This is a genomic window from Paucibacter sediminis (assembly GCF_030254645.1).
Lineage (GTDB): Bacteria > Pseudomonadota > Gammaproteobacteria > Burkholderiales > Burkholderiaceae_C > Paucibacter_B > Paucibacter_B sediminis.
Genome location: NZ_CP116346.1, coordinates 1357247 through 1800344 on the forward strand (window position 1 = coordinate 1357247; position 443098 = coordinate 1800344).

399 protein-coding genes, 1 pseudogene and 1 riboswitch (2 of these 401 cut by a window edge) are annotated in these 443098 nt (G+C 69.6%); of the genes and pseudogenes, 184 read left to right on the forward strand and 216 right to left on the reverse strand.

Translation table 11 applies throughout. The features are described from left to right. The 4 genes in view from PFX98_RS24710 to PFX98_RS06165 are tightly spaced (at most 55 nt apart) and all read left to right on the forward strand, a layout consistent with a single transcriptional unit that may run on beyond the window. A protein-coding gene (locus tag PFX98_RS24710; protein WP_285234299.1) for an ATP-binding protein crosses the window boundary here: on the forward strand, positions 1–1440 show its 3' portion. The gene continues 918 nt to the left of window position 1, outside the view; the window shows 1440 of its 2358 coding nt (coding positions 919–2358); its start codon lies off the left edge, out of view; its stop codon occupies positions 1438–1440. 55 nt (positions 1441–1495) lie between these two features. After that, the gene (locus PFX98_RS06155) at positions 1496–1951 is read left to right on the forward strand and encodes a response regulator (RefSeq protein WP_285234300.1); all 456 of its coding nucleotides are present in this window, start codon (positions 1496–1498) and stop codon (positions 1949–1951) included. Between the two features lie 21 nt (positions 1952–1972). Continuing rightward, positions 1973–3004 carry a diguanylate cyclase gene (locus tag PFX98_RS06160; protein WP_285234301.1) on the forward strand — a complete coding sequence of 344 codons (1032 nt, stop codon included), beginning with the start codon at positions 1973–1975 and terminating at the stop codon, positions 3002–3004. Positions 3005–3036: 32 nt separating this feature from the next. Next, positions 3037–5400 carry a CHASE domain-containing protein gene (locus PFX98_RS06165; protein WP_285234302.1) on the forward strand — a complete coding sequence of 788 codons (2364 nt, stop codon included), beginning with the start codon at positions 3037–3039 and terminating at the stop codon, positions 5398–5400. Between the two features lie 99 nt (positions 5401–5499). Here the strand turns inward: PFX98_RS06165 and PFX98_RS06170 are convergent, their stop codons facing one another. Then, the gene (locus tag PFX98_RS06170) at positions 5500–5676 is read right to left on the reverse strand and encodes a hypothetical protein (protein ID WP_285234303.1); all 177 of its coding nucleotides are present in this window, start codon (positions 5674–5676) and stop codon (positions 5500–5502) included. A gap of 117 nt (positions 5677–5793) precedes the next feature. Between PFX98_RS06170 and PFX98_RS06175 the strand changes: the two genes are divergently transcribed. Beyond that, the gene (locus tag PFX98_RS06175; protein ID WP_285234304.1) at positions 5794–6702 is read left to right on the forward strand and encodes a LysR family transcriptional regulator; all 909 of its coding nucleotides are present in this window, start codon (positions 5794–5796) and stop codon (positions 6700–6702) included. Between the two features lie 9 nt (positions 6703–6711). Here PFX98_RS06175 and PFX98_RS06180 read toward each other — a convergent pair whose 3' ends face one another. Both PFX98_RS06180 and PFX98_RS06185 read right to left on the reverse strand, forming a co-directional pair. Then, a complete protein-coding gene (locus tag PFX98_RS06180; RefSeq protein WP_285234305.1) occupies positions 6712–7365 on the reverse strand; it encodes a hypothetical protein in 654 nt (217 codons plus the stop codon). Beyond that, on the reverse strand, positions 7362–8084 hold the full coding sequence (locus tag PFX98_RS06185; protein ID WP_285234306.1) for a hypothetical protein: 723 nt from the start codon (positions 8082–8084) through the stop codon (positions 7362–7364). The genes PFX98_RS06180 and PFX98_RS06185 overlap by 4 nt, the downstream gene beginning before the upstream one ends. A 171-nt stretch (positions 8085–8255) precedes the next feature. On the opposite strand from PFX98_RS06185, the gene trxC reads away from it, so the two are divergent. From trxC to PFX98_RS06235, 10 genes are all read left to right on the forward strand, one after another. Beyond that, positions 8256–8672, forward strand: a complete 417-nt coding sequence (gene trxC / locus PFX98_RS06190) for a thioredoxin TrxC (RefSeq protein WP_285234307.1) — start codon at positions 8256–8258, stop codon at positions 8670–8672. A gap of 66 nt (positions 8673–8738) precedes the next feature. Further along, a complete protein-coding gene (gene hyfB, locus PFX98_RS06195) occupies positions 8739–10763 on the forward strand; it encodes a hydrogenase 4 subunit B (RefSeq protein ID WP_285234308.1) in 2025 nt (674 codons plus the stop codon). Next, positions 10760–11707 carry a respiratory chain complex I subunit 1 family protein gene (locus tag PFX98_RS06200; RefSeq protein WP_285234309.1) on the forward strand — a complete coding sequence of 316 codons (948 nt, stop codon included), beginning with the start codon at positions 10760–10762 and terminating at the stop codon, positions 11705–11707. The genes hyfB and PFX98_RS06200 overlap by 4 nt, the downstream gene beginning before the upstream one ends. Beyond that, positions 11704–12363 (forward strand): formate hydrogenlyase, encoded by a 660-nt coding sequence (locus PFX98_RS06205; protein WP_285234310.1) that lies wholly within the window; start codon positions 11704–11706, stop codon positions 12361–12363. The genes PFX98_RS06200 and PFX98_RS06205 overlap by 4 nt, the downstream gene beginning before the upstream one ends. Positions 12364–12367: 4 nt before the next feature. Further along, complete coding sequence (locus PFX98_RS06210) at positions 12368–13828, forward strand: hydrogenase 4 subunit F (protein ID WP_285234311.1); 1461 nt, start codon at positions 12368–12370, stop codon at positions 13826–13828. Between the two features lie 2 nt (positions 13829–13830). Next, positions 13831–15333, forward strand: coding sequence for a hydrogenase large subunit (locus PFX98_RS06215; protein WP_425334671.1), 1503 nt, complete (start codon positions 13831–13833; stop codon positions 15331–15333). Then, positions 15333–15857, forward strand: a complete 525-nt coding sequence (locus PFX98_RS06220) for an NADH-quinone oxidoreductase subunit B family protein (protein ID WP_285234312.1) — start codon at positions 15333–15335, stop codon at positions 15855–15857. Before PFX98_RS06215 ends, PFX98_RS06220 begins: the two co-directional genes overlap by 1 nt. 69 nt (positions 15858–15926) lie before the next feature. Further along, complete coding sequence (locus PFX98_RS06225) at positions 15927–16961, forward strand: isocitrate/isopropylmalate dehydrogenase family protein (RefSeq protein WP_285234313.1); 1035 nt, start codon at positions 15927–15929, stop codon at positions 16959–16961. 7 nt (positions 16962–16968) lie between these two features. Continuing rightward, positions 16969–17580 (forward strand): LysE family translocator, encoded by a 612-nt coding sequence (locus PFX98_RS06230; RefSeq protein WP_285234314.1) that lies wholly within the window; start codon positions 16969–16971, stop codon positions 17578–17580. A gap of 84 nt (positions 17581–17664) precedes the next feature. Beyond that, positions 17665–17934 (forward strand): hypothetical protein, encoded by a 270-nt coding sequence (locus tag PFX98_RS06235; RefSeq protein WP_285234315.1) that lies wholly within the window; start codon positions 17665–17667, stop codon positions 17932–17934. Between the two features lie 10 nt (positions 17935–17944). Here PFX98_RS06235 and PFX98_RS06240 read toward each other — a convergent pair whose 3' ends face one another. Next, on the reverse strand, positions 17945–18502 hold the full coding sequence (locus PFX98_RS06240; RefSeq protein ID WP_285234316.1) for a DUF1003 domain-containing protein: 558 nt from the start codon (positions 18500–18502) through the stop codon (positions 17945–17947). 149 nt (positions 18503–18651) lie between these two features. Between PFX98_RS06240 and PFX98_RS06245 the strand changes: the two genes are divergently transcribed. After that, the gene (locus PFX98_RS06245; protein WP_285234317.1) at positions 18652–19656 is read left to right on the forward strand and encodes a hypothetical protein; all 1005 of its coding nucleotides are present in this window, start codon (positions 18652–18654) and stop codon (positions 19654–19656) included. 27 nt (positions 19657–19683) lie between these two features. Here PFX98_RS06245 and PFX98_RS06250 read toward each other — a convergent pair whose 3' ends face one another. The 3 genes from PFX98_RS06250 to PFX98_RS06260 are packed head-to-tail and all read right to left on the reverse strand — an operon-like array spanning position 19684 to position 22228. Continuing rightward, positions 19684–20436 (reverse strand): cytochrome c3 family protein, encoded by a 753-nt coding sequence (locus tag PFX98_RS06250; RefSeq protein WP_285234318.1) that lies wholly within the window; start codon positions 20434–20436, stop codon positions 19684–19686. Next, positions 20433–21017 (reverse strand): hypothetical protein, encoded by a 585-nt coding sequence (locus tag PFX98_RS06255; RefSeq protein ID WP_285234319.1) that lies wholly within the window; start codon positions 21015–21017, stop codon positions 20433–20435. Before PFX98_RS06255 ends, PFX98_RS06250 begins: the two co-directional genes overlap by 4 nt. Beyond that, entirely contained in the window at positions 21017–22228 is a 1212-nt protein-coding gene (locus tag PFX98_RS06260; RefSeq protein WP_285234320.1) for a 2Fe-2S iron-sulfur cluster-binding protein, read from the reverse strand. Before PFX98_RS06260 ends, PFX98_RS06255 begins: the two co-directional genes overlap by 1 nt. 142 nt (positions 22229–22370) lie before the next feature. Here PFX98_RS06260 and PFX98_RS06265 point away from each other — a divergent pair, with 142 nt between their 5' ends. Next, positions 22371–22535, forward strand: coding sequence for a hypothetical protein (locus tag PFX98_RS06265; RefSeq protein WP_285234321.1), 165 nt, complete (start codon positions 22371–22373; stop codon positions 22533–22535). 15 nt (positions 22536–22550) lie between these two features. Here PFX98_RS06265 and PFX98_RS06270 read toward each other — a convergent pair whose 3' ends face one another. From PFX98_RS06270 to PFX98_RS06305, 8 genes are all read right to left on the reverse strand, one after another. Further along, a complete protein-coding gene (locus PFX98_RS06270) occupies positions 22551–25424 on the reverse strand; it encodes an EAL domain-containing protein (RefSeq protein WP_285234322.1) in 2874 nt (957 codons plus the stop codon). Positions 25425–25489: 65 nt separating this feature from the next. Beyond that, positions 25490–27520 (reverse strand): acetoacetate--CoA ligase, encoded by a 2031-nt coding sequence (locus PFX98_RS06275; RefSeq protein WP_285234323.1) that lies wholly within the window; start codon positions 27518–27520, stop codon positions 25490–25492. 32 nt (positions 27521–27552) lie between these two features. Then, positions 27553–29340, reverse strand: coding sequence for an ABC transporter substrate-binding protein (locus PFX98_RS06280; protein WP_285234324.1), 1788 nt, complete (start codon positions 29338–29340; stop codon positions 27553–27555). Then, positions 29337–31151: an ABC transporter substrate-binding protein gene (locus tag PFX98_RS06285; protein WP_285234325.1), complete on the reverse strand. Its 1815-nt coding sequence runs from the start codon at positions 31149–31151 to the stop codon at positions 29337–29339. The genes PFX98_RS06280 and PFX98_RS06285 overlap by 4 nt, the downstream gene beginning before the upstream one ends. Positions 31152–31156: 5 nt before the next feature. After that, positions 31157–32956, reverse strand: a complete 1800-nt coding sequence (locus PFX98_RS06290) for an ABC transporter substrate-binding protein (RefSeq protein WP_285234326.1) — start codon at positions 32954–32956, stop codon at positions 31157–31159. Continuing rightward, complete coding sequence (locus PFX98_RS06295; RefSeq protein ID WP_285234327.1) at positions 32953–34746, reverse strand: ABC transporter substrate-binding protein; 1794 nt, start codon at positions 34744–34746, stop codon at positions 32953–32955. Before PFX98_RS06295 ends, PFX98_RS06290 begins: the two co-directional genes overlap by 4 nt. Beyond that, complete coding sequence (locus tag PFX98_RS06300) at positions 34743–36554, reverse strand: ABC transporter substrate-binding protein (protein WP_285234328.1); 1812 nt, start codon at positions 36552–36554, stop codon at positions 34743–34745. Before PFX98_RS06300 ends, PFX98_RS06295 begins: the two co-directional genes overlap by 4 nt. Then, positions 36551–38380 (reverse strand): ABC transporter substrate-binding protein, encoded by a 1830-nt coding sequence (locus tag PFX98_RS06305; protein ID WP_285234329.1) that lies wholly within the window; start codon positions 38378–38380, stop codon positions 36551–36553. Before PFX98_RS06305 ends, PFX98_RS06300 begins: the two co-directional genes overlap by 4 nt. Positions 38381–38680: 300 nt before the next feature. On the opposite strand from PFX98_RS06305, the gene PFX98_RS06310 reads away from it, so the two are divergent. From PFX98_RS06310 to PFX98_RS06320, 3 genes are read left to right on the forward strand one after another with little or no spacing between them, the layout of a single operon-like run. After that, entirely contained in the window at positions 38681–39619 is a 939-nt protein-coding gene (locus PFX98_RS06310) for an ABC transporter permease (protein WP_285234330.1), read from the forward strand. Between the two features lie 8 nt (positions 39620–39627). Further along, entirely contained in the window at positions 39628–40668 is a 1041-nt protein-coding gene (locus tag PFX98_RS06315) for an ABC transporter permease (protein ID WP_425334672.1), read from the forward strand. A 10-nt stretch (positions 40669–40678) separates the two neighbouring features. Beyond that, a complete protein-coding gene (locus tag PFX98_RS06320) occupies positions 40679–42373 on the forward strand; it encodes an ABC transporter ATP-binding protein (RefSeq protein ID WP_285234332.1) in 1695 nt (564 codons plus the stop codon). Between the two features lie 93 nt (positions 42374–42466). On the opposite strand, the gene PFX98_RS06325 is transcribed toward PFX98_RS06320, so the two are convergent. From PFX98_RS06325 to PFX98_RS06345, 5 genes are all read right to left on the reverse strand, one after another. Further along, a complete protein-coding gene (locus tag PFX98_RS06325; protein ID WP_285234333.1) occupies positions 42467–44023 on the reverse strand; it encodes a S8 family serine peptidase in 1557 nt (518 codons plus the stop codon). Positions 44024–44203: 180 nt separating this feature from the next. After that, positions 44204–44584 carry a DUF6463 family protein gene (locus PFX98_RS06330; protein WP_285234334.1) on the reverse strand — a complete coding sequence of 127 codons (381 nt, stop codon included), beginning with the start codon at positions 44582–44584 and terminating at the stop codon, positions 44204–44206. Next, positions 44569–45915, reverse strand: a complete 1347-nt coding sequence (locus PFX98_RS06335; protein ID WP_285234335.1) for an ABC1 kinase family protein — start codon at positions 45913–45915, stop codon at positions 44569–44571. Before PFX98_RS06335 ends, PFX98_RS06330 begins: the two co-directional genes overlap by 16 nt. Continuing rightward, positions 45899–46426, reverse strand: coding sequence for a DUF2867 domain-containing protein (locus PFX98_RS06340; protein WP_285234336.1), 528 nt, complete (start codon positions 46424–46426; stop codon positions 45899–45901). Before PFX98_RS06340 ends, PFX98_RS06335 begins: the two co-directional genes overlap by 17 nt. Next, on the reverse strand, positions 46423–47169 hold the full coding sequence (locus PFX98_RS06345; protein ID WP_285234337.1) for a TetR/AcrR family transcriptional regulator: 747 nt from the start codon (positions 47167–47169) through the stop codon (positions 46423–46425). Before PFX98_RS06345 ends, PFX98_RS06340 begins: the two co-directional genes overlap by 4 nt. A gap of 118 nt (positions 47170–47287) precedes the next feature. Between PFX98_RS06345 and PFX98_RS06350 the strand changes: the two genes are divergently transcribed. From PFX98_RS06350 to PFX98_RS06385, 8 genes are all read left to right on the forward strand, one after another. Beyond that, a complete protein-coding gene (locus tag PFX98_RS06350; protein WP_285234338.1) occupies positions 47288–47890 on the forward strand; it encodes a TetR/AcrR family transcriptional regulator in 603 nt (200 codons plus the stop codon). An 84-nt stretch (positions 47891–47974) separates the two neighbouring features. Then, a complete protein-coding gene (locus tag PFX98_RS06355; RefSeq protein WP_285234339.1) occupies positions 47975–48103 on the forward strand; it encodes a hypothetical protein in 129 nt (42 codons plus the stop codon). Positions 48104–48112: 9 nt separating this feature from the next. After that, positions 48113–49003 (forward strand): alpha/beta fold hydrolase, encoded by an 891-nt coding sequence (locus tag PFX98_RS06360; RefSeq protein WP_285234340.1) that lies wholly within the window; start codon positions 48113–48115, stop codon positions 49001–49003. 259 nt (positions 49004–49262) lie between these two features. Next, the gene (locus PFX98_RS06365) at positions 49263–51368 is read left to right on the forward strand and encodes a GGDEF domain-containing protein (protein WP_285234341.1); all 2106 of its coding nucleotides are present in this window, start codon (positions 49263–49265) and stop codon (positions 51366–51368) included. After that, positions 51365–53410: a GGDEF domain-containing protein gene (locus PFX98_RS06370; RefSeq protein WP_285234342.1), complete on the forward strand. Its 2046-nt coding sequence runs from the start codon at positions 51365–51367 to the stop codon at positions 53408–53410. Before PFX98_RS06365 ends, PFX98_RS06370 begins: the two co-directional genes overlap by 4 nt. Positions 53411–53458: 48 nt before the next feature. After that, complete coding sequence (locus tag PFX98_RS06375; RefSeq protein ID WP_285234343.1) at positions 53459–54451, forward strand: Bug family tripartite tricarboxylate transporter substrate binding protein; 993 nt, start codon at positions 53459–53461, stop codon at positions 54449–54451. 62 nt (positions 54452–54513) lie between these two features. Then, complete coding sequence (locus PFX98_RS06380) at positions 54514–55374, forward strand: MBL fold metallo-hydrolase (RefSeq protein ID WP_285234344.1); 861 nt, start codon at positions 54514–54516, stop codon at positions 55372–55374. Further along, positions 55364–57034: a SulP family inorganic anion transporter gene (locus PFX98_RS06385; RefSeq protein ID WP_285234345.1), complete on the forward strand. Its 1671-nt coding sequence runs from the start codon at positions 55364–55366 to the stop codon at positions 57032–57034. The genes PFX98_RS06380 and PFX98_RS06385 overlap by 11 nt, the downstream gene beginning before the upstream one ends. 12 nt (positions 57035–57046) lie before the next feature. Here the strand turns inward: PFX98_RS06385 and PFX98_RS06390 are convergent, their stop codons facing one another. Then, entirely contained in the window at positions 57047–57682 is a 636-nt protein-coding gene (locus PFX98_RS06390; RefSeq protein ID WP_285234346.1) for a LysE family translocator, read from the reverse strand. A 109-nt stretch (positions 57683–57791) separates the two neighbouring features. Between PFX98_RS06390 and PFX98_RS06395 the strand changes: the two genes are divergently transcribed. Continuing rightward, positions 57792–61769, forward strand: coding sequence for a sensor histidine kinase (locus PFX98_RS06395; protein ID WP_285234347.1), 3978 nt, complete (start codon positions 57792–57794; stop codon positions 61767–61769). Positions 61770–61775: 6 nt separating this feature from the next. Here PFX98_RS06395 and PFX98_RS06400 read toward each other — a convergent pair whose 3' ends face one another. Continuing rightward, positions 61776–62654, reverse strand: a complete 879-nt coding sequence (locus PFX98_RS06400) for an AraC family transcriptional regulator (RefSeq protein WP_285234348.1) — start codon at positions 62652–62654, stop codon at positions 61776–61778. 95 nt (positions 62655–62749) lie between these two features. Here PFX98_RS06400 and PFX98_RS06405 point away from each other — a divergent pair, with 95 nt between their 5' ends. Both PFX98_RS06405 and PFX98_RS06410 read left to right on the forward strand, forming a co-directional pair. Continuing rightward, on the forward strand, positions 62750–63427 hold the full coding sequence (locus PFX98_RS06405) for a DUF4336 domain-containing protein (RefSeq protein WP_285234349.1): 678 nt from the start codon (positions 62750–62752) through the stop codon (positions 63425–63427). 99 nt (positions 63428–63526) lie between these two features. After that, positions 63527–63916: a cupin domain-containing protein gene (locus PFX98_RS06410; RefSeq protein WP_285234350.1), complete on the forward strand. Its 390-nt coding sequence runs from the start codon at positions 63527–63529 to the stop codon at positions 63914–63916. 16 nt (positions 63917–63932) lie between these two features. Here the strand turns inward: PFX98_RS06410 and PFX98_RS06415 are convergent, their stop codons facing one another. The 3 genes from PFX98_RS06415 to PFX98_RS06425 form a co-directional block, all read right to left on the reverse strand. Beyond that, entirely contained in the window at positions 63933–65411 is a 1479-nt protein-coding gene (locus PFX98_RS06415; RefSeq protein ID WP_285234351.1) for a serine hydrolase, read from the reverse strand. A 73-nt stretch (positions 65412–65484) separates the two neighbouring features. Beyond that, on the reverse strand, positions 65485–66027 hold the full coding sequence (locus PFX98_RS06420; RefSeq protein ID WP_285234352.1) for a GNAT family N-acetyltransferase: 543 nt from the start codon (positions 66025–66027) through the stop codon (positions 65485–65487). Positions 66028–66143: 116 nt separating this feature from the next. Further along, on the reverse strand, positions 66144–67067 hold the full coding sequence (locus PFX98_RS06425; protein WP_285234353.1) for a LysR substrate-binding domain-containing protein: 924 nt from the start codon (positions 67065–67067) through the stop codon (positions 66144–66146). Positions 67068–67169: 102 nt separating this feature from the next. Here PFX98_RS06425 and PFX98_RS06430 point away from each other — a divergent pair, with 102 nt between their 5' ends. Beyond that, entirely contained in the window at positions 67170–68222 is a 1053-nt protein-coding gene (locus PFX98_RS06430; protein WP_285234354.1) for a zinc-dependent alcohol dehydrogenase family protein, read from the forward strand. On the opposite strand, the gene PFX98_RS24670 is transcribed toward PFX98_RS06430, so the two are convergent. The 3 genes from PFX98_RS24670 to PFX98_RS06450 are packed head-to-tail and all read right to left on the reverse strand — an operon-like array spanning position 68203 to position 70028. Further along, positions 68203–69099 carry a GNAT family N-acetyltransferase gene (locus PFX98_RS24670; protein WP_342399174.1) on the reverse strand — a complete coding sequence of 299 codons (897 nt, stop codon included), beginning with the start codon at positions 69097–69099 and terminating at the stop codon, positions 68203–68205. The two genes, PFX98_RS06430 and PFX98_RS24670, sit on opposite strands and share 20 nt — an antisense overlap. Then, positions 69092–69586 (reverse strand): hypothetical protein, encoded by a 495-nt coding sequence (locus PFX98_RS06445; protein WP_285234355.1) that lies wholly within the window; start codon positions 69584–69586, stop codon positions 69092–69094. Before PFX98_RS06445 ends, PFX98_RS24670 begins: the two co-directional genes overlap by 8 nt. A gap of 4 nt (positions 69587–69590) precedes the next feature. Continuing rightward, positions 69591–70028, reverse strand: coding sequence for an Lrp/AsnC family transcriptional regulator (locus PFX98_RS06450; RefSeq protein ID WP_285234356.1), 438 nt, complete (start codon positions 70026–70028; stop codon positions 69591–69593). 120 nt (positions 70029–70148) lie between these two features. Here PFX98_RS06450 and ctlX point away from each other — a divergent pair, with 120 nt between their 5' ends. Next, a complete protein-coding gene (ctlX, locus tag PFX98_RS06455) occupies positions 70149–71084 on the forward strand; it encodes a citrulline utilization hydrolase CtlX (protein WP_285234357.1) in 936 nt (311 codons plus the stop codon). 13 nt (positions 71085–71097) lie between these two features. Beyond that, positions 71098–72138 carry a histone deacetylase family protein gene (locus PFX98_RS06460; RefSeq protein ID WP_285234358.1) on the forward strand — a complete coding sequence of 347 codons (1041 nt, stop codon included), beginning with the start codon at positions 71098–71100 and terminating at the stop codon, positions 72136–72138. On the opposite strand, the gene PFX98_RS06465 is transcribed toward PFX98_RS06460, so the two are convergent. Beyond that, positions 72135–73832 (reverse strand): AMP-binding protein, encoded by a 1698-nt coding sequence (locus PFX98_RS06465; protein WP_285234359.1) that lies wholly within the window; start codon positions 73830–73832, stop codon positions 72135–72137. The genes PFX98_RS06460 and PFX98_RS06465 overlap by 4 nt on opposite strands. Before the next feature lie 146 nt (positions 73833–73978). Then, the gene (locus PFX98_RS06470; RefSeq protein ID WP_285234360.1) at positions 73979–75286 is read right to left on the reverse strand and encodes a tryptophan--tRNA ligase; all 1308 of its coding nucleotides are present in this window, start codon (positions 75284–75286) and stop codon (positions 73979–73981) included. 173 nt (positions 75287–75459) lie between these two features. On the opposite strand from PFX98_RS06470, the gene PFX98_RS06475 reads away from it, so the two are divergent. Further along, the gene (locus tag PFX98_RS06475; protein WP_285234361.1) at positions 75460–77727 is read left to right on the forward strand and encodes a putative bifunctional diguanylate cyclase/phosphodiesterase; all 2268 of its coding nucleotides are present in this window, start codon (positions 75460–75462) and stop codon (positions 77725–77727) included. Here PFX98_RS06475 and PFX98_RS06480 read toward each other — a convergent pair. Further along, on the reverse strand, positions 77712–78557 hold the full coding sequence (locus PFX98_RS06480; RefSeq protein WP_285234362.1) for a PhzF family phenazine biosynthesis protein: 846 nt from the start codon (positions 78555–78557) through the stop codon (positions 77712–77714). The two genes, PFX98_RS06475 and PFX98_RS06480, sit on opposite strands and share 16 nt — an antisense overlap. A gap of 148 nt (positions 78558–78705) precedes the next feature. Then, positions 78706–78856: riboswitch (FMN riboswitch) on the forward strand. Between the two features lie 111 nt (positions 78857–78967). Between PFX98_RS06480 and PFX98_RS06485 the strand changes: the two genes are divergently transcribed. After that, a complete protein-coding gene (locus PFX98_RS06485) occupies positions 78968–79456 on the forward strand; it encodes a 6,7-dimethyl-8-ribityllumazine synthase (RefSeq protein ID WP_285234363.1) in 489 nt (162 codons plus the stop codon). A 7-nt stretch (positions 79457–79463) separates the two neighbouring features. On the opposite strand, the gene asd is transcribed toward PFX98_RS06485, so the two are convergent. Next, on the reverse strand, positions 79464–80315 hold the full coding sequence (asd, locus tag PFX98_RS06490; RefSeq protein ID WP_285234364.1) for an archaetidylserine decarboxylase: 852 nt from the start codon (positions 80313–80315) through the stop codon (positions 79464–79466). Positions 80316–80431: 116 nt separating this feature from the next. Between asd and PFX98_RS06495 the strand changes: the two genes are divergently transcribed. The 8 genes from PFX98_RS06495 (at position 80432) to pbpC (ending at position 94927) form a co-directional block, all read left to right on the forward strand. Beyond that, the gene (locus PFX98_RS06495; RefSeq protein ID WP_285234365.1) at positions 80432–81103 is read left to right on the forward strand and encodes a PEP-CTERM sorting domain-containing protein; all 672 of its coding nucleotides are present in this window, start codon (positions 80432–80434) and stop codon (positions 81101–81103) included. Positions 81104–81169: 66 nt separating this feature from the next. Next, complete coding sequence (locus PFX98_RS06500; protein ID WP_285234366.1) at positions 81170–82765, forward strand: aminotransferase class V-fold PLP-dependent enzyme; 1596 nt, start codon at positions 81170–81172, stop codon at positions 82763–82765. Further along, a complete protein-coding gene (gene trhO, locus PFX98_RS06505) occupies positions 82765–83592 on the forward strand; it encodes an oxygen-dependent tRNA uridine(34) hydroxylase TrhO (protein WP_285234367.1) in 828 nt (275 codons plus the stop codon). The genes PFX98_RS06500 and trhO overlap by 1 nt, the downstream gene beginning before the upstream one ends. Positions 83593–83660: 68 nt before the next feature. After that, positions 83661–84962, forward strand: coding sequence for a UDP-N-acetylglucosamine 1-carboxyvinyltransferase (locus PFX98_RS06510; protein ID WP_285234368.1), 1302 nt, complete (start codon positions 83661–83663; stop codon positions 84960–84962). A 272-nt stretch (positions 84963–85234) separates the two neighbouring features. After that, complete coding sequence (locus PFX98_RS06515) at positions 85235–86143, forward strand: TIGR02285 family protein (protein WP_285234369.1); 909 nt, start codon at positions 85235–85237, stop codon at positions 86141–86143. A 9-nt stretch (positions 86144–86152) separates the two neighbouring features. Next, entirely contained in the window at positions 86153–87079 is a 927-nt protein-coding gene (locus PFX98_RS06520; protein ID WP_285234370.1) for a pseudouridine synthase, read from the forward strand. Between the two features lie 39 nt (positions 87080–87118). Then, positions 87119–92227: an alpha-2-macroglobulin family protein gene (locus PFX98_RS06525; RefSeq protein WP_285234371.1), complete on the forward strand. Its 5109-nt coding sequence runs from the start codon at positions 87119–87121 to the stop codon at positions 92225–92227. 333 nt (positions 92228–92560) lie between these two features. Further along, complete coding sequence (pbpC, locus tag PFX98_RS06530; RefSeq protein ID WP_425334673.1) at positions 92561–94927, forward strand: penicillin-binding protein 1C; 2367 nt, start codon at positions 92561–92563, stop codon at positions 94925–94927. Between the two features lie 170 nt (positions 94928–95097). Here pbpC and PFX98_RS06535 read toward each other — a convergent pair whose 3' ends face one another. The 9 genes from PFX98_RS06535 to PFX98_RS06575 all read right to left on the reverse strand — a co-directional run bounded on the left by PFX98_RS06535 (position 95098) and on the right by PFX98_RS06575 (position 103173). Beyond that, positions 95098–96228 (reverse strand): PEP-CTERM sorting domain-containing protein, encoded by a 1131-nt coding sequence (locus tag PFX98_RS06535; RefSeq protein ID WP_285234372.1) that lies wholly within the window; start codon positions 96226–96228, stop codon positions 95098–95100. A 224-nt stretch (positions 96229–96452) separates the two neighbouring features. After that, positions 96453–97289 carry a hypothetical protein gene (locus tag PFX98_RS06540; RefSeq protein WP_285234373.1) on the reverse strand — a complete coding sequence of 279 codons (837 nt, stop codon included), beginning with the start codon at positions 97287–97289 and terminating at the stop codon, positions 96453–96455. Between the two features lie 9 nt (positions 97290–97298). Further along, positions 97299–97520 (reverse strand): DUF4287 domain-containing protein, encoded by a 222-nt coding sequence (locus PFX98_RS06545; RefSeq protein WP_285234374.1) that lies wholly within the window; start codon positions 97518–97520, stop codon positions 97299–97301. A 77-nt stretch (positions 97521–97597) separates the two neighbouring features. Next, positions 97598–97993, reverse strand: a complete 396-nt coding sequence (locus PFX98_RS06550; RefSeq protein ID WP_285234375.1) for a GFA family protein — start codon at positions 97991–97993, stop codon at positions 97598–97600. A gap of 19 nt (positions 97994–98012) precedes the next feature. After that, complete coding sequence (locus PFX98_RS06555; protein ID WP_285234376.1) at positions 98013–98612, reverse strand: pyridoxamine 5'-phosphate oxidase family protein; 600 nt, start codon at positions 98610–98612, stop codon at positions 98013–98015. Between the two features lie 113 nt (positions 98613–98725). Then, entirely contained in the window at positions 98726–99265 is a 540-nt protein-coding gene (locus PFX98_RS06560; RefSeq protein WP_285234377.1) for an EF-hand domain-containing protein, read from the reverse strand. Positions 99266–99389: 124 nt separating this feature from the next. Beyond that, on the reverse strand, positions 99390–100940 hold the full coding sequence (locus PFX98_RS06565) for a glycoside hydrolase family 13 protein (RefSeq protein WP_285234378.1): 1551 nt from the start codon (positions 100938–100940) through the stop codon (positions 99390–99392). A 50-nt stretch (positions 100941–100990) separates the two neighbouring features. Then, positions 100991–102244 (reverse strand): MFS transporter, encoded by a 1254-nt coding sequence (locus PFX98_RS06570; RefSeq protein ID WP_285234379.1) that lies wholly within the window; start codon positions 102242–102244, stop codon positions 100991–100993. Between the two features lie 68 nt (positions 102245–102312). Then, complete coding sequence (locus tag PFX98_RS06575; RefSeq protein ID WP_285234380.1) at positions 102313–103173, reverse strand: LysR family transcriptional regulator; 861 nt, start codon at positions 103171–103173, stop codon at positions 102313–102315. A gap of 75 nt (positions 103174–103248) precedes the next feature. Between PFX98_RS06575 and PFX98_RS06580 the strand changes: the two genes are divergently transcribed. Continuing rightward, on the forward strand, positions 103249–104214 hold the full coding sequence (locus PFX98_RS06580) for a DMT family transporter (RefSeq protein ID WP_285234381.1): 966 nt from the start codon (positions 103249–103251) through the stop codon (positions 104212–104214). Between the two features lie 264 nt (positions 104215–104478). Here the strand turns inward: PFX98_RS06580 and PFX98_RS06585 are convergent, their stop codons facing one another. Genes PFX98_RS06585 through PFX98_RS06595 form a run of 3 tightly spaced genes read right to left on the reverse strand, consistent with a single transcriptional unit; the run spans position 104479 to position 109806 of the window. After that, the gene (locus PFX98_RS06585) at positions 104479–104769 is read right to left on the reverse strand and encodes a hypothetical protein (protein ID WP_285234382.1); all 291 of its coding nucleotides are present in this window, start codon (positions 104767–104769) and stop codon (positions 104479–104481) included. A gap of 24 nt (positions 104770–104793) precedes the next feature. Beyond that, the gene (locus PFX98_RS06590; protein WP_285234383.1) at positions 104794–108963 is read right to left on the reverse strand and encodes a DEAD/DEAH box helicase; all 4170 of its coding nucleotides are present in this window, start codon (positions 108961–108963) and stop codon (positions 104794–104796) included. A gap of 24 nt (positions 108964–108987) precedes the next feature. Then, positions 108988–109806 (reverse strand): substrate-binding periplasmic protein, encoded by an 819-nt coding sequence (locus PFX98_RS06595; protein WP_285234384.1) that lies wholly within the window; start codon positions 109804–109806, stop codon positions 108988–108990. A gap of 143 nt (positions 109807–109949) precedes the next feature. Here PFX98_RS06595 and PFX98_RS06600 point away from each other — a divergent pair, with 143 nt between their 5' ends. Then, on the forward strand, positions 109950–112103 hold the full coding sequence (locus PFX98_RS06600) for a putative bifunctional diguanylate cyclase/phosphodiesterase (RefSeq protein WP_285234385.1): 2154 nt from the start codon (positions 109950–109952) through the stop codon (positions 112101–112103). Here PFX98_RS06600 and PFX98_RS06605 read toward each other — a convergent pair. Then, entirely contained in the window at positions 112100–112831 is a 732-nt protein-coding gene (locus tag PFX98_RS06605) for a hypothetical protein (RefSeq protein ID WP_285234386.1), read from the reverse strand. The two genes, PFX98_RS06600 and PFX98_RS06605, sit on opposite strands and share 4 nt — an antisense overlap. A gap of 154 nt (positions 112832–112985) precedes the next feature. Between PFX98_RS06605 and PFX98_RS06610 the strand changes: the two genes are divergently transcribed. Continuing rightward, positions 112986–114287, forward strand: a complete 1302-nt coding sequence (locus tag PFX98_RS06610) for a GGDEF domain-containing protein (protein WP_285234387.1) — start codon at positions 112986–112988, stop codon at positions 114285–114287. Between the two features lie 6 nt (positions 114288–114293). On the opposite strand, the gene PFX98_RS06615 is transcribed toward PFX98_RS06610, so the two are convergent. The 3 genes from PFX98_RS06615 to PFX98_RS06625 all read right to left on the reverse strand — a co-directional run bounded on the left by PFX98_RS06615 (position 114294) and on the right by PFX98_RS06625 (position 117563). Further along, entirely contained in the window at positions 114294–115121 is an 828-nt protein-coding gene (locus tag PFX98_RS06615) for an HDOD domain-containing protein (protein WP_285234388.1), read from the reverse strand. A 74-nt stretch (positions 115122–115195) separates the two neighbouring features. Further along, positions 115196–115957 carry a TSUP family transporter gene (locus tag PFX98_RS06620; protein WP_425334674.1) on the reverse strand — a complete coding sequence of 254 codons (762 nt, stop codon included), beginning with the start codon at positions 115955–115957 and terminating at the stop codon, positions 115196–115198. Positions 115958–116309: 352 nt separating this feature from the next. Further along, positions 116310–117563 carry a YfiM family lipoprotein gene (locus tag PFX98_RS06625; protein ID WP_285234389.1) on the reverse strand — a complete coding sequence of 418 codons (1254 nt, stop codon included), beginning with the start codon at positions 117561–117563 and terminating at the stop codon, positions 116310–116312. Between the two features lie 33 nt (positions 117564–117596). Here PFX98_RS06625 and PFX98_RS06630 point away from each other — a divergent pair, with 33 nt between their 5' ends. Continuing rightward, complete coding sequence (locus PFX98_RS06630; protein WP_285234390.1) at positions 117597–119918, forward strand: DEAD/DEAH box helicase; 2322 nt, start codon at positions 117597–117599, stop codon at positions 119916–119918. Positions 119919–119962: 44 nt separating this feature from the next. On the opposite strand, the gene PFX98_RS06635 is transcribed toward PFX98_RS06630, so the two are convergent. Both PFX98_RS06635 and PFX98_RS06640 read right to left on the reverse strand, forming a co-directional pair. Next, on the reverse strand, positions 119963–120124 hold the full coding sequence (locus PFX98_RS06635; protein WP_285234391.1) for a hypothetical protein: 162 nt from the start codon (positions 120122–120124) through the stop codon (positions 119963–119965). Between the two features lie 120 nt (positions 120125–120244). Then, the gene (locus tag PFX98_RS06640; protein ID WP_285234392.1) at positions 120245–120919 is read right to left on the reverse strand and encodes a hypothetical protein; all 675 of its coding nucleotides are present in this window, start codon (positions 120917–120919) and stop codon (positions 120245–120247) included. Positions 120920–121039: 120 nt separating this feature from the next. Here PFX98_RS06640 and PFX98_RS06645 point away from each other — a divergent pair, with 120 nt between their 5' ends. Continuing rightward, a complete protein-coding gene (locus PFX98_RS06645) occupies positions 121040–121405 on the forward strand; it encodes a thioredoxin family protein (RefSeq protein ID WP_285234393.1) in 366 nt (121 codons plus the stop codon). Positions 121406–121468: 63 nt separating this feature from the next. Next, on the forward strand, positions 121469–122842 hold the full coding sequence (locus tag PFX98_RS06650; RefSeq protein WP_285234394.1) for a leucyl aminopeptidase family protein: 1374 nt from the start codon (positions 121469–121471) through the stop codon (positions 122840–122842). Between the two features lie 91 nt (positions 122843–122933). Here the strand turns inward: PFX98_RS06650 and PFX98_RS06655 are convergent, their stop codons facing one another. The 4 genes from PFX98_RS06655 to PFX98_RS06670 form a co-directional block, all read right to left on the reverse strand. Then, positions 122934–124580, reverse strand: coding sequence for a GMC family oxidoreductase (locus PFX98_RS06655; protein ID WP_285234395.1), 1647 nt, complete (start codon positions 124578–124580; stop codon positions 122934–122936). Positions 124581–124656: 76 nt separating this feature from the next. Beyond that, positions 124657–125298 carry a MarC family protein gene (locus tag PFX98_RS06660; RefSeq protein ID WP_285234396.1) on the reverse strand — a complete coding sequence of 214 codons (642 nt, stop codon included), beginning with the start codon at positions 125296–125298 and terminating at the stop codon, positions 124657–124659. Between the two features lie 11 nt (positions 125299–125309). Next, positions 125310–126110: a helical backbone metal receptor gene (locus PFX98_RS06665; RefSeq protein WP_285234397.1), complete on the reverse strand. Its 801-nt coding sequence runs from the start codon at positions 126108–126110 to the stop codon at positions 125310–125312. Then, complete coding sequence (locus PFX98_RS06670) at positions 126089–127006, reverse strand: hypothetical protein (RefSeq protein WP_285234398.1); 918 nt, start codon at positions 127004–127006, stop codon at positions 126089–126091. The genes PFX98_RS06665 and PFX98_RS06670 overlap by 22 nt, the downstream gene beginning before the upstream one ends. 239 nt (positions 127007–127245) lie before the next feature. On the opposite strand from PFX98_RS06670, the gene PFX98_RS06675 reads away from it, so the two are divergent. After that, entirely contained in the window at positions 127246–127734 is a 489-nt protein-coding gene (locus tag PFX98_RS06675) for an RNA recognition motif domain-containing protein (protein WP_285234399.1), read from the forward strand. 65 nt (positions 127735–127799) lie between these two features. Here PFX98_RS06675 and PFX98_RS06680 read toward each other — a convergent pair whose 3' ends face one another. From PFX98_RS06680 to PFX98_RS06695, 4 genes are read right to left on the reverse strand one after another with little or no spacing between them, the layout of a single operon-like run. Next, the gene (locus PFX98_RS06680) at positions 127800–128573 is read right to left on the reverse strand and encodes an SDR family oxidoreductase (RefSeq protein ID WP_285234400.1); all 774 of its coding nucleotides are present in this window, start codon (positions 128571–128573) and stop codon (positions 127800–127802) included. After that, the gene (gene lptC, locus PFX98_RS06685; protein ID WP_285234401.1) at positions 128570–129256 is read right to left on the reverse strand and encodes an LPS export ABC transporter periplasmic protein LptC; all 687 of its coding nucleotides are present in this window, start codon (positions 129254–129256) and stop codon (positions 128570–128572) included. The genes PFX98_RS06680 and lptC overlap by 4 nt, the downstream gene beginning before the upstream one ends. Further along, positions 129253–129840, reverse strand: a complete 588-nt coding sequence (locus tag PFX98_RS06690) for a KdsC family phosphatase (protein WP_285234402.1) — start codon at positions 129838–129840, stop codon at positions 129253–129255. Before PFX98_RS06690 ends, lptC begins: the two co-directional genes overlap by 4 nt. Beyond that, positions 129840–130832, reverse strand: a complete 993-nt coding sequence (locus PFX98_RS06695) for a KpsF/GutQ family sugar-phosphate isomerase (RefSeq protein WP_285234403.1) — start codon at positions 130830–130832, stop codon at positions 129840–129842. Before PFX98_RS06695 ends, PFX98_RS06690 begins: the two co-directional genes overlap by 1 nt. A gap of 108 nt (positions 130833–130940) precedes the next feature. On the opposite strand from PFX98_RS06695, the gene PFX98_RS06700 reads away from it, so the two are divergent. Together PFX98_RS06700 and PFX98_RS06705 are read left to right on the forward strand one after the other, a co-directional pair. After that, on the forward strand, positions 130941–131522 hold the full coding sequence (locus PFX98_RS06700) for a DJ-1/PfpI family protein (RefSeq protein WP_285234404.1): 582 nt from the start codon (positions 130941–130943) through the stop codon (positions 131520–131522). Positions 131523–131555: 33 nt separating this feature from the next. Further along, entirely contained in the window at positions 131556–131936 is a 381-nt protein-coding gene (locus PFX98_RS06705; protein ID WP_285234405.1) for a ribbon-helix-helix domain-containing protein, read from the forward strand. A gap of 66 nt (positions 131937–132002) precedes the next feature. Here the strand turns inward: PFX98_RS06705 and PFX98_RS06710 are convergent, their stop codons facing one another. Next, a complete protein-coding gene (locus PFX98_RS06710) occupies positions 132003–133274 on the reverse strand; it encodes a Glu/Leu/Phe/Val family dehydrogenase (protein WP_285234406.1) in 1272 nt (423 codons plus the stop codon). Positions 133275–133478: 204 nt separating this feature from the next. Between PFX98_RS06710 and PFX98_RS06715 the strand changes: the two genes are divergently transcribed. The 6 genes from PFX98_RS06715 to PFX98_RS06740 all read left to right on the forward strand — a co-directional run bounded on the left by PFX98_RS06715 (position 133479) and on the right by PFX98_RS06740 (position 140061). Continuing rightward, positions 133479–135473: a monovalent cation:proton antiporter family protein gene (locus PFX98_RS06715; RefSeq protein WP_425334693.1), complete on the forward strand. Its 1995-nt coding sequence runs from the start codon at positions 133479–133481 to the stop codon at positions 135471–135473. A gap of 88 nt (positions 135474–135561) precedes the next feature. Next, a complete protein-coding gene (locus PFX98_RS06720; protein ID WP_285234408.1) occupies positions 135562–136314 on the forward strand; it encodes a histidine phosphatase family protein in 753 nt (250 codons plus the stop codon). Between the two features lie 4 nt (positions 136315–136318). After that, positions 136319–136636: an EthD family reductase gene (locus PFX98_RS06725; protein ID WP_285234409.1), complete on the forward strand. Its 318-nt coding sequence runs from the start codon at positions 136319–136321 to the stop codon at positions 136634–136636. Positions 136637–136663: 27 nt separating this feature from the next. Continuing rightward, positions 136664–137926, forward strand: coding sequence for an acyl-CoA dehydrogenase family protein (locus PFX98_RS06730; RefSeq protein ID WP_285234410.1), 1263 nt, complete (start codon positions 136664–136666; stop codon positions 137924–137926). 97 nt (positions 137927–138023) lie between these two features. Then, complete coding sequence (locus PFX98_RS06735; RefSeq protein ID WP_285234411.1) at positions 138024–139499, forward strand: sensor domain-containing diguanylate cyclase; 1476 nt, start codon at positions 138024–138026, stop codon at positions 139497–139499. Positions 139500–139518: 19 nt separating this feature from the next. Next, positions 139519–140061, forward strand: a complete 543-nt coding sequence (locus PFX98_RS06740; protein ID WP_285234412.1) for an adenine phosphoribosyltransferase — start codon at positions 139519–139521, stop codon at positions 140059–140061. A gap of 4 nt (positions 140062–140065) precedes the next feature. Here PFX98_RS06740 and PFX98_RS06745 read toward each other — a convergent pair whose 3' ends face one another. Continuing rightward, a complete protein-coding gene (locus PFX98_RS06745; protein ID WP_285234413.1) occupies positions 140066–141433 on the reverse strand; it encodes a Kelch repeat-containing protein in 1368 nt (455 codons plus the stop codon). Positions 141434–141539: 106 nt separating this feature from the next. Between PFX98_RS06745 and PFX98_RS06750 the strand changes: the two genes are divergently transcribed. From PFX98_RS06750 to PFX98_RS06760, 3 genes are read left to right on the forward strand one after another with little or no spacing between them, the layout of a single operon-like run. Further along, a complete protein-coding gene (locus tag PFX98_RS06750) occupies positions 141540–142448 on the forward strand; it encodes a LysR family transcriptional regulator (protein ID WP_285234414.1) in 909 nt (302 codons plus the stop codon). Between the two features lie 10 nt (positions 142449–142458). Next, complete coding sequence (locus PFX98_RS06755) at positions 142459–142692, forward strand: DUF2805 domain-containing protein (RefSeq protein ID WP_285234415.1); 234 nt, start codon at positions 142459–142461, stop codon at positions 142690–142692. A gap of 19 nt (positions 142693–142711) precedes the next feature. After that, on the forward strand, positions 142712–145006 hold the full coding sequence (locus PFX98_RS06760; protein WP_285234416.1) for a CHASE domain-containing protein: 2295 nt from the start codon (positions 142712–142714) through the stop codon (positions 145004–145006). Between the two features lie 18 nt (positions 145007–145024). Here the strand turns inward: PFX98_RS06760 and PFX98_RS06765 are convergent, their stop codons facing one another. Next, positions 145025–146473 (reverse strand): NAD-dependent succinate-semialdehyde dehydrogenase, encoded by a 1449-nt coding sequence (locus tag PFX98_RS06765; protein WP_285234417.1) that lies wholly within the window; start codon positions 146471–146473, stop codon positions 145025–145027. 2 nt (positions 146474–146475) lie between these two features. Continuing rightward, on the reverse strand, positions 146476–147771 hold the full coding sequence (gabT, locus tag PFX98_RS06770) for a 4-aminobutyrate--2-oxoglutarate transaminase (protein WP_285234418.1): 1296 nt from the start codon (positions 147769–147771) through the stop codon (positions 146476–146478). Between the two features lie 102 nt (positions 147772–147873). Here gabT and pdxR point away from each other — a divergent pair, with 102 nt between their 5' ends. Beyond that, positions 147874–149361 carry a MocR-like pyridoxine biosynthesis transcription factor PdxR gene (gene pdxR / locus PFX98_RS06775; protein WP_285234419.1) on the forward strand — a complete coding sequence of 496 codons (1488 nt, stop codon included), beginning with the start codon at positions 147874–147876 and terminating at the stop codon, positions 149359–149361. On the opposite strand, the gene dgcA is transcribed toward pdxR, so the two are convergent. From dgcA to PFX98_RS06800, 5 genes are read right to left on the reverse strand one after another with little or no spacing between them, the layout of a single operon-like run. Next, positions 149350–150336 (reverse strand): N-acetyl-D-Glu racemase DgcA, encoded by a 987-nt coding sequence (gene dgcA, locus PFX98_RS06780; RefSeq protein WP_285234421.1) that lies wholly within the window; start codon positions 150334–150336, stop codon positions 149350–149352. The genes pdxR and dgcA overlap by 12 nt on opposite strands. 31 nt (positions 150337–150367) lie before the next feature. Continuing rightward, positions 150368–151840 carry a M81 family metallopeptidase gene (locus PFX98_RS06785; protein WP_285234422.1) on the reverse strand — a complete coding sequence of 491 codons (1473 nt, stop codon included), beginning with the start codon at positions 151838–151840 and terminating at the stop codon, positions 150368–150370. A gap of 13 nt (positions 151841–151853) precedes the next feature. Beyond that, positions 151854–153527, reverse strand: coding sequence for a serine hydrolase domain-containing protein (locus tag PFX98_RS06790; protein WP_285234423.1), 1674 nt, complete (start codon positions 153525–153527; stop codon positions 151854–151856). A gap of 30 nt (positions 153528–153557) precedes the next feature. Continuing rightward, entirely contained in the window at positions 153558–154940 is a 1383-nt protein-coding gene (locus tag PFX98_RS06795) for an MFS transporter (RefSeq protein WP_285234424.1), read from the reverse strand. Between the two features lie 55 nt (positions 154941–154995). Continuing rightward, positions 154996–157446 (reverse strand): TonB-dependent receptor, encoded by a 2451-nt coding sequence (locus PFX98_RS06800; RefSeq protein ID WP_285234426.1) that lies wholly within the window; start codon positions 157444–157446, stop codon positions 154996–154998. A gap of 172 nt (positions 157447–157618) precedes the next feature. Between PFX98_RS06800 and PFX98_RS06805 the strand changes: the two genes are divergently transcribed. The 3 genes from PFX98_RS06805 to PFX98_RS06815 are packed head-to-tail and all read left to right on the forward strand — an operon-like array spanning position 157619 to position 160429. Next, a complete protein-coding gene (locus PFX98_RS06805; RefSeq protein WP_285234427.1) occupies positions 157619–158194 on the forward strand; it encodes an RNA polymerase sigma factor in 576 nt (191 codons plus the stop codon). Continuing rightward, complete coding sequence (locus PFX98_RS06810) at positions 158191–159174, forward strand: FecR family protein (RefSeq protein WP_285234429.1); 984 nt, start codon at positions 158191–158193, stop codon at positions 159172–159174. Before PFX98_RS06805 ends, PFX98_RS06810 begins: the two co-directional genes overlap by 4 nt. A gap of 46 nt (positions 159175–159220) precedes the next feature. Next, a complete protein-coding gene (locus tag PFX98_RS06815; RefSeq protein WP_285235548.1) occupies positions 159221–160429 on the forward strand; it encodes an NAD(P)/FAD-dependent oxidoreductase in 1209 nt (402 codons plus the stop codon). Between the two features lie 3 nt (positions 160430–160432). On the opposite strand, the gene mnmE is transcribed toward PFX98_RS06815, so the two are convergent. From mnmE to rpmH, 5 genes are all read right to left on the reverse strand, one after another. Then, positions 160433–161809: a tRNA uridine-5-carboxymethylaminomethyl(34) synthesis GTPase MnmE gene (mnmE, locus tag PFX98_RS06820; RefSeq protein ID WP_285234430.1), complete on the reverse strand. Its 1377-nt coding sequence runs from the start codon at positions 161807–161809 to the stop codon at positions 160433–160435. Positions 161810–162032: 223 nt separating this feature from the next. After that, on the reverse strand, positions 162033–163742 hold the full coding sequence (gene yidC, locus PFX98_RS06825; protein ID WP_285234431.1) for a membrane protein insertase YidC: 1710 nt from the start codon (positions 163740–163742) through the stop codon (positions 162033–162035). Beyond that, positions 163739–164053 carry a membrane protein insertion efficiency factor YidD gene (gene yidD, locus PFX98_RS06830; protein WP_285234432.1) on the reverse strand — a complete coding sequence of 105 codons (315 nt, stop codon included), beginning with the start codon at positions 164051–164053 and terminating at the stop codon, positions 163739–163741. The genes yidC and yidD overlap by 4 nt, the downstream gene beginning before the upstream one ends. 11 nt (positions 164054–164064) lie before the next feature. Further along, the gene (locus tag PFX98_RS06835) at positions 164065–164571 is read right to left on the reverse strand and encodes a ribonuclease P protein component (protein WP_342399175.1); all 507 of its coding nucleotides are present in this window, start codon (positions 164569–164571) and stop codon (positions 164065–164067) included. Positions 164572–164589: 18 nt separating this feature from the next. Beyond that, on the reverse strand, positions 164590–164724 hold the full coding sequence (rpmH, locus tag PFX98_RS06840; protein WP_047486751.1) for a 50S ribosomal protein L34: 135 nt from the start codon (positions 164722–164724) through the stop codon (positions 164590–164592). 447 nt (positions 164725–165171) lie between these two features. Here rpmH and dnaA point away from each other — a divergent pair, with 447 nt between their 5' ends. From dnaA to PFX98_RS06865, 5 genes and pseudogenes are all read left to right on the forward strand, one after another. Further along, positions 165172–166671 (forward strand): chromosomal replication initiator protein DnaA, encoded by a 1500-nt coding sequence (gene dnaA / locus PFX98_RS06845; protein ID WP_285234433.1) that lies wholly within the window; start codon positions 165172–165174, stop codon positions 166669–166671. Positions 166672–166812: 141 nt separating this feature from the next. Then, entirely contained in the window at positions 166813–167937 is a 1125-nt protein-coding gene (gene dnaN / locus PFX98_RS06850) for a DNA polymerase III subunit beta (protein WP_285234434.1), read from the forward strand. 190 nt (positions 167938–168127) lie between these two features. Then, positions 168128–170587 (forward strand): annotated as a pseudogene (gene gyrB, locus PFX98_RS06855) (DNA topoisomerase (ATP-hydrolyzing) subunit B); the annotation flags it as partial. A 38-nt stretch (positions 170588–170625) separates the two neighbouring features. Further along, on the forward strand, positions 170626–170946 hold the full coding sequence (locus PFX98_RS06860) for a nucleotidyltransferase family protein (RefSeq protein ID WP_285234436.1): 321 nt from the start codon (positions 170626–170628) through the stop codon (positions 170944–170946). Beyond that, entirely contained in the window at positions 170936–171280 is a 345-nt protein-coding gene (locus PFX98_RS06865; protein ID WP_285234437.1) for a HepT-like ribonuclease domain-containing protein, read from the forward strand. The genes PFX98_RS06860 and PFX98_RS06865 overlap by 11 nt, the downstream gene beginning before the upstream one ends. 281 nt (positions 171281–171561) lie before the next feature. On the opposite strand, the gene PFX98_RS06870 is transcribed toward PFX98_RS06865, so the two are convergent. After that, positions 171562–173250 (reverse strand): DUF262 domain-containing protein, encoded by a 1689-nt coding sequence (locus tag PFX98_RS06870; RefSeq protein ID WP_285234438.1) that lies wholly within the window; start codon positions 173248–173250, stop codon positions 171562–171564. A gap of 276 nt (positions 173251–173526) precedes the next feature. After that, positions 173527–174501 (reverse strand): nuclease-related domain-containing protein, encoded by a 975-nt coding sequence (locus PFX98_RS06875; protein WP_285234439.1) that lies wholly within the window; start codon positions 174499–174501, stop codon positions 173527–173529. Between the two features lie 263 nt (positions 174502–174764). On the opposite strand from PFX98_RS06875, the gene PFX98_RS06880 reads away from it, so the two are divergent. Beyond that, positions 174765–177866 (forward strand): ligand-binding sensor domain-containing diguanylate cyclase, encoded by a 3102-nt coding sequence (locus PFX98_RS06880; RefSeq protein WP_285234440.1) that lies wholly within the window; start codon positions 174765–174767, stop codon positions 177864–177866. Further along, positions 177863–178096, forward strand: coding sequence for a hypothetical protein (locus tag PFX98_RS06885; protein ID WP_285234441.1), 234 nt, complete (start codon positions 177863–177865; stop codon positions 178094–178096). Before PFX98_RS06880 ends, PFX98_RS06885 begins: the two co-directional genes overlap by 4 nt. A 9-nt stretch (positions 178097–178105) precedes the next feature. On the opposite strand, the gene PFX98_RS06890 is transcribed toward PFX98_RS06885, so the two are convergent. Continuing rightward, positions 178106–179236, reverse strand: coding sequence for a helix-turn-helix domain-containing protein (locus PFX98_RS06890; RefSeq protein WP_285234442.1), 1131 nt, complete (start codon positions 179234–179236; stop codon positions 178106–178108). A 40-nt stretch (positions 179237–179276) separates the two neighbouring features. Further along, complete coding sequence (locus PFX98_RS06895; protein ID WP_285234443.1) at positions 179277–180134, reverse strand: hypothetical protein; 858 nt, start codon at positions 180132–180134, stop codon at positions 179277–179279. Positions 180135–180339: 205 nt separating this feature from the next. Here PFX98_RS06895 and PFX98_RS06900 point away from each other — a divergent pair, with 205 nt between their 5' ends. Then, complete coding sequence (locus PFX98_RS06900; RefSeq protein ID WP_285234444.1) at positions 180340–181317, forward strand: hypothetical protein; 978 nt, start codon at positions 180340–180342, stop codon at positions 181315–181317. A 102-nt stretch (positions 181318–181419) separates the two neighbouring features. Next, positions 181420–181842 carry a VOC family protein gene (locus PFX98_RS06905; protein WP_285234445.1) on the forward strand — a complete coding sequence of 141 codons (423 nt, stop codon included), beginning with the start codon at positions 181420–181422 and terminating at the stop codon, positions 181840–181842. A 6-nt stretch (positions 181843–181848) separates the two neighbouring features. Here PFX98_RS06905 and PFX98_RS06910 read toward each other — a convergent pair whose 3' ends face one another. Then, the gene (locus tag PFX98_RS06910; RefSeq protein ID WP_285234446.1) at positions 181849–182226 is read right to left on the reverse strand and encodes a SirB2 family protein; all 378 of its coding nucleotides are present in this window, start codon (positions 182224–182226) and stop codon (positions 181849–181851) included. A gap of 154 nt (positions 182227–182380) precedes the next feature. Here PFX98_RS06910 and PFX98_RS06915 point away from each other — a divergent pair, with 154 nt between their 5' ends. After that, entirely contained in the window at positions 182381–184093 is a 1713-nt protein-coding gene (locus PFX98_RS06915; RefSeq protein ID WP_285234447.1) for a phospholipase D-like domain-containing protein, read from the forward strand. Here PFX98_RS06915 and PFX98_RS06920 read toward each other — a convergent pair. From PFX98_RS06920 to PFX98_RS06945, 6 genes are all read right to left on the reverse strand, one after another. Continuing rightward, positions 184069–185034: an extracellular catalytic domain type 1 short-chain-length polyhydroxyalkanoate depolymerase gene (locus PFX98_RS06920; protein ID WP_285234448.1), complete on the reverse strand. Its 966-nt coding sequence runs from the start codon at positions 185032–185034 to the stop codon at positions 184069–184071. The genes PFX98_RS06915 and PFX98_RS06920 overlap by 25 nt on opposite strands. Positions 185035–185037: 3 nt before the next feature. Beyond that, the gene (locus PFX98_RS06925) at positions 185038–185505 is read right to left on the reverse strand and encodes an Lrp/AsnC family transcriptional regulator (protein WP_285234449.1); all 468 of its coding nucleotides are present in this window, start codon (positions 185503–185505) and stop codon (positions 185038–185040) included. A gap of 253 nt (positions 185506–185758) precedes the next feature. Further along, on the reverse strand, positions 185759–186874 hold the full coding sequence (locus PFX98_RS06930) for an ABC transporter substrate-binding protein (RefSeq protein ID WP_285234450.1): 1116 nt from the start codon (positions 186872–186874) through the stop codon (positions 185759–185761). Between the two features lie 63 nt (positions 186875–186937). Then, complete coding sequence (locus tag PFX98_RS06935; protein ID WP_285234451.1) at positions 186938–189001, reverse strand: M13 family metallopeptidase; 2064 nt, start codon at positions 188999–189001, stop codon at positions 186938–186940. Positions 189002–189053: 52 nt separating this feature from the next. Further along, positions 189054–190196, reverse strand: a complete 1143-nt coding sequence (locus PFX98_RS06940) for a serine hydrolase domain-containing protein (RefSeq protein WP_285234452.1) — start codon at positions 190194–190196, stop codon at positions 189054–189056. Then, entirely contained in the window at positions 190153–192882 is a 2730-nt protein-coding gene (locus PFX98_RS06945) for a TonB-dependent receptor (protein WP_285234453.1), read from the reverse strand. The genes PFX98_RS06940 and PFX98_RS06945 overlap by 44 nt, the downstream gene beginning before the upstream one ends. A gap of 267 nt (positions 192883–193149) precedes the next feature. Between PFX98_RS06945 and PFX98_RS06950 the strand changes: the two genes are divergently transcribed. The 5 genes from PFX98_RS06950 to PFX98_RS06970 are packed head-to-tail and all read left to right on the forward strand — an operon-like array spanning position 193150 to position 198850. Next, positions 193150–194562 (forward strand): cyanophycinase, encoded by a 1413-nt coding sequence (locus PFX98_RS06950; protein ID WP_285234454.1) that lies wholly within the window; start codon positions 193150–193152, stop codon positions 194560–194562. Between the two features lie 11 nt (positions 194563–194573). Beyond that, positions 194574–195704 carry a succinylglutamate desuccinylase/aspartoacylase family protein gene (locus PFX98_RS06955; RefSeq protein ID WP_285234455.1) on the forward strand — a complete coding sequence of 377 codons (1131 nt, stop codon included), beginning with the start codon at positions 194574–194576 and terminating at the stop codon, positions 195702–195704. 33 nt (positions 195705–195737) lie between these two features. Further along, a complete protein-coding gene (locus PFX98_RS06960) occupies positions 195738–196760 on the forward strand; it encodes a GlxA family transcriptional regulator (protein WP_285234456.1) in 1023 nt (340 codons plus the stop codon). A gap of 12 nt (positions 196761–196772) precedes the next feature. Continuing rightward, positions 196773–197846 carry an arginine N-succinyltransferase gene (locus PFX98_RS06965; protein ID WP_285234457.1) on the forward strand — a complete coding sequence of 358 codons (1074 nt, stop codon included), beginning with the start codon at positions 196773–196775 and terminating at the stop codon, positions 197844–197846. After that, on the forward strand, positions 197843–198850 hold the full coding sequence (locus tag PFX98_RS06970; RefSeq protein WP_285234458.1) for an arginine N-succinyltransferase: 1008 nt from the start codon (positions 197843–197845) through the stop codon (positions 198848–198850). Before PFX98_RS06965 ends, PFX98_RS06970 begins: the two co-directional genes overlap by 4 nt. On the opposite strand, the gene PFX98_RS06975 is transcribed toward PFX98_RS06970, so the two are convergent. The 6 genes from PFX98_RS06975 to PFX98_RS07000 all read right to left on the reverse strand — a co-directional run bounded on the left by PFX98_RS06975 (position 198831) and on the right by PFX98_RS07000 (position 207660). Continuing rightward, positions 198831–199883, reverse strand: coding sequence for a 2-oxoacid:ferredoxin oxidoreductase subunit beta (locus PFX98_RS06975; protein WP_285234459.1), 1053 nt, complete (start codon positions 199881–199883; stop codon positions 198831–198833). The two genes, PFX98_RS06970 and PFX98_RS06975, sit on opposite strands and share 20 nt — an antisense overlap. 12 nt (positions 199884–199895) lie before the next feature. Next, positions 199896–201719 carry a 2-oxoacid:acceptor oxidoreductase subunit alpha gene (locus tag PFX98_RS06980; protein WP_285234460.1) on the reverse strand — a complete coding sequence of 608 codons (1824 nt, stop codon included), beginning with the start codon at positions 201717–201719 and terminating at the stop codon, positions 199896–199898. Then, entirely contained in the window at positions 201716–203524 is a 1809-nt protein-coding gene (locus PFX98_RS06985; protein WP_285235550.1) for an FAD-dependent oxidoreductase, read from the reverse strand. Before PFX98_RS06985 ends, PFX98_RS06980 begins: the two co-directional genes overlap by 4 nt. A gap of 182 nt (positions 203525–203706) precedes the next feature. Continuing rightward, positions 203707–205899: a helicase-related protein gene (locus PFX98_RS06990; RefSeq protein WP_285234461.1), complete on the reverse strand. Its 2193-nt coding sequence runs from the start codon at positions 205897–205899 to the stop codon at positions 203707–203709. A 41-nt stretch (positions 205900–205940) separates the two neighbouring features. Next, on the reverse strand, positions 205941–207038 hold the full coding sequence (locus PFX98_RS06995) for an extracellular solute-binding protein (RefSeq protein ID WP_285234462.1): 1098 nt from the start codon (positions 207036–207038) through the stop codon (positions 205941–205943). A gap of 43 nt (positions 207039–207081) precedes the next feature. Next, on the reverse strand, positions 207082–207660 hold the full coding sequence (locus PFX98_RS07000; protein ID WP_285234463.1) for a TetR/AcrR family transcriptional regulator: 579 nt from the start codon (positions 207658–207660) through the stop codon (positions 207082–207084). Between the two features lie 94 nt (positions 207661–207754). On the opposite strand from PFX98_RS07000, the gene PFX98_RS07005 reads away from it, so the two are divergent. Both PFX98_RS07005 and PFX98_RS07010 read left to right on the forward strand, forming a co-directional pair. Continuing rightward, complete coding sequence (locus PFX98_RS07005; protein ID WP_285234464.1) at positions 207755–208498, forward strand: ABC transporter ATP-binding protein; 744 nt, start codon at positions 207755–207757, stop codon at positions 208496–208498. After that, the gene (locus PFX98_RS07010; protein WP_285234465.1) at positions 208495–210918 is read left to right on the forward strand and encodes an FtsX-like permease family protein; all 2424 of its coding nucleotides are present in this window, start codon (positions 208495–208497) and stop codon (positions 210916–210918) included. The genes PFX98_RS07005 and PFX98_RS07010 overlap by 4 nt, the downstream gene beginning before the upstream one ends. A 144-nt stretch (positions 210919–211062) precedes the next feature. Here PFX98_RS07010 and PFX98_RS07015 read toward each other — a convergent pair whose 3' ends face one another. Beyond that, positions 211063–211314 (reverse strand): DUF3297 family protein, encoded by a 252-nt coding sequence (locus tag PFX98_RS07015; RefSeq protein WP_285234466.1) that lies wholly within the window; start codon positions 211312–211314, stop codon positions 211063–211065. A 168-nt stretch (positions 211315–211482) separates the two neighbouring features. Between PFX98_RS07015 and PFX98_RS07020 the strand changes: the two genes are divergently transcribed. Further along, on the forward strand, positions 211483–211920 hold the full coding sequence (locus PFX98_RS07020; protein WP_285234467.1) for a universal stress protein: 438 nt from the start codon (positions 211483–211485) through the stop codon (positions 211918–211920). Between the two features lie 6 nt (positions 211921–211926). On the opposite strand, the gene PFX98_RS07025 is transcribed toward PFX98_RS07020, so the two are convergent. The 4 genes from PFX98_RS07025 to PFX98_RS07040 form a co-directional block, all read right to left on the reverse strand. Then, positions 211927–212397: a c-type cytochrome gene (locus PFX98_RS07025; protein ID WP_285234468.1), complete on the reverse strand. Its 471-nt coding sequence runs from the start codon at positions 212395–212397 to the stop codon at positions 211927–211929. 71 nt (positions 212398–212468) lie between these two features. Continuing rightward, positions 212469–213911, reverse strand: a complete 1443-nt coding sequence (locus tag PFX98_RS07030; protein ID WP_285234469.1) for an aminotransferase-like domain-containing protein — start codon at positions 213909–213911, stop codon at positions 212469–212471. A gap of 10 nt (positions 213912–213921) precedes the next feature. After that, the gene (locus PFX98_RS07035; protein ID WP_285234470.1) at positions 213922–214512 is read right to left on the reverse strand and encodes a LysE family translocator; all 591 of its coding nucleotides are present in this window, start codon (positions 214510–214512) and stop codon (positions 213922–213924) included. Positions 214513–214604: 92 nt separating this feature from the next. Beyond that, positions 214605–215525, reverse strand: a complete 921-nt coding sequence (locus PFX98_RS07040; protein ID WP_285234471.1) for a class I SAM-dependent methyltransferase — start codon at positions 215523–215525, stop codon at positions 214605–214607. Between the two features lie 126 nt (positions 215526–215651). On the opposite strand from PFX98_RS07040, the gene PFX98_RS07045 reads away from it, so the two are divergent. Then, on the forward strand, positions 215652–217046 hold the full coding sequence (locus tag PFX98_RS07045; RefSeq protein ID WP_285234472.1) for a peptide MFS transporter: 1395 nt from the start codon (positions 215652–215654) through the stop codon (positions 217044–217046). On the opposite strand, the gene PFX98_RS07050 is transcribed toward PFX98_RS07045, so the two are convergent. The 8 genes from PFX98_RS07050 to PFX98_RS07085 all read right to left on the reverse strand — a co-directional run bounded on the left by PFX98_RS07050 (position 217043) and on the right by PFX98_RS07085 (position 224750). Next, entirely contained in the window at positions 217043–217396 is a 354-nt protein-coding gene (locus PFX98_RS07050; RefSeq protein WP_285234473.1) for a hypothetical protein, read from the reverse strand. The genes PFX98_RS07045 and PFX98_RS07050 overlap by 4 nt on opposite strands. Before the next feature lie 11 nt (positions 217397–217407). Continuing rightward, the gene (locus PFX98_RS07055) at positions 217408–217803 is read right to left on the reverse strand and encodes a VOC family protein (protein ID WP_285234474.1); all 396 of its coding nucleotides are present in this window, start codon (positions 217801–217803) and stop codon (positions 217408–217410) included. A gap of 39 nt (positions 217804–217842) precedes the next feature. Continuing rightward, a complete protein-coding gene (locus tag PFX98_RS07060) occupies positions 217843–218316 on the reverse strand; it encodes a hypothetical protein (RefSeq protein ID WP_285234475.1) in 474 nt (157 codons plus the stop codon). Positions 218317–218378: 62 nt separating this feature from the next. Further along, positions 218379–219197, reverse strand: a complete 819-nt coding sequence (locus PFX98_RS07065; RefSeq protein WP_285234476.1) for a class I SAM-dependent methyltransferase — start codon at positions 219195–219197, stop codon at positions 218379–218381. A gap of 90 nt (positions 219198–219287) precedes the next feature. Further along, the gene (locus tag PFX98_RS07070; protein WP_285234477.1) at positions 219288–219626 is read right to left on the reverse strand and encodes a hypothetical protein; all 339 of its coding nucleotides are present in this window, start codon (positions 219624–219626) and stop codon (positions 219288–219290) included. A gap of 43 nt (positions 219627–219669) precedes the next feature. Continuing rightward, positions 219670–220503, reverse strand: coding sequence for an SDR family oxidoreductase (locus PFX98_RS07075; protein WP_285234478.1), 834 nt, complete (start codon positions 220501–220503; stop codon positions 219670–219672). A gap of 61 nt (positions 220504–220564) precedes the next feature. Next, positions 220565–222796: a hypothetical protein gene (locus tag PFX98_RS07080; protein ID WP_285234479.1), complete on the reverse strand. Its 2232-nt coding sequence runs from the start codon at positions 222794–222796 to the stop codon at positions 220565–220567. Positions 222797–222899: 103 nt separating this feature from the next. Then, a complete protein-coding gene (locus PFX98_RS07085) occupies positions 222900–224750 on the reverse strand; it encodes a DUF885 domain-containing protein (protein ID WP_285234480.1) in 1851 nt (616 codons plus the stop codon). 77 nt (positions 224751–224827) lie between these two features. Here PFX98_RS07085 and PFX98_RS07090 point away from each other — a divergent pair, with 77 nt between their 5' ends. Next, a complete protein-coding gene (locus PFX98_RS07090; RefSeq protein ID WP_285234481.1) occupies positions 224828–225412 on the forward strand; it encodes a DUF2242 domain-containing protein in 585 nt (194 codons plus the stop codon). 33 nt (positions 225413–225445) lie between these two features. Then, complete coding sequence (locus tag PFX98_RS07095) at positions 225446–226579, forward strand: phage tail sheath family protein (protein ID WP_285234482.1); 1134 nt, start codon at positions 225446–225448, stop codon at positions 226577–226579. Here the strand turns inward: PFX98_RS07095 and PFX98_RS07100 are convergent. After that, the gene (locus PFX98_RS07100) at positions 226576–228774 is read right to left on the reverse strand and encodes a TonB-dependent receptor plug domain-containing protein (RefSeq protein WP_285234483.1); all 2199 of its coding nucleotides are present in this window, start codon (positions 228772–228774) and stop codon (positions 226576–226578) included. The genes PFX98_RS07095 and PFX98_RS07100 overlap by 4 nt on opposite strands. Positions 228775–228851: 77 nt before the next feature. Between PFX98_RS07100 and PFX98_RS07105 the strand changes: the two genes are divergently transcribed. The 5 genes from PFX98_RS07105 to PFX98_RS07125 all read left to right on the forward strand — a co-directional run bounded on the left by PFX98_RS07105 (position 228852) and on the right by PFX98_RS07125 (position 231840). Continuing rightward, entirely contained in the window at positions 228852–230084 is a 1233-nt protein-coding gene (locus PFX98_RS07105) for a citrate synthase (RefSeq protein WP_285234484.1), read from the forward strand. A gap of 85 nt (positions 230085–230169) precedes the next feature. Continuing rightward, complete coding sequence (locus PFX98_RS07110; RefSeq protein ID WP_285234485.1) at positions 230170–230562, forward strand: VOC family protein; 393 nt, start codon at positions 230170–230172, stop codon at positions 230560–230562. A 63-nt stretch (positions 230563–230625) separates the two neighbouring features. Beyond that, the gene (locus tag PFX98_RS07115; RefSeq protein WP_285234486.1) at positions 230626–230991 is read left to right on the forward strand and encodes a hypothetical protein; all 366 of its coding nucleotides are present in this window, start codon (positions 230626–230628) and stop codon (positions 230989–230991) included. 59 nt (positions 230992–231050) lie between these two features. Next, positions 231051–231434 carry a hypothetical protein gene (locus tag PFX98_RS07120; protein ID WP_285234487.1) on the forward strand — a complete coding sequence of 128 codons (384 nt, stop codon included), beginning with the start codon at positions 231051–231053 and terminating at the stop codon, positions 231432–231434. A 43-nt stretch (positions 231435–231477) separates the two neighbouring features. Further along, positions 231478–231840 (forward strand): GFA family protein, encoded by a 363-nt coding sequence (locus tag PFX98_RS07125; RefSeq protein WP_285234488.1) that lies wholly within the window; start codon positions 231478–231480, stop codon positions 231838–231840. 41 nt (positions 231841–231881) lie between these two features. Here PFX98_RS07125 and PFX98_RS07130 read toward each other — a convergent pair whose 3' ends face one another. The 5 genes from PFX98_RS07130 to PFX98_RS07150 form a co-directional block, all read right to left on the reverse strand. Beyond that, the gene (locus PFX98_RS07130; protein WP_285234489.1) at positions 231882–233198 is read right to left on the reverse strand and encodes an RNA polymerase sigma factor; all 1317 of its coding nucleotides are present in this window, start codon (positions 233196–233198) and stop codon (positions 231882–231884) included. Beyond that, positions 233191–233616, reverse strand: a complete 426-nt coding sequence (locus PFX98_RS07135) for a VOC family protein (protein WP_285234490.1) — start codon at positions 233614–233616, stop codon at positions 233191–233193. Before PFX98_RS07135 ends, PFX98_RS07130 begins: the two co-directional genes overlap by 8 nt. A gap of 12 nt (positions 233617–233628) precedes the next feature. Next, on the reverse strand, positions 233629–234030 hold the full coding sequence (locus PFX98_RS07140) for a YciI family protein (RefSeq protein WP_285234491.1): 402 nt from the start codon (positions 234028–234030) through the stop codon (positions 233629–233631). 111 nt (positions 234031–234141) lie between these two features. After that, the gene (locus PFX98_RS07145) at positions 234142–234495 is read right to left on the reverse strand and encodes a YciI family protein (protein WP_285234492.1); all 354 of its coding nucleotides are present in this window, start codon (positions 234493–234495) and stop codon (positions 234142–234144) included. A 71-nt stretch (positions 234496–234566) separates the two neighbouring features. Then, entirely contained in the window at positions 234567–235379 is an 813-nt protein-coding gene (locus PFX98_RS07150; protein ID WP_285234493.1) for a substrate-binding periplasmic protein, read from the reverse strand. Positions 235380–235486: 107 nt separating this feature from the next. On the opposite strand from PFX98_RS07150, the gene PFX98_RS07155 reads away from it, so the two are divergent. The 6 genes from PFX98_RS07155 (at position 235487) to PFX98_RS07180 (ending at position 242099) form a co-directional block, all read left to right on the forward strand. Then, a complete protein-coding gene (locus tag PFX98_RS07155; RefSeq protein ID WP_285234494.1) occupies positions 235487–236956 on the forward strand; it encodes a wax ester/triacylglycerol synthase family O-acyltransferase in 1470 nt (489 codons plus the stop codon). A gap of 46 nt (positions 236957–237002) precedes the next feature. Next, a complete protein-coding gene (locus PFX98_RS07160) occupies positions 237003–237839 on the forward strand; it encodes an esterase/lipase family protein (RefSeq protein ID WP_285234495.1) in 837 nt (278 codons plus the stop codon). Further along, positions 237839–238720 (forward strand): alpha/beta fold hydrolase, encoded by an 882-nt coding sequence (locus tag PFX98_RS07165; protein ID WP_285234496.1) that lies wholly within the window; start codon positions 237839–237841, stop codon positions 238718–238720. Before PFX98_RS07160 ends, PFX98_RS07165 begins: the two co-directional genes overlap by 1 nt. Before the next feature lie 71 nt (positions 238721–238791). Next, positions 238792–239391: a glycoside hydrolase family 19 protein gene (locus PFX98_RS07170; protein ID WP_285234497.1), complete on the forward strand. Its 600-nt coding sequence runs from the start codon at positions 238792–238794 to the stop codon at positions 239389–239391. 97 nt (positions 239392–239488) lie between these two features. Next, positions 239489–241030, forward strand: coding sequence for a methyl-accepting chemotaxis protein (locus PFX98_RS07175; RefSeq protein ID WP_285234498.1), 1542 nt, complete (start codon positions 239489–239491; stop codon positions 241028–241030). Between the two features lie 46 nt (positions 241031–241076). Continuing rightward, positions 241077–242099 carry a S1/P1 nuclease gene (locus tag PFX98_RS07180; RefSeq protein WP_285234499.1) on the forward strand — a complete coding sequence of 341 codons (1023 nt, stop codon included), beginning with the start codon at positions 241077–241079 and terminating at the stop codon, positions 242097–242099. 8 nt (positions 242100–242107) lie between these two features. Here PFX98_RS07180 and PFX98_RS07185 read toward each other — a convergent pair whose 3' ends face one another. Further along, complete coding sequence (locus PFX98_RS07185) at positions 242108–242524, reverse strand: MerR family transcriptional regulator (RefSeq protein WP_285234500.1); 417 nt, start codon at positions 242522–242524, stop codon at positions 242108–242110. Between the two features lie 50 nt (positions 242525–242574). Here PFX98_RS07185 and PFX98_RS07190 point away from each other — a divergent pair, with 50 nt between their 5' ends. The 6 genes from PFX98_RS07190 to queE all read left to right on the forward strand — a co-directional run bounded on the left by PFX98_RS07190 (position 242575) and on the right by queE (position 249360). Continuing rightward, positions 242575–243837: an NADH:flavin oxidoreductase/NADH oxidase family protein gene (locus tag PFX98_RS07190; protein WP_285234501.1), complete on the forward strand. Its 1263-nt coding sequence runs from the start codon at positions 242575–242577 to the stop codon at positions 243835–243837. Positions 243838–243857: 20 nt separating this feature from the next. Next, entirely contained in the window at positions 243858–244322 is a 465-nt protein-coding gene (locus PFX98_RS07195; RefSeq protein WP_285234502.1) for a (2Fe-2S)-binding protein, read from the forward strand. After that, positions 244319–246583 (forward strand): xanthine dehydrogenase family protein molybdopterin-binding subunit, encoded by a 2265-nt coding sequence (locus tag PFX98_RS07200; protein WP_285234503.1) that lies wholly within the window; start codon positions 244319–244321, stop codon positions 246581–246583. Before PFX98_RS07195 ends, PFX98_RS07200 begins: the two co-directional genes overlap by 4 nt. Positions 246584–246664: 81 nt before the next feature. Further along, the gene (locus PFX98_RS07205; protein WP_285234504.1) at positions 246665–247360 is read left to right on the forward strand and encodes a class I SAM-dependent methyltransferase; all 696 of its coding nucleotides are present in this window, start codon (positions 246665–246667) and stop codon (positions 247358–247360) included. Between the two features lie 258 nt (positions 247361–247618). Continuing rightward, the gene (locus PFX98_RS07210; protein ID WP_285234505.1) at positions 247619–248728 is read left to right on the forward strand and encodes a 6-carboxytetrahydropterin synthase; all 1110 of its coding nucleotides are present in this window, start codon (positions 247619–247621) and stop codon (positions 248726–248728) included. Beyond that, on the forward strand, positions 248725–249360 hold the full coding sequence (gene queE / locus PFX98_RS07215; RefSeq protein ID WP_285234506.1) for a 7-carboxy-7-deazaguanine synthase: 636 nt from the start codon (positions 248725–248727) through the stop codon (positions 249358–249360). The genes PFX98_RS07210 and queE overlap by 4 nt, the downstream gene beginning before the upstream one ends. Before the next feature lie 19 nt (positions 249361–249379). Here queE and PFX98_RS07220 read toward each other — a convergent pair whose 3' ends face one another. Beyond that, positions 249380–250714, reverse strand: a complete 1335-nt coding sequence (locus PFX98_RS07220) for a dicarboxylate/amino acid:cation symporter (protein WP_285234507.1) — start codon at positions 250712–250714, stop codon at positions 249380–249382. A 425-nt stretch (positions 250715–251139) separates the two neighbouring features. Between PFX98_RS07220 and PFX98_RS07225 the strand changes: the two genes are divergently transcribed. The 6 genes from PFX98_RS07225 to PFX98_RS07250 all read left to right on the forward strand — a co-directional run bounded on the left by PFX98_RS07225 (position 251140) and on the right by PFX98_RS07250 (position 253967). Continuing rightward, a complete protein-coding gene (locus PFX98_RS07225; RefSeq protein WP_285234508.1) occupies positions 251140–251457 on the forward strand; it encodes a nucleotide pyrophosphohydrolase in 318 nt (105 codons plus the stop codon). Between the two features lie 6 nt (positions 251458–251463). Then, positions 251464–252132, forward strand: a complete 669-nt coding sequence (locus tag PFX98_RS07230) for a 3'-5' exonuclease (protein ID WP_285234509.1) — start codon at positions 251464–251466, stop codon at positions 252130–252132. 95 nt (positions 252133–252227) lie between these two features. Next, a complete protein-coding gene (locus tag PFX98_RS07235) occupies positions 252228–252746 on the forward strand; it encodes a GNAT family N-acetyltransferase (RefSeq protein WP_285234510.1) in 519 nt (172 codons plus the stop codon). Between the two features lie 177 nt (positions 252747–252923). Next, on the forward strand, positions 252924–253241 hold the full coding sequence (locus PFX98_RS07240) for an AbrB/MazE/SpoVT family DNA-binding domain-containing protein (RefSeq protein WP_285234511.1): 318 nt from the start codon (positions 252924–252926) through the stop codon (positions 253239–253241). A 41-nt stretch (positions 253242–253282) separates the two neighbouring features. Then, positions 253283–253702: a PIN domain-containing protein gene (locus tag PFX98_RS07245; protein WP_285234512.1), complete on the forward strand. Its 420-nt coding sequence runs from the start codon at positions 253283–253285 to the stop codon at positions 253700–253702. 46 nt (positions 253703–253748) lie between these two features. Further along, the gene (locus PFX98_RS07250) at positions 253749–253967 is read left to right on the forward strand and encodes a hypothetical protein (protein ID WP_285234513.1); all 219 of its coding nucleotides are present in this window, start codon (positions 253749–253751) and stop codon (positions 253965–253967) included. A gap of 28 nt (positions 253968–253995) precedes the next feature. Here PFX98_RS07250 and PFX98_RS07255 read toward each other — a convergent pair whose 3' ends face one another. After that, positions 253996–255042 carry a hypothetical protein gene (locus PFX98_RS07255; RefSeq protein WP_285234514.1) on the reverse strand — a complete coding sequence of 349 codons (1047 nt, stop codon included), beginning with the start codon at positions 255040–255042 and terminating at the stop codon, positions 253996–253998. A gap of 119 nt (positions 255043–255161) precedes the next feature. Here PFX98_RS07255 and PFX98_RS07260 point away from each other — a divergent pair, with 119 nt between their 5' ends. After that, a complete protein-coding gene (locus PFX98_RS07260; protein WP_285234515.1) occupies positions 255162–256139 on the forward strand; it encodes a helix-turn-helix transcriptional regulator in 978 nt (325 codons plus the stop codon). Positions 256140–256143: 4 nt separating this feature from the next. Here the strand turns inward: PFX98_RS07260 and PFX98_RS07265 are convergent, their stop codons facing one another. From PFX98_RS07265 to PFX98_RS07275, 3 genes are all read right to left on the reverse strand, one after another. Beyond that, positions 256144–256719: a cob(I)yrinic acid a,c-diamide adenosyltransferase gene (locus tag PFX98_RS07265; RefSeq protein WP_285234516.1), complete on the reverse strand. Its 576-nt coding sequence runs from the start codon at positions 256717–256719 to the stop codon at positions 256144–256146. 47 nt (positions 256720–256766) lie between these two features. Further along, the gene (locus tag PFX98_RS07270) at positions 256767–258707 is read right to left on the reverse strand and encodes a methyl-accepting chemotaxis protein (RefSeq protein WP_285234517.1); all 1941 of its coding nucleotides are present in this window, start codon (positions 258705–258707) and stop codon (positions 256767–256769) included. A 160-nt stretch (positions 258708–258867) separates the two neighbouring features. Next, the gene (locus PFX98_RS07275) at positions 258868–259107 is read right to left on the reverse strand and encodes a hypothetical protein (RefSeq protein WP_285234518.1); all 240 of its coding nucleotides are present in this window, start codon (positions 259105–259107) and stop codon (positions 258868–258870) included. Between the two features lie 149 nt (positions 259108–259256). Here PFX98_RS07275 and PFX98_RS07280 point away from each other — a divergent pair, with 149 nt between their 5' ends. Continuing rightward, the gene (locus tag PFX98_RS07280) at positions 259257–260678 is read left to right on the forward strand and encodes an FAD-binding oxidoreductase (RefSeq protein ID WP_285234519.1); all 1422 of its coding nucleotides are present in this window, start codon (positions 259257–259259) and stop codon (positions 260676–260678) included. Positions 260679–260686: 8 nt separating this feature from the next. Here PFX98_RS07280 and PFX98_RS07285 read toward each other — a convergent pair whose 3' ends face one another. The 6 genes from PFX98_RS07285 to PFX98_RS07310 all read right to left on the reverse strand — a co-directional run bounded on the left by PFX98_RS07285 (position 260687) and on the right by PFX98_RS07310 (position 268458). After that, entirely contained in the window at positions 260687–261703 is a 1017-nt protein-coding gene (locus PFX98_RS07285; protein ID WP_285234520.1) for a hypothetical protein, read from the reverse strand. 108 nt (positions 261704–261811) lie between these two features. After that, positions 261812–263410, reverse strand: coding sequence for a SpoVR family protein (locus PFX98_RS07290; RefSeq protein WP_425334676.1), 1599 nt, complete (start codon positions 263408–263410; stop codon positions 261812–261814). Continuing rightward, positions 263407–264687: a YeaH/YhbH family protein gene (locus PFX98_RS07295; protein ID WP_285234521.1), complete on the reverse strand. Its 1281-nt coding sequence runs from the start codon at positions 264685–264687 to the stop codon at positions 263407–263409. Before PFX98_RS07295 ends, PFX98_RS07290 begins: the two co-directional genes overlap by 4 nt. 13 nt (positions 264688–264700) lie before the next feature. Beyond that, positions 264701–266623 carry a PrkA family serine protein kinase gene (locus tag PFX98_RS07300; RefSeq protein WP_285234522.1) on the reverse strand — a complete coding sequence of 641 codons (1923 nt, stop codon included), beginning with the start codon at positions 266621–266623 and terminating at the stop codon, positions 264701–264703. A 370-nt stretch (positions 266624–266993) separates the two neighbouring features. Beyond that, positions 266994–267893, reverse strand: coding sequence for a ParB/RepB/Spo0J family partition protein (locus tag PFX98_RS07305; RefSeq protein WP_285234523.1), 900 nt, complete (start codon positions 267891–267893; stop codon positions 266994–266996). 16 nt (positions 267894–267909) lie between these two features. Continuing rightward, on the reverse strand, positions 267910–268458 hold the full coding sequence (locus PFX98_RS07310) for an RBBP9/YdeN family alpha/beta hydrolase (RefSeq protein ID WP_285234524.1): 549 nt from the start codon (positions 268456–268458) through the stop codon (positions 267910–267912). A gap of 51 nt (positions 268459–268509) precedes the next feature. Here PFX98_RS07310 and argC point away from each other — a divergent pair, with 51 nt between their 5' ends. Together argC and PFX98_RS07320 are read left to right on the forward strand one after the other, a co-directional pair. Next, the gene (gene argC / locus PFX98_RS07315; RefSeq protein ID WP_285234525.1) at positions 268510–269463 is read left to right on the forward strand and encodes an N-acetyl-gamma-glutamyl-phosphate reductase; all 954 of its coding nucleotides are present in this window, start codon (positions 268510–268512) and stop codon (positions 269461–269463) included. Next, positions 269460–269894 carry a GNAT family N-acetyltransferase gene (locus PFX98_RS07320; RefSeq protein ID WP_285234526.1) on the forward strand — a complete coding sequence of 145 codons (435 nt, stop codon included), beginning with the start codon at positions 269460–269462 and terminating at the stop codon, positions 269892–269894. Before argC ends, PFX98_RS07320 begins: the two co-directional genes overlap by 4 nt. A 7-nt stretch (positions 269895–269901) precedes the next feature. Here the strand turns inward: PFX98_RS07320 and PFX98_RS07325 are convergent, their stop codons facing one another. The 4 genes from PFX98_RS07325 to mnmG are packed head-to-tail and all read right to left on the reverse strand — an operon-like array spanning position 269902 to position 274148. Next, on the reverse strand, positions 269902–270693 hold the full coding sequence (locus PFX98_RS07325) for a GNAT family N-acetyltransferase (protein ID WP_285234527.1): 792 nt from the start codon (positions 270691–270693) through the stop codon (positions 269902–269904). Then, positions 270690–271460 carry a ParA family protein gene (locus tag PFX98_RS07330; protein WP_285234528.1) on the reverse strand — a complete coding sequence of 257 codons (771 nt, stop codon included), beginning with the start codon at positions 271458–271460 and terminating at the stop codon, positions 270690–270692. The genes PFX98_RS07325 and PFX98_RS07330 overlap by 4 nt, the downstream gene beginning before the upstream one ends. 58 nt (positions 271461–271518) lie before the next feature. Further along, positions 271519–272172: a 16S rRNA (guanine(527)-N(7))-methyltransferase RsmG gene (gene rsmG, locus PFX98_RS07335; protein WP_285234529.1), complete on the reverse strand. Its 654-nt coding sequence runs from the start codon at positions 272170–272172 to the stop codon at positions 271519–271521. Next, a complete protein-coding gene (gene mnmG, locus PFX98_RS07340; RefSeq protein WP_285234530.1) occupies positions 272169–274148 on the reverse strand; it encodes a tRNA uridine-5-carboxymethylaminomethyl(34) synthesis enzyme MnmG in 1980 nt (659 codons plus the stop codon). The genes rsmG and mnmG overlap by 4 nt, the downstream gene beginning before the upstream one ends. A 127-nt stretch (positions 274149–274275) precedes the next feature. Between mnmG and PFX98_RS07345 the strand changes: the two genes are divergently transcribed. Together PFX98_RS07345 and PFX98_RS07350 are read left to right on the forward strand one after the other, a co-directional pair. Next, positions 274276–274542, forward strand: a complete 267-nt coding sequence (locus PFX98_RS07345; protein ID WP_285234531.1) for a YkgJ family cysteine cluster protein — start codon at positions 274276–274278, stop codon at positions 274540–274542. 50 nt (positions 274543–274592) lie between these two features. After that, entirely contained in the window at positions 274593–275573 is a 981-nt protein-coding gene (locus tag PFX98_RS07350) for a Bug family tripartite tricarboxylate transporter substrate binding protein (protein WP_285234532.1), read from the forward strand. An 18-nt stretch (positions 275574–275591) separates the two neighbouring features. Here PFX98_RS07350 and PFX98_RS07355 read toward each other — a convergent pair whose 3' ends face one another. The 4 genes from PFX98_RS07355 to PFX98_RS07370 form a co-directional block, all read right to left on the reverse strand. Beyond that, a complete protein-coding gene (locus PFX98_RS07355; protein ID WP_285234533.1) occupies positions 275592–277736 on the reverse strand; it encodes a peptidase domain-containing ABC transporter in 2145 nt (714 codons plus the stop codon). Between the two features lie 4 nt (positions 277737–277740). Continuing rightward, positions 277741–278997, reverse strand: coding sequence for an HlyD family secretion protein (locus PFX98_RS07360; protein WP_285234534.1), 1257 nt, complete (start codon positions 278995–278997; stop codon positions 277741–277743). A gap of 38 nt (positions 278998–279035) precedes the next feature. Next, the gene (locus PFX98_RS07365) at positions 279036–279191 is read right to left on the reverse strand and encodes a hypothetical protein (RefSeq protein WP_285234535.1); all 156 of its coding nucleotides are present in this window, start codon (positions 279189–279191) and stop codon (positions 279036–279038) included. A 116-nt stretch (positions 279192–279307) separates the two neighbouring features. Further along, a complete protein-coding gene (locus PFX98_RS07370; protein WP_285234536.1) occupies positions 279308–280054 on the reverse strand; it encodes a helix-turn-helix transcriptional regulator in 747 nt (248 codons plus the stop codon). A gap of 221 nt (positions 280055–280275) precedes the next feature. Here PFX98_RS07370 and PFX98_RS07375 point away from each other — a divergent pair, with 221 nt between their 5' ends. Further along, on the forward strand, positions 280276–280551 hold the full coding sequence (locus PFX98_RS07375; RefSeq protein WP_285234537.1) for a hypothetical protein: 276 nt from the start codon (positions 280276–280278) through the stop codon (positions 280549–280551). Between the two features lie 20 nt (positions 280552–280571). Here the strand turns inward: PFX98_RS07375 and PFX98_RS07380 are convergent, their stop codons facing one another. From PFX98_RS07380 to PFX98_RS07395, 4 genes are all read right to left on the reverse strand, one after another. After that, entirely contained in the window at positions 280572–281762 is a 1191-nt protein-coding gene (locus PFX98_RS07380; RefSeq protein WP_285234538.1) for an ABC transporter permease, read from the reverse strand. Further along, the gene (locus PFX98_RS07385; protein WP_285234539.1) at positions 281759–282553 is read right to left on the reverse strand and encodes an ABC transporter ATP-binding protein; all 795 of its coding nucleotides are present in this window, start codon (positions 282551–282553) and stop codon (positions 281759–281761) included. The genes PFX98_RS07380 and PFX98_RS07385 overlap by 4 nt, the downstream gene beginning before the upstream one ends. Next, positions 282550–284025 carry an alpha/beta fold hydrolase gene (locus tag PFX98_RS07390; protein ID WP_285234540.1) on the reverse strand — a complete coding sequence of 492 codons (1476 nt, stop codon included), beginning with the start codon at positions 284023–284025 and terminating at the stop codon, positions 282550–282552. Before PFX98_RS07390 ends, PFX98_RS07385 begins: the two co-directional genes overlap by 4 nt. 96 nt (positions 284026–284121) lie before the next feature. Then, a complete protein-coding gene (locus PFX98_RS07395) occupies positions 284122–284592 on the reverse strand; it encodes a MaoC family dehydratase (protein WP_285234541.1) in 471 nt (156 codons plus the stop codon). A gap of 101 nt (positions 284593–284693) precedes the next feature. Here PFX98_RS07395 and gstA point away from each other — a divergent pair, with 101 nt between their 5' ends. Both gstA and PFX98_RS07405 read left to right on the forward strand, forming a co-directional pair. After that, on the forward strand, positions 284694–285302 hold the full coding sequence (gene gstA, locus PFX98_RS07400; protein WP_285234542.1) for a glutathione transferase GstA: 609 nt from the start codon (positions 284694–284696) through the stop codon (positions 285300–285302). Next, positions 285299–285880: an NUDIX hydrolase gene (locus PFX98_RS07405; protein WP_285234543.1), complete on the forward strand. Its 582-nt coding sequence runs from the start codon at positions 285299–285301 to the stop codon at positions 285878–285880. Before gstA ends, PFX98_RS07405 begins: the two co-directional genes overlap by 4 nt. Here the strand turns inward: PFX98_RS07405 and PFX98_RS07410 are convergent. After that, positions 285877–287433, reverse strand: a complete 1557-nt coding sequence (locus tag PFX98_RS07410; RefSeq protein WP_285234544.1) for a thioredoxin family protein — start codon at positions 287431–287433, stop codon at positions 285877–285879. The two genes, PFX98_RS07405 and PFX98_RS07410, sit on opposite strands and share 4 nt — an antisense overlap. A 152-nt stretch (positions 287434–287585) precedes the next feature. Here PFX98_RS07410 and PFX98_RS07415 point away from each other — a divergent pair, with 152 nt between their 5' ends. Beyond that, positions 287586–288272, forward strand: a complete 687-nt coding sequence (locus PFX98_RS07415; RefSeq protein WP_285234545.1) for a DNA alkylation repair protein — start codon at positions 287586–287588, stop codon at positions 288270–288272. A 2-nt stretch (positions 288273–288274) separates the two neighbouring features. Here PFX98_RS07415 and PFX98_RS07420 read toward each other — a convergent pair whose 3' ends face one another. From PFX98_RS07420 to PFX98_RS07435, 4 genes are read right to left on the reverse strand one after another with little or no spacing between them, the layout of a single operon-like run. After that, complete coding sequence (locus tag PFX98_RS07420) at positions 288275–289636, reverse strand: ATP-binding protein (protein WP_285234546.1); 1362 nt, start codon at positions 289634–289636, stop codon at positions 288275–288277. After that, positions 289633–290304, reverse strand: coding sequence for a winged helix-turn-helix domain-containing protein (locus tag PFX98_RS07425; protein ID WP_285234547.1), 672 nt, complete (start codon positions 290302–290304; stop codon positions 289633–289635). Before PFX98_RS07425 ends, PFX98_RS07420 begins: the two co-directional genes overlap by 4 nt. A gap of 18 nt (positions 290305–290322) precedes the next feature. After that, complete coding sequence (locus tag PFX98_RS07430; protein WP_285234548.1) at positions 290323–290793, reverse strand: diheme cytochrome c; 471 nt, start codon at positions 290791–290793, stop codon at positions 290323–290325. Between the two features lie 6 nt (positions 290794–290799). Further along, positions 290800–291204 carry a DUF1924 domain-containing protein gene (locus tag PFX98_RS07435; RefSeq protein ID WP_285234549.1) on the reverse strand — a complete coding sequence of 135 codons (405 nt, stop codon included), beginning with the start codon at positions 291202–291204 and terminating at the stop codon, positions 290800–290802. A gap of 81 nt (positions 291205–291285) precedes the next feature. On the opposite strand from PFX98_RS07435, the gene PFX98_RS07440 reads away from it, so the two are divergent. Together PFX98_RS07440 and PFX98_RS07445 are read left to right on the forward strand one after the other, a co-directional pair. After that, complete coding sequence (locus tag PFX98_RS07440; RefSeq protein WP_285234550.1) at positions 291286–293742, forward strand: cation-translocating P-type ATPase; 2457 nt, start codon at positions 291286–291288, stop codon at positions 293740–293742. Positions 293743–293866: 124 nt separating this feature from the next. After that, positions 293867–294532 (forward strand): substrate-binding periplasmic protein, encoded by a 666-nt coding sequence (locus PFX98_RS07445; protein WP_285235552.1) that lies wholly within the window; start codon positions 293867–293869, stop codon positions 294530–294532. Between the two features lie 7 nt (positions 294533–294539). Here the strand turns inward: PFX98_RS07445 and PFX98_RS07450 are convergent, their stop codons facing one another. After that, positions 294540–295475 (reverse strand): DMT family transporter, encoded by a 936-nt coding sequence (locus PFX98_RS07450; RefSeq protein ID WP_285234551.1) that lies wholly within the window; start codon positions 295473–295475, stop codon positions 294540–294542. 361 nt (positions 295476–295836) lie between these two features. Between PFX98_RS07450 and PFX98_RS07455 the strand changes: the two genes are divergently transcribed. Next, positions 295837–296382: a superoxide dismutase family protein gene (locus PFX98_RS07455; protein WP_285234552.1), complete on the forward strand. Its 546-nt coding sequence runs from the start codon at positions 295837–295839 to the stop codon at positions 296380–296382. Positions 296383–296390: 8 nt separating this feature from the next. Here the strand turns inward: PFX98_RS07455 and pstS are convergent, their stop codons facing one another. Both pstS and PFX98_RS07465 read right to left on the reverse strand, forming a co-directional pair. Then, entirely contained in the window at positions 296391–297428 is a 1038-nt protein-coding gene (gene pstS / locus PFX98_RS07460) for a phosphate ABC transporter substrate-binding protein PstS (protein ID WP_285234553.1), read from the reverse strand. A gap of 137 nt (positions 297429–297565) precedes the next feature. Continuing rightward, positions 297566–298849: a DUF4397 domain-containing protein gene (locus PFX98_RS07465; protein WP_285234554.1), complete on the reverse strand. Its 1284-nt coding sequence runs from the start codon at positions 298847–298849 to the stop codon at positions 297566–297568. A 219-nt stretch (positions 298850–299068) separates the two neighbouring features. Between PFX98_RS07465 and PFX98_RS07470 the strand changes: the two genes are divergently transcribed. The 3 genes from PFX98_RS07470 (at position 299069) to PFX98_RS07480 (ending at position 304219) form a co-directional block, all read left to right on the forward strand. Continuing rightward, positions 299069–301129 carry an NADPH-dependent 2,4-dienoyl-CoA reductase gene (locus tag PFX98_RS07470; RefSeq protein WP_285234555.1) on the forward strand — a complete coding sequence of 687 codons (2061 nt, stop codon included), beginning with the start codon at positions 299069–299071 and terminating at the stop codon, positions 301127–301129. 127 nt (positions 301130–301256) lie between these two features. Then, positions 301257–303536 carry a putative bifunctional diguanylate cyclase/phosphodiesterase gene (locus tag PFX98_RS07475; protein WP_285234556.1) on the forward strand — a complete coding sequence of 760 codons (2280 nt, stop codon included), beginning with the start codon at positions 301257–301259 and terminating at the stop codon, positions 303534–303536. Positions 303537–303553: 17 nt separating this feature from the next. Beyond that, positions 303554–304219, forward strand: coding sequence for a phosphatase PAP2 family protein (locus tag PFX98_RS07480; RefSeq protein ID WP_285234557.1), 666 nt, complete (start codon positions 303554–303556; stop codon positions 304217–304219). Between the two features lie 39 nt (positions 304220–304258). On the opposite strand, the gene PFX98_RS07485 is transcribed toward PFX98_RS07480, so the two are convergent. Together PFX98_RS07485 and PFX98_RS07490 are read right to left on the reverse strand one after the other, a co-directional pair. Further along, on the reverse strand, positions 304259–304429 hold the full coding sequence (locus PFX98_RS07485) for a hypothetical protein (protein WP_285234558.1): 171 nt from the start codon (positions 304427–304429) through the stop codon (positions 304259–304261). A 124-nt stretch (positions 304430–304553) separates the two neighbouring features. Beyond that, on the reverse strand, positions 304554–305027 hold the full coding sequence (locus tag PFX98_RS07490) for an Lrp/AsnC ligand binding domain-containing protein (RefSeq protein WP_285234559.1): 474 nt from the start codon (positions 305025–305027) through the stop codon (positions 304554–304556). Positions 305028–305131: 104 nt separating this feature from the next. On the opposite strand from PFX98_RS07490, the gene PFX98_RS07495 reads away from it, so the two are divergent. Genes PFX98_RS07495 through PFX98_RS07505 form a run of 3 tightly spaced genes read left to right on the forward strand, consistent with a single transcriptional unit; the run spans position 305132 to position 310172 of the window. Beyond that, positions 305132–308734, forward strand: a complete 3603-nt coding sequence (locus tag PFX98_RS07495; RefSeq protein WP_285234560.1) for an L-glutamate gamma-semialdehyde dehydrogenase — start codon at positions 305132–305134, stop codon at positions 308732–308734. Between the two features lie 37 nt (positions 308735–308771). Further along, on the forward strand, positions 308772–309590 hold the full coding sequence (gene proC / locus PFX98_RS07500) for a pyrroline-5-carboxylate reductase (protein ID WP_285234561.1): 819 nt from the start codon (positions 308772–308774) through the stop codon (positions 309588–309590). 6 nt (positions 309591–309596) lie between these two features. Next, positions 309597–310172, forward strand: coding sequence for a chorismate--pyruvate lyase family protein (locus PFX98_RS07505; protein WP_285234562.1), 576 nt, complete (start codon positions 309597–309599; stop codon positions 310170–310172). Here the strand turns inward: PFX98_RS07505 and PFX98_RS07510 are convergent. Both PFX98_RS07510 and PFX98_RS07515 read right to left on the reverse strand, forming a co-directional pair. After that, positions 310169–310936, reverse strand: a complete 768-nt coding sequence (locus PFX98_RS07510; protein ID WP_285234564.1) for a lysyl oxidase family protein — start codon at positions 310934–310936, stop codon at positions 310169–310171. The two genes, PFX98_RS07505 and PFX98_RS07510, sit on opposite strands and share 4 nt — an antisense overlap. A 143-nt stretch (positions 310937–311079) precedes the next feature. After that, positions 311080–311916, reverse strand: a complete 837-nt coding sequence (locus PFX98_RS07515) for a class I SAM-dependent methyltransferase (protein ID WP_285234567.1) — start codon at positions 311914–311916, stop codon at positions 311080–311082. Positions 311917–312084: 168 nt separating this feature from the next. Here PFX98_RS07515 and PFX98_RS07520 point away from each other — a divergent pair, with 168 nt between their 5' ends. Then, positions 312085–313506, forward strand: a complete 1422-nt coding sequence (locus PFX98_RS07520) for an FAD-binding oxidoreductase (RefSeq protein ID WP_285234568.1) — start codon at positions 312085–312087, stop codon at positions 313504–313506. Positions 313507–313540: 34 nt separating this feature from the next. On the opposite strand, the gene PFX98_RS07525 is transcribed toward PFX98_RS07520, so the two are convergent. Beyond that, on the reverse strand, positions 313541–314704 hold the full coding sequence (locus PFX98_RS07525; RefSeq protein WP_285234569.1) for an acetylornithine transaminase: 1164 nt from the start codon (positions 314702–314704) through the stop codon (positions 313541–313543). Positions 314705–315029: 325 nt separating this feature from the next. Further along, positions 315030–315608 (reverse strand): P-loop nucleotide/nucleoside kinase family protein, encoded by a 579-nt coding sequence (locus PFX98_RS07530; protein WP_285234570.1) that lies wholly within the window; start codon positions 315606–315608, stop codon positions 315030–315032. 382 nt (positions 315609–315990) lie between these two features. Here PFX98_RS07530 and PFX98_RS07535 point away from each other — a divergent pair, with 382 nt between their 5' ends. Next, entirely contained in the window at positions 315991–316440 is a 450-nt protein-coding gene (locus tag PFX98_RS07535; protein ID WP_285235553.1) for an NUDIX hydrolase, read from the forward strand. A 188-nt stretch (positions 316441–316628) separates the two neighbouring features. Here PFX98_RS07535 and PFX98_RS07540 read toward each other — a convergent pair whose 3' ends face one another. Beyond that, positions 316629–316997 carry a DUF1428 domain-containing protein gene (locus PFX98_RS07540; RefSeq protein ID WP_285234571.1) on the reverse strand — a complete coding sequence of 123 codons (369 nt, stop codon included), beginning with the start codon at positions 316995–316997 and terminating at the stop codon, positions 316629–316631. Between the two features lie 222 nt (positions 316998–317219). On the opposite strand from PFX98_RS07540, the gene PFX98_RS07545 reads away from it, so the two are divergent. Together PFX98_RS07545 and PFX98_RS07550 are read left to right on the forward strand one after the other, a co-directional pair. Continuing rightward, positions 317220–318173, forward strand: coding sequence for a M14 family metallopeptidase (locus PFX98_RS07545; protein ID WP_285234572.1), 954 nt, complete (start codon positions 317220–317222; stop codon positions 318171–318173). Continuing rightward, on the forward strand, positions 318173–319030 hold the full coding sequence (locus tag PFX98_RS07550; protein WP_285234573.1) for an alpha/beta hydrolase: 858 nt from the start codon (positions 318173–318175) through the stop codon (positions 319028–319030). The genes PFX98_RS07545 and PFX98_RS07550 overlap by 1 nt, the downstream gene beginning before the upstream one ends. 43 nt (positions 319031–319073) lie before the next feature. Here PFX98_RS07550 and PFX98_RS07555 read toward each other — a convergent pair whose 3' ends face one another. Both PFX98_RS07555 and PFX98_RS07560 read right to left on the reverse strand, forming a co-directional pair. Next, positions 319074–319901, reverse strand: a complete 828-nt coding sequence (locus tag PFX98_RS07555) for a class I SAM-dependent methyltransferase (RefSeq protein ID WP_285234574.1) — start codon at positions 319899–319901, stop codon at positions 319074–319076. Positions 319902–319909: 8 nt separating this feature from the next. Continuing rightward, a complete protein-coding gene (locus PFX98_RS07560) occupies positions 319910–320722 on the reverse strand; it encodes a class I SAM-dependent methyltransferase (protein ID WP_285234575.1) in 813 nt (270 codons plus the stop codon). A gap of 201 nt (positions 320723–320923) precedes the next feature. Between PFX98_RS07560 and PFX98_RS07565 the strand changes: the two genes are divergently transcribed. Together PFX98_RS07565 and PFX98_RS07570 are read left to right on the forward strand one after the other, a co-directional pair. Beyond that, positions 320924–321454, forward strand: coding sequence for an OsmC family protein (locus tag PFX98_RS07565; protein ID WP_285234576.1), 531 nt, complete (start codon positions 320924–320926; stop codon positions 321452–321454). After that, the gene (locus tag PFX98_RS07570) at positions 321454–322425 is read left to right on the forward strand and encodes an AraC family transcriptional regulator (RefSeq protein ID WP_285234577.1); all 972 of its coding nucleotides are present in this window, start codon (positions 321454–321456) and stop codon (positions 322423–322425) included. Before PFX98_RS07565 ends, PFX98_RS07570 begins: the two co-directional genes overlap by 1 nt. On the opposite strand, the gene PFX98_RS07575 is transcribed toward PFX98_RS07570, so the two are convergent. Genes PFX98_RS07575 through katG form a run of 3 tightly spaced genes read right to left on the reverse strand, consistent with a single transcriptional unit; the run spans position 322415 to position 325504 of the window. Then, complete coding sequence (locus PFX98_RS07575; protein ID WP_285234578.1) at positions 322415–322813, reverse strand: hypothetical protein; 399 nt, start codon at positions 322811–322813, stop codon at positions 322415–322417. The two genes, PFX98_RS07570 and PFX98_RS07575, sit on opposite strands and share 11 nt — an antisense overlap. An 11-nt stretch (positions 322814–322824) precedes the next feature. Then, positions 322825–323292 (reverse strand): GNAT family N-acetyltransferase, encoded by a 468-nt coding sequence (locus PFX98_RS07580; protein WP_285234579.1) that lies wholly within the window; start codon positions 323290–323292, stop codon positions 322825–322827. Further along, the gene (gene katG / locus PFX98_RS07585; RefSeq protein WP_285234580.1) at positions 323285–325504 is read right to left on the reverse strand and encodes a catalase/peroxidase HPI; all 2220 of its coding nucleotides are present in this window, start codon (positions 325502–325504) and stop codon (positions 323285–323287) included. Before katG ends, PFX98_RS07580 begins: the two co-directional genes overlap by 8 nt. A gap of 152 nt (positions 325505–325656) precedes the next feature. Between katG and PFX98_RS07590 the strand changes: the two genes are divergently transcribed. Next, entirely contained in the window at positions 325657–326157 is a 501-nt protein-coding gene (locus PFX98_RS07590; protein WP_285234581.1) for a nuclear transport factor 2 family protein, read from the forward strand. Positions 326158–326173: 16 nt separating this feature from the next. Beyond that, on the forward strand, positions 326174–326815 hold the full coding sequence (locus PFX98_RS07595) for a glutathione S-transferase N-terminal domain-containing protein (RefSeq protein WP_285234582.1): 642 nt from the start codon (positions 326174–326176) through the stop codon (positions 326813–326815). On the opposite strand, the gene PFX98_RS07600 is transcribed toward PFX98_RS07595, so the two are convergent. Together PFX98_RS07600 and PFX98_RS07605 are read right to left on the reverse strand one after the other, a co-directional pair. After that, entirely contained in the window at positions 326796–329459 is a 2664-nt protein-coding gene (locus tag PFX98_RS07600) for a serine/threonine-protein kinase (RefSeq protein ID WP_285234583.1), read from the reverse strand. The two genes, PFX98_RS07595 and PFX98_RS07600, sit on opposite strands and share 20 nt — an antisense overlap. A gap of 94 nt (positions 329460–329553) precedes the next feature. After that, on the reverse strand, positions 329554–330669 hold the full coding sequence (locus PFX98_RS07605) for a hypothetical protein (RefSeq protein WP_285234584.1): 1116 nt from the start codon (positions 330667–330669) through the stop codon (positions 329554–329556). Positions 330670–331064: 395 nt separating this feature from the next. Here PFX98_RS07605 and PFX98_RS07610 point away from each other — a divergent pair, with 395 nt between their 5' ends. Then, complete coding sequence (locus PFX98_RS07610; protein ID WP_285234585.1) at positions 331065–331721, forward strand: ECF-type sigma factor; 657 nt, start codon at positions 331065–331067, stop codon at positions 331719–331721. Here the strand turns inward: PFX98_RS07610 and ubiA are convergent. Next, a complete protein-coding gene (gene ubiA, locus PFX98_RS07615; protein ID WP_285234586.1) occupies positions 331645–332556 on the reverse strand; it encodes a 4-hydroxybenzoate octaprenyltransferase in 912 nt (303 codons plus the stop codon). The genes PFX98_RS07610 and ubiA overlap by 77 nt on opposite strands. A gap of 149 nt (positions 332557–332705) precedes the next feature. On the opposite strand from ubiA, the gene PFX98_RS07620 reads away from it, so the two are divergent. From PFX98_RS07620 to PFX98_RS07630, 3 genes are all read left to right on the forward strand, one after another. Continuing rightward, positions 332706–333326 carry a LysE family translocator gene (locus tag PFX98_RS07620; RefSeq protein WP_285234587.1) on the forward strand — a complete coding sequence of 207 codons (621 nt, stop codon included), beginning with the start codon at positions 332706–332708 and terminating at the stop codon, positions 333324–333326. Between the two features lie 49 nt (positions 333327–333375). Continuing rightward, positions 333376–334101 carry a YebC/PmpR family DNA-binding transcriptional regulator gene (locus PFX98_RS07625; RefSeq protein WP_285234588.1) on the forward strand — a complete coding sequence of 242 codons (726 nt, stop codon included), beginning with the start codon at positions 333376–333378 and terminating at the stop codon, positions 334099–334101. 118 nt (positions 334102–334219) lie between these two features. Beyond that, entirely contained in the window at positions 334220–335017 is a 798-nt protein-coding gene (locus tag PFX98_RS07630) for a type IV pili methyl-accepting chemotaxis transducer N-terminal domain-containing protein (RefSeq protein ID WP_285234589.1), read from the forward strand. A gap of 45 nt (positions 335018–335062) precedes the next feature. Here the strand turns inward: PFX98_RS07630 and PFX98_RS07635 are convergent, their stop codons facing one another. From PFX98_RS07635 to PFX98_RS07670, 8 genes are all read right to left on the reverse strand, one after another. Beyond that, positions 335063–335368, reverse strand: a complete 306-nt coding sequence (locus tag PFX98_RS07635) for an NIPSNAP family protein (RefSeq protein WP_285234590.1) — start codon at positions 335366–335368, stop codon at positions 335063–335065. Positions 335369–335404: 36 nt separating this feature from the next. Further along, entirely contained in the window at positions 335405–335842 is a 438-nt protein-coding gene (locus PFX98_RS07640; protein ID WP_285234591.1) for a YciI family protein, read from the reverse strand. Positions 335843–335910: 68 nt separating this feature from the next. Next, positions 335911–336393: a hypothetical protein gene (locus PFX98_RS07645; RefSeq protein ID WP_285234592.1), complete on the reverse strand. Its 483-nt coding sequence runs from the start codon at positions 336391–336393 to the stop codon at positions 335911–335913. A gap of 285 nt (positions 336394–336678) precedes the next feature. Then, positions 336679–337191 carry a hypothetical protein gene (locus tag PFX98_RS07650; protein WP_285234593.1) on the reverse strand — a complete coding sequence of 171 codons (513 nt, stop codon included), beginning with the start codon at positions 337189–337191 and terminating at the stop codon, positions 336679–336681. A 140-nt stretch (positions 337192–337331) separates the two neighbouring features. Further along, on the reverse strand, positions 337332–337733 hold the full coding sequence (locus PFX98_RS07655; protein ID WP_285234594.1) for a hypothetical protein: 402 nt from the start codon (positions 337731–337733) through the stop codon (positions 337332–337334). A gap of 306 nt (positions 337734–338039) precedes the next feature. Beyond that, positions 338040–338966: an alpha/beta hydrolase family protein gene (locus PFX98_RS07660; protein WP_285234595.1), complete on the reverse strand. Its 927-nt coding sequence runs from the start codon at positions 338964–338966 to the stop codon at positions 338040–338042. Between the two features lie 20 nt (positions 338967–338986). Then, entirely contained in the window at positions 338987–340000 is a 1014-nt protein-coding gene (locus PFX98_RS07665) for a catalase family protein (protein ID WP_285234596.1), read from the reverse strand. A gap of 38 nt (positions 340001–340038) precedes the next feature. Beyond that, positions 340039–340935, reverse strand: a complete 897-nt coding sequence (locus tag PFX98_RS07670; RefSeq protein WP_285234597.1) for a helix-turn-helix transcriptional regulator — start codon at positions 340933–340935, stop codon at positions 340039–340041. Positions 340936–341039: 104 nt separating this feature from the next. Here PFX98_RS07670 and PFX98_RS07675 point away from each other — a divergent pair, with 104 nt between their 5' ends. Next, positions 341040–341963 carry a DMT family transporter gene (locus tag PFX98_RS07675; RefSeq protein WP_285234598.1) on the forward strand — a complete coding sequence of 308 codons (924 nt, stop codon included), beginning with the start codon at positions 341040–341042 and terminating at the stop codon, positions 341961–341963. Here PFX98_RS07675 and mnmH read toward each other — a convergent pair. Genes mnmH through PFX98_RS07705 form a run of 6 tightly spaced genes read right to left on the reverse strand, consistent with a single transcriptional unit; the run spans position 341897 to position 347631 of the window. Further along, entirely contained in the window at positions 341897–342943 is a 1047-nt protein-coding gene (mnmH, locus tag PFX98_RS07680) for a tRNA 2-selenouridine(34) synthase MnmH (protein WP_285234599.1), read from the reverse strand. The two genes, PFX98_RS07675 and mnmH, sit on opposite strands and share 67 nt — an antisense overlap. A 53-nt stretch (positions 342944–342996) precedes the next feature. Beyond that, positions 342997–343986 (reverse strand): branched-chain amino acid ABC transporter permease, encoded by a 990-nt coding sequence (locus tag PFX98_RS07685; protein WP_285234600.1) that lies wholly within the window; start codon positions 343984–343986, stop codon positions 342997–342999. Then, complete coding sequence (locus PFX98_RS07690) at positions 343983–344870, reverse strand: branched-chain amino acid ABC transporter permease (protein WP_285234601.1); 888 nt, start codon at positions 344868–344870, stop codon at positions 343983–343985. Before PFX98_RS07690 ends, PFX98_RS07685 begins: the two co-directional genes overlap by 4 nt. A 29-nt stretch (positions 344871–344899) precedes the next feature. Further along, positions 344900–346108, reverse strand: coding sequence for an ABC transporter substrate-binding protein (locus tag PFX98_RS07695; RefSeq protein WP_285234602.1), 1209 nt, complete (start codon positions 346106–346108; stop codon positions 344900–344902). A gap of 36 nt (positions 346109–346144) precedes the next feature. Continuing rightward, entirely contained in the window at positions 346145–346858 is a 714-nt protein-coding gene (locus PFX98_RS07700) for an ABC transporter ATP-binding protein (RefSeq protein WP_285234603.1), read from the reverse strand. 2 nt (positions 346859–346860) lie between these two features. After that, entirely contained in the window at positions 346861–347631 is a 771-nt protein-coding gene (locus PFX98_RS07705; protein ID WP_285234604.1) for an ABC transporter ATP-binding protein, read from the reverse strand. Between the two features lie 248 nt (positions 347632–347879). Between PFX98_RS07705 and PFX98_RS07710 the strand changes: the two genes are divergently transcribed. Together PFX98_RS07710 and PFX98_RS07715 are read left to right on the forward strand one after the other, a co-directional pair. Continuing rightward, a complete protein-coding gene (locus tag PFX98_RS07710; protein ID WP_285234605.1) occupies positions 347880–348827 on the forward strand; it encodes an MBL fold metallo-hydrolase in 948 nt (315 codons plus the stop codon). 49 nt (positions 348828–348876) lie between these two features. Then, positions 348877–350520 (forward strand): response regulator, encoded by a 1644-nt coding sequence (locus PFX98_RS07715; protein ID WP_285234606.1) that lies wholly within the window; start codon positions 348877–348879, stop codon positions 350518–350520. Here PFX98_RS07715 and PFX98_RS07720 read toward each other — a convergent pair. The 3 genes from PFX98_RS07720 to PFX98_RS07730 form a co-directional block, all read right to left on the reverse strand. Then, positions 350517–351047: a GNAT family N-acetyltransferase gene (locus tag PFX98_RS07720; RefSeq protein WP_285234607.1), complete on the reverse strand. Its 531-nt coding sequence runs from the start codon at positions 351045–351047 to the stop codon at positions 350517–350519. The two genes, PFX98_RS07715 and PFX98_RS07720, sit on opposite strands and share 4 nt — an antisense overlap. A 59-nt stretch (positions 351048–351106) precedes the next feature. Then, the gene (locus tag PFX98_RS07725; protein WP_285234608.1) at positions 351107–352747 is read right to left on the reverse strand and encodes a peptide chain release factor 3; all 1641 of its coding nucleotides are present in this window, start codon (positions 352745–352747) and stop codon (positions 351107–351109) included. A gap of 122 nt (positions 352748–352869) precedes the next feature. Further along, positions 352870–353913 carry a fatty acid desaturase gene (locus PFX98_RS07730; protein WP_285234609.1) on the reverse strand — a complete coding sequence of 348 codons (1044 nt, stop codon included), beginning with the start codon at positions 353911–353913 and terminating at the stop codon, positions 352870–352872. Positions 353914–354072: 159 nt separating this feature from the next. Between PFX98_RS07730 and PFX98_RS07735 the strand changes: the two genes are divergently transcribed. Then, positions 354073–354561: a DUF1203 domain-containing protein gene (locus PFX98_RS07735; protein ID WP_285234610.1), complete on the forward strand. Its 489-nt coding sequence runs from the start codon at positions 354073–354075 to the stop codon at positions 354559–354561. On the opposite strand, the gene PFX98_RS07740 is transcribed toward PFX98_RS07735, so the two are convergent. Beyond that, positions 354558–355193, reverse strand: coding sequence for a DJ-1/PfpI family protein (locus tag PFX98_RS07740; protein ID WP_285234611.1), 636 nt, complete (start codon positions 355191–355193; stop codon positions 354558–354560). The genes PFX98_RS07735 and PFX98_RS07740 overlap by 4 nt on opposite strands. Positions 355194–355251: 58 nt before the next feature. Here PFX98_RS07740 and PFX98_RS07745 point away from each other — a divergent pair, with 58 nt between their 5' ends. Then, entirely contained in the window at positions 355252–357060 is a 1809-nt protein-coding gene (locus PFX98_RS07745; RefSeq protein WP_285234612.1) for an OPT/YSL family transporter, read from the forward strand. A gap of 9 nt (positions 357061–357069) precedes the next feature. On the opposite strand, the gene PFX98_RS07750 is transcribed toward PFX98_RS07745, so the two are convergent. From PFX98_RS07750 to PFX98_RS07760, 3 genes are all read right to left on the reverse strand, one after another. Beyond that, positions 357070–357549: a nuclear transport factor 2 family protein gene (locus PFX98_RS07750; RefSeq protein ID WP_285234613.1), complete on the reverse strand. Its 480-nt coding sequence runs from the start codon at positions 357547–357549 to the stop codon at positions 357070–357072. Positions 357550–357620: 71 nt separating this feature from the next. Beyond that, the gene (locus PFX98_RS07755) at positions 357621–358919 is read right to left on the reverse strand and encodes an NF038122 family metalloprotease (protein ID WP_285234614.1); all 1299 of its coding nucleotides are present in this window, start codon (positions 358917–358919) and stop codon (positions 357621–357623) included. Between the two features lie 129 nt (positions 358920–359048). Next, positions 359049–359996, reverse strand: coding sequence for a helix-turn-helix transcriptional regulator (locus PFX98_RS07760; protein ID WP_285234615.1), 948 nt, complete (start codon positions 359994–359996; stop codon positions 359049–359051). A gap of 86 nt (positions 359997–360082) precedes the next feature. Between PFX98_RS07760 and PFX98_RS07765 the strand changes: the two genes are divergently transcribed. From PFX98_RS07765 to PFX98_RS07775, 3 genes are all read left to right on the forward strand, one after another. Beyond that, positions 360083–360739, forward strand: coding sequence for a LysE family translocator (locus PFX98_RS07765; RefSeq protein WP_285234616.1), 657 nt, complete (start codon positions 360083–360085; stop codon positions 360737–360739). 84 nt (positions 360740–360823) lie between these two features. Next, complete coding sequence (locus PFX98_RS07770; protein ID WP_285234617.1) at positions 360824–362512, forward strand: ATP-binding protein; 1689 nt, start codon at positions 360824–360826, stop codon at positions 362510–362512. 76 nt (positions 362513–362588) lie between these two features. Next, complete coding sequence (locus tag PFX98_RS07775) at positions 362589–363533, forward strand: substrate-binding domain-containing protein (RefSeq protein ID WP_285234618.1); 945 nt, start codon at positions 362589–362591, stop codon at positions 363531–363533. A gap of 7 nt (positions 363534–363540) precedes the next feature. On the opposite strand, the gene PFX98_RS07780 is transcribed toward PFX98_RS07775, so the two are convergent. Together PFX98_RS07780 and PFX98_RS07785 are read right to left on the reverse strand one after the other, a co-directional pair. Then, a complete protein-coding gene (locus PFX98_RS07780; RefSeq protein WP_285234619.1) occupies positions 363541–364398 on the reverse strand; it encodes a methylated-DNA--[protein]-cysteine S-methyltransferase in 858 nt (285 codons plus the stop codon). A 46-nt stretch (positions 364399–364444) separates the two neighbouring features. After that, the gene (locus PFX98_RS07785) at positions 364445–365365 is read right to left on the reverse strand and encodes a hydrogen peroxide-inducible genes activator (protein WP_285234620.1); all 921 of its coding nucleotides are present in this window, start codon (positions 365363–365365) and stop codon (positions 364445–364447) included. 107 nt (positions 365366–365472) lie between these two features. On the opposite strand from PFX98_RS07785, the gene panB reads away from it, so the two are divergent. The 3 genes from panB (at position 365473) to PFX98_RS07800 (ending at position 367883) form a co-directional block, all read left to right on the forward strand. Further along, positions 365473–366282: a 3-methyl-2-oxobutanoate hydroxymethyltransferase gene (panB, locus tag PFX98_RS07790; RefSeq protein ID WP_285234621.1), complete on the forward strand. Its 810-nt coding sequence runs from the start codon at positions 365473–365475 to the stop codon at positions 366280–366282. 7 nt (positions 366283–366289) lie between these two features. Beyond that, the gene (gene panC / locus PFX98_RS07795) at positions 366290–367123 is read left to right on the forward strand and encodes a pantoate--beta-alanine ligase (protein WP_285235554.1); all 834 of its coding nucleotides are present in this window, start codon (positions 366290–366292) and stop codon (positions 367121–367123) included. Positions 367124–367205: 82 nt separating this feature from the next. Beyond that, on the forward strand, positions 367206–367883 hold the full coding sequence (locus PFX98_RS07800) for a peptidylprolyl isomerase (protein ID WP_285234622.1): 678 nt from the start codon (positions 367206–367208) through the stop codon (positions 367881–367883). A gap of 9 nt (positions 367884–367892) precedes the next feature. Here PFX98_RS07800 and PFX98_RS07805 read toward each other — a convergent pair whose 3' ends face one another. From PFX98_RS07805 to PFX98_RS07815, 3 genes are all read right to left on the reverse strand, one after another. Then, positions 367893–368237 carry an FKBP-type peptidyl-prolyl cis-trans isomerase gene (locus PFX98_RS07805; RefSeq protein ID WP_285235555.1) on the reverse strand — a complete coding sequence of 115 codons (345 nt, stop codon included), beginning with the start codon at positions 368235–368237 and terminating at the stop codon, positions 367893–367895. Between the two features lie 215 nt (positions 368238–368452). Beyond that, positions 368453–370504, reverse strand: coding sequence for an ATP-dependent DNA helicase RecG (gene recG, locus PFX98_RS07810; RefSeq protein ID WP_285234623.1), 2052 nt, complete (start codon positions 370502–370504; stop codon positions 368453–368455). A 33-nt stretch (positions 370505–370537) separates the two neighbouring features. Then, positions 370538–371212: a substrate-binding periplasmic protein gene (locus tag PFX98_RS07815; RefSeq protein ID WP_285234624.1), complete on the reverse strand. Its 675-nt coding sequence runs from the start codon at positions 371210–371212 to the stop codon at positions 370538–370540. A 14-nt stretch (positions 371213–371226) separates the two neighbouring features. Here PFX98_RS07815 and PFX98_RS07820 point away from each other — a divergent pair, with 14 nt between their 5' ends. The 7 genes from PFX98_RS07820 to sigJ all read left to right on the forward strand — a co-directional run bounded on the left by PFX98_RS07820 (position 371227) and on the right by sigJ (position 379951). Then, positions 371227–373893 (forward strand): YCF48-related protein, encoded by a 2667-nt coding sequence (locus tag PFX98_RS07820; RefSeq protein WP_285234625.1) that lies wholly within the window; start codon positions 371227–371229, stop codon positions 373891–373893. Positions 373894–374015: 122 nt separating this feature from the next. Next, a complete protein-coding gene (locus tag PFX98_RS07825) occupies positions 374016–376220 on the forward strand; it encodes a YCF48-related protein (RefSeq protein ID WP_285234626.1) in 2205 nt (734 codons plus the stop codon). Positions 376221–376283: 63 nt separating this feature from the next. After that, on the forward strand, positions 376284–377330 hold the full coding sequence (gene queA, locus PFX98_RS07830) for a tRNA preQ1(34) S-adenosylmethionine ribosyltransferase-isomerase QueA (RefSeq protein WP_285234627.1): 1047 nt from the start codon (positions 376284–376286) through the stop codon (positions 377328–377330). Positions 377331–377405: 75 nt separating this feature from the next. Beyond that, positions 377406–377795, forward strand: coding sequence for a hypothetical protein (locus PFX98_RS07835; RefSeq protein ID WP_285234628.1), 390 nt, complete (start codon positions 377406–377408; stop codon positions 377793–377795). Further along, a complete protein-coding gene (locus PFX98_RS07840; RefSeq protein WP_285234629.1) occupies positions 377788–378321 on the forward strand; it encodes a hypothetical protein in 534 nt (177 codons plus the stop codon). Before PFX98_RS07835 ends, PFX98_RS07840 begins: the two co-directional genes overlap by 8 nt. Positions 378322–378408: 87 nt before the next feature. Continuing rightward, positions 378409–378891 (forward strand): carboxymuconolactone decarboxylase family protein, encoded by a 483-nt coding sequence (locus PFX98_RS07845; RefSeq protein WP_285234630.1) that lies wholly within the window; start codon positions 378409–378411, stop codon positions 378889–378891. A gap of 115 nt (positions 378892–379006) precedes the next feature. After that, a complete protein-coding gene (gene sigJ / locus PFX98_RS07850; protein ID WP_285234631.1) occupies positions 379007–379951 on the forward strand; it encodes an RNA polymerase sigma factor SigJ in 945 nt (314 codons plus the stop codon). On the opposite strand, the gene PFX98_RS07855 is transcribed toward sigJ, so the two are convergent. Next, positions 379902–380495 (reverse strand): IMPACT family protein, encoded by a 594-nt coding sequence (locus tag PFX98_RS07855; protein WP_285234632.1) that lies wholly within the window; start codon positions 380493–380495, stop codon positions 379902–379904. The two genes, sigJ and PFX98_RS07855, sit on opposite strands and share 50 nt — an antisense overlap. A gap of 36 nt (positions 380496–380531) precedes the next feature. Here PFX98_RS07855 and tgt point away from each other — a divergent pair, with 36 nt between their 5' ends. Beyond that, positions 380532–381659 carry a tRNA guanosine(34) transglycosylase Tgt gene (gene tgt, locus PFX98_RS07860; protein ID WP_285234633.1) on the forward strand — a complete coding sequence of 376 codons (1128 nt, stop codon included), beginning with the start codon at positions 380532–380534 and terminating at the stop codon, positions 381657–381659. Between the two features lie 53 nt (positions 381660–381712). Next, positions 381713–382225, forward strand: coding sequence for a hypothetical protein (locus PFX98_RS07865; protein WP_285234634.1), 513 nt, complete (start codon positions 381713–381715; stop codon positions 382223–382225). Positions 382226–382245: 20 nt separating this feature from the next. On the opposite strand, the gene PFX98_RS07870 is transcribed toward PFX98_RS07865, so the two are convergent. From PFX98_RS07870 to PFX98_RS07885, 4 genes are read right to left on the reverse strand one after another with little or no spacing between them, the layout of a single operon-like run. Beyond that, positions 382246–384141 carry an MFS transporter gene (locus tag PFX98_RS07870; RefSeq protein ID WP_285234635.1) on the reverse strand — a complete coding sequence of 632 codons (1896 nt, stop codon included), beginning with the start codon at positions 384139–384141 and terminating at the stop codon, positions 382246–382248. Between the two features lie 10 nt (positions 384142–384151). Then, entirely contained in the window at positions 384152–384946 is a 795-nt protein-coding gene (locus tag PFX98_RS07875; RefSeq protein WP_285234636.1) for a DUF2145 domain-containing protein, read from the reverse strand. Next, on the reverse strand, positions 384943–385353 hold the full coding sequence (locus PFX98_RS07880; protein WP_285234637.1) for a hypothetical protein: 411 nt from the start codon (positions 385351–385353) through the stop codon (positions 384943–384945). Before PFX98_RS07880 ends, PFX98_RS07875 begins: the two co-directional genes overlap by 4 nt. Before the next feature lie 13 nt (positions 385354–385366). Continuing rightward, on the reverse strand, positions 385367–385834 hold the full coding sequence (locus tag PFX98_RS07885) for a YiaA/YiaB family inner membrane protein (RefSeq protein ID WP_285234638.1): 468 nt from the start codon (positions 385832–385834) through the stop codon (positions 385367–385369). 193 nt (positions 385835–386027) lie between these two features. Between PFX98_RS07885 and PFX98_RS07890 the strand changes: the two genes are divergently transcribed. Continuing rightward, the gene (locus PFX98_RS07890; RefSeq protein WP_285234639.1) at positions 386028–386822 is read left to right on the forward strand and encodes a helix-turn-helix domain-containing protein; all 795 of its coding nucleotides are present in this window, start codon (positions 386028–386030) and stop codon (positions 386820–386822) included. Here PFX98_RS07890 and PFX98_RS07895 read toward each other — a convergent pair. From PFX98_RS07895 to PFX98_RS07905, 3 genes are read right to left on the reverse strand one after another with little or no spacing between them, the layout of a single operon-like run. Then, the gene (locus PFX98_RS07895) at positions 386764–387432 is read right to left on the reverse strand and encodes a CAAX prenyl protease-related protein (RefSeq protein ID WP_285234640.1); all 669 of its coding nucleotides are present in this window, start codon (positions 387430–387432) and stop codon (positions 386764–386766) included. The genes PFX98_RS07890 and PFX98_RS07895 overlap by 59 nt on opposite strands. Positions 387433–387436: 4 nt before the next feature. Next, positions 387437–388612, reverse strand: a complete 1176-nt coding sequence (locus PFX98_RS07900) for a CaiB/BaiF CoA transferase family protein (protein ID WP_285234641.1) — start codon at positions 388610–388612, stop codon at positions 387437–387439. Next, positions 388609–389502, reverse strand: a complete 894-nt coding sequence (locus PFX98_RS07905) for a LysR family transcriptional regulator (RefSeq protein WP_285234642.1) — start codon at positions 389500–389502, stop codon at positions 388609–388611. Before PFX98_RS07905 ends, PFX98_RS07900 begins: the two co-directional genes overlap by 4 nt. Before the next feature lie 123 nt (positions 389503–389625). Between PFX98_RS07905 and PFX98_RS07910 the strand changes: the two genes are divergently transcribed. Next, positions 389626–390267, forward strand: coding sequence for an NAD(P)-dependent oxidoreductase (locus PFX98_RS07910; RefSeq protein ID WP_285234643.1), 642 nt, complete (start codon positions 389626–389628; stop codon positions 390265–390267). On the opposite strand, the gene PFX98_RS07915 is transcribed toward PFX98_RS07910, so the two are convergent. After that, positions 390268–391122, reverse strand: a complete 855-nt coding sequence (locus PFX98_RS07915; protein WP_285234644.1) for a 23S rRNA (adenine(2030)-N(6))-methyltransferase RlmJ — start codon at positions 391120–391122, stop codon at positions 390268–390270. 17 nt (positions 391123–391139) lie between these two features. Then, on the reverse strand, positions 391140–392255 hold the full coding sequence (locus tag PFX98_RS07920) for a right-handed parallel beta-helix repeat-containing protein (RefSeq protein WP_285234645.1): 1116 nt from the start codon (positions 392253–392255) through the stop codon (positions 391140–391142). A 146-nt stretch (positions 392256–392401) separates the two neighbouring features. Here PFX98_RS07920 and PFX98_RS07925 point away from each other — a divergent pair, with 146 nt between their 5' ends. Together PFX98_RS07925 and PFX98_RS07930 are read left to right on the forward strand one after the other, a co-directional pair. Beyond that, positions 392402–393478: an alkene reductase gene (locus PFX98_RS07925; RefSeq protein ID WP_285234646.1), complete on the forward strand. Its 1077-nt coding sequence runs from the start codon at positions 392402–392404 to the stop codon at positions 393476–393478. Between the two features lie 47 nt (positions 393479–393525). Further along, positions 393526–394860, forward strand: a complete 1335-nt coding sequence (locus PFX98_RS07930; protein WP_285234647.1) for an aminopeptidase P N-terminal domain-containing protein — start codon at positions 393526–393528, stop codon at positions 394858–394860. A gap of 264 nt (positions 394861–395124) precedes the next feature. Here PFX98_RS07930 and PFX98_RS07935 read toward each other — a convergent pair whose 3' ends face one another. Together PFX98_RS07935 and PFX98_RS07940 are read right to left on the reverse strand one after the other, a co-directional pair. Next, entirely contained in the window at positions 395125–395694 is a 570-nt protein-coding gene (locus tag PFX98_RS07935) for an MOSC domain-containing protein (RefSeq protein ID WP_285234648.1), read from the reverse strand. Continuing rightward, positions 395691–397427 (reverse strand): MCP four helix bundle domain-containing protein, encoded by a 1737-nt coding sequence (locus PFX98_RS07940; protein ID WP_342399176.1) that lies wholly within the window; start codon positions 397425–397427, stop codon positions 395691–395693. The genes PFX98_RS07935 and PFX98_RS07940 overlap by 4 nt, the downstream gene beginning before the upstream one ends. A gap of 307 nt (positions 397428–397734) precedes the next feature. On the opposite strand from PFX98_RS07940, the gene PFX98_RS07945 reads away from it, so the two are divergent. Then, positions 397735–399603 carry a phosphoenolpyruvate carboxykinase (GTP) gene (locus PFX98_RS07945; protein ID WP_285234651.1) on the forward strand — a complete coding sequence of 623 codons (1869 nt, stop codon included), beginning with the start codon at positions 397735–397737 and terminating at the stop codon, positions 399601–399603. An 89-nt stretch (positions 399604–399692) separates the two neighbouring features. On the opposite strand, the gene PFX98_RS07950 is transcribed toward PFX98_RS07945, so the two are convergent. Then, a complete protein-coding gene (locus PFX98_RS07950) occupies positions 399693–399932 on the reverse strand; it encodes a hypothetical protein (RefSeq protein WP_285234652.1) in 240 nt (79 codons plus the stop codon). A 110-nt stretch (positions 399933–400042) separates the two neighbouring features. On the opposite strand from PFX98_RS07950, the gene PFX98_RS07955 reads away from it, so the two are divergent. The 4 genes from PFX98_RS07955 to PFX98_RS07970 all read left to right on the forward strand — a co-directional run bounded on the left by PFX98_RS07955 (position 400043) and on the right by PFX98_RS07970 (position 403062). Beyond that, positions 400043–400999 (forward strand): LysR family transcriptional regulator, encoded by a 957-nt coding sequence (locus PFX98_RS07955; RefSeq protein WP_285234653.1) that lies wholly within the window; start codon positions 400043–400045, stop codon positions 400997–400999. Then, a complete protein-coding gene (locus tag PFX98_RS07960) occupies positions 400996–401763 on the forward strand; it encodes a YecA/YgfB family protein (RefSeq protein WP_285234654.1) in 768 nt (255 codons plus the stop codon). Before PFX98_RS07955 ends, PFX98_RS07960 begins: the two co-directional genes overlap by 4 nt. 10 nt (positions 401764–401773) lie before the next feature. After that, entirely contained in the window at positions 401774–402544 is a 771-nt protein-coding gene (locus tag PFX98_RS07965; protein ID WP_285234655.1) for a metallophosphoesterase, read from the forward strand. A 95-nt stretch (positions 402545–402639) separates the two neighbouring features. Next, positions 402640–403062: a universal stress protein gene (locus PFX98_RS07970; protein ID WP_285234656.1), complete on the forward strand. Its 423-nt coding sequence runs from the start codon at positions 402640–402642 to the stop codon at positions 403060–403062. A 36-nt stretch (positions 403063–403098) separates the two neighbouring features. Here the strand turns inward: PFX98_RS07970 and PFX98_RS07975 are convergent, their stop codons facing one another. Continuing rightward, positions 403099–403317, reverse strand: a complete 219-nt coding sequence (locus PFX98_RS07975) for a hypothetical protein (RefSeq protein WP_285234657.1) — start codon at positions 403315–403317, stop codon at positions 403099–403101. 270 nt (positions 403318–403587) lie between these two features. Here PFX98_RS07975 and PFX98_RS07980 point away from each other — a divergent pair, with 270 nt between their 5' ends. Beyond that, the gene (locus tag PFX98_RS07980; protein ID WP_285234658.1) at positions 403588–403791 is read left to right on the forward strand and encodes a hypothetical protein; all 204 of its coding nucleotides are present in this window, start codon (positions 403588–403590) and stop codon (positions 403789–403791) included. On the opposite strand, the gene PFX98_RS07985 is transcribed toward PFX98_RS07980, so the two are convergent. Then, positions 403716–404699 (reverse strand): LysR family transcriptional regulator ArgP, encoded by a 984-nt coding sequence (locus PFX98_RS07985; protein WP_285234659.1) that lies wholly within the window; start codon positions 404697–404699, stop codon positions 403716–403718. The genes PFX98_RS07980 and PFX98_RS07985 overlap by 76 nt on opposite strands. A 161-nt stretch (positions 404700–404860) precedes the next feature. Here PFX98_RS07985 and PFX98_RS07990 point away from each other — a divergent pair, with 161 nt between their 5' ends. Together PFX98_RS07990 and PFX98_RS07995 are read left to right on the forward strand one after the other, a co-directional pair. Continuing rightward, entirely contained in the window at positions 404861–406174 is a 1314-nt protein-coding gene (locus PFX98_RS07990; RefSeq protein WP_285234660.1) for a D-amino acid dehydrogenase, read from the forward strand. Between the two features lie 56 nt (positions 406175–406230). After that, a complete protein-coding gene (locus PFX98_RS07995; protein ID WP_285234661.1) occupies positions 406231–407538 on the forward strand; it encodes an Hsp70 family protein in 1308 nt (435 codons plus the stop codon). A 20-nt stretch (positions 407539–407558) separates the two neighbouring features. On the opposite strand, the gene PFX98_RS08000 is transcribed toward PFX98_RS07995, so the two are convergent. After that, the gene (locus PFX98_RS08000; protein ID WP_285234662.1) at positions 407559–408293 is read right to left on the reverse strand and encodes a YecA/YgfB family protein; all 735 of its coding nucleotides are present in this window, start codon (positions 408291–408293) and stop codon (positions 407559–407561) included. Positions 408294–408470: 177 nt separating this feature from the next. Next, positions 408471–409415: a LysR family transcriptional regulator gene (locus PFX98_RS08005; protein WP_285234663.1), complete on the reverse strand. Its 945-nt coding sequence runs from the start codon at positions 409413–409415 to the stop codon at positions 408471–408473. Positions 409416–409516: 101 nt separating this feature from the next. Here PFX98_RS08005 and PFX98_RS08010 point away from each other — a divergent pair, with 101 nt between their 5' ends. After that, complete coding sequence (locus PFX98_RS08010; protein WP_285234664.1) at positions 409517–411034, forward strand: CoA-acylating methylmalonate-semialdehyde dehydrogenase; 1518 nt, start codon at positions 409517–409519, stop codon at positions 411032–411034. Between the two features lie 133 nt (positions 411035–411167). Further along, positions 411168–412802 (forward strand): GGDEF domain-containing protein, encoded by a 1635-nt coding sequence (locus PFX98_RS08015; RefSeq protein WP_285234665.1) that lies wholly within the window; start codon positions 411168–411170, stop codon positions 412800–412802. A gap of 9 nt (positions 412803–412811) precedes the next feature. On the opposite strand, the gene PFX98_RS08020 is transcribed toward PFX98_RS08015, so the two are convergent. Beyond that, positions 412812–413984, reverse strand: a complete 1173-nt coding sequence (locus PFX98_RS08020) for a GGDEF domain-containing protein (protein ID WP_285234666.1) — start codon at positions 413982–413984, stop codon at positions 412812–412814. Further along, positions 413981–415132 (reverse strand): GGDEF domain-containing protein, encoded by a 1152-nt coding sequence (locus tag PFX98_RS08025; RefSeq protein ID WP_285234667.1) that lies wholly within the window; start codon positions 415130–415132, stop codon positions 413981–413983. Before PFX98_RS08025 ends, PFX98_RS08020 begins: the two co-directional genes overlap by 4 nt. Before the next feature lie 85 nt (positions 415133–415217). On the opposite strand from PFX98_RS08025, the gene PFX98_RS08030 reads away from it, so the two are divergent. Then, positions 415218–415979, forward strand: a complete 762-nt coding sequence (locus PFX98_RS08030) for an SDR family oxidoreductase (protein WP_285234668.1) — start codon at positions 415218–415220, stop codon at positions 415977–415979. Here PFX98_RS08030 and PFX98_RS08035 read toward each other — a convergent pair. Beyond that, on the reverse strand, positions 415976–416914 hold the full coding sequence (locus PFX98_RS08035; protein WP_285234671.1) for a septal ring lytic transglycosylase RlpA family protein: 939 nt from the start codon (positions 416912–416914) through the stop codon (positions 415976–415978). The genes PFX98_RS08030 and PFX98_RS08035 overlap by 4 nt on opposite strands. 119 nt (positions 416915–417033) lie before the next feature. Here PFX98_RS08035 and PFX98_RS08040 point away from each other — a divergent pair, with 119 nt between their 5' ends. Then, a complete protein-coding gene (locus PFX98_RS08040) occupies positions 417034–417732 on the forward strand; it encodes a fumarylacetoacetate hydrolase family protein (RefSeq protein ID WP_285234672.1) in 699 nt (232 codons plus the stop codon). A 13-nt stretch (positions 417733–417745) separates the two neighbouring features. After that, a complete protein-coding gene (gene nadC / locus PFX98_RS08045) occupies positions 417746–418618 on the forward strand; it encodes a carboxylating nicotinate-nucleotide diphosphorylase (protein ID WP_285234673.1) in 873 nt (290 codons plus the stop codon). Positions 418619–418633: 15 nt separating this feature from the next. Here the strand turns inward: nadC and PFX98_RS08050 are convergent, their stop codons facing one another. From PFX98_RS08050 to PFX98_RS08100, 11 genes are all read right to left on the reverse strand, one after another. Next, on the reverse strand, positions 418634–420616 hold the full coding sequence (locus tag PFX98_RS08050; protein WP_285234674.1) for a hybrid sensor histidine kinase/response regulator: 1983 nt from the start codon (positions 420614–420616) through the stop codon (positions 418634–418636). Positions 420617–420683: 67 nt separating this feature from the next. Further along, positions 420684–421766 carry a hypothetical protein gene (locus tag PFX98_RS08055; RefSeq protein WP_285234675.1) on the reverse strand — a complete coding sequence of 361 codons (1083 nt, stop codon included), beginning with the start codon at positions 421764–421766 and terminating at the stop codon, positions 420684–420686. A gap of 71 nt (positions 421767–421837) precedes the next feature. Then, the gene (locus PFX98_RS08060; protein WP_285234676.1) at positions 421838–422602 is read right to left on the reverse strand and encodes a ParA family protein; all 765 of its coding nucleotides are present in this window, start codon (positions 422600–422602) and stop codon (positions 421838–421840) included. Between the two features lie 59 nt (positions 422603–422661). Further along, positions 422662–423423: a substrate-binding periplasmic protein gene (locus PFX98_RS08065; RefSeq protein WP_285234677.1), complete on the reverse strand. Its 762-nt coding sequence runs from the start codon at positions 423421–423423 to the stop codon at positions 422662–422664. A 94-nt stretch (positions 423424–423517) separates the two neighbouring features. Beyond that, on the reverse strand, positions 423518–424624 hold the full coding sequence (locus PFX98_RS08070) for a hypothetical protein (protein ID WP_285234678.1): 1107 nt from the start codon (positions 424622–424624) through the stop codon (positions 423518–423520). A gap of 37 nt (positions 424625–424661) precedes the next feature. After that, entirely contained in the window at positions 424662–425156 is a 495-nt protein-coding gene (locus tag PFX98_RS08075; protein ID WP_285234679.1) for a hypothetical protein, read from the reverse strand. Next, positions 425153–425800: an RNA polymerase sigma factor gene (locus PFX98_RS08080; RefSeq protein WP_285234680.1), complete on the reverse strand. Its 648-nt coding sequence runs from the start codon at positions 425798–425800 to the stop codon at positions 425153–425155. Before PFX98_RS08080 ends, PFX98_RS08075 begins: the two co-directional genes overlap by 4 nt. Before the next feature lie 76 nt (positions 425801–425876). Further along, on the reverse strand, positions 425877–426617 hold the full coding sequence (locus tag PFX98_RS08085) for a proteasome-type protease (RefSeq protein WP_285234681.1): 741 nt from the start codon (positions 426615–426617) through the stop codon (positions 425877–425879). A gap of 22 nt (positions 426618–426639) precedes the next feature. Beyond that, positions 426640–427494, reverse strand: a complete 855-nt coding sequence (locus tag PFX98_RS08090; protein WP_285234682.1) for a transglutaminase family protein — start codon at positions 427492–427494, stop codon at positions 426640–426642. A gap of 2 nt (positions 427495–427496) precedes the next feature. After that, complete coding sequence (locus tag PFX98_RS08095) at positions 427497–428465, reverse strand: alpha-E domain-containing protein (RefSeq protein WP_285234683.1); 969 nt, start codon at positions 428463–428465, stop codon at positions 427497–427499. A gap of 2 nt (positions 428466–428467) precedes the next feature. Then, the gene (locus tag PFX98_RS08100; RefSeq protein ID WP_285234684.1) at positions 428468–429895 is read right to left on the reverse strand and encodes a circularly permuted type 2 ATP-grasp protein; all 1428 of its coding nucleotides are present in this window, start codon (positions 429893–429895) and stop codon (positions 428468–428470) included. Positions 429896–430093: 198 nt separating this feature from the next. Here PFX98_RS08100 and PFX98_RS08105 point away from each other — a divergent pair, with 198 nt between their 5' ends. Next, positions 430094–430234, forward strand: a complete 141-nt coding sequence (locus tag PFX98_RS08105; RefSeq protein ID WP_285234685.1) for a hypothetical protein — start codon at positions 430094–430096, stop codon at positions 430232–430234. A gap of 6 nt (positions 430235–430240) precedes the next feature. Here the strand turns inward: PFX98_RS08105 and PFX98_RS08110 are convergent, their stop codons facing one another. Both PFX98_RS08110 and PFX98_RS08115 read right to left on the reverse strand, forming a co-directional pair. Continuing rightward, positions 430241–432427, reverse strand: a complete 2187-nt coding sequence (locus PFX98_RS08110) for a putative bifunctional diguanylate cyclase/phosphodiesterase (RefSeq protein WP_285234686.1) — start codon at positions 432425–432427, stop codon at positions 430241–430243. Next, entirely contained in the window at positions 432408–434006 is a 1599-nt protein-coding gene (locus tag PFX98_RS08115) for a sensor histidine kinase (protein ID WP_285234687.1), read from the reverse strand. The genes PFX98_RS08110 and PFX98_RS08115 overlap by 20 nt, the downstream gene beginning before the upstream one ends. Before the next feature lie 127 nt (positions 434007–434133). Between PFX98_RS08115 and PFX98_RS08120 the strand changes: the two genes are divergently transcribed. The 3 genes from PFX98_RS08120 to PFX98_RS08130 all read left to right on the forward strand — a co-directional run bounded on the left by PFX98_RS08120 (position 434134) and on the right by PFX98_RS08130 (position 439366). Next, entirely contained in the window at positions 434134–434778 is a 645-nt protein-coding gene (locus PFX98_RS08120; RefSeq protein ID WP_285234688.1) for a TetR/AcrR family transcriptional regulator, read from the forward strand. Between the two features lie 196 nt (positions 434779–434974). Continuing rightward, positions 434975–436504 (forward strand): methyl-accepting chemotaxis protein, encoded by a 1530-nt coding sequence (locus tag PFX98_RS08125; protein ID WP_285234689.1) that lies wholly within the window; start codon positions 434975–434977, stop codon positions 436502–436504. Continuing rightward, positions 436505–439366 (forward strand): EAL domain-containing protein, encoded by a 2862-nt coding sequence (locus PFX98_RS08130; RefSeq protein WP_285234690.1) that lies wholly within the window; start codon positions 436505–436507, stop codon positions 439364–439366. Between the two features lie 49 nt (positions 439367–439415). On the opposite strand, the gene PFX98_RS08135 is transcribed toward PFX98_RS08130, so the two are convergent. Together PFX98_RS08135 and PFX98_RS08140 are read right to left on the reverse strand one after the other, a co-directional pair. Further along, complete coding sequence (locus PFX98_RS08135; protein WP_285234691.1) at positions 439416–439904, reverse strand: chemotaxis protein CheW; 489 nt, start codon at positions 439902–439904, stop codon at positions 439416–439418. Positions 439905–439914: 10 nt separating this feature from the next. Then, entirely contained in the window at positions 439915–441597 is a 1683-nt protein-coding gene (locus PFX98_RS08140; RefSeq protein ID WP_285234692.1) for a methyl-accepting chemotaxis protein, read from the reverse strand. A 161-nt stretch (positions 441598–441758) separates the two neighbouring features. Here PFX98_RS08140 and PFX98_RS08145 point away from each other — a divergent pair, with 161 nt between their 5' ends. Beyond that, entirely contained in the window at positions 441759–442442 is a 684-nt protein-coding gene (locus tag PFX98_RS08145; RefSeq protein ID WP_285234693.1) for a TetR/AcrR family transcriptional regulator, read from the forward strand. A 67-nt stretch (positions 442443–442509) separates the two neighbouring features. Beyond that, on the forward strand, positions 442510–443098 hold the 5' portion of the coding sequence (torT, locus tag PFX98_RS08150) for a TMAO reductase system periplasmic protein TorT (protein WP_285234694.1). 482 nt of this gene lie beyond the right edge of the window; 589 of the gene's 1071 nt are visible here — the first part of the coding sequence; the start codon lies at positions 442510–442512; its stop codon lies beyond the right edge, outside the window.

Sequence of the window (443098 nt, forward strand, 5' to 3'; positions counted from 1 at the left end):
CAGCACCAGCGCCGCCTGCTGCCGCTGGACGGCTTCGGCGTGGCCATGCTGGCGCCCAGCGGCGACCGGCTGGACTTCGTCTACTACGTCGAGGACGAGATGCTGGCGCCGCCCTCCAGCCTGATGCTGACCGACCTGCGCTGGCTGACGGTGCGCACCTTCCTGAGCGAGGCCGAGATGATGGTGGCGGACGAGCAGGAATCCAGCCAGTCGCCCACGCCCGAGGGCGTGGTGGCGCAGGCGCCGATGCGCTCGGTCACGCTGTGGCCGCTGGTGGCCAACGGCAAGCGCATCGGCGTGGTGATTTCGCAAAGCCACCAGGCGATGGCCTACCAGGCGCGCGAGCTGGAGATCCTGCGCTCCACCGTGGCCTATGCCGCCATCGCCCTGGCCAACGCCAGCGCCTATGCCGCGGTGGAGGCGGCACGCGGCGAGGCCGCGCACGCGCTGGAGGAGCTGCGCCAGGCCCAGGGGCAGCTGGTGCAGTCGGAAAAGATGGCCGCGCTGGGCCAGCTGGTGGCGGGCGTGGCGCACGAGATCAACACGCCGATTGCCGCGGTCAAGTCCAGCGGCCGCAATATCGCCGACGCCCTGCGCCACACGCTGGAGCATCTGCCCACCGTGCTGCAGCTGCTGGACGGCCCGCAGCGCGACTGCTTCAGCCGCCTGATCGGCCAGGTCCTGGAGCCCGCGGCGCTGCTGAGCTCCAGCGAGGAGCGCCGCCTCACGCGCCTGCTCGCGGCGCAGCTGGAGGCCGCCGGCGTCGCCGAGGCGCGCCACAAGGCCGGCCTGCTGGTGCAGATGCGCGCGCAGCAGCGGCTGGACGATTACCTGCCCCTGCTGATGCACGCGCAGAGCCGGCTCATCCTCGACACCGCGCACAGCACCGCGACGATTGCCAGCAATACCGAGAACATCAACCTGGCGGTCGATCGCGTGGCCAAGATCATCTTCGCGCTCAAGTCCTACTCGCGCTTCGACCGCGACGCCGAATTCGCCGAGGCCGATCTGCGCGACGGCATCGAGACCGTGCTGACCATCTACCAGAGCAAGCTGCGCGGCGGCATCGAACTGCAGCGCGAGTACGGCGAGGTGCCGCCGGTCTGGTGCCTGCCGGACGAACTCAACCAGGTCTGGACCAACCTCATCCACAACGCCTTGCAGGCCATGCAATACAAGGGCCGGCTGCGCATTGCGCTGACGCGCCAGGGCGAGGAGGCGCTCGTCAGCATCTCGGACAGCGGCCCCGGCATCCCGCCCGAGCTGATGAAGCGCATCTTCGAACCCTTCTTCACCACCAAGCCGGCCGGCGAGGGCAGCGGGCTGGGGCTGGACATCGTGAGCAAGATCGTCGCCAAGCACCACGGCCGCATCGAGGTGCGCAGCGAGCCCGGCATGGGCAGCTGTTTCACGGTCTTCCTGCCACTGGGCCAGGCATGAGAAAAATCCTTGCCAGGCGCATCGAAGTCGCACGTACCATTGAACCGGACGGCGCATGCGCCCCCGCCCCGACCGCCAGCAGGGAGACAAGCTGATGCAGGGAATATTGCTTTGCGTGGACGACGAGGTCATCGTGCTGAGCGCGCTGCGCGACCAGCTGCGCAAGGCCTACGGCGCGCGGCATCTGATCGAGATCGCCGAGAGCGCCGAGGAGGGCCTGGAAATCCTCGGCGAGCTGAGCGGCCAGGGCCTGGTGCCCCTGGTGGTGATCTCGGACTTCCTGATGCCGGGCATGAAGGGCGATGAGTTCCTCATCCAGGCCCGCCAGCGCTTCCCCTATGTGGTGACGGTGCTGCTGTCGGGCCAGGTCAGCGACGCGGCGGTGGACCGGGTGCGCCAGCAGGGCCATCTCGACAGCATGATCGCCAAACCCTGGGACGCCCAGGCCTTGCTGGGCAGCATCGACGCGGGCCTGGCGCGCTTTGCCGCCAGCCGACCCGCCGTGCTCTGATTTCGCGCAAGGGACCGCACCATGGGCCATGAAGTGATTCTGTGCGTCGATGACGACGGCGGGGTGCTGACCTCGCTGCGCTCGCTGCTAAGCAAGAACCTGCTGCACGGGCAGATGATCGAGATCGCCGAGAGCGGCGCCGAGGCGCTGGAGCTGATCGACGAGATCGAACGCGAGGGCCAGACCCTGGCCGTCATCATCGCCGACTACATCATGCCGGGCATGAAGGGCGACGAGCTGCTGGCGCGCGTGCACCGCCGCATGCCGGAGGCGCTCACCATCATGCTCACCGGCCAGAGCAATCTGGACGGCGTGAAGCGCGCCATCAACGAGGCGAATCTGTTCCGCTTCCTGGAAAAGCCATGGCATAACGAGGACGTGGTGCTGACGGCGCAGGCGGCGCTGCGCGCCTTTCGGCTCAACGCCGAGCTGCAGCGCCATGTGCAGGAGCTCAGGCGCATGAACGAGGAGCTCGAGCAGACCGTGGCCGAGCGCACCCAGGAGCTGGTGGACAAGAACCGCGAGCTCGAGCAGCTGGCGGTGACCGACCGCCTCACAAAGCTCTACAACCGCCTCTTCCTCGACCGCGTGCTGGAGCGCGAGTTCGCCAGCGCGGGCCGCAGCGGCCGCAGCTTCGCGCTGATCCTGCTCGACATCGACCGTTTCAAGCGCGTCAACGACACCTATGGCCACCATGTGGGCGACGAGGTGCTGATCGCGCTGGCCCAGATCCTGCAAGTGCGCATACGCGCCAGCGATGTGGTGGGCCGCTGGGGCGGCGAAGAGTTTCTGGTGATCTGCCCCGACACGGATCTCGCGGGCGGCCAGCAGGTGGCCGAGAACCTGCGCCAGCGCGTCGAGGAGCATGTGTTCGCCCAACTCGGCCATTGCAGCGCCAGCTTCGGGGTGGCTGCCTACGCGCGCGGCGACACCATCGCGGCGGTGGAGGCGCGCGCCGACCGGGCTCTCTACGCGGCCAAGGCGCATGGCCGCAACCGGGTCGAGCTGGGCGAGCGCAGCCACGAAGTCCAGCCGCGCCGGGAGGCGCTCTGAAGCCCGCGCCAGGCGCGCGCACGCTGCTGCAGGTGCTGCTGGCATTCGCCGCGGTGCTGGCGCTGACCCTGCTGGCCTGCGCGCTGGTGGCACGCGAGCAGCAGCGCCAGGTCGACGCCCGCTTCGCCAGCGACACCCGGCGCCTGCTGACCCAGGTGGACACGCGGCTGCAGTCGCACTTCGCGGCGCTGCGCAGCATCAGCGGCCTGTTCGCGGCGCAGCCCGAGCTCAGCCGCCTGCAATTCCATCAGTTCCTGGAGCGCTTGCGTCTGCGCGAAAGCACGCCGGGCTTTCAGGCCGTGCAGTATGTGCGCGTGCTGCCCGAGGCCGAGCGCGTGGCCTTCGTCACCAGCGTGCGCGGCGACCGTACGCTGGAGGCCGGCGGCTACCCGCAGTTCGACATCCATCCGGTGCAGGCGCAGGCGCTGCACTATGTGATCGAGTACAACGAGCCGATGCGCGGCAACGAGCGCGCCTTTGGCCTCGATCTGGCCGCCGCGCCGGCCCATCTGCAGGCCTTGGAGCTCGGGCGCGACAGTGGCATGCCGGTGGCCACCGCACCGCTCACGCTGGTGCAGGACGAGGCCGGCCGCACCGGCTTCGTGGTGCGCATCCCGATCTATCGCCGCGGCGCGCCGCTGGACGAGCTGGCACAGCGCCGCGCCGCGCTGCAGGGCTTCGCCGCCCTGGTCTACCGCGCCGGCGACCTGATGCGCGGCGCCATCGATGCCCAGCTGCTGCCCGCCCTGCGCGTGCGCATCAGCGACATCGGCTATGCCGAGCCCCGGCCCGGCGGCGCCGCTGCGGCCGCGCCCATGCCCTTGTTCGACAGCGCCCCTGACACAGCAGCGGCGCCGGCCGCGGGCCTGACGCGGCGCGACACCCTGGTGGTGGGGCAGCGCCTGTGGGCCTTCGAATTCAGCGCGCTGCCCGGCGGCCGCTACGCGCCCGAGCACGCGCGCCTGCTCGCCATCCTGCTGCCCGGCCTGCTGATGGCGCTGCTGTGCGCCGGCCTGGTGGCGGCCTGGGCCAGCCGGCGCGCGCTGGCCCTGCAGCTGGCCAGCACCCTGGCCGAACAGAAAGCCATCTTCGACAACGCCGCGGTGGGCATCGAGTTCGTCAGAGACCGGCGCATCCAGGCCTGCAACAGCGGCCTGGCGGAGATGCTGGGCTATCGCGCCGAGGAGCTGGTGGGCGCCTCCACGCGCGTGCTGTTTGCCTCCGACCAGGCCTTCGAGGCGGCGGGCAAGGCCGCCTATGCCGCCATCGCCGCCGAGCAGCATTGGATCGGCGACGTCGAATGGGTGCGCAAGGACGGCAGCCCGATCCAATGCCGGCTGCACGGCCGGCATATCGACCCGCAGCACCTGGAGCTCGGCTCGGTCTGGGTGTGCTATGACATCAGCGCGCTGCAGGCCGCGCAGGCGCAGCTGATCCAGCACGAGAAGCTCGCCTCGCTGGGCCAGCTGGTGGCCAATGTGGCACACGAGATCAACACCCCGATCGCCGCCATCAAATCCAGCAGCCTCAACCTCGGCGACGCACTGGCGCTGTGCCTGAGCGAGTTGCCGCGGCTGTTCCAGCTGCTGGAGCCGCCCGTGCAGGCCCTGTTCATCGAGCTGACCCGGCGCGCCAGCCTGCCGGCCAGCCCGCTCAGCACCCGCGAGGAGCGCCAGCGCATGCGCGAACTCGGCGAGGCGCTGGAGCAGGCCGGCGTGAGCGAGGCGCGCCGCGCGGCCGGCGTGCTGGTGCAGCTGGGCGAAACAGGGCTCAGGCCCGAGCTGCTGGCGCTGCTGCAGCACCCGCAGCAGGCGCTGATCCTGCAGCTGGCCGAGGCCGTGGCCACCCTGCTGCGCAGCGCCGGCAACATCAATGCCGCGGTGGACCGGGTGGCCAAGATCGTGCTGGCGCTGAAGCGCTTCTCGCGCAGCGACCCCCAGGGCCAGCCAACCGCCACCGATCTGCGCGAGAGCCTGGATACGGTGCTGACGCTGTACCAGAACCAGTTCAAGCAGGGCGTGGAGCTGGTGCGCGACTACCAGGGCGATCTGCCGCCGCTGCCCTGCCTGCCCGACGAGCTGCACCAGGTCTGGACCAACCTGATCCACAACGCCCTGCAGGCCATGAACTATCGGGGCGTGCTGCGCATCAGCCTGCGCCGCCAGGGCGACGCGGCGCTCGTGTCGGTGGCCGACACCGGCAGCGGCATCCCCGCGCAGCTGCATGCGCAGATCTTCGAGCCCTTCTTCACCACCAAGCCGGTCGGCGAGGGCAGCGGCCTGGGGCTGGACATCGTCAAGCGCATCGTCGCCCGGCATGGCGGGCAGATCGAGGTGCACAGCGAGCCCGGCCAGGGCGCCCGCTTCGAGGTGCGGCTGCCCTACCCGGCCGCGTGAGCGCCGGGTAGGGCGGGCTCTCAAGCAAACGCAGGGCCGTTCCCGAATTTGCTTGACCCCCTCGGGGGGCCTGACGCGAAGCGGCAGGTCTGGGGGTGCTCAGTAGTAGCGCGAGCGCAGATCGGCATGGGCGCGCCAGCGCGCCTCCGCGCGCGCGGCCCAGGCCTCGAACCAGCGGTCCAGCAAGGGGCGTGGCGCGGGCGAGGCCTCGGCAGGCGCGGCCGGCGGGCGTGGCGCGGGCCCGGTACCGGGCAGTTGGGCAGGCGTGGCGGTCATGGCGATTCCTTTCGGGGCTGTCGACGCGCCCTGTTGGCGTCCGATATGGCACATGCTATGTTTGCAACTTCGCACCAACAACTGCGTAACTTGCAGCGCAAGTTTGCAAATTTGCACATGGCCACCAGCCTGGAAAGCCTCAACTGGGATGACTTGCGCTATGCCCTGGCGATTGCCGAGGCCGGCTCGCTGGCCGGCGCCGCGGCGACCCTGGGCGTGCGCCATACCACCGTGCTGCGGCGCCTCGACGCCCTGGAGCAGCGCCTGGGCGCGCGCCTGTTCGAACGCCGCCGCCAGGGCTATGCGCCCACCGAGGCCGGCGAGCTGATGGCGGCGCAGGCGCGCGAGATGGCGCCGGCGATTGCCGAGATGCAGCGCCGCATCCTCGGCGCCGATCTGCAGCTGCAGGGCACGCTGCGCCTCACCACCGCCTTCGTCGCCACCCTCTATCTGCTGCCCGAGCCGCTGGCGGCGTTCCGGCGCAGCCACCCCGGAATCGAGGTGGAGGTGAACGAGAACTCCTCGCTGGTGGACATGTCGCGCCGCGATGCCGACGTGGCCCTGCGCATGAGCGCCAAGGTGCCCGAGCATCTGGTGGGGCGGCAGCTGGGCGAGCTGCGCATGCGCGTGTATGCCCAGCGCGGCGCGGCCAATCTGCCGCAGCGCGTGCTGCCCACCGCCCAGCTGTGCCGCGACTATCCCTGGATAGGCTTCGACCGCGAACGCCGCTCGCGCTTCTTCGACCGCTGGATGCTGGAGCATGTGCCGGCCGAGAACGTGGTGATGCGCCTGGACCTGCTGCACCCCGCGGTGGCGATGGCGCGCACCGGCCTGGCGCTGGCGCTGCTGCCCACCAGCGTGGAACGCTACGAGCCCGAGCTCGTGCCGGTGTCGCCGGTGCTGGACGATGTCAGCACCCCGGTCTGGCTGCTCACCCACCCGGACCTGCGCCACACCGCGCGCGTGCGCGCCTTCATGCAGGAGGTCGGCGCGGCGCTGGAGCGGGCGCTGGCGGAGGCGCCGTAAGGGCGGGCCTCACTTGCCACTCTTCGCCTCGCCAAGGCCCTGCACGTTCAGCTGCAGCTGGCCGGTCGGCGACGAACGCAGCAGCGACTTGCCGTCGTGCCCGTTGTAAACATTGAACATCACCGGCCCGGCCATCACGGTCTGCACCGTCATCATCGAATAGGCGCGCTCCACCGAGGCCGACAGGTCCGAGCCGTAGATGGCCAGGTAGCGTTCCTGCGCATCGCCCGGGTTGAAGAACACCGTGCGCTCCAGGTCATTGCCGCGATTGCGCAGGGTCTTCTCGTCGAAATAGCGCGTCAGCTTGTAGTTGGCATCGAACACCGCCACGCGCGGGATGAACAGGGCCGAGTCCTGCAGGCTGCCCTGCGACTTGCTGCTCAGCGCCACCGAGTAGGGCGTGACATAGGCGGGCAGCTCGTAGAGCAGGAAGAAGGCCTTGTTGCCGCCGAAGTCGAAGGCCTGCGCCTGCGTGTCGATCACCAGCTTGGCCTCGCCCAGCGGCAGGGGCTGCATGCGGGCCTGCTGCAGGCTGACGCAGCACAGCGGCGCCTGCTGCAGGGCCTCACGTCCATCGGCCACCAGCTTGGCGGCATTCGGTACCGTGGCGCAGCCCGCCAGCGCCACGCAGGCCAGCACCAGCGCGAACTGGCCCGGCCTCATGGGCGCTTCAGGTCTTGCGCGATCTGGGCCGCGATCGCCTCCAGCCCGGCCAGCAGGCCCTGGCGGGTCTTGACCGGATCGGCCACCAGGGCATCGATGTTGGCGAAGCGGTACTGCGGATCCGAGGCCATGTGGATGGTGGGTGCGTTCGGCACCGCATAGCCATAGGTGAAGGTGTCCTCGTACAGCGTGGCGCCGCTGAGCGCGTCGAAGGTGCGCACATTGGCAATCAGGCGCGGGAAATAGTCGCTCGATGGGCCGGCGGCCCAGTAGCCGCCCGTCAGACGCACCGCCATCACCGCATCGCCCTTGCCCTGCGCCTTGGCCTGGCCCAGCACCTCCTCGTCGCGCAATTCCTTGGGCAGCATGGTGATCGAGGTCTGGTAGCCCAGGTCGCCCAGCTTCTGTGTCAGCTGCGCGCTGAAGCGTTCCTGCAGACGGGTCTCACCGACATTGATGGCCGCGGTCAGCTTGGCCGATTTGCTCTGCATATCGGCCGCCGCCACCAGGCCGCCGATGAGGCCGAAGCTCATGCCGGGATGCGCCAGGATGGCCACGTCGTAGCTCTCCTGGTTGGGGTTCTGGGTCACCAGCACGGCCTTGATATGCCCGGCCGCCGCGGCGTTGAACGCCTGCTTCTTGGGCGCTTGCGCGCAGCCCGTGAGCAAGGCCAGCGCCACGCAGGCGCCCAGCAGCCATGTCTGCTTCGTCTTCTTCATCTTGATCCTCCCTGCGCCAACCGTGCACCTCGCCCGGTCTCATGACGGCGCCAGCTTTCTTATGGGGGCGGATTCTGGCAGGGCGCGATGACGCAAGTCAGCAGGGGAAGCCCGAGGGCGCTTGAAAAGTTTCGCGCGCGCCCCACATGGCCCAGATCGCCTGGAGCCGCCATGATCGTGACCTGCCCCCACTGCCTCACCAAGAACCGCGTGCCTGCCGAGCGCGCCACCCAGGACCCGGTCTGCGGCAAATGCGGCCAGGCCCTGCTGGCCGGCCAGGTGCTGGAGCTGGGCGAACACAACTTCGACGCCATCGTGGCCGGCAGCGAGTTGCCGGTGCTGGTGGACTTCTGGGCGCCCTGGTGCGGACCCTGCCGCATGATGGCGCCGCAGTTCGAGCAGGCGGCGCGCCAGCTCAAGGGCCGCGCCCTGCTGGTCAAGGTCAACAGCGACCAGGCCCAGCAGCTCGCGCAGCGCTACGCGATCCGCAGCATCCCGACGCTGATCCAGTTCGGCAACGGCGGGCGCGAGGTGCAGCGCATCAGCGGCGCGCTGCAGGCGGCGCAGATCGTCGGCTGGATGCGCTAAAACGCCCAGCGCGCCGGGCGCGGCGCGCAAGACCTGGCCCCGGCCATGCGCTACCATCAAGGCGCCATGAACCAACTGCCCGCCTCAGCGCAATGGCTGCACATCGACTGGATGCTGCTGATCGCGCTGGGCTGGTTGGCGGTGGGCATCGCCGGCGCGCTGGCCCTGCACCGGCTGGCCCTGGTGGCGCGCTGGCTGTTCCCGGCCGGCGGCTTGCTGGGCCTGGCGCTGTTCGGCGTGGCCCTGAGCGCGCTGCTGGCCACGCCCGAGACGGCGCTGCTGCCGGTGGGCCTGCCGGGCCTGCCCTTCCACCTGCGCCTGGACGCGCTCTCGGCCTATTTCCTGATGGTGATGGGCGGCGCCTCGGCCGGCATCTCGGCCTTTGCGGCCGGCTATTTCCGCTCCGGCGAGGGCACGCCGCCGGGCCTGCTGTGCCTGGAGTACCACGTCTTCCTGGTCAGCATGCTGGGCGTGCTGCTGGCCGACGACGCCTACTCCTTCATGGTGATGTGGGAGACCATGGCGCTGGCCTCCTTCTTCCTCGTCACCGCCAACCACCGCATCCCCGAGGTGCGCAGCGCCGGCTATCTCTACCTGACGATGGCGCGCATCGGCGCGATCGCCATCCTGCTGTGCTTCGGCGTGCTGCAGGCCAATACCGGCGACTACAGCTTTGCCAATATGCGCGCGCAGGCGCTCAGCCCCTTCTGGGCCTCGGCGGGCTTCGGGCTGGCGCTGCTGGGCTTTGGCGCCAAGGCGGGCGTGCTGCCCCTGCATGTGTGGCTGCCCGAGGCGCACCCGGCCGCACCCTCGCCGGTCTCGGCGCTGATGAGCGGGGTGATGCTCAACACCGCCATCTACGGCCTGCTGCGCGTGACGCTGGACCTGCTGAGCGCGCCGCTGTGGTGGTGGGGCGGCGTGCTGCTGGCGGTGGGCCTGGCCACCGCGCTGTTCGGCGTGGTGTTCGCCGCGGTGCAGACCGACATGAAGCGCCTGCTGGCCTACTCGTCGATCGAGAACATGGGCCTGCTGTTCGTCGGCATGGGCCTGACGCTGATCTTCAGCGCCTATGCGATGAAGCCGATGGCCGCGCTGGCGCTCACCGCCACGCTCTACCACGTGGCCAGCCATGCCTGCTTCAAGAGCCTGCTGTTCCTGGGCACCGGCAGCGTGCTGCATGCCACCGGCGAGCGCAACCTCGGCAAGCTGGGCGGGCTGATCCGTTGCATGCCCTGGGTGGCTTGGCTGAGCCTGCTGGGCGTGCTGGCCAGCGCCGGCCTGCCGCCGCTGGGCGGCTTCGTCTCGGAATGGCTGCTGCTGCAGAGCTTTCTGTTCGCGCCCGGCCTGCCGGTGCCGCTGCTGACCATGCTGATCCCGGTGGTGGCGGCGCTGATCGCGCTGGTGTCGGCGCTGGCGGGCTACACCATGGTGAAGTTCTTCGGCGTGATCTTTCTGGGCCAGCCGCGCGAAGACAAGCTCGCCCAGGCACACGACGCCGGCCACTGGGAGCGCGCCGGCATGCTGTGGCTGGTGCTGGGCTGCCTGGCGCTGGGCCTGCTGCCCAGCCAGTTCATCCAGCTGCTGGACCCGGTCACGCAGCAGCTGGTGCGGGCCGGCCTGGGCGCGCAGGTGGCCGCGCATGGCTGGCTGCTCGCGCCGGTGAGCCTGGATCAGGCCAGCTACGGCCCCGTCATCTTCCTGCTGGGCATCCTGGCCTGCTTCGCGCTGGCCTTTGTGCTGGTGCGCCGGCTCTACCATGGCCGCCTGCGCCGCGCGATCCCCTGGGCCTGCGGCTTCCCCTGGGGCACGGCGCGCATGCAGGACAGCGCCGAGGGCTTCGGCCAGCCGATCCGCCAGATCTTCGAGCCCTTCTTCCTGATGCGGCGCGAGCTGCCCTCGCCCTTCGACAGCCAGCCGCATTACCGGGTCCAGGTGGACGATCACTTCTGGCGTTGGCTCTACCTGCCGCTGGCCGAGCTGGCCGCGACGCTGGCGCGCCTGATCGGCCGGCTGCAGCAGGGCCGCATCGCGGTCTACCTGCTCTACAGCTTCCTGACCCTGATCGCCACCTTGTTGGTCGTACAACGATGAGCTTCAGCGGCCTGCTCTCCCAACTGCTGGAAATCCTGCTGGCGGTGGCGCTGGCGCCGCTGCTGAGCGGCTGGGTCAGCCAATGCCGCGCCTGGCTGCAGGGCCGCCGCGCCCCCAGCCTGCTGCAGCCCTACTACCTGCTGCACAAGCTCTTCAACAAGGAGTCGGTGCTGGCCGAGCATGCCTCGCCGCTGTTCCGCAGCGCGCCCTATGTCAAGTTCGGCTGCATGACGCTGGCCTGCGCCATCATCCCCACGCTCTCCACCGACCTGCCGCTGGCGCCCGCCGCCGATGCCATCGCCCTGGTGGGCCTGTTCGCGCTGGCGCGCGTGTTCATCTCGCTGGCGGCGATGGACGTGGGCACGGCCTTCGGCAGCATGGGCGCGCGGCGCGAGATGCTGATCGGCTTCCTGGCCGAGCCGGCGCTGCTGATGGTGCTGTTCTCGGCCTCGCTGATCTCCAAGTCCACCTCGCTCACCACCATCGTCGAGACCCTGGGCCATCGCGAGCTGGCCATCTACCCGGGCCTGGCCTTCGCCGGCGTGGCCTTCACGATGGTCTCGCTGGCCGAGAACGCGCGCGTGCCGGTGGACAACCCGGCCACGCACCTGGAACTGACGATGATCCACGAGGCCCTGATCCTCGAGTACTCGGGCCGCCACCTGGCGCTGCTGGAATGGGCGGCGAGCCTGAAGCTGTTCGCCTATTCCTGCATCGGTCTGGCGCTGTTCTTCCCCTGGGGCGTGGCCGAGGCGCAGGCGCCGCTGGCGATGCTGCTGGCCCTGCCGGTGCTGGTGGGCAAGCTGGCCGTGGGCGGCGCGCTGATGGCCTTGCTGGAAACGCTCTCGGCCAAGATGCGCATCTTCCGCGTGCCCGAGTTCCTCGCCACCGCCTTCCTGCTGGCGGTGATCGGCATGCTGGTTCACCTGTTGTTGGCAAGATGAGCGATCTCCTCACCCAATTCGTCAACCTGCTCGGCGCGGTGCTGCTGATGCTGGCCTTCGCGATGATCTCGCAGCGCCGCATCGTCTCGCTGATCCATCTGTTCACCATGCAGGGCGCCACCCTGGTGCTGGCCACCGCGGTGGTGGGCGTGGTCACGCACCAGCCGCATCTGTTCGTCTCCGCCGGCGTGACCCTGCTGCTCAAGGTGCTGCTGATCCCCTGGCTGCTGCACCGCGTGGTGGGCCGGCTGAACATCCGCTGGGACATCGAGACCCTCATCAACATCCCCACCACCATGCTGATCGGCATCGGCGTGGTGATCTTCTCCTTCAACCTGGCGATGCCGATCTCGCGCCTGTCCTCGGCGCTGGCCAGCGGCACGCTGGGCATCGCGCTGGCCTGCGTGCTGCTGTCCTTCCTGATGATGATCACGCGCGCCAAGGCGGTGCCGCAGGTGATCGGCTTCCTGGCGATGGAGAACGGCCTGTTCTTCGCCGCCACCGCCGCCACCTATGGCATGCCCATGGTGGTGGAGCTGGGCATCGCGCTGGACGTGCTGATCGGCGTGCTGATCCTGGGCGTGTTCATGTTCCAGATCCGCGAGCAGTTCGACAGCCTGGACATCCGCCACCTCGAAAAACTCAAGGAGGACTGACCCCTTGTCGGCGCTCGCCTTCCTGCTTGCCTCGCCCCTCATCGGCGGCCTGGTGCTGGCCCTGGTCGGGCATCGCGACAACGCCCGCGATGTCAACGTCGGCTTCAGCCTCGCCACCTTCATCGCCGCCTGCGTGCTGACGGCCGAGGTGGTACGCGGCGGGCCGCAGCTGCTGTGGAACCGCGAGTTCTACGTCGACGCGCTGAACGTCTTCCTGGTCACGCTCACCGCCTTCGTGGGCCTCACCACCGCGATCTTCTCGCGCCCCTATATGCGCATCGAACGCGACCACGGCAAGATGACGCCGCCGCGCCTGCGTCTGTATCACAGCATGTACCAGCTGTTCAGCTTCACCATGCTGCTGGCGCTCACCACCAACAACCTCGGCATCGTCTGGGTGGCGATGGAGGCGGCCACCCTCACCACCGTGCTGCTGGTGAGCGTGTACCGCACGGCCGCCAGCCTGGAAGCGGCCTGGAAGTACTTCATCCTCTGCGGCGTGGGCATCGCCCAGGCGCTGTTCGGCACCGTGCTGCTGTACATGGCGGCCGAGAAGGTGATCGGCGCCGAAGGTGGTGCGCTCTTGTGGACCAATCTCGACGCCGTGAAGGCGCAGCTGGACCCCAACATCATCACCCTGGCCTTCGCCTTCCTCTTCATCGGCTATGGCACCAAGGTGGGCCTGGTGCCGGTGCACAACTGGCTGCCCGATGCCCATGCCGAGGGCCCGACGCCGGTCTCGGCGGTGCTCTCGGGCCTCTTGCTCAACGTCGCGCTGTACGCGGTGCTGCGCTGCAAGGTGCTGACCGATGGCGCGCTGCACAGCCCGCTCACCGGCCGGCTGATGATGGGCTTCGGCCTGCTCTCGGTGGTGGCGGCGGTGTTCTTCCTGATCCGGCAGAAGGACGTCAAGCGCATGTTCGCCTACTCGTCGATCGAACACATGGGCATGATGACCTTCGCCTTCGGCATGGGCGGGCCGATCGCCAGCTATGCCGGCCTGCTGCACATGACGGTGCATTCGCTCATCAAGTCGGCGATCTTCTTTGCGGTGGGCCATGCCACGCAAAAGGCCGGCAGCCAGCTGATGGAGGAGATCCGCGGGCTGATCCGCGTCAGCCCCACGGTGGGCTGGGGCCTGATGCTGGGCGCGCTGGCCATCCTGGGCATGCCGCCCTTCGGCGTGTTCGCGAGCGAGTTCCTGATCGTCACCACCGCGATGCGCGAGCAGGCCTGGGCCACGCCCTGGCTGCTGATCGCGCTGGGCCTGGCCTTTGCCTCGGTGTTCAGCCGCGTGCAGCCGATGGTGTTCGGTGAGACCACGCTCAAACCGCTGGCCCATCCACCGGCGTTGATCCCGGTGTTCGTGCACCTGGCGCTGGGCCTGCTGCTGGGCCTCTACATACCGCCCTATCTGGATGCCTGGTACCGCCAGGCCGCCGCCATGCTGGTGGGAGGGCCCTGAGCATGTCGATGCTTGTTGCGTTGCCCACGCCGCTGCCGATCCGCCATGGCGTGGTGGATCGCGAGGGCTGGCTGGCGGTGGCGCAGGATGTGCTGGCCGGCGGCGGCCGGCTGGTCTCGCTATGGGGTAGCAGCAGCGCCGGCGCCGAGGGCGCGCGCGCGGCCCACGCCGCCTATGCCTTCTCCTTCGAATCCGGCCTGGCCTGGATCGAGCTGCCACTGGCCCCCGGCGAGGGCTACCCCGACCTGGCGCCGCTGTTCCCCGCCGCCGCACGCCTGCAGCGCGCCGCGCGCGATCTGGACGGCATCCAGGCCACCGATGCCGCGGACACGCGGCCCTGGCTGGACCATGGCCTGTGGGGCGCGGAGGGCGATGCCGCCGGCGCCCTGCCGGCCGACTACGCCTTCGTGCGCGTGCAGGGCGAGGGCGTGCACGAGATCGCCGTCGGGCCCGTGCACGCCGGCATCATCGAGCCCGGCCATTTCCGCTTCTCGGTGGTGGGCGAGAAGGTGCTGCGGCTGGAAGAGCGGCTGGGCTACAAGCACAAGGGCATCGCGCGCCGCTTCACCGAGCTGCCGGCGCTGGAGGCCCATCGCCTGGCCGGCCGCGTCTCGGGCGACTCCACCGTCGCCTATGCCTGGGCCTATTGCATGGCGCTGGAGGCCGCCGCCGGCTGCGCCGTGCCCGCGCGCGCCGCCTGGCTGCGCGCCCTGCTGCTGGAGCGCGAGCGCGTCGCCAACCACCTGGGCGACCTCGGCGCGCTCGGCAACGACGCCGCCTTCGCGCTCGGCCTGGCGCAGTTCGCGCGCCTGCGCGAGGACTGGCAACGCCTCTCGATGGCGCTGTTCGGCCATCGCTTCATGATGGACCGCATCGTGCCCGGCGGCGTTGCGGTGGACCTCGATGCCGAGGGCCGGCGCCGCCTGCTGGCGCAATGCGATGCGCTGGAGCCCGAGCTGCGCCAGCTGCGCCATATCTACGACGAGCATGCCGGCCTGCAGGACCGCTTCATCGGCACCGGCCGCGTCACGCCCCAGCTGGCCGCCCAGCTGGGCCTGACCGGCCTGGCTGGCCGCGCCAGCGCCCAGACCTGGGACCTGCGCTGTGCCCCCTCGCTGCCGCCCTATGACGGGCTGAACGTCAATATGGCCACGCACCGCAACGGCGATGTGGCGGCGCGCGTCAGCGTGCGCTTCGACGAGCTGCTGGAATCGCTGCGCCTGCTGCGCCTGCTGTGCCTGGGCCTGCCCGAGGGGTCGCTGCGTGCAGAAGCGCTGAGCCTGCCGGCCGGCGCGGCGCGCGGCGCCGGCTGGGTGGAGGGCTGGCGCGGCGAGGTGTTCGTGGCGCTGGAGCTGGATGCAGGCGCGATCCGCCGCTGCCATTGCCACGACCCCTCCTGGCAGAACTGGCCGGTGCTGGAGCATGCGGTGATCGGCAACATCGTTCCCGACTTCCCGCTCATCAACAAGTCCTTCAACCTCAGCTATGCGGGGCACGATCTCTGATGTGGCGCATCCTCAGACAAATCGCCCGCACCGGCATCGTCAGCGAGCCGGCGCCCGAAGTCACGCTCGAACCCTCGGCCGAGGCCGGCCGCATCCAGCAGGCCCTGCTGCAGATCCTCGGCCGCGCGCTGTGCATACGCGAGGTCGATGCCGGCTCCTGCAACGGCTGCGAGCTCGAGCTGCATGCGCTCAACAACCCCTATTACAACCTCGAGGGCCTGGGCATCAAATTCGTCGCCAGCCCGCGCCATGCCGACATGCTGCTCGTCACCGGCCCGGTGTCGCGCCATATGGCCGAGGCGCTGCGCCGCAGCTACGAGGCCACGCCCGAGCCGCGGCTGGTGCTGGCCGTCGGCGATTGCGGCTGCGACGGCGGCATCTTTGGCGAGCGCAGCGCTGCCCACTGCGGCCGCGTGGCCAATGTGATCCCGGTCGATCTCACGGTGCCGGGCTGCCCGCCGCCGCCGCTGGAGATCCTGCGTGCCATCCTGACGGCGGTGCAGCGGCAGCATCAGCATCGCTGAACCTGCGTCAATCTCGCGTAGGCCTGGTTCGCTATGCTTGCGCCCAAACTTGCAGCGAGCCACCCCACCATGACCCAGACTATTCCAGCCACGCTGATCCCCGGCGATGGCATCGGCCCCGAGATCGTCGACGCCACGCTGGCGGCCCTGGAGGCGCTGAAGGCCCCCTTCGAGTGGGATCGTCAGGTCGCCGGACTGGGCGGCGTGCAAGCCCATGGCGATCCGCTGCCCAAGGCCACGCTGGACAGCATCCGCCGCACCAAGCTGGCGCTCAAGGGCCCGCTGGAAACGCCCTCGGGCGGGGGCTACCGCTCCTCCAACGTGCGCCTGCGCGAGGAGTTCCAGCTCTATGCCAATGTGCGCCCGGCGCGCACCATCATCCCCGGCGGCCGCTTCGACAACATCGACCTGCTGGTGGTGCGCGAGAACCTCGAGGGCCTCTACATCGGCCATGAGCATTACGTGCCGATCGGCGACGACCCGCATGCGGTGGCCATGGCCACCGGCGTCAACACCCGCCAGGGCAGCCGCCGCCTGCTGGAATACGCCTTCGAGCTGGCCATCGCCAGCGGCCGCAAGAAGGTCACCATCGTGCACAAGGCCAACATCATGAAGGCGCTCACCGGCCTGTTCCTGGAGACCGGCCAGGAGCTGTGGGAGCGCAAGTACAAGGACCGCATCGCGCTCGAGACGGTGATCGTCGATGCCTGCGCGATGAAGCTGGTGCTCAACCCCTGGCAGTTCGACGTGCTGGTGACCACCAATCTGTTCGGCGACATCCTCTCCGACCTGGTGGCCGGCCTGGTGGGCGGGCTGGGCATGGCGCCGGGCGCCAATATCGGCGCCGACGCGGCGATCTTCGAGGCCGTGCACGGCTCGGCCCCCGACATCGCCGGCAAGGGCATCGCCAACCCCACCGCCCTGCTGCTGGCCGCCGCCATGATGCTGGACCATTGCAAGCTCGGCGAGCTGGCGACGCGGCTGCGCGTCGCGATCGACGCCACGCTCAACCTCGACAAGGTGCGCACCGGCGATCTGGGCGGCACGGCCGGCACCGCCGCCTACACCCAGGCGCTGGTGAGCCGCATCAAGAACGCAGGCTGAGCCCGGCATGGCCCTGCATACCTGGCTGCTCTACCTCGTCGCCGCGCTGGGGCTCTCGCTCACGCCCGGGCCCAACAGCCTGCTGGTGCTGACGCATGGCGCCCTGCACGGCCATCGCAAGACGCTCTATACCGTGGCCGGCGGCGCGCTGGGATTTCTGGCGCTGATCGCGCTCTCGATGCTGGGCATCGGCGCGCTGCTGCAGACCTCGGCGCAGGCGCTCACCCTGCTCAAGCTGCTGGGCGGCGCCTATCTGGTGTGGCTGGGCGTGCAGCTGTGGCGCGCCCCGGCGATCCAGCTCGGCGCGGCCGCGGCGGGCGGCGATGCGCGCGCCAGCGCGCTGCTGCGCCAGGGCCTGCTGACGGCCATCTCCAACCCCAAGGCGCTGCTGTTCTACGGCGCCTTCCTGCCCCAGTTCATCGACCCGGCGCGCGACCTGCTGACCCAGTTCATCGTCATGGCCCTGGTGTTCGTGGCGGTGGAATGCCTGGTCGAGTACCTGCTGGCGCTGCTGGCGCACCGCATCCGCCCGGCGCTGGAGCGCCTGGGCAAGCGCTTCAACCGCGCCTGCGGTGGCATGTTCGTGGCGATGGGCCTGGCACTGCCGATGACGCGCTAGCGGCTATGTACGACAGCGCACAGAGCCGCTTCACGCACACAGGCTATGCTCGCCGGGTAATAGCTGCCTCGGCTTGGGATGCATATGCGACGACGTAAACCGCAGGAAGAACTGGCGCTCACTCCCGTGCGCGTGCGCGCGGGCCTGGCCCAGGGCCGGCTCGATAGCTTGCGCGCCGCCCTGCCCGGCGCGGCCGCCTTTTTGAAACGCCGCCGCGCCGACCTGCTCAAGCCCGACGAGATCGCCGACTACGTGGCGCTGGACTGGCTCTCTTGGGAGGGCGGCGGGCTCAAGCTCACCGCCACCGGCGAGAACATCTGCGCCCAGAGCCAGCGCGCCTGCAGCGCCGCCTGAGGGCGCTTCGTCAAGCCTTGTTGGGGCGCTCGGCCAGCGCCGCCAGCAGCTGGAGCTGGCTTTGCTGCAGCTCCAGCAGCTCGGCCCATTGCTTTTCGCGCAGCAGGTCGAGCTTGTCGTGCAGCAGCATGATCTCCAGCTCGGCCTTCAGATTCACCTCGTAGTCATGCCCGGCGGTGGCGCGGTCCTTCTCGGCCTGGCGGTTCTGCGACATCAGGATCACCGGTGCCTGGATTGCCGCCAGCATCGAGAGGAACAGATTCAGCAGGATGTAGGGATAGGGGTCGAAGGTGTGGCCGCGCGTCAGCAGCAGCGCAGCATTCAGCAGCACCCACAGCAGCATGACGGCGGCGAACAGCGCCACAAAGGTCCAGGAGCCGCCGAACGAGGCCACCGCATCGGCGGCACGCTGGCCGCGATCCGCCGGCAGCTCTTCGTGGGCCCTGGCCGGTTGGTGCGCGATCAGCTTGCGCTGCGCCAGATGGCGCGCCACCTTCTGCGTGGACGCGTCCAGCGACTCATAGGCCTGGCCCAGGAACCGGGTCGCAATCTCTTCGTGCTTGTGCATGGCTGCCTCCGCCCCCATGCTGCCCCTGCGCCGCCGCAAGGTCGGTGCGATAGCGCACCCAGTGGCACCCCCATCACGGTGCCCGCGTTTACGCCCGCTTACACCCCAGTCGTGGGAAGATGGTCAGCCTCCAGACAAGGAGCCACACCATGCAAACAAGACATTTCTGGATCGGCCGCGGGCTCGCCCTGCTGCTGACCTTTTTCTTCGCCGGCCTGCTGACGCCCGCGCTGGCGCAGGGCCGCCATGGCGATGACGGCGAATACCAGATCCTGCAGGCGCGCTACGGCACCGCCAGCCAGAACGTCGACGTGACCCAGCGCCTGCGCGAGCTGGCGCGCTCGGACCGCGAGTTCCGCGTCTCCAACGACACCCTGGGCGTCGACCCCCATCCCTACCAGAAGAAGACGCTGCGCATCTACGCGCGCGGCCGCGACGGCCAGACCCGCACCTTCGAATACCAGGAGAACCAGCGCGTCGATGGCGCGATGTTCACCGGTTGGGGCGGCGGCCAATGGGGGCAGGGGCGCTGGAACGGCGGCTGGGAGGGCGAGCATGGCAATCGGCCGGGCCGCCCCAGCGCCAGCAATGACGAGGGCGAGTACCTGATCCTGGAAGCACGCTACGGCACCGCGCAGCGCAATGTCGATGTGACCCAGCGCCTCAAGCAGCTGGCCAGCGAGGACCGCCCCTTCGCGGTCAGCAACAACTCGCTGGGCGTGGACCCCCACCCCTACCAGAAGAAGACCCTGCGCATCTACGCGCGCGGCCGCGACGGCCAGACCCGCACCTTCGAGTACCAGGAAGAGCAGCGCGTCGACGGCGCCCAGTTCATCGGCTGGGGCGGCGGCCAATGGGGCCAAGGCGGCTGGGGTCGCGGCTGGGGTGACGATCAGCCCGGCTATGCCAACGAGGGCGGCGCCCTCACCATCCTCAGCGCGCGCTACGGCGCCGACGGCCGCACGCGCGACATCACGCAGCGCCTGCGCGCCATGGTGCGCAATGGCCGGCTCGACGTCACCGCCGACAACAACCTCGCCGGCGGCGACCCGGCCCCCTATGTGGGCAAGACCCTGTGGGTCACCTACCGCGTCGGCCGCGGGCCCGAGCTGGAAGTGGCGGTGGAAGAGCGCGGCCGGCTGAGCATTCCCTGAGCGCCGGCGGGCCGGGGCCGCAAGGCCTCAGTCGCGCTTGCGCCCGCGGCGCCCGGCGCCGCGTTCATCGGGCTCCACGCCCGGATCCCGATGGCATTCGACGCAGTTCTCGAAGTCGCGGATGCCCTCCTCCTCATGCTCGGCACGCACCTTGGCCTCGCTGTGCTCGTGGCAGCCATAGCAGCTGTAGCGGCTGTAATCATGGCCCAGGTGGCAGGTGACGCAGGCGCTGTCGTGATCGCGGTCGAGCACGAACAGCTTGGCATGCTCGAAGCTGGCCGGCTTCCAGCGCTCCTGGCTGTGGCATTGCTTGCAGTTGCCGGCCTCGATCTTGCGATGCAGCGCATCGCCGGGCATGCGGTGGCAGGCCTTGCAATCGGCGCTCGCCTCGGCGCGCAGCAGCGCGTGCGAGAAAGGCTTGCGGCTGCGCTGGCCCGCTGCCGTGCCCTGGTGGTCGCCGTGGCAGGCCATGCAGTCCTGGTCGATGAGCTGCTGGTGAAAGCCCGTCCTCCCCGTCTGCTTCTCCGCGCGCACGGGCAGGGGCTGGCCCTTGCTGCCGCGCAGCCCGATGTCGGCCAGGTGGTGGCAGCTCTCGCAGCGCGCCGCCGACGCACCGCGCCAGGGCGCATGGCAGGCGAAGCAGTCGGTGGCCAGCTCGGCATGCGCCGGCAGCAGGGCACCCGGCGCCACCATCAGATGCGGATACACAAAGGCCAGCGCCACCAGCGCCGCCAGGTTCAGCGCGATCACCCAGCGCAACCAGGGCCGCTGCTGCTTCATCGCCAGCCCCAGAAGAGGAACACGGCCAGGATATGGGCCAGGGCCAGGCCGCCGAACGCCAGCGTGATCGGGAAGTGCACCACGCGCCACTGCCTGACGGCATCGAAGGTGAGGCTGTCCCAGTAGGTGCGCTCCTCCAGTTCGTCGGCCGTCCAGCCCTGGTCGCGCATGCGCTGGCGCGCTTCTTCCAGGCGCCGGCGCGAGCGGTCGAGCAGGAACTTGCCCAGCAGCCCGCTCGCCACATTCACCAGCATGGCCGCCACCGCCAGCCAGGCCAGGATGGCATTGAAGTGGATGCCGGCATGCACCAGCACCAGCAGGGCGCCGAGCCAGGCCAGCAACTCGTGAAGGCGCAGCCATTGCGTGGGGTGGCCGCCGCCGATGAGCTTGCGCTTGCGCAGCGAATAGCCGAACGAGGCCAGGATCAGCAACGTGCCGGGAATGCCCAGATAGCGGCCCACCCAATAGATGTTGAACAGATGCAGCAGCGCATCCAGCAGCAGGGTCGCCAGCACCAACAGGCCCAGGTAGAGCACGAAGGGCAGCAGCTCACGGCGCATCAGGCGGGCTTGGATGGGCATCAGGCCTCCAGCACCAGATCGGTGGCGGGCTGAGCCACGCAGAGCAGGCAATGCCCGGGCGCCGGGTCGTGGTCGGGGCGGTGCGGGTAATGCACGCTGCCCTCCAGCAGGCGCGTCTCGCAGCTGCCGCAGCCGCCCGAGCGGCAACCCGAATCGACGGTAATGCCATGCGCCTCGGCAAAGTCCAGCAGGTTGGCGGCGCTGCCGTCCCATGACAGGCTGCGGCCGGAGCGCTGGAAGCGCAGCTGGGCATGCAGACCGGGCGCCGCCCCCGCGTCAGCGCCACCCGCCGGCGCCGAGCGCGGCAGCGATGCCGGGCCGAAGGCCTCGTAGTGGATGTCCGACTCCGGCACGCCCCAGGCCGCCAGGGCCGGCACCAGGCTTGCCATCAGCGCCGGCGGGCCACAAAGAAAGAAGCGGTGTCGCCCATGCGGCAGCGTGCGCCGCAGCAGTTCGAGATCCACATGACCGGCATGCTGGTAATCCGTGCCCAGGCGATCGCTCGCGGCCGGCCGGCTGTAGGCCACGGTGAGCGTGAGCTGCGGGTGGGCGGCGGCCAGCTGCTCCAGCTGCGCCTTGAAGGCATGCTCGGCGCCGTTGCGCAGCCCGTAAAAAAGGTGCAGGCGGCGCTGCGGCTGATGCGCCAGGCACCAACGCAACATGCTCAGCATGGGCGTGATGCCGATGCCGCCGGCCACCAGCACCGCCGGCTCCCGGCCATCCGCATCGATATGGAAATGACCCGCGGGCGCCCTCAGCTGCAGCACCTGGCCGGGCTGGACTTGCTCGTGAAAGTAGCGCGACACCCGACCGTCGGGCTGCCGCTTGATGGTGACGCGGTAGTGCGCCGGGTCGGGGGTATCCGAGAGCGAGTAGCAGCGCGTCACGCCGGCTTCGCCGCCCGGCCGGGCCGGGTCCGGCAGCGGCAGCACAAAGGTGAGGAACTGGCCGGGCTTGAAGGCCGGCAGCGGCTGCGCATCGAGCGGCACCAGGTAGAAGGAGCACTGGCTGCGAGCAGCATCCTCGTCGACGCGCGCCTGCACACGGAAGGCCCGCAGCCCCTGCCACGCACCGCCCTGCGCCGCCGGCATGGCGGGCAGTGGCGCGAACACCGGCTGCTCGCGCCGGCGCCGGTACGCCCATGCGCCGCCCAGCAGCAACTGCAACAGCAGCGCGCCGGCGATCCAGGCCAGCAGTTGTGAGGCGGTCATGGCGGGGGCTTTCAGCTTGCAGTTGCCATCTTCAACGACCCGCGCCCCGGCGCGCCTGATTTGGATCAGGCGCGCTGCTAAGGATTCCTTCAGACCGTAGCCCGATGCTGAGGCTGTCGTTCAACTTCACACGGGACCTGCCATGCAAACCGACCTCAGCCAGTTCCTGCGCCAGCTCGCCGGCGTCATCACGATGTCGCTGGTGCCCGTGGTGCTGGTGGCCTTCATCTCGCTGCCGCTGAACATGGGCCGGCATCCCGGCGATGCGGAGCCGCACCGCAGCACCGTGGGCGCACACATGAGCTGACGGCCTGGCTCAGCGTCACTGCGGCGGCCGGTACTGCGCGGCCCAGGCGCCGAAGTCCGCCGCCGGCATCGGCCGGGCGATGAAATAGCCCTGCGCGATATCGCAGCCCCAGGCGGCCAGTAGATCCCAGGCGTCTTGCGTCTCGATGCCCTCCGCAACGATCTGACGCCCAAGATCGTGCACCAGGTCGATGGTGGACTTCACAATCACCGCGGCGTCCTTGTCGCCGCCCAGCGAGCGCACGAAGGACTGGTCGATCTTGATGAAATCGACCGGCAGCTTCTGCAGATAGCTCAGCGAGGAATAGCCGGTACCGAAATCGTCGACATAGAGCGCGATGCCCTGCTCGCGCAGGCCATGCAGCACGCGCAGCGCATGCTCGGCATCCTCCATCACGGTGCTCTCGGTGATCTCGATCTCCAGCAGGCCGGCCGGATAGTCGCCGCCGCTGCGCAGGCCGCGCAACTGCTCCAGCAGGCCCTCGTCGCGCAGATTGCGCGCCGACAGATTGACCGCCACCGGCAGGCCAGCGGCCGCGCCCGTCGATGCGCGCAGCCATTGCGTCACCGCCCGCAACACCCATTCGGTGAGCGGCTTGATCAGGCCGGTGTCCTCGGCCAGGCCGATGAACTCGCCCGGCGGCACCAGGCCGCGCTCGGGGTGCTGCCAGCGCAGCAGCGCCTCGGCGCCGCAGACACGGCCGCTGCGCATCTCGACCTTGGGCTGCAGATAGAGCCTGAGTTCGTCGCTCTCGATCGCCTGCCGCAGCTGGATCGCCAGCTTGAGGCGCCCGGGGCGGTCCAACTGCTGATCGGGGTCGAAGATGACATGGCGGCGCCCCTGGTGGCGCGCCTCGTGCACCGCAATATCCATGTGGCGGAACAGATCGTGCGGCGTCGCGCCATGCTCGGGAAACAGCACGATGCCGGTCTTGGCGCTCAGGTCCAGCGGAATGCCCGCCACCAGGCAGGGCGCCGCCAGCGCCACCTCCAACTGCTGCGCCAGGCGCGTCACCTCGGCGCGGCCGGCCTCCGGCAGCAGCACGGCAAACTCGTCGCCGCGCAGGCGCGCCACCGTGGCATGGGCGGGCACGACCCGGCGCAGACGCGCGCCGAACTCCTGCAGCATCTGGTCGCCATGGCTGAAGCCGAGCGCGTCGTTGACCTCGCGCAGGCGGTCGATGTCGGTCTGCAGCACCGCGAACGAGCCCCCGCTGTGCTCGCTGTGGTGCATCGCCGCCACCAGCAGATCGCTGAACACCGCCTCGTTGGGCAGGCCGGTGAGCGCGTCGTAGCGCGTCAGCTGGTGCATGGCGGCCTGGATGCGCGCCTGCTCGGCGCGCGCGCGCAGGGTGCCGATGCCGAAGGCCAGATCGTCCGCCGACTCGCCCAGCAGCCGGATCTCGTCGGCGTCGAAGGCATCGGCCTCGGCGTGGTAGATCGCCAGCGCCCCGATCACCTCGCCCTCCACGCGCAAGGGGCAGGCCAGCACCGACACGTGGCCGCCCAGCTCGGCCTGCCAGGCCATGTAGTCGGGATGGCCGCGCATGTCCCGCACCAGGGTCAGCGCGCCGCTGCGTATCGCGCGCGCCGCGGCGCCGCGCCCGCGCTCGCCATCGCCCCAGCTGGCATGCAGGACGCGCAGCCCCTCGACGCCTTGCGGATAGCCGCAGGCGGCCCTGGGATCGAGCGTGCGCTGCGCATCGTCGACGCGGTACCAGACCGCCGCCATCGCATAGGCGCCGGACTCGACGATGGCGACGCACATGCTGTCGAGCAGCGCCTGCTCCTCGCTGGCGCGCAGCATGGTGCGGTTGCCGGCGCTGAGGGTGCGCAGCGCACGGCTGACATGCTCGAGCTCGCTGACGCGCAGTTCCAGCTCGCTGTTGAGGCCCTGGATATGGGCTTCGGCGCGCTTGCGCTCGGTGATGTCGGAGCCGAGCACGTAATAGCCCGCCACCTGGCCGTCGGCGGCATGCTTGGGCACGTAGTTGATGACCTGCCAGACCTCCGGGAACGGCTGCCAGTCGTAGCTCAGGGCCTCGCCCGCCAGCGCCCGGGCGATCAGGGGCGCCGCGATCGCGTAGCGATCCTCGCCCAGCACTTCGCGTACGCTGCGCCCGGTGATGTCGCCCTGCGCGGGGGCGAAGCGCTGCAGGTACTGCTGGTTCACATAGACATAGCGCTGGCCGGCATCCACATAGGCGATCATGGCAGGCACATTGCTGATGATGCTGCGCAGATGATCTTCGCTCACGCGCAGCTGGCGGCGGATCAGCTCGAAAACCCCCGCCAGCAGGGCCAGCAGGAACAGCGCCAGCAGGGCGCCGCTGAGCGACAGCGCCCGGTGCGTGCGCAGCTCGCCGGCGCTGCGCTGCGCCAGCTGCTCCACCTCCTCGTCCTCCATGGTGGTGAGCAGGTTGTAGACCTGCTGGCGCGTGGCCGCCAGCGGCACGCTGGCCACATAGGCGGTGGCGGCGGGCTCGCCCTCGGTCTTGCGCAGCGTCTCGATCTGGCGCGCGAACTGCAGGCGCTGGTCGATGACCGCGCGCAGCTGGTCCCAGCGCCCGCGCTGCAGCGCGTCCTGCTCGGTCAGCAGCCGGATACGCTGCAGCAGCTGCTCGCGCCGCGCGATCGAGCTGTCGCGCTCTTCGATGCGGGCGGGATCGCCGGTGAGGCGGAAGTTCTGCGTCGCCAACTCGATCTGCAGGGTGCGCGCCCGCACGCGCGCCAGCGAGCTGATCAGCTCATGGCTGCGCGCCACGCGCTGCGTGGCATCGGCCTCGTCGCCGACCAGCTTCCAGATGCTGCCCGCCAGTGCCGCCACCACCAGCGCGGCACTGGCAAAGGCCAGCAGCACCTTGGACTCGAAGCCTGACACCCCCCTCATCGCACTCCCTGCCACGGGGTTTCGATGCACCGATAGTAGCCCCTGGCTGCCGGCCCGCCTGCGCGTCAGTGTGCGGCGCGCTCCGCCCGCCGTGCCGCGAAGTCCTCAAACCAGGCCAGGCAGCTTGCGTTGGCCATCGCATCGCGCTTGAACACCGTGTCGGCCGCCGCGCCCAGCAGCAGCTTCTTCACCGGCAGCTCCATCTTCTTGCCGGAGAGCGTGCGCGGGATCGCGCTGACCTGGAAGACCTCGTTGGGCACATGGCGGGCCGAGAGCGCCTCGCGTATCGCCTGGCGCAGGCGCTGCTGCAGCGCGGCGTCCAGCGCCAGGCCTTCGCGCAGCACCACGAACAAGGGCATATAGCTTTCGCGCCCCAGGTACTCCAGGTCCACCACCAGGCTGTCCAGCACCTCGGGCAGTGCCTCCACCGCGCGGTAGAGCTCGGCCGTGCCCATGCGGATGCCGTGGCGGTTGATGGTGGCATCGCTGCGGCCGTAGATGATGGCGCCGCCCTCGGGGGTGATGCGCAGCCAGTCGCCATGGCGCCAGATGCCCTCGCCATTCGGGCCGCGGTACATGTCGAAATAGCTCTCCCGGTAGCGCCGGTCGCCGGGGTCGTTCCAGAACCTCAAGGGCATGGAGGGCATGGGCCGCGTGCAGACCAGCTCGCCCACTTCGTCCAGCAAGACCTGACCCCGGCCTTGGGCATCGGGCTCGCCGTAGGCCTGCACCGCCGCGCCCAGGCAGCGGCATTGCATCTGGCCGCGCCGCACCGGCGCGCCCGGCAGGCCGCCCAGGAAGGCGCCGGCGAAATCGGTGCCGCCGGCGATGCAGCTGATCCAGATCGGCGCGCCGTCCACCGCCGGCAGCTGCTGCCAGATCCAGTCATAGCATTCGTCCGCCAGCGGGCTGCCGGTGGAACCGACGCCGCGCAGCGCGCTCAGATCGCCCTGCTGCTGCGGCCGCACGCCCGCCTTCAGGCAGCTGGCGTAGAAGGCCGCGCCGGCGCCGACGAAGCTAGCGCGCGTGAGCGCGGCAAAGCGCCAGAGCGTGCCCCAGTCGGGCGCCTCGCGCGGGCCGCCGGGGCTGCCGTCGAACAGGCAGATGCTGGCGCCCGCCAGCAGGGCGTTGACCTGGCAGTTCCACATGATCCAGCCGGTCGAGCTGTACCAGTGGAAGCGGTCCTCGGGCCGCAGGTCGCCATGCAGCACCTGCAGCTTCAGTGCCTCCAGCACGATGCCGCCGTGGCCGTGCACGATGGGCTTGGGCAGGCCGGTGGTGCCGCTGGAATAGACGATCCAGAGCGGATGCTCGAAGGGCAGGGGCAGCGGGTCCAGGTGCTCATCGCCGCCGGCCAGGGCATCGAAGCGGTAGGCCGGGCGCAGCGGTGCGGCCAGGCGCTGCTCGTCCACGCCGGCATCCAGCCAGGGCAGCAGCAGCACATGCTCGACGCTGGGCAGCTGGCCCAGCACCGCGGCGAGCGTGTCCATGCGGTCCACCGCCTGGCCGGCATAGGTATAGCCGTCCACCGCGATCAGCACCTTGGGTTCGATCTGGCGGAAGCGGTCCAGCACCGCCACCGGCCCCATGTCGGGCGAGCACACCGACCAGATCGCGCCCAGGCTGGCGCAGGCCAGGAAGGCCACCACCGTGTGCGGGATATTAGGCAGATAGGCCACCACCCGGTCGCCGCGCTGCACGCCCAGGCGCTGCAGCGAGGCCGCCAGCGCACCCACCTGGGCGCGCAGTTCGGGCCAGCTCAGCTCGGCGCGCTCGCCGCGCGCCAGCATCGCCTCGGTGGCCCACAGGATCGCCGGGCGGCCCGCCGCGGCGGCGGCATCGGCATGGCGCAGCACCTGGGCCGCGTGGTTGAGGGTGGCACCGGCGAACCAGCGCGCGCCGGGCATGCGGTCCTCGCTGAGCGCATCGCCGAAGGGCGTGTCCGAGTGCAGCTCGAAGAAGTCCCACAGGCTCAGCCAGAAGGCGTCGAGCTCGCTGATCGACCAGCGCCACAGCGCCTCGTAGTCCGTGAAACTCAGGCCCTGGGTGCGGGCCAGGAAGTCGCGGTAGCGATCGAGTTCATGCGGGGCTGCCATGCCGCATGATGGCGGCGCGGCCCGCCCCGCGGCTATCGCGCAGGCGACACCAGGTCCACGTAGCGCCACCAGTCACGCCCCAGCGGATGGCGCATGAAGCCCTGCACGCCCGGCTGGCAGAGGTCCACGCGCAGGCCATGGCTGTGCACCTGGTAGGGCATGTAGGCCAGCAGCAGGCGGTTCGCCTCGCGCATCAGCGCCAGGCGCTCGGGCCCGTCGGGCATGACATGCTGGCGCTCGTAGAGGCGGTCGAAGGCCGGCAGCTTGAAGCGCGCATCGTTGGACTGGCCGGCATTGGGCCCGTAGCCCATGCCCAGGAAGAAGTCGCCATCGGGCGCGCCGATGCTCCAGCTATAGCCCCAGATCTGCAGCTGGCCGGCCAGCGATTTCTTGATCAGCTCGCCGAACGGCGCCTGTTCGAACTCGATGCGCAGGCCCACCGCGTCCATGCGTTTTTTCCACAGCTCGTTGAGCTGGCGCTGGCGCGCGTCGGGGCTGCCGGCGCGCCTGAGCGTGAGCCGGCTGCCATCGGGATGGGTGCGGTAGCCCTCGGCATCGCGCCGCTCGTAGCCGTAGAGGTCGAGCAGGGCCTGCGCGCGCGCCGGGTCGCTGCGGCTGGCCTCGCTGCTGAGGCCGGGCTCGTAGCCATACACCGCCGGCGGCAGCATCGATTGCGCCAGCACGCCCTGGCCCTTGAAGACCAGGCGCAGCTCGGCCTCGTTGTCGTAGGCCAGCACGATGGCGCGGCGCAGCGCCACGCGCGCCGGCTGCAGGCCGCCGATCTGCGCATCGTCGAGATTGAAGTAGCTGAACTTGACGTCGCTGCCCGAGCTGGCAAAGGCCTGCACGCCGCGCTTTTGCAGGGCCGGCGCCAGGCGGCCGCGCGGCATCGCATGCGGCGCCATCTCGGTGGGCAGCTCCAGCAGATCCAGCTCGCCGCCGGCAAAGGCCAGCCAGCGCGGCTGGCTCTCGGTGATGATGGCGATCTGCACCTCGTCCAAGAGCGGCAGGCGCTTGCCCGCCAGCTGGCGCGCGATCGCCTCGGCCTGGGCATCGCCGGGCGCGGGCTCGGCCTCGAACAGCTGCTCGCGAAAGCCGGGGTTGCGCTCCAGCACGATTTGCGAGCCGCGCCGCCAGGACTTGAGCCGGAACGGCCCGGTGCCCACCGGGTGCGCCATCACCTCGCCGCCGTTGGCCTGCACCACCTCGCGGGCCAGCGCCGCGGCATAGTTGTTGGAGGCCAGCACATGCACGAAGCGCGGGTCGGGCGCGGCCAGGCGGATCTCGAAGCGGTAGCGGTCCAGCACGCGCAGCCCGGCCACCGGCCGCTCGTAGTCGAAGGGCTTCTTGCTGCGCAGGGCCTCGGCGCGCAGCTCCGACAGGCCCAGCAGCTTGGCGGTCTCGTAGACGTAGAGATGCTCGGAGTTGATGCGCGGGTCGTAGTAGCGCTTGATCGAGTAGACGTAGTCGGCCGCCACCAGTTCGCGCGGTTTGCCGCCGAAGGCCGGGTCGTCGGCAAAGAAGATGCCGGGGCGCAGCGTGACGACGAAGCGCTTGAAGTCCTCCGAGACCTCGGGCAGGGCCGCGGCGGTGAGCGGCGTTAACTTGGCCGGGCGCGCCAGGTAGTCGTAGGCCAGCGGCGCCTCGAAGATATGGGCGTTGACCTGCACCGAGGTCTGGTCGGAGACCTGGGCCGGATCGAAGCCGACCTCGGCCGACGGCAAGGCGGTGCGCAGGATTTTTCTATGGCCGCGCTCGCCCTCGGCCCGGCAGGCGAGCGGCGCCAGCATGGCGCCCTGCAGCAGGCGGCGGCGTTTCACGGCGCGGGCCGCCCGGCCGGATTGATGTCCACATAGGACCAGAAGCTGGTGCCGAAGGCGGGCCGCCGGAAGCCCAGCACCCAGGGCTGGGTGAGGTCGTTGACGATGCGGTGCACGCGGTACTTCTGCGGCATATAGGCCAGCGTCAGGCGCTGCAGCTCGTGCAGCTGGGCGAGGCGCTCGGGGCCGTCGGGCAGGCGCCGCATCGCGTCGTAGGCGGCGTCGTACTGCGCGTTGCGGAAGCGGCCGAGGTTCTGCCCACCCGCCGCTGGTCCATAAAGCAGCTCGAAGCCGAGCTGCGAGTCCGGCGTGGCGGCCGCATAGCCCAGCTGCCAGACCATCAGCTGGCCGGCCCGGGAGGCCTTCAGCTGCTCGGGCCATTGCGCCGATTTCACCTTGATGCGGATGCCGATGCGCGCCAGGTCCTTCTGCCACAGCTCCTCGAAGGGGCGCGAGCGGCTGTCGGGCGAGGAGGCATATTCGATCAGCAGCGGCGTGCCGTCGGGCTGCTCGCGCCAGCCGTCGCCGTCGCGGTCCAGATAACCATAGATGTCCAGCAGGGCCATCGCGCGCGCCGGGTCGAAATCGCTGTTCTCGCTCTTGAAGTCGGCGTCGTAGCCCCAGGTCAGCGGCGCCACCACCGATTGCGCCAGCACCGCCTGGCCGCGCCGCACCTGGCGGATCTCGCGCCCCACGTCGGTGGCCAGGCCGATGGCGCGGCGCAGCGCCACCTTGGCGGGCGTGTAGCCGCCCACCACCGGGTCTTCCATATTGAAGTAGAACAGCGTGCGGTCGGGGCTGGCCATGCTGTGCGCCCGGATGCCCTGCTTGGCCAGATGGGGCGCGATGCGGCCGTGCGGGATGGCGATGTCGGCATACTCCTCCGGCAGCAGGAACAGCAGGTCGAACTCGCGGCGCAGGAAGCTCAGCCAGCGCGGCTGGCCTTCCTCGATGATGGCCACCTCCACCGCGTCCAGCATCGGCAGGCGCCGGCCCTTGAAGCGCGCCAGCTGGGCCTGGCCCTCGGCATCGTCGGCATTCGGCTCGGCGTCGTAATAGAGCTCGCGGAAGTTGGGGTTGCGCTCGAACACCATGCGCGAGCTGCGCCGCCACTGCTTCAGCACGAAGGGCCCGGTGCCCACCGGGTGCTCCATGCTCTTGCCCGGGTAGGCCTCCATCACCTCGCGCGCCACCGCCACCATCACGTCGCCGATCGCCAGCGTGTAGAGCAGGCGCGGGCGCGCCTCGGCGAGGCGCAGCTGCAGGGTGTAGCGGTCCAGCGCGCGCAGGCCCTCCACCGGGAGGTCGTAGTCGAAGGGCTTCTTGCTCTTGAGCGCGCGCTGGCGCAGCTCATCCAGGCCCAGGATGCCCTCGTCCTTCAGGGTGGAGTAGAGCGGGCTCTTGGTGGCGGGGTCGAAGAAGCGCTTGAAGCTGTAGACGAAGTCCTCGGCCACCAGCTCGCGCTTCTTGCCGCCAAAGGCCGGGTCGTCGGCAAAGTAGATGCCCTTCTGCAAGCGCACCGTCCAGGTACGGTAGTCGGCCGAGACCTCGGGCATGCCATCGGCCACGTTCGGCTTGATCTTGTAGGGCCGCGCCAGGTGATCGTACTTGTAGAGCCCGTCGAAGATATGGGCGGTGAGGTAGCGCGAATAGAGGTCCGAGAGCTGGGCCGGATCGAAGCCGGTCTCGCCCACCAGGAAGGCATAACGCAGCACCTTGCGGGGCGCGGCCGGCTCGCTCTGGGCCAGCACCCCCAGCGTTGCCAGACTCAGCAGCAGGGCGGCCAGGGCGCGGGGGAACGAGGCGGCCATGCTGCTCAATGCCTGGCGGCCGGTTCGATATCGATGAACTGCCAGAACTCGTTGCGGAACAGCGGCCGGCGGTAGCCGATCAGCCAGGGCTGGCTGATGTCGTTGACGATGCGATGCACATGGGTCTTCATCGGCATCCAGGCCGCCTGCAGGCGCTTGGCCTGCAGGAACAGCGCCTCGCGCTCGGGGCCGTCGGGCATCACCTGCATGCGCTCGTAGAGGGCGTCGAACTCGGCATTCTTGAAGCGCGACAGATTCTGGTTGCCGGACTGCGGGCCATACATGCGCTGCAGGGCGCCGATGCCGTCGGGGCCGGTGGCCGTGGTGCCGAGGAACCACAGCATCAGCTTGCCGGCGCGCGCCTGCTTGAGCTGCTCGGGCCATTTGCCGTGGAAGAACCTGGCCTTGATCTGCACGGCATTGAGATTGCGCTGCCACAGCTCGTCGTACTGGCGCGAGAGCGCGTCGGGCTGGCTGGCCACCTCGATCACCAGCGGCGCTCCATCGGGCATGTCGCGCCAGCCGTCGCCGTCCTTGTCGACGAAGCCGTAGAGATCCAGCAGCGCGCGCGCGCGCGCCGGGTCGAAGTCGCCGATCTCGCTCTTGTACTGCGGGTCGTAGCCGCTGGTGTGCGGCAGCACCATGGACTGGGCCACCACCGCCTGGCCACGCCGCACCTGGCGGATCTCGCGCTCGATGTCCAGGCTCAGCGACAGCGCGCGCCGCAGCGCCACCTTGTCGGGGCCGTAGCCGCCGACGGTGGCGTCCTCCATATTGAAGAAGGTGAAGGAGCTGTCGGCGTTCAGCATGCGGTGCAGGTGCATGCCCTGCTTGGCCAGATTGGGCGCCAGCTTGTTCTGCGGCAGCGCGATGTTGACGAACTCGGGCGGCACGCGGTCCACCAGGTCGTGCTCGGCGTTCAGGAAGGACAGCCAGCGCGGTTGGCTCTCCTCGATGATGGAGACCTCGACCCGGTCGATCATCGGCAGGCGCCGGCCCTTCAGCCGCGCCAGGATGGCCTGGCCCTCGGCATCGTCGGCCGCCGGCTCGGCCTCGTACTGCATATTGCGGTAGTTCGGGTTGCGCTCCAGCACGATCAGCGAGCTGCGCCGCCACTGCTTCAGCACGAAGGGCCCGGTGCCCACCGGATGGCCCATGATCTCGTCGCCATAGGCCTCGACCACCTCGCGCGCCACCGCGCCGAACAGGTCGTTCTGGGCCAGCGTCTCCAGCAGGCGCGGGCGCGGCTGCTGCAGCCTGAACTGCAGCGTGTAGCGATCGAGCGCGCGCAGGCCCTCGATCTCGCGGTCATAGTCGAAACGCTTCTTGCTCGCGAGCGCCTGCTTGCGCAGCGCAGCGAGGCCGAGCAGGCCGATCTCGTCCACGCTGTTCCAGATCGGGCTCTTCACCGCGGGATCGGCAAAGCGCTTGAAGCTGTAGACAAAGTCCTCGGCCACCAGCTCGCGCGGCTTGCCCTTGAAGGCCGGATCGTCGGTGAAGAAGATGCCCGGGCGCAGCCGCACCGTGTAGGTCTTGAAGTCCGCCGCGGCCTCGGGCATGCCGGCGGCCAGCAGCGGCCTGATCTTCACCGGCATGGCCAGCGGGTCGTAGGCGTACAGGCCCTCGAAGATATGCGGGGTGACGGTGCGCGAATAGATGTCGCTGATCTGCGCCGGGTCGAAGCCGGTCTCGGCGATCGGGAAGGCGTAACGGAACACCTTGGCGGGCGCCGCGCCGGGCGTGTCGGCGCCATGCGCCAGGCCCAGCAAGGCACTCAGGCTCAGGGCCAGCATCCATGGTTTCATTGGGTGGGCTTCTTCTTGCTGTCGTCGATATCCACGTACTGCCACCAGTCCTGCCAGAACAGCGCGCGCCGGTAGCCGATCAGCCAGGGGTAGGCGAGGTCGGTGTAGATGCGGTGCACATGGGCCTTGTAGGGCAGGTAGGCGAGCGAGATGCGCTGGGCCTCGCGCAGCAGCGCGGCGCGCTCGGGGCCGTCGGGCATGCCCTTCATGCGCTCGTAGTTCTCGTTGAAATGCCGGTCGTTGAAGCGCGAGAGGTTCTGCCCGCCGGTGGCCGGGCCGTAGAGGCGCTGCATGGCCTCCTGACCGTCGGGGCTGGCGGCCGAGGAGCCCACGCCCCAGGTCATGAACTTGCCGCTGCGCGCGCTCTTGAGGTTCTCGGGCCACTTGGCCACCTTGAGCTGCAGGCGCACGCCGATGGCCGTCAGGTTCTTCTGCCACAGCTCGTCGAGCTGGCGGTAGGTGGCGTCGGGCTGGGTGTTGCGCACGATCACCAGCGGGCGGCCATCGGGCAGGTCGCGCCAGCCGTCGCCGTCCTTGTCCACATAACCATAGAGGTCCAGCAGGGCCATCGCGCGCGCCGGGTCGTGGCGGCTCAGCTCGGAGCTGAAGTCGGCCTCGTAGCCCAGCGTGTGCGGCACCAGCTGCGACTGCGCCGGGATCGCCTGGCCGCGCCGCGCCAGCGTGATCTCGCGCTCGATGTCGGTGGCCAGGCTGAGCGCGCGGCGCAGGGCCACCTTGTCGGCCGCCATGCCGCCCACCACCGGGTCGTCCATATTGAACACCGTCAGCGTGGCATCGGGGGCGATGGTGCGGTAGCCCTGCACGCCGCGCTTGAGCAGGTTAGGCGCCACCTTGCCCTTGGGCATGGCCTGGCTGACGAACTCGGCCGGCACGCGCTCGAGAAAATCGGCCTCGCCGTTCAGGAAGCTGAGCCAGCGCGGCTGCGCCTCCTCGACGATGGCGATCTGCACCTCGTCGAGCATCGGGATGCGGCGCCCCTTGAAGCGTGCCAGCAAGGCCTGACCCTCGGCATCGTCGGCCGCCGGCTCGGCATCGTAGAAGCGCTCGCGGTAGCCGGGGTTCTTCTCCAGCACGATCTGCGAGCTGCGCCGCCAGCTCTTGAGCCGGAACGGGCCCGTGCCCACCGGGTGCGCGGCGATCTTGTCGCCATAGGCCTGCACCACCTCGCGCGCCATCGCGCCGTAGATGCTGCTGTCGGTCATGATGGCGTCGACCAGGCGCGGGCGCGCCTGCTCGGTCCTGAACTGCAGGGTGTAGCGGTCCAGCGCGCGCAGGCCCTCGACCTCGGCCTCGTAGTTGAAGGGCTGCTTGGACTTGAGCGCCTGCTGGCGCAGCGCCTTCAGCCCCAGCAGGCCAGCCTCCTCGTAGGAGCTCCAGCCCGGGCTGTTGAGCGCGGGGTCGGCCACGCGCTTGGCGGTGTAGACGAAGTCCTGGGCCACCAGCTCACGGCGCTGGCCCTTGAAGGCCGGGTCGTCCGCGAAGTAGATGCCGGGCCGGACGCGCACCGTGAAGGTCTTGAAGTCGGCCGATATCTCCGGCGCCCCGGCCGCCACCAGGGGCAGCAGGCGCACCGGCCGCGCCAGATGGTCGTAGCGGTAGAGCGCCTCGAAGATGTTGGCGGTGACGGTGCGCGAATAGATGTCGGTGAGCTGCGAGGGATCGAAGCCGGTCTCGGCGCTCGAGAAGGCATAGCGCAGCAGCTTGGGTTCGGCGGCCTGCGCCGTGCCCAGTGCCGCCGCCAGCAGCAGGGTGGCCAGGCCGCGGATCATTTGACGGCCCTTTTCTTGCTGTCGTCGATGTCCACGAACTCCCACCAGTTCTGCTTGAAGGAATGGCGGCGGTAGCCGATCAGCTGCGCATGCGCCAGATCGCTGAGGAAGCGGTGGCCGCGGTACTTGTAGGGCATGTAGGCGGTGGCCAGGCGCTTGCTGGTCAGGAACACCGCGTCGCGCTCGGGGCCGTCGGGCAGCGAGCCCACCGCGTCGAACAGCTTGTCCATCTCGGGCAGGCTGAAGCGCGCGTAGTTGTAGGTGCCGATATGGCCGGTGTGCAGGGCGGCCAGCGAGTCCTTGCCGTCGGGCATCGAGGCGCTGTTGGCCAGCGACCAGATCTGGTACTTGCCGGCGCGCATGGACTTGAGGTTCTCGGGCCACTTGGCCACCTTGAACTTCAGCCTCAGCCCAACCTTGGCGAGCGACTTCTGCCACAGCTCGTCGATCTGGCGCTGGAAGCCATCGGGCGTGGTGAGGCTTTCCAGCAGCAGCGGGCTGCCATCGGGCAGCTCGCGCCAGCCGTCGCCGTCCACGTCCTTGTAGCCGTAGAGGTCCAGCAGGGCGTTGGCGCGCGCGGGGTCGTAGTCGCCCATCTCGCTGCGGTAGTCGGGGTCGTAGCCGCTGGTATTGGGCAGGTAGAGCGATTGCGCCACCACCGCCTGGCCACGCCGCACCAGGGCGTTCTCGCGCGGGCTGTTGGTGGCCAGGCCGATGGCGCGGCGCAAGGCGATGCGCTCGGCCGTGTAGCCGCCCACCACCGGGTCATCCATATTGAAGGCGGTGTAGAGCACGTCCGAGGCCAGCGTGCGATAGCCCTGGATGCCGCGCTTGGCGAGGTTGGGCGCCAGCTTGCCGCGCGGCATGGCCTGGTTGACGAAGTCCTCGGGCACGCGCTCCAGCAGGTCGAACTCGCCGCCCAGGAAGGACAGCCAGCGCGGCTGGTTCTCCTCGATGATGGAGACCTCGACGCGGTCGATCATCGGGATGCGCCGGCCCTTGAAGCGCGCCAGCAAGGCCTGACCCTCGGCGTCGTCGGCATTCGGCTGGGCATCGTAATAACGCTCGCGGTAGCCAGGGTTCTTCTCCAGCACGATCAGCGAGCTGCGCCGCCACTGCTTGAGCACGAAGGGGCCGGTGCCCACCGGGTGGCCCATGCTCTGCTCGCCATAGGCCTCGATGACCTCGCGCGCCACCGCGCCGTAGAGATCGGTCTGCGCCAGGATCTCGATCAGGCGCGGGCGCGTCTGCTTGAGGCGCAGCTGCAGGGTGTAGCGGTCCAGCGCGCGCAGCCCGGCGATCGGGTGGTCGTAGTCGAAGCGCTTCTTCTGCTTCAGCACCTCGGCGCGGTACTCGGCCAGGCCCACGAAGCCCTGCTCGTCAATCTCGCTCCAGTGCGGGCTGTTGTTCTCGGGGTCGGCGGCGCGCTTGAGGACGAACACATAGTCTTCCGCGGTCAGCTCGCGCTTCTTGCCCTTGAACACCGGGTCGTCGGCAAAGAAGATGCCCGGCTGCAGCTTGATGGTCCAGGTCCTGAAGTCGTCCGACACCTCGGGCATGCCCACGGCAGTCTGCGGCACCAGCTTGGCGGGGCGCGCCAGGTGGTCGTAGGTGTAGAGCCCCTCGAAGATGTGCGAGGTGATGATGCGCGAGTAGATGTCGGTCACGCGCCCCGGGTCGAAGCCGGTCTCGGCGACGCGGAAGCTGTAGCGCAGCAGCTTGGGCGCGGCGGGCGCCTCGGCCGCGCCGGCCATGCCGGCATGCAGGAGGCCGAGGGCGGCGGCCAGGATCAGCAGCAGGCGCTTCATGGCTTGTTGCTCCGCCCCGGCAGGGCCTGGGTGTCGATGTCCACGTATTGCCAGAAATTGCGCACGAAGACATTGCGCTCGTAGCCGATCACCCAGGGCTGGGAGAGGTCGGTGAAGATACGGTGGATGTCCATCTTGTAGGGCATGTAGGCGATCAGCAGGCGCTGGGCTTCGCGCATCACGGCCTCGCGCTCGGGGCCGTTGGGCAGGGCCTTCTGCTTTTCATAGAGCGCGTTGTAGGCCGGCAGGTCAAAGCGGGCCTTGTTGGCCTTGCCCTTGGCGCGGCCATCGCCGAGCGCCAGGAAGGTGTCGTTGTCCGGGGTGGTGGCAACCCAGCTCACGCCCCACATCTGCAGCTTGGCGGCATTCGCGGACTTGAGGTTCTCGGGCCATTTGGCTGTCTTGAAGTCCATCCTGACCTTCAGCGCCTCCATGCCCTTGTGCCAGAGCTCGATCAGCTGGCGGCTGGTGCCGTCGGGCTGGGTCGCGTACTCGATGCGCAGCGGCGTGCCATCGGGCCGGTCGCGCCAGCCGTCGCCGTCCTTGTCGGTGTATCCGTAGAGGTCCAGCAAGGCCTTGGCCTTGGCCAGGTTGTACTCGCTCATCTCCGACTTGAAGCCGGGGTCGTAGCCGAACACGCCCGGGATCGAGGGGCCTTGCGCGGGGATGCCCTGGCCGCTGCGCGCCAGGCGGATCTGCTTGTCCACGTCCATCGCCAGGGAGATGGCGCGGCGCAGCGCGATCTTCTCCGGCGTGTAGCCGCCCACCACCGGGTCATCCATATTGAAGTAGGAGAACGCGATCTCGGGGTAGATGAAGCGCGTCATGTGCACGCCGCGCTTGGCCAGATTGGGCGCCAGCTTGTTGCCGGGGATGGCGATGTTGGCGAACTCGAACGGCAGCTCGGTCAGCACATCGGCCTCGCCGCCCAGGAAGGACAGCCAGCGCGGCTGGTTCTCTTCGATGATGGCGATTTCCACCCGGTCCACCATGGGCAGGCGGCGGCCCTGCAGGGCCCGCACCTGGGCGGCCAACTCGGGCTTGTCGGCCGGCGGCTGCTCCTTGTAGAACTCCTCGCGGTAGTTCGGGTTCTTCTCAAGCACGATGCGTGAGCTGCGGCGCCACTCGGCCAGCCGCCAGGGGCCGGTGCCCACCGGGTGCTCCATGATCTTGTCGGCATAGGCCTCGACCACCTCGCGTGCCACCGCGCCCAGGAAGCCGGCATCGGCGAACTGGTTGATGAAGCGCGGATCACCCACGCCCAGCTTGATCTGGAACTTGTAGCGGCCGAGCTGCTGCAGGCCCTCGACCGGGCGCTCGTAGTCGAAGGGCTTCTTGGCCGCCATCAGCTCCTTGCGCAGCTCCGACAGGCCCAGGATCTTGACGTTCTCCAGCAGGTAGAGGTTGGGGCTCTTCCATTGCGGGTCGTAGTGGCGCTTGATGGCGTAGATGTAGTCGGCGGCGGTCAGTTCGCGCTTCTTGCCGCCAAAGGCCGGGTCATCGCTGAAGTGGATGCCGGGCCGGAGCTCGAAGCTGAGGGTCTTGAAGTCGTCCGAGATCTCCGGCATCGCCACCAGGGTGTTCGGGATCAGCTTGGCCGGCTTGGCGAGGAACTCGAACTTCAAGGGCGCGTCGAAGATGCCGGCGGCCACCGTCTTGCTGTAGGTGTCGGAGATCTGCGCCGGGTCGAAGCCGGTCTCGGCCACCCGGAAGGCGTAGCGCAGCACCTTGGGCTCGGGGCCGGGGGCCTGGGCCGAGGTCCAGGCCGAAAAGAATACGCCGGCCAGCAGTACGGCCGCGGTGCGGGCAATGCCAGCTCGTCGCATCAGAGGTTTCCATTCACATCAAGCAAAGGCGCCGGCAACCTTGTGGGCCCGGCGCATGGGGGCGAAGTCTAAGGGCCCCGCCGCCGCCTTGCCATTGCCAGCAACCCCAGGGCGGGCATTCCGGCGTGAGCTATGCCTTTTGGCATGGGAGCTATGCCGCGTGAATCGGGGGGCGGACCGAGGGAAATGCCGGTTGGATGCGGCGCGAGACTCGCATAGACTCGCGCCTGGAAAACCCCGATCACCATAAGTGGCCGGGGTTTCACTTTATCGACGCGTGACGAATGGAGACCGACAGCGATGGCGGCATACCTGATAAGACGCTTGTGGCAAATGATCCCGACCCTGCTCGGCGTCGTGCTGCTGGTGTTCTTCCTCTTCAAATATTTCGGCAGCGATCCTGCCGAGGTGCTGGGCGGCCTGAACGCCAGCCCCGAACAGATCGACGCCATCCGCGAGCAGCTGGGCCTCAACAAGCCGGTGCTCGAGCAGCTGTGGATCTTCATCAAGCAGATCGTCACCTTCAACTGGGGCAAGAGCTGGGCCACGCAGGAAGCCGTGTCCAACCTGTTCGCCAGCCGCCTGCCGGCCACGCTGACGGTGATGCTGCCCATCCTGGTGCTGGAAGTGCTGCTGGCGATCCCCTTCGCGCTGGCCGTGGCCTATGTGCGGGGCTCGCTGACCGATCGCGCGGTGATGATCCTCACCACCGTGGCGGTGTCGATCTCGCTGCTGGTGTACGTGATCGTGGGCCAGTATGTGTTCGCCTTCCGCCTGGGCTGGTTCCCGGTGCAGGGCTGGACCGACAGCTTCTGGACCAACCTCACCACCTACGCCCCCCTGCCGGTAGCGGTGGCGGTGGCGGTGGCGCTCTCGCCCTACACCCGCCTGTACCGCACCTTCTTCCTGGACGAGATCGGCCATGACTATGTGCGCACCGCGCGCGCCAAGGGCATGACCGAGCGCACCATCCTGCTCAAGCATGTGCTGCGCAACGCCATGATCCCCATCATGACGAACATCTCGGTGGCCCTGCCCGGCGTGTTCACCGGCTCCTTCCTGCTCGAGGTGTTCTTCTCGATCCCCGGCCTGGGCCGCGAGATCCTGCTGGCGGTGAACCGCAGCGACTACCCGGTGATCCAGGCCTTTGCGATCTATATCGCGGCGCTGACCATGGTGGTCAACCTGATCACCGACCTGCTCTACAAACTCGTTGACCCACGGGTGGTGCTGAAATGAGTGCCGTGTTGAATACCCCTGTCGCGGGCACTGGCTCGCAGCGTTCGCAAGGCGTGTGGGCCGCCTCCTGGCGCCGCCTGCGTACCAACAAGCTGGGCATGTTCTGCATGGCCATCGTGGCCTTCTTCCTGGTGCTGGTGGCGCTCTCGGGCAGCGGTCTGGTGGCCAAGGACTGGCAGAAGGAGGTGGGCGTGCCCAACGCCCAGCCCAACTTCATGGGCCCGGCCCCGGCCGAGGCCACCGGCGTGATCGCCCAGCCCAAGGGCCCCAACGTGGACCTCAGCGACATCGACCCGCTGGCGCCCAAGTACAAGGAATGGGACGAGCGCGCCAAGGCCTACAAGACCGAGGCCACGGTGAAGGCCGAGACCCTGCCCTTCGGCGCCGACCGCCTGGGCCGCGATGTGCTCAGCAAGGCCGTCAAGGGCGCCGAGGTCTCGATCTTGGTGGGCGTGCTGGCGGCCGTGGTGGCCACCCTGATCGGCACGGTGCTGGGCGCGGTGTCGGGCTTCTTCGGCGGCAAGGTGGGCGACTTCCTGGAGTGGGTCTACAACGTCTTCAACGCGATTCCCTACATCCTGCTGGTGTTCGCCTTCGCGGCCATCTTCGGCCGCGGCGTGCTCTCGGTGGTGCTGATCCTGGGCCTGACCGGCTGGACCGGCATCTACCGCCTGATCCGCGCCGAGTTCATGAAGCATTCGGTGCGCGAATACGTGCGCTCGGCCGAGGCGATCGGCGCGAGCCGCATGTCGCGCATGTTCAAGCACATCCTGCCGAATGTCTCGCATGTGGCCCTGGTGCAGCTCTCGCTGCATGTGGTGAGCTTCATCAAGAGCGAGGTGATCCTGTCCTATCTGGGTCTGGGCGTGGGCGTGGACCAGGTTTCCTGGGGCACCATGCTGAGCGAATCGCAGAGCGAGCTGATCCTGGGCTATTGGTGGCAACTGGTGGCGGTGACCGGCTTCATGGCCGTGTTCGTGACCGCCTTTGCCCTGTTCACGGATGCCTTGCGCGACGCGCTCGATCCGAAGCTGCGCGGCCTGGAGTGAGCGAAACAAAATGCTGCTGAGTATTCAAGACCTCAAAGTCGCCTTCCGCATGGGCAAGGTGCAGGGCCAGATGCAGCGTGCGCTGGCCGTCAAGGGCGTGAGCTTCGACATTCCCGAGAACTCGACGGTGGCCCTGGTGGGCGAGTCGGGCTCGGGCAAGAGCGTCACCGCCATGTCCATCCTCAACCTGCTGCCCGACAACGCCGAGCGCGAGGGCAAGATCCTGTTCCAGGGCAAGGACCTGCTCAAGACCTCGCTGCCCGAGCTGCAGGGCATACGCGGGCGCGAGATCGCCTGCGTGTTCCAGGATCCGATGACCTCGCTGAACCCGGTGTTCACCGTGGCCGACCAGATCATGGAGCCGCTGATGAAGCACATGGGCATGAGCCGCCGGCAGGCGCTCACGCGTGCCGAGGAGCTGCTCAACGAGGTGGGCATTCCCGAACCCAAGCGCCGCCTGAGCAGCTATCCGCACGAGATGTCGGGCGGCCAGCAGCAGCGCGTGATGATCGCGGTGGCGCTGGCCTGTTCACCCAAGCTCCTGATCGCCGACGAGCCGACCACCGCGCTGGACGTGACCATCCAGCGCCAGGTGATGGAACTGATGGCCAGGCTCAAGGACACGCACAAGATGAGCATGCTGTTCATCTCGCACGACCTGGGCGTGGTGGGCGAGATCTCCGACCAGGTGGTGGTGATGCGCCATGGCGAGATCCGCGAGAAGGCCCCGGTGGCCGAGATCTTCCATAACCCGCAGGATGCCTACACCAAGGCCCTGCTGGCCTGCCGCCCGTCTCTCACCGAGAACCCGGCGCGCCTGATGGTGATCGACGACCACATCGCCGGCCGCAGCGTGCACGAGGGCGCGGGCAAGGCCAAGGACCCGGACGCGCCGGTGATCCTGGAGGCGCGCGGCCTGAAGAAGAGCTTCTTCTTCAAGCAGGGCCTGTTCGGCAAGAAGGAGTTCCAGGCCGTCAAGGACGTGAACTTCAAGCTGCGCAAGGGCTACACCCTGGGCGTGGTGGGTGAGTCGGGTTCGGGCAAGACCACCATGGGCCTGACGCTGCTGCGCCTGCACGAGCCCAGCGGCGGCGAGGTGCTGTTCGAGGGCAAGGATCTGCTCAAGATGGGCCCGACCGACTGGCAGAAGATGCGCCGCCGCATCCAGGTGGTGTTCCAGAACCCGTATGCCTCGCTGAACCCGCGCTTCACCATCGGCCAGACCCTGGTCGAGCCGATGGAGATCCATGGCATCGGCGCCAGCCACCAGGAACGCCTGGCCACCGCCAGCGCCCTGCTGAAGAAGGTCGGCCTGGACGACAGCGCGCTCAACAAATACCCGCACGAGTTCTCCGGCGGCCAGCGCCAGCGCATCGCGATCGCGCGCTGCCTGACGCTCAACCCCGAGGTGCTGGTGCTGGACGAATCGGTGTCGGCCCTGGACGTGTCGGTGCAGGCCCAGGTGCTGAACCTCTTGAAGGACCTGCAGGACGAGTTCGGCCTGTCCTACATCTTCATCAGCCACGATCTGGCCGTGGTGAAGTTCATCTCCGACGAGGTGCTGGTGATGCAGAACGGCGATGTGGTCGAGCAGAGCGAGACCCAGAGCCTGCTGGCCGCACCCAAGCAGGAGTACACGCGCCGCCTGCTCGGTGCGGTGCCCAGGGGCTACCAGGGCGGGCACGCGGTAGCTGCCGCGGCCTGAGCAAGCAAGAGAAGCAGAAAGAAAAAGGCGGCCCTCACGGGCCGCCTTTGCATTTGGCAGGGCGCTTGCGCGCCTGCCTGCCTGCAGATTGGCTTACTTGCCGCAGCCCAGCGCGGCGATGCGGTCGTAGGCGGCCTTGGCACGCACCAGGCCGTAGCCGTACTTGACGTCGCGGCCGGCGGTGCCCAGGTCCTCGGCGCTGTTGTCCAGCGAGGTGCGCATCTGGGCGGCCGTGCAGTTCGGGAAGTAGCTCCACACCAGCGCCGCCACCGCCGACACATGGGGCGTGGCCATCGAGGTGCCGTCGTAGAAGGCGTAGTTGGTGGGCGTGACGCTCAGGTTGGCGGTCTGGCCCAGCTGCAGCTTCATGGCCGCGCCCTCGGTATCGGAGGCCGTCACCGAGGGGATGTTGGTGATGGTGGTGCCCAGGGTGCCGCCGAAGCCGCCGGCCACATTGTTGTAGACCACCGCGCCCACACCGCCGCTGCTCTGGCAGTTGCTGACCTTGGTGGCGAAGTCGATGGTGCCGCGCGCGATCAGGCAGACCTTGCCGGCCATCGCGGCATTGACCACGTCGCCCAGGCCGAAGTCGGCCAGCGGCGCGCTCGCCGAGGTCTTGGGCGAGCCGTCCATGCCGCCGGGGGCGTAGGTGCTGGCGCCCACGCTCAGGCTGGAGGCCGAGCCCGCGCCCATCGGCACGGTGGACAGCACGTTGACACCCGGGGCCGCGATCTCGACCTTGCTGTTGTACTGGGAGAAGCTGGCCCACTGCTTGTTCTCGTCAAGCGCCGCCACCGACATCACGCTGGCATAGCCGGCCGGGTAGGACTTGGCGGTGGTGCCATCGTTGCCGGCGGCAGCGATCGACAGCACGCCCTTGGATGCCAGCGTGCTGAAGGCCTTGTCCTCGGTCTTGTTCAGACGGCTGCCACCCAGCGACATGCTGATCACGTTCGCGCCCGCGGTGCCACACTTGTTGGCCGCCGAGGCCAGCGTGGACGAATAGGCCCAGCCGTCGGCGCCGAAGACCTTGACGATGTGCAGCTTGATGCGGCCGTTGGCATTCACGCCCACCACGCCCACGCCGCTGTTGTTGAGCGCCGAGATCGTGCCGGCCACATGAGTGCCGTGGTGGTTCTCGTCGGTGTACCAGTTGCCGGTGCCGCTGTCGTACTCGCCGGTGATGTTGGCGCTGGCGTCCAGGTCCTCATGGCCACGCGAATAGCCCGAGTCGATGATGCAGATCTTGCGGTTCGCCGCATAGGTGTCGGGCAGCTGATCGGCCTGCACCATCTTGATGCCGTAGGGCACCAGCTGGCCGGTGGCATAGGGGCTGCCGGTGGAGGGGCTGGTGCCGCCCAGCGGGTAGCGCTTCACGTCCTCTTCGATGTACTCGACATTGGGGTTGTGCTCGAGGCCCTTGATCGCCTGCGTCGGCACTTCGATCGAGATCGCGTCCATGCCATGGATCTCATGCTTGATCTGGCCACGCGCCGCGGCCACGGCCGCCTTGCCGGCCGCCACCGCGCCGGGCTTGAACATCACGATCACGCGGCTGGTGTCGGCGGGCGCGGCCTGAGCGGCGGCGGCGGCAAGCAGCAGGGCGGCGATGGCCAGCGGGGCCTGGGCGAAGCGGGGGGCGTGTTGCATACAGCGATTCCTGAGGAGAAGACGATGATTGGAGCGGGGGCTCCGGACTCGCAGGGTCCGGGCCATGAAGGGCTTCATGCTATGACCTGGGTCACGGCACTGACAAGCTCGACTACACCCTGTTTCACGGGGGGATGCGGGTAGACGCCAATAGGGTTGGCGCCCATGGCCCCGGCCACCTCAGGACGATTTGGAGGAGCCGCGCAGCATCACCAGCGCCGGCGGCAAGGCCAGCCAGAAACCCGAGGCCGGCATCAGGCAGATGCCCAGCAGGGCCGTGGCCAACAGCCCCCCACCCAGGCGCCGCAGCGTCGACGCATCACCGCTGCGCTCCAGCGGCGTGATGGCCAGGGCCAGCAGTGCCAGCGGCGCCCCGAACAGCAGGAACCACACGGCCGCGGCCGTGAGTGGGTCGCCGCCCACGCTGTTGAAAAGGCCGCGCTGCCACACGCCGGTGTAGACCTTGCCGAATGCCAGGGCCGCAAACACGGTGTGCAGGGCCGCCACGGCCATCAGCCAATGGCCGATCCAGCTACGCTTGTTCTTCAGGACTTCTTGCATACATCAGCTCCGGATTGAATGAATGGATTGCAGGTACGCACGCGCGCGCCCAGCTGCTTGAGCATTTGGTTCAGGCCCAGATAGGCGCGATCGACATAGGGCAGCTCGGCGGGCATGCCTTGCAGATGCGCCAAGGCCCGGCGGTGCTGCTCGCTCTGCATGCGTGGCATGGGGCGACGCTGGCCAAAATCGAACAGCTCGTGCCGGAAGGGCTCAAGCTGCCAGTCCAGCAGCTCGGCCAGGGCCGGGTAGAGCTCGGCATCGAAGGCCGCCTGGTCCAGGCCCGGCGCGATCAGACCCAGATCCAGATAGGCCCGGCGCAGCGCCGCGCGGTCGCCGCGCAGCCCGGCCGACCAGGCGCTCGCCAGCGTCTCGCAAAAGGCCGGCGCGAGCGTGCAGCCGAAGTCCAGCAGCCCCAGCCGCCCCTCGGTCATGAAGAGGTAGTTGCCGCTGTGCGGATCGGCGTGCAGACGGCGCAGCCGGAACATCATCGCTAGGAAGCTGTCGAAGATCAGCTGGCCGGCGTGATCGCGCTCGGCCTGCGTGGGGCCACGCGCCAGCCATGCCTGCAGATGCAGGCCGTCCAGCGCCTGCATGCACAGCAGCTGGGCCGTGCCCTGCTCCAGCAGCGGCTCGGGAATCACCAGGCCGGGCAGCTGCAACTCGGCGCGGAACCATGCCAGGGCCTGCGCCTCCTGCGCATAGTCCAGCTCGGCCATCAGGGTGGCCTCGATGTCGTCCAGCACGCGCGCCAGCAGCGCCTCGTCCGGCAGCGCCGCGCCGCCCCAGGCCAGGCCGCCCAGCAGGCTGCGCAGGAGCCGCATATCGCTCTTCACCGTCGCGGCAATGCCGGGGTACTGCAGCTTCAGGGCCACGGCACGGCCATCGTGCAGGCGCGCGCGATGCACCTGGCCGAGGCTGGCGGCCGCGAAGGCCTGCGGCTCGAAGTCGGCGAAGCGCTGCTCCCAGTCGGGCCCCAGCGCCAGGCGCATGCGCTTGGCCACCAGGGCCTGGTTCATCGGCGTGGCCTGGTAGCAGGCGCGCGCCAGCTGGGCGCGCAAGGCCTCGGGCAAGAGGCTGGCCTCGCTGCTGAGCAGCTGCGCCGCCTTCAGCGCCACGCCCTTGAGCTGGTTGAGCGCGGCAAACAGGATGCGGCCCAGCTCGGCCTCGCGCGCGCTGGCGCGTTCGCGGCGATCGGGCTCGGTGAGGGTCAGGTCTTGCGCCTTGTGGGCCAGGCGCGCCACGCCCACGCGTGCCAGCGCGCCGCCGGCGATCGCGCCGCGCGCCAGCCGGCCGCGGCGCGGCGGCCGCTCCTCAGCGCCGCTGGGCACGCATCACCTGCTTGAGCATCAGCGGCACGATCAGGCTGTGCGCCGGCCCCACCACCCACATATAGATGCGCCCCAGGCGGTTGTGCTCGTGCACCACGGTGCTGAGCGCCAGGCGCGTGCTGCCGTCGGGCTGGCGCTGGCGCAGCAGCGAGAGGCGCACATGCAGGTGCTTGTCGTTGTCGCCCACCACCACCTCGTCGGCATGCAGCTGCTCGAGCGTGAAGATGCCGACGCGCTCGCCAATGCGGTAGGCCGCGGCCGGCTTGCCGCCATCCTGGGGCGACAGGCTGCCCAGATGCTTGAGCCCCACCAGGCGCACCACGCGGTTGCGCATCGCCATCAAGGCACTCATCCAGCCGGGTGTGAGCGCCGCGAGTTCCAGATAGCTCTGGAACACGCCGCGCGCCGGTTGCGGGTCGGGCAGCAGATAGCAGTCGGCAAAGTCGGCGTCGTGCAGGCTGGCCGCCAGCACGCTGGCCGCCGGCACCGGGATCTTTTGCAAGCTCGTCATGACCGCGGCTCCGTCTGCGCGCCCAGGCCGCTCCGGGCCAGCTTGAGCAGCTCCAGCAGCCCGCCGGCATTGCCCTGCAGCAGGCGCGCCAGCTGGTTGCGCAGGACAAAGCCGAGCAGCTCGCTGGCCTTGTTGATGAGCCCGCTCTGCAGCGTCAGCACCAACAGGGCGAGACTCAGGTCGGTGAGCTGGGTGGTGTCGGAGAACTCCTCGCTCTCGTCCTGCAGCCAGTAGACGACGAGGCCGAACACATAGTCGGCGAACAGGCCGGCCAGCAGGCCCTTGAAATCGCAGGCGGCGATCTCGCCGGCGGCCTCGGCCTGGGTCAGGAACTCGCCCACCGTGGCCTTCAGCAGCGGCTTGCCGGGCAGGGCGTCGCCCATCAGCAGCAGCGGCGACTGGCGCGCCAGCTGCCGGGTCAGGGCCACGAACTCGCGGTCCGGCAGCAGCCGCTCCAGCACCGCATCCACCAGACGCTGCAGGCGCTCCTGCAGGCGGTAGCCGGCCAGGCCCTTGGTCTTGAGCGTCTGCGCCACCGCCTCGGCCACCGCCAGCTCGTAATAGCCCAGCACCAGCTTCTCCTTGCTGGGGAAGTATTTGTAGATGGTGGCGTCGCCCAGGCCGGCGGCGCGCGCGATCTGCTTCATGCTGGTGGCCTCATAGCCCTGGCGGCTCATCAGCTCCACCGCGGCGGCCAGGATCAGGCGCTGGTTCTTGTCCTGCTGCGACTTGGATATCTTCATTTGCTATCCATTAATTTGAATATTTATCAATTGAATGAATAGTACGTATACAAAACGAGCGCCGCAAGCGGGATCGGCTTGAATTTGTTCGCACGGTCGTGCTAAATTACGACTCATCATGGAAGCCAAGACCGAACGCAGCGAGCTGACCCAGAGTGCCATCGTCGACATGGCGCTGGAGATGGCCGCGCTGGACGGCCTCGACAGCCTCAGCATCGGCGAGGTGGCGAAGCGCCTGAACCTCTCCAAGAGCGGGGTGTTCTCGCGCATCGGCTCGCGCGAGGGCTTGCAGAAGGCGGTGCTGGACGAGTTCGACCGGCGCTTCCAGCAGGACATCCTGCTGCCCGCGCTGCGCGAGCCGCGCGGCCTGCCGCGCCTGGACGCCATCATGCGCGCCTGGCTGGCGCGCGCCACCCGCACCGGCTCACGCGGCGCCTGCCTCTATGTGGCCGGTGCCTTCGAGTTCGACGACCGCGACGGCCCCTTGCGCGAGCTGCTGCTGACCGGCGTGAGCCGCTGGCGCCAGGCGCTGCGGCGCAGCGTGCTGCAGGCCCAGGAGGCCGGCCATCTGCGTGCCGATGCCGATCTGGAACAGCTGGTGTTCGAGCTCGACGGACTGTTCACCGCCCTGGTGCGCGAGGCCCGCTTCCTGCGCAACCCCGAGGCCGAGTCGCGCGGCTGGGCCAGCTACCAGCGCCTCATCCAGCACTACAAGGCCTGAGACCATGCGATCCGCTACGCATTTTTCCTTTCCCGCATTTCGCACGGTCGTGCGCAATGTTTTCACCACGCCAAGGAGCCTGCCATGCTGAGCCTGCTCGCGATCCTGTTCTTCATCGTCATGGCGCTGTGGCGCCTGCTGCGCGCCTGGCGCCAGCTGTGGCGCGGCATCCCGCGCAGCAATCGCGATTTCTCGCCCTTCTTTCCCGGCTGAGGCGGGCCCATGAACACGCGCGTCAAATCCAATCCCGCCAGCCTGTTCTATGCCGGGGGCCTGAGCCTGCGCCTGCTGCGCGCGGGCCTGGGCCTGCTGCAGGGGCCGGCGCCCGGGCTCAGCGCACGCCTGGCCTTCGGCCTGTTCAGCACGCCGCTGCCGCTCAAATGGGGGCAGCGCAAGCCCCTGCCCGCGCCCTGGGTGGCCCAGCCCTGGGAGTTGATGGGCCAGCGCCTGTGCGCCTGGCGCCATGCCGAGGCCGCCGCCGCGCCGGCCAGGCCGCGCGTGCTGCTGGTGCATGGCTGGGGCGGTGGCGCCGGCCAGATGCGTGCGCTGGCCGAGCAGCTCTGGCTGGGCGGCATGGACCCGATCCTGCTTGACATGCCCGCGCATGGCTACAGCGCCGGCTGGCGCACCCATATGCCGCAGTTTCTGCAGACCCTGCATGCCGCGGCGCAGCATTTCGGCCCCCTGCAGGGCGCGGTGGCGCATTCGATCGGCGCGCTGGCGCTGAGTCATGCCGCGGCGCGCGGCCTGCCGGTGCAGCGCCTGGCCCTGATCGCCTGCTCGGCCCCGCCGCGCCAGGTGCTCGGCTGGTTCGGCCATGCCTTCGGCCTGCGCGAGACGGTGCTGCAGCGCCTGCGGGCCCGCCTGGTGCAGCTGGGCGGCACCGGCCTGGAGACCTTCGAACCCGCCTGGCTGGGTGCCCACCTGCGCCAGCCCACCCTGCTGGTACACGATCGCGACGATCGTGCCGCCCCGCTCAAGCAGGCCCTGGCCCTGCATAAGGCGCTGCCAATCGCACAGCTGCAGCTCACCGATGGCCTAGGGCACCGGCGCATCCTGCAGGACGCCGCCGTGGCCCGGGCCGTGCTCCGCCACCTGCAGCCCGCCATCTGACGACAAATTGCACAGATTGCGCCGGCCAAGTGTCGGGCTATGCTGAACTTCCCTAGGCGCCGCGCGCGGCCGCTTCACTACACTGCGCCCGGCATGCAGAGGAGAGCGCGCGGTGGATCTGGGCAAAAAGAGCGTGTTTGCGGTCCCGTCATGGCGCCCGCAAACATGCTCTATTGCACGGTCCGGGGCTGCGACCAGGGCCGCGGCATTCAAGATGTCGTGCCGGGCGTCGATAGGGCAGAGGATGAGCAAGGCTTTCTTGGCTGACGCAGGAGCTCGCGCGCCCGGTGCCACACCGGTAGGCGCTGCCTGCCTGCGTCTGGCGCTGAGCCTCGGCCTGGCGCTGGGCCTGCAGGCCTGCCAGCCGCCGGCCGCGCCGGTGGCACCATCGGCCTCCGCACCTAGTGCCGTCGGCCAGCTGCGCGGCAGCAGCGCGAGCTGGGCGGCGCTGGAACAGATCGAGCGGCACGACATCGCCCTGCCCAGGCAGGATGCCGAGGCCCTGCAGAGCCTGCTGGAACAACTGCCGGCCGGCAGCGCCGAACGCCTGGAGGCGCTCAGCCTGCGCGCGACCCTGCTGGCCAACCTGGGCGACCGTACCGGGCTCGACCAGATCCTGCACGAGCTCGAGCAATGGCCCAAGGAGGCGCTGCGCCCGGCCGCGCAACTGGCCGCCAAGCTCGCACGCGCCACCCAGTTTTCCAAGAACGGCGAGCTGGCCGCGGCCAGCCAGGCCCTCGCGGGTCTGGCCGCCTACCGGCCCGGCCCGGTCGAGGCTGGCCTGCTGTGGCGCGCCCAGCTGCGCCTGTCCAAGGTGATGGGCGACCGCGGCGAGATGGACGAGGCCATCAACGGCGGGCTGGCCGCGCTCAAGCTGGCCGAGGGCATGGACTCGCACTGGCGCCGCGCCGTCTCGCTGGCCAATCTGTCTTTCGCCTACTTCCGCGCCCAGCAACAGGAGCGCGCCACCGCCACCGTCGCCCAAGCGCTTGCCGAGGTCCAGCTGGATCCCGATCCGGCCACGCTGAATGCGGTGCAGACCTCGCGCTTCATCGTCTATGCCGACCAGGGCGATGGCCGCGTCGCCCTGGAAGCGCACGCACAGGCGCTCGCCGCGGCACGCCAGATGAAGTCCGACACGCTGGTGTCGCTGGCGCTCGGCAACTCGGCCGACTACTACCTCAGGCGCGGCAACTATGCCAAGGCCTTGCAGATGGCGCAGGAGAGCCTGGTGCTGGCCCGGCAGACCCATGACGTGCCCGCCGAGACGCTGGCGCGCCACAACGCCGGCATCGCCAAGATCGGCCTGCACCGGGTGGAAGAGGGCAAGCGCGAGGTCATGCAGGCGATTGCGATGGACGAGCAGCGCGAGGCCACCGCCTATGCCGCCGACGGCTGGCTGGAGCTGGGCAGCTATCTGGAGCGCGCCGCAGATCTGGGCGGGGCGATCCAGGCCTATCACCAGGCGCGCCGGCTTTCCGATCTGGTGCTGCGCGAAGAGAACCGCAAGGCCGTGCTGGAAGCGCAGGCGCGCTACGACGACGAGCAGCGCGCCAAGGAGATCGCCCTGCTCAACCATGACAACAGCCTCAAGGAAGAGCAGATCACGGCGCGCGACCTGCAGCTCAAGCTGTGGGGCGCACTGGGCGGCTGCGTGCTGGTCTCGGCGGCGCTGCTAAGCCTGGCCTACCGCCGCGTGCGCAAGACCAATCTGGCCCTCAAGAACACCAACGAATCGCTGCGCATCCAGAGCGAGCGCGACCCGCTCACCGGGCTGGCGAACCGGCGCCATTTCCAGGCCGCCATCAAGCGCCTGGCCGACCAGGGCCGGCTCTCGGGCACGGTGTTCCTGATCGACATCGACCACTTCAAGCGCGTCAACGACGTGCATGGCCACGCGGCCGGCGACTCGGTGCTGATCGAGGTGGCACAGCGCCTGCGCCACACGCTGCGCGAGCAGGACCTGGTGGTGCGCTGGGGCGGCGAGGAATTCCTCATCGTGGTGGCCTCGCGCGCCGCCGACGATGCCCGCCTGCTGGCCCAGCGCCTGCTGGATCAGATCGGCCAGCAGGCCGTGCAACATGGCGGTCAGGCCATCGGCGTGACGGCCTCGATCGGCTTCGCCAGCTTCCCGCTCGCGCCGCACAACCTGGCGGTCAACTGGGAGCGTGCCATCGACCTGGTGGACACCGTCATGTACATGGCCAAGGCGCATGGCCGCAACCGGGCCTATGGCATCGAGAGCATGGAAGCCGACGACGAAGACAGCCTGCAGGATCTCGCCGGCCGCATGGAGGCGGCCTGGCACGAGGGCCGGGTGCAGCTCTGCAGCCTGCAGGGGCCGCAGGCCGAGGAGGCCGCATGAGGGGCGGCTTCACCGGGGCCGCCCTGCTGGCCTTGCTGGCCTGCTGCGGCCCGGCGCGGGCCCAGGCCTTCGACGCCGAACTCGACGCCCGACTGGCGCCGGTGGCGCGCCTGGCCTTCAACCATCCGGAGGCCGGCCTGCAGGTGCTGGAGCGCCTGCAGAAGGAGAAGCATGGCGGCGGCGCCGAGTCCGACCATTGGCAGTTTGAACTGGCGCGCGCGCGCCTGCTGCTGGCCGCGGGCGAGGTACGCCAGGCCCAGGAGCTGGCCGAGAAACTGGCGCGCCGCGCCGAAGACCATGCCAAGCTGCTGCGCGCCGAGATCGCCGAGCGCGGTGCCCAGGGCGACCTGGCCGCCGAGCTGGCGCAGCAAAGCCTGCAGGGCCTGGAGCGCGGCTGCTCGCGCAGCCAGCCGGCCGAGAGCGTGGCCAGGGGCGGCTGCGATTTCCGCGCCACCTGGGCGGCGCTGCGCATCCTGCAGCGCCACCAGATCAATCGCGGCGAGCTGGCCTTCGCCAACAACAGCAACAGCTTCGCGCTGGCGCTGGCCCAGGCCGGGCACGACAACCTGCTGAGCGTGATCAGCCTGGGCGACCTGGCCCTGGTCGAGCAGCTGCAGGACCAGGCCGACGGCGTGCGCCGCCACATCACGCTGGCGCTGCAGACCGCGCAGGGCGACGCCCAGGCCATGGGGCGGGTGAAGGTCTACGAGGCCGCGCTGGCGGCGCGCCGGCGCGAGCCCGCCGTGCAACTCAAGCTGCTGGAAGAGGCCTTGCGCTATGCCACCGAGGCCGATGCCACGCGCGACGTGGCGCAGGTGCAGGGCAATCTGGTCGACTCCTATATGCACCAGGGCGAGCCCGCCAAGGCGGTGGCGATGGCCAGGCTGGCGCTGCCGGTGATCACGCGCTTCCGCGATTTGCGCTTGGAACGCACGCTGCGCCACAACCTCTCGGTGGCGCTGGTGCTGCTCAAGCAGTTCGATGCCGCCCGCCAGGAGATCGCGCGCGTGGACGTGCTGCGCCAGAGCCAGACCGACGGCGCCCAGCGCGTCACCGAGCTGCGTGAGCTGGGTCAGGCCTACGCCGACGCCGGCCAGGCCAAGGAGGCCATCCGCCTCTACCACGAGGAGCGCCAGCTCAGCGCCGAGGTGGCGGCGCGCAACCGCGAGGCCTCGCTGCAGCAGCTGCGCCTGAAGTACGACAGCGAGGGCAAGCAGCGCGACCTGCAGCTGCTGGCGCGCGAGAACGCCATCAAGGAGCAGCAGCTCGTCAACCGCAACCGCGCCAGCCAGGTGGGCGTGGCGCTGGCGGTGCTGCTGGGCCTGTCGATGCTGCTGGTGGGCTGGATGCTGCTGCGCGTGCGCGATGCCAACCGCAAGCTCAAGGCCAAGCAGGCCCTGCTGCGCGCCCAGAGCGAGCGCGACCCGCTCACCGAGCTGGCGAACCGGCGCCACTTCCTGGGCGTGATGGCCCAGCAGGAGGCCGACCGCTTCGAGGGCGCCCTGCTGATGGTCGACATCGACCACTTCAAGCATGTCAACGACCAGCATGGCCATGCCGCGGGCGACATCGTGATCTGCGAGGTGGCGCGGCGCATCACCCAGGCGGTGCGCAACGAGGATCTGGTGGTGCGCTGGGGCGGCGAGGAATTCCTGGTGTTCGCGCCCGGCGTGCCGCAGAGCCAGCTGCCGCAGCTGGCCGAGCGCATCCTGTTCGGCGTGGGCAGCACGCCGGTGCAGGTCGAGAGCGGCCCGCTGCAGGTGAGCGTCTCGATCGGCTATGCGCATTTCCCGCTGCCGCCCTCCAAGCTCAAGCTGCACTGGGAGCAGGCGGTGAACTGGGCCGACATGGCGCTCTACACCGCCAAGGCCCAGGGCCGCAACCGCGCGGTCGGCATCGTCACCGTGCTGGCGCAGGACAGCGACGCGCTGCTGCAGATCGAGGCCGACTTCGACGCCGCCTGCTCGTCCGAGCGCGTCAGCCTGCAGCAGGTGGCGGGGCCGCCGCGCTGGCAGCACTCGAGCCAGTTCTTCGGCCAATAGTGGAAGCCCCAGGGCGGGGCGCTCGGGCTTGCGCCCATACTGGTGCGCATGAGCACCATCAAGCGCCGTGAACTGCTGGGCTTGGCCGCCCTGAGCATCAGCCCCTGGTCGCTGGCACAGGCGCCCTGGCCGAGCCGGCCACTGCGCATCGTCGTGCCCTTCGCCCCCGGCGGCACCACCGACCTGCTGGCACGTGCCATCGCTCCCGAGCTGCAGAAGGCCCTGGGCCAGCCCGTGGTGGTGGAGAACAAGCCCGGCGCGGGCGGCAACCTGGGCGCCGCCGAGGTCGCCAAGTCTACCGACGGCCATACCCTGCTGATGGGCACGGTGGGCACGCATGCGATCAACCAGGCGCTCTACCCCAAGCTGCCCTACGACCCGGTGAAGGATTTCTCGCCCGTCACCCTGGTGGCGGCGGTGCCCAATGTGCTTGTGCTGAATCCGGCCCGGGCCCAGCATTACGGCATCAGTTCGGTGGCCGATCTGGTGCGGGTGGCGCGCGCCAACCCCGGCAAGCTGAACATGGCGTCCAGCGGCAACGGCACCTCCATCCACCTGGCCGGCGAACTGTTCAAGAGCATGACCGGCAGCTTCATGCTGCACTTCCCCTACCGCGGCTCCGGCCCGGCGCTGATGGATCTGATGGCCGGCAACACCGACCTGATGTTCGACAACCTGCCCTCGGCGCTGCCGCAGATCAGGGCCGGCAAGCTCAAGGCCCTGGCCGTCACCAGCGCGCAGCGCAGCGAGGCGGTGCCCGAGCTGCCCACCGTCGAGGAGGCCGGCGGCGCGGCGCTGAAGGGCTACGAGGCCAGCTCCTGGTTCGGCCTGCTCGCGCCGGCCAGCATGCCCGCCGAACAGGTGGCGCGGCTGCAGCGCGAGGTCTCCAGGTCGCTCGCCAACCCGGCCATCAAGGAACGCATGGCCTCGCAGGGCGCGATCGCCAGCGGCAACACGAGCGCCGAGTTCGCCGCCCTGATCGCCAGCGAGACCGCCAAATGGGCCAAGGTGGTGAAGGCCTCGGGCGCCAAGGTCGATTGATATTCGACAAGCGGCGCCGGGAACCGCCTTCCTACACTGGAGCGGCAACAGGGGATCCCGCCATGGCCGACGCACATATCCGCAGCTTCTACGACGCCGCCACCGCCACCGTCACCCATGTGGTGAACTGCCCGGTCACCAGGCGCGCCGCCATCATCGACAGCGTGCTGGACTACGACCCCAAGGCGGGCCGCGTCTCGCATCTGAGCGCCGACCTGATCGCCGCCTGGGTGCGCGAGGAGGGGCTGACGGTGGATTGGCTGCTGGAGACCCATTGCCATGCCGACCACCTCTCGGCCGCGCCCTATCTGCAGCAGCGCCTGGGCGGGCGCATCGGCATCGGCGCCCATATCACCGCGGTGCAGCAGGTCTTTCGCAAGCTCTTCAACGACCCCGCCATCCCCACCGATGGCCAGCCCTTCGACCATCTGTTCGCCGACGGCGAGCGCTTCCAGCTCGGCGAGCTGAGCTTCGAGGTGCTGCACACCCCCGGCCACACGCCGGCCTGCGTGAGCTACAAGGTGGGCGACGAGGTCTTCATCGGCGACACCCTCTTCATGCCCGACTACGGCAGCGCGCGCTGCGATTTCCCGGGCGGCGATGCGGCCACGCTGTACCGCTCGGTGCAGCGCCTGCTGGCCCTGCCGGGCCACACGCGCCTGCATCTGTGCCACGACTACCCGCCCGCCAGCCGGCCGGCGATGTGGGTCAGCACCGTGGATGACCAGCTGGCCCACAACGTGCACCTGCACCGCGGCGTCGGCGAGGACGATTTCGTGGCGATGCGCAAGTCGCGCGACCGCAGCCTGCAGATGCCGCAGCTGCTGCTGCCGGCGGTGCAGGTGAATGTGCGAGGTGGGTGCCTGCCCGAACCGGAAGACAATGGGAGACGCTATTTGAAGATCCCCCTGAATGCACTTTGACCTGTCCGGCTGGCGCGACTACCGACAACGCCTTCTGCAAGACGATCTGCTCGCCGCGTTGGTGGTGAGCGTGCTGCTGATTCCGCAAAGCCTGGCCTATGCCATGCTGGCCGGCCTGCCCGCCCAGGTGGGCCTGTATGCCAGCCTGCTGCCGCTGCTGTTCTATGCCGCGCTGGGTTCCAGCCCCTTTCTGGCGGTGGGCCCGGTGGCGGTGCTGGCGCTGATGATTGCGCAGACCCTGGGCCTGGCCCCCGCGGGCGTGAGCCCCGGGGAGGCGGCCCTGGTGCTGGCGGCCGAGATCGGCCTGATCCTGGCCCTGGCAGCGGCGCTGCGTCTGGACGCCCTGGCCGCGCTGCTGAGCGTGCCGGTGCTGCACGGCTTCGAGACCGGCGCCACCCTCACGATTGCCGCCAGCCAGCTGCCGGTGCTGTTGGGCAGCCCGGCCCAGGGCTTCGACCTGCCGACCATTCTGCAAAGCGCCGCCGCCAGCGGCTGGACGCTCAAACCCGTGACCGCCGCCTTCGGCCTGGGCGCGCTGGCCCTGCTGGTGCTGGCCCGGCAAGGCCTGACCCCGGTGCTGGCGCGGCTGGCGCCGCTGCTGCTGCTGTTATGCATGATGGCGCTCGCCTGGCGCAGCGATGCGCTCGGCCATGGCGTCAGCCTGGTGGGCCAGCTGCCGCCCCTGCACCTGCCGTTCACGCTGCCGCGGCTGCAGGCCGAGCTCTGGTGGGCGCTGCTGCCGGGCGCAGCGGTGATCGCGCTGGTGGGCTATGTCAGCAGCCTGGTGGTGGCGGAGTCGCTGGCGCGGCGCCATGCCCAGCGCGTCACGCCGCGGCGCGAGCTGATGGGCCTGGCGGCCGCCAATCTGGCCGCCGCCCTGAGCGGCGGCATGCCGGTGGCGGCGAGCTTCTCGCGCAGCGTGCTGATGAGCGATGCCGGCGCGCGCACCCGCGTGGCCGGCGTGCTGGTGGCCTTCTTCATGGCCATGGCCATGCTGCTGCTGGCGCCCGCGCTGGCCTGGCTGCCCAAGTCGGTGCTGGCGGCCACCATCATGGTGGCGGTGCTCTCGGGGCTCAAGCTGGGCCCCTATGCGCAGGCCTGGCGCTATGCCCGACCCGAGTGCCTGCTGATGCTGGGCGTCACCCTGCTGGTGCTGTGCTGGGGCGTGACCGGTGCGCTGGGCCTGGGCGTGCTGGGCTCCATCGCCCTGCTGCTGCAGCGCACCGCGCGCCCCCATGTGGCCTTGATCGGCCGCGTGCCGGGCACTGAGCATTACCGCAACGTGGGCCGCTACCAGGTCGAATGCCAGCCCGGCGTGCTGGGCCTGCGCATCGACGAAAGCCTGCTGTTCACCAATGTGCGCAACCTCAGCGACGTGGTGCAGGGCCATCTGGACCACCACCCCGAGGCCAGGCGGGTGGTGCTGCTGATGTCGCCGGTGAACGGCATCGATTTCAGCGGCCTGGAGGCGCTGCGCGAGCTGCACGACACGCTCGCGCGCCAGGGCGTTCGCCTGGATCTCAGCGAGGTCAAGGGCCCGGTGCTGGACCGCCTGAAGGCGAGCGACTGGCAGCGCTGGTTCAAGGGCCGGCTCTATCTCAGCCACCACCATGGCATGGTGGATGGCCTGCAGCAGGCGCCCGACTGGGTCAGCCCCTGAGCCCTGCCGGTTTCAGCGCTCGGCCAGCGCCAGCTTCAGGCCGAAGCCGACGAACATCGCGCCGATGGCGCGGTTCAGCCAGGCCGTCCAGCGGCCGGGCAGGCGCACGCGCCGGCTCGCCATGGCGGTGCTCCAGGCCAGGAAGTGGCACCACAGCATGCCGTTGAAATCGAAGATCGCACCCAGCACGATGAAGGCCAGCGCCTTGTGCTCGGCGTCCGGGGCGATGAACTGCGGCACGAAGGCGAGGAAGAACAGCGCCACCTTGGGGTTCAGCAGATTGGTCCAGAAGCCCTGGGCAAAGATCTTGCGATAAGGCAGGGCCGGCGGCGGCGGCGCCTCGGCGGCCGCCGCCGGCTTGCCGCGCGCCAGCAGCATGCCGGCCCCCACATAGAGCAGGTAGGCCGCGCCCAGCAGCTTGATGAGGCCGAAAGCGGTGGCCGAGGTGGCGAGCAGGGCCGAGAGCCCCAGCGCCGCCGCCAGGATGTGCACGATGGTGCCCGCGCCGATGCCCAGCGCCGCCGCCGAGCCGGCGCGCCAGCCCTGGGTGGCGCTGCGCGCCATGATGAGGACGGAGTCCGGGCCCGGCGCGATGTTCAGCAGCAGGCCGGAGACGATGAACAAGCCCAGATCGTGGATGCCCAGCATGGGTGGTGTTTCCTTCTCCAAAGGCAGGCAGTCTACGGTAACCTAGGGGCCTGTTGACGCTACGCCAGGGAGCCTGCCAGCGGCGAGCCGCGGCACCACGTACATGGCCATGGCACGCCTGTCCTGCTTGCGCGCGCTGACGAGGCTTGCCCTGCTGGCCGGCCTGCTGCTGGCGCCCGCCTTCGCGCAGGCGCAGAGCGCGGCCATGCAGACCCTGCGCTTCCAGCATCTGCGCGGCGAGCAGGGCCTGCCGGACGACTCGGTGACCGCGATGCTGCAGGACCAGCGCGGCTTCATGTGGCTGGGCACGGTGGCCGGGCTGGCGCGCTACGACGGCCGGCGCATGAAGCTGTTCGGCTCCGAGCCCGAGCAGGCCGCCAGCCTCAGCCATGCCTTCGTGCTGGCGCTGCTGGCGGATGGCGCGGGCGGCATGTGGGTGGGCACGGCGCGCGGCCTCGACCATCTGGACTGGGGCAGCGAGCGCATCCGCCGCCACGAGCTACCCGCCTGGATGAGCGCCCAGCAGCGGCGCGTGTTCGCGCTCGCCCCGAATGGCAGCGGCCGCCTCTGGCTGGCCACCATGGGCGGCCTGCTGCGCTACGACATCCGCAGCGGCGAGGCCGAGCGGGTCGGCAGCGGCGGCGCTGACGCCGCGACGGCCGATGAAACCGCAAGAGCCCTGCTGCCGGACGGCAGCGGCGGAGTCTGGGTCGGGCAGGGGGCACGCGTCCGGCATCTGGACGCCGCGGGCCGCGAGCTGCAAAGCCTGGACGCCGCGGCCGCCAGTGGCGACGCCGTGCGCGGCACCGTGCGCAGCCTGCTGCTGGACCATCGTCATCGCCTCTGGGTCGGCACGCATGCGGGCGCGCAGATCTGGGAGCTCGGCGGCGCCGTGCCGCGCCTGCATGCCGATACCGCGCTGCTGCCCAAGCTGGGCGTGGTGTACGCGCTGCGCCAGGACGACGAGAAGACCGTCTGGCTGGGCTGCACCACCGGCCTGCTGCGCCTGCGCGACGCCGCGCCGCCGGCCGAGTGGTTCCGCCACCATCCGGCGCTGCCGAACAGCCTGGGCGGCGACTCCGTCGCCTCGCTGTTCCAGGACGAGGCCGGCACGCTGTGGGTCGGCACCTGGGGTTATGGCGTGAGCCTGGTGGACCTGCAGAGCCAGGGCTTCACCAGCTACCGCCACCTGCCCGATGTGGCCGACAGCCTGGCCCAGCCGGGCGTGATGGCGATCGTGCCGGATGGCCGCGCCCATGCCTGGGTAGGCACCTACGGCGCCGGCCTGAACCGCCTGCACCTGCCCAGCGGCCATGCCGAGCGCATCGCGCCGGCCGCCACCGGCATCGCCCGCATCAAGGCCCTGCTGCCCGAGGGTGCCGACCAGCTCTGGATCGGCGGCGAGGAGGGCCTGACGCGCTACGACATCCGCCTGAACCGCCACCAGCGCATCGCGCTGGACCACCGCACGCCGGCCGGCGCCTCGATCAGCTCGCTGCTGCGCGACCGCCAGGGCGAGGTCTGGGCCGGCAGCGCGGCCGGCCTGTACCGCATCGACGGCGCGGGCCGGCTGCGCAGCTACCGCGCCACCGGCAGCCCCGGTTCGCTCGCGCACGACACGGTGGACTGCCTGCTGGAAGACCGCGAGGGCCGGCTCTGGATCGGCACCAAGGGCGGCCTGCACCGTTGGCTGCCCGAGAGCGAGGGCTTCGAGCAACCGCTGCGGCCCAGCGCCGGCATCGCCAATCCGGCGCGCCTGAACATCCAGGCGCTGCGCCAGGACAGCCGCGGACGCATCTGGGTAGGCACCGACCTCGGCCTCTACGAGCTGCTGCAGGACGGGTCGGGCTGGACCCTGGCCTCCTGGCGCCAGACCCTGGGCATGCCGCCGGGCTGGATCAATGCGATCCAGGACGCCGTCGATGGCGAACTCTGGATGTCGGGCCAGCGCGGCCTGGTGCGCCTGCGCCCCGAGCAGCATCTGGCGCGCCTCTACCCCAGCCATGGCGGGCCCTTCGACGGCGTGTTCAGCTTCGGCGCGGCGGCGCGCAGCGAAGACGGCAGCCTGTTCTTCGGCGCGGCGGCGCTCTATGTCTTCAAGCCCGAGCTGCTGCGCGACAACCTCAGCCCGCCGCGCGTGGTGCTGTCGGACCTGCTGGTCTTCAACCGCTCGCTGCTGGCAGACGCGGGCCCGGGCGCCTCGGCAGCGGCCGCGCCAGGTGCCAGCATGGCCAGCGCGCCGCTGAGCCTGCAGGAGCTGGGCATAGACGGGCCCTTGCACGAGGCGCAGGCGCTGCGGCTCTCGCACCGCGAGGCGATGGTGAGCCTGGAGTTCGCAGCCTTGAGCTTCTACGACCACGCGCTCAACCAATACGCCTGGATGCTGGAGGGCTTCGACAAGGAATGGATACGCGGCAAGCCCGGCGAGGGCGTGGCCACCTACACCAATCTGGACCCGGGCAGCTACCGCCTGCTCGTCAAGGCGGCCGGCGCCGGCGGGGTCTGGAGCGAGGACGCCTTCAGCCTGCCCGTGGAGGTGCTGCCGCCCTGGTGGGGCAGCCGCTGGTTCCGCGGCCTGGCGCTCGCCCTGCTGCTGCTGGGCCTGAGCCTGCTGCACCTGCTGCGCCTGCGCTCACTGCAGCGCGCCCAGCAATTGCTGGAGCGGCAGGTGCAGGCGCGCACCCAGCAGGTGGTGGAGCAGCAGCAGCAGCTGGCGCGCGAGAAGCAGGCGGTGGAGGTGCAGCACGAGGCCGCCGAGCGCGCGCGCCGCAGCATCACCCTGCTGAGCGAGATCGGCCGCGAGCTCACCGCCTCGCTCGACGCCAAGGACATCTGCGAGACGCTCTACCGCCATGTCGACAAGCTGATGGACGTCAGCGTGTTCGGCGTCGGCCTGGTGGACTGGGACGAGCGCCTGGTGCGCTTCGACTTCGTGCGCCAGGGCGGCCGCGCCTTCAAGCCCTACAAGCGCAGCCTCGACGCCCAGGAGCAGCATGCCTCGCAATGCGCCCTGCACGCGCGCGAGCTGATCGTGCGCGAGCTGAACCGCGATGTGCGCGCGCTGGACGAGCGCGTGCGCGCCCTCGGCGAGGCCCAGCAGATCGAGCTGGAGGACGGGCTGGCGCCCAACCCGGCGCGCTCGGGCCTGTACGTGCCCATGCTGCTGAAGGGCCAGGTGATGGGCGTGATCAGCGTGCTGAGCAGCCGCCCCGACGCCTACCGCGAAACCGACCTCGACATGCTGCGCAACCTGGGCGCCTATGCCGCGGTGGCGCTGGCCAAGGCCGAGGCCTTCCACCGCCTCGAGTTGACGCAGGAGAAGCTGGTGGAGCAGGAGAAGCTGGCCGCCTTGGGTGCGCTGGTGGCCGGGGTCGCGCACGAGCTCAACACGCCGATCGGCAACGCCCTGCTGATGGCCAGCACGCTGCGCGACAGCAGCCGGCGCTTCCGCCAGCGCCTGGGCGACGGCGGCCTGCGCCGCTCGGAGCTGGACAGCTATTGCGACGGCATCGACGCGTCCAGCGAACTGCTGCTGAAAAGCCTGGAGGGCGCCACCACCCTGGTGCAGAGCTTCAAGCAGCTGGCGCTGGACCAGAGCTCGGACCAGCGCCGCCGCTTCGACCTGCGCCAGGTGTGCGCCGAAATCGTGCTGACCCTGCAGAACTTCCTGCGCCACGACCAGCATGAGCTGACCCTCGAAGTGCCCGACGGCATCATGCTGGACAGCTACCCCGGCCCGCTGGGCCAGGTGCTCAGCAACCTGATCGTGAACGCCGTGCTGCATGGCTTCGAGGGCCGCAAGGGCGGCCGCATCCGGCTCGCCGCCGAGCTGCAGGGGCGCGAGCAGGTGCTGCTGAGCTTCAGCGACGACGGCCGCGGCATCGCCCCCGCCCACCTGAAGCGCATCTTCGACCCCTTCTTCACCACCCGGTTGGGCCAGGGCGGCAGCGGCCTGGGCCTGCACATCAGCTACAACATCGTCAGCTCGCTGCTGGGCGGGCGCATCAGCGTCGCCAGCACGCCGGGCGAGGGCACGCGCTTCGAGCTGCTGCTGCCGCTCAATGCGCCGCAGGCGCCGAGGTCCTGAAGCCGGCTACTGCCAGACCCGGTAGGCCCAGAAGCCCTCGTCGCTGGCGATACGCCGCCGCAGTTCCGCAGGTGAAAAGCCGGTGATGCGGCGCGACTCGCGGCACAGATGTGACTGGTCCGCATAGCCCTGCTCCAGCGCCAGCTGGGCCCAGGCCGGCGGCTGCTGCGCACGCAGACCGGCAAAGAAGGCGCGCTCGGCGCGCCCCAGGCCGCGCAGTTCGCGCAGGGGCTGGCCGGCCCAGGCCCGGATGCGCCGCTCCACCTGGCGCAGGCTGCGCCCCGGCGCCGAGGTGGCGGCATGCAGGGCCAGGCCTTCGGCCCACTCGGCATAGCGCTGCAGGGCGGGCACGCGCTCCGCCCGCCACAGCGGCCGCAGGAACGCCTCGATGCAGGCCATGCGGGCGGCATCGTCGGGCGCGGCCGCCACTTGCGCGGCCATGGCCAGCCAGCTTGGGGGCAGCAGCGTGGCGGCATCCACGGTGCGGTTCATGAGGCTCTCGGGGGCCAGGCCGGTGAGGCGCCGCAGCGCGTCGGGCATCAGCATCAGCATCAGGCCCCGCGCCGGGCCCGGGTTCCAGGTGATGCTGGGCATGGTCTGGGGGCCGCTCAGGCTGAACGCCACCGGCAGTGTCTGGCGCGGGCTTTGCAGGCTAGCGGGCGCGCCGGGTGCCAGCAGCTCGGCCGTGCCTTCGAGCCACCAGTTCAGGCTGCACAGGGGTGTAGCCGGGTAGTGGTTGAAGCGCTGTTCGGCCGGCAGAGCCAGGCCCAGCGTGCTGCGGCACATCAGGCCGCGCACACAGCCGGCCAGGCCGGGGCTCGGCAGCAGCAGGCGGCTGTAGGCGTGGCTGTAGTCGTGGCTGTGGGCGTTCGACGCGGCAGGCATGGCGCCGCAGTCTACGCAATGTCGAAACTCTTCAATACCGCCCGGCCGTGCCAGGCCAGCATGGCGGCCTCGTCAACCCGCAGGGAACCCCCGTCGTGCTCCATCGCATCACCGACCAGCTCTGGCATGCCCAGCATCGATTCCACGTCAACGGCCTGGCCGTCAGCTCACGCATGAGCGTGGTGCAGCTGCCCGGCGGGCAGCTGTGGCTGCACTCGCCGGTGCCCATCTCCGCCGCGCTGCGCGCCCAGCTGTGTGAGCTGGGTGAGGTGCGCTACATCGTGGCACCCAGCAAGACCCACCACCTCTTCCTGGCCGACTGTGCAGCCGCCTTTCCCCAGGCGCAGCTGTTCGGCGCCCCCGGCCTGCGTGCCAAGCGGCCCGAGCTCGCCGGCCTGCAGGAGCTGCCCGAGCCGGCCGCAGCGCCATGGGCGCCGGCGCTCGACTGGGCCCTGTTCGAAGGCATCCCCTATGCCAATGAAACCGTCTGGTTTCACCGCCCCTCGGCCAGCCTGATACTCACCGACCTGCTGCAATGCTGGCAGCATGCGGGCTCCTGGCAGGCGCGCCTGTATGCACGCCTGACCGGTGTGCACCGGCAGCTGGCCGCCCCACGCACGGTGCGCGCCCTGGTGCGCGACCGCGCCGCCGCGCGGCGCAGCATTGAACGGCTGCTCGCTTGGCCGTTCGAGCGCGTGCTGCTGGCGCATGACGCCACGCTGGAGCAGGACGCGCACGCAAGCGTGGCACGCGCCTTGCGCGCCCTGGCCTAGCAAGCAGCGGCTTGCGCCACCTCAAGCCCCGCGCCACGCGCCCTTCTAGACTGGCACTGCCCGAGGTGTGCGCACCTGGGCAAGAAAGGAGCCGTCACCATGTTGCCCAAGGCCATTCTCCCCGCGTTGCCGGCCTGCTCGCTCGTCGCCGGCCTGCTGTGCGCCGCCGCGGCGGCAACGGCCCAGCCGCTGCCGCGCTCGCATATCGCCTCGCCCGAGGTCTATACCGTGATCGCCGAGAACGAGCAGTACCTGGTCATCGCCGCCACCTGGAAGCCCGGCCAGAAGGACAAACCGCATGCCCACGCCAGCTCGGGCGTTTACGTGCTGACCGATTGCAGCCTGCGCTACTACAACGCCGACGGCAAGCTGCTGGCCGAGGGCCACCCGGTGGCCGGGCGTGCGGTGGTGCAGAACCCGATCGCCGGCCACATCGTCGAGAACGTCGGCAACGGCGACTGCAAGCTGATCATGTTCGAGCCGAAGTAGCGGCGCCGCGCGCGGGTCAGCGCAGCGGCGCCACGCGCCGCATCAGCTGGCCCCAGCTCTCCACCGCCTCCACCTCGCCGGCGGCATTGCGCCGGAACCGGTAGGCCTCGGCCAGGCTGCCGTCGTCGCGCAGCGCGCGGAACTGGTCGGGCCCGACCGGCTTGAGCAATTGCAGATCGCCCGCCGGGTCGCGCGTGGGCAGGTGCAGCAGGGCCAGCTGCTCGCCCCAGGGCACGATCACGGTCTCGCTTTCCCAGGGCTGGTCGCTGTAGCGCCCGGCATAGGCGGGCAGCGCCGGGTTGCTGGCGGGCAGGCTCAGGCCCTTGGCCAGCAGCTTGCGGATCGGACGCGTGTAGCGGCTGCCGAAGTCCTCGCTGTCGTTGGCATTGCTCATCGTCGCCACCGCCAACTCGTCGTCCAGCGCCAGCACAAGGCCCGATTGGTAGCCGGGGCAGAGGCCGCCGTGGCTGGCCAGGGTCTGGCTGCCATCGCGCCCCACCGCGAAACCCAGGCCCCAGCTGGTCTTGCCGTCGGGGTCGGTCCATTGCACGCGCTGCATCTCGCGCAGGGTGGCGACCTTGAGCAGCTCGCTACCGCCCTGCTTGCGCAGGCGGAACTGCCAGGCGGCAAAGCGCGCCAGGTCCTGCACCGTGGAGCTGAAGCCGGCCGCGGGCGTGATGCCCTCGGCCGCATAAGGCTTGAGCGCCTCGCGCGTGCCATCGCGCCGCAGCGAACCCCAGCCCTGCGCCAGACGCTTGCCCTGCAGCTCGAGCGGCAGCACGGTGCGCGTGTCGGCCAGCTGCAGCGGCGCGAGGATGTGGCGCTGCACATAGGTCTCGAACGGCAGGCCCGAGAGCCGGGCCACCAGCTCGCCCAGCAGGGCCATGCCCAGATTGCTGTACTGGAAGCGCTCGCCCACGCGCATGAAGCTACGCTGGCTGCCCAGGCGCTGCAGCATCTGCTCGCGCGTTGGGAACTTGAAGTCCGGCGCGGTCCAGTAGGCGAAATCGGCCTCGCGCGGCAGGCCGGCCGAATGCGTCAGCAGCGCGCGCACGCTGATCGCGCCGCTGTCGGGATCGTCGCGCTGCAGCGTGAACTCGGGCAGGAGCTTGCCGATGTCGTCGTCGAGCGAGAAGCGGCCCTGTTCCCACAGCTGCATCACCGCCACCGCGGTGAAGAGCTTGGAGATCGAGCAGATGCCGTAGACCGTGTCGGGCCCGGCCGGCAGCCGGCCGGCGGCGTCGAGCTTGCCATAGCCCTTGGCCCAGAGCAGCTCGGGGCCGCGCTGCACCGCCACCGACAGCGCCGGTACGCGCTCATAGGCGAGCTGGGCGTCGAGCCAGAGGTCCAGCAGGCGCAAGACATCCTGGGGCTGAGTCTTGGCGGCCACGGGCGTCATCGGCGCCGGGGTCAGGTCTTGCTGGGCCAGGGCGGCACCGCTTGCCAGAACGGCGGCCAGGGTCAGCTGGCGGGCGCGCGTGGCGAATGCATGCATCGTTGTTCTCCGCTGTGTGCCGAATGCGGCGCCGACATGCTACAGCGCCGTCGACGCGGCAGGCGGCCTCGATTCAGGCCGCGGGCTCGAAGCGGCGCGGCGTGGCGCCGGCATGCCATTCGTAGTACAGCAGGTCGTGCCAGGCGCCCGCCAGCTCGATGGCGCGCGTGGCCCGCCCGAACTCGCGGAAGCCATTGCGCAGCAGCACGCGGCTGGAGCCGATATTGTCGGCACGCACCTCGGCCTCGATGCGCCACAGGCCCAGCCGCGTGCGCGCCTCCTCCAGCACCATGGCCAGCGCCCGCGTGGCATGGCCCCGGCCCTGGTGCGCGGCGCTCATGCGGTAGCCCAGCATGGCCTTGTTGAAGAAGCGCCGCTCCACATGGCGCAGATTGATGCGCCCGACAATCTCGTCGTGCAGCTTCAGCACATAGGCATGGGCGCTGTCGGCGGCGCGTGCCTGCTCGGCCTCGGCGATGGAGGCCTGCACCGCCGCAAGCGCGTAGAAATCCGGCTCGCGCGGATTGATCCAGCGCTCGAAGTAGGCGCGGTTCTCCAGCTCAAAGGCCAGCAGGGCAGCGGCATCGCCGCGCGCCAGGGGTTGCAGGTTCAGCATGGGTCCGGACTATAGAACCCCGCACAGCGCGCCTCGACCACCGACTCGGGCCGGCTCATGCTGGTCCCAAGCCAGGCGGCGAACTCGGCGGGGGTGGTGAAGAACAGGGGCTCGACTCAGGCGTCCTGCAGGGCCGTCGGCAGTTCGGCGGCGAGCATGTCGATGGCGGCGCGGGTCTTCATCGGCAGCTGGCGCTGCTGTTGCCAGACCAGATGCACCTGCACCTCGTGACGGTGCAGTGTCTCGCCCAGCAATTGCAGTGCGCCACTGCGCAAGTGCGGCGCGACCAGCCAGCGCGGCAGGCGCGCCAGGCCCAGGCCGGCGAGGGCGGCATCGGCAATCGCCTGCACATCGTCGAGGCGCAGGCGGCGCCGCACCTGCAGATCCTGCGGGCGCCCGGCCTCGTCCTGCGCCTGCCAGGCACTCTCGGGGCCGCTGCCGGCATAGACGATGGCGCTGTGCCCGGCGAAGTCCGCGATGCACTGCGGCACGCCATGGCGCAGCAGATAGGCGGGCGCGGCACAGATCACGAACTCGAACCGGCCCAGCGCGCGCGTCGCCAGGGTGGCGCTATCGCGCAGCGCACCCAGGCGCACGGCCAGGTCGAAGCCCTCGCCCTGCAGATCGACGAGCCGGTCACTGAGGGCCAGCTCCAGTTCCAGGCGCGGGTGCTGGCTCAGCAAGCGGCTCAGCAGCGGTGCCACCAGCTGCCGCCCCAGCAGCAGGGGTGCGGCCACGCGCAAGCGGCCCACCAGTTCACGGCGCGAGACGTCCAGCGCGGTCTCGGCGGCCGCGATCTCGGCCAGGGCGCGCTGGCAGCGCTCGAAGAACGCCTGCCCGCTTTCGGTCAGGCTCTGGCGCCTGGTATTGCGGTTGAAGAGCTTGGTGCCCAGGCGCTGCTCCAGCCGCGCCACGCTCTTGCCCACGGCCGAGCGGGTCTGGCGCAGGCGTTCGGCAGCCAGGGCAAAACTGCCCGCCTCCACCACTTGCACAAAGGTGGCCAGGCCCTTGAGCCGCTCCTCGGCATCGCTTGCGCCCAATTGGTTCCTCCTAGGCTACATAGAAGCGCACAAGATACTCCACTGCGGAAACTTTGTCCTCATAGACTTCCCTGCATTGCTTCACTCCTCGCAGGAACCCCGATGCCAAGCACCTTCCGTCGCTACCAGCTGCAACGTGGCCAGGGCCTCGCCGGCTTGCAACTCTGCGAACTCGACGACACGGCGCTGCCGCCGCTGCAGCCCGACCAAGTGCGCCTGGGCATGCGCGCGGCCGCGCTCAACTACCGCGACTTGATGATTGCAAGTGCCGGCATGCCGGGCGAGCCGGCCATCAGCCCGCTCTCCGACGGCGCCGGTGTGGTGCTGGAGGTGGGGAGCACGGTGCAAGGCTGGCGGCCGGGCGATGCGGTGATCGCCAACTTCTACCCGCAGTGGATCGACGGCCCGCTCACCGAGGCCAAGCAGCAGGGCGCACTGGGCAACCGCGGGCCCGGCATGCTGGCCGAGAGCGTGGTGCTGCCGGCATCTGCCCTGCTGGCCATGCCGTCCACGCTCAGCTTTGCCGAAGCCGCCACCCTGCCCTGCGCCGGCCTGGTGGCCTGGAACGCGCTGTTCGTCGCTGGCGGCGCCCGGCCGGGCGACACCGTGCTGCTGCTGGGTACCGGAGGCGTCTCGATCTGGGCCCTGCAGCTCGCCAAGGCGGCCGGGCTGCGCGTGCTCATCACCTCATCCAGCGATGCCAAGCTGGCGCTGGCGCGCAGCCTGGGCGCCGATGCCGGCTGCAACTACCTGAACACGCCCGACTGGGCGGCCTGGGCACGCGCCCAGACCGGCGGGCGCGGCGTCGATCTGGTGTTGGAGACCGCGGGACGTGCCACGCTGGGCCGCTCGCTCGCCGCGCTGCGCCGCGAGGGCACGCTGGCGCTGGTGGGCGGCACCTCGGGCTGGGGCGGCGAGCTGGATGCCGATGCCATGATCGACGGCGCGCTGCGCATCGTCGGCGTGCTGGTGGGCAGCCGCGCCATGGCCGAGGATCTGGTGCGCTTTGTCGAGCACAGCGGCCTGCGACCGCTGATCGCGCGCCGCTACGCCTTTGAAGACGCGGCCCAGGCCTACGCCGACCTGGCCACGGCCGGGCAGGTCGGAAAACTGGTGATCGAGATCGCGCCGGCGCTCACAGGCACTTCTCCATGAACACCCCGGTGGCATCGGCCACATAACTCCCGAAAGGCCCGCGCGGCTGGTAGCCCAGGCCGCGGTACAGGGCCAGGGCCTCGGGCTGGTGGATGCCGGTTTCCAGCCGCGCCAGCGTCACGCCCTGGATTTGCAGCAGCAGCTCCAGGCGCTGCATCAAGGCCTTGGAGATGCCGCGGCCGCGCCAGGCCTCGAACAGGAACACGCGCTTGATCTCGCCGTAGGCGGGGCCGCCATCGTCGGGCTGCACCAGCTTGACGGCGCCGCAGCCCACCAGCTGGCCGTCCCACCAGGCGCCCAGCAGGCTGACGCCCGGGCGGCCCAGCGCCGCGGCGCTTTCCAGATGGCTGCCGACCGCCGGATAGCGGCTCAGCATATAGGCGTCGGAGGCAGCCAGCAGTGCGCCGGCCTCGGCCGGCGCCAGCGGCGCGATGCGCAGCGGGCCGGGGTTGCTCAGGCTGTAGTCCACCTCGCCCGAGCCCGGCCGCATGGCGCCGCGCGCCCAGCCCTGGGCGGCGTAGAAGCGGTCGGCACGCGTGTTCGCCCCGGTGCCCAGCAGCACGCGCGCATGGCCCAGGCCGAACAGCCAGCCCACCGCCAGCCGCAGCAGCTGCTTGCCCGCGCCCAGGCCCTCGCGGCCGGGTTCCGTGAACAGGGCCCAGATCGAGGCGTCCTCGGCGGCGGCATAGGAGAAGGCGATCACATCGCCGTCCGACTCGCAGACCCAGCCGCGGCCGAGTCGGTGCAGATAGTCCTCGTACATCTGCCGCGTGATGCGCGCCGGGTTGCTGAGGCGGTTCTCCTGCACGGCGATGCGGATCGCCGACATGGCGGGAATGTCGGCCAGGGTGGCGGGGCGGAAACTCAGCTCACTCATGGCCGCGGAACTCCAGCGTCAGGCTTTGATGGAAGGGCAGGGCCTGCCATTGCCGCCCCAGCGCCTGCGCCGCCTCGAACATGGCCAAACCCGCCGCCGCGCCGGCGCCGGCGGGCAGCGGCGTGCCGCGCGCCGCACAGGCCGTGCGCACGCCCTCCTCGAAGGCCTCGGCATCGTAGGCACCGGCCCAGAGCTGGGTCTGCAGGGCCTCCACCACGCTCTCGGTCTGCGCCGCTTCGAGCTCGACCCTGGCGGCATCGGCGCCATGCGCCAGTTCCATCACATAGGCGGCATCGGCGCCGGCGGCCACCAGGCCCAGAAAGCCATGGCGCAGCGGCAGCGCCGACTCAACCACATAGTGCAGCAGGTCATGCGGGGCGATGCCCTGGCGCGGCATCTGGGTCTGGGTGCGCGAGCCATCGGCCCGCAGGCAGGTGAGACGGTCGAGCTTGTCGGTCTTGGCGAGCTTTTCGGCGATCAGTTGCATGGCATCAGAGCTTGTAGGTGGCCAGCAGGATGCTGGTCTCGGTATTGGCAATGCCGGCGGTCTGGCGGATCGCGCCCAGCACCTTCTCGAAGGCCTCGAGGCTGTCGGCGCGCAATTCGGCCACCAGGTCCCAGCGCCCGTTGGTGCTGTGCAGGGCCACCACATTGGGATGGCCGGCGAGCGCGCGCCGCACCTCGGCGGCCTGGTTGCCCTCCACCGCGATGCACATGATGGCCGGGATGCGGTGCGCCTCGGCGCCCGGCTTGAGCTTCACCGTGTAGCCGACGATGGTGCCCTCGCGCTCCAGCCGCGCCAGCCGGTTCTGCACCGTGGCGCGCGCCAGGCGCAGCTTCTTGGCCAGCGTCACGACCGGCATGCGGGCGTCGTCGCGCAGCAGGGCCAGCAGTTGGCGGTCGGTGTCGTCCAGGCTGGGAATGGTCATAGTGCGCTGTTCAGCCATGCAATTTGCCTGGTCCATCGTACTTTATGAGCACAGTGCAGGCTGTTTTCCGGCGCCGGCCCAGCGAAGAATCCGGCCCATCGCCACCTCGCTCCAAGCCTCATGATTGCTCGTCTTCGCTCCGCCCAAGCCCCCAGCGCCGTGCTGATGGTGCGCCCCCAGCACTTCGCACCCAACCCGCAGACCGCCGCCGACAACCAGTTCCAGCGCCCGGCCACGCAGCCGCCGGGGCCGTTGGCGGCGGCGGCCTACGCCGAGGTGACGCGGGCCGCCGGGCAGCTGCGCGAGGCCGGTGTGCGCGTGCATCTGTTCGAGGACGACGGCGCGCGCGACACGCCCGATGCGGTGTTCCCCAACAACTGGTTCTCCACCCACGCCGGCGGCCATGTGGCCATCCACCCGATGTACTCGCCGAACCGGCGGCGCGAACGCCGCAGCGACGTGATCGAGCTGCTCAAGCGCGACTACCGCGTGCAGGACGTGATCGACTACACCGGCCTGGAGGCCGACGGCCTCTACCTGGAAGGCACCGGCGCGATGGTGCTGGACCATCTGGCGCGGGTGGCCTATGTGGCACGCTCGCAGCGCGCCGACCCGGTGGCACTGGAGCGCTTCTGCACCCATTTCAACTACGAGCCCATGGCGTTCGACGCGCACGATGCCGAGGGCAGGCCGATCTATCACACCAATGTGCTGATGTGCGTGGCCAGCGAGTTCGCCCTGGTGGGCTTCGAGCTGTTCGCGGACGCCGGGCGCGCGGCCCAGGTGCGCGCGCGCCTGGAGGAATCCGGCCGCACGGTGCTGGCGCTGAGCGCCGCGCAGATCGGCGAGTTCGCCGGCAACGCGATCGAGCTGTCGGACCAGGCCGGCGAGCGCCTGCTGGCCCTCTCGGCGCGCGCCCATGCCTGCCTGAGCGCCGCGCAGCGCGCCGTCATCGAGCGCTCGGCCCGCCTGCTGCCGCTGGCCGTGCCCACCATCGAGCTGGCCGGCGGCTCGGTGCGCTGCATGCTGGCGGGCATCCACCTGGCCGCGCGCTGAGCGGGAGGGTGCCATGCTGATCTTCCACAACCCCGTGCACCACGCCCACAGCGGCCGCCAGGAGATGTACCGCGGCCGGCTGGTGGACTGCCACGAAACCCCGGCGCGGCTGGACTATGTGCTGGTGGAGCTGATGCGCCGCGGCCTCGGCCAGCTGCGCCTGCCCGGCGCGCCCGACATGGGCCTGCTGCTGCGCATCCACGATCCCGACTACCTGGGCTTTCTCGCCACCGTCTGGGCCGAATGGCTGGCGCTGGACCCGGCCCATGCGGCGCTGGATGTGCTGCCCTCGGTCTGGCCCGGCGCCGGGCTGCGCCGCGACGTCAGGCCGCGCAATCTGTCCGCCCAGCTGGGTCGTTATGCCTTTGACGCCGGCAGCCCCATCACCGCCGGCACCTGGGAGGCCGCGCTGGCCGGCGCCGCCTGCGCCATCGATGCGGCGCGTGCGCTCGCCAGCGGCGCGCGGCGCGCCAGCATGGCGCTGACGCGCCCGCCCGGCCATCATGCCGGCAGCGATTTCTATGGCGGCTACTGCTTCCTCAACAACGCCGCCCTGGCGGCCCAGGCGCTGCGCGAGGCCGGCGCCACGCGCGTGGCGGTGCTGGACGTGGACTACCACCACGGCAATGGCACGCAGCAGATCTTCTACGAGCGCGCCGATGTTCTGACCGTCTCGATCCACGGCGACCCCAGCACCGAATACCCCTTCTACCTGGGCTATGCGGACGAGGCCGGTGCGGGCGCCGGGCTGGGCTGCAATCTGAACCTGCCCCTGCCCGCCGGCAGCGGCGTCGAGCCCTGGCTGGCCGCGCTGCAGACGGCGCTGGCGCGCATCCGCACCTTCGGCGCCGAGGCGCTGGTGCTGGCCCTGGGGGTGGACAGCTTCGAGGGCGATCCGATCTCGCGCTTCACGCTGCAAAGCGAGGATTTCCTGCGCATCGGCCAGCACGTCGCCGCCCTGGGGCTGCCGACGGTGCTGGTGATGGAGGGCGGCTATGCGGTGGCCGAGCTGGGCATCAATGTGGCCAATGTGCTGGAGGGCTTCACGGCCTAGTCGCCGAACACCACCTTCTTGCGCTGCTCCACCCAACCCTCCAGTTGCGGGCCGTAGATCTCTTCCACGCGGTTGCGCTTGACCTTGAAGGTCGGGGTGATGAAGCCGTTGTCCACCGTCCAGGGAGTCTTCACCGCCACCAGGCAATCCATCTGCTCATGTGGGTCGAGGTGGGCATTGATGGACTTCAGGTGCGCGTTGAGCTCGGCGCTGAGCTGCTCGCGCTGCGCCGGATCCTGGCTGGCCACGATGCCGTCGGCCGAGAGCATCACGATGCCCACCGGCTGGCCCATATTGGCGCCGGTCACCACGCAGGCCTCCACCGCGCTGTGCAGCATCAGCTTGTCCTCGATCGGCGCGGGCGCGACGTACTTGCCCTTGCTGGTCTTGAACAGGTCCTTCACGCGGCCGGTGATGCGCAGGCAGCCGCTCGCGTCCAACGCGGCCTTGTCGCCGGTGCGCAGCCAGCCATCCTCGGTGAAGGCATCGCGGGTCAGCTCGGGTTCCTTGAAGTAGCCCTGCATCACCGCCGGGCTCTTCATCTGCAGCTCGCCGCTGACCGGGTCGATGCGCGTCTGCACGCCGTCATAGGCCGGCCCCACGGTGCCGGTCTGGTTCTTGCCGGGAATGGTGATGTGCGAGATCGCCAGGTTCTCGGTCATGCCATAGCCCTCGTTGACGGCCAGGCCGAGGCGGCGGTACCAGTCCAGCAGCGCCACCGGCATGGGCGCGGCGCCGCCGGCGGCCACCCGGCATTGGTCCAGGCCCAGCGCCTTCATGATCTTGCGCCGCACCAGGCCACCGATCAGCGGCAGGCGCAGGAGCTTGTCGAGCTTCGCCTGCGGCATCTTGTGCAGCACGCCCTGCTGGAACTTGACCCACAGGCGCGGCACCGAGAAGAAGATGGTGGGGCGGCAGCGCTGCAGATCGGCGGCAAAGGTGTCCAGCGAGTCGGCGAAGTAGACGCTGAAGCCGGCGCGCAGCCAGCCATGCTCGACCAGCACGCGCTCCACCACATGGGCCAGCGGCAGGTAGGAGAGCAGGCGGTCGTCGGCGCCCATGGGCACGCGGCCGATCGCGGCGGTGAGTGCCCAGGCGAAGTTGGCAAAGCTGTGCATCACGCCCTTGGGCGCGCCGGTGGTGCCCGAGGTGTAGATCAGCGTGGCCAGCTCGTCGGCGCCGCGCAGCGGCTCGCCGCCCAGCGGTTGCGTGCGCGCGCAGATCGCGTCCCAGCCTTCGTAGGCGTTCTTCGCGTCGTCCGGCGAGAGCTTGTAGCTGATGCAGGGCAGGCCGGCCGGCACGCCGGGCTTCATGCCGGCCCAGCCATCGAGCTTGCCGATGAAGCAGGCCTTGGCCTCGCTGTGGGTGAGGATCTGGCGGATCGTGTCCGGCGCCAACGTCGGATAGAGCGGCACCGAGACATAGCCGGCCATCCAGATCGCCAGGTCACTCATCAGCCACCAGGCGCAGTTCTTGGAGAGGATGGCCACGCGCGAGCCGGGCTCCCAGCCCTGGGCCTGCAGATGCGCGGCCATGCGGCGCACCTGGTCGGCCACCTGGGCCCAGGTGAAGGTCTGGAGCTCACCGCCACCAGTCGCACCAAGAGGCTGCGTCAGTATCACGCGGTCGGCGGCCGTGCGCTCCCAGTGGTACAGGCGTTGCAGGGCGAGGCTGTCGGCGGGAATGCTGGCCATGGGGTCTTGTCTCCTGTTTTCTTTCATACTGCTTTTTTGCTAGCGAAGGCTATCAGCAGATGGTAGACAGTGTCGACAAGCCCGCCAGGGGGTTTGTGCGGGTCGGCGCGATTTAAGAGGCGGCGCTCTAGCAGCCGCTCAACACCCTAGGCCTGCTCGGCCGCCAGCAGGGCCGCCAGGGCCTCGGCCACCTGCTCGGCCGGCACGCCCTCGCCGCGCTGCACCGGCGCCTCGGCCAGCGCCGCGGCGCCCTCGCGCTTCAGGCGCGCCACCCATTGGCCGGCCTCGCGGCCCTGCTCGAAGCCCTGGCTTTGCAGCAAGACCTGGCCCTCGGCGCTGGCGAGCTTGAAGTAGAACTTGCCGTCCGCCTCGCGGTATTGCTTGAACACCGGCAAGGCCGGCTTGGACTTGGCGGCGGGCGCGGCGGCCGCCTTGAGCGGCTGGAAGCGGCGCAGGCCGACGGCCTCGCGCAGCTGGGCCAGCAGCGGCGCGGCGAGCGCGCGCGCCTTGGCGGCGCCCTCCTGCAGGATCGCCTCGATGCGCTCGGGATGCGCCATCAGCGCCTCGTAGCGCTCGCGCATCGGGCCGATCTCGGCCTCGATCAGGTCCACCAGACGCTGCTTGGCCTCGCCCCAGCCCAGGCCGGCGCGCAGCTCGGCGCGGAAGGCGGCGCGCTGCGCCGGCGTGGCAAAGGCGTCATAGATGGTGACGAGGTGCGAGTTGTCGGCATCCTTGGGCTCGCCGGGCAGGCGGGAGTCGGTGACGATGCGCGCCACCGCCTCGCGCATGGCCTTGGCGCCACCCTCGAAGAGCGGGATCACGTTGTCGTAGCTCTTGCTCATCTTGCGGCCGTCGAGGCCGGGCAGCAGGGCCATGTCGGCCTCCACATTCGCCTCGGGCAGCACGAAGAAATCCTGGCCGCGGCCGAACAGGTGGTTGAAGCGCTGCGCGACGTCGCGCGCCATCTCGATGTGCTGGACCTGGTCCTTGCCCACCGGCACGCGGTGCGCGTTGAACATCAGGATGTCGGCCGCCATCAGGATCGGGTAGCTGTACAGGCCCATGGTGATGCCGGCGTCCGGGTCCTCGCCGGCCGCCACATTGGCGTCCACCGCACCCTTGTAGGCATGGGCACGGTTCATCTGGCCCTTGGAGGTGACGCAGGTCAGCAGCCAGGTCAACTCGGGGATCTCGGGAATGTCGCTCTGGCGGTAGAACACCACGCGCGAGGTGTCCAGGCCGGCCGCCAGCCAGGTGGCGGCGATCTGCAGGCGCGAGGCCTCGATGCGGTCCGGCTCGTCGCACTTGATGAGGGCGTGGTAGTCCGCCATGAAGAAGAAGCTCTCCACGCCGGGCTCGCGGCTGGCCGCGATGGCCGGGCGCACCGCGCCGACGAAGTTGCCGAGATGGAGGGTGCCGGTGGTGGTGATGCCGGTCAGGACGCGCTGGGTCATGATGTGGGTGCGAAGGAGTTCGGGCAGGCTGGCCGCTATTGTCGCGGCAAAGCCCTCCCCCTTCCGGTGGGGCCAGTTCTTGCCCCGGCGGGCGCGCGCATCGCCTAGGATAGGCAGGGCGCGCGGCCCCCATCGCAGGGGCGCGGCCCACGGGAGGACGGCGAAAGCTCTGGATGGACAGCCTGATACTGATCAGCTCCTGCCTGGACGTGCTGATGGGCGCGGCCATGCTGGTGCTCTGGCGGATCGACCGGCGCTACGTCTATGTGCGCCTGTGGGGCTGGAGTGCCGTACTGCTGGGCACCGGCCTGGCGCTGGGCGTCGCCCTGGTGCCCGTCGAGATGCAGGGGCCGCGTGCCGACATCCAGGCCCTGGCCGCATCGCTGGCGGTGACGAGTTCGCTTTATCTGCTGATGGCCGGCGCGCACGCCTACCGAGGCCTGCCCTGGCCACACCGACGCTGGGCCGCGGCGCTGGGCCTGGCGATGCTGCTGATCGCCGGCCTGTCGCGCGTGCAACTGAGCCATGCGGTGATCGCCGCCGCCATCGTGCTCGCCGTGGGCAACTGGCTTTGCGCGGGCTGGATCGGCCTCGGGGCCGGCGGCAGCGGCGAGCGCGTGGTGGGCCTGATCCTGCTGGCCTCCGGCACCGTGCACGCGATCGGCCCGCTGCTGGATCCGCTCAGCCGCTCGCCCATCACCCATGCGCTGGGCCTGCTGGTGCAGACGCTGCTGTGCCTGGGCCTGATCCTGCTCTCGGTGGCGCGCGCGCACCGCGAGGTGCGCGAACAGGCCGACCGCTTCAGCCGCCTGGCCGAGCATTCGCTGCAGGGCCTGGCGGTGCTGCGCGGCGGTCGGCTGCTCTATGCCAACCGCGCCGCGCTGGCGATCTTCGGCTATGCCGAGCTGGGCCAGGCGCAGCGCGCCGATCTGCATCGCGAGCTGGTGCCTCCCGATCTGCAGCCGGCGGCCGAGCAGCGCCATGCCCAGGTGATGGCGCGCGCCGATGCGCGCGTCGAGTGGGAGGGACCGCGGCTCTCGCACGACGGCCGCTCGCTCTATGTGCGCGGCCTGTCCAGCCAGATCGAATGGGACGGCGCGCCGGCCGAGCTGCAGGCCCTGATCGACGACACCGCGCGCCAGCACGCCATCCAGGCGCTGCGCCGCCAGGCCCTGCACGACGAGCTCACCGGCCTGCCGAACCGCAATTTCGCCGTCGAGCAGCTGCAGCGCCTGACCGCCCGCAGCGATCCCTTCGCCCTCATCTCGGCCGATGTGGACCGCTTCCAGCTCATCAACGAGACCCTCGGCCACGAGTTGGGCGACGAGCTGCTGCGCGCGCTGGGCGAGCGCCTGTGCCGCGAGCTGCCGGCCCAGGCCATGCTGGCGCGCCTGGGCGAGGACCAGTTCATCGTGCTGCTGGAGGGCATGGCCGACGCCGCCGGCGCGCAGCGCGAGGTGGAGCGCATGCTGGCGCTGCTGGAGCAGCCCTTCAGCGTCGGGGGTCAGGTCTTGTTCGTGCACCTCTCGGCCGGCGTGGCGCTCTACCCGCAGGATGGCCGCGACGCCCCCAGCCTGCTGCGCGCCGCCGATTCGGCCATGCACCGCGCCAAGGCCCTGCCGGGCAATTCCTATGTGTTCTTCGACAAGGGCATGAACCGCGCCGCGCGCGCGCGCCTGCAGGCCGAGCAGGCGCTGGCTCAGGCCATCCAGGCCGGCGAGATCCTGCTGGAGTACCAGCCCAAGTTCCGCGCCGGCACGCGCCGGCTGTGCGGCTTCGAGGCGCTGGCGCGCTGGCAGCGGCCCGACGGCACGCGCGTCAGCCCGGCCGAGTTCGTGCCCGCGGCCGAGCGCACCGGCCAGATCAAGGGCCTGGGCGAGCTGATCCTGCAAACCGCCGTCGCCCAGCTGCGCGACTGGCATGCCCGCTATGCGGCCGTGCCCACGGTGGCGGTGAACGTCTCGCCGCTGCAGTTCGAGGACGCTGACTTCGCGCAACAGGTGCTGCGCATGCTGGACCAGGCCGGCCTGCCGCACGCGGCGATCGAGATCGAGATCACCGAGACCGCCGCGATCGGCCACCTGGGCCATGTGCTGCCGCAGCTGGAGCGGCTCAAGCGCGCCGGCGTGCTGTGCTCGCTGGACGACTTCGGCACCGGCCAGTCCTCGCTGACGATGTTGCGCAAGCTGCCCATCAGCACCATGAAGCTGGACCGCAGCATGGTGGAGCCGCTGCCGCGCGCCGACGCCGCGGCGGTGCTGCGCGCCACCTGCGCGCTGGGCCATTCGCTGGGGCTGGAGATCGTCGCCGAAGGGGTGGAGACGGAAGACCAGGCGCAGGCCCTGGAGGCGCTGGGCTGCACCCAGCTGCAGGGCTTCCACCTCGGCCGGCCGCTCAGCGCGGCGGCGGCTGGCGAGCTGCTGGCTCAGGCGCGCAGCTGACGCGCCGTGCCCGAGACGCGCAGCGAGGCGCCCGCTTCCCCGCCGATCTCCACCCGCAGGCGCGAGCGCATGCCCATGTCCTCGCCCTGCACGATCTCGATGCTGCCCTCGTGCGGCCAGCCGATGTCGCGCAAATAGCCGCCCAGGGCGGCGCTGGCGGCGCCGGTGGCCGGGTCTTCCAGCACGCCGCCGATGGCGAAGGCATTGCGCGTGTGGAACAGGCGCGGTGTCTCGGCCCAACCCAGCAGGATGGTGGTGAGGCCGTGCGCCTGCATCAGGCGCCGCCCCGCCTCCAGCTCGTAATGCATGGCCGCCAGGCGCGCGCGCCCGCGCAGCATCAGCAGCAGATGGTCGTTGCCGGCATGGGCCAGCGCCGGCGGCAGGCGCGCGTCCAGCTCGTGCGCGGTCAGGCCGAACAAGGCCAGCGCCTCGGCCAGCAGCGCCGGTGCGGCGGGCGCGCTGCGCGAGGGCGGCGACTGCAGGGCGGCCGCCGTGAGCGCGCCGGCCCGCTGGCCTTCGACGCTGATGCGGGCATGGTTGAGCTGCAACTCGTAGCGCGCCGCGCCATGCGCCTGCGCCAGCGCCGCACCCAGCGCGACGGTGGCGTGGCCGCAGAAAGGCACCTCCGCCGCGGGCGAGAAATAGCGCACCCGCCAATCGCCATCGCCCAGGGGCGCGGCGAAGACGGTTTCCGAATAGCCCAGCGAGGCCGCCAGCGCCTGCATCTCGGCTGCGGGCGGCAGCGTCGCGCCCAGCAGCACGCCGGCCGGATTGCCGCCCTGCTCGCCGTCTGAAAACGCAGCCCAGTGTTGCACCTGATCCGATCGCATGATGTGAGTTCCCGTTCGCCGGAATGGCCAAGGCCGCCATGGTGCCCAAGGCGGCGCAGGCGCGCCAGCCGCGCGCCATTGCACGCACGGCGCGGCGGGGCTTCAGCGCGCCTGCCTACAATCCGGCGGCCGGTTCGCTATGAGCCGGCAGCGTTCTCAGGGCGGGGCGGAATTCCCCACCGGCGGTATGCATGCCTTCATGCGAGCCCGCGAGCGCCCGCGGCCGCCAGGCCGCGGGGTCAGCAGATCTGGTGCGATGCCAGGGCCGACGGTCACAGTCCGGATGAAAGAGAACGCGAGTGCGCGGCGCGCGCCGGGCTTGGCTGTGGTCCCACCACAGGCAAGGCCCGGCGCCGCCGTGCGTTTGCGTGCTTGCCCTGATTCTTGTCACCAAGCTGTTGGAGCTTCACATGAATCAGTATTCTTCTTCTCTCACATCCCCCGGCACGCCGCGCATCGCCGTCGTCAGCGCCGGCTGGCACCGCGACATCGTCGGCCAGGCGCGCCAGGCGCTCAGGGCCGAGCTGCAGGCCCAGGGCCATCCGCCCGATCACGTCGACGAATTCGAGGTGCCCGGCGCCTTCGAGATTCCCCTGCATGCGCAGCGCCTGGCACGCTCGGGCCGCTACCGGGCCATCATCGCCTGCGGCCTGGTGGTCGATGGCGGCATCTACCGCCATGAGTTCGTGGCCGGCGCCGTCATCGACGGCCTGATGCGCGTGCAGCTGGACTGCGATGTGCCGGTGTTCTCCGCGGTGCTGACCCCGCACCACTTCCACGAGCACGAGGAACACCAGCGCTACTTCGCCGCGCACTTCGTGAAGAAGGGTCAGGAGGTGGCGCAGGCCTGCCTGCAGACGCTGCGCGCGCTGCAGGCCCTGCAGCCGCTCGGCGCCTGAGGCTGGCTTAGCCCGCCGTTGCCATCACCTCGCCCAGGCGCACCGCGCCGCCCGGCCGCCAGGCCGGGTTGAAGGCGAGCGGCCCCTTGGGGAACAGCATCACCACGGTGGAGCCGAGCAGGAAGCGGCCCATCTCCTCGCCCTGGGCGAGGTCGATGCGCTGGTCCTCATAGAACCATTCGCGCAGATGGCCGGGGCGCGGCGGGTTCACCACGCCATGCCAAGTGGTGGCCATCGAGCCGACGATGGTGGCGCCCACCAGCACCAGCACGAAGGGGCCCTTGGTGCTCTCGAACACGCACACCACGCGCTCGTTGCGGGCGAACAGCCCCGGCACGCCGGCGGCGGTGGTCGGGTTCACCGAGAACAGCTCGCCCGGCACATGGATCATGCGCGTGAGCCGGCCGGCGCAGGGCATGTGGATGCGGTGGTAGTCGCGCGGGCTCAGGTAGAGGTTGGCGAACACCCCGTCCTGGAACTGCGCGGCCAGCCGGGCATCGCCCCCCACCAGGGCGGTGGTCGTGAACTGGTGGCCCTTGGCCTGGAAGATCTGTTCGCCCTGGATGGCGCCGAACTGGCTGATCGCGCCGTCCACCGGGCACACCAGCTCGGCCTGGGCGATGGGCCGCGCACCCAGCTTGAGCGGGCGCGTGAAGAATTCGTTGAAGCTCTCGTAGCTCTCGGGCCTGCTGCGGTCGGCCTCGGCCATATTCACCTGGTAGCGCGCCACGAAGCGGCGGATCGCCCAGGTGGTGAGGCCGCCCAGCCGGGCACGTGCAAACGCCCCCGCCAGGCGCGTCAGGGCCTGCTTGGGCAGCAAATACTGGGGCACAACGGCGAGGCGGGTGGCGAGCGTCATGGGGCAAGGGCAGTCGAGGCTGCGGGATTGTAGGGGGGGCGCTTCAAACAGGGGGATGGACGCGGCGCGCCAGATCACTAGACTGGGCCGGCCCTTCGGTCCACGGGAGTCGCTCCATGATGAAGACCTCGCTCGCCAGCCTTTCGCTGCTGCTCGGCCTTTGCGCCAGCGCCGGTGCCACGGTGCTCAACTTCGACGGCGCGGCGGGCTGCGCCTCGGACTGGTTCGGGGCCGGGCCGGGCGCGGACTGCGACCCCGGCTTGGGCGGCCCAGTGCTGCAGGGTTTCGGCGACCAGGCCGGCCTGCACATCGAATACCGCGACCTCAGCACCCCGGACAACTGGAGCCTGAGCTGGTGGAAGGACGGCTACAACGACCTACCCGGCGCCCTCTACGCCGGCAGCGACGACGCCGGCTCGCATGCCAGCATCACGCTGCAAGCCCTGCCCGGCTACCAGGTCAAGCTGAACGGCTTTGCGCTGGGCGCCTATTTGAACAGCAGCTTGGGCACCCAGGTGCATGTGTACGAGATCGGCGGCGCCCAGACGCTGATGCAGGGCGCGGCGACGGCTGGCGATGCCAATACCAACACGGCGACCACGTTCAGTTTTGCGGCGGGCGCGTCCAGCCAGGGCTGGGTGATCGAGTGGCAGGATTCGGCCTATAACGTGGGCCTGGGCCGGCTGGACTTCGAGGTCACGGCGGTGCCCGAGCCACAAAGTGCGCTGCTGCTGCTGGCCGGCCTAGTCGCGGTGGGCGGTTTGGCGCGACAACGCCGCCTGCACTAAGCCGCGCAGTGCCCCGGCGCGGCCGGGCGCATTACCATTGCGCCCTTGCCACGCCCGCGCCCTGCCATGGACATCTATCTCGACGCCAACGCCACCACGCCCGTGCTGGCACAAGCCCGGCAGGCCGCGCTCGCGGCCATGGCGGAGGATTTCGGCAACCCCAGCAGCGTGCACAGCACCGGCCTGAAGGCGCGCGCGCTGATGGACGCCACGCGCGCCCGCGCCCGGCGCGTGCTGGGCGTGCAGAGCGGGCAGCTGCTGTTCGTCAGCGGCGCCACCGAGGGCATCCAGACCGCCGTGCTCTCGGCCCTGCATGCGCTGCGCCAGCGCCGTGCCGCGGGCGAGGCGGTGGGCGAGCTGCTGCTCTATGGCGCCACCGAACACAAGGCCGTGCCCGAGGCGCTGCGGCATTGGAACGACTTGCTGGGCCTGGGCTGCACGCTGCAGGCCATCCCCGTCGGTAGCGACGGCCGCCACGACCTCGACTGGCTGCGCGCCCATGCCGCCCGCGCCGGCCTCGTCTGCACCATGGCCGCCAACAACGAGACCGGCGTGGTGAGCGATCTGGTGGGCATTGCCGCCGCGCTGGGCGGCCAGACAGGACGCTCGGGCTACTGGATGGTGGACGGCGTGCAGGGCCTGGGCAAGCTGGACCTGCACCTGCAGGCCCTGGGCATCGACTACGCGCCCTTCTCCGGCCACAAGCTCTATGCGCCCAAGGGCATCGGCCTGCTCTATGTGCGCGAGGGCGCACCGTTCACGCCGCTGATCGCCGGCGGCGGCCAGGAGGGCAGCCTGCGCTCGGGCACCGAGAACATGTCGGGCATTGCCGCACTGGGCGCGGTGCTGGCCGCGCTGGAGGATGAGGAGGGCCAGGGCTGCTTTCGCGATGGCGCCACGCTGCAGCGCTTCCGCCTGCGCCTGCTGGAGGCCCTGCGGGCCGCCTTCCCGGAGCTGGTGCTGAACGCGCCGCTGGAAACCAGCCTGCCCACCACGCTCAACTTTGCCGTGCCAGGCACCCCCTCCAAGCTGCTGCTGGACCTGTTCGACGCCGCCGATGTGCGCGTCAGCGGCGGCTCGGCCTGCAGCGCCGCCAAGGCCGCGCCCAGCTTCGTGCTGGAGGCCATGGGCCTGCCCGCCTGGCAGACCGCCGGCGCGATACGCATGTCCTTCGGACCGGTGGTGGACGAGGGCTTCATCGCCGAGGCCTGCGCGCGCATCCGCGCCTGCGGCGAGGCCCTGCGCGTCAGCCGCGAGGCAGAAGAAGCCGCACCGGTGACGGCCCAGGCCCCCGCCGGCGCCGGCGAGGCCCCGCGCGTGCTCGACCCCAAGGGCTTGAGCGAGCTGCTGGCCGGCCGGCCCGACACCCTGCTGCTGGACGTGCGCGAGCTCTACGAGCAACGCCTCACCCAGGCGCCGCGCTTCGAGGCCGGCACCCGGGTGCTGGCGATGCCGCTGTCGCGCCTGCTCAGCGAGCCGCCCGCGCAATGGGGCCTGCCGCCCGCTTCGGCGCTGGTGTGCTTCTGCCGCAGCGGCAACCGCAGCGCCCAGGCCGCGCTGGCGCTGGCACGCGCCGGGCATGCTCAGGTCTTTACCCTGGCCGGCGGCCTGGCCCTGTGGCCGCGCCCCGAGCCCAGCTTCGACGCCGCGCTGTACGTGTAATGGATCCCTCGCCCGCGTTCCTGCACAACAGCTTCTACAAGTTCGTGCCCCTGGCGGGGCCCGAGCGCGTGGCCCAGCGCCTGCGCGAGCTGGGTACGGCCCTGGGCGGCAACATCCTGGTGGCGCCCGAGGGCATCAGCGCGGCGATCAGCGCGCGTCCCGCGGACATGCAGATCTTTGAAGCGGCACTGCAAAGCGACCCCGTGTTCGAAGGCGCCTTCGCTCAGGTGCATTTCAAGCACAACCCTTGCGAGCGCTCGCCCTTCACGCTGCTGAAAGTGCATGTGAAACCCGAGCTGGTGGCCTTCGGCCTGCCCGGCGTGAGCGGCCTGGCCGATCTGCCCGACAGCCATGTCTCGCCGCAGCAATGGCGCGCGCTGATGCGGCGCGAGGACGTGGTGCTGATCGACAACCGCAACAGCTTCGAATGGCGGCTGGGCCGCTTCGAGGGCGCGATCGACCCCGGCGTGCGCCATTTCCGCGACTTCCCGGCCTATGTGCAAGCCCATGCCGACGAGTGGAAGCGGGCCGGCAAGACCGTGGCCATGTACTGCACCGGCGGCATACGCTGCGAAAAGATGGGCGGCTGGATGCAGCAGGAACTGGGCCTGAAGGTGGCTCAGCTGGACGGCGGCATCCTCAACTACTTCGAGACCATGGCCGACGCCGGCGCCGACTGGCAGGGCGAATGCTTTGTGTTCGACAAGCGCATCGCCATCGACACGCAGCTGCATGAAACCGCCACCACCGCCGAGCAGGTGTTCGAGGGTGACCCGGCCGAAGCCTGGCGGCTGGCGCGGGCGCGGCGATTGGACCCGGCGGGCTGAGGATTTGGCGCTGCCCCGATAATCGACGCAGTCTTCCCGCTCAGAGCACCGCAGCCCAAGCTCCTCCCATGTCCAACCTCATCGTCCACGGCGGCGCCCCCTTGGCCGGCCGCATCGTTCCCTCGGCCAACAAGAACGCCATCCTGCCCATCTTGTGCGCCACCCTGCTCACGGCCGAGCCGGTGCGGTTGCGCGGCATCACCGAGATCACCGACGTCAAGAAGATCCTCGAGGTGTTCCGCAGCCTGGGCAGCTCGGTGGAGGTGGACTTCCAGACCGGCATCCTCGACGTGCACCACAAGAGCACGCATTTCGACCCGGCCAGCGACCGCCTGCCCGAGGAAATGCGCTCCAGCATCATGCTGGTGCCGGGCCTGATGGCGCGCTTCGGCGCGGCGCGCATCGAGGACGATGTGAAGGGCTGCACCCTGGGCGCGCGCGAGATCGACCCGCATGTGGAGGTGTTCGAGCGCTTTGGCGCGGTGGTGGAGCGTCAGAGCGACGGCCTGCTGCTGAACGTGCCGGGCCGGCTGCGCGCCAACGACCACTGGACCGACTACGCCTCGGTCACCACCACCGAGAACTTCGTGCTCTGCGCCGCGCTGGCCGAGGGCACCTCCACGCTGATGAACGCCGCCAGCGAGCCGCATGTGCAGGAGTTCTGCGCCTTCATGCAGATGCTCGGCGCCAAGCTGGAGGGTCTGGGCACCTCGCGCCTGAAGATCAGCGGCGTCGAGAAGCTCGGCGGCGGCGACTTCACCTTTGCCGAAGACTTCCACGAGATCGTCACCTTCCTGGCGCTGGGCGCCATCACCGGCGGCGACGTGCAGGTGAAGAACTCGCAACCCGAGCAGTTCCCGCTGATCGACCGCACCTTTGCCAAGTTCGGCGTCCGCATCGAGCACAAGGACGGCTGGTCGCGCGCCATCACCACCGGCGCGCTCAAGGTCAAGGAACCCTTCACCCGCAACATCCTGCAAAAGGTCGAGGCCGCCCCCTGGCCCTATCTGCCGGTGGACCTGCTGCCCATCTTCGTGGCCCTGGGCGTGAAGGCCGAGGGCAGCGTGATGTTCTGGAACAAGATCTACGACGGCGCGATGGGCTGGACCAGCGAACTCTCCAAGTTCGGCGCCCATGCCTTCCTCTCCGATCCGCACCGCATGGTCACCTTCGGCGGCAAGCCCCTGCATGCGGCCGAGGTCGAAAGCCCCTACATCATCCGCGTGGCCATCGCGCTCTTGATGGTGGCGGCCAGCATCCCGGGCCGCTCGGTGATACGCCATGCCGCGCCGATCCGCCGCGCGCATCCGCATTTCGTCGAGAACATCTGCTCGCTGGGTGCGCGCATCGAGTGGGTCGAAGGCGACTAGGGCCTGTTCACACTACGTTTGCACGATGCGTTGCCACCAGAAAAGCCGTGAACTAGGCGCAAACCGAAGCCGGGGTCACTCCCCCGGCGAGGCTTTGCAACGACGTGCACGGCTTTTCTGGTGGCAACCCGAAGGGAACGGGGTTGGCAGGGCCCATCTCGTCGTTGAACTCCTTGCCCAGGCAGCCAGCCTGGGCTGCGTCGTCCGCCTAGACCTGGGCCCTGCCAGCCCCGTTCGCACGGGCAAACGTAGTGTGAACAGGCCCTAGGCCCATGCGCGCCCTCATCGGCAAGGCCCTCACCGCACTGGCAGTCACCTGCTTGGCGGGCGGAGCCTTCGCCCAGGGGGGCGACACGGTGCGCTGGCTGGCGCAGGACCTGCCCCCGCATTTCAACTATGTAGACGGGCGCCCGCCGCAAAAACCCGCCGACCTCGGCCATGGCGAGCTGGACGGCATGCTGCGCATGCTGATCGCGCGCATGCCGCAGTTCCAGCATGAGTTTCTCGACGCCAGCCTGCCGCGCTTCGAAACCCTGGTGCGCCAGGGCCAGACGATGTGCTCGGTGCTGCATGTGCGCACGCCCGAGCGCCTGGGCTGGCTGTACTTCACGCACACCCATCCGGCGCTGTTCTCGCGCCAGATCCATGTGATCGTGCACCGCGACACGCTGGCGCGCCTGGAGGGCATGGGCCAGCCCCTGCAACTGGCCGAGCTGCTGCAGCGTGGCGACCTGACGGGCCTGCTGCCGCGCGACCGCAGCTTCGGCCCGCGCATCGATGCGATCCTGCAGGCCCAGGGCAGCCGCGCGCCCAAGACCGCCAGCGCCGCGCGCAATATGCAGGTGCTGGCCATGCTGCGCCTGCGCCGCATGGACTACACGCTCGAATACCCCTCGGTGGTGGACGAGTACCTGAAGGCCAACGAGGCCCAGGGCGAGCTGGTGAAGATCCCGCTGGCCGAGGCGCGCAGCACCATGGTGGCCACCGTGGCCTGCAGCCGCAACCCCGAGGGCCGCAGGCAGATCGAGGCGATCGACGCCGCGGTACGCCGGCTCGCCCAGGACCCCAACCGCGAGGCCTGGCTACGCGCCTGGCGCGGCGATCAGCTCGACGAGGCCGATCGCCAGCGCATCAACCGCTATATGGACGAGCGCGCCAAGGCCGGGCCGCAGATCGACTAAGCGCCGCTCGTGAGTCGCCCACAAAAGCTGGACCTGCCCCTGCGCGAGGGCGTCAGCGCCAGCGCCCTGGCCTGCCCGGCCGGCCCCTGGCCGCTGCTGCTGGACTTCATCGCCGAGCGCCTGAGCCTGGTAAGTCGCAGGGACTGGCAGGCCCGCATGGCGGCCGGCGAGGTGCTGGACGACCGGGGCCAGGTCTTGCCCCCCGAGGCCCCCTACCGCGCCGGGCGCCGCGTCTACTACTGGCGCTGGCTGGCCCAGGAGCATGAGATCCCCTTCGAAGAACAGATCCTGTTCCAGGATGACGAGCTGCTGGTGGCCGACAAGCCGCATTTCCTGCCGGTCACGCCCAAGGGGCGTTATGTGCAGCAGACCCTGCTGACGCGGCTGAAGCGCCGCACCGGCATCGCCACGCTCACGCCGGTGCACCGGCTGGACCGCGAGACCGCCGGCCTGACGCTGTTTGCCATCCGCCCCGAGAGCCGCGACGCCTACCAGCGCCTGTTCCGCGAGCGCAGCGTCGAGAAGGTCTACGAGGCGATCGCACCCTGGCGCGCCGAGCTGCGGCTGCCGCTGCCGCTCTGCTACCGCAGCCGCCTGCAGGAGCGCGCCGAGGCCTTCATGCAGATGCAGGAAGTGGCCGGCGAGCCGAATGCCGAGACCGGGATCGCCCTGATCGAGCGCCTGGGCGAGGCCTGGGCCCGCTATGAGCTGCGCCCCAGCACCGGCCAGAAGCACCAGCTGCGCGCGCAGATGTGCGCGCTGGGCCTGCCCATCCGCGGCGACCGCATCTACCCCCAGCTGCAGCCCGAGCAGGCCGAGCCCGACTACCGCGAGCCGCTGTGCCTGCTGGCGCGCAGCGTCGCGTTCACCGACCCCCTGAACGGCCAGCGGCGGCGCTTCGAATCGGCCCGTCAACTGCCGCTATCCGACACATAGCCTGGCATACACTGCCCCGAAATTCGGGGAGCGACAGGCATGGCGGCAAAGGCGACGACGGCAATCAAGTTCGGGCTCGCGGCCCTGGCAGTGGCGGGTGCGGCGGCGGCAGGCTGGTTCGGCTGGCAGGCATGGCAAGGCCGCGGCGTCAACGAGTTAGGCAGCAGCGCCGAGATCGGCGGCGAGCAGGCCGCCTTTGCCTTCAGCGAATGCAAGGCGCGCATGTTCGACGGCTCGCCCGCCATCGCGGTGAGCTTCACCCAGGCGCTGGACCGCCGCCAGGACTTCGGCGCCCTGCTGAAGGCCAGCGAGGGCGCCAAGGACGGCAAGCCCGAGGACGCGAAGCCGCTGGAAGCGCGCTGGGTGCTGGGCGACAACCCGCGCGTGCTCTACCTGCCCTATGTGACGCCGGAGCGCAAATACCGCGTCACGCTGAACGCCGGGCTGGCCGCCAAGTCGGGCGCCAAGCTGGCCACGCCGCAGAGCTGCGAGCTGCTGAGCGAAGCCATGCCCACCAGCTTCTACTTCGCCAGCCGCGGCGTGGTGCTGCCGGCCGAGCAGAACGGCGGCCTGCCGGTGGTGAGCGTGAACACGCCCGAGGTGGACCTGCAGTTCCTGCGCATCAAGCCCGAGGCCCTGCCGCGCTTTCTGGAGCAGGTGGGCGGCCGGCGCGAGGAACAACGCCGCGCGCAGCAGAGCGACGAAGAAGGTGGCGAGTACGAGGGCGGCTATTACTGGGACGACGGCGCGCGCCGGCTCAAGGGCCAGGTGGGCGGCTACATCCTCGACCAGCTGCGCGAGATGTCCGACAGCGTCTACATCGGCCGCTTCGCCACCGATGCGCGGCCGAACCGCCGCAACGTCAGCTACCTGCCGGTGGAGCGCATCAAGGAGCTGCAGGAGCCCGGGATCTATGTGGCGGTGATGAGCCAGCCCGGCCGCTTTGGCTGGGACTACCAGGTCACGCATTACTACGTCACCGACATCGGCCTGCATGTGCGGCGGCACACCGAGCAGCTGGACGTGTTCGCCACCTCGCTGAAGAGCGGGCGCTCGCTCAGCGGCATCGAGCTCACCCTGGTGGACGAGCAGGGCAAGGCCCTGGGCCAGGCGCAGAGCGATGGCGATGGCCATGCCGTCTTCAAGGGCCGCAGCGACAAGGCGCGCGCGCTGCTGGCCAGGCGCGGCAACAAGGAAATGGCGGTGCTGGCGCTGCGCGACCCGGCGCTGGATCTCTCGGAGTTCGACGCCACCGGCCATGCCTCGCGCAACCACAAGCTCTTCATCTATGCCGGGCGCGATCTGTACCGGCCGGGCGAATCGTTCCAGGTCTCGGTGCTGGCGCGCGACGCCGACGGCCGCGCGCCGGCCAAACCCCTGCCGCTGACCCTCACGCTCAAGAAGCCCGATGGCAGCAGCCTGGTGAACCAGCTGGTCAAGCCCGGCGCGACGGGCGCCGCCTACTACCAGCAAGCCCTGACCCTGCCCGCCGATGCCCCCACCGGCGGCTGGACCCTGCAGGCCCGCGTGGACCCGGCCGCCAAGCAGCCGGACGCGCAATGGAGCTTCAAGGTCGAGGAGTTTCTGCCCGAGCGCATGAAGCTGGAACTCAAGGCCGCCGAGGGCGTGATGCGCGGCGACACCGCGCTGGACGTGCAGGTGCAGGGCGACTATCTCTACGGCGCCCCCGCCGCCGGCAACCGCCTGCAGGCCAGCGTCTATGCCGAGCGCCAGCTCAACCCGCTGGCGCAGAAGCTGCCCGGCTTCCTGTTCGGCGACTTTGCCGACGACAAGCAGCGTTTCCGTGAAGACCTGGGCGACCAGGAGCTGGACGAGAAGGGCAATGCCGAGCTGCAGCTGGCGCCCAAGCTGGGCGAGCGCCACTCGCCCATGCTGGTGCGCGGCAGCTTCAGCCTGCTGGAGTCGGGCGGCCGGCCGGTGGTGCGCTCGATCGAGCGCAGCTGGTGGCCCGCCGCCGAGCTGCTGGCCGTCCGCCCCATGTTCGATCGCAACGTCGCCCAGGAGGGCGCGCTGGCCGAGTTCGAGCTCACGCGCGTGGATGCGGCCGGCAACTTCAAGCCCGCCAAGGAACCTCTGTCACTCAAGCTGATTTACGAGGAGCGCCAGTGGTACTGGCGCTATGACGACGGCCGCGGCTGGAACTCCGGCTACAACACCAGCGAGGAAGTGGTGGAGGCGCGCAGCATCAAGCTGGATGCGCGCAGCAAGCTGGCCCTGCCGGTGCGCTGGGGCCGCTACCGCCTGGAGATCAGCGACCCGGCCACCCAGCAGACGCTGCGCTACGCCTTCTACGCCGGCTGGGGCGCGCAGGACGCCGACGACATGGGCAACCGCCCCGACCGCGTGCAGCTCAAGCTGCAGGGCGCGCCCTTCAAGCCCGGCGCCCTGGCCAAGCTCAGCATCAAGCCGCCGCACGATGGCGAGGCCCTGCTCACCGTGGAGGGCGACCGCGTGCTCTACGCCAAGCGCCTGAGCGTGAGCGCCAAGGGCACCGAGGTGGAGATTCCCGTGTCTGCCGACTGGCAGCGCCACGACCTCTACATCACCGTGGCCGCCTTCCGCCCCGGCAGCCAGGGCGACCGCGTCACCCCCGCGCGTGCGCTGGGCCTGGTACACCTGCCGCTCTACCGCGAGGAGCGCAAGGTCAAGCTGGAGCTGCAGGCGCCGGCCAAGGCCACGCCCGACAGCCAGCTGCCCGTGCTGGTGAAGGCGCCTGCGCTCGCGGGCAAGCCGGCCATCGTCACCGTCTCGGCGGTGGACGTGGGCATCCTCAACATCACCCGCTACAAGACCCCCGACCCGGTGGACTTCTTCTTCGGCAAGCACCGCTACGGCGCCGACATGCTGGACCTCTACGGCAAGCTGATCGAGAAGATGGAGGGCGGCCAGGCCAAGCAGCGCTTCGGCGGCGACGCCGGCAAGCGCGACACCCAGAGCATGCCGCGCAAGGTCTTGCTGGTGGACCTGTTCAGCGGCCCGGTGCAGCTGGACGCCAAGGGCGAGGCCAGGCTGAACCTCAAGCTGCCGGACTTCAACGGCACGCTGCGCCTGATGGCGGTGGTGAGCAGCGCGGACAGCTATGGCAGCGCCCAGGCCGAGAGCGTGATTGCCGCGCCCCTGGTGGCCGAGCTGGCCATGCCGCGCTTCATCGCCCCGGGCGACAAGGCCAGCATCGCGCTGGACGTGACCAACCTCAGCGGCGCCACGCAGGAGGTCAAGGTGCAGCTGGAGGCCGGCGCGCCGCTCAAGATCACCGGCACGCCCGAACCCATCAAGCTGGCCGACAAGCAGCGCAAGGTGCTGCGCTTCCAGGCCGAGGCCACCGATGCCTGGGGCCTGGCGCCGCTCAAGCTCACCGTCACGGCCGGCGCTTCGCTCAAGCTGGTGCGCGAGGCGGCGCTGCAGGTGCAGCCCACCACGCCGCTGACGCGCGAGATCCGCCGCGTGCGCCTGGAGCCGGGCGCCAGCATGAAGCTGGAGCCCACGCTGCTGGATGCCTACTGGGCCGGCTCGGCCGCGCTCAGCCTGGCCGTCTCCGACAAGCCGCCCATCGACGTGCGGGCCCAGGTGCGCGAGCTCTTGATGTATCCCTACGGCTGCCTGGAGCAGACCACCAGCAGCGCCTATCCCCTGGTGTTCATCGACGAGGACGCCGCCAAGCGCTTCGGCATGAGCCCCATCAGCCGTGAAGAGCGCGCCAAGCGCCTGGACGGCGCCTTCGCGCGCCTCTCGGGCATGCAGCAGCCCAAGGGCGGCTTCGGGCTCTGGGCCGCCTCCAGCCCCTACGAGGCCTGGCTGAGCGCCTATGTCACCGGCTTCCTGCAGGACGCGCGCGACGGCGGCTTCAACGTGCCCGAGACCATGCTCAAGCGCAGCCTGGAGGCGCTCACCGAGCAGTTCCAGCGCGCGCCGGCCTTCCAGACCCAGCCGCCCAAGGCCTTCAAGCGCGATGCCAACGGCCGCCTGAGCGACTACCGCGAGGTGGAGCTGCTGCGCATGGCGCACCAGCGCTTTGCCGAGGCCGCGCATGCCGGCTACATCCTGGCGCGCGAGCAGAAGGCGCCGCTGGCCACGCTGCGCACCCTGCACGAAAGCTACCGCGGCAATGCGCGCTCGCCGCTGCCGCTGATCCACCTGGGCCTGGCGCTCAAGCTGATGGGCGACGAGGCGCGCGCCAAGGTGGCGCTGGACGATGCCATGAAGGCCGCCTACGGCCTGCAGCCCGAGCAGAGCGAGGGTAGCGGCTGGTGGTGGGGCGAGTGGCTGGGCGACTACGGCTCCAAGGTGCGCGACCTGGCCCTGGGCTATGCCCTGCTGCAGCGCCACCAGATCGTGCACGAGCGCCGCGAGGGCCTGCTGTTCGACCTGGCCGGCGACTTCGACCGCCGCCGCTACTTCTCCACCCAGGAGCGCCTGGCACTCTTCCTGGCCGCCAACAGCGCCATGGGTGCGGCCAGCGCGAATGAGAAGGGCTGGAAGGCCAGCCTCACCCAGGGCAGCAGCGCCAGCACCGCCTGGGCCGGCAGTGGCACGCAGCAGCAAGCCATCGAACCCGCCAAGCTCAAGGCCGGCGTGAGCCTGAAGAACGAGGGCGCCGGCACGGTGTTTGTGGAGGTGGCGGCGCAGGGCTACCCGGTCAAGTTGCCGGCCGCGCAGGAAGATCGCATCAGCATCGAGCGCGCCCTCTTCAGCACCGATGGCAAGCCGGTGAGCGCGCGTACTTTCAACACCGGCGACATGCTGATCGTGCGCCTGCGCGTGCAAGCCAACAAGCAGGCCATCAAGGACGGCCTGGTGGTGGACCGCATCCCGGCCGGCTTCGAGGTCGAGAACCTCAACCTCAGCCAGGGCCCGCAGGCCGGCGAGTTCACGGTGGAGGGCACGAACATCGCGGCCGCCAACGCCAACGCGCGCATCGTCCACACCGAGTACCGCGACGACCGCTTCGTGGCCGCCGCCAAGCTCGACGGCAGCCGCCTGGAGCTGTTCTACCTGGTGCGCGCCGTGACCCCAGGCCGCTACGTGGTGCCGGCGCCCTACGCCGAAGACATGTACCGCCCCGAGATCCGCGGCATCGGCAAGGCGGAGGGCGAGATCACGGTGGTGGACAAGCGTGCGGTTCCGTAATGAGTTGATGGGCTGTTTGCGCCGCGGCCCAGGTCGGCAGGCACGAAGGGCGCGCGCCACCACAGGTGTTGGCAAAGCCCTGGGCGGGTGGCCGCGGCGGCCATTTGCGCTGCCGAGGCGCACAGGGCCTTGCGGCCGCGCGCGTACTCGCGCGCCTCAAGCGCTGGATTGGCGCACTTTGTCTGAACGCAGCGAGCTGCAGGCGAGCGCAGTGAGTTGTGCGCCAGGCCGCAAGGCCCGAGCACCGCAGGGAAGCCCGAGCAGCGCGAGGGCCTGCGCAGCCTGGCCGCCGCGGCCACCCGCCCAGGGATTTGCCGCTCGCCACCTCTGCGCATGAACAAGCTCACCCGCTGGCACCGCCTGGCCCTCGCCCTGGCCGTGCCGGCCCTGCTCATCGCCGCGCTGGACCTGTTTGTCTTCCCATTGCCACCCGGGGCAAGGCCTGACCCCAGCGGCGCCGGCCAGTCCACCCTGGTGGTGCTGGCCGAGGATGGCACGCCGCTGCGCGCCTGGGCCAGCGAGGACGGCGCACTGCGCCATGCCATCACGCTGGCCGAGGTGTCGCCGCTCTATCTGCAGACCCTGCAGCATTACGAAGACCGCTGGTTCCGCGTGCACCCGGGCGTGAACCCCTGGGCGCTGGGCCGGGCCGCCTGGCAATGGGCAAGGCATGGCCGCATCGTCTCGGGCGGCTCCACCCTCACCATGCAAGTGGCACGCCTGCTGGACCGCCGCGCCGCCGGCCGCAGCCTCTCAGCCAAGCTGCGCCAGATCCTGCGCGCCCTGCAGCTGGAGCTGCACCTCAGCAAGGACGAGATCCTCACGCTCTACCTCAACCACGCGCCCATGGGCGGCATGGTGGAGGGCGTGGAGATGGCTGCGCGCGGCTACCTGGGCAAGCCGGCGCGCGAGCTCTCGCAGGCCGAGGCGGCCCTGCTCACCGCGCTGCCGCAATCGCCCTCGCAGCTGCGCCCCGACCGCGCCCCGGCGCGCGCCCAGGCCGCGCGCGACAAGGTGCTCACCCGCATGCAGACCCTGGGCGTGTGGGACGCCGCCAGCATGGCCGACGCCAAGCTCGAGCGCGTGTTCGCCCCGCCGCTGCGCGCCCAATGGCTGGCCCCGCTGGCGGCCGAGCGGCTGCGGCAGGAGGCCAGGCAGGGCACGCAGCCACCCGGCTCGGTGATACGCAGCACGCTCGACGCCGGCCTGCAGGCGCGCCTGGAGCAGGTGCTGCTGGACCGCCTCAACACCCTGCCCGAGAAGGTCTCGATCGCCGCCCTGGTGGTGGAGAACCAGACCCTGCAAGTGCGCGGCTACGCCGGCTCGGCCGACTTCTCCGACCTGCGCCGCGCCGCGCATGTGGACATGGTGCGCGGCCTGCGCTCGCCCGGCTCCACGCTCAAGCCCTTTCTGTACGCGATGGCGCTGGACCAGGGCCTGATCCATTCCGAGAGCCTGCTGATCGACGCGCCGCAGAACTTCGGCGGTTATGCGCCCGGCAACTTCCAGGCCGATTTCTCCGGCCCGGTGAGCGTGTCGGAGGCCTTGCAGCGCTCGCTCAATGTGCCGGCGGTGGACCTGCTGGAGCGCCTCGGTCCCGAGCGCTTTGCCGCGCAGCTGCGCCAGGCCGGCCTGCGCCTGCGCCTGCCCGCCAATGCCAGCCCCAACCTGAGCCTGATCCTGGGCGGCGGCAGCACCAATCTGGAGGAACTGGTGGGCGCCTACACCGCGCTGGCGCGCGGCGGCGTGGCCGGTAAACCGCGCCTGCGCGCCGAGCAGCCGCTGGTGGAAACGCGCCTGATGAGCGAAGGCGCCGCCTACATCGTGCGCGAGATCCTGGAGAGCGGCGGCCGCCCCGGCGCGCCCTTCCGCGAGAGCGAGCAGCGCATCGCCTGGAAGACCGGCACCAGCTTTGGTTTCCGCGATGCCTGGGCGGTGGGCGTGACCGACCGCTACACCCTGGGCATCTGGATGGGCCGCCCCGACGGCACGCCCAACCCCGGCCACTTCGGCGCCAACAGTTCAGCCCCGCTGCTGCGCGACCTCGCCGCGGCCCTGGGCCCGCAACAACTGGCCCCGCGCCACGTGCCCGCCAGCGTCAAGCCCGTGCCCATCTGCTGGCCCCTGGGCCTGGCCGAGGCGAGCACCGCGCCCGCCCATTGCCTGCAACGCCGCCTGGCCTGGACCCTCGAAGGCGCCACCCCGCCCACCTTGCCCGACCGCCTGCAACCCGGCAGCCTGATCGAGGTGGCCTGGGTGGATGCGCACCGCCAGCAGCGCTTGCGCCCCGATTGCGCGGCGGCCGCGCAGGCCAGCCCCGAGCGCGTGGAACTGGCCCGCTGGCCCGCCCTGCTGCAACCCTGGATCGAACCCGCCCAGCGCAGCCCTCAAGAGCGCTGGCCCTGGGGGCCCGGCTGCGCGCCGCGCGCCCCACGCGGCGACGCCTTGCGCATCGTCGGCCTCGAGCCGGGCAGCCAGCTGCGCCCCGCGCCGGGTCAGCACCGCATTGCCCTCAAGCTGCAAGCGGTGGGCGCGCAGGAAGGGCTAACCTGGCTGCTGAATGGGCAGCTGGTGGGGCAGAGCGAGAAGGCGGGGGCGCCGTTGCTATTGGAGTTGTCGCGCAGTGGGGAGCAGACGCTGACGGCGATGGATGGGCGGGGGAGGTTTGGGCAGATCAGGTTTTCGGTCGTGAGTTTGTGATCGCTTGAGACTGCTGGCGCCATACATGTACGACAAAGTCGCTTGGCAGTTTCACGTCGGACGGCCAACGTACGCGCCTCAGACTAAGCGGGGCAGCAGCTCACCCTAAAGCAACGGGCGCACACCAGAGCCGATCCAGTCCATCCAGTTCAGCCACTTGTCGTCAGGGCTCAAGGCTTGGCACAGCCCTCGCCAGCCAGGCGGCCGTTGCGAGCGAGCAAAGCCAAGCCTGCCAGACCCAAGAGCATCAAGACGTAGGCGCTGGGTTCGGGAACGGCCGTCACCGCCAGCAGATAGCCTCGATACTGTTCAGTCAACACATTGCGGGCACGACCGACCACGGATCCGCTGTCGTTTATGCCGTTGGCTGTTTCCAGCACCCATCCCGCGCTAGCTAAAGCAGGATCGAGGAAGGTGTTCAAGTCGATAGCTTTCGAATCAACCCACAGGGTCGCCCGCCCGGGCATGTTGATGCCTTCGGAGTCACCGACGACTTGGCCGGCATTGTTGATTGCGTTGCCTCGGCTAAGAGTCATCCCAGCGAGCGGCGGCAAATCAATGGTCGCGGCGCCACTCCAGACGACCCCATGCAAAGTGCCGTCGCCAAGCAGATAGGTAACACCCGTGACCTGCCCCAGATTGTTGATGGCCTTGGCCTGCTCGCTCAGGTCCACGCTAAGGAAGCTGGCAGCACCGCCGTTCCAGACGAATGCTCCGTACGGACTGCCCCCTCCGCTTGCTCCACCTACGATTTGCCCAAGGTCATTAATACCCGTCGCCCAGCTGTTGCCGGCTGGTCCTGAAAAGGACCCAAGATCGGTGATCGTGGCCCCGTTCCAGACAACTGCATGCCGCGGTGCAAACGGCGCAATATAGGAAGAGCCCACGACCTGCCCGGCGTTGTTGATCGCGTAGGCAAGGCTTGAGCTAGCGCCGCCCAAGACGCCGAGATCTGTCGCCTGCGTACCGTTCCAAAGCGTGGCCCGCTGCCCAGTATTGCCAGTGAGGAATGCTGCACCTACGACCTGGCCGGCGTCATTGATGTCGGTCGCCCAACTATCCGTGCCGCCTAGCGTGCCAAGGTCGATCGCAGACGAACCACTCCACCGGGTGGCGCGCCGCTCGACATTGCCAGGGGTATACGCGACGCCGACTATCTGCCCCGCGTTGTTGATGGCTGCAGCAGAACTGAAGCTTCCGCCCAATGTGTCCAGCAACGTTGTGCTGTACGTAGCGGCCGATGCCATGCTGCCCGTCACAACAAGCGTGGCCGTCAGCGCAAGCCGGCCGTATAGATGCATGCTCATTCTTCCCCCTGGCCTCAACACTTGGGTGATCCATATTTCTGGCCGGCATGCTAGCTTGGTGCCACGAGTGACGTGCCTGGGTTCGTCAACATTTCTTTGCTGCTCCCCCGATTTGACGGTGGCAAAAACCCTGAGCTGCCCAGTTATCTAGACGGGCATGCTGGCTTTGCGGAAATCTACAGGAGCAGCAGGAAGGTCGGCCCTCCCCAGGCACCAGGCTACTCCCTGCACCCCACCCTGCTCCTCTGCTCCGCCCGCCCCGCCTTGCACATCTCCAGCCAGAAGCTGCGCACAAAGGCCGGGTGGCGGGCGAACAGGTCCTTGCTGATGGGGGAGTAGTACCAACTCGTCAGCACCGGCGGTGAGAGCTTGCGCAGGCGTGCCGCCACCTCAGCGGGCTGGGTGGCCACCAGCATGTCGGGCAGGATGGCCACGGCGCTGCGGCCCTGCACGAGCTTGTTGAGCACGTTCTGCGTGTCCAGGCCGTTCTCGGCCGTCCAGTTGCGTTCGGCCACCAGCGCCCGCAGTGCCGGCACCGGTGCCACGCCAACGCGCATGTCCTCGGGGCCGCGCAGGGTCTGGCCGTCCCAGCTGATCTGCTGCGAGCTCAGGGCGTCCGCGTAGAGCGAGTAGCTGGAGAGATAGAAACCCAGCTGCGGGTCGACCTGACCGTCCTGTTGCATGGGCAGCGCGCTGATGGCCAGCAGTTCGACGCCCGGGAAGGCCACGCCCCAGATATCGATCTCGTTGCGCAAGAGCAGTTCACGGCCGCGCGTGATGGGAAAACGCTGCAGCTGCAGCCTTGGCGTGCAGCCGCTCCTGCTCACGGCCTGGCGTATCCAGTCGATCAGCTTGCCGGCGGGCGGCGCCGATTTATCCTTGCCCAGCAGCAGCGGCGCCAGCTCGTAGTCCAGCACGCCCACGCGCAGCTCGGCGGGGCAGCGCTGCTGTTGCTGCTGCAGCAGCTGCTGCTCGTCGGCCGCGGCCGCGCCGGCGGCCAGCAGCGGCCACAGGCAAAGCGCTGCAAAAGAGAAAGACGCGCGGGCTTGGTTCATGCGGCCTGGCTAAGACCGGGAAGACGCCAGATGGTGCGCCACCAAGGCGTTGGCGTGGCCATGCCCCAGCTTGTGCTCGGTCTTCAGCAGGTTCACCAGCTCCATGTGCTTGAGGCCGCCGGCGGCGCGCAGCACGCTCAGCCAATGCTCGATCGGCTGCCCGTAGGTCTTCTCGATGGACGGGAAGTAGGAGGCGGGACCTTTGACCTTGGGGGCGGGCGCGTCGGGCATGGGGATGACTCCTAGTCATTCAATGCGATGGCTAGGCATTCTGCGTCGAAGGCAAGGCTTGCGCCAATAGACATGCGTCAGAACCAATAGTCGCCCACACAGCGCCCATCGCGCGGCAGGTCGTCAAACGTGTCCAGCCCATCAAAGTGGTCGATGGGGATGCGGGCCACCGCCTCCGGCTCGCACAGGCGCAGGTTCACCGCCATGCGGCGGCGGCCCTGCTCGTCGAGCCGCAGCCCGCGCCAGAAGGCGATGCAGCCGCATTGCGGGCAGAAGTGGAACTCCAGCGCCTTGCCGCGCACGAAGGGCCGGGTCGCGCCGCTGACATGGATGTCCTCGTTCTCATGGCCATAGGCCCAGAGCACGCCATAGCGGCGGCAGGCGGTGCAGTTGCAGGCGGTGGCGCCCTCGGGCTGGCCGGCCAGGGTCCATGCCACCGCGCCGCAGAGGCAGCTGCCATTCAAGGTCGTCATGATGCGTCCGCTCCGCTCGTCAAGGCTTGCCATCATCCAGCCGGTCGCGCGCCGGCAGCGCATCGCGGAAGGCATCGAAGCTCTTCCACGCCGGCACCGGCGGGCTGTAGCCGGGCCGCGGCGCGTACACCGAGGGCTCGACCCATTGCAGCTTGTGCAGGTAGCGCGGGCAGTTGGGAAAGATGCGCGTGGCCGTGATGCGCACCATCAACACCGCGCCCGGGCATTCCGCGCACAAGGGGTCGTCCATGCAGACCTGCGCGGTGCCGTTGACGCGCAGGCGCTTGGGCGTCTCGAAGTCCACGAACAGCAGGCCGACATGGGGATTCAGCAGCACATTGCCCCAGCTGCGGTACATGCCGTTGCCGTCGTAGTCGGGCACGGCCAGGGTGTGATCGTCGAGGACGCGCACAAAGCCGGGTAGCCCGCCCTTGTAGGAGCAATCGGGGTGGCCCTCGGCGTCGGCGCTGGCGATGAAGAACATCGCGCAGCGCTGGATGAAGGCGCGGTCTTCGTCGGTGAAGGCGCTGCGCAGGGTGACCTGCTCGAGGCGGTCGGCGATGGCGCGGGTGTCGCGCGCCTCCTGCAGCTGCCGCATGCCGGGGTGAAAGAAAGACATCGGATGCTTGGCCGCCGTCGTCATCGTCCTGCCTCACGATCGAAGCGCGCGGGCAAGACCGCCCGCCAGGGCATTCTGTGCCCGGGCGGGCGCCTCGCCAAGCACGGCGCAATTCAGCTGGCGCTGGCCACGCTGGCGTAGGCCTGCAGCGCAGCCGTCACCTCGGGGTTGGGGCTCGTGCTGCTGCTGCCTGCGGCGGCGGCCTCTGCAGGTGCGGGCGCGGGTGCGGGCTCCGGTGCCGGCGGTGGCGGCGCGGCCTCGGTCTCGCCCTTGAACTTGGCAACGCCCTTGGCCTTGCCATGGCTCTCGGCGGCGACCATGGAGGCCAGGGCCGCCTTGAACTCGGCTTCGCTGAGCTGGCCGTCGCCATCGGCATCCATGCGCTCGAAGAGCTGCTGCGCGCGCTCGTTCTGCTTGGCATGGGCGGCCGCGGCGGCGCGCGCGCCGGCCGGCGAGATGCGCACGAAATCCGTGGCCTCGAGATAGCCCTTGGCGTCGCGGTCGAGTCGGCCAAACAGCTGCTCGGCGCTGAGGCGGTTCAGCGGCCGGTTGTTGGCCGTGCTGATGCGGCTCGGGGTGCCGCTCCCTTCGGTGCTGGTACTGACGCTGGTACTGGTGCTGCGGTAGGGCGACAGGGCGCTGCTCGTCATCATGATGCGTACTCCTTCATGTTGCGCTGGGGGCCATGACTGCATTTCGGCCACACCCGGCAGCGACTGAGAGCCGCCACATGAAACAAACGTAATAGCCGGCCGCGCCCGGCCGCCGCTCCGCCCCTCAGCGCACCCGCTTGTAGCGGCTGTAGCCGCCCAGCTCGCGCTCCATGGGGCGCAGCACCAGGGTGGTGCGAGCCGGTACGGTGACGGTGAGAAAGCCGGCGCTCACCGTGCCCAGCGCCGCGGCGCCGGGTTGGCCGAGCGCGTCGACCATCGGGGTGTCGTCCATCAGATGGGCGTTGGCGATCATCACCCGCTCGGTGACGGGCTCGGCCCTGGGGTTGGCCAGCACCACCATGGTGTCGAGCGCGCGATCGGTGTAGCGCTCGAAGGCGAACAGCTGCTCGGCCTCCACCAGGCGGAAGTCGCCGACGCGCAGCGCGCGCTGCTGCTTGCGCAGCGCCACCAGCTGCTTCATCCACAGCAGCTCGGGGTTGTCGGCGCGCAGCAGCTCCCAGCGCATCGGGCTGCGGTTCTCGGGGTCGGGGCCGCCCGTCATGCCCAGCTCGGCGCCGTAGTAGATATTGGGCGCGCCGGGCAGGGTGAACTGCAGGGCCTGCACCATGCGGCGCTGGGCGGCATCGGGGAACTGGTTGGCGATGCGCGGGATGTCGTGGTTGTCGATCACCATCCAGGACTTCAGCATGGGCTCGATGCCGGCATCGCGCACCAGGCGCTCGGTCATGCGCGCGGCCTTGGGGGCGGAAAGCTCGCCGCCGGCCAGGCCCAGCACGATCTGGCGCAGGCCGAAGTTCATCACCGCGTCGATGGACTTGAGCCATTCGCCCGGGTAGTTGACGATCTCGCCCACCACCAGCGAGCCGGGCTTCTGCTGGTGCGCTGCGTCGGTGAGCTCGCGCAGGTAGCGGTGGCCCAGCTCGAAGGCGGTGTCCAGGCGCCAGCCATCGGCGCCGTCGCGCAGATAGCTGCGCACCACCGAGTCGGGTGCGCCATAGAGGTAGTGGCGCACCGCGGGGTTCTCGAGATTGAGCTCTGGCAGGTTCTGGAAGCCCGTCCAGACGCGCGCGCCGCCCTCGTACTGCGGGCCGATCGCAAACCAGTCGCGCCAGCGGCTCTTGGGGTTGTTGAAGGCCTCCTGGAACTTGGGCGCGTTGCGGCCCATGTGGTTGAACACGCCGTCCAGCACCAGCTTCATGCCGCGCTGATGCACCTGCACCGCCAGCTGCCTGAACTCGCGCTGGCTGCCGTACTCGGGCGAGATGGCCTTGAAGTCGAAGGCGTCGTACTTGTGGTTGGTGTAGGCGAGGTGGATGGGGTTGAGGTAGAGCACGTCGGCGCCCAGCTGCTGGATGTAGTCCAGCTTGGTGCTGAGGCTTTGCAGGTCGCCGCCCCAGAAGTCCAGCTCCTGGCTGTTGAGCTTGGCATCGGCGAGGTAGACGCCGGGCCGCGCGGGCTCCGACCAATCGCGCAGGCGCTTGGGCGCGGGGTAGAGCGCGCGCTTGGCCTCCAGATTCGCCGCGGGCACGTAGCGGTCCACCAGCACCTGGTAGACGATGGCGCCGTTGCGCCAGTCGGCCTCGCGCTGCTCGAAGCTGGCGGCCATGCAGGCGGCCGGCAGGGCGAGCAGCAGGGTCAGATAGGCATGCTTCATGGTCGGTGTCTCCGGTGTTTCTTTAGCCGCTGTTGAAGCAAGCGGGATGCTCAGGCCTGCAGCCCCAGCCGCGATTGCAGGGCCAGGCGCTGACGGTTGAAGTTCCAGCCCACCAGCAGCACGCCCGCGGCGCCCAGGGCCAGCAGCCAGCTGGTGCCCAGCGCCTCCACCGCCAGCCCGGCCGCGCCCACGCCGAGCGACTGGCCGAGGAAGAAGCAGGAGGCGAACAGGGCCACCGCGGCGCCGCGGCGCTCGGGCGCCATCTGGGTGGCGCGGGTCTGCAAGGTGTTGTGCATCATGTAGAAGCCCAGGCCCATCACCAGGCAGGCCGGCATGGCCCACCACCAGCTGGGCGCCAGCGCTACGGCCAGCAGGGCGCCGGCCATCAGCAGCGAGCCCCAGCGCACCAGCGCGGTCTCGCCCAGGTGCTGCACCAGCTGGCGCGCGCCCAGCGCAAAGCCCAGGCCGCCCAGCGCGAACAGCATCACCAGCGCGCCCACGAAGGAGAGCGCGAGCGCAAAGCGCTGGTGCAGGTGCGAGGCCACGAAGGCGAAGGCGCCATAGAGGGCCGCGCCCTCGCAGAACACCGCCAGCAGCACCAGGCGCGACCAGGGGCCCGCCAGCACGGCGCGGAACTCGCGCAACAAGCCGGCCAGCACATGGCCGCGCTGCGGCTGGGTGGCCAGGGCGCTGGCGGGCAGGCCGCGTCGCACCCATTGCAGCACCAGGGCCACCAGCACGAACAGGCCCGCCACGGCGAAGAAGGGGGTGCGCCAGTCCAGGTGGTCGGCGGTGTAGCCGCCGGCCCAGACGCCCAGCGCAAAGCCGACGATCTGGCCAATCAGGAAGCGCGCCAGCACGGCCTGGCGGCGCTCGTAGGGCACCACATCGCCGATCCAGGCCATCGCCAGCGGGATCACCGCCGCCGCGGTGGCGCCGGCCAGCAGGCGCCCCAGCAAGAGGCTGGCATGGCCCTGGGCCAGCGCACAGGCCAGCGAGGTGAGGGCCGAGGCCACGCAGGCCCAGCCGACCACACGGTACTTGCCGTAGCGATCGCCCAGCGGCCCGAACAGCAGCTGCGCCAGGCCATAGGCCACCGCGAACACGGTGATGACCTGCGAGGCCTGGCCCAGCGTGATGGCGAACTCCTGCGCCAGCCGCGGCAGCAGCGCGTCGGTGAGGCGCAGCGAGATGCCGCTGGCCATGGCGGCAAGGGCCAGGCCGACGATGGCCAGGGCGGGCACCGGGGGCGAGGCGGCGGGGCGGGAGGAGCCGGTGGAATGGGCCTGGGGCTGCGCGGGCATGGCCCATTGTCACCAGACCGGCCGGCCCGGGCTGGCGCAGGGCTTTGCCGCGCGCGGCCCTGCCCGCCTCAGGGGCCCGCGTGCCGCAGCGTCTGCACCAGCATGCGCTGCAGGCTGTCCACCGCCTTGGAGCCCTTGGAGGCCTGGCTGCGGTAGACCGCCACCTGCATCGGCTCCAGTGGGCCCAGGCCATGGGCCAGGCCCAGCACCTGCAGATGCGCGGGCGCGCTGCACTGGGTCAGCGCCGCGATCGCCAGGCCGCTCTCCACCGCGGCGATCTGGCCGGCCAGGCTGGAGCTGTTGTAGACCACCTTGTAGGGTCGGCCCTGCAGAGCCAGCGCATGGATGGCGCTGCGCCGGCCCAGGCTGGCTTCCTCGTAGACGGCGATGGGCAGTGGGTTGCGGCTCCAGACCTCGAACTGCGGCGCGCCCACCCAGACCATGGGCTCGTGGAAGAGCAGGGTGCCGCGACGGGCGTGATCGCGCGAGACCAGGGCCAGGTCCAGCTCGCCACTGGCCACGCGCGGGATCAGCGAGGTCGATTGCTCGCAGTCCAGCTGGATCTCCACCCCACCATGGCGCGGCGCAAAGCGCTTCAACACCGGGGTCAGGTAGCGGCTGGCGTAGTCGTCAGGCACGCCCAGGCGCACCACGCCGGCAATCGCCTCGTCGCGCAGGGCGGCCTGGGCCTCGGCCTGCAGGTCCAGCATGCGGCGCGCATAGCCCAGCAAGGTCTGACCCTCGTGGGTCAACTCCAGCTGCCGCGGGCCGCGCTGCAGCAGCCGGCAGCCCAGCGCCGACTCCAGCTTCTTGAGCTGCATGCTCACCGCCGATTGCGAGCGGCTCACCTCCAGCGCCGCGCTCGAGAGCGAGCCGGCATCGACGGTGGCGACAAAGCATTTCAGCCAGTCGATCTGCAGATCGCGCATGGATTCGATAAACGCATGGATTGGCGTCGAATTATGCGCTTTGCGCGGCGCCAGCGCGCCGGCACAGTGCGCGGCATGAAACGCAGCAGTAGCACCCCGGCCACGCCCGGCCCCATCGATGCACGCGCCCTGGGCGTGATGACCCTGCTGTGCCTCACCTGGAGCCTGCAGCAGATCTCGCTGAAGGCGGTGGCCGACCAGGCCAGCCCGATGCTGATGGTGGCGCTGCGCTCGCTGGTGGCCCTGCTGCTGCTGGCGGCGCTGATGGCCTGGCGCGGCGAGGCGCCACAGCGTGCGCGCTGGCGGGCGGGCCTGCTGGCCGGCGCGCTGTTCGGGCTTGAATACCTGCTGGTGGCCCAGGCCCTGAAGCTGACGCAGGCCTCGCATGTGGTGATCTACCTCTACACCGCGCCGCTGTTCGCCGCACTGGGGCTGCACTGGCGCCTGCCGGCGGAGCGGCTCGCGGCGCTGCAATGGATGGGCATCCTGCTGGCCTTCGCCGGCATCGCCCTGGCCTTTCTGGGCGGCCGGCATGGCGGCGCGGCGGCGGGCGGCATGGCGCCGCTGGGCGATCTGCTGGCGCTGCTGGGCGGTGCGGCCTGGGGCGCCACCACGGTGACGATACGCTGCTCGGCCCTGGCCGCCGCGCCCGCCACCGAGACCCTGCTCTACCAACTGCTGGGCGCCTTTGCCCTGCTGCTGCCCGGCGCCTGGCTGAGCGGGCAATGGCAGTTCCAGCCCTCGGCCCTGGTATGGGCGCATTTCGGCTTCCAGAGCCTGGTGGTCTCGTTCGCCAGCTTCCTCACCTGGTGCTGGCTGTTGCGCCGCTACCTGGCCTCGCAGCTGGGCGTGTTCGCCTTCCTGACGCCGCTGTTCGGCGTGCTGCTGGGCGTCTGGCTGCTAGGCGAGGCCCTGGACCCCGGCTTCATCGCCGGCAGCGGCCTGGTGCTGGCCGGCATCGCGCTGGTGAGCGGCCACGCCGGCCTGGCACGCCGGCTGGCGGGGCTGCGCGAGCGCAAGGGTCGGGCACTGCCGGCCTAGGGCCTGTTAACACTACGTCGATGGGCCGCGAAGGCTCGCCTCAGCGGGCCAAGCTAGGCGCAGCGCGCCGCCCGCACTCACGTGCGGGCCAGCGTTGCAACGACGCGTGGCCCGCTGAGACGAGTCTTCCCGCAGGGTTGTGGCCAGAAAGACCGCAGGCCGCGTTGCAAATCCTCGCCGGGTGTCCAACCCGGCTGCGGTTTGCGCCTTGCCTGCGGCCTTTCTGGCCGACAACGCGACCCATTGGCGTAGTGTTAACAGGCCCTAAACCGGCAGCAGGTAGACGTCCGCCGCCGCGCGCTCCGCGGCGCTATGGCCTTGCAGGGCCTTGTCCCATGCCGGATCGCCGGCGTCGTGGCTCGCCGCCAGGCCCTGGATCATGTGGCCGGTCTCTTCGGTGCTGGCGTCGAACTCGGCCACCAGTTCGCGGTCGTCAAGAAACAGCCGCGCCACCATATAACCGCCCGACTCGATCACCACCAGATAGCGCGCGGGCTTGCGCTGGTGGGTGTTGCTGTGCGGGCGGGGTGCCTCGCTGCCGAAGTTCTGGCTCATGGTGGGGCCATCTTGCCATCCGCCCTAGTCGCTGTCCATCAAGAGCGCCGAGAGCGCCGCCGCGTCCAGCACGGTGGCCTCCTCCTGCCCCGCCAGAATGCCCTCGGCCAGGCCGCGCTTGTCGCGGTGCAGCTCGATGATGCGCTCCTCCACCGAGCCGGCGGTGACCAGGCGGTAGACGGTGACCGGGTGCTGCTGGCCCATGCGGTGGGCGCGGCCCATCGCCTGGTCTTCGGCGGCGGGGTTCCACCAAGGGTCGACGATCAGCACATAGTCGGCCATGGTGAGGTTGAGGCCGAAGCCGCCGGCCTTGAGGCTGATGAGGAAGACCTCGCCCTCGCCGCGCTGGAAGGCCGCCACGCGCTGGGCGCGCGCCGCCGCGGGCGTGCTGCCGTCGAGGTACTGGTAGCGCACGCCCATCGCGTCGAGGCGCTCGGCCAGCAGCTTCAGGTAATCGGTGAACTGGCTGAACACCAGCGCCTTGTGAGCGCCGTCCACCAGCTCGCGCACCAACAGCTCGAACTCGCCCAGCTTGGCGCCCACCAGGCCCAGCTCGGGCGCCACCAGGCGCGGATCGCAGGCGGCGCGGCGCAGGCGCATCAGCTCGGCCAGCACCTGGATGGCGGGGCCGCCGCCCTGCTGGCCTTGAGCGGCCGCGGCCACGCTGGCCTGGGCATCGCGACGCAGCGCTTCGAGAAAGCTGCGCTCCTCGCCGCCGGGCTGCACCAGGTGGACGATCTCGGTGCGCGGGGGCAGGTCTTGCAGCACCTGGGCCTTGGTACGGCGCAGCAGGAAGGGCGAGACCAGGCGGCGCAGGCGCTGGCGCGCGGCCGCGTCCGGCTGCTCCTTGCGCTCGATCGGGTTGGCAAAGCGCTCGGCGAACTGCGCGGCCGTGCCCAGCAGGCCCGGGTTGATGAGCTGCATGATGGACCAGAGATCGGCCAGGCGGTTCTCCACCGGCGTGCCCGAGAGCGCGAGCCGGAAGCCGGCCTTGAACTCGGCCACCGACTTGGCGCGTTTGGTGGCGGCGTTCTTGAGCGCCTGGGCCTCGTCCAGCACCAGGCTGGCCCAGTCCTTGGCGGCGAACAGCTCGGCGTCGTTCTGCGCCAGCGCGTAGGAGGCGATCAGCACATCGCCGGGGCCGGCCGCGGCGATCTGGGCGGCGCGTTCGCCCGCACTGCCGTAGAGCGCCAGGTTCAGGCCCGGCGCGAACAGCTCGCCCTCGGCCAGCCAGTTCGCACATACCGAGGTGGGCGCCAGCACGAGGGCCGGGCCCTGGGCGGCGCGCGCGATCAGCAGCGCCAGGGTCTGCACCGTCTTGCCCAGGCCCATGTCGTCGGCCAGGCAGGCGCCCAGGCCGGCCGCCGCCAGGCGCGCCATCCAGGCATAACCCTCCTCTTGATAGCCCCGCAGCTCGGCGCGCAGGCCCGCTGGCACAGCGGGCTGCAGCGCAGCGGCGGCGGCCAGCGCGTCCATGCGGGCGCGCCAGGGGGCGTCGCCGGCCAGCTGCATCTCGCCCAGGGTTTCATCCAGCCAGCTGGCGCTGGCGGGGGGCAGCTGCAGCTGGTCCTTCCTGGCCACGGCCAGCGCGTCGAGGTCGCGCAGCTGCTGGCGCAGCTGCTCGCTCAATGCCAGGTATTCGCCCTCGGCCAGGCGCACATAGCGGCTGCGCGAGGCGCGCGCCAGCTGCATCAGCTCCTGCAGGCCCAGCACGCGCTGCTCGTCCAGCTGGGCCTCGCCCTGCAGGGCCAGCCAGTTGCGCGCGCTGCTGACCTGCACGCGCACGCCGCTGCTGGCCAGCGCGGTGACGCGCAGCGGTTTGCCCTTGGGCCAGTCGAGCGCGGCGATGCCGGGCAGGCCCGGCAGCAGCTCCACCGCGCGCAGCGCCTCCTCGGGCTCGGTGAGCAGCCAGGGCAGGTCGGGCGGCAGCTCGGGGTCCAGGAAGGGCATGGCCTCCAGCACCGCGCGGCGATGTTCCACCTCGGCGGCGAGGTCGCGCTCGGTCGCCAGGCTCAGGCCCTCGTGCATGCACAGCAGGCGCGCGCGGCCCGCGCCGGGCGTGACGGCGGGGCCGAAGCCGCCGAAGGGCTGGGCCACCAGCTGCAGCTGCAGGCCCTCGCCGAGCGGGCTCAGGCGCGCGCGCAGGCGGCTGTCGCCCGCCACCGCGCGGCCGGCGGCGGCATCGCTGTGCAGCTGGAAATGGCCGCTCAGCACCTGCAGGGCCGCGCCCAGCTCGGCCTGCGCGCTGGCGGGCACGGTCCAGCCCTGGTTCACCAACTCGGCCACGCGGCGCTGGGTGGGGCTGATGCGCAGCAGGCGCGCATGGGCCGGCCCGTCGCGCAGCACGCGCAGGCTGTTGCGCTTGTCCACCTCTGCCTCGTGCCGGCTGCCATACCAGGCGCTCAGCTTGGGCGGCTCGCTGCTGAGCAGCGGCGGGTGGATGTGGAAGGCGTAGCTGGCATCCGCGCCCTGGCGCACCTCCAGCTCGGGCAGGGCCTCCACCAGCTCCACCCATTGGCCGGGGGCATCGGCAAACATCAGCGCCGGATGCCCGACCAGGGCGATGGCGGCCTGGCTGACGTCGAGCTCGTAGCTGTTGGCGGCGCTGTAGATGCTGCGTTCGATATGGCGCAGCACGGCGTTGTCGCGCGCGCTGCTGCTCTGGCCCTGCTTCTTGAGCTTGGAGAGCGTCACCGGCTTGAGCTTGAGTGCCCCACGCGCGCTGCGGCTGCGCTCGAAGGGCAGGATGTCCTGCACGCGGCCCTGGGCGTCGAGCTCGAGTTGCCAGGCCAGCTCGCTGATGCCGGTCTGCGCCGCCTGCTCCTCGGCCAGCTGGGTGATGGCGGCGAGCGCATCGCGCCAGGCCTCGTGCGGCCCGCCCAGCCAGTTGAGGGGTGTTGGCTGGACGCTCAATTTGTGCGTCAGCTCGCCGAGCTCCAGCCGCTCCAGCGCCTGCGCCAGCAGGCAGGCCTGCCAATGCTGCTCGGCCGCCTGCAGGCGCTGCAGCAGGGCCGTGGCGGCGGCCAGCGTCCAGCCCGGCGCGGGCTTGCCCAGCCAGGCGGCCAGCAGCAGGCGGTCGCAGGCCTGGTCGAGCGCGTGGGCACGCTGCTCCAGCCCGGGGATGTAGGCCAGGGCCTGCTCGTCCAGGCCCTCCTCGCCCAGGCGCACGCCGATCGCATGGGCCCATAAGCCCCACCATTCATGCGCCGAGGGCTTGCGCGAGCCCGATTCGGCGATGCAGAACTTGCGCGCCTGCGCCCAGGCGAGCGGGTCGCTCTGCGCCAGCAGGCTCACCAGGTAGAGCCGCGCCAGCTCGCGCTCCAGCAGGCCGCGGCGCTGGCCGCTGGCCTGGCGCCGCACCTTCAGGGCCTGCTCGAACAGGGCCGCGGCCTCGGCCCAGGCGCCCTGCGCCAGGCGCTCGGCGGCCTGCACCAGCGCCAGCCCCGGCTCGCCCTGCAGCAGGGCGCGCGCACCGTCCAGATCCAGCGCCTGCAGGCGGGCCTCGGCGAGCTGCGCGCGCGCCTCGGGGCCCAGCGCTTGCGGCGCAGTGGCCAGGCGCTGCTGCAGCCATTGGCGGATCTGGCCGCGGCGCGCGTCGTCGGCGCTCAGGGTCTTGAGCGCCTGGCGCAGCAGGGTCTCGCTCAGCTCGGCCGGCAGGGCCGCCACCGCGGCCGGCATCCAGGGCTCGGTGAGCGCCGCGGTCTGGACCTCCGCATGGCTCAGCTCGAGCAGCGGGCCGCGCAGCTGGGCCTGGTAGGTGGCCAGGTCCACGCCCGAGTGCAGGAACAGGCGCAGCATGCGCACCGCCTCGTCGGCCGAGCGCAGGCCTATCCACTGCATGGGATGGCGCGCATGGGCCTGGCCATCGCTGTAGACGTAGAGCAGGCGCTGCCAATACTGGCGCGCCGCGGGCAGCAGCAGCAGCGCCTGCAGGCGCTCGGCCTGCGCGCCCGGCGGCACGCCGTAGACCCGGCCGCTGAGCGGCTGGATGCGGCCCTGTTGCTGCAGCTGGCGCAACGCCAGCTGCACGCGCGCCTGGCTGAAGCGCTCGGCGCTGGCGATCTCGCCCTGGGCCTGCAACCACAGCGCCAGCCCGGCCGCACCGCGGCTGCCGCCCATCAGCAGCAGGGCATCGAGGACGGCTTGCAGTTCGGGTTCGGTGGCGGCGGTGCTGGGGTCGGGGTACGGGGACATGCCGGCAGTATGCCGCCCGGTCGCTCAGGGTCTCAGCAGCTCGGCCTCGCTGCGCTTGAAGGCCGCCGACTCGCGCACCTGCGCCAGCTCGGCCCACAGGCGCTTGGCCTGCGCCTCGTTGCCGCCGTAATAGCTGTGCGAGTAGACCAGGAAGTAGGACTTCTCGACCAGGGGCGGGTCCAGCCGCTGCACGCGCTGGGCCCAGCGGGCATCGCGCTTGAGCGCCTCGTCGCCCTCGCCGGTGGGCAGGGCCAGGGCCTGCACGCGGCGCTTCACGAGCTTCTCCAGATTGGCCTCCACGCTGCGCGTGCCTTCATCGACCTTGAGCCCCATGGCCTGCAGCTGCTCGACGATGGAGTAGCCCGAGGGCGCGCCCACCACCAGCTCGCCCTTGGCCGCCAGATGGCGCCCGTCCCAAACCGGCCCCTCCTGCGCCAGCGCGTAGAGGCTGTAGCTCTCGCGGCGCATGCGCAGGCCCTCATCGGGCGCCATGTCGCGCCAGGGAAAGATGGCGAACTGCATGCGGTCGCTGCGGTAGCTCATGCCCAGGGCCGCGTCCTGGCCGCCGCGCTGCAGCTCGGTCTGGCAACGCCGCCAGGGCATCAGGCTCAGCTCCAGCGCCAGGCCCATGCGCGCGGCCGCCTGCTCGATCAGCACGAAGTCCAGGCCCGCCGGCAGCGCGCCGGCGCGGCGCGGCTCGGCCAGGCGCCAGGGGTAGAGCGGTGCCTCGTCGGCACACAGGCGCAAGGGGCGCGCGGCCTCCTGCGCCCGCACACCGCAGCCGCAAGCGAGCAACACCGAGAGCAGAACCCAACGTCGTAAAAGCGGCATGAGCGAGGACATGCGAGCCGTGGCCTGACTTGATGGATGACAGGCTCTTGCTCGCATTCTGCGCGCAAAACCAGGGCGATGGCGCGGCAGGCTCAGGCTATGCTCTGCAGGAACAAAAAGCCAATGACAGGGAGCTTGCATTGAAGGCTGATGAAGTGTTGATCAGCGAACCGACGCGCCTATTTGGCAAGCGCGAGATCGAGTCCACCGTATCGGCGCGCTGGATCATGGCGCTGGCCCTGCTGCTGCTGGCGGCCGGCTGGTTGCCGGTGACCGGCAACGAGTTGCTGGCCTCGCGCATCTTCCCGACCTGGCTGCACACGGTGTGCGAGCTGGCCGCCGTGCTGGTAAGCCTGCTGGTGTTCGCCTCGGTATGGACCGCCAGCTTCCACGACCGCCAGCACCACACCGTGCTGCTGGGCGCCGGCTTCATGGGCGTGGGTCTGCTCGACCTGGCCCACCTGCTCTCCTACAAGGGCATGCCGGACTTCATCACGCCCGCAGAGCCGCAGAAGGCGATCGTGTTCTGGCTCTGCGCGCGCTATCTGGCCAGCCTGGTGCTGCTGACGCTGGCGCTGCAGCCGCATGCGCGCACCACCAGCCGCGCCGACCGCGCCCTCATGCTGGCCCTGAGCCTGGGCTTCGTGCTGGCCTGCCTGGGCCTGGCGCTGTGGGCACCCGAGCTGTGGCCGCGCTTCTTCATCGAGGGTCAGGGCTTGACCAAGCTCAAGATCGTCGCGGAATACGGCCTGATCCTGCTGCTCGTGCCCACCGCCTTGCTGCTGCTGCGCCGCGGCGCACGCGCGCGCTTCAACAGCGCCGACCTGGCCAGCGCGGCCATCATCAGCATCCTCAGCGAGCTCTGCTTCACGCTCTACGCCAACGTCAACGACCTCTACAGCCTGCTGGGCCACCTCTACAAGATCGCGGCCTATTACTTCATCTTCCGCGCGGTGTTCGTGGTCTCGGTGCGCGAGCCCTACCGGCGCCTCAGCGAGGAGATCGACGAGCACCGCCGCACCGAGCAGCGCCTGGAATACCTGGCCCACCACGACCCGCTCACCGGCCTGCCCAACCGCGTGCTGCTGCACGACCGCATCGAGCAGGCGATGGCGCAGGCGCGCCGCGATGGCGGCAAGTTCGCCGTCGTGCTGATGGACCTGGACCAGTTCAAGAACGTCAACGACTCGCTGGGCCATGGTGCCGGCGATGCGCTGCTGCTCGCGGTGGCGCAGCGCCTGCGCGCCAGCCTGCGCGAGACCGACACCATCTGCCGCCTCGGTGGCGACGAGTTCCTGCTGCTCTTCCACGACCTGCGGGAGCGCGAGGCGGTGCTGCCCATCCTGGCCTCGCTGCAGGCGCAACTGAGCACGCCGGTGGCGGTGGAGGGCAACGAGATGCGCGTCTCGGCCTCCTTCGGCGTGACCTTCTATCCGGACGACGGGCGCGACCTGGAGACCCTGCAGCGCCAGGCGGACACCGCCATGTACCGCGCCAAGGACAGCGGCCGCAACACCTTCCAGTTCTTCGACCCCAGCATGCATGCCCAGGGCATGGAGCGCATGCAGCTGCAGCATGGCCTGGCCAAGGCGCTGGAGCAGGGCGAGTTCGAGCTGCATTACCAGACGCAGGTGGAGCTGGCGACGGGCCGGCGCGTTGGTGCCGAGGCCTTGCTGCGCTGGCGCCGCGCCGATGGCAAGCTGATGCCACCGGCCGAGTTCATCCCGGTGGCCGAACAGACCGGCCTGATCGTGCCGATCGGCGCCTGGGTGCTGCACGAGGCCTGCCGCCAGGCGGCGCTGTGGCAGAACGAGCGCCAGGGCCGGCCGCGCATCGCCGTCAATCTCTCGGCCCTGCAGTTCCGCCAGGGCGACATCGAGGCCACCGTGCAGTCCGCGCTGCAGGCCAGCGGCCTGCCCCCCAGCCAGCTGGAGCTGGAGCTGACCGAGTCCATCCTGATCGGCGACCCGGCCAGCGTGCTGGCCACGGTGACGCGGCTCAAGGCCATGGGGGTGAAGCTGGCGATCGACGATTTCGGCACCGGCTATTCCAGCCTCGCCTACCTGAGCCGCTTCCCGATCGACAAGCTCAAGATTGACCGCAGCTTCCTGCACCAGCTGGACGATGCCAGCCAGGGCGCGGTGATCGTCGAGGCCATCATCGGGCTGGCACGCAGCCTGGGCCTGCGCACCATCGCCGAGGGCGTGGAGACCGAAGCGGTGGCGGCGCGGCTGCTGCAGCTGGGTTGCCAGGAGGCCCAGGGCTACTACTTTGCACGGCCCGTGCCGGCCAGTGAATTGTTCAGTTAGAAGGCAAACTGCAGCTGGGCGGAGAACATGTCGCCGCGCCGGCCATAGGTGGAGCCCCAGAGATAGGCGAACTGCCAGTTCACCGCCTGACGCTCCCCGACCGGCAGCGCCCAGTGCAGCACCGGCCCGACCCGGTGCGACTGTTTGGCGCGGGCGTCCCAGGCGCGCCAGTTGCCCAGCTCGCTGAAGCCCTGCACGCCCAGGCGCAGGCCCGGGGCCAGGCGGCGCTGCAGCTGCCATTGCAGCTTGAGCTGGGTGCCGCCGTCGGCGGCTTTGCCATAGCCATGCTCGAACAGGGCGTTGAGGTTGATCTGCCACAGCCCCCATTCGCTCTGCCACACCGGCCCCCACTCGAGCGCCGGCCCGGACTCGTAGCCATGCAGCTGGCTGAGCTGGGCATGCAGGGCCAGATCGAAGGGGTATTGCCCCTGGGTGAGCATGAACTGGTTCTGCCAGCTCACGCTGCTGAGCTTGAAGCTGCTGGCCTCGGTGCCGATGTAGCTGGCCAGCAGGCGGGTGGTCCAGCGCGACCCGAAGCCATGGGCCAGGCCCAGCTCGGGCCAGAGCGTGGCCGCGCGGCCGCCGCTGGGCTTGACGGTCCAGTAGCGCAGCTCGAGCAGGGTCTGGCCCTCGTTATCGTAGGGCGTGAGCAGGTAGTAGCCGGGATCGGCCAGCGCCGACCCCATCCACAGGGCGATCCCGCATCCCAATGCGACTTTACGCAGCACCGCGCACCTCTCTGCTCGCCAGTCTCAAGCGCAATGTAGCGCCAGCGGCTACCTTGGTGTTCTCCCGCTTACCGGGCTGCGCGCTGCACGCACACAATGAAGTCAGTGCTCACGCGTGACGCGAGCCCATCCCATCGAGCCCAGCAGTTCCCTCATGTCCTACAGCCCCGCCGCCAGCGCCTCCGCGCGATCGCGCACCAGCCTGATCCTGGCGGGGGTGGGCCTGATCGTGGCGCTGCTCTCGGGTGGGTTGCAACTGCAGCAGGAAACCGCCAGGCATGCCGAGCAGCTGGCGCATGAGTTGCGCACCCTGCCCCTGCTCTATGCCGAGCCGCTGGCCAAAAGCCTGGCCAGCGCCCAACCCGAGCTGACCGACCTGCTCTTGCGCAGCATGCTGGCGCGCCAGGGCGTGCATGGCGTGGAGCTGCAGGTGCACGACGGGCGCCGCTTCGTGGCGGGCAGCACCACGCATGACGAGGGCAGTGCCCACAGCGAATTCAATCTGCCGCAGAGTGGGCAGGGCGAGATGATGGGCTCGGTGAAGGTGCTGTCGGAGGCCGCCAGCCTGCGCCACACCCTCAGCCAGGAAGCCGCCTGGGCGATGCTGATGCAGCACCTGCTGCTGGTGCTGGTGCTGGTGGCCGCCGCCGTGGTGGTGGTGGACCGCATGCTGCTGCGCCATCTGCGCCGCCTCAGCGCCGACGCCCAATCCTTCGACCCCACCCAGCCGCCCAGCCAGTTCGCCTGGCTCGATGAACAGGGCGGCCGCAGCGCCGAGCTGCAGGAGCTCAACCATGCGATCGCCCATGTGCACTCGAGCATGGGCGAGCAGCTCAAGCGCGAACACAAGCAGGCCCAGGCCCTGCGCGCCGAGATCGAACGCCAGAGCCAGGCCCTGCGCGCCGCCGAGCAGGCGCTGGAAAGCAAGAAGCGCGAGCTTTCATTGCTGAGCCGCACCGATGTGCTGACCGGCCTGGCCAACCGGCGCGAGTTCGACGACGCGCTGCGCCGCGAGTTCAAGCGCGCTCAGCGCCAGCACAGCCTGCTGGCGCTGGCGGTGCTCGATCTGGACCACCTCAAGCCCTACAACGAGCTGCATGGCCACGCCGCCGGCGACGAGTTGCTGCAGCGCTTTGCGCGCCTGCTGGCCGAGCGTTTCAAGCGCGACACCGATCTGGTGGCGCGCCTCGGCGGCGAGGAGTTCGCCTGCCTGCTGCCCGGCTTCGATACCGCCAGCGCGCAAAGCCTGCTGGAGCAGCTGCGCGAGGATTGGCGCGGCCTGGCCCTGCCGCATGGCGCCAGCCCGGTGGATCAGATGGTGACGGTGTCGATCGGCCTGGCCGGCTATGGCGCCCAGCACCCTTACCTGAGCCCGCAAGGCCTGCTGCAGGCGGCCGACGAGGCGCTCTACATCGCCAAGCATGCCGGCCGCGACCGGCTCAGCCTGGCGGCCTGACCGGCCTTACTGGGTATCGCGCCCGCGCGATTGCGCTTCCAGCAGCTGCTCGCTGACGCGGCGCGCAGCGCGCAGCACCAGGGTCTCGTCCAGCTGCGCCTGCGGCGCGATCGCACGCGCCACCGCCTCGACCTCGTCGGGCGTGTTCAGCAGGGCCCAGGCCACCGTGGAGATGGCGCAGATGCTGCGGCGCTGCAGGCTCTCGGGCATGTTCAGCTCGGCCTGCACCTGCACGTGGTAGCGCACGCTGGCCACCGCCGCCGGGGCCAGGCCCCAGCTCTCGCACAGCGCCGCGCCCAGCGCGTCGTGGCTGACGCCGAAGGCGGTGTGCTCGAGCTGCACCAGGTCGCTGTCCTTGGTGGCGGCGCGCAGCATGGCCGGGTAATGGCCGGGCGCATGGCGGTAAAGCACCGCCTTGCCGCATTCCTCGAACAGGCCGGCCGAGTGCGCTGCCCAGGGGTCCACGCCCAGCATCTGACCCATGCGGCCCATCAGCAGGCCGCGCTGCGAGGCGCGCGACCAGATCGGCTCCAGCTCGGCGGCGGGCGGGAAGGCGGCGCGCAAGCCCATCTCGAAGGTGATGGCGGCGACCTCGCGCATGCCCAGGTAGGTGAGCGCCTGGTGCACCGTCTGGACCCGACCGCGCAGGCCGTAGAGCGAGGAATTGACGGCCTTGAGCACCGCCGCCGCCAGCGCCATATCGGTTTCCACCAGCGCCGACACCGCTTGTAGATCGATGTCCTCGGCCGCCATCAGCAGCGAGAGCTTGACCAACACCTCGGGCTGGGTGGGGATCTCGATATCAAGCGCGCGCAATTGTGGATCGACCGGCATGGTGGGTGACGTAGTTATAAGTGTTCCCTATGGTAGCGCCTGCCGCCGGCGGGCAGCCAGCCACCTTGGGGGGATCACCGCAGGAAGGCGTCCCAGCCGGTCTTCAGGATCAGCGCGCTCACCACCAGCACGAACATGCCGCGCACAAAGCCGGCGCCGCGCGCCAGGGCCATGCGGGTGCCGATCAGGCTGCCCAGCACATTCGTCACCGCCATCACGGCGGCGATCTGCCACCAGACATGGCCCTTGAGCGCGAACAGCAGCAGGGCCGCGCAGTTGGTGGCGGTGTTGAGCAGCTTGGCGCTGGCCGAGGCGTGCAGGAAGTCGAAACCGAGCAGGCGCACGAACAGGAACACGAAGAAGCTGCCGGTACCCGGGCCGAAGAAGCCGTCGTAGAAACCGATCAGCAGGCCGATGCCACTGGCCACCCAGGCCTCGGCGCGCCCGCTGTAGCGCGGCGCGTGGTGGCGCCCCATGTCCTTCTTGGCCAGGGTGTAGAGCAGCACGCCCAGCAGGATGAAGGGCAGGCTGCGGCGCAGGCCGCCGGCGCTGACCAGGGTGACCGTCCAGGCCCCGACAAAACTGCCCAGCAGCGCGGCGGCGGCGGCCGGTGCCAGGGCGTGCCAGGGCAGGGTGACGCGGCGCGCGTATTGCAGCGTGGCCCAGGCCGTGCCCCAGACGGCGCCACCCTTGTTGGTGCCGAACAGCGTGGCGGGCGGGGCAGTGGGGAACACGCTGAACAGCGCTGGCACCAGCACCAGGCCACCACCGCCCACGACGGCATCCACAAATCCGGCCAGCAGCGAGGCCAGCGCCACGGTCACAAGTTCCAGCATCTTCGGTTCGGCGCCACGAATAAAAACGGGCACCGTTCGGTGCCCGTGAACTGTGACAGTGTCACTGAATTCGTTCGAGTTGCTCTGCTGTGTTTGTCTCCTCAGCCCCCGTAGGCAAGCGCTATTCGCACAACGCTCGCGTCGAGTGGGGCCAATGTAGGATTAGCTGCCCATGCACGCACTTGGGGTTTCCACGCGGCAACGCGCACCAAATTGGCAATGTTTGGATGTGCTCACTTTCCCCTAAACCTTCTATCTATATGAACAAACCTTCTGTGCCTGCGCAGATGCTGCGCTGCCTCGCTTCCCCGTTGTGTTGCATTTGTGCGATAGCTGAGCCAAGCCTCCCGGCTCAGCGGAACAGCGGCAACGCGGCGATGCGGGTCTCGATCTGCGCCAGCATCGCCTGATAGCCCGCGCCGCCCACACCGCCATAGCGGCGCTGGAATTCGGCCTCGCTGAGGAACTCGGGCAGGTCGGCCACCGCGGGCATGTAGTGGCTCTCCGGCAGCGGCCGGCGCAGCTGCTGCTGCAACTGGCTGGCACGCTCCATCGCCATCAGGCCCAGCCGCGTGCCGGCCTGGTCGGCGGCAATGTCGTTGAAGCTGAAGCCGCTGCCCCCGCGTGCGTCCGCCAGCTCCTTGTAGACCCCGATGGCCTTGGACATGGGCCCGCCGCCCTCGATCGCCAGCGCCGCCGAGATCAGGAAATGCTGGGAGAAATCGTCCCGGCCGGCCAGCGTGACGGTGAGCGGCGTCGCGCGCGGCCAGCCACGCGCCGCCGGGATCAGCTTGCCCCAATGCTGGCCGCTGGCGTGCAGGGCCAGGGTCAGCACCGCCGCACGGTTCTCCTGCATCGCGTCTTCGCCCTGGGCGCTGCGCTGGGCCGCCAGCTCGAACAGCGGCGGCATCAGGGCGGCGAGCGAGACCGCGCTGCCGGGCGCGAAGGCCTGGCTCGCCGCCACCAGGCGTTGCTGGTAGAGCTTGAAGCGCGCCTGCTCGGCCGGCTTCGCCCAGACGCCCAGCAGGCGGTCGAGGCTGTCCTTGCGCCATTCGTAAACCACCAGCAGGCGGTCCGGCGCAAAGCTGATCTGGTGCAGCATCTCCACCGGCACGGCGCTGCCGGCCTGCTCCATCAGCTGCTGCAACACGCGCCGCAGCAGGCGCTCGGACAACCAGTCGGGCACCGGCAGCCGGCCAAGCCGAAGCCGGCTCACCAGCGGCCAACCGGGCGCTTCCAGCAACTCGGCGCGCAGGTTCAGCCACGGCCCCGGCCAGGGCAGCGGCAGACGCAGGCTGGCCTCCAGCCCGGCGCTGCCGGCGCGCAAGCGCAGCCGCACGGCCATCGGTCGCACGCTCTGCCCGAGCTGATTGACCAGCAGCTCCAGCTCGCCGGCGCTGAGCCTGGCCACGCGCAGGCCCTCGTGCGGGTCGCGCCGCGGGTCGTTGCGGCTCAGCACGGCACGGGCGCGTTGTACCTCGGCCGCATTCACTTGCAGCGGGTTGCGCACCAAGGGCTCGGCCTGCAGGCCCAGCAACACGAGGCTGATCACGCCGATCAGGAGCAGGGACAGGAGCAGCAGCAGGCAGCGCACAAGCATTCTCATGCCGGCAGTCTGCCATCTGCCGGCAGCGGGGCCATGGACAATGCCGCGATGCCCATGGACGACCCCAGTGCCGCGACGCCACGCCTCACCCTCCTGACCCTGGGTCGCGGCGAAGGCTGGCTGGGCATGCGCGCGCATGGCAAGCTGGGGCCGCGCGGCGATCGGCTCAGCCTGCTGCGGCTGGAGGGCCTGGCCGCCGACGACGCACGCTGGCCGCAGTGGCTGGCGCTGGGCGTGCAGCCGGTGGACCCGGCGATGCTGCAATGGCGCCATCCCGCCCTGGGGCAAGACCTGGCCCCCTGCTGGACCTTGATGCAGGAGGAGTTCTTCGGCGACTTCCGGGCCGATACCGCGCCGGCCCTGCAGGCCCAGGGCTGGCAGGTGCAGGTGGCGCCCGGCTTTGCGCATGAAAGCCTGCCCGTCGACGCCTGGCACCTGGACATCGCCGACGAGCAGGCGCCGCAGGTCGAAGGCCTGGGCCTGGCGCGCCGCCAGGGCTCCTGGCTGCTGAGCCTGGGCATCGAGGTGGCCGGCGGCGAGCGCCTCGACCTGGCGCCGCTGATCGCCAACCTGCTGCGGCGCGACAAGCGCTGGCTGGACGCCAACGCCATCGCCGAGATGGACGACGAGGCCATCGTCAGCCTGCGCGCGCCCGGCGGCCGGCGCGTCCATGCCCTGGCGGGGCCGCTGAAGGCCATCATGGCCGCGCTGCTGGATCTGCTGGGCAGCGCCAAGCTGGGGCAGGCCCCGCTGCGCCTGAACGCCTGGGATGCGACGCGCCTGGCGCTGCTCGACGAGGTGCCCGACCACCGCTGGCAGATCCATGGCGATGCCGGCCTGCGCGCCATGGCACGGCGTCTGCTCGCGGTGGGGGCACCGCGCAGCGTGCCCGAGCCGCCGGGCCTGGGCTTGCGCCTGCGGCCCTACCAGCTGCAGGGGCTGGCCTGGCTGCAATACCTGCGCGAGCAGGGCCTGGGCGGCATCCTGGCCGACGAGATGGGCCTGGGCAAGACCGCGCAGGCGCTCGCCCATGTGTGGCTGGAAAAGCTCGCGGGGCGGCTGGACCGGCCCGCCCTGGTGGTGCTGCCCACCTCTCTGCTGTTCAACTGGGCCCAGGAGGCGGCGCGCATCACGCCGGGCCTGCGCGTCGTCGTGCTGCATGGGCCGGAGCGGGCGGCGCTGTATGCCCAGCTGGGCGAGGCCGATCTGGTGCTGTGCACCTATGGGCTGATGTGGCGCGACCTGCGGCCGCTCTCGGCCCAGCCCTGGCATCTGCTGATACTGGACGAGGCACAGGCGGTGAAGAACGCCCATGCCCGCAGCGCCCGCGCGCTGCGGCGCCTGCAGGTGCGGCACCGCCTGGTGCTGACCGGCACGCCGCTGGAAAACCACCTGGGCGAGCTGTGGGCCCAATTCGACTTCCTGATGCCGGGCTTTCTGGGCGATGCGCGCGGCTTCGCCCGCATCTGGCGCAAGCCCATCGAGGTGAACGGCGAGGGCCGGCGCGCCCGCCTGCTGGCTGCGCGGGTGCGCCCCTTCATCCTGCGCCGGCTCAAGAACGAGGTGGCTGCCGAACTGCCACCGCTGACCCAGCTGGTGCAGCGCGTCAGCCTGCAGGGCAAGCAGAAGCAGCTCTACGAAAGCGTGCGCGTGGGCGCCGACCATATGGTGCGGCGCATCCTGGCGCGTCAGGGCTGGTCGGCGAGCCTGATCTCGGTGCTCGACGCCATGCTCAAGCTGCGCCAGGTCTGCTGCGACCCGCTGCTGCTGAAGGGGGTGCAGATACCGGCCGGCATCGAGCGCGCCAAGCTGGCCTGGCTGCGCGAGCGCGTGCCCGATCTGCTGGCCCAGGGCCGGCGCCTGCTGCTGTTCTCGCAGTTCACCGAGATGCTGGACCTGGTGGAAGCGGAGTTCCAGGCCCTGGGCCTGCCGCTGCTGAAGCTCACCGGCGCGACGCCGGCCGCGCAGCGCGGCGCCATCGTGCAACGCTTCCAGGCGCGCGAGGTACCCTTGCTGCTGGCCAGCCTGAAGGCCGGCGGCGTGGGGCTCAACCTCACCGCGGCCGACACCGTGATCCATATCGACCCCTGGTGGAATCCGGCGGTCGAGGCTCAGGCGAGCGCGCGGGCACACCGCATCGGCCAGGATCAGCCGGTGTTTGTGCATCAGCTGGTGGTGCAGGGCAGTATCGAGGAGCGCATGCTGGAGCTGCAGCAGCGCAAACGGGCCCTGGCCGAAGGTCTGCTGGGCAGCGACAGTGGCGAGGGTCTGGCCAAGTTCAGCGCGCCGGAACTGGAGCGCCTGCTGGCACCGCTGGACGAAGCGGAAGAAGCGGAAGAAGCCGATTCAGAATGACAAAGAGCGCCACGAGGGCGCTCTGCGGGGGGCCGAGCGAGGGCTCAGCGCTTGCGGTCGAAACGGATGGCGCGCGCCAGGCTGCGGCGGTCGCAACCGAGGCTGCCGGATTCAAACGCTTCGTGCTTGCGACCCTTGTCCGTGTTCCATTCCGGCATCGGAATGCGACGGGGTTGGGGTTCGGTGCGATGCTGGGACTTCATCATGGCTTGAGACCTTTTGGTAAACGCCCGGGAGCTTCAATCCCGATCCGTTGCCAGGTTCAACGCCAGTGCTGGAAGCTTGGTTGACAACATTTCTTCAAAAATATTCGCACCAGAATGGTGCTAGAACGCGAGCTTGACACCCAGGCTCAGCAGCCGGATACGTGGCCGCTCGGCCTGCTGGGCGAGCGCGGCATGCAGGCTCCAGTCGGGGCCGGCGGCCCAGCGCAGGCCCAGGGCCAGCCAGGGCTTGCTGCGGTCATCGCCATACCATTCGCCCAGCACATCGACATGGGCTGCGGCCGCGTACTCCAGGGCCAGGTTCCAGCTGCGCGTGTCCTGGTCCGCCAGGCGGCTGTGGCTCCAGCCCAGGTTGGCATGGCCGGTCAGGCCGTCAAGCAGGGCCTGGCTCCACACCAGGTTCAGATAGCTGCTGTCGTGCTGCAGCCGCCGGCCCTCGGCACGCTGGGCTTGCACGCCCCAGGCCAGGGTCAGGCCCGGCGCCGCGGCCTCACGCACCAGCAAGGCCGTCTTGCCGCCCAGCTGCAGCGTCTGCACGCCCGCGTTTCGCCCGATCCCGAGCGCGGCCTGGCTTTGCCCACCGAAACCGCAGCCCAGTTGGCTGCCCCAGGCCTGGGTGCTCGGCGCGTCGGCCTGACGCTGGCGGGCCGCCAGCCACTCCAGCTCGCAGGCCTGGGGTGCCAGGACGTCGGCGTCTTCGGTCAGCAGCGGGCGCCCGGCCTGCGCCGACATCGCCCCGGCAAGCATCAGCAAGGGAAATAGGTTATTGCGAATCATTTGCATTTATTCTTGCAGCCCTCGCGCCTGGCCAGTTTGCGCGCGATCAAAACCGGCCACGTCGCCTGGGTGCAACGCAGCATCGCTGCCGAGCTTGGGAATTTGGCTAAGCTGCGCCCCATGCCCAGCCGCCCCCACCACCCGGACCCCGCCAGCACCACGCTGGTGGCCTGCCTCTGCGCCGGTTGGTGCCAGCTGTGCGGCAGCTACCACGACACTTTTGCGCAGCTGCGCAGCCTGTATCCCCAGTACCGCTTCGTCTGGGTGGACATCGAGGACGATGCCGAGCTGGTGGGCGACCTAGATGTGGAAACCTTCCCCACCCTGCTGGTGGGCGTGGGCGAGGAGCTGCGCTTTTGCGGCCCCCTGATGCCGCAGCTGGCCACCGCCCAGCGCCTGTTGGATTCGCTGCGCGACGCCGGCCCGGCCCGCAACGCCGGTCCCGCCGCCCAGGCCCTGCTCGCGCGCCTGCAACACAGCTGCTGAGCGGGGGGCTTGCCGGGCTTGCGGCGACAATGCGGGCCTTGCCTGGCTAAGCCGCACCCACATATGACCGTACAACTCAAGACCTCGGTGGCCCGCGCCACCCCCATCATTGCCGTCGACCGCGCCGCCTTCAAGGCGCTGGCGCCCAAGCTGCCCAAGGCGACGCAGAACTGGCTCGCCACCTGCGGCTTCAGCGGCGCACCCGACAGCTTTGCCCTGGTGCCCGGCGCCGACGGCAAGCTGGGCCAGGTGTTCGCCGGCATCGGCCATGTGGCCCATCCCTTCGCGCTGGCGGCCCTGCCCAAGGCCCTGCCCGAGGGCCAGTACCACCTGAGCGACGAAGGTCTCGCTATCCCGGCCGAGCAGGCCGCCATGTCCTGGGAACTGGGCGCCTACCAGTTCGACCTCTACAAGCCGCGCAGCCGCCCGGCGGCCGTGCTGCTGCTGGCCCCGGGCGCCGAGGCCGAGCGCGGCCTGGCCCTGGCCACCGCCATCAGCGCCACGCGCGATCTGGTCAACACGCCGGCCGAGCACATGGGCCCGGAGGAGTTGGCCCAGGCCGCCGCCCTGGTGGCCAAGCAGCATGGCGCCAAGTTCAAGCAGATCGTCGGCGACGCCCTGCTGAAGCAGAACTTCCCCGCCATCCACGCGGTGGGCCGCGCCGCCACGCGCGCGCCGCGCCTGATCGAGCTGAACTGGGGCAGTGCCAAGCATCCGCTGGTGAGCCTGGTGGGCAAGGGCGTCTGTTTCGACACCGGCGGTCTGGACCTGAAGAGCGCCGAGGGCATGCGTCAGATGAAGAAGGACATGGGCGGCGCCGCCAATGCCCTGGGCCTGGCCGCGCTCATCATGGCGCTGAAGCTGCCGGTGCGCCTGCAAGTATTGATCCCGGCGGTGGAAAACGCCGTGGCCGGCAATGCCTACCGCCCCGGCGATGTGATCAAGACCCGCAAGGGCCTGCACATCGAGATCGGCAATACCGATGCCGAGGGCCGCGTGGTGCTGTCCGACGCCCTGGCCTATGCCAGCGAGCACAAGCCCGAACTCATCATCGACCTGGCCACCCTCACCGGCGCAGCCCGCGTGGCGCTGGGCGCGCAGCTGCCCGCCCTCTTCACCAAGCATATGGACACCGGCCGCGAGCTGGTGGACCTGGGCCTCAAGCTGGACGACCCGCTCTGGCACATGCCGCTGTGGGCGCCCTACCAGGAGGGCATCGCCTCCAGCATCGGCGACATCGTCAACACCGGCCGCAGCGCCCTGGCCGGCGCCATCAATGCGGCGCTGTTCCTCGAGTACTTCGTGCCCGAGCAGCAGGACTGGCTGCACATCGATCTGTTCGCCTGGAACGACCAGGCGCGCGCCGGTCGCCCGGTGGGCGGCGAGGCGCAGACCATCCGCACCCTGCTGGCCTATCTGGAAGAACGCTTCGCATAAACATGGGCACCCGGCGGCGGGGTACCGCCGCCACCCGCCAAGCGGGTAGCCCGGGCGCCTTGGGGCGGCCCGGCGTCGCCCGGGCTTGCCACTACTTGCCGTCCAGGATCCACTGCGCCGCCCGCTCGGCGATCATCAAGGTCGGCGAGTTGGTGTTGCCACTGGTGATGGTGGGCATCACGCTGGCGTCCACCACGCGCAGACCTGCCACGCCCCGCACGCGCAGGTGTGAATCGACCACCGCGCTGGCGTCGTCGGCACGCCCCATCTTGCAGGTGCCCACCGGGTGGAAGATGGTGGTGGCGATGTCGCCGGCCAGGCGTGCCAGCTCGGCATCGCTCTGGAACTGCACGCCGGGCTTGAATTCCTCGGGCCGGTAGCGCGCCAGCGCCGGCTGGGCCACGATGCGGCGCGTCAGGCGCAGGCTCTCGGCGGCAATGTGGCGGTCCTCATCGGTGCTCAGATAGTTGGGCGCAATCAGCGGCGCCATGGCCGGATCGGCCGACTGGATCTGCACCGTGCCGCGGCTCGTCGGATTGAGATTGCAGACGCTGGCGGTGATGGCATTGAAGCTGTGCAGCGGCTCGCCAAACGCGTTCAGCGAGAGTGGCTGCACGTGGTACTCCAGATCGGGCCAGGCCTTGTCAGGCGAGCTGCGCGTGAAGGCGCCCAGCTGCGAGGGCGCCATGCTCATCGGCCCGCTGCGTCTGAACACATATTCCATGCCGATCTTGGCCTTGCCCCACCAGCTGTTTGCCAGGGTGTTCAAGGTCTTGGTGCCCTGCACCTTGAAGACCGCGCGGATCTGCAGATGGTCCTGCAGGTTGGCTCCCACGCCCTCCAGCGCCTGCTGCACGGCGATACCGTGGCGCTGCAGCAGCGCGGCCGGGCCCAGGCCCGAGAGCTGCAGGATCTGCGGCGAGCCGATCGCGCCGGCGGCCAGCAGCATCTCGCCGCCGGGATTGAGCTTCACCGTCTCCAGCCCATGCGGGGTACGCACCTCGGCGCCGCTGCAGCGCAGCTGGCCGTCCTCGCGCTGCAGCGTGAGCCGCTGCACCTGGGCGCCGGTCCAGAGCTCGAAGTTGGGCCGGCCCAGGCAGGTGGGGCGCAGGAAGGCCTTGGCGGTGTTCCAGCGCCAGCCGGCGCGCTGGTTCACCTCGAAATAGCCCACACCTTCATTCGTGCCGCGGTTGAAGTCGTCGGTGGCCGGGATGCCGGCCTGGGTAGCGGCCTGGGCAAAGGCGTCCAGCACCTCCCAGCGCAGGCGCTGGCGCTCCACCCGCCATTCGCCACCATGGCCGTGCAGGGCCTTGAATGCATCGCTCACGCCCTGGGCCGCATCCAGTCGCCAGTGGTTCTCGTGCTTCTTGAAGTGCGGCAAGACCTGACCCCAGGACCAGTCCGCGTCGCCGCAGGCCTCGGCCCAGGCGTCGTAGTCGCGCGCCTGACCGCGCATATAGATCATGCCGTTGATGCTGGAGCAGCCGCCCAGCACCTTGCCGCGCGGGTAGCGCAGGCGGCGCCCGTTCAGGCCCGCATCGGGCTCGGTCTGGTAGAGCCAGTCGGTGCGCGGATTGCCGATGCAATACAGATAGCCGACCGGGATGTGGATCCAGTGGTAATCATCCTTGCCGCCGGCCTCCAGCAGCAGTACGCGCTTGGAGGGGTCGGCCGAGAGCCGGTTGGCCAGCAGACAACCGGCCGTGCCGGCACCGACGATGATGTAGTCGAAGCTCATGGCAGCATGCTGGCCCAGCGGCCGGGCTTGGGCAAGCGCAAAGCTACTTACTCGGCCACGCCGGTGCGCTGCGCGATCAGTTCGAGAGATGCGTGGCCAGCACCGGGAAGAGCTTCACCAGGCCGTCGGCCAGCAGCTCCACCGCCAGCGCCGCCAGGATCAGGCCCATCAGCCGGGTCATGATGTTGATGCCGGTCTGGCCCAGCACGCGCGCGATGCGGCCCGAGGCAGAGAACACCGCATAGGTCACCAGGCCCACCACCACGCCATAGCCCACCAGCACCGCCAGCTCCCACCAGTGGCGCGTCTTCTCGGCGTAGATCACCATGGTGGATATGGTGGCCGGGCCGGTCAGCAGCGGGATCGTCAGCGGCACCACCGCGATGCTGGCGCCGGCATCGACCTTGCTGGAGCCCTCGCTGACGTCGGTCTGGCGCGCCTCGGCCGGCTGGGCGTTGAGCATCTGCAGCGAGCTGATCAGGAGCAGGGTGCCGCCGCCCACCTGGAAGGAGGGCAGGGTGATGCTGAAGAACTCGATCACCTTGAGGCCCGCGACCGCGCTCACCGCGATCACCACAAAGGCCGAGAAGGCGCTCACGCGGATGGTGTGCTGGCGCTGTTCCTTGGTGAAGGTCTGGGTGAAGTGGATGAAGAAGGGCACCACCCCGATCGGATTGACGATGGCGAGCAGCGCGACCAGGGGCTTGTAGATGTCCATGGGGCTTGATGTTATGCGCTGGCCAGCCCGCGCAGGTAGGCCAATCCCTGAGCGGCGCGCGGGCCGTACCAGCTCAGCAGCTCGCCATCCACCAGCTGCACCCGCGCCTGCGGGCACAGGGCCTGCGCCTCGGCCAGGTGCTCGGCGCCGAAGCGATAGGGTTCGGAGCTCAGCAGCACGCGCTCGATCTGCGCCAGCCAGGGCTCGTCGCCCCGCAGCACCGGATAGCGCGCCGCGCCCTGCTCGCCGCCCAGGGCCTCGGGCCAGCTCTGCCAGCCCACCTGGGTCAGCATGCGGGCGATGTAGGTGTCGCGCGCCACCGTCATCCAGGGCGCGCGCCAGATCAGATACAGCACCCGCCGGCGCGGCCAATCGGTGGCGGCGCAGGCGGCCAGCTCCTGCCGCAGGCCCGTCGCCAGCGCCTCGGCGCGTTCATCCACCCCGGGCAGATGGCCGAAGGCGGCGCGCATCTGTGCCAGCAGTGCGAGGTTGTCGGCCGGGCCCTGCGGATGCGTGACCAGCACCTGCGGCACGAACTCGCGCAGCGCCTCGGCAGTCTCCAGCCGGTTCTCGTCCACATTGACGATCACATGGCTGGGCGCGAGCCGGTGCAGCTTGGCGAGGTTCACGTCCTTGGTGCCACCCACCTTGGGCACGGCGGCCAGGGCCGCGGCGGGATGGATGCAGAAGCCGGTGCGGGCCACCAGATAGGGGCCCAGGCCCAGGGCCACCAGCAGCTCGGTGATCGAGGGCACCAGGCTGGCGATGCGCGGCGCCCCCTGCGCCATGCTCAGACGCCCTGCTCGTCCCATGGCGTCTCGTTGAGGGCCAGGTAGACGGCGCAGCAGCCGCGCAGATAGATCAGGGCGGGCAGCACCAGGGCCAGCGCAAACACCGCGCCGCCGCCCACCATGGCCGCCTGGCCGGCGGGCGTGACCGTCACCGGCGCGCCCGCCGAGCCCAAGGCGCGCAGGCCATAGCCGAACAGCCCGGCCATGAACTGCTGCGGCGGCACCTGCACCCCCGCCGCCCAGGGCGAGATCAGGGCCATGCTGCGGCCGCCGGCCATCACCACAAAGCTCACCACCGCGCTCACCAGGGCGGTGAGGGCCAGCACGCCGGCCATCAGCACAGCCGCCTCCAGCAGGCGGTGGCGCAGCAGCCGGCCATGCATGCGCAAGGTGTTCTCCACGCCCTGGTCGGCCCAGATCGAGGGGCCGGTAAGCGGCCCCACCAGCACCGTCACCGCCAGGCCCGCCACGCCCAGCAGCAGCACGCCGGCCGGCACCAGCAGGGTGAACCAGTAAAGGCCCACGCCGGGCAGGCGCACCAGCCACAGCGCCGCCAGCAGCAAGCCCAGCACGAGCGCGGCCCCCAGCAAGAGCAGCAGCAGATTGACCAGCACGCGCGCCGCCGCGCCCAGCGCCGCGGGCATGGCGTCCTGCACATCGCGGATCGGCCGCCCCAGGGCCTGGTCCATCAGCAGCAGGCCGGTGAGGTTGACACCGTAAAAGGCGACAAGCACCGCGCTCACCCCCCATACCAGGCCCCAGGCGCCGTCGCTGCGGGCCAGCGCCGCCTCGGCCATCGCCAGCAGCAGGCCGGCAAAGCAGAAGCTGCTCAGCAGGGCGTAGAGCGCCGGGCCGTTGCGCACGGCCTCCACGCTGGCGAACACCCGGTTCAGGGCGTGCAGGGAGAGTTTTTGCATGTGGCCGGCATGATAGCGAGGCCCCGGCCCGCACCAGGGCGGCGCCCGCGCCCCGCGTGGGCCCGATTTACGGGTTTTCCTCAGAAGCTGAAAAACAACACTCAGCCTTGGGCGCTTTACGGATCACTGGATCTCTCACCCATAATCGTTTACCTGTGTTCGGACGCCGCGCCTTCGCTTGAATGGTTCACGATGGGTTGAAGCTCCACATGGTTATTTGGTATTGAAAGGGCTTCCCCATGGGAAACAAGCTTTACGTAGGCAACCTCGCCTACAGCGTCCGTGACGAATCGCTGCAAGAAGCATTCGGTCAATTTGGCACCGTGACCTCGGCCAAGGTCATGATGGACCGCGAAACCGGCCGTTCCAAGGGCTTCGGCTTCGTGGAAATGGGTTCGGACGCCGAGGCGCAAAGCGCCATCAACGGCATGAACGGCCAGGCTCTGGAAGGCCGTGCGATCGTGGTGAACGAAGCACGTCCTCGTGAAGAGCGTCCGGGTGGCTTCGGCGGCGGCGGCCGTTCCGGCGGCGGCGGCTTCGGCGGCGGTGGCCGTTCGGGCGGCGGCGGCGGCTACGGTGGTGGTGGTGGCGGCGGTGGCGGCTACGGTGGTGGCGGCGGCGGCCGTTCCGGTGGCGGCGGCTTCGGCGGCGGTGGCCGTTCGGGCGGCGGCGGCTACGGTGGTGGCGGCGGTGGCGGCTACGGCGGTGGCCGTTCGGGCGGCTACTGATCAGCCAGCGCTTCGGCACTGCACAAGAAAGGCACCTTCGGGTGCCTTTTTCTTTGGCCCTGCCCTTACTCGCCCTGCCGATGCTTGCGCGGACGCCCGGCCAGCAGACGGTCAAACAGCGCGTTGGGCAGCAGCCGCATCGCACGCGCCACCACCCCCATCTGCCAGGGGATGAAGCGCAGGCTGGCGCCGGCTTCGATGGCCGCATAGGCGCGCGCCGCAAAGTCGGCGGGCTGCATCAAAAAGGGCATGCGGTAGCGGTTCTTGCTGGTCAGCGGGGTGGCGATGTAGCCGGGCGCGATCGTCACCACCTTCACGCCGTAGGGCCGGCATTCGCCGCGCAGGCTCTCGCAAAAGCTGATCACCGCCGCCTTGCTGGAGCAATAGCCGGCGTGCCCCGGCAGGCCGCGGATGCCGGCCACGCTGGCCACCCCCACCAGGCGGCCGCTGCCGCGCGCATTCATCGCCGCCACAAAGGGCTGGAAGGTCGCGGCCAGGCCGATGTTGTTGGTGGCGTAGATGCGCTGCAGCACCGCCAGGTCCTCCGGGATCGCCGTGTCCATGCCGATGCTGATGCCGGCATTGGCGATCACCACGTCGGGCAGGCCTTGCTCGGCGATGCATTGGCGCCCGGCCGCGGTGATGGCGACCACATCGCTGACATCGGCCGGGTAGATGCGATAGCGCGCCGCGCTCAGGCCTTGCGCCTGCGCCCAGTCGGCCAGCTCCTGGCCGCGCCGGGCCACCAGGGCAAGCGCCCAGCCCTGCTGGTAGTAGTGCAGCGCCATCGCCTGGCCGAGGCCGCTGGAGGCACCGGTGATGAACACCAGTTTCGTCATGGCTTGGCCGCCTTGCCGCGCAGCCCCGGCGGATCGAAGCGCGCCGTGCTGGGGCCGTTGAAGCTCAGCAGGCCCTTGAGGTTGTCGTACTCGAAGTTCTGGGCCCGCATCTCACCGCCGCGCGTGGCGATGCGCACCGGCAGGTGCGAGCGCAGCTTCTCGGTGTTGACGAAGGCATGCAGGAACTCGCCCTGCACCTGCAGATCGGGCAGGGCTCCAGCCGCCGACTTGGCCGGGTAGCGCTGCACCTGCACCTCGCCCAGCAGCTGGATCTCGCTGCCATCGCTGTTGCTGAGCGCACGCCGCGCCTGCGCCTCGGTGCGGCTGCCGTTCTCGCCATAGGCCTGCAGACGCACGCCGTCGAGTTCGATGGTGTCGGTATCGGGGTAGTGGCGCATCGCCGCGCCCTGCAGATGCACGCGCAGCTCGCCGGTGGGCGCGAAACGCTGCATCTCGAAACCCTTCATCTGGTAGTCGGGCTCATGCTTGGCCGGCACCGGCTCCATCGGCCCGTCGGGCATGGGCGTGTGCTTGACCAGCCACCAGGTGCCGGCCGCCAGCAGCGCCATCATCAGCAGGGGCAGATAGGCCGAGAGCAAGGCCTGCAGGCGCCAGATGAGCGGCTGCCGCAGGCGCGGTGCCGCCGCCGCGGCGGGGGCCAGGCGCGCCGTCGTCGTCGTCAAGCCGCGCCTCCGTCCAGGGTGCTGAGATGGCCCTGCAGCAGCGCGGCGTAGCGGCCGGCGGCCATCAGCAGCAGGTCGCAGCACTCGCGCGCCGCGCCATGGCCGCCCGCGGCCGCGGTGACATGGTGCGCCACCGCCTTCACCTCGGCATGGGCCTGGGCCGGCGCGCAGGCAAAACCCGCGCGCGTCAGCAGCGGCAGATCGGGCCAGTCGTCGCCCATCGCGGCCACCTCGGGCCAGTCCAGGCCCAAGCGGTCCAGCAGCGGCTGGGCCACCGCCAACTTGTCCTTGGCGCCGTAGACGGCGTGCTGCAGGCCCAGGTCGGCGACGCGGCGGCGCACCGCGGGCGAGTCGCGGCCGGTGATGATGATGGGCGTGATGCCACCCTGGGCCAGCAGCTTGAGGCCATGGCCGTCCAGGGTGTTGAAGGCCTTCACGCCCTCGCCCTGCTCGCCGATGTAGATGCGGCCGTCGGTGAGCACGCCGTCCACGTCGAAGATCGCCGCCTTGATGGCAAGACCTGACCCCTGGGCCTTGAGCAGGAGTTCGGGCGCAAAGCGCAGGGCCGGTTGCAGCAAGGCCATCAGATCACCTTGGCCGACATCAGGTCGTTGATGCTGATGGCGCCTAGCAGGTGATGGGCTTCGTCCACCACCAGCACCAGGGTGATGCGGGCCGCTTCCATCAGATCGGCCGCGTCCACCGCCAGCGCATCGGCGCGCACGGTACGCGGGTTCTTGGACATCACGTCGCCGGCCTTGAGCGTGCGCAGGTCGCCGCCGCGCTCGATCAGGCGGCGCAGGTCGCCGTCGGTGAAGATGCCCTGCACGCGGTCCTCCTCGTCCACCAGGATGGCCACGCCCAGGCTCTTGCCCGACATCTCGCGCATCATCTCGGTGAAGGGCAGCTCGGCCCGCACGCGCGGCAGCGCCGCGCCGCTGCGCATCAGGTCGCGCACATGGGTCAGCAGCTTGCGGCCCAGCGCGCCGCCGGGGTGCGAGCGCGCAAAGTCCTCGGGCTTGAAGCCGCGCGCATCCAGCAGGGCCACGGCCAGGGCATCGCCCAGCGCCATCTGCGCGGTGGTGCTGGCGGTGGGCGCGAGGTTGAGCGGGCAGGCTTCCTGGTCGACCCGGCTGTCGAGCACCACATGGGCGTGGCGCGCCAGGCTGGAGGCGGCGCCGCCGGTCATCGCGATGATGTGGACACCCAGGCGCTTGAGCACCGGCAGGATGGCGTTGAGCTCGTCGCTCTCGCCGGAATTGGAGAGCGCCAGCACCACGTCCTTGGGCGTGACCATGCCGAGGTCGCCATGGCTGGCCTCGGCCGGGTGCACGAACAGCGCCGGCGTGCCGGTGGAGGCCAGGGTGGCGGCGATCTTGCGGCCCACATGGCCGCTCTTGCCCATGCCCATCACGGCCACGCGTCCGCTGCAGGCCAGCACCAGCTGCACCGCATGTGCAAACGCATCACCCAGGCGCGGGCCCATCGCGGTGAGCGCGGCGGCCTCGATCTGCAGGGTCTCGCGACCCAGGTCCACCGCGCGCGCGGCATCGAATTGCTGGGGGGAAATGCTCATCCGGGCAGTGTAGCGGCGGCCGCCTGCACTGTAGTGGCCGGCTACTACCCGCCCGACCGCACGAATTTCCACAATCAACGCGCGTCCAAACCCAAACAGGAGACATCGATGAGTGCCAAGAAACTGTTGTTGCTGGCCGGCGACTACGTGGAGGATTACGAGATCATGGTGCCCTTCCAGGCCCTGCTGGCGGTGGGCCACCAGGTGCATGCGGTATGCCCAGGCAAGGCGGCCGGTGAGCATGTGTTGACCGCCATCCACGACTTCGAGGGGGCCCAGACCTACTCCGAGAAGCCGGGCCACCGCTTTGCGCTGAACGCCACGTTTGCCGACATCCGGCCCGAGGACTACGACGGTCTGGTGATCCCCGGCGGTCGCGCGCCCGAGTACCTGCGCACCCTGCCCGGCGTGCTGGAGCTGGTGCAGCATTTTGCGCATGCCAACAAGCCGATCGCGGCGATCTGCCACGGTGCGCAGCTGCTGGCGGCGGCGGGCGTGATACGCGGCAAGCAGGTCTCGGCCTATCCGGCCTGCGCCGCCGAGGTCAGGCTGGCCGGCGCCGACTATGCCAACATCCCGGTGGACCAGGCCGTCACCGACGGGCAGTTGGTCACCGCCCCGGCCTGGCCAGCGCATCCCGCCTGGATCGCGCAGTTCCTGGCCGTGCTGGGCACGCGCATCAGCCTCTGATCCATACTGCGGCACAGCCAGGAGGTGACGAGCATGTGCGAAGTCTTCATCAGCGCCAACCCGGAGTCCTACGAGTCGCGCACGCGCTCGGTGCGCCTGCATGGCGTGGTCACCAGCATCCGGCTGGAGAACCTGCACTGGGAGGTGCTGGAAGAGATCGGCGCGCGCGACGGCCTGGGCGTGATCCAGCTGATCGAGAAGCTCTACGACGAGCTGGTGCAGGCACGCGGCGCCGTCGGCAACTTCGCTTCCTTCCTGCGCGTGAGTGCGCTGCGCTACATGGCCCTGCAGGCCCGCCAGCGCATCCCCACCGACCTGGGCGTGCCGATCCGTTCACTGCAGGCCGGCGAGGTGCTGCAGGGCTTGCCGGCCAGCTGGCACAAGCCCTTGCGGCGCGTGGCCCTGCGGGATTGACGCGGCAGAAGAAGAAAAAAGGCCACCCCTGGGTGGCCTTTGCTTGGCAGGGACGAGCCCTTGGTGTCAGGGATACAGACCGCGCTCCTCGCGCGCCTGCAGCACGCGCGTGCAGGCCACCGTGAAGGCGGCGGTGCGCAGCGAGATGCGGTGCTGTTCCGAGGTCTCCCAGATGCCCTTGAAGGCGCCGGTGATGATCTTGTCCAGGCGCACGTTGATCTCGTCCTCGGTCCAGAAGAAGGACGAGAAGTCCTGCACCCATTCGAAGTAGGAGACCGTCACGCCGCCCGAATTGGCGATCACGTCGGGCACGACGATGATGCCGCGGTCGGCCAGCACCTGGTCGCCATCGGGGGTGGTGGGGCCGTTGGCGCCTTCCAGCACCAGGCGGGTGGAGAGGCGCTGGGCGCGCTCGGCGGTGATCTGGCCTTCCAGCGCGGCCGGGATCAGCACATCGGTCTTGACGTCCCAGAAGTTCTCGTTGGCGATATGGTCGGCGCCGGCAAAGCCGCCCACGCCGCCGGTCTTGGCCACGTGGTCGAGCAGGTCCTGCATGTCCATGCCGCGGTCGTTCAGGATGGTGCCGGTGTGGTCCTGCACGGCCACGATCTTGGCGCCATTGGCAGCGAACAGCTTGGCGGCGATCGAGCCCACATTGCCGAAGCCCTGGACCGCCACGCGCGCGCCTTCCATCGCGATATTGAGGCGGCGCATCGCCTCGCGGCCGATCACGAACACGCCGCGGCCGGTGGCGGCCACGCGGCCCAGCGAGCCACCCAGCGGGATCGGCTTGCCGGTGACGACGCCGGTCGCGGTGGCGCCGGTGTTCATCGAGTAGGTGTCCATCATCCAGGCCATGATCTGGCCGTTGGTGTTGACGTCGGGCGCCGGGATGTCCTGCTGCGGACCGATGATGATGCCGATCTCGCTGGTGTACCTGCGCGTAACTTTTTCCAGTTCCTTCATCGACAGGGTCTTGGGATCGAGGCGGATGCCGCCCTTGGCGCCGCCATAGGGCAGGTTCACCGCGGCGTTCTTGATCGTCATCCAGGCCGACAGCGCCATCACTTCTTCCAGCGTCACATCGGGGTGGTAGCGCACGCCGCCCTTGCCGGGGCCGCGCGTCAGGCTGTGCTGCACGCGGTAGCCCTCATAGTGGGCGATGGTGCCGTTGTCGAGTTCGATGGGGATATCCACGATCAGCGCGCGCTTGGGGCGGCGCAGCGTCTCGACCCAGCGTGCCAGATGACCCAGGTAGGGTTCAACGGCGTCGATCTGGGACAGGTAGGTGCCCCAGGGACTGTTGCGCGTGGGCGAGACGAAAGACAAATTGGGCATGTACTGCTCCGTAATTTTTGGTGGCGCGAACGGTATCGCGAAGCCTATGCGCTTGCCAAAGCCGAGTGCACATGTGCCCATGCGGCATGCGCATAGGGTGCGCATGCCGGTCGCTGCGGCCGGTCTGGCATGTGGCTTGCATCGCCTCATGCAGGCTTGGCATGGCGCCGGGCCGCCAAGCACGACCGTTACCATCGGCACATGATGAACTCGCTGGATCTGACCCTGCTCTACCTGGTGGCCGCGGTGCTGGGCGTGGTGGCCTGCCGCTTCTTCAAGCTGCCGCCCATGCTGGGCTACCTGGTGGTGGGGGTGCTGATCGGTCCGAACGCGCTGGAGCTCTCGGGCCGCAGCGCCGGCGTCAACTACCTGGCCGAGTTCGGTGTGGTGTTCCTGATGTTCGTGATCGGGCTGGAGTTCAACCTGCCCAAGCTGCGCAGCATGCGCAGCTTGGTGTTCGGCATGGGGCTGCTGCAGGTGGCGCTCACCATCCTCGGCACCATGGCGGGCCATGTGATGCTGGACCGCGGGCTCGACGCCCTGGGCCTGCCCTGGGAGCTGGAATGGAAGGGCGCCCTGGTGCTGGGCGCGGCCATGGCGATGAGCTCCACCGCCATCGTCGTGAAGCTGATGGCCGAACGGCTGGAGCTGGAAAGCGAGCATGGCCGGCGCGTCATCGCGGTGCTGCTGTTCCAGGATCTGGCGGTGGTGCCGCTGCTGGTGCTGATCCCGGCACTGAACAGCAGCGGCGCGGAGATGGCCAGCTCGCTCGCCTGGGCCGGCCTCAAGGCGGTGGCCCTGCTGACCCTGCTGCTGGCCGGCGGCCAGAAGGTGATGCGCTGGTGGCTCACCCTGGTGGCGCGCCGCAAGAGCGAAGAACTCTTCATGCTGAATCTGCTGCTGGTGACCCTGGGCCTGGCCTGGCTCACCGAGCATGCCGGGCTCTCGCTGGCGCTGGGCGCCTTCATCGCCGGCATGCTGATTGCCGAGACCGAGTTCAAGCACCAGGTGGAGACCGACATCCGGCCCTTTCACGACGTGCTGCTGGGGCTGTTCTTCATCACCATCGGCATGAAGCTGGACTGGCGCGCGGTGAGCGCGCAATGGCCGCTGGTGGTGGTGCTGACGCTGGCGCCCACCATGGCCAAGTTCCTGCTCATCGCCGCGCTGGCCAAGCTGTTCCAGGCGCCCACCGGGGTCTCGCTGCGCACCGGCCTCTACCTAGCGCAGGCGGGTGAATTCGGCTTCGTGCTGCTGACCCTGGGGGCGCAGCAGGAGCTGGTCGCGGCGCAATGGGTGAGCCCGGTGCTGGCCAGCATGGTGCTGTCGATGCTGGCCACGCCGGTGATCATCATGTACAGCAACCGCATCGTCATGAAGCTCTCGGCCAGCGACTGGCTCTTGCAATCGGTGCAGCTGACGACGATTGCCAAGAAGGCCATCAAGGCCGACGCCCACGTCATCATCTGCGGCTACGGCCGCAGCGGCCAGAACCTGGCGCGCCTGCTGGAAGGCGAGCACATCCCCTATATGGCGCTGGACCTCGACCCAGACCGCGTGCGCCAGGCCGCCGCGGCCGGCCAGAGCGTGGTATTCGGCGACGCCGCGCGCCTGCAAAGCCTGATGGCGGCCGGCCTGTCGCGCGCCAGCGCGGTGGTGGTGAGCTACCCCGACACGCCCTCGGCGCTGAAGATCCTGCAGCTGGTGCGCGCCCATGCCGCCCATGTGCCGGTGGTGGTGCGCACCATCGACGACAGCGACCTAGAGCGCCTGCGCGCCGCCGGTGCCACCGAGGTGGTGCCCGAGGCCATCGAGGGCTCGCTGATGCTGGCCAGCCATGCGCTGGCCCTGGTGGGCGTGCCGATGCGGCGCGTGATCCGCCTCACCCGCGATGCGCGCGATGCGCGCTACGGCCTGCTGCGCGGCTACTTCCACGGCGCCGACGACGACACCGCCGAGGAGCGCGAGCAGGCGCGCCTGCGCTCGGTCACCCTGCCGGTCGCCAGCGCCTACGCCAGGCAGCCACTCGGCCAGCTGGCCCTGCATGCCACCGGGGTGGCGGTGGTGTCGGTCAAGCGCGCCGGCGGCGCGGTGGTGCAGGCCGAGGACCAGCTGCTGCTGCAGGGCGGCGACACCCTGGTGCTCTCGGGCACGCCGGGCGCGCTGGCGCTGGCCGAGGAAAAGCTGCTGCGCGCCTGAGCCCGCGCCGATCAAGCCCTGGCGCCCGGGCGACAGCCTGATGCCTGCGTGACATGCGCGCGCCGCGGCTTGCGCCACACTGCGGCCCATGAGTTCCACCACCGCCCCCGGCCAGCGCCGCCGCATCTACCTGATGCGCCACGGCGCGGTGAGCTATTTCGATGCCACCACCGGCCGGCCGGTGCTGCCCGAGCAGGTCTCGCTCAACGAACTGGGCCAGGCCCAGGCGCGCGCCGCCGGCGAGCAGTTCGCCCGCGAGGGCGTGCGCTTCGACCGCGTCATCGTCTCGGGCCTGCCGCGCACCGTGCAGACCGCCGGCCTGGTGCTGCAGCAGCTCGGCGCGAGCGCGCAAGCCCTGAGCCCGCAGACCTGGCCCGAGCTGCAGGAGATCCGCGGCGGCCGCCTGGCCGAGATCCCGCAGGCCGATCTGCAGGCCGCCTTCACCGGCCTGCACCATGCCCGGCTGGGTGAGGACACGCGCTTCCTGAATGGCGAAAGCGTTGGCGAGCTGCTGGACCGCGTGCTGCCCGCGGTGGCGCGGCTGCGCGCCGACCCGGGCTGGGACTGCGCCCTGCTGGTGCTGCATGGCGTCGTGAACGCCGCCATCCTCTCGCACGCCCTGAGCGGCGGCCAGCGCCTGCTGTATGGCTCGCTGGTGCAGAGCCCGGCCTGCATCAATGTGCTGGACGTGGGCGCGGCGCCCGACGACTGGCTGCTGCGCGTCTGCAATTTCGCGCCCACCGGCGCCCTGCATGTGGAAGAACGCCACACCACCATGGAAGCGCTCTACCAGCAGTACCTGCGCTACCGCGCATTGCAAGACGAAAAAAAGGAGGCCTGAACGCATGATCCGCATCACCGGTACCTATGTCTGGCGCGAGGGCGCCCGCTTTGACCACGAGACCTACGAGCGCGAGCACATGGCGCTGACGCGCGAACTGCTCACGCCGCTGGGCCTGACCCGGCTGGAGGCCGAGCGCTTCCTGCACCCCAAGGGGCCACGCGCTGGCGAGCCCGTGGCGGCCACCAATGCCTACTTCGCCAGCCTGGAACAGGCCCAGGCAGCGCTGGCCCAGGCCGGCGCCCAGCTCGCCGCGCATGTGGCGCAGTACACCGATTTGCAACCGCAGCTGCGCCTCAGCCAGCTCACGTCCATCGCCTGACAGGCACAAGGAAAGGTCTTCTTCATCATGGAATTCGACTACAGCCCCAAGGTCCAGGCGATGCAGGCCCGTCTGCTCGCCTTCTTCGATCAGCACATCTACCCCAACGAACAGCGCCTGCATGCCGAGATCGAGGCGAACCGCCGCGCCGGCAACCCCTGGCTGGCCACCAAGCTGATCGAGGAGCTGAAGCCGCTGGCGCGCCAGGCCGGGCTGTGGAACCTGTTCCTGCCCAAGTCCTCGCGCGCACCGGAGGGCCTCTCCAACCTCGAGTACGCGCCGCTGTGCGAGATCATGGGGCGCGTCTGGTGGGCCGCCGAGGTCTTCAACTGCTCGGCCCCCGACACCGGCAATATGGAGACGCTGGAGCGCTACGGCACCGAGGCCCAGAAGGACCAATGGCTGGAGCCGCTGCTGCGCGGCGAGATCCGCTCGGCCTTCCTGATGACCGAACCCGCGGTGGCCTCCAGCGACGCCACCAATATCGAGTGCAGCATCGTGCGCGATGGCGACGAGTACGTCATCAATGGCGTGAAGTGGTGGTCCTCGGGCGCCGGCGACCCGCGCTGCGCCATCTACATCGTGATGGGCAAGACCAACCCCGAGGCCGGCCGCCACGAGCAGCAGTCGATGATTCTGGTGCCCGCCAACGCGCCGGGCGTCAAGGTCCTGCGCCCGCTCACCGTGTTCGGCTACGACGATGCGCCGCATGGCCACATGGAGATCGAGCTCAAGAACGTGCGCGTGCCGGTCGGCAATCTGCTGCTGGGCGAGGGCCGCGGCTTCGAGATCGCCCAGGGCCGCCTCGGCCCCGGCCGCATCCACCACTGCATGCGCTCGATCGGCGCCGCCGAGCGCGCGCTGGAACTGATGTGCCAGCGCGCCGTCTCGCGCGTCGCCTTCGGCAAGACCCTGGCGCAGCAGACCGTCACGCAGGAACGCATCGCCGAGGCGCGCTGCATGATCGACCAGGCTCGCCTGCTCACGCTCAAGGCCGCCTACATGATGGACACGGTGGGCAACAAGGTCGCCAAGGCCGAGATCGCGATGATCAAGATCGTCGCGCCCAATATGGCCCTGCAGGTGATCGACTGGGCCATGCAGGTCTATGGCGGCGCCGGCGTCAGCGGCGACACCCCGCTGGCCATGATGTGGGCGCACCAGCGCACGCTGCGCTTTGCCGACGGCCCGGACGAGGTGCACCGCAACTCGCTGGCCAAGCTGGAGCTGTCGCGCCACATGAAGCTGCCGACCGACCGGGTGAAGATGCCGGTGACGCGCGGCGCCTGAGCCCAGCAAGCCCCCCCCGAAGAGGGAAGGGTCTTGCCGGATACCTGCAGGGGCCCGGCTGACTAGCATGCGGGCAAACCATGAGTCCGCATCCTGGATGAGCCGCTTCGCCCTTGCCCGCTCCTGGCCCACGCTGGCCTTCGCCCTGCTGCTGCTGGGCCAGGCCGCGGCCTTGGCGCTGAGCCTGGGCGGCGGCGCGGGCTGGCTGCCCTGGCTGCTGACGGGCCTGCTGGCGCTGAGCAGCCTGCTGGCGTTGGCGGCCCTGAGCACGCTGCGGCGCGCCCGCGCCAAGGCCGAGCGCGCCCAGCGCACGCTGGAGGAGGCCATCGACGCCCTGCCCGCCAGCGTCGAGATCTATGACGAGACCGACCGCCTGGTGGCCTTCAACCAGCGCCTGGTGGAGATCTATCCGCACATGCTGCGCGAGTTCCAGCGCCGGGCCGGCTTCGAGGACATGGTGCGCGCCTCGCTGGCGCGCCAGGGCATCCCCGAAGCGATCGGCCGCGAAGAGGAATGGCTGGCCGAGCGCAAGCGCCAGCGCGGCCGCCAGAGCGCACCGCTGCTGCAGAACGTGCACGACGAGATCTGGTTGCGCGTGTTCGAGCGCCGCACCCCCTCGGGCGGCATCGTCGGCGTGCGCCTGGACGTGAGCGACCTGATCCACGAGCAGCAGCGCCTGGCCGCCAGCCAGGCCCATCTGCACGCCATCATCCAGTCGGCCATGAACGGCATCCTCACGCTCGACGCCGAGGGCCATGTGCTGGAGGTCAACCCCAGCTGCGAGCAGCTGTTCGGCTTCAGCGCCGCCGAGCTGCAGGGCGGCCACCTGAGCATGCTGTTCAGCGGCGGCCTCAGCGAGCTGGCACCGCAGTCGCTGCTGGGCCAGCCGCGCGAGGTGAGCGCGCGCCACCGCAGCGGCGAGGAGCTCTCGCTCCAGCTCACCATGGCCGAGGTGCGCACCGCCACCACCCATCTGTTCGTCTGCATCGTCACCGACTTCAGCGAGCGCAAGCGCCAGGAGCTGCGCCTGAAGCGCGCTAACGAGTTGCTGGCGCGCCAGTCCACCACCGACGGTCTCACCGGCGTGGGCAACCGCCGCCTGTTCGACCAGGCCCTGCAGCAGGAGTGGCTGCGCAGCGCCCGCTCGGGCCAGCCGCTGGCCATCCTGCTGGTGGACATCGACCACTTCAAGCAATACAACGATCGCTACGGCCATGTCGCGGGCGACGACGCGCTGCGCCGCGTCGCCACCCTGCTGCGCTCCTGCGTGGGCCGGGGGGGTGAGTCGGTGTGCCGTTATGGCGGCGAGGAGTTCGTGGTGCTGCTGGTCGACACCGATCTGGCCGGCGCCCAGGTGGTGGCACAGCGCTGCCTCGACAGCCTGCGCCTGGCCGCGATCGAGCACGAGGCCTCGCCGGTGCGACCCACGCTGAGCCTCAGCATCGGCGTGGCGGCGCGGCTGGGGCACAGCCAGGTGGCGGCGCAAAGCCTGCTCGAGGCCGCCGATGCGGCGCTCTACAAGGCCAAGCAGGGCGGCCGCGCCAGGATGGTGTGCGAGGCCAGGATCGCCTGATCCGGCGGACAATCGGGGCATGCAAGACCCCAGCGCCTATATCAAGCAGCACATCCGCACCGTGCCCGACTGGCCCGTGGCCGGCGTGCAGTTCCGCGACATCACGCCCCTGCTGTCGAACCCGCGCGTGTTCCGCGTGCTGATCGACCAGTTCGTGCACCGCTATTTCGACACCCGGCCGGCCGCCATCGCCGGGCTGGACGCGCGCGGCTTCATCATCGGCTCGGTGCTGGCCTACGAGCTCAACGTCGGCTTTATCCCGATCCGCAAGAAGGGCAAGCTGCCCTTCACCACGGTGGAGGAAACCTATGAGCTCGAGTACGGCAGCGCCACGGTGGAGATGCATACCGACGCGGTGCAGCCCGGCGACCGCGTGGTGCTGATCGACGACCTGATCGCCACCGGCGGCACCATGCTGGCCGGAGCGCGCCTGCTGCAGCGCCTGGGCGCCACGGTGATCGAGGGCGCCGCCATCGTCGACCTGCCCGAACTCGGCGGCTCGGCGCGCCTGCGCGCCGCCGGCCTGCCCCTGCACACCCTGGTGGATTTCGCCGGGCACTGAGACCCTAGTCGAACAGCAGGCCGCCCGCCACCGGCGCGCCGGCGGCATCGTCGCCGCCCAGGATGAGGATGCGGCCATCGGCCAGGCGCGTCACGCTGTGCCAGGCGCGTGGCACCGGCATGGCGGGCAACGCCGTCGCACCCTGGCCGGGCCGGTAGAGGCAGGCGCTCGCGGCCACCGCGTCGGCCTCGGTCTGGCCGCCGAACAGGCGGATCTCGTCGCCCGCGGTGCGCACGCTGCGCACCAGGGTGCGCGCCTGCTCCAGCCCCTGCACGCCGGCGAGCGTGCCGGCCAGCGGCTCATAGCGCAGCACCGAGGCCAGCGGCCGGATGCCCTCGGGTGCGATCAGCTCGCCGCCCAGGATCAGCACCGAACCATCCGCCATACGATGCGCCTCGTGCAACTGGCGCCGCTCGTCCAGCGCCGTGGCCACCGCGGCCAGGCTTTCGGCCGCCGGATCGAACAGCTCCGCCGTCACATTGACCGGCCCGTCGTGGTAGCCACCCACGATCAGCACGCGGCCGTCGGCCAGCTGGGTGAGGCTGGGGAACTCGCGCACATGGCGCATGCGTGCGGCCAGCAGGCGGAACTGGCGCTGCTGCGGATCCCACAGCTCCAGCGTGTCGCGGCCCAGGCCGCCGGCCACCAGCACGCGGCCATCGGCCAGCGCCAGGGCGGCGTGGCGCGCCCTCGGCTGGCGCGGCCGCCCGGCATCCAGCACCGCGCCGCTGCGCTCGTCGATCAGTTCGGCCACGCCGCCGATCTCCAGGCTGATCAGGCCGCCCAGCACCAGGATCTGCCCGCTCGCCAGGCGCGTGGCGCTGTGCAGGGCGCGCCCGGTGCGCATCTGGCCGAGGCGTTCGAAGCGGCCGCTGGCGGGGTCGAAGCGGTCGATCGCGTTCGACAGGCTGGGTTCGCCACGCGAGCCGCCGATGACGAGCACGCCGCCATCCGCCGCCAGCACGGCGGCGTGGTACTGCAGCGCGAAGGGCAGCGCCAGCGCCTGATAGCGCTCGCGGTAGCGCACCGGCAGCAGCAGCTCGCGCCGCGCCGTGGGCCGGCCCGCGGCCTCGACCACCAGGGTGTAGCAGCGCGGCCCGTCCAGCACCGGAGTCTGCACCTCGACACCGCTGACGACCGCTCCGATCTCGGGTTCGATGCGCCCCGCGCCGCCGCTGAACAGCGGCCGCAGGCGCAGGCGCTCGCCCACCAGGGGGCTGCCGGCCACGGTATCGAAGCCCTGGATGGCGGGCGCGGCGGGCAGCGGGTCGGTGCCGCCCGCGTCGCCGCCGCCACCACAGCCGGCCAGGCCCCAGCTGGCTCCCAGGGCCAGGAATCCGCGGCGCGGTATCGAGAAATTGCTGCTGCTCATTGCTGGCTCCCTGCATGTCGGCATCGCCGCCCACGGCGGCCCGGAGCGGCATGATGGGCAGGTGCGCGGCGCTTGTGAATTGCCTTTTCGGTGATACCTTTACGGCATGAATCGCCCCGTCGACCGCAGCATCGACATCCGGCAGCTGCGCTACTTCCTGGTGCTGGCCGAGGAGCTGAACTTCCGCCGCGCCGCCGAGCGGCTGCACCTCACCCAACCGCCGCTATCGCGCCAGATCGCCGCGCTCGAAGCGGCGCTGGGCACGCCCCTGCTGGAGCGCCGTGGCAACAGCACGCGGCTGACCGAGGCGGGGCAGCAGGCCCGCCAGCGCTTTGCCGAGGCCGTGGCCGCCTTCGAAGCCGCGGTGCGCAGCGTCGGCAGCGCCGCGGCACGGCCCCGCGCCAAGCTGCGCCTGGGCCTGCCCTGGTGGGTGGACATGAGTGCGTTTGCGCAGCTCGAGCAGCGCCTGGGCGGCAGCCTGCCACCGCTCGAGCCGGTGCTGGGGCCGGGCCCCGAGCTGCTGGCCCAGCTGCAACGCCACGAGCTGGACGCCGCCCTGCTCACCATGCCGCACGAGCTGCAAGGCCTGCGCCACCAGCGCGTCGCGCGGCTGGCCCATGTGGCGATGATCCCGGCGAGCAGCGCGCTGGCGCGCAAGCGTGCGCTGCGCCTGCGCGAGCTGGAGGCGCTGCCGGCCTTTCTGCGTTTTCGCAAGCAGCAGAACCCTGCGCTCTGGACGCATTTCCAGCGGCTCTACGACGCCGCCGGCTTCCGGCCCGCGCGCGAACTCGACGCCCCCGGCACCTCGGCGACGATTGCGCAGATCGCCGCAGGCCGCGGCTGCACGCTGATGCCCGCGGCGTTCGCGCGCCAGAAATACCCCGGCGTGGCGGCCCGGCGCCTGCTGGACGACATCTATGTGGAGCTGCACCTGGTGTTGGGCGAACGCCTCGAAGCCCCGCTGGCACAGGCCCTGCAGGCACAAGCCGATTTGCTGGCGGGCGCGCTGGCCTGACAATCGCACCATGGCCAAACCTATTCCCCGCCTCAGCCCGGACGAGATCCAGCGCATCATCGCCACCGCGTTCACCGACCGTCCGCCCTACAACAAGGTGCTGATGGAGCATGGCCTCGGCCAGGGCGAGCTGGTGCAGCTGATGAAGCGCGAGCTCACCTCCAGCGCCTACAAGCTCTGGGCGGCCCAGGGCAAGGGAGTGAAGGCGCCCACCAAGAAGGCCCAGTGGCCGCACGGGCGCTAGCGCTGGTCCACGCCCGCCCATGCCCAGCAGCTGGCCCAACCGACTCGAGCGCAAGCGCTTCAGCGATGCCCTGCTGATCGCGCTGACCCTGGCCGTGGGCGGCATCGGCAGCCTGCTGGGCTATGGCGCCGTCGGCGATGCCGAGCTGCTGCGCTTCAAGGAATTGCGCAGCGCCGCGGCGCGGCAGGTGGTGGACTCGTTCACGCAAGACCTGGCACGCACCGTCGAGGCGGTGCGCGGCGCCGGCCTGATGCTGGAGTCGCACCAGCAGATGCAGCGCGAGGCCTTCAACCGCTATGCCGCCACGCTCGCCAAGGGCCTGCCCGGCCTGATGCTGCTGGAGTGGCAACCCATCGTGCCGCATGCGCGGCTGGCGCAGTTCGAGGCGCAGGCGCGCGCCCTGGGCCTGGCCGACTACCGCGTGCTCGAGCCCGGCCCGTCGCCCGACAGCTGGATGCCGGTGCGCGAACGCCCCGAGCATGTGCCGGTGCTGTTCGGCTGGCCCGAGAACGCCTCGCCCCTGGGTCTGGACCTGGCCTTCGACCCCCTGCGCATGGCCTCCAAGCTGGAGGCGCGCGCCACCGGCCGGCCGGTGGCCTCGGTCACCTTCACGGTGATCCATCGCCGGCCCGACGCCGAGCCGGTGACGGGCTTCGCCATCACCGCGCCGGTCTACGCCCGCAGCGAGGCGGGCGAGCGCCCTGCCGTGATCGGCTACTTGGCCGGCGTGATCGAGCTGCCCAGCCTGTTCCGGCGTGCCGCCCTGCTGGCCGAGCGCCTGCAGCTGGACCTGCTGGTGCATGCGGTGGACCCGCCCAGCAAGGAGCCCATCTATGTGCACGGCAGCGCCGATGCCGGCCCGCTCGCCGAAGCGCACAAGGTGGAGGTGGCCGGGCGTGTCTGGAACGTGCGCCTGCAGCCGCAGCCGGGCTTCATCGCCGGCGCACCGCCGCAAGTCGCGAGCTGGGTGCTGGCGGCCGGCCTCGCCGCCACCCTGCTGCTGAGCGCCAGCCTCTGGTGGGCGCAGCGGCGCAGCCGCGAGCTGGCGCAGGCGCAGAGCCGCCTGGTCAACGAGAGCGAACGCCTGCAAAACATCATCGCCGCCACCGGCGTGGGCACCTGGGACTATGCCTTCGAGACCAGGAAGGCCACGGTGAGCGAGCGCTGGCTGGCGATTGCCGGCCACGACGGCGCCGATTGGCAGCCCGGGCCGGACTACCACTGGAAGCAGGACTGCCACCCGGACGATGTCGCCGCCGTCGAGGCGGTGCTGCGCGCGCATCTGCAGGGTCAGACCGACCATTACGAGGTCGAGTACCGGCACCGCCATCGCACCGAGGGCTGGACCTGGGTGGCCACGCGCGGCAAGGTGGTGCGGCGCGACCGCGCCGGCAAGCCGCTGCAGATCGTCGGCATGATGGTGGAGATCAATGCGCGCAAGCAGGCCGAGGCGCGCATCCTGGAGCTAAACAACACGCTGGAGCAGCGCGTGCGCGAGCGCAGCGCCCGGCTCGAGGCCACGATGGAAAAGCTCTGCGAGGTGCAGGAGGAACTGTCGCGCACCGAGGCGCGCGCCACCCTCAGCACCATGGTGGCGAGCGTCTCGCACGAGCTCAGCACGCCGATGAGCAACGGCCTGATCGCCAGCAGCGCGCTGTCGGCCCAGGCGACGGATTTCGAGCGCCGCATCGCCGCCGGCGGGCTGCGCCGCAGCGAGCTGCAGCGCTTCGTCGAACAGATGCGCGGCGGCAGCCAGCTGGCGCAGCGCAATCTGGAGCGCGCGGTGGAGCTGCTGCGCAACTTCCGCCAGGTGGCGGCCGACCAGGCCAGCGAGCAGCGCCGGCGCTTCGAGCTGCACGAGGTGATCCAGGAGATCGTCGGCACCCTGGCGCCGACGCTGAAACGGCGCCCCCAGCGCCTGCTGCTCGACATCCCGGCGGGCATCGCGATGGACAGCTATCCGGGGCCGCTGGGCCAGGTGGCGATCAACCTCATCAACAACGCCTACCTGCATGCCTTCGAGGAGGGCCAGGCCGGCGAGCTGCGCATCCAGGCCCGTCAGGAGGGCGACCAGGTGCGCATCGAATTCCGCGACAACGGCCGCGGCATGAGCCCCGAGGCGCTGGACAAGCTCTTCCTGCCCTTCTTCAGCACCAAGATCGGCAAGGGCGGCACCGGCCTGGGCATGGCGATCGTGCAGACCCTCAGCAGCAAGACCCTGGGCGGCTCGGTGAGCGTGGCCTCCGAGCCGGGCCAGGGCACTTGCGTGACGGTGCTGCTGCCCTTGTGCGCGCCCACGCCGGGCAGCGCCTGAGGCCTGGCGCGGGTTGGCTCACAGCCCGGCCATGGCCAGGTACTTGGTCACCACATAGTCCTCGATGCCCTGGCGCGCGCCCTCGCGGCCCAGCCCGCTTTGCTTGACGCCGCCAAACGGCGCCACCTCGTTGGAGATCAGGCCGGTGTTGATGCCCACCATGCCGTACTCGAGCGCCTCGGCGACGCGCCAGATGCGGCCGATGTCGCGGCTGTAGAAGTAGCTGGCCAGGCCGTACTCGGTGGCATTGGCCTGGGCGATCACTTCGGCGTCGCTGCCGAAACGGAACAGCGGCGCCAGCGGGCCGAAGGTCTCCTCGCGCGCCACCGCCATCGCGGGCGTCACGTCGGCCAGCACGGTGGGCTGGAAGAAGTTGCCGCCCAGCGCATGGCGCGCGCCCCCCACCAGCACGCGCGCCCCCAGGCCGACCGCATCGGCGATATGCGCCTCCACCTTGGCCAGCGCGGCGGCATTGATCAGCGGCCCCTGCTGCACGCCGGCCTCGAGGCCGTTGCCCACCACCAGGCGGCTCACCGCGGCGGCCAGCTTGTCGGCAAAGGCGGCGTAGACGCGCTCGTGCACATAGATGCGGTTGGCGCAGACGCAGGTCTGGCCGGCGTTGCGGAACTTGGAGAGCATGGCGCCCTCCACCGCGGCGTCCAGGTCGGCGTCCTCGAAGACGATGAAGGGCGCGTTGCCGCCCAGCTCCAGCGAGAGCTTCTTGATGGTGGGGGCCGATTGCGCATAGAGCAGCCGGCCCACCGCGGTGGAGCCGGTGAAGCTGAGCTTGCGCACCGTGGGGTTGCGGGTCAGCTCGCCGCCGATCGCCTTGGGGTCGCCGGTCAGCACCTGCAGCAGGCCCGCCGGCAGGCCGGCCTGCTCGGCCAGCGCGGCCAGGGCCAGCGCCGAGAAGGGCGTGGCCTCGGCGGGCTTGACGATGATGGGGTTGCCCGCCGCCAGCGCCGGCGCCACCTTGCGCGTGATCATGGCGAGCGGGAAGTTCCAGGGCGTGATGGCGGCGCACACGCCGATCGGCTCGCGCAGCACCAGCAGGCGCCGGTCGGCCAGCGGGCTGGGGATGGTCTCGCCGTAGAGGCGCTTGCCCTCCTCGGCAAACCATTCGATGAAGGCCGCGGCATAGGCCACCTCGCCGCGCGCCTCGGCCAGGGGCTTGCCCTGCTCCCGGGTCATCAGCTCGGCGAGCGCCTCGGTGTGCGCCAGCACCAGCTCGTGCCAGCGGCGCAGCAGGGCGGCGCGCTCCTTGGCCGGGCGGCGGCGCCAGGGGCCCCAGGCGCGCTCGGCGGCGGCAATCGCGCGCGCGGTTTCGGCCGCGCCCATCAGCGGCACCTGGCCCAGCAGCTCGCCGCTGGCGGGGTCCTCGACATCAAGGGTGCGGCCGTCGTCGGCGGCCAGCCAGCGGCCATCCAGCAGGGCGCGATCGCGCTGCAGCGTCAGGGGTGCGTTCATGGTCAGGCCTTCAGCAAGGCGTCGGTCAGCAGGGCGAGCGCCTCGTCGAAGACGGCGTCGGGGGTGGTGAGCGGGTGCAGGAAGCGGATCACATTGCCGTAGCTGCCGCAGCTCAGCAGCATCAGGCCGCGCTGCAGGGCCAGGGCCTGCACGCGCTTGGTGAACTCGGCGTCGGGGGCGCCGCTGGCGGGGTCGCAGAACTCGGCCGCCAGCATGCTGCCGATGCCGCGCACCTCGGCCAGCTGCGGCACCCGGCCGCGCAGGCCTTCCAGGCAGGCGCGCAGGCGTGCGCCCAGCTGCTCGGCGCGCTCGCACAGGCCCTCGTCGGCGATCACGTCCAGCACCGCATGCGCGGCCGCCACCGCCAGCGGGTTGCCGGCATAGGTGCCACCCAGGCCGCCCGGCGCGGCCGCATCCATCAGCTCGGCGCGCCCGCACACGCCCGACAGCGGCAGGCCGCCGGCCAGGCTCTTGGCAAAGGTGATGAGGTCGACGGGCACGCCGTGGTGCTGCGAGGCAAAGAGCTTGCCGGTGCGGGCGAAGCCGGTCTGGATTTCGTCGGCGATCAGCAGGATGCCATGCGCGTCGGCGATGCGGCGCAGGCCGGCGACAAAGGCCTCGGGCGCCGGGTTGAAGCCGCCCTCGCCCTGCACCGGCTCGTAGATGAAGGCCGCCACGCGCTGCGGGTCGATGTCGGCCTTGAACAGGCGCTGCACGCCGGCCAGCGCCTCCTCCACGCTCACGCCATGCAGGGCGCTGGGGAAGGGCGCATGGTAGGTCTCGGCCGGGAAGGGGCCGAAGCCCGCCTTGTAGGGCTGGACCTTGCCGGTCAGCGCCATGCCCATCATGGTGCGGCCATGGAAGGCGCCGTCGAAGGCGATCACGCCGCTGCGGCCGGTGGCGGCGCGCGCGATCTTGATGGCGTTCTCCACCGCTTCGGCGCCGGTGGTGAAGAAGGCGGTCTTCTTGGCCCAGTCGCCCGGCATGGCGGCGTTGATGCGCTCGGCCAGGGTCACATAGCCGGCATAGGGCACGACCTGGTAGGCGGTGTGGTGGAAGGCCTGCAGCTGCGCCGCAATGGCGGCCTGCACGCGCGGATGGCGGTGGCCGGTGTTGAGCACCGCGATGCCGCTGGCGAAATCGATGAAGCGGCGCCCCTCCACATCCCACAGCTCGGCATTCAGCGCGCGCTCGGCATAGAAGTTCTGCAGCACGGCCACGCCGCGCGGCGTGGCGGCCAGGCGGCGCGCCTGCCAGTCACTGTTCAGGCTCTTGGCATCTTGGTCGGGATGGGACATGGGGGGCTCCTGTGACGATGCCGCAATGTGCGCCATAGTGGTTCAATCGATAAGTACCAGTTTGTGATTTCTAATAGAGCCACTTTCCGAGGCCCTGGGCATATGAAGGACACCAATCTGGCCGACTGGCTGCTGCAGCATCTGCATGGCGAGGGCGCCATGAACCGCCAGCTGCACGACCTGCTGCTGCGGGCGGTGCTGCAGGGCCAGCTGGCCGCGGGCAGCAAGCTGCCCTCCACGCGCTGGCTGGCCCAGCAGCTGGGCGTGGCGCGCAACACCGTCATCGACGCCTACGACAACCTGCTGGCCCAGGGCTGCCTGCTCACCCGCGCCGGCAGCGGCACCTATGTGGCCGAGGTGGAGCGCGAGCCGCCGCTGGGCCTGGGCCGCGCCGGCGCGCACAAGGCCGTGGCGCCGGCCGCGCCCACACTCTCCAGGCGCGGCAGCGCCCTGCTGGCCCAGGCCGGGGTGTCGGCGCGCCAATGGGGCGCCTTCATGCCCGGCGTGCCCGATGTCACCGAGTTCCCGGTGCGCACCTGGCTGCGCCTGCACAACCGGCGCTGGCACGAGGCAAAGCCCGAACGCCTCAGTTACGCGCCCGGCGGCGGCCTGCCCGAGCTACGCGAGGCCCTGGCCGAACACCTGCGCGTGGCGCGCTCGGTGCAATGCACGGCCGCGCAGATCATCATCACCAGCGGCAGCCACCAGGCGGTGGACCTGGTGGCGCGCCTGCTCACCGACCCGGGCGACACGGTCTGGCTGGAAGAGCCCTGCTACTGGGGCCTGCGCAGCACGCTGCAATCGCTGAGCCTGCGGGCGCTGGCACAGCCCGTGGACGCCGAGGGCCTGAGCTGGCCGGGCCGGTTCAAGGGCGCGGCACCGCGCCTGGTGCTGGCCACGCCCTCGCACCAATACCCGCTGGGCATGGTGATGAGCCTGGCGCGCCGCCAGCAGCTGCTCGAGCATTGCCGCCAGCATGGCAGCTGGATCGTGGAGGACGACTACGACAGCGAATTCCGCTTCGGCACGCGCCCCATCGCCAGCCTGCAGGGTCTGGACGGCGGCGACCGCGTGCTCTACGTGGGCAGCTTCAGCAAGACCCTGTTCCCGGGCCTGCGCCTGGGCTATCTGGTGGTGCCCAAGGCCCTGGCCGCGCCCTTTGCCAAGGCCTCGGCCGAGCTCTACCGCGAGGGCCAGCTGCAGCAGCAGGCCACGCTGGCCGACTTCATCCGCGACGGCCATCTGGGCAACCATGTGCGGCGCATGCGCACGCTCTACGGCAAGCGGCGCGAATGCCTGCTGGCGGCGGTGCAGTCCAATTTTGGCGACGCCCTGCCGGTGCTGGGCGACAACGCCGGCCTGCACCTGGTGCTGCAACTGCCCGAGGGCACGGACGATCGCGCCATCGAGGCCAGCGCCGCGAAGGCCGGCATCGCGGTGCGCGCGCTCAGCAGCTATTACAGCAACCCGGCCAGCGCACGCCGCGGCCTCTTGCTGGGCTACGCCTGCGTGCCCGAGGCCCGCATCGCGCCGGCATTCCGCACGCTGGCGGAGGTGCTGCGGCGCGCGCCCACCCCGCTAGCCCCATAGCGCCGCGTCGGGCGCATGCAGGCGTGAGGCCGCATAGGCCATCGCCGGCTGCCGATCCGCGGCCAGCAGCAGCGGGCCATCCAGGTCCACGAAGCGGCAATGCTGGGCCACGATGAAGGCCGGCGCCATCGCCAGCGAGCTGCCGCCCATATTGCCCACCATCAGGCCGAAGCCCAATTGCCTGGCCGCCTTGGCCAGCGCCAGCGCCTCACTCAGGCCGCCACTCTTGTCGAGCTTGATGTTGATGTACTGGTAGAGGCCTTGCAGCGCACGCAGCGAGCCGCGGTCGGTGCAGCTCTCGTCGGCCGCCAGCGGGATCGGTGAGCTCAGCCCCACCAGTTGCGCATCCGTGCCGCGCGGCACCGGTTGTTCGATCAGCTCCACGCCATAGCTGCGCAGCCCCGGCAGCAGCTTCTCCAGCAGGCTGCGGTCCCAGGCCTGGTTGGCATCGATCACCAGGCGCGCGGTGGGGTGCTCTTCCTTGCACAGGCGCAGCATCTCCAGATGCCGCTCGGCGTCGGCCTTGACCTTCAGCAGCGGCATGTGGCGGGCGGCGCGCGCCATGCGGCGCACCTGGGCCTCGCTGCCCAGGCCGATGGTGTAGGCAGTCGAGACCGGCTCTACCAGGCTCTGCCCGGCCAGCTCCCAGGCGCGCGCGCCGGACTGCTTGGCGCGCAGATCCCAGAGCGCGCAGTCGATCGCATTGCGCGCGCCGCCGGCGGGCAGCCACTGCATCAGCTCGGAGGGGCCGAGATCGGCATGCAGGCGCGCACGCACGGCTTCCAGCTGCGCGGCCATGCCGCTTGCGGTTTCGCCGTCATAGGACACCCCGGCCGCCTCGCCGCGGCCGCAGCGGCCCTGGGCATCGCGCAGGGTCGCGACGAGCACCGGGATCTCGGTGATGACGCCGCGGGCGATCTCGAAGGGCTCGGCCAGCGCCAGGTATTCGATCGTGAGTTCAAGTTCAAGCGTCATGACGGTCTCTTGCTGATAGGGTGGGCATGGCTCAGGCCGCCAGCGCGTGCGGATTGGCCACGCGCGGCCAGTAGTTGAGATCGCGCGCCTTGAACGGGATGCTGGCGAAGCTGGGGCTGATGGCACCGGGCGTGGCGGCATAGAACACGGCCTTGGCGAGCGGCGCAAAGTCGGCATGGAAGTGCTGGGTGGACTTCACGATCACGAGCTTCTTGTCGGCCAGGCTCAGCCCCAGGCCGGTAAAGGCATCGGTGCCCATGACCTGGCCGCGCACCGAGGCCAGCAGCAGATGCACGTCGTTGGCCGCCTCCACCCACACGCTCAGGCCCATCGGGATGCGCCCGCTCACGCCCGGCAGGCCTTGCGAATGCTGCTCCGCGATACCGCGCACGGTGACCTGCAGATCGACCGGGTCGCCCGAGCTGGGCCCGCATTTGCCACCCACGCGCAGCGCGATCACCGCGCCCACGCCGGCATCGCGGCAGATCTGGATCGCGCCCAGATCCCAGAAGGCGCCGATGACGGCATGGCCGATGCCGCGCTCGAGCAGGCGGCGCAGCACGAAAGTGCTGTCGCCCGGCGCGCCGCCGCCGGGGTTGTCGGCCACGTCGGCGATCACCACCGGCCCGCCCTGCACCTGCAGCGCCTGGTCCAGCGCCTGGTCGAGCGGCACGGCGTTGTCGCCGGTGAGCGCGCGCAGCTCCCAGAACTCGCGGCCCAGCTGCTCGGCCAGGGCCTGGGCCTTGGCCGGGTCGTGGTCGGTCACCACCCACAGCTTGGCGCCGGACTCGGGCACATCGCCCCATGGGAAGCCATGGCCCAGCGAGATCGAGAGCACGCCGTCGCGCCCTTCCAGCGCCTGCATGCGCTTGACGAAGCCCATCATGGGCTCGCGCGTGGTGTGCCACAGCCCCACCATCTTGCAGTCGAACACGGCGGTGGTGGGCCGCACCTCGCCCCGCGCCGTGCGCGCGAGGATGTCGTAGAGCTCGCGCGCGCGCGCCTCGCCGTCGACATGCGGGTACTCCTTGAAGGCGATGATCACGTCCGCCGAGCAGCGCATCAGCTCGGTGAAATGGCAGTGCAGATCGAGCTCGACACCGAAGGGCACGTCGGGGCCGATGATCTCGCGCACGCGTGCCATCAGGTCGCCCTCGCAATCGTCATAGCCCTGCGCCACCATCGCGCCATGCAGCACCAGCTGCACCGCATCCACCGGCAGCGCGGCGCGCAGATCGGCCAGGATCTGCTCGCGCAGGTCCTCGTAGACGGCGCGCACGGTGGGCCCCAGGGGCTGGGCGAAGGCGCACAGGCTCTCCACCATCTGGTGGCCATCGGCCTCCAGCATGTCGCGCATGAAGCGCATGAAGGCGCCGCTGCCGGCGGGCGCCTTGGCGCTGGCGTCGCCGCGGTAGATGCCATATTCCTCGAAGCCACCCCAGCCGGTGGGGGCGGCGGCAAAGGTGTTGGTCTCGGTGGCGAGCTGAGCAACAAAGAATTTCATCGGAGGGCTCCCTTCAGTCGGCCAGGCGCTCGAAGCGCATCTGGCGAGTACGCGTGGTGTTGATGCGGAAGGCCGCCATGCGGCCGTCGGTGCCCGGCTCGGCGCTGAGCACGCCGCACAGGGGCGAGCCGCTGACGCGCCAGCCGAACACCGCGGCCGCGAATGCCTCCAGCTCCAGCGCGTGGCTGCCGAAGGCGCCAAACACCTCGAGCAGCAACTTCTCACCCTCGAAGCGCACCACCGCCTCGGCGTCCAGATCGGGCGCGCGGTAGCGGCCCAGCAGCGCCGGGGCCACCTCGGCCAGCGCCGGCGGCGTGGCCGGCAGGCGCTCGAAGCGCTCGGCCTGCCCGCCCTCGCTGAGCTCCAGCATCGCCGGCGCCTCGCCGGTGCCGGCCAGCGCGGCGAGCGGCAGGCTCAGCGGCCCCATCGCCATGTCCTCGAAGCCCAGCCGCAGCGCATCACCGCGCTGCTTCAGCGCCACCGGCGGCATGTTCAGGAAGCACAGGCCCAGGCGCGCATCGGCCGCCTCGGCGAAGCCGAACACCAGGCCCGAAGCGCTGGCGTGATAGCGCGTGCCCAGCATGGGCTTGAAGCTCTCGCTGGCGGGCTTGGCATCGAGCGGCCCCAGCAGCGCGGGGTCCAGCAGGGCATCGATGATCTGGTGCGCCAGCTCGACCGGGTTGGCCGGGGCGCCATTTGTCATGATGATGATGTCCAGCGCCTGGCTCGGCACGGTGATCATCTGGCAGCTGCCGCCGATCACACCACCGGCATGGTGGATGACGTCGATGCCACGGTAGGCGTGCACCATCAGGCCCAGCGCATAGGGATTCACCAGGCCGTTGTTGAGCCTGGCGGGCGTCACCATCTGCTGCCAGCTGGCCGCGCTGCCCACCGTCTTGGCCGGGGCGCGCATATGCGCCAGCCAGGCCAGCATGTCGTCGATGGTGGAGACCATCGCGCCCTCGCCGCGCACCTCCTCGGTGGGAAAGATGCCGCGCCGCCAACCGCCGCCCTGCTCGGGCGGCAGCGGCACATGCAGGGTGGCCATGCCGCGGTGGATCTCGAAGTCGCTCGGCACCGAGGTGGTGTCCTGCATCGCCAGCGGCGTGAAGATGCGCTCCTGCAGGAACTGCTCGAAGGGCATGCCGCTGATGCGCTCGATCACCAGCGAGAGCAGGTGGTAGCCGCCGTTGCAGTACATCATCTTCTCGCCCGGCGCGAAATTGACCGCGGTCTGGCGCACCTGCGTGGCCAGCGCCACGCCCTTGGGCTTGATCGCCATGCCCTCGGACAGAAAGCCCACATCGAGGTAGCAGCGGTAGCCGCCGGTGTGGCTCATCAGCTGGCGCAGGGTGGGCTCGCCCGCCAGCACCGGCAGCTCGGGGATGTAGCGGCGCACACCCGCGTCGACGTCGAGCTTGCCGTCCTCGGCCAGCAGCAGCACGGCCAGGCAGGTGAAATGCTTGCTGGTGGAGCCGATGCGCATACGCGTCCAGGCCGTGTTGGCCACGCCCAGCTCGACGCTGGCCAGGCCGAAGCCACGCCGGTAGAGCGTGCGGCCATGCCGGGCCACGCCGACGATCAGGCCCGGTGCATCGCTGCGGTTGAAGGGCTCGAACAGGCCGTCGAGGGCCGCGACACCGGTCTTCGCGTTGGTGTTCGCTGCGGCTTTGGATTCGCTCATGGGATATCTCCAGATTGCGGTGGTGGTGGTTCAGATCGGGTCCGGCCGGACCAGATCGGGATGGATGGTTTGGACGGTGTGGACGAAGGCCTGCTCGGCGCCCTTCATCAGCAGCGCGGCGAGCGCGAAGGCGAGCGCACCGACGCCCGCCACCGCCATCAGCAGGCCCTGCGGCCTGGCGCTCAGCAGGTCGGACATGGCACCCACCAGCACCGGGCTCAGCGCACTCAGCAGCACCGTCACCACGCTGCCGATGGCGATCAGGCGCGAGCGCAGCGCCGCCGGGGTCATGTCCTGCAGCAGGGTCGGCAGCAGCACGCTGCCGGCGATCAGCGCCGTCACCTGCACGCCGAACAGCAGATAGAGCGCGCCCACGCTCTGCGCCAGCGGCATGAGGGCGGCCGCCAGCGCGGCGACGGCCGAGCCGACCGCGATGACGCGCAACGGCAGCGCCAGGCCCAGGCGTCGGCCCAGCAGCCTGACACCGAGCGCGCCCAGCGTGGCGCCGGCCGCGGTGCCGAGCAGATAGGCCAGGCCCATGCCCTGGCCCACCGCGCCGGCGGGGGCGCCGAAGCTGCGCGTGGCAATGATGGGCAGCCAGTTGCCGCTGGCCGCCAGGCCCAGGCCGGCCAGGCCCGAGCCACCGAACACGCCCACCATGCAGCGCAGATGGGCGCGCGCATAGTCGCGCAGCGCCGGGCGGGCGTTGGCGGTGACGGCGGCGTGGCTGTCAACGCGCTGCGGATGCAGGCGTATCAGCAGCACCGCCAGCGCCACCAGCGGCCCCGGCAGCGCCACCACCAGGAAGGCCAGGCGCCAGGACTCCAGCCCCTGCAGGGCGGTGGGCAGCAGCGGGCGCAGCGCGTCCAGGCTCTGCACCATGGCGCCGCTCAGCGCAATGCCCAGTCCCGCACCGAAGATCGCCGCCAGCGCGTAAATGCCGTTCGCCAGCACGCGACGGCGTGGCGACACGATCTCGGGGATCAGGCCGAAGACGATGGGCGAGAGGCCGGCCTCGCCGATACCCAGGCCGGCCGCGGCCAGGAACAGCGCGGGAAAGTCGGTGGCCATGCCGCAGGCCGCCGTGGCCGCGGCCCATACCAGCACGCAGGCGGCCAGCACGCTGCGCCGGCCATAGCGGTCGGCCAGCCAGCCCACCGGCACCGCCGCCACGCCCGCGAACAAGGTGATGCCGGCGCCCTGCAGCAGGCCCAGCTTGGTGTCGGTGAGCTGCAGCGACTGCCGCATCGGCTCGGCCAGCAGCACCAGGATCTGGCGATCCAGCGCACCGAACACGGTGGCGATGATCAGCACCAGCAGGCCGTAGGCGCCGATCGCAGCGCCGCGCCAGCGGCCAGCGCGCGCGTGCCGGCCGGGCGCCAGCGATGGGCGCTCAATGAATGAGTTATGCATGAGGTCGAACCCGATGAGGAGGGGGCAGAGGCCGGCAGCGCGCCGGCGCGCGGCCTTAGAACGGCAGGGTCAGCGTGGCGCCCAGCGTGCGCGGCCGCGCCAGCGAGACCCAGGCGGGGCCGCCCAGCGCCTGCACCGCGCTGATAGACCCGAGCTGGGCAGGCTTGTCGAACAGGTTGCGCACGAACAGGGCCAGGCTGGCGCGCTTGAAATCGATGCCGGCCTGCAGGTCGGTCATCGCATAGGCGGGCAGGCGGTACAGCGGCATGGCGGCGCTGCCTTCGAAGCCGGCATTGCGCTGGCCCACGTAGCGCTGGGTCAGCCCCAGATAGCTGGGATAGCCGGCCAGGGCAAAGGCGTAGCTGGCGCTGAGCGTGGCCGCAAAGCGGGCGCTGCTGGGCAGGCGCGCGCCGGCCGCGGCGCCGAGGCCCGGTGCATCCTCGCTGAGCTTGGCGTCGATGAGGGCGGCGTTGCCGGCCAGGGTCCAGTGCTCATCGGGCCGCCAGCTGGCCGCCAGCTCGGCACCGCGCACATGGGCGGCACCGGCATTCACGATCACCGACACGCCGTTCACCGGCATGAACTGCTGCAAGTCCTTCCAGCGGATGTCGAACAGCGCCGCCTCGAGCGACAGGCGCTTGTCCAGCAGATCGGCCTTGTAGCCGGCTTCCACGCTGGTGAGCGTGTCGGGCTGGAAGGTGGGCGGCGCCAGCGGTTCGCCGGTGGTCGCGCTGCGCAGCACCGCGTTTGGGCCGCCGGGGCGGTAGCCGGTGGCGGCGCGCGCATACAGGTCGCTGCGCGCATCCAGCGCGTAGCGGGCCGTCAACAGCCAGGTGCGGCTGGTGTCGCTGGAGTTGGCGTCGATGGACTGCGCACCGCCCAGCATCAGCCCGTCGGAGTGCTGCACATAGTGCTGCTTGTTGCGCGCCACGCGCAGCCCGCCGGTCAGCGCCAGGCCATGCTCGAACTTCCAGGTCAGGTCACCGTAGAGCGCCAGCTCGCGGTACTCGGCCGGCAGCGCGGCCGTCGCCAACAGCGGGCCGGGCGTGCCATCGGGCAGGCTGCTGGTGACGGCCTGCTGGTTGTCACTGCGCTCGTGGTCAATGTAGAGGCCGGCCAGCCACTCGAGCTGCTTGTCACCCTTGGAGGTCAGCCGCAGTTCCTGCGTGCTCTTGTCCAGCGCCAGCGCATTGCTCACCGGCGTGCTGCCCAGGCTCAGGCCCAGGCTCTGCAGCAGCGGCAGATAGCCGGCACTGAGGTCGAGATTCAGCTCGGAGCGGATTCTCTGCTTCGAGCCGATGGCGTTGAAGCGCGCCCAACCGAAGTCGTATTCGAGATCGGCAGAGAGCAGCTCGATCTTGACCCGGTAAGGCTCGCCCGCGCGCAGACGGCGCAGGCGGTCGCCCTCGACGGGGCGGCCGCTGACCTCATAGTCGACAAAATCGGTGCCGTCACGGCTGATCTGCTGGGTCGTACCGGTCAGGCGCAGTTTCAGGCGGTTGCCCGGCGCCACCTGCAGCGAGACGCGCGCGCCATGGGTGTTGCCGCCATCGCTGTCGGCACGGCCGGCCGGCCCCACGGTGTCGGTGCTGCCGCCCACCCGGTCGTCAAAGGCGGAGACGCGCAGGCCCGCCACATCCTCCTTCAGCGGCACGTTGACGACCGCGCCGAGCGCATGGCTGGCACGGCCACCGCGGGTCGTCGAGCTGCCCAGGCTGAGCTTGCCGGAGAGCTCGTAGGTGTCGGGCTCGTTGGTCACGTACTTGAGCAGCCCGCCCATCGCGCCGGCGCCGTACAGCGTGCCCTGCGGGCCGCGCAGGACCTCGATGTGGTTCAGGTCCAGCGAGCCCATGTCCAGCGCCATTTGCCCGCCGTTCGCGTAGGGGCCGCTGGTACCGAAGGCGACGTCGTCGACATAGATGCCCACGGTGGCGATCGTCTGCGCACCGGTGCTGACGCCACGGATGCTCACCGCGCCCACGCCGGCCCCGCCGGAGCTCTTGACGTCGATGCCGGCCTCGTTGGCGAGATAGTCGCTCAGGCTCCTGGCGCCGTCGCGGTTGAGCCGCTCGCCCCCGATCACATTCACCTGCATCGGCACCTCGCGCACCGGCTCGCGGCGCCGGCTCGCGCTGACCACCACGGTGCCCAGCGTGCTCACCTCGTCCTGCACGCGCTTCTCGGGATTGGGCGGAGGCTCGACAAAGATCACCACCGCGCCCGAGACATCGCGCCGCACCGACAGCGGCGTGCCCTCGAGCAGCTGCAGCAGCGCGTCCTCGGCCGAGGCGCTGCGTTTGAGGCCCTTGCTGCTGCGGCCCCGCACATCCTCGATCTTGTAGATCAGTTGTGTGCCCGATTGCGCCGCATAGGCATCGAGGGCCGCCTTCAGCTCGCCGGCGGCGATGTCGAAGGAGCGCGGCTGCGCCTGCACGGCGGCGCCAACCAGCAGCGCGCAGCTCAGGGCCAGGCGGGCCATGGGATTCAAGCGAGTCATCGGGTTCATATGCGTCCTCGTCAGTATGGCGTGAGTGCCCTCTGCTCAACCAAGACGAAGCCGGCCGCACAATCCGCTAGCCGTCGCGGGTATACACCGAGACGAAATAATTCTTTTTGCCGAGGCATACCGGATGTGTGCGGCTGCTTCGTCTTTACAGAGAAGGCAGCAAGGAGTTCCGTTGACACAAGATGAGCTGAGCGCCTGGTTCGTCGACCAGGTGCTGCCGCTGGAGGGCGTGCTCGAACGCTATCTGCGCCGCAACTGGCGCGATGGCGACGAGATCGCTGACCTGCGCCAGGAGGTGTATGCGCGCGTCTTCGACGGCTGCGCCCAGGGCCAGCCCGACTCGGCCCAGGCCTTTGTGCTGTCCACCGCCCGCAACCTGCTGATCGACCGCGCACGCCGCGCCCAGATCGTCGACATCGAGACGTTTGCCGACATGGACGCACTCGCGCCCACCATCGACGAACTCAGCCCGGAGCGCCATCTGGCGGCGCGCAGCGAGCTGCGCCTGCTGCAGCGTGCGCTTGAGCTACTGCCGGCGCGCTGCCGCGAGGTGGTGGAGCTGCGCAAGGTCGAGGGCCTGTCGCAGCGCGAGGTGGCGGCGCGCATGGGGATCAGCGAAGACACGGTAGAAAAGCAGGTGTCCAAGGGCGTGCGCGCCCTGGCCCTGGCCTTGCAGGCCACCGGCCTGGGCGGCGCCGCCTGGGCCGCGGCGCAGGCCTTGCAGCGCAGGGGACGGACCACACAATGAGCAGCGAACTGACATCGATCGAAGCGCGCGCGGCCGGCTGGATTGCCGAGCGCGACCGCGCCGGCAGCGCCTGGCCGGCCGAGCGCCAGGCCGCGCTGGAGGCCTGGCTCAACGCCGCCACCGCACACCGCGTGGCCTGGCTGCGCCTGGACCAGGCCTGGCGCCGCGCCGACCGGCTGCGCGCGCTGCAAGCCGCGCCGAGCCCGGTCAGCAGCAGGCCCAGCCCCAGGCCCTGGTGGCAGCAGCAGCGGCGCGCCATCGGCGGGGCGCTCGCCGGGCTGGGCCTGCTCGCCCTCGTGCTGGCGGTGCAGGTCGTGGCGCCGCTGCGCGGCAACGACGCGCAGAGCTACGCCACCGCACGCGGCCAGCGCGAGGCCGTGGCGCTGGCCGACGGTTCGCGCCTGACCCTCAATACCGCCACCAAGCTGCGCACCGCCGTGACCGCCAAGCAGCGCGAAGTCTGGCTGGAGCAGGGCGAGGCCTTCTTCGATATTGCCCACGATGCCAGCCGCCCCTTCGTGGTCCATGCCGGCCGCCAGACCGTCACCGTGCTGGGCACCAAGTTCTCGCTGCTGCGCGAGGGCGAACGCCTGCGCGTGGCGGTGCTGGAGGGGCGCGTGCAGGTGCAGGCCGAACAGAGCCGCCCCGCCGTGCTGGTGCGCGACGACACCGCGGTGGCCGAGGCCAGCAATGTGCTGGTCAGCCGGCAGACCAGCCAGCAGGTGAACGCCGCGCTGAGCTGGCTGCAGGGCAAGCTGGTGTTCGACCAGGTCAGCCTGGCCGAGGCGGCCAGCCAGTTCAACCGTTACAACCGCAAGCAGCTCGTCATCACCGATGCGGCCGCCGCCAGGATAGGCATCGGCGGGGTGTTTGACGCCAACAATGCCGAAGCCTTCGCGCGCCTGCTGCACGCGGGCTTTGGGCTGCAGGTGCAGGTGAGTGAGGAGGAAATCCGTGTCAGCAGCGCTTCGGCTTCCTGAAACTTCGCCGGCTGGGGGGCGGGAGGTGCTGGTGCTGGGCGCCGGCATGGTGGGCACCTGCACCGCGCTGGAGCTGGCCCTGCGCGGGCATCGCGTCACCCTGGTGGACCGGCGTGCGCCGGGCCGCGAAACCTCCTATGGCAACGCCGGCGTGATCCAGCGCGAGGCGGTCGAGCCCTACGCCTTTCCGCGCGACTGGCCCACGCTGATCAGCGCGGCCCTGGGGCGCCGGCTCGATGTGCGCTACCAACTCGGCGGCCTGTGGGCCGCCGCACCCCAGCTGTTGCGCTACTGGTGGCATTCGGCGCCGCGCCGGCACCGCGCCATCGGCCGCCAATACGCCAGCCTGATCGCGCACGCGACCAGCGAGCATCAGCGCTATCTGGCGCTCGCCGGTGCCGAGGGCCTGGTGCAGCGCCAGGGCTTGCGCCTGGTGTATCGGCAGCCGGAACGGCTGGAGCAAGCCCTGCACCAGGCCGAACGCTTGGCGGCCGAGTACGGCATTGCCTTTGCCGCGCTGGATGGCGCGGCGCTGGCCCGCGCCGAGCCCGCCTTTCAGATACCGCTGGCGGGCGCCCTGCACTGGCTGGAGTCCTGGAGCGTGAGCGACCCCGGCGCGCTGGTCGAACGCTATGCACGCCTGTTCCAGCAGCTCGGCGGGCGCCTGCTGCAAGGTGATGCCGGCAGTCTGCGCCAGCAGGGTGCCAGCTGGCAGCTCACGACCCAGGATGGCCCGGTGGAGGCAGCACAGGTCGTCGTGGCGCTCGGCCCCTGGGCCGACGCCTGCATACGCCGCCTGGGTTATCGCCTGCCGCTGTTCGTCAAGCGTGGCTACCACCGGCATTACAAGGGCGGCGCCAGCCTGGCCATGCCCACCCTGGACGCCGAGCGCGGCTATGTGCTGGCCCCGCAAGGCGCTAGCCTGCGCCTCACCACCGGTGCCGAGATCGCGCGCATCGATGCGGCACCCTCGCCCTCACAGGTGCAGGGCGCTGAAGCCGAGGCGCGGCAATTGCTGGACCTCGGCCAGGCGGTGGAGCAGACGCCCTGGCTGGGCAACCGCCCCTGCTGCGCCGACATGAAGCCTGTCATCGGCCCGGCCGCGCGCCACCCCGGTCTGTGGTTCAACTTCGGCCATGGTCATCAGGGCTTCACCCTGGGGCCCGCCAGCGCCAGGCTGCTGGCCGACTTGATGCAGGGCGATACGCCTTTTGTGGACGCGCAGGGCTTCTTGCCGGCGCGGTTTGGGGCCTGAGGTCTACTTCCCAATACAAAAGCGGCTGAAGATCTCGCCCAGCAGATCGTCGGCCGTGAAGGCGCCAGTGATCTCGCCCAGCGCGTCGTGCGAGAGGCGCAGCTCCTCGGCCAGCAGATCCAGCGCCGGCGGCTGCTGGGTGGCCACCTCCTTCGCCAGCTGCAGATGCTCGCGCGTGCGCTTGAGCGCCTGGACATGGCGTTCGCGCGCGATGAACAAGCCCTCGGGCGTGGCATGCCAGCCCACCTGCTGCAGCAGGCGCTGGCGCAGCTCGGCCAGGCCGGCGCCGGTCTTGGCGGAGAGGGTCAATGCATCGGGGGCCAGGTCTTGCCCGTGCAGGACGTCGGCCTTGTTGAAGACCTGCAGGATGCGGCTCGGGTCCACGCCCGTCAGGCGTTCGGTGATGAGCTTGTCCTCGGCCTCGTAGTCGGGCTGGCCGATGCGGCTGAGGTCGTGCAGGAACAGCACGACGTCGGCGTCGGCAATCGCATCCCAGCTGCGCGCCACGCCGATGCGCTCGACCTCGTCTTCGGTTTCGCGCAGGCCGGCGGTGTCGCTGATGTGCAGGGGCACGCCTTCGATCTGGATGGTCTGGCTGACCTTGTCGCGGGTGGTGCCCGGAATCGGCGTGACGATGGCCAGCTCGGCACCAGCCAGGGCGTTCAAGAGCGAGCTCTTGCCCACATTGGGCTGGCCGGCCAGCACCACCTTGATGCCCTCGCGCAGCAGCGCGCCCTGCTGGGTACGGTCCAGCACCGCCGCCAGGCGCGCGTGCAGGCGCTCCAGCTGGCCCAGGGCATCGGCCTGCTGCAGGAAATCGATCTCTTCCTCGGGGAAGTCCAGCGTCGCCTCCACCAGCATGCGCAGCTTGATCAGGGCGTCGCGCAGTTCGCCCACTTCGCTGGAGAGGGCGCCGGCCAGCGCGCGGCTGGCGCTGCGCGCGGCGGCCTCGGTGCTGGCGTCGATCAGATCGCTCACCGCCTCGGCCTGGGCCAGGTCGAGCTTGCCGTTCAGAAAGGCACGCTGGGTGAATTCGCCGGGTTCGGCCAGGCGCAGGCGTATCTCGGCCCCCGCTTCCATGCAGCGCGCCAGCAGCAGCTGCAGCACCACCGGCCCGCCATGCGCCTGCAGCTCCAGCACATGCTCGCCGGTATAGGAATGCGGGGCCGGGAACAGCAGGGCCAGGCCCTGGTCGATGGCGTCGCCGTTGGCGGCCTTGAAGGGCAGGTAGCTGGCTTCGCGGGCTTTCAGCGCGCGGCCGCAGATGACGTTCACCAGCGGGGTCAGGTCTTGCGCCGACGAGACGCGCACGATGCCGACGGCACCCCGTCCGGGGGCGGTGGCGATGGCGGCGATGGGGTCTTGGTGACGGGACAGCATCGCGTGGATTCTCGCTGATGCTGCCACCGCCAACGGTGTATGGCGCGGGGGAGGCCGGCACAGCGCTCGCGTGAACGCTGGGCTCTCGCCTGGATTCTCAGCCCGGTTGTGGAGATCCCGTCTGAAAGTCTCTGCCCCGCATGAGTTGCATTAAAGGCTTGAGCCGGGTCAAAAAAAAGCCCCCGGATGCGGGGGCTCGTGCCTTCAAACAGGTGGGTGCTGCTTAATTCGTCACACCCAGCTGCTTGTTGATGGCCCATTGCTGGGCGATCGACAGGATGTTGTTCACCAGCCAGTACAGCACCAAGCCGGCCGGGAAGGCGAAGAACATGAAGCTGAAGGCCAGCGGCATGATCCACATCATCTTGGCCTGGGTGGGGTCCGGCGGCGTCGGGTTCAGCCAGACCTGGAACAGGCTGGAGAGCGTCATCAGCACCGGCAGGATGAAGAAGGGATCCGGCACGGCCAGGTCGCCGATCCAGCCCAGCCAGGGCGCGCCGCGCATTTCCACGCTGGACAGCAGCACCCAGTAGAGCGCGATGAAGAAGGGCATCTGCAAGAAGATGGGCAGGCAGCTGCCGATCGGGTTGACCTTCTCCTCGCGGTAGATGCGCATCATCTCCTGCTGCATCTCCTGCGGCTTGTCCTTCAGGCGCTCGCGCATTTCCGTGATCTTGGGATTCACGGCCTTCATCTTGGCCATGCTGCGGTAGGCGCTGGCGTTCAGCCAGTAGAAGCCGATCTTCAGCAGCACCACCAGGGCGATGATGGACCAGCCCCAGTTGCCCAGCACCTTGTGCAACTGATCCAGCAGCCAGAACAGCGGCTTGGACAGCACGGTGAACCAGCCATAGTCCTTCACCAGCTCCAGGCCGGGGGCCAGGGCGGCGAGCTTCTTTTCTTCCTGCGGGCCGACGAAGAGCTGCTCTTCGGTGCTGGCCTTGGCCTCGGGCGCCAGGGTCGGCAGGGTGAACACCATGCCCACCGAGTAGAGACCGTTGCCGAGCTTGCGGGCATAGAACTCGCGCGCGCCTTCGGCATTGCGCAGCCAGGCACTCGCGAAGTAATGCTGGACCATGCCCACCCAGCCGTCGTTGGCGGTCTTCTCGATCTCGAACTTGTCCTTGTCGAGATCCTTGAACTCGATCTTGTGGAACTTGCTCTTCTCGGTATAGACGGCCGGGCCGGTGAAGGTGGAGTAGAAGCCCGAGCCGCCCGGTGCGGGCTGGCCGTCGCGCTGCAGCTGCACATAGAGCTGCGGCGTCAGCGCGGCGGCGCCGACGTTGACGACCTCATGCTTGACGCCGACGACGTAGTCGCCGCGCTTGAAGGTGTAGGTCTTGGCCAGCTTCACGCCGCCCACCTCGGGCGATTCGAAGCGCAGCACCAGCTCGTTGGCGCCATCCTTCAGCGCGCGCTCGCCGGACACCAGGCGCATCAGCGTGTTGTGCGTGGGCAGTTGCTCACCCTTGCTGCCCACCAGGCCCGACTGGGCGCGGTAGCCATGGGCGGCGTCCAGCAGCACGATGGGCGTGCCCTCGACGCTCTGCTTCGGGCGCATGCCCACCAGCTCGGCCAGCGGCTCGTACCAGCGGTGCTCGGGGAAGCTCAGGTACTTGAGCAGCTCCACGCGCGTGACGTCGGCACCCAGCGTGTCCAGCGTCACCTTGACCACATCGGTGCTGATGGTGATCTGCTCGCCCTGCGTGGCGGCGCCGGCCTGGGGGGCGACGGTGCCGGCAGCTGCTGCTGCGGCGGGCAGGGCAGCACCGGCCGGCGCCGGCACGGCGGCCGAACCGGCGGCAGCCACCGGCTTGGGCGCTGCGGGGCTGAACATTGAAGGATGCCCGTTGTACTTTTGCCAGCCGTCCCAGAGCAGGACGAGTGACATGGTGAATACCACCCACAGCACGGTGCGGCGTATATCAGTCATGGGGAAGCTTCAGGATTGGAGGAAGGAGAGGGGCGGGCGGGCTGCACGCAGCCCAGCCGGGTAAACAGACCGGGCGCATTGTCAGGCACCGGATCATGCCCGCCCAGACAGAATGGGTTGCAGCGCAGGATGCGGGCGGCCGCCAGATAGCTGCCGGCACAGGCGCCATGCCGGGCCAGGGCCTGCATGGCATAGGCGGAACAGCTGGGCTGGTAGCGGCAGCCGGCCTGTATCCAGTGGCTGAACAACAGCTGATAGCCGCGCACCAGCCCCATCATGAAGCGCTGCGCGAATGTCGGCGTCTTCCGCATGATGTTCGGGCTCAGGGCTGGGCCGGCTCAGGCTTGGCGGGCCGCGGCGCACGCACCAGCTTGGCCACCAGGCCCTGCAATTCGGCGCGCGCAGCGGCGCGCAGCGCGTCGGATGAGGCGCTGGGGTACTGCTTGCGGTCGAAGGGCATGCGCAGGCGCACCACCCACAAGCCGGGCGGCAAGAGCTGCGCCGCCTCGCCCTCGGCAAAGGCGACGCGGATCTGGCGTTTCAGCAGGGTGCGCGTGACGGAGCGTCGCGCATGGCGCTTGGGCACCACCATGCCCAGCCAGCGGCCCTGAACGGGGGCCGGCGGGGCCGTGGGGGGCGCGTCATCCACAAGCATGTGGATCATCGGTGCATCGCCTGTTGATAACTGGCTTGCAGCTGTGGATAAGCGCTTGCCAGGCAGGCTCGGCACGGCCGCAAGGTGATGCACAGCGAAATGGCTGCTGCGCGCACGGCTCGAGGAACCGAGCACGCGCTCAAAGTCGGCCGATCGCAGGATGCGGCCGATCACGATGCGGCTGCTTGAACCTTAGACGGCCAGGCGCTTGCGGCCCTTGGCGCGGCGAGCGTTGATGACAGCACGGCCGCCGCGGGTCTTCATGCGGACGAGGAAGCCGTGGGTACGGGCGCGGCGGGTCTTGGAGGCTTGGTAAGTGCGTTTCATGATGGGAACCTCAGTGGGCGCGTCGGTTGACGCTATATAGCCGTGGGCAAATCAATCGGATGCGGTTTGCATCCCAGTGGCCCCGCCCGCAACATGCGTGTTGGCATGCTTGCTGATGAGGCACATCCTTGATGTGCGCCGCGCCGGTGCGCCGCTTGTCGCGTGCGCCGCCCACCCAGGCAAGCTCTTGCACGCTTGGGCGATCGGCGCGGTGGACCTACCGCAAGGGGTTTGACTTCTGCTACTCAAAAGTCACGCGCCCATGCAAATACGTCCGGCGTCCGGGAAAGCCCGCGATTACACCAAAGAATGCCCGCCCGGTCAACTTTGCCTCAGCGGGCCCTGGGGATTACCGGGGCTTGACCCCGCGGAAATTTCTGTGGATAACCTCTACTTCGGCGGCCTCGAATACGTACAATCCGGCCGCTCAAGAACAAGTTTTCCACAATGAGCGCAGATGGCCTGACGGCACTGTGGCAGCAAGGCTGTGAACGCCTGGCTGCCGAGTTGCCCGAGCAACAATTCAATACCTGGATCCGCCCCCTGCCCCCGGCCGAGGTGGCCGATTCGGGCGCGCAAGGGCTGGTCGTTTCCCTGCGCGTGCCCAACCGTTTCAAGCTCGACTGGATCCGCAACCAGTACGCGGGCCGCATCGAATCCATCCTCAGCGAGCTGGCCGGCCGCCCCACGCGCCTGGAACTGGCACTGGCGCCGCGCGAGGCGCTGGCCCGCATGGCGCCGCCCGCCAACCAGGCGGCGTCGGTGGGCCAGGTGCTGCACAACGGCCTGCGGCCGGTGCCGGTCAACAGCCCTTCCCATACGGCCAGCGTCGAGCAGGCCAGCGTCGTGGGCATGCAATCGCCGCAAGGGCCCGCCATCATCATCCCGGGCGGCGCCAACGCACAGGGCCCGGCGCCCAGCAGCACGCGCCACCGCATCAACCCGGCGCTCACCTTCGACACCCTGGTGCCCGGCCGCGCCAACCAGATGGCTCGCACCGCCGCCCTGCATGTGGCCGGTGCCCCCGGCCAGATGTACAACCCACTGTTCATCTATGGCGGCGTGGGCCTGGGCAAGACGCACTTGATCCATGCCGTGGGCAATGCCCTCTTAAAGGACAAGCCCGACGCCCGCGTGCTCTACCTGCACGCCGAGCAGTTCATCTCCGACGTGGTGAAGAACTACCAGCGCAAGACCTTCGACGAGCTCAAGGCCAAGTACCACTCGCTAGACCTGCTGCTGATCGACGATGTGCAGTTCTTCGCCGGCAAGGACCGCACGCAGGAGGAGTTCTTCAACGCCTTCGAGGCCCTGCTGGCCAAGCGCGCCCACATCATCATGACCTCGGACACCTACCCGAAGGGCCTGGTGGACATCGACGAGCGCCTGACCAGCCGCTTCGACGCCGGCCTGACTGTGGCGATCGAGCCGCCCGAGCTGGAAATGCGCGTGGCCATCCTGATCAAGAAGGCCGAGGCCGAACAGGCGCCAATGCCCGAGGACGTGGCCTTCTTCATCGCCAAGAACGTGCGCGCCAATGTGCGCGAGCTCGAAGGCGCGCTGCGCAAGGTGCTGGCCTACAGCCGCTTCTCGCACAAGGAAATCAACATCCAGCTGGCGCGCGAGGCCCTGAAGGACCTGCTCTCGATCCAGAACCGCCAGATCTCGGTGGAGAACATCCAGAAGACGGTGGCGGACTTCTACAAGATCAAGGTCGCCGACATGTACAGCAAGAAGCGCCCTGCCAGCATCGCCCGGCCGCGCCAGATTGCCATGTACCTGGCCAAGGAGCTGACGCAGAAGAGCCTGCCCGAGATCGGCGAACTCTTCGGCGGGCGCGACCACACCACCGTGCTGCACGCGGTGCGCAAGATCGGTGGCGAGCGCCAGAAGAACACCGAGCTGAACCAGCAGCTGCACGTGCTGGAGCAGACGCTCAAAGGTTGATCCGACCCCTGGTTTACACCCCCGGGTAAGACCTCATTCCTGGGCGACAATGCGCGTTGCTCACGCGCGCGCGTCCGGATTTGGTATGGGCCCGGCGGGGCGCGCCAACCCCCTCAGAACAAGCGGAGAGAGGTAGAAAACATGATTGTGTTGAAAGCCACCCAGGACAAGGCACTGGGCGCCCTGCAGGCCGTGTCCGGCATCGTGGAACGCCGCCACACCCTGCCCATCCTGGCGAACGTGCTGATACGCAAGCAGGGCTCGCAGGTCGAGCTCACCACCAGCGATCTGGAAATCCAGGTGCGCACCACGGTCGAGTTCGACGGCGACGCCGGCAACTTCTCCACCACGGTGGGTGCGCGCAAGCTGATCGACATCCTGCGCTCGATGCCGGCCGACCAGACGGTGAGCCTCACCGCCAACGGCAGCAAGATGACGCTGCAGGGCGGCAAGAGCCGCTTCACCCTGCAGACCCTGCCGGCCGACGATTTCCCGCTGGTGCAGGAAGCGGCCGACTTCGGCCCCGCCTTCGCCGTGCCGCAGAAGACCCTCAAGCACCTGATCAACCAGGTGCACTTCTCGATGGCGGTGCACGACATCCGCTACTACCTGAACGGCATCCTGTTCGTGGCCGAGGGCAAGAACCTGACCCTGGTGGCCACCGACGGCCACCGCCTGGCGCTGGCCCAGGCCACGCTGGAAACCGACATCCCCAAGCAGGAAGTGATCCTGCCGCGCAAGACCGTGCTGGAGCTGATGCGCCTCTTGAAGGACGGCGGCAAGGATGGCAGCGACGACCAGCCGATCGAGATGCGCTTCGCCGGCAACCAGGCCAAGTTCTCGTTCAGCGGCATGGAGTTCGTCACCAAGCTGGTGGAGGGCAAGTTCCCCGACTACAACCGCGTGATCCCCAAGAACCACAAGTTCAACGTCACGCTGGGCCGCCAGACCCTGCTCTCCAGCCTGCAGCGCGCCGCCATCCTGACCAGCGAGAAGTTCAAGGCTGTGCGCCTGAGCTTCGAGCCCGGCCTGCTCTCGATTGCCTCCAGCAATGCCGAGCAGGAAGAGGCCAAGGAAGAGATCGAGATCGACTACAACGGCGACCTCATCGAGACCGGCTTCAACGTCACCTACCTGATGGATGCGCTGCAGAACATGAGCCAGGACATGGTCAGCATCGATCTGAACGACAGCGCCTCCAGCGCGCTGATCACCATCCCCGAGCAGACCGGCTTCAAGTACGTCGTCATGCCGATGAGGATTTGACGCCGGTTCGAACCGATTCATGAACAGCGGGCCCCGGCCCGCTTCAGTGCTTTTAAAGGGCCGCATGCATGGGCCCGCGAGTGAGAGAGAGTCCCCGATGAGTGATGTGCCCAGCAACGAACAAAACCCCGATGGCCTGACCGAGAAGCAGCAGGCTGCCGTCACGGCGGAAGCATCCTCGGGCGCGGTCTACGGCGCGGACTCGATCCAGATCCTCGAAGGCCTGGAAGCGGTGCGCAAGCGCCCCGGCATGTACATCGGCGACACCTCCGACGGCACCGGCCTGCACCACCTGGTGTTCGAAGTGGTGGACAACTCGATCGACGAATCGCTGGCCGGCCATTGCGACGACATCATCGTCACCATCCACACCGATAACTCGATCAGCGTGATCGACAACGGCCGCGGCATCCCCACCGGCGTGAAGATGGACGACAAGCACGAGCCCAAGCGCTCGGCCGCCGAAATCGCGCTGACCGAGCTGCACGCCGGCGGCAAGTTCAACCAGAACTCCTACAAGGTCTCGGGCGGCCTGCACGGCGTGGGCGTGAGCTGCGTGAACGGTCTCTCCAAGTGGCTGCGCCTGACGGTGCGCCGCGACGGCAAGGTGCACCAGATCGAGTTCAAGCAAGGCATCCCGCAAGACCGCCTGATCGAGGTGGTGGACGGCTTCGAGACCAGCCCGATGCGCGTGATCGGCGACACCGACAAGCGCGGCACCGAGGTGCACTTCCTGCCGGACACCGAGATCTTCCAGCAGAACAACGACTTCCACTACGACATCCTGGCCAAGCGCCTGCGCGAGCTCTCGTTCCTGAACAACGGCGTGAAGATCCGCCTGGTCGACGAGCGCAACAACAAGGAAGACAACTTCGCCTATGCGGGCGGCGTGCGCGGCTTCGTCGAGTTCATCAACAAGGGCAAGAGCACCCTGCACCCCAACATCTTCCACGCCCAGGGCGACAAGATGTCGGATCAGGGCACCAATATCGGCGTCGAAGTCTCCATGCAGTGGAACGACGGCTTCAACGAGAACGTGCTCTGCTTCACCAACAACATCCCGCAGCGCGACGGCGGCACCCACCTCACCGGCCTGCGCGCCGCGATGACGCGTGTGCTCAACAAGTACATCACCGACAACGACCTGGCCAAGAAGGCCAAGGTCGAAGTGGCCGGCGACGATATGCGCGAAGGCCTGGCCTGCGTGGTCTCGGTGAAGGTGCCCGAGCCCAAGTTCTCCAGCCAGACCAAGGACAAGCTGGTCTCCAGCGAGGTGCGCGGCCCGGTGGAAGAAATCGTCGCCAACAAGCTGAACGACTGGCTGCTCGAGAACCCCACCGACGCCAAGATCGTCTGCGGCAAGATCCTCGACGCCGCGCGCGCCCGCGAGGCCGCGCGCAAGGCGCGCGAGATGACGCGCCGCAAGGGCGTGCTGGACGGCCTGGGCCTGCCCGGCAAGCTGGCCGACTGCCAGGAAAAAGACCCCGCCCTGTGCGAGATCTACATCGTGGAGGGCGACTCCGCCGGTGGCTCCGCCAAGCAGGGCCGCGACCGGAAGTTCCAGGCCATCCTGCCGCTGCGCGGCAAGATCCTGAACGTCGAGAAGGCGCGCTACGAAAAGCTGCTCACCTCGAATGAAATCCTCACGCTCATCACTGCACTCGGCACCGGCATCGGCCGCGGCGCTGGCGGCGACGATTTCAATCCCGACAAACTGCGCTACCACCGCATCATCATCATGACCGACGCGGACGTGGACGGCGCCCACATCCGCACCCTGCTGCTGACCTTCTTCTACCGCCAGATGCCCGAGCTGGTGGAGCGCGGCCACATCTACATCGCGCAACCGCCGCTCTACAAGGTCAAGGTCGGCAAGCACGAGCAATACCTGAAGGACGCGCACGAGCTGGACGGCTTCCTGCTCAAGGTGGCGCTGCAGGACGCGCATCTGCGCACCGGCATCGGCGATGCGGTGCTCAGCGGCGAGGCCCTGGAAGCGCTGGCGCGCAACTACGTGCTGGCCGAGAACGTCATCACCCGCCTGTCCAACTGGATGGACTTCGAAGCCCTGCGCGTGCTGGCCAGCGGCCTGGCCATCAACCTCGACAGCAAGGAAGCCGCCGAGGCCGCCGCGGCCGCCATGCAAGGCGCGCTGCACGACGCGATCGTCACCAGCGAGTACGACGCCCGCACCGACAAGCTGTTCCTGCGCATCAGCCGCAAGCACCACGGCAACACCCGCTCCAGCATCATCAATGCCGACTTCGTGCACGGTGCCGACTACGAAGTGCTGGCGCGCGCCGGCAGCACCTTCAAGGGCCTGATCGGCGAGAACGCCCTGGTCCGCAAGGGCGAGGGCGAGAAGGCCAAGGAATCCAAGGTCAGCGACTTCCGCGGCGCCATGGACTGGCTGATGCAGCAAGCCGAAAACTCGGTGGGCCGCCAGCGCTACAAGGGTCTGGGCGAGATGAACCCCGAGCAGCTCTGGGAAACCACCATGGACCCGAACGTGCGCCGCCTGCTGCGCGTGCAGATCGACGACGCCATCGAAGCCGACCGCGTGTTCACCATGCTGATGGGCGACGAAGTGGAGCCGCGCCGCGACTTCATCGAGACGAACGCGCTGAGGGCGGCGAATATCGACGTCTGAGTTGACGGCCCGCCCTCGCAGCGGGTTGAATACCGGCCATGGGCACCGCGCAGGCATTCATCACCGATCGCCAGGCACAGCTTGCCGCGCTGTGCCAGCGTCACCATGCCCGCAGCCTGCATGTGTTTGGCTCGGCCACAAGAGCTGACTTCCGCCCCGCCGACAGCGACCTCGACTTCCTGGTCGACTTCGACGACGCACTGCAGCCGGCCGCCTACTCCCAGGCCTTTTTTGCACTCAAGCAAGGGCTGGAGCAGCTGTTCAACCGACCGGTCGACCTGCTGACCCCCGACGCACTGCGCAACCCCTTCCTGCGCCGCCGCATCGAGACCGAGCAAGTGCCGCTGTATGGCGCCTGACTCGGCCAAATACCTCTGGGATGCCCTGCAGGCCGCCGAGCGCGCGGGCCGCTTCGTGCAGGGCAAGACCTTTGCCGACTACCTGCAGGACGAAATGCTGCGCTCCGCCGTGGAGCGGCAGCTGGAGATCGTCGGCGAGGCCCTGGGCCAGTTGCGCAAGGGTGACCCCGCCACTGCAGCCACGATCCCGGACCTGCCCCAAGCCGTGGCCCTGCGCAATGTGCTGGTGCACGCCTACGCGACGGCGAACGACAAGCTGGTGTGGGGTGTGGTGGAGCAACACCTGACCCCGCTGTGCGAGCGGCTGAGGATGCTGCTGAACTCCGTGGGTTGAGTGCGGCCCATTGCCGCAGCGCCGGGACGGATGGCCCTGGCAGGTTCTGGAAATGCAAGCGAAAAATGCCCGGCTGGTCCGGGCATAACTACTTTTCAGTTGCGCTGGGTGGCGATGAATCGGCCGGATAGGTGCGTGCGTTTGCCCCGGAGCGGTGTACTGCTTCAGGCTGAATGCAGTCGATGGACTTGGACCCGATGGAGGTCGGCTGCCGACCGTAAGCTGAAGTTGACTTGTTCAGATTCAATGTCCGAAAGCCGTCGCTCCATTTAGGGCATACGCTATTTAATCACCCATGCGGTGTCATATGCATAGGCCGCCAAATCACTGGAACGTTGCTCTATCTCGGCAGCAGTCCAAATTTTGGAATTTTTTATGAAAGCCTCCAATGCGTAGCCATGATCTGTAAGAAGTTGCCGCTTTTGAGCAAACGATTTTTCGCCCAATACATCTCCGTTGTATTTAGTAGGAACCGCAAGCAAGTTACCAATGGAGTGAACGGAGGCGCCACCAGCGGCTTGAGCCGCTAAATGTTCGATGGATAGTGAACCCCGGTCAACGTCCACGGCAGGAAACATGCTCTTGTAAATTTTCCAAAGCGTGTAGCGGATCACATCACGTTGGCGCGTATTGGTATAGCTCAGAAGCTTAAACTTTGTGATAAATGTGTCTCGCGGAGGAACCTTGCTTTTAATCTTGGCTTTGAAATTGTTGATGCAAATACCCATCTCGTTTGGCGTCGCAGCGTTGGCAATTTCACGGGCATGCACGGCGTACATCTGAGTAACACCGCCTGAAGATGGCAGCGCACTAATGGTGGTGTAGAGGTAATGATACTTTTCAACGAGTCCAAAAATCTCACGCACTTGGCCGTCTTTGAGATTTTTGGCGTTAAATTGCCTGAGCACGGTAAGCAGCAGAGGATTGGCAATGGTGATGTTGAGCACATCAGAGATACACAGCAACGAGTCTTGTACATCCTTGTTGCCCTTAGTCCACAGATTCAAACTCCCAGGCTCGCTGATGCCGCGATACAAAATGCTGTCGATTTTGAGCTCTTCAATCACGTCTTTGACGTTGGTCTTGTTGACTTGTTCCTTGATCGCCTTGAACAAGAGCTTCTCAGTAGTAAATGGATACTTAGAAAGCCAGTGGTGATGCAAAAAAGTGGTGGTTTCGATGACCTTTTTGCTTTCTTCCAGATTCTTCTGAATGTCTCGCCAGTGATCTTTTGCACGATCCAAGTCTTTTCCCTTGGCTGGGAGCAATCGAAGAATATGATTCTTGGCAAGATCGGATGCCGTGAGGTCTTTGCCGCGTGTATTCAGCGTCTCAAAAATCAGATATGCATCATCTTGGTTATCCAGCGTAATTGAGATCACTTTGAGTGAAAGCAACTTGTCCCGAATTTGATCCAGCCATTTCTTGGCGGCCGCTTTGGTTTTGGCGATATTTTCGCCCTGTGCTTGAATTTCCAAAACGCCTTCGGCTACATATTTGGAGAGCAACGCATAGGCATCGCGAAGTGCCCCTTCTTCAGAGCCTATTTCAATGACATCGCGCTCTTTATCCAAGCTCTGAATCTGACTTTGAAAATATGGGTACGAGGTTTCCGCCTTCAAAACAAACTGAGATTTGTCGTCAAGGTCGCGTGTGACAATCAATCGGTGCACACCTTTTGCGGGAGCATCAAAACCAAGTTCTTTGTATTTATCCCGAATAGCGCACAGAGCAATGGTGATCGTCGTTAGCCGCTGTTGACCATCAACCACGCCATAAGCGGTATTGTTGATGTTGTAGGTCACAAATGCGCCAATGAAATAGTCCTTTTTTACATCGGAAGTGGTGTCCTGCCAAAACTCTTCAATGTGATCCTTCTCCCAAGAGAACGGTCGCTGGAACCTAGGGATGATGTAGGTTCCCGATTCGAGTATTTGGCGAATGTCACGCTCGATGCATTGAATTTTCATGTTTGCGCTCGATCATATGAGCCGATAAGTGTCGGAAGTGACACGTCATCAGTGTAAATTGCCCTGGCTTCTTAAACAGCACTTAGCCTTCAACACGAAGGCAGAAGGGAACTGAGTTCACGGCCCCAAAGTAGTCATTGGTCCATGTCAGTTGCTGGCCTGAAGCGGGCCTTCAATACAAGAGTTCCACCGACCACTGCCGCTGCAAAGCTGACACATCAATCCGTCATGAGTCCCATCCCGCAATTGGTGGCATTGCATCTGCCCAGAGCAATATCACCCAATTCCCGCCTGATGCTCCCTGCAATACTGCAAGCCGCCAAACCGCTTCTCCTGGTTCCAGCAGAACTTGCCTTCCGGGTAGCTGATCTTGCCCTGGCAGGTCGCGCAGACGAGCTTGCGGTATAGCGGATGGCTCGCCACGTCTTCCGTCTTGGACTCCGCGGCAGGAGGGCCGGCTGAAACAGCAGGCGCCAAGGCTACCGACTTGGCCGCACCCACCGATGGCGTTGCCATCGCCGCCCTCGGCTTGATGAAGTCCGGCAATTCCAGCGGATTCACCGGCCGATGCTGGCGGGCCAGCTTCTCGGCCCATTCGCGCAGGGTGTCAGTGCCGTGCCAGTTCAGCAGCTTGCCGAAGACCTCGACCACGCCCACGGACTCGATGTACTGCTCGTGCCAGCGCTGGATCATGTCGGCCTTGATGACGTCGCGGGTGTCGAAACGCTTTTCGTCCGGGCGCTCGATGGTGGCCTTGGGGTGCAACAGCACCACGTGATGAAAGCTGGGCTTCAGGCCACCGCGGCCGGTGATGTCCAGCTTGGTCAGCAGCTTGTCGAGGATGCGCTCATGGCGGCGGCTCTGCTCCAGCGGTGAAGGCACGCCATAGCGGCCACCGCGCGGATAGCTCACCGTCCATTCGCCCTGCTCGTTGATCTGCACATCACCGCTGAAGCACTTGGTCTCGAACAGGTAGAAGTGCAGCGCGCGATTGATGACCATGTGGTCGATCTGCGCCGTCTCGCCGTCAACCACGAAACGCAGGTCGTGCAGCACGGCGTGCTGCTCGCTGTCCTTCTTCCAGTGGTCGATGTAGTGCGCCGCGTCGCGCTCGCCTTGCTGGCCGCGCTGGCAGCGCATCGCCTCGTCTTGCAGCCACTGGCGCTGTTGCCGGTCCAGCAACGGGGACGCCTGCAACTCCTCCAGCAGCTTGAGGCGACGCTGCTTGTCATCTGCCGTCTTGATCAGCATGGCTGCTCCCTAACTCCCTGAGTGCTGCACATTTTGCACCCCGACGCCACAGGGCCTGACGGTGACATGTCACGGAACGCGCAATGCCCGTTGGTTCGGGCCTGCCTCCTCCGGGATTACCCCAGGGCGCGGCACGGCCCGCGTCCGCCGCCTTGTTCGGCTAGCGCCGGCTCCCGCCTCCCTGCGCACAAATCGCCCATTTCTTCGCATGCCAGCCGCCCTGCCGACGCCGGCGCTCCATTGCGCCCAGTTACGATTTCCCCATGCCGTCCCCGTTCCGCCGCCTGGCCTCCCGTCTGCTCCTGCTGCTCCCGCTGATCCTCCTCTCAGCCGCCGCCCACGCAGCCAGCAGCCATGACGCGGGCACCGGGGGGGCGACGCTGGAGGTGCAGTTCCGCAGCGTGCCGGTGCCGCAGAACACCTCGCCCGCGCTGGCGCAGGACAGCACCGGCTTCATCTGGGTGGCCACCAACAAGGGCCTCACCCGCTACGACGGCTATCGCCTGCACCCGATCGAGCAGGCAGGGCAGACGCCGGCGCAGCGCAATCTGGGCTGGGTGCGCGCGCTGGCGCCGGCGCGCGCGAGCGGGCGCATGTGGATAGGCACCGAGTTCCTAGGCCTGATGGCCTACGACCCCGAGTTGGGCCGCGTCGAGGCGCATGGCAGTGCCACGGGGCTGGCGGGCCCGCACACGCCGATACGCGCGCTGGCCGAGGATGGCGAGGGCGCCGTGTGGGTGGGTACGGTGGGCCAGGGCCTCTATCGCTACAGCCCGGCCAGCAGGCAGTTCGAGGCGCATCCGCTGCGCTGGCAGGGCGAGACCGAGAGCCGTGTGCTGGCGTTGCGGGTGGGGCGCGACGGCACGGTCTGGGCCGGCCATTGGCGCGGGCTCTCGCGCCTGCGCCCCGGTGGCCTGTGGGAGGTACTGCCGCTGCCGGGGCTGGACGAGGGCAAGCCGGTGCTGGCCCTGGCCGAGGGCCGCGACGGCCGCATCTGGCTGGGCACGCAGGACGGCCATCTGGGCGTGGTGGCGCCGGGTGGCGCGGTGCGCTGGGTGCAGGCGCTGAACACGCCGATCCAGGCCCTGGCCGAGGCCGCCGACGGCCGGCTGTGGGTGGGCTCCAAGCTGGGCCTGCTGTGGGTCAATACGCAAAGCGGCGCCATCGAGGCGCGGCTGCGCCACGACCCGCGCCGCCTCACCAGCCTGGCCGGCAACGACATCAGCGGCCTGCTGCGCGACAGCAGCGGCGCCATGTGGGTGACCGGTTATGGCCTGGGCCTGCAGCGCCATCAGCAGCACCCGGCACTGGCGGTGCGCGGCCCGGATGCCGACCCCGCTAGCCCGCTGGCCGAGGCCGATGTGCGCGCGCTGCTGACGCTGAAGAATGGCGAGCTGCTGGCGCCCACCCAGGCCGGCCGCGTGGCGCGCCTGGACGGCCGCCCCGGCCATCAGCTGGCCACGCTGGGCAGCCTGCCGCGCGAGCGCAGCACGGTGGTGGAGTCGCTCACCGAGGCGCCCGATGGCAGCCTCTGGATGGCCGCCGCCGGCCGGCTGGAGCACCGCAGCGCGGCGGGCCAGCTGCTGCGCGACTGGCCGCTGGACGGCGGGCGCGCCCAGCGCCTGCTGGTGCGCGCTGGCGGCGAGGTCTGGCTGGGCATGCAGGAAGGCCTGTACCGCCTCGCCGGCCCCGCGGCCACGGCGCTGGAGCGCGTGCACCCCGCCGGCGGCGCGCCCCTGCACGGTGGCATCTATGCCCTGATCGATACCCCCGAGGGGCTCTGGCTGGGCGGCCAGCAAGGCCTGTTCCGCGAGCGCGCGGGCCGGCTCGAGGCGGTGCCGCAGGCGCCCGGCGAAACCCTGGCCAGCCCCATCGTGATGGGCCTGCTGCGCGCGCGCGACGGCACGCTGTGGCTGGACACCACCATCAGCGGCCTGCACCGCCTGCGCGGTTGGGACGCCCAGGGCCGCGCCCGCTTCGAGCGCATCGGCGAGCGCCATGGCAGCGACGGCGTGTTCGGCGGCAATCTGCATGAAGACGGCGAGGGCCGCATCTGGAGCCAGCTCTATGTCTACGACCCCAAGGCCGACCGGCTCGACAGCTTCGGCCCCGCCGAGGGCGCGGCCTTCGGCAGCTTCTGGTTCTTTGCCAGCACCGAGCTGCCCGGCGGCGGCCTGCTGTTCGGCGGCAGCCGCGGCCTCCTGCGCATCCAGCCCGAGGCCTATGCGCCGGCGGCCGAGGACACGCCGCTGGTGATCAGCGCGTTGCGGGTGAACGGTCAGCCTTATCACGCACCGGGTTGGCAGCAGGGCCTGCTGCTGCCCGCCGGCACGCGCACCTTCGCGGTCGAGTTCGCCGGCCTGGACTATGCCGACCCGGCGCGGCTGCGCTACCAATACCGCCTGCAAGGCCTGGAGAACGACTGGACCAACGCCGACGCGAGCGCGCGCAGCCCCAGCTTCGGCCCGCTCAAGCCCGGCCGCTACACCCTGCAGGTGCGCGCCTCGGCGCATGCCGCGGCCTGGGGCGGCTCAATGCTTGAGCTACCCGTCGAGCTGCTGCCCGCCTGGTGGCAGACGCTCTGGGCCCAGCTGGGCGGTGTGGCCCTGGCCCTGCTGGCGATGTGGGGCGTAGTGCGCTGGCGCACCCGCGTGCTGCGCCAGCGCGAGGCCGCGCTGCAGGCCCTGGTGGACGCGCGCACCGCCGAGCTGCGCGAGGCCAGCCTCACCGATGCCCTCACCGGCCTGCGCAACCGCCGCTACCTCGAGATGCGCCTGCAGGACGATCTGCGCCTGTGCCTGCGCCGCTTCGAAAGCGGCGAGTCCGGCCGAAGCATCACGCCGGGCCCCGACAGCGATCTCGTCCTGATGCTGCTGGACATGGACCATTTCAAGCGCATCAACGATCAGCACGGCCATGCCGCCGGCGACGCCGTGCTGGTGCAGCTGGCCGAGCGCCTGCGCCGCGTGTTCCGCGAGACCGACTCGCTGGTGCGCTGGGGCGGCGAGGAGGTGCTGGTGCTGGTGCGCGAGACCAGCCGCAACGATGCCGCCGAGCTGGCCGCGCGCGCCTGCGCCGCGGTGCGCGAGCGGCCCTTCGAGATCGGCCATGGCCTAGCGATGCAGGTGAGCGTCTCGATCGGCTTCACCGCCTTCCCGCTGGATCCGCAGCGGCCGCGCGCCTGGGATTGGCAGGCCAGTCTGAGCCTGGCCGATTCGGCGCTCTATGCCGCCAAGGCGCAGGGGCGCGACGGCTATGTCGGGGCGGTGCGCGCCGACGGCCTGGCGCCCGCCGCGGCGCCGCGCGATCTGGCCGGCTGGCAGCGGGCGCAGGGCCTGACGGTGCGCCTGAGCGGCTCGTCATGAAACCGAGCAAGCTGCGCCAGCTGCTGGCCGCGCGCACGCCCGCGGCACCGACCCCGCCGCCCGGGCCGGAACAGAACGCCCGCGCCCTGATCGCCGCCATCGATGCCGGCGGCATCCCCCTGCACCCCGCCAAGGTCAACCAGATCGCGCGCGAGCTGGGGCTGGAGGTCTCGCGCGACGACCCGGTGGAGGCCACCATCGCGCGCATCCGCACGCGGCTGGCGGCCTGAGGGCCACACTCAGGCCTGCCGCGCCCAGCGCTTGCGGTACTCGGCGGGCGTGAGCCCGCTCCTTTCCTTGAACACCTTGTAGAAGCTGTTGCGGTTGTTGAAGCCGGCGCGGTAGGCGACGTCGGCCACGGTCAGGCTGTGCGCCCCGTCCGGCTGCTCCAGCAGCTGCAGTGCCTCACGGTAGCGCAGCCCGTTCAGATAGTCGTAGAAGCTGCTGCCCAGGTGCAGATTGAGCAGCTCGGAGAGCTGGTGCGGGCTCACGTCCAGCAGGGTGGCCAGCTTGGCCAGCGACATCGCCTCGTCCAGATGCGGCCGATGCTGCGCTGCCAGCACCTGCAGGCGCTCGGCCAGTTCGCGCGCCACCTCGGGCGAGAGCTCCACCACCCGCAGCGGCGCGACCGTGGGCGGCTCAACGGCGGGCAGCGCCGGCTCGGCCGGCGGCGGCTCGCTGCGCCACTCGGAGATGAAGACCTCGGGCTGGTAGACCGCGAACAGCGCGATCAGGTCGACATAGAGCGCCAGCAGCAGCGCGGCCCCGAGCAGCAGCGCCTCAGGCGGCAGCCGGCCCTGCCTGGCCAGCGCATGCATCAGCAGATCGAAGCAGGTGGCGGCGAACAGGCCGCCGGCCAGATAGAGCAGCCAGTAGTAGCTGCTGTTGCGATGCCCCTGCGCCAACTGCGCCAGGCGGCCGCGCTGGCGGCGCAGCAGCCACAGGCCCGCCGCCGCATAGGCCAGCACCTGCAGCAGCAGCAACCAAACCATGGTCGGGGCGCTCACCCAGTCGGCGCCCAGCAGCACCCCGGCGCCGACCAGCAGCAGCGGCAGGGCGTGCAGCAGCAAGGGACCGCGCGCGGGCAGCGGCAGTAGCAGCGCCTGCCGCAGGCACAGCAGCATCAGCGGGCCATAGGCCCAGGTGAGCTGGTAGCGCAGCGCCTGCAGCCAGGCCATGGGCTGGGCAGGCCGCGCCAAGGCCAGATAGGCCTGCATGGGCGGCAGCAACAGCAGCGCCACGAAGGCGGCCATGCCGAGCCGGGCGCCTCGCTCGCCACGGCGGCTCAGCAGCAGGGTCAGCAGCGTCCAGCATCCGAGGCTGAACGAGAACAGCAGGCAGGCTTTCAGCGCTTCGGCGTCGAGAGTCATGATCGGAGGCAGGCGGCCCAGGGCCGCCTGGCAAGTGCGCTCAGCGCGGGAAGGTGTCGAAGGTGCCCGAGAACTGGATCAGACCGTTGTAGAAGTTCTGGTACCAGGTGCCCGAGTTGGGCGTCTTGAACGTGTAGACCATGGTGTAGGGCAGGCTGAAGAAGTCGCTGGTCTGGGTGGCTTCCTCCACCGCCGTGTTGGCTGAGAGCCGCTTGTAGCTGTAGCTGCCCTTGGAGTTGATGTTACCGGGGCCGAAACCCTGGAAGCTCAGCGTGCCGTCGGCGGCATAGCTTTGCAGCACCAGGCCGGCCGAGGGGAAGACGCCGGGCGGCAGGGTCGGCGCCAGCGCCTGCTTGATGATCAGGGCCACGTGCAGGCCGGCGTTGCTGGCCGGGGCCAGCTGCTGGGCCGGGCCGGGCTGGCTGGGTGCGACGGTGAAATGCCCGCTGAGCTGTTGCTGCCCATGGTTGAGGCTTTGCACCCAGGTGCCGCCACGCGGATGCTCGAAGCTGTAGCGGGTGCTGGACTGGGCTTGGCCGCTGTCATCGACCGAGCGCTCCTCCAGCATGTGGTCGCCGCCATGGCGCAGTTGGTAGCTGCCGCTGGCCTGGCGATGGCCGGGGCCGCCGGCGCCCTGCGAAGTCCAGAGCCCCTGCGCCAGATAGCGCTTCACGATCACGCCCTGGTTGGGCAGCGCTGCGGCCGGGGCCACCTTCTCGATCTGCAGATTCAGGTCTAGGCCGACCAGTTGACTCGGCGCCAGGCTAGCCGTGGCCTGACGTTCGGCGTCGGCCAGCGCCGGCGCGCTGGGAAGCAGGGCGCCGAGCAGCAGCGACAGCGACAGGGCGGCGCCAGGCGCGCGGCGGCGCTGGCAGGGGATGGCGGTGGATGTAGACATGGTGAGCCGGGCTCTCGTGGTTGAACAGGAGACCGATTCTGTGAAGCCGGCCCGGCAACCCTGTGTGTTTCGAACGAAGATGACAGCATCACGCACACGGCACGCCTAGCTCTCCTTCAGCGGCGCCGGTGGAACACACAATTGCTCGCATTCGCGCCCGGCTGGCGGGTTCACAATCGACGCAGGGCAAGCCGAATCCAACACCATGATGGGCAGCAGACCAAGCGGGCGGGCGGCAGGGGCATATGGCTGGCTGGCCGCGCTCACGCTGTGCTGCATGCCCTGGGCCGCGCTGGCCGCCGACGAGCCCGAGGCAGCCTCGCCCGAGGTGGAGCAAGCGCTCGAGAACACGCGCCGCTCGGTGCGCTCCAGCACCGAATGGCTGGCGCGCGGCGTGGATGGCTGGTTCGGCAACAAGCCCTTCTCGCAGGGCGGCAAGGTCAGCGACGGCCTGCTGGGCCTCACCCTGCTGACGCGCCAGCACGAGAAGGCCGACTTCAGCCTGCGCTTCAACGCGCGCGTGCGCCTGCCCAATCTCGAAGACCGCGCCTACCTCTTCCTCGGCCGCGACGACCGGCGCGAGGTCATCAGCGACAAGCCCGACGCCTTCTCGCGCCAGCAGCGCCTGCTGCCCGAGAACCCGGCCGACCGCGCCTTCTTCGCCGGCATCGGCCTGCTGGCGCATGAGTCGCTGCAGTTCCGCCTGGGCCTGCGCGGCGGCCTCAAGCCCTATGCGCAGGCGCGCTACAAAAGGCCCTGGCAGCTCGGCCCGGCCGATCTGGTGGAGTTCCGCGAGACCCTGTTCTGGTCGCTCGACGAGCGCCTGGGCTCGACCACCGCGCTCTCCTACGAGCATGCCTTCAGCGCCACGCTGGCAATGCGCTGGCTGAATGCCGCCACCATCACCCAGCACTCGAAGAAGTTCGACTGGTCCAGCGGGCTGGGCGCCTACCGCTCCTTTGGCGACCAGCGCCTGCTCTCGCTGGAGGCCTTGTGCAACGGCCAGCAGGGCTCGGGCGTGGCGGTGTCGGACTATGGCCTGCAAGTGAAGTGGGAGCAGCCGCTGCACAAGGACTGGCTGCTGGGCGAGCTGTTGGTGGGCCATTTCTGGCCGCGCCCGGATGCGCTGAGCCCGCGCGGCCGCGCCTGGGCCATGGGCGGCAGCCTGAAGATGAAGTTCTGAGGCGGGCGCTGTCGAATCCGGCCGCGGCCCTTCGTCGTGGGCATGCGGGCTGCTGCTAAAAAGCAGCCGGCGCTTCACGAAACCACCATCAAGGAGCCTCTCATGACCCAGGCCATCGCCTATCTCGCCTTCAACGGCAACTGTGCCGACGCCATGCGCTATTACGAACGAGCCCTGGGCGGCAAGCTCGAGGTGCTGATGAGCGGCGCGGAATCGCCCATGGCAGCACAGATCCCGCCCGAGTTCGCGCAGCGCATCCTGCATGCGCGCCTGGTGCTGCCCGGCGGCGGCATGCTGTACGCGGGCGACGCACCGGCCCACCTGCCCTACGAGGGCATCAAGGGCGTCTCGATCACGCTGGACTATGCAAGCGCGGCCGAGGCCGAGCGCGTATTCGCCACCCTGGCCGAGGGTGGCCAGGTGACCATGCCCATGCAGGGCGCCTTCTGGGCCAAGCGCTGGGGCATGCTGATCGACAAGTTCGGCACGCCCTGGATCGTCAATGGCGAGCTGATCGCCGTTTGAGGCGGCTCAGAAACCCAGCAGCGGATCGCGTGTGGTGGCCACGGCCATCACATAGCCCAGCATCAGCAGGCCCGCCAGATAAGCCAGCAGGCTGAACTCGCCGCGGCCCATCGCCCAATGCCCGCAGGCCAGGTAGGCGGCGATGGCGATGAACTTGGCGAGCAGCCAGGTGTGCACCAAGGGGTTGTAGTTGAGCGATCCCCACAGGCTCAGGCCGGCGATCACCAGCAGGAAGTTGACGCCGAACACCAGCGCGCGCAGGCGCACGTCCAGCGGCCATTCGGCCTTGAACTGCAGGGCCAGGCCGCGCACCAGAAAAAGCGCCACGCTGCACCAGGCCAGCAGGATGTGCATGTCCTGCATCTGCGAATAGAACCAGCTCATATCGAATCCCTCTGTGCAGAGCTTGGGCAGCGCCCGGGGCGCTGTCAAGGCAGGCTGCTGTCATCTTGCTTTAGGAGGCCGACGCTTGTGGCCGGCCGGGCGACATGGTATCCATTCCCTGGGCCAAGCCCTGGCCCGCCCTGCGGGAGCCGCCATGAGAGTTCGCAAGACGAGTGCTGGCCTGACGGTGCGCGCCATTGCCGGCAGCCATGTGGTGCTGCTGGCCATGCACCTGGATGCCAGCCGCTGCCCGGGCCTGCTGGGCTTTGCCATCCACCGCAGCGACCACGACGAGGACGAGGCCTATTGGCTGGAGGGCATGAAGACCTTCGCCGCCACCGACCCCGGCTTCGGACCCGAGGCGCGCTACTCGACGCGCCAGCATCCCATCCAGGGCTTCACCTGGTCGGACTTCAGCGCCAAGCCCGGCCATCGCTACAGCTACCGCGTGGTGGCGCTGCGCGGCAGCCCAGAGAACCTGCAGGCCAGCGAGGCGGTGACGCTGACGGTGGCCACCGAGACCGAGGCCGGCGGCGACCACGATGTGTTCTTCAACCGCGGCGCCGCCGCCTCGCAGGAATACGCGCGCCGCTTTGCCGGCACGCCCAGCCTGGCCCAGGCGCCCGACACCGACCCGCGCTGGGCCTGGCTCTCGCGCGGCGCCTTCGAGGCCATCGAGCAGTTCATCGCCGCGGCCAGCGGGCCCGGCTTCGGCCTGCGCGTGGCGGCCTACGAGTTCCGCCTGCCGGCCGTGGCCGAGGCCTTGCGTGCCGCCAGGGCGCGCGGCGTGGACGTGCAGATCGTCTACGACGGCTGCCCCAACCCACCCGATGCCAAGACCGGTGCGGTGTTCCCGCGCGACGACAACCGCGCCACCGCAGCGGCGGCCCAGCTGCAGGCCATCTGCACCGAGCGCGTGACCCAGGTCGGCGTGAAGAACCCGCCGATCTCGCACCACAAATTCATCGTGCGCCTGCAGGGCGGGGCGGCCGAGGCGGTGCTCACCGGCTCCACCAATTTCTCCCGGGGCGGGGTGTTCGGCCAGTCCAACGTCGTGCATGTGGTGCAGGACCCGAAGGTGGCCGCCGCCTATCTGCAATGCTGGCAGCTGATCGCCGCCAACCCCACGCCGGCACAGCTGAAGCCGGCGCTGGCGGCGCTGAACGTCAGGCCAGCGGGCAAGCCCCTCAAGGGCGGCAACTGGCTGTTCAGCCCCCAGCCCGGCCTGGAAGCGCTGAACTGGTATGCCGAGATCGCCGCGCGCAGCCCGGGCGCGCTCTTCATGACCTTTGCCTTCGGCATGAACGATCTCTTCAAGGCCGCCTACCGCCAGGGTCAGGCGCCCTTGCGCTACGCCCTGCTGGACAAGCTGCTGGGCCCCGGCATCAGCAAGGCCAGGCAGGCAGCGGAAGAGGCCGAGATGCTGGCGCTGCGCAAGATGCCGCAGAACCGCTTCGCGGTGGGCAACCGCATCGCCGCCAACAGCTTCGACCGCTGGGCCAAGGAGACGCTCACCGGCCTGAACAGCCATGTGCAGTACATCCATACCAAGTTCCTGCTGGCCGACCCGCTGGGCCCCGACCCCATCGTCATCACCGGCTCGGCCAATTTCAGCGCCGCCTCCACCAACGCCAACGACGAGAACATGCTGGTGATACGCGGCAACAAGCGCGTGGCCGACATCTACCTGGGCGAGTACATGCGCTTGTGGAACCACTACGCCTTCCGCGAATGGCTGGCCGCCGGCGCGCCGGGCGCCACGCCCGAGTTCAAGCACCTGGACGTGAAGGACCGATGGTGGCGCGGCTACTTCGGCAACAGCGACCGCAGCCGCCAGCGCGCCTATTTCGCTGGTGTGGCCGGCTGAGCCGCGGCCTCGGTGCGGCTGAAGAAGTCCCACATCACCTCATTGGCCGAGAGCGCCTGCGAGGGCGCGCCCTTGGCGCGGCGCACCGTCCCGCCGCCCGGCCAGGCATGGCCGCCGCTGTCGGTGACGCAGAGCTGCACCGCCGCGCCGCCGCGGCAGGCGGCGTAGCGGTCGCAATAGGCGCCCGGCCGCTCGAGCACGCGGCTGGCCTGGGCCTGGCAGGCGTTGCGGGCGATCCAGCCGGCCAGGGTGGCGGGCACCGAGCGGAACTCGGTGACCTGGCTGCGGTCGCGGAAGGCCTGCGGGCCGGCGCCGCCGCCGAACAGCACATGGTCGTCGTCGCGCGCGTGGATCAGCAGCACCGCGATCGGGCGCGCCGGGCTGCATTGCTGCGTGTTGTCGGTGCCGGCCACGGCGGCAATGCCGCTGAACAGATCGGCCGCCTCGCAGGCCAGGCGCTGCGCCATCATGGCGCCGTTGGACATGCCGGTGGCGTAGATGCGCCGCGCGTCCACCGGCAGGCGGGCCTGCACATCGGCCACCACGGCGCGCACGAAGCCGACATCGTCGACCCCCTGGTCGCGCGCACGGCCGCAGCAATTGCCGGCATTCCAGGTCGCCAGCCGGCCGCCTGGAAAGGCGCTGCTGCCGTTCGGGAACACGGCGATGAAGCCGGCCTGTTCCGACTTGCTGATGAGGCCGTATTTCGCGTCATCGGCCTGCAGTTCCATATGCCCGCCGCCGCCATGCAGGGCCAGCAGCAGAGGTGCGGGCTGGCCGGGCGGCAGGCTGCGCGGCACATGCAGCAGGTAATGGCGCGTCAACCCGCCATGCTGGAGGCTGAGGCGGTAGTCGCCGGGCGCGCTGATGGGGCTGGCCGTGGCCGACAGGGCGCCGCAGGCCAGCAGCAGGGCGCCAAGCAGGCGCGCACGCCAGCCCATCGCTCAGCCCCCCACCGGCAGCGCGGTGCGGTTCACCACATGCTGCAGCACGAAGCTCGAATGCACGCCGGTGACGCCCTGGATGCGCGTCAGCTTGCCCAGCAGCAGGCTCTGGAAATGGTCCATGTCGCGCACCACCAGCTTGAGCTGGTAATCGGCCTGCTGGCCGGTGATGAGCAGGCATTCCAGCACCTCGGGCAGAAGCCGCACCGAGGCCTCGAAGTTGGCAAAGCGCTCGGGCGTGTGCAGGTCCATGGAGATATGCACCAGCGCCATCAGGCTCAGGCCCAGCTTCTTGGCATCCAGCAGGGCGCGGTAGCCGGCGATCACGCCGGCCTCCTCGAGTGCGCGCACGCGCCGCAGGCAGGGCGAGGGCGAGAGGCCCACGCGGTCCGCCAGCTCCTGGTTGGCGATGCGGCCGTCCTCTTGGAGGACTTGCAGAATCTGCCTGTCAATTCGATCCAGCTCCATGACGATGTTCCACATTCCTATGATTGGCGCAATTCTCTGCCAATGTCCGCAAAGATCAAGCCATCTTCGCAATTTTCTGCCCCGCCCCGCCGCCTACACTGACTGCACTGCAATCAGCAGCGAACAAAAAGACCGCCGGCCAACGCCACGCGGTGCAGGCGCGGCCCACCAAGACCGCTGGCCCTGCAGCTCGAACACCCCAGGCCCCACAAGCGTCTGGGGTTGCGGCGTTGGCGCGGCGGCTGCCGCAGCGCTAAGGCCCGGTCTTCAAACCCAGGTAGCTGGAGCCGCGACGCTGCTCGGCGCCATAGTGCACGCCGAAGCCCCCCAGCTCCAGCTCGCCCAGCGTCGCCAGCGCCTGCTCCAGGCTCTCGCGCGTGAGCGGCGGCTTCGCGTGCCGCAAGCCCTCCACCAGCACGCGCGCGGCCAGGTAGCCCTCCAGGCTGATCGAGTCGAAGCTCTTCTCGCCGGCCTCGCGCATGGCCTGCTGGTAGGCCGCCACCACCGGGATGCTGCGATCCTCGGCGTCGGGCACCACCTGGGCCACGGTCACGCCCTGCATGGCCGCGCGCAGAGCCTCGCGCAGGGGCTCCAGGCCGACAAAGGAGAGGCTGTAGAAGCGGCCCTTGAAGCCGGCCGCGCGCGCCTGCTTCACGAAGGCCGCCATGCTGGTGTAGGTGCCCACCACGAAGATCGCGTCGGCACTGCTCTTGCCCACCAGGGCGTGCACGCCCTCTTGCACGTCCACGGTATTGCGCTTGAAGGTGGCCACCGCGCCCAGCGCGATACCCAGGGGCTGGATGCCGGCGCGCATAGCCTCCAGCCCGGCGCGGCCGAACAGATCGGCCTGGTACATCACGTTGAGGCGCTTCACGCCGGCCTTGTGCATGGCCTGCGTCAGCGCCACTGCCTCCTCGCGGTAGCTGGCGCGCACATTGAAGACCTGCGGGTTGCCGGGCTCCGACAGGATGTCGGCGCCGGTGAAGGGGCCCAGAAAGGGGATGCGCCAGCGCCGCACATAGGGCAGGGCCGCCTTGCTGGTGGGCGTGCCGACATAGCCGAACAGCGCCAGCACGCGCTCGTCCTCGACGAAGGCGCGCGTGTTGGCCTCGGCCTGCTCGGGCTCGTAGGCGTCGTCGCGCAGATCGAGCACGATGCGCGCGCCGGCGATGCCGCCATGCCGGTTGACCTGCTCGAAGCAAGACCTGGCCCCGGCGTGGTAGCGCCGGCCCAGCGCCGCGGCCGGCCCGCTCAGCGCCGCCGAGGCGGCGATGCGCAGCTCGGCCTCGGCGGCGGCAGCGCTGCCACCGCCGCCCACCAGCAGACAGGCGAAGGCCCAGAGGGCGCGGCGGCGCGAGCGGTTCGGCATGGTGCCGAGCAGTCTTTCAGGTCCGCCGCCAAAAAGCAAACGCCCGCGGCCAGGTCCGCGCGTTTACCAGACCTTGCAGCGCTCGGCCTGCGGCTTGACCATCTGCTGCCCGGGCTTGCAGGCAAAGGCTTTCTCGAACTCGGGCATGTTCACCACCACGCCATTGATGCGGTAGCGGCCCGGCGAATGCGGGTTGGTGAGCGCCTGCACACGCAGCGCCTCGGGGCGCGCGTTGTTGCAGTCCCATTGCGCGAAGCCGACGAAGAAGCGCTGCTCGGGCGTGAGGCCGTCGCGGTTTTCCAGCGCCATGCCGGCGGTGTGCGCCTTCCAGGCCGACAGCGCCAGCACCAGGCCGCCCAGGTCGGCGAGGTCCTCGCCCAGCGTGAGTTTGCTGTTGATCTTGATGTCGTCGACGATGGTGTACTGGGCGTACTGGTCCACCACGCAGGCGGCGCGCTGCTCGAAGGCCTTCGCATCCTTCCTGGTCCACCAGTCCTTCAGATTGCCCTTGGCATCGAACTGCCGGCCCTCGTCGTCGAAGCCATGGATCAGCTCGTGGCCGATGGTGCCGCCGGTGTTGCCATAGTTGGGCGCGGCGTCGAGCCTGGCGTCGTAAAGCGGCGGCTGCAGCACCGCGGCCGGGAAGTTGATGTCGTTCATCTGCGCGTTGTAATAGGCGTTCACCGTCTGCGGTGTCATGCCCCATTCGCCGCGGTCCAGCGGCTTGCCGATCTTGGCCAGCTGGCGCCGCGCCTCGAAGGCGTTGCCGCGCTGCACATTGGCGAGGAAATCGCTGCGCGAGACCTCGAAGGCGCCGTAGTCGCGCCACTGGTCGGGGTAGCCGACCTTGTTGACGATGCTGTGCAGCTTGTCCATCGCGCGCGCCTTGGTGGCCGCGCTCATCCAGGGCAGGGCGTTCACGCTCTCGGCCATCGCGGCCTCGATCTCGCCGGTCATCTTCTGCGTCTGGGCCTTCAGCTCGGGGCTGAAGTTCTTCTGCACGAACTCCTGACCCAGGGCCTCGCCCAGCTGCGCGTCCACCAGCTCGACACAGCGCTTCCAGCGGCTCTTGAGCTGCGGCACGCCATTCAGCGCCTGGCCGAAGAAGTCGAAGTTCAGCTGCACCAGCTCCTGGTTGAGATAGGGCGCCGCGCTGCTCACCAGCTGCCAGCGCAGATAGGTCTTGAGCTCGTCCAGGCTCATCGCCTTGAGATGCTTGTCCAGCGCCTTGAAGAAGGCCGGCTCGGTGACGTTGACGGTGTTGAGCCTGGCATCCACGCCGAGCGCGCGCCGGTAGGCGGCCCAGTCGAAGCCGGGGGTCAGGTCTTGCAGGCCGCGCGCGTTGAGCTTGTGGAATGTCTTGTAGGGGTCGCGCTTGTCGACGCGGCTGAGCGTGGCGCGCGCCAGCAGGGTCTCGGTGGCCAGCACGCTGCGGGCGGCGGCCTGCGCGGCGGCGGGGCTTTCGCCCAGGGCTTCGAAGGTGCGCGCGATATGGCTGCGGAACTGCTCGCGCAGCTGCAGCGCCTTCTCGTCCTGCTGCAGATACATGTCGCGGTCGGGCAAGCTGATGCCGCCGGCCACCGCGAAGGCGATCACCTGGCTGGAGTTGGCGAAATCCTGGTTGGCGCCGAAACCGAACAGCAGGCGGTCGTTGCCGCTGACCAGGTGCAGGGCGGCCAGCAGGGCCGGCAGCTGCTGCTTGCTGCCGAGCGCGGCGATGCGGTCCAGCAGCGGCTGCAGCGGCTTGAGGCCTTGTGCGTTGGCGGCCTCCTCGTTCATGCAGGCGGCGAAGTAGTCGCCCATCTTGGCCTGGTTGGCGCTCAGCTTGGCGCCGGCGGCGCCGTCCCTGGCCAGCTGCTCCAGCGTGCCCCAGAGGTAGCGCTGGTTCTCGTTGGCCATCTTGGCATACACGGACCAGCGCGACTGGTCGGGCGGCACCGGGTTGTTGCTCAGCCAGCCGCCGCAGGCATATTGGTAGAGATCCTCGCAGGGATCGGCCGTGCGATCCATCGCCGCCGGGTCGAGGCTGGGCGTGTAGGGCAGGCTGGCGAGGGGCGTCTCCTGGGCGGCGGCCAGACCGCAGACGGCGGCGGCGGCGAGGGACAACAACAACTGCTTCTTGGGCATGGTGCGGCTCTTTGGTGAAGAGCCGGCATTCTCGGCCAAGCGCGGGCCGCGCTCAAAGGTCACCCAGCAGCGCCAGCAGGCGCTGCCAGAGTTTGTTGCCGGCCAGGCCGTTGCTCATCAGCACCAGGCCGCTGCCGCGCGCCGGCGCGAACTGGCTGAAACAGCGGAACCCCGTGCTGTTGGTACCACTGTGATAGGCGATCAGGCCCTGCGCGCCGCGCTCGACCGCCCAGCCCAGGCTCCAGAACACCCGGTCGCCGCGCGCCCGGGCGGGCCGCGGCAGGGGCTGGCGGTCGCCGGCCTCGAGCTGCGGCGCCAGCATGGCGCTGCGCCACTCGGCGCCGAGCGCATGCGCCGCGCCGGGCCGCGGCTCCAGCAGGGCGGCGATGAAACGCGCGTAGTCGGCGGCAGTGGTGTAGAGGGTGTAGCCGGCATTGGCCCGGCGGTAGTCGCTGGCCGGCAGCGGCCGGCCGGCTTCGTCGTGGCCGCGCGCGCGCAAGGCATCCAGCGCGGGCGTGAGCACAAAGCCGCTGTGGCTCATGCCCAGGGGCTGGAACAGCTGGCGCTCGGCCAGGGCCTGCAGCGGCAGGCCGGTGATGCGCTCCAGCACGCGCTGCAGGTAGTAATAGCCCTCGCCCGAATACGCGAAACGCGCGCCGGGCTCGAAGCCGAGCTGCAGCGGCCCATGCTCGGCATCGCCGGCGCGCCAGTTGGGCAGGCCCGAGCTGTGCGAGAGCAGCATGCGGGCGGTGATGCGCGCCTGCGCCGGCTGCGCGGGTTCGAAGCGCTCGTCCGCATAGTCCAGCACCGGCCGGTCCAGCGCCAGCCGCCCGGCCTGCACCAGCTGCATGGCCAGATAGGCCAGCACCGGCTTGCTCATCGAGGCGGCCTCGAACACCGTGTCGGCGCGCACCGGCTCGGCGCCGCCGCGCTCGCGCAGGCCCAGGTGGGCGGCCCAGCAGACCCTGGCCTCGCGCAGCAGCACCAGGCTCGCGCCCGGCACGTCCAGCTCGGCCAGCCAGGCCGGCAGTTCGCGCGCCAGCTGCGCAAGGCGTGCATCGGGCGCGTCGGCGGCCTCCGGCTCGGCCGCACGCCCGCGCGCGGGCAGGGCCAGCATGGCCAGCGCCGCCAGGCTCAGGCGCCGCCCGGTATCAGCGGAATTGATATTGCGCGCTGAGGTAGAAGAAGCGGCCACGCGTGTCGGTATAGCTCGGGTCATAACCGGACAGGAAGAACCAGGCCTGCTGCGAGAACGGCGGGGCGGTGTTGAACAGGTTCTTCACGCCGGCGCGCAGGGTCAGCGCGGCGTTGAACTTCCAGGCCCCGGTCAGATCCCACAGCGAGTAGGCGCCCACCTGGCGATCGACCTTGCCGATCACGGTCTGGTCCGTGTAGGCGGACAGGTAGCTGTTGGACAGCGTGGCGCTCCAGGGGCCCTGCTCCCAGTCCGCCGCCAGCGTATGGCGCCAGCGCTGCACCACGCCATCGTTGATGAAGTGGCCCAGGTTGCTGATGTAGGGATCGCCATTGCCGGTCTGCTGCTTGGACTCCAGCGTCCAGGTGCCATTCAGCCGCAGGCCGAAGGTGCCGATGCTGCTCTTCAGGCCCGACAGCGCCACGCCCAGGTCCAGGCCCGAGATCTTCTGGCGGCCGCGGTTTTCCTTCACCAGGTCGATATGGTCGATCACACCGTCCTCGTCGCGGTGCACCAGGCTGCCGTATTTGTCGAGATGGGCCAGGATGGAATCCACCCCCAGGGTGCTGATCAGCTCGCGCTTCTGGATGTTCCAGTAGTCGAGGCTGAAGTTCATGCCGCGCTGCGGCTCCAGCACCGCGCCCAGCGAGAACTGGCGCGAGCGCTCGGGCTTGAGCTTGGGGTTGCTGAACTGGAAGGTGGCCCAGGTGTCGGAACAGTCGGTCACGGTGTTGCCGGGGTCGGCGGCCATGCACACCGGGTCCACCAGGGTGGCGGCGGTGCCCTGGGTGACCGGGCGGTAGAGGTCCGACAGGCTGGGCGCCCGGAAGCCCGCGCCCACCGAGGCGCGCAGCAGCAGCTCCTTGGACGGCACGTATTTCAGGCCCAGCTTGGGGCTGGTGGCGCTGCCGGTAACCTGGTAGCGCTCGTAGCGCAGCGCGGCCTGCAGCTCCAGCTCCTTGGTGACCGGCGCGCTGAGCTCGGCGAACACGCCGGCCACCTTGCGCGAATGGCCGAAGTCGGCATCCGGGCCCTGCGAGGTCTCGCCCAGGATCAGGTCCTGCGCCAGCGCATCGGACTGGCGGTAGTTCTGCTTCTCGCGGCGGAATTCGCCGCCCAGGGCCAGGGCCAGGTCGCCGCCGGCCAGGGCCCCGAGCGCGCGGCTGGCCTTGAAGTCCAGGCTGTCCATGCTGCCTTCGGCGCGCCGCACCTCGCCGCGGATCTGCGCCGCCTCGTACAGCGCCAGGCCGGCCGCGCTGGAGGGGCCGAAGGGGTTGAGCGTGCCGGCGGCAAAGCCGTCGCGGATCATGGGCTCGTTGAGATAGCCCTGGTGGTCGCGATCGGAGACGGTGCTGCTGCTGTGGTTGAAGGCGACCTCGTAGTCCCACTTGGCGAGCGTGCCGTTCACGCCGGCCACATAGCGCTGGTTGGTCGACACCAGCTCGCTGGTGCGCAGGCCGGCCTCGCTGAGCCGGGTGCGCACGGTCATGATGCGGTCTTCGTCATCGGCCGCCAGCTTGGCCAGGCTGGTGCCGGCCAGCGCGGGCACCTTGGACACGTCCATGTCGGCATCGACGCGATTCGGCGTGCCGGTGTACAGGGTCTTGGAGCGGCTCAGCGAGGCCTCGGCAAAGAACTGGTGGCCGCTGCCCAGGTCGAACACGCCGCGCCCGAACAGGCTGGCCTTGTCGGACTCCGGGTAGAGCTCGATGTCGCGCATGTAGTCGTAGGTACAGCCGTCCACGCCGCCGATGCCGTCCGGCAGGTAGAGCGAGGAGGGCCCATTGCAGCCCTTGGCCGCGGCCGGGTTGATGGTGCGGCTGCTGATGACGCTCTTGCCATTGGTGGAGAAGCCGTCGGCGATGAGCGTCCTGCGCTGGCTGCTGCTGAGCCGGATATTGCCGGGGAAGGAGGCGCTGGAGAGCAGGTCCGGCAGGCGCTCGGGGATCTTCAGCTCGTCGATGAACTTGCGCTGGTTGGCGTTCAGGCTGCTGGTGCGCTGCAGGTCGATCACGCCGAACACATTGAAGCCGTCGCGGCTCACGTCGCCAGCGCCGCCGGCCACCGAGGCGGTGCGCTTGGCTCCGCCGCCCTCGCTGGTGCCGCCGGCACTGGCATTGAGCTCGACGCCGCGGTAGTCCTTGCGGGTGATGAAGTTGATCACGCCGCCGATGGCATCGCTGCCGTAGAGCGCCGAGGCGCCGTCCAGCAGCACCTCGACGCGCTGGATCGCAGCGGCCGGAATGCTGTTGAGGTCCACGCCCGAGGCATCGCCGGGCGAGGCGAAGTTGGCCATGCGCCGGCCGTTCAGCAGCACCAGCGTGGACGACACGCCGATGCCGCGCAGATTGGCGCCATTCATGCCCATCTGGTCGCGGAAGCCGCCGTAGCCGATGCTGCCGCCATCGGTCAGGTTGCTGGCGCTGGCGCTGAGCCGGGCGACGATCTCGGCCGCGGTGGTGAGGCCCTGCTTGGTGATGTCCTCGCGGCTGATCACCTGCACCGGCAGCGCGCCCTCGCTCTCCAGGCGCTTGATGGCGGAGCCGGTGATCTCCACGCGGTTCAGCGTGTCGGTGCTCTGCGCCCAGGCCGGCAGGGCCAGCATCAGGGCCGCGGCCAGCGCGGTGCTGCGCATTTGCGGCGGCAGCGAAGATGCGGCGAGGTAGGGGCGCAGGGCTGGTTTCATGCTTGCTTCTCCAAGGGGGTGACGGGCAATTGAACGACGGAACGCGCCGGGCCAGTCTAGGAACAGCCGGCCCCGCGATCACCACGGGTTTCCGCGCCAAGTCGCTTGCTTGCAACTGGCTGTCGCTTCAAGGCAAGCCGCGCTGCGGCCGCTTGCGTGGAAGCGACATGTAGTTTTTCAATTGCGCGGCCGGCAGCGCCCCGCATGGCCGGGGCCATGCTGCGCTGCCATCATCGGCACCTAACGCGGCACTTGGCCATCACCAGCATGCAAAGCAACTCCCGACACCCCCTGAGACTCGGCGCGCAAGGCCTGACCCTCTTGCTGGCCAGCGCCTGCTGGCTGGCCGCGCAGGCCGCCACGCCCAGCGCCGCCAAGACGCCGCCCGCGCCCAAGACCCCGCCGGCGATCAGCCATGTGCTGGCCGCGCCGCCCGCCAGCGATGCGGCCGAGCCGGCCATCAAGGGCCATGCGGTGCCGATCGGCGGGGCGCTGAAGTCCGACAACGACGAGGTCTGGGGCCGGCTGGTGAGCCTGGCCGGCGGCAAGGGCGCGCGCTTCGTGGTGTTCGGCACCGCCGCGGAAGATCCGGAAAGCAGCGCCAAGCAGGTGGTGGAGCTGCTGCAGCGCCGCGGTGCGGTGGCCGAGGCTCTGCCAGTGGCGCCCAAGTTCGGCTGGGTGGACCTCAACAAGGTGGTGCGCGACCCGGCCCTGATCGCCAAGGTGCGCAATGCCAAGGGCGTGTTCTTCACCGGCGGCTCGCAGGAGCGCATCGTCGACGTGCTCTACCCCGGCGGCCATGCCACGCCCATGCTCGACGCGATCTGGGACGTCTACCGCCGCGGCGGTGTGGTGGCCGGCACCTCGGCCGGCGCCGCCATCATGAGCAAGGTGATGTTCCGCGACGCACCCAGCGTCATCAGCATCATGAAGGGCAAGTGGACCGAGGGCAAGCAGATCGACCGCGGCCTCGGCTTCGTCGGCCCCGATCTGTTCGTCGACCAGCATTTCCTCAAGCGCGGCCGCTTCGGCCGCATGATCCCGCTGATGATGGCCAAGGGCTACAAGCTGGGCCTGGGCGTGGAGGAGAACTCGGCCGCGGTGATTCGCGGCGACGAGGTCGAGGTGATCGGCGGCAAGGGTGCCCTGCTGGTGGATCTGACCGACGTGAAGAGCGACCCGACCCTGGGCGCGCTCAACCTCACCAATGCGCGCCTGACCTATCTGGACCATGGCGACCGCTTCAACCTGAAGACGCGCGTCACCACGCCGTCAGCCCTGAAGCTGCGCAGCCAGAGGCTGGAGCCCGGCGCGCCCGACTTCAAGCCCTATTACACCGACCCGCTGTTCTATTCCGACATGCTAGGCGATTCGGCGATCTCCAACGCGATGAGCTACCTGATCGACAGCAACCTGCCCGAGGTGCGCGGCATCAGCTTCGAGGCCGCGCCCAAGCCGGGCGAGAGCCTGGCCGAGCTGGGTTTCGTGTTCCGCCTCTACAAGGGCCCCGGCAGCATAGGCTGGAGCACCGACGAGCTGGGCCCCGAGGACTACACCGTCATCAACCTCTACCTCGACATCACCCCGGTGCGCCTGCCGCAGCCGCTCTACGGCCCCTGGGCGCCGGCCAACCGCGGCACCAGCCCCGCCGCGACCGAGCGCGACGGCAGCGCGCAATAGGCGGCCGGGCCATGCAGATCGTCCGCCATGCCCTGCTCCCGGCCACCCCGGGGCTGACACATGAACTCATCAGCCTGCATTACGGCCGCCCCGGCCACGGGCTCAAGGCCAGCATCCAGGCCTCGTTGCACGCCGACGAGGTGCCGGGCATGCTGGTGGCCCAGCACCTGCGCGAGCTGCTGGACGAGCTGGAAGCCGCCGGCCGCATCGAGGGCGAGATCGTGCTGGTGCCGGCCGCCAACCCGCTGGGCATGAGCCAGTGGCAGCTGCGCGGCATGCAGGGCCGCTTCGAGTTCTACAGCGGCGAGAACTTCAACCGCCACTATGCCGACCTGGCCGAGCCGGTGGCACACCAGGTGCAAGGCCTGTTGGGGCCGGACCCGCTGGCCAATGTGCAGCTGGTGCGCGCGGCGCTGCGCGAGGCGGTGGCCGCGCTGCCGGCCGGCACCGTGCTGGCCAGCCTGCGCCGCACCCTGCTGAGCCTGGCGATCGATGCCGACATCGTGCTGGACCTGCATTGCGATGGCGAGGCCCTGCTGCATTTCTATACCGCCGAGGCGCTCTGGCCCGAGGCCGCCCTGCTGGGCCGCTGCCTGGGCGCCGAGCTGGCGCTGCTGGCCGATGCCTCGGGCGACGACCCCTTCGACGAGGCCTGCTCGATGGTCTGGGCGCGGCTGCGCGCGCGCCTGGCCAACGGCCCCAGCGCCGGCTGGCCGCTGCCGCTGGCCTGCCTGGCCGCCACCATCGAGCTGCGTGGCGAGAGCGATGTGCGCCACGAGCTGGCGCGCCGCGACGCGCTGGCCATCGTGCATTACCTGGCCGAGCGCGGCCTCATCAGCGGCGCCGTGGCGCAGCTACCCGAGGCGGCTTGCGAGGGCCTGCCGCTGTCGGGCTCGATGCCGCTGCTGGCGCCGCAGGGCGGGGTGCTGGTGTTCCTGCGCGAGGTCGGTGCGCGCCTGCGCGCCGGCGAGCCGGTGGCCGAGCTGATCGACCCCATCAGCGGCCAGCGCAGCATCGTCACGAGCCCCATCGACGGCCTGTTCTTCGCGCGCGAGAACCGCCGCATGGCGGTGCCCGGCATGCGCCTGGGCAAGGTGGTGGGCCGCCAGGCGCTGCGCGCCGGCAAGCTGCTGTCGGCCTGAGGGACTGTGCAGCATTGGCCTTAGGATGAGTCGGTGCCCGGCCCGATCAAACTGACGCGTTGCGCCTTCCTGCTGCTGCCCGGCTTCGGCCTGCAGACGCTGGCGGGCGCCATGGAGGCGCTGGCCGCCGCCAAGCAGCTGTTGGACGGCGAGGCCTACGAGAGCCTGCTGCTGGGGGCCGAGCGCAGCGTCACGGCCGGCGTGGGCGCACGCCTGCAATGCCAGCCGCTGGCCGAGCTGGGCCAGCTCGGTGACGACGCGCGCGAGCCCGGCCTGGACGCGGTGTTCGTGGTCAGCGATGGCGCCTGGCAGGAGCAGGAGGCGCTGGCGCTGGCGCCCGCGCTGCTGCCCTGGCTGCGCGCCTGCGCCGCGCGCGGGCTGGTGCTGGGCGGCCTGGGCTGCGGCGCGGCCTGGCTGGCCGAGGCCGGCCTGCTGCGCGGCTACCGCGCCACGCTCAGCTGGCCGCATGGCGCGGCGCTGGCCGAGCGCCACCCCGAGGTGCTGCTGAGCCAGCATCTCTACGAGCTGGACCGCGACCGCCTCAGCTGCGCCGGCCAGCAGGCCAGCCAGGACCTGCTGCTGGCCTGGCTGGGCCAGCGCCACGGCGAGCGCATTGCGCAGGAGCTGGCCATGGCCCTGGGGCTGGAGCGCCTGCGCGGCCGCGACGAGCACCAGCGCCAGAGCGGCCGCCTGGGCGGCGCCGGCAACAACGGCGGCTCGGCCAAGCTGGCGGAGGCGGTGGCGCTGATGGAGGCCAATCTCGGCGAGCCGCTGTCCACCGAGGACATCGCCGGCCTGGTGGGCGTGTCGCGCCGCCAGCTGGAGCGCCTCTTCAAGCAGCATCTGGACACCCTGCCGGCGCGCTGGTACCTGAGCCTGCGGTTGGAGCGGGCGCGCCGCATGTTGCGCCAGACCAGCCAGTCGGTGCTGCAGATCGGCCTGTCCTGCGGCTTCGCCACCGCCTCGCATTTTTCCAACGCCTACCGCGCCGGCTTTGGCTGCACGCCGCGCGAGGAGCGCAGCCGCCAGAGCCAGGCCTGGCGCCCCCCGGCATGAGGATTCGCCATCATGAGTGACCACCACCCGCTGTGCCGCTACCTGCTGCGCCCGGCCCTGCCCGCCGACCTGGCGGCGCTGGAGCGCCTGGCCCATGCCAGCGCGATCGGCATCTCCTCCCTGCCCAGCAACCGCGCGGCCCTGCAGGACAAGCTGGAGCGCTCGGCCCATGCCTTCGAAAGCGAGGACGACGCCACCGGCGAGGAGATCTATCTGTTCGTGCTGGAGGATCTGGCGCGCGACGGCGCCATCATCGGCACCAGCGGCATCGAGGCCAGCCCCGGCTTCCACGATCGCTTCTACAGCTACCGCAACGAGTTCATCGTGCAGGTGAGCCCCGAACTGGGCACGCGCAACCGCATCCACACCCTGCACCTGTGCCACGACCTCACCGGCGTGAGCCTGCTGACCGGCTTCCACATCGACCCCGCCTATGCCGACGGCCTGGCGCCGCAGCTGCTGTCGCGCGCGCGCCTGCTCTTCATTGCGCAGTTCGCCGAGCGCTTCTCCGACCGCATCGCCTCCGAGAACCCCGGCCCGGCCGACGACAACGGCGGCTGCCCCTTCTGGGACGCGGTGGGGCGGCGCTTCTTCGACATGGACTACCCCAGCGCCGAGGCCCTCACCAGCGGCCGCAACAAGGCCTATATCGCCGAGCTGATGCCGCAGTCGCCGATCTATGTGCCGCTGCTGGACGAGCCCGCGCAATGGGCGCTGGGCCAGCTGCACGCGGTGGGCGAGCTGCCCTTCGCCATCCTGCTGGACGAGGGCTTCGAGGCCGACACCTATATCAACATCTACGACGGCGGCCCCACCGTGGAGGGGCGGCTGCAGACGCTCAAATCGGTGCGCCGCGCGCGCCGCCGGCCCAGCCAGGCCGGCACCCTGCAGCCCGGCGCGCGCTGGCAGCTGGTGAGCAACGGCCGGCGGCGCGACTTCCGCGCCGTGCTGCTGCCGGCCGATGCGGCACCGACGCTAACGCTCGACGAGGCCAGCGCCGCCGCGCTGGCGCTGCGCATCGGCGAGCCGGTGCTGGCGGCGGCGCTGGATTGGGCCGCGCCGGCCGGCGCAGAGGAGGCGGCATGAAATCGAGCAACCTGCACGTACGCGCGGTGAGCGTCGAGGATCTGGCCCCCGGCAAAGGCGGCCTGCGCAGCCTGCTGCCCGGCGGCACCGACACGACCCTGCCCGCGCCCGAGAGCGGCGAGCAATGGCTGCTGGTGGAGCGCCTGGGCGTGGATGGCGGCCGGCCACTCGCCTGCCTGCGGCTGCGTGCCGGCATCGGCCTGCAGGCGCCGCGCCATTGGTACCACGTCGGCTGCGTCGTGCATGCGGCCAAGCCCCTGCAGCTGTTCCACCGCCAGAGCACCCTGCTGCTGGGCAGCGACCATGCCGGCGCCAGCGAGCTGGCCGACCTGTGCTGGGCGCGCGCGGGCCTGAGCCTGGCCGAGCAGGCCGCGGCGCTGCGCCTGCTGCTGCGCGCCGCCCTGCTGCAGCTGGCGCAACAGCGCCACGCGCATGGCGTGAGCCTGATCATCGAATTGCCCGGCCCGCGCGACGACGAGGGCCGCTCGCCCTTCTGGCAGGGCCTGGGCCGGCATTTCTATGCCGGCGAGATGATGGGTCATACGGCCGGCCTGGCGGCCCGCCATGGCCCCGACTGGCGCGCCCTGGTGGCCGTGCTGCTGCCGCGCCAGCCGGTCTATGCCTCCTTCCTGCCGGCGGCCACGCAGGCGGCGATCGGCCAGGTGGATGCCTCGGCCCAGCTGCTGCCGGAGCTGCTGGGCAGCGAGGGCCTGGCCTATGACCACCATGTCGGCATCATCGACGGCGGCCCGGTGTTTGCCGCCTGCATCGACCGCCTGCCGGCCCTGCTGCAGGCGCGCCGGCTGAGCCTGGCCGAGGGCGGCGACGCGGCCACGTCCGAGCCCTGGCTGCTGGCCCTGCCGGGCCAGCAGACCCTGCTGCTGCGCGGCCGGCGCGAGGGTCAGGTCTTGCGCCTGGCGCAGGCGCTGCCGGCCGACCTGCGCCTGGCCGGCGATGCGCTAGTCTGGGCCCTGCCGCTGGAGCTCAACGCAGACCCGCGTTGATCTTTTCCAGCACCTCGCCGCCCGGGCAGAGCTCGGCCTCGCCCAGGGTGTTGAGCGGCCAGGCCACGGTGTTCAGGCCCAGGTGCAGATCGCGCGCCTCCGGGTCCACATAGAGCAGGCCGGTGGCGATCTCGCCGGCGGCGTGCAGGGCCTGCACCTGGTTCATCGCGGCGATGCGGTCGGTGGCGTCGTAGTCGGGCTTGACGCGGCGCAGCCGCATGGTGCTGCCGTCGTGCTGGGGCACGCACACCAGGTCCTCGTCAGCGCCCACGGTCTGCTCGGGCGCCAGATCGATGAAATCGATACGGCTGACCGCCTCGTTGTGCTCGCGCACATAGTCGTAGCTGCGCGTGCTGCCGGCATGGTTGTTGAAGGCCACGCAGGGGCTGATGACGTCGATGAAGGCGGCACCGCCATGGCGGATCGCGCCCTCGATCAGCGGCACCAGCTGGGCCTTGTCGCCGCTGAAGCCGCGCGCCACATAGGTGGCGCCCAGCTGCAGGGCCAGGCTCACCAGATCGATCGCGGCGTCGTGGTTGACCGCGCCCTTCTTGGCCACCGAGCCGCGGTCGGCGGTGGCGCTGAACTGGCCCTTGGTGAGGCCGTAGACGCCGTTGTTCTCGACGATGTAGACCATGCGCACGCCGCGCCGCATCGCATGCGCGAACTGGCCCAGGCCGATCGAGGCCGAGTCGCCATCGCCCGAGATGCCCAGGTAGAGCAGGCCGCGGTTGGCCAGGTTGGCGCCGGTCAGCACGCTGGGCATGCGGCCATGCACGGTGTTGAAGCCATGGCTGGCGCCGAGGAAATAGTCCGGCGTCTTGCTGGAGCAGCCGATGCCGCTGAGCTTGGCGACGCGGTGCGGCTCGATGTCGAGCTGCCAGCAGGCCTGCACGATGGCCGAGGAGACCGAATCGTGCCCGCAGCCGGCGCACAGGGTGGAGACCTTGCCCTCGTAGTCGCGCCGCGTGTAGCCAACGCGGTTCTTCGCCAGCGAGGGATGGTGGAGCTTGGGTTTGGCCAGGTAGGTCATTCGGCGGCTCTCCTAGCGCGGGGTGGTTGCCAAAGCATGGACATGGCGCGTGATCGCCTGCGTGATGAAGCGCGCGGTGATGGGCGTGCCGTCGAAGTGCAGCACCTTGGTCAGGCGCGCCGGCGCCACTTCCAGCTCGTTGATCAGCAGGGTGCGCATCTGCGCGTCGCGGTTCTGCTCCACCACGAAGACCTGGTCGTGGGCGGCGATGAAGTCGCGCACGCTCTGCGGGAAGGGGAAGGCGCGCAGGCGCAGGCCGTCGAGATGGATGTCGGCCGCGTCCAGCGCTTCCAGCGCCTCGTCCATGGCCGGCGCGGTGGAGCCGAAATAGATCACCCCCAGCCGCGTCTTCTGCGCCGCGGGCTTGAGCACCGGCTGCGGCACCAGCGTCGCGGCGGTGGCGAACTTGCGCAGCAGGCGCTCGACATTGCGCAGGTAATCGGGCCCCGCCTCGGAGTAGCGCGCGTATTCGTCGCGCGTGGTGCCGCGCGTGAAATAGGCGCCGCGCGTCGGGTGCGTGCCGGGCAGGGTGCGCCAGGGGATGCCGTCGCCGTCCACATCCTTGTAGCGGCCGAAATCCTTGCCGGCCTCCAGCTCCTCGGCCGTCATCACCTTGCCGCGGTCGTACGTGCGGCTCTCGTCCCAGGCCAGCGGCTCGCACAGGCGCTGGTTCATGCCGATGTCCAGATCGGTCATCACGAACACCGGGGTCTGCAGCCGGTCCGCCAGGTCCAGCGCCGCCGCCGCATGCTCGAAGCATTCGCGCGGGTCCTGCGGCAGCAGCAGCACATGCTTGGTGTCGCCATGCGAGGCATAGGCGCTGCTGATCAGGTCGGCCTGCTGGGTGCGCGTGGGCATGCCCGTGGAGGGGCCGCCACGCTGCACATCGATGATGGTGAGCGGGATCTCGGCGAAATAGGCCAGGCCCAGGAACTCGGTCATCAGCGAGACGCCCGGCCCCGAGGTAGCGGTGAAGGCGCGTGCGCCGTTCCAGCCCGCGCCGGTGATCATGCCGATGGAGGCGATCTCGTCCTCGGCCTGCACGATGGCGTAGCGATGCTGGCCGGTGGCGGGGTCGACGCGGTACTTGCTGCAGTATTTGTCGAAGGCCTCGGCCACCGAGGACGAAGGCGTGATCGGGTACCAGGCGCACACGGTGGCGCCGCCGTACACGCAGCCCAGCGCCGCCGCGCTGTTGCCGTCGAGGAAGATGCGATTGCCCACCTTGTCGGCGCGCCGCACCTTCAGGCCCAGGCCCTGCGTGAGGTGGTCGCGCGCGAACTCGCGGCCCGCATGCAGGGCGCGCACATTCGAGTCCAGCAACTTCTCCTTGCCCCGGTACTGCTCGGCAAACAGCCTTTCAATCACCGCCGGGTCCATGTCCATCAGCTGCGAGAGCGCGCCCAGCACCATGATGTTCTTGAACAGCTGGCGCTGGCGCGAGTCCTCGTAGGTGGCGTTGCAGATCGCGGTGACCGGCATCGCGATCACCTCCACGTCCTTGCGGAAGGCCTCGGGCGGCAGCGGCTTGGTGCTGTCGTAGAACAGATAGCCGCCGGGGCTGATCTCCTTGACGTCCTGGTCCCAGGTCTGCGGGTTCATCGCCACCATCATGTCGACGCCGCCGCGCCGGCCCAGCCAGCCGGCCTCGGAGACGCGCACCTCGTACCAGGTGGGCAGGCCCTGGATGTTGCTGGGGAAGATGTTGCGCGGGCTGACCGGCACGCCCATGCGGAGGATGGCCTTGGCGAACAGCTCGTTGGCCGAGGCCGAACCCGAGCCGTTGACGTTGGCGAACTTGACGACGAAGTCGTTGACGGCTTCGATGCGGCTCATGCTGTCACCTTCCTCTCTGCAAGCGGGGCACGTGCGGGGGTGTCGCGGCAGGCCGGCCCGGCCTTGGTGGTGAGCAGCAAGAACTTCTGCATGTCCCAGGCGCCGGTGGGGCAGCGCTCGGCGCACAGGCCGCAGTGCAGGCAGACGTCCTCGTCCTTCACCATCACGCGCGCGGTCTTCAGCGTGCCGCTGACGTAGAGGTCCTGGGCCAGGTTCAGCGCCGGTGCCTTGAGGCGCTGCCGCAAGTCCGCTTCCGCGCCGTTCTCGACAAAGCTGATGCTGTCCATCGGGCAGATGTCCACGCAGGCATCGCACTCGATGCAGAGCTTGTCGGTGAACACCGTCTGCACATCGCAGTTGAGGCAGCGCTGAGCCTCCTTGAAGGCGGTGGCGGCGTCGAAGCCCAGCTCCACCTCCACGCGGATGCTGGCCAGCGCCTTCTCGGCGGCGGCCCAGGGCACCTTGTGGCGCAACTCGTTGGTGATGCCGTTGTCGTAGCTCCACTCGTGAATGCCCATCTTCTGCGAGAGCAGGTTGACATGCGGCGGCGGGCGCTTCGTCACCGGCTCGGCGTGCAGATAGCGGTCGATCGACACCGCCGCCTCGTGGCCATGCGCCACCGCGGTGATGATGTTCTTGGGGCCGAAGGCCGCATCGCCGCCGAAGAAGACCTGGGGCAGGCTGGACTGGAAGCTCTGTGCGTCCAGCAGCGGCAGGCCATGCTCGTTGAAGGCGATGCCCGCATCGCGCTCGATCCAGGGGAAGGCGTTCTCCTGGCCCACCGCGATCAGCACCTCGTCGCAGGGGATGCTGACTTCCTCGCCGGTCTGCGCCTTCTTGAAGCGCATGCCGGTGAGCTTGCCGCCCTCATGCTCGAAGGCCAGCGGCACATGGAAGTCCAGGATCGGGATGCCCTCATGCTCGGCATCCTCCTTCTCCCAGGGCGAGGCCTTCATCTGCGCATAGCCGCTGCGCACCGCCACCGTCACCGAGCTGGCGCCCAGGCGGCGCGCCGAGCGGCAGCAGTCCATCGCGGTATTGCCACCACCCAGCACGATCACGCGCGGCTGCACGCTCGTGACATGGCCGAAGGAGACCGAGGCCAGCCAGTCGATGCCTATGCGGATGCGCTCGCCCGCCTCCTGGCGGCCGGGCAGTTGCAGGTCGCGCCCGCGCGGCGCGCCGCAGCCCACGAACACGGCGTCATAACCCTCGGCAAGCAGGGCGCGCATCGATTCGATGCGCCGGCCCGCGCGCAGCTCCACGCCCAGGCCCAGGATGTAGCCGCATTCCTCGTCGATCACGCTCTCGGGCAGGCGGAAGCGCGGGATCTGGCTGCGGATGAAGCCGCCGGGCTTGGTCTCGCCATCGAACACGGTGACCGCATAGCCCTGGGTGGCGAGGTCGCGCGCCACCGTCAGCGAGGCCGGGCCGGCGCCCACGCAAGCCACCTTCTTGCCGTTGCGCGGCAGCGGCTTGGGCAGCAGGGCGCGCAGCTCCTGGCTCTTGTGGTCGGCCGCGACGCGCTTGAGGCGGCAGATCGCCACCGCCTCCGGCTTCTTCTCGCCGACGTTCTTGTCCTCCACGCGGCCGCGCCGGCAGGCGGGCTCGCAGGGGCGGTCGCAGGTACGGCCGAGCACACCGGGGAAGACGTTGGAGACCCAGTTCACCATATAGGCGTCGTCGTAACGCCCCTGGCCGATCAGGCGGATGTACTCGGGGACGGGCGTGTGGGCCGGGCAGGCCCACTGACAATCAACGACCTTGTGGAAATAGGCCGGGTCTTGGGTATCGCTGCGCTGCACCTGGGTCGCCTCCTGTGCTGGAACGGTGCGAGGCACTCACCAGCTCCGGGCGTCGTGCGCCAAGCTGGGGCCTCACTACGCGGGCCAGTCTACGCCGGGTGCACCGGCTTGGGAGACGCGGGCAAACCCGCCCAGGCACAAAGCTGGGCAAAGACTGACACGCGTCAAACCCGTGCCGGCGCTCAGCGCCGGCCGCGCGTCTGCCACAAGGGCTTCTTGCCCTTGAGATGCCGCTCGATGCCGTCGTTGAGGCGGCTGCGCAGGTCCACCACCGCGTCCACCTGGCCGAAGATGCCGGGGAAGCGCAGGTCCAGCCACAGCCACAGCGTGCAGCTGCGCAGCGCCTGTTCCATGCGGTCGAGGCGGCTGTGCTCGTCCACGTCTTCCAGGAACCAGGGCGAGCCGGCCGAGCCGGTGACGGCGTGACGGTGCGTCCAGTCGAGGAACTCCTGCACCTGCGCGTCGGTGCGCGTGTCCACCGGCGCCTGGGCGTAGATGAAGCGCTGCTTCAGGCCCAGCGTGCCGGCGCTGCGGTCCAGCTGATCGGCCAGCTCCAGCATCTGCTCCAGCTCGGCCACCGCGAAATGGGCGTCGTCCAGGCGCAGCTGGTCCATGAAGACGTCCAGCACCGCGCGCAGCTTGTTGAGGCCCATGCGGTCGGCGATGGTGGAGACATGCCACCAGTTGGGCGCCACCGCGGCCTTGAAGTCGCGCGGCGCGCGCGGCTGCTTGGGCAGCAGATCCTTGAGGGTGCGCGCGGCACTCGGCTCGGCCTCGCGCAGCACGCCGCAGAAGCCCTCGTCATGCATGCCGTAGCGGCCCGCGCGGCCGGCGATCTGGTGCACCTCGGAGACGCTCAGCGCGCGGTCGGCCTGGCCGTCGAACTTGGTCATGGTGCTGAAGAGCACGCGGCGGATCGGCAGGTTCAGCCCCATGCCGATGGCGTCGGTGGCCACCAGGATGTGGCTGGCGCCGTTGGCAAAGCGCTCGGCCTCGCGGCGCCGCACCTCGGGCGGCAGGGCGCCGTAGATCACCGAGACCGGATGGCCGGCCTGCGCAATCTGGTCGCGCAGCATCAGCACCTCGCGGCGGCTGAAGGCCACCACCGCATCGCCCTTCTTGAGCGCCGCGATCGGCACCGCCGCGGGCAGCAGCTGCACCTCCTGCTTGCGCTCGAAGTGCCGCACCGTGCAGCGCTCGCCGCACAGGCCCAAAAGGTTCTCGATCGCCGGCACCGCATAGGCCGAGCAGATGATAATGACCTCGTTGGCCGGCACCGCCACGATGGCCTGGGTCCAGGCCCAGCCGCGGTAGAGATCGAACAACATCTGCGCCTCGTCGATCACCGCCACGTCGATGGGCTTGTTGGTGTTGACCATCTCGATGGTGCTGGAGACCACGCGCGCGCCATCGGCCGGCACGTTCTCCTCGCCGGTGAGCAGCGAGCAGGGCACGCCGCGGCCCACCAGGCGGTCGCGGCCCTCCAGCGCCAGCAGGCGCAGCGGCGCCAGGTAGGCGCCATCATGCGCGGCCGCCAGGCGCTCGAAGGCCGCATGGGTCTTGCCGCTGTTGGGCGGGCCCACATAGAGCGTGACACTGCGCTGCATGCGGCGCGCCACGTCGAAGGTGTCGGGGTAGCCCTGGAAAGCCAGCTCGCTGGTGAGGCCGGCGAGGGTGTTGAGTTCGGCGACGCGGTGTTCCCAGCGGTCCTGCGCGCGCGTGCAGCCGGCCTTCAGATCGGCCAGCGACTGCGGCGTGGCGCATTCGGCCTGCAGGCGCGGCAGCAGCGAATCCAGGTGTTCCTCGTGGAAGGCCTCGCTGCGCGCCAGCAGGCCCTGCAGATGCGCTTGCAGCTCGGCCGCCTGGGCATAGCGCGGCGCGGCGCCCAGCGCGGCCTTGAGCGCGGCCGCCTCGCCGCTGCGGTAGAAGTCCCACACCGGCGCCTCGTCCTGCGGCACGCGGTAGGCCACCGGCACGCGCCAGCCGGGGCGGTCCAGCGTCAGCGTCTGGCTACACAAGCGGCTCCAGGCCAGGCCCTCGCGGCGCAGGCCCAGCGCCTCCAGCTGGGCCGTGCGCTGCTGCATCTGCGCGCGCACCGTGGGCGCCGTGCCCACCACGTCCAGATGGCGCAGCGCCGTGGCCATCAGCGCGGGGGCGATCCAGCGGCTGGGGCGCGTGCCCGCCACGGCCTTCTGCAGCAGGATCAGGCCCAGGCGATCCAGCTCGTCCTCATGGGCGTCGCCGAAATCGGCCGGCGTGCAGACCTGCGGCAGCTGGTAGGCGGCCTGGCGTATGCGCTGCAAGGCCTCCAGGCCGATCTCGGCGGGCAGGCGGCTGGCATGGCGGGGATGAGGCAGGAGCTTGGTAATGGGCATGGAGAGCGTGCCGGCTTGAGGGGCACGCGGAGCAAAGAGAGTTACTTGGAAGCCCGGGCCAGCACTTCGGCCTGCCACAGCTTGGTCAGCTTCTTCGCCTCCCAGGCCCAGATGGCGGGATGCAGGGCGCGCGAGGCCTTGTACTGGCTGGCGTCGATCAGGCCGCGCGCCACATCGGGGGTCAGCTCCAGGCTGTCGACGCGGATCGGGCGCGCATGGCCGCGCGCCAGATTGGCCTGGCCGGCATCGCTGAAGATGTATTCACGCGTCAGCATGGCCGCATTGGGATGCGGCGCATGCTTGTTGATGATGGTGGTGTAGCCGCTGGTGATCGAGCCGTCCTCGGGAATGAAGACCTCGTAGTCGCCCGGGTTGGGCACGCGCTTGCGCATCGCCAGCGCGACGAAGTCCCACATCACATGCACATCGGCGAGGTTCTGGTTCATCGGCACCGGGCCGGGGTAGATGTAGAGCAGCCGCCCCTCGCGGTGCATGGGCGCGAACTGGGCCAGCGCGGGCTGCAGCTGGGTCTCGTTGCCACCCAGGGCCACGGCCGCCGCCAGCACCGCGGCATTCGCCTGCGCGCTCGGGCCCACCTCGCCCAGCAGCACGCGGTACTGGCCCTTGAAGAGCGCCTGCCAGCTGCGCGGCGGCTTGGGCAGGCGGCGGGTGTTGACCATGAAGGCGATGGTGCCGGTATAGGCCAGCGCCCAATGGCCATCGGGGTCCTTGGCCCACTCGGGAATCTCGGCCCAGCTGCTGGGCTTGTAGGGGCGCGTCACGCCGCGGCTGCGCGCGATCGCGCCGAACTCGAAGCCGACATCGCCGATGTCCACCGTGGCGGCCTTGCCCTCGGCCTCCAGCAGCGCGATTTCCTCGCCGCTGGTCATGTTGCGGTCGCTGTGCACCAGGCCGTGCAGGCGGCGCAGCTCGGCCCAGGTATCGCGCCAGTTGGCCCAGCTGTCTGGCATGCCCAGGCTGTGGATGCGGCCCTCGGCACGGGCGGCACGCTCCAGCTCCTTGAGCGTGGGCAGCTCGGCCCAGGCCGACCGCGACGGCGCGGCCATGCCGGTTGCGAGCAGGGCCATCAGGCGGCGGCGGTTCATCAGCGTGCGGAAGTGGGGGAAGGTGGCGGGCAAGCGGGCATTTTCGCCGCAAAAGCCGCCGCGACCCAGGGGGGGCCTAAAACCGCGTGCCCAGGGTCAGGTCCAGGCCGGGAAAGGTCATGCGCTCGAACAGCTCGTTGACGCGCTCGGCGCTCCAGTCCTGCGCCTCGTCCATCCACCACACCAGCATCGACCAGAGCGCCCCCACCACGTACTGGGTGGCCAGATCCACCGCCGCACCGCCCTGGCCGGGCGGCTGCCCCTGCGCGAGCTCGGCATGCACCAGGGCGCGCAGCATGGCGCGCATATGGCGCTCCACGCTCACCTCGCTCTCGCGCGCCACCGTCATGCGGTAGAGCTGGCGGTGGCTGGCCAGATGCTGGAAGAAGGCCAGGCTGAAGCCCAGGCGCCGATCCGGCGCACGCGCCGACTCCAGCCAGCCGCGCAGCCCCTGCACGCTGTGGCCCAGCAGCTCGTCCTTGCTCTCGAAATGCGCATAGAAGGTGGCACGGCCGACGCCGGCGCGGTCCAGCAGGTTCTGGATCGTCAGGCGCTCGTAGCCGCGCTCGCACATCAGCGAGAAGAGGGCTTCCAGCAAGAGCTCGCGGCTGCGTTGCGCGCGGCGATCGGGCGGTTTGACAACAAGTTCTGGCATGTTCTCGAACAAAGCGGTGCTGGCTATTCGCTAACGAACAGGCGCTGCCGGCTTGTTCGGGGCTTTTGGTCTGCTGAACAGTATGTTCGGGTCCATGCCAAGCAACAAGAGCAGCGACCCGATGCCGCAAGACCTGACCCCCGCCCTGATCGCCCTGCACGGCGTGAGCAAGCGCTACGCATCGGCGGCGCGCCCCTGCACCGCGCTGCAAGACCTGAGCCTGCGCATCCAGCCGGGCGAATGCGTGGCCGTGATGGGCCCTTCGGGCAGCGGCAAGACTACCCTGATCAACCTGCTCACCGGCATCGACAGCCCCAGCAGCGGCGAGATCCTGGTGGCCGGCCAGCCCATCCACCGGATGAGCCAGGAGGCGCTGACGCGCTGGCGCGGCCGCCAGGTGGGCGTGGTGTTCCAGTTCTTCCAGCTGCTGCCCACGCTGACGGTGGCCGAGAACGTGATGCTGCCGATGGATTTCTGCGGCAGCCTGGCGGCTCGCGAGCGCCGCCCGCGCGCCCTCGATCTGCTGCAGCGCCTGGGCATCGTCGAGCATGCCGACAAGCTGCCGGCCGAGCTCTCGGGCGGCCAGCAGCAGCGCGCCGCGATCGCGCGCGCCCTCGCCAACGACCCGGCCATCCTGGTGGCCGACGAGCCCACCGGCAATCTCGACTCCGCCACCGCCGACGAGGTGATGGGCCTGCTGGCGGCCCTCACGCGCGAGGGCAAGACGGTGCTGACCGTGACCCACGAGCGCGAGCTGGGGCACTTCTTCACGCGCACCCTGCTGCTGCGCGACGGCCGGCTGGTGCACGACTCGGCCACCGCGCGGGTGGCGGCATGAGCCCGCGCTGGACCAAGATCTGGCGCGATATGCAGCACAGCGGCGGCCGCATGGCGCTGATCGTGGCGGCGCTGGCGGCCAGCATGGCCGGCGTGGTGACGATGCTGAGCGCCTACCTGGTGCTGGCGCGCGAGGTGCCGCTCAACTACCTGGGCACCCAGCCCGCCGCGGCCCAGCTGGAGCTGCAGCACGAGCCCTCGGCTGCGCTGCTGCAGCGCCTGCGCGCCCGGCCCGGCGTGCGCGGCGCCGAGCTGGGCGGCACCCTGCTGGGCCGCATCCAGGTCGGCCAGCAGGGTTGGATGCCGCTGATGCTGTTCGTGGTGTCGGACTTCGAGGCCTGGCAGATCAACCGCGTGCACGCCGACAGCGGCAGCTGGCCGCCGCCCCCCGGCAGCCTGCTGATCGAGCGCAGCGCCATGGCCATGAGCCAGGCCCGCGTGGGCGGCCAGGTGCAGATCGAGCTGCCCGCGGCCGGCCGCATCGGCATCGGCGTGGCTGGCACCGTGCACGACCCCGGCGTGGCGCCGGCCTGGCAGGAGCAGACCGTCTACGCCTATGTCAGCCAGGCCACGCTGGCGCAGCGCGGCCAGCCGCTGCCGCTGGACCTGCTCAAGCTGCGGCTGCACGACGATGCCGAGTTGCCGGCGATCGAGGCCGAGGTGCAGCGGCTCGCCGCCTGGCTGGCCGAACAGGGCGAGCCGGTGCTGCAGGCGCGCATCCCGCCGCCACGCCTGCACCCGCACCAGTCGCAGATGATGACGGTGGTGGGCATGCTGCTGATCTTCAGCCTGCTGGGCCTGCTGCTGGGCGCGGTGCTGACGGCCAGCACCATCGGCGGCCTGCTGGCCCAGCAGCGACGCCAGATCGCCATCATGAAGGCGATCGGCGCGCGCTCGGCCCAGATCGCCACGCTCTATCTGCTGATGGTGGGCCTGCTGGGCCTGGCCGCCGTGGCGATCGGCTGGCCGCTCGGCTGGGCGGCCGGGCGCGGCCTGATGAGCCTGGTGGCGCAGCTGCTCAATCTGCGCCTGGACAGCCTGGCCTTGCCTGGCTGGATGCTGCCCGCCAGCGTGGGCGTCGGCATCGTCGCGCCGCTGCTGGCCACGCTGCTGCCGATCTGGCTGGCGGCACGGCGCACCGTGCGCGCCGCCATCGACGACCATGGCGTGAGCGCCAGCGCCGCGGCCGACAGCGGGCCGGGCGGACGGCTCATGGCCCGGCTGCTGGCGCGCCTGAGCCTGGGCGATGCGGCCCTGACCCTGGCGCTGCGCAATACCTTCCGGCGCCGCGCCCGCCTGTTCATGACCCTGCTGCTGCTGGGCGGCGCGGGTGCCATGTTCATCACCAGCCTGAACCTGCGTGCGGCCTGGGAGGCGCGCGTGCAGGAGGCGGCGGCCGACCGGCATTTCGATCTCGAGCTGCGCCTGGAACAGCCGCAGCCGCTGGCGCGGCTGGAGCCGCTGTTGCGCGGCGCCCTGCCGGGCCTGCGCGCGTTCGAATCCTGGAGCATCAGCGCCACCTCCCTGCATCAGGGCGGCGGGCTGGAGGTGGTGCACAGCTATCCCGACGGCGGCCATGGCAGCCTGGCGCTGCGCGCCGCACCGCCCGCCACCGCCCTGATCGCGCACCGCCTCGGCGCCGGCCGCTGGCTGCGCGCGGGCGAGCGCGGCAGCGTGGTACTCAACAGCGGCGCCAGCCAGGCGTCAGGCCTGCGCGGCGCGCGGCCGGGCGACTGGCTGGACCTGGAGATCGCGGGCCGGCCGCAGCGCCTGCTGGTGGTGGGCATCATCAAGGAGCCGCTCACCCCCAGCGCCCTCTACACCACGCCGGAAAGCTATGCCGAGCTGACCGGCACGGCCGGCCACAGCAATGCCCTGCGCATCGCGCTGCGGGATGGCAGCGACGCCGAGCAGAGTGCCACGGCGCTGGTGGCCGCGCTGGAAGGGGCCGGCATGGGCGTGAAGTTTCTACTCACCGAAGCGCGCTTTGGCGCCGCCCAGGGTGGCCATGTCTACATCCTCGTCTACGCCCTCGCCTTCATCGCCGGCCTGATGGCCGTGGTGGGCCTGCTGGGCCTGGCCTCTGCGCTGGGCAGCGCGGTGCTGGAACGTACCCGCGAGATTGGCGTGCTGCGCACCATCGGCGCGGGCTCGGCCGCGGTGCTGCGCAGCGTGCTGGCCGAGGGCCTGGTGATCGCCCTGCTGAGCGTGCTGCTGGCCCTGCTGCTCGCCACCGGGCTCTCGGCGCGCGTGGGCGCGGTGCTGGGCGCGATCTCGCCGCAGCAGCTGCTGCTGCAGCTCTCGCCGCTGGCACTGGGCCTGTGGTTGCTGCTGCTGCTGCCCGGCGCGCTGCTGGTGAGCGCCTGGCCGGCGCGCCGCGCCGCGCGGCTGACGATACGCGAAACCCTCAACAGCTATTGATGCCAGGCACGCCATGAACAAGAAACTCGCGCTCGCCCTCCTGCTCGTGCTGCTGGCCGGCGCCGCCGTCTGGCTGCTCGGCGACGTCGATGCGCTGGCGCTGCTGAAGCGGCTGCACGGCCGCTGAGCACAGGCCGCGCCGGCTTATTTGTAGAAGGCCTCCACCTTGCCCTTGAGCTTGATCATCAGCGGATGGCCCTTGCGGTCCACGGTGCGGCCAGCGGGCACCTTGACCCAGCCTTCGCTGATGCAGTACTCCTCGACATCGAAGCGCTCCTTGCCGTTCAGGCGGATGCCGATGTCGCGCTCGAACACGGCGGCGTCGTGGAAGGGGCTGCGCGGGTCCACCGAAAGGCGGTCGGGCATGGCGGGGCTGGCTTGGGCTGCGTCGGTCATGGGAGTTCTGGATCTCGAATAGAGGATGGGTAAGGCGTGATTTTCCAGGATTTGGCGCGCGGGCTTGTCCGGGCGCAACAAGCTTGCAGCGCCAGGCTTGCAAGCGTGCTGCCGCGGCCTAGCTTATGAATAGGGGGTTCTTCCTCCGGCTGCCGAAAGGAGTGCGCCATGTTCAAGCATCTGCTCCTGCCTACCGACGGTTCCGCCGCCTCCGAGTTGGTGATCGCCAAGGCCATGATGCTGGCCCAGGAATGCGGCGCCAGGGTCACGGGCCTGCACGTGATCCAGCCCTTCCATGTGTTCGCCTACGACGTCGAGATGGTCGAGGACACCAAGGTGACCTATATGGCCCAGGCCGAGGCGCGCGCCGCGCGCTATCTGGCGGCCATCAGCAAGGCCGCCGCCGAGTGCAAGGTGGCTTGCGATGTGCTGTCGGTGGCCGACGAACATCCCTTCGAGGCCATCATCCGCACCGCCAAGGCGCGCGAATGCGACCTCATCACGATGGCCTCGCATGGCCGGCGCGGCTTCAAGTCGATGCTGCTGGGCAGCGAGACCCAGAAGGTGCTGACGCACAGCAATGTGCCGGTGCTGGTGTGGCGCTGAGGCCCATCAGGGCAGCGGGCGCTCCGGCCCCTGCGTGCCCTGGGCGCGCGCCGACAGATAGGCGTAGAGGTCGGCGATATGGGCGTTGACCTCGGGGTTGCCCTGCCAGGCGGGCATGCTGAGCGCGCCGGCCTGGCGCTGCAGCACCGCTTCGATGAGGGCGTCGCGCGCGGCGCCCTCGCTGCCGGCCTGCGCGGCCGGCAGATTCCAGTCATAACGCTGCAAGACCAGGCCCACGAAGCGGCGTGAGCCCATCTGCTGCACGCGCGGCAGCAGGTCGGGCGCGCCCGCCGTGCCGGTGGCGGCGGGGCCATGGCAGCGCGCACATTTGTCCTGAAACACGCGCCAGCCGGTGTAGACCGAGCCGGGCGGCTTGGCCTGGCGGGCCAGTTCCTGCGCCGGTTGCAGGTTCTGCACCTCGACGGCGCAGGCGCTCAGCAATGCGGCCGCGATCGCGACGATTGAAAGCTTGCTCATGGTCGGCACCTCCAGGGCTTGGCTGCCAGGCCCGATTGTGAGCCGCGCCCGAGGCCGGGCCTTGCCCTGCCTCAAGGCCTGGCCACCACCCGCGCCAGCGCCTGCTGCGCGCCCGTCACCGCCGCGATGCGCTCGCGCAGATAGCTGGCCAGGCGCGGCTGCTGGCTCTGCGCCACATTGAAGCGCAGGTGCGGATCGCCCGCGCCGTCGGCCATGAAGGTGGCACCGCGCACCAGCAGGATCTGGTTGCGGTAGGCGTCCTGCACCAGCGTCTCGACATCCACCCCCGGCGGCAGCGCGGCCCACAGGAACAGGCCGCCCTCGCTGGGCGTGTCGATCTGCATGCCGGCCTCGCCCAGCTGCCTCAGGCAGCTGTTGCGCGCCGTGATGAGCTTGCGCTGCAGGCGCTCCAGATGCTTGCGCCAGCGGCCCGCGGCGAGCAGCTCCAGGAACACCAGCTCGTTGAGCGCGGCGGTGGTCAGCACCTGGTAGATCTTCTCGCGCAGCAGTGCGCGCAGCAGCGCGGGCTCGGCGGCCATATAGCCCACCCGCAGCGCCGGGCTCACCGCCTTGCAGAAGCTGGAGTAGTAGATCACCCGGTCCAGCCCCGAGAGCGCGGCCAGCCGGGTCGGGTGGCCGGGGTGGAAATGGCCCTGCACATCGTCCTCGGCGATCAGCAGGCCATGGCGCTGGGCCAGCATCAGCAGGCGGTGCAGATTGGCCGGGCTGCTGCCCCAGCCGGTGGGGTTGTGCAGGGTGGTCTGGACGAAGAGCAGGCGCGGCTTGTGCACGCGGCAGGCGGTCTCGAGCTCGTCCAGATCGATGCCATCGGGGCGGCGCGTGATCGGCAGCAGGCGCAGGCCCAGCTCGCGCAGGCGGCCGAACATCAGGAAGTAGCCGGGGTTCTCCACCAGCACGGTATCGCCGGGCTGCAGCAGGGCGCGGCAGATCAGGTCGATCGCATGGGTGCCGCCGAAGGTGGTGAGCACGCGGCCGGCATCCGCCGCGATGCCCTGGCTGCGCAGCAGCATGGCGATGCGCTCGCGCAGCTCGGGCAGGCCCTGGGGCGGGCAGCGCGTGGCCATGCCGGCGGGGCTGCGCGCCAGCGCGCGCGTCAGCGTGCTGGCCGGCACGGCGTCCTGCAGCCAGCTGGCGGGCAGGGCGCCGCTGCTGGCCAGCAGCAGGCCGGCACGCTGGTCGTTGGCCTGCTGGGCCAGCCACACGGGCTCCTGCTCCTCACCCGCCTCCAGCGCCGCGGCATCGGGCAGCACCGCGGCCACCCCGGCATTGACGAAATAGCCCGCCGTGCCCTGGCTGTCGATCAGGCCCGCGGCGGCGAGCCGGTCGTAGGCCGCCACCACGGTGTTGGGGCTAACCGCCAGCTGCGCCGCCAGCTGCCGTATCGACATCAGCCTGGCACCGGCCGGCAGCTGGCCGTCCAGCATCAGGCCGCGCAGGCGTGCCTCGATCTGATCGGCCAGCGGGGTGGGGGAGTTGCGGTCGATGGAGAACATCGCGACCAGTCTAGGCCAGGAACTTGATCGCCAGCACCAGCAGCGTGCCGCCCATGCTCAGGTTGAAGACGCGGCGCTTGCGCGGGTCGTCCAGCCAGCGCCGGATCGCCACACCGAACAGGGCCCAGCTGGAGCTGCAGGGAAAGCCGATCACCGAGCCCAGCAGCGCCGCCACCAGGCCGCCCTGCAGCGGGCCGAGGCCGGCGGGCATGAAGACCGAGGCGATCGTCACCGCCTTGACCCAGCTCTTCGGATTCACCGCCTGGAACATCAGGCCCTGCCAGAAGCTGGCCGGCCGGGGCGCAGCACCGCTGCTGACGATGCCGCCGGCGCCGCTGAGCTTCCAGGCCAGCACGATCAGGTAGAGCGCGCCCGCGATGCGCAGCCCGTCCTGCAGCAGCGGTGCGCTGGCGAACAGCCTGCCCAGGCCCAGGCAGCAGACCAAGGTCTGCAGCGCCACGCCGATATTGATGCCCAGGATCTGCGGCAGCGCGCCGCGGTAGCCGAAGTTGGCGCCCGAGGTGGTGAGCATGACGTTGTTGGGCCCCGGGGTGCTGGACATCACGAAGCAGTAGGTCATCAAGGGCAGCAGTTCAGACATCGGCGCGGACTCCTGGTTCAAGGTCCGCAAAGCCTAAGAGGGGCCCGCCGCCGCACCAAGAGACAAGCGCGCCCGCACGGCGCGCTGCTGTATCAGCCCGGCGCCTGATACACCAGCACCTTGAGCGCGCGCTCGGCCGAGATGTCGGCAAAGGCCGCGGGGTTGGCCAGGCGCTGCCGGAACACCAGCTCGGGCGCCAGCGCCTGCATCTGCTCCTGCAGGAAGGCCATGCCCAGCTTGGGCGTGTTGAGGCACAGCAGGGCCTGGCCGCCCGGCGCCAGCAGCTCGGGCAGGCGGCGCATCAGGCGCGCGTAGTCCTTGCTGGCGACGAAGCTGCCCTTCTGGTGGCTGGGCGGGTCGAGGATGACGAGCTGGTAGGGGCCGCCGCGCGTGATCTTGCCCCAGGAGTTGAAGATATCGTGGGCCAGGAAGCTGGCGCCCGCGGCCAGCCCGTTGAGCTGGTGGTTGCGCTGGCCGATCGCCAGCGCGCCGGCGCTCATGTCCATGTTCAGCACCTGGCGCGCGCCCGCCCGCAGCGCCACCACCGAGAACGCGCAGCTGTAGGCGAACAGGTTCAGCACCTTGGCGCCCGGGCGGGCGGCCACCTGCTCGCCCACCCAGCGCCGGCCCTCGGCCATGTCGAGAAAGAGGCCGTGGTTCTGGCCCTTGAGCACATGCACCAGGTAGCGCAGGCCCTGCTCGCTCACCACATGCGGCGCAGGCACGCTGCCGGCCATCAGGCGCGTCTCGGCCTGGCCCTCGTGCCGGCATTGGTAGACCCAGTTGAGCGCCTGGCCCGGGGCCAGGTCTTGCCAGCGCGCCGCCAGCGCCGCCTGCACGGCCGCCAGCTCGGCCGCGCTGGCGGGCGCGAAGCTGGTAAGCAGGAATACCGGCGGGAATGCGTCCAGCGCCCATTGCTCGCAGCCGGCATGCAGGCCGCCGCGGCCGTGGAAGATGCGCTGGGCCTCGGTGGGCAGGGCCATGGTGGCGATGGCGGAGAGCAGGGCTTGCATGGGGGCGGCGTTGATGGGTCAACACGGATTGTCAGCGCCGGCAGTTTCGCCGACAGTCGCGGCTTGTTCCCAACGCCCGTCCAAGGCCCGCCCGTGTCCTCCGCTTCCACCCTCGACCTTGCCCCCATGGCAGCGCCCGCCACCCCCCTGCCCGGCGACCGCGCCTTCTTCGGCCATCCCGCCGGCCTGGGCTGGCTGGCCTTCTGCGAGCTGTGGGAGCGCTTCTCCTACTACGGCATGCAGGCCCTGCTGGTGCTCTACCTCAGCAACTACCTGTTCCTGCCCGAACACATCGGCCAGGTGGCCGGCATCGAGACGCTGCGCGCCTTCATCGAAGGCGTCACCGGCCCGCGTTCGCCGCAGCAGCTGGCCTCGGTGGTGTTCGGCCTCTACGCCGGCCTGGTCTACCTGACGCCGCTGTTCGGCGGCCTGCTGGCCGACCGCTGGCTGGGCCGCACCAAGACCGTGGTGATGGGCGCCAGCCTGATGGCGCTGGGCCATTTCCTGATGGCCTTCGAGGCCAGCTTCCTGGCCGCCCTGGCCTGCCTGCTGGTGGGGGTGGGCTGCTTCAAGGGCAATATCGCGGCCCAGGTGGGCGCGCTCTATGCACCCGGCGACAAGCGCCGCGCCAGCGCCTTCCAGATCTTCATGCTGGCGGTGCAGATCGCGGTGATCCTGGCCCCCATCGTGTGCGGCACGCTGGGCGAGAAGGTGGCCTGGCACTGGGGCTTTGGCGCCGCCGGCGTAGGCATGCTGATCGGCCTGGTGGTCTATCTGCTGGGGCGGCGCTGGCTGCCGGCCGAGGCCGCGCGCGGCGCTGCCGCGAAGGCAGAGCTGGCCGGCCAGGCCAGGCCGCGCATGAGCCGCCAGGAGCTCGCCCGCCTGCTGCTGCTGATCGCGCTGATCCCGGTGCTGGTGCTCTCGGTGGTGGGCAACCAGCAGTACAACAACGCCTTTCCGCTGTGGTCGCAACGGCATATGGACCTGGTGCTGCTGGGCTGGCAGGTGCCGGTGACCTGGCTGCAGGCGGTGGACGCCTTCTTCAGCACCGCCACCATGGTGGCCTCGCTGGCCTTCTGGCGCTGGTGGTCCACGCGCCGCCGCGAGCCCGACGAGATCACCAAGATGGCGCTGGGCTGCCTGGTCAGCGCGGCGGCCCCGGCGCTGCTGATCCTGGCGGCCGGTCATATCGCGGCCACCGGCGAGAAGGTCAGCTTCGCCTGGACCGTGGGCTACACCCTGCTCAACAACCTCGGCTTTGCCAACATCATGCCGGTGGGCCTGGCGCTGTACTCGCGCGCCGCACCGCGCCGCCTGGAAGGCCTGCTGATCGGCATCTACTACCTGCACCTGTTCGTCGGCAACTCCTTCGTCGGCTGGCTGGCCGGCCTGCTGGACGAGCTGCCCGGCGGCCAGTTCTGGGCCCTGCATGCGGCGCTGGTGGCGGCCGCGGGTCTGCTGTTGCTGATGGTGAAGCTGCTGTTCGGCAAGGTGCTGGCGCCGGACGACGCGGCAGCCTAACTGTCAGCAAGCCTGCGGTAGGCAAGCAGGAACAGCGTGCCCAGCAGCACGTCGATGGCCGCGAAGATGCCCAGCGGCAGCGGCGCACGCGCGGCCGCCAGCAGGGCGAAGCTGGAGGCCGCGAACGAGAACTTCTCGAGCACGGCGGCCAGCATCACCGGGCGCAGCCGCGTGGGCTGCCTGGCAATCGCCAGGCCGATGAAGCCGTAGAAATGCTCCGGGTGGGTGATGGGCGGCGGGAAGTCCCGCCCCAGCTGGCCCTCCAGAAAATACTGCGGCGCCAGCATGACGATGCCGTAGACGGCGGCCCAGAAGAACACGCGTTTGGCGAAGGTTTCGGATCTGTTCATGGCTGCAGAGTCTAGGCTTCGGCCGCATGGCAGACCACGCAGAGCTTGTTGCCATCGGGATCGCGGAAATAGGCGCCGTAGTAATGCTCGTGATACTCGGGCCGCAGGCCCGGGGCGCCCTCGTCCGTGCCGCCATGGGCCAGGGCCGCCGCATGGGCCGCACCCACCAGCGCCCGGCTGGCGGCCAGCAGGGCCACCATCTGACCGTTGCCGGCATGATGGGGCGCGCGGTCGTAGGGCTGGCCGATCAGGAACAGCGGGCGCGGATCGGGGCTCGATTGCCAGCCCGCCCATGGCCGGCCGGCATCGCAGAAGCGCGCCTGGATGCCAAGCGCGGCCATCAGCGGCCGGTAGAAGGCGAGCGCGCGCTCGAAGTCACTCACGCCGACGAAGATGTGTGAAAACATGGCTGAACAAGCGGGGCGAGGTGGGCGTTGCGGGGTGATTCAGGCCTTTGCGGTCGCAACGAGCAAGGCCCGCTGTGCGGCCCAGGCGATCGGCACGCCGAACAGCAGCATATGGGACAGCAGGTCCAGCACGGTGGCGAGCGGCTTGAAGCTGACCGGATAGGGGAAGGCCGACAGCGGCAGCACCAGCAGCCGCATGGCCAGGAAGATCATGGCACCGAACAGGACGCCCGCAAGCAGCGGATGCAGCGTCAGCGCCGGCAGGCGCAGCGCCAGCGCGAGGAACAGGCCCGCCCAGAGCAGCGAGATCGCAAAGTGCAGCGCCAGACCCAGGGCGGCGACCGGCAGGCCGCCGGCAAACGCGGCGCTGCCGAGCAGGCCACTGGCCACGGTCTGCAGCAGGCGCACGGGCGTGGCACCCTGGTAGGCGGCAAAGGAAATCGCAAACAGGATGTCCAGCGCGCCGGCGATCGACCCACCCAGCAGCACGGCGTAAAGATGCGCAGCGTTCATGAGCGAGCGATTCTCACGATGCGCCGACAGGCCTGACCAGTGCCATTGTTCACCTCGGGCAATCAGCGCGACACCGCCACCACACAGGCCTGGATGCGCCCCTGCACCGCGCCGCTGCCGAAGGCCGCGGCGAGCGCGGCCTCGGCGGCCTCGGTCGCGGGCACGAGCCGGGCGGGGTCGATGGCTTCGATCTCGCTGCGCAGTGGCGTGCCCTGGCAGTAGGCCAGGGCCGGCAGGCGCGGCGATGCCGCGCGGCTCACGAAGCCGAGGGTGTGGAAGCGCGCCGGCGCCGCGAAGCCGGCGCGTGCCAGGTCGGCGGCCATCTGCGCCCGGTCGTGGTAGCCATGCGGCAAGCGCAGCAGAAACTGCGGTGGCCGTTCGGGAAACAGCGCCGCCAGCGCGCGGATCACGACAGCAGCAAACTCGTTGTGCTCGATGGCGTCCCAGGCGCTGAAGAGGAAGGCCCCGCCGGGCCGCAGCACACGGCGCGCCTCCGCCATCGCGACGGCCCGGTCGGGAAAGAACATCACGCCGAACTGGCACACCACCACATCGAAAGAGGCGTCGGGGAAGGGCAGGCTCATCGCGTCGGCCTGCCGCCACTGCACCGGCCGCGCCGTGCCGATGGCGGCTGCATGCTCCAGCATCGGCGCATTCAGGTCGCTCGCCACCACGGCCGCCTCGGGCGGCAGGCGCGCCGCCAGCTTGCGCGTCAGCACCCCGGTGCCGGCGGCGACCTCGAGCACGCGCGCCGGCTGCAGCGCGGCGACGCGCTCGGCCATGTCGGCGGCATAGGGCTCGAAGATCAGCGGCACCAGGTATTGCTCGTAGAGCTGCGGAATGGAGCCGGCAAACAGGCGATCGGTCTGGGCTGGGTTCATCAGCGGGCTTATACGCCGCAGCGCTCACGCTATCTTCATCAACCTTGCCCGCATATCGGCGTATGCGGCCCGCAGCAGCGCCCCCGCGGGCTATGCCTGCCACACCCCGTAACCCGCCTCGCGCAGGCCGATGGCAAGCTCGACCTCCATGTCGCGGGCGGCCTCGTAGGGCATGGGGTTGTAGCACTCGTAGAGCTCGGGCAGCAGACGCACGCCGTACTTCAGCACGAAGCGGTTCGCTTGCACGCCGGCCATGTGGCGATCGAAGCGCAGATCGGGATCCAGCCCGGTCATACCCACGTAGACGCAGGGCTTGCAGATATCGTGCGCCGGGTTGGCCTTGCGGAAGGCGGGCTCGTTCCAGACGCGGTCGGACAGCTGCACGACGTAGACGTGATGATGATGGCGTTCGCGGGGCCGGCGGCTCATGGCAGGGCCGATTCTCGCCGCTGCGCCGGCAGCCGGGCCGTGTTCAGTCCACGAAGAAGTCCGGCAGGAAGTTCGTCGTGCCCGGCTTGACGCTGTAGCGGTCCAGCTCGGTGATGCCGTGCTGACGCAGCAGATCCTCGTCGATGAAGAAGTTGCCGGTGGTGCTGCGCGCATCGCTGGTGAGCACCAGGTGGGCGGCATCGGCCATGATCTCGGGCTTGCGGCACAGCGCGGTGTCCACGCCCGGGATCATCTGCAGCGCCGCGGTGGCGATCGGGGTGCGCGGCCACAGCGAGTTGACGCCTATGCCCAGCGGCCGGAACTCGCCCGCATGGCCCAGCGTGCATTCGCTCATGCCGTACTTGGCCATGGTGTAGGCCACATGGTTGGCAAACCAATGTTCCTTCATGTTCAGCGGCGGCGACATGTTCAGCACATGGGGGTTGCGGCCCGCCTTGGCGCTCTTCGTCAGCTCGGCCAGGCAGGCCTGGGTGCAGAGGTAGGTGCCGCGCACGTTGACGCCGAACATCAGGTCGAAGCGCTTCATCGGCGTGGCCGCGGTGGGCGTGAGGCTGATGGCGCTGGCATTGTTGACGAGGATGTCGATGCCGCCGAAGCGCGCCACCGCCTCCGCCACCGCGGCCAGCACGCTGGCCTCTTCGCGGATGTCGCATTGCAGCGGCAAGGCCTGACCCCCGGCGGCCTCGATCTCGGCCGCGGCGCTGTGGATGGTGCCGGGCAGCTTGGGGTTGGCCTCGACGGTCTTGGCCGCGATGACGATGTTGGCGCCGTCCGCCGCGGCGCGCTTGGCCACCGCCAGGCCAATGCCGCGCGAGGCGCCGGTGATGAAGATGGTCTTGCCCTTGAGGTTCAACATGCTTGCGTCTCCTGGTGTCCGATCCGGCCCGCGCCGGGCGCGAGGCCGACGGTACACCAGTTCAGGGCGCGGGCGCCCAGCCGCGCGGCAAGCGCCGGCGCGCCCGCGGCAGCAGCAGCAACATCAGCCCGCCCAGCAGCATCGCCGCGCTGGCCGGCTCGGGCACGGCCGCCGCCACGCCCACCAGGCCGGGCTTGCTGAAGTCCAGCACGAAGGCGTTGCGGTCCACGCCGTCCGGCAGGCTGCCGATGCGCAAACCCTGGTGGTCCAGGCTGCCGCTATAGGCCAGGAAGCTGGGCAGGCTGCCGGCCGCAAAAAAGGCCGCGTCGCCGCTGAAGTTGATCACCCCGCTCAGCACCAGATCGCCCTGCACCAGCAGCAGGTCGCTCTGGGGGCCCAGCTCGATCTGCAGCGCGCCGAGCGGGTCCAGGCTCACCGTCCCGTGCACGGCCAGGGTGCCCGGGCTGTTGCCGGGCGCGAGCACGCCACCGGCCAGCACATGCACGGCGCCGGCAATGCTGCCGCTGCCGCCCAGGATGGCGCCGGCCTGCACCTCCACGTCACCCGTGAAGCTGCCGTTGACGAGCAGGCGGCCGGCCTCCACCGTCGAGACGCTGGCCAAGAAGGCCAGGCCCTGCAGGTCCAGCGTGCCCTGGCCCAGCTTGTGCAGGCCGCCCGCGCCGCTCAGCGTGGTGTTCACGCCCAGGTTGTGGCCATTGCTGTCGAGATGGGCGCCGCCGGCCTGCACCACCACGCCCGCCACATTGAGCAGAAAGCTCGGCTGGTTGACGCTGGCGCGCAGCACGCCGCCGTCGAAGACGATGCTGCCGTTGGCGCGCACGATCTGCTCGGTTTCCAGCACGCCGCGCGCGGCGGCGGTGCCGTCCAGGTAGAGCGCGCCGCCGCCCGCCAGGCCCTGGCCCAGATAGGTCTTGGCGCTTTGCACCAGGCCGCCGCCGGCGATGCGCAGCGTGCCGCTGCCGCGCTCGCCGATATAGAGCGGGCCGGTGATCCAGCTGGCGGGCAGGCCGCCGGCGTCGGCGCCCTTCACCTCCACCGTGCCGCTGGCGCCGAACCATTTGCCGATCTCGCCCCAGGCGCTGCTGACGCGCGCGCCATTGCGGATATTGAGCTGGCCGCTGGCGTGGCCGTCGTAAAGGTCGCCCGTCAGGCCCGCCAGGCCGTTGCCGACGACCAGGCCCTGGCTCAGGGCCAGCGTCGTGCCGTCCACCGTCACCAGGCCCTTGCCGAGCTTGGAGGCGCCGATGTCCAGCGCCACGCTGCTCAGGCTGGCGGCACTCTTGATGAGCAGCGTGCCGTCGCCGTTGTAGCCCACGAAGAAGGCACCGCCATTGCTCCAGCTGGCGCCGTCCAGGGTGGCGTTGGCGATGGCGCTGGCCTCGCGGCCGATATAGGCGTTCTGGCTGCTGATGAGGGCGCCGTTGAGCGCGCTGAGCTGCGCCTTGCCATAGCCGCCGATGATGAAGTCGCCCGTATGGGTCCAGCTGCTGTTGTCGACGATGGCGTTGCCCAGCAGCGCATTCCTGCTCAGGTAGTAGCTCGAGCCGGCGCCGATCACGCCGGTCACATCGCTGACGAGGGCATGGTCGTGCAGGTAGAGCGTCGCCAGCCCGGCGCTGCCGACCACGAAGCTGTTGCTGTTGACCCAGCTCGAGTGCTTGATGTCCACCAGGCCCACGCCGTCGCTGCCACCCACCGTGGTGTCGCGCGAGCCGATCCTGGCGTCGTTGGTGAGCAGCACGGTGCCGTTGTAGACGCCGTCACCCACGCCCACGTCGAAGCCCAGCGCGTTGGCCCAGCTGGCGCGGCTGCCGTCCAGCGTGGCCGCGCCATCGATGCTCACCAGCCCGGGCCCGCCATCGATGCTCACCAGCCCGGGCCCGCCAGCGCTGCCATTCAGCGTCACGCTGCCGCTGGTGAGGCGCGCGCCCTTGCTGAGCCAGACCTGCCCGGCCGCCCCGCTCGCATAGAGGGCCTCCACCGAAAGCGTCGCCGGCGGCCCCACCGAGGAGAGCTCGAGCGAACCGTAGACGAACGCGAAGCGCGCGCCCGCGCCGGCCTGCTGCACCGTGACGGTATGGCCCGCCTTGATGGTGGCGGCATCGGCGCCGCCGGGCATGCTGGGCGTCCAGGTGGCGGCATCGAACCAGTCGCCGCTCTGCTTGGTTTCCACCGCCTGCGTCGCTGGCGCCAGGCCGATCAGGGCAAGCAGCAGCGCGGCGGCAAGTCCGGTGCGGCGGCGTGGGCGGCGGCGTGAACATGGGCCTTGCATAGCTGCTCTCCCCGGTCGGGTGCGCCGCCGCCGGAAGCGCGGCGGGACGTTCCGCAATGTCACACACATTGCACCCGCGCGGGGGGCCCACCCCCTAGGAGCGTCAGCGCCGCTTGCCCTGCTGCTGCATCAGCTCGCTGACCATCTTCACCGGCGCGCTGCCATGGCTGAGGAACTCGGTGTGGAAGTCCTTCAGCGAGAAGGCGGCGCCGCGCTGCGCCTTGAGCTGCTCGCGCAGCGCCATGATTTCCGAGTAGCCGGCAAAGTAGCTGCTCAGCTGCACCGCGGTGACCTGGGCGCGGTGCCATTTCTCGCTCGCCTCGGTCTTGGACTGGAAGGCCTCGCGCTCCAGCAGCGCCTCGGCCTCGGCCTGGCCCTGGCCCAGCACATGGGTGCGGTAGTCGAGGATGGCGTTGCAGACGGTGCGCAGATTCCACTTCGAGTACATCAGCCACATCTCGGGGCTGGGCTGGCCGTCCATATCGCCCCAGCCGGCCTCCATCATCATGCGCTCGCCATAGACCGCCCAGCCCTCCACCATCGCGCCATTGCCAAACAGGGCCTTGACCTTGGAGGGCGATTTGTTGGCGTGCAGCAGCTGCAGGTAATGGCCGGGGATGGCCTCGTGGATGCTGAGGATCTGCAGCACCCAGTGGTTGTACTCGCGCAGATAGCTCTCGGCCTCCGCGGGCGTGTACTTGTCCAGCGGGTCGACGTTGTAATAGGTCGCGCCCTGCGGGTCCAGCGGGCCGGGCGCGCTGATCGAGGCGCCGGCCACGCCGCGCATATAGGCGGGCGTCTCGCGCACCTGCAGCGGGCGCGTCGGGTCCAGCGCCAGCAGATCATGCTGCTCGACGAACTTCGCCAGCGCCGGGATCTGCGCCTTGATCTCGTCCACATAGCCGGCCGGGCTGACATGGTTCGCGCTGAGCTTCTCAATCACGCGGGCGATCTTGTCCAGGCGCTCGGCGGGCTTGGCGGCGTCGCCGAACAGGCCGGGCCAGAGCCGATCGGACAGCTCGCTCATGCGCTGGTGCAGCGCCTCCTTGTGCTGCAGCGCGCGCTCGTAGAGGCCGCGCGCATCGACGCCGGCCTGGATGTCGTAGCCGAACTTGGCCTCGAAAGCGGCCTGGCCGATGCGGAAGCTGCGCCCCGTGCCGGCGGCGGTCTGGCGCGCGTCCAGGGCCTTCAGCGCGGCGATATAGGCCTGCAGCGCGCGCTCGGCCGCGGCGTTGTGGCGCGCCAGGCGCTGCGCCGCCGCGGCGGGCAGCTGCGCTTGCTGCTGCGCCTGCTGCAGGGCCTGCGGGATCTCGGTGGCAAAGGTGGCCAGCGCGCCCTCGCTCTGCTGGATCGCCAGACGCAGATGCTCGGGGCTGGGCTCCTGCAACTGGGCCAGCGCGGCGCGGTAATAGGCCGGCACCTGCTGCAGGCGGCGCTCGATCAGGGCGAGGCGCCGCGGCAGCGGCGCGAAGTCCTTGTTGAGCAGCTCGCCAAAGGCGCCGGCGACGTTGTACTCGGAGGGGTCCCATTGCCAGCTGCGGAACTCGCGCAGCGACCAGATGCTGCCGCGCAAATGGTTCTGCAGCAGCGCCAGATCACCCTGCTGGGCGGGCGTGAGCCGCGCGCGGTCCAGGCGCGCCAGGCGCTGCAGCCAGGCCTCGCTGAAGCGCAGCTGGGCCTGGCGGTTGGCCGCCGTGGGCGCGGGCAGGCGCGCCGCGGCGGCGTATTCGCCGGCCGCCACCGCGGCCTCGGGCAGCAGCGCCCAATAGGCCTTCAGAAAGGCATCCACCTCGGCATCGAAGGCGGCGGGCACCTGCCGCGTCTGCTGCAGCTTCGCGGCCGGCGGCGCCGCTGCCGCCAGGGCCGGCACGGGCAGCCAGGCCCCCAGGGTCAACAGGCTGGCAAGCGCGCAGCGGGTGAGCATGGGGAGGCGGCGGGTGGTGTGGGTGGTCATGGGCGGGCTCGCTGATGAATCCGGCGCATTGTGCATGGCCGGCGGACGCGCATTTTCAAGACGACATAATGCCGGCAATGCTGATGAATCCTCCCGCCCTGCGTGCCCTGCTGCCCGCCTGCTACGTGGCCCTCAGTGCCGCGCTGTTGGCCGGCTGTGGCCTGAGCTCGCCGCTGAAGAGCCCGCCCAAGCCCTCGGTCTACCAGAACGAGAAATTCCAGGCCGACGAGACCTTCTCGCGCCTGTTCGACGCCGGCGTGGGCGAGACCTGCGAGGCCGCGCGCCGCGCCCTGCTGAGCCAGGGCTATGTGATCACCAATGCCAATACCGGCATGGTGATGGGCGCCAAGCGCTTCCAGCCCGATGGCGAGGAGCATGTGGAGATCTCCTTCAATGTGGTGTGCGTGCCCGACGGCCGCAACAGCCAGATCGCCACCGCCTTTGTCTCGGCCCAGCAGGACCGCTACGTCATCAAGAAGAGCGCCAACGCCACCAGCATCGGCGTGAGCGCGCTGGGCTCGATCTCGGTGCCGCTCTCGTCCTCGCAGGATTCGCTCGTCAAGATCGCCTCCGAGACCATTCCCGCCGGCGCCTTCTACGACCGCTACTTCGCGCTGATGCAGCGCATGTTGCGCGAGCAGGCGGCGGATCAGCCGCAATAGCCGGGCCGGCCCGGCACAGCAGGAGTTCAAGCCATGGCCACCTACCGAACTCCTGGCGTCTATCTGGAAGAGATCCGGCCCTTCCCGGCCTCGGTGAGCGCGCCGGACAGCGCCGTGGTCGGCTTCTTTGGCTGCACCGAGCGCGGGCCGCTGCTGCAGCCGCAGGCCGTGCGATCCCTGCTGGAATTCGAGCAGCTGTTCGGCGGCGCGCCGGCCCTGCTGCACGCCGCGCTACAGCTCTTCTATGCGAATGGCGGCGCTGCCTGCGTGGTGAGTTCGGTGGGCCCGGCCGCGCCGACGCTGGCGGCCCTGCGCGCAGGCCTGGATACGCTGGCCACGCAGGCCGCGGTGACCCTGCTGGTCTGCCCCGAGGCCTGCAGCCTGCCACGCCCCGACTATGCCCAGCTGGTGCAGGCCATGCTGGCGCAATGCGCGGCCAGCGCCAACCGCTTTGCCATCCTGGATCTCTACGACGGCGGCCAGAGCCGCGCCGACCTGGCCGCCCAGCGCGCGCTGTTCGGCAGCCAGCACCTGATGTTCGGCGCGGCCTATGCGCCCTTTGTGCGCAGCGCCTTCGCGCCCGGCCTGGCCTTGCCGCCCAGCGCCGCGGTGGCCGGCGCCTACGCCAGCACCGACCAGCAGCGCGGCGTCTGGAAGGCCCCGGCCAATGTCGCGCTGCAGCAGGTCAGCGCGCCGCTGCTGGCCTTCAGCGACCGCGACCAGCAGGCCTTCAACATCGATGCGGCGGGGGGCCGCTCGATCAACCTGATCCGCAGCTTCAGCGGCCGCGGCTGCCTGATCTGGGGCGCCCGCGCCCTGGCCGGCAACGACAACGAATGGCGCTATGTGCCGGTGCGGCGCCTGTGCAGCCTGGTGCTGGCGAGCCTGCAGGCCGGCAGCCAATGGGCCGTGTTCGAGCCCAACGAGGCCTCCACCTGGACGCGGCTGGTGGCCATGGCCGAGAATTTCCTGACCCTGCTGTGGCGCCAGGGCGCGCTGCAGGGAGCCAAGCCCGAGCAGGCCTTCTACGTGCGCTGCGGCCTCAACCAGACCATGACAGCGGCCGATCTCGCCGCCGGCCGCCTGATCGTCGAGCTGGGCCTGGCCCTGCTGCGGCCGGCCGAGTTCATCGTGCTGCGTTTTGCACTGCAGCTGGCCGCCGCCTAAAGCGGCCGCTCGTACTGCAGCCTTGCCGTCATGCCGCTGCGCCAGCGGTCGTCCAGCCGGTGCTCGCTGCCTTGCACCAGCACGCGGCGCTGCGTCAGCTCGTCGGCGTGCAGCAGATGGCTCAGGCTGGCGCGCCACTGGCCGCCGCCGGCCGGCTCCTTCCACAGCGCGTAGAGGTCCAGCACACGCTTGCTCGGCAGATCGATGAAGCGCGTCTCGGCCTGGCGCTGCGGCCCGCCCGCCTGCAGGTTCAGATTGCCACCCCAGCTCAGCGCCGTGCCGGCGACGCGGTGGTCCAGACCCAGGTTCAGGCTGGCGGGCGTCTGCTGCGCCAGCCGGTTGTCGGGCCCGGGCACGGCCGCCAGGCGCGAGCGGTTGAAGGCCAGGTTGGCGCGCAGGTCCAGCGCCGGCAGCGCGGGCCAGAGCTGCTGCACCGCCAGGCGCGCCTCCAGCTCGATGCCCTGCAGCACGGCGCGGCCGCGGTTGGCGCGCGTCTGCACCCAGGCGCCGTTGACTGCTTGCAGCAGGTCTTCGACCACCACGTTTTCGATGCGCTTGGCATAGGCGTTCGCGCCCAGCTGGCCGGCCTTGCCGGTGGCCCCGAGCGGATGGCTCCAGCCCAGGTCCAGGCTCCAGGCCAGCTCGGGCCGCAGCGCCGGATTGCCCTGCAGATCGGGCGTGGTGGGGCTGTTGTTGTTGGCCACGAAGCGGCGCGGCATCAGCTCGCGCGGCGTGGGGGCCTTGTAGCTGCGCGCCAGGCCCAGGCGCAGCTGGTCGCGGCTCGCGGGCAGCTTCCACAGCAGCTGGGCCACCGGGCTGAGCACGCTGGCGCGGCTCGTCACGCCCTCGAACACATTGCCCTCGCTGCGCTGGTGCAGGCCCTCCCAGCGCAGGCCCAGGGTGGCCTGCCATTGGGGCGAGAGCTCCCATTCGTCCTGCACGAACAGGGCCAGGCGGCGCACCCGCGCCTGGTAGACCTCGTCGAGGTTTTCCACCGGCAGGCCGCCGGGCAGAGGCTGCTCGCGCTGCAGGCGGTCTTCGTCGCGCTGGCTTTGTTCGCCGTCCCAGCCCAGGCTGAGCTGGTGCGCCTCGCCGGCCGGCCGGCGCCAGCGCCCGGCCAGGCTCAGGCCCTGATCCACCGCCAGCGACAGCACCTCGGCATCGCGGATCCAGCGGCCGTCGAAGTCATAGCCGTCGAAGTCGGCGTGCGAATCGCGCTGGTTGCGCGTCAGCCCCAGCTTCAGCTCCCATTGCTGGCCGTCCTCCTGCTTGCGCTGCCAGTTGAAGCGGCTGCGCAGGCTGTAGCCATGGGCGGCGATGAGCAGGTCGTTGCGCGCCTGCTGGGGCGGTGCGCCGAACTCGCTGCTGCGCCGGTCCAGCGCGCCGCCGCGCGAACGGAACAGGCGCAGCAGATGGTCGGTGCCCAGGCTCTCGTCGGGCGCGAGCGTCCAGCTGGCGCGCGGCGCCAGCGTCAGCCGGTAGGAATGATCGAACTCGCGCTTGTCGGTGGCATAGGCCTGGATGAGCTGGCCCTGCCCATCGTTGGAGGCCTGGCGCACCTGCTGCCGCAGCGCCATCGGCCAGACCAGCTTGTCGCTCGAGACCCCCAGGGCCAGGCCCCAGGCCAGCGCGCCGGCGCGGTCGCCCAGCTGCAGGTCGGCGTTGGCGCTGGGCCGGTCGAACTGGCTGGCGAGGCCCAGCTTGAGCTCGCGCTGCGCGCTGCGCGGCACGCGCCGCAACACGATGTTGACGCTGCCCGCGATCGCCTGGTTGCTCTGCGCCACCGAGGCGGCGCGTGAGACCTCCACGCGCTCGATCAGCTCGGGCGAGAGGCTCTCCAGCGCAAAGCCGGGCGGCACCGGCTCGCCATTCAGCAGGATCTGCGTATAGCCGCCGCCCAGCCCCGACATGCGGATCTCCGCGCCGCGCGGGCCGTTGTTCACCACGCTCAGGCCCGGCATGCGCTGCAGCGCGTCGGTGAGGCGGGTATCGCCATGGCGCAGCAGGTCCTCGCGCCCCAGCACCACCAGGGCACCCACCGATTCGCGCCGCAGCGCCTGGGCGCTCGCCTCTCCCTGCACCTGCACCCGCTCCAGCTGTGCCTTGCCGGCATCGGCCGGCTGCGCCTGGGCGCAGGCCAGCAGGGGCGCGGCCCACAGCAGGGCCGCGCCGACCTTCTTCTCCCTCGTCTTCACTCGATCGCTCCTCATCAAGGCCGGCGATTAGACAAGCACAATGCGCATCAATCAATCTTGATCGGTTCGATCAACCTATGGCCAAGACCAGCCCCGCGATCCCCCTGCGCAGCCCCGTCACCCTGCTCAATTCCGACCAGGTGGTGCAGCGCCTGGGCATCAGCAAGCCCACGCTGTATGCCTATGTGAGCCGCGGCCTGCTGCAGGCGGTGGCCGACCCGGCGGACCCACGGGCACGGCGCTATTCCAGCTTCGAGGTGGAGCAGCTGCAGCGGCGCAAGCAGCGCGGCCGGCGCGTGGAGCCGCAGGCCAAGGCGGCGCTGCAAGGCCATTGGCCGGTGCTGGAGACCGCGCTCACCGGCATCGTCGACGGCGCGCCGGTGTACCGCGGCGAGCCGGTGCTGGCGCTGGCACGCAGCGCCTCGGTGGAGGACGTGGCGCGGCGGCTCTGGCAGTTCGAGGCGGCCGACCCGTTCGCGAGCCCGGCACCGCGCCTGAACACCGCCTGGCAGCGCCTGACGCGCGAGTTGCACGCCCAGCCGCTGAGCGAGCGCACGCTGGCGCTGTTCGCCCATGCCAACACCCAGCTGCGCGCCCCGGCCTGGCTGCCGGAGGGGCCGGCGCTGGCGCAGGCCTGCGGCGAACAGCTGCGCGCGGCGGTGGCCTGCTTTCTGTGCCAGCCGCCGCAGGCCGCCCCCATCGCCACCCAGTTTGCGGACGCCTGGGGCCTGCGCACCGGCAGCAACAGCAGGGCCGCCGAAGACGCGCTGCGCCAGGCCCTGGTGCTCTGCGCCGACCACCAGATGAACTGGGTCAGCTTCAGCGCGCGCGGCCTCGCCTCGGTGGGCGCGGGCCTGGGCGCGGCGCTGCTGGGCGCGCTGTGCAATCTGCCGGCGCAGTTCAACGGCGGCTCCTGCGCCCAGGTGGAGGCGTTGTGGGACGAGTTGCTGGCGGCGCCGCATCTGGAGACCGCGCTGCGGGCCAGGCTGGACCGCGGCGAGGCCCTGCCCGGCTTCAACCATTACGACTATCCGGCCGGCGACCCGCGCGCCACGCTGCTGCTCAAGCTCGCCTCCCAGCATGCGAAGGAAAAATTGCCGCCGATCGCGCGCCTGGCCGAGCGCCTCACCGGCGCCAAGCCGGCGCTGGACTTCGGCCTGGTGGCGCTGCGCCGCGCCCTGGCTGCGCCGCCCGAAGCCGCTGCGGCCCTGCTGATGGCCGGCCGCTGCGTCGGCATCCTGGCCCATGTGCTGGAACAGCGCCGCAGTGGCGAGCGCCTGGTGGCACGCTCGCGCTATGTCGGGCCCTGAGAGCCTGGGCGGCATGTTTCGCGGTACAAACGCCTGCCGCCATCTCGCCAACGGCTTGTCAACCCGATCACTCTGGAGACCCCGCATGTTCAGCCACATCATGATTGGATCGAACGATATTGAACGGTCCAAGCGCTTCTACGACGCCGTGTTGGGCGTCCTCGGCGCAGGCGAGCCGATACGCAACACCGCAAAGACGGGGCACGCACGCCTGTTCTATCGCCATGCCGGCGCCACCTTCTGCGTCAGCGAGCCCATCAATGACGAGGCCGCCACCTTCGCGAATGGCGGAACGATTGGCTTCAGCTGCGACTCGCCGGAGCAGGTCAAGGCCTTCCACGACGCGGCCGTGGCTCATGGCGGCATTTCGGTGGAGGATGCTCCGGGGCTGCGGGAGGGCCCGATGGGGCCCTTGTACCTGGCCTACGTCAGGGACCCGGATGGCAACAAGCTCTGCGCACTCCATCGGCCCAAGTGAGCCGCTAAGCCGCCCCCTGCGCCCAAGCGGCGCGAGGCCTTTCTTCGCAAGCCTTGAGAACCAATGCCGGCCACACGCGACGCCTCAAGACTGTTCGCCATCAAGCTGCTCCACAGCGTGGTTTGGGCCTTCTTTGCCGGCTGCATCGTCGCCATTCCCCTGGCCTCGTGGCGGGGCCACCACCTCACTGCGGCGGCGCTGATCGGCGTGGTCGCGCTTGAAGTTGCGGTGCTGGCTTTCAACAAGATGCGCTGCCCGCTCACCTCCGTGGCGGCACGCTACACCAGCGACCGGCGCGCGAACTTCGACATCTTTCTGCCCGAGTGGCTGGCCAGGCACAACAAGCTGGTGTTCGGCGCGCTCTATGCGCTTGGCATTGTTTTCGCGTTGCTGCGCTGGGTTCAAACGCCGGGCTTGCAAGGGCAGTAGGGCCGCGCGCATGTGCAAAACTGCCAGAGACGCTCCTTTCAAATACTAGGTGTCTATCCATGCTGATTGCCTTTCGAGTCGGAATAGTCAGCCTTGCACTTGCCGCGATGGCTGTCACATCTCCCTGCGCACATGCCCAGTTGAAGGAGCCCACGTCGCAATCCGATCGTGAGCTGGTCGCGTCCGTGTCCAAGCGCCTGGCAAGCTGCTTCACGAGCCTGGGCGTCAAGGGCGCGTTCGCACTTACGCCAACGCTGCCTGCTGAATCCGAGCTGGCGGCGGTTACCCTGCTGCCGGCCACGGGCCCCGTTGTCAATGACGGCTACGCCTACTGGCTTGCGCTCCATGCCTCTCGGAAGCAGGTGTATGTCAGGCAGGTCGGCGGCTTCGCCGGCGCACAGAAGCTGTATGGGCCGATCGCCATCGATGCACAGTGCGGCTAAGGCGCCCCAGCAGCCGCTACGCCGCTGAATCAGGAGAGCTCCCATGTACACAGGTTCATGCCACTGCGGCGCGGTCCGGATGACCTTGCCGTCCAGGCCCGAAGTGGCCACCGCCTGCAACTGCTCGCTGTGCCGTCGCATCGGCGGACCTTGGGTCTACTTCGAGTTCGGCACGGTCCGGATCGAAGGGCACCCGGAGGCCACGGCGGCGTACATCTGGGGCGACAGGACGCTGCGCACCATTCACTGCCGAACCTGCGGCTGCGTCACGCATTGGGAGCCGCTGCAGGCGACGGCTGGCGCGAAGCACGGGGTGAACCTCGGGAACTTCGATCCGGAGCTGATCGCCTCCGTGCGCGTGCGGCGCTTCGACGGCGCGCACAGCTGGACATTCATTGATGCATGACCCGGTCGCCTGGCCGGCCAGGCGCGCCGGCTGAGCCCGCGTCAGTGGCGCAGCGCGCCGTCGCCGCCGCCCATGGCGGCGGCGCGTTCCAGCAGCAGCGCGCGCTCGCGTGCGTTGCGCGTCAGCGCCGCGGCGCGTTCGAACTCGGCCTGCGCCTCGGCCACGCGGCCGAGCTTGGCAAGCAGGTCGCCGCGCACGCTGGGCAGCCAGTGGTAGTTCTGCAGCGCCGGCTCCTGGCGCAGCGCCTCCACCAGCTCCAGCGCCGCCGCCGGGCCAAAACCGGGGCCGCTCGCCATGCCCACCGCGACCGCGCGGTTGAGCAGCACCACCGCATTCGGCTGCAGTTGGGCCAGCGCGTCGTAATAGGCCACGATGCGCGGCCAGTCGGTGTCTTCGGGGCGGCGCGCACGCGCATGGCAGGCGGCCATGCCGGCCTGCAGCAGATAGGGCCCCGGCTCCTTGCCCAGCGCCTCGGCGCGCGCCAGCGCGGCCAAGCCGCGGCGTATCAGCAGCTGGTCCCAGCGGCCGCGGTCCTGCTGCATCAGCAGCACCGGCCGGCCCTCGGCATCGACCCGCGCATGCAGGCGCGAGGCCTGGATCTCCATCAGCGCCACCAGGCCATGCACCTCGGGCTCGTCGGCGCTCAGCTCGGCCAGCACGCGGCCCAGGCGCTGCGCCTCCTCGCACAGCGCGGGGCGCACCCAATCCTCGCCCGCGGTGGCCGAATAGCCCTCGTTGAAGATCAGGTAGATCACCTCCAGCACCGAGGCCAGGCGCTCGGCACGCGCGGCCGCCTGCGGCACCTCGAAGGGCACCTTGGCGGCCTGCAGGCTGCGCTTGGCGCGCACGATGCGCTGCGCGATGGTGGGCTCGGGCGCCAGGAAGGCACGCGCAATCTCGGCGGTAGACAGCCCGCCCAGCAGCTTGAGCGTGAGCGCCACGCGCGCCTCGGTGGAAAGCACCGGGTGGCAGGCGGTGAAGATCAGGCGCAGCAGATCGTCGCCGATGTCGTCGGCGCGCTTGTCGTCCAGGCCGTCGACGAAGTCTGGCACCACCAAGGCCTCCTGCGCCTGCAGCTCCTGGCCGAGTTCCTCATGCTTGCGCGCCTGCATAGCAAGCTGGCGCAGGCGGTCCAGGGCCTTGTGCTTGGCGGTGGTCATGAGCCAGGCGCCGGGCTTGTCGGGCAGGCCATCGCGCGGCCAGGTCTCCAGCGCGGCGATGAGCGCGTCCTGCGCCAGCTCCTCGGCCTGACCGACGTCGCGCAGCATGCGCGCGAGCACGGCGATCAGCTTGGCGGATTCGATGCGCCAGACCGCCGCAATGCTGCGCTCGAGTTCGGCCCGGTCGAGTTCAGGCATCGCTGCTGGCATTGGCCTCGGGGCAGGCGCTGGCATCCATGAAGGCCAGCTCCCAGATATGGCCGTCCAGGTCCTCGAAGCCATGCGCGTACATGAAGCCATGGTCCTGCGGCGGGCGCGGCACCGCGGCGCCGGCGGCGCGCGCCTTGGCCACCAGGGTGTCGACCTCGGCGCGGCTTTCGCAGCTCAGGCAGATCAGGGTCTCGGTGCCGGCCCTGGCGTCGATGAGGGGCTTGCCGGTGAAGCCGCTCATGAAGCCCTCGGTCAGCAGCATCGCGAACAGGGTCTCGCCCAGCACCAGGCAGGCGCCCTGCTCGTTGCTGAACTGCGGGTTGAACTCATAGCCCAGGCTGCGAAAGAAGGCCTGCGAACGTGCCAGGTCCTTGACGGCCATATTGATGAAGATTTGCTGGTGCATGAGATGCTCCTCTCAGTTCGCGGTGGGCGCTTGGGACTCGAAGTCTTCCATTTCGTAGAGCTGGCGCACCTCGACCTCGCCGCCATCGCCCTGGCCGCGCTTGCCGAAGGGGGCCGGGAAGCGACGCGCCCATGCCAGCGCCTCTTCACGCGAGCGCACCTGGATCAGGGTGTAGCCGGCGATCAGCTCCTTGGTCTCGGCATAGGGGCCATCGGTGATGCGCGGCTTGCCGTCTTGGTAGCGCATGCGCCAGCCGCTGCCGCTGGGCTTGAGCCCGTTGGCGTCCAGCAGCACGCCGGCCTTGGCCAGTTCCTCGTGATAGGCGGCCATTTCGGCCATCACGCCATCCTCGGGGGCCGGCATCTCGCCGGCCTCGCTCTGGGCATTCGCCCGCACCATGATCATGAATCGCATTGCTTCGCTCCTTGCAGGTGGACAGAGCGCGCCAACTTGCGCTCATGCCCACACGACGAAGCAGGCGCGGCGTTTTCGACAGGCCGCCGCGGGCTTCAGGGTTTTCCTGGCCTACTCGTAGCAAGGGCCGACGCCGCGCACCTCCACGGTGGCCCATTCGGCCGCCGGGCAGCTGGCCGCGATCGCCAGCGCCTCGGCCTTGGTCTCGCAGTTGAGCAGGAAGAAGCCGCCCACCATTTCCTTGGCCTCGGCGAACGGGCCGTCGACCAGGCGCTGGCGGCCCTCGCGCAGCTGCAGGCGCACGGCGCGGTCGGTGGAGGCCAGGGAGTTGCTGGCCTCGAGCAGGCCGCGCTCCTGCAGGTCGGCGGTGAAGCGCAGCATGCGCTCGTAGACCTGCTCGCCCATCTCGCGGCCGCGCTCCTGGCGCTGGCCGGTGGGCTCGATGATCAGCAGCATATAGGACATGGATTCGCCTCCCTAGTGGTTCGCTTGCGCGTCATTGTGCTGGCTTTTTTTGCCCGCCGGCGGCAGGGGGCTCAGGGGCTCTTGCCGCGCTCGCCCTCGATCAGCCGGCCGGCCTCGCCGCTGTTGCGCAGCCGGGCCAGCTGCATGTCCAGCGCGCGCACGAATTCCTGCAGCTCGGGCCGCTTGGCGAGGGACTGCGCCGAGAAGCCAACCCAGGCGGTCTGCGTCGCCAGCACAAGGCCGGGCTCCAGCTGCTCGGGCATGCGTTTGGCCCACAGCGGGTCGGCCTTGGCCAGGCGGTAGGCGCTTTCGATGCTGATGCGGTCGTTGGCGTAGCAGTCGATCTGCGCGCTGGCGAGCGCGGCGAGGGCGTCGCGGGCGTTGCGGAATTCGGTCTTCGTCAGCAGCTGGCGGGCAAAGGCATCGCTGAGCTGCTGGCTCAGCAGATAGCCGCGCATCACGCCGATGCGCTTGCCGACAAAGTCGGCGGGCCATTGGCTGGCCGGGCCCAGCGCGGTCTGCCGGCGGCAGCTCAGGATCACTTCCTCGCGGTGCAGCGGGCCGACATAGCTGGCAATCCACTCGCGCCCGAGGCCGCGGTAGGGCGGCAGGAAGCCGTCCACCTGGCCCTGCTCGGCCGCCATCAGCGCGCGTGCCCAGGGCATCGGCACCAGGCGCAGCTGCCAGCCCGGGATGGCCTGGGCGGCGCGCTGCACCAGCTGCACATAGAGGCCGGCGGGCTGCTCGTTCTCCACAAGGCTGTAGGGCGGGTAGGCGTCGTCCACCGCCAGCACCACCGGCTGCGGCTGCGGCTGCGGCTCGGCGGCGAGCGCGGCGCCCAGGCCCCAGCAAGCCAGCCATCCCGATAAGCTGCGTCGCCACATCTGCGTTCCAGGCCCCGCCTGCGTTGGATCTGCGTTTCAGTGTACGGCCGCTCCGGCGGCGCCTGCGCTGCGGGTAGCATCCGGACACACGCAGACTTGGGCCCCCTATGAAGCAACTCGCCGGACTGGACGCCAGCTTTCTGTTCCTGGAAACGCCCGAGATGCCCATGCATGTGGGCGCCCTGCATGTGCTGGAGCTGCCGCCGGGCTTCCAGGGCAGCTATCTGGACGCGCTGCGCGCCCATATCGCCAAGCGCCTGCCCTATCTGGCGCCGCTGCGCCGCCGCCTCGCCAGCGTGGGGCTGAATGTGGTGACGCCGGCCTGGGTGGACGCCGAACCCGACCTCACGCAGCACATCGTGCCCGTCAGCCTGCCGCCCGGCAGCGGCATCGCCGCGCTGGAAGAGGCGGTGGGCCGGCTGCATCCGGTGCTGCTGGACCGCAGCCGGCCGCTGTGGAAGTTCCATGTCTTCGAACAGCTCTCGCCCGCGCCGGACGGCAGCACGCGGGTGGCCCTCTACACCCAGGTGCACCATGCCGCCGTCGATGGCCAGGCCGCGGTGGCGCTGGCCGCGGTGATGCTGGACCTGGGCCCGGTGCCACGCGAGCTGCCGGAGAAGCCGAAACGCCAGCGCCATGAGCCCGGCACGTTGGCCCTGATGCGCGGCGCGCTGGCGCACCAGTGGCAGCAGTATGTGAAGCTGGCCAAGGCCCTGCCCGCGGCCATCGGCACGCTCGCCAGCCTGGCGGGGGAGACCCTCGGCCAGGCCGTTGCTGACAGGGCCGGCGGCCTCTCGCAGCGCCTGCGCGGCCACACGCCCGAGGGCGTGAGCCAGCTGCGCCTGGCGCCGCGCACCCGCCTCAACCGCAGCATCGGCAGCAGCCGCGCCTTCGCCTCGGTGAGCCTGCCGCTGGCCGACATCCACGCGGCGCGCCAGCGCCATGGCGCCAGCCTCAACGACGCGGTGCTGATGATGTGCGGCTCGGCGCTGCGCCGCAGCTTCCTGGACTGGGGCGAGCTGCCCAAGAAGCCGCTCATCGCGGCGGTGCCGGTGTCGCTGCGCGCCGAGGGCGATGCCAGCTCCAACAACCAGGCCACCATGACCACGGTGAGCCTGGGCACGCACATCGCCGACCCGAAGAAGCGCTGGGCCCATGTGCTGGCGGCCTCGCGCAATATGAAGTCCTCGCTGGGTCATCTGAAGGACCTGATGCCGCTGGACTTTCCCTCGCTGGGCCTGCCCTGGCTGATGGCCGGCGCGGCGCGGCTCTACGGCAAGGCCCATGTGGCCGAGAAGATCCCGGTGCTGGCCAATCTGGTGATCTCCAATGTGCCGGGCCCGCGGCAGGCGCTCTACCTGGCCGGCGCGCGCATGCTCAGCAATGCGCCCACCTCCATCGTCGTGCATGGGCTGGCGCTCAACATCACGGTGCAGAGCTATGGCGACTCACTGGAGTTCGGCCTGATCGCCTGCGGCGAGGCCATGCCCGATGTGGCGGCGCTGGCCCGGCATCTGCGCGCGGCCTTCAAGGAGTTCCAGGCCCTGCCGCCTGTCGCCAGCGCGACAGGCGACTAGGGCAAGCGCTCCATATGCGAGCGGGCGCGGCCGCTACCATGGCGGTATGACTGCAGCCCAGCGCAAGCCCCGCCTGCCCAAGCACGCCCAGCCGCAACGCGGCCTGCCCGCGGACGACCTGTCCTCCACGCACGACGATCTGCGCGCTCCCAACGCTTTCCTGATGATGCTGGAAGGCCGCGCGCCCTGGGAGTTCGCCGCCCTGCTGGCCAGCTACCCCTGGCTGCGCAAGCTGCCGCCGGGCGATGGCCATCCGGTGCTGGTGTTTCCGGGCCTGGGTGCCAACGACATCACCACGCTGGCGTTGCGGCGCTTCCTCGACGAGCTGGGCTATGTGACCCATCCCTGGGGCCAGGGCTTCAATTTCGGGCCGCGCCACGGCGTGCTGGAGCAATGCTCGGCCGACGTGAAGCGCCTGTTCCGCCACCATGCCAAGCCGGTCAGCCTGATCGGCTGGAGCCTGGGCGGCATCTATGCGCGCGAGCTGGCCAAGGAGCTGCCCGACCATACGCGCTGCGTCATCACCCTGGGCACGCCCTTCACCGGCCACCCGCGCGCCACCAATGCCTGGCGCTTCTTCGAGCTGGTGAGCGGCCAGCAGGTCAAGGACCATGCGCTGCTGGAAGAGATACGCCGCACCCCGCCGGTGCCCACCACCTCGATCTACTCGCGCACCGACGGCGTGGTGGCCTGGCGCTGCAGCGTGATGGAGCCCGGCCCGCTGAGCGAGAACATCGAGGTGCATGCCAGCCATCTGGGCCTGGGCATGAACCCGCTGGCCCTCTATGTGGTGGCCGACCGCCTGGCCCAGCATCCGGGCGACTGGCAGCGCTTCGAGCCGCATGGCGCGAGGCGCTGGTTCTACCCGCGGAGCAGCCACTGATGCAGATCAGCGCCAACGGCATCGCCATCGAGGTGGAAGACCATGGGCCCGCCAACGGCGAGCCGCTGCTGCTCATCATGGGCCTGGGCATGCAGCTGCTGGCCTGGCCCGACGAGTTCGTGCAGCAGCTGGTGGCGCGCGGCTTTCGCGTGATCCGCTATGACAACCGCGACATCGGCCTGAGCCAGCGCTTCGACGAGCTGGGCGTGCCCCATGTGGGCCTGGCCTCGATGCAGCATCTGCTGCACCTGCCGGTGAAGAGCGCCTACAGCATCGGCGACATGGCCGAGGATGCGCGCGGCGTGCTGGACGCGCTGGGCATCGCGCGCGCCCATGTCTGCGGCGCCTCGATGGGCGGCATGATCGCCCAGCATCTGGCGGCCCGACATCCCGCGCGCGTGAAGAGCCTGACGCTGATGATGACCACCAGCGGCTCGCGCCGCCTGCCCGGCCCCAACTTCAAGGTGCGCAGCGCCCTGCTGGCGCGCCCGCCGCGCGAGCATGAGGCGCTGGTGGCCCACTCCGCCGCCTTCATACGCCTGATCGGCAGCCCCGCCTACCCGGCCCCCAAGGGCTGGCTGGAGGCCCGCACCGACCGCGCCATCCGCCGCAGCTACCGGCCGCGCGGCATGCTGCGCCAGCTGGTAGCGGTGGCCGCCGACGGCGACCGCAGCGCCCTGCTGCGGCAGATCCAGGCCCCGACCCTGGTGATCCACGGCAGCGCCGACCCGCTGGTGCCGGTGCCCGCCGGCCGCGACCTGGCCGCGCGCATTGCCGGGGCGGCGCTGGACGAGGTCCCCGGCATGGGGCACGACCTGCCCCCCGAGCTCTGGCCGCGCTTCGTCGACGGCATCAGCGCCAACGCGGCCAAGGCCCCCTAAGTTTCAGGATGCGAGGCGGCGCCGCCTGCGCCTAGGCTGCGGGTGTCAAGACCTGACACCAGGAGCCGCCCATGATCTACGACCACCAAGTCCTTGCCAGCCGCTACGAGAAGGCCTTCGGCAAGCTCACGCCCTCGCAATACCAGGGCTTGGATCAGATCCTGGGCTATGTGCAGCTGGACCCCGACATCACGGACGAGCGCTGGGTGGCCTATCTGCTGGCCACCGTCAAGCATGAGTGCGCGAACCAGTTCCACCCCATCACCGAGTTCGGTGCCGAGTCGTACTTCGCCAAGTACGAGCCCGGCACCAGCATCGGCCAGCGCCTGGGCAATACCGAGCCCGGCGACGGCAGCCGCTACAAGGGCCGCGGCTATGTGCAGATCACCGGCCGCGCCAACTACCAGCGCGTCGGCCAGGCGCTGGGCCTGGGCTCGGCGCTGGTGAAGCAGCCCGAGCTGGCGCTGGAGCCCAATGTGGCCTACCGCATCGCCTCGCTGGGCATGCGCATGGGCCTGTTCACCGGCCGCAAGCTGGCCACCTACATCAACGACGCGCAGTGCGACTATCTGAACGCGCGCCGCATCATCAACGGCACCGACCGCGCCCAGGACATCGCCGGCTACGCCCAGGCCTTCGAGACCGCGCTGCGCGCCGCGCGCCTGGACTGAGGCCGGAACTGCACCGGCTTCACCACGTTTTCCTGCCTGCACAGGGCGGGCCGATCGCGCTATGTTGCCGTTCTCGCTGCGCGCAAGGAGACCGGCCATGAACCTGAACAGCCTGAAGATCACCACCAAGCTCTGGGGCTTCGTGTCGCTGGTGGTGGTGCTCATCGTCACCATCGCGGTGGTGGGTGTGGCGCGCGGCAACGCCATCCTGGCCGAGGGGCGGGCCGCCCAGGGCGTCGCCACCGAGCTGGTGCAGGTGACCACGCAGTGGTACGGCATGACCGAGAGCAATGCCATGCGCAACCAGGCCCTGGCGCTGAGCGCCGAGCCGGCCATCAAGAACGCCTTCGCCAGCCAGGTCGAGAAGGCGGTGGCGGAGATCTCCGAGCTGCAGAAGCGCCTGGAAGCCCTGCCGCTGCGCGACGAAGACCGCGCCCAGCTGAAGAAGATCGGCGAGCTGCGCGGGCAGGTGATCGAGACGCGCAAGAAGGCCGTGGCGGCGCGCGCCGAGGGCAATCCGGAGGAGGCCGTGCGCCTCGTCACGGAGCAGTACCTGCCTGCGATGGGCGGCTATCTGGGCGCGCTGAAGGAGCTGGTGAAGATGCAGGAGCAGCATGTCGTCAGCATCCAGAGCGACACCGAGGCGCGCCGCCAGCGCAACAGCATGGGCATCATGGTCGGCCTGGTGCTGGTGATGGTGACGATCTTCTTCTCCACCGCCTGGCTGGTGCGCTCGATCCGCGAGCCGCTGGCGCAGGCCAATGCGCTGGCCGCCAGCATTGCCCAGGGCGATCTGCGCGGCAGCGTCAGCAGCCAGCGCGACGATGAATTCGGCGCCCTGCTGCGCTCGCTCGCCGAGATGGCGGCGGCGCTGGTGAGCATGGTGGACCAGGTGCGCCACAGCAGCGACAGCATCGCCACCGGCAGCGCCGAGATCGCCACCGGCAACAACGACCTGGCGCAGCGCACCGAGCAGACCTCCAGCAGCCTGCAGTCCACCGCCTCGTCGATGGAGCAGCTGACGCACACGGTGCGGCAGAGCGCCGATAACGCGCGCCAGGCCAGCAGCCTGGCGGCCGATGCCTCCGGCGTGGCACAGAAGGGCGGCGCGGTGGTGGGCCAGGTGGTCAGCACCATGCAGGAGATCAACGACAGCAGCAAGCGCATCGCCGACATCATTGGCGTGATCGACGGCATTGCCTTCCAGACCAATATCCTGGCGCTGAACGCCGCCGTCGAGGCGGCGCGCGCCGGCGAGCAGGGGCGCGGCTTCGCGGTGGTGGCCAGCGAGGTGCGCAGCCTGGCGCAGCGCAGCGCCGAGGCCGCGCGCGAGATCAAGACCCTGATCCAGGCCTCGGTGGAGCGGGTCGAATCGGGCAGCCGCCTGGTCAGCGATGCCGGCGCCACCATGAACGACATCGTGCAATCGGTGCGCAAGGTGGCCGATGTGCTGAACGAGATCACCGCCACCTCGGCCGAGCAGAGCGCCGGCATCGCCGCCGTCAACGACGCGATCGCCAAGCTGGACCAGATGACCCAGCAGAACGCCGCCCTGGTGGAGCAGAGCGCCGCCGCGGCCGAAAGCCTGAAGGATCAATCCACCCAGCTGGACCGCGCCGTGTCAGCGTTCAAGACCTGAGTCGCGTGCACAATCGCGCCTTGCCCTGAGTTTCGAGGTTCGATCCATGCTGCATTCCTTCAAGCGACGCGTCGGCGTGCTACTCGTCTCCTTTGCCTGTATCTCCATCAGCCAGCAGGCCCAGGCCTTTGCCGCGGTGGGGCACTCGGCGGTGGGCGATGTGGCGGCAGCGCTCATCAAGGGCAGCCGGGCCGAGACCGAGGTGAAGCGCATCCTGGGTCCGGTGTCGCTGCACGACATCGCCGTCTGGGCCGATTGCGTCAAGGGCATCGACGCCTACAACGACTTCAAGTACACCGTCACCGGCCGCTTTCCGGAATGCGCGCCGTTCGAGAACGCCGCCGAAGAGCGCTTGATGCGCGACTACGTGCAGCGCAACAACGATGCCTGCGCGCCCAAGCCGGGCGAGGAAAGCTGCCACAAGCAGTACCACTACACCAACCCCGCGGTGCAGACCGGCCGCTATGTGGCCGGCGCGGTGGGCACCGGCAAGAACGACATCGTCATGAGCTTGCGTGCCGCCATCGCCAAGCTGCAGGGCGGCAGCGTACCGGCCCCCTACAGCCTGACGAACGAGCGCGAGGCCCTGGCCCTGCTGGTGCATGTGGTCGGCGATCTGCACCAGCCCCTGCACGTGGGTTCGATCTACCTGGATGCCGAGGGCAAGGTGATCGTGCCGCAGGCCGAGAGCTACGACCCGCTCAGCCACACGGTGGGCGGCAATGCCATCACCATGGTCGGCGGCAATCTGCATGGCTACTGGGACGGCGCGCCGAATCGCCTCAGCGAGGCCGAGCTGCAGGCGCTGCCCGAGGCGGCGCGCGCGGTGGCGCCCAGCGCCGGCGCCGTCAACACCTGGCCCCAGGCCTGGGCCGACGACACCATCCAGCAGGCAAATCAGGTGTTCGAGGGCCTGAGCTACGGCGCGCGCCAGCAAAGCCTGCGCGGCCCGCGCTGGCTGACCACCCTGCCGCCCGACTACGACGCCCGCTCGCTGGCCCTCACCAAGGCCCAGCTGGCCAAGGGCGGCGCGCGCCTGGCGCAGCTGCTGAAGGCGCTCTGGCCTTAACTCTGGCCTTAATTCCGACCCGCGGCCGGCTTGCGCCTGGCGGCGCGTGACGTCTGCGCCAGCTCCAGGCAGCGGCCCTCGGCCCATTCGGCCTGCATCTGCTGCATCAAGGCCTCCATCTCGGCGCGCTGGGCCGCCAGGCTGCGCTGCATGGCGTCGATCTCGGCGAGGCGCTCGCGCATGCTCTGCAGCACCAGCTCATGCGGCAGCTCCTCGCCCGGTGCCAGCAGCTTGCGCAGCACGTCCAGCGTGAAGCCCAGGCGCTGGGCGGTCTGTATCAGCAGCAGGCGCTGCAGCGTGTCCTCGTCGTAGATGCGGTAGCCATTGCCGCCGCGCCTGGCGGCGGGCAGCAGGCCGCTGGATTCGTAGAAGCGGATCGCCGAACTGGCCATGCCGCTGCGTTGTGCCAGTTCGCCGATCTTCATGTCCACAGGCTCTTGACTTTAAAGTTGACTTGAAGCTTAGCATGCGCGCCATGAACAGCCATCAAGCCCTTTTCGAGCCCCTGCGCCTGCCCAACGGCCAGACCCTGCCCAACCGCCTGGCCAAGGCCGCGATGGAGGAGGGCATGGCCGAGGCCGGCCAACTGCCCGGCACGGCCATCGAGCGGCTCTACGCGCGCTGGGCGCGCGGCGGCGTGGGCCTGATGATCACCGGCAATGTGATGGTGGACGGCCGCGCGATGACGGGCCCGGGCGGCATCGCGCTGGAACGCGGCACGCCGCTGGCCCCCTTCCAGCGCTGGGCCGAGGCCGCGCATGCGGGCGGCGCGCGCATCTGGATGCAGATCAACCACCCCGGCCGGCAGGTGTTCGCGGCCATGGGCGGCAGCAGCTGGGCGCCCTCGGCGGTGGCGCTGGAGCTGGGCAAGCATTCCAGCCTGTTCGCCCCGCCCGAGGCGATGAGCGAGGCCCAGATCGCCGAAGTCATCGCACGCTTTGCCGACAGCGCCGCGCTGGCCGAGCGGGCCGGCTTCGACGGCGTGCAGATCCATGCCGCGCATGGCTATCTGCTCTCGCAATTCCTCTCGCCGCTCGCCAACCAGCGGCGCGATGGCTGGGGCGGCGCGATCGCGCAGCGCGCGCGCCTGCTGGTCGAGGTGGTGCAGGCGGTGCGCGCCGCGGTGAGCCCGGACTTTGCGGTGGCGGTGAAGCTGAACTCGGCCGATTTCCAGCGCGGCGGCTTCAGCGAGGCCGATGCGCGCGCGGTGGTGCTGATGCTCAACGAGCTGAGCGTCGATGTGCTGGAGCTCTCGGGCGGCAGCTACGAAAGCCCGGCCATGCAGGGCCGCACCGCCGATGGCCGCACGCTGGCACGCGAGGCCTATTTCCTGGCCTTCGCGCGCGAACTGGCGGATGTGGCCCGCATGCCGCTGATGACCACCGGCGGCATCGGCCGCCCGGCCGTGGCGGCCGAGGTGCTGGCCAGCGGCGTGGCCCTGGTGGGCCTGGGCACGGCGCTGGCGCTGGCGCCGGATCTGCCGCTGGCCTGGCGGCAGGGTGGCGAGGCCGCCGCGCCGCGGCCGCGCGTGGCCTGGAAGGACAAGGTGCTGGCCGCCATGGCCACCATGGCCCTGGTGCGACGCCAGCTGCAGCGCATGGGCGCGGGCCGCGAGCCCCGCCCGCATGCCTCGCCGGCGCTGGCCCTGCTGCTGGATCAACTGCTGAAGAAAAGGCTCACCAGGCGTTATCGTGCCTGGCGCGCCGCGAGCGCCGAGCTGGCCGCCCTCAAGACCTGACCCCGCCGGAAAGAACCGCCATGACGACACTTGTGATCAACGGCCGGCAACGCCAGCTGGATATCGAACCCGAGACGCCGCTGCTGTGGGTGCTGCGCGATGAGCTGGGCCTCACCGGCACCAAGTTCGGCTGCGGCATCGCCAGCTGCGGCGCCTGCACGGTGGAGATCGACGGCGTGGCCACGCGTTCCTGCGTGATGCCCATACAGGCGCTGGAGGGCAAGACGGTGCGCACCATCGAGGCCGAGCCCGACCGCATCGTGGCCGCCCTGCAGGCCGCCTGGCTGCAGCACCAGGTGCCGCAATGCGGCTACTGCCAGAGCGGCATGATCATGGCCGCGGCCGGCCTGCTGCGCAGCCAGCCCCGGCCCAACGATGCGGACATCGCCGCCGCCATCACCAATATCTGCCGCTGCGGCACCTACCAACGCATTGTCGCGGCCGTGCACAGCGCGGCCGCGGCGCTGCAGGGAGTGCCGGCATGACGATCAAGCGACGCGGCTTCCTGATCGCCGGCGGCCTGGCCGGCGGCGGCCTGCTGCTGGGCGTGGGCATCAGCACCCCGCCCTCGGCGCGCACGCGCCTGGGCGACAAGCAGGTGTTCGCGCCCGCCGCCGGCCAGCTGGCCCTGAACGGCTGGGTCAAGATCACGCGCGAGGGCCGGGTGATCGTGGCCACGCCGCGCGCCGAGATGGGCCAGGGCGTGCACAGCGCGCTGGCCATGCTGGTGGCCGAGGAGCTGGACGCCGACTGGTCCATGGTCGGCACCGAGCAGGCGCCGGCGGCGCAGATCTATGCCAACGCGGCCCTGCTGTTGAATGTGGCGCCGTTTGAATCCGATGACGACGGCCTGCTGGCCCGCGTCGCGCGCGGCAGCCTGCAGCGCCTGGGCTACACCCTGGGCCTGCAGGTCACCGGCGGCTCGTCCAGCATCCGCGATGCCTGGGAGCCGATGCGCCTGGCCGGTGCCAGCGCGCGCGCCATGCTGGTGGAGGCGGCCGCGCGGCGCTGGCAGGTACAGGCCGGCGAATGCGTGGTGAAGCAGGGCGTGGTGAGTCATCCGCCCAGCGGCCGCCGCGCCGGTTTTGGCGAGCTGGCCGAGGCCACGGCCGCCATCGACCCGCGCAGCGACGTAGTTTTCAAGGACCCCGGCAGCTACCAGCTGATCGGCAAGCCGCAGCCGCGCCTGGACCTGCCCGCCAAGGTGAACGGCCAGGCGCAGTTCGGCATCGATGTGCGCCCCGAGGGCCTGCTGTACGCGGCGATCCGCCACGCGCCGGCCTTTGGCGGCTCGATCAAGCGCCTGGACGACGCCAGCGCCAAGCAGGGCCGCGGCGTGGTGGATGCCTTTGTGTTGCCGAACGGCCGCGCCGCCGTGGTGGTGGCGGACCGCTATTGGCGCGCCAAGCGCGTGCTCGACGCGCTGCCGCTGGACTTCGAGCCCGGCCCGCATGGCCAGCTGGATTCGGCCCAGATCAGCCAGCAGCTCCGCGCCGCGCTGGAGGGCGGGCAGAGCGGCACGGGCTTTCGCAACCAGGGCGACGCCGCGGGCCAGCTCGGGCAGGCGCGACGCAAGCTGCAGGCCGTCTACGAGGTGCCCTTCCTGGCCCATGCGGCGATGGAGCCCATCAACTGCACGGCGCAGTTCAAGGACGGCCGGCTGACGCTCTGGTGCGGCACCCAGGTGGCCTCGCTGGCGCGCTGGCGTGCCGCCCAGGTGGCCGGGCTGGACGGCGAGCGGGTGGACCTGCATGTGCCGCTGCTGGGCGGCGGCTTCGGCCGCCGGCTCGAGCTGGACATGGTGGAGGAGGCGGTGGCGATCGCCATGCGCCTGCCCGGCCGGCCCATCCAGCTGCTGTGGTCGCGCGAGGAGGACATGCAGCACGATATGTACCGCCCCGCAGCGATGGCCAGCTTCGAGGCGGCGCTGGATGAGGGCGGCCGGCCGCTGGCCTGGCTGAACCGGGTGGCGGCGCCCTCGGTGGGCCTGGCCACCATGGAGCGCCTGCTGCCCAGCATGGCGATGGACACGCCCGACAAGAACCAGATCGAGGGCGCCTTCGACCTGCCCTATGCGGTGCCGCACCTGAGCGTGCGCCAGCTGCGCGTGGCCACGCCGGTGCCGGTGGGCTCCTGGCGCAGCGTGGGCCATTCCTACAACGCCTTCTTCACCGAGAGCTTCATCGACGAGCTGGCCCACGCGGCCGGGCAGGACCCGTTCGCATACCGCCGCGGCCTGCTGGCCGCCAAGCCGCGCCATCGCGCCGTGCTGGAGCTGGCCGCTGCCAAGGCCGGCTGGGGTCAGGCATTGCCAGCGGGCCATGCCCGCGGCATCGCCCTGCACGAGTCCTTTGGCTCGATCTGCGCGCAGGTGGCCGAGGTCTCGCTGGAAAGCGGCAAACCCCGCGTGCACCGGGTGGTGTGCGCGCTCGACTGCGGCATCGTCGTCAACCCCGACACCGTGCGGGCGCAGATGGAGGGCGCCATCGTCTACGGCCTCAGCGCCGCGCTGTATGGCGAGATCAGCATCAAGAACGGTGCGGTGGAGCAGGGCAACTTCCCCAGCTACGAGGTGGTGCGCATGGCACAAATGCCAAGGGTGGAAACCCATCTCGTGGCCAGTACGGCCGCCCCCGGCGGCGTGGGCGAACCCGGCACACCGCCGATCGCGCCGGCGCTGGCGAATGCCTTGTTTGCCCTCACGCAGCAAAGGCTGCGGCGCCTGCCGCTGCGGCCGAAGACCTGAGGACTACACTCAAACCGCCGTCTTGCCCCACAGCCCTGTGCTGCATTGCGCCGATTCACGCATCACGCATTGGAGCCAGGCATGCCGGGTTACCAGGTCAAACAGGAGCGCGTCCACTTCGATGGGGTGGCCGCGCTCGACATCCGCTCCCTGCTCGACAAGCAGCAATACGCCGACCCGCTGGGCCAGGCCGAGGCCCTGGGCATCTCCAGCGCCCATTGGCCGCTGTTCGGCCTGCTATGGCCCTCGGGCCTGAGGCTGGCCCAGGCGATGGCGGACCGCCCCCTCATCGCGGGCGAAAGCATTCTGGAGATCGGCTGCGGCCTGGCCCTGGCCAGCCTGGTGAGCCACCGCCGCGGCGCGCTGGTGACCGCCAGCGACTGCCACCCTTTGGCAGGCGCCTTCCTGCTCGAGAACCTCCTGCTCAACCAGCTGGCGCCGATGCGCTACTGCCATGGCGACTGGTCGGCCGCCCCGGCCGAGCGCCAGGGCGCCCAGCTCACGCCCGGGGTACAGGGCCGCTTCGACCTCATCATGGGCAGCGACGTGCTGTACGAGCGCGACGAGGGCGGCGCCCTGCCCCTCTTCATCGAGCGCCATGCCGCGCCGGTCAGCGAGGTGCTGATCGTGGACCCCGAACGCGGCAACCGCTCGGCCTTCAGCAAGCGCATGGCGGCGCTGGGCTACCGCCTGGAAGAGACGCTGCTGCACCGCGATCTGCCGCCGGCCCAGGCCTACCGCGGGCGCCTGCTGCGCTACCGCCGCGAGCAGGGATAAGTCTGTGCACAAGTCTTGAACAACTGGGGGCTTATCCACAGGCGCCGGCCGCGCGGCGAAGTTGTTATCGCCCGGGCCAGCACAATGTGCGCACCGGCCCACATGGTTTGGCGGCGCCTAAGCGCTTGTCGGGCCTGCACAAAAGCCGCTTGTCCACAAATGCACGCCGGCTCTATTACGACTACCACCTTGAGAACCTTCAAATTCAATTGATAGAGAGTGCGGTGCGAAAATACGCCCACACAGCTCCCTGGTTCCATGAACACCTCCACCCTCCATGTGGCATCGGCCGGCTTCGAGTCGGCCTGCCAGATCGGCGCGTTGCCGATCGGTCACCGCAGCCATGGCCTGCATGGCCACAGCTATTTCGCCAGCGTGCGTGCGCTGCTGCCCGCCGGCACATTCGCGCCCTTCCCTGGCGCCGAGGTGGAAGAGCTGCGCCGGCGTCTGCTGGCCTGCGTCGCCCCGCTGGACCATGCGCTGCTGAACCGCCATATCGCCGAGCCCACCGACGAGAACATCGCGCGCTGGATCCGCCAGCGCCTTGAGGCGGAGTACGAGGTGCCGGGCATCCAGCAGATCGGCATCCAGAGCACCCAGCATTCGGGCGTGGATCTGGATGTGGACGGCCAGGCCCATGTCTGGCGGCGCTACCGCTTCCAGGCCGCGCACAAGCTGCCGAATGTGCCGCTGGGGCATAAATGCGGCCGCATGCATGGCCATGGCTTCGAGGTCATCCTCCATGCCAACCAGGACCTGGGCGAGCGCGACCTGAGCGTGGACTACGACCACCTCGACGAGATCTGGGCGCCCCTGCATGCCCAGCTCAACTACCAATGCCTCAACGAGCTGGAGGGCCTGGCCAATCCCACCAGCGAGGTGATCTCGGCCTGGCTGTGGGCGCGCATCAAGCCGCTGCTGCCCGAGCTCAGCTGGGTGACGGTGTACGAGACCGGCTCCTGCGGCGCCAACTTCGACGGCCGCCAGTACCGCATCTGGAAGGAGCTGACGCTGGACAGTGCCATCCAGCTCAAGCGCGCGCCGGCCGAGAGCCCGCTGCGCGCCATCCATGGCCACACCTACACGCTGCGCCTGCACCTCAGCGCCGAGCTCGACGCGGTGATGGGCTGGACGGTGGACTTCGGCGATGTGAAGATGCTGTTCGACCCGATCTTCAAGGCCATCGACCACCGGCCGCTCTACGAGATCGCCGACCTGCCCGATGGCGACACCGCCAGCCTCTCGGCCTGGGTGCTGGCCAAGGGCCGCGCCGTGCTGCCCCAGCTGGACCGGGTGGACATGTACGAAACCCGCGGCTCGGGCGCGATCGTGAGCGCCTCGGCGGCGGATGAGCTGATACCCGTATGACTTACGCCGTCAAAGAGATTTTCTATACCTTGCAGGGCGAGGGCGCGCAGGCCGGCCGGGCCTCGGTGTTCTGCCGCTTTGCCGGCTGCAACCTCTGGAGCGGGCGCGAGCAGGACCGCGCCGACGCGGTCTGCAATTTCTGCGATACCGATTTCGTCGGCACCGATGGCCAGGGCGGCGGCAAGTTCGCCAGCGCCGAGGCGCTGGCCGAGGCGATCGCCTCGCGCTGGCCGCAGGGCCAGGCCGGCAAGCCCTATGTGGTGTGCACCGGCGGCGAACCGCTGCTGCAGGTGGACGAGGCGCTGATCGCTGCGCTGCATGCGCGCGGCTTCGAGATCGCGGTGGAGACGAATGGCACGCAGCCGGCACCGCCTGGGCTGGACTGGATCTGCGTCAGCCCCAAGGCCGACGCCGAGATCGTGCTGACCCGGGGCGACGAGCTCAAGCTGGTGTTCCCGCAGCCACTGGCGCGGCCGGAGCGCTTCGCGGGCCTGCAGTTCCAGCATTTCTTCCTGCAGCCGATGGACTCGCTGCTGCAGAAGCAGCACACCCGCGAGGCGGTGGCCTATTGCATGGCCCATCCGCAATGGCGGCTCTCGGTGCAGATGCACAAGGTCATCGGCATCGAGTAGCCGGCGCTCCGGCTCAGGTTCAGGCCGGCTTGCCGGTGGGCATGTGCTGGTCCACCGCGTCCAGCACCTGCTCGGGCGCATCGGCCTCCAGCGGGGTCTCGTTGTTGAGCTGGCGCTGCAGGCGCTCGGTATCCAGATCGCCGGTCCACTTGGCCACCACCAGGGTCGCCACGCCGTTGCCGATCAGGTTGGTGAGGGCGCGCGCCTCGCTCATGAAGCGGTCGATGCCCAGGATCAGGGCCAGGCCCGCCACCGGCACACCGCCCACCGCCGAGAGCGTGGCCGCCAGCACGATGAAGCCGCTGCCCGTCACGCCCGCCGCGCCCTTGGAGGTGAGCAGCAGCACCGCCAGCAGAGTGAGCTGCTGGGTCAGGGTCATGGGCGTGTTGGTGGCCTGGGCGATGAACACGGCGGCCATGGTCAGGTAGATCGAGGTGCCGTCGAGGTTGAAGGAGTAACCGGTGGGGATCACCAGGCCCACGGTGGACTTGCGCGCACCGAGGTTTTCCATCTTGGCCATCATGCGCGGCAGCACCGATTCGGAGGACGAGGTGCCCAGCACGATCAGCAGCTCTTCCTTGATGTACTTGATGAACTTCCAGATCGAGAAGCCATGCGCGCGGGCGATGCTGCCCAGCACCACGAAGATGAAGAGCAGGCAGGTCAGGTAGAAGCTGGCCATCAGCTGGCCCAGCTGCACCAGCGAGCCCAGGCCGTACTTGCCGATGGTGAAGGCCATCGCGCCAAAGGCGCCGATCGGGGCCAGCTTCATGATGTAGCCGATGATCACGAAGAGCACATGCGAGCCCTTCTCGATCAGGTCGAACACCAGGGTGCCGCGGCCGCCGAAGCGGTGCAGGGCGAAGCCGAACAGGGTGGCGATCAGCAGCACCTGCAGCATCTCGCCCTTGGCAAAGGCGTCGACCACGGTGCTGGGAATGATGGCGAGCAGGAACTCGGTGGTGCTCTGCATCTTGCCGGGGCCGGTATAGGCGGCAATGCCCTTGGTGTCGAGCGCGGCCGGGTCCACATTCATGCCGCTGCCGGGGTGCACCAGGTTCACCACCACCAGGCCGATCACCAGCGCCAGGCTGGAGACGATCTCGAAGTACAGCAGGGCCAGGCCGCCGGTCTTGCCCACCTTCTTCATGTCTTCCATGCCGGCGATGCCCACCACCACGGTGCAGAAGATGATGGGCGCGATCATCATCTTGATGAGCTTGATGAAGCCATCGCCCAGCGGCTTCATGGCCGCGCCGCTCTCGGGATAGAAATGCCCCAGCGCAACCCCCACCAGGATGGCGAAGATCACCTGGGCATAGAGCGATTTGTAGAGGGCTTGTTTGGGCTTCATGGCGGCTCCTGGGCGAATTGCGCCCATGTTGCATCGCAACAGGCCCGAAGTCTGTACGTGGAATTGCAGATTTGTGCCCCAGCACGAAGGCGGCGGGCTTGTCCAGTCACAAGTCTGTGGACAAGTCTTGCGCAGTTGGGCTGTTACCCACAGGCCGGCGCCCAGCGGCCAAGTTGTTGTAGATCCATACGCCCGCAAAAGAGGGCCCCGCGCACATGCTTGTGAATTCGCCAAGCCCTTGTCGCAGTTGGCAAAAGAACGCTTATCCACAGAAATGGGCCGCCTCTACTACGGCTACCAATTCAGATATCTAAAACAATGCTGTTGAAAACACGGGGCGCCCTTTTTCTGTGCTGTTGTCCTGCTGCAGCCCCGGCGCACGCCGCGCTTGGCGCGGGCCGCCGGCCCATGCACACTCGCGGCCCATGAACATTGCCGAGCTCCAGTCCCGACTGCGCGCCTTTGCCGCCGAACGCCAGTGGGAGCCTTACCAGACGCCCAAGAACCTGGCCATGGCCATGGTGGTCGAGGCCGCCGAGCTGGTGGAAATCTTCCAGTGGCTGACACCCGAGGAATCGCAGGCGATCGCGCAGGATCCCGCCAAGCACCAGCACCTGGGCGAGGAGATTGCCGATGTGCTGCTCTACCTGCTGCAGATCGCCGATCACAGCGGCGTGGACGTGGCCGCGGCGGTGGAAGCCAAGCTGGCCAAGAACGCGCTCAAGTACCCCGCCAAGGGCTGAACAGCCATGTCCGAGACCATTGCCGTCATCGACTTCGAGACCACCGGCATGTCACCGCAGAGCGGCGGCCGTGCCACCGAGATTGCCGCAGTGCTGGTGCGCGAAGGCCGGGTGGTGGACCAGTTCCAGAGCCTGATGCAGACCGGGGTCTGGGTGCCGCCCTTCATCGAGCAGCTGACCGGCATCAGCAACGCCATGCTGGCCAAGGCGCCGCCGGCCGAGGCGGTGATGCGCGAGCTGGCCCGCTTCACGCGCGGCTGCCCGCTGGTGGCGCACAACGCGTCCTTCGATCGCGGCTTCTGGCACTTCGAGCTCGAGCGCGCCGGCTGTGAGCCCGACCCGGCGCATGAGTTCGCCTGCACCGTGCTGCTGGCCAGGCGGCTCTATCCGGAGGCACCGAACTGCAAGCTCGGCACGCTGGCGCGCTACCACGCCCTGCCCGACACCGGCCGCGCCCACCGCGCGCTGGCGGATGCGCAGACCACCGCCCATCTGCTGCTGCGCATGCAGGACGATCTGGCCCAGCGTTATGCCGCCGAGCTGGGCAATATGGCGGTGGAGCATGGCCTGCTCGCGCGCCTGCAGCGGAGCGCCAGGACGGCGCTGAAGCGCTGTGTGCAGGACTATGCCAAGACCCGCCGGCCCCATGGCCAGGCGCTGCTGCACGCAAACTGAAGTCGAAAATATCGCGCTGTCAAGCGGCCGCAAGAACGCTTTTCGCTGGGAAAATTCCGCCCTTCGTTTTCATTTTCGACCCACTGGTTCTTCGTATGCCGAGTATTCAGGTACGTCCCGCAAGCCTGCGCGACGCCAAAGCCATTGCCGAAATCCACGTTGCAGCCGTGCAGGACGCCTACAAGGGTCTGCTGCCCGAAGCCACGCTGGACAGCTTCTCGGTGCAAAAGCGCCAGGCCTTCTGGCGCGAGGCGATCGACCTCTGCGAACCCCAGGTGATGGTCGCCCACATCGACAACGAGATGATGGGCTTTGTGGGCTTCGACCGTTCGCGCGACAAGGGCACGCCCTCCAGCACCGGCGAGATCTGGGCCATGTATGCCGCTCCCCAGCATTGGGACAAGGGCGTGGGCCTGGCGCTGTGGGACGCCGCGCGCGACGGCCTGCAGGAAGAGGGCTGCACCAAGGTCACGCTGTGGACCTATCTGCGCAACGAGCGCGCACTGCGCTTCTTCGAGCTGGCCGGCTTCAAGCGCGAGCTCAACACCACCAAGACCACCGAGGTGGGCAATGTGCGCCTCGAGGAGCTGCGCCTGCAGCGCTCGCTGGTCTGAGCGGCCAGACGGCGCAAACCAAGAGAGCCCGGTATGACCGGGCTTTTTTGCGTCCATTGCATGACTATTTAATTGCGCGTCTCAATCAGTATGCATGGGGTCAGGTCTTGCCTGAGCCCCGGGCGACTGTCGGAAAGCGCTAAAGTAATGCCTCCTTACTTTCTGACTCTCCTACAAGTGCTCGCGAAGATCACCTCCAAGAATCAATTGACCCTGCCGAAAAGCGTGACAGAACCACTGGGTCCGGTGCAGTACTTCGACGTGCAAACCAAGGCCGGGCAAATCGTGCTGACGCCGGTGCGCATCCAGCGTGGCGATGCCCTCAGAGCCAAGCTGGCCGAGCTCGATCTGAGCGACAAAACCATTGAGAGGGCGCTGGGTCAGGAAAAGCCGGCGGCGCCCAGAAAAGCACCCGCCAGGAAAAAACCGCTTGCGACCAAAAAAGCGGCTGCAAAACCATTGAGTGGCAGCTCGCGCCGCGTCGGCCGCAGATGAGCGGCCGGGGAAAGAAAAAAACGACCGCACAGGCATTGCGCGTGGCCATCGATGCGCGCGTGCTGCTGGCCAGCCTGCTGCGCGGCGATGGCCGTGCCACGGCGCTGCGGCAGGCCTGGCAGGCGGGCCGCATCCAGCCCCTGGTCAGCCCGGCGATGGCGCAACACCTGATGCATGGCCTGGCTTATCCGGGCTTCGGCTTGAACGCGGCGCAGCAGCAGGAGCTGCTGGCCGATTTCCTGCCCTATGCCGAGGTGCTGCGGCCGGTATCCAAGCCCGCGCCCGCCGCGCTGGGCGCGCCGGCCTGGTCGGCGCTGGAGCTGGCCGTTGCCGGCCAGGCCGGCCTGCTGGTGAGCGACGATCCCGCCCTGCAAGCCTGGCTGAAGCGCAGCCGCAGCGCGATGGCGCGCGCCGTGTGCGAACTGCGTACCTCCGACGCGCTGCTGGCGGACTTTTGTTGACTTGTTCGCAGAGCCCGTTGCGGGCGCTTGTTACATTGCGGCGGCTATGAGCAGTTTCGACAACAAGATCTCGAAGAACATGTGGAGGGTGGTGTTCTACGAACGCCGCCAGAACCGCGTGCAGATGGATCGCACCGGGCCCTGGTTACCGCAGAAGCAGCTGGCCATGAACTGGGCTCAATGGTTCGCCGAGCAGGGCTATTTCGTGGCCCTGCAGGACCAGGCGGGCACGCTGGAGCGCCTGCACCAGGGCCTGCCGGCCTGAGCTGGCGGGCGTCAGAGTAAACACGCTCTCAGGGCAGGGCCCAGCCCTCGGTGGCATGCGCATGCTGTTGCACGCGCATGGGGCAGAGCTTCTTGGCCACCGCCTTGTGCAGCACCGCCTCCGCCTGGGCCGCCGTCATGTGCAGGGCAAACCTGGCCCAGCGCTTTTGCACCAGCGCGTCGGCCCAGGCATCTTCCAGGGCCCAGCGGATCTCCTGTGGCTTGACCAGACCCTGACGCTGCAGCACGCGTGGCACCAGGGCCAGCACGAAGCGGTTGAAGTCGGCGCGCAGGGCGTCGGTGGGCAGTAGGGCTTCGATGCGCGCCAGACGCTGGCTCCAGCCGGGCGTGGCGAGCTGGCGCGTCACCAGGGCCTGCAAGGCCTGGATGGGGTTGAACAGGCGCAGGCGGTTTGGCGGCAGCACATGCAGCGGGATCAGCGCCGCCTGCTCGTGCGGCAGTTCGGTGACGAAGCTGCACAGCACGGCGATGCGCTGCCATGCCTGGCTGCCCAGGCCCGCGATCTCCGTGAAGGGGCCCGTGGCCAGGCTGCGCGCGATCTCGCTGGCCTCGGCCCAGCCATGGTTGGCCTTGGCCCGGTTGGCGGCGGGGCTCATCACCGCGAGGTTGCCGGCGGCATAGCCGGCGTCGTCGCGCACGCGGTCGACCGAACGCTGGTCCAGCGCATGGCGGGTGATGGGGCACCAGTCGGTGTCGAGCTGCTGCAGGTAGTTGGGCGTCAGCAGCAGGGTCTCGAAATGGCGGCCGCGCGTCCAGGCATGGGTGCGCAGCTGCAGCCACAGCAGGGTGTGCGAGCGTGCCTTCAGGGTGCGGCGGCCGAAGGTGGCCTGGCCGGCCTGCCAGCCCTGGCGCAGCGGCGAGGTGCTGAACAGATGTTCCACCGGCGGCGTGACGCCGTGGTGGGCATAGTCCCAGCCCAGTTCGAAGCCGACGCGCTTGCCGGCGGGCAGGGGCGCCAGATCCGGCATCCGGACCTCATCGGGCGTGATGCCCAGTTCGATCTGCGCCGGGATGCGCTCTTGGGTGACGCGGGGTGCTGCTGCGATCTGTGCCATGGTCTCTCTCCGGTTAAGGCACCTGCCACACGCTTGTCAGGAACCATATGGCACAGTGTGGACGCTGGCTAGCTCATGGCGTGAGCTAGCTCAAACCACGGGTAAATACGGGAGAGGGCATGGACCGGACCGAGCGCTTCTACAAGATCGAGATGCTGATTCGCGCGCGCGAATGCGTCAGCTTCGCCGCGCTGCTGGAGGCGCTGGAGGTCTCGCCCGCCACGCTCAAGCGCGACCTCCAGTACCTGCGCGAGCGCATGGATGCACCGATCGAGTACGACGCCATGGCCAACGGCTACCGCTTCGGCCAGCAATGGCGCGGCACCAAGCATGAGCTGCCCGGCGTGTGGTTCAGCGAGAAGGAGCTGCATGCCCTGCTGACCATGCACCAGCTGATGTCCAGCCTGGACGAGGAGGGCCTGCTGACGCGCCATCTGCAGCCCATGTTCGACAAGCTCAGCGGCATGCTGGGCAGCGACGAGGCCGAGGCGCGCGAGCTCACCAAGCGCGTCAAGCTCATCGTCACCGCAAGGCGGCGCGTGCCCTCCGAGCATTTCGAGACGGTGGGCAGCGCGGTGGTGAAGCGCCAGCGCCTGCGCCTGCGCTATCGCAAGCGCTCGGGCGGCGGCGCCAGCGTCAGCGAGCGCGTGGTCTCGCCGCAGCGCCTGGTGCATTACCGCAATACCTGGTATCTGGATGCCTGGTGCCACCAGAGCGAGGGCTTCCGGCGCTTCGCGCTCGATGCCATCGAGCAGGCGCAGGTCCTGGAAGAAAAGTCCAAGGCGGTGAGCAGCAAGCAGCTGGAGGCCGAGCTGGACCAGGGCTATGGCATCTTTGCCGGAGGCAGGACGCAACAGGCCACGCTGGTGTTCAGCGCCGAGGCGGCGCAATGGGTGGCGCGCGAGGAATGGCATCCCAGCCAGCGCAGCGCCTGGCTGGACGATGGCCGCTGGCGTCTGGAGCTGCCCTATGTGGACGCCACCGAGCTGCTGATGGACCTGCTGCGCCATGCCGGCCAGGTGCAGGTGGAGGCGCCGGCCGCGCTGCGCCAGGCCTATGCCAGGCGGCTTAGGGAGGCCGCAGCGGCGCTGGACTGAACGCTCAGTCGCCCTGCTGCTTCAGGCGCTCGCTGTGCCAGTAGACGTCGTCGCCGCCCAGGCCGTCGAGGTTGGCGCGGTTGAGCACGCGGGCCAGCACGAAGAGCAGGTCGGAGAGCCGGTTCAGGTACTGGCGCGGCGCCTCGTTGATGGGCTCGGCCCCGGCCAGCGTGACCACGGCGCGCTCGGCGCGGCGCGCCACCGTGCGGCACACATGGGCGATGGCGGCGCTGCGCGTGCCGGCCGGCAGGATGAATTCCTTCAGGCGCGGCAGGTTGGCGTTGTGGTCGGCCAGGGCCTGGTCCAGGCGCAGCACCGCATCCATCTTCAGCAGCGCATAGCCGGGCATGCAGAGTTCGCCGCCGAGGTTGAAGAGCTCGTGCTGGATGGTGATGAGCAGCTCGCGCACATCCTCGGGCAGGGGCTCGGCCAGCAGCACGCCGAGCTGGGAGTTGAGCTCGTCCACATCGCCCATGGCCTGCACGCGCAGGTGGTTCTTGGGCACGCGGCTGCCATCGCCGAGGCCGGTGGTGCCGTCGTCACCCGTGCGGGTGGCTATCTGGGAAAGTCGGTTTGCCATCTTTGTTCTGATGCTCAGCGGCCGGTAAAGCCCGCATCTTGCCTTACTCAAGCCCGGCCCGCGCCGGGCACCCGGAAGGTGTTCACCAACTCGGCCAGATGCTGGGCCTGCTCACGCAAGCTCATGCCGGCCGCGGCCGTCTGCTCCACCAGGGCGGCGTTCTGCTGCGTCAGCTCGTCCATGTGCGAGACCGCCTCGTTGATCTGCACCAGGCCGCCGGTCTGCTCGGTGGAGGCCTGGCTGATGCGCGCCACCATCTCGGCCAGGCTGCGGATCGAGCTGACCGTGTCCTGCATGGTGACGCCCGCGCCATTCACCAGCTTGGCACCCGCACCGACCTGATTGACGCTGGTGGCGATCAGCTGCTTGATCTGCTTGGCGGCCTCGGCGCTGCGCTGTGCCAGCGCTCGCACCTCGGAGGCCACCACCGCAAAGCCGCGCCCCTGCTCGCCGGCGCGGGCCGCCTCGACGGCGGCGTTGAGCGCCAGGATATTGGTCTGGAAGGCGATGCTGTCGATCACCGCGATGATCTCCTCGATCTTGCGGCTGCTGGCCTCGATGTCGCCCATGGTGCTGATGATCTGCGCCACCGCCTGGCCGCCGGTCAGCGCGACCTCGCAGGCGCGCTGGGCCAGGCCGCTGGCCTCGGCGGCCTGGTCGGCATTGCTGCGCACCGTCACGGTCAGCTCTTCCATCGAGCTGGCGGTCTGCTGCAGTGCCGAGGCCTGCTGCTCGGTGCGTTGCGAGAGGTCGTTGTTGCCCTGAGCCAGCTCTTGCGAGGCCTGGGCCACATGGTCGGCATTGCCGCGCACCTCGCCAATCACGCCGCGCAGGCCGTCGCGCATCGCCAGCAGCGACTGGTTGAGCTGGCCGATCTCGTCCCTGGAGCTGGCATCCACATCGCCGCTCAGATCGCGGCGTGCAATCTGGTCGGCCAGCACCACCGCGTGGCCCAGCGGCACGATGATGCTGCGCGAGATGCCGCGCGCCACCAGCAGGATGATCGCCATCATCAGGGCCAGCAGGATCAGCACGATCCAGCTGCTCCATTGCAGTTCGCGCACACGCTGGCTCAGCAGCTTCTCCAGCGCATCCATGGCCTGCTCGCCGCAGACGAACATCGCGTCGATGGTCTTGGTGTAGCTGGCGATGTAGTCGGGCGCCGGGTACTTGAGCTCGGTGGCGGCGACAAGCTCCTGGCGCGTCAGCTGCAATGAGCCCTCCACCTGGCTTGCCAGGTTGGTGATGGCGCCGGCGAGCTGACGCTTCAGCTCTGCGTCGACGGCAAAGCTTTTCTCGAAGGCCGTGACCATGCCGCTGTGCTGGTCGGAGGCCTGCTGCACCAGGCCGGTCAGCAGGGTACGGCCTTCCGGACCGATCTGCGCCTCGGCCAGGAAGCCGGCTCCGCGCGCACGCGCCTGGCCCATGGCCTCGGTGGCCAGCGGCAGCTTGACCAGGCTGGCGGTGATGAGGAAGTAGGTGGCGGCCTCGGGGTCCAGGATCAGGCCTGACTGGTCGACCAACTGATCGAGCAGCTTGAAGTAGACCGCGATCAGCTGCGCATGCTTGCTGCTGCTCTGTGCCGCCTTCAGCGACTTGGCATCCACCTCGCCGGACAGCGCCTGCCACTGCTGCTGCGCGTTCTGCCAGGTCTTGCGCATCGGCTCGGTCAGCTCCAGCCGGGTCAGCATGCCGTCCACCTTGGCGAACTGCTTCTTGACCTCGGCGTTCTTGGCGGCGCGCGCGTCCTGCACCGCGTTGTTACCGCCCAGCTGCGCGGCCGAGAGGCCACGGTGTTGCTGGGTCAGTTGGGTGAGTTTGACGAGCTGGCGCGCCGGCGCCAGGCCTTCGAGCTCACCCTCGGCGGCGGCGGCCAGGTCGCGCGCCTGCTTGATCTGGAAGGCCGAGGGGATGCTGAGTGCCAGCAGGACGAGCAGGCTCAACAGCAGGAGCTTGCGGCGGATGGTGAGTCGGTTCAGCAGGCTCATGGAGATTCTCCTCAGAGCGCAGAAAGGGCGGCTGCCATGCCACCCGAACGACTCAGCGCGTGCTCCCACCTGTGCTCTTGGGCAACAGGACCGCTGACTTGGCCTTTGCTAGTCTACGCAGCCGTGCGAACGCCGGCCAGCCCTTATTCGCGGCAGGGCATCAGCCGCGCCGGCCGCTGCGATGGAAGTCGGGCTTGCGCGCCATCTGCGAATGTGCCGGCTCGGTGGGTTCCGGGAAAGCGGCGCCATGATGCAGCTCGGTGGGCGGTGGCGGCACCGGGGGACTGGGGGCCTTGAACAGGTTCAGCACGATGGCCGGCAAGAGATCAAAGCGCACCGCGCCGGCCAGGGCCAGCACCAGCACCAACAGGATCAGCAGGGATGAAGCAAGGTCGGACATGGATGGCCTCCGGGCTGTGCGCGTGTAACGATGGTGGCACTGCGAGCGCGGGTGCACAAGTGGCGCGGCTTGCGTGATCGCAAGCATTCAGCATGGGTTCAGCCCCGGCTTCCTAGAATGCCTGTTCCACCGGCCCGGAGGATTCCGCCATGAACGCTGCCCTGCCTCGCGATCTGCTACCCGACTATGCGCCGCGGCCCCTGCCTGCGGCGATGCTGGAGGCCTTGCAGGCGCGCTTTGGCAGCCGTTGCTCGGTGGCGCTGGCGCTGCGCGAGCAGCATGGCCGGGATGAGTCGCCCTTCGACGTGCCGCCGCCCGATGCGGTGGTGTTTGCCGAAACGAACGAGGAGGTGGCCTTGGTCGTGGCGCTGGCTCAGCAGCACCGCGTGCCGGTGATCCCCTATGGCGCCGGCACCTCGCTGGAAGGCCATCTGCTGGCGGTGCAGGGTGGGGTGAGCCTGGATGTGTCGCGCATGAACAAGATCCTGCGCGTGCATGCCGAGGACCTGACCGTGACGGTGCAGGCCGGCGTGACGCGCAACCAGCTCAACAACGAGCTCAGGCACCAGGGCCTGTTCTTCCCGATCGACCCGGGTGCCGATGCCTCGCTGGGCGGCATGGCGGCCACGCGCGCCAGCGGCACGAATGCGGTGCGCTACGGCACCATGCGCGAGAACGTGCTGGGCCTGACGGTGGTGACGGCGCAGGGCGAGATCGCGCAGACCGGTTCGCGTGCGCGCAAGAGCAGCGCCGGCTACGACCTGACGCGCCTGTATGTGGGCAGCGAGGGCACGCTGGGCGTGATCACCGAGCTCACGCTCAAGCTCTATCCGCTGCCCGAGGCGGTGTCGGCGGCGGTGTGCTTCTTTCCCAGCATCGATGCGGCGGTGCAGACCACCATCCAGATCATCCAGATGGGCGTGCCGATCGCGCGCTGCGAGTTGCTGGACGCCAACACGGTGCGGGCGGTGAACCTGCACGACCGCCTGGGCCTGCGCGAGTCGGCCATGCTGCTGATGGAGTTCCATGGCTCGCCGGCCAGCGTGGCCGAGCAGGCCGCCACGGTGCAGGAGATTGCGCGCGAGTTCGGTGGCGAGGACTTCGACTGGGCCACCACGCCCGAGGCGCGCAGCAAGCTCTGGACCGCGCGCCACCATGCCTACCTCTCGGCCCTGCAGACGCGGCCGGGCTGCCGCTGCGTCACCACCGATACCTGCGTGCCGATCTCACGCCTGGCCGAGAGCATCAATGCCTCGGTGCGGGAGGTGGAGGAGGCCGGCATTCCCTACTTCATCGTCGGCCATGTGGGCGACGGCAATTTCCACCTCGGCTATCTGATCGACCCGGCCAAGCCCGCGGAGCGCGAGACCGCCGAGCGCCTCAGCCATCAGATGGTGGCGCGCGCGCTGGCGCTGGAGGGCACCTGCACGGGCGAGCACGGCATCGGCCTGCACAAGCAGGGCTTTCTGGTGGAAGAGGCGGGCGAGGCCGCGGTGGCGCTGATGCGCACGCTCAAGCGCGCGCTCGACCCGCACAACATCATGAACCCGGGCAAGATCTTCCGGATCTAGCGCTCAGCTCAGTTCAGCTCGCTGACGCTGTAGCTGGGCGTGTCGCTGCCGCTCGCATAGCTGGCGGTGACGGTGTAGCGCTTGGTGGCGCCCGCCGCGCTGATCTGCACTGCATAGACCACGCTGGCGGCGGCCGAGGCGGTGACCTCCACCTTGGCGCTGGCAGCGTTGCTGGCGGCCAGCGTGGCGATCGAGCCCAGGGCGGGCCGCGAGGCCTTCAGCTCCCAGGGCTTGAGCAGGTAATCGATCTTGTTGCCGCTGCCGCTGGCCCAGTAGGGCTGGCGCACCTGGGCGTTGGCCAGGCGGTACTGGGTGTTGGTGAGCGGGCCTTCCAGCTGGACCTTGCTGAGCACCAGATCGCCGATGGTGAGGGTGGGGGCACCGCTGGCGTCGTAGTCCACCGTGGCCACCGAGCTGTCGGGGCCGAAGCTGTACTCGCCCAGCTTGCCGGCGAAGGCCGTGGTGCTGAGCTTGAGGTGGGCGTTGGCGTAGCTGCTGGCTTTGGTGTCGATCTCGCTGAGGAAGTCGATGCGGTACTGGCCGCTCAGGCTGATGGCGAGCCCATCGACCGGGCCGGCCAGGTTGGTGAAGCTCATCGCGATGAAGCTGCTGGCCGGGATCTTGACGGCGTCGGCGGCGAAATTGGCCTCCACCGTGGCCGAGCCGGTGCAGGGGCCGGTGAACAGGTCCAGTTCCACACAGGTGAAGGCCTCGACCGCCTGCGCCTTGCCGAGCGCCAGCACCTGGGCGCGCGGCCGCTTGGCCGCCGCGGCATTGGCCGCGGCCGCACTGGGGCTGCCCAGGTCGAACAAGGGGTTCTGGCCCAGCACCACGCTCTTGCTCACCGCCGTGTTGGCGGCGCTCAGGCTGCCCTCCACCGCCTTCTGCGCCTCGGAGCTGGCGGCGTAGAGGTTGTCGGTGGGGCTGCTGCTGTCGGAGGAGCCGCCGCCACCGCAGGCGGCCAGCGCGGCGGCCAGGCCGAGGGCCGCCAAGCGGCCGGGCCGCGGGTTGATGAGCACAGACATGGGGAACTCCCTGAGCGAGCGATAGCCAGCAAATTCTAGGAGTCGGCAGCCGCTTCGCGCGTCGCAAGTAGGGCGGCTAAGCCCCGCTATTGACCTGTTCAGCCCCCTTCAATGTTCGGGAGCCGGCACGCTCCAGCGCTGGGTGATGTCGCCCAGGGCGTTGGCGCTTTCCAGGTGCACGCCAAAGCCCCACAGCCTTGCCACATGCTTGAGCACCTCCTGCGCGGTCTCATGCAGGGGGCGGTCCATGTGCTGGGTGTGGCGCAGGGTCAGCGAACGGTCGCCGCGCAGATTGACGTTCCAGACCTGGATATTGGGTTCGCGGGTGGAGAGGTCGTACTGCTTGGACAGGGCCTCGCGCACATGCTGGTAGCCGGACTCGTCGTGGATGGCCGAGATCTCGTAATCCTTGAGCTTCTCGTCGTCGACGATGGAGAAGAGGCGGAACTCGCGCATCAGATTCGGGCTGAGGTACTGGCCGATGAAGCTCTCGTCCTTGAAGTTGCGCATCGCATGGTGCAGGGTGGGCAGCCAGTCGCTGCCGGCGATGTCGGGGAACCAGCGCCGGTCTTCCTCGGTGGGCTGCTCGCAGATGCGCTTGATGTCGGTGTACATCGCGAAGCCCAGCGCATAGGGATTGAGGTTGGCCATGGGCTGCTGGGCGATCACATTGGTGTGCGACTTCAGCCACTCGATCATCATGCCGTCGCTGAGGTAGCCGTCGTCATACATCTGGTTCAGCAGGCGGTGGTGCCAGAAGGTGGCCCAGCCCTCGTTCATCACCTGGGTCTGGCGCTGCGGATAGAAGTACTGGGCGATCTTGCGCACGATGCGCACCACCTCGCGCTGCCAGGGTTCCAGCAGCGGCGCGTTCTTCTCGATGAAGTAGAGGATGTTCTCCTGCGGCTCCTCGGGGAAGCGACGCGCGCTTTGCGCCTCGGCCTCCTTGTCGGCGCGGCGCGGCAGGGTGCGCCAGAGGTCATTGATCTGCTGCTGGGCGTAATGCTCGCGGTCCTTGAGCCTGGCGCGCTCCTCGGCCAGCGAGAGCTTGGCCGGGCGGCGATAGCGGTCCACGCCATGGTTCATCAGCGCGTGGCAGGAATCCAGCAAGGCCTCCACCGCTTCCATGCCGTGGCGCTCCTCGCATTCGGCCACATAGTTCTTGGCATAGACCAGGTAGTCGATGATGGACGAGGCGTCGGTCCACATGCGGAACAGGTAGTTGCCCTTGAAGAAGCTGTTGTGGCCGTAGCAGGCATGGGCGATCACCAGGGCCTGCATGGCCATGGTGTTCTCCTCCATCAGGTAGGCGATGCAGGGGTCGGAGTTGATGACGATCTCGTAGGCCAGGCCCATCTGGCCGCGCTTGTAGTTGCGCTCGGTGGCGATGAACTCCTTGCCATAGCTCCAGTGCCGGTAGTTCACCGGCATGCCCACCGAGGCGTAGGCGTCCATCATCTGCTCGGCGGTGATGATCTCCAGCTGGTTGGGATAGGTGTCCAGGCCATAGCGCTCGGCGGTGGCACGGATCACGTCGTGATATTCGTCGATCAGCTCGAAGGTCCAGTCGCTGGGCGATGCCAGGTGCTGGCTGGGGCGCCTGGGCAGGGGCTTCATCTCGCGCAGCGGCTCGGGCGTGCGGCGGCCGCCGTATTCGCCGCTGTCCGAGGCCCTTCCGATATTGCGGCGGTTCTCGATCTGGCTCATGTGCTTGCTCCTTCCTTCTTGAACAAGTCACGGAACACCGGGTAGATCTGCGCCACCTCCACCGCCTTGCGCATCGCGAACGGATAGCCCTCGTCGGCCAGCTTGCAGTATTCCTCCCAGAGGTTCTGCTCCTGCTCGGCCACCTGCACATAGGCGAAGTAGCGGCACAGGGGCAGGATCTTCTCGGCCAGCAGCTCGCGGCAGCGGCCGCTGTCGTGGTGCCAGTTGTCGCCGTCGCTGGCCTGGGCGCCGTAGATATTCCACTCGGTGGGGGAATAGCGCTCGCGGATGATCTGTTCCATCAGCACCAGGGCCGAGGAAACCACCGTGCCGCCGGTTTCGGTGGCGTGGAAGAAGTTCTGCTCGTCCACCTCCTGGGCCTGGGTGTGGTGGCGGATGAAGACCACGTCGATCTTCTCGTAATGCCGTGTCAGGAACAGGTAGAGCAGGATGAAGAAGCGCTTGGCCAGATCCTTGCGCGATTCGTCCATCGAGCCCGACACATCCATCAGGCAGAACATCACGGCTCTTGTGGTCGGCACCGGCACGCGCACGCGGCTGCGAAAGCGCAGATCGATGGGGTCGAGAAAGGGGATCCGGGCGATGCGTTCCTTCAGCAGCGCGATGCGCGCCTCGGTCTCGGCGATCAGGGCCTTCACATCGGGCTTGCTGGCGTCCTCGCGCTTGAGCAGCTCCAGGCGTTCCTCCAACTCGTGCAACTCGCGCCGCTTGCCCATGCCCAGCGCGATGCGCCGGCCTAATGCGCCGCGCATCGAGCGCACCACATGCAGATTGGTGGGCGTGCCATCGCTGGTGTAGCCGGCCCGGTGCGTCTTGTACTCGGGGGTGTCGGCCAGCGTGGTGCGCGCCAGATTGGGCAGGGCCAGGTCCTCGAAGAAGACCTGCATGAACTCTTCTTTGCTGAGGTGGAAGACGAAGTCGTCCTCGCCCTCGCCGGAGTCGCTCGCCTTGCCGCCGCCCTGACCCTGGCCGCCACCCTTGGGCTTGGGCACGCGGTCGCCCTTCACATGCTCGGTATTGCCGGGGCGCACGACTTCCCGCACCCCGCCCTCGCCATGGCCGAACACCGGCTCGCTGAGGTCCTTCTTGGGGATGTGCACATCCTCGCCGCGCTCCATGTCGCGGATACCGCGCCCGTCCACGGCGCGGCGCACCGCCTCGCGGATCTGCTCCTTGTGGCGGCGCAGGAAGCGCTCGCGATTGCCTATGGACTTGTTCTTTCCCGAGAGCCGCCGATCAATGATCTGTTGCAGCATTTGTGCTCCTGGTTCAAGAACTCTTGCGCACTCTCAAGTACCACTCGCAGAGCAGGCGCACCTGCTTGGCCGTGTAGCCCTTGTCCACCATGCGCTGCACGAAGTTCTCGTGCTTCTTGGCCTCGTCGGCACTGGCCTTGGCGTTGAAGCTGATCACCGGCAGCAGCTCCTCGGTGTTGGAGAACATCTTCTTCTCGATCACCGTGCGCAGCTTCTCGTAGCTGGTCCAGGCCGGGTTCTTGCCGGCGTTGTTGGCGCGCGCGCGCAACACGAAGTTGACGATCTCGTTGCGGAAGTCCTTGGGGTTGCTGATGCCGGCCGGCTTCTCGATCTTCTCGAGCTCGGCGTTCAGGGCCGAGCGGTCGAACACCTCGCCGGTGTCGGTGTCGCGGTACTCCTGGTCCTGGATCCAGTAGTCGGCATAGGTGACGTAGCGGTCGAAGATGTTCTGGCCGTACTCGCTATAGCTTTCCAGGTAGGCGGTCTGGATCTCCTTGCCGATGAACTCGGCATAGCGCGGCGCCAGATGCTCCTTGATGAAGCCGATGTACTTGTCTTCCAGCTCCTTGGGGAACTGCTCGCGCTCGATCTGCTGCTCCAGCACATACATCAGGTGCACCGGATTGGCCGCCACCTCGCTGGAGTCGAAGTTGAAGACCTTGGAGAGGATCTTGTAGGCAAAGCGCGTGGAGACGCCGCTCATGCCCTCGTCGACGCCGGCATAGTCGCGGTACTCCTGGTAGCTCTTGGCGCGTGGGTCGGTGTCCTTGAGGTTCTCGCCATCGTAGATCTGCATCTTCGAGTACAGCGAGGAGTTCTCGGGTTCCTTCAGTCTCGTGAGGATGGCGAACTGGCTCATCATCTTGAGCGTGCCGGGGGCGCACTTGGCGTCGGACAGCGAGGAGCCGCGGATCAGCTTCTCGTAGATCTTCACCTCTTCGCTGACGCGCAGGCAGTAGGGCACCTTGACGATGTAGATGCGATCCAGGAAGGCCTCGTTGTTCTTGTTGTTGCGGAAGGTCTTCCACTCACTCTCGTTGCTATGCGCCAGCACGATGCCGTCGAAGGGGATGGCGCCAAAGCCCTCGGTGCCCTTGAAGTTGCCTTCCTGCGTGGCGGTCAGCAGCGGGTGCAGCACCTTGATGGGAGCCTTGAACATTTCCACGAATTCCAAGAGCCCCTGATTCGCCAGGCAGAGGCCGCCGGAATAGCTGTAGGCGTCGGGATCGTCCTGCGCATAGGTCTCGAGCTTGCGGATGTCGACCTTGCCCACCAGCGAGGAAATGTCTTGGTTGTTTTCGTCGCCCGGCTCGGTCTTGGCCACGCCGACCTGCTTGAGCACGCTGGGGTAGCGCTTCACCACCTTGAAGCGGCGGATGTCGCCGCCGAACTCGTCCAGGCGCTTCACCGCCCAGGGGCTGAGGATGCGGTTCAGATAGCGGCGCGGGATGCCGTATTCCTTCTCCAGCAGCGGGCCGTCCTCGGCCGCGTCGAACAGGCCCAGCGGCGATTCGTTCACCGGCGAGCCGGCCAGCGCATAGAAGGGCACATGCTCCATCAGCTGCTTGAGGCGCTCGGCGATCGAGCTCTTGCCGCCGCCCACCGGGCCCAGCAGATAGAGGATCTGCTTCTTCTCTTCCAGGCCTTGCGCGGCATGGCGGAAATAACTCACCACCTGCTCGATCGCATCCTCCATGCCATAGAACTCGGCGAAGGCGGGGTAGAGCTTGATGGTCTTGTTGGCGAACAGGCGCGAGAGGCGCTGGTCGTGGCGGGTGTCCACCGTATGCGGCTCACCGATGGCCTGCAGCATGCGCTCGGCGGCGCTGGCGTAGGCGAGGGGATTGCGCTTGCACTCGGCGAGGTATTCCTCAAGCGTGAGTTCCTCGACGCGGGTGCGTTCGTAGCGTGCGGCAAAACTGCTGATCACGTCCATGCTGACCTCCTGTGTTCGTGGGAGGCGACGCCGGATCCGGCAGCGATGCTGGCGTCGTCTGGGAAGTTCTGGCGGCGTCCTGAAACAAGGCGCCGTCAGAGCTTTCCTGAGCTCGGCATGTCTACAGCTTCGATCAAGGCAAGCGAGTCAATGCTTTGAAAAAGAGGGCAGTTGGCGCCGCCCAAATTCGATCGCTTGACACCATGCTACGCCCATCCGCCATCATGTGCGCGGCAGGCGACGTGATGCCCTTCACACTGCCTTCAGCGTGTTGCGCGCACGGCCAGTTGACAGCTGTTTGCATGGCCCGAGTTTGCATGAAAAAAGCCGTGCGCTCCGGCACGGCTTCGCTGCATTGCTGCTTTGCTTTTTACTGCGGACCGCGCAGCCTGTCGATCAGGCCGTTGAGCTCGTCGAGCGAGCCGAACTGGATGCTGAGCTCGCCCTGTTCGCCGCGCTTGGTGCGCTTCTTCACCACGATCTCGACCTGTGCGGTGAGCAGATCGGACAACTCTTCCTCGAGCCGCAAGAGGTCGCGGCTCTTCTCGTTCTTGACGCGCAGCAAGGGCGTCTGGCGGCCCGCGCCCTGACGCTGCACCAGCTTCTCGGCCTCGCGCACGCTGAGCTTCTTGGCGGCGATCTCGGTGGCGCAGGTGATCTGGTGCGCGCCGTCCAGGGCCAGCAGGGCGCGCGCATGGCCCATGTCCAGATCGCCCGCCATCAGCATGTTCTGCACCGGGCTGGCGAGCTGCAGCAGACGCAGCAGATTGCTGGCGGCACTGCGCGAGCGACCCACTGCCTGGGCGGCCTGTTCGTGCGTGAGACCGAACTCCTCGGTGAGGCGCTTCAGACCCTGCGCCTCTTCGAGCGGATTGAGGTCCTCGCGCTGGATGTTCTCGATCAGGGCCATCGCCGCGGCGGCCTCGTCGGGCACCGCCTTCACCAGCACCGGCACCTCGCGCAGGCCTGCCAGCTTGGCGGCGCGGAAGCGCCGTTCGCCGGCGATGATCTCGTAGCGCACCGCGCCATCCGGCTTGATGGGGCGCACGAGGATGGGCTGCATGATGCCCTGCGCCTTGATGCTTTCGGCCAGCTCGTAGAGCGAGCCTTCGTCCATGCGCGTGCGCGGCTGGTACTTGCCGGCCTGCATCTGCTCCAGCCTCAGTTGGCTGGGCTCGCCGTCACCGGCGGGTGCGGCGGATTCGCTGACTTTGGGGCCGAGCAAGGCCTCCAGGCCCATGCCCAGGCCCTTGGGTTTTTTTGTCACCATAGGGCGCGATTGTCCCTTACTGCCGGAGTTGGCCCAGCAGGGCCTGGCCGGCGGGCCAGTCGCCCAGTCCGGACGCCGTGTTGAGATGGCCCAGCGCGCCGGCGATCACCAGCTTGGCGCCCCAGTCGGCGGCCATTTGCGCGCCGCGCTCCGGTGCACAGAAGGGGTCATCGCTGCTCACCACCGCGATGGCGGGAAAGGGCAGGGCGCGGCGCCGGATCGGCCGCCAGTTGTGCAGCTGTGGCGGCATGTCATCGCGCTCGGTATCGGGCGGCGCCACCAGCAGTGCGCCCGCCACGCGGGCGCTGTGCCGGCTGTGCTCGGCCCAGCTGGCCACCAACTGGCAGCCCAGGCTGTGCGCCACCAGCAGGGCCGGCCGGTGCAGCAGGCGGGCGTCGTTCAGGAGCACCTCGTCCAGGCGCGCCATCCAGTCGCCACGGCGCGGCCAATCCCAGTCGGCCTGCTCGATGCGCTGGTGCCCCAGCTCGCGCTCCCAGCGGCTCTGCCAATGCTCGGGATCCGAGTTCAACCAGCCGGGCAACAGGTATACAGGGTGATCCGACATGCTTTGGCTTTATGCTTTCAGTCCTTTTGTTTGGATTGTGCTGGAGAAGTCATGACGTACGCGGTGTTTGTGGATGGCCAGGAGGGCACGACGGGCCTGCGTATTCACGAGTACCTGGCCCAGCGCCAAGACATCGAGGTGCTGCGCATTGACGCCGACAAGCGCAAGGACGCCACCGAACGCGCGCGCCTGCTGAACGCCGCCGATGTGGCCTTTCTCTGCCTGCCCGACGCCGCCTCGCGCGAGGCCGCGGCCATGATCAGCAATCCCAACACCTGCCTGATCGACGCCAGCACCGCGCACCGCACGGTGCCGGGCTGGACCTTCGGCCTGCCCGAGCTGTGCAAGGGCCAGCGCGAGGCCATCCGCGCCGCCAAGCGCATCGCCAACCCGGGCTGCCATGCCAGCGCCTTCATCCTGGCGCTGCGCCCCTTGGTGGACGCCGGCCTGCTGAGCGCCGAGGCGCTGGTCTCGGCCACTTCCATCACCGGCTACTCGGGCGGTGGCAAGAGCATGATTGCCGAGTATGAAGCTGGCGGCGATGCCAGGCTGCAAGCCCCGCGCCCCTATGCCCTGGGCCTGACGCACAAGCACCTGCCCGAGATGATGGCGCACACCGGCCTGCGCCATGCGCCGGTGTTCCAGCCCATCGTCGGCAATTTCTACAAGGGCCTGGCGGTGAGCGTGCCCCTGCACCTGAGCCAGCTGCGCGCCGGCAGCACGCCCGCGCAGGTGCGCGAGGCCCTGGCCGCGCATTACGAGGGCGAGCGCTTCATCCGCGTGATGCCGCTGCGCGACCCCGCCACGCTGGAAGACGGCTTCTTCGATGTGCAGGCCTGTAACGACACGAATCGGGTGGACATCTTTGTGTTCGGCAGCCCGGACGACAAACCTGGCCAGATCCTCCTGATGGCGCGCCTGGACAACCTCGGTAAGGGCGCCAGCGGTGCCGCCGTGCAGGCGATGAATGTGCACCTGGGCGTGGAAGAGAGCCTGGGCCTTTGAGCGCGCTGCGGCAATGGCGGCGTGACGAGGAGGTGCCGCAGGCCGCGCTGGATGCGGTGCGCGAGGGCGTGTTCATCCACGGCCGCCAGCAGGCCCAGGGCAGCGATGCGCGCGACATTGCCTGCGCGCTCTACGAAGGCGATGAGCTGTTGGCGGGCGCTACCGGCCGCACCGAGTTCGGCCGGCTCTATGTGAACTACCTCTGGGTGGAGGCCGATCGGCGCGGCGAGGGGCTGGGCGGCGCATGCCTGCGCCAGCTCGAGGCGCAGGCGCTCAAACGCGGCTGCGTGGATGCGCTGATCGAGACCCTCTCGGACGAAACGGCGCAGATCTACGAGCACATGGGCTACGCCTGCATCGCCCATGTGCATGACTATGTGCCGGGCTTCACCCGCCACATCCTGCTCAAGGTCTGGAAGCCGCGCGACTGAGCGTCGCTCATGCCGCGGCGCGCGGATCGTGGCTGCGGTAGTGGTAGCGATAGGCCTGGATGAAGCCCAGCCTGCGGTACAGGCGCTGTGCCACGGCGTTCTCGGTGCCGACCTGCAGATAGGCCGCGCACGCGCCCTGCGCTGCCGCCTGACGCAAGAGGGCGCGGCACAGCTGCTCGCCATGCCCCTGGCCGCGCTGATCGGCCGGCGTGAAGATGTCGAACAGGCCGACCATGTCGCCCTCGCGTGCGAACTGGCCGCAGCAGAGCAGGGCGTTGTCGTTGCTGCGTTGCAGCAAAAAACCCTGGTAGGGAACGGTCGAGGCCTGCATGCGTTCGGCATGGGCGGCAATTTCGGTGGCGCTGGAGCCGCGCAGCAGGCCCACCGCCCGCGCATACGTATCCGCATCCACCGCCCGCAAGACCTGACCCTCGGGCAGGCCCTGCCATGCCGCATCGACGAGATGCGCGCGCACCATCACATCGGCGGCGTCGAACTCGAACCAGCCGCGCCCGGCCAACTGTTGGTCCAGGTCGGCGGGTTGGCTGTAAGGGGTGATGCGCAGCACCAGCGGCAGGCCGGCGGCGTCGAAGCTGGCCTGGCAACGCGCCAGCAATTCATCCAGCGGCAGGCTGCCGGCCTGCAGGGCGTTGATGCAGCGCGAGCGCTTGGCCTTGCCGGGAGAAAGGCGTATCAGCCAGCCATCCACCCAGGCCTCCTGCGGCGGTGCGCTGGCGTTCAGGCCGGCCTGCTCGGCGCGCTGCGCCAGCGCCGCCAATGCTGCGGTGTCCACCGTCACATCGTGGCGATGCGCCGCACCATCTCGCGGGCAAAGTCCACAAAGGCCTGGGCACCCTTGGAGCTGGGGTCGAACACCACGCCGGGCAACCCGTAGCTGGGCGCCTCGGCCAGTCGCACATTGCGCGGGATCACGGTGTCGAACACCTTGTCGCCGAAATGGGCCTTGAGCTGGTCGCTGACCTGGTTCTGCAGGGTGATGCGCGGGTCGAACATGACGCGCAGCAGGCCGATGATCTGCAGGTCGGCATTCAGATTGGCGTGCACCTGCTTGATGGTGTTGACCAGGTCCGACAGGCCTTCCAGCGCAAAGTACTCGCACTGCATGGGCACCACCACGCCATGGGCACAGCACAGGCCGTTGAGCGTCAGCATCGAGAGCGAGGGCGGGCAATCGATCAGGATGAAGTCGTAGTCGGCGCTGGCGGCGGCCAGGGCGGTCTTGAGGCGGCGCTCGCGGCGCTCCAGCTCCACCAGCTCGACCTCGGCGCCCGCCAGCTCGCGGTTCGCGCCCAGCACGTCGTAGCCGGCCTTCTCGCTGTGCTGCTTGGCCTCGGCCACGCTGGCGGATTCCAACAGCACGTCGTACACGCTCAGTTCCAGCGCGCGCTTGTCGATGCCCGAGCCCATGGTGGCGTTGCCCTGCGGGTCCAGATCCACCACCAGCACGCGCTGGCCCACCTTGGCCAAGCCGGCGGCAAGGTTGACGGTGGTGGTGGTCTTGCCGACCCCGCCCTTTTGATTGGCAACGCAGAAGATCTTGGCCATGGTCTTTTATTTTGTGCAGGCAGGATGGTAGCCGCGATGCGTAGCGGCCATGGTGAGATCAGCCCTTGGGTTTGATCCAGATGAGACAGCGCTGCGCATCCAGGCCTGGCACCTGCAGTTGTTCCACGTGAAACACATCCAGGTCGGCCGGCAGGGCGGCCAGTTCCTCCGTGGGGTGTTGGCCCTTCATGGCCAGCCAGATGGCGCCGGGTTTCAGGTGTGCCCGGGTGAGGGTGGTGAAGTCCAGCAGCGAGGCAAAGGCGCGCGAGGTGATCAGGTCGAAGGCCGGCACCTTGAGCGCCTCGACCCGCGAATGCTCGCCATGCAGATTGCCGAGGCCCAGTTCCGCCGCCACCTGCTTGATAAAAGTGGCCTTCTTGGCCACGGCATCCACGCAGGTCACATCGATGCCCGGCTCGCAGATGGCCACGACCACGCCCGGCAAGCCACCGCCGCTGCCCACGTCCATCATGCGCAGCGGCTGGCCTTGGGCATGGCGGCGCAGCGCCGGTAGCAGGCTCAGGCTGTCGACCAGATGCTGGGTCAGCATGGCCTGGGGGTCGCGCACGGCGGTGAGGTTGTAGACCTTGTTCCATTTCTGGATCAGGTCCAGATAGGCGAGCAGTTGGTCCAGTTGCTTGTCGCTGAGCGTCAGGCCCAGGGTCTGCGCGGCCGCTTGCAGGGGGGCGCGCAGGGATGCGATGTCGGTCATGCGGCGGCGTTGCTGTCGTCGTTGGAGGCAGGGGTGGGAGAGCCGTCGAAGCCCTTGAAGCGGCCCTTCTTGAGGTGTACCAGCAGCAGGGAGATGGCGGCCGGGGTCACGCCCGAGATGCGTGAGGCCTGGCCCAGGGTCTCGGGCAGGTGCTTGCTGAGCTTCTGCCGCACCTCGAAGGAGAGGGCGCTGACCTGGCTGTAGTCCAGCTCGGCGGGCAGGCGCAGGTTCTCGAAATGCGCGGCGCGGGCCACATCCTCGACCTGCTTGTTGATGTAGCCGGCGTACTTGACGCTGGTCTCCACCTGCTCGATCACGGCCGCGGCCAGGGTCTCGCCCAGCTCGGCGTTCAAGGAAGCGCGCGAAACATCGGCCTCGGGGCGGGCAATACGGCTCACCTCGGTCAGGGTGTCGAACACCACGCCGGGACGGCGCAGCAGGTCGATCAAGGTGTACTCGCGCTCCAGGGCCTTGCCGACCAGACGCTCGGCGTCGCCGGCTGGCAGGATGCCGGGATGCACCCAGGTGGACTTGAGCTTCTCTGTTTCACGTGAAACAGCATCGCGCTTGCGGTTGAAGGCATCCCAGCGTTGATCGTCCACCAGGCCCAGTTCGCGGCCGACCTCGGTCAGGCGCAGGTCGGCGTTGTCCTCGCGCAGCTGCAGGCGGAATTCGGCGCGGCTGGTGAACATGCGGTAGGGCTCGGTCACGCCCTTGGTGATGAGATCGTCCACCAGCACGCCCAGGTAGGCCTGGTCGCGTGCCGGCAGCCAGGGGCCGCGGCCTTGCACCTGCAGGGCGGCGTTCAGCCCGGCGAACAGGCCCTGGGCGGCGGCTTCCTCATAGCCCGTCGTGCCATTGATCTGCCCGGCGAAGTAGAGGCCGTGGATGGCACGGGTTTCGAAGCTGCTCTTCAACTCGCGCGGGTCGAAGTAGTCGTACTCGATGGCGTAGCCGGGGCGCAGGATATGCGCCTCTTCCAGGCCGGGAATCGAGCGCACGGCGGCCAGCTGGATATCGAAGGGCAGGGAGGTGGAGATGCCGTTGGGGTAGAACTCGTGCGTCGTCAGGCCCTCGGGCTCCAGGAAGATCTGGTGGCTGTCCTTGTCGGCAAAGCGGTTCACCTTGTCTTCGATGCTGGGGCAGTAGCGCGGCCCGACGCCCTCGATCACGCCGGTGAACATGGGGCTGCGGTCGAAGCCCGAGCGGATGATCTCGTGCGTGCGTGCCGAGGTGTGCGTGATCCAGCAGGGCAGCTGGCGCGGGTGCTGGGCGGCGTTGCCCAGGAAGCTGAACACCGGCACCGGGTCCAGGTCACCGGGCTGCTCCTGGCACTTTGAAAAATCGATGCTGCGGCCGTCGATGCGCGGCGGCGTGCCGGTCTTGAGCCGGCCCTGCGGCAGCTTCAGCTCCTTCAAGCGCGCCGAGAGCGAGACGGCCGGCGGATCGCCGGCGCGGCCGGCGCTGTAGTTCTGCAGGCCGATATGGATGCGGCCATCGAGGAAGGTGCCGGCCGTCAGCACCACCGCGCGGGCGCGGAACTGCAGGCCCGACTGGGTGACGGCGCCGACCACGCGATCGCCCTCCACCATCAGATCGTCCACCGCCTGCTGGAACAGCCACAGGTTCGGCTGGTTCTCCAGGCGCTGGCGGATGGCGGCCTTGTAGAGCACGCGGTCGGCCTGGGCGCGGGTGGCACGCACGGCCGGGCCCTTGGAGCCATTGAGGATGCGGAACTGGATGCCGGACTCGTCGGTGGCCGCGGCCATCGCGCCCCCCAGGGCGTCGACTTCCTTGACCAGATGGCCCTTGCCGATGCCGCCGATCGAGGGGTTGCAGCTCATCTGGCCCAGGGTCTCGATATTGTGGGTCAGCAGCAAGGTGCTGACGCCCATGCGCGCGGCGGTCAGCGCGGCCTCGGTGCCGGCATGACCGCCACCGACCACGATGACGTCGAATTCCTTGGGATAGAGCATGGGGAGTGAGCCTCGATTCGGCGCCGTCGCAGGGATGTGCAAAGTGGCGCGGGCAAACCCTGGATTTTACGCAAGGGGCTGTGGATAAGTCACGGTCGCCAAGCTTGTCCGCATCGACAATATCGCGATGAATTGCCGTGACCATTGCGCCGCCTGCTGCATCGCGCCCTCCATCAGCTCGCCCATCCCCGGCATGCCCCTGGTCAATGGCATCAGCAAGCCGGCCGGCGTGCGCTGCATCCAGCTCGACGAGCAGGACCGCTGCAAGATCTTTGGCCGCCCCGAGCGCCCCGCCGTGTGCGGCTCGCTGCAGCCCAGCGAGCTGATGTGTGGTGAATCGCGCGAACAGGCGATGCGCTGGCTGGGCTGGATGGAGCGCGAGACAGCACCTTGACAGCGGGGCTGTATAGACTGGGCCGACAAGCCCATACGGAGACCAGCCCCATGACCCTCGATCGCCGCCTCTTGCTTCAATCCGGCCTGGCCGGTGGTGCCGCCCTGCTGGGCCTGCCCGCGGTGGCCCAGGCCGGCTGGCCCAGCCGCTCCATCCGCCTGGTCGTGCCCTTCGCGCCCGGTGGCAGTTCGGAGATCGTGGCGCGCGCCACCGCGGCCGAGCTCACCAAGACCCTGGGCCAGACCGTCTATGTGGAAAACAAGCCCGGCGGCGGCGGCAATATCGCGATGGGCGAGGTGGCGCGTTCCGACGACCAGCACACCCTGATCCTTGGCCATGTCGGCACCCTGGCGGTGAACCCCTACATCTACGACAAGCTGCCGTACGACCCCAACAAGGACTTCAAGCCCGTCACTCTGCTGGCCAAGGTACCCAGCCTTTACGTGGTGCATCCCGATGTGCCGGCCAAGGACCTGAAGGAGTTCGTCGCCCTGGTGCGCAAGAACCCCGGCCGCTACAACTACGGTTCGGCCGGCAATGGCAGCGCCGGCCATCTGGCGATGGAATACCTGAAGATGGCCGGCAACCTCTTCATCCTGCATGTGCCCTATCGCGGCACCGGCCCGCAGCTGACCGATCTGCTCGCCGGCCGCCTGGAAGCCGCTTCGGTGGGCGCGCCGGCCATCATGCAGTTCATCAAGGCCGGCAAGCTGCGCTGCATCGCCACCGGCTCCAAGGAGCGCCTGGCTCAGCTGCCCGATGTGCCCACCGTGGCCGAGCAGGGCTTCCCCGGCTTCGAGATGACGCAGTGGTATGGCCTGATGGCGCCGGCCAGCATGGCCAACGCCAACCTCGACAAGCTCGCCAGCGAGGCCGCCAAGGCGATACGCGCCAGCGGCTCGCGCGAGCGCCTCAGCAACGACGCCGCCGAGGCGGTGGGCAATACGCCGGCGCAATTCGCCGCCTTCATCGCCCAGGAGCAGCAGCGCTGGAAGGCGGTGGTGGCGCGCGCCAAGATCAAGCCCGATTGAATGCACTAGGGCTTGGCATCAGGCCTGCGCCCCCGGGCTGGCTACCGTGCGCAGGTCTTGCATGACGCGCCCGCCCTGCAGGTTGATGACGCGCTGCGCCGCCGCGATAGTCTCTTGCCTGTGAGCAATCACTATCTTCGTAAGCGAGAGCTGGCGTAGGCTGGCGTTGACCTGGCGCTCGCGCTCCGGGTCCAGCGCGCTGGTCGCTTCGTCCAGGAACAGGAACTTCGGGCGCTTGTAGAGCGCGCGCGCCAGCAGCACGCGCTGGCGCTGGCCGCCCGAGAGGCTGGAGCCCATGTCGCCGATCAGGGTCTGGTAGCCCATCGGCATGGCGGCGATGTCCTCGTGCACGCAGGCCAGGGTGGCGCATTCGGCCACCCAGCCGGGGTCGGCCTCGGGGTCGAAGAAGGAGATGTTGTCGGCCAGGCTGCCGGCGAAGAGCTGGTCGTCCTGCATCACCGTGCCGATCTGCTCGCGCCAATGCTGCAGGCCCAGCTGCGCCAGCGGCACGCCGCCCACCAGGACCTCGCCCTGCTGAGGCGTGTGGATGCCCAGCATCAGCTTCAGCAAGCTGGTCTTGCCGCAGCCCGAGGGGCCGACGATGGCCACCGATTCGCCGGCGGCGATCTGCAGATCGCAGCCGCTGATGACCTCGGCCTCGCCCTCGGCATAGCGGAAATGCACCCGCGTCAGCGTCAGGCCGGCGTCCGCGGGCAGGGGGCGCGGCGCGGCGCTGGCCGCCGCCTCGGCCGGGCTCAGCACGATGTCCGCCAGGCGTTCGCCCTGCAGGCGCAGCATCTTCAGCTGCACTGCCTTGTCGATCAGCGCGCTGACGCGCAGGCTGAACTGCTCCTTGTAGGCCAGGAAGGCGAACAACATGCCCACCGAGAGTTCGCGGTCCAGCACCAGCAGGGCGCCCAGCCAGACGATGGCCACGCGCTCCAGGCCGAACAGCAGCTTGTTGCCCAGGCCCATCCAGAGGTCCAGCTTGCGCCCCACCAGGCTGGCATTCATCTGCTCCACCACCAGGTTCGCAAAGCGCGAGCCGCGGTCGGCCTGGGCGTTGAAGAGCTTGATGGCCTGGGCGCCGCGCAGGCTCTCCAGGAAATGGCTGTTCTGGCGCGCCTCGTGCACCAGGGTTTCCTGCGCCGCCTCGCGCAGCGGCCGGAAGAAGGCCCAGCGCAGCAGCGCATAACCGGCCACGGCGCCAAGCGCCAGCGCGCTCAGGCGCGCGCTGTAGACGGCCATCATCGCGAGCGTGATCAGCACCATGGTGCCATCCAGCAGCGCCTCGATGAAGCTGCCTGTGAGGGTCTTCTGGATCTCCTGCACGCTCGCGAAGCGCGACCAGATATCGCCCATATGGCGCTTCTCGAACCAGGCCAGCGGCAGGCGCAGCAGGTGGGCGAACACATTCGTCAGCCACTGCAGATTCAGCGAGGCCGAGAGGTAGAGCACCGCCCAGGAACGCAGCGCGCCGATGGCGCCGGAGAGCAGCACCAGCAGGCCGAAGCCCAGGCCCAGGGTGACGAGCAGATCGCGGTCGGCACTGACGATCACCCCGTCCACCACCCATTGCAGCAGGAAGGGCGAGAGCAGGGCCAGCAGCTCCAGCGCCAGCGCCAGCGCCAGGATCTGCGCCAGCGAGCGCCTCAGCCCGCTGATGCGGCCCAGCAGTTCGCGCCAGCGCGGCGCCGGCGCGGCGGCCTTGGGGGCGAAGGCCTGGCCGGGGCGCAGCTCCAGCGCTACGCCGGTGAAATGCTTGCCCAGCTCGGCCAGGCTCAGGCGGCGTTCGCCGCGCGCCGGATCGAGGATCAGCGCGCCGCCGGCGCCGACTTCGCTGAGTACCACGAAGTGATTGAAGTCCCAGTGCAGCACGCAGGGCAAATGCAGCTGCGCGAGCTGCTCCGGCTCGGCGCGCAGCGCGCGGCCGGCGAGGCCCAGCTGGCCGGCCATGCGCACCAGCCCGGCCATGGTCACGCCCTTCAGCGAGACCGCGAAGCGGCCGCGCAACTCGGCCAGGCTCCAGCGCTGGCCATGCGCGCCGGCCACCATGGCCAGGCAGGCCAGGCCGCACTCGGTGGCCTCGCCCTGCAACACCACGGCCATGCGCGGGCCGCGGCCCGGGCCCAGATTCAGTCGATGAAGAAGATGCGCAGGCATGTGCTCAGACACGGCGTGCCAGGCTCAGGAGGGGCTCGAAAATCCATTCGATCAGGCGGCGGCGCTCCAGCAGCACATCGGCATCGAGCTGCATGCCCACCGCCAGCGCCTGTTCCTGCCCGTAGGCCTCGACGGTCTGCCGTTCCAGCTGCACGGTGATGCGGTAGAGCGGCTCGCTCGCCGGCCCCTGGCTGAGCGTGGCGGGCAGGGCCAGCTTGGCCAGCTCGCTGGCGCCCAGCGGCGTGCGCGAGACCTGCAAGACCTGACCCTTCTGCTGGCCGAAGCGCTGGTACGGAAAGGCCTGGTAGCGCAGCTGCACCGCCTGGCCCGGCCGCACAAAGCCCACCGCGCTGCTGGGCGCGTAGAGCTGCGCCAGCATGCGGGTCTGCGCCGGCAGCAGGCTGGCCAGCGCCGCACCCGCCGCCACCGGCTCGCCGGGCTCGGCCTGCAGCGTGCTGACGATGCCATCGCTGGGCGCGCGCAGCACCAGCCGGCGCTTCGCCTCAGTCTCCAGGCCCAGGGCCTTGAGGCTGGCGAGGTCGCGGCTGATCTCGCCCTGCTGCACCTGCTGGCGCAGCGGCAGCTCGCGCTGCTGGGCTTGCAAGCTCAGCAACTCCCTGTGCAGGCCTTCGCGCTGTCGCGCCAGGGCCTGCTGCTGAGCTTGCAAACCCAGCAACTCCTCGCGTTTGGCCTGCACCTGGGCGCTGGATGCGAACTGGTCGCGGCCCAGCGCCTCCAGGCGGGCCTGCGCCTGTTCGGCCAGGGCCAGCCGCTCCTGCTGCAGCTTCGCCTCGGTGCTGATCTGCGCCAGCTCGCGCTGCAGGCCGGCGACGCGCAGCTCCAGCGCCTGCGCCTGCGCACGCGCGAGCTGCTGCTGCTGGCCCGCGGCCTGACCCAGCGACTGCTCGCGCTCCGCCAGGCTTTGCGCGATGCCCTCGCCGGTCTGGCTGGCACTGTCCAGCGCGAGCACGAACAGCACCTCGCCGGCCTTGACGCTCTGGCCCTCGCCAACCGGCCTGGCCAGCACCGTGGCACCCTGCGGCGGCGCGATGCGCAGCACCCCGCGGTCGGGCACCAGATAGCCGCTCACGCGGGCCTTGCGGGTGTATTCGGCGGTGCAGAGAAACATGCCCACCAGCACCAAGCTGCCCAGGGCCGCGGCCGTGAGCAGATGGAGGGGCAGGGGGCGATGCAGGCTGATGCTGCCCAGCCCGGTCTGTTGTGCGACTGCGAGCGCCTGTGCTCTGAACAGCTTGGCCATCGAGAATTTGCGGGCGCGAAACGGCGCCTGCGAGGGCCTTACCAGCCTTGGCGCGGCGTTTCGATCGGGCCCGAACCACCGCCCACCTGCTCCAGCAGCTCCAACGGCAATTCCTGCAGCAACTCGCGCGTGACGCGGTCTTGCTCGGTGGCTTCAGGGCGGGGTGAAGGCAGATGTTGTGCGAGCTGTTCCATGCGGGACTCCTGTTTGGTGCAACGCGAGAGGGGCGTTGATCAAATTGGAGCAGTGCGTCTGGAGGCTCGTAACTGTCAACTCTTACAGGGACAGCGCCGCTGGCGCAAGGGAGAAATCAACGGATCAGGCCAAGGCGCAGGGCCTTCAGCACGGCCAGATGCTTGTTGCTGCAATCCAGCTTGTGCATGGCATTGTTGATGTGCAGCACGGCGGTGCGTTCGCTGATGCTGAGGATGGCGCCGACCTCCCAGGCCGTCTTGCCCTCCATGGTCCAGCGCAGGGCTTCGAGCTCGCGCGGCGTCAGCCGCGCGCCACTGTTGGCCGATTCGCTGATCGCGGGCATCAGCACGCGCCATGCCGCCTCCTGCGCATGCACGGCGAACAATTGCAGGTCGGCCACCATGCGCGTGAGTTCGCCGCTGTTGCGCGGCAGGGCCTGGTCGCGCTCCACGCCCAGAATGAAGTGGCGCCCCTCCGGCAAATGCAGCGCCATGGCGATGCCGGTGCGGAAACCGAAGGGTGCCTGTTCTTCCCAGAGATCGCCCAGCCCGTTGCCGACATAGGTGCCCTGATCCCAGACGATGGGCACGCTTTGACGCTTGCAATGCTGCATCACCGGGTCGACGTGCCAGCTTTCCTGGTCCACGAAGGCGTCGGAGAAGGTGCTCGGAATGTTGTCGACGGTGACGAACTGGGTTTCGCTGACGGCGTGGTCGATCACCGCGGTTGCCGCGACGGTCTCGAAGCCCAGGCCGCCGGCGAAGCGCACGACCTCCCCGCGGAACTCATCCCGGGTTCGCGCCTCCAGCACCGACTGGTACACACCCTGCAGCATCGCACCTTCCACGTTCGCAAAGCCCATTGACGGGCACAACTGCAGCCCTCGCGTGCATCTCCCTGACAAGGTTTACAGCTATCGGCGAAGTGAGCAAGTTCCGAAACTGCCCGGACGGGTCGCTCAGACCTAACCTCTCAACTTCAACGAAGCAGATGACGCCAGCTTGGATTGTGTACGCATGGCCGCGGATATTGTGCGAAGCAGAGCGAGCACCTTGCCTGCAGTTCGCTCATTTAAGTACCCGGGTGTTGGTCGCGGGCGACGCGGCGCGGCCTTCCACCGGGCAAACCCTGTGGTTTGGCGAGTCGGGCCATGGGGCCGCCGGGGTGGCCTGGGATTGGGTGCGCCTGCCCTATGGCGTGGTGGCGATGGCCGATCCGATGGCGCTGATCACCAATCTGCAGCTGATCAACACCGCCGGCGAGGTGCTGGCGCCGATGGAATCGGTGCGCCAGCTCAACGAGATCGTGCACGCGCTGCCCTGGCAGAGCGAGGTGCAGCGCGCGCTGGGGGTGCATTGACGCTGGGGGTGCATTGACGTTTAGCGCGACACCGCGTTGCGCATGGAGTGCGCAACGTAGCTGAGGCAGGCCACCGTCAGCGCCACGCCCACCAGCATCGGTGGCAGCAGCTTGGCCAGGTCCAGGGTCTCGCCCTTCAGCACCAGCATCATCTGGGTGTTCTGGGCCAGGCCCGGCACCCAGTAGTACCAGGCCGCCTCGCCGCCCGGGTTGAGCAGGCTCACCATCGGCGCCAGGCCCACCAGGGTGATGATGATGGTGCTGCTGGCCTGCGCCTCCTTGAAGGTCTTGGAGCGGATCGCGATCGCCATCAGCGCGGCGCCCAGGCCGGCGGCCAGCGGCAGCTGCAGCAGCAGGAAGCTCGTCACTTCGTGCCAGCCGAACTGGAACATCGCCTGCAGGCTGTCGCTCTTGATGAGCTGCTGCGCCGGGATGAAGCTCAGGTTGGCGAGCAGCGCCACGGCCATGCCCAGGAGCGCCACCGCGCCCCATTTGCCCAGCACCAGCGCCATATGCGGCGCGGGGTTCATCAGCAGCGGCTCGAGCGAGCCGCGCTCGCGCTCGCCGGCGGTGCTGTCCAGCGCTGCGGTGAGCGCGCCATAGAGCACCGCCATGATGATGAACATCGGGATGATGCCGGTCAGGCGTGCCGCGCGGGCCTGGGTGCTGGCGAGGTCGCGCTCCTCCACCGTCACCGGCTGCAGCAGCTCGGCCGGGACGCCGCGCAGCGCCAGCTGGGTGCGCGCGCGTTCGCGGCCGAAGCCCTGCAGCAGGCGGCTGAGCGTGCCCACCCCGGCGCTGGCGCGCTGGTTGGCGCTGTCGGTCACCAGGGTCAGCGTGGGTTGGTCGCCGGCGGCAAGCTCCTGCTCGAAGTCCTTGCCCACCACCAGCACCGGGTCCAGCAGGGTGGTGGCGCGCAGCTGGGCCTCGTAGTCGGCGGGGGCCGGCTTGATGGTGTAGGTCTGGCGCTCGAGGAAGTTGCGCAGCGTGGGCGCATGCTCGATGCCCACCACCTGGATCTGGCGCAGCTCGGCGCGCTCCTCCAGCGAGGCGATCAGGCCCGAGAGCGCCAGCAGCAGCAGCGGCCCCATCAGCACCGAGGGGATCAGCAGGCGCAAGAGGGTGCGGCGGTCGCGCAGCGCGTCCACCACTTCCTTGAGGAACACCACCTTGAAGGGGCGCATGAATGCGTGGAGCTTGGTGCTGCTCATGCCTGAGCCTCCTGGCTGTGATCGGGGTGGAAGGCAAGCCTGACGAAGGCGTCCTCGAAGCGGCTCTCGCCGGCCTGGGCCAGCAGTTCGGGCACCGTGCCCTGGGCCACCGAGCGGCCGTGCGCCACCACCACCACGTGGTCGCAGAGCTGTTCCACCTCCTGCATGATGTGGCTGGAGAAGACGATGCACTTGCTGCCGCCGGCGGGCGAGCGCAGATGGCGCAGCGCCTCGCGCAGGGCGCGCGTGGCGAGCACGTCGAGGCCGTTGGTGGGCTCGTCCAGCACGATGTTGGCGGGGTCGTGCACCAGCGCACGCGCCAGCGCGGTCTTCATGCGCTCGCCCTGGCTGTAGCCCTCGCTGCGGCGGTCCAGGATGTGGCGCATGTCCAGCAGCTCGGCCAGGGCCTCGGCGCGCGCGTTGGCGGCGTCGGCCTCCATGCCCTGCAGCTGGCCGAAGTAGACGATGTTCTCGCGCGCCGAGAGGCGCGGGTAGAGCCCATGCGCATCGCCCAGGATGCCCATGCGGGCCAGTGCCGCGCGCGGCTGGCGCTTCACGTCGATGCCGTCCACGCCGATCTCGCCCTGGTCGGGCGGGAACAGGCCGCCCAGCATGCGCAGGGTGGTGGTCTTGCCGGCGCCGTTCGGGCCCAGCAGGCCGGTGATGCGGCCGTTGGGTGCGTCCAGGTCGACCTGGCGCACCGCGTGCACGATCTGCTTGGGGGCGCGCTTGAACACCGAGCCCCCGGGCCGGGTGACGAATTGCTTGCTGAGTTGGCTGATCTTGATCATGGCTTGCTGGCCTCCGTACCGGTGGCCGACTTGGCTGCCTGCACCGGCAGGAAGGGGGTGGGGCGGGGGATGCGGGTGGCGCAGCCGGCATCGACCTTGAGCGCCTCGGCATCCGCCTTGGCGTCGATGAAGCGGGTCAGCACCTCGCCCATGCAGCCGATGCCCATCACGCCGTGGCCGGCCTCGGGCACCACCACATGCAGGGCCTGCGCGCCCAGCGCCTTGGCCACGCGCTCGCCATGGCGTGGCGGTGTCGCCGGGTCGGCGCCGCCGCTGAGCAGCAGCACCGGGGTCTTGGCCGGCGGCAGGCTGTAGAAGGCCGCGGGCACCTCGCCGCGCGGCCAGTGCTTGCACACCTGGCCGTAGAGCTCGGCATCGCTGCGGCCGAAGTCGCTGCCGGGCTGGTCGCTGCTCTGCGCCAGGCGCGGCATGTCCTCGGCGCAGACCACCGAGAAATGCATGCCCATGGCCAGGCGCGTGCCCTTGCCGGCGATCGCGCCGCCCAGGCCGGCAATGCCCTCGAAGCGGCCCTGGTGCGCCGCATGGATGGCGGCGGGCAGGGCGGCCGCCTGGCTGGGCACGTAGAGCGGCATGCGCACTGCGCGCAGCAGCATCTCGCGCGTCAGCGTCAGGCGCTCGGGTTCGCCGCTGAGCGGGTGCTGCAGGCTGATGCTGCGCGGCAGGCCTTGCAGCAGGCCGGCCCATTCGGCGCGCAGGCCGGGGTAGCGCGCCTGGCAGGCGGCGTCGCCCTCGCAGCTCTTGAACACCGCGTCCAGCGCCGCCTGGCCGTCGGTGGAGAAGCTGGCCGGCAGCACCATGTCGGGCGGGGCCACGCCGTCGATCACGCTGCGTCGCACCTGCTGCGGGAACTGGCGCAGGTATTCAAGCGCGGCGCGCGTGCCGTAGGAGGCGCCCACCAGATTCCATTGCGCGACGCCCAGCGCGGCGCGCACGGCGTCGAAATCCTGCATCGCGATGACGGTGGTGTACTGGCGCAGATCGCCCTGCGGCAGCTTCTGCAGGTCCGCGCGGCATTGCTCCAGGCGCTGCTGCATGGCCTTGCCGTCGAGCGCCTCGGCGGTCGGCAGCTTGCTGTCGTCCGCGCATTGCAGGGGGGCGGAGCGGCCGGTGCCGCGCTGGTCGATGAAGACCAGGTCGCGGCGGTTGTTGAGCCGCGCCAGGCGCGGCAGCACCAGGGGCGCCACCTGGATGGCGCTCTGGCCGGGGCCGCCGGCCAGCAGCAGCACCGGGTCGGGGAGCTTGTTGCGCGCCATCGCCGGCACCACCAGATAGTGGATGGCTATCTGCGTGCCCTGGGGCTTGGCGGGGTCCAGCGGGCGCGCCAGCTGGCCGCATTGCAGCTCGGTGGGCACGCCCTCGATGCGGCAGGGTGCGGTGCCTGCATGGGCCGCCGTGCCCAGCGCCGCGATCAGAAGCGCCAGCGCCTCTTGGGCCTTATTCTTGGGAAACATATCCGTCCTCCTTGGTGGGGCGGATTATGTTCAGCGCGGCCTTGCGCCGCCTCGGTCATGTCCCGAATGGCAAACGGCGCCGACGAGCTGCCGGATTCAGCCGGCGGCTGGCGGCTGGCGCAGGCCGAACATGCCCCAGCCCTCCATCGTCATCACCGGCTCGCCATGCTGGTTGAAGACCTCCCAGCCCGAGCGCACCAGGCCGATCTGGGGTCGGGTCTTGCTCTGGCGCGCCTCCAGCACCGTCATGCGCACCTTGAGGGTGTCGCCCGGCCGCACCGGCTTGAGCCAGCGCAGCGCGTCGATGCCCGGCGAGCCCTGGCTGGTGGAGTCCAGCAGATAGGCGTCGCACATCATGCGCATGGTCATGGCGCAGGTGTGCCAGCCGCTGGCCGAGAGCCCGGCCAGCACCGAGGCCTCGGCGGCGGCCTCGTCCAGATGCAGGGGCTGGGGGTCGTAGGCGGCGGCAAAGCGCAGCAGTTCCTCGCGGTCTACCACGCGCTGGCCGAACTCGAAGCTGCGGCCGGGCTGGAAGTCCTCGAAGGCGTAGGTCGGTGTGTTGCTCATGCCAGCGCTTCTAGCACAGCCCGGCCGCAGCCGCTGTCACCGGGTTATCAACAAGCGCGTATCGTCCGAGCTCCCATCGAATCCAGAGAGGAAATGTCACTATGAAGCTCTATCACAGCCCCGGCGCCTGCTCGCTGTCGCCCCACATCGTGCTGCGCGAAGCCGGTCTGCCCTTCGAGCTGGTGTTGGCCAGCACCAAGACCAAGAAGCTGCAGGACGGCACGGACTTCTACACCATCAATGCCAAGGGCTCGGTGCCCGTGCTGGAGCTGGACAACGGCGAGCGCCTCACCGAAGGCCCGGCCATCGTGCAGTACATCGCCGACCAGGTGCCCGCCAAGAACCTCGTGCCCGCCGCCGGCACCTGGCCGCGCTACCGCCAGCAGGAATGGCTCAACTTCATCACCAGCGAGCTGCACAAGGGCTTCTCGCCGCTCTTCAACCCCGACGTGCCCGAGGCCTCCAAGGCGATCTCGCGCGCCAAGCTGGGCGAGCGCCTGGCCTGGGTCAACGAGCAGCTGGAAGGCAAGCAGTACCTGATGGGCGACACCTTCACCGCCGCCGACGCCTATCTGTTCACCGTCTCCAACTGGGGCCAGTACGTGGGCGTGGATGTGAGCGGCCTGGCGCACCTGGTGGCCTACCGCGCGCGTGTGGCGGCGCGCCCCGCCGTGGTCGAAGCCATGAAGGCCGAGGGTTTGCTGAAGTGACGGGCCAGCGCGCCGAAGCAGCCGGGCAGCTCGCAGGCTATCTGGCGCGCTACCCCGACGAGGCGGCGCGCCTGGCCGCGCTCGCGGCGCAGCTCGCCGAAGACGGCGGCGATGTGTTCGGCCGCGCCAATATGCGCGGCCACATCACCACCAGCGCGATCGTGCTGGACGCCAGCCTGAGCCGGGTGCTGCTGATCCATCACAAGACGCTGGATCGCTGGTTGCAGCCTGGCGGCCATTACGAGGCGCCGGGCTCGCTGTGGGACTCGGCGCTGCGCGAGGTGGCCGAGGAGACCGGCGTGCAGGGCCTGCGCGCCCACCCGGCGCTGCAAGGCCTGCCGCTGGACATCGACAGCCATGCCATTCCCGCCAACCCGCGCAAGCAGGAGGGCGCGCACTGGCACCACGACTACGCCTATCTGGCGCTGGCGAATCAAGACGCTGCCGCGTCGCAGGCACTCAGCGCCCAGCTGGACGAGGTGCATGCGGCCGCCTGGCGGCCGCTGGCGCAACTCGGTAACCTGCCCAGCGACAGGTTGCGCACCGTGCTGCGCAAGCTGGCGTCCCTGCTGGCTTAGCCCTTCTTCGCCGGCGCCTTCACCAGGCTCTCGCAGGTCTCGCGCTGCTTGTCGGCCGCGTCCACCTTGGCGCAGATGCCGTCCAGCTGGCTCTTCAGGCGCGCCAGCACGGCGTCATGCTGGCCGTTCGCGTTCCACTTGGCGAGCGAGCCGCCCACCTTCTGCAGCGAACGCGCGCTGCGCTCGTAGAAGCTGCCCTTGTCCTGCGCGGCCTCGCTGAAGAGCTGGGCGGCGGTCTTCTCGATGCGGGCGGCATCCTGCGGCGCCAGCTCGGTGAGGGCGGCGAAATAGCCCGAGCCCCATTGCAGGCGCGTGGCCGGGCCCTCGCTCTTGTTGAAGGCCTCCTCGTACCACTTCAGCGCCTCGTCCTTGCGGCCCTGCTTCTTGGCATTGCCGCCCAGCGAGCTCATCAGGTAGTAGGGCGAGTGGCTCTTGGTGAGGCTGGCCTTGAGCAGCTCGTCGCTGTCCTTCCAGAGCCCGGCCTGGCCCAGCACATGGGCGGCCGAGGTGATCACGGCCTGGCGCTCGTAGCCGTCGGTGATCTCGCGGTCGGCGCGCGCGGCATGTTGCTTGACCTCGTTCACCAGGCCGGCGCTGAGCTTGGGATGCAGCTCGCTCGGCGCCACCTCCAGGCGCGCCAGGTCCACGCGCGCGATCAGCGCGGTGATGCGGTCGGCGCGCGAGAGCGTGGCATCGGCCTCCAGGCGCTTGAGCGTGGTCTCGAAGGCGGCCACCAGGGCCTTGCGTTCGGCGCCGGCCGCGGGCGTCAGGGTCTTGACGATGTCGGCCGCGCCATTCGTCAGCACATCCATGTGCAGGCGCGACTCGGCCGGGTTGGCCAGCACCGCCCTGACCTTGTCGCCCAAGGCCTTGTCGGGCTTGACGCCCTTGCCATCATCGCTGGCGGCCAGGGTCTTGAGCCACAGGCGCGTGGTGGTCTCGCCGTCCACGCCCTGGCTGGCCGCGGCCAGCTGGGCCAGCAGGCCGGCGCGCTCGGCCACCGGCACCAGCTGCTGCTCGTCGGTCTCCCAGGAGTAGAAGCTCAGCAGCTTCCATTCATTCGCTGATAGCTTCTTGCCGGCCTTGGCATCGGCCAGCACCGCCTTGATGGGGCGGCCGCCGGCCAGGCCCAGCTGCAGCACCTTCAGCACCTGCGGCGCATCCGCCTCGCCGGGCAGGCGCGTGAGCTCCTGGCCGTCGGGGCTGAACAGAATCATGGTCGGGTAGCCGCGCACCTTGAAGCGGGTGCCCAGCTTCTGCGCACCGGGCACGTCGCCGTCGATATGCACCGGCACGATGGCGCGGGTCTGCTCGATGAAGTCCTGGCGGTTGAACAGCGTGGCCTTGAGCTGGTTGCAGGGTGGGCACCACTTGGCGCCCCAGTAAAGCAGCACCGGCTTCTTCTCGCCGCGCGCCTGCGCAAAGGCCTTGTCGACATCGCTGTCGCCGGCGGCCTCCTGCCAGGCGATGCTGGCGCTGGCGGCGGCATGCGCTTGCGGCGCGGCCAGGCTGAGGGTGACCGCGAGGGCGATGGGCGTGAAGAGTTTCATCATGGTGCGTGAGTCCCCGGGGCCGCCCTTGTGAGCCGGCCATGGTTGGCTGGAAAGAGGCTGATTGTCCGCGTTGGCGCCGGCTGCCGATAGTCGGGCTGCGCCTGAGCTTATGCTGCCAACTCATTCTGCTCCGCCCCCGCCCGATGGCCGAAATGCATCCCTCCGTGCCCCTGGCGCAGCGCCTTCAAGAGGCGCTGGCGGCCCTGCGGGCCCAGGCGCGCCCCGATCAGCTGGCCGGCATGGCGCGCTTCGGCCTGACCGGCGCCGGCCGGCTGGGCCTGGCCGTGCCCAGCCTGCGTGCGCTTGGCAAGCGCCTGGGCCCCGACCATGAGCTGGCGCTGGCCCTGTGGGACAGCGGCATTCCCGATGCCCAGATCCTGGCCTCGTTGCTGGCCGAGCCCTCACGGTTCACGCTGGCGCAGCTGAACCATTGGGTCGCCGGCATGCAGGCCTGGGATGTGTGCGACCAGGCCTGCCTGAACGCCCTGCGCCGCTCGCCGCTGGCCTGGGCGCGCATCCCGGTGTGGGCGCGCCGCCGCGAGGAATTCGCCAAGCGCGCCGCCTTCTCGCTGCTGGCCGTGCTGGCGGTGCACGACAAGGCGCGCCCCGATGCCGATTTCGAGGCCATGCTGCCGCTGATTGACGCGGCCGCCGGCGACGCGCGCAACTTCGTCAAGAAGTCGGTCAACTGGGCGCTGCGCCAGATCGGCAAGCGCAACAGCGCGTTGTGCAGCGCCGCCATCGCCGCCGCCGAGCGGCTGCGCGAGCGCCCCGAGCCCAGCGCGCGCTGGATCGCGGCCGACGCGCTGCGTGAGCTTCAGCGCCGGCGCGGCGCCTGAGCTCAGGCGGCCGGCCAGCTCAGCCGCACCTCCAGCCCGCCCAGCTCGGCGCTGCGGCCCAGCTCGATGCGGGCGCCCTGGGCCTGGGCGATGCGGCGCACGATGGACCAGCCCAGGCCGCTGCCGTCGCGGCCGCTGCCCAGCACGCGGAAGAAGCGCTCGCCCAGGCGCTGGCATTGCACCGCGTCCAGCCCCGGCCCGCTGTCGGCCACCAGCAGCCGGGTGGCGCCGGCGGCCTGGTCGACGCTGACGCGCACGCGTGCGCCGGCCGGGCTGTAGCGCAGCGCGTTGTCCACCAGATTGCGCAGCAGCACCGCCAGCAGGGTTTCGTTGCCCGCCACCGGGCAGGGGGTTTCGCCCTCCAGGGCCAGGTCTTGCCCCTGCTGCAGGGCCGCCGGTGCCAGCTCGGCCAGCACGCGGCGCGCCAGCGCCAGCAGGTCCACCGGCGCGCCCGCCGGCGCCTGCTCGGCCTCCAGCCGGGCCAGCGTCAGCATCTGTTCCACCAGCCGGCCGGCGCGGTCGCAGCCCTGCAGCGTGGCCTGCAGGGCATGGCGGCGCTCGCCGTCCTCGCTCGCACCCAGCGCCACCTGGGCCTGGGCGCGGATCGCGGCGATCGGGGTGCGCAGCTCATGTGCGGCGTCGGCGGTGAAGCGGCGCTCGGCCTCCAGCAGCGCGGCGATGCGCTCGAACAGGGCGTTGAGCGCGTCCAGCATGGGCCGCATCTCTGCCGGCGCGTCCGGCAACTGCAGGGCCAGCAGGCTGTCGGGGCGGCGCTGGCGCAGCTGTGCCCCCAGGGCGCGCAGGGGCAGGGTGCCGCGCCGCACCGCCCACCACAGCGCCAGGGCCAGCAAGGGCAGGGCCAGCAGCATCGGGCTCAGCATGCCGCGCAGCACCGCCCAGACGATGGAGGCCCGCGAGGCGAGCTGCTCGCCCACATAGACCTGCACATCGCGCTCGCTGCCATGGGCGGCAAACACGCGCCAGGCCTCGCCGCCAACCCGCACGCTGCGCAGGCCGCTGCGGAAGCCCTCGGCGGCGTCGACCAGCGGCGCCGCCGGCGCATTCGCCGAGCGCAGCACCAGCCGGCCCTCATGAAAGACCTGGAAGGCCACCTTGGGTGCGTAGCGGTGCAGGCTGGGCGCATCCACGCCCGCGCCATGCTCGTCCGCCATCTCGTGCACCTGCTGGGCCACCAGCAGGGCGGCCGCCTGCGCCAGGTGGGCGTCCAGCAGCTCGTCGAGTTCGTGGCGCGTGTCCAGCCACACCACCAGCGCGCTGGCCAGCCAGGCGCCCAGCACCAGGCCCAGGGTCAGCGCCAGCAGCCGGGCCTGCAGCGAGCGCGGGCGCGGCCAGGTCGGCCTCATGGCTTGGCTGCCTCGCGCTGCAAGAGATAGCCGACGCCGCGCACCGTCTGTATCAGGCCGGCGCCGAGCTTGCGGCGCAGGTGGTGCACATGCACCTCGACGGCATTGCTCTCCACCTCCTGGCCCCAGGCATAGAGCTGCTGCTCCAGCTGCTCGCGCGAGAGCACGCGGCCGGCGTTGAGCATCAGCAGCTGCAGCAGATCGAACTCGCGCGTGGCCAGCGTGACGGGCTGGCCGTCCAGGCTGACGCTGCGCCCGGCCGGGTCCAGCACCACGCCCTGGGCGCGCAGCAGCTCCTGCGGCTGGCCATGGGCGCGGCGCACCAGCGCGCGCAGGCGTGCCGCCAGCTCGTGCAGGTCCACCGGCTTGAGCACATAGTCGTCGGCGCCCAGGTCGAGGCCGCGGATGCGCTCGGGGATGGCGTCGCGCGCCGTCAACACCAGCACCGGCAGGCTCACGCCGGCGCGCCGCACGCTGGCTAGCACCTCCATGCCGTCCAGGCCGGGCAGGCCCAGGTCCAGCACCGCGGCGGCATAGGGCTCGGCGCGCAGCTCGCGCTCGGCGGCCGGGCCGTCGCGCACCCAGTCCACCGAGAAGCCGAGCTGGCGCAGGCCGGCGCGCAGGCCGTCGCCCAGCAGGGGGTCGTCTTCGGCAAGCAGGATGCGCATGGGGTGATTATTGGTGGTTCAGCGCGGCACGCGCACGCGGTGCTCGCTGAAGTCGCCCTGCTCGGCGCCGGTGTGGCAGGCCGCGCAGTTGGCCGGGCTCTTGATGGCGGGGCGCTGCCAGACGCCGGCCGGCAGCTCGTCGTGCTTGCGCTGGAACCAGGCGGCGCGCGTGATGCGGTCTTGCTGCGGTGCCTCGCGGGCGCGCTTGCCGCTGCCGGCGTTCAGCAGCAGCCAGCGCGTCAGCGTCTGCGTGGTGGCTGGGTCCAGCGAGGCATCGCTGCCGTAATGCTTGCCGAGGTCGGCGGTGATGCGCTGCCACGAGGCGGCCGGCAGCAGGGCGGGCGGGTAGGCCAGGTGGCAGCCGCCGCATTCCTGCTGGTAGCTGGGGTTGGCGGTGGCGGGGCGCAGGCGCTCGCCATCGGCGCGGGCGGCGGCGGCGGGCAGCAGGGCCGCCGCCAGCAGCAGCGCAAAGCTCTTCATGTTCATCATCGGTCCTCAGGGTTTGAGCGTGATCAGCCAGGCCAGCACATCGGCCTTCTCGCCGGCGCTGCATTCGCGGCCCAGCACGTCCTTGCAATTGCGGCGGAACCATTTCTCGCTCTTGGCGGCATCGCCGAAGCGCTCGGGGTTGAAGGCCGGCGCCAGCGGCGCGATCGGCTTGCCGGTGCTGGCATGGCGGCCCGCCTGGGTGGGCAGGGCGCCATGGCAGGACGAGCAGCTCCACTCGGCGCCATGCTTGCTGGTGAAGAGGCGCTGGCCGCGTGCCGGGTCGCCGGCGGTGCCGGCCTGGGCGCTCAGCGCGGCCAGCTGTTCGGCCGCGGTGGTGGCGCCGGCCGTGCCGCTGGCCAGTGCCAGGGCCAGCAGCGCCGTCGGTATGAGGTGCCAGGTCTTGCTTCGCATGTCGACTCCTTGATGTCCGACATGCTGGGCCGTGCCGCTTAGCGCTTTCTTAACGCGGGCGGCTCGCATAATCGCTGCACCATGGCAGCCAGCGACACGACGCCCCGAGGACTGAGCGCCGCGCAAGCGGCCGCGCGCCTGGCGCAGGACGGCCCCAACCAGCTCACGCCGCCGCGCCCGCGCACGCTCTGGCACATGCTGGCCGAGTTGGTGCGCGAGCCGATGCTGCAGCTGATGCTGGCGGCCGGCCTGATCTATCTGCTGCTGGGCGACCGCCGCGAGGCGCTCATGCTGCTGGCCTTCGTGGTGCTGATGGTGGTGATCAGCCTGGTGCAGGAGCAGCGCACCGAGCGCGTGCTGGAGGCGCTGCGCGATCTCACCAGCCCGCGCGCCCTGGTGCTGCGCGATGGCGCGCCGCAGCGCATTGCCGGCACGGCGGTGGTGCGCGGCGACGTGCTGGTGCTGGCCGAGGGCGACCGCATCGCCGCCGATGCGCGCCTGCTCGAGGCCTACGACCTGCAGGCCGACGAGTCCCTGCTCAGCGGCGAGTCGCTGCCGGTGCTGAAGGCGCGGGGCGAGGCGGTGCTGGCCGGCTCCATGGTGGTGGGCGGCCAGGGCCTGGCCGAGGTGACGGCGATCGGCGCGGCCAGCGAGATCGGCCACATCGGCAGCGCGCTGGCCGAGATCGCCAGCCCCGATTCTCCGCTGCGCAGCCAGACGCGCCGGCTGGTGCGCGTGTTTGCGCTGCTGGGCCTGACGCTGAGCGCCGGCCTGGTGCTGCTCTACGGCCTGGCGCGCGGCGACTGGCTGGCCGCCGTGCTGGCGGGCATCTCGCTGGCGATGTCGATGCTGCCGCAGGAGTTCCTGCTGATACTGACCGTCTTCATGGCGATGGGCGCCTGGCGGCTCTCGCGCCAGCGCGTGCTGACGCGCCGCGCCGCCACCATCGAGACCCTGGGTTCGGCCACCGTGCTGTGCACCGACAAGACCGGCACGCTCACGCTCAACCAGATGGCGGTGGCCGAGCTGCAGCCATGGGGTCAGGTCTTGCCGGCCGAGCTGCTGGAGTTTGCCGTGCTGGCCAGCGAGCGCGAGCCCTTCGATGCGATGGAGCGCGCGCTGCTGGAGCGCGCGCGCGGCCAGCAGCCGCCCGTGCCCCTGCACCCGGGCTGGCGCCTGGTGCATGAATACGGGCTCAGCAGCAGCCTGCCGGCCATGACCCATGTCTGGCACGACGAGGTGGGCGCCGCGGTGGTGGCGGTGAAGGGGGCGCCCGAGGCGGTGCTGAGCCTCGCCCGCCTGCCCGCCGCGCAGGCCGAGGCGCTGGCGGCGCAAGCGCAGGCGATGGCGGCGCGCGGCCTGCGCGTGCTGGCGGTGGCGCGCGCGGGCTGGCAGGGGCAGGAGGACTGGCCGGCCGCGCCGGACGGCTTTGCCTGGCAGCTGCTGGGCCTGGTGGCCTTTGCCGACCCGCTGCGCCCCGAGGTCCCGGCCGCGATCGAGGAATGCCGAGCCGCCGGCCTGCGCGTGCTGATGATCACCGGCGACCATGCCGAGACCGCGCGCGCCATTGCCGCGCAGGCCGGGCTGGCGGCGACGGCCGGCGTGCTCACCGGCCCCGAGCTGGCCGAGATGGGCGAGGCCCAGTTGCGCGCGGCGGTGCGCAGCCACCAGGTGTTTGCGCGCATCCGGCCCGAGCAGAAGCTGCGCATTGTGGCGGCGCTGAAGGACCAGGGCGAGGTGGTGGCGATGACCGGCGATGGCGTCAACGACGCGCCCTCGCTGAAGGCCGCGCACATCGGCATCGCGATGGGCGGGCGCGGCACCGACGTGGCGCGCGAGGCCGCGGCCCTGGTGCTGCTGGACGACAACTTCGCCTCCATCGTGCAGGCGGTGCGGCTGGGGCGGCGCATCTTCGACAACCTGCGCAAGGCCATGGCCTTCGTGCTGGCCGTGCATGTGCCGATCGCCGGGCTCTCGCTGCTGCCCCTGCTGCTGGGCTGGCCGGTGCTGCTGGGGCCGGTGCACATCGCCTTTCTGGAGCTGCTGATCGACCCGGTGTGCTCGGTGGTGTTCGAGGCCGAGCGCGAGGAGGGCGATGTGATGCGGCGACCGCCGCGCGACCCGCAGGCGCCGCTGTTCTCCGCCGGCCTGATGGCCTGGAGCGCGGCCCAGGGCCTGCTGGTGCTGCTGGCCGTGGCCGGCCTGTTCGGCTGGCTGCTGGCGCAGCAGTTCAGCCCCGAGCAGGCACGCAGCCTCGCCTTCGTGGCCCTGGTGGCCTGCAATATCGGCCTGATCCTGGCGAACCGGAACCTGCGCAGCAGCCTCCTGCAGGCCTGGTTGCGGCCGAACGCGATGCTGTGGAGCATGTTGCTGGCCACCGCCGCGCTGCTGGCCGCGACCCTCGGCCTGGCGCCGCTGCGCGAGGTGTTCCGCTTCGCGACGATGCCGCCGCCGCAGCTGCTGGCGGCGCTGGGCCTGGGCCTGCTGGTGTGGCTGCTGCTCGAGGCCATGAAGGCCTTGGCGCGCCGGAGGCTGTGATAGCGTGATGGCGATGTGGACGAGCGCGCTGCGGGCAAGCGAAAGAAGAAGCGTCGGCAGGGCTTGGGCCCTGGCGCTTTGGTGCGCACTCGCGGCCCCGGCCTGCCCGGCGGTGGAGGTGACGATGGCCTTCGGCGAGAAGATCCCGCCCTTCTGCTTCCCGCAGACCAACTCGGGCATCGAGGTCGAGGTGATACGCGAGGCGCTGGCCTACAAGGGCCACCAGCTCAAGCCCAGCTACTACCCGTTTGCGCGCGTGCCGCTGGCCTTCAAGGACCGCTCGGTCGACGCCACCATGACCGATCTGGGCCAGGACCTGGGCGCGCATGGCGGCCATTACGGCGACACCGCGGTGCTCTACGACAACGTCTTCATCAGCCTGCACAGCCGCGGGCTCAACATCCGCAAGCCGGCCGACCTGGCGGGGCTGTCGGTGGTGTCCTTCAGCGGCGCCGCGACGCGTTTTCCGGAATGGCTGGAGCCGGTGAAGCGCGCCGGCCGCTATCTGGAGGTCAACGACCAGGCGGCCCAGGTCAAGACCCTGATGCTGGGTCGCTACGACCTGGTGCTGAGCGACCGCAGCATCTTCAAGTACTTCGCCCTGCAGCTCAAACGCGAGGGCGTGGCGATCGCGCCGGTGGACGAGCATGCCTTCACCGTGCCCAACCCGATGGACTACCGCCCGGTGTTCCGCAGCCGCCAGGTACGCGACGATTTCAATGCCGGCCTCAAGCACATGAAGGACGCCGGCCGGGTGCAGGCGATCTACGACAAGTATTTGAAGGAGTAGGCGGGATTCAATCCGGCTCGGGCGCCGCCACCACCACCGCCGCATGTGGCGCGAACTGCGCCAGCGCCACGCCGGAGAGGGTCAGCGCCGCGCCCGCCAGCTTGACGGCGGTGAAGCTCTCGCCGGTGCTGAGCCAGGCCGCCAGGCCGGCGATGGGCGGCATCAGGTAGATCAGCGGCGCGGTGCGCGCCACGCCGCGCTGCGCGTTCACCCAGCCCCAGCCCAGCCAGCTGACGAAGCCGATCATCACGATGGCCCAGGCCGCGCCCAGCCACAGCCAGGGCGAAACGCCGGCCCAGTCCACCCGCAGCGCGACGGGTGTGGCATAGGCCAGCACCGGCAGGGTGGTGGCCAGGCTGGCGTAGCACATCACCAGCACCGCGCCATGGCGTTCGATCAGCGGCTTGGCCGCCACCGTGTAATAGGAGAACAGCGCGGCCGCCAGCAGCAGCACCAGATCGCCGCCGCTGGCGCGCCATTGCCCGCCGGCCAGCTTGTCGGACATGAAGACCAGGGCGCCCAGCGCCGCCAGCGCGATGCCGATCAGCTGGGCGCGCTGCAGGCGCTCGAGGCCGTAGGCGCGCAGGATCAGCAGGGTGAACACCGGCCCGCAGGCCAGCAGCACCGAGCTGGAAAAGGGCGTGGAGAAATGGATGCCATAGCTGGAGAGCGCCAGGTGCAGGCCCTGGCCCAGGCAGCCCAGCCGCGTGAGTGCCCAGGCATCGCCGCGCGACACGCGCGGCCAGGCCAGGCCATAGCGCTGCAGCAGCAGGCCAAGCACCAGCAGCGGCATGAGTGCAAAGCGCAGGAACAGAAAACCCTCGGGCTGCATGGCCGTCAGCAAGGCCTTCTGGATCGGGAAATTCAGGCCCCAGATGATGACGATGAGCAGGCCGGCGATGAGCGAGCTGCGGCCGGCGGGCGTGGGCGTCGGGTTATGCATCGCGGCATCATGCCGCAGCTTTCGGGGACGCGCAGGGCCGGGGCCATCCATAAGGGCCTGTTCACACTACGCCAATGGGTCGCGAAGGCTCGCCTTGGCGGGCCACGCTAGGCGCAGCGCGCCGCCCGCACTCGCGTGCGGGCCAGCGTTGCAACGACGCGTGGCCCGCCAAGACGAGCCTTCCCGCAGGGTTGTGGCCAGAAAGACCGCAGGCCGCGTTGCAAATCCTCGCCGGGTGTGCAACCCGGCTGCGGTTTGCGCCTTGCCTGCGGCCTTTCTGGCCGACAACGCGGCCTATTGACGTAGCGCGAACAGGCCCTAAAGTCGCTAGCTTTCCGAGTCAGCTCCCTAGCCAACCGCCATGCAACGCAAGCTTTCCCTTTCCCTCCTCGCCCTGAGCGCGCTGGCGCTCACCGCCTGTGCCACGCCAGATGCCGGCAAGCCGCCGATGACGATGGGCGGCCGCATGGCCGTGGCCTCGCTCACCCCCACCCAGGGCAACCAGGTGCGCGGCCTGGTGATGTTCCACGCCATGGACGGCCACCTGATGGTGCATGCCAAGCTCAGCGGGCTCAAGCCCAATGGCGAGCATGGCTTCCATGTGCATGAGAACGGCAGCTGCGCCAGCACCGACGGCAGCAGCGCCGGCGGCCATTTCAACCCCGATGGCCAACCCCATGGCCCGCAGCAGACCGCCCACCATGCCGGCGATCTGCCGGCGCTGAAGGCCGATGCCGAGGGCGCGGTGGACCAGAAGTTCATGCTGATGGGCCCGACGCTGGGCCAGGGCGCCGGCAACCTGATCGGGCGCGCGGTGATCGTGCACGCCCAGGCCGACGATTACGCCACCCAGCCTACCGGCAACTCGGGCGCGCGCATCGCCTGCGGCGTGATCGCCGGGCATTGAGGCGTCGTTCAGAACAGCTGGTAGTTCAGCGCGCCGCCGTCCTGTGCGCGCACCGAGGCAAAGCGCGCTGAGAGGCGCGATTGCACGTTCACCGTCAGCGGCGCGAAGCCGGTGCCGCGGGTCAGCTCGTCGCCGTGCAGAAAGCACCAGTAGAGGAAGCGCATCGTCATGGCGGCGCTGTCGGCGCGCTGCGGGCGCGCATCGAAGAGCACGAAGCTGGTGAGGGTGATGGGCCAGCTGTCGGCGCCGGGGCGGTTCAGCAGGCTGGCCGTGTCCTTGCCCTGGGCGGCCAGGTCGCTGTGGCGGATCGCCGAACGAAAGCCCTGGTCCGAGGCCGCCACCCACTGGCCATCGGCATTGCGCAGGCTCACGCCGATGAGCTTCTCGCGTACCACGCGGTCGTAGCTGACATAGCCGATCGCGCCCTCGTTGGCCTTGAGCGCGGCGCTGACGCCGTCGTTGCCCTCGGCCGCCAGCACCTCGCCGGGCCAGTGCGGCAGCTGGCTCGCGCCCACACGCTCGGCAAAGGCCGCCGAGCTCAGCGCCAGGTAGCGCGTGAAGCCCTCGGTGCTGCCGGACTTGTCGGCCCGCACCACGCGCCGGATGCGCAGCGCTGGCAGGGCCAGGCCGGGGTTCTGCGCGGCGATGCGCGCATCGTTCCAGCGCAGCACCTCGCCGGCCATGATGGCGGCCAGCAGCTCGCCGCTCAGCTGCAGGCGGTTCGCCGCCACGCCGGGCAGGTTCACCACCGGCACGATGCCGCCCACCAGCATGGGGATCTGCACCAGGCGGCGCTGCTCGAGCTCGCTGGCGGACAGCGGGGTGTCGGAGCCGCCGAAATGCACCGCGCGTGCGCTGATCTTCTTGAGCCCCTCGCCCGAGCCGGTGGCGCGGTAGTCCACCCGCACCCCGCTGTCCTTTTCATAGGCCTGGGCCCAGCGCTCATAGACCTTGGAGGGGAAGCTGGCGCCGCTGCCCTGCACCTGCGCCTGGGCGGGCAGGGTGCACAGGGCGAGCAGCAGGGCGAGGAGGGCAGTTCGAAGCATGGGCTGGACAGGGCACACCGGCAACCGGCGGCGCGATGCTAGCCATGGCATATGAAAGCTTGATGTCCGGTGTGCCCGGCAAGAAAAAACCCCGCGTCGCAGGGCGATCGCGGGGCGAAGAGGAGTCGGAGCAGGGCTTAGCGCTCGCGCCGCAGCGTGCCCAGCATATTGCTGGCGCCGCCCATCATGAAGACGCTGTAGACGCCGCTGGAGAGCACCGGCAGGCTGGCGATGCTGAACACCGGCGTGCCCGAGGTGGGCGAGCTGACGCTCAGCAGCGAGGCCGTGCTGGACGGGATGCTGCTGTTGGCCGAGCTGGTGCCGGGCACCACATTGGTGGCGATGGCGCTGTAGTCCACGCTCATGGTGAGGCCGGTGTTGAGGCTGGCCACGCCGTTGATGAGGCGGATCTTGGCGGTGCTGAGGGTGGTGGGCAGGCGGTTGTCGTCGGCCAGCACGCTCAGCTGCGGCGCGGCCGCGTCGCCCCACACCAGCAGGGTGTAGTCCCCACCGGCCTTCAGGTTGGGGCTGGCCACGGCCATGGCCTGGCCGTTCACCGTCAGGCCCAGGTTGGCGCTGCCGGCCGCCACCGTCTTGTACTCGCCGATGGTGGGCGCCACCGAGGTGGGCAGCAGGCTCACGTCGCCCAGCAGGCCGCTCACGCTGGCATTGCCCGAGACGGCGGCCACCACGCGGGCACGCGCCACCGCGCCGGGGTAGTTGGTCACCGCGCCCTGCTGTTTCACATGCAGGCCGTTCACCAGCACGCCGCCCTCGGTGGCGGTGATCAGCAGGGTGGAGACGCCGGTGGATTCCAGCGTGATGCTGGGGATGTCCAGGCGCACATCGCTCTTGTTGCCATAGCCGGTGAGGCGCACGCGGTAGCTGCCGGCGTTGATGCTGTTGTAGCCGCTGCCGCTGCCGCCGGCCAGGTTGGTGGAGATGGGCGTGGCGTTGTCGAGGCTGTCGGTGGCTGGGGTGACGTAGACGTCCAGCGCGCCGGCGTCGGTGGCCAGGTTCAGCACCAGCAGCTTGCTCTTGCCGCTGTCGGCGGCGGTCTCGGCCTCCTGCAGCAGGGTGGTGTGCAGGGCGCCAGCCCAGCCGTAGGCGATCAGGCTGTAGTGGCTGCCGCTCGCCAGCGAGGGGGTGGTGCTGGCCACCGTGGTGCCGACGCCGCTGGCCAGCACTTGCGAGCTGGTGGCGCTGGTGCTGACGCTGGCATAGCTGCCGGCGTTGGCATAGGCGACGTTGCCGTTGACGCTGACGCTGTTGACCGTCAGGTCCAGCGAGCCGTAGCCGCTGCTGGCGTTGAGCAGGCGCAGGCTGGTGTCGTTGCCACTGCTGCTGCCGCCGCCGCAGGCGCTGAGCAGAAGGCTTGCGCCCGCCATGGCCAGGCCAAGGGCCCAGGGTTTGAATCGCATCTGATGACTCCGCAAGGAAAGGGTTCGAGAGGGTTCGGGCGATTCCAACCGGGGCGCGTTGCTGATCGGTGTGCCAGCGTGTCGCAGCGGTGAAGAACTGTGTCTGGGCGGGGCGGGCGTGCGAGTAGTGCAAGCTCTCCAAAGCGGGGTTTGCCAGCATCGGCGCCGCGAGGGCCGCTGCTAGCATGGCCCGCACTTTTCACGAGATCCGCCCCGCCCATGAGCTATCCGCACCTGCTTGCCCCCCTGGACCTCGGCTTCACCACGCTGAAGAACCGCGTGCTGATGGGCAGCATGCACACCGGCCTGGAAGACGGGCGCAAGCATTTCGAGCGCATGGCGGTGTACTTCGCCGAGCGCGCGCGCGGCGAGGTGGGGCTGATCGTCACCGGCGGCTATGCGCCCAATATCGAGGGCTGGGCCAAGCCCTTTGCCGGCACCCTGGCCACCTCGGGTGCGGCCAAGCGCCACAGCATCATCACCAAGGCCGTGCATGCCGAGGGCGGCAAGATCGCGCTGCAGATCCTGCACACCGGCCGCTATGGCTACCAGCCCTTTTGCGTGGCGCCCTCGCGCATCCAGTCGCCGATCTCGCCCTTCACGCCGCGCGAGCTGAGCGCGCGCGGCATCGAGCGCCAGATCCGCGCCTTCGTGCGCTGCGCCAGGCTGGCGCGCGAGGCCGGCTACGACGGCGTCGAGGTGATGGGCTCCGAGGGCTATTTCATCAACCAGTTCCTGGTGGAGCACACCAACCAGCGCCAGGACGAATGGGGCGGCAGCTACGCGAACCGCATGCGCCTGCCGCTCGAGATCCTCACGCGCATGCGCGAGGCGGTGGGGCCGGACTTCATCATCATCTACCGGCTCTCGATGCTGGACCTGATCCCCAACGGCAGCAGCTGGGACGAGGTGCTGCAGCTGGCGCGCGGCGTGGCCAAGGCCGGCGCCACCATCATCAACACCGGCATCGGCTGGCACGAGGCACGCATCCCGACGATCGCCACCTCGGTGCCGCGCGCCGGCTTTGCCTGGGTCACGCACAAGCTGCGCGAGCAGCTGCGCGCCGAGGGCATCACGACGCCGCTGATCACCAGCAACCGCATCAACACCCCCGAGGTGGCCGAGAACGTGCTGGCCGAGGGCGCGGCCGACATGGTCAGCATGGCGCGGCCCTTCCTGGCCGACCCCGACTTCGTCAAGAAGGCCAGGGAGAACCGCGCCGACGAGATCAACACCTGCATTGCCTGCAACCAGGCCTGCCTGGACCATACCTTTGCACAGAAGATCTCCACCTGCCTGGTGAACCCGCGCGCCGCCTTCGAGACCGAGCTGAAGATCGTGCCTATCGCCGCCGGCGGCCAGCGCCGCAAGAAGATCGCCGTGGTGGGCGCCGGCCCGGCCGGGCTGGCGGCCTCCACCACCCTGGCCGAGCGCGGCCACGAGGTGCATCTGTTCGATGCCGCCGGCGAGATCGGCGGCCAGTTCAATATGGCCAAGCGCATCCCCGGCAAGGAGGAGTTCCAGGAGACGCTGCGCTACTTCGGCCGCCGCATCGAGGTGACGGGCGTGCAGCTGCGGCTGAACACGCGCGTCGGCGTCGAGGCGCTGAAGGGCTACGACGAGGTGCTGCTGGCCACCGGCGTGACGCCGCGCAACCCGCGCATCAAGGGCCAGGAGGAGGGCGCGGCGCGGGGTCAGGTCTTGAGCTATATCGAGGTGCTGGCCGGGCGTGCCCAGGTGGGCCAGCGCGTGGCCATCGTGGGCGCCGGCGGCATCGGCTTCGATGTGGCCGAGTACCTGCTGGAGGCCGGCCATTCGCTCACCCTGGACGCCGCCGCCTGGCGCCGCCACTGGGGCGTGGGCGACCCCACCGAGACGCGCGGCGGCCTGCTGCGGCCGGCGCCCGAGGCGCCCACGCGCGCCATCACGCTCTTGCAGCGCAAGGCCGGCAAGCTCGGCGCGGGCCTGGGCAAGACCACCGGCTGGATCCACCGCGCGGCGCTGAAGATGAAGAACGTCGACATGCTGGACGGCGTCAACTACGAGGCGATCTCGCCCGAGGGCCTGTGGGTCAGCTATGGCGAGAAGCGCGCCGACACCCAGCTGATCGAGGCCGACACCATCGTGCTGTGCGCCGGCCAGGAGCCGCTGCGCGAATTGCAGGCCCCGCTGCAGGCCGCCGGGGTCTCGGTGCACCTGGTGGGCGGCGCGCTGGAAGCCGGCGAATTGGACGCAAAGCGTGCAATTTTGCAGGGAACGCGGCTGGCGTCGTCGCTGTAAACCCTAGCCAGTATCAAGCCAGCTCACGACACTCCGAAAGGCCGAGAACGAGGGGACGCCCGCAGTGCAGGGGTGATCGACGAATGGCCTGCGCCGCGCCAGCGGCGCCCGAGGTTTCCTGGGACTTATGAGCTTGACCTTGCACCGCCGCATCGTGCCGTTGGCGCTGGCTTGGCCCTGGTGGGCCAACGCGCAAACGTCTGCCGAAAGCATCGCCAACCCGCTGGGGCTCAGCGGTGGCAGCGCCATTCTGTGGCTGAGTTCGCTGTGCGTGGCCGGTGGCGTGGCCATGGGGCTGGTGCTCAGCCTGGTGCTGAGCCAGCGCGTGCGCCTGCGCCGCCGCCGTGAGGAGCTCCTGCGCCTGCGCCGCGACCGCGCCAAGCTGCGCGCCCTGCTCAACGCCATCCCCGACCCGATGTATTTCAAGGACGCCCAGGGCGCTTACGAGGGCTGCAATCCGGCCTTCGAGAGCGTGGTGGGCGCCGGCGAGGCCCAGCTGATGGGCCGCCGCGATGCCGATCTGGCCAAGCCCCCCACCTGGACCAAGCAGACCAGCGCCAGGCGCGTGCTCAACTGGGTGGAGAAGCCCGATGGCCAGCGCCTGTGCCTGGACGTGGTGAAGGCCGAGGTGTTCGACGACGACCATTACCTGGGCCAGGTGGCGGTGGCGCGCGACGTCACCCAGCTGCAGCAGGCCATGGAGCAGGCGCGCCGCGCCGCCACCGTGTTCGAGCATTGCGGCGAGGGCATCATGGTCACCGATGCGCGGCTGCAGATCTGCGATCTCAACCCGGCCCTGTGCGCCATCACCGGCTACAACCGTGCCGAGCTGCTGGGCCAGGTGCCGCGCCTGTTCCGCGACGGCGAGCAGGACCCCGAGAAGCTCAAGGCCCTGTGGGCCGATGTGGAGCGCTGCGGCAAATGGAGCGGCGAGCTAGTGGACCGCCACAAGAACGGCGACACCGTGCCCGTTTGGGTGACGGTGGTGCGCGTGCCGGCCGATGAGTCGCAGGCGCAGGAGGTGCAGTACCTGAGCGTGCTGACCGACATCTCGCGCATCAAGCAGACCGAGGCCGAGCTGCTGCACCAGAGCCTGCACGACCGCCTCACCGGCCTGCCCAATCTGGCCCTGCTGCGCGACCGCATCGCGCGCCAGATCGGCATTGCCCAGCGCGACCATACCTGCGTGGCGGTGCTCTATATCGATCTGGACGGCTTCCGCGACGTCAACGACATCGCCGGCCATACGGCGGGCGACCAGGTGCTGCTCACCACCACCGAGCGCTTCGTCAACGTGATGCGCGCCAGCGATTCGGTGGCGCGCGTGGGGGCCGACGAGTTCGTCGTGGTGCTCAGCGGCCTGGTGGACGAAGAGACCGCGATGCGCCTGGGCGACCGCCTGATCCAGGCCATGGACGAGCCCATCGTGGTGGGCCAGCAGCGCTTCAACCTGGGCGCCAGCATCGGCCTGGCGCTGTTCCCCACCGACGGCGTGGCGGTGGACGATCTGCTGCGCAATGCCGAGGCCGCGATGTGCCGCGCCAAGGTGCATGCCCGCAACACCGTGCAGGCCTACCGCCCCGAGCTGACCCAGGTGGTGCAGCAGCGCTTCGAGCTCACCCATGCGCTGCGGCATGCCAACGAGGCGGCGCAGTTCCGCCTCGAATACCAGCCCCAGGTGCGCCTGTCCGACGGCCATCTGGTCGGCGCCGAGGCCCTGCTGCGCTGGCGCCACCCGACCCGCGGCCCGATCTCGCCGGCCGAGTTCATCCCGCTGGCCGAGGACACCGGCCTGATCATCCCGATCGGCCGCTGGGTGCTGGAGCAGGCCTGCGCCCAGGCGGCGCGCTGGCAGGGCCAGCCCGGCAAGCCCCAGCAGGTGGCGGTGAACGTATCGGCGCGCCAGCTGCGCCAGTCGGACTTCATCGACACCGTCGACTTCATCCTGAAGGAAACCGGTTGCCCGCCCCAGGCCCTGGAGCTGGAGGTGACCGAGAGCCTGCTGCTGGAAGACGCGGAGCAGGCCATCGAGCTGCTGGGCCAGCTGGCCAGCCGCGGCGTGCGCGTGGCGATCGACGATTTCGGCACCGGCTATTCCTCGCTCTCCTACCTGAAGCGCATGCCGGTGCAGACGCTCAAGATCGACCGCAGCTTTGTGCAGGAGCTGGGCAGCGACAGCAACGTCGCCGCGATCGCGCGCACCGTCATCGTGCTGGCGCGCAGCCTCAACCTGGACGTGCTGGCCGAGGGCGTGGAAACCGCCGAGCAGGCCGAATGGCTCAAGCGCGAGGGCTGCGACTGGGCCCAGGGCTGGCACTACGGCCGCCCCATGCCGGCCGAGGACTTCGTGCTGCCCAAGCAGGAGCCGGCGCGCAAGCCCCAGCTCAAGCATCTGCATCTGGCCTGAGCGTTTAAGCTCGGCCCATGCTCGCAAACCCTGGGTCTTCGCCGGACTTCTTCTGGCCCCTGTTGACGCGCCTGGGCGAGGCCCAGCTGCTGCTGCCGCTGGCCCTGGCCGGCGCCGCCTGGCTGGCCTGGCATGGCGGGCAGGGCACTCTGGCACGACGCTGGCTGCTCGCCTTGGCGGCGGCGGTGGCGCTCACCACCGCCAGCAAGCTGGCCTTCCTGGGCTGGGGCCTGGGCCTGGCCGAATGGGACTTCACCGGCTTCTCGGGCCACGCCATGTGCGCCGCGGCGGTGCTGCCGGTGATGGGATGGCTGGCGCTGCGCGGCCGGCCCTGGGGCTTTGGGCTGGGCCTTGGCCTGGCCGCCCTGGTCGCCTATTCACGTGTGCAGGTGAGCGCACACTCGGCGTCTGAAGCCTTGTCTGGCTTGGTGCTGGGTGCGGCCGTCAGCCTGTGGGCGCTGCGCGGCCAGTTCTGCCTGAGGCTGGTGCTGCCGGCCTGGCTGCCCGCCGGCGCGCTGGCCTTGCTGCTGCTGGCGCCGGTGGCCGCGCCGCGCGCCCGCACGCATGACTGGGTGGTCCAGCTGAGCCTGCAGCTCTCCGGCCGCGACCAGCCCTATACCCGGCTGCAGCTGCAGCGACGCATCCATCAGCCAGAGCGCTGGCAGGCGCCCCGGCCTTCGTGAGCCGTCGCTCATGCCGCAGGGCATGAACTCGGTGCTCACTCAGTGCAAGGCAGCGGGGGCCGGCTTGAGCTCGCTCCACAGCGCCAGCAGCTCCAGGTCCGACAGCTCGTGCACATCCAGTCCCTGGCGCAGCTCCAGGCTGGAGTCAAACCAACCGCAGTGCGGGTGTTGCGGGTGTTGGCGTTGCAACTGGCTGGCGGTGGTTTGCATGGTGCGGCTCCTGGACAGCGGCTTGATGTGAGATCCAGTTTGGGCGCTCGTGCCTCGGCTTCCCATCACACGCGGGTGGGATCGAAGGGGGTGCACCCCCCGATGGGGGAGTCGCTTGAAATTCCTAAATGGGCAGGGCGGTGGTGTTCTTCACCTCTTCCATCACCGCATAGGTGCGGGTCTCGCGCACGCCCGGCAGGGTCCAGATCACGCTGCCGATGAACTCGCGGTAGGCGCTCATGTCCGAGACGCGGGTCTTCAGCAGGTAGTCGAAGCCGCCCGCCACCAGATGGCATTCGAGGATCTCGGGGCGGGCCTGGACGGCGGCCTTGAAGTTGTCCATCACGTCCTGCACCGTGCGGTCCAGCAGGATCTCGATGAAGACCAGCATGGCCGCGCCCAGCTTGGCGGGGTTGAGCCGCGCCTCGTAGCCAAGGATATAGCCCTCGCGGGTGAGGCGCTTGACGCGCTCCAACACCGCGGTGGGGGAGAGGTGCACCGCCTCGGCCAGCTTGAGATTGGAAATGCGCCCATCCTGCTGCAGCACGCGCAGAATGCGGGCATCGATTTTGTCGAGTTCGTTGGCTTCGCTGCCCATCTGGATTTCTCACTAGCGATCAGTTGATCATCGGAATTTAATCCAAGAGGCGCGCGAATAAAGTTCAGGTCTTCACTAGATGACCGCCCTTTCCGGGGGATGCCATGACCGCCTTCGCCTTGCCGCCCGAGACCGCCCGCCTGCCCAACCCCTACCGCGACGAGACCGAGGTCCTGCGCGCCCTGGTGGCCGCCTTCGGTGCCGGGCCCGACTGGACGGCGGTGATCAACCAGGCCACCCCCTGGGTCCAGCATGTGCGCGACAACCCCGCCCCCTTCTGGGCGATGGAATCGCTGCTGCGCGAGTACCCCATCACCAGCGCCGAGGGCCTGGCCCTGATGCGCCTGGCCGAGGCGCTCCTGCGCGTGCCAGACGCGCCCACCGCGATCGCGCTCACGGCCGACCAGCTCGGCCGCGCCCAGTTCGAGGGCGGCTCCGACGGCCCGCACAAGATGCTGGCCAGCCTCTCGGCCAGCGCCATCTCGCTGTCCAAGAAATTCCTGCCCGACGCCGATGGCGAGGGTGGCCTCTTGACCCGTCTGGGCGCGCAGACGGTGGTGGCCGCCACGGTGCGCGCCATCCAACTGCTGGGCCGCCAGTTCGTGCTGGGCCGCAATATCAAGGAGGCGATGGCCGAGGCCGACAGCGAGCGCAAGGCCGAGCCCAAGCTCAGCTTCAGCTACGACATGCTGGGCGAGGGCGCCCGCACCGAGGCCGATGCGCGCCGCTACCACGCCGCCTATGTGAGCGCCATCGAGGCCATCGCCAGCGGCCGCAAGGCCGAGGCGCCCGAGACCGCCGACGGCATCTCGATCAAGCTCAGCGCGCTGTTCTCGCGCTACGAGGTGCTGCAGCGCGAGCGCGTGTTCGCCGAGCTGCTGCCGCGCGTCTGGCAGCTGATCGAGAAGGCCGCGCAGGCCAATATCAACCTCACCATCGACGCCGAGGAGGTGGATCGCCTGGAGCTCTCGCTGGAGGTGCTGGACGCGCTGGCCGCGCGCATCGCCAGCCATTTCCCGCAGTGGCGCGGCTTCGGCCTGGCGGTGCAGGCCTACCAGACGCGTGCGCTGGAAGTGGTGGACGAGGTGGCCCGCATCGCGCGCCAGCACGGCCTGCACTTCATGGTGCGGCTGGTGAAGGGCGCCTACTGGGACGGCGAGATCAAGCGCGCCCAGGAGCAGGGCCTGCAGGCCTACCCGGTGTTCACGCACAAGCAGCACACCGATGTCTCCTACCTGGTCTGTGCCCAGCGCCTGATCCGGCATGCCGACGTGATCTACCCGCAGTTCGCCAGCCACAACGCCGGCACCATCGCGGCGATCCTGCAGATGGCCAAGGCAGCGGGTGCCAACTTCGAGCTGCAGCGCCTGCACGGCATGGGCGAGGGCATCCACCGCGAGGCCATCAAGGACGGCACCATCGCCTGCCGCGTCTACGCCCCGGTGGGTGAGCACCGCGACCTGCTGGCCTATCTGGTGCGCCGCCTGCTCGAGAACGGCGCCAATTCCTCCTTCGTGCACCAGCTGGCCGACCCCAGCGTCAAGCCGGCCGAGCTGCTGGCCTCGCCGCTCACCCAGCTGCAGCAGCATGGCGCCCTGCCGCTGCCGGTGCGCCTCTACCAGGACCACCAGGGCCTCGGCCGCCGCAACTCCAGCGGCGTGGACCTGACCGTGCTGGCGCAGCGCGCGCCGCTGGCGCAGGCGCTGGCCGGGTGCCAGGTCTTGCCGGTGGCCGAGGCCACGCCGGCCGAGGTGGATGCCGCGATGGCACGCCTGCAGGCCGGCTTCGGCGGCTGGAACGCCACGCCGGTGGAGCAGCGCGCCGCCATCCTGCGCCGCGCCGCCGACGCGCTGGACGCGCGCCTGCCCGAGTTCTGCGCACTGCTGGTGCAGGAAGCCTTCAAGACCCAGGGCGATTGCGTGGCCGAGGTGCGCGAGGCGGTCGACTTCCTGCGCTACTACGCCGACGAGGCCGAGCAGCATGGCGGCGCCATGCAGGGCCGCGGCGTGTTCGTCTGCATCAGCCCCTGGAACTTCCCGCTGGCCATCTTCGCCGGCCAGGTGGTGGCCGCCCTGGTGGTGGGCAACACGGTGGCCGCCAAGCCCGCCGAGCAGACCCCCTATGTGGCGCTGAAGATGGTGGAGCTGCTGCACGCCGCCGGCGTGCCCGAGGATGCGCTGGTGCTGCTGCACGGCCCAGGCGAGACCGTCGGCGCCCGCCTCACCGCCGCGGCAGAAACAGCCGGCGTGTGCTTCACCGGCTCCACCCAGGTGGCGCAGATCATCAACCGCACCCTCGCCGCCAAGCAGGGTCAGGTCGTGCCCCTGATCGCCGAGACCGGCGGCCTGAACGCCATGCTGGTGGACTCCACCGCGCTGCCCGAGCAGGTCTCCGACGCGGTGGTGCAGAGCGCCTTCCGCAGTGCCGGCCAGCGCTGCTCGGCGCTGCGCCTGCTGTGCGTGCACGAGAGCATTGCCGATGGCGTGATCGAGATGATTGCCGGCGCGCTCAAGGAGCTGTGGGTGGGCAAGCCCGCCGACCTGGCCACCGATGTGGGCCCGGTGATCGACGACGAGGCCTTCGACAACATCGCCCACCATGTCGAGCGCCTCAAGCGCGAGGCCAGGCTGATCGCCGAGGCCCCGGTGCACGACGCCGTGCCCCGCCTCATCAAGCCGGTGGCCTTCGAGATCCGCAAGGCCAGCGAGCTGGGCGCGGAAATCTTCGGCCCGGTGCTGCACGTGCTGCGCTGGAACGGCGAGCCCGATGCGGTGATCGCGCAGATCAACGCGCTGGGCTATGGCCTGACCCTGGGCATCCAGACCCGCATCGACAGCCGCGCCCTGCGCCTGGCTGACAAGGCCCGCATCGGCAATGTCTATGTGAACCGCAACATCATCGGTGCGGTGGTGGGCGTGCAGCCCTTTGGCGGCGAAGGCATGTCGGGCACCGGCCCCAAGGCCGGCGGCCCCAACTACCTGTGGCGTTTTGCGGCCCAGCCGGATACCGGCGCCGCGGCCGCCGGCCAGCCCGAGCCGGTGCCGGCCAGCGGCCAGGTGGATCTGAGCGCCGTCAACACCCTGCGCGTGGGCCATGCCCATTGGAGCGAGGTGGCGCTGGAAACCCGCGTGGCCGCGGTGCAGCGTGCCACCGCGGGCCTGGACGAGGCGGCGGCGCGCGCCCTGCGCGCCCATGCCCAGCAGGCCCAGCGCGGCCTGGCCACCAAGGTGCTGCCCGGCCCCACCGGCGAAAGCAACGAGCTGCGCCTGCATGGCCGCGGCGTGATCGCGGTGCTGGCCCAGGGCGCCAGCCCGGCCGAGGTGGCCGGCGCGGTGGGCGCGGCCCTGCTGGCCGGCAATGCCGTGGCCCTGCTGGGCGCCGCCTCGGGCGACGCGTTGCGCCTGGCGCTGCTGCGCGGTGGCGTGGCCGCCGAGGCCCTGGCGCTGCTGCCGGGTGATGGCGGCACCCAGCGTGCGCTGCTGCAGCATCCGGAGCTGGCCGGCGTGTGCATCGCCGCCGCCAGCAACGGCTCGGCGCGCGCCCTGGTGCAGGCCCTGGCCGAACGCAAGGGCGCCATCCTGCCCCTGATCAGCGCCGCCGAAGCCGCCAACCCGCAGCACCAGTACCGCTTCGCCGCCGAGCAGACGCTCACCATCAACACCGCGGCAGCGGGCGGCAACGCCGCCTTGCTGGCTGGCATGCACTGAGCGAGGCTGCCGCACAGGCCGCCTACACTTGCCCCCCATGAACAGCACCCTGGCATTCATCGGCGGCGGCAATATGGCCAGCGCCATCATCGGCGGCCTCATCAAGGCCGGCCGCCCGGCCGACTCCATCCTCGTGGTGGAGCCCTTCGAGGCGCAGCGTGCCAAGCTGCAGGCCGAGTTTGCCGGCCTGCGCGTGCATGAGGCGGCCGCCAACGCCGGCCTGGCCGAGGCCGCGCTGCTGGTCTGGGCCGTCAAGCCGCAGCTGTTCGGCGCGGCTGCCGCACCCTGCGCCGCTCATGTGTCCCAGGCCCTGCAGCTCTCGGTGATGGCCGGCATCCGCAGCGAGACGATCGCGCGCGCCACCGGCGCCGCGCGCGTGGTGCGCGCCATGCCCAACACCCCGGCCCTGATCGGCCAGGGCATTGCCGGCCTCTACGCCAATGCGGCCGTCTCGGCCGCCGACCGCGCCCTGGTGGAGGCCGTGCTGGCACCCACCGGCCGCACCCTGTGGGTGGACGCCGAGGCCGATCTGGACGCGGTGACCGCGCTCTCCGGCTCGGGCCCGGCCTATTTCTTCTATGTCGTCGAGGCCATGACGGCGGCCGCGCAGCAGATGGGCCTCAGTGAGGCCCAGGGCCGCGAGCTGGCCCTGGCCACCTGCGCCGGCGCCGCCGCGCTGGGCCTGCAGTCCAGCGAATCGCCTAGCGTCTTGCGTGAGCGCGTCACCTCCAAGGGCGGCACCACCTACGCCGCCATCACCAGCATGCAGGCCGCCGGCGTGGGCGAGGCGATCCAGCGCGCCGTGCTGGCCGCCCAGCATCGCGCCCGCGAGCTTGGGGACGAGTTCGCTGGCTGAGCTGCGGTGGGGATCGCTAGTCGTTCAAGCCTGCGCGCCTGGCTGCGCGCGCCCGGTTCGCTGAGCCGGCGCCTGGCGCGCCTGGGCGAGCGCTTCGAGGTCGAGGTGCTGCGCCAGGCCGTCACGCCGCTGCGCGCGCAGGAGCGCCTGGCCCTGGGGCTGCCGCGGCGCGGCTGCACGGTGGTGCGCGAGGTGCTGCTGCGGGTGGATGGCGTGCCCCTGGTGTGGGCGCGCTCGGCCCTGCACCAGAGCGCCCTGGCCGGGCCCTGGAAGGCGCTCAAGGGCCTGGGCGCCCGGCCGCTCGCGCATCTGCTCTACGACGATCCGCGCATCACGCGCAGCGAGCTGCAGCCGCGCCGCCTGGCCCGGCATGGCCACACGCGCCGGCAGATGCTCAAGCAATGGCGCCAGGCCACCGGCACCGAGGCCTCGGCCCAGATGCTGTGGGCGCGCCACTCGGTGTTCAGGCGCGGCGGCGCGCAACTGCGCGTGCTGGAGTTGTTTGCGCCGGAGCTGGCGGGGCGGGCGACGCCGGGTGCTCGTGCCACACGGATACGGCGTCGCGGCGGCGGTAGTGCCTAGCGTTCCCTGCGCTTGGGTACGCTGGCCGGCACGCGCACGACGTCCGGGTAACGGTTCAGGCCCTGGTCGAACTTGTAGGGGTCGGGCTGCAGATTGATCTCTACCTCCAGCTCGTAATCGCCCTCGGCCACGCCGGTGACGTCGATCCACTGGCCGGGCAGCTGCTTGTAGTACCAATCGCCCCAGCCGCTGGTGATGCCCTGGTAGCCGCAGTGGAAGCCGGCGCTCTTGTTGCCGCTGTACTTGAACGAGTCCTCGAAGCAGAAGCCCTGCTTGCGGCCGATGGTGGAGACATTGCCGTCGGACTTGTAGCGCAGCCGGTACTCCGAGAATCCGGCCATGTGATAGTGGCCGTGGCAGGCGTCGAAGTAGAACGCGCCGGCATAGGGGTTGGCCGGGTCGCTGCGGTCGCCCACCACCAGATCGCCGTCGCCGGCGTTGACGATCACCACGTCGAACACCATCAGGCGGCGCCAACCATAGCCGCCGACGGCCCCTTCGAGCACGGCGCAACGGTCGCCCGCGTCGTTCGGGTCGAAGAAGCGGTCGATCACGCTGAGCTGGGATTTGAGCCTGATCGGGTCGACCGTCAGGTCGGGCCTGCCGCCGTTGGGGTAGACGGCGATGTCGTAGCGGTTCTCCAGCGAATCGCGCGCCGCGTGCGCCGGCAGCTGGGCCGCCAGCAGGGCGCCCAGCGTGGCCAGGCAGAGCGCCAGGCGGCTGCAGGCGCGGCGTGCGCGCATGACGGTGGTCTCGGTGATCATGGCAGGTCCTCCGACATCGGTGGCGCGCGCAGCGCGCCGTGCTCGCAGCCAATTGCCCGTTGACTTGACCGGTTGGCTGCCTCACCGGCGCCCCAGTCTAGGGGCGCGCGCAGGGCGCTCCTATCCCTTGGCCGTGGGCCCAGCTACCTGCTTGCCGTGACCTGGGCGAGCACGATCCGCCCCTCTTCGAGATTGCGCCGCTGGTTCTGCGCCATGGCTTGAAAATCGGCGCCAAGCAGGATGTGAAAGCCCAGCGGCGGCAGGCCTTCCCGGCCGATCTTCTGCGCCAGCGCCACGAACCAGGCGCGTGCCGCGTCGGTCGTGTCCGACCAGTCCGTGATCGTGAAACCGGCCGCTTCGAGCAGCGCGCGCAGTTCATCCGGCCGCAGCAGAAAGCTCGCATCGGGCGTGCGCGCCCAGGGCACGGGGAAGTGAACGGGTCCGGTCGGGCCGGCCAGAACATCGTAGATCGCGAGCCTGCCGCCCGGTTTCAGGACGCGGTGCATCTCCCGATACAGGCGCGCCTTGTCCGGGATGTTCATTGCCGCGTGCTCGGTCCAGACCACGTCGAACGACGCGTCGGCGAACGGCAGCTGGGTCGCGTCGCCCTGGCGGTAGTCGACGAGGTGCGCGAGCCCGGTCTTGGCGGTGAGCAGCTCGGCGGCGCGGCAATAGTCTTCGGTGAGGTCGATGCCGGTGACGCGGCAACCGAACTCCTTGGCCAGGCAGCGCGACGTGCCGCCGACACCGCTGCCGACATCCAGCACGCGCTTCGCCGCATCGAGGCTCGCGGCCCGGGCCAGCTCAAGCGTCGCCGCCCGGCCACGGATGTGAAATTCGTCGATCGGCGCCAGGTCCTCGGGCGTGAGCCTATGGATGTCTTTGCCGGCTTTTTCCAGCGCCGCGAGTATGAGCGTGCCCAGCTCGGAACGGGCGTAGTGCGTCTGGACGGTTTCGTTGACACGAGTCGGTGTGGCCATGACTGCTCCGCATGTTGGCTGCTACTTTTTACCACCACGTACTTGCCGCCCTTGCCCTTGCGGTTGTCCATCGCCTCGCCTCCCAAGCGTAAACGCTTCAGAATCTGGACTGGCCTTGGCGGCCTGTCGCGCGCATGCTGTCGATGTCGTTCTTCAAGGAGGTCGATGATGGCAATCAAGCTCACACGCATGGATGGCGGGATCGTGGATCTCGCGCCGGAGGCCTTGCAGTCCTTCAAGGCGGCATTCAAGGGCCGGGTGCTGACCGCGGAAGACGCAGAGTACGAGGAGACGCGCAAGGTCTGGAACGCGATGATCGACCGGCGCCCCGGCCTGCTGGCGCGCTGCACCGGAACGGTCGACGTGGTGCAAGCCGTGCGCTTTGCGCGCCAGCACGGGCTGCTGTGCTCCGTGCGCGGCGGCGGCCACAACATCGCCGGGCTGGCGGTGTGCGAGGGCGGCCTGATGATCGACATGTCGCTGCTGCGCGGTGTCTGGGTCGATCCGGTGCGCCGCACGGCGCTGGCGCAAGCGGGCTGCACCTTGGCAGACGTCGACCGCGAGACGCAGTTGCACGGGCTCGCGGCCGTGCTGGGCTTCGTCTCCGCGACCGGCATCGCGGGCCTGACCGTCGGCGGCGGCTTTGGTTACCTCACGCGCCGCCATGGCTGGACCTGCGACAACCTCGTCTCGATGGAGGTGGTGACGGCCGATGGCCGAGTCCTGCGCGCCTGCGCGGACGAGCATGCAGACCTGTTCTGGGCCCTGCGCGGCGGCGGGGGCAACTTTGGCATCGTCACCTCCTTCGAGTACCGGCTCCATCCCGTCGGCCCCGAGATCCTGGGCGGGGCGATCGCCTGGCATGGCGAGGACGCCGCGCAGGTCCTCGAGGCCTATCGCAGCTTCAGCGCCGCGGCGCCACGCGAGCTGACCAGCGTGGCCGTGCTGCGGATCGCGCCGCCGGCGCCCTGGCTACCGAAGGAAGTGCACGGCAAGCCGATCGCCGCCATCTTCGTCTGCCATTCGGGCAAGGTCGAGGATGGCGAAGCCTTGCTGGCGCCGCTGCGCGCGACCGGCCGGCCGATCGCGGATATCGTGACGCGCCGCCCCTATGTGCAGATGCAGAGCCTGCTCGATGCCACGCAACCGAAGGGTAGACGTTACTACTGGAAGTCGCACTACCTGCCCGGCATCGATCGCCCGTTCATCGACCTTGCCGTGGCGCACGCCGCCCGCATCGCGTCGCCACACTCGGCCATCCTGATGTTCCAGATCCAGGGCGCGCTGGGTGAGCTGCCCGCCGGGCATTCGCCGGCTGGCAATCGCGATGCTGCCTATGTGTTGAACATCGCCGGCTCCTGGGAGCGGCCCGAGGACGACGCCGTCAATGTCCAGTGGGCGCGCGACTGTTTCGAGGCCACGCGAACATGCTCGACGGGCGGCACCTACATCAACTTCCTGACCGAGGAGGAAGGCCGCGATCGCGTGGAGGCGGCCTATGGCCGCTCGAACCTGGACCGGCTCGCGACGCTGAAGCAGGTCTACGACCCGGACAACTTCTTCCGCCATACCAAGAGTGTGAGCGGCTGATCGGGCCGGCTTCGCGACAGGCTCCCCCGTTCGCTCATTGCGCGGCAAACTCCTCCAGCACGGTGGCAATGGCGGCGTCGAGCAGCTGCAGGCCCTGCGCGATCTCGTCGGCGGTGCTGTTGAGCCTCGGCATGAAGCGCAGGCAATGGGGCCGGGCCGAGTTGACCAGCAGGCCCCGGCGGCGGCATTCGCGCACCACCGCGGCCGCGTGATCGCTCCCCAGCTCCAGCGCCCACAGCAGACCCAGCCCGCGCACCTCGCCCAGGCCGTGGCGCGCGGACAGCGCCTGCAGACCGCGCTGCAGCAGCGCGCCCTGTGTCCGCACCTGTTCCAGGAAAGCGCTCTGGCTGAGCGTTTCCAGCACCGCCAGCCCCACCGCGCACATCAGCGGGTTGCCGGCATAGGTGCCGCCCTGGTCGCCGTGGGTGAAGACGCTGCAATGCGCCTGCGCCAGCAGCGCCGAGATCGGCACGCCGGCGCCCAGGCCCTTGCCCAGGCTCATGATGTCGGGCATGACCCCGTAGTGCTGGTAGGCAAACAACTGCCCCAGGCGCCCACAGCCGGTCTGCACCTCGTCGAAGATGAGCAGCAGGCCGTGGCGATCACACCACTGGCGCAGTGCGCGCACAAAGCCGGGGCTTGCCGGGCGCACGCCGGCCTCGCCCTGCACGGGCTCCAGCATCACCGCCACGGTGCGCTCGCTGAGCAGCGCCTTGACCGAGGCCATGTCGTTGAAGACGGCCTTCACAAAACCCGGCATGCCGGGCGCAAACAGGGCCTCCCAGCCCGGCTTGCCACTGGCGGCCATGGTGGCCAGATTGCGGCCGTGGAAGGCGTTGTCGAAGGTGATGATCTCGTAGGCCCCGCCCCGATGCAGCTGCCCCCACTTGCGTGCCAGCTTGATCGCGCCCTCGTTCGCCTCGGCCCCGGTGCTGCCGAAGAACACCTGGTCAAAGCCGCTGAGCGCGCACAGCCGCTCGGCCAGTTGCAGCGAAGGCAGGTTGTAAAGCGCAGGGCTGGGCGTGAGCAGCAGGCTCGACTGCGCCCCCAAGGCCAGGCTGACCTCGGGCGGGCAATGCCCCAGGGCATTCACCGCCCAGCCCTGCAGCCAGTCCAGGTAGCGCGTGTCGGCCGCGTCCCACAACCAGGCGCCCTCACCACGCACGAATACCTCGGCAGGGCGATCGGTCACGGGCATGAGCGCATCGAACCGCGGCGAAGAAGCACAAGAAGCGCTGGGGATTTGCATGGAGAAGTTCCTTTCACTTGGGGGTCGGACAAAGAAAAAGGCCACGGGGGTGAGCCGTGGCCTTGGGGGAGAAACCGGGGATTGGAGGGTGTTAGGTCGTCCTCTTCCTTGTCTCGCGCCAGGCACACGGCAGCGCACGACGGGCTCGTGCGGCTCGTGCAGCTCGTGCGGCGGACAAGGACAGGGAGGCGGTGAACATGATGGGGGCCATGCTACAGGAACTTGAGTCGGCGCCGACAGCTGATGCGGCCGCCCACGCGCCCGACGGCGCGGCTCAGCCGCCGTAGGCCTTGATGTTGAAGCCCTCGGCCGGATCAGGCGCCTCGAAGAACGACGAGACGTAGCGGAAGTCTTCTTCGCTCAGCTGATGCGAGCCCTCCGGCCGCTCCAGGTTTCGCTTGGCGATGCGCTCCAGGCATTGCCAATCGGGAGTCTGGACATAGTGCAGCACATGCGCGGCCGCCGCCTGCTCGAACACCGAGCGAAACCAGCGGCGGCCGGCCCTGGTATTGGCCTGGAAGTCCAGCACCACCGATGGCACGCCGGTCCGTAGCAGGTCCACCACCAGCGGGCCGATGACGGACTTCAACTTCTTCGAGCAGCGGATGTAGTCGTCAAAGACCGTCATCTGATCGCCATACAAGCGCATCAGCCAGACGTCCTCGGAGATCAGGATCGCCCCAAGATCCTTGGCCAGCGCGCTCGCGACCGTGCTCTTGCCGGCGCCGGCCTTGCCGCAGAAGAAGTGGAGGGTGGAAGTTGAAGACATGGGAACAGCTCCCCCGAACATCACCGTTGCTGCTGGGGTCGTGGCGCTATGGGCAGGCCGGATGGCGCCGGAAAGCCAGGCCATGGATGGCAAATCTAGCACCTTGTCGGTCGGTCTTGCTGAACCGACAAGGACGTTCTGTACCCGCTGGCCGAGAGCATCGAGAAGCTGCTGAGCTAGGGCGGAGATTCAGTGGCTGAGGGCCGCCGGGCTTACTCACACTGCCGGGCATGAAGCAGCCGTTGGGTCCGAGCAAAGGGCGATGGCCCGAACGGCCGCTCTACGGGGTGCTGCGGCCGTAGAACTCAAACGAGGCTGTTCTCGTCGCGCCCATGTCTGCTTTGCTGCGGCTCGAAATGGCGCTTCCAACCCAATCCTGTCGGCTGGGCTGGCAAGCTCGACGACTGCTTCGCAGCGGAAGCAGACGTAGACGTAGACCAGCGCTGGCGTGCGCTATCGTTGCTACATGCGCCGACGACCAGCCTCTCGCCTTCTTGTCTTGGATCCCAAGGGGCGTCTTCTGCTCTTCCGGTTTGTGCACACCGAGGGAGCAATGGCAGGAAATGCGCACTGGGCTACTCCCGGGGGCGGGGTGGAGGCCGGCGAGAGCTTTGAGCAGGCTGCCGTGCGTGAGTTGCGCGAGGAGGTCGGTCTCGACATCGAGCACCCTGGGCCGCAAGTTGGTAAGCGGGTCTTCCCCCTAGGCTTACCCGATGGAGAAGTGGTCGAGGCCGACGAACGCTTTTTCATCGTAAAAGCCAAAGACTGCGAAGTACTAGACGAAGAGCGGACGCCACAGGAGCAACGTGTGATTGTTGAGCATCGCTGGTGGACGATGGCGGAGCTCAGGTCAACGAACGAGACTGTGTGGCCGAAGAACATTGCGGACATGCTTCGGGACGCCTTCGCCGGTTGAGCGGCTGGACAAAGACCGCTCTGGTTTCCGTCAGTGGGACGAACAGACGACCGCTTCCAGCCTAGAACTGTCTCCTGCATCGGATGGGCGAACTTCCGCTCCCGGCCGCGAGTGTGACCCCTGCAGGGCCCCGAGAGCCGTCATATGGGGACTGCAACGGGGAGTTGCGCGGCGTCATCCCCCGCCGCTCAAGCCTTCACTTCGACCACCTGTTCGAAGCCGCCAAAGATCATGCGCTTGCCGTCGAAGGGCATGGGCGGGTTGCCGGGTGTGGACGGGTCCATGCGCGGGTCTTCCGTCATCTTCTTCATGGCGGCATCGCGCGTGGCCTTGTTCGGCCATTCGACCCATGCAAAAGCCACCGTCTCCTCGGCCGTGGCCTGGACTGCGCGGCGGAAGTCGGTGACTTTGCCGTCGGGGACGTCGTCGCCCCAAGCTTCGATCACACGGATCGCGCCAAGCTCGATGAATAGCGGGTCGAAATGACGCGCGTGCTCGATGAACTGCTGCTTGTTGGCGGTGGGGACCGCGATCACGAAACCATCGATGTATGACATGTCTTCACTCCTGTTGAGTTGACGGGTCGGCGCGGCAGCAACGCCGCTGCGGAATGCCCCCGCCGGGTCAGCCGCTGCGGCGCTCTCAGCGTAGACGCCTTGGCCTCGCAAGTCACGCCCACGGGCGCCAGGCGTCACTCTCGATCGGGGAGCCGGCGGGCTGCGGTCGACTGAGCGGTGTATCGTCCGCCCCATCGCCAACCAAGACCGGATGAGCACGTTGTGAGCACCTCGCCATCGACCCCGCCAAGCACGCCGCCATACCCGATCGGCACCCCCGGCACGCCCTGGGGCGCGGCCGAAAAGGCCGCCTGGCTGGCGCGCCAGAAACCGCAGCGCAGCTATGCCGAGGAGGTGCTTGCGCCGCTCATGGCCAAGCTGCCCGCGCAGGCCGAGCTGTTCCAGTACGGCAGGCTCGACTATGGGCGCCTGGGCCTGGGCAGCTACCCGCTCTATGCGGTGCGCAGCCGCGCGTGGAAGGCGGATCGCCCGGTGGTGCTGGTGACCGGCGGTGTGCATGGCTACGAGACCAGCGGCGTGCATGGCGCGCTGCAATGGTTGACGCACGAGTTCGATCGCCACGCCGAGGCCGCGTTCAACCTGCTGCTGCTGCCCTGCATCAGCCCCTGGGGCTACGAGACCGTCAACCGCTGGAACCCCGATGCGCTGGACCCGAATCGGCAGTTCAAGCAGGACAGCCCGGCCGCCGAGTCGGCGCTGGCGATGGCCTGTGTGGCCGCCTGCGGCGGCCGCGTCGATCTGCATGTCGACCTGCACGAGACCACCGACACCGACAACAGCGAATTCGGCCCCGCCAAGGCGGCACGCGACGGCGTCGCGTTCGACTGGCACGCCATCCCCGATGGCTTCTACCTGGTGGCCGACACCGAGCGGCCGGTGCCCGAGTTCCAGCGCGCGCTGATAGCCGCGGTGCGCCGCGTGACCCATATCGCCGCGCCCGATGCGCAGGGCCGCATCATCGGCGAGCCGCTGCAGCAGGCCGGCGTGATCAATTACGCCAAGCGCGCGCTCGGCCTGTGCGGCGGCATGACCGATGCGCGCTTCGTGACCACCACCGAGGTCTACCCGGACAGCCCGACGGCCAGCCCCGCCGAGTGCAACCAGGCCCAAATGGCGACCATCACGGCGGCGCTCGACTATCTGAGGCGGGCGTGATGAGCATGCACGCGCGGGCAGCGGCCTGCCTGCTGGCCGGCGCCGCGCTCGGTGCGCAGGCCAGCGAGCCCTGCGGCACGCTCCACAGCCTCGCCACCCACGCCGGCACCAGCGCCCGCTATGCCCTGGCCATGCCGGCCGGGGCCAGGCCGCCGCTCACCACCCTGGTGCTGCTCGCCGGCGGCAGCGGCCATGTGGACCTGGACGAGCGCAGCGCCTGCGCGCGGGCGCTGAAGGGCAACGCGCTGGTGCGCAGCCAGCCCCTCTTCGTGGCCGCCGGCTTTGCCACCGTGGTGCTGGACGCGCCCTCGGACCAGCATGGCGAGGACGGCCTGGCCGGCTTTCGCAGCGCGCCCGCGCATGCGCAAGACCTGGCCCTCTTGATCGCCGCGCTGCGCCAGCGCATGGGCGGCGGGCCGGTCTGGCTGGTGGGCACCAGCCGCGGCACGATCTCGGCCGCGAATGCGGCGGCGCGGCTGAGCCCCGAGGCGGGCCCCGACGGGCTGGTGCTGAGCTCGGCGCTGATGGCCGGCCAGCCCGGCGCGCGCAAGCCCTGGGTGGCGCAGTCGGTGTTCGATCTGCCGCTGCAGGCGATCCGCCAGCCGCTGCTGCTGATCGCCCATGAGGGCGATAGCTGCCCGCGCTCGCCGCCGGCGCTGATGCCGCGCCTGGCCGAGCAGGCCGTGGCGGCGGCGCGCGTGCAGCAGGTGCTGCTGCGCGGCGGGCCGGGCGCGGCGGCGGGCTCGGATGCCTGCGAGGGGCGTGCGCCGCATGGCTTCGTGGGCCAGGAGGCCGAGCTGGTGCAGGCCGTGCGGCAATTCATTGTGGACGCCGGCGGCCAGCGCGCTGCGCCCTGACACGCTGAGGCCCTGAGGCGGCCGGGCGCTTGCCGATCCGCGCTCAGGCTTGCGGCCGCTCCGCCGCGACGATCAGGTACTCGGCGGGCACGTGGTAGCCCTGGCCATCGCGCCATGGCGCAAGCGCCGCGAGGTAATGCGCCTGCACGCGCGCACGCACCGCCGCATCGAAGCGAGACCAGGCCAGCGCCACGGGCCCGCCCGCAAAGGCCGCGGCGCAGGCCGCATCGGCATCGGCATAGTGCAGCGCGTCGCTGCGTCGCCGCTGCGCGCTGACCCGCAGGCCCGCCGCGGCGCAGCAGCGCGCCAGCGCCTCGCCCTGGCCCAGGCCGAAGAACAGCGGGCAGACCTCGCTGCGCACCTCGGCATCGACGATGCCGAACAGCGGCGCCCAGCCGCAGCGCGCGCGTTCGCCCCACACCGCCAGCAGCGCCCGGCCACCGGGGCGCAGCACGCGCCGCAGTTCGCGCAGCGCGGCCGCCGGGTCCGGCACATACATCAGGCCCAGCACGCACAGCACGAGGTCGAAGCCGGCGTCGTCGGGCAGGGCCAGCTGCTCGGCGTCCATGCGCATGAAGCTCGCCTGGGCGAGGCCGAGCCGCTGCGCCTGCTGCCGCGCCGCCTGCACCATCGCCTCGGCGAGGTCGACGCCCAGCACGCGCCCGCCCGGGCCAACGGCTCGCGCCGCGGCAGCCGCGACGACACCGGCGCCGCAGGCCACGTCGAGCACCGCCTCGCCGGGGGCCGGGGCCGCCAGCGCCAGCAGCTCGGCCTGCAGCCCGGCCAGCGGCCCATGCCAGTGGCGTGCGTAGGCATCGGCGGCGCGCTCCCAGCCGTAACGCTGGATGCGGCGCTGCAGGCGGGCGTCCATGTGCGGGCTCAGGCGCGCGTGACGACGATCTCGAGGTACTCGCTCGGTACCACCAGGGCGCCGGGGCCGGCGCGGTTCAGGTCGTCGAGCAGGCCGCTCAACTCGGCGGCCAGCGTCTCGGCGCGCTCGGGCGTCTGCGCGGCAAAGGCCTTGTTCACCGGGCCGTACCAGAGGCGGAAGGTCTCGACGAAATGCGCCGCCGAACGGTAGCGGAAGGTGAACTGGCGCGGCGTGGCCTGCAGCGCCGCGGCGCTGGCGCCGAACAGCGTGCGCAGATGCGCCTCGGTGCCCCACAGCGAGGGCGGCTGCACGCCCGCCGGCGGCGGCACATAGCGGCCCAGCACCTTGAACATGCGGCCGATCAGGCTGTCGGGCGTCCAGTTGGCCAGGCCGATGCGCCCGCCGGGGCGCACCACGCGCGCCAGTTCGGCGGCGGCCCTGGCATGGTCGGGCGCGAACATCACGCCGAAGGTCGAGAGGGCGGCGTCGAAGCTGGCATCGGCGAAGGGCAGCGCCTCGGCATCGGCGGTCTGGAATGCGACCTCGAGGCGTTCGGCGCGCGCCCGCTCGGCGCCGCGCTCCAGCATGCTGCCGACATAGTCGGTCGAGGTGACCCGGCAGCCGCGGCGTGCCGCCGCCAGCGTGGCGTTGCCGTTGCCGGCGGCCACGTCGAGCACGCGCTCGTCGGTCCTGAGGTCGCAGGCCTCGGCCAGGTTCTCGCCAACGATCTGCAGCGTGGTGCCGATCACGGCGTAGTCGCCCGTGCCCCAGGCGGCTTGCTGGCGGGTCTTGAGGGCGGCGAAATCGACAGGTGCGTTCATGGTGCGTATCTCCGGTGATGGGTGGCCGGCCATGCGGCAGGGAACCCCAATGTCGGCGCGGCGGCGCGGGGCGTCCTGACCGAGCGTCCGCAGCTCTCGTCCAAGCGTCCGCCATCGGCCCGCGGCGAGGTCTGCCCGCTGGTGCTCAAGCCGCCGCGCCCTCAGAATCGGCGCAGCGCATCAAGCGCAAGGAGCCAGGCCATGGGCACGGAACAGATTGCTGCGTCAATGGAGCGGGTCGCCTCGGTGCTGCGCCGCAAGCCGCAGGCGGGGCTGAGCGACGATTCGGTGGCCAGCGCGCGCTGGGAGGGCGGCTTGCGCGCCAGCGTGCACAGCGACGCCGGCCATGCGGTGCAGACCGACATGCCGGCCGAGATCGGCGGCGAGGCCGGCGCGGTGACGCCGGGCTGGCTGCTGCGCGCCGGCCTGGCCTCCTGCGCGGTGACCCGCATCGCCATGGCCGCCGCCGCCGCGGGCATCACGCTGCAGACGCTGGAGGCGCGCGCGAGCAGCCAGTCCGACGCGCGCGGCCTGCTGGGCATCGCCGAACCCGATGGCAGCACGGTGCCGGCCGGGCCGCTGACGATGGCGCTGCATGTGCGCATCGCCGCCAGCGGGGTGGCGGCCGAGCGCCTGCGCGCCCTGGTCGCCTCGACCACCGGCTGCTCGCCGGTGACCTGCGCGGTCGAGCAGCCGCTGCCGGTGGCGCTGCACATCGATGTGCTGAGCTGATGGACGCGCTCTCGCAGACGCTGCGCGTGGTGCGCCTGGTGGGCGCGATCTTTCTGCACGGCCGCTTCACGGCGCCCTGGTGCTACCAGTCGCCGCAGGCCGATGCCGCGGCGCCCTTTCTGGAGCCCAGCGCCGAGCGGGTGGTGATCTTCCACCTGATCACCGAGGGCGAATGCTGGGTCGAGCTCGGCGATCTGCCGCCGCTGCGCCTGGCGGCCGGCGATGCGGTGCTGTTCCCGCAGGGCGATGCGCACCGCATGGGCTCGCAGCCGGGCCTGCCGCCGGCCTCGGGTGCGCGGCTGCACGAGGTGCTGGCGCGCCGGCCGCGGCTGCTGGCCTATGGCGGCGGCGGTGCCACCACCAAGCTGGTCTGCGGCTACCTGGCCTGCGACGCGCGCCTGGCCCGCATGCTGCTGGCGGGGCTGCCGCCCATCGTCAAGGTTAGCGTGCGCGGCTCCAATGCCGGTGTCTGGCTCGAAGCCTCGCTGCGCTACGCGCTCGCCGAGGCGCGCTCGCCGCGGCCCGGCGGCCAGGGCGTGCTGGCCAAGCTGGCCGAGGTGCTGTTCATCGAGGTGCTGCGCATCCACATGAACGAGCAGGCCGAGGGCCGCACCGGCTGGCTGGCCGGCGTGAACGACCGTATCGTCGGCGCCGTGCTGCGCGCGCTGCACGCCGAGCCCGCGCGGCCCTGGACGCTGGAGGAGCTCGCGCGCGTGGCCGGCACCTCACGCTCGGTGCTGGCCGAGCGCTTCCAGCAGCTCGTCGGCCAGGCGCCGATGCAATACCTGGCGCAGTGGCGCATGCTGCTGGCCTCGAACCTGCTGGCGCGCAGCAATGCCCCGCTGGCCCGCATTGCCGAGGAGGTCGGCTACCAGACCGACACCGCCTTCAGCCGCGCGTTCCGGCGCGAATACGGCATGCCGCCGGCGGCCTGGCGGCGCCGCCAGGCACCCCAAAGCCCTAGTGCATGAACTGCCGGATCGAGCCGCACACGGACAGTAACTGCGGGCCGTCCATGCGCCCGATGATCTGGTGGATCACCGAGGCCATCAGCTGCTGGGCGCCGAGCATGCCGAGGTTCGCCGACTGCTCAACCATGAAGCCCGGCTTGGCGAGCTTGAGCGGCTCCATGAAGTACTGATCCAGACCGCAGTTGGTGAGTTCCACGACGAGATTGCCAAGCGCGTCGCGATGCTTGGTGACATCCGGTGACTGCTCGATCGTGCCGAGCAGCGCCAGCGTCTTCTTGCGCAGCGCCTCGGAGTGATAGAAGCGAAGGAAGGGTTTGGATGCCGGCGCTGGCGCGCGCTTTGCCGAGGGAGAAGACGGGCGCTTCGCGGGGGTGGCCATGCGCCGCATGATACGGGCTGCTAGAGCGCCTTCTCGTAGATGGCCAAGGCCTTGCCTTCATGCGTGATGCGTTCCAGGACTCGCCAGCCGGCGCGTTCCAGCAAGGTGGCCGCGGTGCTGGTGCCGCAGTAGATGCGCGCAAAGCCCAGCTGCCTGGCCTGCTGCTCCAGCGCAAGCAGCAGCTGCAGGCCGATGCCTTGCCCGCGCAGCGCGGCCGGCACGAGCCCGGCCGCGGCCCAGGGCGACAGATGCCGGTGGCTGGGGATGGACTCGGCCTTAAGCGCCGCGACGCCGCACACCGCCCCCGCGCGCAGCGCGAGCACGCCGACCGGTAGCGCGCCCTTGTGGGCATAGGCCTGCAGGTCTTGCCGGGCGTTGCCGCGGCCGCCGCGATACCAGGCCGGCCACTCGGCCTCGAACAGCTCGGCCAGCTCGGCCAGCGCCTCGGGATGATGCGCCAGCAGATCGAGCACCAGGCCGTCAGGCATGGGCGAGCTCCGGCGCCCGTTCGAAGCGGTCCAGCTCCATGACCTTGTGCCAGGCCGCCACGAAGTCGCGCACAAAGGCCGGCTGGGCGTCGCTGCTGGCATAGACCTCGGCCAGCGCGCGCAGCTGCGAGTTCGAGCCGAACACCAGGTCCACCACCGTGCCGGTCCATTTCGGCGCGCCGCTGGCCCGCTCGCGTCCCTCCAGCAGACCTTCGCTGCCGGCCAGCTTCTGCCAGCTGGTGCCCATGTCGAGCAGATTCACGAAGAAGTCGTTGCTCAAGGCGCCGGGGCGCTGCGTGAACTGGCCATGCGGGCTGCCGCCGACGTTGGCGCCGAGCACGCGCAGGCCGCCGATCAGCACCGTCATCTCGGGCGCACTGAGGCTCAGCTGCTGGGCCTTGTCCAGCAGCAGCTCGGCCGCCACGCCCTCCAGCCCCGGCTGCACATAGTTGCGGAAGCCGTCGGCGCGCGGCTCCAGCACGGCGAAGGAGGCCACATCGGTCTGCGCCTGCGTGGCATCCATGCGGCCGGGGGTGAAGGGCACCGCCACCACCTGCCCGGCCTGCAGCGCCGCGGCCTCCACGGCCGCGCAGCCGCCGAGCACGATCAGGTCGGCCAGCGAGACCTTCTTACCGCCCTCGGCCTTGGCGTTGAAGTCCTGCTGGATCGCTTCCAGCACCGGCAGCACCTTGGCCAGTTCGGCCGGCTGGTTGGCGGCCCAGTCCTTTTGCGGCGCGAGGCGGATGCGCGCACCATTGGCGCCGCCACGCTTGTCGGAGCCGCGGAACGTCGAGGCCGAGGCCCAGGCGGTGCCGACCAGCTGCGCAATGCTCAGGCCTGCGCCCAGCAGGCGGGTCTTCAGCGCGGCGATGTCCGGCGCGGCTATCAGCTCGTGGTCGCGCGCCGGGATCGGATCCTGCCAGATCAGTTCCTCGCGCGGCACCAGGGGGCCGAGGTAGCGTGCGCGCGGGCCCATGTCGCGGTGCGTCAGCTTGAACCAGGCGCGCGCAAAGGCGTCGGCAAAGGCCTGCGGGTCGGCATGGTAGCGGCGCGAGATCTTCTCGTAGGCGGGGTCGAAGCGCAGCGAGAGATCGGCCGTGGTCATCATCGGCGGGTGCTTCTTGCTCGGGTCATGCGCGTCCGGAATCAGGTGCTCGGGTCGGACGTTCTGCGCCACCCATTGATGCGCACCGGCCGGGCTCTTGGTGAGCGCCCATTCGTAGCCGAACAGCATGTCGAAATAGCCCATGTCCCAACGCGTCGGGTTGGGCTTCCAGGCGCCCTCGATGCCGCTGGTGGTGGTGTGCTGGCCCTTGCCGGAGCCGAGGCCGTTCTTCCAGCCCAGGCCCTGTTGCTCGATCGGCGCGCCCTCGGGCTCGGGGCCCACCAGCTTGGGATCGCCCGCGCCATGGGCCTTGCCGAAGGTATGGCCGCCGGCCACCAGGGCCACGGTCTCCTCGTCGTCCATGGCCATGCGGGCAAAGGTCTCGCGCACATCGCGGCCCGAGGCCACCGGGTCGGGGTTGCCGTTGGGGCCCTCGGGGTTCACATAGATCAGGCCCATCTGCACGGCGGCCAGCGGGTTCTCGAGCTGGCGCTCGCCGCTGTAGCGCTGCTCGCCCAGCCAGCTGTTCTCGGAGCCCCAGTAGATGTCTTCCTCGGGCGCCCAGATGTCGGCGCGGCCGCCGCCGAAGCCGAAGGTCTTGAAGCCCATCGATTCCAGCGCGACATTGCCGGCCAGGATCATCAGGTCGGCCCAGGAGAGCTTGCGGCCGTACTTCTGCTTGATCGGCCAGAGCAGGCGTCGCGCCTTGTCGAGATTGCCGTTGTCGGGCCAGCTGTTGAGCGGCGCGAAGCGCTGGTTGCCGGTGCCGGCGCCGCCGCGCCCGTCACTGACGCGGTAGGTGCCCGCCGCATGCCAGGCCATGCGTATCATCAGGCCGCCGTAATGGCCCCAGTCGGCCGGCCACCAGTCCTGCGAAGTCGTCATCAGGGCATGCAGGTCCTTGACCACGGCGTCGAGGTCCAGGCTCTGGAATTCCTTGGCGTAGTCGAAGTCCTCGCCCATCGGGTTGGAGCGGGGCGAGTGCTGGTGGAGGATGCTCAGCTTGAGCTGCTGCGGCCACCAGTCGGCGTTGGACGGGGCACCGGCGACGCTGTTGTGGCGGCGGGCTTCACCCGCGAACGGGCACTTCGATTCTGCTGACGACATGGCTGACTCCTGCTTGCGATTGGCGGTGGAGGCCAGTCTAGGAGTGCGTTAGCGCAGCGGCAACGCAATTGCGCCTATGGCGGCCATAGCCGGGCCCGGCCTGCGCACCATGACGAGTCGCCTTGGCTTCAGGCTTGCGGCAAGATGGCCGCATGAACATCATCGCCACCCGGATCGCACCGCTCTGCCTCGCCCTGGCGCTGGCAGTTCCCAGCCTGCCGGCCCGGGCCCAGCTGCCCGTGCAGGCCAACCCCGACCACGCCGCCCTGCTGGCCAGCGCCGATGCCCGGCTCGCCGCCAACAAGCAGCTGGTCTACGACTTCTGGCGCGAGGTGCTGGAGGCCGGCCATCTGGAGCTGGCCGCCAACTACCTGGCCGAGGGCTATGCGCAGCACAACCCCAATGTGCCGACCGGGCGCGAGGGCTTCGTCAAGTTCTTCGGCCAGTTTGCCAAGCCGACGGAGATTCGCCCGCGCGTGGCCGCGCCCCTGGTGGCCATGGTGGCCGAGGGCGAGCTGGTGATGCTGAGCTTTGTGAGCGAGCGCCCCGACCCCAAGGACAAGACGCTCAAATACACCACCACCTGGTTCGACCTGTTCCGTGTGCGGGACGGGCGCATCACCGAGCATTGGGACTCCGCGCCCAAGCAATAGCAGGGAGCAAGCGGCCATGAGCGAGATCTACACCTTGTTCGGTACCCAGGGCTCGGGTTCGGCGGCGGTGGAGGCGGCGCTGCTGCTGGCGGGTTGCGAGCACCGCCTGGTGCAGGCCAGCAGCTGGGGCGAGGCCGATGCGGCCCAGGACGAGCTGCGCCGCCACAACCCGCTGCTGCAGATCCCCACGCTGCTGCTGCCCGATGGCAGCGTGCTGACCGAGAGTGCGGCGATCCTGATGCATCTGGGCTTGCTGCATCCGGGCTCCGGCCTGCTGCCGGCCGAGACGATGGCGCGCGCCCAGGCGCTGCGCGGCCTGGTCTTCATCGCGGCCAACTGCTACAGCGCCATCAGCATCAGCGACTATCCCGAGCGCTGGACGCGCAGCCGCGATGCGGCGGCGATCGAGGCGCTGCGCCAGGGCACGCGCGATCAGCTGCACCGGCATTGGGAGATCTTTGCCGACCAGTTTCCGCCCCGGCCCATGTTCCTGAGCGGGGCGGCGCCCGGCGCGCTGGACCTGCTGGCCGCGGTGGTGTCGAAATGGTCGGGCACGCGCCCGCATCTGCAGGCGCAGCGGCCGGCCTTCTACGCCACCCTGCTGGCGATCGAGCAGCACCCCAGCGTGGCCGCGGTGTTCAAGCGTCACTGGCCCTGAGCGCGCGCGCCAGCGCCTGGGTGCGCGCCAGCCAGGGCGCCAGCAGGGGCGGCACGGCGGGCGCGCCGCTCTCGCCAACCTCCGGGCCCACGCCCCAGGCCTGCAGCGCCGCCTGCACCAGGGCCAGGGCCTGGGCGCGCTGCGATGCGCTGGCCTGGGCCTGCTCGGTCAGCGCCATGGCCTGCAGCCAGCGGCGCGAGGCGTTGTCGTCGCCCGCGGCGGGGGCCTGCATCAGCGCGGCGGCCTCCTGCGCCAGGCCGGCGGCGCGCGCCGCATCCGCAGGCAACCAGGCGCGCGCGGCCCACAGCAGGGCCTCGGCGCGCGGCCGGCGCAGCGCGAAATCGGCGCTGGCGGCCTCGGCGGCCGGGCCCGCGGGCGGCGGCAGGCGCGGCAGCAGCGCCGCCGCGGTGGCGCGCGCCTGCGCCACATCGCCCGCCATCACCTGCAGGGCCAGCGCGCCGGTGTCCAGCGCGTCGAGGCGGCGTTGCCCGCCCTCGTTGCCATGGTCCATCGCCACGGCCGCGCGCATCTGCTGCTGCGCCGCGGCCAGCAGGGTCGCGGCCTCGGCATGCCGGCCCTGCAGGGCCAGCGTGCGCGCCAGCTGGCCGCGCGCCACCGCGCGCTGGTAGCGGAAGTCCATGTCGTCGGGCATCTTGGCGGCCATCTGGTCGCGCAGCTCGATCTGGCGCTTGAACAGCGCCTCGGCCGCGGCCCAGTCGGCCTGCATCAGCTTGCACTGCGCCAGCTCGCCGAGGGTGAAGGCGATGGTGTCGGGCAGGTAGACGTTGGCGGGGTCGGCCGCCAGCGTGGCGTCGGCGGCGCTGCGCGCGCGCTCGGCGCTGCTGCAGGCCTCGCGCCAGCGGCCCAGGCTGGCGTGGCCCAGCTGGTTGCCGAGGATGCGCGCATGGATGCCGTGCAGGCTGATCGCGCTGGCCAGCGCCCAGGTGTCCTTGGCGTCGCGCTGCAGGGCGCGCTCCAGCAGCGGCAGGCCCTCGCGCAGGGCCGCGTCGGCCTGCCCCATGCGGCCGCGATGCTGCCAGACCTCGCCCTTGCTGGCATGCATGCTGATGACGCTGCTGAGCTCGGTGATGCTGGTGTCGGGCCGCGCCGCATAGCGCCGCGACAGCGCGATGGCCTTGTCGAGATTGGCCTCGGCGAGCGCATGCTGGCCGGTGTTGATGGACTGGTCCACCCCCTGCAGGCGGCTGATGCGGTAATAGGTGTCGGCGAGCTCGCGCGTCAGCGCCAGGTCGTCCTGCGCGGACCGGCTCAGCTGGTCCAGAAAGGCGGCGGCATCGGTGAGCAGGGCCTCGCGCACCTTGGTGGCGCCGGGCAGGGCCTCGATCTGGTCGTGGTACTTGAACACCAGCTGCTTGGCGAGCTGGCGCACCTGGGTGAAGCGCTCCTGCGCCGCGCGCGCCTGCTGCCAGGCCAGGCCGGCAAAGCCCAGCACCGCCGCCAGCGCCGCGCCGCCCAGCGCCGTGCCGATGCGATGGCGCTGCACGAACTTCAGCGCCAGGTAGGCGGGCGAGGGCGGGTGCGCGCTGACCGGGCGCCCGGCCAGAAAGCCGCGCACATCCTCGGCCAGGGTCTCGACGCTGGAGTAGCGCTGCGCGGCATCCTTCTGCAGGGTCTTGAGCAGGATGTTGTCGAGGTCGCCGCGCAGGCGCCGGCGGCGCGCCAGCCAGTCGGGGTCGGGCACCAGGGCCGGCGAGAGCGCGCTGGGCCGGGTCGGCGCCTCCTGCAGCACGCTGTGGGCGGCCTCGCGCGGCGTGCTGGCCTCGCGGCCATAGGGGCGCACGCCGGTCAGCATCACATAGAGCAGCACGCCCAGCGAGTAGAGGTCGGTGGCGGTGCTGACGGGCTCGCCGCGCACCTGCTCGGGGCTGGCGTAATGCGGGGTGTAGGGGCGCTCACCGGCGAGCGTCTGGCCATCGCCATCGCCTTCCAGCGGGTCGAGCGCCTTGGCGATGCCGAAGTCCAGCAGCTTCACCTGGCCCTCGGCATTCACCAGCACATTGCCGGGCTTGAGGTCGCGGTGCACCAGCAGATGGCGGTGCGCATAGGCCACCGCATCGGCCAGCTGCAGGAACAGCGCCAGCCGCGCCTCCAGCGCCAGGCCGGCGCAGGCGCGGTCGATGGGCTGGCCATGCACCAGCTCCATCACGAAATAGGGCAGGCCCTCGGGGCTGAGGCCGGCATCCAGCAGGCGCGCGATATGCGGATGGTCGAGCCGCGCCAGCGCCTGCTGCTCCTGCGCAAAGCGGCGCAGCACGGCGGCCGAGTCCATGCCGCGCTTGAGCAGCTTGACGGCCGCCTCGCCCTGGTAGGCGCCATCGGCCCGGCCGGCCCGCCAGACCTCGCCCATGCCGCCGCTGCCAAGCTGCTCGCGCAGCGCCCAGGCGCCCAGGCGCAGGCCGGGCTGGGCCGCGGAGGCGAAGGAAGATGCGGGCTGCGGGACGGGCGTGGCCAGGAAGCCGGTGTCGGGCGCCATCGCGGTGCTGTGGGCCAGCAGCGAGAGCACCTCGGCCACCACCTCGGGCTCGGCCTGCTGGGCGTGCAGCCAGGCTTCGCGCTGCGCGCCGGGTTGGGCCATGGCGGCCTCGAACAGGGCCTTGATGCGGGGCCAGAGTTGGGCATTCATGGGCGCTATCTTGTGCAGCGTGGCGGGGCCTGGCTATGCGCATTTGCCCCCGCGCCGGCCGGCACGGGGGCATGACCTGACCCCTGTTTCTGGCTCAACGCGGCGCCTTCGTGACCGCGATCAATTCCTGCGTGCTGATGACCGTGCCGACCGGCGCCGCCAGCGTCATCGTGGTCACGCTCTTGGGCAGCATGAAGGGCACGGCATTGCTGGTCCACAGCGTGGTGTTGGTGGGCACCGCGAAGCTGGATTGCAGGATGGGCAGCATGGTGGCCAGCAGCGGGCTGCTGGCGGCCGGGCCCTGCACCTGGAAGTCCTTGAGCGCGAACTCGACGCGGAACTTGCAGGCGTTGGCAAAGCTGCCGGCCGCGGTGCTGACGCTCTCATTGGCGTCGCGGTTCACCACGAATTCGTACTTCATCACGATGGCGCTGGCGCCGCCCAGCGGTGCGAAGGCATCGGTGACGCTCTTGCCGGTGATGGTGGCGGTGACATTGATCTTGCCGCTGCTGCCGCCCGGGATGCCCGCATTGGTGAGGCGCTGCTGCCAGTCCGGCGGGTCGTAGCTGGTGACGGTGTCGTTGGCGCCCGCCGCGGCGGCGTCCTGGCCCAGCGCCACGCCGGTGACGGGGTCCAGATAGAAGTTGCCGACGCCCGCCTGCGCGGCCGTCACGCCCACAACGCTGACCGTGCCGACGGTGGCCGCCTGGCCCTTGTAGCTGCCGGCGCTGAAGTCGTACTTGACCGTGTAAGGCGTGGAGCCGGCCTGGTTGGCGCTCTGGCGGTAGGTCACCGAATCGCCGGCCTTGGCCACCAGGGGCGTGCACTCGGTGCTGCCGGTGGGCGCGCCTTGGGCGCCGGCCTTGGGTGCTGAGCCCTGCATATAGCGATTGCCGCTGCTGCCCAGGTCGCTGCCCGAGGTGTAGAGCCCGCTGAAGGCGGGCGAGAAGAAGTCGATGTGGCGGTTGGCGTCGATCACCGCCACCACGCCGATGGCCTTGCCGCTGGCATCGGTGTTCTCGCACACCGCGCTGACGGTCGCCGATGCCGCCGTCGAGCCGCTGAGGCCGGCGGCGGGGGTGAACTGCAAGGCGCTGCCGCTCAGCACCAGCGTGCCGCCGCCCAGTTCGCTGAAGCTATTGCCGTCGAACACCTTCACCGCGTAGCTGCCGTCAAAGGCGGCCAGGGCGCTGGCACTGAGGGTCTTCATGCTGCCGCAGCTGGCCGGGGAGGGCGCGGGCGCCGGGGCAGGCGCAGGCGTGGGAGCGGGTGCAGGTGCAGGTGCAGGTGCAGGTGCAGGGGCAGGGGCAGGGGCAGGGGCAGGGGCAGGGGCAGGGGAGGGCGCGGGAGCCGGAGCCGGAGCCGGCGTGGCGGGCGCTTCGGGGTCGCCGCCGCCGCAGGCGCTCAGGGCCGCGGCCCCGAGTAGCATGGCGATGCGGGCGGCGAGTTGATGATGATGATGTTGCTTTGCGTAAGGGCGTTGCGTCTTGGACATGGCGGGCTCCTGAAGCGAGGGAACAAAAAGAAAATCGGACCTGTACGCTTACGCCGCGCCGCACACGCAAAAAGCTCATCACCCCCGAAAAAAATCTGAGCAAGCCAAAAGTGAACCAGGGCAGCCCCACACCGGACCTGAACGAGTTGACGCTCTGGCTCAGCCAGCAGCAGGCGCTGACGCCGGAGCCGCGCCCCGAGCTGGGCAACCAGCTGTTCGCGGCCCTTTACGGCGAGCTGCGCCGCCTGGCGCGCGGCCATCTGCGGCGCGAGGACGCCGGCCATACGCTCTCGGCCACCGCGCTCTCGCACGAGGCCTGGTTCCGCATGGCCGAGCAGGTGCGCACCCAGTGGCGCAACCGCAGCCACTTCCTCGCCGTGGCCTCGATGATGATGCGCCGCATCCTCGTCAACCACGAGCTGGCGCGGCGCGCCGAGAAGCGCGATGCCGAGCTGGTGGCGCTCACGCTCTCCGGCATGGAGCAGCTGGCGCTGCCGGCCGACCGCGATGTGGTGGCGGTGCACGAGGCCCTGCTGGCGCTGGAGGCCTTCGACCCGCGCGCCGCCAAGGTGGTGGAGCTGCGCTTCTTCGGCGGGCTGGAGAACGAGGAGATCGCCGAGGTGCTGGCGCTCTCGCTGGCCACCGTCAAGCGCGACTGGTCACTGGCGCGCGCCTGGCTGCATCGCGAACTCAGCGCAACGCCAGGTCCGCCACCGTGCCCGCAAACACCGCCAGCCCCAGCCAGTGGTTCTCACGAAAGGCCCTGAAGCAGCCCTCGCGGCTGCGGCCCTTGATGAGCTGGTAATGCCACAGCACCTGGGCCGCCGCGGCCGCGATGCCCAGCAGGAACACCCGGCCCAGGCCCAGGCGCAGGCCGAGGAAAGCCCAGCTCAGCAGGTAGATGGCGTAGAAGCCCATCACCGCGGCCACGTCCCAGCGGCCCAGCGTCAGGGCCGAGGTCTTGATGCCGATCTTGATGTCGTCGTCGCGATCCACCATCGCGTACTCGGTGTCGTAGGCCAGCACCCAGAACAGATTGCCCAGCAGCAGGGCCCAGGCGCTCTTGGGCACGGCCGCGCCGATCGCCGCCAGGCTCCACTCGGTGCCGCCCAGCGAGGCCGCGAAGGCCATCGGGATGCCGAAGCTGAAGGCCACGCCCAGGACGGCCTGCGGCATGCTCAGCACGCGCTTGGCATAGGGGTAGAGGCAGGCCACCGCCAGCGCCGCGAAGGAGAGCAGGATGGTGGGCGCATTGGTCGTCAGCACCAGGCCGAAGGCCGCCAGCGCAAGACCTGCCCCCAGCAGCAGCGCCTCCTTCACCGACACCGCCCCGCTGGTGACGGGGCGCTGCGCGGTGCGCTTGACATGCTTGTCGAACTCGCGGTCGGCCACATCGTTGATGCAGCAGCCGGCCGAGCGCATCAGCAGGGTGCCCAGCGAGAACACCAGCAGCAGATGCCAGCCGGGCCAGCCGTCCGCGGCGATCCACAGCGCCGCCAGCGTGGGCCACAGCAGCAGCCAGGTGCCGGCCGGACGATCCCAGCGGATCAGGTTGAGGTAGAGCTGTAGGCGAGTGGGTGCAACAGGCGCGGCGGAACTCATGCCGCCATTGTCACCGCGGCGCGGGGCAGGCCGGCTGTGTTGCCGGCGCCACCGTCACAGCACAGGGCGCTGTGCGTCCAACTGTATTGGTGCTGTACTGTTTGAGGCATCAGACTGTAGACATTCCCGCCAGCCTGCTTTTTGTCACCATGATGGATCTGCCCACCCTGCTCGCCGTGGCCGCGTTTGCCACCGTCACCTCCATCACGCCCGGCCCCAACAACATGATGCTGCTGGCCTCCGGCGTGAACCATGGCTTCAAGGCCAGCACGCCGCATATGCTGGGCATCAGCATCGGCTTCATGGTGCTGCTGGCCGCCACCGGCCTGGGCCTGGGCGCGCTGCTGCTGCAATGGCCCCGGGTGGGCCTGGCGATGAAGGCCGTGGGCATCGCCTATCTGGTCTGGCTGGCCTGGCGCCTCTGGCGTGCCGAGGCGCCGCGTGCCGGCGTGGACGCTGAAGCATCGGCAGTGGCCGCCGGGCCGCGCATGGGCTTCTGGGCCGCGGCCGGCTTCCAGTGGGTCAACCCCAAGGCCTGGATGATGGCCATCGGGGCGGTGGCGGGTTTTCTGGCACCCGGCGAGGGGGCGCTGGCGGCCTGCCTGCTGGCGCTGGTGTGCGCGCTGGTGAACTTCCCATGCATCGCCGTCTGGACCTATGCCGGCGCCCGGCTGAGCCGCCAACTGGCCGAGCCGGCCAAGCGCCGCGCCTTCAACACCACCATGGCCGTGCTGCTGTTGGCGAGCATTTGGCCCATGCTCAAGGCTTGAGGGTGTATAACCCTGCGCCATCAAGAAACCGGAGTTTAGGAAGAAAAACATGGGCGCACAGTGGAAGGCCAAACACAAGGACATCGCGGCCAATGCCAAGGGCCGCATGTTCACCAAGCTGTCCAAGGAAATCATGCTGGCGGCGCGCAATGGCGCCGACCCCGACATGAATGCGCGGCTGCGCATGGTGGTGGAGCAGGCCAAGAAGGCCTCGATGCCGCGCGAGACGCTGGAGCGCGCCATCAAGAAGGGCGCCGGCCTGCTGGGCGACGCGGTGAACTTCGAGCGCGTCACCTACGAGGGCTTTGCGCCGCACCGCGTGGCGGTGATCGTCGAATGCCTGACCGACAACGTGAACCGCACCGCGCCCGAGATGCGCGTGCTGTTCCGCAAGGGCCAGCTGGGCGTGAGCGGCTCGGTGAGCTGGGATTTCGACCATGTGGGCATCATCGAGGCCAGCCCCACCCGGCCCGATGCCGACGCCGAGCTGGCCGCCATCGAGGCGGGCGCGCAGGACTTCGAGCTGCTGGAAGCGGATGAAGCAGAGAGCGGCGAGGGCGGCGGTGCGCAGTTCTATACCGATGCGGCCGACCTCGACCTGGTCTGCCGCGCGCTGCCGGCGCAGGGCTTCAACGTCAACTCGGCCAAGCTGGGCTACCGGCCCAAGAACCCGGTGACGCTGGGCGCGGCCGAGCTGGAAGAAGTGGAAGCCTTCCTCGCTGCCATCGACGCCAACGACGATGTGCAGGAGGTCTACGTGGCCCTGGCGGGCTGAGGCCCGGATTGCGCGAACCCAAACCACATCAAGGTCAGCGCCGCCCGGATCACCGATATTGCGAAATTGGCTTGCTTGCGATTTGCAAGGCCTGTTGCGCAAACACCGGGGAGATCCCATGCCCATTGCCCGCCGTTCCCTCCTAACCGTCGTCCTGCTGCCCGCGTTGTTGGGCGCGAAGCCGGCCCTGGCCCAGGTCAAGGATCTGAACGACGCCATCAACAAGGCCGGCCGCCAGCGCATGTTGAGCCAGCGCTGCGCCAGCGCCTGGCTGGCCCTGGGCCAGGGGGTTCGGACCGAGCAGGCCGAAAAGGTGCTGGCCGAATCGATGGCGCAGTTCGACCGCGCGTTGGTCGAGCTGCGCGCCTTTGCCAGCGCCAGCGGCCCGCGCGCCGTCTACGCCGAACTGGACGCGGGCTGGAGCGCCTACAAGCTCACCCTGGTCGGTCAGGCCCCCCGCAAGGCTGCCGCGGACGCGCTGCTGGCCGCCGGCGACAAGGTGCTGGCCCTGGCCCATCAGGGCACCGAACAGCTGGAGCAGCTCTCAGGCAAGCAGACGGTCGGCCGCCTGGTCAACCTGGCGGGGCGCCAGCGCATGCTCAGCCAGCGCATGGCGGCCAGCTATCTCGCCGCCAGCTGGGGCGTTGCCCATGCCGATGCGCAGGTCAGGGTGCTGGCCCAGGCCCAGCAGGAATTCCAGGCCGCGCATGCCCAGCTCAAGGCGGCCACCGACAACAACGCCGCCATCCGGCAGGGCCTGGAACTGGTGGAGCAGCAGTACGCCTTCTTCAGCGCCGCGCTACGCGGCCTGCGCCCGGCCCAGGCCGACGCGCGCGCGCAGGGCGAGGTGTTCACGGCCAGCGAGCGCATCCTGCAGGTGATGGACGGCGTGACGGGGCAATACGCCCGGCTCTGAGCGGGCGCTGCCGGCGCTACCGAAACGAGACGGCCGCTTTCTGACTCACTCGAACACCGGCCGGAAGAAGCTGCGCTCGTAGCTGAGGAAGCAACGCGTTTGCTCCGCATACCTGAAGGCGGCCTGGCATTCGGGGTCGCCGAAGGACTTGTTGCGGTAGTCCTCGTAGGCCGCGAGCGAGGGGAAAGAGAACGAGGCCAGCGCGATATTGCTGGCGCCCTCCGAGGGCAGCAGATAGCCGTGGTGGATGCCGCCAAACTTGCGCACGAGCGGAATCCAGAGCTTGCCGTAATGCTCGAACTCCTTGATCTTGCTCGGATCGAGGACGTAGCGGAGATGGCAGGTGATCATGGGCTGGATGCCTTTCTTTCTTTCTGTCTTCTTTCGTTAAGGCCTTGAACGCCAGACCGCTGCGCTCCACGTCGGCGCCGCCGCGTCGATGAGCTTGAGGATCTCGGGCGGCAGGTCGGCCGCACCGGTGAGCTGGCGAACCTCCAGGATATCGTCCGAGCCGAAACCGGACGGCGCGCGCAGCGCCCATTGGATCGCCTCGTCCAGCGAGCCCACCTCGATGAGGTAGAAGCCGCCGACCAGCTCCTTCGACTCCGCGAAGGGCCCATCCACCACATAGCGCCTGCCATCGGCTACCGCGATGCGGGCGCCCGGCGCAGCGGGGTTGAGGCCCTCGGAGGCGACCAGAACGCCGGCACTGTGCATCTCCTCGTTGAAGCGCATATAGGCCTTGAAGAGTTCCGCGTCGAAGCCCGCGGGCTGCTCGGCCGTCTTCGTGTCCGCACTTGCCTGTGCCGTGATGATGAATCGCATGGCCTTTTCTCCTGATGTGGGTGGATCCCGATAAGGCGACGACGAAGCAGTGCCAGACAAATCGACAGCTAGCGCAAACGGCTGAAGTAGTTGGTGCGCATGAAGGGGCGGCCGTCATCGCCGAAGTTGGCCGCGGTCTCGATCATGGACTTTCGATCGGCGGCCACCGTGTAGACGCGCGTCGACCCCGGCACCCCGCTTCTGGCCAGCTGCATGATCAGCACGCCAGGCGCTGGCATCGCTGCGGCGGCCGTGTCGGCTTCGAGGTTGCCCTTGACGGCCACGGGGCTGCCATTGAGTTCGGCCACGCTCTCGGCGTAGCTGATGGCGCCGGCAGCGTCCACCACCTCGACCCTGGTCGCCAGGCGGCCGCCTGCCGCTTCCGCAAACGTGAGCGTGACACTTCGCGGGCGCACTTCGGCGGGGATGGGCAGGCGCGAGACATCGACCGCCCACTGGCCAGCCAGCGTCGATATGGCCGATGGCTCGGCATGCGCGGCATGTGCCTGGGCAAGCATGAGGGCGATCAAGATGGCGGGCAGTAGTTTCATGTGACGTTGACCGGCTGTGAGGAAGGGAGTACGAGCTTGGATGCGAGGCGGATCGAGCGGCGGTTCGGGCTCACGTTCGCCGCGGGTGGCGACGCATGCAAAAAGGCCGTTTCTAGAGTGGCAGTTTGTTCTCTGGTCAGTCCTTCAAACGTCGGCGTGTGCAACAGCGATCAACCAGGGTCAGGTCTTGATGAGAATAAATTCAATGCGACGGTCTTGACGCAGCGGGAAGTCCCTGTAATTGGTCGGGCCGCACTTTATGGGCCGCAAACTGATTGCTCACGTTCACTTCCGAATCGGTTTGACATCACCATGGATCCGGCCGGCCAATTGCGCGGACATGCCCATCATGAAGCTGAAGAATTCGTTCACTACGAAAGAGTCCGCGATGTCTATTGCGTCAGTATGTGAATCCCAGGACACACCTGCAAATGGGTGAAAGGCCTCAAATGCCTTTCGCCTCCTTCTGAATTCGGCGCGCTGGCCAAGTTTGGCGTGAGCGACCGAGTCTCGTATGTGCTCGTACGCCTCGAACTCTTGCAACTCAAGTTCAGTCATCCATTCTTTAAAGTCCGGCGGAAGGTGTGCTTCCCAGATGGCGAACAGATACAGAAGTAAAGATCCCTTGAGCAACGCTCTCGTCCGTTGCGATGCTTGAGGTAATGACGATGGATCCGCCAACGCCTCAATTCTCTGAACGATTAACGACTCGCTAGATTCAAGCCAACCAAGCTCTTCCGCGGTCGCTCGCAGGAGCTCCGGAGTGAGGTCAAGAGTTTTTTGGACTGATGGCACCATCTCGTCAGCGGCCTAGCGTTGAAGCTAATCGTCCCGCAACGGCATGATGCCGGAGGGCCAGAATGGAATTCGACCCGAAAGCAGCATGCCGTTGCGGGTCCGGTTTAGCGGGAGGTTAGGCCTCAATTGCACAACTTCTCTCACTTGTTTGGAATCGACGTGGCTAGATACTCCTCTACCTTGCCGCAAACGCGCGTCGTCCAGGCCTCTACTTCCTTGCCATCCGCAACTGTCGCCCTAACCTCAAGAAGTTCGGCCATGGGACACGGAGACTTGCTCACTACCTTTGGGAGGGTTAGCAGCAGCATATGCACCCGTTGAATATTGGCGGGCAGTTTCGACTGTGCTAACACTGAAATGCTTTGCTCGGTCCAGTTCGCCTTGATATAGGCAAATGGGTCCTCCTGCGAAGCGACATTTGCCGTGGCGGACCTCTCCTGTTTGGCAGGACCGTTGCTGGCACTCTCGGTCTTCGGGGTAGTCTGGCATGCGCTGAGACTGAGGCACAGAAGGCTGAGTGCAAATGAGAGCTTGATGGGCATGTTTTGCTGCGGTGGTAGTGTGAATAGGGTGAGCGATCTTGAGGCCCAACTAGGTTCCAGGGCGCAGTTTTTCTGCATCACACGGTCGCGCTCCCTGCCATCGGCCGTGTGCCTGAGCCGCACCGCGCGCCCCTATTTGGTTTCCATGGCTCGCCCGCCAATCCACGCCTCAATCTCAATATCAGCCCGGCGAATACGGCACCCCGCAAGTTTCGCTGCTGACGCCGATGGCCGCCTCAGGGTATGCGCGTGCCCGAGGCGTTATGGCGATGGGGTGATCTGGAGGCGCATGGGCGCTGACGATCGTCAGCGCCCATGCGGCGTCAGGTCGGGCAGCGGGGCGCGGTCGCGTACGTAGCGGTCCAGCCAGTCGCGCGCGGCGAGGTTGTAGTCGTCGGGGCGTTCGCTGAAGGTGTGGTCGGCGCCCTCGACGATCAAGAGCCGGAACGGCCGCTGGCTGGCGAACAGGGCCTGGGCCATGTCCATCGAGTCGCGCGGGTTGACGCGCTTGTCGGCGCTGCCGTGCATCAGCAGCATGGGCACGTTCTTCGGCAGGCGCTCGACGAAGCGCAGCGCCGAGCGCTCGGCGATGGCCTTGCTGCGCTGCGTGGCCCATTGCGGCACCAGCTCGGCCGCGACCTCGCTTTCCATCTCGGGCCGCTCGCGGATCCAGCGGGCCAGGTCGGTCGGCCCCGCGCCGACGATGGCGGCGCGGATGCGGTCGCTGCGGGTGAGCGCCAGATAGGTCATCATGCCGCCGCGCGAGTGCCCCCACATGCCGATGCGCGCCTGGTCGGCAAAGGGCAGCTGGTCGAACACGCGCAGCCCGTTCAGCACATCGTTGACATCGGCGCCGCCGAATTCCTCGCGGCCCTCCGAGCCCGGCGCGCCCCGGTAGTTGGAGGCGAACAGCACATAGCCCCAGCTCGCCAGGCGCGCGGCCCGCGCGAGGAAGAAGGCGGGCGTGATGGCGCCGAATTCGCGGTTGCCGCCGCGGTTCCAGATCACGCAGGGCAGCCGGGCCGGCCCGGCGGGCGCGGACTTGGGATAGGACAGAAAGCCGGCGATGCGCAGCCCGTCCGACTCGTAGATGATCTGCTCGGCCACATAGGGCGCGTCCGCGGGCACGGCCATGGTCGTGCGCGCGAGGATGTCGCCATCCGCGGCCCGGGCGGCGCCGGCCAGCGCGAGCAGCAGGGCGGCCAAGAGAACAAAGCTGGATGAGCGGCGCATGGGGGCGGCAGACTGTTGGTCTATGCCGCGCCGCGGCCCTGCTGGCTGGCGAAGTACACCACCTTGCGCGCGCGCTGCACCTCGCCCAGCGGGCGGTGTGCGGCCAGGGCCTGCCAGGGGTCGAACACGCCGGCCTCGGCCTGCTGTGCCAGCGCCTGGCCGGCCGCGGAGCCGCTGTCCTGCTGCGGCAGCAGCAGGCGCGCCACGGTGGTGTAGGGCGTGTCCCAGTTCACCGAGGCGTCCTCGATCGGCGTGTGGCTCTCGTTCACGAAGGGCTGCAGCTGCAGCTCCCAGGCCAGCTCCTGGCTGGCCAGGCGGGCGGCGAAGTCGGCGCCCCAAAAGTCAGCTGCCTTTTTCTTCGCCTTGGCGCCCGGCTTGGCGCCGCCATTGGACGCGGCCGGCACCAGGCGCACGCGCACCGCGTAGGGGCCGCAGGCGATCGGCAGCACGCTGTGCAGGGGCTCGGTGGCAAAGCCGCCGAAGGGCCGGCTCACGGTCTTGAGCATGCTGGCCAGCTGCGCCACGCCGCCCAGCGGGCCGTAGCGCTTGAAGAGGTGCTTGAGCAGCGCGCCGCCGCCATCGGCGGCCGCCTGCACGAAGGCCACGAACTCGTCGCTCCTGGGGAAGGCGAACTTCTCCTGGTTGATGAGCAAGAAGTCCTGGCTCTTGGCGGGCCCGTTGCCCAGCGCCGCCTCGCCCTGCACGCCCAGCACCTTGATGGCGAGGCCGCGGATGTCGGGGGTCTTGTCGGGCGCGTGGTCGAGGCCGCCGTTGGACAGGCGCAGCCAGGTCTCATAACGCCCCGGTGCAGCGAACAGGCCATGGCGCGCGAACTCGGGCAGATCGCCCAGCACCTCCAGCAGGCCGCGGGCGGCCGTCAGCTGCTTGCGGTGCAGGGTGCGGCCGGCGCCGTATTTGCGGGACTTGCGCGCCTGGATGGCGCGGAAGATCTCCACATAGGCGTCGAAGCGCTGGGCCTCGTCGGCGGCGATCTGTTCCTTCCAGCCTGTGCTGGGTGCGAGCGTATGAGGCATGGCGGCGGCGGTAGTTGGCTAACGCGGACGCGCCGATGCTACGCCTGAACTTGCCTGCGGTACTGGCTGGGCGTGATGCCGAGCGCGCGTTTCAGGCTGTGGCTCAGATGGCTGGGGCTGGCATAGCCGCATTGCAGCGCGATCTCGGCCAGCCCCATGCGACCATGGCGCAGCAGTTCCTGCGCGCGCCGCAGGCGCCGTTGCGCGATCCATTGCTGCACCGAGCAGCCCATGGCGACACGGAACATGCGCGCGAAATGGAATTCGGAGAGATGCGCCAGCCCGGCCAGGCGGGCCAGGCTCAGCGCCTCGCTGGGGCCGGCCAGATGCGCTTCCACATAGGCCAGCAGCTGGCGCCGCGTGGCGCTGGCGAGGCCGCCCCGGGGCCGCAGCGCCGCGCCGCGCTGTGCCGGGGTGGCGGCCTGCAGCAGCAGGCGGTCCAGCGCGGCATGGCTGAGCTCCTGCGCGCGCAGGCGCTGCAGCGGGTCGGCCCAGTCCAGCGCCGTCACCGCGTGGGCCCAGCCGGCCAGCGCGGCATCCTGGGCAAAGATGCGCGTCTGCAAGCTCATGCCGCGCGGCTCGGCGTCGAGCAGCTGCACCACGCGGTCGGCCCAGGCGCTGCCGCTCCAGTACAGGTGCACGAAGCGCTGCGGGCTGCCGATCAGCCATTGCGACTCATGCTCGGCCGGCAGCAGGCAGTGGCAGCCGGGCGAACCATGGGCGCCGGGCTGGCCCAGCAGCTCGGTCTGCCAGCCACCTTCCAGATAGACCGAGAGCGTGTGATGGCCGGGCTGCAGATAGGCGGTGCGGTCATGCGCATTGGCCCATTGCACCAGCTCCAGGCCGTCGCCCAGCGCGCCGCGGCGCTCGGCGCGGGCGCGCGAGCGGCTCAGCACCTGGTCGACGCGTTCGGGCAATAGCGGGCGAGCTGGCATGGTGCCGCCATGCTAACCAAGGCCGGCGCGCCGTGCCGGCGCGGCAGGCTGCAAAGCGCAGGATCGTGCAAGTTTCCGGCGCCTTGCCTGCCATGCTGGCGGCCATGAATGCAATTTTTCTCTACCCCCTGGTGGTGCTGATCTGGGGCACCACCTGGATCGCGCTGAAATGGCAGCTCGGCGTGGTGGCGATCCCGCTCTCGATCGCCTACCGCTTCGGCCTGGCCGCGCTGATCCTGTTTGCCTGGCTGGCCTGGCAGCGGCGCCTGCAGCCGCCGCGCGGCAAGGCCGCGCTGTGGGTGCTGGGCCAGGGCCTGTGCCTGTTCTGCTGCAACTTCGTGTGCTTTCTGCAGGCCAGCCAGACCCTGGCGAGCGGCCTGGTGGCGGTGGTGTTCTCCAGCGCCACGCTCTGGAATGCCCTGCTGGCGCGCCTCATCCACGGCCGCGTGCTGGCGCCGCGTGTGTTGGCCGGCGGCCTGCTGGGCCTGGCGGGTTTGCTGGCGCTGTTCTGGCCCGAGATCGGCCGTGCCAGCAGTGCGAGCCTGCAGGGCCTGGCCTGGGCGCTGGCCGGCACGCTGTGCTTTTCCACCGGCAATCTGCTCTCGGCCGCGCTGCAGGGCCGTGGCCTGGCGCCGGCGCAGACGAATGCCTGGGGCATGCTGGTGGGCACGCTGGTGCTGCTGAGCTACTGCCTGCTGGCCGGCGTGCCCTTCAGCTACGAGCCGGGCTGGCGCTACAGCGCCGCGCTGCTCTACCTGGCCATCCCGGGCTCGGTGATCGGCTTCACCGCCTACCTGACCCTGGTGGGTCGCCTGGGCCCGGAGCGCGCCGCCTATGCCACCGTGCTGTTCCCGGTGGTGGCGCTGAACGTCTCGGCCTGGGCCGAGGGCTATGCCTGGAGCGCGCCGGCGCTGCTGGGGCTGGCGCTGGTGATGGCGGGCAATGTGCTTGTCTTCGCGCGTCAGCCGAGCAAGCCGGCCGCCAAGGCCTCGATGGCCGGCTCGTCCAAGGCCTCGGCGGCGAGCTGACGCCGTTCGCCCCAGTGCTTGAAATTGCTGGCCTGCGAGCGCGCGTAATGCGGGTCGTAGTGCAGCTGGGTGAGCTCGGCGAACAGCGGCGCCAGTTCGCCGGCGCGCGCCCAGGCCTGCCAGCGGTTCACCACCTCATGACCATGGGTGGTGCGCAGGCGGTCGAGGATGGCGGCCAGGGCCTCGCGGTCTTCGCCCAGGTAGGCGTAGTCGCGCAGCAGAAAGGCCTGGCGCGCCGCGTCGCTGGCGGCAATCTCGATGCATGGGCTTTCGCGCAGGCGCTCCAGCAGGGCGGTGGGCAGGCTCAGCTTGCCGATCTTGCGGCTCTCGGCCTCCACGAACACCGGGCGGCCGAGGTCGAAGCCCTCGATGGCATCGGCCAGCGTGGTCTCGAAGGCTTTCTGCGAGGGCTGCGGCTGGCCGGGCAGGGCCCCCAGCATCGAGCCCTTGTGGCAGGCCAGGCCCTCCAGGTCCAGCACCTGGGCGCCCTGGCGCTGCAGCGCCTGCAGCACGCGCGTCTTGGCGCTGCCGGTGGCGCCGCACAGCACCTGCAGGGGCAGCTGCGGCGCCAGGCGGGCTAGCGACTCGATCACATGGGCGCGGTAGCGCTTGTAGCCGCCCGCCAGTTGCTGGGCATCCCAGCCCACCAGGCGCAGCCACTGCACCATGGAGCCGCTGCGCATGCCGCCGCGCCAGCAATAGATCAGCGGCTTCCAGTCGTGCGGCTTGTCCTTGAACGCGGTCTGCAGATGGCGCGCCAGATTGGCCGCCACCATCGCGCCGCCCACGCGCCGCGCCTCGAAGGCGCCCTGCTGCTTGTAGAGCGTGCCGACGACGATGCGCTCGGCATCGTCGAGCACGGGGCAGTTGATGGCGCCGGGAATGTGGTCGAGCGCGTACTCGGCGGGCGAGCGGGCGTCGATCAGGGCATCGAACTTGGGCAGGTCGGCGATCTGGGCCGGGCCGCGGGGAGGACTCATGGGCGGGATTCTGGCATGCGGGCCGGTGCGGCCCGCCGCCCATGCGGCCGGGGCTAGGAGGCGCGGGGTGCGCGCAGCTTCTCCCACAGCGCCCAGGCCTCGCCCACCACGCCGCGGCGGAAGGCCAGCACGCAGACGATGAAGATCAGGCCGGTCACCAGGCTCACCGATTCGCCCAGGCCGTTGAACCAGGCGATGCCGGTGAGGTTGGCCAGCGCCTGGCCCAGGTCGCCGATCTTGTTTTCCAGCGCGATGATGATCAGCGCGCCCACCATCGGGCCGATCATGGTGCCCATGCCGCCCACCAGGGTCATCAGGATCACCAGGCCCGAGGTGGTCCAGATCGCGTCGGTGAGGGTGGCAAAGCCCAGCACCAGGGTCTTGGTGGCGCCGGCCAGGCCGGCCAGGGTGGCCGAGAGCACGAAGGCCACCAGCTTGAAGCGATCGACGTCGTAGCCCAGCGAGATGGCGCGCGGCTCGTTCTCGCGGATCGAGGTCAGCACCTGGCCGAAGGGCGAGTGCACGGTGCGGTAGATCAGCCAGAAGGCGGCGATGAAGATCCCCAGCACCACATAGAACAGGGTCAGATCTTGCGTCAGGTCCAGGCCCAGCAGGCTGCCGCGCGGCACCGATTGCAGGCCGTCCTCGCCGCCGGTGAAGCTGGCCTGCAGGAACACGAAGAACAGCATCTGGCTCAGCGCCAGCGTGATCATCGAGAAGTAGATGCCGGCGCGCTTGATCGCCAGCAGGCCGAACAGCAGGCCCATGGCGCCGGCGCAGGCCGCGCCCAGCAGCACGCCCAGCGGCGCGGGCAGACCCCAGACCTTGAGCGCATGGCCGGCCACATAGGCGGCCGTGCCCAGGAAGGCGGCATGGCCGAAGCTCAGCAGGCCGGTGTAGCCGATCAGCAGGTTGAAGGCGCAGGCGAACAGGGCGTAGCACAGCACCTTCATGACGAAGATGGGGTACACGCCCAGCAGCGGCAGCGCCGCGATGGCGATGAACAGGGCGGCGTAGCCGGGCAGGGGGTTTCTTCCGTTCATTTCTCTTTTCCGAACAGACCCGCCGGGCGGACCAGCAAGACGATGGCCATCACCACGAACACCACGGTGTTGGAGGCCTCGGGATAGAACACCTTGGTCAGGCCCTCGATCACGCCCAGGCCCAGGCCGGTGAGGATGGAGCCGAGGATGGAGCCCATGCCGCCGATCACCACCACCGCGAACACCACGATGATGAGGTTGCTGCCCATCAGCGCCGAGACCTGCAGGATGGGCGCGGCCAGCACGCCGGCAAAGGCGGCCAGCGCCACGCCGCCGGCGTAGGTGAGGGTGATCATGCGCGGCACATTGATGCCGAAGGCCTGCACCAGCTTGGCGTTCTCGGTGCCGGCGCGCAGCGTGGCGCCCAGCGAGGTCTTCTCGATCAGGGCCCAGACCGCGATGCAGACGGTGATGGAGGCCACCACCACCCAGGCGCGGTAATTGGGCAGGATCATGAAGCCCAGGTTGGTGGCGCCCTGCAGGGCCTCGGGCACCGCGTACTGCTGGCCCGAGACGCCGTAGAAGCTGCGGAAGATGCCCTCGGTGACGAGGGTGATGCCGAAGGTCAGCAAGAGGCCATAGATATGGTCCAGCTTGTAGAGCCATTGCAGCAGCGCGCGCTCGATCACGATGCCCAGCGCGCCCACCACCAGCGGCGCCAGCAGCAGCATGGCCCAGTAGTTGATGCCCAGGTATTCCAGGCCCATCCAGGCCAGGAAGGCGCCCATCATGTAGAGCGCGCCGTGGGCGAAGTTGATGATGTTGAGCATGCCGAAGATGACCGCCAGGCCCAGCGACAGCATCGCGTAGAACGAGCCATTCACCAGGCCCAGCAGCAGCTGCCCCAGGAGGGCGGGCAGCGGTATGCCAAAGAAATCAGTCATCTCGGTTCAGCCTGCTCAAGCCTTCAACATCACTTCTTCACGGCCGGGCACTTGGAGTCGGCCAGCTTGGTAAAGGCCTCGTCGCCCGGGATGCGCGTCACGACCTTGAAGTAGTCCCAGGGTTCGGTGGACTCCTTCAGGCTCTTCACCTGCAGCAGGAACATGTCGTGCACGCCGCGGCCGTCTTCCTTGCGGATCGTGCCCTTGGTGTAGAAGTCGTTGATCGGCGTGTCCTTCATCTTGGCCAGCACCTTGTCGGCGTCGTCGCTCTTGGTGGCTTCCACGGCCTTCAGGTAGTGCATGGTGGCCGAGTAGTCGGCGGCCTGCAGCGAGGAGGGCATGCGCTTCATCTTCTCGAAGAAGCGGCGGCTCCAGGCGCGCGCTTCGGGCGTCTGGTTCCAGTACCAGCTGTCGGTCAGGTACATGCCCTCGGTGGTCTTCAGGCCCAGCGAGTGGATGTCGTTGATGAACATCAGCAGGCCGGCCAGCTTCATGGTCTTGGTGATGCCGAACTCGTTGGCCGCCTTGATGGCGTTGATGGTGTCGCCGCCGGCATTCGCCAGGCCCAGGATCTGCGCGCCCGAGCCCTGCGCCTGCAGCAGGAAGGAGCTGAAGTCGCTGGCGTTGAGCGGGTGCTTGACGGCGCCCTTGACGGTGCCGCCGCTCTTGGTGACCACCGCCGAGGTGTCGTTCTGCAGCGAGGCGCCGAAGGCATAGTCGGCGGTCAGGAAGTACCAGCTCTTGCCGCCGCCCTTGGTGACGGCCGCGCCCGTGCCATTGGCCAGCGCCACGGTGTCGTAGGCGTAGTGGATGGTGTAGGGCGTGCAATCCTCGTTGGTCATGCGCGAGGTGCCGGCGCCGATCGAGATGAAGGGGCGCTTCTTCTCGGCCGCGATCTTGGCCATGGCCAGGTTGGTGCCGGAGTTGGTGCCGCCGATCAGCAGGTCCAGGCCCTGGGTGTCGATCCACTCGCGCGCCTTGGAGGCGGCCACGTCGGCCTTGTTCTGGTGGTCGGCGAACAGCACCTCGATCTTCTTGCCGGCAACCATGCCCTTCATGTCAGCGATCGCCATCTTGATGGCCTCGACGCCGCCAGCGCCGTCGATGTCGGCATAGACGCTGGACATGTCGGTGATGATGCCGATCTTGACCACATCCCCCGAGATCTGGGCCTGGGCCGCGCCGCCGCAGGCAAGCAGGCTGGCCAGGGCGATGCGTTTGAAGCTGCTGGATTTCATGGACTGTCTCCTTCTAGGTGATCGTTGATCAATCAATCAGACACTGAGTAGCTCGTCGAGCTTGGCTTGTTTGGTGGGCAGTTCCGACGCCGGGAACGACTCCACCACCTCGCCATGCTCGATGACGACGAAATGGTCGGCCAGCGGCGCGGCGAAGCGGAAGTTCTGCTCCACCATCACGACGGTGAAGCCCTCGGCCTTGAGCGCCCTGATCATGCGCGCCAGCGCCTGCACGATCACCGGGGCCAGGCCTTCGGAGATCTCGTCGAGCAGCAGGATGTCGGCGCCCACGCGCAGGATGCGCGCCACCGCCAGCATCTGCTGCTCGCCGCCCGAGAGCCGCGTGCCCTGGCTGTGCTTGCGCTCGGCCAGATTGGGGAACATGGCGTAGATCTGCTGCTCGCTCATGGGCGTGGCGCGGCCGCCCTTCAGCAGCGGCGGCAGGCGCAGGTTCTCCTCGGTGCTGAGCGAGGCGAAGATGCCGCGCTCTTCCGGGCAGTAGCCGATGCCCAGGTGGGCGATCTTGTGGGTTGGCAGGTGGATGCTCTCCACGCCATGCACCTTGATCGAGCCCTTGCGCGCGCCGGTCAGGCCCATGATGGCGCGCAGCGTGGTGGTGCGGCCGGCGCCGTTGCGGCCCAAGAGGGTCATGACCTGACCCTTGGGCACGGCCAGGCTGATGCCGTGCAGGATGTGGCTCTCGCCGTACCAGGCGTGCAGGTTCTCTATTTGCAGCGCGATCTCGCTCATGCTCAATGCGCTCCTTGCAACTCGGCGGCTTCGCTGCCCATATAGGCTTCCAGCACCGCGGGGTGCTTGGAGACGGTGTCGTAATCGCCCTCGGCCAGCACCGCGCCGCGCGCCAGCACGGTGATGCGGTTGGCGATGCGCGAGATCACGCGCATATTGTGTTCAACCATCAGCACGGTGCGGCCCTCGGCCACGCGTTTGATGAGGTCGGTGACGCGCTCCACGTCCTCATGGCCCATGCCCTGGGTGGGCTCGTCCAGCAGCATCAGCTCGGGCTCCATGGCCATGGTGGTGGCGATCTCCAGCGCGCGCTTGCGGCCATAGGGCAGGTCGCCCGCCTTCAGCTGCGCCATCTCGCGCAGGTCCACCAGCTCCAGCAGGGCCAGCACGCGCGCGTCCAGCTGCTTCAGGCCGGTGAGGCCCTTCCAGAAGTGGAAGCTGGTGCCGGTGAAGCGCTGCAGGCCGATGCGCACGTTCTCCAGCACGGTGAGGTGCGGAAACACGGCCGAGATCTGGAACGAGCGGATCACGCCGCGGCGCGCGATCTCGGCCGGCTTCTCGCCGGTGATGTCGATGCCGTTGAAGAGGATCTTGCCGCGCGTCGGCTCGAGGAACTTGGTGAGCAGGTTGAAGCAGGTGGTCTTGCCGGCGCCGTTGGGGCCGATCAGGGCGTGGATATGGCCACGCTGGACCTGCAGGTTCACGCTGTCGACCGCCGTGAAGCCCTTGAAGTCCTTGCTGAGCCCTGTTGTCTCGAGTATCAGTTCGCTCATGAGGAAACGCTTTTCTTTTTTCTCGCTCGCTGTTCTACATGCCGCGGCAGTGCAGACCGAATGACGAATGTAGGTGGGCTCAGCCTAGCGCAGGGACGGGGCCTACCTTTACGTAGCATTGCGCAAGGGTTTGCCCGGGGTGGCCTGACACCTGGGCGACATGAATGAATCCATGAAAACCTGGGGCTGCACAAGGATGCGGCAGGATTGCTATCCTGCCCGCCACTTGCAACCCAAAGGAGATCACCATGTCCTCCATGTCTCGTCTTGCCGTGCTGGCCCTGGCGCTGGCCACCGCTGGTGTACAGGCGGCCGCGCCCCAGGTCAAGAGCCAGGCGCCCGGCTACTACCGCATGATGCTGGGAGACTTCGAGATCACCGCGCTCAACGACGGCACCCTGGACCTGCCGGTGGACAAGCTGCTGAAGGAAAACCAGCCGGGTCAGGTCTTGCGCGCCCTGCAGCATGCCTACCTGGGCACGCCGCTGGAGACCTCGGTCAACGGCTTCCTGATCAACACCGGCGGCAAGCTGGTGCTGGTGGATACCGGCACGGCCGGCGCCTGGGGGCCATCGGCGGGACGCCTGCTGGCCAATCTGAAGGCTGCGGGCTACCAGCCCGAGCAGGTGGACGAGGTCTACATCACCCATATGCACGGCGACCATGTCAGCGGGCTGATGCTGGACGGCAAGCCGGCCTTCCCGAACGCCGTGGTGCGCATGGACAAGCGCGAGGCCGACTACTGGCTCAGCGCCGAGCAGATGGCCCAGGCGCCGGCCGCCGCGCAAGGTGGCTTCAAGGGTGCGCAGGCGGCCACCAAGCCCTATGCCGAGGCAGGCCGGCTCAAACCCTTTGACGGCGCCGTCGAGCTGGTGCCGGGCGTGAGCGCCCGGCCGGCCTACGGCCACACGCCGGGCCACACCGTGTACGTGGCAGAGAGCAAGGGCCAGAAGATGGTCTTCGGCGGCGACCTCATGCATGTGGCCGCGGTGCAGTTCGCCGACCCCACGGTGACGATCAGCTTCGACAGCGATTCCAGCGCCGCCATGCCGCAGCGCCAGAAGACCTATGCTGAGGCGGCAGGCAATGGCGAGTACCTGGCCTTCACCCATGTCGCCTTCCCCGGCATCGGCCGTCTGCGGCCCGATGGCAAGGGCTACATCTGGCTGCCGGCCAACTACAGCATCAAGCCGTGAACTGAGGGGTGGAATCGGCCCTATCCTTGCGTCTGCAAGGACTTCACTCGTGGCATCCAACCCCTTTCTTTCGCCCGCGGCGCGGGCCGGCGGCCTGGAGCTTGGCCGGCTCAGCGCCCTCATCATCGACGAGAGCGAGCTGCTGCGCTCGGTGCTGAGCCGCATGCTGCGCGACCTGGGCATCCCCGCGGTGCAGGCGGCGCGCCGGCCCGAGGAGGCGCGCCGCATGATCAAGGCGGCGCTGCAGCCCTACGACATCATCCTCAGCGAGTTCCACTTCTCGCGCCAAGCGGCGCATGACCTGAGCGGGCAGGACCTGCTGGACGAGCTGCGCCAGTCCAAGGGCCTGCCGATGCAGACCGCCTTCATCATGGTGACCGACGAGGCGCGCCACCCGCAGGTGGCCGCGGCGCTGGAGGGGGCGCTGGACGACTACCTGCTCAAGCCCATCACCAGCGGCCAGTTCGAGGAGCGCCTGCGCATCGTGCTGGAGCGCAAGGCCGCGTTCAAAGAGGTGTTCCAGGCCATCGATGCGGGCGATTACGCCGGCGCGGCCGAGCGCTGCGAGCGCATGTTCCGCGAGGGCGGGCCCTACAAGGTCTACGCGGCCCGCATCGGCTCGGAGCTGTATCTGCGGCTCAAGGAACTGGAGGCCGCAAGGCGCATGCTGGAGTCGCTGCTGGCGCACAAGGCCGTGCCCTGGGCGCGCCTGGGCCTGGCCAGGATCGCGCTGGAGGGCGCCGATCCCGAGCAGGCCTGCCGCTCGCTGGAGACCCTGCTGGCCGAGAACCCGGCCTATGTCGATGCCTACGACGTCTATGGCCGGGCGCTGCTGGAGAAGATGGATTTCGAGGCCGCCGCCGAGGTGTTTGGCAAGGCGGTGCAGATCTCGCCCGGCAATGTCTCGCGCCTGCAGAAGCTGGGCTCGCTGCAGCTCTATCTGGGCGACAGCGGCGCGGCGGCCGAGCACCTGGGCGCGGCGCTGGACATCGGCGCGCATTCGCGCGCGCTCGACTACCAGGGCGTGGTGGCGCTGGCCGTGGCCAGCCTGGACGTGGGCGGCAAGCAGGGGCTGGCCGACATCGAGCGCGCGCACAAATTCCTGCAGGAGGCGCTCACCCTCCATCCCGACAGCGCGCGCCTGCGCATGCTGATGAAGGCGCTGGACGTGGTGCTGGCGCTGCAGCTGCGCCAGGCGGAGGCGGCGTCGGCCGGGCTGGCCGAGCTGGCGGCCCAGCTGGCCCGGCCCGAGTGCAGCTTCGAGATGGGCGCCTGCCTGATCCAGCTGATGGCGCGCGCCGCCGGCACCCAGGCCCTGCCCGGCGCGATGGACTGGGCGGCCCGCGCGACGCAGCGCTTCAGCGTCTCGCACCAGCGCACCCGCTTGCTGGAGCTGGCGGCGGCGCGCCTGCCGGCCATGCAGGAGCTGGTGCGCGAAAGCGCCGCGGCCATCAACGAGCAGGCGCGCGAGGCGATGGGCCATCTGGTGAACCGCCAGCCCGAGCTGACCCTGCGTGCCCTGGTAGCGCTGGCCGTGCGCAGCCTGAACGGCCGCATCATCAAGCTGGCGCAGGCCACGCTGGAGCACCATGGCCAGCACCTGAACGCCGCGCTGGCGCAGCGCCTGGGCGCCGAGATCGCGATGCTGCAGCCCGAGGTGGCGGCGCGCCCGATCGTGAACCGCCGGTCTTAGCTGGCCGAGTGCAGCGACCAGTCGTCGCGCGTGATCTGGTAGACGCTGCAATCCATCTCGTACCAGCGCTCCTCGCCCTTGTAGACCATGCCCAGGCGCTGCATCACCGTGGCCGAGGCCTTGTTCTCGTGGTGGCAGACGGCGCACAGCAGCGGCACCTGCAGCTCATCGAAGGCAAAGGCGGCCATGCGCTTGGCGGCCTCCGAGGCATAGCCCCGGTGCCAGTGCTTCGGATGCAGGCGCCAGCCGAGTTCCAGCGGGTTGGCCGGGTCGCGCGCCAGGTGCTGTACGCAGCCCATGCCGATGACTTCGCCGCTGCTGATTTCGATGAAGGCCCACCAGCCGAAGCCGAACTGGGCCCAGCGCTGCTGGATGCGCTCGATCATGGCCACGGTGTCCTCGCGGCTGTCGGGCTTGCCGGTGATGTAGCGCATCACCTCGGGCAGGCTGTTGAGGGCGTACAGGCCCTCGAGATGGGTTTCGTTGACGGGCTCGAGGCGCAGGCGGGCGGTGGTGAGGGTGCTCATCGTCGGGCTTTCAGCAGGGAAGCCCCGACTCTGCCACGGCCCGGCCGGCCCGCCATCCGTCACCCATCCAGGCGCTGCTGGAACACCAGGCCGGCGTGCTCGCGCAGCGCGTGGAACTTGATCTTGGGCCAGTTACTCTCGATCGCGCGCAGCTCGGGCGCGTATTCCACCAGCACGGTGGGCGCGTCCACCGCGTCGTAGGCCATGCGGTGGTCGTTGGCGGCGATGAAGCGCTTGAGCTCGGCCTCGTCGTCGCAGGTGACCCAGCGCGCCACCTGGAAGCGGCTGGGCGCGATGCGCGCCTTCACGCCGTACTCATGCTCCAGGCGGTGCGCCACCACCTCGAACTGCAGCTGGCCCACCGCACCGAGCAGCAGCACGCTGCCGGCGATCGGGCGGAACACCTGGATCGCGCCTTCCTCGCCCAGCTGGGTGAGGCCGGCGCGCAGCTGCTTGGTCTTGAGCGGGTCGGCCACTTCCACCGAGCGGAACATTTCCGGCGCGAAGAAGGGCAGGCCGGTGAACTGCAGGGCCTCGCCCTCGGTGATGGTGTCGCCCAGCTGCAGCACGCCGTGGTTGGGGATGCCGATGATGTCGCCGGCAAAGGCCTCGTCCAGCAGCTCGCGGCGCTGCGAGAGGAAGCTCACCACCGTGTTGGGGCGCAGCTCCTTGCCGCTGCGCACCACCTTCAGCCGCATGCCGCGCTCGAAGTGGCCCGAGGCCACGCGCAGGAAGGCGATGCGGTCGCGGTGCGCCGGGTCCATATTGGCCTGGATCTTGAACACCACACCGCTGAACTTGGGCTCCTCGGGCTTGACCACGCGCTGCATGGCGGGGCGGTCGGAGGGGGCGGGCGCCAGTTCCACCAGCGCGTCGAGGATTTCCTGCACGCCGAAGTTGTTGACCGCCGAGCCGAAGAACATCGGTGTCTGCTGGCCGGTGAGGAAGTCTTCCAGATTGAACTCGGGTGCGGCCTCGCGCACCAGCTCGATCTCGCCCTGGGCGTTCTCGTACTGCATGCCGAAGCGCTCGGCATAGGCGGGGTTGTCCAGGCCGTCCAGCACCTCCTCGGTGCCGGCCACGCGGTCCTCGCCGGGGGCGAACACGCGCATGCGCTGCTGGCGCAGGTCCATCACGCCATGGAATTGCTTGCCCATGCCCACCGGCCAGGTGAAGGGCACGACCGTCATGCCCAGCTCGCGCTCGATCTCGTCCATCAGCGCCAGCGGCTCTTGCACCTCGCGGTCCATCTTGTTGACGAAGGTGAGGATGGGGGTGTTGCGCGCGCGGCAGACCTGCAGCAGGCGGCGCGTCTGCGGCTCCACACCATTGGCCGCGTCGATCACCATCAGCGCCGCATCGACGGCGGTCAGCACGCGGTAAGTGTCTTCCGAGAAGTCCTGGTGGCCCGGGGTGTCGAGCAGGTTGATGACGCAGTCGCGGTACTCCATCTGCATCACCGACGAGGCCACCGAAATGCCGCGCTGCTTTTCGATCTCCATCCAGTCCGAGGTCGCATGCCGCGAGGCCTTGCGCGCCTTCACCGAGCCGGCGATCTGGATCGCGCCCGAGAACAGCAGCAGCTTCTCGGTGAGCGTGGTCTTGCCCGCGTCGGGGTGGGAAATGATGGCGAAGGTGCGGCGGCGGCGCACTTCGGATTCGATGCGCGGAACGACGGGGGACGGCTGGTCGGCGGACATATGGGCTCGGTCGGCGCGGCCAAGCCTCATGGGCGGCGCGCGTGTCAGGGGAAGGGGCGGATTATCGCAGCGGGTGGGGGGCGGGCCGCTGGCGGCCCCGCGTGCCTGCTGTCGCGCCGGGCTCAGTGCTCGCCGCCGGGCCCGATTCCCTCGGTCGCCTCGCTCAGGCGGCGCATGCCGGCACCCAGGCTGGGCACGCTGACCCAGTGGTATTCGGAGCCTGGCGGCAACGCGGCCATCAGGCGCCGATGGGCCTCCGCCAGGGCGTGATACGGCAGATATGGGGCGACATGGTGGAGGGCATGAAAGCGCAGCCCCACCGGACAGAGCAGCTGTGTCAGCAAGCCGGCGTTGTCGATGTTGAGCGAATCCAGCATCTGGCCGCGCGCGCCGCGCCCGCCGGCCTGCTCCACATACAGGTGCGTGGCGCACAGCGCCCGCACCGTGTTGAGCGTGGCGATGGCGATGACCAGCGTCGCCCACCAGCTCAGCAGCGCCCCATGCCCCGTCAGCGCCAGGGCGATCAAGCCCCATCCGAAGGCGGCGCAGAAGAACTCCACCCGCATCGCTTCGGGGCGCGCGCTTTCCTTGATGTCGGGTGCGCGGTAGGGCATGCGCAGGGCCATGTGGACGAAGTTGGGTATCACCTCCTGGCGCACCTTGGGGAACACCAGGGACAGGGGCGTCAGCAAGGCGAAGCGCAGCAGCAGGGCCAGGGGCAGCGCGACGTTCAGCGCATAGAGCTTGGTCGACATTTCCCGGCAACGGCCCAGAAACTGCTCGTACTCGCCATCCTGGGGCGTGCCATAGGTCTTGGCATTGTGGTGTGCCTGGTGGATGGGCAGATAGAGCAGGAAGGGAATCAGCAGCGGAACGCCGGCCAGCGCATGCCACAGCAGCCGGAAACCCGTCATGGCCTGCTGGTGGAAGATCTCGTGAATGAAGGCGAGTGCCCGGAAAAGCAGCAACGCGGCGCCGGCGAACGCCAGCAGCCGGCCGACCCAGCCCGCGCCCATCACCGCATAGGCAAATAGCGCCCAACCCACGCCGGCGCTGAGCAGCAGATCGATCAGGTAGATGGCGGGCTTGGCGTCCCGCAGATCGCTCACCAGGTCCTTGACCCGGTCCATGCTCACGGGTTCCAACGGCGAGTCAGTCATCGTCATGTCTCCAATCGTGGCTGGTTTGCACAGCCTTGCGCATCTTCGCACCAAGCCCCCGTCCCTTGCCAGTCTCTGCCGCGACCAGACATGGCAAGAACCGGGTGGCCGTTGCCGGCGCTGTTGCCTAGCATGGCCGCCTGTACCCGCCAAGACCATCAACCCATGCAGCCCATTCCCTACCTCATCACCCCCATCCGTGCGGGCTTCGTGCAACGCGCCCGCGCCGCGGGCCTGGACGATCTGAACCAGCCGGTGGAACGCCACATTGCCGAAGGCGGCGAGCCCTGTCGCGATGCCTTGCGCCGCGCGCGCCCCGGCGAGGCCTTGCTGCTGGCCAGCTATTGCCCCTTCGAGCAGGCCGGCCCTTATCGCGAGTACGGGCCGGTGTTCCTGTTGGCCGACCCGTCCGATGATGCAGAGCCGGTGCAGGGCCTGGATCGACTGCCGCTCGCCGGCGAGCACCCCTACCTAAGCCCGAGCTTCCTGCTGCGCGCCTATTCGGCCGCCGAGCGCATCCTGGAGGGGGCGGTGGTCGCGGCGGCCGAGGCCGAGGCGCATCTGCAAAGCCTGCTGTCACGCGCCGAGGTGGCCTTTGTGCTGGCGCGCTTCACCGGCCATGGCTGCTACGCCTGCCGCATCGAACGCGCCTAGGCGGAATACCGCGCCACCTGCGCCAGCAGCCGTTCCACATAGGACTCTTTCTCGCCCACCGGCGCCACATAGTGCAGGGCCTCGCGTGCGGCGGCCTCACCGGCGCGTCTCAGCATCACCCAGGTGGCGAGGTATTGGGAGGCCAGGCAGCCACCCGCGGTGGCAATGGGGCCGCGCGCGTGGAAGGGCTCGTCCAGCACGCGGGCGCCGGCCGCGACGACCCAGGGCTTGGTGATCAGGTCGGTGCAGGCGGGCATGTCGCCCAGCAGGCCCAGGCGCGCCAGCAGCAGGGTGCCCGAGCATTGGGCGCCGATCAGCTGCTTCACCGGGTCGAGCTGCAGGCGATCGAGCAGGGTCGAGTTCTCGGCGATGGCGCGGGTGTAGATGCCGGAGCCGAACAGCACCACCTCGGCCTCGTTGGCCCATTCCAGCGGGCGCTGCAACTGCACCGTGACGCCGTTCATCGAGGTCACCGCATGGCCGGGGCCGCACAGCTCGGCGCTGAAGCCCTGGGCCTTCAGGCGGTTCAGCAGACCCAGGGCGACGAAGCTGTCGAGCTCGTTGAAGCCGTCGAAGGTGAGGATGGCGATCCGGGTGGGATGCGGCGTGGGGGTGGGGGTGATCTCACTCATGGTGCGATGGTGGCCCGGGGGCTACAGTCCGCGCCATCTTACGTTGGGCCTTTCCTCCATGTCCTCCATTTCTGTGAGCTCGGTGCCGGACACGCGCCGCTGGGCCTGGCTGCCGCGCGTCGGCAGCTGGCGCTATTACGCCCTGCTTGGCGCCATCGGCATGCTGGTGCTGGGCCCGCTGGGCGGCATCACCGCGGCCTTCATGAACTTCTCGATCGGTTTCTTCGTCGGCGGCCAGGTGCTGGCGGGCATCCTCGGTTCGGTGGTCACCTACGGCTACGGTTCCGAGGGCAAGCATGGCGCCAACTACATCCAGACCACCGCCGCCTCGGTGGCCGGCATGATGGCGATGAGCACGCTGATCCAGGCCATGACCTGGATGGGCATGCCGCCGGTGCCCAACTGGCAGCTCGTCACCTACATGCTTTGCATCGGCATGATGGCCGCCGGCATCGGCATGCTCTACACGCCGATCCTGGTGGAGCGCATGCAGCTGACCTTCCCCTCCGGGCTGGCGGTGGCCAACATCCTGCGCGCGCTGACCGACCCGGTGCTGCTGAAGCGCTCGGTCTCGCGCCTGTTCGGCGGCATGGCCGCGGGCCTGGGTACGGGGTTCGCGGCGGCCAAGATCCCGCTGCTGGAGGCCGTCGAGCTCTCGGCCTCGACCTTTGGCGCCGGCCTGATCGTGGGCGCGCGCGTGGGCATTCCGGCCATCGTGGGCGGTCTGGTGTTCTGGGCCCTGGGGCCCTACTTCATCAGCATCGGCTGGCTCAAGGCCGGCGAGCCCTTCCGCAAGATCGCCTTCCTGATCGCGCTGGGCCTGATCCTGGGCGCCGCCATCGTCGACCTGACGCTGATCTTCTGGCGCGCCGCGCGCCGCCTGCGCGACGTCAATGCCGTGCAGACCGAGGTGCCCGAGGAGCAGCGCACCGGACCGCGCGCGAGTACCCCGCGCCTGCTTGCCTGGGTCGCGGTGTGGACCGCGGCCACGGTGTTCTGCGGCGTGAACTTCTTCCACGAGCCGCTGGGCTATATGTTGCTGGCGGTGGGCCTGGTCTATGTGTTTGCCATCGTCAACGGCATCTCGCTGGGCCTGACCGATCAGAACCCGATCTCCTCGGCCTTTGTGGTGACGGTGCTGATACTGGCCAGCCTCGGCCTCAAGGACCCGATGCTGGGCCTGCTGGCGGCGATGGTGGTGTTCGTCTCGTCCAGCGTGGCGGGCGATATGCAGCAGGACCGCTCGACCGGCTGGCGCCTCGGCTCCAACCGCGCGCTGCAGTTCCGCTTTCAGGTGGCCGGCCTGCTGCTGGGCGCGATCCTGGCGGTGGTGATCGCCAAGCTCTTCATGTCGGCCTACCCGGTGCTGAATCTGGACCAGACCGCCATGAGCGCCGAGCAGGCCCCGGCGCAGTGGACCTCGGCGATGACCTACAAATTCGTCGGCGCGCTGCGCAGCCTCACCGACCCCGAGCCCTACCAGACCGATGCGATCTGGATCGGCGTGGCGATCGGCCTGGTGACCGAGCTGCTGCGCAAGCTGATCTGGGGCCACGCCGGCTACAAGCGCTGGGCGCGCAGCAGCAAGGGCGCCTTCGCTGCGGATTTCGTGCTCGATGCGGTGCTGCTGCCCAGCCCCTATGCCTCGTCCTTCGGCGGCTTCGTCAACCTCAGCACCTCGGCCTGGTTTGCCGGCGGCGGGGTGATCTCCAGCTTCATCAACACGGTCGCGCCCAAGCCGGCGGCGGGCGAGGACGAGCTGCCCGCGGACATGAGTTCCACCTCGCTGGTGGGCGGCGGCCTGATCGCCGGCGACGCGCTGGCGGCGCTGACGCTGGGCATCATCGGCCTGCTGTCGGTACTCTGAGCCGCAACGTCACTCGGACAACGGCAGGTGCTCGTAGCTGAGCACCCGCATCAGCTCCCAGCGCCCCTCGTCGAGGCGGTGCCAGACATGCACATAGCGGCCCTTGCCCTCGCAGCGGCCGCTGTCCAGCGAGCAGAACTTGTGCTCGCCCATCTGGATGGCGCCAAAGCCCTCCAGCGGGAACACCGTCATGGTGCCCGGCAGCGGCTCGCGCCGGAAGCGCTGGCAGACGTTCTTGCGCACGCTGTCCAGAAAGGCCTGGCGCGAACGCATCAGCCCGGTCTTGTCGTGGAAGAACTCCAGGTCTTCGGCCACCAGGCCGGCCAGCTGTTCGATCCGGCATTGGTTGAAGGCGCCGAAGAAGGCCTGGTCCAGCGCCTCGACCTGGCGCGTCAGCTCGGCGCGGCTGGGCTCGGCGACGGGCGCAGCACGTGCGCCGCCAAGCCCCAACAGCAGCAGCGCGGCAAGGGTGGCGGATGTCTTGGCCATGCGGGGCTCCACGGTTCGTTCAGGGCTTGAAAGCCTAACCGATCGCGGCCGCCCCGCCGGCCTTGCCGCGCTCAGGCGGCGTCGCCACCCTGGCGGCGTGCGCGCAGGAAGCCGCCGATCAGGCCGAAGCCCAGCAGCAGCTGCGCCCAGGTGGCGGGCTCGGGCACCGCGGCGGCCAGGCCGTCGAGGGCGAAGGCGCCGCTGCTGTTGATGCTGTACCTGCCATTGGCCAGCACGTCGAAGCTGGTGTTCCAGCCCATCGCGTCGAAGGCGGCGATGTCGTTCTGCGTGATCGCGCCCTGGTGGCAGGGCGAGGAGGTCGGGTCCATGATGCCGACGGCGCGCGTCTCGAACAGGCAGGCGCCGCCGGTGTCGGGATCGATGGCGCCGAGGTTGTCCTTCCAGTGCGAGGCCTGTTGGCCGTCGCCGTTGTAGCGGCCGGTCGAGAAGAAGCCGGCTTCCTGATCCACGTCGGGCAGGTTGAACACATGCTTGCCGTCGATCGAGAAGAAGGCCGCGCGGTTGGGCGCGGCCGACCATTGCAGCGCCAGGCTGCTGCCGTTCAGCGCATTGCCATAGCGGAACAGGTCCAGCGTGCTGCCGATGGCCCAGCCGTCGGTGTTCTTGTCGCCGTAGTTGCCGGCCTCGAAGTTGGCGGCCAGCGGGCCCTTGCCATGGGCCAGGATGTCGAAGGTGTCGGTGCCGCTGACGAAGCCCAGCGCATGGCCCAGCTCATGGATGGCGACGGCGGTGAAGTCGTACTTGCCCACGTCGATGCCGTTGCTGGGGTTGAAGTCGAAACCGAAGTTCGAGCTGAACTTGATATTGGCGTCGAACTGCTGGGCCGGGCCGGTCAGGCTGGTCAGGCCCAGGGCCTTCACGACCGACTGGTTGACGTCCAGGTAGCGGGTGCTGTCCAGATTGCCGGTGACCAGGCGGGTGGCATCGGCGGCGACGCCGATCTTGTTGGCCACGTCGTGGTAGTTGTTCATGCGCACCGTCAGGCCGCCGCTGGCCGAGAGCGCCGACAGATTCGCCACGGCGATATTGTCCAGCGCGCTGGTCTTGGTGGCGGCCAGGCGCGCGTAGGCGTCGGTCACGGCCACCACCTGGCTGGCGCTGCCGGTGGAGCCCAGCACGCCGGGGGCCAGGGCGTCGAAGGAGATCTGGATGTTGACGGTGACGTCGTTGGTGAGCGTCTTGTTCCAGTAGTTGGCGGCCTTCTGGAAGGCGAACAGCGCCTCGGCGCCATGCGGCGCCTTGCCGAAGCTGCCGCTGGTATCCCACAGCACGATGTTCAGGGCCTGCGCCTGGCCGGCGCACAGCGCCAGGGCGGCCGCAGCCACGGCGCCCAATACTTGCTTCTTCATCTTTGATCCCTCTCCTGACGGTTGGTCTTATTGAGGGTGGCAATGTAGGCGTTAGCTCATGCCGCGGCGGGAGCGCACCCCTTGGTTCAAGGGGGCGCATTTACCCGACTTCGGGTGACTACGCATGACTTATTGCATGTGCGTCAACAAGGCCTGGGCATGGGCGGCGATGGCGCGGCGCAGCGCCGCGGGCTTGACGATGCTGAAGCCGAAGGGCAGCTGGGCGAAGTCGCGCGCCATCGACGCCAGATCGTCGGCCTGGGCGCGCAGGCGCACGCCGCCGCGGCAGGGCTCCAGCACGCCCATTTCGGCATAGAGGGCGCGCCGCGCCGTGGCCAGATCGGTGTGCAGCAGGGCCTCCACCGCGTGGTTGCGCGGCAGCGTGGCGATGGCGTGAGTCAGATAGCCCAGCACATCGAAATCCGCCGGGCGGCCGAAGCTCACCGGCAGGGCCTCGACGGCCTGCACGCGGTCGAGCCGGAACGAGCGCACGTCCTGGCGTAGCTGGCAATAGCCCACCGCATACCAGGCGCCGCCCCGGTAGGCCAGGCCGTAGACATCGAGCTCGCGCGTGCTGGCCTGCCGGTGCAGATCCAGATACTGCAGGCGCACGCGCTGCTGGGCGCGCGCGGCGGTGCTCAGCGCCAGCAGCTCGGGGCTGGCGGCGCGCTGCTTGGGCGTCTTGAGGTCGAGGGCCACCACCGAGGCGATGCCCGCGACGCGCTTGCGCAGCGCCGTCGGCATGACGCGCTCCAGCTTGGCCTCGCTGCTGCTGATGGCCGGCAGGATGCCGTGCAGGCCCAGCTCGCGCGCCGCGCGCAAGCCCATCGTGAGCGCGAGCGCCTCTTCGGCGCTGAACATCATGGGCGGCAGCTTGTGGCCGGCCGCCAGCGCATAGCCGCCATCGCGGCCACGCCCGGCCTGGATCGGCAGGCCCAGTTCCACCAGCTGGGCGATGTAGCGGCGCACGGTGCGCTGGTCCACGCCGAGCCGCTCGGCCAGCTCGCTGCCGGGCAGGCGCACGCGCGACTGCAGCAGCTCCAGCAGGGCAAGGACACGGCCGGTGGGTTTGCTCATGGTGCTCGGTGGTCGATACAGGGCCGATTCTGTCCTATTTGCTTTCTAGACTGCGAGCCTTGAAGTCAACCACAAGGGAGCCGGCCATGGATGCCAGCCACAGTCTCTGGATGTTTTTTCTGCTCACCCTGGGCATCATCGTGCTGCCCGGCATGGACATGGCCTATGTGGCCGGCCATGCCCTGCAGTCGGGCTGGCGCGGCGGCCTGCTGGCGCTGGCCGGCATCGTGGCCGGCGGGGTGGTGCATGTGCTGCTCAACCTCAGCGGCCTCGCAGCCCTGCTGATGCTCTTGCCCGGTGCCTTTGCGCTCATGCTGGTGGCGGGTTCGCTCTACCTGGGTTGGATCGGCTGGCAGATGCTGCGTTCGGCCTGGATGGTGGCCGCGCCGGCCGGCGCCCCGCCGGCCGCGGCCGTGAAGGCGCAGGCGCAGGCGCCGGGTCGGGTGTTTTTCAGCGGCATGGCCAACTGCCTGCTCAACCCCAAGGCCTATGCCTTCATGCTGGCGGTGTTCCCGGCTTTTCTGCGCAGCCCGGAGCGCGCGCCGCTGGCGCAGGCGCTCTGGCTCACGCTGATCATCGCGGCCAACCAGATCGTCGTCTATGGCGCGGTGCTGCTGGCCAGCCTGGGCGCCTTGCGCGGCCAGCGCGCCGGCGGTGGCGCTGCTACTCAGCGCTGGCTGGCCGGCGGGGTGGGGGCCCTGCTGATGGGCATGGCGGCGGCCACGCTGGCGCAGCTGCGCTGAGGCGTTGCCGCGGCCGTAGACTGTGTCCCAGGCGGCCCCGCCCCTGCCGGGCGGGTGGCCGACCGCCATTTCATCCGCATACCGATGAGACACAGTCTGACGAGGCTTGGTTCGTGGCGTGGCCACGGGCGCGCGGGCATCGGCCAGCGCCTGGCGCTGAGCTATGGCGCCATCATCGTGCTGCTGGTGGCGCTGAGCGGCGCGGCGGTGCTGAAGCTCGGGGCGCTCAGCGAGACCACCCGGCAGGCCCTGCAGCAGGAATATCCCAAGACGGTGCTGATCAGCGAGGTCAACAGCCAGCTGGGCATTGCCGCGCGCGCGATGCGCAATGCGCTGATCTTCAACGAGGACGCCCAGCTTGCGCAGGCCCAGGCCGAGATCGCGGCCGCCCAGCAGCGCATGCAGGTCGCGCTCGCCACGCTGGGGGAGCGCGTCAGCGACCCGCTGGGCCGCGAGCTGCTGCGGCGCATGCAGGTCGTGCACTCGGCCTACAGCATCAACCAGGAGGACTTCATCGGCCTGCTGAACCAGCATCGGCTGGGCGAGGCGCGCAACCTGCTCATCGTCGACCTGCATGGCTACCAGACCGACTACTTCGCGCTGCTCGAGCAGTTCAACCAGCACCAGGGCGCGCAGATGCTGGCGGCGAGCCGCCAGGTGGAGCAGGCCTATCTGGATGCGCGCCGGCTGATCGTCGCGCTGGCCGGGCTGGCGCTGCTGCTGAGCGTGCTGGTGACGGTGGCGATCACGCGCTCGCTGCTGCACCGGCTGGGCGGCGAACCCGAGTACGCGGCCGACATCGCGCGCCGCATCGCCGCCGGCGACCTGCACTCGGTGATCCGGCTGCGGCCCGCCGACCACGGCAGCCTGCTCTATGCCATGGACCAGATGCGCGCGCGCCTGATCGAGCGCGACGATGCGCTCCGGCATGCCAATGCCGAGCTGCAGCACAGCGTCGATGTGCTCCACCAGATGCAGGGCGAGCTGGTGTCGAGCGAAAAGCTGGCGGCGCTGGGCGCCCTGGTGGCGGGCGTCGCGCATGAGCTGAACACGCCTATCGGCAACGGCCTGCTGGCGGCCAGCACCATCCAGGACGTCACCCGGGACATGGAGGCCAAGCTGGCGCATCCGCTCACGCGGCAGGCCCTGCATGCCTATGTGGGCGAGGTGCATGCCGCGGCCGACATCGTGCTGCGCAACCTGGGCCGTGCCGGCGACCTGATCACCAGCTTCAAGCAGGTGGCGGTGGACCGCGAGAGCTCGCAGCGGCGGCGCTTCCTGCTGCACGAGGTGGTGAGCGAGATCTGCCTGACGCTGCAGCCCTCGCTGCGCAAGACGCCCTTCCTGCTGCAGGCCGAACTGCCGCAGGACCTGGAGATGTACAGCTTCCCGGGGCCGCTCGGCCAGGTGCTGACCAACCTCATCAACAACGCCGTGCTGCATGCCTTCGAGGGCCGCGATGCCGGGCTGATACGCATCGGCGCGCGCGGCCTGGAGAGCGGCTGCGTCGAGCTCTGGGTCAGCGACGACGGCTGCGGCATACCGGCCGAGCATCTGACACATGTGTTCGAGCCCTTCTTCACCACCAAGCTGGGCCATGGCGGTTCCGGCCTGGGCCTGCACATCGCATTCAACATCGTCACCGGCGTGCTGGGTGGCAAGATACGCATTGTCAGCCAGCCCGGCGAAGGCACCACGCTGCGCATGACGCTGCCGCGCCATGCGCCCGGCGCCGACGTGGCGGACGCGGTGCCGATCGCGGCCCGGCCCTGAGGACATCGCGGAGGTCAAGCTCATGCCCTACACATGCATCTTGTCGCGGCGCCGCTGTCTGCGCCGGTTTGCCGGCTTGCCCCTGCTTGCGGGCGGCTGGCCGGTGGCGGCGCAGCTCGCACCCGCGCCCTTGGTGGCCTATCTGACGCCGGGCCTGGATCTGCCGTTCTGGCGCACCCTGGGCCGCGGCGTGCAGGCGGTGGTCGAGACCGCCGGCATGAGCTTCGAGGCGCTGGACAGCCGCAACAGTGACGAATTGCAGCTGGCCCATGCCAGCAGCGTGCTGGCGCGCGGCGCCGCCGGCCTTGTGCTCTCGCCCACCAGCAGCAAATCGGCGGTGGCGGTGCTGGACTTGGCGAGCCGCGCCAAGGTGCCCGCGGTGGTGGCCGACATCGGCAGCAATGGTGGCGACTACCTGTCCTACATCAAGTCCGACAACTACAAGGGCGCCTACGGGGTGGGCGAGGCGATGGCGCGCGCCATGGGCGAACGCGGCTGGCGGGGCGGACAGTACGGCCTGTGCACGATCGCGCTGGACCGCAAGAACGGCCAGGACCGCACCAACGGCTTCCGCGATGCCATGCGCGAGGCCGGCTTTGGCAAGGAGGTGGTGCTGCGCCAGATGAAGAGTTATTCGACCGAGGAGACCTACGGCTTCGTGCGAGAGATGCTGGCCGCCTTCCCCAAGCTGCGGGGCCTGTTCGTCGAGGTGGACCAGCCCACGCTGGGGGCCCTGCAGGCGGTGCGCGACGCCCGGCGCAGCGCCGAGCTGCTGGTGGGCTCCTTCGACGGCATCCCGGAGTTCGTCGATCTGCTCAAGAGCAAGGCGCTGGTGGCCGTGGGCATGCAGCAGCCCTACCTGATGGGCCAGCGCGCTGCCGAGGCTTTGCTGGCGGGCCGGGCTGGCAAGCCGCCGGCCAAGCAGATCCTGGTGCCGGTGCTGATCGCCACCAGCCGCAATATCGACGAATGGCTGCCCACCGCGCGCAAGACCGTGTTCGGGCAGGAGGGTGGCATCTAAGAAACGCTCAGGAGGCGTGCCGCGCCAGCTCCAGCCCCAGGAGCGCACGCTTGGTCTCCGGCCCCCAGCGGTATTCGCCGAAATCGGCATTCGCGCGTATCACCCGGTGGCAGGGGATCAGGTAGGCGATCGGGTTGGCGGCCACGCAGCTGGCCACCGCGCGCACCGCCTGCGGCGCACCGGCCAGCCGCGCCAGCTGGGTATAGGACAGGACCTGGCCCTCGGGGATGCGCAAGAGCGCCTCCCAGACCTTGAGCCGCAGCGGCGTGCCGCTGAGCAGCAGGCCGATCGGGTGCTGGGGCTTGAGGCCGGCGAGGCGGCGCTGCACCTCGGTGGCCAGCGGGCGCAGGGGCTGCGCGGCCTCGTGCCAGCGCGCCTCGGGCAGCAGCGTGCGCGCCTCGTCCAGCAGCGCGGCGCTGGAGGCCTCGCGCATGAAGGCCATGCGCAGCACGCCGCGCGCGGTGCTGGCCAGCCAGACCGGGCCCAGCACCGAGTCCAGCGCCGTCCACTGCACGTCCAGGCCGCGCCCGGCCTGCTTGAACTCGCCCGGCGTCAGGCCCTCCAGGCTCAGAAACAGGTCGTGCAGGCGCGAGGGCCCCGAGAGCCCGGCGGCCAGCGCCGCCTCCAGCACCGACTCGGCGCGCAGCAGGCTCTGCTTGGCACGCGCCAGCGCCAGCGCCTGGGCAAACTCCTTGGGCGTGACCCCCGCCATGCTGACGAAGCTGCGCTGGAAGTGGAAGGGGCTGAGCCCGGCGGCATCGGCCAGTGCCTGCAGCGAGAGCGCCTCGGGCGCCGCGGCCAGCTGCTGGATGGCCTGGCGCACGCGCTCGAAGCGGAGATCGGGGGGGGTGGCGTCTTGCATCATGGAGACAGTCTGAAGGCACGCGGCGCCAGCGGCCACCCGCTTCTTGCTACGAAAGCCTGGTCACCCCATCCAGCTTGCAGGCATAGATGGCGTTGCGCAGCGCCGCGATCGCCTCGTAGCGCGTGAAGGTGCGGCGCCAGGCCAGCACCACGCGACGCGTGGGCACGGGGTCCTCGAAGGGCACGAAGCGCAGATGCGGCGTGGGGTCGCGCGGCACGCTTAAAGAGGGCACCACCGTCACGCCCATGCCCGAGGCCACCATGTGCTTGATGGTTTCCAGCGAGCTGCCCTCGAAGCTCTTGCGTATGCCCTCGGCATCGGAGGAGAAGCGCGCGAACTCCGGGCAGACCTCCAGCACATGGTCGCGGAAGCAGTGGCCGGTGCCCAGCAGCAGCATGGTCTCGTTCTTCAGCTCCTGGGTGCTGACGCTCTGGCGCTGCGCAAAGGGGTGGGGGGCAGGCACGGCGACCACGAAGGGTTCGTCATAGAGCGGCGCGATCGCCAGGCCGGTGTCGGGGAAGGGCTCGGCCATGATGGCGCAGTCCAGCTCGCCGGTGCGCAGCATCTCCAGCAGCTTGACGGTGAAGTTCTCCTGCAGCATCAGCGGCATCTGCGGGTACTGCTCGATGGTGTGCTTGACCAGCTCGGGCAGCAGATAGGGGCCGATGGTGTAGATGATGCCCAGGCGCAGCGCGCCGGCCAGCGGGTCCTTGCCGCGCTTGGCGATCTCCTTGATGGCACTGGCCTGCTCGATCACCGATTGCGCCTGGCGCACGATGTCTTCGCCCAGCGGCGTCACCGAGACCTCGGCGGCACCGCGCTCGAAGATCTTCACGTCCAGCTCTTCCTCGAGCTTCTTGATCGCCACCGAAAGCGTGGGTTGCGAGACGAAGCAGGCCTCGGCGGCGCGGCCGAAGTGACGTTCGCGCGCGACGGCGACGATGTAGCGCAGCTCGGTGAGCGTCATGCGGTGGGGCCTCCTAGGGGTGCGAGCCTACATTGTCCCCGGCTTGGTGCAAACCCGCATCGGCCCGCTACACTGCGCTCGCCCTTGACCTTCGAGCAGCAGCCATCATGAACACCGAGCGCAAACCGATGAGCCTCCAGCGCCTGCTGGACATGCATGCCAGCGGCGACAAGATCGCCATGCTGACCTGCTACGACGCCGCCTTCGCGACCCTGCTGGACGAAGCCGGCGTGGACGTGCTGCTGATCGGCGATTCGCTCGGCAATGTGCTGCAGGGCCAGAGCAGCACCGTGCCGGTGACGCTGGAGGAGATGGTCTATCACACGCGCTGCGTGGCACGCGGCCGCAAGAGCGCCTGGATCATCGGCGACCTGCCCTTCGACAGCTACCAGGCCAGCACCGCCGAGGCCTGGAAGAGCGCCGCCGCGCTGGTGAAGGCCGGCGCCCATATGGTGAAGCTGGAAGGTGGCGGCTGGACCGCGCCGGTGGTGCGCTATCTGGTGGAGCGTGGCATTCCCGTCTGCGCCCACCTGGGCTTCACGCCGCAGACCGTCACCGCCCTGGGCGGCTACAAGGTGCAGGGGCGCGACGAGGCCTCGGCCGCGCTGCTGAAAAAACATGCACAGGAGCTGGCCGACGCCGGCGCGCAGATGCTGGTGATCGAGATGATCCCGGCCGCGCTGGCCGCCGAGCTGACGCAAAGCCTGGCCATCCCGGTGATCGGCATCGGCGCCGGCGTGGGCTGCTCGGGCCAGGTGCTGGTGCTGCACGACATGCTGGACGTGACGCCCGGCCGCCGCCCGCGCTTCGTCAAGAACTTCATGCAGGGCGCCTCCTCGGTGCAGGACGCGGTGCGCCGCTATGTCTCGGAGGTGAAGGCTCAGACCTTCCCGCAAGACGATCTCCACGGCTACTGACATGGCACTGCAAGTCATCCACACCATCGCCGAACTGCGCGCCGCCCTGGCCGGCAGCACGGGCACCGGCTTTGTGCCCACCATGGGCAATCTGCACGAGGGCCATCTCTCGCTGGTGCGCCAAGCGCGCGCCGCGGTGGGGCCTGAGGCGCCGGTGGTGGCCAGCATCTTCGTGAACCGCCTGCAGTTCGCGCCGCACGAGGATTTCGACCGCTACCCGCGCACGCTGGCGCGCGATTGCGAGCTGCTCGAAAGCGCGGGCTGCGAGCTCGTGTTCGCCCCCGACGAGCTCGAGCTCTACCCTGAGCCGCAGGGCTACAAGGTGCATCCGCCCGCCGAGCTGGCCGACATCCTGGAAGGCCACTTCCGCCCCGGCTTCTTCGTCGGCGTGTGCACCGTGGTGGCCAAGCTCTTCAACATCGTGCAACCGCGCGTGGCGGTGTTCGGCAAGAAGGACTACCAGCAGCTGATGGTGCTGCGCCGCATGGTGCAGCAGCTGGCCTTGCCCATCACCATCCTGGCGGGCGAGACCTCGCGCAGCGCCGAGGGCCTGGCGCTGTCCTCGCGCAACGGTTACCTGAGCGATGCCGAACGGGCCGAGGCCCTGCACCTCTGCGCCACCCTGAAGGCGCTGATCGCGCGCTGGCAGGCCGGCGCGCGCGATCTCGAGGCGATGGAAGCCGATGCCATGCAGGCCCTGCGCGCGCATGGCTGGCAGCCCGACTACGTGACGCTGCGCCGCCAGCACGACCTGGGCCCGGCCCAGGAGGGCCAGCCTCTGGTGGCCCTGGCGGCGGCCCGCATCGGCAACACGCGCCTGATCGACAACCTCGAATTCTGAAGACCGGCTGAAGTAACAGGACGTCAGCCGGTCAACGCCCGCGGCCGGGCCGGCGTTGCAATTCCCAACCAAGGGAGTTGCGATGCGTTCTATCTATGCGGGCCTGCTGGCCCTGGCCACCGCCCTGAGCCTGGCGGCCTGCGGTGGTGGCGGCCATGACGATGGGCATGGCGGTGTGCAGTACCCGACGCCCAACCCCAACCCCAATCCGCCCACCAACAGCTGCAGCGCCACCGGCCTGGCCAAGTCGGCCGAGAGCCAGTACAGCACCGTCTGCATGCTCACGAGCAGCGGCGAGATCGTGCTGGAGCTCTATACCAGCTACGCGCCGATCACGGTCGCGAACTTTCTGCGTTATGTGGCGGACGGCTTCTACACCAATACCCTGTTCCACCATGTCGACCGCGACTTCGTGATCCAGGGCGGTGCCTATGCGCCGGGCATGCGCTTCAAGCCGCCGACCTATGCCCCCATCGTCAGCGAAGCCAACAACGGCCTGGGCAATCTGCCCGGCACGATCGCGATGGCGCGCCGCAGCGATGCCAACAGCGCCACCAGCCAGTTCTTCATCAACGTCAAGGACAACCCGAGCCTGGACTACCAGAGCGCGGCCAAGCCCGGCTACACGGTGTTCGGCCGCGTCATCTCGGGCATGGCCACGGTGGAGGCCATCAATGCGGTGCCGGTCTACTTCTACAGCGATGCCGACATCCAGCCGCGCCAGGAGGTGCTGGTGTACTGGGTGCAGCGCTTGAAGTGAGCCTGGGGCTCAGTTGACGGCCAGCAGCTCGACGTCGAACACCAGGGCGGCGTTGCCCGGGATGGTGGGCAGGCGGCCCGCCGTGCCATAGGCCAGGGCGCTGGGGATCAGCAGGGTGCGCTTGCCACCCACCTTCATGCCGACAAAGCCCTGGTCCCAGCCCGCGATGACCTGGCCGGCACCCAGCACGAAGGTGAACGGCGTGCCGCGGTCCACCGAGCTGTCGAACTTCGTGCCCTTCTGACCGGCGGCCTTCTCGTCATACAGCCAGCCGGTGTAATGCACCGTCAGCGTCTTGCCGGCCGCCGCGGTGGCGCCGGTGCCCACCAGGGTGTCGGTGGTCTTCAGCACGATGACGGCGGCCGAACCCGAGGTATCGGCCGGGCTGCTGCTGCCACCACCGCCGCAGGCGCTCAGCAGCGCGGCGCTGGCGCCGAGGATCAAGGACAGGGCGGCACGGCGCTGGAAGGACAGGGGGTTCATCATGAGCTGGGTTTCGTGGGAAAAAGTTCCGCGGACTATAGCGAAGCCCGCCTCGGCCTAGCGTTGGTCATGCCGGTTTGTGCGAACTACGCCTTGAGGAACTCCGCCTTGCTGCCCAGCCAGCGCTCCACCTGGCGGCGTGCGGCCGCGGGGTGGTGGTCCAGCAGTTCGGGGGCCAGCCGGCGCGCCGCCTGCAGCAGGGCTGAGTCTTCCTGCAGGTCGGCAAAGCGCAGCAGTTCGGCGCCGCTCTGGCGCGCGCCCATGAACTCGCCGGGGCCGCGGATGTCGAGGTCGCGGCGCGCGATCTCGAAGCCGTCGTTGGTCTCGGCCATGGCCTTGAGACGCGACTTGCCGGTGTCCGAGAGCGGCCCGGTGTAGAGCAGCACGCAGACGCTGGCCACCGCGCCGCGGCCCACCCGCCCGCGCAGCTGGTGCAGCTGGCTGAGCCCGAAGCGCTCGGCATGCTCGATCACCATCAGGCTGGCGTTGGGCACGTCCACGCCCACCTCGATCACCGTGGTGGCAACCAGCACGCTCATGCGGCCGCTCGAGAACTCGGCCATCACCGCGGCCTTTTCGGCCGGTGGCATGCGGCCGTGCAGCAGGCCGACACTCTTGCCGGCCAGCGCCGCGCTCAGCTCGGCGTGCGTCTCGGTGGCGTTCTTCAGGTCCAGCGTCTCCGACTCCTCGATCAGCGGGCAGACCCAGTAGACCTGGGCGCCGCGTGCCACCTCGTCGGCGATCTTGGCCACCACCTCGAGGCGCTTGCTGTCGGCAAACACCTTGGTGACGATGGGCGTGCGGCCGGGCGGCAGCTCGTCGATGGTCGACACATCCAGGTCGGCGAAATAAGTCATCGCCAGGGTGCGCGGGATGGGGGTGGCGCTCATCATCAGCAGATGCGGTTCGAGCGCCTGACTGGCGAGCTTCTTGCGCAGCGCCAGGCGCTGCGCCACGCCAAAGCGATGCTGCTCGTCGATGATGGCCAGACCCAGCTTGGCGAAGCTCACCTTGTCCTCGATCACCGCATGCGTGCCCACCACCAGCTGGGCCGCGCCCGAGGCGGCGGCGTCCAGCATCTTCTGGCGCGCCTTGCCCTTGACGCTGCCGGTCAGCCAGGCCACCGTGATGCCCAGCGGCTCGAGCCAGACTATCAGCTTGCGGAAATGCTGCTCGGCCAGGATCTCGGTGGGCGCCATCAGCGCGCATTGCCAGCCGGCCGCCATCGCCACCGCGGCGGCCAGCGCCGCCACCACGGTCTTGCCCGAGCCCACATCGCCCTGCAGCAGGCGGTGCATGGGCTGGGGCCGTGCCAGGTCTTGCGCGATTTCCTCGCAGACGCGCTGCTGTGCGCCGGTGAGGGTGAAGGGCAGTGCGGCCAGCAGCTGCTCGTGCAGGCCGCCACGCCGGCCGCGCAGGGCCGGCGCCCGCAGGCGCGCGCGCTCGCGCTGCGCCTGCAGCTGGCTCAGCTGCTGAGCCAGCAGCTCCTCGAACTTGAGGCGCTGCCAGGCCGGGTGGCTGTGGTCCTCCAGCATCGACAACCTGGCCTGGGGCGGCGGGTGGTGCAGGAACATCAGCGCCTCGCGCAGCGCGGGCAGCTGGCGCGGTACCGCCTGCTCGGGCAGGATCTCTTCCAGCGGCGCGCGCTGCAGGGCCGAGCCCACCGCCTTGCGCAGATAGGCCTGGGGCAGGGCGGCGCTGGTGGGATAGACGGGGGTCAGCGAGTCCGCAAGCGGCGCGCCCTCGTTCACTAGCTTGAATGTGGGGTGCACGATCTCGCGGCCGAAGAAGCCGCCGCGGATCTCGCCGCGCACGCGCACCCGGGCGCCGGCCGCCAGGCTCTTCTGGTGCGAGGGGTAGAAGTGCAGAAAGCGCAGCAGCAGCTGGGCGCTGCCGTCGTCGATGCGCACCAGCAGCTGGCGGCGCGAGCGCAGCTCGATATGGGATTCGACGATCTCGCCCTCGCACTGCACCGTGTCGCCATCGCGCGCCTCGGCGATCGGGGTCAGGCGCGTCTCGTCCTCGTAGCGCAGCGGCAGATGCAGGGCCAGGTCGATGTCGCGCAGCAGGCCCAGCTTCTCCATCGCCTTCTGGGGGGCTGACTTGGCTTTGACGGGAGCGGGGAGGGCCTCGGGCATGGGCGCGATTTTGCCCGCTTGCTGCAGGCGGCTTCAGCTGAAATAGCGCAGCTTCAAGAGCTCGTAGCGCCCATCGCGCTTGGTGGCGTCCAGCGCGGCCTGCAGACGCCGCACCAAGGCCGGGTCGGTGTCGGGCGGCAGGCCGTACCAGTAGGACTTGCTGTTGTCGTAGTCCAGCACCGCCTGCAGGGTCGCGTAGGGCAGCTTGAGCTGGCGCAGGTTCCAGGCCGCGGCCCAGTCCAGCAGCATCACGTACTCCATGCGCCCGGCCAGCAGCTTGCGCACATTGGTGGCGTCGTCCAGCCCGAATTCGAGTTCCTCGCCGGGCTTGAAGCCCTCGGCCAGCAGCTGCCGCGCGGTGGCCGATTCACGCACCACGCCGATCTTGGCGCCCTGCAGCTGGCGCAGCTCGGACAGGCTCAGCTCGCTGCGGCTGGCCAGCTTGTAGACCACGATGCGGCGCGGGCTGATGGGCCCCACCCACTTGAACAGCGCCTCGCGCTCGGGCGTGCGGGTGAGCGAGAACAGGATGCTGTTGGGTGTGGCCTCGGCCGATTGCATGGCGCGCACCCAGGGCAGCACCTGAATCTCCAGCTTCAGATTGGCCTGCAGTGCCACCATGCGCAGCAGCTCGACGCTGAAGCCCTGCGGCCCGGTTTCGTCCTGGTAGTTCAGCGGCGGCAGGTTCTCGGTGAAGCCGGTGAGCATGGGCTCGGCGGCCCTTGCGCCACGCAGGCCGCCTGCCAGGCAGGCGAGCGCCAAGCCGTGCAATTGGCGGCGGTTCACCTGGGTGGCTCGGCAGCGATCACAAGGCGAGTCTAGCCAACTGTGGTCGCGCTCCAAGGGCACCCGTGCGCCATGCGTCCATTGCCACCGGGCTTCGTGCAGAATGCCCCAAAAATAAGTCACAACCCAGGGAGGGTTACATGCAGCGAAAGACGCAGAAGAAATGGCGCGCGGCCGCGGCCGCGCTTGTCGTCGGACTACTGAGTGCTTGCGGAGGAGGTGGCGATGGCGCCAGCATCGCGCCGCCGGCGCCCTTGCCGGAGGTGCTCAGCATCTCGGCACCGGCAGCGAGTGATCTGGCCGCGGCGGTGCAGTTCGGCAGCAGTGCTGGCAGCGCCGCCGGCTTGCGCTATGAATGGAATTTCGGCGATGGCAGCGGCAGCACCGAGGCCAGCCCCAAGCATGCCTACGCCAAGGCCGGCGATTACGAGGTGCAGCTGAAGCTGAGCAACGAGGCCGGGCAAAGCCGCAGCAGCAGCTTCAAGCTGAGCCTCAGCAACAAGGCTCATCTGGCCGGCCGCATCTGCTCGGGCGCTGAGGCTTCCGGCTGGTGCTGGCAGGCGCCGCTGCCGACGGGCGCGGCGCTGACGCAGGCGAACTTTGTCTCCGCCCAGCTCGGTTGGGTACTGACCGACGAGCGGCAGCTCAGCAAGACCGCGGACGGTGGCCGCAACTGGCAGTTGCTGCGCCTGCCCGATGCCGGCAAGCTGCACAGCTTTGCCCTGGTCGATGCCAACAAGTCCTGGGTGCTGGGGGCGGACGGTGGTGTCTGGCGCAGTGACGATGGCGGCGCCGGCTTCCGCCGCGTTGGCCGGCTCTCTGCGCCATTGGGAAGCAGTCCGCTGCGCAACCACGGCGGCGATTTGCTGTCGGTGACAAGCGTGAGCGCCGACCTGGCGACGACAAGCCTGTGGGTGAGCGCCGATGGCGGCGCCAGCTGGTTCGCGTCGGCGCAGCGCTACGACTCGCAAGCCAAGGATGGCAGCCTGTACCGAACCGAGTGGACGGGCGACGGCAAGAGCTTGCAGGTCGTGCGATCGCTGGATCTGGGCCTGCATGAGTCCGTGGCGGGGGAGTTGCCCGCCGCTTGTCAGGGCAGCGCCACGGGTTGGCGCTTGATACAGGCGGCTTCGCGCAGCGAATTGCTGAGCGTGAGCTGGCAGATTTCTGCCTCCAACGAAGGCGGCTGGCAGCATTTCGTGGATCAGGTGGTGTTGTGCACCAGCACCGATAGCGGCCAGACCTGGAAGCGGGTTGCGTCCACCGGCATTCCCCAGCTGCTGTATTCGCGGTTCAGTCTGAGGGGCGACGTGGCGTTCTGGCCGGCTGGCGCTGGCCAGTATTGGGCGAGCCACAGCAACGTGGGCGGTGGCGGCGCGACCTTGTACCGGAGCGTCGATGGCGGCGAGACCTGGACGGCCGTGACAGCCCCGGAGTCAGGCGCCTCGATCCGCCATGTGGTGAATGCAAGCACGCTGCTCGTCACGAATGACGCAAGGAACTCCTGGGTCAGCGCCGATGCGGGCGCCAGCTGGCAGGCCTTGCAAGTGGGCCTGGGCGGATTGCCCGAATCCCTGAGCTCATTGGCCGGCCAGGGCGTGCTGCTCAGCGGGCGCCCTTTGCGTTCGTACGATGGCAAGGGGGCTTGGCAGCTGTTGGTCCCGCATTTCGGCTCAGCAGATCTGGCCCTTGGCTTTGGTGGCGGGGCACTGGCGGGCGCTATCGGCTCGGCCGCGATGCCGACGCCGGGCCGCCTGTTCGCCTACAGCGGCAGTCAGCTGCTGCGCAGCAGCGACTACGGCCGCAGCTGGCAGGCGCCGCCGATGTTTGCGATGGGTGATATCGGCAGCCTGCAATTCGTCTCGGCCAACACGGGTTGGGTGGTGGCCGACTTTGGCCTGCTGTTCCGTACCCGCGACGGCGGCGCCAACTGGTCGCAGGTGTGGGCCGTGCCGAGCGGCGGATCTGAATTTGGCGGTGCGCTGCAGGCCCTGCGTTTCAGCAGCGAAACCGAGGGGATCATGGCGGTGAGCAACTGGCAGGGCAGCATCGTCTACCGCAGCAGCGACGGTGGTCAGAGTTGGGCCATGCGCGCCACACTGCCGGTTGACGTGAGGCAGCTGCTGACGCTGGAGAACGGTGAGGTGCTGGCGGCGGGCGGCAATGGGCTGCGCACCGGCGGCCTCTTCCTCGTCAAGGCGGACTCGGCAGACTTCAGCACCGTCTACAGCGCCGACTCCGATTCGGTGTCCGGGCCTGGGCTTTACGTGCGGCGCCTGCATCGCCAGGCGGGCGGCAAGATCTGGGCGGTGGGCAGCAAGGGGCTGGTGCTCAGCAGCGCCGATGCAGGCAGGACCTGGCTGCGGCAGGACGTGGGTGCGGCCGGCGCACTGAACGATGTTCAGTTTGCCGACGCGCTGCACGGCTGGATCGTTGGCGATGCTGGCCTGCTGCTGGCCACCGATGACGGCGGCAAAAGCTGGAAGCAGCAGGCGCAGTCGACGCAGCAAAGTCTGCTGGCGCTGCTTATCCAGGACGCCAAGACGGTCTGGGCCTTTGGCGAGAATGGCATCGTGCTGGCCACCGGGACCGGCGGTTTCTGACAGGAGCGAGCGGCGTGGGGCATAGCTTGAGTCGAACTACTCTGCCGTGGCCAAGGGCCTGGACTGCTGTTGCCGTGCTGGCCCTGGCGGCCTGTGGTGGCGAATCTGGCGGCCCTACGCCCTTGCCCGCCACGCTGCAGATCCAGGCGGCCGCGACGGCCGATGTGGCCGCGCCGGCCCAATTTGGCAGCACGGCGGCCGAACTGGCCGGCTTGAGCTTTGCCTGGAGTTTCGGCGATGGCGGCGTCAGCCAGGCGCCCAAGCCCAGTTACCGATTCGCCCGTGCCGGCGACTATGTGGTGCGCCTGCGCGTCAGCAATGAGTACGGCGAGAGCCGCGAGGCCAGCTGGCCGGTATCGGTCCAGCATCAGGCGCCGGTGCTGGGGCTCGATTGCAGCGGCCCGGGCTCGAGCGCCTGGTGTTGGCAAGCGGGCGGCAATGCCGCGCAGGCGATGCAGTTCGTCGACGCCCAGACGGCCTGGCGCGTGGGCGACGCGGGCGATATTTTCAAGAGCGTGGACGGTGGGCTGAGCTGGACACGGCAGCCGAGCGGCGTGGATGCCGACCTCTATGCCCTGCAGTTTCTCGACACGCAGCAGGGCTTTGTACTGGGCCAGCCGGGCACCCTGTTGTGGACGGCCGACGGTGGCAGCAGCTGGCAGCGCCGTGCCGCGCCCCTGCCGCAGGAGAACCCGCAGCTGGTGCTGCGCGCGCTGGATGCGCAGCGTCTGCTGCTGCTGGATCGCTACAGCTTCTGGGTCAGCGAGAACGCCGGTCTTGACTGGCAACGCGTCGAGCGCCGCCCCGACGCCGTGGGGCCGGCAGGCACGGTCTGGACCGAGGAGCATGGCCGGGTCTATCGCGCGCGCTCGCTGGGCCGCCAGCCCGAACTGGTGCTGACGCTGGCGCACGAGGACTATATGTTCCAGTACGCGGCTCAGCTGCTGGTGCTGGACGAGCAGCAGATCCTCGTCAACGCGGTGGGCGAGCGTTACGACATTAACCAGGGCTGGATGCGCAAGAACATGCTCTGGCGCAGCCGCGACGGCGGCCAGAGCTGGCAGAAGATCGTGCCCAGCGGCATCGTCTCGCCGGCTTGGCTGTGGGAATGGCTCAAGTTCGAGCGCTTCAGCGCCAGCGACGATGTGATGATCGCGAGCCACAACGGCACGCCTTACATCAGCCGCGATGGCGGCGCTCGCTGGGCTGCCATGCGCGATGAGATCTCCTGCTGCAGGTACGGCGAGGATCTGCTGGCCCTGCAGGGTCAGGGTTTGCTGTTCAGACGTTTTGGTGAGGTCTGGCTGAGCCCGGACTGGGGCGTGAGCTGGCAGGCGGCCCAGCATCCGCCCGGGCGCAAGGTGGCCTGGCTGGAGCTGCAGTCGCTGGGCCCGCAGCGCTATCTGCTGCGCGACAACGACGGCCAGTTCTTCCTCAGCAGCGACGGTGCGCAAAGCTGGCAACGCCTGGCCGGCAGCGCGAGCGACCGCAGCGAAGCCGCGCCGGCGCTTTCCTTTGCGGACGCCCAGCATGGCCTGCGCCTGAGCGCAGGTGGCGAGCTCTGGGCCACTGGTGATGGCGGCAGGACCTGGCAGCTCAGGCGCAGTGACCTGACGGCCGGCACGGTGCAGCTGCAGATGCTGTCCACCGCCGCGGTCTGGATGATTGCCGGCGATGGCAAGCTGCAGCGCAGCGCCGACGGTGGCGCCAGCTGGGCCCAGATGCTGAGCGCGAGCAGCGACTGGGTACGTGTCGAGTTTGCCGATTCCCAACTGGGCTGGGCCATGGCGGCGCCGCTGCGGCCGCGCTTTGTGGCGACGCAGGACGGCGGGGCCAACTGGTCCGCGCTGGCCGTGCCCGCGGGCACGCAGGCGCTGCGTCAGCTGGATGCCCTGCATTGGTGGGCGCTGGGCGAGGGCGGCCTGCTGGCCGAAAGCCTGGACGCAGGCAAGACCTGGACCCGGCGCAGCAGCGGCACCGCCGAGTGCCTGCACCAGTTGGTGGCCAGCGATGCCCAGACACTCTGGGCCGTGGGCGATGCCGGCGTGGTGCTCAAGTCCGACGATGGTGGGCGCCAATGGCGCAAGCTGAGCCTGTCGACGGACCTGCCCGCGCTGCGCGACATCTTCTTCCTCGATGCGCAGCAGGGCTGGATTGTGGGCGCGCGAGGCACGGTGCTGGCAACGCGCGACGGCGGCAAGAGCTGGGTCGCGCAGCGCAGCGGCACACGCCAGCTGCTGGGTTCGATACGCTTTGCCGACGCACGCCTGGGCTGGATCACCGGCACGATGGGAACCGTGCTGGCCACGGGCACCGGCGGCAAGTAGCGGCGACGGGCATGGGACAATCGCTGCCCCTGCTTGGCACGGGTCCGTCCGGCCCTCAACACCATGTCCCGTCCCCCCTTCAACGTGAGCGACTTCGACTTCGCGCTCCCGCCCGAACTGATTGCCCAGCATCCCGCCCCCGAGCGCAGCGCCTCGCGTCTGCTCGACGGGCGTGCGGATCACCCGGTGGACCGGGTGTTCCGTGAACTGCCCGGCCTGCTGAACCCCGGCGACCTGCTGGTGTTCAACAACACCAAGGTCATCAAGGCGCGGCTCTATGGCGCCAAGCAGACCGGTGGCTCGGTCGAGGCGCTGATCGAGCGCGTGCTGCCCGGCACCCTCGAAGTCTGGGCCCATCTGCGCGCCAGCAAGAGCCCCAAGCCCGGCAGTGTCGTGCGCTTCAACGAGGCCTTCGATGCCAAGGTGCTGGGCCGCTGTGGGCCGGACGGCGGCATGTTCCACCTGCGCTTCCCCAGCGACCCCTTTGCCCTGCTGGAGCAGCATGGCCATGTGCCGCTGCCGCCCTATATCGAGCATGCCGACGAGGCCGACGATGTGCGGCGCTACCAGACCGTGTTCGCGCGCGAGCCCGGCGCGGTGGCGGCGCCCACCGCGGCCCTGCATTTCGACGAGGGCGTGCTGGCCGCTTTGGCCGAGCGCGGCATAGGCACGGCCCATGTGACCCTGCATGTGGGCGCCGGCACCTTCCAGCCGGTGCGCGTGGAGCGCCTGAGCGATCACAAGATGCACAGCGAGTGGTTCGAGGTGCCGGCCGAGACGGTGGCGGCGATCGCCGCCACGCGGGCGCGCGGCGGCAAGGTGGTGGCGGTGGGCACGACCACGCTGCGCGCGCTCGAGTCCGCCGCCCAGGACGGCACGCTGCAGGCCGGCGCGCGCGAGACCGCCATCTTCATCACCCCGGGCTTCGAGTTCCGCGTGGTCGATCGCCTGGTCACCAACTTCCACCTGCCCAAGAGCACGCTGATGATGCTGGTGAGCGCCTTTGCCGGCTACGAGCCCGTGATGGCGCTGTACCGCCACGCGATCGCGCAGGGCTACCGCTTCTTCAGCTACGGGGATGCGATGCTGCTGGAGCGCACGGCGCCCTGAGGCCGCGCGCGGCCGGCATGTCACAAGCCGGCCGGCCATCTCGTCTTGTGGGGGTGAACAGCCCTGGAGACGACGATGGTGAAGAGGTTCTTGCGGCCGCTGCTGGCCCTGGCGCTGGCGGCCAATGGTGCCAGCATGTTGCTGGCGCCGGCCGACTGGTACGCGGCCATGCCCGGCGTGTTCTACACCGGCCCGCTGAACCTGCACTTTGTGCGGGACATCGGTTGCGCCTATCTGGTGGCCGCGGCCGGCCTGCTCTGGCGTGCGCTGCGGCCGCAGCCCGGTGCCGCGGCCGCACTGTGCGGCGCCGGCTTTCTGCTGCTGCATGCCGGCGTGCATGCCTGGGAACTGGCGAGCGGCCGCTGCGGCTGGGGCCAGTTCCTGCGCGATGTGCCGGGCGTGCAGCTGAGCGCGCTGGCGGCGCTGTGGCTGGCCCTGCCCGAGCGGGAGCTGCGCCATGTTTGAAGGGCTGCTGCGTCCCATCGTGCATTGGCGCCTGGCGCGCTTCGAACGCCGCTACCGCTATGACATGAGCTATGCGCGCGAGCTGTTCGAGCTCAGCCCGCGGGCCTTTCTCCAGTTCAGCAAGCTGTTCGGCCTGGCGGCCTTTGCGCAAGACCTGCCCCCGGCCCTGCTCTATGCGGCCAAGTTCGCCGCCACCCGGCACGAGGACTGCGGCCCCTGCAGCCAGCTGATGCTGGACATGGCGCTGCAGGCCGGCGTGCCGCGGCCGGCCCTGCAGGCCCTGCTGGCCGAAGACGAGGCCGCGATGCCGGCCGAGATGCGCCTGGGCTGGCGCTACGCCCGCGCCGCGCTCGCCCACGCGCCGGCATTGGCCGAGCTGCGCGAGGAGCTGCTGCGCCTGCATGGCCCCCGTGCGCTGGCCAGCCTGGCGCTGGCGGTGGTGGTGGCGCGCAGCTTCCCGGCCCTCAAGCACGCGCTCGGGCGCGGGCAGAGCTGCACCCGGCTGGAGCTGGGCGCAGCGCCCTGATGTCACAAACGCCCAAGCCGCCTCGTCTTATGTGCACAGCCCCCATTCATTCATCACTCATTCAACAAGCAACCCAAGGATCTCGCCATGAGCAGCCCACGCCTCAACCACACGCAGCAATCCCCCACCCTGTTCAAGAAGTTCCTGGACTTCAGCCTTGCCATCCAGGACAGCAGCCTCGACCCGGTGCTGTCCCATCTGATCGACATCCGCGCCTCGCAGCTGAACGGTTGCGCCTTCTGCCTCGACATGCATGTCAAGGAGGCCAAGCTGCACGGCGAGCGCGAGCTGCGCCTGCACCATCTGGCGATCTGGCGCGAGTCGGCCCTGTTCAGCGCCCGCGAGCGCGCCGCCCTGGCCTGGACCGAGGCGCTCACCCGCTTGGCACCCGAGGGCGTGCCCGACGAGCTCTATGCGCTGGCGCGCGCGCAGTTCTCCGAGCCCGAGCTGGCCGACCTCACCTACCGGGTGATGGCCATCAATGGCTGGAACCGCGCCAGCATCGCCTTCCGCACCGCGCCGGGCGCCTACGATGCGGCCTACGGCCTGGACAAGGCTGGATTGTCCTGAGCACAGGGAGCCACGGAATGAACGTTACCGCCCTCCACCAAGCCGCCTGCAGGGCCCAGGGCCCATGGCCTGGGTGTGCCCACGCGCGCATCCTGATCGGGCTGGAGCAGGCTTGATGGACGAGGGCCTGGACCTGAGCCCGGCGGCACGCGCACTGCGCTTTGACCGCGCGCATGCGCGCAGCCTGCGCGCGCTGGCCTACCGCATGCTGGGCTCGCGCGCCGAGGCCGAGGACATCGTGCAGGAGGCCTGGCTGCGCTGGGCCGAGGTCGATGAGGGTCAGGTCTTGCATGCGGGCGCCTTTCTCTCGCGCCTGGCCACCAATCTCTGCCTGGACAAGCTGCAGTCCGCCAGCAGGCGGCGCGAGCTCTATGTGGGCACCTGGCTGCCCGAGCCGCTGGTGGACGAGGCCGAGGCCTGGTCGCCCGGGCCCGAGGCGCGCAGCGAATGGGCCCAGGATGTCTCGATGGCCTTTATGCTGGCACTGGAGCGGCTCACGCCGCTGGAGCGGGCCGCCTTCCTGCTGCACGATGTGTTCGAGCTGGATTTCGACGAGCTGGCCACGCGCCTGCAGCGCAGCCCCGCCGCCTGCCGCCAGCTGGCCAGCCGCGCGCGCGCCCATGTGAAGGCCGACTATGCGCGCGTGGAGGTGCAGGAGGAGGAGCGGCAGCGCCTGCTGGCCGCCTTTGCCGGGGCCCTCATGCGTGGCGACGTGGAGGCGCTGGCCCAGGTGCTGGCCGACGACGCGGTGCTGCTCACCGATGGCGGCGGCATCGTGAACGCGGTGCCGCGGCCGCTGCACGGCGGCGCGCGCATCGCCAAGGCCCTGGTGGGCTTTGGCAAGCATCTGGACCTCAGCCAGCTCCGCGTGCGCCCGGCGCAGATCAATGGCCTTGCGGGTTATCTGGTGTTCCAGGCCGATGGCACGCCGGTGCAGGCGGTGGCGCTGGCGCCGGCGGCCCAGCCCGGGCGCCTGGGCGCGGTCTACATCATGCGCAATCCCGAGAAACTTAGGGCTCTGTCCGCAACCAGCCCACCCGACCCTGACCGCTCTCGTTGAGCCGGGCCACGAAGCCGGCCGCGGCCGGCTCGGCCAGGGCCAGGTGGAACTCCACCTGGGCGCCATGCTGGACCTCCAGCAGCTGCGCCTGGGCCAGCTCGATCTCGCGGCGCAGCAGCCCCTCCAGCGCATAGGGCACGGTGCAGCGCAGCTGGGCGAGGCGCAGCAGCGGCACCTTCTCGGCCTTCAAGAGGGCCTGGGCCACCGCATCGGTATAGGCGCGCACCAGGCCGCCGGCGCCCAGCTTGCTGCCGCCCCAGTAGCGCACCACGGTGGCCAGCACGCCCTCCAGATCCTGGTGGCGCAGCACCTCCAGCATGGGGCGGCCGGCGGTGCCGCCGGGTTCGCCGTCGTCGTTGGCGGCCGACTGCCCGCCTGCCATCAGGGCCCAGCAGACGTGAACAGCACTGACGTGCTGTTCACGAAGTTCATTCACTCTGCGCAAGGCTTCAACGCGACCCGCACAGGGCTCCACACAGCCGATGAAGCGGCTTTTCTTGATCACGACTTCGCTGTGGACGGGGGCGGCAAGGCTGAAGGGCATGGTGGCGCGATTGTCCCCTGCGACAATCGCCCCATCATGCTGAAGTTCGAACTCCTCAAGACCGAGGGCCGCGCACGCCGTGGCACGCTCACCCTCAACCATGGCGTCGTGCAGACGCCCATCTTCATGCCCGTGGGTACCTACGGCACGGTGAAGGGGGTGATGCCGCGCTCGCTGGAGGAGATGGGTGCGCAGATCATCCTGGGCAATACCTTCCACCTCTGGATGCGGCCGGGCCTGGACATCATGAAGCAGTTCGGCGGCCTGCATCAGTTCGAGAGCTGGAACAAGCCCATCCTCACCGACAGCGGCGGCTTCCAGGTCTGGTCGCTCGGCGAGATGCGCAAGATCTCGGAAGAGGGCGTCAAGTTCGCCTCGCCGGTGAATGGCGACAAGCTCTTCCTCACGCCCGAGATCAGCATGCAGATCCAGACGGTGCTGAACTCCGACATCGTGATGCAGTTCGACGAGTGCACGCCCTACGAGACCAAGGGCCACATCACCACCGAGCTGGAAGCGCGCAAGTCGATGGAGATGAGCTTGCGCTGGGCCAAGCGCTGCCAGGACGAGTTCGCGCGCCTGCAGAACCCCAACGCCCTGTTCGGCATCGTGCAGGGCGGTATGTTCGAAAAGCTGCGCGATGAATCGCTGGCCGGCCTGGCCGCGCTGGACCTGCCGGGCTACGCCATCGGCGGCCTCAGCGTGGGCGAGCCCAAGGACGATATGCAGCGCGTGCTGGCCCATATCGGCCACCAGCTCCCCAGCCACAAGCCGCGCTACCTGATGGGCGTGGGCACGCCGGAGGACCTGGTGGAGGGCGTGGCCCAGGGCATCGACATGTTCGATTGCGTGATGCCCACGCGCAATGCGCGCAACGGCCACCTGTTCACCCGCTTCGGCGATCTGCGCCTGCGCAATGCGCGCTACAAGACCGATGCGCGCCCGGTGGACGAGACCTGCGGCTGCTATACCTGCAAGACCTTCAGCCGCGCCTATCTGCACCACCTGGACCGCTGCGGCGAGATGCTGGGCCCCATGCTCACCAGCATCCACAACCTGCACTACTACCTCAACCTGATGCAAGAGGTGCGCGAGGCGCTGGACGCGGGGACCTTCGAGGCCTTCCGCCTGCAGTTTGCGGCGGACCGCGCGCGCGGGCTCTAGGCGTGCCGGCCGTGCCCTTTGGCAGGGCATCCACTTAGGGCCATGATGGCCTCATGCTGAAGAAGCTCATGGCTCCCCTGCGCTGGCTGGCGCGGCTGCTGCTGGCGCTGATCATCCTGTTCGAGGAATGGGGTTGGACGCCCTTGCAGCGCGCCATGGCCTGGCTGGGCCGCCTGCCGCTGCTGCGCCAACTGGAGGCCGGCATCCGGCGCCTGCCGCCCTATGCGGCGCTGGCCCTGCTGCTGGCGCCGGCCCTGCTGCTCTTGCCCGTCAAGCTGCTGGCGCTGTGGCTGATCGCCCAGGGCCGCGCCCTGCTGGGCCTGGCCGTGATCCTGATCGCCAAGCTGGTGGGCACGGCCGTGCTGGCGCGGCTCTTCATGCTGAGCCAGCCGGCGCTGATGCGGCTGGGCTGGTTTGCGCGCCTGTATGCGCGCTGGACGGCCTGGAAGGAAGGCCTGCTGGCCTGGGTGCGCAGCAGCCTGCTGTGGCGCCAGGCGCGCGCGCTGCGCTGCTTGCTGCGGCGGCGCCTGCGCGCGTGGCGGCAGCTGTTCTCGCAACAAGCCTGAGCTGGGCCTGAGCTTGGCGCTCAGCTCGCCAGCAGCGCGCTGACCTCGTTGCGCAGGCGCTCCGGGCTGACCTCGGCCGCCGCCAGCGGCGCGCCCGCCACCAGCCCGACGCGGCTGAACAGGCCGCGGCGGAAGGGCTTGACCATGGCCTCGCCGCGCTCCACGCGCGAGAAGAAGGAGCCCCAGAGGTTCTGCAGCGCCAGCGGCACGACCGGCACATCCGGGAGGCCTTCGACGATCTTCATCACGCCGCCCTTGAAGGGCTGCAAGCTGCCGTCGCGGGTGATGCCGCCCTCGGGGAAGATGCCCAACAACTCGCCATCGGCCAGCACCGCGCGCGCCTGCGCGAAGGCGGCCTCGTAGGTGGCGGGATCGTCCTTCTGCGGCGCGATCGGGATGCACTTGGCCAGGCGGAACAGCCAGCCCAGCACCGGCGTGGCGAAGATGCGGTGGTCCATGATGAAGCGGATCGGGCGCGGGCTGGCGGCCATCAAGAGCACCGCATCGATGAAGCTGACATGGTTGCAGACCAGCAGGGCCGGGCCGCTAGTGGGGATGTGCTCGTCACCGCGCAGGCGGTAGCGGTACACCAGGCGCGAGAGCATGAAGGCGATGAAGCGCAGCAGGTACTCGGGCACCACCAGGAAGATGTAGGCCGCCACCACCGCATTGGCCAGGCCCACCGCCAGGAAGATCTCGGGGATGGAGAGCCCCGCGCCCAGCAGCGCGCCGGCCAGCACCGAGCTGGCGATCATGAACAGGGCGTTGAGGATGTTGTTGGCGGCAATGATGCGGGCACGGTGCGTGGGCTGCGCGCGCAGCTGGATCAGCGCATACATGGGCACGCTGTAGAGGCCGGCGAACAGCGCCAGCAGGCACAGGTCGGCGAGCACGCGCCAATGCGCGTGCTGGGCCAGGAACTCGGCCAGGCCGAGCTGCTGCGTCACCGGCGGCAGCGCATGCGCGGCGACATAGAGATCGATCGCGAACACGCTCATGCCGATCGCGCCCAGCGGCACCAGGCCGATCTCCACATGGCGCTTGGACAGCACCTCGCATAGCAGCGAGCCGACGCCGATGCCGATCGAGAACACCACCAACAGCAGCGAGGCCACCTGCTCGTTGCCATGCAGCACCTCCTTGGCAAAGGACGGGAAGTTGGCCAGGAAGACCGCGCCGAAGAACCACATCCAGGAGATGCCCAGCAGCGAGCGGAACACCGCCAGCTGCTCATGCGCCAGCTTGAGATTGCGCCAGGTCTCCGAGACCGGGTTCCAGTTGATCTGCAAGCCGGGGTCGGTGGCGGGGGTGAGTGGAATCGCCTGCGCCGTCAGCCGGCCCAGCAGGGCCACTCCCAGCGCGGCCATCGCCACATGGCTGGCGCCCACCTGCGGCGTGGCGATCAGCAGGCCGCCGGCCACATTGCCCAGCAGGATGGCCACGAAGGTGCCCATCTCCACCATGCCATTGCCGCCGGTGAGTTCGCGCTCGTTCAGCTGCTGCGGCAGGTAGGCGAATTTCACCGGCCCGAACAGGGTGGAATGCAGGCCCATCAGGAACACGCAGGCCAGCAGCACCGGCACCTCGGCCTGCATGAAGCCCCAGCCGGCCAGCGCCATGATGGCGATCTCGAGGTTCTTGACCCAGCGCATCAGCAGCGTCTTGTCGAGCTTGTCGGCAAGCTGGCCGCTGGTGGCCGAGAACAGCACGAAGGGCAGGATGAAGAGCGCGCCGATCGCCAGCCCCGCCTGGGCCGGCGGCAGCCAGCTCACCTGCAGCTGGTAGGTCACCATCACGGTGAAGGCGAACTTGAACAGGTTGTCGTTGCCGGCGCCGAGGAACTGGGTCCAGAAGAAGGGCGCGAAGCGGCGCTGCGCGAGCAGGGCGAACTGGTTGGGGTGACCTGGTGAGCTCATGGGTGGACTTTCACTGTTCTTTCACTTCTTGCATGGCGCCGCCCAGGCCCGCACGGGGCAGCCAGGCGAAGATGGAATCGACCGTGACGGTTTCGATATGGCCGGCGAAGCGCCGCGCCGAAGGATGATCGTCGAATGTGACATTGGCCATGCCGATGCGCGCGCCCAGGCGCGTGGCGGTGGACAGGCGCAGGTCGCTGGGCTGGTAGCCCCGGGCCTTCAGCCAGCCCTGCGCCAGCGCGCGCGAGCGGTTCTGCGCATCGGCCGCCAGCGCCAGGGTTTCCAGCGCCCATTGGTTGCTTTGCTGGTAGCCGCCGCCCCAGGGATAGGCCACCATGTTGTAGCGCGGCTCGTGCAGGCGCGGCAGCTGGGCGTTGTCGTGCAGCAGGGGCAACAGGGCCTGCTGCAGCGCCGGCGTGAGCACCACGAAGGCGGCCTCGTAGCGGTACGGCCGGTCCATGAAGAACTCGCCCAGGCCCTGGCGATACAGATCGCTGCGCGCCGTGCCGCATTGGTTGAGCTTGTGCAGCACCCGCCATACCGGCCTTGTTCGATCACCGCCGCTGCCATCGCGGTAGGCGAAGCCCAGGTGCGACCATTGCAGGCCGTATTTGCCGAGGTCCTGCCCGGCGCGCGCCAGCAACACCACCTCGGCGCCGCTGGCATCGAGTTGGCGCGCGGTGGTCAGGGCCAGGCCCATGCCGCGCTCGACCTGCTCGGGCCTGAGCGGCTTGTCCTCGCAGGGCCGGCCGGCCTGGGCGGCGCCCGCGCCCAGCAGCACCAGCAGCATCGGCCAGCGCCTCATCGTGTCAGCTTCTCGTTGTAGAGCAGCGAGGCCCCGATCTCGTTCGGGATGAAGGCGATGGCCTCGCCGGCGGCCGAGAGCAGGGTGCCAGTGCTGATGACCGCCACCGTCACCACCGTGCCCACCGCCAGCGCCGCGCCGGCCAGTGCCTGGCTGGCAAAGCGCACGCTCAGGCGCGCGCCATCGGAGGCGCGCTGCAGCACCCAGACGGTGCCGCTGGCGCTGGCCTCCACCGCCACCACCGTCAGCATCGCGCCGGCCGACAGCAGCAGCGCCGGCGCCGCCACCGAGACCGCCACCGGCAGCATCGAGAGCGCGCTCGCCTCGGAGGCGGTGGTGGATTGCGCCCGGGCCTGGCCCAGCAGGGCGAGGCACAGCAGGCTGGCTTGCAGCAGATGTTTCGTCATGGCGTTTCGGTCCTCAAGCGGCGTCGGGCAATTCGCGGCTGGCTTCGCGGCGGCCCTGCTGGCGCGCCTCCTGCAGGTCGGCCTCGTGGGCGTCGCGCAGCATCTTGGCGAGGGTGAACACATTCGAGATCAGGTAAAGCCAGCACACCAGCAGATAGGCCTTCCAGACCGGCTGTATCTCCATGCGCCAGAGGTCCCAGCCGGTCAGCGACATGGCCAGGACGAAACCGCCCCAGACCACCAGCTGCCACATCGGCGTGTCGACCACGCGCTCCTGGTTGTCGCGCACGAACTTGGCGAGCGCAAAGGCGGTGGAGAGGCAGAACACATAACCCATCACCATGAAGGCACGGTCGAGGTCGTTGCCGGGCAGCCAGGCCAGGCCGATGGCGCAGAGCGACAAGCTGATGCCGAAGGAGATCCAGACCTGATAACGCCAGGCATTGGTGTCGCGGCGGACCTTGTTGAACTGTTGGTGCATGGCTTTCATCCTCCCTTTGTTTTGAATGGCGCGATCATCGGGCCATTGGGCAAGGCCGGCCTCGGTAATTGCGCTTGGTATCCGCAGGCCGGCATGGCTGAATGCTGATCGCGACCAGACGTTCTGTCCGCGACGGCCGGCCGCGGTGGCGCCTGCCGCGCCCGCCGGTAGCAAGATGCGCTACCGTGCCGGCATGAGTACCTCTTCCGCCCTCGTCGATCTCATCAAGGCCGAACTCAAGCAGGCAGGCATCAGCTATGCCGCGCTGGCCGTGGAGCTGAAGCTGTCGGAGTCCAGCGTCAAGCGCATGTTCGCGGCCGGCGGCGAGATGCCGCTGTCGCGCGTGGATGAGGTCTGCCGCGTGCTGAAGACCGACTTTGCCGAACTCGCGGCCCGCCTGGCGCAGCGCCAGCCGCAGCGCCGCGAGCTCACGCTGGCGCAGGAGCGCGCGGTGGTGGCCGATGCCAAGCTGCTGCTGACGGCGATCTGCTGCCTGAGCCAGTGGAGCGCCGAGCAGATCCTGGCCAGCTACCGCGTCAGCGAGGCCGAGCTGACGCGCTACCTGGCGCAGCTGGACCGCCTGGGCATCATCGAGCTCAAGCCCCTGAACCGCTACAAGCTGCAGGTGGCCAAGACCTTCCGCTGGCGCCCGCAGGGGCCGGTCATGCAGTTCTTCCGCGAGCAGGTGATGGGGGATTTCTTCTCAGGCGGCTTCGACGGCGAGGCCGAGCTGCTGATGCTGGTGCATGGCCAGCTGGGCCATGGCGCGGCGCGCGAATTGAAGGAGCGGCTGCAGCGCGTGGCCGAGGACTTCGCGCGTCAGCACCTGCTGGACCAGCGGCTGCCCGAGGCAGAGAAGCGCGCCTACAGCCTGGTGATGGGCATGCGCGCATGGCTGTTCGAGCATTTCCGCCATCTGCAGCGTGCGCCTACCAGAACTGCCACTGCCGCGTCTGCACCACCCAGATCCCCAGCGCGCCGTTCGTGACCGCATGCGCCAGCACCGCGCACCAGAGCTTGCCGGTGCGGATGTAGAGCAGGGCATAGGCGAGGCCGGCGATGATGGCGGCCAGCCAGAGGGTGTGGGCGAGCATGAAGACGAAGGTGGAGAGGGCGATGGCCTTGAGCCCGACGCGCTGCGGCGCCACCGCCTCGAACTGCGGGCTTTCCAGCCAGCGCATCAGCCAGCTGCGCCAGAACAGCTCTTCCATCACCGGCACCAGCAGGGCCGCGCCCAGCCAGCGCACCAGCACCAGGGGCCAGATCAGCGCGCCGCTGGCGTCCACCGGGAAGAAGCTGGCGGTGGGGCTGGTGAGCTGCATCCAGGGCGCGTCCAGCTCGATCCAGAGCGCAAACACCACCAGGCCGATGGCGGCGCTGAAGCCGGCCTCGCGCGCCGTGGGCAGGTTCTTGCGGTAGAGCTCGCCGTACTCGCGCCAGTACCAGGCCAGCAGGCCGCCGACGATGAGCAGGTTGAGGCTGTAGATCCAGCGCGCATCGAGGCCCGGCAGCTCCGGCAGCATGCCCCGCAGGCCCAGCAGGGCCATGAAGGCGGCGAAGGGCAGGATGCGGGCGAGGGCGGCAGGGCTGGGAGGCATGGGATTAGCGCAGCGGGTCGCGCAGTTGCGCATTGTGCTCACCCAGGGCGGGCGCCAGGCTGCGTATCGACCCGGGGGTGTCGCTGAGCTTGGGGCAGATGCCGGGCACGTCCAGGCGCAGGCCGCCGGCGGTGGTGATGGTTTCGATCATCCGGCGTGCGCGGTAGTGCGGGTCTTCGGCAATGTCCCTGGCCGTGTAGATGCGGCCCACCGGCACGCGCGCGGCCTGCAGCAGCGCCACCACCTCGGCCACCGGGCGCTGCACGGTCCAGGCGGTGATGGCGGCGTCGAGCTCGTCGACGCGCGCGGCGCGGCCGGCGTTGCCGGCGAGGGTCGGGTCTTGCCCCAGGTCCTCCCGACCGATCGCCGTCATCAGGCGCTTGTAGATCGAATCGCCGTTGCCGCCGATCACCACCTGGCCGTCGGCGCAGCGGTAGGCGTTGCTGGGCGCGATGCCCGGCAGGGCCGAGCCGGCGGGCTGGCGCACCGCACCGAAGGCGCTGTACTCGGGCAGCAGCGACTCCATGCAGTTGAACACCGCCTCGTAGAGCGCCACGTCGATCTCCTGGCCGCGGCCGGTGCTGGCGCGCGCCTGCAGCGCCAGCAGCACGCCGATCACGCCGTGCAGGGCCGCCAGCGTGTCGCCCAGGCTGACGCCGGCGCGCACCGGGGGCCGGCCGGGTTCGCCCATCAGATGGCGCAGGCCGCCCATGGCCTCGGCCACCACGGCAAAGCCGGGCAGGTCGCGGTAGGGGCCGGTCTGGCCGTAGCCGCTGATGCGCAGCATGATCAGGCGCGGGTTGGCGGCGCTCAGGCCTGCGTAGTCCAGCCCCCATTCCTCCATCAGGCCGGGGCGGAAGTTCTCGATCAGCACATCGGCCTCGGCGGCCAGGCGGCGCGCGATGGCGCGGTCGGCCGGCTCGCGCAGGTCCAGGGTGATGCTCTGCTTGTTGCGGCTCTGCACCTGCCACCAGACGCTTTCACCCTCGTGCAGCATGCGCCACTGGCGCAGCGGGTCGCCCCCGGGTGAGTCAGAGCTCGCGGGCGGCTCCACCTTGATGACCTCGGCGCCGAAATCGCCCAGGGTCTTGCCGGCAAAGGGGCCGGCGATGAGCTGGCCGAGTTCGAGGACCTTCAGGCCGGTGAGGGGGCCGTTCTTGAGTGCGTCGTGCTGGTTCATGCGGAGGCGAGGTGTTGTTGCAGGGCCTGGATCGCGTAGCGCACCTTGGCGGGCTGGGCGTCGCGTTGCGGGGTGAGGGCGTAGATGGGCAGGGGCGGCAGCTGCAGGCCGGGCATGAGCGGCAGCAGGCGGCCCGCCAGGCTGGCCTCGCGCACATCGTCATGGCCCAGCATGGCCAGGCCCAGGCCGGCTTCGCAGAGCTGCTGCAGGCTGAGCTGGTTGTTGCTGCTGGCGCGCGGGCTGATGCGCAGGGTCTGTGGCGCTTCCTGGCCCTGCTGCAGATGGAGGGTGTGGACGCTGTCGGTGCCGGGGCGCAGGGCCAGCCAGTCGTGCCGGGTGAGGTCGGAAACATTGGCCGGCACACCATGGCGGGCCAGATAGGCCGGGGCGGCAAAGAGGGACAGGGCCTGTGCGCCGATGCGCTGCGCCACCCAGCTGCTGTCGGGCAGGCGGCCGAAGCGGATGGCGAGGTCGATGCGCTGGGCCACCAGATCGGTGAAGCCATCCTCCACCTCCAGATGCAGGCTGAGGCCCGGGTGGGCGGCCAGCAGCGGCGCCAGGGCCGGCCCGAGCTGGCGCGCAAAACCCACCGGGCAGGCGATGCGCAGCTCGCCCTCGGGGGCATCGCGCAGCTGCAGCAGCTGAGCCTGTGCCCCCTGCGCGGCCGCCAGCATGGCGGCGCAGCCCGCGTGAAAGCGCGCCCCCGCGGGCGTGAGGCTGAGCTTGCGGGTGGAGCGGTGCAAGAGCGTCACACCCATGTCGCGCTCGAGCGCGCGCACCTGCTGGCTCACCGCCGAGGTGGTGGTCTTGAGGCGCTTGGCGGCGGCCACAAAGCTGCCCTGGTCCACCACCGTGGCCAGCACCGCCATGCGCTTGAGTTGGTCAAGCATGTAGATGATCTAAACAATGGATGGTGATTTTGAGGACTTATGCGGTGATTGTGAAGTCCATAAAGTTCAGGCATCGCAACAAGCGCCCGCAGGCCCACCTGCCAGGGCAGACACAGGACTCTTATGAAGATCGCTCTGATTGGTGCCACCGGTTTCGTCGGCTCGGCGGTGTTGAAGGAATTGCTCGCGCGTGGACACCAGGTGGTGGCCTTGTTGCGCGAGCCATCCAAATGGGCGCCACAGGCCGGCGTGGAGGCACGCCAGGCCGATGTGCTGCAGCCCGATTCGGTGGCCGCCGCGGTGCGCGGCGTGGACGCGGTGGTGAGCGCCTACAACGCCGGCTGGACCAACCCGAATCTGTATGAAGAATTCTTGCGCGGCTCGGCCGCCATCAACGCCGGCCTCAAGCAGGCCGGCGTGAAGCGCCTGATCGTGGTGGGCGGCGCCGGCAGCCTGTTCGTGGCAGCGGGCGTGCAACTGGTGGACACGGCGGAGTTCCCCGCGCAGTGGAAGCCCGGCGCGCTGGCGGCGCGCGAGGCGCTGAACCGCATCCGTGCAGAGAATGAACTGGACTGGAGCTTTGTCTCGCCGCCGGCGCATCTGGAGCCGGGCGAGCGCCGCGGCAGCTACCGCCTGGGCCGCGATGAGTTGCTGGCCGACGCCGAGGGCCATTCGCACATCTCGGTCGCCGACCTGGCGCTGGCCATCGTCGACGAGCTGGAAGCGCCCAAGCACCTGCAGCAGCGCTTCACCCTGGCCTATTGATCAAACCGCGCGCTGCTCCAGCACGAAGTTGGCGCCGTCGTACTGGCCCAGCTTCTCCACCAGATAGGGCAGGCAGGCCTGCAGATCGTCGTGCAGGGTGAAGGGCGGGTTGGCGATGAACATGCCGCTGCCCAGCATGCCGAAGCCGCGCTCGTCGGGCTGGTCCACGGTCAGGCGCACATGCAGCCAGCCCTTCTTGGCCGCGGCGTCGGCCGAGGCCTTGAGGCGCTGCGCCAGCTGGGTGGATTCCAGCAGCGCCAGCTGCGGATACCAGATCATGAAGACGCAGTCCGGGAAGCGCTGCAGGCCCTCACGCAGGGCGGCCAGCACCTTGGCGTAATCGGTCTTGATCTCGTAGGGCGGGTCCATCAGCACCACGCCGCGGCGCGAGGGCGGCGGCAGCTCGCCCTTCAGCGAGGCAAAGCCGTCCTTGTCGCTCGCCTGGGTGTTGGGCCGGGTGGAGAGATAGGTGTCGAGGATGCGGAAATCGGTGGGGTGCAGCTCGTAGCAGCGCAGGCGGTCCTGCTCGCGCATCAGCAGATTGGCGATGGCGGGCGAGCCGGGGTACTGGCGCAGCTGGCCATCGGTGTTGAACTGGCGCACCAGGTCCACGTAGTTGGCCAGCGGCGCCGGCAGGTCCTTGGCGTCGTAGAGGCGCGCCACGCCGCTGCTGTATTCGCCCTTCTTTTGGGCGTAGCGGCCCTCGATCGAATAGCCGCCGGCACCGGCGTGGGTGTCCACCAGGGTGTAAGGCTTTTCCTTTTCGCCCATGTAGCGCAGCACCTGCGTGAGTACCAGGTGTTTGAGAACGTCGGCATGGTTGCCGGCGTGGAAGGCGTGTCGGTAAGCAAGCATGTGCGGACTGTAGCGCCTCAGCCCTGCTGGAGGGCGCCGGGATCGCGCGCCGGGCCGCTCAGGGCCTGGGTCCGGCAGGGGTGCAGGTACTGATGCGTGGGCCGCCAGTCGGGCGGCAATGGGCCCGCCGTGCCGCGCAGCGGCGATGCCGGCGGTAGGGCATAGCCCTGCAGGTCCGCGAGGCCCAGCTGCGGGTTCGGGCCCAACTCCCAGCCGGCTTCGGCGGGCAGATGGCCCGGGCCGGCAATGAGGTTGTTGTGCAGGCCAACCGCCACCGTGCCGTGCGCGACCCGCAGCAGGGCGGTGTCGCCGGGGCGCCGGTTGACCAGGGTGTTGTGCACCAGGGTCAGTTGTTGCGCGGGGCTCCGGTAGCCCTCGGCGCCGAAGGAGATCATCAGCGGGTTGTCGGTTGTCGGGCTCTGTTCGATCAGATTGCCCAGCACCAGGGCCTGGCCGCCGTTCGGAAACTCAAGCTCATAGCTGGCACTGCCTCCCGCTTCGTCGCTGAGCCGGTTGTAGCGGACCAGGTTGCGTGCCGCGCGACTCTTCAGCAAATGACCCAGCTCGCCATGGTGGAAGTAGCAGGCGCTGACGCTCAGGCTGGCGATGCTGCCCACGTAGAGCAGGTGGCTGAAGCGACCCACGCGATGGCCATGGGAGAACTCGCAGCCCTCCAGCGTGAGTTGCGCGGCAGGGTCGTTGTTGCTCAGCAGACCCATCTCGCAGCGGGTGAACAGGCAGTCGCGCACGGTGAGGGAGCCGCGCTCGAAGCGGATGCCGGCGCCGTTCGTGTCGGGCACGCGTGCGCCGATGAAGTCGAAGCCGCTGATCTCCACGCCTTCGCCGCTGACGACGAAGATGCCCTTGCCGCGCGCATGCGCGCCTTCAGCTCGCAGGCGCACCCGGCCACCCACGGCCACCAACTGCAGGCGATGGCGCCCCCAGACGGCCACGTCGCCCACGTAGTCGCCGGCCTGCACCTCGATGCGATCACCGTCGCGTGCCAGGCTGGCGGCCTCGGCCAGGCTGCGGATGCGCTCGGCGGGCCCGACGCGCAGCACGCGCGCGTCGGCACGAGCGGGCAGCGAGGGGGAGAGCGCCAGGGCGCTGAGCAGATGGCGGCGGGTCAGCATGGGCGTGCGCGCGAGTCTAGCGGCTGGCGGCAAAGCTTGCCGGCGCGCAAGGCAAGGCAACAAATCGCGGGCGGCTGTCGCTCGCGTGGCGGCGCTGCGCGGCCAGCTTGGTTACGCTGGCGGCCAATCTTCTTCAGGACCCCGCCATGCCCAGCTTGTTCGACCCCATCCAGATCGGCGACCTCGCCCTTGCCAACCGCATCGTCATGGCGCCGCTGACGCGCAGCCGCTCCAAGGGCCTGCTGCCCGGTGAGCTGGCGGTCGAGTACTACCGTCAGCGCGCCAGCGCCGGGCTGATCATCAGCGAGGGCACCCAGGTGGCGCCCGAGGGCCAGGGCTATCTGGACACCCCCGGCATCCACACGCCCGCGCAGATCGCCGCCTGGCGCAAGGTCACCGATGCGGTGCATGCCGCGGGCGGCAAGATCGCCGCCCAGCTCTGGCATGTGGGCCGCATCTCGCATGTGGTGTTCCAGCCAGAGGGCCGCGCGCCGGTCTCGTCCACCGCGCGCCCAGCGCATGGCAAGACCTTCACCGCCGAGGGCTTTGTGCCGATCTCGGCACCGCGCGCGCTCGGGGCCGACGAGGTGCCCGCCATCATCGCGGCCTTTGTGCATGGCGCGCGCTGCGCCATGGAGGCGGGCTTCGATGCGGTGGAGGTGCATGGCGCGAACGGCTATCTGCTCGACCAGTTCATGCGCGACAGCATCAACGACCGCCAGGATGCCTACGGCGGCAGCATCGCGAATCGCGCGCGCCTGACGGTGGAGGTGATGACGGCGATCGTCCAGGCCATCGGTGCCGGCCGCACGGGCCTGCGCCTGAGCCCGGTGACGCCGGTCAACGACGCCGGACAGGACAGCGATCCGCAGGCCTTGTTCAACCATGTGGCCGAGCAGCTGGCGCCGCTGAAGCTTGCCTTCCTGCACATCATCGAGGGCCAGACCGGCGGCGCGCGCGACATCGCCGCCTTCGACTACCGGGCCATGCGCGAGCGTTTCGGCGGCCCCTGGATGGTCAACAACGGCTACAACCGCGAGATGGCCCTGAAGGCCGTGGCCGAGGGCCAGGCGGACCTGGTGTCCTTTGGCCGCGACTTCATCTCCAACCCGGACCTGGTGCGCCGCCTGCGCCTGAACGCGCCGCTGCAGCCGCTGGACCGCGCCACGCTGTACGGCGGCGACGCCCATGGCTATACCGACTATCCGAGCCTGGCCGCCTGAGTCGATTTCAAGTATGCTTTAGATATATTTATATCGAAAGCCTGCTTGTGAACCAGCTTCAAGCCCTGGCGGCGCGGCGCGCGCGCGTGTTCGCCGCGATCGGCGATGCCGCGCTGCTGCTGCCCAACAGCCATCTGCCGCAACGTGAGGACGATGCCAGCCGCTATCACGGCTGGCGCTATGGCTACGAGGCCTGGCGGCCCGACAGTGATTTCTACTACCTCAGCGGCTTCGAAGAGCCCGAGTCGCTGCTGCTGCTGACCGGTGGCGCCACGCCGCGCAGCATCCTGTTCTGCCGGCCGCGCGATGCGGCGCTGGAGCAATGGAATGGCCGCCGCCTGGGGCCCGCCGCCGCGGCCGCGGCTCTGGGCCTGGATGAGGCCTACCCGATCGCCGAGCTGGAGCAGCGCCTGCCCGAGCTGCTGAAGGGCCAGCGCAGCCTGCACTATCCCTTCGGCGTGGATGCGGGCCGCGACCAGCGCATCTTTGCCGCGCTCAATACCCTGCGCGGTGCGCGCGCGATCCGCCAGGGCAGTGTCTTCCCCATCACCCTGCACGACCCGCGCGCGCTGCTGCACGAGATGCGCGTGATCAAGGACGAGGCCGAGATCGCCCTCATGCACGAGGCCGCACAGATCTCCGGCGCGGCGATGACGCGCGCGATGCGCTTTGCCCGGCCGGGCCAGTACGAGTACGAGGTGGAGGCCGAGCTATTGCATGAGTACCGGCGCCGCGGCGCGCGCGGGCCGGCCTACAACCCCATCGTGGCCGGCGGCGCCAATGCCTGCATCCTGCATTACGTCGAGAACAAGATGCGGCTCAACGATGGCGAGCTGTTGCTGATCGATGCCGGCTGCGACTTCCAGGGCTATAACGCCGACATTACGCGGACCCTGCCGATAGGGCGGCGCTTCAACGGCCTGCAGCGCGAACTCTACGAGATCGTGCTGGGCGCGCTCGATGCGGGCATCGCCACGCTGCGCGTGGGTGAATCGCTGGAGCGCCTGCACCAGACCCATGTGCGCGGCGTCAGCCAGGGCCTGCTGGACCTGGGCCTGCTGCAGGGCAGCCTGGACGGCGTGCTGGAGAGCAAGGCCTATCTGCGCTTTCTGATGTGCGGCACCGGCCATTACCTGGGCCTGGACACGCACGACGCCGGCCGCTACCACCTGCCCGATGGCGCATGGCGCCCGGCCCAGGCCGGCATGGTGCTGACGGCCGAGCCGGGCATCTACATCAGCCCGGCCGCCGACATCCCCGAGCGCTACTGGCACATCGGCGTGCGCATCGAGGACGATGTGCTGGTCACTGCCGCCGGCCCGGAGCTGCTGACCGGCCAGGTGCCCAGGCGCATCGCCGACATCGAAGCCTTGCGCGATTAGGGCCTGCTAACACTACGCCGATGGGCCGCGAAGGCTCGCCTCAGCGGGCCAAGCTAGGCGCAGCGCGCCGCCCGCACTCGCGTGCGGGCCAGCGTTGCAACAACGCGTGGCCCGCTGAGACGAGCCTTCCCGCAGGGTTGGGGCCAGAAAGGCCGCAGGCCGCGTTGCAAATCCTCGCCGGGTGTCCAACCCGGCTGCGGTTTGCGCCTTGCCTGCGGCCTTTCTGGCCGACAACGCGACCCATTGGCGTAGTGTTAACAGGCCCTAGCCCTTCATCCTGGCGCGGAACAGCTCGGGGATGGATAACTCGCGCGGCCCCGGCAGCAGCTCGAAAGTCTCGCCGGCGGCCAGCTCGCCGGGGATCTTCACCGCCAGGTAGAAGCCGCACCAGAGGCTTTGCGCCATCAGCTTGGCGGCCTTGTTGAAGCCCATCACGGCGTTGAACTTGAAGCAGGGGAAGCGCGGCTCGCTCACCAGCAGCTCGACGCCGCCGGCAAAGCGCAGGGTGTCGCCGATGAAGGCGTCCTTCTCGAGCAGGCCGCTGAGGGTGAGGTTTTCGCCCAGCGACCCGGGCGGCAAGACCTGGCCCCAGGCCGCCACCTGGGCCTGGGCGCGCACCGTCTGCCAGAACTCGTAATGCTCGCTGGGGTAGGCGTAGACGGCCTTGGACAGGCCGCCGTGCACGCTGGGGTCGGCCTGCTCGTCGCCCTCGAGGCCGAGGGTGGCGAGCGCCACGGCGCCGCCGCGCGGCGTCTTGCGGATGCCGGTGAGCACGCTGCGGCCATCGATGTCCATCGCGCTGGCGCGGCCGGTGTTCAGGCTGAGTAGCTTCATGGGCGGGGTTCGGGTGGGTTGTGGGCGGCGGCATTGTCGCCAGTAGCCGCGCCGCCGCCGGAGGCAGCCAGGGCCTGGGCGGCACGCAGCTCGGTGATGTCGACGCTGGTGGCCAGCACGCAGGGCTGGCCCTGGTAGTCGAGCAGCACGGCGTCGACCAGCGAGTGCAGCAGCCTGCCGCTGCTGCTGCGCACCTGGCCTTGCAGGGAGCGCACCCGGCCGTCGCGCTTGAGCAGCTCATTGAACTGCGCCTGATCGGCCGGCAGCAGGCCCACGCCGAGGCTGGACAGGCGCTTGCCGAGCAAGGCCTCGCGCGGCAGCTCGTAGCGCTGGCAGAGGCGCTCGTTGAGCTCCAGCACCTCGCCCGTGTCGGCGCGCGCCAGCACCGCGGACACCGGCGAGGCGTGGAACAGCGCGCTGAACAGGGCCTGGTGCTGGCGGGCCTCGGCGAGCGCCTGCTCGCGGGCACGCTCGCGGTCGAAGTTGTCGAGCGCGAACGACACGTCGGACACCATCTCGTCCAGCAGGGCGAGTAGCGCCTCATCAAAGAAGCCGGCTTCCGGCGCCAGCAGGCTCAGCGCACCGATCGGCTGGCCGGCGCGGCGCAGCACCAGCGCTGCCATGGCTTCGACCCCGGGCGGTATCAGGGGCGCCGCGGGCTGCAGCAGCTGCGGGTCTTGCATGGCCCGGTTGCTGATCACATGGCGGTTCTGCGAGATCGCCTGGGTGCTCAGCGAGCTGGCGCCGAAGCGCGACTGCAGCGCCCAGCGCTGCGGCACGCCCGGCATCAGCAGTTCCGCCGGCCCATGCAAGGCGGTGCGCACGAATTCCTTGCCGTCCAGCAGGACCACGCTGGCCAGACTGGCGTGGCCGGTTTCGACGCAGATGCGGCACAGCCCGGCATACAGCGCCGACACGTCGGCGGCGCCGTGCACGATCAGCTGATTGGTCTCGGACAATGCCTTGTAAAAGCGCTGCAGGCGCAGGCGTGCCGCCAGGGCATGCGCCTGCTCGTCGGCATAGCGACGCCACAGGCCGTAGGCCATGGCCGCCCCCAGGGCGCCGGTGCCGAGCAGCAGGCCCAGCGTCAGCCAGGCGGTGCGCGCCAGCGCGTCCTGGCCATCCTCGGATTGTTGGCGCGCCACCACCAGCTGCACGTCGGCGAGTTCGCTCAGCAACCGCCCCAGCGGCAGATCGGCCTGGCGCAGCTCGCCTTGCAGTTGCCGGGCGGCTTCCGTCATCGCATCGCCGCGCGGCAGGCCGGCCAGCTTGTCGGCCTGCGCCAGCACGCGGGCCAGCAGCGGCTCGGCGCGCGCCACCAGCTGGCGCTCGCGCTCGACCAGCTGGGTGCGCTTGTACTCGGCCCAGTCGCGGCGGGCGGCCTGGCTGTTCACGGTGAGCTCACTGCGCGCGCGCTCGACGTCGTCGCCCTCGAGGAGGCGGCCGACGCTCAGCAGGTTCGCCGCCAGCAGGTTCTGCTGTATGCGCTGCAGCTGCTGCATCGGCAACAGCCGGTCTGCATAGAACGAATCCAGGCTGGCCGATAGCTGGCGCAAGCGCCACAGCCCCCCGGCGCTGAGCAGCGTCATGGCCGCGACGATGGCGACGAGCAATGCCGTCAAACGCCACTTGATGTCCAGACCCTTCACGCTGCTGCAATCTCCTGATGCGGTGGCGTGATTGTGATCGCAGTCGCGGAGGCGGCCGTTCGTGACAAATGTCGCCCAAAGCACGATTGCCGATAAGGGCCCCCGGAAGTGCGCATGAACTCATTCGGGAAATGCATAACCACGCCTGCTCGGGTGGTTACGGCATGGTTACATTGGGGTGACAATCCACTGTTCGGGCTCTTCACCGAGGCCCGGAACCCCGCCGGCCTCATCCAGGTCCGGCGTGCCTTCAGAGCAAGCTGCCCCATCTCAGGTAGTGCAATGAGCGGCATTGGGCCAGGCCCGGCCCGCGACGCCCGTCTTCCACGACGCCGGCAGCCGCCCTCCGAGCTTGGCCCAATTCTGCTTTTTATATTGAATGGGACTTGCCATGAACCAACCCGTGATGGAAGGGCTGCGCCTGAACGTGCCGGCCTATGTGAAGCACCAGCGCCTGATCGCCTGGGTGGCCGAGATCGCCGCGCTGACCCAGGCCCGCGATGTCTATTGGTGCGATGGCAGCCAGGAAGAGTACGACCGCCTGTGCCAGCAACTGGTGGATGCGGGCACCTTCAAGAAGCTCGATCCCGTCAAGCGCCCCAACAGCTTTCTGGCCTGCAGCGACCCCAGCGACGTGGCGCGCGTGGAAGACCGCACCTTCATCTGCTCGGCCAAGCAGGAAGACGCCGGCCCGACCAACAACTGGATGGCCCCGGCTGAGATGCGCGCCCTGCTGCAGACCGGCGAGAACGCCCTCTTCAAGGGCGCGATGAAGGGCCGCACGCTGTACGTCGTGCCCTTCAGCATGGGCCCGATCGGCTCGCACATCGCGCATATCGGCGTGGAGCTGTCGGACAGCCCCTATGTGGCGGTGAACATGCGCATCATGACCCGCATGGGCCGCGCCGTGCTGGACGTGCTGGGCAGCGATGGCGCCTTCGTGCCCTGCGTGCACACCGTGGCCGCGCCGCTGGAAGCCGGCCAGGCCGACGTGAAGTGGCCCTGCAACAAGACCAAGTACATCGTCCATTACCCCGAGACGCAGGAAATCTGGTCCTACGGCTCTGGCTACGGTGGCAATGCGCTGCTGGGCAAGAAATGCTTCGCGCTGCGCATCGCCTCGACCATGGGCCGCGACCAGGGCTGGCTGGCCGAGCACATGCTGATCCTGGGCCTGACCTCGCCCGAGGGCAAGAAGTACCACTTTGCCGCCGCCTTCCCGAGCGCTTGCGGCAAGACCAATTTCTCCATGCTGATCCCGCCCCAGACCTTCAAGGGCTGGAAGGTCACCACGGTGGGCGACGACATCGCCTGGATCAAACCGCATAGCGATGGCCGCCTCTACGCCATCAACCCCGAGGCCGGCTACTTCGGCGTGGCGCCCGGCACCAACACGCTGACCAACTTCAACTGCATGGCCAGCCTGCACCGCGACGTGATCTTCACCAACGTGGCGCTCACCGATGATGGCGACGTGTGGTGGGAATCGATGACCGAGACCCCGCCCGAGCACCTGATCGACTGGCAGGGCAAGGACTGGACGCCGGCCATCGCCAAGGAAACCGGCGCCAAGGCCGCGCACCCGAACGCACGTTTCACCGTGGCCGCCACCAACAACCCGGCGCTGGACCCGGATTGGAACAACCCCGAGGGCGTGGCCATCGACGGCTTCATCTTCGGCGGCCGCCGCTCCACCACCGTGCCCCTGGTGACCGAGGCGCGCGATTGGGTGGAAGGCGTCTACATGGCCGCCACCATGGGCTCCGAGACCACCGCTGCGGCCGCCGGCCAGCAGGGTGTGGTGCGTCGCGACCCCTTCGCCATGCTGCCCTTCATGGGCTACAACATGGCCGACTACTTCCAGCATTGGCTGGATCTGGGCAAGAAGCTGCAAGCCTCGGGTGCCACTCTGCCCAAGATCTACTGCGTCAACTGGTTCCGCAAGGGCGCCGACGGCAAGTTCGTCTGGCCCGGCTATGGCGAGAACATGCGCGTGCTGAAGTGGATGCTGGACCGCGTGACCGGCAGCCAGTCGGGCGAGGAGCATGCCTTCGGTGTGACCCCGCGCTACGAGGACATCAACTGGGACGGCCTGGCCTTCAGCAAGGAGCAGTTCGACGTCGCCACCCGTATCGACAAGGCCGACTGGGCCGCCGAGCTGAAGCTGCACGACGAGCTCTTCGCCCAGCTGGCCTACCACCTGCCGACCGAGCTGCCGGCCACCAAGGCCAGGATCGAGGCGCGTCTGGCGGCCGAATAAGGCCCGGCATGGCGGTTCGCGCCGCCACGCACGCGCAAAAAAGCCCGCTCAATGAGCGGGCTTTTCTTTTGCTGGGCCGGTGCCTGCGATCAGTCGCGACGGCAGTTGGCGGCGCGCAGTTCGGCGGCAAACGAGGGCATGCTCTGCTCGTATTCCTGGGCCAGGGCCAGCAGTTCGCGCTCGGCGCGGGCTTCGGCGGCGGCGGCCAGGCGGGCCTTGACCGAAGCGATCAGGCTCAGCCAGAGGCGGGCGCCGATGGAGGTGAACGAGGCGCCGTGGCTCACAGTACGGTAGGACGGCAGACCGAAAGTTTGGGTAGCGACGCTCATGGCGGTTCCTTGCGTTGATGACTCTGTTGGAGTCGATGGCGAGAGTATCGGGTTAACCCTAGACATGAGGCAAATGAATTGTCTGAATTTGCTATATAAACAGCGCGAATATGAGTTTCCGAAACCTCGACCTCAACCTGCTGCGCGTCTTCGACGCCGTGATGGCCGAGCGCAACCTCACCCGCGCGGCCGAGCGCCTGGCGATGAGCCAGCCGGCGGTGAGCCATGCGCTCAAGCGTCTGCGCGAGGCCCTGGGCGAGGAACTGTTCCTGCGCCAGGCCTTCGGCATGAAGCCCACCTCGCGCGCCGAAGGCCTGTGGCCCGAGGTGCGCCATGCGCTCGAGCGCCTGCGCGCCGTGCTGGACCCGAGCGAGTTCGACCCGCAGGCCGAGGACTACACCTTCCAGATCGCGATGGCCGACGCCACCGCCGCCCTGGTGCTGCCGCCGCTGGTGGCCGATCTGGAGGGCTCGGGTGCGCATGCCCGCATCCATGTGTTGCCGCTCACCACGCGCGACCCGCGCGGCCTCCTGGAGCAGGGCGAGGCCGATTTCGCGCTGGGCTACTTCCCGAACGCGGTGGCGGCCCTGCAGGCGCAGGGGCCGATGGCCTCGATACGCCAGCACCGCCTCTATGACAGCGCCTACGTCTGCGTGATGCGCCGCGGCCATCCCCTGGCCGGCGTGCCGCTGACGCTGGACGGCTACTGCGCCGCCCACCATCTGCTGGTGAGCTTTTCGGGGCGGCCGCACGGCTTCGTCGACGAGGCCCTGGCGGCGATGAACCGCAGCCGCCGCATCGTGCTGACGGTGAACCAGTTCTTCACCGCGGGCCGCATCGTGGCGCAGTCCGATCTGCTGACGGTGCTGCCGGCCTCCTTCGTGGAGGCGACCGGCTACAAGCAGGACCTGGTCGAGCAGCCCCTGCCGATTGCACTCTCGCCGGTGCATGTGGACATGCTCTGGCATCTGCGCAACGAGGACCGCAGCGCGCAGCGCTGGTTGCGCGGGCGGCTGATCGCCGCGGCGGCCCAAGCGGCGACAAACACGGCGACAATCGGGCGATGAGCAAGACCGCCGACCTGACCGATGCCGAGTTCGAAGAACTCGATGAATTGCTGGCCACCACGCCGGCCCCGCTGCAAGCCCTCGATGCCTCCATGCTCGACGGCTATCTCTGTGGCGTGTTGGTGCAACCCCGCCTGATCGAGATCGATGAGTGGCTGCCCAATATCTTCGACTATGACGGCGGCCTGCTGCCCGAGAGCGTCGATCCCGCCTGGCTGGCGCGCATCCGCGAACTGGTGGCGCGCCGCCATGCCGCGCTGAACCGCGCCATGGTGGAAGACGGCTGGTTCGACCCCGTCGTGCTGGACCTCGACGAGCAGGCCCCGGTGGACCCGCCGCCCCCCGAGGGCGAGGACGCCGAGCAGGCCCAGGCGCGCGCCACCTACGAGGCCATGGGCCCGATCTCGCGCACCCTGATGCCCTGGGTGGCGGGCTTCCAGCATGCCGCGCTGTGCTTCCCCGAACTTAGCGAGATGGACGATGACGCGGTGATGGCCTCGCTGGCCCGCCTGTACCGCCATCTGCCGGCCGAGACGCCGGAAGAGAAGGAAATCGTCGCCACCCTGGACCGCGAGCATCCGCTCAAGGATCTGGACGATGCGATCGAGGAGCTGGTGGTGACCGTGGCCGACCTTTGCGACCTCACCGAAGCGCACCGCTACAAGGTGGAGAGCATCCGCCGCGACACGCCCAAGGTCGGCCGCAACGATCCCTGCCCCTGCGGTTCCGGCCGCAAGTACAAGCAGTGCCACGGCGCCAACTGACGCCCGGCTGATGCGCTTGCAATTGCTCTCGGACCTCCACCTGGAGACCGAGACCTTCGAACCCCGGCCCGCGCCCGGCGCCGAAGCCCTGGTGCTGGCCGGCGATGTGGACAGCGGCTGGCGCGGGTTGGAGGCCTTCAAGGGCTGGCCGGTGCCGGTGCTGTTCGTGCCCGGCAACCACGAGTACGACGGCCGCGATGTCGACGAGGCACGGCGTGGCTTGCGTGCGCTCTCCGACCGCCTGGGCTTTCTGTGGCTGGACGAGACCGAGCTGCTGCTGAGCGATGGCCAGGGCCGGCAGCTGCGCTTTCTGGGCAGCACGCGCTGGAGCGATTTCGAGGTCTTCGGTGCCGCGCAGCGCGAACGCACCATGCGCGCGGCGGGCTACTTCCAGCGCGTCATGGCGGCCACGCGTGCGGGTCAGCCCTTCGACGCCGAGGCGGTGCGCGCCGAGGCCCTGCGCTGCAAGGCCTGGCTGCGCGAGAGCTTGCAGCGGCCGCCGGCCGGCGTTGCCGCGACCGTGGTGGTGACGCATTTCGCGCCCAGCCTGAAGAGCGCCGACCCGCGCTATGGCCGCCAACCCGGCACCGGCAGCTTCTGCAACAACGACGAAGACCTGCTGCCGCTGGCCGATCTCTGGCTGCACGGCCATCTGCACTGCCGCTACGACTATCGTTTCGACTATGGAACGGGCAGCACCCGCGTGGTCTGCAATGCGCGCGGCCTGGCGCACAAGGGTGAATCGCAGGGCTGCGACGCGCTGTTCTGTGTGGACGTCTAGCCACGCTGTCTTGAGCGGCGTCAAGGAGGGCGGGCCGCGCTGTGCCAGACTGAAGATGGTGGGCCTGCGTTCAGGCCCGGATGCAAGGAGAGGCCATGAAGATTTTGATCGCTGTCGACGGCAGCAGTTATTCCAAGCGCATGCTGGCCTATCTGGCCGCCCACGACGAATGGCTGGGCGATGCCCACCGCTACACCGTCGTGCATGCCGTGGCGGCGATTCCGCCGCGCGCCGCGGCGGTGCTCGACAAGGCCGTGCTCAAGGGCTATTACGAGGACGAAGCCGAGAAGGTGCTGAAGCCCATTCGCAGCTTCTTCGACAAGCAGCGCATCAAGGCCGAGTTCGTCACCAAGGTCGGCCCCGCGGCCGAAGCCATTTCGGCACTGGCCGGCAAGGGCAAGTTCGAAATGGTGATGATGGGCTCACATGGCCACAGCAGCATCGGCAACCTGGTGCTGGGCTCGGTGGCGACCAAGGTGATGTCGCAATGTGAAGTGCCGGTGCTGCTGATCCGCTGAACGTCGGCCCGCGCTCGCGATGAGCGCGGCGTGGCGTCAGGAGCTGCGGCGAGAGAGCCAGGCCAGCGGCGATTCGGTCGCGGTCTTGGCGCGCTCGGACTCCAACTCGTAGCTGGGCGCGCGGTAGTCCTGCAAGCCGGCATCGCCTTCCAGCGTGGCCTCCATGCCGAAGGCGGTGCCCAGATCGGCGGGCTCGGGGACATGGTGGGCGACCGGGGTGCGACGGAAGAAGCGCAGTGCTGGAGCGAATCGCATATCACACCTCGACAGGGCTGGATTCAGGAAGGCACGGCCCTAGTGTGCGCCGGACGCTGCCGCTACAAATCCCCAAATTGGGTGGTCATGTCCGCTTAGTTGGAAAAAACGCACGGCGCGTAAGACTTTGTGAAAGCCACTGCCAGCGGGGCCGTCCCGCCGGGGCGGCGCAAAGACATCACTACCCACCAACGTAGGATTTGCCACGGCCTTGCATCTGACTATGCTCGGCCTCCCGATGTGACTTGTTCACGGCTCAAGGGCCGCCTCATGAATCTGCCTGTTCTCAAATGTGTGGCTGCCACCGTCATCGCCTCGACGGTGGGCAGCGCGGCCTGGCTGGCCAGCCAGTTGCCCGGCATGGACGCCGCTGCCGGCCTGCATCTGGCCGATGCCGCTCAAGCCGAGCGCCGCTTGGCCTTGCCGCCGGGGCCGGCGGCGTCCGAACCCTCGGCCGGCCCGAGCGCGCGCTGAGCGCCACTGGCCAAGGCCTGGCCGATCTGATCCAGCAAGGCCACCCGCAAGGGCGCGGATACCAGCTCCGAGCCCAGCTTCCATTGATGCCAGTAGAGCGTGACGTCCACGCTCAGCTCGGGCCTCAAGGCCACCAGCTCACCGCTTCTTAGCAGGCTGCGCACCTGCAGTTCGGGCACCACGCCGATGCCCCAGCCCATGCACACGGCGCGCACGCGCGCCTCGCTGGAGGGCACATAGCGCTCCTGCAGCCGCGGCGCCTTCACGCCAAAGGCCTTGCTGACCCATTGCACCTGATCGTCATCCTTGCGGTTGAAGACCAGGAAGGGTGCCTGCGCAAAATTGGCCGCGGTCAGCCCCTGAGGCAGGCGCTCGCGCAGAAAGGTCGGGCTGGCCACGGCGATGTAGCGCATCAGCCCCAGCGGCCGCACCAGGCAGCCGCGCAGGGCCAGCTTGACGGTGCTGACACAGCCCAGCACCTCGCCTTGGCGCAACCAGTCGTGCGTGAAGTCCTGGTCGTCGACGATCAGCTCCAGGCCGAAGCCCTCCTGCAGCCCCGCCTGCACCAGCGGGTCCAGCGCTGGCAGCACCCAGGTGGCCAGGCTGTCGGCATTCACCGCGATGGCGATGCGCTCATGGGGCGCCACGCGCGTGCCCAGCTCGCGCGCCACGTCGGTGCGCAGGGCCTGCAGCTGGCGCGCAAAGCGCAGCAGCACCTTGCCCGGCTCGGTCAGGCGCAGCGGGCGCGAGCGCACCACCAGCAACTGGCCCACCTGAGCCTCCAGGCTGCGTAGGCGCTGCGATACCGCGCTCTGCGTGATGGCCAGGCGCTGGGCGGCGCGCTCGAAGCCGCGCTCATCGGCCAGCGCGGCCAGGCAATCGAGGCCGGCGGAGTCCAGGTCTTTCATAAGTACTTCTAATGTAAGACTAGAAATATGAATGTGGCTTCTGATAAACACGGAGCTTGATGACAATCCGCCGTCCCCTGATCTTGGTCAACGTAGCGCTCCAGTACGGAGCCGCCTTGGCCGAAACACAGATAGCCCTGGGTTCGCTGTAGGAGTCCCACATGAAAGTCGTCGTTCTGGGTGCTGGCATCATCGGCGTGAGCACCGCCTGGTATCTGCTGGAGCAAGGCCATGAGGTCACGGTGGTCGACCGTCAGGACGATGCCGCGATGGAGACCAGCTTCGCCAATGGCGCGCAGATCTCGGTGAGCTTCTGTGAGCCCTGGGCCAATGCCGGTGCGCCCTTCAAGGTGGCCAAGTGGCTGCTGCGCGACGACTCGCCGCTGCTGTTCCGCCCGCGCCTGGAGCCGGCGCAATGGCGCTGGGGCCTGAGCTTCCTGACCCAGTGCACCACGGCTGCCTTCGAGCGCAATGTCGAGCAGCTGGTACAGCTGGGCCGCTACAGCCATGAGTCGCTGAAGAGCCTGGTGGCCCAGACCGGCATCGAGTACGAGCGCCTGGAGCGCGGCATCCTGCATTTCTTCTCCAGCCAGGCCGACTTCGATGCCGGTGCGGCCGGCGCCGAGGTGATGCGCCGCCACGGCGTGGACCGTCGTGTGCTCAACCGCGCGGAGGTGCTGAAGGTCGAGCCGGCGCTGCGCAGCTTCGGCAACAATATCTTTGGCGGCACCTTCACACCCAGCGACGAATCTGGCGATGCGCGTGTGTTCACGCAGAAGCTGGCCCAGCTGTGCCAGCAGCGCGGCGCCACCTTCCACTACGGCCATGACGTGCTGGCCCTGCAGCGCGAGGGTCAGTCCATCGCCGGCGTGCAGATCGCCGATTGCCGTAGCGGCCAGAAGCGCACGCTCAAGGCCGATGCCTATGTGGCGGCGATGGCCTCCTACACCCCGGCGCTGCTGAAGCCCCTGGGCGAGTGCCTCAACATCTATCCGGCCAAGGGCTACTCGGCCACCCTCAAGCTCAAGAAGCCCGAACAGGCCAGCGTGGTGAGCCTGCTGGACGACACCCGCAAGATCGCGATCTCGCGCCTGGGCGACAGCATCCGCATCGCCGGTACCGCCGAGCTGGTGGGCATGGACACCAGCCTGGACACGCCCACCTCGCGCACCCGTTGCGATGCGCTGGTGAAGCGCTACGAGGAGCTGTTCCCCGGCGTGGCCGACCTGGGCGAGCGCAACTACTGGACCGGCCTGCGCCCCAGCACGCCCACCAACATCCCCTACATCGGCCGCAGCCGCAAGGCCGCTAACCTCTGGATCAACGCCGGCCACGGCACGCTGGGCTGGACCCATGGCGCCGGCTCAGGCCATGCGCTGTCCGAGCTGATCTGCGGTCGCCGGCCCGAGATCGAATTCAATTTCTACGGCGACGCGCTGCCGGCCCGCCGCATGCACAGCATGGCCCCGGCCTGAGGCCTGGAGGCGGGGCTCGCTACAATCCGCGCCCCGCTCTCCATCCGCCCGCCGCCATGCCATCGCCCGCTTCCTTCTGTGCCATCGACTTTGGCACCTCCAATTCGGCGATTGCGATCCCGCGCAGCGACGGCCCGGGCATGCGCCTGGTGGAGCTGGAGCCCGGCCATCTCACCATGCCCACGGCGGTGTTCTATTTCGTCGAGGGTCGGCACGATGCCGACGGCCCGCCGCGCGCCTTTGGCCGTGCCGCGGTGGCCGCCTATGTGGAGGGCACCGACGGCCGCCTGATGCGCTCGATGAAGAGCATCCTCGGCTCCTCGCTGATCGACCAGACCACCGATGTCGGTGGCGGCCGCGGCGTCAAATACTTCGACATGCTGGCCGGCTACCTCAAGCGCCTGCGCAACAGCGCGCTCGCGGCGGGCGCCCGCGCGCCGCTCAACAAGCTGGTGCTGGGTCGGCCGGTGTTCTTCGTCGACGGCGAGCCGGCGCGCGATGCCGCCGCCCAGGCCTCGCTGGAGGCCGCCGCCCATGCGGTGGGCTTTGACGAGGTGCATTTCCAGTTCGAGCCGATCGCGGCCGCCTTCGACTACGAGAGCCAGACCCAGCACGAGCAGATCGTGCTGGTGGCCGACATCGGCGGCGGTACCTCGGACTTTTCGCTGGTGCGCGTGGGCCCCGATCGCATGCAGCGCCTGGACCGCCGCGACGACATCCTCGCCAACCACGGCGTGCACATCGCCGGCACCGATTTCGACCGCCATGTCGAGCTGGCCAGCATCCTGCGTGAGCTGGGCTACCGTTCGCTGGGGCCCGAGAAGCCCGGCCAGGTGGCGCGCGAAGTGCCCAGCGGGGTCTATTTCGATCTGGCCACCTGGCATCTGATCAACACCGTCTACAGCCCGCAGCGCAGCGCCGAGCTGCGCAGCATGAAGAGCTTCTACGGCAATCCCGTGCATCACCAGCGCCTCATGACGGTGGTGGAAGACCGCCTGGGCCATGAGCTGGCCGCGCGCGCCGAGGACGCCAAGATCGCCGTGGCCGGCGGCGGCGATACCCAGATCGACCTGGGCCTGGTGGAGACGGGCTTGCGGGTGGAGCTGGGCGAGGCCGAGGCCCTGCAGGCCCTGCGCGCCGACATCGAGCGCATTGCCCAGGCCGGCCGCGAAACCGTGGCGCAGGCGGGCCTGCAGCCGGACGATGTGGATGCGCTCTACTTCACCGGCGGCTCCACCGGCCTGCGCGTGCTGGCCGAGCGCATCGCCGCCGACTACCCCAAGGCGCGCGAGGTGCGCGGCGACCGCTTTGCCTCGGTGGCCACCGGCCTCGGCCTGCACGCGGCGCGCTTGTTCACGCGCTGATCACCAGCCGAGCGCCGGCCTTAGAAGCGGCGCCGCTGCGGCGGGCCCTTGCGGGCCGGCGGCCGCTTCGGGCTTGGCTGGGCCGGCTGGGGCCTGGACACATCGGCCAGCAGCAGGGTGGCGCTCACCAGGCTTTCCACCGCCTCCTCCAGATCGGCGGGCGGCTCCAGGGTCTCGATCTCTTCCAGCAACTCGTCGGCGTCTTCCAGATCGTCCGCGTCCAGGTGCATATAGATCGCGGCCAGCGGCTCCAGCAGCTGGGCGGCATCCAGGCGCATCAGCTCGGGGAACAGCTCGGTGGCGAGCGCGAAGCCGGCCACCCAGGGGAACACCACCTCGGAAGGGTCGGCCTCGTCCTCTAGCTCGAACACCCAGGGGTCGAACCACTGGCGATCGACGATGGCCAGGTTGAGCTCGCGATGGCGGCGGCGTATCAGCTCGAACAGCTGCTCGCCGTTGTAGCTGGGCGGCGGCTTGCGGCCCTCGCTGTCCAGCACATGCGGCGCCCAGTCGGACATGGCAATGGGCTTGGGCTGCAGCAGCACGCCGATCAGATAGCCGTCCAGCATGCTCACGTCCAGGGGCTCCAGCGGCGCCGGCACCTTGTCGAGCAGGGCCTGCAGCTGCTCCAGCTCGCCGTCGCTGAGCGGCTCGGCGGGCTTGCGGGCTTGCGGCGCCGGCTTGGTGCTTGCGGTGGGCCGGGCCGGACGAGGCGCGGGGCTGGGCTTGCGTACGGGCGGCTTGGCAGCGTTCATGGCCACATTATCAAGGCTCGGCCATCCCACCTCGTGGGGATGGCGAAACCCAGGGTTGGGCCCTAGAGTTCGACCCAAGCAAGCCGCAAGGCGAGCAGCAGTCCCAACGACGTCCTTGATTCAAGGACTTTGCAACGCCCGAGCAGTTCGCTGCTTGGGCGTCCTTTTTTGTGCGCGTCAGAAGCCCTTGCCCAGGGCCGCGCGCAGGTGTTCGATCAGGAGCCGCACCGGGCGCGGCGTGGTGCTGCTCCAGGGGTGGATGGCGTAGATGCTGTCGCCGAAGAAGCCGGCCGGCCGCCATTGCGGCAGCAGCTCCTGCAGGACGCCGCTTGCCAGTGCCGGTGCGGCGCTGAAGTCGGGCAGCAGGGCCACGCCCAGGCCGGCCAGTGCGGCATCCCGGATGATTTCGCTGTTGCCGGCGCGCAGCGGGCCCTGCACGGGCACCCGCACGCGCTCCGGCGCCCTGGCCGAGCCATGTTCGAAGTGCCAGACCGCCGGGCCCGAGCGCAGATAGGGCAGGCAGGCATGGGCCGCCAGCTCGGCCGGATGGGCGGGCGTGCCGGCGCGGGCCAGATAGGCCGGCGCCGCCACCAGCATGGCGCGCGAGGCGCAGAGCTTGAAGGCCACATGGGTGTCGGGCGGCGTGCTGGTATGGCGGATGGCCAGGTCGAAGCCCTCCTGCGCCAGCGCCGCCAGCCGGTCCGACAGGTCCAGCTCGATGCGGATCTCCGGGTATTGGGCGAAGAAGCCGGGCAGGGCGGGCGCCACATGCTGGCGCCCCAGCGCCACCGGCGCGGTCACGCGCACCAGGCCGCGCGGCTGGCCGGCGGCGTCGCGCGCCGCACCGAGGCTGCGCGCAATATGGTTGAAGCTGGCCTCGGTGTCCTCGACCAGGCGCTGGCCGGCGTCCGAGAGCCGCACCGAGCGCGTGGTGCGCGCCACCAGGGTGACGCCCACGGCGCGCTCCAGCTCGGCTATGCGCTGGCTCACCGCGGCCTTGGACAGGCCCAGGCGCTGCGCCGCCTTGGTGAAGCTGCCGGTATGGGCGATCACGGTGAGGGCGTGCAGCTGGCCCCACAGCAGGTCTTCACGCAGGGCGGGCTTCGGCAGGGCTGGGCTCATGATTGTTCAGATTATCAAACAATCAAGTCAGCAAAAGCGGATTGGCAGGGCGGGGGGCCAAGCCTAGACTGGCTGCATTCGATTTCCATTGGAGTCCTGCCATGAGCACCCCCGCCTACAGCGCCAGCGCCGACCTCACCCACTACATCAACGGCCGCCCGCAGGCCGCCAGCTCGGGTCGCTCGCAGGCGGTCTACAACCCGACCACCGGTGCGGTGGCGCGCCAGCTGCAACTGGCCAGCAGCGAGGATGTGCTGAGCGCCGTGGCGGCCGCCAAGGCGGCCTTCCCGGCCTGGGCCGATGCGCCGCCGCTGCGCCGCGCCCGCGTGATGTTCAAGTTCCTGGAGCTGCTCAACCAGCACAAGGACACGCTCGCCGCCATGATCACCGCCGAGCATGGCAAGGTCTTCACCGACGCGCAGGGCGAGGTGGCGCGTGGCATTGACATCGTGGAATTCGCCTGCGGCGCACCGCAGCTGCTGAAGGGTGATTTCACCGAGCAGGTCTCGACCGGCATGGACAACTGGACGCTGCGCCAGCCCCTCGGTGTGGTGGCCGGCATCACGCCCTTCAACTTCCCCTTCATGGTGCCGATGTGGATGGCGCCGCTGGCCATCGTCACCGGCAATACCTTCATCCTCAAGCCCAGCGAGCGCGACCCCTCGCCCAGCCTCTTCATCGCCGAGCTGTTCAAGCAGGCCGGCCTGCCGGACGGCGTGTTCAATGTGCTGCAGGGCGACAAGCTGGCGGTGGACGGGCTGCTGAACCACCCCGACGTGAAGGCAATCAGCTTCGTCGGCTCCACGCCCATTGCCCAGTACATCTACGAGACCGGTGCCCGCAATGGCAAGCGCGTGCAGGCCCTGGGCGGCGCCAAGAACCATATGGTGGTGATGCCGGATGCCGACATCGAGCAGGCGGTGGACGCCCTGATCGGCGCCGCCTATGGCTCGGCCGGCGAGCGCTGCATGGCGATCTCGGTGGCGGTGCTGGTGGGCGATGTGGCCGACAAGATCGTGCCCAAGCTGGCCGAACGCGCGCGCGCACTGAAGATCAAGAACGGCATGGAGCTGGACGCCGAGATGGGCCCCATCGTCACCCGCGAGGCGCGCGACCGCATCGAGAACTACATCGGCATCGGCGTGGAAGAGGGCGCCAAGCTGGTGGTCGACGGGCGCGGCCACAAAGTGGCCGGCCTGGAGCACGGCTTCTTCACCGGTGGCACCCTGTTCGACGAGGTGAAGCCCAGCATGCGCATCTACAAGGAAGAGATCTTCGGCCCGGTGCTGGCCTGCGTGCGCGTGCCCGACTTCGCCCAGGCGGTGGAGCTGGTGAATGCGCATGAGTACGGCAACGGCGTGGCCTGCTTCACCAGCGATGGCAATGTCGCGCGCGAGTTTGCGCGCCGCATCCAGGTGGGCATGGTGGGCATCAACGTGCCCATCCCCGTGCCGATGGCCTGGCAGGGCTTTGGCGGCTGGAAGAAGAGCCTGTTCGGCGACATGCACGCCTATGGCGAGGAGGGCGTGCGCTTCTACACCAAGCAGAAGAGCATCATGCAGCGCTGGCCGGCCAGCATCGGCAAGGGCGCCGAGTTTGTGATGCCCACCAGCAAGTAAGAAAGCGCGCGCGGCCGCCACCGCGTGCGAATCTCGCACGGCGAGTGGCAAAGGTCATGGGCCGGCGGGTCGGGCCGGCGGCTTGTAGGGGAGGAATCGGCTACGCTCGCCGCTTGTGACCACCTGTAACCCGATGTCCAAGCCTGCCGAGCTGTCCGCCGAGCAAATCGCGCAATGCCTGGAGCAGGCGCGCGCGGCCCAGCGCGATGCCCGGCTCGAGGAGGGCCTGGCCCTGGCCGAGCAGGCCTGGGCCGCCAGCCAGCAGCAGGCCTATCTGGCCGAGCAGGTGGAGGCCGGGCGCCTGCGCAGTTTTTTCCGCTTCCGCCGCGGCGACCTGCCTGGCATGCTGGCGGCCGGCCAGGAGGTGCTGCCCCTGATGCGCCCGCTGGGCGCCCAGCCCGGCATCTGCGAGCTGCTGCGCTGGATGAGCCTGGCGGCCTCCGAGATCGGCGATTTCGAGACCGGCCTGGCCTGCGCCAACGAGGGCTGCGCGCTGGCGCAGGAGCTCGGCGAGGTGCGCATCCAGGCGGTGGCGCTGAACGCGCTGGGCGCCTGTTTCGAGCGCATGGGCGATCCCTGGCAGGCCGAGCGCCTGATGAACGAGGCCGCGGCCCTGGTGCGCGACCAGGCCACGCCCTACGAGCATGTGGTGACCTTCAACAACCTCTGCAGCGTCGCCCTCGGTGCCTATCACCTGATGCGCGACAGCGGCAACGATGCCGCCTGCCGGCAGGCGCTGGAGCGCGGCCTGCACTACGCCCGCGAGGTGCGCCCGCATGCGCGCGAACATGGCGACCGGTTCGCGCTCGCGCTCACCGACGGCAACCTCGGCGAGGTGCTGATGCTGCTGGGTGCGCTGGACGAGGCGCAGAGCTTTCTGGACGCGGCGCTCGAGCAGGCGCAGAGCCTGGGCTACCAGAACCTGGCCTGGCGCACGCGCTGCTCGCTCGCCGAGCTGATGCTGGCGCGCGGCGAGGTGCGCGAGGCCTGGCACATCGTGCAGGCCCTGCAGTCCGACGCCGCGGGCGCGCTGCCGGCCTTCATCGCGCTGCGCCTGCATCACAACGCCTTCCGCGCCGCGCGCGCGCTCGGCCGCAGCGACGATGCGCTGGCGCACCTGGAGTGCTACCAGCGCCTGGAGCGCCAGCGCAGCGTGGCCCAGCTGATGGCGCAATCGCGCTTCTTCGTGACCCGGCTGGAGGCCGAGCAGGTGCGTGCCCAGGCCGAGCTCGCCAACAGCGCCGTCGATGCGCTCACCGCCAAGGCGGTGGAGCTGGAGGCCCATGTGCAGCGCGACCCGCTCACCGGCCTGGGCAACCGCCGCTGCCTGGCATCGCGCATGCCGGCCCTGATGGCCGAGGCCGAGGCGCGCGGCCGGCCGCTCACCCTGGCGCTGATCGATGCCGATCACTTCAAGAGCGTGAACGACCGCCATGGCCATGCCGTGGGCGACCAGGTGCTGCAGGTGCTGGCCCAGATGCTGCGCGACAACACGCGCAGCAGCGATCTGCTGCTGCGTTATGGCGGCGAGGAATTCCTGGTGGTGTTTCCAGACACCGTGGCGGACCGCGCCTTCGAGGTCTGCGAGCGCCTGCGCGCGAATGTCGAGAACTATGGCTGGGACGAGCTGGCGCCGGGCCTGCAGGTCAGCCTCAGCATCGGCCTGGCGAGCGCGCCGCCCTATTCCACCGACATGCTGATCGCGCGCGCAGATGCGGCCATGTACCGCGCCAAGCACCTGGGCCGCAACCGCGTCGCGCTCGCCTGAGCGGCCGCGTCAGGCGCCGCTGGCCTGCACCACGTTACGGCCCTGCGCCTTGGCCTGGTAGAGCGCGCGGTCGGCGCGCATCAGCACCTGCTCGGCGCTGGCGTCCGCCAGGCTGGCCTCGGCCACGCCGAAGCTGGCCGTCAGGGGGCAGGTCTTGCCATCCCAGCTGAAGCCGCAGGCCTCCAGGTTCACGCGCATGCGCTCGGCCACCAGCAGCGCGCCCGCCAGCCCGGTGTCGGGCAGCAACGCGCAGAACTCCTCGCCGCCCAGGCGGCCGAGCCGGTCGACCGCGCGCACGCAGGGCTTGAGCGCCTGCACCAGGGCCTGCAGCGCGGCATCGCCGGCGGCATGGCCATGGCTGTCGTTGAGCTGCTTGAAGCGGTCCATGTCCACCATCACCAGCGCGTAGGGGGCGCCGCGCTGCAGGCGCGCATGCTCATGGTCCATCGCCTCGGCCAGGGCGCGGCGGTTCAGTGCGTCGGTGAGCGGATCGCGGCGGGTGAGGCGCTGGATGCGCAGGATCAGGCGCATCAGCACGAAGAAGGCCATGGTGGCGTTGAGCACCAGATTGAGTGCCAGCGTCGACCACAGCCAGGCGATGTTGAAGCTGCTGCTGGCGCGGATGTCGGGCGTCACGCCCGGCGCCAGCCAGGCCTCCAGCAGGCGCACGAGCAGCAGGCCGGTGACGATGAACAGCGGCGCGGCCAGCGTCGCCGAGAGCGCGCGCCGGACGCGCTGGCGCAGCAGCCGGTAGGCATTGCAGGCCGAACTCAGGCACAGCGCCGACATGCTGGCATAGACCACCATGCTGTGGCGGTGCAGGTCGCCCTCGTAGGGCATCAGCAGCAGCGCTAGCGCGGCCGCGCCCACCAGCAGGGCCGGCCATGCCATGCGCGGCGTTTCGTCCGAGATCCAGGGCACGGCCACGCAGAGCAGGCCGAAGCCCAGCAGGCCCAGCACGTCCGATCCCCAGTAGCTCAGCAGATCGGGCGCCAGGCCGCGCAGCGCATGCGTGCCCAGCGCCCCGGCCAGCAGCAGATTGGCGGTGGCCAGGCACAGCGAGGCGCGCGGCGTGACGCGCATGCCGGTGGCGAACAGCCACCACACCACCGCGGCGAAGAAGAACACCAGCACGATCGCCGCCAGCAGCGTCTCGGGGTCGGTGGCGGGCAGCGGCATCATGCTTGGGCGGCGCAGACGCGGTTGCGGCCCTGGGCCTTGGCCTGGTAGAGCTGGGCGTCGGCCAGCCCCAGCCCGATGCGGCCGCTGGCGTCGTCGCTGTTGCCGGCCGCCAGGCCGAAGCTGGCGGTGAGGGTCTGGCTGCGGCCCTGCCAGACAAAGGGATTGGCCTGCAGGCGCGCGCGCAGGCGCTCCGCCACCTCCACCGCGGCGGCCAGCGGGGTATCGGGCAGTAGCAGGCAGAACTCCTCGCCACCCATGCGGCCCAGCACGTCCACGTCGCGGATGCCCTGGCGCAGCAGCTCGGTCAGGTGCACCAGGGCGGCATCGCCGGCGGCATGGCCGAGGCTGTCGTTGACGCGCTTGAAATGGTCCACGTCCACCATCAGCAGGCTCAGCGGCCGGCCACGCCGTACCTGGGCCTGCAGCTCGACCAGGCGCTGCTGCAGCGCGCGCCGGTTCAGCGCGCCGGTCAGGGTGTCGGTGCTGGTGAGCTGGCCGATGCGGGTGATGAGGCGGTGCAGCAGCAGCGCGACCAGGCCCATGCTGATGCACAGGCACAGCAGCAACCAGAGCGCGGCCAGCAGCGGGCTTTGCTGGCGCGGATGCAGCAGCAGGGTGCTGCCGCCGCCCAGCAGGCCCCAGGCCGCCAGCACGCGCAGCACATTGACGCCCGCCAGCGCCGCGAAGGGCGCCGACATCAGGCTCGTCACCAGGGTGCTGAAGCCGGGCGCGGCGCCGATCAGCACGTCGCGGAAGATGATCATCGCCAGCAGCGCCATCGCCACCGAGGTCGGCACCAGGCTGGCCCCGCCCTCGCCGCTCAGCGCCTGCCACAGCAGCAGCAGCGCGGTGAGGCCGACGATGGCGATGATGTCCCAGCGCGCCTGGCTCAGCCGCATCAGCTGGCGCACGCCCAGCGCCAGCAGTGCAGTGGCCAGCAGCTTGAAGGCATCGGCCCACCAGCCCGACCACGGCGTGAGCGGCAGCGGCAGCAGCGCCGGCACCAGGCTCAGATGGGCGCCGGCCACCAGCCAGGCGGCGCGCGGCGCGAGCCGGAACAGCAGCGCCAGCGCCGCCCAGACCAGGGCGCCGAAACAATTGAACACCACCGTGACCATCAGGAGGGTGGGGGCGTCGAGGGGCTGCATGGAGACGGTGGCGGGTTGCGGACCATCATCGCAAAGTCCCATGCCGGCGTACAGCCCGCCGGGAGGCTTGCCGCAGAATACCGGCATGCCCACGCAAGCCCTGACCCCCATCACCCTGATCACCGGCGCCAGCCGCGGCATCGGTGCTGCCACCGCCCGCCTGCTGGCGGCGCGCGGCCACGATCTGGCGCTCAACTACCGGCGCGACGCCGGCGCCGCCGAGGCCCTGGCCGCCGAGTTGCGCGCGCAGGGGCGGCGCGTGCTGACGCTGGCCGCCGACGTGTCCGATGCCGGGCAGGTGCTGGCCATGTTCGAGCGCATCGATGCCGGGCTGGGCCGGCTCACCGGCCTGGTCAACAACGCCGGCATCGTGGCGCCGGCGGCGCGCGTGCAGGACATGAGCCCGGTGCGCATCGAGCAGATCTTCCGCGTCAACGTGCTGGGCAGCTTTCTGTGCGCCCAGCAGGCGGTGGCGCGCATGAGCCGCCGGCAGGGCGGGGCGGGCGGCGCCATCGTCAACGTCTCCTCGCGCGCCGCCCAGCTCGGCTCGCCCGGCCTCTATGTGGACTACGCCGCCAGCAAGGGCGCGATCGACACCTTCACCCTGGGCCTGGCGCGCGAGGTGATCGACGAGGGCATACGCGTCAACGGCGTGCGCCCGGGCATCATCGATACCGAGATCCATGCCAGCGGCGGCATGGCGGACCTGCTGCCCGGCGCCGTGGCCGGCATCCCGATGCAGCGCATGGGTCGCGCCGAGGAGGTGGCCGAGGCGATTGCCTGGCTGCTCTCGGACGCCTCCAGCTACACCGTGGGCAGCATGCTCGATGTGGGCGGCGGACGCTAGCGCCGCTCCACCACCACCGGCGTGAGCGCGAGCGCCAGGCGCACGCGCTCGGCCGCCGCCCGCGCATCCTCGCGGCTGGCATAGGGCCCGGCCTGCAGGCGATGCAGGCTGCTGTCCTTGAACACCGCCAGCAGCGGCGCCATCCAGTCCAGCTCCTTGACCAGCTTCTGGCGGAACTGCTCGGCGCCGTCCAGGCGCGCGAATGCGCCCAGCTGCACCCAGAAGCCCGGGGCGGCGGCGCGCGCCGGGGCGGCCGGCGCCGGGGTCAGGTCTTGCGCTGCGGCCAGCTGCGCCGTGGCCAGCCGTTCGGGTGCATCGCTGGCCTCGGCGGCGGCATAGACCGGCGCGTCGCCCTCCTTGCCGCGCTGCCAGGCGCCACTGCGGATGTCCTCGTAGGTGATGCGCTCCAGCTCCACCGGGGCGACGCCGCGCAGCAGGTCCAGCTTGAGCGCGGCGGTGTAGCTGAGGTCGATGATGCGGCCGGGGTGGAAGGGCCCGCGGTCGTTGATGCGCACGATCACCTCGCGGCCATTCGCCGGGTTGCGCACCCGCGCGTAGCTGGGGATGGGCATGGTGGCATGCGCGCCCGTCATCGCATACATGTTGTAGACCTCGCCGCTGGAGGTGGGCCGGCCATGGAACTTCTTGCCATACCAGGAGGCCAGGCCGCGCTCCACCAGCGGCTTGTCTTCGGTGATCGGCTCATAGCGCTGGCCCAGCACCTCGTAGGGCTTGTTGGGGCCGCCCTTGCGGATCGCCTCCAGCTGCGGCGCGGCGTCGGGCACGCGCTGCAGATCGGCGGGTGGGTTCGCCTCGGGGCCATCGCGGCCGGCCGGCCAGGCTGGCCCGGCATTGGGCGCCGGCGAGCGGCTGGCGCAGGCCGCCAGCAGCAGCAGCGGCAACAGGATCAGCGCATGGCGGTGCGGATTCAACATGGCCGCAACCCTAGCCGATCCCGCGCCGCTTGGCGAGTGCGGCATGCGTGCTCTCCACATGGCCGCCACGCCGCCCAGCCACTATGCTTTCGCGACTTCCCTGCCGGAGATCCCGAGACATGAGCGATTACATCTTCCCGCCCGCCCCCCAGCCCAGCGTGGCGGTGCACGGCAGCGAGGCCCGCTACGCGGTGGCGCGCATCTTCTGCGTGGGCCGCAACTACGCGGCGCATGCGCGCGAGATGGGCGGCAATCCGGACCGCGAGCCGCCCTTCTATTTCACCAAGCCGGCCAGCGCCTTGGTGGCCTCGGGCGCGACCATCGCTTACCCGCCCGGCACCAAGAACTACCACTACGAGATGGAGCTGGTGATCGCGATCGGCGCACCAGTCTTCAAGGTCACGCCCGAGGTGGCCAGGGCCGCCGTGTGGGGCTATGCCGCGGGCCTGGACATGACGCGCCGCGACCTGCAGGCCGAGGCCAAGGCCGCCGGCCGCCCCTGGGACACTGCCAAGGGCTTCGAGCAGAGCGCCGTGATCACGCCGCTGACGCGCGCCAGCCGGCTGGGCGAGCTGAAGTCCGGCGCCATCACGCTGGCGGTGAACGGCACCGAGAAGCAGCGCGGCGACCTCGCCGACATGATCTGGAGCGTGCCCGAGATCGTCGCCAACCTGTCGCAGTACTACCACCTCCAGCCCGGCGACCTGATCTACACCGGCACGCCCGAGGGCGTAGGGGCGGTCAAGCCGGGCGACGTGATCAGCGGCGAGATCGCGGGCCTGGACCGGCTGAGCCTGACAATAGCGGATCCCGAGTAAGCCCACATCGCCCATGTTTGACCACGACGAAACCCTGGCCGAGGCGCGCGAGCGCAATATCCGCGATGCCCTCTTCGAGGACATCGGCCGCTGCGACTGGACCGCCCAGCTGGTGCCGGCCGGGCGCCGCGTGAGCGCCCATGTGCGGGTGCGCGAGGATGCGGTGCTGTGCGGGCGCGACTGGTTCGAGGGCGTCATCCGTGCGCTCGACGCCGGCAGCCGCATCGAGTGGTGCTACGAGGAGGGTGCGCGCATGGGCGCCGACACCCTGGTGTGCCGCATCCAGGCCGATGGCCGCGCGCTCCTGAGCGCCGAGCGCCCGGCGCTCAATTTCTTGCAGCTGCTCTCCGCCACCGCCACGCTGACGCGCGCCCATGTGGATGCGATCGCCGGCGCCAGCCCGAATCCGCGCGGCTGCGCGGTGCTGGACACGCGCAAGACCATCCCCGGGCTGCGCCTGGCGCAGAAGTACGCGGTGCGCGTGGGCGGCGGCGCCAACCAGCGCCTGGCCCTCTATCACGGCATCCTCATCAAGGAGAACCACATCGCCGCCGCCGGCGGTGTGGCCGAGGCCCTGCGCGCGGCGCAGGCGCTCAACGCGGGCGTGGACATCCAGATCGAGGTCGAGAGCCTCACCGAGCTGACGCAGGCGCTGGACGCCGGCGCGACCAGCGTGCTGCTGGACAACTTCAGCGAGGCCATGATGATTGATGCGGTGCGGCTGAACGCCGGCCGCGCCCTGCTCGAAGTCTCGGGCGGCGTGGCGCTGGAGCAGCTGCGCTGGATCGCCGCCACCGGCGTCGATCGCATCTCGATCGGCCGCCTCACCAAGGACGTGAAGGCGGTGGACTACTCGATGCGGGTGGAGGGGCCGGTCGCCGCCTGAGGCCGCTCAGCCCGTTCAGCCCGACAGCACCTCGCGCAGCGCTCGCAGCAGCTCGGCCTTGGTGAAGGGCTTGTCCAGGCTGAGGCAGCGCGTCTGGTCGAGAAAGGCGCGTGCGCTGGGCGAGAGCGTGTCGCCGGTGACGAACACCATGCGCTGCGCCAGCTGCGGGTCGCGCGCGCGCACCGCGCGCCACAGCGCCGCGCCGTCCACATCGGGCATGCGCAGGTCCGAGACGATGGCGTCGAAGCGCGCCTCCTTCAGCAGCTCCAGCGCCACCGCGCCCGATTCGGCGATGGCCACCTCGTAGCCGGCGCTGTCGAGGAAGTCGTGCATCAGATCGGCGATCTGGCTTTCGTCGTCCACCACCAGCACGCGCGCGGTGCTGCCGGCGTCCAGTGCGTCCAGCGGCGCCTGCTCGGAGACCGGGCCGGCCTGGCCGCTCAAGGGCAGGCTCAGGCGGAAGGCGGCGCCCTGGGCGCTTTCCTCCAGCACCAGGCTGCCGCCATGCTCGCGCGCGATCGAGCGCGATACCGCCAGCCCCATGCCGGTGCCCACGCCCTCGGCCTTGGTGGTGAAGAAGGGCTCGAAGATGCGCTCGCGCAGCGCCGCCGGCACGCCCGCGCCGCTGTCCAGCACGCGCAGCCAGATGCGCGGCTCGCGCTCGCTGCGGCGTGCCTCCACCCCGGTGCTGACGCGCAGACGGCGCGGCCCGTCGCCGTTGACCAGCGCCTGCTGCGCGTTGACGAGCAGGTTCAGCACGATCTGGCCGATCTGGTCGGGGTCGGCGCTGACCTCGGGCAGGGCCGGCGCGAGCTCCAGCATCACCTCGATGCCGTGCGAGCGCAGGCCGTACTGCAGCATGTCAACCGCGGCCTGCACCAGGTCGTTGAGCGCCACCGTGGCGCGCGTGCTGGGCCGCTGGCGTGCCATATTGAGGAAGGCGCGCACGATGCGGCCGCAGCGTTCGGCGGCCTCGCGGATGCGCTGCGCATCGGCCGCCACCGCATGGCCGGCGAGCTTCTCCTCCAGCAGGCTGGCGCGGCCCATCACGATCGCCAGCGGGTTGTTCAGCTCATGCGCCACGCCGGCCAGCAAGCTGCCCATGGCGGTGAGCTTCTCGCTCTGGCGCAGCGCATCGCGCTGGCGTTCGATTTCGGCCTGGGCGCTCTGGCGCTCGGTGAGGTCGAACATCGAGGCGGTGTAGAAGGTCTGGCCGCCGACGCTGGTGCGCCACAGCACCATCTCGACCGGGAATTCGCTGCCGTCGGCGCGCAGCGCGGCCAGCTCCATGCGCTTGCCCAGCACGCGCGCCGGCCCGCCGCTGCTGACGCGCCGCATGCCCTCGTCATGCGCCTGCCGGTAGCGCGGCGGGATGATCACCTCGGACACCGGCCGCCCCAGCGCGGCGGCGCGCGCCACGCCGAACATCTGCTCGGCCGCCGGGTTGAACTCGACCACCACGCCGCGCTCATCGGTGGAGACCAGGGCCGCCAGCGCGTGGTCGACGATGGCCGACTTGAGCACCTGGCTGGCCTCCAGCTCCTGCAGCTTGGCGGAGAGCTCGGCCTCGCGCTGCTTCAGCGCCGTCCAGTCCAGGCTGATGACGATGGTGCACTGCTGCGGGTCATGCGCCGGGCCCACCGGGATCAGCTGCTCGCGCATATAGCGGCGGCCGCGCCCGGCCAGGGTGATCCAGCCCTCCCAGGAGGTGGGTTGGCCGCGCTGCAGGCGCGCGCGCAGCGGCGCGTAGGCGGCATAGGCCTCGTCGCCGATCACGCGCCGGATCGTCTGGCCCAGCACCTGCTTGGGATGCAGGGCGGTGAAGGCGAAGAACTCGTGGTTGGCGTAGACCAACTGCTCCTCGCGGTTGAGCAGCACCACGCGCGCCGGGATCGCCTCCAGCAGGGCCTGCAGCAGCGGCAGGCCGCCGTCCTGCAGCAGGCCCAGCTCGCCGGCGCCGGGAGCAGGGTCAGGTCGGGGCGTGAGAGGCTCGGTCATGCAGGGGCTCCATGGCGGGCCATGGGCCCATGCGCTTGGCGCTGCATTGTGCCCGCGCTGGTCCCGCTCATGGCCGGGCCCGGCGCTGCTGCAGCCAGCGATCCAGCGTGGCCACCGCGTTCAGCCGTACCGGCGGGCTGTAGCCGGGGCGGGGTTCGTCCAGCGCGGCGCGCAGCGCGCGCATGGCGGCGAGGTGGTCGCCGCCCAGGGCATCGAATTTCTCGGCCACCGCGAGCGCGCGCCGCAGCTGCGCGTCGAAGGCGTCGGGCTGCAGGGTGTGGGTGCGGCGCATGCTGTCGCGCCAATCCTCGGCCAGGCCCAGCAGGGCCTGCTGCACCGCCGGCATCAGGGCCCGGTTGTCGGGCGCGTCATTGCTTTCCAGATAGGTGAGCGCGTAGTCGCGCCAGCCGCCGCGCAGCATCTCGTCCAGCGCGCGGTTCAGGTCGGAATGGCTGGCCACCTTGGCGAGGGCGCGCGCGCGGATCGCCGGTGACTCGAAGCGCGAGGTCTGGTTCATCAGGCCGACGAGATCGCGCTCCACCTCGGCCCGCTCGACCTCGGCCATCACCCAGCGATCGCGTTCGGCATCGTCCTGCAGGCGCTGCTCGATGCGCGCCGCGTCGCGCTCGGCGCCGAGCTGCAGGGCCTGCACCAGCAAGCCGGCGGCGGCCAGCAGCGAGATGCTGCCCAGGGCCGCGAGCGGCAGCCGCCAGGCCCAGGCGGGCAGGCCGGCGCGCCAGGCGGGCCAGAGCGCCAGCGCCGCGCCGGCCACCAGCAGCGGCGCCCACACCGCGAAGGCCCAGCCGCGCAAGGGCCAGAGCGCCCAGGGCACCTGGCTCTGCGGCTCCAGGCGCAAGGCCGCGCTGCCCGCCAGCACCAGGCCGGCCGAGAGCGCCGCCGCCAGCACCAGCAGCCATTGCAGGCCGCGCGAACCCGGCGCCACCCAGCCGAAGCCATCGCGCGCCACGCCCAGGCCATAGCTGAGCAGCAGGCCGGCGGCCAGCGGCAGGCTCAGCATCAGGCACATGAGGGCGCGGCCACCGTCGCGGCCGGGGTCGGACGAGGCGCCCACCAGCAGCATGCCGAAGGCACCGAGAGCCAGGCCGGCCAGGGCGAGGATGTTGAGGAAGGAGGCGAGCAGGGCGTTCATGCCGTCATGCTGGGGCGCGCCGGTATCAGCGCGATGTCGGCGCCGGCCCGGCTTGTTTCATTCGTTGCGGCTCAGGCGAGCGCGGCGTACAGCGCCTCGAACTCCTGCGTCAGCTTGTGGCGCGCGTCCAGATGGATCATCGGGCGCGACAGCTCATGCGATTCCTTCATCTTCACGCTGGCGCTCAGATAGGGCTGCAGCACCGGCAGACCCTCGTCGATGAGGGCCTGCACGGTGCGCTGGGGCAGGGCGGCGCGGGCCTGGAACTGGTTCACCACGATGCCCTCCACCTGCAGGCCGGCGTTGTGGTCGGCCTGGATCTCCTGCAGGTTCTCCAGCAGCTCGTAGAGCGCGCGGCGCGAGAACTCGTCGCAGTCGAAGGGGATCAGGCAGGCCTCGGCGGCGATCAGGGCCGAGCGGGTATAGAAGTTCAGGGCCGGCGGGGTGTCGATCCAGATCTCGTCGTAGTCCTCGCCCAGCTCGACCAGGGCATCGCGCAGCTTGAAGATCTTGTAGCGGCTCTCCAGCTTGCCATGCAATTCGTCGAGCAGGGGGCTGGCCGGCATCAGGTGCAGGTTCTCCCAGGGCGTGGCGACGATGTAGTCGCTCGTGCGGGGCGCGCGCACGCTGAACTTGAGCGTGGTCTCGAAGAACTCGGCGGCGCCGGGCTGCGCCGCGTCGGCGGCCTCGCCCAGCAGATAGCGGCTGCTGTTGGCCTGGCGGTCCAGGTCCACCACCAGGGTGCGCCGGCCCTGCTGGGCCGCGATCGCGGCCAGGTTGGCGGTGATGGTGGACTTGCCGACCCCACCCTTCTGGTTGAACACCACGCGTCGCATGCCGGACTCCCGTATTGCTGCAATGCGTCTATTGTGCACTGCAGCAATTACGCCGCGCATCAGTTTTCGCGATAGCCGGCGTAGATGCGTTCGAGTTCGCCGCGCCGCGCCAGTTTTTCCAGCGCCTGCTGCAGGCGTTGGCGCGTGGCGGGCGCGAGTCTGGGGCTGCAAGCCAGGTAGAGCGCCTCGGACTTGAACACCGTGGGCAGCAGCCTGACCTTGCCCTCCAGGCCGCCATCCTCGATATAGCGCAGCAAGGCGTTTTCGGTGTGGTAGTAGAAGCGGCCGCGCTGCGCCACCAGCTTCTTCAGGTTGACGGCCGTGTCCGGGCTGCTGGCATCGATCTGCAGGCCGCCGGCGCTGCGCAGCAGGTCCTCATGGGCGGTGGACTTGTTGACGATCACCGAGGCCTCGGGCCCGAGGCGGCGGATCTCCTCCAGCGAGTGCACGTTCACCCCATCCTCGGCACGCACTGCGATGCGGTGGCGCACGGTGTAGATCGGCACCTCGATGAAGGCCATGCGCGCCTCGCGCGCCGGGCTGCGTATCAGGGCGCAGAAGATGTCCAGCTGGCCCTCGGCGAGCAGGGCCTCGATGCGGCGCAGCGACATCGGCTGCTCGGTGCCGCTGAAGTGCAACTCCGGATCGCCGGCCTCGATGGCCTGCAGCACCTCCACGCAGATGCCCGGCTTGGCCGCGTTCCTGAGGTCGTACTTGAGGGCGTTGTTGTCCTGCGCCGCGGTGCGCAGCGTCTCGGCCATGGCCGGCACGGCGCCGCACAGCAGACACAGGCAAACATGCAGGCACAAGCGCAACAACATCCGGCATCCCGTCATGCACCGAGCCCGGCGCCCCAGGCGCAGTGTGCGTCAAGTGCCGGCGGCTCGCCACCGGCTTTTCCTCGACGGTTGGCGCTCAGCCCCTGGCCGAGGCCTTGGGTGCCGGCCGGGCCGCGGGGCGGGGCTCGGGCTGGCTGTAGTCGGCGGGTGGCCGCATCAGCGCGGCATCGGGTTCGCCACGGCGGATGTTCCTGAGTCGGTAGTTGACCTCGCCGCTGCGCGGATCGAAGTCGCGCGTGGCCACCGTGATCATCAGCTCGGGCGAGCTCCAGACCTCGCGCGTGATGACGATGGGCTTCTCATTGCCGAGCTTGCCGGCGGCAATGGTCCAGCTGCTGCGTTCGCCGTTCACCCTCAGGCCCTCGATCTCCTTGGCGGGCAGCGGGCTCACGACCGCCGCACCGCGCGGTGCCAGCTGCAGGGCGCGCAAGTGCACGGCGGGCGGCGTCGGCGGCGCGGGCGGCAGCGGTGGCAGGGGCGGTGCCTGCAGGCCGGGCAGGGGCGGCAGCGGCGTGGGGCCGCTGCCCGGGCGCAGCACCTGCACCTCGATGCGGCGCTGCGTCTTGCCGTCGCCGCCGTCCAGCTCCTGCTGCGTGATCACCACCGGCTCGGGCGGCCTGGCCTTCAGCGCGGCGGCATGCTCCTTGAGGGCGAGTTCATGCTGCTTGAGCGCCTGCTCGCTGTCGCGCAGGGCCTGCTCGCGCAGCTTGCCGGTCTGCTCGCGCACCTGGGCACGGATCTGCTCGGCAAACTCGCGCCAGGCCTGGGCGTCGGGTGCCGCCATGCCGCCCAGGCGGCGTGCGCTCTTGCGCTCGGGGTCCAGCACCCAGCTTTCCTGCGCCACCGGATCGCGCAGATAGATGCTGCGCTGGCCGTTGCGCTCAAGCTCCTGGCGCGTGCGCCCCTCACCGTCGCGGCACAGGCGCGAGGTCTGGCTCTGCACGATGCGGTTGCCGTCGGCCAGGGTCTGCACGGTCTCGTGCTGGGCCTCGGCGCAATAGGGCGCACCCTTCACCACACGCTCCTGGCCCAGCTCATCGCCGGCAAAGCGCAGGCTCTCATGGCTCAGCAACTGGGACAGCTGCAGGGGCAGTTCCGGCTGTGCCTGGGCCGCGGCGCTGCATAGCAGCAGCAGGCCCTCGGCCACCCAGACTGCCAGCATCGGGTGCAAACGCTTGGTCATGACGGACTCCTTGATTGATTGACGATGACGACTCGGTTCAGCGCAGAAAGCGCACCGCCAGCACTTCGCCGCTGGGCTGCATCAGCAGCTCGGCGCGCACCGGCTGGCCGGCGCGGGCGGGATCGAAGGGCAGGCCCAGCAGGGCCATGCGCTCGCGCGGCATTTCGGCGGCCACCAGCCAGCCGGGGCGGCCCGCGCCGGCTTCCTGCAGATAGCTGGACCAGCGCTCGGCGGAGACCAGAGGCAGGAAGTCGCTGGCGCTGGCGGTGTCGGCGGCCGCGGGCGGCTCCAGGCTCATCAGCCAGCTGGCGCCCAGCAGCATCACGGCGCAGGTGCCCGCGCCGGACCAGGCCATCGGCCGCCACCAGCCCGACAGCCTGGCCGCCCAGCCGCTGCCTGCGGCGCGCGTCGGCAACGCGGCGCGCATGGCGCGCAGGGTGCGTTCCTGCAGCGGTGCCGGCACGGGCGTTTGCTGCAGCTGCGCCGCGCCTTCACGCAACAGTTCGGCCAGGGGGCGAATGCTTGGGTTCATGATGAGGCTGCGGCTCCGGCATCCGCGCCGGCCGCGTTCAAGAGCGCGGCCAGGCGCAGGCGCGCCCGGTGCAAGCGGGTGCGCAAGGTATTCAGTTGGATGCCGGCGATGGCGGCGGCTTCGGCATAGGGGCGTTCCTGCAGGTCCACCAGCAGCAGCGCCTCGCGCTGCGGCCAGGGCAGGGCACGGACGGCGGCCCACAGGGCGGCCTGGTCCTGTGCGCGCACCAGCAGGGCCTCGGGCGAGGCATGGGTCGCGGGCGCGCCCGGCGCGTCGTCCTCGGCCTCGGCCGCGGGGGCGTCGCGCCAGCGCGCCAGCAGGGCATGGCGGGCCATGCCGGCCAGGTAGGCGCCCAGGCTGATGCCGCGCGCCGCATCGAAACCCTGCGGCCGCGCAGCCAGGGCCACGAAGGCATCCTGCATCGCATCGGCCGCCCAGGCCGGGTTGCCGCCCAGGGTCAGGGCGTAGCGGTAGACGGCCGCTGATTCACGCCGGTAGAGCGGCTCCAGCGCACTGGCATCGCCGCGCGCCAGGCGCTGCAGCAGCGCCGGCGTGTCCTCGGCCGCGCCCGCGCCGAAGGGCAGAAAGCCTTTCATGCGGCGCACCGTGGCGGGCACGGTGCCGGGGCGGGGAGGGTGGGACATGGCTGCTTCATGCGCGGGGCTGCTTGATGTCTATTGCAGCGCGGCCGCGGGAAAGTTCCCGCCCCCCGAAAATAAATCAGCTGCCGCTGCTGAACCAGTCCTCGTCGGGCAGCTTGGCAAACACCTTGCGCAGGCCCTCGCCCCAGCCGCGCCGCAGCTTGCTGAAGTAGGGGTCGTCGCCGGTGACGCGGTGCGGCGCGGCGGGCGCGAAGCTGTCGGCGCGGTAGATCAGCAGGTCCAGCGGCAGGCCCACCGAGAGGTTGGAGCGTATCGTCGAGTCGAACGAGATCAGCGTGCACTTGGTGGCCTCGCTGAGCGTGGAGTCGTAGCGGATCACGCGGTCGATGATGGGCTTGCCGTACTTGGCCTCGCCGATCTGGAAATAGGGCGTGTCCTCGGTCGATTCGATGAAGTTGCCCTGCGGGTAGACATGGAACAGGCGCGGCCCCTCGCCGCGGATCTGGCCGCCCACCAGGAAGTTGGCGCCGAAGTCCACGCCCTGGCCCAGGGTGGCGTCGTTGGCATCGCGGGCGACGATCTCCTTGAGCGTGCGCCCCACCAGCTCGGCCGCCTCGTACATCGAGCCGACATTGTGCAGGCTGGCGCCGTCATGCGTGAGGCGCTGGCGCAGCAGGCTCAGCACGCTTTGCGTGGTGGCCAGGTTGCCGGCGTTGAGGATGACGATGAGGCGCTCGCCCGGCAGCTCGAACACATTCATCTTGCGGAAGGTGGCGATGTGGTCCACCCCGGCATTGGTGCGCGAGTCCGACGCGAACAGCAGGCCGGCCTTCAGCCGCATGGCAACGCAATAGGTCATGGCGCGAATTTACCAGCAGCGCTCACTGCTGCTGCAGCTGCTGCAATTGCTCTGGCGTCACGCCGGGGCCCGGTTTGACCTCCACCTTGGCGCGCATGCCCTCGACGCCGCCGCCCTGGCGCACGCCGCGCACCGGGCAGGCGTCGAGGTAGTCGGCGCCGATGGCCAGGCGCACATAGCGGCCGTCGGCCAGGCATTGGTTGCTGACGTCGTAACCCAGCCAGCCGCCGCCCTGCGGGTCGTGATCGGCGTCGGGCACGCGCACCTCGGCCCAGGCATGGCTGGCCACATGTTCGGCGTCGGCCGCCAGATAGCCGCTCACATAGCGTGCCGGCAGGCCCAGCAGGCGCGCGCAGGTGACGAACACCTGGGCATGGTCCTGGCACACGCCCAGGCCGCTGGCGAAGGCCTCGGCGGCCGGGGTGGCGGCGTCGGTGAGGCCGGGGGTGTAGGGCATCTGCACGCCCAGCGCCTCCATCATCAGGGCCAGGCCTTGCCGGGCGTCCTGGCGGCAGGGCTCGGCAAAGCGCAGCGCAAAGGCCTGCAGCGCCGCATCGGCGCGCGTCAGCGCGCTGTCGCGCAGGAACAGCTCGGGCGGCAGCGCGTCCTCGCGGTCCGGCTGGGGCGGGCCGTCGGGGGTGTCGACCTCGCCGCGCGCGAACAGGTGGATCTCGCGGCGCGGCCCGTCCAGGGTCAGCACATGCATGTGGTTGCCATAGGCGTCCAGGCAGGCGCTGGCCGGCGCGGGCAGCGTCAGCGCCCAGCTCAGCACGCGCAACCCCGGCGTGGGCCGCGGCGTGAGGCGCAGGTATTGGGTGCTGCGCGCCAGCGGGGCGTCGTAGTGGTAGACCGTCTCGTGCGAGATCAGCAGGTGCATGGTCACATGGCCTCGAAGTAGGCGCGGCGTATCGCGTCACCGAGGGTGGCGGATTCGGCCAGGAAGCCCGTCAGCCAGCCATGCAGGCCGGCGTCCAGGATCTCGTCCACCGCACCATACTCCAGCCGCAGCGCCAGCTGGCCGGCCAGCCGCTTGACCTCGCGCCCGGCATCCGCCGCGCCGGGGCGCGCCTCGATCTGCGGCAGGATGGCGCGGATCTCGTCACAGCAGGCGCGCAGCGAGCGCGGCACATCGGGGCGCAGGATCAGCAGCTCGGTGACGCGGCGGCCGTCCAGGCTGTCGCGGTAGGCGGCGTGGTAGGCCTCGAAGGCCGAGAGCGAGCGCAGCAGCGCGCTCCAGGCATAGAAGTCGGGCGCGCTGTCGCTGGGCGCATCCACCGGCACCAGGCTCGCGACGGCGGGCTCGATCAGCTGCGACTTCACGTCCAGCAGGCGCGCGGTGTTGTCGGCGCGTTCGGTGAAGGTGCCCAGGCGGATGAAGCAGTAGGCGTCGTTGCGCTGCAGCGTGCCATAGGTGGCGCCGCGGAACAGGTGCGAGCGCTCCTTGACCCAGTCGAAAAAGCTCGAGACGCTGGGGATGCCGCGCTTGGGCAGGGTGCGGCCCTCCAGCCAGGTGCTGTTGATGGCCTCCCACATCTCGGCGGTGATCTGGCCGCGCACCGCATGGGCGTTCTCGCGCGCCTGCTTGAGGCAGGACAGCACCGAGGAGGGGTTCTCCAGGTCCAGCGCCATGAAGTTGAAAAGCTGCTCGGCCTGCAGCTTTTCGTGGCGCTGGTGGTAGGCCTCCAGCGTGCCGGTGACGGCCAGCGGCGCGGCCAGCTCGGTCATGGCGCCGCGCGATTGCGGCAGCAGCGAGAGCGAATGCGTCACGTCCAGCATGCGCACCAGATCCTCGGAACGCTCGAGGTAGCGGCTCATCCAGTAGAGCTGGGCAGCGGTTCTTGACAGCATGATCAGCTCTCCAGGATCCAGGTGTCCTTGGTGCCACCACCCTGGGACGAATTGACGACCAGCGAGCCCTGCTTGAGCGCCACGCGCGTGAGCCCGCCCGCGACCATGCTGATCTCGCGCCCGGTCAGCACAAAGGGCCGCAGGTCGATGTGGCGCGGCGCGATGCCGCTTTCCACGAAGGTGGGGCAGCTTGACAGGCACAGCGTCGGTTGGGCGATGTAGTTGCTGGGGTTGGCCTTGACGCGCAGCTTGAAGTCCTCCACCTCGGCCTGGGTGGCGGCCGGCCCCACCAGCATGCCGTAGCCGCCCGCGCCGTGGACCTCTTTCACCACCAGCTCGGCCATGTGCGCCAGCACATGGTCCAGGTCGGCCGGCTTGCGGCATTGCCAGGTCGGCACGTTGTGCAGGATCGGTTCCTCCTTGAGGTAGAAGCGGATCATGTCGGGCACATAGGGGTAGATGGACTTGTCGTCCGCCACCCCGGTGCCGATGGCGTTGGCCAGGATCACATGGCCCTGCTTGTAGACCGAGAGCAGGCCCGGCACGCCCAGCATCGAATCGGCGCGGAAGGCCAGCGGGTCGAGGAAGGCGTCGTCGATGCGGCGGTAGATCACGTCCACGCGCTTGGGGCCCACGGTGGTGCGCATGTAGAGGAACTCGTCCTTCACGAACAGGTCCTGGCCCTCCACCAGCTCCACCCCCATCTGCTGGGCCAGGAAGGCATGCTCGAAGTAGGCGCTGTTGAAGGGGCCCGGCGTTAGCACCACCACATTGGGGTTGTCGGCCGTGCTGGCGTGGCGCAGGGTGTTGAGCAGGAGGGTGGGGTAATGCGCCACCGGCGCCACCGCATAGCGTGCGAACAGCTCGGGGAAGAGCCGCATCATCATCTTGCGGTTCTCCAGCATGTAGGAGACGCCCGAGGGCACGCGCAGATTGTCTTCCAGCACGTAGTAGCCGCCGTCCGAATGCCGGATCAGGTCCACCCCGGTGATGTGGGCGTAGATGCCGTGCGGCAGGTCCAGCCCCTGCATGGCGGGTTGGTACTGGGCGTTCGCGAACACCTGCTCGGCCGGGATCAGGCCGGCCTTGACGATGTCGTGCCCGTGGTAGATGTCCCAGAGGAAGCGGTTCAGCGCGGTGACGCGCTGGCGCAGGCCGGCCTCCAGCATGCGCCAGTCCTCCGCCGGCACGATGCGCGGCACGGTGTCGAAGGGGATCAGGCGCTCGGCGCCGGCCTCGTCGCCATAGACGGCGAAGGTGATGCCGACCTTGTGGAACAGCAGATCGGCCTCGGCGCGCTTCTTCGCCAGGTGCTCGGGCGTCTGCGCGTGCAGCCAGTTGGCAAAGGCCTGGTAATGCGGGCGGATCGCACCGCTGGCGAGCAGCATCTCGTCAAAGTGGCCGGGGGCGGGTAGGGTCAACGCGTGCATGGGGTCTCCGGCTAGGTCACACAGGCAATGCAAGCCCTGTGCCTGTGCAGTGTGGGCCAGAAATGCGCCTTGCGGGTGCACTGCTGCGGCCATGCCCGTTGCTGGTGCGCCGCGCCCGCACCGTGCCGGGGCACACAGACAACGGTGCTGCGCGTACAGTGCAGGCGCGCGGCATCGCTGCGTCCAGGAGATCTCCACATGACGCTTTGCCCCATTGCCCTGGCCGTTGGCTGCCAGAAATGCCCGGCCTTCAAGGTTTGCCCGCTGAAGAGCGTGATCGGCGATCAGAAACAGCCGAGCGCGCCACCGGCGGCGGCCAAGAAGACCAAGAAGCGCTGAGGTCCCTCAGGCCTCCAGCCTGAACTGCGTCGCCGGCTCGGCGCGCCCGAACAGCCAGCCCTGGCCCAGCACGCAGCCGAGCTGCTGCAGCACCGCCAGCTGGCCCTCGGTCTCGATGCCCTCGGCCAGCACCTCCACGCCCAGGTCGCGCCCCAGCTCGACGATCAGGCCGGCGACGCGGCGCGCGCGCGCGTCATGCTCGATGCCGCGCACCAGCGAGCGGTCCAGCTTGAGCTCGTGCACCGCGATCTCGGCCAGGCGCCCCAGCGAGGACTGGCCGGTGCCGAAGTCGTCGATCGAGAGCTCGAAGCCGGCTTCGGTGAGTGCGGCCAGCGCCGGCCCGACCTGCTCGCTGTGCACGGCAAAGGCGGTCTCGGTGATCTCCAGGCGCAGGCGCTCGCGCGCCACGCCATGCGCATCGCATTGCGCCGTGACCCAGGCGGCGAAGTCGGGTTCCTCGAGCTGGCGCAGGCTCAGGTTGACCGAGATGCGCAGGCGCGGATCGGGCCAGCTCGCCAGATGGGCCACCGCCTTCTCGACCATGCGCTGGCCGATCTGCACGATCGCGCCGGTGTGCTCGGCCACGGCGATGAAATGGTCGGGCATCACGAGGCTGCCCTCGCGCGTGCGCCAGCGCACCAGCGCCTCGGCGCCGACGCTGTTCTGATCGGCCAGGCGCACCTGGGGTTGCAGATACATCTCGATGCGGTCCTCGGCCAGGGCGGCGTCGAGGTCGGCCAGCAGGGCCATGCGGCGATGCACCTGCTCGCGCACCGCGGCCGAGAAGCTGGCGCTGCGCACCTGGCGGCCGGGCGCCTGGCGCGCCACCATCAGGCCGGCCTCGTCGATGGCCTGGTCCACGCTGGTGCCGCCCTGCGACCAACCCAGCGCCATCGGCAGCTGCAGCGCCATATCGCCGACGCTGAGCGGTTGCGCCAGCGCCGCCAGCAGGCGCTGCACCAGCGCATCGGGCACCGGGCCGGGCATGGCCAGCGCAAAGCGGTCGCCCTCCAGGCGCGCCACCTGGGCCTGGCCACCCAGCACCTGCTGCAGACGCAGGGCCAGGTCTTGCAGCGCGCGCCGCGCCACCGCCTCGCCGAGCACGCCGCGGATCTCCTGCAGATCGCCCACCGCCACCTGGGCGAACTCCAGGCCCGTGGCCGTGCCCAGCTGGGCCTTCAGGCCGGCGCGGTTGGCCAGCCCGGTCTCGCGATCGTGATGGGCGCGGTGCTGCAGCTCGATATAGGCCTTCACATCGTCGTAGGCCAGCGAGAGATTGACGGCGAACAGCTCCAGCAGCCCGGTGGCCACCTCGTCCATCGGCGAGGATAGCGAGAACAGCACCAGCAGGGCGTCGCCATCCTGGGCATGGGCGCGCACCACGCCATAGCCGCCATGGTGGGCCACGTCGGCGCCGTTGACATGGTTGAGCGCGCCGCGCAGCGGCTCGGGCAGGGTCTCGGCCTGGCGCCCGACCAGGCGCGCGAAGGCGCCGGCCCCGGCCACCACCTCGGCCGCCATCTCGCCATGGGCCTGCGGGCCCGGCGCTGCGCCGAGGCGCAGCACCAGCACGCCATCGGGCTGGCCATCGACGATGGTGCAGATCTGCGTCAGCACGCCGTCGGCAAAGGCCTGGAAGGAGCCGCGCTCGCTCATCAGCCGGCCCGAGGCGCGCACCACCTTCTCCAGGCCGCGCTGGTGTGCCTCGATGCGGCGCAGCTGGTGGAAGCCGCGTATCGCCACCGTCAGGCAGGTGAGCAGGCGCAGCTGGGTCAGCTCGGCCTTGGTCTTGTAGTCGTTGATGTCGTAGCGCCGTATCACCTCCAGCTCGGGGGCATAGCCGGCCTGGCCGGTGCGCAGGATGATGCGCAGCGCCTGGCGGCCGGGCAGGGCGCGCACGCGCTCCACCAGGCGCAGGCCGGCGTCGGCGGACTCCATCACCACGTCCAGCAGCAGCACCGCGATCTCGGCATCGGCCTGGATCAGCAGCTCGGCCTCGGCGGCCGTGCCGGCGGTCAGCAGGCTCAGCGGGCGGCCGTCGATGCGTTCGTCGCGCAGCGCGAACAGCGTGGCCTGCACGACGTCGGGTTCGTCGTCCACCACCAGCACGCGCCAGCTGCGCTCGGGCGCGGCGGCGCGGTGCAGATCGTCCACGATGTCGAGCGCGTCGTCCTCAGGCGGTGATGCTGGCATGGTGTTCCGGGGCGGCGCCCGCCGGGGCGCTCAGCGGCAGGTGTAGCAGAAAACGGCAGCCCTGTCCCTCGCTGCTGTGCAGCACGATGCGCCCGCCCAGCAGGCCCACCACCAGATTGCGCACGATCGCCAGGCCCAGGCCGCTGCCGCCCTGGCCCAGCCGGGTGGTGAAGAAGGGCTCGAAGGCGCGCGCCTGCACCTCGGCCGACATGCCGCGACCCTGGTCTTCCACCATCAGGTCCAGCGTGCCCTCGCTGCGATCGGCCAGGGCGATGCGCACCGCGCCGCCATGGCCATCGAAGCCGTGCAGCACCGCGTTCACGACCAGATTGGTCAGCACCTGGCCGAGCGCGCCGGGGTAGCTGTCCATGCGCAGGCCCGGTGGCAGCTCGTTGATCAGCTCGGTGCCATGGCGGCCGTAGGCGGGGCGCAGCGAGGCCAGCAGCTCGTCCACTGTCTCGCGCAGGTCGAACAGGCGCCGCTGCGCGCTGCTGCGGTCCACCGCCACCTGCTTGAAGCTGCGTATCAGCTCGGCGGCGCGCGCCAGATTGCGCGCCAGCAGCTGGTCTGCCTCGGTGATGCTGGCCAGCAGGCCGTCCAGCATGGAGCGCTTCAGTGGCCCCAGGGCCAGGTCTTGCTGGAAGCGCCGCACCTTGTCGGCCAGCCCGCTGGAGACCGTCACCGCCACGCCGATGGGGGTGTTGAGCTCATGCGCCACGCCCGCCACCAGCGCGCCCAGCGAGGCCAGCTTCTCGGCCTCCACCAGCTCGGCCTGGGCCTCGCGCAGCTGCGCCCCCAGGGCCTGTTCATGTGCCAGCAGCTGCTGGCGCTCGGCCACCGAGTTGCGCAGGCGGCGCAGCTGGTCGCCCACCTCGGCGTAGTCGCCGGACAGCTGGTGGGCCTCGGGGCCGAGCGCCAGCTCGCCCTCGGAGAGCCTGGCGATGCCGTCGGCCACCACCGCCAGCGGCCGCAGCACGCGCGTGAGCACCAGCCGGATCGCCAGCAGCATCAGCGCCAGGCCCAGCAGGGCCAGCAGCAGCCCCCAGGCCGAGGCCCAGCGGCCCCAGGCGCGCCCGCTGTTCAGCTCGCTGTCGGCGACGCGCACCTGCAGGTCCAGCAGGGCCGAGAGCGTGGTGTTGAGCGGGCGCAGCTGCAGCATGTAGCGGCTCGCGGCATCCAGCGGCCGCTCGGCCTCCAGCAGGGTCTGCAGCGCGCCCAGCTGCTGGCCGGCGGTCTCGGCCAGGGCGCTCTCTTCCGCCGTCAGGTAGGTGGCCAGGTATTTGCGCCAGAGTGCGTTCTGCTCGCGCACCAGTTCGTTCAGCAGCTGCTGTTGCAGCGCGCCGTCGGCGCCGCCGCCGAGGGTCACCGGCACGTCGACGTTGAGCAGCTGGCTGATGCGCTGCAGGTCGCGCAGCGGCACCACGCGATCGGCGTAGACGGTGGCCAACTGCCGCGTCAGCAGCTGGCTGGCGAGCAGGCCCGAGGCCACCGCCAGCAGCAGCAGCGCGCCCAGCCACCACAGCAGGCCCTGCAGGGTGCGCTGCACCGAGCGGTCGAGACTGCGTTGCAATACCACCATGCCCGGGCTTCCTGCGCTTGCGGATGTTCGATTCTGAGGCCTGGCCCATGCCAGTTGGCTTGGTGGGAACGAGTATGCTGCGCGCCCTTGAAAGTGCGAACATCGGCGGCCACGCCAGCCTTCATCCATGCCCATCCAGCCCGCCCGCAAATCCACCCATCGCCGCCGCGGCGCCGAGCGCGACGAGCTGCGCGAGCAGATCCTGCAGGCGGTGGGGCGCCTGCATCTGGAGGGCGGCTACGGCGCCGTGACGATGCGCGGCGTGGCCCAGGCGGTGGGCATCTCGGCGATGTCGCTGTATCGCTATTTCCCCAACAAGTCGGCGCTGCTGGAGCAGGTCTGGGGCGAGGTGCTGGAGGCCTCGCTGCAGGAGGCGCGCACGCGCAGCAAGGCGGGCGAGGCACCGATCCAGCGCCTGCGCCTGCTGTACGCGGCCTATGTGCGCTTCTGGATGGAGCGGCCACAGGACTTCAAGCTGGTGTTCGACCCCTGCAATGAGATTGCGCCCAGCTTCCTGGCCGCCGGCCCGGCCTCGGGCTTCCGGCGCGAATGCGAGACCCTGATCGATGCCTGCCTGGGGCCGGACGCCACGCCGGCGCAGCGCCAGCTCGCCCACGACCTGTGCCGGCTGAAGGTGATCGGCTATCTGTTCACCAATATCGGCATGTCCACCAAGCCCAGGCTGGCGCCCGCGCAGCTGCTGGACGGCGTGCTGGATGACCTCGAGCAGCAGCTGCTGCGCGCGCGCGTCGCGGCCGACGCGCCGGCCTGAACCCAAGCACCCCGCAGAGCGCACAAGGCCTTGCCAGGCCCGCACAAACCCTGAAGTGAACGTGTAGCGTACGCGTTACTATAAATCCGCGATCGGGTCTTGCCGCAACGGCGCGGCGGGCTCATGGGTTTGACAGGGAAAGGTTGTGCAGGTGAATCAGCTGAAGATATCGACCCGTCTCCACCTCCTGGTTGGCATGTTGCTGACCCTCATGCTGCTGGTGGGCGGCACCGGGCTGGCGGGGCTGACGCGGGCCGACGAGGGCCTGCAGCGGGTCTATGAGCGCAGCGCCGAACCCATGGCCCTGGTGGCCGAGATCCAGGAGCGCCTGTTGCGCAATCGCCTGGCGCTGGCGGTGGCCCTGGTGACGCCCGACGAAGCCACCATCGCGCGCAGCGTGGCCGAGGTGGAAGGCAATATCCAGGCCATCAGCGCGCTGTGGACGCGCTATATGGCCAGGGCCCATGAGCCCGAGGAGCGCGCCCTGGCGCAGCAGTTTGCCGAGCATCGCCAGCGCTTCGTCAGCGCGGGCCTGCTGCCGACGCTGGCGGCCCTGAAGGCGGGCGACATCGCCGGCGCCAACCGCCTGGTGGTGGAGGCGGTGCGGCCGCACTATGTGGCGGTGGGCACCGACATCCAGGCCCTCATGCAGCTGCTGCTGCGCGGCGCGCAGACCGAGCATGCGCAGGCGCAGCAGCGTCACGCCAGCATCCGCAACCTGTCCATCGGCCTGGGCCTGGCCGGGCTCTTGCTGGCGGTGGGCTTCGGGCGCCTGCTGGTGCGCAGCATCGGCGGCTCGCTGGAGCAGGCCATCGCGGCCTCCGATGCGGTGGCCCGCGGCGACCTGACGGCGCGCGTCGAGGTGCAGGGCCGCCACGAGATCGCGCGCCTGCTGGCCTCGCTGGAGCGCATGCGCGCCAGCCTGGCCACCGTGGTGGCGGGCGTGCGGCGCGATGCCGAGGGTGTGGCCACCGCCAGCACCCAGATCGCGCAGGGCAATAGCGATCTTTCCAGCCGCACCGAGGAGCAGGCCTCGGCGCTGCAGCAGACCGCCGCCTCGATGGAGCAGCTGGGCTCCACCGTGCAGCAGAACTCCAGCAATGCGCGCCAGGCCGACCAGCTGGCGCGTGACGCCACCGAGGTGGCGGTGCGCGGCGGCCAGATGGTGGCCGAGGTGGTGCAGACCATGCAGGGCATCAACGAGAGTTCGCGCCGCATCGGCGAGATCATCGCGGTGATCGACAGCCTGGCCTTCCAGACCAATATCCTGGCGCTGAATGCCGCGGTGGAGGCGGCGCGCGCCGGCGAGCAGGGGCGCGGCTTCGCGGTGGTGGCCGGCGAGGTGCGCAATCTGGCGCAGCGCAGCGCCCAGGCGGCGCGCGAGATCAAGGAGCTGATCCTGGCCAGCCTGGCGCGCGTGGACCAGGGCAGCGCGCTGGTGGGCAAGACCGGCGCGGCGGTGGAGGAGCTGGTGGAGGCGATCCACCAGGTCAGCGCCGTGGTGGGCGGCATCAGCGCCGCCAGCCTGGAGCAGAGCGCCGGCGTGGCGCAGATCGGGGCCGCGGTGGGCCAGATGGACCGTGCCACCCAGCACAACGCCGCGCTGGTGGAGGAGACCGCCGCTGCCGCCGACAGCCTGAAGCAGCAGGCACGCCAGCTGGTGCAGGCGGTGGAGGTGTTCCGGCTGGGCGACGCCCCCGCCCCCGCCCACGGGCACGGCGACTGAATGTCGGGCAGCACCGCCTGGCTGATCGCGGTGGCGCTGGCCGCGGCGCTGGCGCTGGCCTTGCTGCTGGTGCAGCTGGCCTACCGGGCCGGCCGGCGGCGCGCGCCCGAGGGCCCCAGCTCGCGCCTGCCGGGTCTGGAGTCGGGGGCCTCGGCACACCGGCGCGTGCGCCTGGCCATCTATGTGGTGCTGCTGGCCGCGGCCGGCCATGCGGCCCTGCTGGCCTGGCAGGCCGATGCCTCGCTGCAGCGCCGCCAGGCCGAAACCGAGGCCGCCAATCTGGCCGGCATGCAGCGCATGCACAGCCAGCGCATCGGCCGCATCGCCTCACTGCTGGGCCAGCTGCCGGGCGAGCAACTCGCCAGTCAGGCCGAGCTGCGCGCGGTGCTGGAGCGCGCCGATCGCGATGCGCGTGTGCTGCAGGAATTTCTGTACTCGGGTTCGTCCCAGCTGGGCCCGGCGCTGGCGCTGGATGCGGCCGTGCTGGCCGGCTGGGAAGAGACGCGCAGCGCGCTCTACCGCCAGGCCGAGGCGCTGCTGCAGGCCGCGCCGCAGCGCGGCAGCGCGCGGGTTGCGACCCTGCAGCAGGCGGTCGAGCCGGCGCTGCTGGCGGCCGAGCGCCTGGTGCTGGCGCTGGAGCAGGCCACCGAGGCCAGGCAGCGCAGCGCGGTGACCTTGGCCAAGGTCTGGGCCGCCGCCACCGTCAGCCTGCTGATCGCGCTGGCGGTGATCGTGGCCGAGCCCACCGCCCGCGCGGTGCGCTCGCAATACCTGAAGCTGGCGACGCAGGCACGCGAGCTGGAGCGCCTGGCCCTGGTGGCCGAGCTCACCACCAATGCCGTCATGATCACCGACGGCCGCCAGCGCCTGGTGTGGGTCAACGAGGCCTTTTCGCGCCTCACCGGCTACCGCCTCGGCGAAGCCCTCGGGCACAGCATGGCCGGGCTGCTGCAGAGCCAGCCGACCGAGCAGGCGGCGCTAGCCCGCCTGCAGACCGCCGTGCAGGCCGGGCGCGGCGCGCGCGCCCAGGTGCTGAACCGCCGCAAGGATGGGCGCGAGCTCTGGCTCGACATCGACATGCAGCCGCTGCGCGATAGCGCCGGCGCGGCCGAGGGCTTTGTGGCGGTGGCCGCCGATGTCACCGAGCGCCGCCGCGCCCAGGCCGATCTGCGCATCGCCGCGATCGCCTTCGATTCGCTGGAGGCGATCGCGATCACCGACGCCGCGCAGAGCATCCTGCGCGTCAACCCCGCCTTCACGCGCATCACCGGCTACAGCGCCGCCGAGGCGCATGGCCGCGTGGTGGGGCGCCTGCTGCGCTCGGGCCGGCACGAGCCGGCGTTCTACGAGGCGATGTGGCGCCAGCTGAGCGCCGAGCGCCACTGGCAGGGCGAGGTCTGGAACCGCCGCAAGAACGGCCAGGTCTATCCGGAATGGCTCAGCATCACCGCGGTGACCGACGAGGACGGCGCGGTGGCCAACTATGTGGCGGTGTTCACCGACATCACGCAGAAGAAGCTGGCCGACGAGACCATCCACAACCTGGCCTTCTACGACGCCCTCACCGAGCTGCCGAACCGCCGTCTGATGCGCGACCGCCTCGGCCAGGTGCAGGCCTCCAGCGTGCGTCACCTGCGCCCGGCGGCGGTGCTGTTCATCGACCTCGACCACTTCAAGGAGCTCAACGACACGCGCGGCCACGACGTCGGCGACCGCCTGCTGGTGGAGGTGGCGCGCCGCCTGCAGGCGACGGTGCGCGTCAACGACACGGTGGCGCGCCAGGGCGGCGACGAGTTCGTGGTGATCCTGCCCGACCTGAGCGAGACGCCCGAACAGGCGGCGGTGGACGCCGAGACGGTGGCCGAGAAGGTGCGCGCCGTGCTGACCCGGCCCTATGCGCTGGACGAGCATGAATGGCACAGCACCGCCAGCATCGGCATCAGCATGCTGTACGGCAACGAGGTCTCGCTGGACGAGATCCTCAAGCGCGCCGACATCGCCATGTACGAGGCCAAGCGCTCGGGGCGCAACGCGATCCGCTTCTTCGACCCGGCCACGCATGCGGCGATGGCGGCGCGTATTGCGCTGGAGGCCGATCTGCGCCACGCGCTGCCGCAGGGCGAGTTCAGGCTGCATTACCAGCTGCAGGTCGACCAATGGCGGCAGCCGGTGGGCGCCGAGGTGCTGCTGCGCTGGCAGCATCCGCGCCGCGGCATGGTGGCGCCGGGCAGCTTCATCGCGCTGGCCGAGGACACCGACCTGATCTCGCCGATCGGCCACTGGGTGCTGCGCGAGGCCTGCCAGCAGCTGCGCCGCTGGGCCGATGCGCCGGCCACGCGCGAGCTGCAGCTGGCAGTGAATGTCAGCGCCCGCCAGTTCAGGCAGATCGATTTCGTCGAGCAGGTGCGCAGCGTGCTGGAGAGCAGCGGCGCCAATCCGCGCCTGCTCAAGCTGGAGCTGACCGAGAGCCTGGTGCTGGTCAACCTGGCCGACACCCTGGCCAAGATGCAGGCCATCAATGCGCTGGGGGTGCGCTTCGCGATCGACGACTTCGGCACCGGCCAGAGCTCGCTGGCCTACCTGACCCGCCTCAGCCTGGACCAGCTCAAGATCGACCAGACCTTTGTGGCCAGCATGCTGGGCTCGCACACCGACGCGGTGATCGTGCAGACCATCATCGGCATGGCCAAGAGCCTGGGCCTGGAGGTGATTGCGGAGGGTGTGGAGACCGAGGAGCAGCTCGCCTTTCTGGTGCGCAACGGCTGCCGCCGCTTCCAGGGCTATCTGCTGGGGCGGCCGGTGCCGATCGAGCAGCTGGAGCTGCAGCTGGCCAGCGCGGTGCCGGCCGAGGCCGCCGATTGAGCGGCGGGCCGAGCGGCTGGCCGCCGGCCCCGCGCTCCCTCAGGCTCACTCAGGCGGCCTGCCGGAGCTCGTCGAACAAGCCCATGTCGGCGCGGCCCATCAGCGCTTCGATGTCGAGCAGGATCAGCATGCGCTCGTTGACCGTACCGATGCCGGTGATGAAGCCGGTGTCGACCAGTCCGGCGCTGAGCTGAGGGGGCGGCCGAATGGCCTCGCCGCCCAGGTCAAGTACGTCCGACACCGAGTCGACCACGGCACCGACGACGCGCTGACCGATGTTCAGCACCACGACCACGGTGAGGGCCGAGTACTCGGCCTGCGCGAGGCCGAACTTGAGGCGCAGGTCGACGATGGGCACGATGACGCCGCGCAGATCGATCACGCCCTTGAGGAAGGCCGGCGCATTGGCGATGCGGGTGGGCGCCTCGTAGGAGCGGATCTCCTGCACCTTGAGGATGTCGATGCCGTATTCCTCGGGGCCGAGCTTGAAGCTCAGGTACTCGCGCTTCTGGGCGGTGTGGCTGGCGATGGCTTGCATGCGGCGGCCCTCAGAAACTGGCCCAATCGGCGCCGGCCGTCGCCGGCACCGGCTGCTGGCGCGGCGCCGGGCGCGCCGCCGCCGGCTTGGCAGCGGCACGCGCGGGCGTGGCGGGCACGGCGGGCTTGTGCGGGGCGGGCGCGGCATGGCCCACGTCGAACACGGCGACGGTGTCGGCCAGGCGTGCGGCCTGCTGCTGCATGCTGTCGGCGGCGGCGGCCGATTCCTCCACCAGCGCGGCGTTCTGCTGCGTCACCTGGTCCAACTGCTGGACCGCGTCGCTGATCTGGGCCAGGCCCTTGGATTGCTCGACGCTGGCCTCGGAGATTTCACCCACCAGATCGTTCACCCGGCGCACCTGGCTGACGATGTCGTCCATGGTGCGGCCGGCTTCGGCCACCAGGGTGGCGCCGCTGTCGACCTTCTCCACGCTCTGCTGGATCAGGGTCTTGATCTCCTTGGCCGCCTGGGCCGAGCGCTGGGCCAGGGTGCGCACCTCGCCGGCCACCACCGCGAAGCCGCGGCCCTGCTCGCCGGCACGGGCGGCCTCGACGGCGGCGTTGAGCGCCAGGATATTGGTCTGGAAGGCGATGCCGTCGATCACGCCGATGATGTCGGCGATCTGGCGCGAGCTGTCGGTGATGCCCTGCATGGTGCTGACCACCTGCGACACCACATGCCCGCCTTTGGCGGCCACATCGGTGGCGCCGGCCGCCAGCTGCGAGGCGGCGCGGGCGTTGTCGGCGTTCTGGTTGACGGTGGAGGTCAGCTGCTCCATCGAGGCCGCGGTCTGCTGCAGATTGGAAGCCTGCTCCTCGGTGCGCTGGCTCAGGTCCACATTGCCGCTGGCGATCTGGGTCGAGGCGGTGCTGACGGATTCGACCCCGACGCGCACCTGGCCGACCACCTCGCGCAGCCGTGCCACCATATGGCCGAGGGCACGGGTCAGCTGGGCCACCTCGTCGCGGCCGGTGGCGTGCGGGCTGTGGGTCAGGTCACCGCCGGCCACGGCCTCGGCGAGCTGCACGGCGGCGGCCAGGGGCACGGCGATCAGGCGGCTGATGAACCAGGCGAAGGCCACGGCCACGGCGACGGCCAGCAGCACGGCGGCGATCACGCCATTGCGGCCGGCCTGGAACATCTGCCGGGCCTGCTCGGCGTCGTGCCGGGCTTGCTCGTCGTTGTAGTCGGCCAGCTTCTGCACGCGCGCCAGGGTGTCCTCGAAGTGGCGCAGGCCATCCTTGCCGGCGATGTATTCGCGCGCCTCCTCATGTTGGCCGGCCTGCAGCATCGGTGCCAGCTTGGCCGAACGCTCGAGGTAGGACTGCCAGCCGGCGATCGCCTCGTCGTAGAGCTTGCGCTCCTGCGCGTCGGCGATGGCCTCGGCGTAGGACTTGCGGGCCGCCTCGAAACTCGTCTTGACCTGCTCCAGGCGCGCCAGCATCTCGTCGCGCTCGGCATCCGTGCTGACCAGGGCGCGGTACTCGCGGGTGCGGTAGCGGTTCGCCGCCTCGGCCATCTTCAGGCTGTCGCGCACCCCGGCCAGGCGCAGGCTCAGGATCGATTCGGCCTGCCCGTAGACCTTGGACAACTGGACCACCGACAGGCCGCCCAGCAGCAGCATCAGGGCCAGCACGACGCCGAAGGCAAGGCTCAGCTTGCCGCGCACGGTGAGGGAGTTCATCAGCTTCATCACAGTCCTCTCAATCGCGCGGGCTCGCCGCGCCGGATGGGCGCTCGACCTGCGCCCGGGTGGTTGATGTGGATCAGTGTCGGCTGATGTGCTGTAAACGTACAGGAACTTTTACACGTAAACATACGGCAATGTTTACGCGCTAACGATAGACTGCCGGCATGACGACAATCAAAAGCAAGCCCGCACCCAGCCGCGCCCGGGTCAGGCGCGGCAATCTGGAAGACGCGGAGCAGCTGCGCAAGGAGCTGGTGGACGCGGCGCTGGCGCTGTTTGCCGATGGCGGGCTGGAGGCGGTGTCGATCCGCTCGGTGTCGGCTCGGGTCGGCGTGTCGCCCATGGCGATGTATCGCTACTTTGCCGACAAGGCCGAGCTGCTGAGCGGCGTCTCGGCCTTTGCGCAGCAGGGCAGCTACGAGTACACGCAGAAGGTGGTGACGCGCGCGCGCGGTGGCCGGGCCCGGCACCGCGCCGCCATCAAGGCCTTTCTGGACTACTGGGAGTCGCACCCCGACCAGTACTGCCTGGTGTACGGCTTCAGCGAGATCGGCCCGGCGCGCGAGGCCAAGTCCAGGCTCGGCCCGCCGCCCAAGTACGCCGACTACCTGGCCTACCAGACGCTCGTCACCGAGGCGCTGGCGCGCGAGATCGGCGCGCCGCTCACCCATGTGAAGCTGGCCCAGGATCTGCGCATCGCCATGCTGCTGGGCTATCTGCACGGCACCATGGTGTTCAGGCGCTACCCCTGGAGCGAGCCCGCCCAGCTGCGTGAGGCCTATGTGGAGCAGGTGCAGCAGGCCGTGGAGCGCTGCCTGCTGCACGGCCCGGCCGCGGCCTCGCGCTGAGGTGCGCGCTAGCGCTAGCATCCGGTTCATCACCAGGGAGCCCAGGGCTCGGACAGGGGAGGTGGCGATGAGGCACTGGGCACCGCGGCTGCTGATGGTTCCGCTGACCCTGGCGATCATGCTGGCGCATGGCGCCGAGTCGATCCCGGCCATCGCCGATGGCAAGCGTGGTGACTATGTGTTCCTCGAGAAGGCGCGCCAGCGCTGGCGCCTGTGCGCCGTGCTGCCCCACGCACTGGATCGCTTCTTCTGGGCGGTGGCCTACGGCCTGGACAAGCAGGCCGGCGCGCTGGGCGTCGACGTGGGCATCGCCCAGGCGGGCGGCTACGGCAACCTCGCGGAGCAACGCCGCCTGGTCGCCGAATGCGTGGCCGATGGCGCCGACGCGGTGCTGCTCGCGGCCATCGACCCGGCCGCCTTCAAGGACGAGCTGGAGCTGCTGGCCGCGCAGCGTATCAAGGTGATCGACCTGGTCAACGGCCTGGACGGCGAGTCGGTGGCCGCACATTCGCATCAGGACTACGCCGACACCGGCGCGGCGGTAGCGCGTTATGTGATGGCCCTCGCGAACGCTGATGGCGCTGGGCAGGCCTGGCGCGTGGGCTGGTTCCCGGGGCCTGGCAATGCGCGCTGGTCCAAGGGCTTCGACGCCGCCA

What these genes read in the sequence shown, in the direction of transcription:
- PFX98_RS06155 (WP_285234300.1), top strand. Translation starts at nt 1,496, where the DNA reads ATGCGCCCCCGCCCCGACCGCCAGCAGGGAGACAAGCTGATGCAGGGA.
- PFX98_RS06160 (WP_285234301.1), top strand. Translation starts at nt 1,973, where the DNA reads ATGGGCCATGAAGTGATTCTGTGCGTCGATGACGACGGCGGGGTGCTG.
- PFX98_RS06170 (WP_285234303.1), bottom strand. Translation starts at nt 5,676, where the DNA reads ATGACCGCCACGCCTGCCCAACTGCCCGGTACCGGGCCCGCGCCACGC.
- PFX98_RS06175 (WP_285234304.1), top strand. Translation starts at nt 5,794, where the DNA reads ATGGCCACCAGCCTGGAAAGCCTCAACTGGGATGACTTGCGCTATGCC.
- PFX98_RS06180 (WP_285234305.1), bottom strand. Translation starts at nt 7,365, where the DNA reads ATGAGGCCGGGCCAGTTCGCGCTGGTGCTGGCCTGCGTGGCGCTGGCG.
- PFX98_RS06185 (WP_285234306.1), bottom strand. Translation starts at nt 8,084, where the DNA reads ATGAAGAAGACGAAGCAGACATGGCTGCTGGGCGCCTGCGTGGCGCTG.
- trxC (WP_285234307.1), top strand. Translation starts at nt 8,256, where the DNA reads ATGATCGTGACCTGCCCCCACTGCCTCACCAAGAACCGCGTGCCTGCC.
- hyfB (WP_285234308.1), top strand. Translation starts at nt 8,739, where the DNA reads ATGAACCAACTGCCCGCCTCAGCGCAATGGCTGCACATCGACTGGATG.
- PFX98_RS06200 (WP_285234309.1), top strand. Translation starts at nt 10,760, where the DNA reads ATGAGCTTCAGCGGCCTGCTCTCCCAACTGCTGGAAATCCTGCTGGCG.
- PFX98_RS06205 (WP_285234310.1), top strand. Translation starts at nt 11,704, where the DNA reads ATGAGCGATCTCCTCACCCAATTCGTCAACCTGCTCGGCGCGGTGCTG.
- PFX98_RS06215 (WP_425334671.1), top strand. Translation starts at nt 13,831, where the DNA reads ATGTCGATGCTTGTTGCGTTGCCCACGCCGCTGCCGATCCGCCATGGC.
- PFX98_RS06220 (WP_285234312.1), top strand. Translation starts at nt 15,333, where the DNA reads ATGTGGCGCATCCTCAGACAAATCGCCCGCACCGGCATCGTCAGCGAG.
- PFX98_RS06225 (WP_285234313.1), top strand. Translation starts at nt 15,927, where the DNA reads ATGACCCAGACTATTCCAGCCACGCTGATCCCCGGCGATGGCATCGGC.
- PFX98_RS06230 (WP_285234314.1), top strand. Translation starts at nt 16,969, where the DNA reads ATGGCCCTGCATACCTGGCTGCTCTACCTCGTCGCCGCGCTGGGGCTC.
- PFX98_RS06235 (WP_285234315.1), top strand. Translation starts at nt 17,665, where the DNA reads ATGCGACGACGTAAACCGCAGGAAGAACTGGCGCTCACTCCCGTGCGC.
- PFX98_RS06240 (WP_285234316.1), bottom strand. Translation starts at nt 18,502, where the DNA reads ATGCACAAGCACGAAGAGATTGCGACCCGGTTCCTGGGCCAGGCCTAT.
- PFX98_RS06245 (WP_285234317.1), top strand. Translation starts at nt 18,652, where the DNA reads ATGCAAACAAGACATTTCTGGATCGGCCGCGGGCTCGCCCTGCTGCTG.
- PFX98_RS06250 (WP_285234318.1), bottom strand. Translation starts at nt 20,436, where the DNA reads ATGAAGCAGCAGCGGCCCTGGTTGCGCTGGGTGATCGCGCTGAACCTG.
- PFX98_RS06255 (WP_285234319.1), bottom strand. Translation starts at nt 21,017, where the DNA reads ATGCCCATCCAAGCCCGCCTGATGCGCCGTGAGCTGCTGCCCTTCGTG.
- PFX98_RS06260 (WP_285234320.1), bottom strand. Translation starts at nt 22,228, where the DNA reads ATGACCGCCTCACAACTGCTGGCCTGGATCGCCGGCGCGCTGCTGTTG.
- PFX98_RS06265 (WP_285234321.1), top strand. Translation starts at nt 22,371, where the DNA reads ATGCAAACCGACCTCAGCCAGTTCCTGCGCCAGCTCGCCGGCGTCATC.
- PFX98_RS06270 (WP_285234322.1), bottom strand. Translation starts at nt 25,424, where the DNA reads ATGAGGGGGGTGTCAGGCTTCGAGTCCAAGGTGCTGCTGGCCTTTGCC.
- PFX98_RS06275 (WP_285234323.1), bottom strand. Translation starts at nt 27,520, where the DNA reads ATGGCAGCCCCGCATGAACTCGATCGCTACCGCGACTTCCTGGCCCGC.
- PFX98_RS06285 (WP_285234325.1), bottom strand. Translation starts at nt 31,151, where the DNA reads ATGGCCGCCTCGTTCCCCCGCGCCCTGGCCGCCCTGCTGCTGAGTCTG.
- PFX98_RS06290 (WP_285234326.1), bottom strand. Translation starts at nt 32,956, where the DNA reads ATGAAACCATGGATGCTGGCCCTGAGCCTGAGTGCCTTGCTGGGCCTG.
- PFX98_RS06295 (WP_285234327.1), bottom strand. Translation starts at nt 34,746, where the DNA reads ATGATCCGCGGCCTGGCCACCCTGCTGCTGGCGGCGGCACTGGGCACG.
- PFX98_RS06300 (WP_285234328.1), bottom strand. Translation starts at nt 36,554, where the DNA reads ATGAAGCGCCTGCTGCTGATCCTGGCCGCCGCCCTCGGCCTCCTGCAT.
- PFX98_RS06305 (WP_285234329.1), bottom strand. Translation starts at nt 38,380, where the DNA reads ATGCGACGAGCTGGCATTGCCCGCACCGCGGCCGTACTGCTGGCCGGC.
- PFX98_RS06310 (WP_285234330.1), top strand. Translation starts at nt 38,681, where the DNA reads ATGGCGGCATACCTGATAAGACGCTTGTGGCAAATGATCCCGACCCTG.
- PFX98_RS06320 (WP_285234332.1), top strand. Translation starts at nt 40,679, where the DNA reads ATGCTGCTGAGTATTCAAGACCTCAAAGTCGCCTTCCGCATGGGCAAG.
- PFX98_RS06325 (WP_285234333.1), bottom strand. Translation starts at nt 44,023, where the DNA reads ATGCAACACGCCCCCCGCTTCGCCCAGGCCCCGCTGGCCATCGCCGCC.
- PFX98_RS06330 (WP_285234334.1), bottom strand. Translation starts at nt 44,584, where the DNA reads ATGCAAGAAGTCCTGAAGAACAAGCGTAGCTGGATCGGCCATTGGCTG.
- PFX98_RS06340 (WP_285234336.1), bottom strand. Translation starts at nt 46,426, where the DNA reads ATGACGAGCTTGCAAAAGATCCCGGTGCCGGCGGCCAGCGTGCTGGCG.
- PFX98_RS06345 (WP_285234337.1), bottom strand. Translation starts at nt 47,169, where the DNA reads ATGAAGATATCCAAGTCGCAGCAGGACAAGAACCAGCGCCTGATCCTG.
- PFX98_RS06350 (WP_285234338.1), top strand. Translation starts at nt 47,288, where the DNA reads ATGGAAGCCAAGACCGAACGCAGCGAGCTGACCCAGAGTGCCATCGTC.
- PFX98_RS06355 (WP_285234339.1), top strand. Translation starts at nt 47,975, where the DNA reads ATGCTGAGCCTGCTCGCGATCCTGTTCTTCATCGTCATGGCGCTGTGG.
- PFX98_RS06360 (WP_285234340.1), top strand. Translation starts at nt 48,113, where the DNA reads ATGAACACGCGCGTCAAATCCAATCCCGCCAGCCTGTTCTATGCCGGG.
- PFX98_RS06370 (WP_285234342.1), top strand. Translation starts at nt 51,365, where the DNA reads ATGAGGGGCGGCTTCACCGGGGCCGCCCTGCTGGCCTTGCTGGCCTGC.
- PFX98_RS06375 (WP_285234343.1), top strand. Translation starts at nt 53,459, where the DNA reads ATGAGCACCATCAAGCGCCGTGAACTGCTGGGCTTGGCCGCCCTGAGC.
- PFX98_RS06380 (WP_285234344.1), top strand. Translation starts at nt 54,514, where the DNA reads ATGGCCGACGCACATATCCGCAGCTTCTACGACGCCGCCACCGCCACC.
- PFX98_RS06385 (WP_285234345.1), top strand. Translation starts at nt 55,364, where the DNA reads ATGCACTTTGACCTGTCCGGCTGGCGCGACTACCGACAACGCCTTCTG.
- PFX98_RS06390 (WP_285234346.1), bottom strand. Translation starts at nt 57,682, where the DNA reads ATGCTGGGCATCCACGATCTGGGCTTGTTCATCGTCTCCGGCCTGCTG.
- PFX98_RS06395 (WP_285234347.1), top strand. Translation starts at nt 57,792, where the DNA reads ATGGCACGCCTGTCCTGCTTGCGCGCGCTGACGAGGCTTGCCCTGCTG.
- PFX98_RS06400 (WP_285234348.1), bottom strand. Translation starts at nt 62,654, where the DNA reads ATGCCTGCCGCGTCGAACGCCCACAGCCACGACTACAGCCACGCCTAC.
- PFX98_RS06410 (WP_285234350.1), top strand. Translation starts at nt 63,527, where the DNA reads ATGTTGCCCAAGGCCATTCTCCCCGCGTTGCCGGCCTGCTCGCTCGTC.
- PFX98_RS06415 (WP_285234351.1), bottom strand. Translation starts at nt 65,411, where the DNA reads ATGCATGCATTCGCCACGCGCGCCCGCCAGCTGACCCTGGCCGCCGTT.
- PFX98_RS06420 (WP_285234352.1), bottom strand. Translation starts at nt 66,027, where the DNA reads ATGCTGAACCTGCAACCCCTGGCGCGCGGCGATGCCGCTGCCCTGCTG.
- PFX98_RS06430 (WP_285234354.1), top strand. Translation starts at nt 67,170, where the DNA reads ATGCCAAGCACCTTCCGTCGCTACCAGCTGCAACGTGGCCAGGGCCTC.
- PFX98_RS24670 (WP_342399174.1), bottom strand. Translation starts at nt 69,099, where the DNA reads ATGAGTGAGCTGAGTTTCCGCCCCGCCACCCTGGCCGACATTCCCGCC.
- PFX98_RS06445 (WP_285234355.1), bottom strand. Translation starts at nt 69,586, where the DNA reads ATGCAACTGATCGCCGAAAAGCTCGCCAAGACCGACAAGCTCGACCGT.
- PFX98_RS06450 (WP_285234356.1), bottom strand. Translation starts at nt 70,028, where the DNA reads ATGACCATTCCCAGCCTGGACGACACCGACCGCCAACTGCTGGCCCTG.
- ctlX (WP_285234357.1), top strand. Translation starts at nt 70,149, where the DNA reads ATGATTGCTCGTCTTCGCTCCGCCCAAGCCCCCAGCGCCGTGCTGATG.
- PFX98_RS06460 (WP_285234358.1), top strand. Translation starts at nt 71,098, where the DNA reads ATGCTGATCTTCCACAACCCCGTGCACCACGCCCACAGCGGCCGCCAG.
- PFX98_RS06465 (WP_285234359.1), bottom strand. Translation starts at nt 73,832, where the DNA reads ATGGCCAGCATTCCCGCCGACAGCCTCGCCCTGCAACGCCTGTACCAC.
- PFX98_RS06470 (WP_285234360.1), bottom strand. Translation starts at nt 75,286, where the DNA reads ATGACCCAGCGCGTCCTGACCGGCATCACCACCACCGGCACCCTCCAT.
- PFX98_RS06475 (WP_285234361.1), top strand. Translation starts at nt 75,460, where the DNA reads ATGGACAGCCTGATACTGATCAGCTCCTGCCTGGACGTGCTGATGGGC.
- PFX98_RS06480 (WP_285234362.1), bottom strand. Translation starts at nt 78,557, where the DNA reads ATGCGATCGGATCAGGTGCAACACTGGGCTGCGTTTTCAGACGGCGAG.
- PFX98_RS06485 (WP_285234363.1), top strand. Translation starts at nt 78,968, where the DNA reads ATGAATCAGTATTCTTCTTCTCTCACATCCCCCGGCACGCCGCGCATC.
- asd (WP_285234364.1), bottom strand. Translation starts at nt 80,315, where the DNA reads ATGACGCTCGCCACCCGCCTCGCCGTTGTGCCCCAGTATTTGCTGCCC.
- PFX98_RS06495 (WP_285234365.1), top strand. Translation starts at nt 80,432, where the DNA reads ATGATGAAGACCTCGCTCGCCAGCCTTTCGCTGCTGCTCGGCCTTTGC.
- PFX98_RS06500 (WP_285234366.1), top strand. Translation starts at nt 81,170, where the DNA reads ATGGACATCTATCTCGACGCCAACGCCACCACGCCCGTGCTGGCACAA.
- trhO (WP_285234367.1), top strand. Translation starts at nt 82,765, where the DNA reads ATGGATCCCTCGCCCGCGTTCCTGCACAACAGCTTCTACAAGTTCGTG.
- PFX98_RS06510 (WP_285234368.1), top strand. Translation starts at nt 83,661, where the DNA reads ATGTCCAACCTCATCGTCCACGGCGGCGCCCCCTTGGCCGGCCGCATC.
- PFX98_RS06515 (WP_285234369.1), top strand. Translation starts at nt 85,235, where the DNA reads ATGCGCGCCCTCATCGGCAAGGCCCTCACCGCACTGGCAGTCACCTGC.
- PFX98_RS06525 (WP_285234371.1), top strand. Translation starts at nt 87,119, where the DNA reads ATGGCGGCAAAGGCGACGACGGCAATCAAGTTCGGGCTCGCGGCCCTG.
- pbpC (WP_425334673.1), top strand. Translation starts at nt 92,561, where the DNA reads ATGAACAAGCTCACCCGCTGGCACCGCCTGGCCCTCGCCCTGGCCGTG.
- PFX98_RS06535 (WP_285234372.1), bottom strand. Translation starts at nt 96,228, where the DNA reads ATGCATCTATACGGCCGGCTTGCGCTGACGGCCACGCTTGTTGTGACG.
- PFX98_RS06540 (WP_285234373.1), bottom strand. Translation starts at nt 97,289, where the DNA reads ATGAACCAAGCCCGCGCGTCTTTCTCTTTTGCAGCGCTTTGCCTGTGG.
- PFX98_RS06545 (WP_285234374.1), bottom strand. Translation starts at nt 97,520, where the DNA reads ATGCCCGACGCGCCCGCCCCCAAGGTCAAAGGTCCCGCCTCCTACTTC.
- PFX98_RS06550 (WP_285234375.1), bottom strand. Translation starts at nt 97,993, where the DNA reads ATGACGACCTTGAATGGCAGCTGCCTCTGCGGCGCGGTGGCATGGACC.
- PFX98_RS06555 (WP_285234376.1), bottom strand. Translation starts at nt 98,612, where the DNA reads ATGTCTTTCTTTCACCCCGGCATGCGGCAGCTGCAGGAGGCGCGCGAC.
- PFX98_RS06560 (WP_285234377.1), bottom strand. Translation starts at nt 99,265, where the DNA reads ATGATGACGAGCAGCGCCCTGTCGCCCTACCGCAGCACCAGTACCAGC.
- PFX98_RS06565 (WP_285234378.1), bottom strand. Translation starts at nt 100,940, where the DNA reads ATGAAGCATGCCTATCTGACCCTGCTGCTCGCCCTGCCGGCCGCCTGC.
- PFX98_RS06570 (WP_285234379.1), bottom strand. Translation starts at nt 102,244, where the DNA reads ATGCCCGCGCAGCCCCAGGCCCATTCCACCGGCTCCTCCCGCCCCGCC.
- PFX98_RS06575 (WP_285234380.1), bottom strand. Translation starts at nt 103,173, where the DNA reads ATGCGCGATCTGCAGATCGACTGGCTGAAATGCTTTGTCGCCACCGTC.
- PFX98_RS06580 (WP_285234381.1), top strand. Translation starts at nt 103,249, where the DNA reads ATGAAACGCAGCAGTAGCACCCCGGCCACGCCCGGCCCCATCGATGCA.
- PFX98_RS06585 (WP_285234382.1), bottom strand. Translation starts at nt 104,769, where the DNA reads ATGAGCCAGAACTTCGGCAGCGAGGCACCCCGCCCGCACAGCAACACC.
- PFX98_RS06590 (WP_285234383.1), bottom strand. Translation starts at nt 108,963, where the DNA reads ATGTCCCCGTACCCCGACCCCAGCACCGCCGCCACCGAACCCGAACTG.
- PFX98_RS06595 (WP_285234384.1), bottom strand. Translation starts at nt 109,806, where the DNA reads ATGTCCTCGCTCATGCCGCTTTTACGACGTTGGGTTCTGCTCTCGGTG.
- PFX98_RS06610 (WP_285234387.1), top strand. Translation starts at nt 112,986, where the DNA reads ATGTCCTACAGCCCCGCCGCCAGCGCCTCCGCGCGATCGCGCACCAGC.
- PFX98_RS06615 (WP_285234388.1), bottom strand. Translation starts at nt 115,121, where the DNA reads ATGCCGGTCGATCCACAATTGCGCGCGCTTGATATCGAGATCCCCACC.
- PFX98_RS06620 (WP_425334674.1), bottom strand. Translation starts at nt 115,957, where the DNA reads ATGCTGGAACTTGTGACCGTGGCGCTGGCCTCGCTGCTGGCCGGATTT.
- PFX98_RS06625 (WP_285234389.1), bottom strand. Translation starts at nt 117,563, where the DNA reads ATGAGAATGCTTGTGCGCTGCCTGCTGCTGCTCCTGTCCCTGCTCCTG.
- PFX98_RS06630 (WP_285234390.1), top strand. Translation starts at nt 117,597, where the DNA reads ATGGACAATGCCGCGATGCCCATGGACGACCCCAGTGCCGCGACGCCA.
- PFX98_RS06635 (WP_285234391.1), bottom strand. Translation starts at nt 120,124, where the DNA reads ATGATGAAGTCCCAGCATCGCACCGAACCCCAACCCCGTCGCATTCCG.
- PFX98_RS06640 (WP_285234392.1), bottom strand. Translation starts at nt 120,919, where the DNA reads ATGATTCGCAATAACCTATTTCCCTTGCTGATGCTTGCCGGGGCGATG.
- PFX98_RS06645 (WP_285234393.1), top strand. Translation starts at nt 121,040, where the DNA reads ATGCCCAGCCGCCCCCACCACCCGGACCCCGCCAGCACCACGCTGGTG.
- PFX98_RS06650 (WP_285234394.1), top strand. Translation starts at nt 121,469, where the DNA reads ATGACCGTACAACTCAAGACCTCGGTGGCCCGCGCCACCCCCATCATT.
- PFX98_RS06655 (WP_285234395.1), bottom strand. Translation starts at nt 124,580, where the DNA reads ATGAGCTTCGACTACATCATCGTCGGTGCCGGCACGGCCGGTTGTCTG.
- PFX98_RS06660 (WP_285234396.1), bottom strand. Translation starts at nt 125,298, where the DNA reads ATGGACATCTACAAGCCCCTGGTCGCGCTGCTCGCCATCGTCAATCCG.
- PFX98_RS06665 (WP_285234397.1), bottom strand. Translation starts at nt 126,110, where the DNA reads ATGGGACGAGCAGGGCGTCTGAGCATGGCGCAGGGGGCGCCGCGCATC.
- PFX98_RS06670 (WP_285234398.1), bottom strand. Translation starts at nt 127,006, where the DNA reads ATGCAAAAACTCTCCCTGCACGCCCTGAACCGGGTGTTCGCCAGCGTG.
- PFX98_RS06675 (WP_285234399.1), top strand. Translation starts at nt 127,246, where the DNA reads ATGGGAAACAAGCTTTACGTAGGCAACCTCGCCTACAGCGTCCGTGAC.
- PFX98_RS06680 (WP_285234400.1), bottom strand. Translation starts at nt 128,573, where the DNA reads ATGACGAAACTGGTGTTCATCACCGGTGCCTCCAGCGGCCTCGGCCAG.
- PFX98_RS06690 (WP_285234402.1), bottom strand. Translation starts at nt 129,840, where the DNA reads ATGGCCTTGCTGCAACCGGCCCTGCGCTTTGCGCCCGAACTCCTGCTC.
- PFX98_RS06695 (WP_285234403.1), bottom strand. Translation starts at nt 130,832, where the DNA reads ATGAGCATTTCCCCCCAGCAATTCGATGCCGCGCGCGCGGTGGACCTG.
- PFX98_RS06700 (WP_285234404.1), top strand. Translation starts at nt 130,941, where the DNA reads ATGAGTGCCAAGAAACTGTTGTTGCTGGCCGGCGACTACGTGGAGGAT.
- PFX98_RS06705 (WP_285234405.1), top strand. Translation starts at nt 131,556, where the DNA reads ATGTGCGAAGTCTTCATCAGCGCCAACCCGGAGTCCTACGAGTCGCGC.
- PFX98_RS06710 (WP_285234406.1), bottom strand. Translation starts at nt 133,274, where the DNA reads ATGCCCAATTTGTCTTTCGTCTCGCCCACGCGCAACAGTCCCTGGGGC.
- PFX98_RS06715 (WP_425334693.1), top strand. Translation starts at nt 133,479, where the DNA reads ATGAACTCGCTGGATCTGACCCTGCTCTACCTGGTGGCCGCGGTGCTG.
- PFX98_RS06720 (WP_285234408.1), top strand. Translation starts at nt 135,562, where the DNA reads ATGAGTTCCACCACCGCCCCCGGCCAGCGCCGCCGCATCTACCTGATG.
- PFX98_RS06725 (WP_285234409.1), top strand. Translation starts at nt 136,319, where the DNA reads ATGATCCGCATCACCGGTACCTATGTCTGGCGCGAGGGCGCCCGCTTT.
- PFX98_RS06730 (WP_285234410.1), top strand. Translation starts at nt 136,664, where the DNA reads ATGGAATTCGACTACAGCCCCAAGGTCCAGGCGATGCAGGCCCGTCTG.
- PFX98_RS06735 (WP_285234411.1), top strand. Translation starts at nt 138,024, where the DNA reads ATGAGCCGCTTCGCCCTTGCCCGCTCCTGGCCCACGCTGGCCTTCGCC.
- PFX98_RS06740 (WP_285234412.1), top strand. Translation starts at nt 139,519, where the DNA reads ATGCAAGACCCCAGCGCCTATATCAAGCAGCACATCCGCACCGTGCCC.
- PFX98_RS06745 (WP_285234413.1), bottom strand. Translation starts at nt 141,433, where the DNA reads ATGAGCAGCAGCAATTTCTCGATACCGCGCCGCGGATTCCTGGCCCTG.
- PFX98_RS06750 (WP_285234414.1), top strand. Translation starts at nt 141,540, where the DNA reads ATGAATCGCCCCGTCGACCGCAGCATCGACATCCGGCAGCTGCGCTAC.
- PFX98_RS06755 (WP_285234415.1), top strand. Translation starts at nt 142,459, where the DNA reads ATGGCCAAACCTATTCCCCGCCTCAGCCCGGACGAGATCCAGCGCATC.
- PFX98_RS06760 (WP_285234416.1), top strand. Translation starts at nt 142,712, where the DNA reads ATGCCCAGCAGCTGGCCCAACCGACTCGAGCGCAAGCGCTTCAGCGAT.
- PFX98_RS06765 (WP_285234417.1), bottom strand. Translation starts at nt 146,473, where the DNA reads ATGAACGCACCCCTGACGCTGCAGCGCGATCGCGCCCTGCTGGATGGC.
- gabT (WP_285234418.1), bottom strand. Translation starts at nt 147,771, where the DNA reads ATGTCCCATCCCGACCAAGATGCCAAGAGCCTGAACAGTGACTGGCAG.
- pdxR (WP_285234419.1), top strand. Translation starts at nt 147,874, where the DNA reads ATGAAGGACACCAATCTGGCCGACTGGCTGCTGCAGCATCTGCATGGC.
- dgcA (WP_285234421.1), bottom strand. Translation starts at nt 150,336, where the DNA reads ATGACGCTTGAACTTGAACTCACGATCGAATACCTGGCGCTGGCCGAG.
- PFX98_RS06785 (WP_285234422.1), bottom strand. Translation starts at nt 151,840, where the DNA reads ATGAAATTCTTTGTTGCTCAGCTCGCCACCGAGACCAACACCTTTGCC.
- PFX98_RS06790 (WP_285234423.1), bottom strand. Translation starts at nt 153,527, where the DNA reads ATGAGCGAATCCAAAGCCGCAGCGAACACCAACGCGAAGACCGGTGTC.
- PFX98_RS06795 (WP_285234424.1), bottom strand. Translation starts at nt 154,940, where the DNA reads ATGCATAACTCATTCATTGAGCGCCCATCGCTGGCGCCCGGCCGGCAC.
- PFX98_RS06800 (WP_285234426.1), bottom strand. Translation starts at nt 157,446, where the DNA reads ATGAACCCGATGACTCGCTTGAATCCCATGGCCCGCCTGGCCCTGAGC.
- PFX98_RS06810 (WP_285234429.1), top strand. Translation starts at nt 158,191, where the DNA reads ATGAGCAGCGAACTGACATCGATCGAAGCGCGCGCGGCCGGCTGGATT.
- PFX98_RS06815 (WP_285235548.1), top strand. Translation starts at nt 159,221, where the DNA reads ATGGTGGGCACCTGCACCGCGCTGGAGCTGGCCCTGCGCGGGCATCGC.
- mnmE (WP_285234430.1), bottom strand. Translation starts at nt 161,809, where the DNA reads ATGCTGTCCCGTCACCAAGACCCCATCGCCGCCATCGCCACCGCCCCC.
- yidC (WP_285234431.1), bottom strand. Translation starts at nt 163,742, where the DNA reads ATGACTGATATACGCCGCACCGTGCTGTGGGTGGTATTCACCATGTCA.
- yidD (WP_285234432.1), bottom strand. Translation starts at nt 164,053, where the DNA reads ATGCGGAAGACGCCGACATTCGCGCAGCGCTTCATGATGGGGCTGGTG.
- rpmH (WP_047486751.1), bottom strand. Translation starts at nt 164,724, where the DNA reads ATGAAACGCACTTACCAAGCCTCCAAGACCCGCCGCGCCCGTACCCAC.
- dnaA (WP_285234433.1), top strand. Translation starts at nt 165,172, where the DNA reads ATGAGCGCAGATGGCCTGACGGCACTGTGGCAGCAAGGCTGTGAACGC.
- dnaN (WP_285234434.1), top strand. Translation starts at nt 166,813, where the DNA reads ATGATTGTGTTGAAAGCCACCCAGGACAAGGCACTGGGCGCCCTGCAG.
- PFX98_RS06860 (WP_285234436.1), top strand. Translation starts at nt 170,626, where the DNA reads ATGGGCACCGCGCAGGCATTCATCACCGATCGCCAGGCACAGCTTGCC.
- PFX98_RS06865 (WP_285234437.1), top strand. Translation starts at nt 170,936, where the DNA reads ATGGCGCCTGACTCGGCCAAATACCTCTGGGATGCCCTGCAGGCCGCC.
- PFX98_RS06870 (WP_285234438.1), bottom strand. Translation starts at nt 173,250, where the DNA reads ATGAAAATTCAATGCATCGAGCGTGACATTCGCCAAATACTCGAATCG.
- PFX98_RS06875 (WP_285234439.1), bottom strand. Translation starts at nt 174,501, where the DNA reads ATGCTGATCAAGACGGCAGATGACAAGCAGCGTCGCCTCAAGCTGCTG.
- PFX98_RS06880 (WP_285234440.1), top strand. Translation starts at nt 174,765, where the DNA reads ATGCCGTCCCCGTTCCGCCGCCTGGCCTCCCGTCTGCTCCTGCTGCTC.
- PFX98_RS06885 (WP_285234441.1), top strand. Translation starts at nt 177,863, where the DNA reads ATGAAACCGAGCAAGCTGCGCCAGCTGCTGGCCGCGCGCACGCCCGCG.
- PFX98_RS06890 (WP_285234442.1), bottom strand. Translation starts at nt 179,236, where the DNA reads ATGACTCTCGACGCCGAAGCGCTGAAAGCCTGCCTGCTGTTCTCGTTC.
- PFX98_RS06895 (WP_285234443.1), bottom strand. Translation starts at nt 180,134, where the DNA reads ATGTCTACATCCACCGCCATCCCCTGCCAGCGCCGCCGCGCGCCTGGC.
- PFX98_RS06900 (WP_285234444.1), top strand. Translation starts at nt 180,340, where the DNA reads ATGATGGGCAGCAGACCAAGCGGGCGGGCGGCAGGGGCATATGGCTGG.
- PFX98_RS06905 (WP_285234445.1), top strand. Translation starts at nt 181,420, where the DNA reads ATGACCCAGGCCATCGCCTATCTCGCCTTCAACGGCAACTGTGCCGAC.
- PFX98_RS06910 (WP_285234446.1), bottom strand. Translation starts at nt 182,226, where the DNA reads ATGAGCTGGTTCTATTCGCAGATGCAGGACATGCACATCCTGCTGGCC.
- PFX98_RS06915 (WP_285234447.1), top strand. Translation starts at nt 182,381, where the DNA reads ATGAGAGTTCGCAAGACGAGTGCTGGCCTGACGGTGCGCGCCATTGCC.
- PFX98_RS06920 (WP_285234448.1), bottom strand. Translation starts at nt 185,034, where the DNA reads ATGGGCTGGCGTGCGCGCCTGCTTGGCGCCCTGCTGCTGGCCTGCGGC.
- PFX98_RS06925 (WP_285234449.1), bottom strand. Translation starts at nt 185,505, where the DNA reads ATGGAGCTGGATCGAATTGACAGGCAGATTCTGCAAGTCCTCCAAGAG.
- PFX98_RS06930 (WP_285234450.1), bottom strand. Translation starts at nt 186,874, where the DNA reads ATGCCGAACCGCTCGCGCCGCCGCGCCCTCTGGGCCTTCGCCTGTCTG.
- PFX98_RS06935 (WP_285234451.1), bottom strand. Translation starts at nt 189,001, where the DNA reads ATGCCCAAGAAGCAGTTGTTGTTGTCCCTCGCCGCCGCCGCCGTCTGC.
- PFX98_RS06945 (WP_285234453.1), bottom strand. Translation starts at nt 192,882, where the DNA reads ATGAAACCAGCCCTGCGCCCCTACCTCGCCGCATCTTCGCTGCCGCCG.
- PFX98_RS06950 (WP_285234454.1), top strand. Translation starts at nt 193,150, where the DNA reads ATGCAAAGCAACTCCCGACACCCCCTGAGACTCGGCGCGCAAGGCCTG.
- PFX98_RS06955 (WP_285234455.1), top strand. Translation starts at nt 194,574, where the DNA reads ATGCAGATCGTCCGCCATGCCCTGCTCCCGGCCACCCCGGGGCTGACA.
- PFX98_RS06965 (WP_285234457.1), top strand. Translation starts at nt 196,773, where the DNA reads ATGAGTGACCACCACCCGCTGTGCCGCTACCTGCTGCGCCCGGCCCTG.
- PFX98_RS06970 (WP_285234458.1), top strand. Translation starts at nt 197,843, where the DNA reads ATGAAATCGAGCAACCTGCACGTACGCGCGGTGAGCGTCGAGGATCTG.
- PFX98_RS06975 (WP_285234459.1), bottom strand. Translation starts at nt 199,883, where the DNA reads ATGACCTACCTGGCCAAACCCAAGCTCCACCATCCCTCGCTGGCGAAG.
- PFX98_RS06980 (WP_285234460.1), bottom strand. Translation starts at nt 201,719, where the DNA reads ATGAGCCGCATCGAAGCCGTCAACGACTTCGTCGTCAAGTTCGCCAAC.
- PFX98_RS06990 (WP_285234461.1), bottom strand. Translation starts at nt 205,899, where the DNA reads ATGCCCATTACCAAGCTCCTGCCTCATCCCCGCCATGCCAGCCGCCTG.
- PFX98_RS07000 (WP_285234463.1), bottom strand. Translation starts at nt 207,660, where the DNA reads ATGCCAGAACTTGTTGTCAAACCGCCCGATCGCCGCGCGCAACGCAGC.
- PFX98_RS07005 (WP_285234464.1), top strand. Translation starts at nt 207,755, where the DNA reads ATGCCAAGCAACAAGAGCAGCGACCCGATGCCGCAAGACCTGACCCCC.
- PFX98_RS07010 (WP_285234465.1), top strand. Translation starts at nt 208,495, where the DNA reads ATGAGCCCGCGCTGGACCAAGATCTGGCGCGATATGCAGCACAGCGGC.
- PFX98_RS07015 (WP_285234466.1), bottom strand. Translation starts at nt 211,314, where the DNA reads ATGACCGACGCAGCCCAAGCCAGCCCCGCCATGCCCGACCGCCTTTCG.
- PFX98_RS07020 (WP_285234467.1), top strand. Translation starts at nt 211,483, where the DNA reads ATGTTCAAGCATCTGCTCCTGCCTACCGACGGTTCCGCCGCCTCCGAG.
- PFX98_RS07025 (WP_285234468.1), bottom strand. Translation starts at nt 212,397, where the DNA reads ATGAGCAAGCTTTCAATCGTCGCGATCGCGGCCGCATTGCTGAGCGCC.
- PFX98_RS07030 (WP_285234469.1), bottom strand. Translation starts at nt 213,911, where the DNA reads ATGTTCTCCATCGACCGCAACTCCCCCACCCCGCTGGCCGATCAGATC.
- PFX98_RS07035 (WP_285234470.1), bottom strand. Translation starts at nt 214,512, where the DNA reads ATGTCTGAACTGCTGCCCTTGATGACCTACTGCTTCGTGATGTCCAGC.
- PFX98_RS07040 (WP_285234471.1), bottom strand. Translation starts at nt 215,525, where the DNA reads ATGCAAGCCCTGCTCTCCGCCATCGCCACCATGGCCCTGCCCACCGAG.
- PFX98_RS07045 (WP_285234472.1), top strand. Translation starts at nt 215,652, where the DNA reads ATGGCAGCGCCCGCCACCCCCCTGCCCGGCGACCGCGCCTTCTTCGGC.
- PFX98_RS07050 (WP_285234473.1), bottom strand. Translation starts at nt 217,396, where the DNA reads ATGAACAGATCCGAAACCTTCGCCAAACGCGTGTTCTTCTGGGCCGCC.
- PFX98_RS07055 (WP_285234474.1), bottom strand. Translation starts at nt 217,803, where the DNA reads ATGTTTTCACACATCTTCGTCGGCGTGAGTGACTTCGAGCGCGCGCTC.
- PFX98_RS07060 (WP_285234475.1), bottom strand. Translation starts at nt 218,316, where the DNA reads ATGAACGCTGCGCATCTTTACGCCGTGCTGCTGGGTGGGTCGATCGCC.
- PFX98_RS07065 (WP_285234476.1), bottom strand. Translation starts at nt 219,197, where the DNA reads ATGAACCCAGCCCAGACCGATCGCCTGTTTGCCGGCTCCATTCCGCAG.
- PFX98_RS07070 (WP_285234477.1), bottom strand. Translation starts at nt 219,626, where the DNA reads ATGAGCCGCCGGCCCCGCGAACGCCATCATCATCACGTCTACGTCGTG.
- PFX98_RS07075 (WP_285234478.1), bottom strand. Translation starts at nt 220,503, where the DNA reads ATGTTGAACCTCAAGGGCAAGACCATCTTCATCACCGGCGCCTCGCGC.
- PFX98_RS07080 (WP_285234479.1), bottom strand. Translation starts at nt 222,796, where the DNA reads ATGCAAGGCCCATGTTCACGCCGCCGCCCACGCCGCCGCACCGGACTT.
- PFX98_RS07085 (WP_285234480.1), bottom strand. Translation starts at nt 224,750, where the DNA reads ATGACCACCCACACCACCCGCCGCCTCCCCATGCTCACCCGCTGCGCG.
- PFX98_RS07090 (WP_285234481.1), top strand. Translation starts at nt 224,828, where the DNA reads ATGCTGATGAATCCTCCCGCCCTGCGTGCCCTGCTGCCCGCCTGCTAC.
- PFX98_RS07095 (WP_285234482.1), top strand. Translation starts at nt 225,446, where the DNA reads ATGGCCACCTACCGAACTCCTGGCGTCTATCTGGAAGAGATCCGGCCC.
- PFX98_RS07105 (WP_285234484.1), top strand. Translation starts at nt 228,852, where the DNA reads ATGGCCAAGACCAGCCCCGCGATCCCCCTGCGCAGCCCCGTCACCCTG.
- PFX98_RS07110 (WP_285234485.1), top strand. Translation starts at nt 230,170, where the DNA reads ATGTTCAGCCACATCATGATTGGATCGAACGATATTGAACGGTCCAAG.
- PFX98_RS07115 (WP_285234486.1), top strand. Translation starts at nt 230,626, where the DNA reads ATGCCGGCCACACGCGACGCCTCAAGACTGTTCGCCATCAAGCTGCTC.
- PFX98_RS07120 (WP_285234487.1), top strand. Translation starts at nt 231,051, where the DNA reads ATGCTGATTGCCTTTCGAGTCGGAATAGTCAGCCTTGCACTTGCCGCG.
- PFX98_RS07125 (WP_285234488.1), top strand. Translation starts at nt 231,478, where the DNA reads ATGTACACAGGTTCATGCCACTGCGGCGCGGTCCGGATGACCTTGCCG.
- PFX98_RS07130 (WP_285234489.1), bottom strand. Translation starts at nt 233,198, where the DNA reads ATGCCTGAACTCGACCGGGCCGAACTCGAGCGCAGCATTGCGGCGGTC.
- PFX98_RS07135 (WP_285234490.1), bottom strand. Translation starts at nt 233,616, where the DNA reads ATGCACCAGCAAATCTTCATCAATATGGCCGTCAAGGACCTGGCACGT.
- PFX98_RS07140 (WP_285234491.1), bottom strand. Translation starts at nt 234,030, where the DNA reads ATGCGATTCATGATCATGGTGCGGGCGAATGCCCAGAGCGAGGCCGGC.
- PFX98_RS07145 (WP_285234492.1), bottom strand. Translation starts at nt 234,495, where the DNA reads ATGTCCTATATGCTGCTGATCATCGAGCCCACCGGCCAGCGCCAGGAG.
- PFX98_RS07150 (WP_285234493.1), bottom strand. Translation starts at nt 235,379, where the DNA reads ATGTGGCGACGCAGCTTATCGGGATGGCTGGCTTGCTGGGGCCTGGGC.
- PFX98_RS07155 (WP_285234494.1), top strand. Translation starts at nt 235,487, where the DNA reads ATGAAGCAACTCGCCGGACTGGACGCCAGCTTTCTGTTCCTGGAAACG.
- PFX98_RS07160 (WP_285234495.1), top strand. Translation starts at nt 237,003, where the DNA reads ATGACTGCAGCCCAGCGCAAGCCCCGCCTGCCCAAGCACGCCCAGCCG.
- PFX98_RS07165 (WP_285234496.1), top strand. Translation starts at nt 237,839, where the DNA reads ATGCAGATCAGCGCCAACGGCATCGCCATCGAGGTGGAAGACCATGGG.
- PFX98_RS07170 (WP_285234497.1), top strand. Translation starts at nt 238,792, where the DNA reads ATGATCTACGACCACCAAGTCCTTGCCAGCCGCTACGAGAAGGCCTTC.
- PFX98_RS07175 (WP_285234498.1), top strand. Translation starts at nt 239,489, where the DNA reads ATGAACCTGAACAGCCTGAAGATCACCACCAAGCTCTGGGGCTTCGTG.
- PFX98_RS07180 (WP_285234499.1), top strand. Translation starts at nt 241,077, where the DNA reads ATGCTGCATTCCTTCAAGCGACGCGTCGGCGTGCTACTCGTCTCCTTT.
- PFX98_RS07185 (WP_285234500.1), bottom strand. Translation starts at nt 242,524, where the DNA reads ATGAAGATCGGCGAACTGGCACAACGCAGCGGCATGGCCAGTTCGGCG.
- PFX98_RS07190 (WP_285234501.1), top strand. Translation starts at nt 242,575, where the DNA reads ATGAACAGCCATCAAGCCCTTTTCGAGCCCCTGCGCCTGCCCAACGGC.
- PFX98_RS07195 (WP_285234502.1), top strand. Translation starts at nt 243,858, where the DNA reads ATGACGACACTTGTGATCAACGGCCGGCAACGCCAGCTGGATATCGAA.
- PFX98_RS07200 (WP_285234503.1), top strand. Translation starts at nt 244,319, where the DNA reads ATGACGATCAAGCGACGCGGCTTCCTGATCGCCGGCGGCCTGGCCGGC.
- PFX98_RS07205 (WP_285234504.1), top strand. Translation starts at nt 246,665, where the DNA reads ATGCCGGGTTACCAGGTCAAACAGGAGCGCGTCCACTTCGATGGGGTG.
- PFX98_RS07210 (WP_285234505.1), top strand. Translation starts at nt 247,619, where the DNA reads ATGAACACCTCCACCCTCCATGTGGCATCGGCCGGCTTCGAGTCGGCC.
- queE (WP_285234506.1), top strand. Translation starts at nt 248,725, where the DNA reads ATGACTTACGCCGTCAAAGAGATTTTCTATACCTTGCAGGGCGAGGGC.
- PFX98_RS07220 (WP_285234507.1), bottom strand. Translation starts at nt 250,714, where the DNA reads ATGAAGCCCAAACAAGCCCTCTACAAATCGCTCTATGCCCAGGTGATC.
- PFX98_RS07225 (WP_285234508.1), top strand. Translation starts at nt 251,140, where the DNA reads ATGAACATTGCCGAGCTCCAGTCCCGACTGCGCGCCTTTGCCGCCGAA.
- PFX98_RS07230 (WP_285234509.1), top strand. Translation starts at nt 251,464, where the DNA reads ATGTCCGAGACCATTGCCGTCATCGACTTCGAGACCACCGGCATGTCA.
- PFX98_RS07235 (WP_285234510.1), top strand. Translation starts at nt 252,228, where the DNA reads ATGCCGAGTATTCAGGTACGTCCCGCAAGCCTGCGCGACGCCAAAGCC.
- PFX98_RS07250 (WP_285234513.1), top strand. Translation starts at nt 253,749, where the DNA reads ATGAGCAGTTTCGACAACAAGATCTCGAAGAACATGTGGAGGGTGGTG.
- PFX98_RS07255 (WP_285234514.1), bottom strand. Translation starts at nt 255,042, where the DNA reads ATGGCACAGATCGCAGCAGCACCCCGCGTCACCCAAGAGCGCATCCCG.
- PFX98_RS07260 (WP_285234515.1), top strand. Translation starts at nt 255,162, where the DNA reads ATGGACCGGACCGAGCGCTTCTACAAGATCGAGATGCTGATTCGCGCG.
- PFX98_RS07265 (WP_285234516.1), bottom strand. Translation starts at nt 256,719, where the DNA reads ATGGCAAACCGACTTTCCCAGATAGCCACCCGCACGGGTGACGACGGC.
- PFX98_RS07270 (WP_285234517.1), bottom strand. Translation starts at nt 258,707, where the DNA reads ATGAGCCTGCTGAACCGACTCACCATCCGCCGCAAGCTCCTGCTGTTG.
- PFX98_RS07275 (WP_285234518.1), bottom strand. Translation starts at nt 259,107, where the DNA reads ATGTCCGACCTTGCTTCATCCCTGCTGATCCTGTTGGTGCTGGTGCTG.
- PFX98_RS07280 (WP_285234519.1), top strand. Translation starts at nt 259,257, where the DNA reads ATGAACGCTGCCCTGCCTCGCGATCTGCTACCCGACTATGCGCCGCGG.
- PFX98_RS07285 (WP_285234520.1), bottom strand. Translation starts at nt 261,703, where the DNA reads ATGTCTGTGCTCATCAACCCGCGGCCCGGCCGCTTGGCGGCCCTCGGC.
- PFX98_RS07290 (WP_425334676.1), bottom strand. Translation starts at nt 263,410, where the DNA reads ATGAGCCAGATCGAGAACCGCCGCAATATCGGAAGGGCCTCGGACAGC.
- PFX98_RS07295 (WP_285234521.1), bottom strand. Translation starts at nt 264,687, where the DNA reads ATGCTGCAACAGATCATTGATCGGCGGCTCTCGGGAAAGAACAAGTCC.
- PFX98_RS07300 (WP_285234522.1), bottom strand. Translation starts at nt 266,623, where the DNA reads ATGGACGTGATCAGCAGTTTTGCCGCACGCTACGAACGCACCCGCGTC.
- PFX98_RS07305 (WP_285234523.1), bottom strand. Translation starts at nt 267,893, where the DNA reads ATGGTGACAAAAAAACCCAAGGGCCTGGGCATGGGCCTGGAGGCCTTG.
- PFX98_RS07310 (WP_285234524.1), bottom strand. Translation starts at nt 268,458, where the DNA reads ATGTCGGATCACCCTGTATACCTGTTGCCCGGCTGGTTGAACTCGGAT.
- argC (WP_285234525.1), top strand. Translation starts at nt 268,510, where the DNA reads ATGACGTACGCGGTGTTTGTGGATGGCCAGGAGGGCACGACGGGCCTG.
- PFX98_RS07330 (WP_285234528.1), bottom strand. Translation starts at nt 271,460, where the DNA reads ATGGCCAAGATCTTCTGCGTTGCCAATCAAAAGGGCGGGGTCGGCAAG.
- rsmG (WP_285234529.1), bottom strand. Translation starts at nt 272,172, where the DNA reads ATGACCGACATCGCATCCCTGCGCGCCCCCCTGCAAGCGGCCGCGCAG.
- mnmG (WP_285234530.1), bottom strand. Translation starts at nt 274,148, where the DNA reads ATGCTCTATCCCAAGGAATTCGACGTCATCGTGGTCGGTGGCGGTCAT.
- PFX98_RS07345 (WP_285234531.1), top strand. Translation starts at nt 274,276, where the DNA reads ATGAATTGCCGTGACCATTGCGCCGCCTGCTGCATCGCGCCCTCCATC.
- PFX98_RS07350 (WP_285234532.1), top strand. Translation starts at nt 274,593, where the DNA reads ATGACCCTCGATCGCCGCCTCTTGCTTCAATCCGGCCTGGCCGGTGGT.
- PFX98_RS07355 (WP_285234533.1), bottom strand. Translation starts at nt 277,736, where the DNA reads ATGCCTGCGCATCTTCTTCATCGACTGAATCTGGGCCCGGGCCGCGGC.
- PFX98_RS07360 (WP_285234534.1), bottom strand. Translation starts at nt 278,997, where the DNA reads ATGGCCAAGCTGTTCAGAGCACAGGCGCTCGCAGTCGCACAACAGACC.
- PFX98_RS07365 (WP_285234535.1), bottom strand. Translation starts at nt 279,191, where the DNA reads ATGGAACAGCTCGCACAACATCTGCCTTCACCCCGCCCTGAAGCCACC.
- PFX98_RS07370 (WP_285234536.1), bottom strand. Translation starts at nt 280,054, where the DNA reads ATGGGCTTTGCGAACGTGGAAGGTGCGATGCTGCAGGGTGTGTACCAG.
- PFX98_RS07380 (WP_285234538.1), bottom strand. Translation starts at nt 281,762, where the DNA reads ATGAGCAGCACCAAGCTCCACGCATTCATGCGCCCCTTCAAGGTGGTG.
- PFX98_RS07385 (WP_285234539.1), bottom strand. Translation starts at nt 282,553, where the DNA reads ATGATCAAGATCAGCCAACTCAGCAAGCAATTCGTCACCCGGCCCGGG.
- PFX98_RS07390 (WP_285234540.1), bottom strand. Translation starts at nt 284,025, where the DNA reads ATGTTTCCCAAGAATAAGGCCCAAGAGGCGCTGGCGCTTCTGATCGCG.
- PFX98_RS07395 (WP_285234541.1), bottom strand. Translation starts at nt 284,592, where the DNA reads ATGAGCAACACACCGACCTACGCCTTCGAGGACTTCCAGCCCGGCCGC.
- gstA (WP_285234542.1), top strand. Translation starts at nt 284,694, where the DNA reads ATGAAGCTCTATCACAGCCCCGGCGCCTGCTCGCTGTCGCCCCACATC.
- PFX98_RS07410 (WP_285234544.1), bottom strand. Translation starts at nt 287,433, where the DNA reads ATGATGAAACTCTTCACGCCCATCGCCCTCGCGGTCACCCTCAGCCTG.
- PFX98_RS07415 (WP_285234545.1), top strand. Translation starts at nt 287,586, where the DNA reads ATGCATCCCTCCGTGCCCCTGGCGCAGCGCCTTCAAGAGGCGCTGGCG.
- PFX98_RS07420 (WP_285234546.1), bottom strand. Translation starts at nt 289,636, where the DNA reads ATGAGGCCGACCTGGCCGCGCCCGCGCTCGCTGCAGGCCCGGCTGCTG.
- PFX98_RS07425 (WP_285234547.1), bottom strand. Translation starts at nt 290,304, where the DNA reads ATGCGCATCCTGCTTGCCGAAGACGACCCCCTGCTGGGCGACGGCCTG.
- PFX98_RS07430 (WP_285234548.1), bottom strand. Translation starts at nt 290,793, where the DNA reads ATGATGAACATGAAGAGCTTTGCGCTGCTGCTGGCGGCGGCCCTGCTG.
- PFX98_RS07435 (WP_285234549.1), bottom strand. Translation starts at nt 291,204, where the DNA reads ATGCGAAGCAAGACCTGGCACCTCATACCGACGGCGCTGCTGGCCCTG.
- PFX98_RS07440 (WP_285234550.1), top strand. Translation starts at nt 291,286, where the DNA reads ATGGCAGCCAGCGACACGACGCCCCGAGGACTGAGCGCCGCGCAAGCG.
- PFX98_RS07445 (WP_285235552.1), top strand. Translation starts at nt 293,867, where the DNA reads ATGGCCTTCGGCGAGAAGATCCCGCCCTTCTGCTTCCCGCAGACCAAC.
- PFX98_RS07450 (WP_285234551.1), bottom strand. Translation starts at nt 295,475, where the DNA reads ATGCATAACCCGACGCCCACGCCCGCCGGCCGCAGCTCGCTCATCGCC.
- PFX98_RS07455 (WP_285234552.1), top strand. Translation starts at nt 295,837, where the DNA reads ATGCAACGCAAGCTTTCCCTTTCCCTCCTCGCCCTGAGCGCGCTGGCG.
- pstS (WP_285234553.1), bottom strand. Translation starts at nt 297,428, where the DNA reads ATGCTTCGAACTGCCCTCCTCGCCCTGCTGCTCGCCCTGTGCACCCTG.
- PFX98_RS07465 (WP_285234554.1), bottom strand. Translation starts at nt 298,849, where the DNA reads ATGCGATTCAAACCCTGGGCCCTTGGCCTGGCCATGGCGGGCGCAAGC.
- PFX98_RS07470 (WP_285234555.1), top strand. Translation starts at nt 299,069, where the DNA reads ATGAGCTATCCGCACCTGCTTGCCCCCCTGGACCTCGGCTTCACCACG.
- PFX98_RS07475 (WP_285234556.1), top strand. Translation starts at nt 301,257, where the DNA reads ATGAGCTTGACCTTGCACCGCCGCATCGTGCCGTTGGCGCTGGCTTGG.
- PFX98_RS07480 (WP_285234557.1), top strand. Translation starts at nt 303,554, where the DNA reads ATGCTCGCAAACCCTGGGTCTTCGCCGGACTTCTTCTGGCCCCTGTTG.
- PFX98_RS07485 (WP_285234558.1), bottom strand. Translation starts at nt 304,429, where the DNA reads ATGCAAACCACCGCCAGCCAGTTGCAACGCCAACACCCGCAACACCCG.
- PFX98_RS07490 (WP_285234559.1), bottom strand. Translation starts at nt 305,027, where the DNA reads ATGGGCAGCGAAGCCAACGAACTCGACAAAATCGATGCCCGCATTCTG.
- PFX98_RS07495 (WP_285234560.1), top strand. Translation starts at nt 305,132, where the DNA reads ATGACCGCCTTCGCCTTGCCGCCCGAGACCGCCCGCCTGCCCAACCCC.
- proC (WP_285234561.1), top strand. Translation starts at nt 308,772, where the DNA reads ATGAACAGCACCCTGGCATTCATCGGCGGCGGCAATATGGCCAGCGCC.
- PFX98_RS07510 (WP_285234564.1), bottom strand. Translation starts at nt 310,936, where the DNA reads ATGATCACCGAGACCACCGTCATGCGCGCACGCCGCGCCTGCAGCCGC.
- PFX98_RS07515 (WP_285234567.1), bottom strand. Translation starts at nt 311,916, where the DNA reads ATGGCCACACCGACTCGTGTCAACGAAACCGTCCAGACGCACTACGCC.
- PFX98_RS07520 (WP_285234568.1), top strand. Translation starts at nt 312,085, where the DNA reads ATGGCAATCAAGCTCACACGCATGGATGGCGGGATCGTGGATCTCGCG.
- PFX98_RS07525 (WP_285234569.1), bottom strand. Translation starts at nt 314,704, where the DNA reads ATGCCCGTGACCGATCGCCCTGCCGAGGTATTCGTGCGTGGTGAGGGC.
- PFX98_RS07530 (WP_285234570.1), bottom strand. Translation starts at nt 315,608, where the DNA reads ATGGCCTGGCTTTCCGGCGCCATCCGGCCTGCCCATAGCGCCACGACC.
- PFX98_RS07535 (WP_285235553.1), top strand. Translation starts at nt 315,991, where the DNA reads ATGCGCCGACGACCAGCCTCTCGCCTTCTTGTCTTGGATCCCAAGGGG.
- PFX98_RS07540 (WP_285234571.1), bottom strand. Translation starts at nt 316,997, where the DNA reads ATGTCATACATCGATGGTTTCGTGATCGCGGTCCCCACCGCCAACAAG.
- PFX98_RS07550 (WP_285234573.1), top strand. Translation starts at nt 318,173, where the DNA reads ATGAGCATGCACGCGCGGGCAGCGGCCTGCCTGCTGGCCGGCGCCGCG.
- PFX98_RS07555 (WP_285234574.1), bottom strand. Translation starts at nt 319,901, where the DNA reads ATGGACGCCCGCCTGCAGCGCCGCATCCAGCGTTACGGCTGGGAGCGC.
- PFX98_RS07560 (WP_285234575.1), bottom strand. Translation starts at nt 320,722, where the DNA reads ATGAACGCACCTGTCGATTTCGCCGCCCTCAAGACCCGCCAGCAAGCC.
- PFX98_RS07565 (WP_285234576.1), top strand. Translation starts at nt 320,924, where the DNA reads ATGGGCACGGAACAGATTGCTGCGTCAATGGAGCGGGTCGCCTCGGTG.
- PFX98_RS07570 (WP_285234577.1), top strand. Translation starts at nt 321,454, where the DNA reads ATGGACGCGCTCTCGCAGACGCTGCGCGTGGTGCGCCTGGTGGGCGCG.
- PFX98_RS07575 (WP_285234578.1), bottom strand. Translation starts at nt 322,813, where the DNA reads ATGCGGCGCATGGCCACCCCCGCGAAGCGCCCGTCTTCTCCCTCGGCA.
- PFX98_RS07580 (WP_285234579.1), bottom strand. Translation starts at nt 323,292, where the DNA reads ATGCCTGACGGCCTGGTGCTCGATCTGCTGGCGCATCATCCCGAGGCG.
- katG (WP_285234580.1), bottom strand. Translation starts at nt 325,504, where the DNA reads ATGTCGTCAGCAGAATCGAAGTGCCCGTTCGCGGGTGAAGCCCGCCGC.
- PFX98_RS07590 (WP_285234581.1), top strand. Translation starts at nt 325,657, where the DNA reads ATGAACATCATCGCCACCCGGATCGCACCGCTCTGCCTCGCCCTGGCG.
- PFX98_RS07595 (WP_285234582.1), top strand. Translation starts at nt 326,174, where the DNA reads ATGAGCGAGATCTACACCTTGTTCGGTACCCAGGGCTCGGGTTCGGCG.
- PFX98_RS07600 (WP_285234583.1), bottom strand. Translation starts at nt 329,459, where the DNA reads ATGAATGCCCAACTCTGGCCCCGCATCAAGGCCCTGTTCGAGGCCGCC.
- PFX98_RS07605 (WP_285234584.1), bottom strand. Translation starts at nt 330,669, where the DNA reads ATGAAGACCCTCAGTGCCAGCGCCCTGGCCGCCTTTGACGGCAGCTAC.
- ubiA (WP_285234586.1), bottom strand. Translation starts at nt 332,556, where the DNA reads ATGAGTTCCGCCGCGCCTGTTGCACCCACTCGCCTACAGCTCTACCTC.
- PFX98_RS07620 (WP_285234587.1), top strand. Translation starts at nt 332,706, where the DNA reads ATGATGGATCTGCCCACCCTGCTCGCCGTGGCCGCGTTTGCCACCGTC.
- PFX98_RS07625 (WP_285234588.1), top strand. Translation starts at nt 333,376, where the DNA reads ATGGGCGCACAGTGGAAGGCCAAACACAAGGACATCGCGGCCAATGCC.
- PFX98_RS07630 (WP_285234589.1), top strand. Translation starts at nt 334,220, where the DNA reads ATGCCCATTGCCCGCCGTTCCCTCCTAACCGTCGTCCTGCTGCCCGCG.
- PFX98_RS07635 (WP_285234590.1), bottom strand. Translation starts at nt 335,368, where the DNA reads ATGATCACCTGCCATCTCCGCTACGTCCTCGATCCGAGCAAGATCAAG.
- PFX98_RS07640 (WP_285234591.1), bottom strand. Translation starts at nt 335,842, where the DNA reads ATGCGATTCATCATCACGGCACAGGCAAGTGCGGACACGAAGACGGCC.
- PFX98_RS07645 (WP_285234592.1), bottom strand. Translation starts at nt 336,393, where the DNA reads ATGAAACTACTGCCCGCCATCTTGATCGCCCTCATGCTTGCCCAGGCA.
- PFX98_RS07650 (WP_285234593.1), bottom strand. Translation starts at nt 337,191, where the DNA reads ATGGTGCCATCAGTCCAAAAAACTCTTGACCTCACTCCGGAGCTCCTG.
- PFX98_RS07655 (WP_285234594.1), bottom strand. Translation starts at nt 337,733, where the DNA reads ATGCCCATCAAGCTCTCATTTGCACTCAGCCTTCTGTGCCTCAGTCTC.
- PFX98_RS07660 (WP_285234595.1), bottom strand. Translation starts at nt 338,966, where the DNA reads ATGCGCCGCTCATCCAGCTTTGTTCTCTTGGCCGCCCTGCTGCTCGCG.
- PFX98_RS07665 (WP_285234596.1), bottom strand. Translation starts at nt 340,000, where the DNA reads ATGCCTCATACGCTCGCACCCAGCACAGGCTGGAAGGAACAGATCGCC.
- PFX98_RS07670 (WP_285234597.1), bottom strand. Translation starts at nt 340,935, where the DNA reads ATGCCAGCTCGCCCGCTATTGCCCGAACGCGTCGACCAGGTGCTGAGC.
- PFX98_RS07675 (WP_285234598.1), top strand. Translation starts at nt 341,040, where the DNA reads ATGAATGCAATTTTTCTCTACCCCCTGGTGGTGCTGATCTGGGGCACC.
- mnmH (WP_285234599.1), bottom strand. Translation starts at nt 342,943, where the DNA reads ATGAGTCCTCCCCGCGGCCCGGCCCAGATCGCCGACCTGCCCAAGTTC.
- PFX98_RS07685 (WP_285234600.1), bottom strand. Translation starts at nt 343,986, where the DNA reads ATGAACGGAAGAAACCCCCTGCCCGGCTACGCCGCCCTGTTCATCGCC.
- PFX98_RS07690 (WP_285234601.1), bottom strand. Translation starts at nt 344,870, where the DNA reads ATGACTGATTTCTTTGGCATACCGCTGCCCGCCCTCCTGGGGCAGCTG.
- PFX98_RS07695 (WP_285234602.1), bottom strand. Translation starts at nt 346,108, where the DNA reads ATGAAATCCAGCAGCTTCAAACGCATCGCCCTGGCCAGCCTGCTTGCC.
- PFX98_RS07700 (WP_285234603.1), bottom strand. Translation starts at nt 346,858, where the DNA reads ATGAGCGAGATCGCGCTGCAAATAGAGAACCTGCACGCCTGGTACGGC.
- PFX98_RS07705 (WP_285234604.1), bottom strand. Translation starts at nt 347,631, where the DNA reads ATGAGCGAACTGATACTCGAGACAACAGGGCTCAGCAAGGACTTCAAG.
- PFX98_RS07710 (WP_285234605.1), top strand. Translation starts at nt 347,880, where the DNA reads ATGTCCTCCATGTCTCGTCTTGCCGTGCTGGCCCTGGCGCTGGCCACC.
- PFX98_RS07720 (WP_285234607.1), bottom strand. Translation starts at nt 351,047, where the DNA reads ATGAGCACCCTCACCACCGCCCGCCTGCGCCTCGAGCCCGTCAACGAA.
- PFX98_RS07725 (WP_285234608.1), bottom strand. Translation starts at nt 352,747, where the DNA reads ATGTCCGCCGACCAGCCGTCCCCCGTCGTTCCGCGCATCGAATCCGAA.
- PFX98_RS07730 (WP_285234609.1), bottom strand. Translation starts at nt 353,913, where the DNA reads ATGACGATGACTGACTCGCCGTTGGAACCCGTGAGCATGGACCGGGTC.
- PFX98_RS07735 (WP_285234610.1), top strand. Translation starts at nt 354,073, where the DNA reads ATGCAGCCCATTCCCTACCTCATCACCCCCATCCGTGCGGGCTTCGTG.
- PFX98_RS07740 (WP_285234611.1), bottom strand. Translation starts at nt 355,193, where the DNA reads ATGAGTGAGATCACCCCCACCCCCACGCCGCATCCCACCCGGATCGCC.
- PFX98_RS07745 (WP_285234612.1), top strand. Translation starts at nt 355,252, where the DNA reads ATGTCCTCCATTTCTGTGAGCTCGGTGCCGGACACGCGCCGCTGGGCC.
- PFX98_RS07750 (WP_285234613.1), bottom strand. Translation starts at nt 357,549, where the DNA reads ATGGCCAAGACATCCGCCACCCTTGCCGCGCTGCTGCTGTTGGGGCTT.
- PFX98_RS07755 (WP_285234614.1), bottom strand. Translation starts at nt 358,919, where the DNA reads ATGAAGAAGCAAGTATTGGGCGCCGTGGCTGCGGCCGCCCTGGCGCTG.
- PFX98_RS07760 (WP_285234615.1), bottom strand. Translation starts at nt 359,996, where the DNA reads ATGAGCAAACCCACCGGCCGTGTCCTTGCCCTGCTGGAGCTGCTGCAG.
- PFX98_RS07765 (WP_285234616.1), top strand. Translation starts at nt 360,083, where the DNA reads ATGGATGCCAGCCACAGTCTCTGGATGTTTTTTCTGCTCACCCTGGGC.
- PFX98_RS07770 (WP_285234617.1), top strand. Translation starts at nt 360,824, where the DNA reads ATGAGACACAGTCTGACGAGGCTTGGTTCGTGGCGTGGCCACGGGCGC.
- PFX98_RS07780 (WP_285234619.1), bottom strand. Translation starts at nt 364,398, where the DNA reads ATGATGCAAGACGCCACCCCCCCCGATCTCCGCTTCGAGCGCGTGCGC.
- PFX98_RS07785 (WP_285234620.1), bottom strand. Translation starts at nt 365,365, where the DNA reads ATGACGCTCACCGAGCTGCGCTACATCGTCGCCGTCGCGCGCGAACGT.
- panB (WP_285234621.1), top strand. Translation starts at nt 365,473, where the DNA reads ATGAACACCGAGCGCAAACCGATGAGCCTCCAGCGCCTGCTGGACATG.
- PFX98_RS07800 (WP_285234622.1), top strand. Translation starts at nt 367,206, where the DNA reads ATGCGTTCTATCTATGCGGGCCTGCTGGCCCTGGCCACCGCCCTGAGC.
- recG (WP_285234623.1), bottom strand. Translation starts at nt 370,504, where the DNA reads ATGCCCGAGGCCCTCCCCGCTCCCGTCAAAGCCAAGTCAGCCCCCCAG.
- PFX98_RS07815 (WP_285234624.1), bottom strand. Translation starts at nt 371,212, where the DNA reads ATGCTCACCGGCTTCACCGAGAACCTGCCGCCGCTGAACTACCAGGAC.
- queA (WP_285234627.1), top strand. Translation starts at nt 376,284, where the DNA reads ATGTCCCGTCCCCCCTTCAACGTGAGCGACTTCGACTTCGCGCTCCCG.
- PFX98_RS07835 (WP_285234628.1), top strand. Translation starts at nt 377,406, where the DNA reads ATGGTGAAGAGGTTCTTGCGGCCGCTGCTGGCCCTGGCGCTGGCGGCC.
- PFX98_RS07840 (WP_285234629.1), top strand. Translation starts at nt 377,788, where the DNA reads ATGTTTGAAGGGCTGCTGCGTCCCATCGTGCATTGGCGCCTGGCGCGC.
- PFX98_RS07845 (WP_285234630.1), top strand. Translation starts at nt 378,409, where the DNA reads ATGAGCAGCCCACGCCTCAACCACACGCAGCAATCCCCCACCCTGTTC.
- sigJ (WP_285234631.1), top strand. Translation starts at nt 379,007, where the DNA reads ATGGACGAGGGCCTGGACCTGAGCCCGGCGGCACGCGCACTGCGCTTT.
- PFX98_RS07855 (WP_285234632.1), bottom strand. Translation starts at nt 380,495, where the DNA reads ATGCCCTTCAGCCTTGCCGCCCCCGTCCACAGCGAAGTCGTGATCAAG.
- tgt (WP_285234633.1), top strand. Translation starts at nt 380,532, where the DNA reads ATGCTGAAGTTCGAACTCCTCAAGACCGAGGGCCGCGCACGCCGTGGC.
- PFX98_RS07865 (WP_285234634.1), top strand. Translation starts at nt 381,713, where the DNA reads ATGCTGAAGAAGCTCATGGCTCCCCTGCGCTGGCTGGCGCGGCTGCTG.
- PFX98_RS07870 (WP_285234635.1), bottom strand. Translation starts at nt 384,141, where the DNA reads ATGAGCTCACCAGGTCACCCCAACCAGTTCGCCCTGCTCGCGCAGCGC.
- PFX98_RS07875 (WP_285234636.1), bottom strand. Translation starts at nt 384,946, where the DNA reads ATGAGGCGCTGGCCGATGCTGCTGGTGCTGCTGGGCGCGGGCGCCGCC.
- PFX98_RS07880 (WP_285234637.1), bottom strand. Translation starts at nt 385,353, where the DNA reads ATGACGAAACATCTGCTGCAAGCCAGCCTGCTGTGCCTCGCCCTGCTG.
- PFX98_RS07885 (WP_285234638.1), bottom strand. Translation starts at nt 385,834, where the DNA reads ATGCACCAACAGTTCAACAAGGTCCGCCGCGACACCAATGCCTGGCGT.
- PFX98_RS07890 (WP_285234639.1), top strand. Translation starts at nt 386,028, where the DNA reads ATGAGTACCTCTTCCGCCCTCGTCGATCTCATCAAGGCCGAACTCAAG.
- PFX98_RS07895 (WP_285234640.1), bottom strand. Translation starts at nt 387,432, where the DNA reads ATGCCTCCCAGCCCTGCCGCCCTCGCCCGCATCCTGCCCTTCGCCGCC.
- PFX98_RS07900 (WP_285234641.1), bottom strand. Translation starts at nt 388,612, where the DNA reads ATGAACCAGCACGACGCACTCAAGAACGGCCCCCTCACCGGCCTGAAG.
- PFX98_RS07905 (WP_285234642.1), bottom strand. Translation starts at nt 389,502, where the DNA reads ATGCTTGACCAACTCAAGCGCATGGCGGTGCTGGCCACGGTGGTGGAC.
- PFX98_RS07910 (WP_285234643.1), top strand. Translation starts at nt 389,626, where the DNA reads ATGAAGATCGCTCTGATTGGTGCCACCGGTTTCGTCGGCTCGGCGGTG.
- PFX98_RS07915 (WP_285234644.1), bottom strand. Translation starts at nt 391,122, where the DNA reads ATGCTTGCTTACCGACACGCCTTCCACGCCGGCAACCATGCCGACGTT.
- PFX98_RS07920 (WP_285234645.1), bottom strand. Translation starts at nt 392,255, where the DNA reads ATGCTGACCCGCCGCCATCTGCTCAGCGCCCTGGCGCTCTCCCCCTCG.
- PFX98_RS07925 (WP_285234646.1), top strand. Translation starts at nt 392,402, where the DNA reads ATGCCCAGCTTGTTCGACCCCATCCAGATCGGCGACCTCGCCCTTGCC.
- PFX98_RS07935 (WP_285234648.1), bottom strand. Translation starts at nt 395,694, where the DNA reads ATGAAGCTACTCAGCCTGAACACCGGCCGCGCCAGCGCGATGGACATC.
- PFX98_RS07945 (WP_285234651.1), top strand. Translation starts at nt 397,735, where the DNA reads ATGAACCAACCCGTGATGGAAGGGCTGCGCCTGAACGTGCCGGCCTAT.
- PFX98_RS07950 (WP_285234652.1), bottom strand. Translation starts at nt 399,932, where the DNA reads ATGAGCGTCGCTACCCAAACTTTCGGTCTGCCGTCCTACCGTACTGTG.
- PFX98_RS07955 (WP_285234653.1), top strand. Translation starts at nt 400,043, where the DNA reads ATGAGTTTCCGAAACCTCGACCTCAACCTGCTGCGCGTCTTCGACGCC.
- PFX98_RS07960 (WP_285234654.1), top strand. Translation starts at nt 400,996, where the DNA reads ATGAGCAAGACCGCCGACCTGACCGATGCCGAGTTCGAAGAACTCGAT.
- PFX98_RS07965 (WP_285234655.1), top strand. Translation starts at nt 401,774, where the DNA reads ATGCGCTTGCAATTGCTCTCGGACCTCCACCTGGAGACCGAGACCTTC.
- PFX98_RS07970 (WP_285234656.1), top strand. Translation starts at nt 402,640, where the DNA reads ATGAAGATTTTGATCGCTGTCGACGGCAGCAGTTATTCCAAGCGCATG.
- PFX98_RS07975 (WP_285234657.1), bottom strand. Translation starts at nt 403,317, where the DNA reads ATGCGATTCGCTCCAGCACTGCGCTTCTTCCGTCGCACCCCGGTCGCC.
- PFX98_RS07980 (WP_285234658.1), top strand. Translation starts at nt 403,588, where the DNA reads ATGAATCTGCCTGTTCTCAAATGTGTGGCTGCCACCGTCATCGCCTCG.
- PFX98_RS07985 (WP_285234659.1), bottom strand. Translation starts at nt 404,699, where the DNA reads ATGAAAGACCTGGACTCCGCCGGCCTCGATTGCCTGGCCGCGCTGGCC.
- PFX98_RS07990 (WP_285234660.1), top strand. Translation starts at nt 404,861, where the DNA reads ATGAAAGTCGTCGTTCTGGGTGCTGGCATCATCGGCGTGAGCACCGCC.
- PFX98_RS07995 (WP_285234661.1), top strand. Translation starts at nt 406,231, where the DNA reads ATGCCATCGCCCGCTTCCTTCTGTGCCATCGACTTTGGCACCTCCAAT.
- PFX98_RS08000 (WP_285234662.1), bottom strand. Translation starts at nt 408,293, where the DNA reads ATGAACGCTGCCAAGCCGCCCGTACGCAAGCCCAGCCCCGCGCCTCGT.
- PFX98_RS08005 (WP_285234663.1), bottom strand. Translation starts at nt 409,415, where the DNA reads ATGAGCCCAGCCCTGCCGAAGCCCGCCCTGCGTGAAGACCTGCTGTGG.
- PFX98_RS08010 (WP_285234664.1), top strand. Translation starts at nt 409,517, where the DNA reads ATGAGCACCCCCGCCTACAGCGCCAGCGCCGACCTCACCCACTACATC.
- PFX98_RS08015 (WP_285234665.1), top strand. Translation starts at nt 411,168, where the DNA reads ATGTCCAAGCCTGCCGAGCTGTCCGCCGAGCAAATCGCGCAATGCCTG.
- PFX98_RS08020 (WP_285234666.1), bottom strand. Translation starts at nt 413,984, where the DNA reads ATGATGCCGCTGCCCGCCACCGACCCCGAGACGCTGCTGGCGGCGATC.
- PFX98_RS08025 (WP_285234667.1), bottom strand. Translation starts at nt 415,132, where the DNA reads ATGCAGCCCCTCGACGCCCCCACCCTCCTGATGGTCACGGTGGTGTTC.
- PFX98_RS08030 (WP_285234668.1), top strand. Translation starts at nt 415,218, where the DNA reads ATGCCCACGCAAGCCCTGACCCCCATCACCCTGATCACCGGCGCCAGC.
- PFX98_RS08035 (WP_285234671.1), bottom strand. Translation starts at nt 416,914, where the DNA reads ATGTTGAATCCGCACCGCCATGCGCTGATCCTGTTGCCGCTGCTGCTG.
- PFX98_RS08040 (WP_285234672.1), top strand. Translation starts at nt 417,034, where the DNA reads ATGAGCGATTACATCTTCCCGCCCGCCCCCCAGCCCAGCGTGGCGGTG.
- nadC (WP_285234673.1), top strand. Translation starts at nt 417,746, where the DNA reads ATGTTTGACCACGACGAAACCCTGGCCGAGGCGCGCGAGCGCAATATC.
- PFX98_RS08050 (WP_285234674.1), bottom strand. Translation starts at nt 420,616, where the DNA reads ATGACCGAGCCTCTCACGCCCCGACCTGACCCTGCTCCCGGCGCCGGC.
- PFX98_RS08055 (WP_285234675.1), bottom strand. Translation starts at nt 421,766, where the DNA reads ATGAACGCCCTGCTCGCCTCCTTCCTCAACATCCTCGCCCTGGCCGGC.
- PFX98_RS08060 (WP_285234676.1), bottom strand. Translation starts at nt 422,602, where the DNA reads ATGCGACGCGTGGTGTTCAACCAGAAGGGTGGGGTCGGCAAGTCCACC.
- PFX98_RS08065 (WP_285234677.1), bottom strand. Translation starts at nt 423,423, where the DNA reads ATGTTGTTGCGCTTGTGCCTGCATGTTTGCCTGTGTCTGCTGTGCGGC.
- PFX98_RS08070 (WP_285234678.1), bottom strand. Translation starts at nt 424,624, where the DNA reads ATGACCAAGCGTTTGCACCCGATGCTGGCAGTCTGGGTGGCCGAGGGC.
- PFX98_RS08075 (WP_285234679.1), bottom strand. Translation starts at nt 425,156, where the DNA reads ATGAACCCAAGCATTCGCCCCCTGGCCGAACTGTTGCGTGAAGGCGCG.
- PFX98_RS08080 (WP_285234680.1), bottom strand. Translation starts at nt 425,800, where the DNA reads ATGTCCCACCCTCCCCGCCCCGGCACCGTGCCCGCCACGGTGCGCCGC.
- PFX98_RS08085 (WP_285234681.1), bottom strand. Translation starts at nt 426,617, where the DNA reads ATGACCTATTGCGTTGCCATGCGGCTGAAGGCCGGCCTGCTGTTCGCG.
- PFX98_RS08090 (WP_285234682.1), bottom strand. Translation starts at nt 427,494, where the DNA reads ATGCACCTGCTGATCTCGCACGAGACGGTCTACCACTACGACGCCCCG.
- PFX98_RS08095 (WP_285234683.1), bottom strand. Translation starts at nt 428,465, where the DNA reads ATGCTGTCAAGAACCGCTGCCCAGCTCTACTGGATGAGCCGCTACCTC.
- PFX98_RS08100 (WP_285234684.1), bottom strand. Translation starts at nt 429,895, where the DNA reads ATGCACGCGTTGACCCTACCCGCCCCCGGCCACTTTGACGAGATGCTG.
- PFX98_RS08105 (WP_285234685.1), top strand. Translation starts at nt 430,094, where the DNA reads ATGACGCTTTGCCCCATTGCCCTGGCCGTTGGCTGCCAGAAATGCCCG.
- PFX98_RS08110 (WP_285234686.1), bottom strand. Translation starts at nt 432,427, where the DNA reads ATGCCAGCATCACCGCCTGAGGACGACGCGCTCGACATCGTGGACGAT.
- PFX98_RS08115 (WP_285234687.1), bottom strand. Translation starts at nt 434,006, where the DNA reads ATGGTGGTATTGCAACGCAGTCTCGACCGCTCGGTGCAGCGCACCCTG.
- PFX98_RS08120 (WP_285234688.1), top strand. Translation starts at nt 434,134, where the DNA reads ATGCCCATCCAGCCCGCCCGCAAATCCACCCATCGCCGCCGCGGCGCC.
- PFX98_RS08125 (WP_285234689.1), top strand. Translation starts at nt 434,975, where the DNA reads ATGTTGCTGACCCTCATGCTGCTGGTGGGCGGCACCGGGCTGGCGGGG.
- PFX98_RS08130 (WP_285234690.1), top strand. Translation starts at nt 436,505, where the DNA reads ATGTCGGGCAGCACCGCCTGGCTGATCGCGGTGGCGCTGGCCGCGGCG.
- PFX98_RS08135 (WP_285234691.1), bottom strand. Translation starts at nt 439,904, where the DNA reads ATGCAAGCCATCGCCAGCCACACCGCCCAGAAGCGCGAGTACCTGAGC.
- PFX98_RS08140 (WP_285234692.1), bottom strand. Translation starts at nt 441,597, where the DNA reads ATGAAGCTGATGAACTCCCTCACCGTGCGCGGCAAGCTGAGCCTTGCC.
- PFX98_RS08145 (WP_285234693.1), top strand. Translation starts at nt 441,759, where the DNA reads ATGACGACAATCAAAAGCAAGCCCGCACCCAGCCGCGCCCGGGTCAGG.